Consider the following 455,073-nt stretch of genomic DNA (forward strand, 5'->3'; position numbering starts at 1 on the left):
GCTGCGCTAAGTGAACAAGCTGCTTGGCATTGCATTCGCGCTGCCCCTGAGCGCCCTGGCCGCGGAGCCGGCGGCCACCGCCGCGGTGGCTGCGGCTGCGCCCGTGACCGGCAGTGTCAGCGGCCAGTTGACCCAGCTGGTACTGGGCCTGCTGCTGGTGATCGGCGTGATCTTCTTCCTGGCCTGGCTGTTGCGCCGGGTGCAGCAGGCCGGTCCTGCCGGCAAGGGGCAGGTGATCGAACTGATCGGCTCCCGGGCTCTGGGCCCGCGCGATCGCCTGGTGCTGGTGCAGGTTGGCAACGAGCAGATCCTGCTGGGCCTGACCCCGGGCACCATCACCCCGTTGCATGTACTCAAGGAGCCGGTGCAGGTGCCCAGTGCCGAGCAGGCGACGCCCGAGTTCGCCCAGCGCCTGATGGAGCTGTTGGGCAAGGATCAGAAGGATAAGAAGTAATGCCGTTGCGCATCATCTTGACGTTGGCACTGATGCTGGTGGCGCCGCTGGCGTTGGCGGCGGACCCGTTGTCGATCCCGGCGATCACCCTTGGCACCAATGCCAGCGGCCAGCAGGAGTATTCGGTCAGCCTGCAGATCCTGCTGATCATGACGGCGCTGAGCTTCATTCCAGCGTTCGTCATGCTGATGACCAGCTTCACCCGGATCATCATCGTCTTCTCGATCCTGCGTCAGGCCCTGGGCCTGCAGCAGACCCCGTCGAACCAGATCCTCACCGGCATGGCGCTGTTTCTTACCATGTTCATCATGGCGCCGGTGTTCGACCGGGTGAACCAAGACGCCTTGCAGCCTTATCTGGCGGAAAAACTCACCGCCCAGGACGCCGTGGCCAAGGCTCAGGTGCCGATCAAGGACTTCATGCTGGCGCAGACCCGCAGCAGCGACCTGGAGCTGTTCATGCGCCTGTCCAAGCGCACCGACATCGCCAGCCCTGACCAGGCGCCGCTGACCATCCTGGTCCCGGCCTTCGTCACCTCCGAGCTCAAGACTGCGTTCCAGATCGGCTTCATGATCTTCATTCCGTTCCTGATCATCGACCTGGTGGTGGCCAGTGTGCTGATGGCCATGGGCATGATGATGCTCTCGCCCCTGATCATTTCCCTGCCGTTCAAGATCATGCTGTTCGTCCTCGTGGACGGTTGGGCGTTGATCATCGGCACCCTGGCGGGCAGTTTCGGTGGTGTTTAAAACCTTGTTTGCGGGTGATCGACAATGACTCCGGAAGTCGCGGTAGACCTGTTTCGCGAAGCGCTCTGGCTGACCACCATGATGGTGGCGGTGCTGGTGGTGCCCAGCTTGTTGGTGGGCCTGATGGTGGCCATGTTCCAGGCCGCCACCCAGATCAACGAACAGACCCTGAGCTTCCTGCCGCGCCTGCTGGTGATGCTGGTGACCCTGATTGTCGCCGGGCCCTGGCTGGTGCAAACCTTCATGGAATACATCCGTCAGTTGTACGGCAGTATTCCGCAGTTGATCGGCTGAGCCCATGTCCCTGCTGGCGTTGACCGACACCCAGATCAGTACCTGGGTGGCGAGCTTCATGTTGCCGCTGTTCCGGGTCACCTCGCTGCTGATGGTGATGCCGGTCTTCGGGACCACCCTGGTACCGCGGCGGGTACGCTTGTACTTTGCCCTGGCGATCACCGTGGTGATAGCGCCGGGGCTGCCGCCCATGCCCGAAGTGCATGCCCTGGATCTCAGTGGCCTGTTGCTGGTCGCCGAACAGATCCTGATCGGCGCGGTACTGGGGTTTTCCCTGCAACTGTTCTTCCAGGCTTTCGTGGTTGCCGGACAGATCGTGGCGATCCAGATGGGCATGGGGTTCGCTTCCATGGTCGACCCCACCAACGGTGTGTCGGTGGCGGTGATCGGGCAGTTCTTTACTATGCTGGTGACCCTGTTGTTCCTGGCCATGAACGGCCATCTGGTGGTGTTCGAGGTGCTTACCGAGAGCTTTACCACCCTGCCGGTGGGTGGCGGCCTGATGGTCAACCATTACTGGGAGCTGGCGGGCAAGCTCGGTTGGGTGCTGGGAGCGGCGCTGCTGCTGGTATTGCCGGCGATCACCGCGCTGCTGGTGGTGAACATCGCCTTTGGCGTCATGACTCGCGCGGCGCCGCAATTGAACATCTTCTCCATCGGCTTTCCCCTGACCCTGGTGCTCGGCATGGGCATTGTCTGGATCAGCCTGGCCGACATTCTCAACCAGTATCAACCGCTGGCCTCCGAGGCCTTGCAGTTCTTACGCGAACTGGCAAAGGCGCGCTGAGCCATGGCAGAAAGCGAGAGCGGTCAGGACAAGACAGAAGAGCCCACGGAGAAACGCAAAAAGGACTCCCGGGAAAAGGGCGAGATTGCCCGCTCCAAGGAGCTCAATACCCTGGCCATCATGCTGGCGGGGGCGGGCGGTCTGCTGGTCTATGGTGGTGGCCTGGCCCTGGACCTGCTGGAAATCATGCGCCTGAATTTCTCCCTGCCCCGTGAAGTGCTGCTCAGCCCCGGGGCCATGGGCCTGTACCTGCTGCATTCGGGCAAGATCGCCATCCTGGCGGTGCAGCCGGTACTGCTGACCCTGCTGCTGGCGGCGGTCATCGGCCCCATTTCCCTGGGCGGCTGGTTGTTCGCCGGCAAGAGCCTGGCGCCCAAGTTCAGCCGGATGAACCCGGCCAACGGCCTCAAGCGGATGTTTTCCCCCACGGCGTTGATCGAGCTGCTCAAGGCCCTGGCCAAGTTTGCCCTGGTGCTGTTCGTGGCGCTCTCGGTGCTCTCGGCAGATATCGACGACCTCTTGCGTATCGCCCATGAGCCCCTGGAGAAGGCGATCATCCACAGCATCCAGGTGGTGGGCTGGAGCACCTTGTGGATGGCCTGCGGGCTGATCCTGATTGCTGCAGTGGATGTGCCGGTGCAGCTGTACCAGGCCCACAAGAAGTTGCTGATGACCAAGCAGGAGGTGCGCGACGAGCACAAGGACCAGGAGGGGCGGCCTGAGGTCAAGCAGCGGATTCGCCAGTTGCAGCGCGAGATGTCCCAGCGGCGGATGATGGCGGCGATCCCGGAGGCCGATGTGGTCATCACCAACCCGACCCACTACGCCGTGGCGCTCAAATACGATGCCGAGAAGGGCGGGGCGCCGGTGCTGCTGGCCAAGGGCAGCGACTTCCTGGCCTTGCAGATTCGCGAGATCGCCGTGGCCCACGAGGTCATGCTGCTGGAGTCGCCGGCCCTGGCGCGTTCGATCTTCTATTCCACCGAGCTTGAGGAAGAGATTCCTGCCGGGCTTTACCTGGCGGTGGCCCAGGTACTGGCCTACGTCTATCAGATCCGCCAGCACCGCGCGGGCAAGGGCAAGCGCCCGGATCCGCTCAAGGATCTGCCGATTCCGCCGGATCTGCAGCGCGACTCCTGAGGCGAGCGCCGCCAGATTGTTGGCTGGATTATTGCTTGTGGGTAGCCAGTGTATGGAAATGGTTACTTTTTTGACTAGGCAGAATCAATCTGAAAAAAGCGGGTGGATTGACTTTGTTCTTTGGGATGTTCGAACTGCTCAGAACTGATAAGTCATGGAAAAAATAATTACAGTTACCAGTCCGCTACTGCCGCCGTTAGAGGAATTTGTTCCTTATCTGGAGCAGATCTGGAAAAACAAGCGCCTGACCAATTGCGGTCCCTTCCATCAAGAACTTGAGCAAGCACTGGCTCGTTACTTGGGGGTCGGGCATTTGTCGTTGTTTGCCAATGGAACATTGGCCCTGATTACCGCTTTACAAGCACTGCATGTGAAGGGTGAAGTGATTACCACGCCTTATTCTTTTGTCGCTACGGCCCATGCCTTGGTGTGGAATCGCTTGACCCCGGTGTTTGTCGATATCGATCCACAGACCTTCAACATCGACCCTAAAAAGATAGAACAGGCCATTACGCCACAGACGACCGCCATCATGCCGGTGCACTGCTATGGCAATCCCTGTGATGTAGAGGCGATTCAGGCCATCGCCGATAAACATGGGTTGAAAGTAATTTTTGACGGTGCCCACGCGTTTGGCGTGGAGGATGCCGGTGGCAGTGTACTGCGCCATGGCGACCTCAGTGTCCTGAGTCTGCATGCAACCAAGGTTTTCAATACCTTCGAGGGCGGTGCGATCATCAGCCCGGATGCACAGACAAAGTTGCATATCGATCAATTGAGGAATTTTGGTTTTGTGGATGAGGTCACGGTGGTGACCTGTGGCATCAACGGCAAGATGAGTGAAGTAAATGCTGCGTTCGGGCTCTTGCAGCTGCAGCATATCGACGCGGCCCTGGAACAGCGTAGAGCTATCGATTGTTTCTATCGCTCTGAATTGCGAACCATCAAAGGTATTAACCTGGACCCGGTACCGGCTGCTCTTGTCTCGAACTATGCCTACTTTCCGATTGCCATTGAGCCCGAATATGCGCTGAGCCGCGATCAACTCTATGGGTTGTTGCAGGAGCACAATATATTCGCGCGCCGTTATTTCTATCCCCTGATTACCCAGATGTCGGTGTATGAAGGTATGGAGGGACTCCATCGCCATGCTTTGCCAGTGGCCGAAGCATTGGCTGAAAAGGTTATCTGTCTGCCCATTTATCCAGGGTTGGAGCCAGAGGACCTGCAACGGATCGTTGCTGTCATTCGCTCAGGAAACTCGGCGAATATATAACGTACTGGAGAGGGACTTTCGCCAAGAAGGCGAGTGTTTTGCGGAATTTTAAACCGCAGATTCTGATTATTAAGAGGCTGTTATGAGCAAAGAAGCATTTATCGAAAACTTTCTGTCTGCCACTGATTTTCAGGAGCCAGTTGAAGTCACCATGGAGACGGAGTTGCGCAATTTGCCCGAGTGGGATTCGCTCGCCGCACTCGGCGTAATTGTCATGTTCGATATGGAATACAAGAAAGTGATTACCGGTGATGACCTTGAAAAGGCTGTTACGGTTGGTGATCTTTACAACTTGGTAGGATAAGTCTCATGCCACTCGTTACGTTGAATTCCGTACGCTTTGCCGGTATGGCAACTTGCGTTCCTAAACGAGTTGTTTCCAATCTGACTGATTGCAAGCCGCAGATTCGTCCAGAACGCGAAAGGCTGGTACGCAATATCGGTATCGAGCTGCGAAGGCTGACGCAAGAGTGGCAGTGTTTTTCCGACCTGGCCTTCGATGCAGCCTCCAAGCTGATTGAAAGCCTGGAGTGGAAACTCGAGGAAATCGACGCGCTGATCGTGGTTACCCAGTCCCCGGACTACCTGGCGCCTGCCACTGCGATTATTCTTCAGGATCGTCTGGGGTTGCCCCATACCACCCTGGCGTTCGACGTCAACCTCGGGTGTTCCGGCTATCCGTTCGGCCTGCATCTGCTGGGTTCGCTGATCAGTGCCGGAGGTATCAAAAAGGGCTTGGTATTGGTTGGGGACAGTGGTGCCCAGCTCAATGATCCGATCTTTTCGGATGCCGGTACCGCCACGGCGATGGAGTTCTGCGCGGATGCCCCGCCCATGTACTTCGATCTGAACAGCGATGGCAGCGGCCACAAGGCGATCATCCTGCCGGTTGGCGGGCATCGTGAGCCGGTCGGTGTACAGCACCTGATACCGTTTCGCGAAGATGAGAACGATCACTGGCGGCGGCCTATTGACCTGCAACTTGATGGTACCGCGGTGCTGAGTTTCTCCACCCAGCGAGTGCCACCGGCGGTAGAGAAGTTGCTCGAGTACGCCAATGCTTCGAAAGACGAAGTCGACTACTTCATCTTTCACCAGGCCAACCGGATGATTAACGAAACCATTCGCAAGAAGTTGGCGCTTCCTGTTGAGAAAGTTCCTTCGACTCTGCGTGATTTTGGCAATACCAGCGGTGCTTCGCTGCCGGTCACCATGACCGCGCGAATTAACAAGCAGCTTGAGGAAGGATCTAAGCGTCTGTTGCTATCAGGGTTTGGTATCGGTTTGTCATGGGGAACCTGCCTGGTGGATATCCAGGGGGCGAAGTTTCCTGATTTGATCGAGTCCTAATAGAGCAGGGGGAGGCGTTCTTCCAATGCCCGCACATTTTCTTCGGAGGCCAGCACTGTGAATGCTGACAACAGTTTTAATCCATTCAGCCTCGAGGGCAAGCGGGTCCTGGTTACCGGTGCCAGCTCGGGGCTGGGACAGGCTATCGCGCTGAGTTTCGCGCGCATGGGGGCCGAGGTCATTGCAACGGCACGTGATCGTGAGCGTCTGACCAAGACTTTTGAAGAGTTGCAGAGCATTTCGGATCTGCCTCATCAGATGATCTTGGCTGATCTGACGACTGCAGAAGGGCGCGATGCTGTAGTTGGTGGGCTCGGTAAGGAAATCCATGGTCTGGTGCATAGTGCTGGTATTTCTCGCCTGTGTCCGACACGTATGATGAGCAGCACTCACCTACAGGAAGTGCAGTCCATCAACTTTGAAGCGCCTATGCTGCTTACCCAAGGGGTTCTGAAGCGCAATCTTGTAGCAGTTGATGGATCCATTCTATTTCTTGCATCTATCGCTGCTCACATTGGTGTTGCCGGTGTCGGTGCTTATTCCGCTAGCAAGGCCGCTTTGATCGCCGCATCGCGCTGTCTTGCTATGGAGCTAGTCAAGCGCCGGGTTCGAGTTAACTGCCTATCTCCCTCGTTGGTAGAAACTCCGATCTTGGCGGAAACTGCCAAGGTGACTTCGCTGGATCAACTACTTGAGGATTATCCTCTGGGGTTTGGTCGGCCAGATGATGTTGCTAATGCGGCGATTTTCATGATTTCCGGCGCTAGCCGTTGGATAACAGGAACAACGCTGATCATGGATGGTGGCTTGACGATTAGCTAAATTGACAGGAGTTGCAATGAAGCAGGTCATCATATTGGGGGCCGGAGGACTTGGACGCCAGGTTCTTGCCCAAGTGGAGGCGGATGTCGCCTGTGGTGTTGACTGGGTTATCGGTGGTTTTTTGGATGAGCGCGGGAGCGAAGTTGTCTCCAAGGCTTTTGACTGCCCTTGGTTAGGGACTCCCGAGTGTTTTCAGCCTGAGTCCGAGCACCTGTTTTTGGTAGCAATTGGAGATCCATCAAGCAGACAAAGGCAGGTGCAACTGCTTTTCGAAAAGGGTGCACGGTTCATCGATTTTGGTAAGCCTCAACGGTTAGGTGTGAGAACCGAATGGGGAACAACATTTTTTTCATATAACGTAAGTTGTGGTGTGGACAGCAAGATCGGTAATCACTGTTTTATTGATCAAGACAGCATGATTGGTCACGACGTAGTGATTGGCGACTATGTACATATCGCGCCCCGTTGTTTGTTGGCCGGCTACGTCAAGGTGGGCAACGGTGTAGTGATCAACTCCGGGGCCATGCTATCCCGTGGGGTAACAGTAGGCGATGGAGCGGTGATCGGCATGGGGGCAGTGGTCTTCAAGGATGTGCCTGCGGGTGCGACTGTGGTGGGCAACCCTGCTCGAGTCATTTTCACCAAGCAGAGTTGAATACTGGTCATTCATCTCGTTGCTCGGTCATTTTTGTGGATACGCTCTATGTCGCGCCATGCTTTGGATTCAAGTCATTACACATCCCCGGAAACCTTTTCTCGCGAGCGTGCCAACCTGTTTGGTTCGTTATGGACTTTTGTCGGGTTTACGTCGATGGTGCGTGAGCGCAATCAGTTTTTCACCCGCAAGGTCGCGGGTGTTCCGATCCTTGTTCAGAGAACCGAGGCTGGTATTCGGGCTTTTATCAATGAGTGCCCGCATCGGCTATCGCCTATCCAGACTGAAAGTGTCGGCAAGCGACCGATGGTTTGCCCCTACCATGCTTGGTCGTTTGGGGCCGAGGGTGAGTTGCGAGGTATACCCAACCATGGTCTTTACCAGTTCAGTGCCGCTGAGCGAGAAAAGATTTGCCTGAAAAAACTTCACTTGGAGGAAGTCGGCCAGTTGTTGTTTGTCAGTTTTTCAGAAAATCCAATTGCACTGAACAAGCAATTTACGGATGAGTTTATCCAGCAATTGAAAGATGTATCTGCTCATCTGGATTCTCAGATTATTTATAGCTGCCATCAGGTCCGGTATAACTGGAAGTTAAATATGGAGAATGTTAAGGATTATAATCATGTCCCTTTTATTCACCCTCAAACTTTCATGCCGGTCATGAGTCAAATGGTCAAGGAAATTCCTGTGGTCGGCGAAGATGGAAGTTCTGAAGTGGTTAGATTGGTTTTAGCTGCTGAGCCTCCTGAACTTGATTCGCTGAGTTACAGTAACAAGTCCATAATCAAGCCCTACGAGAATTGGTTTGCCCCCTTGTGCGAAAAGTATGGCAATGAACATGCCTACTACAACTGGTTCATTTATCCCAATGTCAACTTTTGTAGTGTCAAGGGTGATCACTTTCTGCTTCAGCAGTACGATCCCGTATCCCCTGGGGTTACCGACTATCACCTGTGGATGATGACTGCCACACGCAAGGATGTACGTACCGACTTTACTGCCTTGCTGGCGACGCTGATTCGTGGCGAGCGCAAGGTCATAGCCGAGGATACGGTTGTTCTGGAGCGTTTGCAGGACGGGTTCGGTGAGCACTCCCGGCGCTTCATGCATGGCGAGTATGAGGCGCATATCGTTCAACAGCACCTCTGGTATAGAACTCATGTATTGGGAGAGCGCCCATGACTCGCCATATCGTGCTGGGGGAGGGCTGGGCCTTTGAGCATGCCTGCCACATGGCGAATGAGTTGGGCCTGCCCCATGTGCAGCACCGCCTGCTTTCGGCTGATCGTTACAACTTTCAGCTGGATGACTTCTTCAGCCAGTATCCGGCGCAAGACTTCGAAGTGTTTGTGGCGCTGGATGAGCGTGCGGTCAACTACTCGAGACACAAGCTGATTGCCCAGGTTCGTCTGGCGGGGTATCGCCTGTTCAACCTGGTTTCGCCTCGATCCATTGTTGAAGAAACTGTCGTACTGCAAGGCAATGTCTATATCGGCGCAGGCTGCAATCTGGCCGGTGACGCCGTAGTGGGGCTGGGCTCCTGGCTTGATCGTCAGGTCACCCTGGATTACTCCGTGCAGTTAGGGGCCTGTGTGACCTTGCAGGCGGGTGTAACCCTGGGGCGCGGTGTGGAAATCGGCAGGGGCACCACGCTGTCCGCTGGCAGCTTTGCGCTGGCGGGTACGAAAGTTGGTCGCCATTGTGAGTGGCTGCTGGGGGGAAAGTTGCCGGAAGTCCTTGCTGACAAGTCCTTTTACGATGCCCTGATGCCCGACGGCGCCAGAGTCCTGAAAAACTGAACCTTGATTATTTCGCGGATTTGCCCGGGCAATTGGGTGGGCCGTTTCTGGAGTGGGTATGCCGAGTAATTATGCTGGTGTTAAAGGGCTGGAAGTGGCTGGTAACTACGAAAACCTGGTCACCATCTTTCAGCGGGCGGTCTCTGCGTATCAATATGATCCGCGCTTCTGTATTGCGCCTGAGGCCTGTCATGTCTACGACGCAAATGGGCGTGAAACAAAAGTCGTGCTGTTGGGAACGACCCAGTTCTCTCAACTCTTTATCAATGAAGCGGCCGGCAAGGTGCGGATTGTTGCCGTGGTCGACGACTTCAAGGCCGGCAAGATGGAAAGCTTTCATGGCGTTCCGGTGATCAGTTCGGATGCCTTCCTGAAGTTGGCCCGGGATACTGCGCTGATCAGTATCAATGGCTGTCGGTATGATCACTCCCGGCGTTATTTCAAAAGCCTGGCGCTGCGCAACAACATCCCCATGCTCAACTTTGAGCAGGGCTTGCGGCTGCTTTCAATCAATCCGGCGAGCGACCATCGGATTGATGACTGGGGCAGCTACATTGTTGCTCACGCCCAGGAGTTGATCGCTCTTGGGCGGCGCCTGGACGATGACTATTCCCGCTTCACCCTGTTCAGCGTTTTGCTCGGCCATTTGACGTGCGACCCCGAGTGGATACTCAACGCTGCCAAGCCCTACTTGACCCTGTATTTCCGTTCCGGCTTGTGGCTGCCTGATCAGAACGAGCGCTTCGCCGACTGTGGCGCCTCGATTGCCGAGTCCGCCAAGGCCTTTCTCGATGCGACCGACGGCCGCTTCCAGAAGATCTGGATGATCGAGCCGGATGAAGTCAATCGGGCCACCATTCAATCGTTCATCAGTGGTTATAACGGTACTCTCGCGCCTGCACAGTCAGGTGCCATCGAGTTGCTGGGTTGTGCGTTGAGCAACGAAGACGGGCAGATGCCGTTCTTGCATGAGGGCGGGCACGGCGGTCACCTGTTATCTGCCGCCACTGCCCAGGCCATCTGCCGGGATGTCGATGTGCGCCGTCTGGATTCATTGCTTGATGACAGCCCGACGCTGATCAAGATGGACATCGAAGGGGCGGAATTGCAGGCCTTGCAGGGGGCTCGTGAGCACATCAGTCGTGGGCGCCCGAAAATGGCCATTTCGGCTTATCACCGGTCTGGCGATTTGCTGGATATCACCCGTTTTGTCGAAAGTGTGCGTGGCGATTACAAGATTGGCCTGCGCCACCACACCGAAGAGCGCTGGGATACCTGCCTTTACTTCTATTGATCTGCGTTCTGGCGCGCTGCATTGGCGCGCCATTTGATTGGGCCTGTGCCACTCGAGCGAAGGTGGCGGGCTATCGGCATTAACTAGCAAGAAGGTTTATATGAGCGCAAAGCCACTGGTCAGTGTGGTCATTCCTGCTTACAAGGCAACTTACTTTGAAGCGGCGCTGGCCAGTGTCTGTGCGCAGAGCTACGAGCATCTGGAGGTGGTGGTATGCGATGACTCGCGTACCGGAACCATCCGTGAGTGCACGGCTCGTTACCAGGAGTCCTGCTCTTTTCCGATTCGCTATGAGTTCAATGAGTCTCTGCGCGGCGAGCTCTTCAATGCCATTGAGTGCATAAAAGTCGCCAGTGGAAAGTACATCAAGTTCCTCCATGACGACGATGTATTGCACCCTGAATGTGTCGCGCAACTGGTGGCTGCGATGGAGTCAGATCCTTCTGTGGCCATGGCGTCTTCGCGTCGCCGCCTGATCGATTCCGACGGGGTCCCGCAGCCGGATGCCCTGGCCACATCCCTGCCTTTCGCTACCGATGTGGTTATCGATGGCAAGGAGCTGACCAGCCTGCTGGCCGACCATAGCCTCAACTTCATCGGCGAGCCGAGTTGTGTGCTTTGTCGCCGAGAGGATCTGCTGGCGCTGGGGGAAGGCCTGATGTCGCTCAATGGTTGCCTGATCTATTGGGTGGGCGACCTGGCGATGTATGTGAAGCTGCTGCAAAAGGGCAACCTGGCGTTGCTGAAGCAGCCGCTGACCGATTTCCGAGTGTCCCTGCAGCAGGGCAGTCAGCAGGGGCGCGACAAGCCGGGTATCGGTAACCAGGGGCACGCTGATTTCAAACGGACATTGCGCGAACTGGGCTGGCATCGCGGGGGGCTGGATAACCATCTGGTTTCGGTGCGTTCCCTGTATGGCGGCGACAGGTTCGAGCCGGTGGATATCCTGGCTGCTCTGCGCCAGAGTTACGCCAAGGGCGTGGCCGACCGGCAGATCAACAGTTGGATCGAGCAACGGGTGCCAAGCCCGATCCAGTTGCATTTGATGGAGGGCTATCTGCAGTCCGGCGGCGGTGCTCCTTCAATCGGCATCATCGTCCTTGATCTGGCCGCGGATGCCCAGGCGCTGGCGCGCACCCTGCATAGCCTGGCGGCGCAGCCGCAGGGGCTTGTGCAACTGAAAGTGACGGTACTGGGGCATGAGGCGCCTGGCTTGGTTGCCGGCGGCGCCGAGCTGCACTTCACACCGGTTCAGGCGAACTACGCAGAACAGGTCAATCGTTTGCTGCAAGAAGATGCATGCGAATGGTGTGTGCTGGTCCGCGCCGGTGATGAGTTCACGCCAAGCGGTCTGTTGGTTGCCAGCCTGGAGTTGCTGCCGGATCCCGACTGCCGTGCAGTGTTCTGTGATGGCGTGCTGCGAGAAGCCAATGGCGACACGGGGGTCATGCTGCGCCCGGACTTCAACCTGGATTACCTGCTGAGTTTGCCGGGGGTGCTGGGGCGTCACTGGATCTTCAGGCGTCGGGTGCTGATCGAGGCGGGTGGTTTTGATGGTGCCTACGCGCGGGCCCTGGAGTTCGAGCTGATCCTGCGCCTGATCAATCAAGGTGGCATTGACGGTTTCGGGCATATCCCGGAATTGCTGCTGAGTTGTCCGCCCGTGGCCCTGGATGAAAATGAAGATGAGCGCCGTGCGCTGGTCGAGCACCTGTCGCAGCGTGGCTATGCCAGCGCGCAGGTCGACAGCTCGCTTGCGGGACACTATCTGATCGACTACGGGCACCAGGCCCGCCCCCTGGTATCGATCGTGGTGGTGGTGAGTGACGACCTTGCGGCGGCGCAGCGCTGTATTTTCAGTGTCCTGGAGCACACCCGTTACCCTTTCTACGAGTTGCTGATCGTCGATAACGCCTGTCAGGCCGCAGAGGCAAGGCAGTGGTTGCAGGCTGTCGCGGAGCTGTCGGCTGAGCGTATCCGGGTAGTCAGCCTGCCTTATGCCGTGGATCGTTCCACCGCCAACAACCTGGGGGCGCAGCAGGCTTCTGGTGAATATCTGGTATTCCTGCGTGCGCTGACGGCGATCTTCGACGGTGGCTGGATTGATGCGCTGTTGAATCACGCGCTGCGCCAGGAGGTGGCGGTAGTGGGGGCCAAAGCGCTCTCCAGTGATGGCGAAGTGAGCCATGGCGGATTGATCCTGGGGCTGGCGGCCGGCGGGGCGGCAGCATTTGCCGGGCAGCAGGCCGACGCTGCCGGGTACATGAATGGCTTGCAGGTGGATCGCAATTGCAGTGCGGTCGCCGACATCTGCCTGATGGTACGTAAAGCCCTGTTTGATGGGGTGGGTGGCTGGGATGCCGAGCTGTTCCCTGAGGCGGGAGCGGATATTGACCTGTGCCTGCGCCTGGCGGGCCATGGTTATCTGACCGTGTGGACGCCGCGTGCGCGGGTCATGCACGGTACACCGCCGGCCGCGTTTGCGCCGCGGGATGAAGATGCCTTGGCCCAGCGCTGGCTTTCGGTGCTGGCGCGGGACCCGGCCTACAACCTGAATTTTTCCCTGGGGCAGCCAAAGGGCTTCCAACTGGCCGAGCCGTCGTTAAGTTGGCGTCCGCTGATCTGGCGCCCGTTGCCAGTGGTGCTGGTGCATCCTTCGGATCGTTATGGCAGTGGTCACTATCGGGCCATTCGACCGATGGAGGAGCAGAGTTCGGCGGGCCTGATCGACGGAGTGCTGTCGATGGCGCTGTTATCGCCGGCCGAACTGGCGCGAGTGGCCCCGGATTCGATGGTTTTCCAGCGCCACATCGGCGAGGAGTCGCTCAGCGCCATGCGTCGTGCGCAAGCCTTCTCGCGCAGTTTCAAGGTCTTTGAGCTGAACGATCACCTGCCAAGCCTGGCTGTTGGGGAGGCTGCCCAGGGGATGACGCCTGGGGATATTTCCTACTATTTGCGCGAAGCCGCGGCCTGCGTCGATCGCCTGGTGGTGTCCACCGAAGCCCTGGCCGACGCTCTGCATGGCCTGCATCCGGATACCCGGGTCATCCACAGTCGCCTGGACCAGCAGGGCTGGGGGGCGTTGCCGAGCAGCCAGCGGTGTGCCGGCGACAAGCCCCGGGTAGGGTGGGCGGGCGCGGACTGGCAGCTGGCCAATCTTCAAGTGATCGGCGAGGTGGTGAAAGCCCTGGCGACGGAAGTCGACTGGGTGTTCATGGGGGCTTGTCCCGAGGAACTGCTGCCCTATGTCAAGGAAGTGCATCGTGGTGTGGAGATCAGCCTGTATCCGGCGGCACTGGCCAGGCTGAATCTGGATCTGGCAGTAGCGCCCATGCAGCAGAGCCTGCTCAACGAGTGCAAGAGCAACCTGCGGCTCCTGGAGTATGGCGCCTGTGGTTATCCGGTCATCTGCAGTGATCTGGCATGTTTCCGCGGTGATTTGCCGGTGACTCGGGTTGCCAATCACTTCCAGGACTGGAGGGCGGCCATCCGCATGCATCTGGATGATCCACAGGCCAATGCCCGGGCCGGGCATGCCCTGCGTGAAGTCGTCCGGCGCGACTGGATGCTGGACGCTAGCGCTTTGATGGCGTGGCGTGCTGCCTGGCTGCCGGATTAATCACGGCCACTCTGAGGTTTCCGGCATTTTCAGCTCAATGCCGGCGCCATATTTCCGTTCGGTAAAAGTTGGAAGGTTTCTTGCAGTAGCAGCCCCGTGCCGCTTCAGGCGTCAAAAGTTTGCTTTACGGAACGGGGTAAATCGGTGGATCGCTCTCAGTTAATCAACACGGCTCGCAGTAACCTGGCCGGTCTCGGCCAGGGCAACCTGGGTGTACCGGTGCTGTTGTTGGTCATGCTGGCCATGATGATGTTGCCGGTGCCGCCGTTCCTGCTGGACGTATTCTTTACCTTCAACATCGCCCTGTCGATCGTGGTCCTGCTGGTCTGCGTCTATGCCCTGCGGCCGTTGGATTTCGCGGTATTCCCGACCATCCTGCTGGTGGCCACGCTGTTGCGACTGGCGCTCAACGTGGCCTCGACCCGGGTGGTGATGCTCCATGGCCAGGATGGCCACGCCGCTGCCGGTAAGGTGATCCAGGCCTTCGGTGAGGTGGTGATCGGCGGCAACTACGTGGTCGGTATCGTGGTCTTTGCGATCCTCATGATCATCAACTTCGTGGTGGTGACCAAGGGTGCCGGCCGTATTTCCGAGGTGAGTGCGCGCTTCACCCTGGACGCCATGCCCGGCAAGCAGATGGCCATCGATGCTGACTTGAACGCCGGCCTGATCGACCAGAGCCAGGCCAAGCTGCGCCGTCTCGAAGTGGCCCAGGAGGCCGAGTTCTACGGTTCCATGGACGGTGCCAGCAAATTCGTGCGCGGTGACGCCATCGCCGGTTTGCTGATTCTGTTCATCAACCTGATCGGCGGCATGGCCGTTGGTATCTTCCAGCACAACATGAGCTTTGGTGATGCGGGCCGGGTATACGCCTTGCTGACCATCGGTGACGGTTTGGTGGCGCAATTGCCATCACTGTTGCTGTCCACTGCGGCGGCGATCATGGTGACCCGGGCTTCGGGTTCCGAAGACATGGGCAAGCAGATCAACCGGCAGATGTTCGCTTCGCCCAAGGCGCTGGCGGTGGCAGCCGGCCTGATGGCCGTGATGGGGCTGGTGCCGGGCATGCCGCACTTCTCCTTTCTCAGCCTGGCGGCCGTGGCCGGTGGCGCCGCTTACCTGGTCTGGAAAAAGCAGAATCAGGTCAAGGTCAAGGCTCTGGAAGAGGTCCAGCGTCAACAGGATCTGCTGCCTTCCCCTGCCCGAGCCCTGGAAACCAAGGAGTTGGGTTGGGACGACGTGACGCCGATCGACATGATCGGCCTGGAAGTCGGTTACCGCCTGATTCCCCTGGTGGATCGCAACCAGGGCGGGCAATTGCTGGCGCGGATCAAGGGGGTGCGCAAGAAGCTCTCCCAGGACCTGGGCTTTCTCATGCCCACGGTGCATATCCGCGACAACCTGGACCTGGCGCCGAGCGCCTACCGCCTGACCCTGATGGGGGTGATCCTGGCCGAAGCGGAGATCTATCCGGATCGCGAGCTGGCGATCAACCCGGGGCAGGTCTATGGCACGCTCAACGGCATCTCCGCTCGGGACCCGGCCTTTGGTCTGGAAGCGGTGTGGATCGAAATCAGCCAACGGCCGCAGGCGCAGTCCCTGGGCTACACCGTGGTGGACGCCAGTACCGTGGTCGCCACCCACTTGAACCAGATTCTGTACAAGCACTCCAGCGAACTGATCGGCCACGAAGAGGTCCAGCAGTTGCTGCAAGTGTTGTCCAAGAGTTCGCCGAAGCTGGCCGAGGAATTGGTGCCGGGCGTGCTGTCTCTGTCGCAGTTGCTCAAGGTCCTGCAAGCGCTGCTGGCCGAGCAGGTGCCGGTACGCGACATCCGCAGCATTGCCGAAGCCATCGCCAACAATGCCGCCAAGAGTCAAGATACTGCCGCTTTGGTTGCCGCGGTACGCGTCGGATTGTCTCGTGCCATCGTCCAAAGCATTGTAGGCACTGAGTCTGAGCTGCCTGTGATCACCTTGGAGCCAAGGTTGGAACAAATTTTGCTCAGCAGTCTGCAGAAGGCAGGACAAGGCCAGGAAGAAGGCGTTCTGCTGGAGCCAAGCATGGCAGAGAAGCTGCAGCGTTCGCTGATCGATGCGGCGCAGCGTCAAGAGATGCAAGGTCAACCGGTGATTCTGTTGGTAGCGGGGCCGGTCCGCGCCATGCTCTCGCGGTTCGGCCGTCTCGCCGTCCCGGGTTTGCATGTGCTGGCGTACCAGGAAATTCCGGACAACAAGCAAGTGACCATCGTTGCGACAGTAGGGCCCAACGGCTGAGGTAGTGGGTTATGCAAGTTAAGCGTTTTTTCGCCGCCGATATGCGTCAGGCCATGAAACTGGTTCGTGATGAGTTGGGCGCTGAAGCCGCCATCATCGGCAACCGGCGGATCGCCGGCGGTGTCGAGCTGACGGCTGCGCTGGATTACAAGTTGTCGGCCTTGTCGCCACGGGTTCCGAACATGGAACTCGAGGACGAGCTGCGCAAGACCCAGTCGCGGATTGTCACCGCCCAGGCCGAACTGAGCCTGCGGGGCGAGGGCGACAGTGCCTCGATCACCAATCGCCAGCTGTTCGCCGGCCTGCCGTTGACCGCGGCCGAACCCCTGATCGAGCCGACCCTGACCGAACGTCCGCGCCCGGCGCCGGCTCCTGCAGCGCCACCAGCCGATACGCGGGCGCTGGACTCGATGCGTTTCGAGCTCAACGGTCTGCGCGAACTGCTGGAAGTGCAGCTCGGCTCCCTGGCCTGGAGCCAGTTGCAGGGCAGCCGTCCGGAGCAGGCCAACCTCTGGCGTCGCCTGCAGCGCATCGGCCTGTCGGGCCCGCTGGCCCGCGACCTGCTGGCACTGATTACCGAAATCAACGAACCCCGTCAGGCCTGGCGCATGTTGCTGGCGCACCTGGCGCGAATGATCCAGACCCCGGAAGTCGAGCCTCTGGAAGAGGGCGGCGTGATCGCCATGGTCGGCCCGGCCGGCATGGGCAAGACCACCACCCTGGCCAAGCTGGCGGCGCGCTACGTGCTCAAGTACGGGGCACAGAACATTGCCCTGGTGAGCATGGACAGCTACCGCATCGGCGCCCAGGAGCAGCTCAAGACCCTGGGGCGCATCCTCAATGTATCGGTGACCCATGTGGACCCGGGCCAGTCCCTGGCCCAGGCACTGGATCCGTTGCTGCGCAAGCGCGTGGTGCTGATCGATACCGCCGGCCTGCAGGCCAGCGATCCGGCGTTGCGCATGCAACTGGAGAGCCTGGCCGGTCGTGGCATTCGTGCGAAGAACTATCTGGTACTGGCTACCACCAGCCAGAAACAGGTGCTGACCGCCGCCTACCACAGCTACAAACGCTGCGGCCTGGCCGGTTGCATCCTGACTAAACTTGATGAAACAGCCAGTCTTGGCGAAGTGTTGAGCCTGGCCATCAGTCATGAACTGCCGGTTGCCTATCTCACCGATGGTCCGCGGATTCCTGACGATCTGCACCTGCCTCGCCGGCATCAGCTGGTGAGTCGCGCGGTAAGCGTACAGATGCAGGAAGAACCCAGCGAGGAAGCCATGGCCGACATGTTCGCTGACCTTTACCACAGCCCGTCCAAACGGGTTGGCTGAGGTAATCATGAATAGATTGCAGTGTATCTACATTGATGGTCTGCCATGCATTGTTCCAATGGTGAACGCGCAGCCAGTTATGTGGCCCCGTCTAAGTAAGACAAGGTAAAGAAAGAACATGGGCAGCATGCATCCCGTACAGGTGATTGCGGTGACCGGCGGCAAAGGTGGCGTCGGCAAGACTAATGTGTCAGTGAACTTGTCCCTGGCTCTGGCTGAGCTCGGCCGGAGGGTCTTGCTGCTGGATGCCGACCTGGGACTGGCCAATGTCGATGTCCTGCTGGGCCTGACTCCCAAACATACCCTGGCCGACGTCATCGAGGGCCGTTGCGAACTGCGCGATGTGCTGCTCCAGGGCCCTGGAGGCATCCGCATCGTACCGGCCGCCTCGGGCACCCAGAGCATGGTGCACCTGAGCCCCGCGCAGCACGCTGGCCTGATCCAGGCCTTCAGCGATATCGGCGACAATCTCGATGTGCTGGTGATCGACACCGCTGCGGGTATTGGTGACTCGGTAGTCAGCTTTGTCCGCGCGGCCCAGGAAGTGCTGCTGGTGGTGTGTGACGAGCCGACCTCGATCACGGACGCCTACGCGCTGATCAAACTGCTCAACCGCGACTACGGCATGAACCGTTTCCGGGTCCTGGCCAACATGGCTCAGAGCCCTCAGGAAGGTCGCAACCTGTTTGCAAAATTGACCAAGGTCACGGATCGCTTCCTGGACGTGGCCTTACAATACGTCGGCGCAGTTCCCTACGACGAAAGCGTACGCAAGGCCGTGCAAAAGCAGCGTGCGGTCTATGAAGCCTTTCCTCGTTCGAAGTGTGCATTGGCGTTCAAGGCCATCGCGCAAAAAGTCGATACCTGGCCGTTGCCGGCGAACCCACGCGGGCATCTGGAGTTTTTTGTCGAGCGGCTAGTGCATCAAACAGCGGGACCGGTGCTATGACTGCCAGTGGCTACAACCTCTACAAGAAGTCGGCGCGTGACAGCCAGTACGAATTGATCGAGCGCTACGCGCCTCTGGTCAAGCGTATTGCCTATCACCTGTTGGCGCGGTTGCCGGCCAGTGTTCAGGTAGAAGACCTGATTCAGGCCGGGATGATCGGTTTGCTCGAAGTGTCGACCAAATACGACGCGAGCAAGGGGGCGAGTTTCGAAACCTACGCGGGTATCCGTATCCGTGGGGCGATGCTCGACGAGGTTCGTAAAGGCGACTGGGCACCGCGTTCGGTGCACCGTAATACGCGCATGGTCAGTGATGCGATTCGCGCAATTGAAGCTAAAACCGGTCGTGACGCTAAAGATCATGAAGTTGCGGCCGAACTTCAATTGAGTCTCGACGATTATTACGGGATTTTGAACGACACCTTGGGCAGTCGCCTGTTCAGTTTCGACGACCTGTTGCAGGACGGCGAGCATGAAGGGCTGCATGAGGATGGCGCCAGTGCTCATCTCGAACCGTCACGGGACCTGGAGGATGAACGCTTCCAGGCCGCGTTGGCGGATGCGATTGCCAATTTGCCGGAGCGCGAGCGACTGGTGTTGGCGCTGTACTACGACGAGGAGCTGAACCTCAAGGAAATCGGTGAGGTCCTGGGGGTCAGCGAATCGCGGGTCAGCCAGTTACACAGCCAGTGCGCAGCCCGTTTGCGGGGGCGTTTGGGGGAGTGGCGAGCGCGCTGACAGGCAGTGTGGGGACACTGCGTTCAGGACCGGTGAAGCAAGCGCTGCACCGGTCTTGCAGTATGTGCTCCATGCAGTCGTTGTGTGTTATGCCGGATTGATTGAATGGCGCGTTCAGGTGCTGAATGCGTTTAAGACTGCTTGGAGGTCGAATTGGACAAGAACATGAAAATCCTCATCGTTGATGACTTTTCAACGATGCGGCGGATCATTAAGAACCTGTTGCGTGATCTGGGATTCACCAACACGGTCGAGGCCGACGATGGCACTACCGCCATTCCGGTACTCAACAGCGGGAGCATCGACTTTCTGGTAACGGACTGGAACATGCCGGGCATGACCGGTATCGACCTGCTGCGCCACGTGCGCGCCGATGAAAAACTCAAGCACCTGCCGGTATTGATGGTGACTGCTGAAGCCAAGCGCGAGCAGATCATCGAAGCTGCCCAGGCCGGCGTAAACGGCTATGTCGTCAAACCATTCACGGCTCAGGCGTTGAAAGAGAAGATCGAAAAAATCTTCGAACGCATCGGTTGAGACGCGTAGCCATTCCGCCACGGGGGAGCTATGGAGCATAACGAATCTTCACTGGGCGACTTTGAGTCGACCCTGAAAAAACATGCGCTAGAACTGGTCGAGAGCCTTGAAAAGGGCCGGTTCGGCGAAGCGGTGCAATTGATCCATGAGCTCAATCAGACCCGTGACCGCGGCCTGTACCAGGAAGTGGGCAAGCTCACCCGCGAGCTGCATAGCGCGATCGTCAATTTCCAGATTGACCCGCACATGCCGCAAGCCGAGGAAGTTTCACAGATCACGGATGCCACTGAGCGCCTGTCCTATGTGGTCCGGCTGACGGAAGCCGCAGCCAACCGCACCATGGACCTGGTGGAGAGCAGCACCCCGCTGGTCAACGGCCTGAGCACTGAAGCCCAGGCCTTGAGCGCAGACTGGGGGCGCTTCATGCGGCGCGAGGTCGGCGCTGAAGAGTTTCGCGAGCTGGCGCGCCGGGTCGACAGTTTCCTGACGCGCAGCGAACAGGAAACCCGTACCGTTTCCGGCCACCTCAACGACATTCTGCTGGCGCAGGATTACCAGGACCTGACCGGTCAGGTGATCAAGCGTGTGACCCAGTTGGTCACGGAAGTCGAAAGCAATCTGCTCAAACTCGTCTTGATGGCCAGCCAGGTCGATCGTTTCGCCGGTATCGAACATGACCGTGAATCGATCCTCGCTGAAAAAGATCCGCAAAAACATCTCGCCAAGGGTGAAGGTCCGCAGATTCATGCCGATAAACGGGAAGACGTTATGTCCGGTCAGGACGATGTAGACGATTTGCTTTCCAGCCTTGGATTCTAGGAGCACCCATTAATGAGCTTCGGCGCCGATGAAGAGATCCTTCAGGATTTCCTGGTTGAGGCCGGCGAGATTCTAGAGCAACTGTCCGAACAACTGGTCGAGCTGGAAAGCCGGCCGGATGATGCGGACTTGCTCAATGCAATTTTTCGCGGTTTTCACACTGTTAAAGGGGGCGCCGGCTTCCTCCAGCTCAATGAGCTGGTGGAGTGCTGCCACATCGCCGAGAACGTCTTCGACATCCTGCGCAAGGGTGAGCGGCGAGTCGACTCGGAACTGATGGACGTGGTGCTTGAAGCTCTGGACGCGGTGAACGGCATGTTCAGCCAGGTCCGTGAGCGCACCGAAATCACCGCTGCCACACCGGAGTTGCTGGCGGCCCTGGCGCGCCTGGCCGAACCTGCCGGTGCCGAGCCTGCAGCACCTGCTGTGGAAGAGGTGGTTGAGCCGGTTGCCGAGCCTGTGGCTGAAGAAAGCCCGGCAGGGGACATCACCGATAACGAATTCGAGCTGTTGCTTGACTCGCTGAATGCCGCCAAGGCCGAAGCCGAAGCAGCGCCTGCCACCGCACCTGCGGCCCAGGGCGAGCCGGCCAGCGATGAAATCACCGACGCCGAGTTCGAATCCCTGCTCGATCAGTTGCACGGCAAGGGCCAGTTCGCCCCGGATGCCGTGGCACCGGCCGCGGCCAGTGCCACCAGTGGTGCGGCTGGCGCAGGTGATGAGATCACCGACGATGAATTCGAAGCATTGCTGGACCAGTTGCATGGCAAGGGCAACTTCGCCGTGGAGGCCTTGGATTCGGCCGTGGCGGCGGCGCCTGCCGCTCCTGCCGCAGCCGCAGCCGCACCAAGCGCAGCCGCAGCCGGTAGCGACCTGATCACCGATCACGAATTCGAATCCCTGCTGGATGAGTTGCACGGCAAGGGCAAATTCTCCGAAACCCCGGGTGCGGCCAAGCCAGCCGCGGCTACTGCGGCTCCGGCTGCGGCGGCCACCGCTGCCGTCGCCAAGCCGACGGCGAAGAAGCCCGAGCCCAAGGCCGAGGCGCCGAAAGCTGCCGCTGCTCCTGCTGCGGCACCGGCACCGGCTCGCGCCGCCGCTGCGGCCCCGCCGGCGGAAAAGCCTGCCAGCGAAGCGGAAACCACGGTGCGTGTCGATACCGCGCGCCTGGACGAAATCATGAACATGGTGGGCGAGTTGGTGCTGGTGCGTAACCGCCTGGTGCGCCTGGGCCTCAACAGCGGCGACGAAGCCATGTCCAAGGCCGTGTCGAACCTCGACGTGGTAACTGCCGACCTGCAGACCGCGGTGATGAAGACCCGCATGCAGCCGATCAAGAAGGTCTTCGGGCGCTTCCCGCGCCTGGTTCGCGACCTGGCCCGGCAGCTCAAGAAAGAGATCAACCTGGAGCTGGTGGGGGAAGAAACCGACCTCGACAAGAACCTGGTAGAGGCCCTGGCCGACCCGCTGGTGCACTTGGTGCGCAACGCGGTGGACCACGGCATCGAATCGCCGGAAGAGCGCGAAGCCTCGGGCAAGTCCCGTGGCGGCAAGGTGGTACTGGCGGCGGAACAGGAAGGCGACCACATCCTGCTGTCGATCTCCGATGACGGCAAGGGCATGGACCCGAACGTGTTGCGCGCCATCGCCGTCAAGCGCGGCGTGATGGACAAGGATGCCGCCGACCGCCTGAGCGATACCGAGTGCTACAACCTGATCTTTGCCCCGGGCTTCTCCACCAAGACCGAGATTTCCGATGTGTCCGGTCGCGGTGTGGGCATGGACGTGGTGAAGACCAAGATTTCCCAGCTCAATGGTTCGATCAACATCTATTCGACCAAGGGCCAGGGCTCGAAGATCGTCATCAAGGTGCCGTTGACCCTGGCGATCATGCCGACCCTGATGGTCATGCTCGGCAACCAGGCATTCGCTTTCCCGCTGGTCAACGTCAACGAGATCTTCCACCTCGACCTGTCGCGCACCAACGTGGTGGACGGCCAGGAAGTGGTGATCGTGCGCGACAAGGCGTTGCCCCTGTTCTACCTCAAACGCTGGCTGGTCAGTTCCGCCGCTCATGAAGAGCAGCGCGAGGGCCACGTAGTGATCCTTTCGGTGGGTACCCAGCGGATCGGCTTTGTCGTCGATCAACTGGTGGGCCAGGAAGAAGTGGTCATCAAGCCCTTGGGCAAAATGCTTCAGGGAACCCCGGGCATGTCCGGCGCCACCATTACCGGTGACGGCCGCATTGCTCTGATCCTCGATGTTCCGAGCATGCTCAAGCGTTACGCCGCACGGCGTATTTGATTCGGCGGGGAGGGGCGGTTGGCCTCGCCCCACCTAACGGAGTGTTTATGGCAGTCAAAGTCCTGGTGGTGGACGATTCGGGTTTTTTCCGCCGCCGCGTCTCGGAAATTCTTTCAGCGGATTCGAATATCCAGGTCGTCGGCACGGCGACCAATGGTAAAGAGGCGATCGATCAGGCCCTGGCGCTCAAGCCGGACGTGATCACCATGGACTACGAGATGCCGATGATGGATGGCATCACCGCAGTGCGGCACATCATGCAACGCTGCCCGACGCCGGTCCTGATGTTCTCCTCCCTGACCCACGAAGGCGCCCGAGTGACCCTCGATGCGCTGGATGCCGGGGCGGTGGACTTTCTGCCGAAGAACTTCGAGGACATCTCGCGCAATCCCGAGAAGGTCAAGCAGTTGCTGTGCGAGAAGGTCCACAGTATCTCGCGCAGCAATCGGCGCTTCAGCAGCTACAGTGCTCCGGCACCGCAGCCGGCGAGTGCGCCGGCACCTGCTCCTTCGAGCTTCGCCAGTTCGCGCTCGCCAGCTCCCGCACCCGCTCCGGCCCGCGCCGCGGCGCCGGCGGCCAGTGCGAATTCGCCGGCACCCAAGCGCAAGGCCTACAAGCTGGTGGCCATTGGTACGTCCACAGGCGGCCCAGTGGCGCTGCAGCGGGTCCTGACCCAGCTGCCGGCCAACTTCCCGGCCCCTATCGTGCTGATCCAGCATATGCCGGCGGCCTTCACCAAGGCCTTTGCCGAGCGTCTGGACAAGCTCTGCCGCATCAGCGTCAAGGAAGCCGAGGATGGCGACATCCTGCGTCCAGGCCTGGCGCTGCTGGCGCCTGGCGGCAAGCAGATGATGGTCGACGGTCGCGGTGCGGTGAAGATTCTCCCGGGCGATGAGCGCTTGAACTACAAGCCGTGCGTGGATATTACCTTCGGCTCTGCGGCCAAGTCCTACAGCGACAAAGTTCTGGCGGTGGTGCTCACCGGCATGGGCGCCGACGGTCGCGAAGGCGCGCGTCTGCTCAAGCAGGGCGGCAGTGCGGTCTGGGCCCAGGACGAGGCCAGCTGTGTGATCTATGGCATGCCCATGGCCATCGTCAAGGCCAACCTGGCGGATGCGGTGTACAGCCTGGACGACATCGGCCGGCACCTGGTCGAGGCCTGTCTCTGATGGATGTGCTCAGCCTTATCGGGATCATCATGGCATTTGTCGCCATCATCGGTGGCAACTACCTGGAGGGGGGGCACCTGTCGGCCCTGGCCAACGGTCCGGCGGCACTGATCGTGCTCGGCGGGACCATCGGCGCGGCACTGCTGCAGTCGCCGCTGAGCGCCTTCAAACGGGCCATGCAGATCCTTGCCTGGATCCTGTTTCCGCCCCGGGTCGATCTGCCGGGCGGCATCGATCGGGTGGTCAACTGGAGCCTCACCGCGCGCAAGGAAGGCCTGCTGGGCCTGGAAGGCGTGGCGGATGCCGAGCCTGACAGTTATGCGCGCAAGGGCTTGCAGTTGCTGGTGGACGGTGCCGAACCCGAAGCCATCCGCAGCATTCTCGAAGTGGATTTCTATACCCAGGAAAGTCGTGATATCGAGGCCGCCAAGGTGTTCGAGAGCATGGGCGGCTATGCGCCGACCATCGGCATCATCGGCGCGGTAATGGGCCTGATCCACGTGATGGGCAACCTGGCCGATCCATCCCAGCTGGGTAGCGGCATCGCCGTGGCCTTCGTCGCCACTATCTATGGGGTGGCCAGTGCCAACCTGGTGCTGCTGCCGATCGCCGCCAAGCTGAAATCCGTTGCCTTGCGCCAGTCGCGTTACCGGGAAATGCTCCTCGAAGGCATCCTGTCGATCGCCGAAGGCGAAAACCCCCGCTCCATCGAGCTGAAGCTGCAAGGCTTCATGGACTGATTATGGCCCGTCGTCGCCAGCAAGAAGAACACGTCAACCATGAGCGCTGGTTGGTTTCCTACGCCGACTTCATTACCTTGCTGTTCGCGTTTTTCGTGGTCATGTACTCGATTTCCTCGATCAACGAGGGCAAGTACAAGGTCATTTCCGAAGCCTTGATCGGGGTCTTCACCGACTCCGATCGTAGCCTCAAGCCGATTCCCATCGGTGACGAGCGTCCCAAGACCGTTACCCCGGCCAAGCCCCTGGTCAAGGACAGCGACCAGACCGACGCCGGCATCGCCGGGGCCAGCGACCCGCTGAAAAGCATCGCCGATGACATCAGCGCAGCCTTTGGCGACCTGATCAGCTCCAACCAGATGACCGTGCGCGGCAATGAACTGTGGGTGGAGATCGAGCTCAACTCCAGCCTGCTGTTCGGCAGTGGCGATGCCATGCCCAGCGACCAGGCGTTCACCATCATCGACAAGGTGGCGAAGATCCTCAAACCCTTCGACAACCCGATCCATGTCGAGGGCTTCACCGACAACCTGCCGATCCAGACCGCGCAGTACCCGACCAACTGGGAGCTGTCCTCGGCCCGTTCGGCGAGCATCGTGCGCATGCTGGCGATGCAGGGGGTGAACCCGGCGCGCATGGCCTCGGTGGGCTACGGTGAGTTCCAGCCAGTGGCCAACAACGCCACCGCCGAAGGCCGGGCGCGCAATCGCCGGGTGGTGCTGGTGGTGTCGCGCAACCTGGATGTGCGCCGCAGCCTGACCGGTACCGGCACCGCCCATGCAACACCGGATGCGGCACTCAAGCGTGCTGGCACACAAACTGCACCAACCCCGGTCAAAACGCCGGTACAGGGAAGCGCCGTCAATTCTCCGTCACCTGCTTTATAACTTAGCGCTATGTCTCGCCCCGCTGTGGCCGGGCGGGAGGAACCAACCGAATGAGAGTCTGGGCAGTTGCCAATCAAAAGGGTGGTGTCGGTAAAACCACCAGTTCCATCGCTTTAGCCGGCTTGCTGGCCGAGGCGGGCAAGCGTGTGGTCGTGGTCGATCTCGACCCCCACGGCTCCATGACCAGTTACTTCGGCTATGACCCGGACAGCCTGGAGCACAGCAGCTACGACCTGTTCCTGCACAAGGGCAATGTGCCCCAGGACCTGCCGGGCCAGTTGTTGCTGGGCACCAGCCACGAGCGTATTTCGCTGTTGCCGTCCAGCACCGCGCTGGCCACCCTGGAGCGCCAGTCGCCGGGGCAGAGCGGCCTGGGCCTGGTGATCGCCAAGAGCCTGGCGCAGCTGTGGCAGGATTTCGACTATGCGGTGATCGACAGCCCCCCGTTGCTCGGGGTGCTGATGGTCAACGCCCTGGCGGCCAGCCAGCAGTTGGTGATCCCGGTGCAGACCGAGCACCTGGCGGTCAAGGGCCTGGAGCGTATGGTCAATACCCTGGCCATGGTCAATCGCTCGCGCAAGCAACCCTTGCCGTTCACTATCGTGCCGACGCTGTTCGACCGCCGTACCCAGGCCTCCCTGGGCACCCTGCGGGTACTGCGGGACAAGTTTCCCGAGGAGATCTGGCAAGGCTACATTCCGGTGGATACCCGCCTGCGCGACGCCAGCCGGGCCGGGGTCACCCCTTCGCAATTCGATGGCAAGAGCCGCGGCGTACTGGCCTACAAGGCCTTGCTCAAGCACTTGCTGGCCCAGCAGCTCGTGGCGCAGGTGGCTTGACGTGAAGCGTTATTCAAGTCGCCACGCCGCCCGGCCGATAACCCCTACAGGTCACTGTATCGGGGTTTTAGCGTGGGCATCCTCATGAACCGTCCTCTGGATGTAAAGAGCCGACCGCAGTTGGCGCTGCAGTCGTACCTGGACGCTTTGCTGCAGGACGCCACCGACGAGGAGTTGCTGCCACCGCCGCCGATCCCGGTGCCCGCCCCGGTAGTGGTCGAAGCCTCCAGTGAAGTGCTGGATGAATTCCAGGCCGCGGTACTGGAAGAGCAGGCCCGTGACGCCGAGCTCCAGCAGAACTCGGCGCCTGCGGTTGCTGCGCCAGAGCCCGTTGCCACCCCTGTGCTGGAAGCACCGGAGCCCATGCCAAGCACCCTCTCGCCCGTGGTGCCGATGCTCCAGGCCCTGGTGCCGCCCGTGGTGGAAGTGCACTTGCCGCCGAGCAATACGCCGCCTCCGGTCACCGGCAGCGATCGTCCCGCCTGGGCGGCAGAGCCGTTCGAGTGCCTGTTGTTCGATGTCGCGGGCCTGACCCTGGCGGTGCCCCTGGTGTGCCTGGGCTCGATCTATTCCCTGGCCGGGCAGGAGCTGACGCCGCTGTTCGGCCAGCCGGAATGGTTCCTCGGTATCCTGCCGAGCCAGGCTGGCAACCTGAAGGTGCTGGATACCGCACGCTGGGTCATGCCGGATCGCTACCGCGACGATTTCCGCCAGGGCCTGCAGTACGTGATCTCGGTCCAGGGCTATGAGTGGGGGCTGGCGGTGCATCAGGTCAGCCGCTCGCTGCGCCTGGACCCCAATGAAATCAAGTGGCGCAGTCACCGTGGCCAACGCCCGTGGCTGGCCGGCACGGTGATTGAACATATGTGCGCCTTGCTCGATGTTGCCGAACTGGCGGAATTGATCGCCACCGGTGGCGCCAAGCAGATGGCGATCAGTCAAGCGGCCCACAAGCCGAAGTAAACCAACAACAGGCCGCGTCCGTCGGGCGTGGCCACACAGAACACACGCCGTTTTCAACGGTTATTTGAGGGGTCAGGGTATGAATAAGTCGTCGTCTGCACAGGGTTCCGAAGATCCGATCCTGCAATGGGTCACCTTCAAGCTGGATAACGAGTCCTACGGCATCAACGTGATGCGGGTCCAGGAAGTGCTGCGCTATACCGAGATCGCTCCGGTGCCGGGCGCACCCAGCTACGTGCTGGGGATCATCAACCTGCGCGGCAACGTGGTGACCGTGATCGATACCCGCCAGCGCTTCGGCCTGGTGCCGACCGAAGTCAACGACAACACCCGGATCGTCATCATCGAAGCCGACAAGCAAGTGGTCGGGATCATGGTGGACAGCGTCGCCGAAGTGGTTTACCTGCGCCAGTCGGAAGTCGAGACCGCGCCGAACGTCGGCAACGAAGAGTCGGCCAAGTTCATCCAGGGCGTGTGCAACAAGAACGGCGAACTGCTGATTCTGGTTGAGCTGGACAAGATGATGAGCGAAGAGGAATGGTCGGAACTGGAGAGTATCTGATTGATCCTCGAGGTAGCGGTAATTGTCCTGGCGATCCTCTGGGTCGCCACTCTGGCTCTGTTCCTGTCCTACACCCGCAACCAGCGGCAGATTGCTGCCCAGCAGGCTGAGGGTGACGCCGTGCGCGACCAGCGGATCAAGGAGCTGGCCAAGCGCGTCGACCATTACCAGAGCGGTACGGTGCGCATGGGCGAGGACCTGCACGAGTTGCGCGCTGTGGTAGCGCCTTTGCCGGACAAGCTGGCCCAGCTGGAGCAGCGTGACCCTTCCAGCCTGTCGTTCGCCCAGGCCGCGCGCCTGGTGGGCATGGGCGCCAGCGTCGACGAGCTGACCCAGTCCTGCGGCCTCACCCAGGCCGAAGCGGAGCTGGTCAGCAAGCTGCACAAAGGCTGATGTAGCCGCGAGCGCCCGCTGCAAAAAAGGCCCCTGGGGCCTTCATGCGGCCGGGCTGTATCAGTAATCGTCGCCGCGTTCGGTGATGTCCTTCTCCAGTTCCGCCCGTTGCGGATCATGCCCTGCCGGGAACTTGCCCTTGAGGTTCCAGGCGAAGGCGATGATCTCGGCGATGGTCCGGTACAGCTCCGGCGGAATGCTCTCGCCCAGTTCCAGTCGCGCCAGCAGCTTCACCAGCTCGGCGTTCTCGTAGATCGGGACTTCATAGTCCCGGGCAATCTTCAGGATGGCTTCGGCCAGTTCGTCATCGCCCTTGGCGGTGAGGGTCGGAGCCTGCTGGCCATCGTATTTGAGGGCGATGGCCTGGCGTGGTGGCGCAGAGTGCTTCATGCGGTTTCGTCCACCCAGCGTTGTTCCAATCGGGTTTGCGGGCCCTGGGGCGGAGTGCCGAGGTGGCAATCCAGGTCGCCGACATTCAGTCCCGAGGCCAGCAGGCGTTCGCGCAGGTTGCCCAGGTGGCTTTCAATCAGGCTCGCCGTATAGGGGCGCTCGGCCCAGAGCTGGCTGGACAGCCGGCCCTGGATCAGCTGTGCCTGGACTTGCAGCGGGCCCAGAGGCTCCAGGTCGAAGGCCAGGTCGACCCGCCACAGGGCCTGCTTGGGCTCACGTTCCTCGCGTTTGTGTTCCGGCTCCGGTTCCGGCGCCTCTTCGCGCTGCAGCTTGACCTGCAAGGGCACGATGTCCTGCAGGTTGCGCATGGGGATTTCCAACTGCCAGGTACTCAACAGCCGGCCATCGTCGGTCAGGCCGCTTTGCTCCAGGCTCGACAGTTGATGGCTCTGCAAGCGCGATACGGCCGCGGCGGCCAGGCGCAGCAGTTGTTCCAGGTCACCTTCGCCTTCCAGGCTCTGCAGCAACCGTTCCGGCAATGGAAAGCCGGTGGGCGAAGCCTTGGCGCTGACCTGGCCGAGGGTACCCAGGGCGCTGCGCACGAAGCTGGGAAGCGACTGGGCCAGGGTGTTGGCGGCCAGGATGGCGTTGAAGCTGGTGGAGGAGGGCAGGCCCGGGGTCAGCTGGGCGATCAGGCGCAACAGGTCGGCCTTCATGTCCGGCACCTGCCCTGGGTTGGCCCCGGCCAGCAGCCGAGCTTCCAGGAACAGGCCGCTGCCCAGCAAGGCCTGGGCCACGCCGCGTGGGTTGCTCAGTTGCTGCACATCGGGCAGGCCGGCCAGCAGGCGCTCGACGGCAGCGCGCAGGTCAGTGAATGTGGTCGAGGGGGCACTGTCGGCGGGCAGGTTCTGCAGGGCGTTGATCAAGCCGCTGAGGGAGCCCTGGCGGCTTTGCTGGCTGGCCAGTTGGGCGGCGATGGCCAATTGCTCCTGACGGCTGCTCAGGGGGACGAAATTCAGGGTCTGGGCATCCGAGACCAGGGCGCTGAGCAGGCTGCCGATGCGCAGCGGCTGCGGGCTTTCGATGCTCAGGGTGGCGCCGCTCTGTGCGGTGTTGAGCAGGCTCACCAAGGAGCGATAGATCGCCGGCTGGCTGGTGCCCTGGGGCAGCATCTGGCTGGTCAGCACCTTGGCTTGGATCAGGGTGCCGGGGGGCAGTTGGCTGGTGTCCAGGCGGGTCAGGGCGGCGACACTGGAGGCGATGGCCTGTTGCACGGTGATCGCCAGGTTGCCCGCCGAGGGTTGGGTGACCGCCAGGCTGGTGCCCTGGGGCAGGGGTTGATTGCTGGTGGCCTGCAAAGTGGTTTGCCGGCCGTTGTCCAGGGTCACTTTGAGCAGCAACTGGAACGTCTGGTCGGTCTGCTTGAGCGACAGCACTTCGGCCTTGGCGCTCTGGCCGGCGGCAATCAGGCCTTCCAGGGGCGGCACCAGCTTCAGCAGTTCCCCGCTGATCGCCTGGGGGCGCGAGGCGCCGGACGCGGGCACCTGGGGCGCAGGCAGGATGTTCATTTCGCCTGTCATTCGGACACAACCTGTGGAAATTAGCCCTCATAAGCGTAGGGCTTCGCATGTATAATGCCGCCCGTCTTTGGGGGAGTGGTGAAAACATTGCAATTGTTTGACGCAGCTCTCTAGAACAGGCCGCCAATGCATTTATCCTGCATCTCTTTAACGGCCGCTCCGTTGCCGACTTGAACCTGTAAAGGCCCGCTATCCCTTGACCAGCCCTCTTCTCGAAGCCGTAGCACTCGCCTGTGAGCGCGATTGGCGGATGCTATTTGAACACCTCGAGTTGCGTCTGACGGGCGGCGACATGGTGCAGATCAGCGGCCCCAACGGCAGCGGCAAGACCAGCCTGCTGCGCCTGCTGGCCGGGTTGATGCAGCCCACCAGCGGCCAGGTGCTGCTCAATGGCCAGCCATTGCACGCCCAGCGCGCGGAATTGGCCCGCAACCTGTTGTGGATCGGCCATGCCGCCGGCATCAAGGAGCTGTTGAGCCCCGAGGAGAACCTCAGCTGGCTCTGTGCCCTGCACCAGCCTGCCCGGCGCGAGGCGATCTGGCAGGCCCTGGCGGCGGTCGGCCTGCGCGGTTTCGAGGATGTGCCTTGCCATACCCTTTCCGCCGGCCAGCAGCGCCGCGTGGCCTTGGCGCGGCTGTACCTGGACAGCCCGCCGTTGTGGATACTCGATGAGCCCTTCACCGCCCTCGACAAGCAGGGCGTGGCCCAGCTCGAAGAACACCTGGCGGGCCATTGCGAGCGCGGCGGCATGGTGGTCCTGACCACCCACCACAGCCTGGCCCGCATGCCTTCCGGCTACCGTGACATTGACCTGGGACGGTGGGCCGCATGAGCGTGTTTGCCCTGTTGGTGGCCCGTGAAGCGCGCCTGTTGTGCCGGCGCCCGGCGGAATTGGCCAACCCCTTGGTATTTTTCGCAATCGTTGTCGCACTGTTCCCCCTGGCCGTGGGACCTGAGACACAATTGTTGCAAACCTTGTCTCCGGGGCTGGTCTGGGTAGCGGCCCTATTGTCCGTCCTGCTCTCGCTGGACGGGCTTTTTCGCAGTGATTTCGAGGATGGATCCCTGGAGCAGTGGGTCCTTTCGCCGCACCCCCTGGCTCTTCTGGTTCTGGCCAAGGTACTGGCACACTGGGTGTTTTCCGGGTTGGCACTGGTCTTGCTCGCGCCCTTGCTGGCGGTGATGCTGGGGCTGCCTGCCGCCTGTCTGCCGGTGCTGCTGATGTCCCTGCTGCTGGGGACCCCGGTGCTCAGCCTGCTGGGCGCAGTAGGCGCGGCATTGACGGTGGGGCTCAAGCGTGGCGGCCTGCTGCTGGCGCTGCTGATCCTGCCGTTGTACATCCCGGTACTGATTCTCGGCAGTGGCGCCCTGCAGGCGGCATTGCAGGGCATGCCGGCAACCGGTTACCTGCTCTGGCTTGGGAGCCTGACCGCCCTGGCAGTAACCTTGACACCCTTTGCAATAGCGGCTGGCCTGAAGATCAGCGTCGGCGAATAATAATGAGGTCTGATCATTTTTTGATCACTTCTTTCTGAGAAAAGACCCAGGCTTTTCGACCACGAAAAGCACCCGTGATGGAAATAGTGAATGAACTGGACTTGGTTTCATAAGCTCGGCTCGCCTAAATGGTTTTACGGCATCAGTGGCAAGCTGCTGCCCTGGCTGAGTGTTGCCGCCGTGTTGCTGATCGGCATCGGCGTGGTCTGGGGCCTGGCCTTTGCGCCACCGGATTACCAGCAAGGCAACAGTTTCCGCATCATCTACATCCATGTGCCGATGGCGATGCTGGCCCAGTCCTGCTACGTCATGCTGGCCGTGTGCGGTGTGGTCGGGCTGGTGTGGAAAATGAAACTGGCCGATGTCGCCCTGCAATGCGCGGCGCCTATCGGGCACTCGATCACCTTCCTGGCCCTGGTGACCGGGGCTATCTGGGGCAAGCCGACCTGGGGTTCCTGGTGGGTCTGGGATGCCCGACTAACGTCGATGCTGATCCTGCTGTTTCTGTACGCAGGTCTGATTGCGCTCAATGCCGCCATCAGCAATCGTGACAGCGCCGCCAAGGCCTGTGCGGTGCTGGCGATTGTCGGCGTGGTGAATATCCCGATCATCAAATACTCGGTGGAATGGTGGAACACCCTCCACCAGGGCGCGACCTTCACCCTGACCGAAAAGCCTGCAATGCCGGTGGAAATGTGGCTGCCGCTGCTGCTGACCTCGTTGGGTTTCTACTGTTTCTTTGGTGTGCTGCTGTTGCTGCGCATGCGCCTTGAGGTGCTCAAGCGTGAAGCCCGGACCAGTTGGGTCAAGGCCGAAGTCCAACGCAGCCTGGAGGCCGCCCGATGAGCTTTGCATCCTTCAGCGATTTTCTCGCCATGGGCCATCACGGCCTCTACGTCTGGTCGGCCTATGGCATTTGCCTGGTGGTCCTGGCTCGTGAGCTGGTGGCGCCGATCCTGGCGCGCAAGCGCTATCTGCAACAAGAGGCGCGTCGTCTGCGCCGGGAGAACGGTAAGTGAATCCGCTGCGTAAAAAGCGTCTTTTGATCATCCTGGCGATTCTGCTCGGTGTCGGCATTGCCGTCGGCCTGGCCCTCAGCGCGCTGAAGGAAAACATCAACCTGTTCTACACCCCGAGCCAGATCGCCAATGGCGAAGCACCGCTGGACACGCGGATCCGCGCCGGCGGCATGGTCCAGGCCGGTTCCCTGCAGCGTTCCGCCGACTCCCTGGACGTGAAATTCGTCGTCACCGACTTCAACAAGTCGGTGACCATCACCTACCGCGGCATCCTTCCGGACCTGTTCCGCGAAGGGCAGGGCATCGTTGCCCTGGGCAAGCTCAACGCCGATGGCGTGGTGGTGGCCGATGAAGTGCTGGCCAAGCACGACGAGAAGTACATGCCGCCGGAAGTCACCAAGGCCCTGAAAGACAGCGGCCAATCGGCACCGACACCAGCGAAAGAGGGTTAAGCCATGAGTTCCGCACTGTTCGTTCCCGAACTCGGTCACCTGGCGATGATCCTCGCCCTGTGCTTCGCCCTGGTCCAGGCCGTGGTGCCGCTGCTGGGGGCCTGGCGCGGTGATCGCCTGTGGATGAGCCTGGCCCAGCCGGCTGCCTGGGGCCAGTTCGCCTTCCTGGCGTTCGCCTTCGGCTGCCTGACCTACGCTTTCATGAGCGACGATTTCTCGGTGGCCTATGTCGCCAGCAACTCCAACAGCGCCTTGCCCTGGTACTACAAGTTCAGTGCCGTGTGGGGGGCTCACGAAGGCTCGCTGCTGCTCTGGGCACTGATCCTCGGTGGCTGGACCTTCGCCGTGTCGGTGTTCTCGCGCCAGTTGCCCCAGGTGATGCTGGCCCGGGTGCTGGCGGTGATGGGCATGATCAGCACCGGCTTCCTGCTGTTCCTGATCATGACCTCCAACCCGTTTTCGCGGATCCTGCCCCAAGTGCCGGCCGATGGTCGCGACCTCAACCCGCTGTTGCAGGACATTGGCCTGATCGTTCACCCGCCGATGCTCTATATGGGCTATGTGGGTTTTTCGGTGGCCTTCGCCTTCGCCATCGCCGCCTTGCTCGGCGGTCGCCTGGACGCCGCCTGGGCTCGCTGGTCGCGGCCCTGGACCATTGTCGCCTGGGCCTTCCTCGGCATCGGCATCACCCTGGGCTCTTGGTGGGCCTACTACGAACTGGGCTGGGGTGGCTGGTGGTTCTGGGACCCGGTGGAAAACGCCTCGTTCATGCCCTGGCTGGTGGGCACGGCGCTGATCCACTCCCTGGCGGTCACCGAAAAGCGCGGGGTGTTCAAGAGCTGGACCGTGCTGCTGGCGATTGCCGCCTTCTCCCTGAGCCTGCTGGGGACTTTCCTGGTGCGTTCCGGCGTCCTGACTTCGGTGCATGCCTTCGCCTCCGACCCTGAGCGCGGCGTGTTCATCCTGATTTTCCTGCTGTTCGTGGTGGGTGGTTCGCTGACCCTGTTCGCCCTGCGCGCGCCGGTGGTCAAGAGCCAGGTGGGCTTCAACCTCTGGTCCCGGGAAACCCTGCTGCTGGGCAACAACCTGGTGCTGGTGGTGGCGGCCTCGATGATTCTCCTCGGCACCCTGTACCCGCTGGTGCTGGACGCCCTGACCGGCGCCAAGCTGTCGGTGGGCCCGCCGTACTTCAACGCGCTGTTCATTCCGCTGATGGCCCTGCTGATGGTGGTGATGGCGGTGGGCGTGTTGGTGCGCTGGAAAGACACCCCGGTGAAATGGCTGGTGGGCATGCTCGGCCCGGTACTGCTGGGCAGCGTGGCCCTGGCCGTGGTTGCGGGCATCGCCTATGGCGACTTCAACTGGGCCGTGCTGGCGACCTTCCTGCTGGCGGCCTGGGTGCTGCTGGCCGGGGCTCGCGACATCGTCGACAAGACCCGGCACAAGGGCCTGATCAAGGGCCTGCCGAGCCTGACCCGCAGTTACTGGGGCATGCAGCTGGCGCACCTGGGCATCGCGGTCTGCGCCCTGGGCGTGGTGCTGTCGAGCCAGAACAGCGCCGAGCGCGATCTGCGCCTGGCGCCGGGTGAGTCCATGGAGCTGGCCGGCTATCACTTCGTCTTCGAAGGCGCCAAGCACTTCGAAGGGCCGAACTTCACTTCCGACAAGGGCACCGTGCGTGTGGTGCGCAATGGCAAGGAAGTGGCGGTGCTGCACCCGGAGAAGCGCCTGTATACCGTGCAGAGTTCGATGATGACCGAGGCCGGGATCGATGCCGGCTTCACCCGCGACCTGTATGTGGCCCTTGGCGAGCCCCTGGGCGATGGCGCCTGGGCGGTGCGGGTACACGTCAAGCCGTTCGTGCGCTGGATCTGGTTCGGCGGCCTGCTCACCGGTTTCGGTGGCTTGCTGGCGGCCCTGGACCGGCGCTACCGGGTCAAGGTTAAAAGCCGCGTGCGCGAAGCGCTGGGCATGACAGGAGCTACGGCATGAGACGCTGGATGATGATGCTGCCCCTGGCGGTGTTCCTGGTGGTGGCGGTGTTCCTCTATCGCGGGTTGTACCTGGACCCGGCCGAACTGCCGTCGGCGATGATCGGCAAGCCGTTCCCGGAGTTCTCCCTGCCGTCGGTGCAGGGCGACAAGACCCTGACCCGCGCCGACCTGCTGGGCAAGCCTGCACTGGTCAACGTCTGGGGCACCTGGTGCATTTCCTGCCGGGTCGAGCACCCGGTACTGAACAAGCTGGCCGAGAAGGGTGTGGTGATCTATGGCATCAACTACAAGGACGTCAACGCCGATGCCCTGAAGTGGCTGGCCGAATTCCACAATCCCTACCTGCTGGACGTGCGTGACGAGGAGGGCTCCCTGGGCCTGAACCTGGGCGTCTACGGCGCTCCGGAAACCTTTTTCATCGACGCCAAGGGCATCATCCGCGACAAGTACGTCGGGGTGATCGACGAAGTGGTGTGGCGCGAGCAACTGGCCGCCAAGTACCAGGCCCTGGTCGACGAGGCCAAGCCATGAAGCGCTGGTTAGCCGCCGCCATCCTGGGCCTGGGCATCGCCGGCATGGCCCATGCCGCCATCGACACCTACCAGTTCGCCAACGACACTGATCGCGAACGGTTTCACGAGCTGACCAAGGAACTGCGCTGCCCCAAGTGCCAGAACCAGGACATCGCCGATTCCAACGCGCCGATTGCCGCCGACCTGCGCAAAGAGATTTTCCGCATGCTCGGCGAGGGCAAGGACAACCAGCAGATCATCGACTTCATGGTCGATCGCTACGGTGACTTCGTGCGCTACCGGCCGGCCCTGACCGGCAAGACTGCCTTGCTCTGGTTCGGCCCCGCCGGGTTGCTGCTGGGCGGGCTGGTGATCATTGTCGTGATTGTCCGGCGTCGGCGCGTGCAGCGCAGCGACATCCCGAACACGCTTTCCGTCGAAGAGCGTCAGCGCCTCGACCAACTGCTGGATAAAAACCACCCATGATTGATTTCTGGCTTGCGGCAGGCCTGCTGCTCCTGATTGCCCTGAGTTTCCTGTTGATCCCGGTATTGCGTGAGCGTCGCGCTCAGCGTGAAGAGGATCGTACCGCGCTGAACGTGGCGCTTTATGAAGAGCGCGTGGCCGAACTGCACAGCCAGCAGCAGGAAGGCGTGCTCAGTGCCGAACAGATGGACAGCGGCCGTGCCGAAGCCGCGCGCGAACTGCTGGCCGATACCGAAGGCAGCGCTAACGTGCGCACTTCGCGCCTGGGCAAGCCGCTGCCGTTGCTGGCGGCGCTGCTGGTGCCGGTACTGGGCCTGGGCCTGTACCTGCATTTTGGTGCCAGCGACAAGGTCGAGCTGACCCGGGAGTTCGCCCAGGCGCCACAGTCCATGGAGGAAATGACCCGGCGCCTGGAGCGTGCGGTAGCGGCCCAGCCGGATTCCGCCGAAGGCCTGTACTTCCTCGGCCGTACCTACATGGCCCAGGACCGGCCGGCGGACGCGGCGAAGATCTTCGAACGCACCGTGGCCCTGGCCGGGCGCCAGCCCGAGCTGCTGGGGCAATGGGCCCAGGCGCAGTACTTTGCCGACAACAAGCAATGGTCGGACAAGGTCCAGGGCCTGACCGACGAAGCCCTGAAAGCCGACCCCAATGAAGTCACCAGCCTCGGGCTGCTGGGGATCGCCGCCTTCGAAGGCGGGCGTTTCCAGGAAGCCATCGACTACTGGAAGCGCCTGCAGGCGCAACTGCCGCCGGACGACAACTCCCGCGCCGCGTTGCAGGGCGGTATCGACCGCGCCAGCGAGAAGCTGGTGGCCAGTGGCGGCAAGGTTGCCAGCGAACCTGCGACCAAGGCTCAGGCCAAGGGCGCGGTGCTCAAGGTCAGGGTCGACCTGGCGGCCGAGCTCAAGGCCAAGGTCCAGCCGGGCGACAGCGTGTTCATCTTCGCTCGCGCCACCCAGGGCCCACCCGCGCCGCTGGCGGCCAAGCGCCTGACCGTGGCCGACTTGCCGGCCACGGTCGAGCTGGCGGATGCCGACGCGATGATGCCGCAGTTGAAACTGTCGAACTTCCCTGAAGTCCAACTGGTTGCGCGCGTGTCACGCGCCGGCCAGCCGACGGCCGGCGAGTGGGTCGGGCGCAGCCAGCCTCTGGCCAGCAGCACCACCGCTGCCCAGCAGCTGACCATCGACAGCCCGGATCAATAATCAGAGAAGCCGCCATGACCGCCATCGCTCGTATCACCCTGTTATCACTGGTCCTGGGGTTGAGCGCATGTACGGTCCATCGACCGGTGCCCACCAGCTCCGAGCCGATCCCGCCGACAGGGCCGAGCACACGCCCGGCCCCGTCCACGGCGCCGGGTACGCCCAGCGCGCCGATCCCCGCCGCCAAGCCCCTGCCACGCACTTCCGCCAGCTTCGCGCCGCCACCGGGCGGGCACAGCCATTGGGATGCGCGGTTGGGGGTCTATGTGCTGGATGACCAGAGCAACACCTTCTACCGCCAGCGCACCTACTACCGCTGGAACAATGGCTGGAGCCGCTCCATCAGCCCTGACGGGCCCTGGGAAGACACCGATATCCATGGTGTGCCCGCCGGGCTTGGTCACCAGTTCCAGTAACCCTGTCCGATAAGCGCAGAGGCGCAGGCCAGAGCCTGCGCCCGGGCTGGATTATTTAAGCCTCGGGATGCCTGGCCGATACAGCGGGGTGTCCCGAGTATCAGCCGTTGAGCGCCCGATGAAGAATGACCTGAACAAACCCTATTTCACGCCGATGGTGTTCTGGCTTGCGCTGATCTGTGTGCTGTTGCTGGTGTATGGCTTTGGCCCGGCCGAGGTGCCGGAGCTGATCTACCTGTCGCTGGAGCCGGTGTGCCTGCTGCTGGCATTCGTCTTCATGTACTACTTCTTCTGCTGGAGCCTGATTTCGGTCTTTCGCTTGGGCGAGATCGGCTGGAAGCGCGTGGACTACGCCTGGCTGCTGCTGGCGTCCCTGGCCCTGATCAGCGCCACCCAGGCGGTGCGCGTGGACTGGTTCCAGACCGACTACCAATTGGCGCAGCAGGCCCAGGCCGGGCTGCAGCGGCGCGTGGCCACGGAGATCGAGGATATGCTGGGCGTGGAGCACTGCAAGGCGGCCATCGCTCGCTACGAGCCCCAGGATGCGGCCCAGGTCAGCAGCCTGTGCGAGCGTTTTGCAGCGCTGGAGCGCACCGCGGACGGGCGCCTTTCGGCCTTGGCAGAGGCCAAGGTGCAGCAGGCGCTGGGGGATATCCGCGGCGAATACACGGCGGCTCCCATCCGCCAGTGGCTGCAGGGCTTGAGTGAAAGCCTCAAGGAACTGGAGCAGCAGCGGGCCGAGGTGCGGCGCCTGTACGGGTTGGTAACGGTCAGCGCTACCGAGAGGCTCTACAGCTACTTCGTGCCCTTGCTGCTGGTGATCGCCCTGGCATTGCGCGCCTCCAAGGTCACCGCCGAAGTGCTGCTCAAGGCACCACGGCGGCGCAAGCTGTGGCTGATCATCAACCGCCGCGTGGTCATCGATGGCCTGGGTTTTGCCCGTGGCGCCCGGGCTCGGCTGGATGAAGCCCTGGGCAATTGGCGGGTAGCCCGTTGGGGCGTGGTGCACCTGGGCTGCGACTTCATCGGCGCGCCCGGCCCCCAGGACACCCCGGTCCCGGTCACCCCGGGCTTCTATGAAAGTGAATTCCAATTGGCCAGCCTGGCCGACTTCGACAGCAGCGAGTTCGTCGAATGGGCCGCGACCCAGACCATCGACACTCTGTACCTGGTGGGGGAAACCGATGTCGGCCTGATCGGGCGCCTGCGGCTCTGGGGGGCGGCGGCCAATATCGAAGTCCTGGTGCGCGAACGCATCTGAGGCGCCCGCTCCTGTGCAGCTTGCCTGCCCGGGCAACTCCGGGCAGGGGCAAGGGCGCCGCGCCTTTTCCTCAGGCCCGGGCCGGGCGGCGGTTGTCCCGCACCAGCAGGAAACGCATCAAGGCCAGCAGCGGGAAGGCGCTGCCCACCAGCACGATGCCCAGCCAGCCGCCATGCTCGTACACCGCACTGGCAATCGAGGAGCCAAAGGCACCGCCGATGAAGATGCTGGTCATGTACAGCGCATTCAGGCGGCTGCGGCTGTGGGCGTCGAGGGCGTACACGGCGCGCTGGCCGAGCACCATGTTCATCTGCACGCAGAAATCCAGGACCACCCCGGTCACGGCCATGCCGATCACGCTGTAGGCCGGATGCACCAGGCTGGGGATGAAGCTCAGGGCCGCCAGCAGCATGGCCAGCAGTGAGGCGATGCGGGTATGGCCGGCATCTGCCAGGCGCCCGCTGATGGGCGCGGCGATGGCGCCGATGGCGCCCACCAGGGCAAAGATCGCGATCTGGCTTTGGCTCAGGCCGTGCTGGCGCGCCAGCTCCAGCGGTGCGGCGGTCCAGAACAGGCTGAAGGTGGCGAACAGGCAACCCTGGTAGAAGGCGCGCTGGCGCAGTACCGGTTGCTGGCGCAGCAAGTTGCCCAGGGAATGCAGCAGTTGGCCATAGGTGGCGCTGTGGGCCGGCTGGCGCTTGGGAATGGTGAGCATCAGCACCAGGCTGATGGCCGCCATCAGCAGCGCCGCGGCGATGAACATCGCCCGCCAGCCGAAGTGGTCGGCCACCACGCTGGACACCGGCCGGGCCAGGAGAATCCCCAGCAGCAGGCCGCCCATGATCCCGCCCACCACCCGGCCCCGGGTTTCCTCGGGGGCCAGGTGCGCGGCCAAGGGAATCAGGATCTGCACCGACACCGAACTGAAGCCGATCAACAGCGACACCAGGAGAAAGGCATTGGGCTGCTGGATAAAGGCCGCGCCCAGCAGGCTGGCAATCGCCACCAGGGTGGTGCAGATCATCAGCCGGCGGTTTTCCAGCAAATCGCCCAGGGGCACCAGGAAGAACAGGCCCAGGGCGTAGCCGATCTGGGTCAGCGACACGATCAGGCTGGCCAGGGCGCTGGACAGGCCGAGGTCCGGGGCAATCAGCTCGATGATCGGTTGGGCGTAGTAGATGTTGGCGACTATGGCCCCGCAGCAGAAGGCGAACAGCAGCACCATGCCTCGGGTCATTGTCGCGCTGCCGGTGGGCAGAGCCTGGGTCGTGGAATTCATTGGCGATCTCTGGGGCAAGCGCAAGGAGCGAGGTCGGCAAGCCACCGTGGCAAAGCGATGGAGCGGGCCGGGTGGCAAAGGTCAGCGATCGAATGATGAAGGCCCGTTGAGTACCGGGGCGTGTCGCTGTCGAGGGGCGATGATACATTTACTTACATCCTGTTCGATAGCATGCTCATGCTCCCCCGGGGCCTTGCAGTCGACTGACGGGCTCTGTGCACCCATTGCCTTGAGGAATCCGTTCCATGAATCGGTCTTTGCCTGGTTTGTTGTGCAACCTTCAATGCCTGGCCCTGGCGTTCCTGCTGGGCAGCACCGCGGCCCTGGCCCAGGATGCGCCGGGCATGCGCATTGGCGTACGCGGGGAAATCACCGGGGTCGGCGGCGACGTGGTGCGGGTACACGTCAACAGTGGGGAGAATGTCAGCATCGAGCTGACGCCCCAGACCCAGGTGCGTGCCGTGACCCTGGCCAATATCGAGGACATCAAGCCCGGTAGCTACATCGGCTCGGCGGCCATGCCCATGGCCGACGGCACCCTCAAGGCGCTGGAAGTGCATGTGTTTCCACCGCAGTTGGCCGGTACGGGTGATGGCCACCGGCCTTTCGACCTGGCCAAGGGCAGCAGCATGACCAACGGCAGCGTCGGCGACCTGGTGGTGAGCAACGGCCGCACCCTGACCGTCAACTACAAGGGCGGCCAGCAGAAGATCCTGGTGCCGGACGATGTGCCCATCGTCAACCTGACTCCCGGCGACCGCAGCCTGCTCAAGGTCGGGGTCAAGGTGGTGATGTTCGTTACCCAGAGCGATGACGGCAAACTCACCGCGCAGTCGATCTCCGCCGGTAAGGATGGGGTCGCGCCGCCGATGTAGGCCGCTGTTGCACGGGTTTGCCACCTGGCGGGTGGAGGCTTGCATTGCCAAATGTTGCTGCGCGCGGGTTGCAGTGGAAGTCGGCAAAGGCTTGGTTTACGGTTTCCGGTCGTTCAATGCGCCGGGAGTGCCTTATGGAAAAGTCGACGTTCAACCCAGCCAGTGTGTTCAATTCCCTGCAATACGGTTTCAGCCAGGCGGTGGAAGTGCGCGGTGGGCGGCGCCTGCTGCTTTCCGGCCAGGTGGGTGTGGATGAGCAGGAGCGCACCGTGGGCCCGGGCCTGCGGGAGCAGACCGAGCAGGCCTTTGACAATATCGAGCGGGTCCTGGCCGAGGCGGGTGGCCGGCTGGCGGATGTGGTGATGCTGCGGATCTACATCGCCGAAGCGGCCCGCGACCAGCAGGAACACATCAGCGCAGTCTTGCTCGAGCGCTTTGCCAGCCAGCCGCCGGCGTCTTCGTGGATCATCGTCAGCGGGCTGTCGCTGCCAGAGTGGCTGATCGAAGTCGAGGCGGAGGCGGTGCTGGAGGAGCGCCATCAGGTCGCCGAAGCGGCGCTGTTCACTCCGGCGCGAGCCCTCTGAGCGCCATGCCTGGGGCATAAAAAAAGCGACCCCGGAGGTCGCTTTTTTCATTCACCCGTTAGGGGTCACTTGGCGTTGGTGTAGATCTGGTCGAAGATCCCGCCGTCGTTGAAGTGGGTCTTCTGCACGCTGCGCCAGTCGCCGAAGGTCTTCTCCACCGAGAGGAAGTCGACTTTCGGGAAGCGATCGGTGTACTTGGCCAGCACTTTCGGGTCCCGTGGGCGCAGGTAGTTGTTGGCGGCGATTTCCTGGCCTTCCGGCGACCACAGGTACTTGAGGTACTCCTCGGCGGCGGCGCGGGTACCTTTCTTCTCTACCACCTTGTCCACCACCGATACCGGCGGCTCGGCTTCGGCGGACACACTCGGGTAGATCACCTCGAACTGATCGCGACCGAATTCGCGGGCGATCATTTCCGCCTCGTTCTCGAAGGTCACCAGCACGTCGCCAATCTGGTTGGTCATGAAGGTGGTGGTGGCGGCGCGGCCACCGGTGTCGAGCACCGGCGCCTGCTTGAACAGCTTGCCGACGAAGTCCTTGGCCTTGTTCTCATCGCCGCCGTTTTTGAGCACATAGCCCCAGGCCGAGAGGTAGGTGTAGCGGCCGTTACCCGAGGTCTTGGGGTTGGGCACTATCACCTGCACGCCGTCCTTGAGCAGGTCCGGCCAGTCCTTCAGGGCCTTGGGGTTGCCCTTGCGGACGATGAACACGGTGGCCGAGGTGAACGGCGCGCTGTTGTTCGGCAGGCGCGTTACCCAGTTGTCCGGCACCAGCTTGCCGTTGTCCGCCAGGGCGTTGATGTCGGTGGCCATGTTCATGGTGATGACATCCGCCGGCAGACCGTCGATCACCGAGCGCGCCTGTTTGCTGGACCCGCCGAAGGACATCTGCAGAGTGATGTTCTCGTTGTGCTCGGCTTTCCAGTGTTTCTGGAAGGCCGCGTTGTAATCCTTGTAGAAGTCGCGCATCACGTCGTAGGACACGTTGAGCAGGGTCGGTGCGGCCTGGGCGACGCTGCCCAGGGCCAGGCCGGCGGCCAGTAGCGAGGCGCTGAAGAGTTTTTTCACTGCACATTCCTTTTGTTCGAGAGTGAAGGCAATTTGCCGCCGACTATAGCCGGGGCGCTATATCTCTTTAAAGATTAAAAAGTACTTTGCTTATTTCAGTTTCTTGAACAGCGCATTGCCACAGCGAGAGCAGAAGGCGGCGGCCGGTTCGTGGCTGTTCTTGCGGCACACCGGGCAGTCGTGCTTGAGCTGCTCGCCGCGCATGGCGCTGGCCAGCTCCGCGGTGAAAATCCCGGTAGGCACGGCAATGATCGAGTAACCGGTGATCATCACCATGGACGAAATCATCTGGCCGATCACGGTCTTGGGCACGATATCGCCATAGCCCACGGTCGTCAGGGTAACGATGGCCCAGTAGATGCCCTTGGGGATACTGGTAAAGCCATGCTCCGGGCCTTCCACCACGTACATCAGGGTGCCGAACACCGTGACCAGGGTGCAGACGCTGAGCAGGAACACCAGGATCTTCTGTTTGCTGCCGCGCAGGGCATCGAGCAGGTAATGGGCCTGTTTCAGGTAGGGCGACAGCTTGAGCACGCGGAAGATCCGCAGCATGCGGATGATTCGAATGATCAACAGGTACTGGGCGTCGCTGTAGTACAGGGCGAGGATGCCGGGGACGATCGCCAGCAGGTCCACCAGGCCATAGAAGCTGAAGGCATAGCGCAGCGGCCGGGGGGAGCAGTACAGGCGCAGTCCGTACTCGATGGCGAAGATCAGGGTGAAGCCCCATTCGATGTAGGCCAGGACGTCGGCGTAGTTGCTGTGCACCTCATCAATGCTGTCGAGAATCACGATCACCAGGCTGGCGAGGATGATCAGCAGCAGGGTGCTGTCAAAGCGCCTCCCCGCCACCGTATCGGTCTGGAAGATCATTACGTAGAGGCGCTGCCGCCAGTTGTCGCTGTTGCCCATGGAAATCGCCTGAATCGAAAGTCAGCGAAGCCTAGGGGGATTTGCCGGGGGAGCGCAAGGCGTGTCGCCCCGCACGCTGCGGCCCAGCACTCGGTCGACGGTGTGCACCAGCCAGCAGGCCAGGACAAAGGGTGCGGTCAGGGGCGCAAGACCCAGGGCGACCAGCCCCGGGCTGATCAGCAGTGCCAGCAGCATCCCCAGCAGCGGCCGCCAGGGGGGCCGGGCCTGCTGGCCCAGGGCCAGGGCGACCAGGGCGCAGTTGTAGCCGCCCAGGCCCTGCAGGGCCTGGGCATGCTCTTGCTGCAGCAGGGCAAAGAGCAGGCCGCAGGCGGAGCCGAACAGGGCCCAGGCTGCCGCGCGGCGGCTGGCCAGCAGCAGGCCGAGCAGAATCAGCAGGCCGGCCAGGGGCTGGCCGAGGAACATGATCTGCCCCAGGCCCTGGAACAGCCCACCCAGCAGGTTCGCCAACGATAGCCCGGGCACGCCCTGGGTGGCCGCGGGCAGCGGCTCGATCAGGCTCAGCAGCAGCCAGCCGAGGCCGACGAAGGGCGCGGTGTAGGCCGGCAGGCTGGCGGGGTTGCGGGCACGTTTGAGCCATTGCTGGGTAATGATCGCGCTGAGGCCGCCGGCGGCGATGATCAGCGGCGGCAGCAATACCGACCAGGGCAGGTACAGGCCCAGCAGCAGGCCCAGCAATACGCCGTTGTAGCTGAACAGCCCGGCCTGGCGGTCGGCCTTGGCGTACCCCCGGCGTTGCGCGGTCAGCAGCCCGGCCAGGGCACCCAGCAGGGCAGCGCCGAGCAGCGCCGGGGCACTGACCAGGATCGCCAGCAGGCACAGCAGGCCGCACAGCGGATGGCGCTGGAGAAAGATCTGACTGAAGCCGTTAAGCAGGGCAGTGGCCCAGTCGGGGCAGAAGGCATTGAAAGACTGTGAAGGCATGATGCAAATCAGTGGGGCGGCCCCTGGGCGAGGGTTGCGCCGACCGCCCAGGCCTCCTCTGCGGGAGGCTCTGGCCGGTCAGCGGCGCCATGGGCTGCGGGTCAGAGAAGGGTTTCGACGCGCAACGAATTGGTGGTGCCCGGCTGGCCGAACGGCACACCGGTGGTGATCACCACGGTATCGCCGCGCTTGGCCAGGCCCTGGGCCTGGGCGATTTCCAGGGCCGTGGCACACACCTCGTCGACCTGGCGCAGCCGGTCGTTGACCACCGAATGCACGCCCCAGGCCACTGTCAGGCGGCGAGCAGTGGCAAGGTTCGGCGTCAGGTTGAGGATCGGCACCGAAGGCCGCTCGCGGGCGGCGCGCAGGGTCGAACTGCCGGATTCGCTGTAGTTCACCAGCACCGCCACTGGCAGGATGCTGCACACCCGGCGGATCGCGCAGCTGATGGCGTCCGAGACCGTGGCCTCGGCCTGGGGCCGGCTGACGTCCAGCTGGGCCTGGTAGTCCGGGCCGGTTTCCACCTGGCGGATGATCTTGCTCATCATCTGCACGGCCTCCAGCGGGTATTCGCCGGAAGCGGTTTCCGCCGACAGCATCACGGCGTCCGCGCCCTCGGCCACAGCGTTGGCGACGTCGGTGACCTCGGCCCGGGTCGGCGCAGGGGAGAAACGCATGGATTCGAGCATTTGGGTGGCCACCACCACCGGCTTGCCCAGCTGGCGGCAGGTGCTGATGATGTTTTTCTGGATCTGCGGCACGCTTTCTGCGGGTACTTCCACCCCCAGGTCGCCCCTGGCCACCATGATCGCGTCGCTCAGCTCGGCGATTTCCCGCAGTTGGGTGACGGCCGAAGGCTTCTCGATCTTGGCCATCAGGTAGGCCTTGTCGCCGATCAGCGCACGGGCTTCACGGATGTCTTCCGGGCGCTGCACGAAGGACAGGGCCACCCAGTCCACCCCCAGTTCCAGGCCGAAGCTCAGGTCGCGACGGTCCTTGGCCGTCAGCGGGCTGAGGTCGAGCACCGCCTGGGGCACGTTGACCCCCTTGCGGTCCGACAGCTCACCGCCATTGAGCACGGTGGTCTCGATGGCATCGGCGTGCTTGGCGATCACCCGCAGGCGCAGCTTGCCGTCGTCCAGCAGCAGGTCCATGCCCGGCTCCAGGGCGGCGATGATCTCCGGGTGCGGCAGGCTGACCCGCTGGGCGTTGCCCGGGGTCGCGTCGAGGTCCAGGCGCAGGGCCTGGCCGCGCACCAGTTGCACCTTGCCCTCGGCGAAGGTGCCGACCCGCAGCTTCGGCCCTTGCAGGTCCATGAGGATACCCAGGGGGTAGTTCAGTTCGCGCTCTACCTGGCGGATCCACTCGTAGCGCTGGGCGTGGTCGGCATGGGCGCCGTGGCTGAAGTTGAGCCGGAAGATGTTCACCCCGGCTTGTACCAGCTCACGGATGTCCTCGATGCCGTCGATGGCCGGGCCCAGGGTGGCGAGGATTTTGACCTTCTTGTCAGGCGTCATGTTTGGGGGTCTCGAGAATCAGGATGGCGCGGAAGTCGTTGACGTTGGTGCGGGTCGGCTCGGTGACGATCAGGTCCCCCAGCGCCGCGAAGTAGCCATAGCCGTTGTTGTTGTCCAGCTCGTCGCTGGCGCTCAGGCCCAGGGCCGCGGCGCGGGCGTAGCTGTCCGGGGTCATGATGGCCCCGGCATTGTCCTCGGAACCGTCGATGCCGTCAGTGTCGCCGGCCAGGGCATAGATGCCCGGGTAGCCCTTGAGGCTGTCGGTGAGGCTCAGGAGGAACTCCGCGTTGCGCCCGCCACGGCCATTGCCGCGCACGGTGACCGTGGTTTCACCGCCGGAGAGGATCACGCAGGGCGCCGCCAGGGGCTGGCCGTGCAGGGCGACCTGACGGGCGATGCCGGCGTGGACCTTGGCCACCTCCCGGGATTCGCCCTCCAGGTCGCCGAGGATCAGAGGGCTGAAGCCGGCCTGGCGAGCCTTCACGGCCGCCGCCTCAAGGGACTGCTGGGGCCGGGCGATCAGCTGGAAGTGGCTGCGCGCCAGGCACGGGTCACCGGGCTTGACGGTTTCCGACTCGGGGCTCTGCAGCCAGCTGCGGACCGCGGCCGGTACGTCGATGCCATAGCGCTTGAGAATCGCCAGGGCCTCGGCCGAGGTGCTGGGGTCGGCCACGGTGGGGCCGGAGGCGATGACCGTGGCCAGGTCGCCGGGTACATCGGAAATCGCATAGGTGTAGACCGTGGCCGGCCAGCAGGCCTTGGCCAGGCGTCCACCCTTGATCGCCGAGAGGTGCTTGCGCACGCAGTTCATCTCGCCGATGGTGGCGCCGGATTTGAGCAGGGCCTTGTTGATGGCCTGCTTGTCCACCAGGGTGATGCCGGCGGCTGGCAGGGCCAGCAGCGCCGAACCGCCACCGGACAGCAGGAAGATCACCCGATCCTGTTCCGACAGGTTGCTGACCAGTTCCAGCACGCGCTTGGCCACGGCCAGGCCGGCGGCGTCGGGTACCGGGTGGGCGGCTTCGACCACTTCGATCTTGCTGCAGGGGGCGCCGTGGCCGTAGCGGGTAACCACCAGCCCGGAGACTTCGCCCTGCCAGCTGCGCTCGACCACCTGGGCCATGGCCGCGGCGGCCTTGCCGGCGCCGATGACGATGACGCGGCCGCTGCGGTCGCTGGGGAGATGGTCTTGCAGAACCTGTTGCGGGTGGGCGGCGTCGATGGCTGTGGAGAACAGCTCACGGAGGAATTTTTGCGGATCGACCGACATGGCGGGCTCCCGGATTTCTTGTTATGGGGGGCTTGAAACGGGTGTAGCCGCCACCTCAGGCGGCGGCAAGGTCAGCAGGGCCTGTCCCTGGCCCGCCGTGAGGCGTTTCCTGCGAACCTTGGCGCAGCCTGCGGCAGCGGCTACGGATGCTGCTTATTTCTTCTCGCGGATCGAGAAGTTGGCCATGTGCTCCAGGCCCTTGATCAGGGCCGAGTGGTCCCAGTTGGCGCCACCGATGGCGGTGCAGGTGCTGAACACTTGCTGGGTGTTGGCGGTGTTGGGCAGGTTGATGCCCAGCTCGCGGGCACCGCTCAGGGCCAGGTTCAGGTCCTTCTGGTGCAGGTTGATGCGGAAGCCCGGGTCGAAGGTGCCCTTGATCATCCGCTCGCCGTGCACTTCGAGGATCTTCGAGGAAGCGAAGCCACCCATCAGTGCTTCACGCACCTTGGCCGGGTCGGCGCCGTTCTTCGAGGCGAACAGCAGGGCTTCGGCCACGGCCTGGATGTTCAGGGCGACGATGATCTGGTTGGCCACCTTGGCAGTCTGGCCGTCACCGTTGCCACCCACCAGGGTGATGTTCTTGCCCATGCTCTGGAACAGCGGCAGGGCACGTTCGAAGGCCTGGCTGTCGCCACCGACCATGATGCTCAGGGTGGCGGCCTTGGCCCCGACTTCACCGCCGGACACCGGGGCGTCCAGGTACTGGGCGCCGGTTTCGTTGATCTTGGCGGCGAAGGCCTTGGTAGCGGTGGGCGAGATCGAGCTCATGTCGATGACGATCTTGCCCTTGCCGATCCCGGCGGCCACGCCGTCGGCGCGCAGCAGCACGTCTTCGACCTGGGGGGTATCGGGGACCATGATGATGACGAACTCGGCTTCCTGGGCGACGTCCCGGGGTGAGGCCAGGGCGATGGCGCCGGCGGCGATCAGGTCGGCCGGAGCCTTGCCGTGGTGTTCCGAGAGCAGCAGGCTGTGACCGGCCTTCTGCAGGTTGGCGGCCATTGGGTGGCCCATGATGCCGGTGCCGATAAATCCGATTTTAGCCATGATAAAAATCCTCTATTCAACGGGACCTTGTGGGCGCTGGCTGGCCAGCGAAGGCGGTCTTGCGGGCCTCTTCGCCGGCAAGCCGGCTCCTACGCAGGTACAGGTTCAGATTGCGTTGTGGGTTTTCAGCCAGCCAAGGCCGGCTTCAGTGGTGGTCAGCGGCTTGTACTCGCAACCGACCCAGCCCTGGTAACCGATGCGGTCCAGGTGCTCGAAGAGGAAGCGGTAGTTGATCTCGCCGGTGCCCGGCTCGTTGCGCCCGGGGTTGTCCGCCAGCTGGATGTGGTTGATCTGGCCCAGGTGGTTGGCCATGGTCCGCGCCAGGTCTCCCTCCATGATCTGCATGTGATAGATGTCGTATTGCAGGTACAGGTTGTCGCTGCCCACCTGCTCGCGAATCGACAGCGCCTGGGCGGTATTGTTGAGGTAGAAGCCGGGAATGTCGCGGGTGTTTATGGCTTCCATCACCAGCTTGATGCCCACGGCCTGGAGCTTGTCGGCGGCGTACTTGAGGTTGGCGACCAAGGTCTTTTCCACCAGGGCTTCATCGGCGCCCTGTGGGCGGATGCCTGCCAGGCAGTTGATCTGGGTATTGCCCAGGACCTGGGCGTAGGCAATGGCCAGGTCGACCCCGGCGCGGAACTCCTCGACCCGGTCGGGCAGGCAGGCGATACCGCGTTCACCCTTGGCCCAGTCGCCGGCCGGCAGGTTGAACAGCACCTGGCTCAGGCCGTGGGCGTCAAGCTGCGCCTTGATTTCGGCAGAGCTGAATTCGTAGGGGAACAGATATTCGACGCCGCTGAAGCCGGCATCGGCGGCCGCCTTGAAGCGGGCGAGGAAGTCCTGTTCGGTGAACAGCATGGACAGGTTGGCAGCAAAGCGCGGCATGGTGGTCTCCTGTGGTTCGGTCAAGCCTGGGGCTGGCGCCAGGGGGCGGGCGGCCCGCGCGCAACCTCTGGCGGGAGATTGCGCGCGTGGCCCGGCCGGTGCCAGCGGCCAGGGGTATCAGTCGAGCAGGGAAATCGCGGTAGGGGCGTCGTTGCCCACCAGCGCCAGGTCTTCGAACTCGTTGACCGCGTTGATTTCGGTGCCCATGGAAATGTTGGTCACGCGCTCCAGGATGATTTCCACCACCACCGGTACCTTGAAGGTCTGGAGCATTTCCTGGGCCTGGCGCAGGGCCGGCTGGATGTCCTTGGGTTCGAACACCCGCAGGGCCTTGCAACCCAGGCCTTCGGCAACGGCCACGTGGTCGACGCCATAGCCGTTGAGTTCCGGTGCGTTGAGGTTGTCGAAGGACAGCTGCACGCAGTAGTCCATGTCGAAACCGCGCTGGGCCTGGCGGATCAGCCCCAGGTAGGAGTTGTTCACCACCACGTGGATGTACGGCAGGTTGAACTGCGCGCCCACCGCCAGTTCTTCGATCATGAACTGGAAGTCGTAGTCGCCGGACAGCGCCACCACCTGGCGGTTCGGGTCGGCCTTGACCACGCCCAGGGCAGCGGGGATGGTCCAGCCCAGCGGGCCGGCCTGGCCGCAGTTGATCCAGTGGCGTGGCTTGTAGACGTGGAGGAACTGCGCGCCGGCAATCTGCGACAGGCCGATGGTGCTGACGTAGCAGGTGTCCTTGCCGAATACCTGGTTCATTTCTTCGTACACGCGCTGCGGCTTGACCGGCACGTTGTCGAAGTGGGTCTTGCGGTGCAGGCTGGCCTTGCGCTGCTGGCAGTCATGCAGCCAGGCGCTGCGATCCTTGAGCTTGCCGGCGGTCTGCCATTCGCGGGCCACTTCCAGCAATACGGTCAGGGCGCTGCCAGCATCGGAAACGATGCCCAGGTCCGGGGTGAAGACACGGCCGATCTGGGTCGGTTCGATGTCCACGTGGATGAACTTGCGGCCTTCGGTGTAGACGTCCACCGAGCCGGTGTGGCGGTTGGCCCAGCGGTTGCCGATGCCCAGCACGGTGTCGGACTTGAGCAGGGTGGCATTGCCGTAGCGATGGGAGGTCTGCAGGCCGACCATGCCCACCATCTGTGGGTGATCGTCAGGGATGGTGCCCCAGCCCATCAGGGTCGGGATCACCGGAATGCCGGTCAGCTCGGCGAACTCCACCAGCAGCTCGCTGGCGTCGGCGTTGATCACGCCGCCACCGGCCACCAGCAATGGACGTTCGGCCTGGTCCAGCAGGGCCAGAACCTTTTCCGCCTGCAGGCGGGTCGCCGCCGGCTTGGCCAGGGGCAGGGGCTGGTAGGCGTCGATGTCGAATTCGATTTCCGCCATCTGCACGTCGAACGGCAGGTCGATCAGCACCGGGCCGGGACGGCCGGAGCGCATTTCATAAAAGGCTTTCTGGAAGGCGTAGGGCACCTGGCCCGGTTCCAGCACGGTGGTGGCCCACTTGGTCACCGGCTTGACGATGCTGGTGATGTCCACGGCCTGGAAGTCTTCCTTGTGCAGGCGGGCGCGGGGGGCCTGACCGGTAATGCAGAGAATCGGGATGGAGTCGGCCGAGGCGCTGTACAGGCCGGTGACCATGTCGGTGCCGGCGGGGCCCGAAGTACCGATGCACACGCCGATGTTACCGGCCTTGGTGCGGGTGTAGCCCTCGGCCATGTGCGAGGCGCCTTCGACGTGGCGAGCGAGCACGTGATCGATGCCACCGACCTTCTGCAGCGCGGAATACAGCGGGTTGATGGCGGCACCTGGGATGCCAAAAGCGGTATCGACCCCTTCACGGCGCATCACCAGAACGGCGGCTTCGATTGCTCTCATTTTGCTCATGGTTTTGTGCCTCTTGCGTTTTGTAATTGTATACAAGTGGTTTTGCGCAAAGTGTATTCACGGCGGATGGCGCAGGTCAATCCATTTTCTTGAGCGGCAGCGGCTTTCATCAAAGCCCCGATAAACCGGCGTCCTTTTGTCGCAGGGGCTGCCTTTCGCGAATTATTGTATACAAAAAATAAATTCATTGTGTTCTATTTGTTGTATCGGACTTCTCCTACAAGAAGCTTCCCCAGGCTTTCTCAATAACAAGATAAGGACGGCACCCATGAGCGCTTTAACCTTGAAAGTCGCAGTCAACCTGGCCAACCAGGCCATCAACGCGGGGCGCAAGATCAATGCGGCGCCGCTGACCATCGCGGTGCTGGATGCCGGCGGGCACCTGGTGACCCTGCAACGGGAGGACGGCGCCAGCCTGCTGCGCCCGCAGATCGCCATCGGCAAGGCCTGGGGAGCGGTGGCCCTGGGCAAGGGCTCGCGCCTGCTGGCCCTGGATGCGCAGCAGCGTCCGGCCTTCATCGGCGCATTGAACGGTCTGGGGCAGGGCAGCGTGGTGCCTGCGCCGGGCGGGGTGTTGATTCGGGATCAGGCGGGGGCAGTGATGGGGGCGATCGGCATCAGTGGCGATACCTCGGACATCGATGAGCAGTGCGCCATCAGCGCGATCGAAGCCCAGGGCCTGGCGGCGGACGCCGGCGTCAGCGCGTAGCCCTCGACCTCGCGGGCCCGGCCTGTAGCCACTGCCGAGTCCGCGAGGCTGCGAAAAGCCGCGCAGTATCTTGATTGAAACTATTGCGCCCTTGCGGGCCGGGAAACAAACCAGAGAGTACCGAAACGCTATCAGCGATCCAGTTCACAGCCCTTGAGCACCAGACGGATGATGGTCTGCGCCGCAGCTTCGTAGTCGTCTTCGTCGAGCTTGGTCTTGCCGGTGACCACCGAGATCTGCCAGTCGAAGTCGGCGTAGGTCTGGGTCGCGGCCCAGATGCTGAACATCAGGTGGTTGGGGTCGAGCGGGGCGATCAGGCCGCGATCGATCCAGGTCTGGATGCACTCGATGTTGTGCTTGGCCTGGGCGTTGAGCTGTTCCACCTGGTCCGGGCTCAGGTGCGGTGCGCCATGCATGATCTCGCTGGCAAAGACCTTGGAAGCGAACGGCAGGTCGCGGGAGATGCGGATCTTCGAGCGGATGTAGCCGCTGAGCACTTCGCTGGGCACGCCATCGGCATTGAACGGGGTGGAGGCCTGGAGGATGGGTTCGATGATGCTTTCCAGCACCTCGCGATAGAGGTTTTCCTTGGACTTGAAGTAGTAGTAGACGTTGGGTTTGGGCAACCCGGCCTTGGCGGCGATGTCGCTGGTCTTGGTCGCCGCAAAGCCCTTGTCGGCAAACTCTTCACTGGCGGCCCGCAGGATCAGTTCTTTATTGCGCTCGCGGATGGTGCTCATAAACCAGGGGATTCCTTGCCTGTTCGGGCGGTTGCGCATGGTAGCACCGGCGTCGCGCGAGGCTCAAGAATGCCCGGCGGCTGCGGTTCTCCTGCTTCTGGCATCTCGCTTGTGCTGCCAGCGGCACGGTATGCTGCGCGCCTTATTTCCATGCAGGGAAGCCAGGTTCATGGCCGGAAGCAGTTTGCTGGTGTTGATCGATGACATCGCCGCGGTACTCGATGACGTGGCCTTGATGACCAAGATGGCGGCGAAGAAGACCGCCGGTGTGCTGGGCGACGACCTCGCGCTCAATGCCCAGCAGGTCTCCGGGGTCCGCGCCGAGCGGGAAATCCCGGTGGTCTGGGCGGTGGCCAAGGGGTCGTTTCGCAACAAGCTGATCCTGGTGCCGGCGGCGCTGGCCATCAGCGCCCTGGCGCCGTGGCTGGTTACCCCGCTGCTGATGCTGGGTGGCGCCTACCTGTGTTTCGAGGGCTTCGAGAAGCTGGCGCACAAATACCTGCACCACGCCGAAGTGGCGGCCGAACATACCCAGACCCTGCAAGCCCTGGCCGACCCCCAGGTGGATCTGGTGGCTTTCGAGAAGGACAAGATCAAGGGGGCGGTGCGCACCGATTTCATCCTTTCCGCGGAAATCATCGCCATCACCCTGGGCACCGTGGCCGGGGCCTCCCTGACCCAGCAGGTGGTGGTGCTCTCGGGTATCGCCATTGTCATGACCGTCGGCGTCTACGGCCTGGTGGCCGGCATCGTCAAGCTCGATGACCTGGGGCTGTGGCTGGTGCACAAGCCCGCTGCCCTGGCCAAACGCATCGGTGGGGCGATCCTGCGGGCAGCGCCGCTGATGATGAAGAGCCTGTCGGTGATCGGTACGGCGGCGATGTTCATGGTCGGCGGCGGCATCCTGACCCACGGTGTGCCCGCCGTGCACCACCTGATAGAAGGGCTGGCCGAGCGCAGCGCCGGGGTCATAGGCCCGGTATCGGCGTTGATGCCGACCCTGCTCAATGCCGTGGCCGGGATCATTGCCGGTGCCGTGGTGCTGCTGGCGGTCACCCTGGCGGGCAAGGCCTGGCGCGCACTGCGCGGCTGACGGGCGCTCAGCCCGCTGCCGGCACCGGGGTCGGCAGCGCGGCCGCTTGTTGCTGGCGGCACCAGCGGCGCCAGGTGAACTGCAGTTGCAGGATCGCCGCCCGGGCCATCTCCCGGGCTTGCAGGGGCAGGTCGCGCTCGCCATCCAGGGCCTTGATCAGGGCCGCCGAGACCGCATCCAGCTGTTCGCTGCGGTTGGCGCTGGGGCCGCCGTGCCTGAGCAGCGTCGCCAGGTGCGCGAGATAATGCTCGCATTCCGTGGCCAGGGTGCCCCGGGCCGGGTCCAGGCAACTGCGCAATTGCAGCAGCTCATCTCCCAGGTCCAGCCCCAGCAGGCCGTTGTCCCAGTGACTGCGGCGGTTCTCGGGCTGCATCTGCCAATACCGCGACACCCGGATCAGCCGATCGGCCATGCGCCCGCCGAACCAGCTTTCGGCCTGCTCCGGCGGGCGTGAGGTGAGCTGCGCCAGATCGAACAGCGAAGCCTTGAACATCCGCCGGTAGTGCTGCTCGCCCGGGTTGAGGCTGACCAGGCGCAGCACCACCACGGCGATGCCGACACCGATCAGGGTGGCCATGGCCTTGTTCAGGAACGCCCCGAGGTCGTAGCTCATCAGGTTGCTGGGGCCGACGTTGTTGACGAAAAAGATGCAGAACGCCGAGGCGACGGGCGCGAGCTTCGGTCGGCTCATGCACAGCGAAGCGCAGAACAGCGGCACTGCCAGCCCCAGGCACAGCAGGGGAAAACCGTCCCAGCCCGGCAGCAGGCCAAGGCCGACGAAGGCCGCCACGGGAATGGACAGGGCAATGCCCTTGAAGAAATTCAGGCAGGACGCGGCAGGGTTCTCACGCCCGGCGAACAGGCTCAGCACCACGCCACAGATGGAGACGGCCCCCAGCCCCGAGGGCCAGGCGGACAGCAGCCAGAAGCCGGCGACGGCGAGAAAGGCCAGGGCGCTGCGCAAGCCTCCCAGCACCCCTTGCTGGATATCCCGGTGCCAGGACAGGGCGCCGGGAGCGCCGGGCGGGACCCGGCCCTGTTCCACGGCGCTGACACTCAGGGCGCTCTGTTCCACCCGCTCCAGTACCTGGGCCAGTTGCACCAGGCACAGATGGCCTGCGGCGGACAGCGAAGGGTCCTGCAGTGCCTGTTGCAGGCGCTGGAGCAAGGGCGGCAGGGCGGCGTCATGTTCGGCCTGCAGGGCCTGGATGGTCTCGCCGAGCAAGGGTTGGAGTTGCTGCGCGGTGGCGGCGTCGAGCATCTGCCGTTGCCGCGCCACGCCGCGGGCGGACCGGAGCAAGCCCAGCAGGTCGCGGCTCAGCACCCGCAGCGCCTGGGAGCGACGGCGCCCCTGCGGGCCTTCGAACCAGGCGTGATCGCGTTGGGCATCCACGGTGACGATACGCCCCAGGGCTTCCAGCAGCCCCTTGCGCTGGTCTTCCCCCAGCAGCTCCGAGGCTGCGGCCTGGCGCCCGGCCAGCCAGGCGGCGCGGCCCTGGACCGCCAGCGCCTGTTCCACCCGGCGCGGCCAGAGCAGTTGGCTGGCCACGGCGGCGCAGATGATCCCCAGGCCGATTTCCGAACAGCGCGCCACTGCCTGGTCGAACACCTGCAAGGGCGCTGCGGTGGCGGGCAGGGCGATGATGGCAGTGGTGTAGCCCGCCAGTACGAAACCGTAGGCTGCGTGGTTGCGCAGCAGCGAGGCGCCGGTGGTGCAGAAGGCCAGCCACAGGGCCATGGCCAGCAGGAACAGCAGGGGCGCCTGGCCCAGGGTAGCGATCAGCAATATCGACACCACGGCCCCCACCAGGGTGCCCAACAGGCGGTAGGCGCCCTTGGCCAGGACCATGCCGCTGCTGGACTGGCTGACGATGAACACCGTGGTCAGGGCCCATTGCGGTTGTTCGAAATCCAGGCGGAACGCCAGGTACAGGGCCAGGCCGCCGGCAATCAGGTTGCGCGCGGCGAACAGCAGGTCGGCAGGGGCAGGGGCGAAGAGGGCTTGCCAGATATCGGCGCGGAAAAAGGTCGGCAGTTTCATCTTTCAGATACATCGATAGCTAGCTAATGATTAGCATCGTATCTATTTTGCCAGGGTGTGCCAATCGGCTTTTCAACGAGCGGGGAGGAAGGGGCTTTGACGGGGAGCGGACGCCCCGCCGGATGGCGGGGCGAGGCAGGGTTACTCGGCGATCTGCAGCTTGCGCGATTCGGTGTAGACGTAGCGCACTTTCTCGTATTCGAACGGCGAGTTCAGCTGGCCATAGCGGAAGCTGGTCTGGTAGCGCTTGTCGACCCCGCGCAGGACCCAGATTTCCGGGTGGTTGCTGCTGGCTTCCGAAACATTGAGGAAGTTGATCGCCGATTCGGCGGTGTAGTCCACCGCCAGCCCGGCGGTATCACGCAGGTTCGACGGGCCGAGGATCGGCAGCACCAGGTAGGCGCCGCCGGGTACGCCGTAGAAGCCCAGGGTTTGGCCGAAGTCTTCGCTCTGGCGCGGCAGGCCCATCTTGGTAGCCGGGTCCCACAGGCCGGCCACGCCGATGGTGGTGTTGAGCAGCAGGCGCGCGGTGGTTTCCATGGAGCGCTGGCCCTTGAACTGCAGCAGGCTGTTGAACAGGTTGGGCACATCGCCCAGGTTGTTGAAGAAGTTGCTGACCCCGGTGCGCAGGAAGCTCGGCGTCACGTAGCGGTACCCGTCCACCACCGGCAGGAACACCCATTGGTCGAAGCGGTAGTTGAAGTGGTAGACCCGGCGGTTCCACGACTCCAGCGGGTCGTAGATATTCAGGGCGTTCAAGGTCGAGCGCTCGAACTCGCGCTGGTCCAGCCCCGGGTTGAACTTGAGCTTCTTCAACGGCTCGGTGAAGCCATCGGGGTCGGGGGTGACGGGAATGTTGGCCTTGCTGTTGTCGGCTTGGGCATAGCCTGCGCAGAGCAACGCAGCGATAAGCAGGAGATGTTTAGCCACGGAAGAACTCCAGCATGGCGTCGCTGTTGACGCGGTAGTTGAGGTTGCCGCAGTGGCCGCCATGGGGGTAGACGGTCAGGCGGTCACCAAAGGTTTTACGCAGGAAACCCAGGTCGCCGGGGCCGAGGATCACGTCGTCGGCGTTGTGCATCACGGCGATCTTCGGGCTGGCCTTGAGGTAGTCCTGCAGGGCGTAGAGGCTGACCTGGTCGATCAGTTGCAGCAGGCTGCCGCCATCGGTGCGGGCGCGCCACATGGGGATCACCTGCTCGGTCAGGTAGCAGTCGAAGTCGCATTGCAGGGCACGCTTGAGAAACGGCGTGAGGCTGGTGCCTTCGCGGATCGGGTATTTGGGCGGGGTGATCAGGCCACGGCGGTTGATCAGGTCCGAGGTGAAGGCAATGTCCGCCGCCGAGAAACGGAAGGAGGTGCCGATCAGCATCGCCATCTGCTCGTTGGTCAGGTGCTGCTTGGATTGCTGGAAGTCGTAGAGCAGGGCGTCGTTGAGGTCGATATAGCCCTTCTGCTGGAAGTAGCGGGTCAGCTTGCCCAGCACCAGTTCGTAGAAGGTAGTGCTGTTGTTGATGCCCTTGACCTCGGTCTGCACCAGCTTGTCGAGGTTGGTGATCGAGGTATAGAGATTGACCGGCGGGTTGAGCAGCAGGACCTTCTTGAAATTGAAGCTGCGCCGGGTTTCATCCAGCTTGCTGACGAAGGCCGCATCCAGCGCGCCAAGGCTGTAGCCGGTGAGGTAGAACTCGGTGATCGGCAGCTTGGGATTCTGCGCCCGTACGGCCTGCATCACCCGGTACATGTCCTCGGCGTCTTCCTGGGTCACGCCCGGGGTGGCAAAGCGCGAAGCGGCGCTGATGAAGTCGAAGCTGGTGGGCGAGGACAGCTGCACCACGTGGTAGCCGGCTTTGTAGTAGAGCTTCTTCAGGTACTCGTTGAGGCTGCTGTCATAGCGCGCCCCGGTGCCGGCGATCAGGAAGATCAGCGGTGCGGCGTGGTCCTGGGTGGCAATGCGGTAGGTGAGTTTCTTCACCGCCCAGAAGTTGTCCGGGAGGATGAATTCCCGTTCCGGACGCAGCGTCAGGCTGTGGTCAGACTGGCGGATGTCATCGCTTGCGGGCAGTTCCGGGCGCAACTCCGGAGGCGTGGTGGCGATGGTGGCTTCGAAGGGGTTGGTCAACGGGTAGCCATAGGTGGCTGGGTCGACGTCGACCGCCAGCGCGGACGCACTCAGGATAAGGCCGCCAAACAGGGCAGCGAAGCGCAAGGAACGAAGCATGACTGTATCCCTAGAAGAAGGTACCGAATGAGGTTCGCAGGCTATGACCACCGCGCTGCTGCCGAAGTGCCATGGTTGGGCACAAATAACGCCTGCGACAGGCTTATTGGGAAGTGATAGTAGCCGGACGATACACTTTGCCGCCATTTGCATGACAGATATCTGCGCCTGGCGCTTGCCAAGCGTTCGCGGGGGATTATGCTGGGCGCCGTTTTGACTGTTCGGAGTGTTTCATGTCCCGCCGCCTTCCCCTGATTCTGCTGCTCGTGGTCCTGCCGCTGTGGCTGGCCGCCAGTTATGGCCTGCGCTACGGCTTCATGGAGGATGCTCGCTGGGTGGGTGCCTGTGTCGAGGCTGCCAGCCGCTGGGAGTGCGGGCTGCGCTCCAGCCTGGGTTGGATGATTCACTTCAAGGTGCTGGGCTGGAGCGCGGTGGCCGTGGCGCTCCTGGGTTTTGTCATGCCCGGGCGTGCCGGTTGGGGGCTGGGCGTACTGGCGTTGCTGATCGGCATCCCGGCCCTGGCCCTGTACAACACCACCCTGGCGGTATTTGCCGTGGTGATTGCCGGCTTGCGCCTGGTGCGCGCCAGCAAGCCATAGCCGCAGCAGCGGCCATGGCCTATGGCCTCAGGCCCTGCGGGCCCGCAGGTTGCGCCAAAGCGCCGCTACCATCAGCAGGCTGACCAGGGCCCAGCCCCAGGCCTGCTGGTTGGCCAGACCTTCCTGATACAACTGCGGGGCAATGCCGGCACCGACGATAAAGGTCAGCAGAGCAATCTCCCGGCGCGGCACTCGCACCGGGCGGCAGAGGTAGACCAGTGCCGGCAGTAGCAGGGCCGCGCTGGGGAAGCTGCGGTAGCGCGGGTCGAACACCAGCTCCAGCATCATCACCGCCGCGGCGAAGCCTGCGGCCGTCAGCAGCCAGCCGGCCCGTTTCTCCAGTGCATCGAAGGCTTTCAGGCGCCAGCCCTGGCGAGGGCTCAGGGCCAGGGCGGCGTGGGCCAGCACCAGCAGGTTGAGCCCCAGCAGCAACGCGGCCCAGCACCATTCACCGGCGAAACGGCTGGTTACGCGCGCCAGTTCTCCAGAGGTTCCGATGCTGCAAGCGGCCACTGCGCCCAACAGGGGCAGCAGCAGGGCGGCGCGGTGGTCGCGGGGCCGGCCGCCGAGCACCAGGGTGCCGAGCAGTATCAGGCCGCCGACGCCCAGCCACAGCGGCCAGTACGGCAGGTTGGACACCGGGCCGGCGAGGATGCCCTTGTCCTGGCGATCAGCATCGAACAGCCCCCAGTAGCCACCGACGGCACCTTCGCTGGCGCGCTTCCAGGGCTGGTCGAAGGCTTCGATCAGGTTGTAGTGCCAGCCATTGTGTTCCGCCAGGGCGACGAAGCCGCGGATGAACTTGGCCTCGTTGACCCGGCTGGGCAGCGCGGTTTCTCGCTGCCGGCCTTCACTGGGCCAGCCGGTCTCGCCAATCAGTACGTCCTTGGGGGCGAAGCGGTTGCCGAACACCTGGCGCACCTCGGCCACGTGGTTCAAGGCGGCGTCGATGTTCGACGGATCGTCTTCCCAGTACGGCAGCAGGTGGATGGTGAGGAAATCCACCGCCGGGGCGATTTCCGGGTGCTTGAGCCAGAACTCCCAGACATCGGCGTAGGTCACCGGCTGCTTGACCCCGGCCTTGACCTTGAGGATCAGCCGCGCCAATTGCGCGCCGGTGACCTCCTTGCGCAGCAGTGCTTCGTTACCGACGATCACCGCGCTGACCACGTCCGGGTTGGCGTTGGCCGAGGCGATCAGCAGGTCGACCTCCTTCTCGGTGTCCACCGGGTTGCTGTTGACCCAGGCGCCGATCATCAGCTTCAGGCCGTGCTTGCGCGCCAGGTCCGGCAGGGCTTCCAGGCCGGTCATGGAATAGGTACGGATGCATTCGAAACGGGTCGCCAGCAGGGCTAGGTCGGCGTCCATGCGCTGCGGGCGCAGCTTGAACGGCTGGTCGAAGGGCGACTGGTCCTTGTCGAACGGAGTGTAGGAGGCGCACTGCAGCTTGTGGCTGGCGCTGGCGACATCCGGCAGGTGCACCGGCCGGCCAAGGCCGTACCAATAACCGCAGAGGGCCAGGAGCCCGAGCAGGCAGGCGAACAGATAGGGCAGGGCGGGGAAACGAGGGGTGGCGGGCATGATCGGGCCGTCGTGGAACAAAGCCAGGCATCTTACCCGCATTTGTCCGCAGCTTGGTGGGCTGCATGATTTTGACATGCAAAGTTCGGGCGGACCCACTGCCCGGGTGAGGCCGGCCGTTGGTTACTGGCTATCTGATGTCGCTGCTGGTTGCCTTGAGGTCGTAGACAGAGCAGGTCGCGGAACAGGGCGGGTTGATGATCCAGGCATCAGTACTCCGCTGATGATCGAACGCGTTCGCGGTGAGGCGTGATGGGGGCGCTGAGCACCATAACCATACGTTGACGTGCCTGGCAGCCGCCCGGCACTGCACTTTTCGGGGAAGTAACGATGAAGATGCGACGACTCTTAGGCGCAGGTGCCGCACTGGTACTTGCCATCAGCTCCACTCTGGCCAGTGCCGACAGCAAGACCCTGAGCATCGGCTATGTCGACGGCTGGTCCGACAGCGTGGCGACGACCCATGTGGCGGCGGAAGTGATCAAGCAGAAGCTCGGTTATGACGTCAAGCTGCAGGCGGTGGCGACCGGGATCATGTGGCAGGGCGTAGCCACCGGCAAGCTCGACGCCATGCTTTCGGCCTGGCTGCCGGTGACCCATGGCGAGTACTGGGCCAAGAACAAGGACAAGGTGGTGGACTACGGCCCCAACTTCAAGGACGCCAAGATCGGCCTGATCGTGCCGGAGTACGTCAAGGCCAAGTCCATCGAGGACCTCAAGACCGATACCACGTTCAAGAACAAGATCGTCGGCATCGACGCCGGCTCGGGGGTGATGCTCAAGACCGACCAGGCGATCAAGGACTACGACCTGGACTACAAGCTGCAGGCCAGTTCCGGGGCGGCAATGATCGCCGAGCTGACCCGCGCCGAAGAAAAACAGGATTCCATCGCCGTGACCGGCTGGGTGCCGCACTGGATGTTCGCCAAGTGGAAACTGCGCTTTCTCGAAGACCCGAAGGGCGTGTACGGCGCAGCTGAAACCGTCAACAGCATCGGCAGCAAGGGCCTGGAGAAGAAGGCGCCGGAAGTCGCGGCCTTCCTAAAGAAATTCCAGTGGGCCTCGAAAGATGAAATCGGTGAGGTCATGCTGGCCATTCAAGAGGGTGCAAAACCCGATGTGGCGGCCAAGGATTGGGTGAGCAAGCACCCAGAAAGGGTTGCCGAGTGGACTGCTAAATAAGCACAACGCGTCTAGATCAAGGGTCTTGAGGCCGCGCACTGGAAACAGTGGGCGGCCTTGTCATTTATTGAAGAAAAAACCGGCGCCAACGCTAATGTCGTTCTAATACTAAGGTCGTCTGGAACCTGCTCCATAGCCGCATAGAGTGGATTAGGTTCCACCTAAAATCTGTGCTGCGAGGATAAAAACAATGAACGACAGCATTTACCTCTCGATTCAAAACAGCCCGCGTTTCAAGGAGCTGGTCAGCAAACGAGAGCGGTTCGCCTGGATTCTCTCGGCGATCATGCTTGGGCTTTACTCGGCTTTCATCCTGTTGATCGCCTATGGCCCCCAGATCCTGGGCGCCAAACTCAGTCCTACCTCATCCATCACCTGGGGTATTCCCATCGGTGTCGGCTTGATTCTCTCGGCCTTCATCCTGACGGCCATCTATGTGCGACGCGCCAACGGCGAATTCGACGAGTTGAACAATGCGATCCTGAAGGAGGCTCAGCAATGATCCGACGTCTATTCGCAGCACTCGGTCTTGCCGTCTTCGCTCCCGCCCTCTGGGCTGCAGACGCCTTGACGGGCGAAGTCCACAAGCAACCACTCAACGTATCGGCGATCGTGATGTTCGTGGTCTTCGTCGGTGCTACCCTGTGCATCACCTACTGGGCCTCCAAGCGCAACAAGTCGGCTGCCGACTATTACGCGGCGGGCGGCAAGATCACCGGCTTCCAGAACGGCCTGGCGATCGCTGGCGACTACATGTCCGCGGCGTCCTTCCTGGGGATTTCCGCCCTGGTGTTCACTTCCGGCTATGACGGCCTGATCTACTCCATCGGCTTCCTGGTGGGCTGGCCGATCATTCTGTTCCTGATCGCCGAGCGCCTGCGCAACCTGGGCAAGTACACCTTTGCCGACGTGGCGTCCTACCGCCTCGGGCAGACCCAGATCCGCACCCTGTCGGCCTGTGGCTCGCTGGTGGTGGTGGCGTTCTACCTGATCGCGCAGATGGTGGGTGCCGGCAAGCTCATCCAGTTGCTGTTCGGCCTCGACTACCATGTGGCGGTGATCCTGGTGGGCATCCTGATGTGCCTGTACGTGCTGTTCGGCGGCATGCTGGCCACGACCTGGGTGCAGATCATCAAGGCGGTGCTGTTGCTCTCCGGCGCGTCCTTCATGGCACTGATGGTGATGAAGCACGTCAACTTCGACTTCAACACCCTGTTCTCCGAAGCGATCAAGGTTCACCCCAAGGGTGAAGCGATCATGAGCCCCGGCGGCCTGGTGAAAGATCCGATCTCGGCGTTCTCCTTAGGCCTCGCGTTGATGTTCGGTACCGCTGGCCTGCCCCACATCCTGATGCGCTTCTTCACCGTCAGCGATGCCAAGGAAGCTCGCAAGAGCGTGCTCTATGCCACTGGCTTCATCGGCTACTTCTACATCCTGACCTTCATCATCGGCTTCGGCGCGATCCTGCTGGTAAGCACCAACCCGGACTTCAAGGATGCCGCAGGCGCCTTGCTGGGCGGCAACAACATGGCGGCGGTGCACCTGGCCAACGCAGTGGGCGGCAGCGTGTTCCTCGGCTTCATTTCGGCCGTGGCCTTCGCCACCATCCTGGCGGTCGTTGCAGGCCTGACCCTGGCTGGCGCCTCGGCGGTGTCCCATGACCTGTATGCCAGCGTGATCAAGAAGGGCAAGGCCAACGAGAAGGACGAGATCCGCGTTTCCAAGATCACCACCGTGGCATTGGGCGTACTGGCCATCGGCCTGGGCATTCTCTTTGAAAGCCAGAACATCGCGTTCATGGTCGGCCTGGCGTTCTCCATTGCCGCCAGTTGCAACTTCCCGGTACTGCTGCTTTCCATGTACTGGAAGAAGCTCACCACCCGTGGCGCCATGATTGGCGGCTGGATGGGCCTGGTGAGTGCCGTGGCGCTGATGATCCTCGGCCCGACCATCTGGGTGCAGATCCTGCATCACGAGAAGGCGATCTTCCCGTACGAGTACCCGGCGCTGTTCTCGATGATCATCGCCTTCATCGGTATCTGGTTCTTCTCCATCACCGACAAGTCGACCGCGGCGGTCAACGAGCGGGCGCTGTTCTTCCCGCAGTTCGTGCGTTCGCAGACCGGCCTGGGTGCCAGTGGGGCGGTGTCGCACTAAGCGAGATGAATGTATCGGCTTCTATATAGAAGCTGCGTAATGGCGAAATGCCCCGATCGAGAGACCGGGGCATTTTTCTGTCCGCTCGCCCTGCCCGGAGCCCCCCGACTGCAGGTGCAGGAGCATAGGAGCTGGCTTGCCAGCGCAAGCGTATGTGAGGAGCAGGGCTCTTTGCCGGCAGGCCGGATCCTGCGGGTTGGGGGGGGGGCGAGGGGAGGGCAGAAACAAATACGACCTCTGTTAGAGGCCGTATCCGGTGCAGCTAAGACGTTTGCGCAAGGCAGGTCTTATTTGCGGTCTTCCAGTTTGGTGATGTCACGCGACTCGTAGCCGGTGTACAGCTGGCGTGGACGGCCGATCTTGTACGGGCTGGAGAGCATTTCCTTCCAGTGCGAGATCCAGCCGACGGTCCGCGCCAGGGCGAAGATCACGGTGAACATGCTGGTTGGAATGCCGATCGCCTTGAGGATGATCCCCGAGTAGAAGTCGACGTTCGGGTACAGCGAGCGCTCGATGAAGTACGGGTCGGTCAGGGCGATCTCTTCCAGGCGCATGGCCAGTTCGAGTTGCGGATCGTTGTTGATGCCCAGTTCCTTGAGTACTTCGTCGCAGGTCTGCTTCATTACGGTGGCGCGCGGGTCGCGGTTCTTGTACACGCGGTGACCGAAGCCCATGAGCTTGAACGGATCGTTCTTGTCCTTGGCCTTGGCGATGAACTTGTCGATGTTCGAGACATCGCCAATTTCGTCGAGCATGGTCAGTACCGCTTCGTTGGCACCGCCGTGGGCCGGGCCCCAGAGTGCAGCGATACCGGCAGCGATACAGGCGAACGGGTTGGCACCCGAGGAGCCCGCCAGGCGCACGGTGGACGTCGAGGCGTTCTGTTCGTGGTCGGCATGGAGGATGAAGATCCGGTCCATTGCCTTGGCCAGTACCGGGCTGATCGGTTTGATCTCGCACGGGGTGTTGAACATCATGTGCAGGAAGTTTTCCGCGTACGACAGGTCGTTGCGCGGGTACATCATCGGCTGGCCCATGGAGTACTTGTAGACCATCGCTGCCAGGGTCGGCATCTTGGCCACCAGGCGCACGGCGGAGATTTCGCGGTGCTGCGGGTTATTGATGTCCAGGGAGTCGTGGTAGAACGCCGACAGGGCACCGACTACGCCGCACATCACCGCCATCGGGTGGGCGTCGCGACGGAAACCGTTGAAGAAACTCTTGAGCTGTTCGTGAACCATGGTGTGGTTCTTCACGGTGCTGACGAACTGGGCCTTCTGTTCGGCGGTGGGCAATTCACCGTTGAGCAGCAGGTAGCAGGTTTCCAGGTAGTCCGATTTCTCGGCCAGTTGTTCGATCGGGTAGCCGCGATGCAGCAGAATGCCGTTGTCGCCGTCGATGTAGGTGATTTTCGACTCGCAGGAGGCGGTCGACATGAAACCCGGGTCAAAAGTGAAGCGGCCCGTGGCCGTCAGACCCCGAACATCGATTACATCGGGACCAACGGTGCCGGTTAAAATGGGCAGCTCGACGGGGGCTGCGCCCTCGATGATCAACTGCGCTTTTTTGTCAGCCATGTGGCCTCCTATTTATGCTTGAAATCATCAGACAGACCCCCCACGCAGGGCCCGCACCACTATAGTGAGATAAATCCGAATGTCAATTTGCCTAAAGTCTTGTCCCAGAAGGCTTTGGGAGGGATTTTTTCGCGAAATTCAGCGCCATTTACGCCTTTTATAACGCTAACGCAATCAGCTATTAGGGGAAGGTCTTTGCGTTGTCATTAGTAGCCTAACTGTCTATACTCGGCCACCGACCTCCGTAGGCTTCTGGGCCCGCTTTGCTGGGGGTCGCACTCCCTGGGTAGTGGTTGCCTGACCAGTGCACTCCCCAACAACTTTGCCCTGATTGTTAGGGGCTCTTCAGTGTGAAAAAAGCCGTGAATAGCCAACGACCTGTAAACCTAGACCTAAGGACCATCAAACTCCCCATCACCGGCGTTACGTCGTTTCTCCACCGTGTTTCCGGCATCATCCTCTTCCTGGGCATCGGCATCATGCTTTATGCATTGAGCAAATCCCTGGGCTCCGAGGAAGGCTATGCCGAGGTGAAGGCGTGCTTGACCAGTCCGCTGGCCAAATTCGTTGCATGGGGCCTCCTGTCCGCCTTGCTGTATCACTTGGTGGCCGGTGTACGCCATCTGATTATGGACATGGGCATCGGTGAGACGCTGGAAGGCGGCAAGCTGGGCTCGAAAATCGTTATCGCCGTATCCGTGGTGGTAATCGTTCTGGCGGGAGTTTGGATATGGTAACCAGCGTTACGAACCTGTCGCGTTCGGGCCTTTATGACTGGATGGCACAGCGTGTGTCTGCGGTCGTTCTCGCGGCTTATTTCATTTTCCTGATCGGATACCTCGTAGCGAATCCGGGCATTGACTACACCCAGTGGCATGGCCTGTTCGCAAACAACTGGATGCGTATCTTCAGTCTGCTGGCCATGGTGGCCCTGGGCGCTCACGCCTGGGTCGGCATGTGGACCATCTCGACTGACTACCTGACGCCGATGGCGCTGGGCAAGTCGGCCACAGCAGTACGTTTCCTTTTCCAGGCAGTATGCGGCGTCGCGATGTTCGCTTACTTCGTCTGGGGTGTGCAGATTCTCTGGGGTATCTGATTCATGGCTAACATTCCAACCATTTCATTCGACGCCATCATCATTGGCGGCGGCGGCGCCGGCATGCGTGCCGCACTGCAGCTGGCCCAGGGCGGCCACAAGACTGCGGTGATCACCAAGGTGTTCCCGACCCGTTCGCACACTGTGTCTGCCCAGGGCGGCATCACTTGCGCGATCGCCTCGGCGGACCCGAACGATGACTGGCGCTGGCACATGTACGATACCGTCAAGGGTTCCGACTACATCGGTGACCAGGACGCTATCGAATACATGTGTCAGGAAGGCCCGGCTGCGGTCTTCGAACTGGACCACATGGGTCTGCCGTTCTCCCGTACCGAAACCGGTCGTATCTACCAGCGTCCTTTCGGCGGTCAGTCCAAGGACTACGGCAAGGGCGGCCAGGCTGCTCGTACCTGCGCAGCGTCCGACCGTACCGGTCACGCACTGCTGCACACCCTATATCAGGGCAACCTGAAAGCCGGCACCACCTTCCTCAACGAGTGGTACGCAGTCGATCTGGTGAAGAACCAGGACGGCGCCTTTGTCGGCGTGATCGCTATCTGCATCGAAACCGGCGAAACCACCTACATCCGCTCCAAGGCCACCGTTCTGGCCACCGGCGGTGCAGGTCGTATCTACGCCTCCACCACCAACGCCCTGATCAACACCGGTGACGGCGTTGGTATGGCGCTGCGTGCTGGCGTTCCGGTGCAAGACATCGAAATGTGGCAGTTCCACCCGACCGGCATTGCCGGTGCCGGTGTACTGGTAACCGAAGGTTGCCGTGGTGAGGGTGGTTACCTGATCAACAAGCATGGCGAGCGTTTCATGGAGCGTTATGCTCCGAACGCCAAAGACCTGGCTGGCCGCGACGTTGTTGCGCGCTCCATGGTCAAGGAAATCATCGCCGGCAACGGCTGTGGCCCGAACGGCGACCACGTGATGCTCAAGCTCGACCACCTGGGCGAGGAAGTGCTGCACAGCCGCCTGCCAGGTATCTGCGAGCTGTCCAAGACGTTTGCGCACGTTGACCCGGTGGTTGCTCCGGTTCCGGTCGTTCCAACCTGCCACTACATGATGGGCGGCGTTGCCACCAACATTCATGGCCAGGCCATCACGCAGAACGCCGCTGGCGAAGACACCATCATCCCTGGCCTGTTCGCAGTGGGGGAAGTGGCTTGCGTATCGGTACACGGCGCCAACCGTCTGGGCGGCAACTCGCTGCTGGACCTGGTGGTGTTCGGCCGTGCAGCCGGTCTGCACCTGGAAAAAGCGCTGACCGACGGTATCGAATACCGCGACGCCAGCGACACCGACGTTGATGTTGCCCTGAATCGCCTGGCCAAACTCAACGAGCGCACCACCGGTGAAGACGTTGCAACCCTGCGTCGCGAGCTGCAGAACTGCATGCAGAACTACTTCGGTGTATTCCGTACCGGCGAATACATGCAGAAGGGTATCGCTCAGCTGGCTGACCTGCGCGAGCGTATCGCCAACGTCAAGATCAACGACAAGTCTCAAGCTTTCAACACTGCGCGTATCGAAGCACTTGAGCTGCAGAACCTGCTGGAAGTGGCCGAAGCCACTGCCATCGCTGCCGAAGTGCGCAAAGAGTCCCGCGGCGCTCACGCCCGTGAAGACTTCGAAGACCGTGACGACGAAAACTGGCTGTGCCACACCCTGTACTTCCCGGGTGAGAAGCGCGTTGCCAAGCGTGCGGTCAACTTCTCGCCGAAGACTGTTCCGACTTTCGAACCAAAAGTCCGGACTTACTAAAGGGTGATCGATATGTTGCAAGTTGAAGTTTATCGTTACAACCCTGACACCGACTCGGCTCCGAAAACCCAGGTTTTCCAGGTAGACACCGGTGGCAAGGACTTGATGGTGCTGGACGTGCTGGCCCTGATCAAAGAGCAGGACGAAGGTTTTTCCTACCGTCGTTCCTGCCGTGAAGGCGTTTGCGGTTCCGATGGCATGAACATCAACGGCAAGAACGGTCTGGCGTGCATCACGCCGCTGTCTGCCGTGGTCAAGAAGAACAAGCTGGTTGTTCGCCCGCTGCCAGGTCTGCCGGTTATCCGTGACCTGGTCGTCGATATGAGCATCTTCTACAAGCAATACGAGAAGGTGAAGCCATTCCTGCAGAACGATACGCCGGCTCCGGCCATCGAACGTCTGCAGTCCCCGGAAGAGCGCGAGAAGCTCGACGGTCTGTACGAGTGCATCCTGTGCGCTTGCTGCTCGACCTCTTGCCCGTCTTTCTGGTGGAACCCGGACAAGTTCCTGGGTCCAGCTGCCCTGCTGCAAGCCTACCGCTTCCTGGCAGACAGCCGTGACACCAAGACGTCCGAGCGTCTGGCTTCCCTGGACGACCCGTTCAGCGTATTCCGCTGCCGGGGCATCATGAACTGCGTCAACGTTTGTCCGAAGGGCCTGAACCCGACTAAGGCCATCGGTCACATTCGTAACATGCTGCTGCAGAGTGGCGTGTGATTCAGCTGTTGTACCCGTAGGACCGCTGTACCCGTAAAAGCCACGGCGCGGGCTTCAACCCGCGTCATGGCTCTAACCTGAGCAGCAGCTCACAAAGTGGCTGCTCTATATTTTGAAGAAATGAGACAAGCAGGGGCATCCGGGCTGGTACCCGGACTATCAGCGTGATCCTAAGTGGCTTGTTTTGGTCGCTGCATTCGGACTTCTGCAAGCTTGCTCGGTGTCGTCGCCGGTGGTGTTCCCCTAACCGAGGGTGACCAAGCATGCAAGAAAGCGTGATGCAGCGCATGTGGAACAGCGCCTACCTATCCGGTAGTAACGCTGCCTATGTGGAAGAGCTCTACGAGCTCTACCTGCACGACCCTAACGCTGTGCCAGAAGAGTGGCGCACTTACTTTCAGAAGTTGCCTACCGACGGCAGCACTGCCATCGATGTTTCGCACTCGACAATCCGCGATCATTTCGTCTTGCTGGCAAAGAACCAGCGCCGCGCCCAACCGGTATCCGCCGGTAGCGTGAGCAGTGAGCACGAGAAGAAGCAAGTTGAAGTGCTGCGATTGATCCAGGCCTATCGGATGCGTGGCCACCAGGCAGCCCAGCTGGACCCGCTGGGGCTGTGGCAGCGTCCTGCACCTGCAGACCTGTCGATCAATCATTACGGCTTGACCAATGCCGATCTTGATACGACCTTCCGTGCCGGCGACCTGTTCATCGGCAAAGAGGAAGCGAGCCTACGCGAAATTCACGAAGCGTTGCAGCAGACATATTGCCGCACCATTGGCGCTGAATTCACGCACATCACCGATTCCGAGCAGCGTCAGTGGTTCCAGCAGCGTCTGGAAAGCGTACGCGGCCGTCCGACCTATTCCGCCGACATCAAGAGCCACCTGCTCGAGCGCGTCACTGCGGCTGAAGGCCTGGAAAAATACCTGGGTACCAAATACCCGGGCACCAAGCGTTTCGGTTTGGAAGGCGGCGAGAGCCTGATTCCGATGCTCGACGAGCTGATCCAGCGTTCCGGTTCCTACGGCACCAAGGAAGTGGTAATCGGCATGGCCCACCGTGGCCGTCTGAACGTGCTGGTCAACACTTTCGGCAAGAACCCGCGCGAGCTGTTCGACGAGTTCGAAGGCAAGAAGAAGGTCGAGCTGGGTTCCGGTGACGTTAAATACCACCAGGGCTTCTCGTCCAACGTCATGACCACCGGTGGCGAAGTTCACCTGGCGATGGCGTTCAACCCGTCCCACCTGGAAATCGTTTCTCCAGTGGTCGAAGGTTCGGTGCGCGCCCGTCAGGACCGTCGCAACGACCAGACCGGCGACAAGGTTCTGCCGATCTCGATCCACGGTGACGCGGCGTTCGCCGGCCAGGGCGTGGTGATGGAAACCTTCCAGATGTCCCAGACCCGCGGTTTCCGTACCGGCGGCACTGTGCACATCGTGATCAACAACCAGGTCGGTTTCACCATCAGCAACCCGCTGGACTCGCGCTCCACCGAGTACGCCACCGACGTTGCGAAGATGATCCAGGCACCGATCCTCCATGTGAATGGTGATGATCCGGAAGCCGTGTTGTTCGTGACCCAGTTGGCCATCGACTACCGCATGCAGTACAAGCGCGACGTGGTGATCGACCTGGTCTGCTACCGTCGTCGCGGCCACAACGAGGCCGACGAGCCAAGCGGCACCCAGCCACTGATGTATCAGCAGATCGCCAAGCAGCGCACCACCCGTGAACTGTATGCCGATCGCCTGACCCAGGGCGGTGTGCTCGACGCAGAGCGTGTTCAGGCGAAAGTCGACGAATATCGCAATGCGCTGGACAACGGTCTGCACGTGGTCAAGAGCCTGGTCAAGGAGCCGAACAAAGAGCTGTTCGTGGACTGGCGTCCGTACCTGGGCCATACCTGGACCGCGCGTCACGACACCACCTTCGACCTCAAGACTCTTCAGGAACTGTCCGCCAAGCTGCTGGAGCTGCCGGAAGGCTTCGTGGTTCAGCGTCAGGTCGCGAAGATCTACGAAGACCGTCAGAAGATGCAAGCCGGCGGCCTGCCGATCAACTGGGGTTACGCTGAAACCATGGCGTACGCGACCCTGGCGTTCGAAGGTCATCCGATTCGCATGACCGGCCAGGACATCGGCCGCGGCACCTTCTCGCACCGCCATGCGGTGTTGCACAACCAGAAGGACGCCGGCACCTACATCCCGTTGCAGCACCTGTACGAAGGCCAGCCACGTTTCGACCTGTACGATTCGTTCCTGTCCGAAGAAGCCGTACTGGCGTTCGAATACGGCTACTCCACCACCACGCCTAACGCGCTGGTGATCTGGGAAGCCCAGTTCGGCGACTTCGCCAACGGTGCACAAGTAGTGATCGACCAGTTCATCACCAGCGGCGAGCACAAGTGGGGCCGTCTCTGCGGTCTGACCATGCTGCTGCCACACGGTTATGAAGGTCAGGGTCCCGAGCACTCCTCGGCTCGTCTGGAGCGTTACCTGCAGCTGTGCGCCGAGCACAACATCCAGGTATGCGTACCGACCACGCCGGCTCAGATCTACCACTTGCTGCGTCGCCAGGTGATTCGTCCGCTGCGCAAGCCGCTGGTCGTGCTGACACCGAAATCCCTGCTGCGTCATAAACTGGCCATCTCGACCCTGGAAGATCTGGCGGAAGGTTCGTTCCAGACCGTTATCCCGGAAATCGATGCCCAGGATCCAAAAGACGTGGGTCGCATCATTCTGTGTAGCGGCAAGGTCTACTACGACCTGTTGGAAAAACGCCGTGCCGAAGGTCGTGACGACATCGCCATCGTGCGTATCGAGCAGCTGTACCCATTCCCTGAGGACGACCTGATCGAAGTCCTGGCTCCGTACAAAAACGTCAAACACATCGTTTGGTGTCAGGAAGAGCCGATGAACCAGGGTGCCTGGTACTGCAGCCAGCATCACATGCGTCGCATCATCAGCGGTCACAACAAGTCGCTCGTACTCGAGTACGCGGGCCGTGACGCTTCTGCTGCTCCAGCTTGTGGTTATGCATCGATGCACGCTGAGCAGCAGGAAAAACTGCTGCAAGATGCCTTTACTGTTTAACGCCTTCGCGCACCTGAAACCGAATTTAAGGAACCACAGATAATGGCTATCGAGATCAAAGCCCCCACTTTCCCGGAATCGGTTGCCGATGGCACCGTTGCCACCTGGCACAAGCAACCGGGCGACGCCGTCAAGCGTGACGAGCTGATCGTTGACATCGAGACCGACAAGGTCGTGCTGGAAGTTCTGGCCACCGCTGACGGCGTGCTGGGCGCTATCGTCAAGAACGAAGGCGACACCGTTCTGTCCGACGAAGTCCTGGGCTCCATCGTTGAAGGCGGCGCTGCTGCCGCTGCTCCTGCTGCCGCCGCCGCTCCGGCCGCCGCCGCTGCTGCCCCGGCTGCTGCCGATGGCGAAGACGATCCAATCGCTGCTCCTGCCGCGCGCAAGCTGGCTGAAGAAAACGGTATCAACATCGCTTCCGTTGCCGGTACCGGCAAAGGCGGCCGTGTGACCAAGGAAGACGTGGTCGCTGCTGTTGCCGCGAAGAAAGCCGCTCCGGCTGCCGCGCCTGCCAAGGCTCCGGCTCCTGCCGCTGCTGCTCCGGTCTTCGCTGCCGGTGATCGCGTCGAGAAGCGCGTGCCTATGACCCGCCTGCGTGCCAAGGTTGCCGAGCGTCTGGTTGAAGCCCAGTCGAACATGGCGATGCTGACCACCTTCAACGAAGTCGACATGACTGAAGTCATGGCCCTGCGTTCGAAGTACAAGGATCTGTTCGAGAAGTCCCACAATGGCGTGCGCCTGGGCTTCATGTCGTTCTTCGTCAAGGCCGCCACCGAAGCCCTGAAGCGCTTCCCGGCTGTCAACGCCTCGATCGACGGTTCCGACATCGTCTACCACGGCTATGCCGACATCGGTGTTGCGGTCTCCAGCGACCGTGGCCTGGTGGTTCCGGTTCTGCGTAACGCCGAACTGATGAGCCTGGCCGAAATCGAAGGCGGCATCGCCACCTTCGGCAAGAAGGCCCGTGACGGCAAGCTGTCGATGGAAGAGATGACCGGTGGTACTTTCACCATCACCAACGGTGGTACTTTCGGTTCGATGATGTCGACCCCGATCGTCAACCCGCCACAAGCCGCGATCCTGGGCATGCACAACATTCTGCAGCGTCCTATGGCGATCAACGGTCAAGTGGTCATCCGTCCGATGATGTACCTGGCGCTGTCCTACGATCACCGCCTGATCGACGGTAAAGAAGCCGTGACGTTCCTGGTGACCATCAAGAACCTGCTGGAAGACCCGGCTCGTCTGCTCCTGGACATCTAAAAAGCAGCTGCATGCTGCAAGCGGGAAGCTTCGCGCCCCAGGGCAAAAGGCTTCAAGCTTGCGGCTGCAGCTTCTAGCTTGCCGTTAAAAGGAACCTTTTATGACTCAGAAATTCGACGTGGTAGTGATTGGCGCGGGCCCAGGCGGTTATGTCGCCGCAATCAAGGCCGCACAACTCGGTTTCACCACCGCTTGCATCGAGAAGTACACCGATAAAGAGGGCAAGCTGGCCCTCGGTGGTACTTGCCTGAACGTCGGTTGCATTCCTTCCAAGGCGCTGCTGGACAGCTCCTGGAAATTCCACGAAGCCCAGGACGGTTTTGCCATCCACGGTATCAACCACGCTGGCGTGACCATGGACGTACCAGCCATGGTGGGTCGCAAGGCCAATATCGTCAAAGGCCTGACCAGCGGTGTTGCCACCCTGTTCAAGGCCAATGGCGTCACTTCGATCCAGGGCCACGGCAAACTGCTGGCCGGCAAGAAAGTCGAAGTCACCAAGCCTGACGGTTCGGTTGAAGTGATCGAAGCCGAAAACGTGATCCTGGCTCCAGGCTCGCGTCCGATCGACATTCCACCGGCTCCGGTCGACCAGAATGTGATCGTCGATTCCACCGGCGCTCTGGAATTCCAATCCGTACCAAAACGCCTGGGCGTGATCGGCGCTGGCGTCATCGGCCTGGAACTGGGTTCGGTATGGTCGCGCCTGGGTGCGCAAGTGACTGTCCTGGAAGCCCTGGACACCTTCCTGATGGCAGCCGACACCGCTGTTTCCAAGGAAGCGCTGAAAACCCTGACCAAGCAAGGCCTGGACATCAAGCTGGGCGCTCGCGTGACCGGCTCCAAGGTCAACGGCGAAGAAGTCGTGGTCACCTACACCGACGCCAATGGCGAGCAGACCATCACTTTCGACAAGCTGATCGTTGCCGTTGGTCGCCGCCCAGTGACCACCGACCTGCTGGCCGCCGATTGCGGCGTGACCCTCGACGAGCGCGGTTTCGTGCACGTTGACGATCACTGCGCTACTACCGTACCGGGCGTCTACGCCATCGGTGACGTGGTGCGCGGCATGATGCTGGCTCACAAGGCCTCGGAAGAGGGCATCATGGTTGCCGAGCGCATCAAGGGCCACAAAGCCCAGATGAACTATGACCTGATTCCTTCGGTTATCTATACTCACCCGGAAATTGCGTGGGTCGGTAAAACCGAGCAGGCCTTGAAAGCTGAAGGCGTTGAAGTTAACGTCGGCACCTTCCCGTTTGCCGCCAGCGGCCGTGCCATGGCAGCCAACGACACCGGTGGTTTCGTCAAAGTCATCGCCGATGCCAAGACTGACCGCGTATTGGGCGTCCACGTGATTGGCCCAAGCGCTGCGGAACTGGTTCAGCAAGGTGCGATCGGCATGGAATTCGGCACCAGCGCCGAAGACCTGGGCATGATGGTTTTCTCCCATCCGACCCTGTCCGAAGCCCTGCACGAAGCAGCTCTGGCTGTGAATGGCACTGCCATCCACATTGCCAACCGCAAGAAACGCTAAGCAATAATAAGAAACCACGGCGGTTGGCCCGTCGTGAGCCTTGTGCGCAAGACTCACCGCGGAATATCCGCTGGACTCGACCTCTCGAGGTAGCGCCACACACTGGACCGGGGCCCAGGCTCCGGGTTCAGGTGTGGCGCTGGTTTTGAGAGGAGCGGTCACAGGTGGTGCGGCACTCAATCTTGAGCGCAGCGCCGAATGCGCAGTACCTAACGAAGACGGTAAAAAGCATGAATCTTCACGAGTATCAGGGTAAGCAGCTGTTCGCTGAATACGGCCTGCCAGTATCCAAAGGCTACGCGGTAGACACCCCGGAAGAAGCAGCAGAAGCTTGCGACAAAATCGGCGGCTCCGAGTGGGTTGTCAAAGCCCAGGTTCACGCCGGTGGTCGCGGTAAAGCGGGCGGCGTTAAGCTGGTTCGCAGCAAAGAAGACGCTAAGGCATTCGCTCAGCAGTGGTTGGGCAAGCGTCTGGTGACCTATCAGACTGACGCCAATGGCCAGCCTGTCACCAAGATCCTGGTTGAATCGTGCACTGATATCGCTAAAGAGCTGTACCTGGGCGCTGTCGTTGACCGTTCGAGCCGTCGCATCGTGTTCATGGCTTCCACCGAAGGTGGCGTGGACATCGAGAAAATCGCTCACGACACTCCAGAAAAAATTCTCAAGGCCACTATCGATCCACTGGTTGGCGCTCAGCCATTCCAGGGTCGCGAGCTGGCTTTCCAACTGGGTCTGGAAGGCAAGCAAGTTGCCCAGTTCGCCAAGATCTTCGTAGGCCTGGCCAAACTGTTCCAGGATCACGATCTGGCCCTGCTGGAAGTGAACCCGCTGGTGATCAAGGCCGACGGCGATCTGCACTGCCTGGACGCGAAGATCAACATCGACGCCAACGCCATGTACCGTCAGCCTAAGCTGAAAACCTTCCACGATCCGTCCCAGGACGATCCGCGCGAAGCCCACGCTGCCAAGTTCGAACTGAACTACGTAGCCCTGGAAGGCAACATCGGCTGCATGGTCAACGGTGCCGGCCTGGCCATGGGTACCATGGACATCGTCAACCTGCACGGCGGCAAGCCAGCCAACTTCCTCGACGTAGGTGGTGGTGCTACCAAAGAGCGCGTGACCGAAGCCTTCAAGATCATCCTGTCCGACACCAACGTCGCTGCAGTACTGGTCAACATCTTCGGCGGCATCGTTCGTTGCGACATGATTGCCGAAGGCATCATCGGCGCCGTGAAAGAAGTCGGCGTGAAAATCCCGGTTGTTGTTCGCCTTGAAGGCAACAACGCTGAACTGGGCGCTAAAGTACTGGCAGAAAGCGGCTTGAACATCATCGCTGCTACCAGCCTGACCGACGCTGCTCAACAAGTTGTCAAAGCTGCGGAGGGCAAATAATGAGCGTCCTGATCAATAAAGACACCAAAGTTATCTGCCAGGGCATTACCGGTTCGCAAGGTAGTTTCCACACCCAGCAAGCCATCGAGTACGGCACCAAGATGGTTGGCGGCGTAACTCCTGGCAAAGGCGGCACCGAGCACCTGGGCCTGCCAGTGTTCAACACCGTGAAAGACGCTGTAGCTGCCACTGGCGCCACCGCCAGCGTGATCTACGTTCCAGCTCCTTTCTGCAAGGACTCGATCCTGGAAGCGGCCTTCGGCGGCATCAAGCTGATCGTCTGCATCACCGAAGGCATTCCTACCCTGGACATGCTGGACGCCAAGGTTAAGTGCGACGAGCTGGGTGTGACCCTGATCGGCCCTAACTGCCCAGGCGTGATCACCCCAGGCGAATGCAAGATCGGCATCATGCCAGGTCACATTCACTTGCCAGGCAAGGTCGGTATCGTTTCCCGTTCCGGCACCCTGACCTACGAAGCTGTTAAGCAGACTACTGACGCCGGTTTCGGTCAGTCCACCTGTGTCGGCATCGGTGGTGACCCGATCCCGGGTTCGAACTTCATCGACATCCTGAAGCTGTTCCAGGAAGACCCGAAGACCGAAGCGATCGTGATGATCGGTGAGATCGGCGGTTCGGCTGAAGAAGAAGCGGCTGCCTACATCAAGGCTCACGTGACCAAGCCGGTTGTTTCCTACATCGCTGGTGTGACTGCTCCTCCGGGCAAGCGCATGGGCCATGCTGGCGCAATCATCTCTGGCGGCAAAGGCACTGCAGACGAGAAATTCGCTGCTCTGCAAGACGCAGGCGTGAAAACCGTGCGTTCGCTGGCAGACATCGGCAAGGCCTTGGCCGAGCTGACCGGTTGGGCTGTCAAGTAAGCCTCGCGCTTAGCTGACGCTTCAACCACAAAGGCCACCTTCGGGTGGCCTTTGTGCTTTCTGTCGTAGGAGACCTGCATCCTGCACAGAGCCTGGGGGAAATATAATTTCAAAAATGCGACATCATTCTGTCGCATATCGGATAGTTCGCCCTGGAACAGTGCGCTTGTCTTACCGATTCTGTAATCTAGCCGCCTCTTTTTGCGTCTGCTGCCCACAAGGTCGCTGCGCGCTAAACGGGTCAGTCTTATACGGACTGACAGCATTTCCCTCACCCATAAGGGAAATCCCTCTCTAAATTCCGATTCAGTAGTGTGGTATTTCCTTAATGAAAGTGTTGAAAGGCCAGGACATCCTGGCACTCGGCTTTATGACTTTTGCCCTGTTCGTCGGGGCCGGCAACATCATTTTCCCGCCTATCGTCGGCCTGCAGTCCGGACCCCATGTCTGGATGGCGGCGCTGGGCTTCCTGATCACTGCGGTCGGTCTGCCGGTGATCACCGTGGTTGCCCTGGCCAAGGTCGGCGGCGCCATGGACGCGCTGAGCACGCCTATCGGCAAGCTGGCCGGTGGCCTGCTGGCAGCGGTCTGCTACCTGGCGGTAGGCCCGCTGTTCGCCACGCCACGTACCGCTACCGTGTCCTTTGAAGTGGGCCTGGCGCCGTTGACCGGCGAAAGCCCGCTGGCCCTGTTCCTCTACAGTTCGGTGTACTTCCTGCTGGTGTTCTTCATCTCCCTGTACCCGGGCCGGCTGCTGGACACCGTCGGACGCTTCCTGGCGCCGCTGAAGATCATCGCTCTGGCTGTGCTGGGCATTGCGGCCTTTGCCTTGCCCGCCGGCGACATCGGCACCGCCACTCCCGAGTACGTTGCAGCACCGTTCTCCCAGGGCTTCATCAATGGTTACCTGACCATGGATACGCTGGGCGCGCTGGTGTTCGGCATCGTCATCGTCAATGCCATCCGTTCCCGCGGGGTCGAGTCGCCTCGGCTCATTACCCGTTATGCCGTGATCGCCGGCCTGATCGCCGGGGTCGGCCTGGCGCTGGTCTACGTCAGCCTGTTCCGCCTGGGCTCGGGCAGCCATGAAGTGGCCGCCGGTGCCAGCAACGGCGCCGCGGTATTGCACGCTTATGTGCAGCACACCTTCGGTTCCCTGGGCAGCGGTTTCCTCGCGGTGCTGATCTCCCTGGCCTGCCTGGTGACCGCCGTGGGCCTGACCTGCGCCTGCGCCGAGTACTTCAGCCGCGTCCTGCCGCTGTCCTACAAGACGCTGGTGGTGATCCTCGCGGCGTTCTCGCTGCTGGTATCGAACCTGGGCCTGACCAAGCTGATCGCGTTCTCGATCCCGGTGCTGACCGCGATTTACCCGCCGTGCATCGCCCTGGTGGCCCTGAGCTTCTGCAAGGACTTCTGGCAGGACCAGCGCCGTATCGTCGGCCCGGTGATGCTGGTGTCCTTCGTGTTCGGCCTGATCGATGCCCTCAAGGGCGCGGGCCTGGCCGGCTGGATGCCAACCCAGCTGTCGCACTTGCCGCTGAGCGAGCAGGGCCTGGCGTGGCTGGTGCCGTCGGTGATCGTGCTGGTGGTGGCAGTGATCTGCGATCGCCTGCTGGGCAAGCGCAGCGAAGCCCTGGCCTGACCTGAAGTTGATGGCCCGGGGTCGCCACAAGCGGTCCCCGAGCCCCTTAAAAAATGCCCCGCATCGATGGATGCGGGGCATTTTTTATGGGCGTACAGCGGTGTCTTTTTCCCCTGCGGGGCGTCGAAGCAGTGCCCTTTGCTTTTGTCTTCTGCCAACGCCTTACAGGAATTTGCATGTCGTTCGTTCAAGCCAACCTGATCCACCTACTGGCCGCCCTGTGGTTCGTCGTCTGCTGGGGTGGCTATACCCGCTACGCCAGTTGGAAGGGAAGGGACACCGCGTGCCTGGCCAGCGTCCTGCACCTGTATCGCGAGGACTGGATGCGCCGCATGCTGCTGCGGGACAACCGCATCGCCGATGCCAGCGTGATCGGCAACCTGGAGCGCAATGCCTCGTTCTTCGCCTCCAGCACCCTGATTATCCTGGCGGGCATCCTCACTGTACTGGGCGCCTCGGAGCGTGCAGTGTCGCTGTTGGCGGACATTCCCATGGTCCAGCAGGCGTCCCAGGGCATGTCGGAAATCAAGCTGCTGTGCCTGGCGCTGGTGTTCGTCTATGCCTTCTTTACCTTCAGCTGGTGCATGCGCCAATACAACTTCGCCGCAGTGCTGGTGGGGTCGGCGCCAATGATCGGCGAGCGTCATGTTTCCGAGCAGGAGCGCAAGGCTTTTGCATCGCGAGCGGCTCGGGTAATTTCCATGGCGGCCAACCAGTTCAACTTCGGATTGCGTTCCTATTACTTCGGCATGACCATGCTGGCCTGGTTCGTCAGCCCCTGGTTATTCATGCTGATGAGCGCGGGTGTGGTGTTTGTCCTGTATCGGCGGGAGTTCCACTCCGATGTACTTGAGGTCATGGTCTATACACCGACAGAACAACCTGTGGTCGATAGCCCCAAAGACGCAGCCTGAGCGGTGATGCTGATCGATTGAACGGTTAAAAGGAGTTGGCCAATGAGCAGTTCGCGTGCCCTGAAGTACCTGTGCCTGGGGTTCTTCCTGTTGTCGGGCTGCAGGGCGCAAACCCTGTATCTGAATGGCGAAGCCCGGGGCAGGGTGGTAGATGCATTGAGCGGCATGCCGATCGCCGGGGCCAAGGGCGCCTTGTGTGGTGCACAGTTCCTGACGGCCGATGACGGGAGCTTCAAGGTCGAAGCGGCAACGGACTGGGAATGGGTCATGTTGCTGGCCGGGCGTTCGCCGCAGGACATCCCGCACCCTTGTTTCATGAGTATCGCGGCAGCGGATTACCAGACCCGCCAATGGCTGGCGCCTTTTACCGCCCACTACGACTTTCCCATCAGGTTGCTGCCCATTTCCAGCCCCTTGCACTATGCACTGGAGTCCCCGGGCAATGAATCGGTGCCAATTCAGCCGTTGCAGGCAGAGCCCCGCCAGGACGAATTGTTCCTGGGGGCAGGCGGCTGATCTTCAACGCTTAGTTGCTTGCCCGGCAACTAAGCACTGTTGTATTGAGCGACTGTTTTACGAGCAAGAAAAAGCCCGCACTTGGCGGGCTTTGTTCTTTGTTGCGCTAAAACCGACTTAGTTGGTTTTAGGAGCTGCTTCCTTGGCGCTTTCTTCAGCAGCAGCCTTGTTGGATTCAGCCTGATCTTTGGCTGCTTCGGCGTTTTCTTTTGCCGCGTCGTTCACTTTATCCTGTGCTTCGTTCATTTTCTGTTGGGCTTGCTCAGCATGTTGATTGGCATCTTGAGCTTTGTCCTCGGATTTTTTGTCGCAGGCAGCCAGACCGAGGGAAGCGGTCAGCATCAGAGCAATAGCCAAAGTCTTACGCATGGGGTGTTTCTCCTTAGTGAAGATATCTACTGGCCTTTCGATCATGGCCTTGTGATTTAAGTTCCTTGAGACTCACAGATATATTAAGTAGTCATTTCATGGAACTTTTGCCTGCTTCATTCAACGCACATTCCCGACAATAAAAAGAGATAAATCCCATGGCGCAAAACCCTATTTCTGAGCGTGCGGCGCGCTTTCTTTCCGCCTTGCGCCACTGCCAGGTGCTGGGCATCCGGGTACATAGCGCCTCTGAAGAGGGCCTGACCCTGACCTTGCCCTACAGTCCGCAGATTGTCGGCGACCCGCAAACCGGGATCATTCATGGCGGTGCCCTGACCACGCTGATGGACAGCGCCTGTGGCATGGCCACGCTTTGCGTGCTGCCGGAGTTCGAGGTGTGTCCGACCCTGGACCTGCGCATAGACTATATGCATCCGGCGGTCCCTCATCATGACGTGCACGGCTTTGCCCAGTGTTACCGGGTCACCACCGATGTGATCTTTACCCGCGGCTTTGCCTATCAGGATGATCCCGAGCGTCCCGTGGCTCATGTAGTCGGCACTTTCATGCGCATGGGCCGAGGGCTCAAGGGCAGCCGCGGGCTGGCCAGCTCGATCAAGGGGGAGCGGGTTCGAGCACTCCTGGAGCAGGCTCGCCAGCAGGGCGATTACACCGCGTTGCTGGAGCAGATCCCCTACGCGAAGCTGATTGGCATCGAGTGCACGCAACTGGGAGATGAACTGCTTTTTCGCCTGCCGGCCAACAAGGACAATATCGGCAACCCTCTGCTTCCAGCCCTGCACGGTGGAGTGATCGCCGGTTTCATGGAACTGGCGGCCGCCTTGCATTTGCTGATTCTCACCGGCTCGCCCGGGGTGCCGAAAATCATCGACTTTTCCCTCGATTACCTGCGCGCCGGGCAGTTTCGCGACACCTTTGCCCGCTGCCAGGTATGCCGGCAGGGCAGGAGGGTGGCCAATGTCGCCATCACCGCCTGGCAGAGCACTGCCGAGGAGTCGATTGCCACCGCTCGCGCACATTTCAAGATCGAAGAGAGCACCGGCCCTTGAAATCCAGCGAGCGACCCCCACTTTCATGTCATCCCGCCGCCCTCCGCTCCCGGAACGCGGCCAATGCCATCTGATTGGAGTTTGATGACCATGAGTGTGGAAACTCAAAAGGAAACCCTGGGCTTCCAGACCGAGGTGAAGCAACTGCTGCACCTCATGATCCATTCGCTGTATTCCAACAAGGAAATCTTCCTTCGCGAATTGATCTCGAACGCCTCTGACGCCGTCGACAAATTGCGCTTCGAAGCCCTGTCCAAGCCCGAGTTGCTGGAAGGTGGCGCCGAACTGAAAATCCGTGTGAGCTTCGACAAGGACGCGAAAACCGTCACCCTCGAAGACAACGGTATTGGCATGAGCCGAGAAGATGTGATCACCCACCTGGGGACCATCGCCAAATCCGGCACCGCCGATTTCATGAAGAACCTCACTGGCGACCAGAAGAAGGATTCGCACCTGATCGGTCAGTTCGGTGTTGGCTTCTACTCCGCCTTTATCGTGGCCGACCAGGTTGAAGTGTTCAGCCGCCGTGCCGGCCTGCCTGCCAGCGAAGGCGTGCACTGGTCTTCCAAGGGCGAGGGCGAGTTCGAAGTTGCGACCATCGACAAGGCCGAGCGCGGCACCCGCATCGTCCTGCACCTGAAATCCGGTGAAGACGAGTTCGCCGATGGCTGGCGCCTGCGCAACATCATCAAGAAGTATTCCGACCACATCGCCTTGCCGATCGAGCTGCCCAAAGAAGCCGCTGCCGCTGAAGGCGAAGAGAAACCTGCGCTGGAGTGGGAAACCGTCAACCGCGCCAGTGCCCTGTGGACCCGTCCGCGTACCGAGATCAAGGACGAGGAATACCAGGAGTTCTACAAGCACATCGCCCATGACTTCGAAAACCCGCTGAGCTGGAGCCACAACAAGGTCGAAGGCAAGCTGGAGTACAGCTCGCTGCTCTACGTACCGGCTCGCGCGCCGTTCGACCTGTACCAGCGTGAAGCGCCCAAGGGCCTCAAGCTCTACGTGCAGCGCGTGTTCGTCATGGATCAGGCCGAGTCGTTCCTGCCGCTGTACCTGCGCTTCATCAAGGGCGTGGTGGACTCCAACGACCTGTCGCTGAACGTCTCGCGGGAAATCCTGCAGAAAGACCCGATCATCGACTCGATGAAGTCGGCGCTGACCAAGCGTGTCCTCGACATGCTGGAGAAACTGGCGAAGAACGAGCCCGAGCAATACAAGGGCTTCTGGAAGAACTTCGGCCAGGTGATGAAGGAAGGCCCGGCCGAGGACTTCGCCAACAAGGAGAAGATTGCCGGCCTGCTGCGCTTCGCCTCCACCCAGGGCGACGACGGCGAGCAGAATGTTTCCTTGGCCGACTACCTGGCTCGCGCCAAGGAAGGCCAGGACAAGATCTACTTCCTCACCGGCGAATCCTACGCCCAGGTGAAGAACAGCCCGCACCTGGAAGTCTTCCGCAAGAAAGGCATCGAAGTGCTGCTGCTCACCGACCGTATCGACGAGTGGCTGATGAGCTACCTCAACGAGTTCGACGGCAAGAGCTTTGTCGACGTGGCGCGCGGCGACCTGGACCTGGGCAACCTCGACTCCGAAGAGGACAAGAAGGCTGCCGAGGAAGTCGCCAAGACCAAGGAAGGCCTGGTTGAGCGGATCAAGACCGCCCTGGGCGAGAGTGTCAGCGAAGTGCGGGTTTCCCACCGCCTGACCGATTCGCCGGCGATCCTGGCCATTGGCGAGCAGGACCTGGGCCTGCAAATGCGTCAGATCCTTGAAGCCAGCGGGCAGAAGGTTCCGGATTCCAAGCCGATCTTCGAGTTCAACCCGACTCACCCGCTGATCGAGAAACTCGACGGCGAGCAGAGCGAAGAGCGTTTTGGCGACCTGTCGCACATTCTCTTTGATCAGGCGGCCCTGGCGGCCGGTGACAGCTTGAAGGATCCGGCGGCCTATGTGCGCCGGCTGAACAAGCTGCTAGTGGAGCTGTCGGTTTAACCACGTTGCAAGAAAAACCCGCTTCGGCGGGTTTTTTCATTCTGGTGTCCCCCTACTGGAGAAGATGAGTCATGAGTCAAATCACAGTGCGTTCCGTGGTCTATCAGATCGATGGCCAGCCCTATGAAGGCCGCTTGGCCTTCGATGCCGCCCATAAAGCTGCGCGTCCGGGGTTGCTGATGGCGCCGAACTGGATGGGTGTCAGCGCCGGCGCGGAGAAGATCGCCGAGGTGGTGGCGGCCAAGGGTTATGTGGTGCTGATCGCCGATCTGTATGGCCAGTCGCTGCGCCCCAGCGATGCGAGCCAGGCCGGTGCCGCGATGATGCCGCTCAAGGATGATCGGGCGTTGTTGCGCAAGCGCATGCAGGCGGCCTTTGCGGCCTTGCAGAGCCAGGGCGAAGCCGCGGTGGACACCTCCAGGCTGGCCACCTTCGGCTTCTGCTTTGGCGGCTGCTGCGCCCTGGAACTGGCCCGCAGTGGCGCGCCGGTGAAGGCGGCGGTGTCGTTCCACGGCACCCTGGACACCCCCAACCCTGCCGATGCCAACAACATCAAGGGTTCGGTACTGGTACTGCACGGCGCGGCGGACCCGTTCGTGGCCAAGGAGCAACTGCCGGCCTTCGAAGCGGAAATGGACGCCGCGGGAGTGGACTGGCAACTGGTCAGCTACGGTGGCGCGGTGCATTCCTTCACCGACACCCACGCCAACCTGCCGGGCAAGATGATGTACGACGCCAAGACCTCGGCCCGGGCCTTCGCCACCATGCATTACCTGCTGGACGAAGTCTTTAGCGGCTGACCCACCGACCCTGACCCCGTAGGAGCTGGCTTGCCAGCGAAGGCGCCAGTGAGAGCAACGCCAGACTCACGGGCCTGTTCGCCGGCAAACCGGCCCCTACCGATCAGTGGCGGGCGGGTGGCAATTCGATGCGCTCGCTTTCTCCCGGCACCTGCGGCCAGTCCCCGGCGGCCCAGCGTCTGCGAGCTTCATCGATCAACAGTGGATCGCTGGCGACGAAGTTCCAGTTGATCCGCCGCGGGCCGTCCAGGGCGGCGCCACCGATCAGCACCGCATGGCAATCGCTCTCGGCGAACAGCGTGGCGTTCTCCCCCTCTGGCAATACCACCAGCGAGTGCACGGGTAATGGCTCGCCGTCCAGTTGTGCCTCGCCCTCCAGTACATACAGCGCACGCTGTTGATGCTCGGTGGGAATCAGCAGGCTGGTGGCGGTCTGCAGCCGCAGCTCGGCATACAGGGTGGGGGAGAGCACCGGCACCGGCGACTCCAGGCAGAAACCGCTGCCGGCAATCATCCGAATCCTCACCCCCAGGTTGTCGCTCACCGGCAGGCTGCTGGCCGGGTGATGGCTGTAGTGCCCCGGGCCCTGCTCCTGTTCTTTGGGCGAGGCCAGCCAGACCTGCAGGCCGTGCATGGCAAACCCCTGGGCCTGCAAGAGTGCTGGCGTGCGCTCGACATGGGCGATGGCGCTGCCGGCGGTCATCCAGCTGACGTCCCCGGCGCCCACGATCTGGTCGGAGCCCAGGCTGTCCTTGTGCTGGATCTGCCCGGCGAACAGGTAGGTCAGGGTGGAGAGGCCGATATGCGGATGCTGGCGGATATTCATGCCTTTGCCCGGCGGGTAGCGGGTTTCCAGCATGTGGTCGAAGAACACGAAAGGCCCGACACTGCGGCACTGGGCCGAAGGCAGGGGGCGCAGGATGGGCTGGCCTTCAACGTCCTCGGCACGGGGACGGATCACGAGGGGGGAGTTCATGGCGGATTCCAGGCTGATCGGGTTATGCCCGGGAGCATAACCCGCTTGTGCCCGCCTTGCCGCTACTGGCTGAAGGCGCCTTCGGAGAGGTGGGTCTCTATGCTGACTTCGCTGGTGGTCATCAGCTTGTGGATCGGGCAACGGTCGGCCACCCGGTGCAGCTCATCACGCTGGGCGTCGGTGAGCACGCCCTTGAGGGTCAGCTTCACATGCAGGGCGTACTTGCCCTTCTGCTCTTCGCTGTTGTCGTGCTTGATCTCCACGGTGACCCCGGTCAGCGGGATGTTCTTCTTCTGCGCGTAGAGCTTGAGGGTCAGGGCCTTGCAGGCGCCCAGGGCGGCATCGAAGTAGTCATGGGGCTCGGGGGCGGTGCCTTCGCCACCGGCGGACTTGGGCAGGTCGGTGAACAACTGGTGGTCGTCGACCTGGATGCTGTGGCGGAAACCTTCGCTGGACTCGGTATTGACGGTGATGGTCATGGCAAACCTCAGGCAGTGATGAATAAGGATCAGGCTGTAAGGGTGCTGAAGTTATAGAGCATATCGAAGCGCGGGCGTTCCCCTTTTTCTGAACCTGCGGCTCGGCGTCGCGGTCTATCCTGCTTCGATCCATGGGAGGCGGCCCGGTGCACTGGAACCCTGTTCAAGCAAGCTGTTTGTGGGCGCTGCTGATGCTGCCGCTGGCGGTGGCCCAGGCGCGTGACTATGTGTACAGCGACGCACACCTGCATTACGTGGACTTCTTCCAGGAAACCGCGGGCATGGAAGCCTTGCTCAAGGCTATGGATGACAACCGCATCGAACAGGTGATGATTGCCGGGATTCCGGTGGCCAAGAAATGGCACGAGGATGAACCCAAGCGCCCGCGCTACTACGCCGGGGACGATGCCGCGGCCTACTGGTACAGCGCCACCGACGTGCTGGTGGCCGCCGCGGTGAAAAAGCTGCCGGCCGAGCAGCGCCGGCGCTTTCATCCGTTCCTTTCGGGGTTCAACCCCAACGACAAGAACTCTGCGGCGCATATCCAGCGCATGCTCGATCTCGACCCGGGGCTGTGGCAGGGCATCGGCGAGGTCTTCACCCGGCATGACGACCTCACCGCGCTGACCGCCGGCGACACGCCGCGGGCCAATAACGAGGCGATGACCAAGGTCTATCACCTGGCGGCCGAGAACGACCTGCCGGTCATGCTGCACTCCAACATCACCTCCAAGCGCGAGCGCAATCCACTGTACCTGGCGGAAATCGAAGAACCGCTGCGCAATCACCCCCATACGCGTTTTATCTGGGCCCATGCCGGCACCAGTGCCGAGATCCATCGTCACCAGACCCGGCTGGAGTTCCTGCTGCCGACCCTGACGCGGCTGCTGGAGAGCTACCCCAATCTCTACATCGACCTGTCCTGGAGCCTGCTCACGCCCTATCTGCTGGATAAGCAGGGCAACCCCGACCCGGCCTGGCTGCAGCTGGTGGAGCGCTTCCCGGAGCGCTTCATGCTGGGTTCGGACGTGGTCGGGCGCTTCAACAAACTGGGGAGCGAGCTGCGGGGCTTCGATGGCTTTCTTGACGCCTTGCCGCAGGAGGTAGCACGCAAGGTGGCCCATGACAATTTCCTCGCCATCCTTCCCGCCAACCATCGTCCCTAGCAGGCGCCAGACTGTCATCAGCCTGTCATGCCTGCTTCATAAGCTCGCGCCATCTCAATCAAGGAGCGCGATATGCACCTCACTCGTTTAAGCGCACTGGCGGCGCTGATGATCTTCAGTGGCCTGGCCAGCGCCGAAGTCCGTGTCGAAGGGCCGGTGGAATACGGCGTGTTCGAAGGTCCCAAGGCCGAGCTGCAATCGGGGGAGCGGGTGCTGCGCCGCAGCAACGAGAAGATCCAGCAGACTTCCGTGGTGCCCGCCAGACTGGGGACCAAGTTCGGCATGCGTTACCAGTTGCTGGGCAAGGTGGCCGAAGATCAGCCCCTGACTCTTCTTTACCTGACGCCGGGCATCCGTACGCCGGACGGGGTACGCCATGACAAGTTCGAAATTACTCAGAAACTGGTGCCCAACGCTCCCCAGGACGTGATGGCCTACGAGTTCACCGAAAGCCATGAAGTGGTCCCGGGCGAGTGGCGTTTCATGGTGTTCCAGGGCGACCGATTGTTGGCAGAACAGCGATTTTCTGTGCGCTGAATCGTTTTACGCCTAAGTATTGGAGTGCTAGGGCGTTTTGATATCACGTTTTTGTCTTACGCAATTTTCCAATGGCCCGATACCGTCTAAGAGCACCCTGCTGCAAGTTCTTGCAGCGCTCTAGGAAGGAGCCAGAGGAATGAGTCTTAGAAGTCTGAACATTGCGCTACGGGCGAGCCTGGGTTTCGGCTTGCTGGCGCTGATGGTGTTTGCCCTGGGGGCATTCGCCTTGATGCAGATGGGCAATATGCGCCAGCAGTCCGATGAAGTGGAAAGCAATTGGCTGCCCAGCGTGATGTCCGTAGGGGAAATGAACCAGGACCTGCTGCGCATTCGCGCCCTGACCCTGCGGCTGTTGATCAATCGCGACCCGCAGGCGATCACCCAGAACGAAAACAAGATCAACGAGATCAAGAGTGTCCTGGGGGCTGCCCAGAGCCGCTACGAATCCTTGATCCTCCTGCCCCAGGAGCGGGTCCTGTTCGATCGCTTCAAGACCATCGAAAAACAGTACCTGCAACGCCAGGAGCGGGTCATGCAGCTCTCCAGCCAAAACCAGCTGGAAGAAGCGGTCAAGGTGGTCAATGGCGAAATGAACCAGCTGGCCGATGAGATGGCCGCGACCCTGCACGAGCTGGTGGAGCTGAACAAGCAAAGCGCGACCCATGCCACCGATATGGCCCAGGCGGTGTTCAGCAAGTCGCGGGTATGGGTGATCGGCATGATTGCCCTGGCGGCGCTGGTGACCATCGGCCTGGCCCTGTTGTTGACCCGCAGTATCGTCCTGCCTCTGGCGCAGTCGGTGAATGTGGCCGAAGTGGTGGCCGGCGGCGATCTGACCGGCACTATCACGGTGACCGGCAGGGACGAGCCGGCGCGCCTGCTGCACGCGCTCAAGGCCATGCAGCACAGCCTGCGGGAAACCATCCGGCGCATCTCCGATTCATCCAGCCAGCTGGCCTCGGCCTCGGAAGAGCTCAGTTGTGTCACCGAGGATGCGACCCGTGGCCTGCATCAGCAGAGCCTGGAGATCGAACAGGCGGCCACGGCGGTAAACCAGATGACCGCAGCGGTGGAGGAGGTGGCCAGTAACGCAGTGGCCACGTCCGAAGCCTCGCGGGAGTCCGACCGCATCGCCCAGCACGGGCGCGAGCAGGTGCACCAGACGGTGCTCTCGATTGAGTCGCTGGCGCAGGACGTGACGGCCAATGCCAGCCAGGTGGAGGATCTGGCGCAGAAGGTCTATGGCATCAGCAAGGTACTGGAGGTGATCCGTTCCATTGCCGAGCAGACCAACCTGCTGGCGTTGAACGCGGCCATCGAGGCGGCACGGGCCGGGGATGCGGGACGCGGGTTCGCAGTGGTGGCCGATGAAGTCCGTGCCCTGGCTCATCGGACCCAGCAGTCGACCCAGGAAATCGAGCAGATGATCGGCGGTATCCAGCAGGGCACCGACCAGGCCGTCAGTTCCATGCAGCAGAGCAACAACCGCGCCCATTCGACCCTGGAGGTGGCCAAGGCGGCAGGACAGGCGCTGGAGGAAATCGCTTCGGCCTTCACCCAGATCAATGAGCGCAACATCGTCATTGCCAGCGCCTCGGAGCAGCAGGCGGCAGTGGCGCGGGAGGTGGACCGCAACCTGATGAACATCCGCGACCTGGCCTTGCAGACCTCCGCCGGGGCCAATCAGACCAGTGCGGCCAGCCAGGAGTTGTCGCGCCTGGCGGTGGACCTGAACAGCATGGTGGCGCGTTTCTCGGTCTGAGCCTTCTGGCAGGCGAAAAAAAGCCCCGAACCGGTCGGGGCTTTTTCATTTCGCGAAGCGGCGGGGCTTACTTGCCCTGCCAGCGCTTCAGGACCAGGGTGGCGTTGGTGCCACCGAAGCCGAAGCTGTTGCTCATCACGGTGTTGATGGTGGCGTCTTCGCGGGTCTTGGTCAGGATCGGCATATCGGCCACTTCCGGATCCAGCTCGTCGATGTTGGCCGAACCGGCCATGAAGTTGCCTTCCATCATCAGCATGCAGTAGATCGCTTCGTGAACGCCGGCAGCGCCCAGGGAGTGACCCGACAGGCTCTTGGTGGAGCTGATGGCCGGGGCCTTGTCGCCGAACACTTCACGCACGCCCTTCATTTCCGCGACGTCGCCGACCGGGGTCGAAGTGCCGTGGGTGTTCAGGTAGTCGATAGGGGTGTCGACGGTGGACATGGCCATTTCCATGCAGCGGATTGCACCTTCGCCGCTTGGAGCCACCATGTCGTAGCCATCGGAAGTGGCGCCGTAGCCGACGATTTCCGCGTAGATCTTGGCGCCACGGGCCAGAGCGTGTTCCAGCTCCTCGACCACCACCATGCCGCCACCGCCGGCGATGACGAAACCGTCACGCTTGGCGTCGTAGGCGCGGGAGGCCTTTTCCGGGGTTTCGTTGTACTGGGTGGACAGGGCACCCATGGCGTCGAACAGGAACGACTGGGTCCAATGCTCTTCTTCACCGCCACCGGCGAAGACGATGTCCTGCTTGCCCATCTGGATCTGTTCCATGGCGGTACCGATGCAGTGAGCACTGGTGGCGCAGGCAGACGCGATGGAGTAGTTCAGGCCCTTGATCTTGAACGGTGTGGCCAGGCAGGCGGAAACGGTGCTGCTCATGGTCCGCGTTACACGGTATGGGCCAACGCGCTTGACGCCTTTCTCGCGCAGGATGTCCAGCGCTTCCATCTGGTTCAGGGTCGAAGCGCCGCCGGAGCCGGCGATCAGGCCGGTGCGCGGGTTGGACACTTGCTCTTCGCTCAGGCCGGAGTCGGCGATGGCGTCTTTCATGGCCAGGTAGGCGTAAGCCGCCGCATGGCCGACGAAGCGATAGATCTTGCGATCGATCAGCTCTTCAAGGTTCAGGTCAATGGAGCCGGAAACCTGGCTACGCAGACCCATTTCGGCATATTCCGGGTTGAAGCGGATGCCAGGGCGACTTGCACGCAGGTTAGCGGAGACGGTCTCTTTGTCATTGCCCAGGCACGAAACAATGCCAAGACCTGTGATAACGACGCGGCGCATGCGGATAACCCTTAGAAGTTGTCAGTTGAAGTAAACACGCCGACCCGGAGGCCTTCGGCGGTATAGATTTCGCGGCCGTCAACGCTGACCGAACCATCGGCGATGGCCATGTTCAGCTTGCCCTTGAGCACGCGCTTGATGTGAATGTTATAGGTGACTTTCTTGGCGGTCGGCAGGACCTGGCCGAAGAATTTCACTTCCCCCGAACCCAGGGCGCGACCGCGGCCCGGCAAGCCCTGCCAGCCGAGGAAGAAGCCCACCAGTTGCCACATGGCATCCAGGCCCAGGCAGCCTGGCATCACCGGGTCGCCTTCGAAGTGGCAAGCGAAGAACCACAGGTCTGGAGTGATATCCAGCTCAGCGACCAACTCACCTTTACCGTACTTGCCACCCTCTTCGCTGATATGGGTGATGCGATCCACCATCAGCATGTTGGGGGCGGGCAGTTGCGCGTTACCTGGGCCGAACAGCTCACCGCGACTGCAGCGCAGCAGGTCTTCCCGAGTAAAGGCGTTTTGTTTGGTCATGCGAGCTCCTCAATAGTCCCGTGCGGCAGGGTTGGGCAAATCTTCCCGGCCGATCGAAGCGTTCATGCCTCGAGCCGGCAGCCTACTCATAGACTATTGCGTTGTAGTGAAAGTCACAGCGCAAAGGGCATGAATGTACACTTGTGCACTGAAATTTTTTTTGAGGGCCTTTTCAGGGCCCTGTCGGGTGCCTAAGACTGCCGCACTTTCGCCCATGACGCCAGTCGTAGCTGTTGGAAAATAGCCGGTTATTGCACCCAACGTTGGAGAATTTGCTGCAGATCCGCGCGCTTGAAAGGCTTGGCCAGGTAGTCGTTCATGCCCGCTGCAAGGCAGGCTTCACGGTCGCCCTGCAAGGCGTTGGCGGTCAGGGCGATGATCGGTAAATCGGCACAGCCGGGCAGTTGGCGGATCTGCCGGGTGGCTTCATAGCCGTCGACCAGCGGCAGTCGGCAATCCATCAGAATCGCCTCGAAGATCAGGCTTTCGGCACTGCGAACCGCCTGGGCGCCGTCGGTGACGATGCTCACGGTGAACCCCAGGCTGCGCAGCATGGCCTGGATCACGGTCTGGTTCACCGGGTTGTCTTCCACCAGCAGCACGTTGCGGCCTTCACCGGAGTGCTGATTGCTGCTCACCCGCGGGGCCAGTACCGGCAGGCTCTGCTGGAACAGCGCCAGGGGGATTTCCAGGGTGAACACCGAGCCTCGGCCTTCCTCGCTCTGGGCTCGCAGGGTGCCACCCATGCGCTCGGCCAGGGTGCGGGCGATGGGCAGGCCCAGGCCGGTGCCGCCATAGCGACGGGAAATCGAGCTGTCGGCCTGCTGGAAGGCGTCGAACATCAGCTCCAGGCTGGCCGGGCTGATGCCGATACCGCTGTCGCGCACTGCGCAGGTAAACCACAGCAGTTCGTGATCCAGGGCCTGCCACTGGGGCTCGATGGTGATGCTGCCCTGCTCGGTGAATTTCAGGGCGTTGCCGATCAGGTTGACCAGGATCTGCCGGATTCGCGTCGGGTCGCCCTTGACCTGCAGCGACTCCATGCCCGGCGGCAGCCGCAGTTGCAAGTCCAGGCCGCGTTGCAGGGCGCTGTGCTGGAAGGCCTGGGCCGAGCTGGTGATCAGTTCGGCAAGGTTGAACGGGATGTGCTCCAGTTCCAGGGCCGAGCGTTCGATGCGGGAGAAGTCGAGGATGTCGTTGATCACCTTCAGCAGGTGTTCGGTGGATTCCGACGCCAGCGCCGCGTACTCGCTCTGTTCCTGGGTCATCTGGGTGGTTTCCAGCAGTTGCAGCATGCCCAGCACACCGTTCATCGGTGTGCGCAGCTCGTGGCTCATCATCGCCAGGAAATCCGACTTGGCCTTGTTCGCCCGTTCCGCCTCTTCCCGGGTCTGGATCAACTGGGACATGGCCTGGTGCTGCTCGCGGCTGGCCAGTTCCAGACCGGCGGCGAGGTTGTTGATGTGCCGGGCCAGGTTGCCCAGCTCGCCATCGTCGACGATCGGCAGCGGGGTCTTGAAATCCCCTTCCTGGATTGCCTTCACCGCATCGCCCATGGCGCGGATCGGCTGTGCCAGGCCGGCCGCCAGGCGCCGGGCCAGGAGGAAGGTGAAGAGCAGGGCGAACAGCGCGAGGATGGCGGCCTTGAGGAGGATTTCCTGCTGGCGCTGGCTGAAGGCGTCGTTGGACATGCCGACGATCACCCGGCCCAGGTAACCATCGCCCTGGGCGGCCATGCTGGCCGGATCGTTCTGCAGAAAGTCGTTGTGCACCTGGATGCGCTGCAGGCGTACCGGGGCCTGGAATACCTTGATCTGCTGCGCGTGGTTGTGGCTGGCCGAGGGCTGTTCCACGTACACCAGGATGTTGTTGGCGCTGTCCTGCACTTCCAGGAAGTGCACATGAGGTGTGGCCAGGGTTGCCTGCAGGAGGCTCTCCAGGCCCTCGTTGTTGCCGGAGATCACCCCGTACTCGGTGGCTGGCGCCAGTTGATTGGCGATCAGTTGCCCGGTGTGGTTGAGCTCCTGGCGCAAGTCCTGGATTCGCACGAAGGTAAAGAAGCTGATCAGCAGCAGGGTCAGGAGCAGGGCCGGGCCCAGGCTGATGAGCTGAGTGCGGGTCTGGATATCCCATCGGCGACGCAATGTCATGGGTGCTTCTCTCCTTCACTCAACTGGCGCGCAACGGCCTGCGGGTCGATTTCCTCGATGCCCAGCGAGCGTGCCACCTGTGGGTTGCTCAGTACTTTGAAAGCCGTCGGGTATAGCGCACGGGGCCAGCGGGCCGGCGGTTGGTCGAGCAGGCTGTCCAGGGTCTGCAGCCAGTCCTGCTGGTCGCTGTAGGTGCTGGCCAGGCTGCCGGCCCGGACGAAGCCGGCATTGGGGCCGATCAGCGCCTGTTGCCGGGCGTAGCTGCTCAGTAGCAGGTTCTTCACGGTTTTCGGGTTGTACAGCTTCGGATCATCCAGGCCCAGCAGCACTTCGCTGTTGCGCAGCAGGTTCTGCAGCGGGCGGCTGTCGCTGGTGCTGTCCCAGGGTTCGGCGATGATTTCCATGTTCAGGGTTTGCGCGGCCAGGTGCAGTTCCTTGAGCAGGAACCGGCTGTCGGCGCTGTACAGCACCCCCACCCGGCGCACCTGCGGCAGAACACTGCGGATCAGGCGTAACTGGCGCTCCAGGGGCGGATCGCTCCACAGCAGGCTCAACCGTGGATGAGGGCTTTGCACCAGGCGCTGTTGGGCCTGCAGGCGGCTGATGCGCAGGACCAGGGTCGGCGGGCCCAAGGGATCTTGCAGGCGCCAGTCGAGGCTTTGCGGGTCCAGCAGGATCAGGCGCGTGCTGCCGGGCAACTGGCCCGGCGGCGGCAGTTGGGCCAGGGGGACGAAGCGCACCTGGTCCCGGGGGCGCTGGGCGGCCAGTTCTTCGGTGAAGGTGCGCACGCTGCTGTTGTCGTCGCTGGCGGTGAGCAGCACATCGGCCGCCCACAACGGGTTGCCCAGCAGCATGCCCAGTACCAGCAGGCACAGGCACAGGCGACGATGTATGCGCAGGGCCTTCCAGGGCCGACAGTGGCCCATGTCAGAACTCGAGCTCCGCGCTGAAGTAGGCCACGTGGCGCGAGTCGTAGAGATTGTCGGCGAAGGTGGTGGGCTGGTGGTCGAGCCGTTGCTGCAGGGTGCCGGCCAGTTCCAGGCTGGTCTTGCTGCCCAGGGCCAGGCGCTTGGCGATGCGGGTGTCGACCCGTTCGAAACGGTAGCCGTTGAGGGCGCTGTCGCCATAGTAGAAGAGCGCGCTGGACCAGCCCTGGCCCCAATTGCGCAGCCAGCCGGCGGAGCCGCTGTTGCTGGCGGTCAGGCGCTGGTCCAGGCGGTTGCTGGCCTGGGCATGGACGTAGGCGTAGGTCAGGCGCAGGCGGTCGGCGCGGCTCAGTTGCCAGTCCAGCTGGCTCTCGGTACCGGCAAAGCGCGAGGCGTTGCTGTTGCTGGCGATGTACTGGTTGTTGCGCAGCGGCTCGCTGATCATCCCGGTGATTTCGTCATAGAACAGCTTGATGTCGAGGTTCAGCGCCTGGTCGACGAAGTAACCGTTGTAGCCCAGTTCCCGGGAACGCATGTGCTCCTGGTCGAGGTTGCCGGGGCCACGGGTCTTGACGAAGTACTGGGCGCTGTTCTGGCCGTAGACCGGGGTACTCAGGCCGGTGACCCGGTAGCTCCAGTTGACGTTGTTCTCGAACATGTCCGGGGAGCGGATGGCTTCCGAATACACTGCCCGCAAGCCGTGGCGCGGGTTGATCAGGTAGTTGACCGCGATCCTCGGGGTCAGGGAGTTGCCGGTCAGCTGGGTGTCTTCGTACATAGCCCCGCCCTGGATCAGCCAATGTTCGCTGGCCCGCCACTCCAGCTGGCCGAACAGGCGCCAGGTGGTGTCGTCGAGGGTGCCGTTGAAGTAGGTTTCGGAGTCGGCCCGGTCGTAACGGTAGTTCATGCCGCTGACCAGCCGCAGGTTGTCGCTGAGGCTCAGGGTGTCCTGCAGTTCCAGGTCGTAGCGGGTTTCCCGAGAGCTCTGGTCGATGTTGCCGCAGACGGTATTCTTGCCGCCGGTTTTCCATTGGTCGATGACCTGGTTGGCCAATGCCTGTTCCGTCGGGGTTCCACCGGGCGCCGCGCTTAAATAATCGGGCATGTGGCGCGCCAGGCGCTCGGCGTAGTTCGGGTTGAGTTGCCACAGGCGTGTCAGTTCGGGGCTGAAGGAAATTGCCGCGTCGCAGGCACGCCAGGTCTGCTGGCGGTCCCAGTGCTGGGCCGAACCCTGGATATAAAGGCTGTGCTGTGGATTGAGCTCCAGGTTCCAGCGCAGTGACCCGGCGTAATCCTTGGCCACCACATCGGAGTTGTTGCCTTGCTGGGTTACCCCGTGGAACACCGGCTGATAGGTATAGGGCCGCTGGTTGGTGCCTTCCTTGGCATTCAACTGCCAGTCGATGCTCTGCTGTTCATTGAGCATCTGGCTCACGGACAGACTGAAGCGGTTCAAGCGCTTGCTGTCGCGGTAGTCGGCCCCCAGGTGATTCTTGTCGAAGCCATCATCTTCCTGCCCCGACAGCGACAGGCGCAGGTCGCCGGTTTCCCAGCCGGTACCCTGGCTGGCGTACCAGTCGCTGATGCCGCGCTGGCCCCGGGTCAGCTTGACCCGCGTGCCATGGCTGTTGGCCGGGGCGCGGGTGATGATGTTGACTACCGCCATCAGCGCATTGGCGCCGTAGCTGACGGTATTGGGGCCGCGAAACACCTCGATGCGCTCGATGTCTTCCATGGCCACCGGGATATCGCTCCAGTCCACCGTCGCCAGGCCGGCGCGATACACCGAACGCCCGTCGATCAGCACTTGCATGCGCCGGGCTTCGCTGGCGTTGGTGCCGTGGTAGTTGACCGTGGCCTGGTTGCCGCTGATGGCGCCGACCATCATCCCCGGCACCAGGCGCAGCAGTTCGCTGATGTCCCGGGCGCCGCTGGCCTTGATCAACTCGTTGTCGAGCACCGTCATGCTGCCGGGAACCGCGGCAGGTGACTGTTTCAGGCGGGTGGCGGTGAGGACCTCGGGCAGGGCGGTGCCGTCCAGGAACAGATCGTCGGCCAGCACCGAGTGGCCGAACAGCATGCCCAGCAGCAGCGACAGACGAAGAGGTGAGGGGCCAGCGGACACGACACAGCCTTGAATCTTGATGGAAGGCGCGCATGTTAACCGAGATAGTCGAGTTTTCCAGTCGATAAGCCCGACATTCCCCGAATGACTCCACGTGTTCCCGACAGGTTGCCTGAATGGCCCCTGGGGCTGGTGGTGAGAAAACCGCCCCGTATAATGCCGCCATCGCCACTGCTATGGATTAACGGATTGCATATGACACAACAGCGCCCTATTGCGGTCCTGGGAGGCGGAAGTTTTGGTACCGCCGTGGCCAATCTGCTGGCCGAAAACGGTCACCGGGTGCGGCAGTGGATGCGCGACCCCGAGCAGGCCGAGGCCATTCGGGTCAACCGCGAGAATCCGCGCTATCTCAAGGGCATCAAGATTCATCCGGCGGTGGAGCCGGTCACCGACCTGCTGGCCACCCTCAATGACAGTGACCTGTGCTTTGTCGCCTTGCCCTCCAGCGCCCTGCGCTCGGTGCTGGCGCCCCACGCCGAGCTGCTCTGCGGCAAGCTGCTGGTCAGCCTGACCAAGGGCATCGAGGCCCAGACCTTCAAGCTGATGAGCGAGATCCTCCAGGACATCGCCCCGCAAGCGCGCATCGGCGTACTTTCCGGCCCCAACCTGGCTCGGGAAGTGGCCGAGCACGCCCTGACCGCCACCGTGGTCGCCAGTGAAGACGAAGAGCTCTGTCAGCGGGTCCAGGCTGCGCTGCATGGCCGCACCTTCCGTGTGTATGCCAGTGCCGACCGCTTCGGTGTGGAACTGGGCGGGGCGCTGAAGAACGTCTACGCGATCATCGCCGGCATGGCGGTGGCCCTGGGCATGGGGGAAAACACCAAGAGCATGCTGATTACCCGGGCGCTGGCGGAAATGACCCGCTTTGCCGTGAGCCAGGGCGCCAACCCCATGACCTTCCTCGGACTGGCCGGGGTCGGCGACCTGATCGTCACCTGTTCCTCGCCCAAGAGCCGCAACTACCAGGTGGGCTTTGCCCTGGGCCAGGGCCTGAGCCTGGAAGAGGCGGTGACCCGCCTGGGTGAGGTGGCGGAGGGCGTCAACACCCTCAAGGTGCTCAAGGTTAAGGCTCAGGAGCTGGGGGTCTACATGCCGCTGGTGGCCGGCCTGCACGCGATCCTGTTCGAAGGGCGTACGCTGAACCAGGTAATCGAGCTCTTGATGCGCGGCGAGCCGAAAACCGACGTCGACTTTATCTCCACCAGCGGATTCAACTGAGCAGCACAGGAGCCAGACATGAACGATACGAATTCCGAAGCCAAATACGAGTCCATCCTCCTGCGGGTGCTGTGGATGCTGATATTCGTGCTGGTGTGGCAGGTGGCGCAGTTTCTCCTGGGCGCGCTGGTGCTGGTGCAGTTGATCTATCGCCTGATCTACGGCGCGCCGAATGCCGGCCTGATGAACTTCGGCGATAGCCTGAGCCAGTTCCTGGCGCAGATCGGTCGGTTCGGCAGCTTCCATACCGAACAGAAACCCTGGCCGTTCGCCGATTGGCCCGCTCCCCGGGCGCCTGAAGGCGAAGCCCCCCATAGCGTGCCGCCAGCGCCTCACCCGGTGCGTGACGAGGAGCCCAAGCTGTGAAGCTGTGGGTGCTGCGTCACGGCCAGGCCGAGTCCCATGCGCCGACCGATGCCCAGCGCAACCTCACGGCCCATGGTCGCGAGGAAGTGCTGGGCAGCGCCGCGCACCTGATCGGCCAGCCCATCGCCGCGATCCTCGCCAGCCCTTATGTACGTGCCCAGCAGACTGCACAGCTGGTGCGCGAGGCCCTGGGGTTCGAAGGCGAGATCCGCACCGTGCCCTGGCTCACCCCCGAGGCCAACCCGCTGCAGGTGCTGGAGCAACTGGACAGTGCCGACAACCTGCTGCTGGTCAGCCATCAACCCCTGGTGGGCAACCTGATCGGTCTGTTGCAGCACGGCCACCTGCGTGATCCGCAGCCGATGAACACCGCCAGCCTGGCGGAGCTCGAAGGCGACTGGCCCCTGGCGGGGCTGATGACCTTGAATGCCGTGACACAGCCTTGATGGGCGCGGCGGCCGGGCATGCCCGGACCGCCGTTGTTGCCTCGAACCCACCGATCCCCGGTTGCGATCCGCTACATTTCTTAACTTGCAGCGCTCCTTTGTGCGTGGAATAGTCCACCAAGCAAGTGCTTGGTTGGTATCACGAACAGAATAAGAACAAAGGAGCGAGTCATGCCTGCTGCTTTTCGTTTGCCCCTGCAAGTGTTCTACGAGCGCGAGGCTCGTCATCCCCAGCAGCGCTTTCTGGTCCAGCCCAGTGCCGGCGGGCAGGTGCAGGAGCTGAGCTGGTTCGAGGTGGGCCAGCAGGCCCGGCGTGCCGCCCAATGGCTGCGCGAGCGCCAGCTGCCTTCCGGCAGTCACATTGCAATCATTGGCAAGAACTCCGCGCACTGGGTCATTGCCGACCTGGCGATCTGGATCGCCGGGCATGTCTCGGTGCCGTTGTATCCCAATCTCACGGCCGAGTCGGTAGCCCAGGTCCTGGAGCATTCCGAGTCGGCCCTGGTCTTTATCGGCAAGCTCGACGACTGGCCGCAAATGGCGCTCGGGATCAAGGCCGGGCTGCCCACCATCCGCTTGCCCCTGGCCCCCGAAGGCCCTTTCGATTTCAGTTGGGAGGACCTGCAACGCTGTCCGCCGCTCGAGAGTAGCCCGAGCCCTGCGGCCGATCAGCTGGCCACCATCATCTATACCTCCGGCACCACCGGGCTGCCCAAGGGTGTGATGCACAGTTTCGGCAACCTGGGCTTTGCCGCCAGCCATGGTGTGCAAATGTTCGGCCTGGGCCCCGAGGACCGGCTGCTGTCCTACCTGCCCCTGTGCCACGTGGCCGAGCGCATGTTTGTCGAGATGGCGGCGATCTATACCGGGCAGACGGTGTTCTTCGCCGAAAGCCTGGACACCTTCCTTGCCGATCTGCAGCGAGCCCGGCCCACCGCGCTGTTTGGCGTGCCGCGGATCTGGACCAAGTTCCAGATGGGGGTCTACAGCAAGGTGCCGGCCAAGCGCCTGGATTTTCTCCTGGGCCTGCCCTTTATCGGCAAGCGTGTCGGCCACAAGGTGCTGAGCGGGCTCGGGCTGGACGCGTTGCGGGTGGCGCTGTCGGGAGCGGCACCGGTGCCCCAGACCCTGTTGCACTGGTATCGACGCCTCGGGCTGGACGTGCTGGAGGTGTACGGCATGACCGAGAGCTGCGGCTACTCCCATATCGGCCGCTCCGGTGAGCATGTGCCCGGCTGGATTGGCCGGCCCTGCCCGGAAGTCGAGGTGCGCATCGACGAGGCGGGGGAGGTCCAGGTACGCAGCGGAGCCACTATGCTGGGCTATTTCAAGGACCCGCAGAAGACCGCCGAAACCGTCACCGAGGATGGTTTCCTGCGCACTGGCGACAAGGGGGAGCAGGATGCCGCCGGCAACCTGCGCCTGACCGGCCGGCTCAAGGAGATCTTCAAGACCAGCAAGGGCAAGTACGTGGCCCCGGCGCCCATCGAGAACCGCCTGGCGGTGCATGCCCATATCGAGCAGGTGTGCGTGGTGGGCGACGGGCTGAGTGCCCCCCTGGGCCTGTGCGTGCTTTCGGCTGCGGGCGTGCAGGCCGCCGCCGGCAGTGCCCGGGAAGGTTTGCACAGCAGCCTGGAAAGCCTGCTGGCCCAGGTCAATGGCAGCCTGGACAAGCACGAGCGGCTGCATCGGCTGGTGGTGGTCAAGGACAGTTGGGCGGTGGAAAACGGCTTTCTCACTCCAACCCTGAAGATCAAGCGCAATGTGATCGAAGCCACTTATGGCGGCAGTTTTCAAGCCTGGAGCGAGCGCAGCGAAGCCGTGCTGTGGCAGGATTGACCGACAATAACCACCCATAAGGGAAGCGGCGATGAGTCTATGGCGTACCACTCCGAACATCGAGCAACTGAACGCGATCCAGAAGAACACCATCGGCGAAGTGCTGGATATTCGCTTCGAGTCCTATGACGAGCAGTCATTGACCGCGAGCATGGTCATCGACCATCGCACCCACCAGCCCTACGGGCTGTTGCACGGCGGGGCCTCGGTGGTGCTGGCGGAAACCGTCGGCTCCATGGCCAGCTACCTGTGCATCGACGCCAGCAAGTTCTACTGCGTGGGGCTGGAGATCAATGCCAATCACCTGCGGGGCTTGCGCAACGGGCGGGTCACGGCGGTGGCCAAGGCCATTCATATCGGGCGCACCACCCATGTCTGGGACATCCGCCTGAGCAGTGATGAAGGCAAGGCCAGTTGCGTCTCGCGCCTGACCATGGCGGTGGTGCCCCTCGGGCAGAACCCGCCGGTGCAATGAGGCAACGCGCCATAGGCTGAGCCTGGGTGTCAGCATTCCTGTCCGTTACGGTCATTGCCCTGGTGCCAGGGCCTGCGGACAATCGGTGTTCGTTTGGTGGATGGATAGGTCGGTATGTCGCAACAGGTGTTTTTCGCTCACGCCAATGGGTTTCCCTCCGGCACGTACGGCAAGTTGTTTGCTGCCCTGGCGCCGGAATTCGAGGTGGCTCATCTGCAGCAGCATGCCCACGACCCGCGCTTTCCGGTGGACGACAACTGGCGCAGCCTGGTGGATGAACTGATCCATCACCTGCAACAGCAGGCCCAGCCGGTCTGGGGCGTGGGGCATTCGCTGGGTGGTGTGCTGCATCTGCACGCGGCCCTGCGCTGCCCGGAGCTGTATCGGGGGGTGGTGATGCTCGATTCGCCGGTGCTGACCCGGGCTGACCAATGGGTGATCCGCGCCGCCAAGCGCCTGGGCTTCATCGACCGGCTGACTCCGGCCGGGCGCACCCTGGGGCGTCGCGAAGAGTTTGCCGACATCGAGGCCGCCCGCAGTTACTTCTCCCGCAAGACGCTGTTCCGGGCCTTCGATCCCGATTGCCTGGATGCTTACCTGCAGCACGGCCTGCAGCAGGTGGGGGATCGCTTGCGCCTGCGTTTTGACCCGGCCACGGAAATCAGCATCTACCGCGGCGTGCCTCATACCAGCCCGGGCAGTGCGCGCCAGCTCAAGGTACCGCTGGCGGTTGTGCGCGGACAGCAGAGCCGGGTGGTGATGCGCCATCACACCAGTGCGGTCGGGCGCATGCCGCTGGGCGAGTCGCTGACCATGCCCGGTGGCCACATGTTTCCCCTTGAGCGCCCCCATGACACCGCGGCGCTGCTCAAGGAGCTGTTCACACGCTGGCAACGGAGCCCTGCATGAGCCACGCCGTCGAAGAAGTCCGCCTGAACCTGCCGCACATCGAACTGGCGGCCCATCTGTTCGGGCCCGAGGACGGTCTGCCGGTCATCGCCCTGCATGGCTGGCTGGATAACGCCAACAGCTTCGCCCGGCTGGCGCCCAAGCTCGCCGGCCTGCGCATCGTTGCCCTGGACCTGGCCGGCCACGGTCATTCCGGGCATCGCCCGGCGGGGGCCGGCTATGCCCTGTGGGACTACGTCTATGACGTGCTGCAAGCCGCCGAGCAACTGGGCTGGAAGCGCTTTGCCCTGATCGGTCATTCCCTGGGGGCGATCGTCTCGCTGGTGCTGTCGGCGGCGATGCCGGAGCGGGTCAGCCACCTGGCCCTGATCGATGGGGTGATCCCACCGACGGCCAATGGCGAGGACGCCGCCGAGCGCCTGGGCATGGCGTTGCAGGCACAGCTGAATCTGCAGAACAAGAGCAAGCCGGTGTACGCCACCCTGGAGCGGGCCATCGAGGCGCGCATGAAGGGCCTGGTGGCGGTTAGCCGCGAGGCGGCCGAACTGCTGGCCCAGCGCGGCCTGATGCCGGTGCCCGGGGGCTATACCTGGCGCAGCGACAGCCGCCTGACCCTGGCTTCGCCGCTGCGCCTGACAGAGGAGCAGGCCATGTCCTTTGTTCAGCGGGTCGCCTGCCCGACGCAACTGGTGGTGGCCGCCGATGGCATGCTGGCCAAGCACCAGGCCTTGTTGCAGCGTCTACCCTTCAGCGTTGAGCAGTTTCCCGGCGGGCATCACCTGCACCTCAACGACGAGGCGGGTGCCAGCTTTGTCGCAGACTGTTTCAATCGGTTTTTCGCCGTTCCTTGACTTGACGGGATCAACTGTCGAGGCTGGGCGGGTTGAAATGGGAGACAACCATGATAGATCTGTACACCGCTGCGACCCCCAATGGTCACAAGGTTTCCATCCTGCTTGAGGAGCTCGGCCTGCCCTATGAGGTGCACGCCTTGAGTTTCGACAAGAAGGAGCAAAAGGCCCCAGCGTTCCTGAAGATCAATCCCAATGGGCGTATTCCGGCCATCGTCGATCGCGACAATGGTGATTTTCCGGTGTTCGAGTCCGGCGCGATCCTGGTGTACCTGGCCGAACGCACTGGCCAGTTGTTGCCGGCCGATCCCAAGGGACGTTCGCTGGTGATGCAATGGCTGATGTTCCAGATGGGCGGGGTCGGGCCCATGCAGGGCCAGGCCAATGTGTTCTTCCGCTATTTCCCGGAGAAGCTGCAGGGCGCCATCGACCGTTATCAGCACGAGGCCCGGCGCCTGTACGAAGTGCTCGACAGCCGCCTGCAACAGGCCGAGTACCTCGCCGGCGACTACAGCATTGCCGACATCGCCACCTTCCCCTGGGTGCGCGGCCATGAATGGTCCGGGGTTTCGGTGCAGGGCCTGCCGGCGTTGCAACGCTGGATGGCGGCCCTGGAGGCCCGTCCTGCGGTGCAGCGAGGCTTGCAGGTTCCACAACGCAGCGACGATGCCAGCGTCGTCAAGGGCGCCCAGGCCATGCTTATCCGATGAGAGTTTCCATGCGTTCAATCAGTGTTCTGGGCCTGTCCCTGGCAAGTACCCTGGTGCTTGCCGCCGATCTGCCGGGCAGCCACGACCTGCCCCTGGTCCCCCGTCTGGCCGATGCACAGATCGTCGACTACCGCCCCGAAGTGGAGCAGGAGCGCGTCTACCCCCTGGGTTCGATCCGCCGTATCAGCGGCCAGTTGCGTTTCGATGGCCAGGTCAATGCCCGCGGCAAGCTCACCGCCATCACTTACCAGTTGCCCGCCGAGCGCACATCCAACGAAGCCTTCACCCTGGCCAGGGAGGCGCTGCAAAAGCAGGGCGCCGAGCTGCTGTTCTGGTGCCAGGCCCGCGATTGCGGTGAAAGCAGCCTGTGGGCCAACGAAGTATTCGGCAACGCCAAGCTGTTTGGCGCCGATGAACAGCAGGCCTACCTGCTGCTGCGGCTGGCGGCGCCCCAGGACAACTCCCTGGTAGCCCTGTACAGCATCACCCGGGGTAACCGCCGGGCCTACCTGCATGTGGAGCAGTTCGACGCCAGCGCGCCGCTGGGGGACCTGCTACCCACTTCGGCCACCCTGCTGCGCCAGCTCAAGGACACCGGCAAGCTGGACCTGCCGAAACTCGCCGAGCCCCAGCCCACCTGGCTCAACCTGCTGTCCCGCGGGCTGAACCTGGACACCACCCTGCGCATCAGCCTGTCCGGCAAGCAGGCCGAAGCCTGGCGCCAGGCGCTGATTGGCCAGGGCGTGCTGGCCTCGCGGATGGAAACCGGTAACACCGACGCAGCAGGCCTGTATTTCGAACTACTGCGTTAAGCTGTTTCAGGCAGCCCGCGCTCGCGGGTTCGCCTACTCTTCACTGGTTCTTCTTGCGCGAGACATTTCATGCCCAATAACGATCGCCTGCTGGTGCAGATCCTGCTCCTGGTGTTGTTCGGTGCCAGCTTCTGGGTCATGGCGCCTTTCTGGTCAGCGCTGTTCTGGGGCGCCGTGCTGGCGTTTGCCAGCTGGCCGCTGATGCGCCTGCTGACCCGCTGGCTCAATGGCCGAGAATCCCTGGCAGCGGCCCTGCTGACCCTGGGCTGGATGGTGCTGGTGGCCGCGCCGCTGGTCTGGCTCGGCCTCAACCTGGCGGACCATGTGCGCGATGCCACGGCCTTCATCAAGGACGTGCAGGTCGACGGCCTGCCCGCCGCTCCAGAGTGGCTCGGCAACCTGCCATTGGTGGGCGAGCGCCTGGTGGGCTTGTGGAACAGCATCGACCAGCAGGGCGCGGCCCTGATGCTGGCGGTCAAACCCTATCTGGGGCAGGTGGGCAACTGGCTGCTGGCTCGCAGCGCGCAGATCGGCGGCGGCATTCTGGAACTGACCCTGAGCATCGTCTTCGTGTTTTTCTTCTACCGCGATGGCCCGCGCCTGGCGCTGTTCGTGCACAAGTTGCTGGAGCGCCTGATCGGCGAGCGCGCCGGCTACTACATCGACCTGGTGGCTGGCACCGTGCAACGGGTAGTCAACGGGGTGATCGGCACTGCGGCGGCCCAGGGCCTGCTGGCGCTGATCGGCTTCCTGATTGCCGGAGTGCCCGGGGCGCTGGTGCTGGGGATCGTCACCTTCCTGCTCAGCCTGATTCCCATGGGCCCGCCCCTGGTATGGATCCCGGCTACCGCCTGGCTGGCCTGGAAAGGCGAATATGGCATGGCGGTGTTCCTGGGGATCTGGGGCACTTTCATCATCAGCGGCGTGGACAACGTGCTCAAACCGTACCTGATCAGCCGCGGCGGCAACCTGCCGCTGGTGATCGTGCTGCTGGGAGTGTTCGGTGGCCTGATCGCCTTCGGCTTTATCGGCCTGTTCATCGGCCCGACGCTGCTGGCGGTGGCCTACAGCCTGTTGCTGGACTGGAGCGCCAGCCAGGCCCGGGCCCAGGAGCCGCGCTGAGCCACCGATTGCCGCTCCCCCCGGGAGCGGCAATGGACGTCAGGCAGCGACGTTGACGCTGCCGCCGAGGCTGCTGCTGGTGTCCAACTGATACTGCTTGCTCAAGCTACCGCTGCCGTCACTGTCCAGGTCGCTGAAATTCTTGCTCAGGCTGACCAGGATGCCGTTGTCGCTTTTCTGCGACAGGGCGTTTTTCAGCTCGTCCTGATCCACCGCGCCATCACCGTTGCTGTCGAGCTTGGCGAGCAGCTCCTTGTGCAATGGCTGGCCACGGCTGGTGCTGCTGGAGCTGTAATAGCTCGAATAGTTGCTGCTGAGGCTATCGATCATGGGGCTCACTCCCTGCGCATGAATTGAACCGGTGGGGGGGGCACCGGCCCAAGCAGCCTCAGGGGGGAGTTGTTCTGGGTATTGGCGGTTTGTACCTGTCGCCACACAAGGCGCTCAAGGCCTGGGTAGACGCAATACCGCGGTCAGGCCGCCGCCGGGGGTTTCTTCGAGGATCAGTTGGCCGCCCAGGCGCTCCGCCGCTTCACGGGCGATGGTCATGCCCAGGCCGACACCGCCGGAGTTGCGGTTGCGCGAGCCTTCCAGGCGAAAGAATGGCTCGAACACCGCTTCACGCTTGTCGGCGGCAATCCCCGGGCCGTGGTCGATGACCCGGATCAGCAGTTGCCCGCGGTCGTCCTCCAGGGCCAGGGTTGCCTGGCCGGCGTAGCGCAGGGCGTTGTCCAGCAGGTTGTTGAGGCATGACTGCAACGCCATGGGTTGCACCAGCAGCGGCGCGCAATGGCCCTGGGCCTGAGCGTCGGCGCCCTGGTCCTGGGCGTTCTCGCACAGCGACTCCACCAGGGCCTGCACGTCCATCCATTGCTCGGCCTCGCTGGTGCGTTGTTCGTGCAGGTAGCTGAGGGTGGCGTCGAGCATCTTGATCATGTCGTCCAGGTCCTGGCGCATCTGCCCTTGCAGCTTGCTGTCCTCGATCTGCTCCAGGCGCAGTTTCAGCCTTGATAACGGGGTGCGCAGGTCGTGGGAGACGGCCCCGAGCATGCGCCCGCGTTGCTGCACCTGCTCGCGGATGCGCTTCTGCATCTGGTTGAAGGTGCTGGCCGCTTGCCGGGCTTCCCTTGGGCCCACCTCTTCCAGGGGCGGGCTGTCGAGGTCTTCGCTCAAACGCTCGGCGGCGGCGCTCAGGCGCTGGATCGGCCGCGACAACAGCTTGGCGCCGTACCAGGCAGCGATGATCAGGGAGATGAACTGGAACGTCAGGGGTACCAGCGGGCCGCCGAACCAGGGCCGTGGCGGGCGCCTTGGATAAGGGGGCGGCGGCTGGCCATTGATCAACTGCGCCGAATCGGGAGGGGGCGGCGGCGGGGGCGGGCCGTAGTGGTGAAACCAGAAGAACGCCAGCAGGTGGGCGAGGACGATCGCGATCAGCAGGACGCCGAACAGGCGGCCGAACAGCGTATCGAACCGCCCGCGCATCAGCCGATGTCCCGGGCGTCGAACAGGTAGCCTTCACCGCGCACGGTCTTGATCAGTTGCGGCGACTTCGGATCGTCGCCGAGCTTTTGCCGCAGGCGCGAGACCAGCAGGTCGATGCTGCGATCAAAGGCCTCGATGGATCGGCCGCGGGCGGCGTCCAGCAATTGTTCGCGGCTCAGTACCCGGCGCGGGCGTTCGATGAACACCCAGAGCAGGCGGAACTCGGCGTTGGACAGCGGCACCACCAGGCCATCGGCGGAAATCAGTTGGCGCAGCACGCTGTTCAGGCGCCAGTTGTCGAAGCGGATATTGGCCCGCTGCTCGCTGCGATCGTCGCGCACCCGGCGCAGGATGGTCTGGATCCGGGCCACCAGTTCCCGTGGCTCGAAAGGCTTGGCCATGTAGTCGTCGGCCCCCAGCTCCAGGCCGATGATGCGATCGGTGGGCTCGCAGCGGGCGGTGAGCATGAGGATCGGGATGTCCGATTCGGTACGCAGCCAGCGGCACAGGGACAGGCCGTCTTCGCCGGGCAGCATCAGGTCCAGCACCACCACGTCGAAGTGCTCGGCCTGCAGGGCCTGGCGCATCGCCGCGCCGTCGGTGACGCCGCTGGCGTGAATGTTGAAACGCGCCAGGTAGTCGATCAGCAACTCGCGGATCGGCACGTCGTCGTCGACGATCAGGGCCCGGGTGTTCCAGCGTTTGTCGTCGCCACTGACCAATGCTTTGGCGTCTTCGTTGAGAGGGGCTGAAGTGTTCTGCATGGGTGCGGTCGTCTGCCAGGTAGGCTGCCGGCGCCTGAGGGCGACGGCGGGGTTGTGGCTTCAGCATAGGCGTCCGGCCCGGGGGCTGGAAGTGCTGTTCGAAGGTGTTGCGGCTGGCGAGGGTAGCGCCGGGGATTGTTGCCGACGTGTCGTCAGTGTATCGAGGTTGATACAAATGCCGTGGCGTGGGGAAGCGATTGCCGGGGCAATCGGCCTTCTTGCGCACCGTTGAGGAGGATTTACCTCTGATCGGGTCCCGGAGCGGCGCGGCTTGCGCTACAATCCGCGCCGATTTCGACTTGCCTGAGAGCCCCTTCATGTCCGCCTGCCAGACTCCTATCATCGTCGCCCTGGATTTCCCCACCCGTGACGCCGCACTGAAACTGGCCGATCAACTGGACCCCAAACTGTGCCGGGTCAAGGTCGGCAAGGAGCTGTTCACCAGCTGCGCCGCCGAGATTGTCGGGACCCTGCGGGACAAGGGTTTCGAAGTGTTCCTGGACCTGAAGTTCCACGATATTCCCAACACCACCGCCATGGCGGTCAAGGCCGCCGCGGAAATGGGTGTGTGGATGGTCAATGTGCACTGCTCCGGCGGCCTGCGCATGATGGCTGCCTGCCGCGAAGTGCTGGACCAGCGCAGCGGCCCCAAGCCGTTGCTGATCGGCGTCACCGTGCTTACCAGCATGGAGCGTGAAGACCTTGCCGGTATCGGCCTGGACATCGAGCCCCAGGAGCAGGTGCTGCGCCTGGCTGCCCTGGCGCAGAAAGCCGGCATGGACGGCCTGGTGTGCTCGGCCCTGGAAGCCCAGGCCCTGAAGAGCGCCCATCCGTCCCTGCAACTGGTGACCCCGGGGATTCGCCCGGCGGGCAGCGCCCAGGACGACCAGCGGCGGATCCTCACCCCGCGCCAGGCCCTGGATGCCGGCTCCGATTACCTGGTGATCGGTCGCCCCATCAGCCAGGCGGCAGATCCGGCCAAGGCCCTGGCCGACGTCGTGGCCGAACTGGCCCTGTAACACGCTTCCTCTTGTAGGAGCCGGCTTGCCGGCGATAGCGGTTTTGCGGTTGGCGGCCCTTTCCGGCCGCCGTTGCGGATCGCCGACAAGCCGGCTCCTACGGATTCAGACTTTCAGTATCAGCTTGCCGAAGTTCTCGCCGCTGAACAGCTTGCCCAGGGTTTCCGGGAAGGTTTCCAGGCCCTCGACAATATCCTCCTTGCTCTTGAGCTGCCCCTTGGCCATCCAGCCGGCCATTTCCTGCCCGGCTTCGGCGAACTGCGTGGCATAGTCCATCACCACGAACCCCTCCATACGCGCCCGGTTGACCAGCAGCGACAGGTAGTTGGCCGGCCCCTTGACCGCTTCCTTGTTGTTGTACTGGCTGATGGCGCCACAGATCACCACCCGCGCCTTGACGTTCAGGCGGCTGAGCACGGCATCGAGGATGTCGCCGCCGACGTTGTCGAAATACACATCGACGCCTTTCGGGCATTCGCGCTTGAGGCCGGCGTGGACGTCTTCGTTCTTGTAGTCGATGGCGCCGTCAAAACCCAGCTCGTCGATGAGGAACCGGCACTTGTCCTGGCCGCCGGCAATCCCCACCACGCGGCAGCCCTTGATCCTGGCGATCTGCCCGGCAATGCTGCCCACCGCGCCAGCGGCCCCGGACAGCACCACGGTGTCGCCGGCCTTGGGCGCGCCCACGTCCAGCAGGGCAAAGTAGGCGGTCATGCCGGTCATGCCCAGGGCTGACAGGTAGAGCGGCAGCGGGGCCAGCTTGGGGTCGACCTTGTAGAAGCCCCGGGGCTCGCCGAGGAAGTAGTCCTGCACGCCGAGTGCGCCATTGACGTAGTCGCCCACCGCGAAACCGGGGTGGCTGGAGGCGATCACCTGGCCCACGCCCAGGGCGCGCATGACCTCGCCGATGGCCACCGGGGCAATGTAGGACTTGCCCTCGTTCATCCAGCCGCGCATGGCCGGGTCCAGGGACAGGTATTGGTTCTGCACCAGGATCTGCCCGGCGGCGGGCTCGCCCACTGCCACCTGCTGGTAGGTGAAGGTATCGCGGGTGGCCGGTCCGATGGGGCGTTTGGCGAGCAGGAACTGGCGATTGGTCAGGGCGGTCATGGCAGGCACTCGTGGGATGAATGAACCCCTAGTTGATAGCCCCTTGGCCTCGGTGCCGCAAGGTTTGCCGCTGCAGCGAATGGAGGCCAATCGATCGCCCTGATAAAGCCCCCGACAGATTCATCACCAGAATGCATGAGCATCCAACCGGGCTTTTGATAGTGCTGACGCCACCAGCCCCGGCTGTGGCTAGATTGGGCCGGGTAGCTGACCCGCATTCGATCGAGGATTCCTGCAATGAGCATGACGTTTTCCGGCCAGGTGGCCCTGGTGACCGGCGCAGCCAATGGTATCGGCCGGGCCACCGCCCAGGCATTTGCCGCACAAGGCTTGAAGGTGGTGGTGGCGGACCTGGACACGGCGGGGGGCGAGGGCACCGTGGCGCTGATCCGCGAGGCCGGTGGCGAGGCGCTGTTCGTGCCGTGCAACGTTACCCTGGAGGCTGATGTGCAAAGCCTCATGGCCCGCACCATCGAAGCCTATGGGCGCCTGGATTACGCCTTCAACAACGCCGGTATCGAGATCGAAAAGGGCCGCCTTGCGGAGGGCTCCATGGATGAGTTCGACGCCATCATGGGGGTCAACGTCAAAGGGGTCTGGCTGTGCATGAAGTACCAGTTGCCGCTGCTGCTGGCCCAGGGCGGTGGGGCGATCGTCAACACCGCCTCGGTGGCGGGCCTGGGCGCGGCGCCGAAGATGAGCATCTATGCGGCTTCCAAGCATGCGGTGATCGGCCTGACCAAGTCGGCGGCCATCGAATATGCGAAGAAGAAAATCCGCGTGAACGCGGTATGCCCGGCGGTGATCGACACCGACATGTTCCGCCGTGCCTACGAGGCGGACCCGAAGAAGGCTGAGTTCGCCGCAGCCATGCACCCGGTGGGGCGCATCGGCAAGGTCGAGGAGATCGCCAGTGCGGTGCTCTACCTGTGCAGCGATGGCGCGGCCTTTACCACCGGCCATGCACTGGCGGTCGACGGCGGGGCCACCGCGATCTGATGCCGATGGCCGGGGCCCGATGGAATCGACCTCCAGTGTCCTGAAAACGACCTCGGCGTAGCTTTTTGCCATTATTCCGATGTCAGAGACTTGTGCGCCGGTGCATGCCGTTGCGACCCTTCGCCAAGACAAGATGGCCCTATTGCCATTGGGGATTGGAAGGGGACTGCGCACCATGACTTCGGCCGCAAGTGGACGTTTTGCCAACCAGGGCATGGCAAAGAAACTGGGCATCGGGTTTGCCCTGGTGTTGCTCCTAACCGCTCTGGTGGCGGGGATCGGTGTCTGGTCCCTGCAGACCATCAGCCAGCGCTTCGATGGCCTCAAGCAGATGTCCCAGCTCAATAGCGGCGTGCTCAAGGTGCGGCTGCAGGAGCAGGACTACGCCCTGCATGGCGACAGCAAGACCGTGGACAGCCTGCATGAAAGCCTGGAAGGCCTGCAGGCCCTGGCCCAGCAGCTCAAGGTGCGGTCGGCGGCCAACCAGACCGCGATGGGCGATGTGGAGCTGGCGCTGGCGGACTATCGCAAGGCCTTCGACGAGTTCGTCGAGCTGACCCAGGCCAAGGACCTGGCCCTGGAAATGGCCAGTTGGTCGGTGTCCAGCGTGGCCAATAACCTGGACGTGCTGCAGGCGGGGCTGGCGGATGACGGTGCCTATACGCTCAAGGAATCCCAGGGCAAGGATGGTGCCGAATTCATCGAGCAGGCCAATCAGATCAGCCAGGTTTCACGCCTGATGCTGCAGGCCATGAATGAGGCCCGGTTGCGCCTGGATCAGAACCGCAAGGGCGGCGACCAGGAGCCCGCCGAGCAGGGCAAGATCGAGCAGGCCGATCAGGCCCTGGCCCAGGCCGAGCAGTTGAAGGCCACGGTCAAGGATGCGGGCTATCAGACGGTGCTCAACGAAGTCTCGGGGCATATCGGCAACTTCAGCGAGAAGCTCAACGAGTACACCGGGTTGCTGGCCCAGGAGAAGCAGGTCTATCAGCAGTTGCATGAGCGCGCCGCCCAGGTGATGGCGCGGGTTGATCAGGCGTACGGGGCGCAAGAGCATTCGATGCTGGGGGAACTGGACAAGAACTCCCTGCTGATCATCGGCTCCTCGGCCCTGGCGCTGTTGGTGGGGCTGTTGGCGGCCTTGAGTGTCACCCGCCTGATCGTGCGCCCGTTGCGCAGTGTGATGCACGTGGCTCAGCAGATTGCTGCCGGTGATCTGACCGCGACCGTGGAGGTGACCCGACGTGACGAGATCGGTCAGTTGATGCAGGCCATGCAGCAGATGGGCAGCGGCCTGAGCGGCATTGTCAGTGGCCTGCAGGCGGGGATCGAGCAACTGGCCAGTTCGGCTCAGTCGCTGTCCACGGTGACCGAGCAGACCAACCTGGAAGTCAGCACCCAGAAGGAAGAAACCGAGCAAGTGGCCACGGCCATGAATCAGATGACCGCCACGGTGCACGATGTGGCGCGCAATGCCGAGGAGGCCGCCCAAGCCGCCCAGGCGGCGGACGACAAGGTCGAAAGTGGCCAGCAAGTGGTGCGCCAGAGCATGCAGCGCATCGAGCAACTGGCGGATTCCGCCAGCCGTGCCAGCAGTGGTATCGAGAGCCTGAGCGCGGAAATCGACAACATCGGTAGCGTGCTGGATGTGATCAAGAGCGTGGCCGAGCAGACCAACCTGCTGGCCCTCAACGCCGCTATCGAAGCCGCCAGGGCCGGGGAGCAGGGCCGGGGGTTTGCGGTGGTGGCCGATGAAGTGCGGGCCCTGGCGAAACGCACGCAGCAGTCCACCGAAGAGATCGCCCGGTTGGTGACGGCTCTGCACGCAGCGGCCGACTCCTCGGTGCAGCAGATCCAGAGCAGTGGCGAGCTGGTGAAGCTGGCGGTCAGCGATGCCCTGCAGACCGAAAGCGCCCTGGGCAGCATTGCCGCGGCGGTGTCATTGATCCAGCAGATGAACCAGCAGATCGCCGCTGCGGCCGAGCAGCAGAGTTCGGTGGCTGAAGAGATCAACCGCAGTGTCACCAGCATTCGCGCCAGTGCCGATCAGTCGTCCCTGGCGATGCAGGGCAACGCCGCGTCGAGCATCGAGCTGGCGCAGTTGGGCGTGGAACTGAAGGGGATGGTGGGGCATTTCCGCTTGTAGCGGCGGGGAGGGCGCAGCGTTCTAAAACCCTTGCCCGGGTGTTCCGGGCAAGGGTTTTTTCTGTCAGTCGTAGATGGCTTTCTTTTTCCAGTCGGCGTCGGCTTCCACGGTCTTGAGGCCCTGGGTTAGCTGGTTGTCTTCGTCCGGGGCAGGTTCCAGGGTCGACAGCACCATGGCATTGGCCCGGGCCAGGAGTTTGTCCAGGTATTCAAGTTGCTCCTTGTAGACCGCCGGGTCCGGCTGCTTGCGCAGGTACTGCACGCCACGCTCGAAGGCCAGCCGGGCCTGGCCCGGCTGGTTCTGCTGCAGGGCGTACTGGCCCAGGTTGTTGAAGAACTCGATATGCAGCAGCACCAGGATGTGGCGGATCTCCTTGATCCAGCGCTTGGCCTCGTTGGGCTGCAGGAAACCGTCGTGGGCGGCGCGAGTGACCTGGCCGTGCATTGCCTCCAGCAGGAAGCGCACGTCCTTGGCCTTGGCTTCGGTCTGGATCGGTGCCGGTGGGTTGTTCACCGGGATCGACTCGCCCTGGCCCACCAGGGTATTGAGCTCAGCCAGGCGAGCCTTGAGGGCGCTGTCGGTTTTATCGAGGTTGAGCATGCGCTGAACGACGTTCAGCTCCAGGCGCGTCAGCAGCAGCTTGAGGGCCGGTGACATGAACTGGCCGGGGAAGGTTTCGGTGATCTCGCCGCAACGACGCAGGCGATCATTGAGTTCGACCTTGGTGCGGGCTTTTTCCAGTTTGTTGTTTTCCACCACATGGTTCATGTAGCCAATGGCGATCAATAGTGCGATCCCGGCTATTACCAGCAGGGTGATCATGAGTGGTGTCACCGTTAAAACCTCGTTATGGGATTCGCGTGCGAGTGTAGTGGCTTGGCATTTAGACGCATAGCGCCGCTCGACGAGCCGGGCATGGATTGTGCTGCTTATATAGGTGGCATTTGCCTCGGGGGATCCCAGGGTTCAAATTGCCATCACCGGCTGTGGAGGACTATAACGCCTTGTCGAGTGCCAGAATATAGGCGTCAAAGCGCGGACGGCAGAAAACCCTGAAGCGGGCCTAAAACAGCTCCGAAGTCATTGATTTAAATAAAATTATATCTGGGGGTTGACGGCCTCCCAAAGCATCCATAGAATGCGCGCCACTTTCAACGGAAAGCAAATAGCAAAACGTTGAAGGAAGTGAATGCTGTAGCGTGTCCCCTTCGTCTAGTGGCCTAGGACACCGCCCTTTCACGGCGGTAACAGGGGTTCGAGTCCCCTAGGGGACGCCATTGCGGGAATAGCTCAGTTGGTAGAGCACGACCTTGCCAAGGTCGGGGTCGCGAGTTCGAGTCTCGTTTCCCGCTCCAATTTTAAACAGTCTGGCTTTCGAGCGAGGCTGAGTGAAACCAGAACCCAAGTCTTCGGATGCGGCTCTGGACACCGAAACACACACCATGTGTTCCGGGTAGCGTGTCCCCTTCGTCTAGTGGCCTAGGACACCGCCCTTTCACGGCGGTAACAGGGGTTCGAGTCCCCTAGGGGACGCCATTTGCGGGAATAGCTCAGTTGGTAGAGCACGACCTTGCCAAGGTCGGGGTCGCGAGTTCGAGTCTCGTTTCCCGCTCCAATTTAAGCAGCACTGCCTTCGGGCGGGGCTGAGTGAAACCAGAACCCGAGTCTTCGGACTCGGCTCTGGGCGCCGAAACACACACCATGTGTTGCGGTTAGCGTGTCCCCTTCGTCTAGTGGCCTAGGACACCGCCCTTTCACGGCGGTAACAGGGGTTCGAGTCCCCTAGGGGACGCCATTGCGGGAATAGCTCAGTTGGTAGAGCACGACCTTGCCAAGGTCGGGGTCGCGAGTTCGAGTCTCGTTTCCCGCTCCAAATTCACAAGAACGCCGCTCATTGAGCGGCGTTTTTGTTTGCCTGCGATTCAACGCTGCAGCCAGTGCCCAGAAAAAAGGCCCGCCAGTACACCTGCGCGGGCCTTTGTCGTTTGCCTTGCCTACAGTGACAGCAGCAACCGCCCGGCGAACAGCAGCAGGATCAGCCCCATGCAGCGCTCGAACCAGTGCCCCAGGCGCATGAACAGCAAGCGCACCCGAGCGCTGGAAAAGAACAGCGCGACGATCACGAACCACAGCGCATTCACCAGGCACATCCAGGCGCCATATAGGGCCTGGATGCTCAGTGGGGTGGTGGCGCTGACTAGGGTGGTGAAGATCGCCAGGAAAAACAGGGTCGCCTTGGGGTTGGTGGCATTGGTCAGAAACCCCGTGGTAAAGGCTCGCAGCAAGGTCTGTTGGGAATCATCGGTGGGCGCCTCGCCGGGAAGGCTGGTCTTGGCCTTGCTGCGCAGCAGGCTGATACCCAAGTACAGAATGTAGGTGCCGCCCAGCAGCTTGGCCGCGCTCAGCAACCAGGGCGTAGCGTGCATCAGGGCGCCCACCCCCAGCAGGGTGTAGAGCACGTGCACCGAGATGCCGGCGCCGATGCCCAGGGCGGTACAGACCCCGGTCATGCGGCCAAAGCGCACGCTCTGGCGGATGGTCACGGCAAAATCCGGCCCGGGAGCGACCACCGCGAGAAAGTGAACCAGGGCCAGGGCGAGGAACTCGCCAAGATAGTTGGACAGCATGCGGACTCCGCAAAGCAGGTTGATTGAGTGGCAGGCCGTTTTCAGTCGAGGCTGTAGCTGACCGAAAGGGTGCCTTTCTTGAGTGAGACCGCGGTGATGAGCACCGCGCCCAACTGCTGCAGGTGGCTGACGTGGGTGCCGCCGCAACCATAGGCCGGCAGTTGGCCAAAGCTGATCTGGCGCGAACCGTCCGCCATTGTGCTATGCCGTTCCAGGTCTGCCTCTATCCACTGCGCAATCGCGTCCTGCACGCTGGCGCCGTCGATCTCCCGGGGCTGCTCTGCCGGTTTGAACGACACCCGGCCTTCACCTGGCCAGTGATGGGCCTTGATCGGTATCCAGCCCTGGCTTTGCACGAAGTGGCCGATCAGGTGCCCGGCGGAGTGCATGCGGCTGTTGAACAGGCGCGCGGCCTCATCGACCCGGGCCTCGAAAGTGCCCGGCTCCAGCGGCTGGTCCAGGTAATGCACGATCTGCTCGCCTTCCTGGGCCACCCGCAGCACGGCGGCCTGGCCGATCCAGCCGGTATCGCTGGGCTGGCCGCCACCCTGGGGGTGGAAGGGCGTGGCGTTGAGGGTGACCGCGAATTGCTGTTCGTGGGGGATGCAGCTCAGGACCTCGATGGAGGTCAGTAACTGGTCATTGTCGTAATACAGGCGCCGCGTCATTTCTCTAACCCTGGAATTCAGTGTTTTTTTATTATGCGGCCTGGGCAATTGCGTGATAATCCGTTCGGAACTCAATGGACTATTGCGTCATGAGCATAAATCTACCCCTGCCTTTGCTGGCAGAAATGGCCATTTTCGTCAGGGTCGTGGAGACCGGCAGCTTCTCCGAGGCGGCACGCCAGCTGGGCTCCTCGCCTTCGGCGGTCAGCCGCAGCATTTCGCGCCTGGAAAAGGCCCTGGCCACCCGGTTGTTGCAGCGCACCACACGCAAGTTGCGCTTGAGCGACGGTGGCGAAGAGGTGTTCAAGCGTTGCAGTGAAATGGTCAGTGCGGCCCGTTCGGTGATGGAGGTCAGCGGCCAGTTCACCCACGAAGCCGAAGGCGTGGTGCGGGTCAGCGTGCCCAAGGCGGTGGGGCGTTTCGTGGTGCACCCGCACATGCCGGAGTTTCTGCGGCGCTATCCCCAGGTCGATGTGGAACTGCTGCATGAGGACCGCGATGTAGACCTGATCGACGACAACGTCGACCTGGCGATCCGCATCACCGATCGCCCGCCGCCCGGGTTGATCGGCCGCCAGCTGTTGCGCATCGATCACCTGCTCTGCGCCACCCCGCAGTACCTGGCCGAGCACGGTACGCCGGCCCATCCCCAGGACCTGCGCCAGCACAGTTGCATCTACCTGGGCGAGACCCCCAGCGATGCGCGCTGGAAATTCACCCAGGGCAGCAAGGCGGTCACGGTGGGGGTGCGCGGGCGCTATGCGGCCAACCACACCGGGGTGCGCCTGGATGCGGTGCTGCAACACCTGGGGATCGGCAGCCTGCCGTACTTCACCGCGCGCCATGCCCTGGAGCAAGGGCTGATCGTCCAGGTGCTGCCGGAGTGGACCTTCCTGGCCTCCTACCACGGCGGTGCCTGGCTGCTGCATTCACCGACCCGTTACCTGCCGCCCAAGTTGCGGGTTTTTATCGACTACCTGGTGGAGTGCCTGGCCAAGGAGCCGACCCTCAACCGCCCGGGCAAAGCGGAACGCCCGCTGTAGGAGCTGGCTTGCCAGCGAATTCTCTGACAAGCCGGCGCTAAAAGGCGCCCATGAAAAAGGCCCGCCGGGCGAACCGTGCGGGCCTTGGCTGCGCCGGGCGCAGTGATCAGTGCTTGCTGTCCTGGGCAGAAAGCGCCAGCAGCTGCTTTTCCTGGTTCCAGTCGAAGGGCTCGTCGTTCTGCTCGGCTTCGAAACGGCGCTCTTCCAGGGCCTGGTACAGGTCGATTTCTTCATCGGGCATGTAGTGCAGGCAGTCACCGGCGAAGAACCACAGCAGGTCACGAGGCACCAGATGGGCGATCTGCGGGTAGCGCTGCATGATCTGGCACAGCAGGTCCTGGCCCAGGTACTGGCTTTCGATCGGGTCGATCGGCAGCGAGGCGCGCAGTTCGTCGAAGCGCTCCAGGAACAGCGCGTGGCTTTCCTCGGGCACCTGTTCGGCTTCACCTACGGCGACCAGGATGCTGCGCAGGTGGTCCAGCAGGACGAGATGATCGGCGACGATGTTGGACATGACAGGGTCCTCAAGAGCAAAACGGGCGCGGGAGTATATAGCTCCCGCGCCCGGTTTCATAATCGACCTGCCCCGAAGGCGGCCGTCTAGCGGGTCTTGCCTTCGCTCAGGGTCAGCTCCTCCTTGGCAAAATCATCCACATCTATGACCTTGCGCCGCGCAGCTTCGGCCTCGTGCAGGCTCTGGGCCTCGGCGGCCTGCAACACGCCGGCTTCCAGCGCCGCGTCGATGGCCGATTCGCCGGCAGCCGGTTTGACCTGGCCGCTTTTCAGCGCTTCGTGGAGCTTCTTGTGCAACGGGTGCGCAGCGCTCAGCAGGTTGCTGGCATGTTGCAGGGCGCCCACCGGGTCGTCCTTGGATTGCGGGCGGTAGCAGCCGGCAAGCACCGCTTCCAGGGCCGGATCGCCCTGAGCACGACCGATGATCGCCGCCACTTCGGCATCCAGCTGGTCCGATGGCCCGGTATGGCGACGGCCGAAGGGGAATACCAGCACCCGCAGCAGGCAACCGAACACCCGGTTGGGGAAGTTGCTGAGCAACTCGTCCAGGGCCCGTTCGGAATGCCCGAGGCTCTCTTCCATGGCCCAGGCCAGCAGGGGGCGCAGGTATTCCGGGGAGTCCAGGTCGTGGTAGCGCTTGAGCGCTGCCGACGCCAGGTACAGGTGGCTGAGCACATCCCCCAGGCGGGCGGAAAGGCGCTCGCGGCGTTTGAGTTCGCCCCCCAGCAGCATCATCGAGAAGTCCGCCAGCAAGGCGAAGGCCGCTGCCTGGCGGTTCAGGGCACGGAAATAGCCCTGGCTGACCTTGTCTCCCGGAACGTGTTCGAAGTGGCCCAGGCCGAGGTTCAGCACCAGGGTACTGGCGGCGTTGCTCACGGCGAAACCTATGTGCTTGAGCAGCAGGGCGTCGAACTCCTGCAGTGCCTGGTCGTGGTCTTCGCGACCGGCCAGGGCCATTTCCTTGAGCACGAATGGATGGCAGCGGATTGCCCCCTGGCCGAAGATCATCAGGTTGCGCGAAAGGATGTTGGCGCCTTCCACGGTGATGAAGATCGGCGCTCCTTGCCAGCTGCGGCCCAGGTAGTTGTTGGGGCCCATGATGATGCCCTTGCCGCCGTGCACGTCCATGGCGTGGCTGATGCACTCGCGGCCGCGCTCGGTGAGGTGGTACTTGAGGATCGCCGACAGCACCGAGGGTTTTTCCCCCAGGTCCACGGCGTTGGCAGTGAGCATGCGTGCACTGTCCATCAGCCAGGCATTGCCGCCGAGGCGGGCCAGAGCCTCCTGGATGCCCTCGAAGGCGGCGAGGGGCACGTTGAACTGCTCCCGCACCTGGGCGTACTGGCCGGTCACCAGGCTGGTGAATTTGGCGGCGCCGGTGCCCACCGCGGGCAGGGAGATCGAACGGCCCACGGACAGGCAATTCATCAGCATCATCCAGCCCTTGCCGAGCATTTCCTGGCCACCGATGAGGAAGTCCAGTGGGATGAACACGTCCTTGCCGGAGTTTGGGCCGTTCATGAAGGCCGCGCCCAGGGGCAGGTGGCGGCGGCCGATATCCACCCCGGGGGTGTCGGTGGGGATCAGTGCCAGGCTGATACCCAGGTCTTCCTGGTCGCCCAGCAGGTGGTCCGGGTCATGGGCCTTGAAGGCCAGGCCGAGCAGGGTGGCCACCGGGCCCAGGGTGATGTAGCGCTTTTCCCAGTTCAGGCGCAGGCCCAGGGTTTCTTCACCCTGCCATTGGCCTTTGCAGATGATCCCGGTGTCGGGCATGGCCCCTGCATCGGAGCCGGCCAGGGGGCCGGTGAGGGCGAAGCAGGGAATGTCGTCGCCCCGGGCCAGCCGCGGCAGGTAGTGATTGCGCTGTTCGTCGGTGCCGTAGTGCAGCAGCAGTTCGGCCGGGCCCAGGGAGTTGGGCACCATCACGGTGGAGGCCAGGTCGCCGCTGCGGGTGGCCAGCTTCATGGCCACCTGGGAGTGGGCGTAGGCCGAGAAGCCCTTGCCGCCGAACTCCTTGGGAATGATCAGGGCAAAGAAACCGTGCTCCTTGATGTGGGCCCAGGCTTCGGCCGGCAGGTCCATGTGCTGGCCGATCTGCCAGTCGCTGACCATGGCGCACAGCTCCTCGGTCGGGCCGTCGATGAACGCCTGCTCTTCTTCGGTCAACTGGGCCTTGGGGTAGGCCAGCAAGGTATTCCAGTCGGGGCGGCCACTGAACAGCTCGCCGTCCCACCAGACGGTGCCGGCATCGATGGCATCGCGCTCGGTCTGGGACATCGGCGGCAGAACCTTCTGGAACCAGCTGAACAGCGGCGCACTGAAATACTTGCGCCGCAGATCGGGCAGCAGCAGAGGGGCGGCGACCGCTGCCAGCAGCACCCAGAAAATCAGCAGCAGCCAACCGGGGGCACGGCTAAAGGCGCCCATGGCCAAGAGGTAGATGGCGACCACGCCCAGGGCGGGCAGGGGGGCGGTACGGCGATGGGCCAGGTAGGCCACTGCGAGCACCAGAACCAGTATCCACAACAACAGCATATTCAATCCTCCGTGAAACCAGGGGTGAAATCACCCTCAGAGCGTAGTCGGCCTTCGACAGCGCGGGTGAGCAGGGCAGTGCGGGTGCAATGCAAGTCTGTATCTTGCGGGCCAGGCCCGGTTGATCGTGGGGGCCATGATCTTTGGCCGATACGTCGTTATCACTGGGGCGGACGCCTCGATAGACTCAGGCTTCCTCTCGGAGGTCATGCCCATGCACGAGTACCTGCGTCCCAGCCGCTTCATCGATAGTGACCACCCGGCGGTGGTGGAGTTCGCCGAAACTCATCGCGGTGCCAGCCGCAATCCCCGACAGCAAGCCGTCAGCCTCTATTACGCGGTGCGCGAGGCCGTACGCTACAACTTCTACAGTTTCAGCCGTGATCCCCAGACCTTGCGCGGCAGCCATGCCCTGGCCACCGGCGAGAGCTATTGCGTGCCCAAGGCCACCTTGCTCGCCGGTTGTGCCCGGCATTGCGGGATACCGGCGCGCATCGGCCTGGCCGATGTCCGCAATCACCTGTCCACACCCAGGCTGCTGGAGCTGCTGCGCAGCGATGTGTTCGCCATGCACGGCTACACCGAGTTCTATCTGCAGGGGCGTTGGGTCAAGGCTACGCCGGCGTTCAACCGGCAATTGTGTGAAATGTTCGATGTGGCGCCGCTGGATTTCGACGGCCTGGAGGACAGCGTTTTCCAGCCTTTCAATCGCCAGGGCGAACAGTCGATGGAGTACCTGGTGGACCACGGGCAGTTTGCCGACGTGCCGCAGGAGCTGTTTTTCGGCCACCTGGAAAAATGCTACCCGCACCTGTTCGACGCGCAGCAGCCGCAAGTGCTGGCAGACCTGCGCGGCGATTTGAGTCGCGGCTGATCAGGCGTAGACTGCCCCGGCATTCATTACTGAGGGATGGTCATGCTGAAGATCTGGGGTCGCAAGAACTCGTCGAATGTCAGGAAGGCACTCTGGTGCGCGCAGGAACTGGGGCTCGCCTATGAGTCCCTGGACGCCGGCGGCGCCTTTGGGGTGGTGGACACCCCGGCGTACCGGGCGCTGAACCCCAATGGCCGGATTCCACTGATTGAAGACGGCGACTTCGTGCTCTGGGAGTCCAATACCATCGTGCGCTACCTGGCTGCGCGCTACGCCGCCGATAGTCACTGGTACCCGGCCGACGTGCAACTGCGGGCCAGCGCCGAGAAGTGGATGGACTGGACCACCTCGACCTTCGCTGAACCCTTCCGACATCTGTTCTGGGGCGTAGTGCGCACCCCGGCCGAGCAGCAGGACTGGGCGCAGATCAACGCCGCCAAGGCCACGTGTGCCGAGCTGCTGGCGCGGGTCGATCAGGCCCTGGGCGAGCAGCCTTACCTGTCCGGGCAGGAGATCGGCGTGGGCGACATTCCCCTCGGCAGTTTCATCTACGCTTGGTTCGAGATGCCCATCGAGCGTCCTTCCATGCCCCATCTGCAAGCCTGGTATGAGCGCTTGAAACAGCGCCCGGCCTATCGCCAGGCCGTGATGACCGCGTTGACTTAATACCCACTATCGATACGGGTGACTGTACTTGCACGACGCAGGCACGCAACATGGCGGGCGTCCGGCGTCGTTGCAATCGGCTCGGGCCGCCCTTACTTATAAAATTCCCCCTTCTTGGTGCATGAATCCGATATGAGTTCCGCTCTGTCCATCCGGCAGCTAACCAAAACCTACGGCAACGGTTTCCAGGCCCTGAGTGGTATCGATCTGGATGTCGCCGAAGGTGACTTTTTCGCCCTGCTCGGCCCTAACGGGGCCGGCAAATCCACCACCATCGGCATTCTCTCGACCCTGGTGAACAAGACCAGCGGTACGGTGAGCGTCTTCGGCCACGACCTGGATCGTGAGCCGGCGGCGCTCAAGCGTTGCATCGGCGTGGTGCCGCAGGAATTCAACTTCAACCAGTTCGAGAAAACCTTCGACATCGTCGTGACCCAGGCCGGCTACTACGGCATTCCGGCGAAGATCGCCAAGCAGCGCGCCGAGCAGTACCTGACCCAGCTCGGCCTGTGGGACAAGCGCGATGTGCCTTCGCGTTCCCTGTCCGGTGGCATGAAGCGGCGCCTGATGATCGCCCGCGCGCTGGTGCATGAACCGCGCCTGTTGATCCTTGACGAACCTACCGCCGGGGTCGATATCGAGCTGCGCCGTTCCATGTGGAGCTTTCTTACCGAGCTCAACCAGAAAGGCATCACCATCATCCTCACCACCCACTACCTGGAAGAGGCTGAACAGCTGTGCCGCAACATCGGCATCATCGACCACGGCACCATCGTCGAGAACACCAGCATGCGCCAGTTGCTCAGCCAGCTGCATGTGGAGACTTTCCTCCTCGACCTGAAGAACGACCTGAGCGTGGCGCCGCAACTGGCCGGCTATCCGACCCGGCTGGTGGACAGCCATACCCTGGAGGTCCAGGTGGACAAGGCCGTGGGCATCACCGCGCTGTTCGGCCAACTGGCCCTGCAGAACATCGAGGTGCTGAGCCTGCGTAACAAAACCAACCGTCTTGAGGAGTTGTTCGTGTCCCTGGTGGAGAAGAATCTGTCGAAGGTGGCGGTATGAGTTCGGAGTTCAAACCCAACCTGGTGGCGCTCAACACCATTGTCTATCGCGAAGTCCGGCGCTTCACCCGGATCTGGCCGCAGACCCTGCTGCCCCCGGCCATCACCATGGTCCTGTACTTCGTCATCTTCGGTAACCTGATCGGCCGGCAGATCGGCGACATGGGTGGTTTCACCTACATGGAGTACATCGTTCCGGGGCTGATCATGATGTCGGTGATCACCAACTCCTACGGCAACGTGGTATCGAGCTTCTTCGGCAGCAAGTTCCAGCGCTCCATCGAGGAGTTGATGGTCTCGCCGTTGTCGCCCCATACCATTCTCATTGGCTACACCTTGGGCGGGGTGCTGCGGGGGCTGATGGTGGGGGTCATCGTGACGCTGCTGTCGCTGTTCTTCACCACGCTGCAGGTGCACCACCTGGGCATCACGGTGCTGGTGGTTGTGCTGACCGCGACCATCTTCTCGCTGCTGGGCTTCATCAACGCAGTCTTTGCACGCAACTTCGACGATATCTCGATCATCCCGACCTTCGTTCTGACGCCCCTGACCTACCTGGGCGGGGTGTTCTACTCGATCAACCTGCTGCCGCCGTTCTGGCAGACGGTGTCCCTGGCCAACCCGGTGCTGCACATGGTCAACGCTTTCCGTTTCGGCATCCTCGGGGTGTCGGACATCAAGATCAGCATCGCCATTACCTTCATGCTGGTGGCCACCCTGGTGCTGTATATCGGTTGCGCACGGCTGCTGGTGAGCGGGCGCGGCATGCGTCAGTAAATGCCTTTAGTGCGTCATGCAAACGGCCTCCCTCGGGAGGCCGTTTTCGTTGGTCACTGCCGTTGCTGCTTGCGCCTGGACCATTGGCGCGCGACCCACCAGCGCCAATAGAGCATGGTCAGGCAATAGGCAGTGGCCCCCAGCACCAGCCCGGCCACCACCGAGCCGAGGAGGAAGGGTTGCCACAGGGTTGCCAGCTGGCTGCTGATCCACTCCCAGGTCAGCTCGTCGGGCAGGGTGCGCGGCGGCACGTTCATCAGCCAGGCCCCCAGTTGGTAGGTGCAGAAGAACACCGGCGGCATGGTGATGGGGTTGGTCAACCAGACCAGGCTGACACTGATGGGCATATTGCCGCGTAGCCAGATGGCCAGTACCGCAGCCAGCAACATCTGCATCGGAATGGGAATAAAGGCGGCGAACAGGCCCACGGCCATGGCCCGGGCCACCGAGTGTCGATTGAGGTGCCAGAGGTTGGCGTCATGCAGCAGGGTGCCGAGAAAGCGTAAGGACTTGTGTTCCCGGATGCTGGTCGGATCTGGCATGTAACGTTTGAATAAGCGCCGGGGCATAAGGCTTCTCGGTCGGATCAGGCGACGATTATGACCGGATTCTAGTCGGCGAAAATTCAGACATTGTGACAAATGATAAAGCCGCGCTGCTCATCCTCGACTAAGCCAAGAGTATGAACTCCCAAGGAGGGGCGGGCGGATGCGTAGCGCAATGCTGGCGCTGGCTGCAGGGCTGCTGGCGCTGGGTTTCATGACGGCCTTGCCCCCAGGCTGGCTGCTGCTGTGTATGGCGATACTGGCCTTGATGCTGTTGCCGTTTCGTACACATCCGGTGGCATTTTTCCTGTTCGGTTTCACCTGGGCCTGTGTGTCCGCGCAGTCGGCCCTGGATGATCGCCTGGCGCCGCGCCTGGAGGCACAGACCCGCTGGCTGGAGGGGCGGGTGAGCGGCCTGCCGGAGCAGGCGGGCGGCGTGGTGCGTTTCGAGCTGGAAGATGCCCAGGCCCGCCGTGAGCAGCTGCCCCGGCGCATGCGGCTGGCCTGGCGTGAGGGCCCGGCGCTCAAGAGTGGCGAGCGCTGGCGGCTGGCGGTCAAGCTTCGCCAGCCGATGGGTTTGTTGAATCCCCAGGGCTTCGATTACCAGGCCTGGCTGCTGGCGCGCCGTATCGGCGCCACCGGCACGGTCAAGGCCGGGCAGTTGCTGGCACCGGCCCCTCAGGCCTGGCGGCAAGGCTTGCGCCAGCGCTTGCTAGAGGTCGAGGCTCAGGGGCGCGGTGCGGGGTTGGCGGCGCTGGTGATGGGCGACGGTTCCGGCCTGACGCGGCAAGACTGGCAGCTGTTGCAGGACACCGGCACCGTCCACTTGATGGTGATTTCCGGGCAGCACATCAGCCTGCTGGCTGGGGTGATCTATTTCGCGGTGGCCGGGCTGTCCCGCCATGGTCTCTGGCCCGAGCGCTTGCCGTGGTTGCCCTGGGCCTGTGCCCTGGCCTGGCTCGGCGCCCTGGGCTACGGCCTGCTGGCGGGGTTCGATGTGCCAGTGCAGCGCGCCTGTGTGATGGTCGCCCTGGTACTGCTCTGGCGCATGCGCTTTCGCCATCTGCGGGCCGGCTGGCCCCTGCTGCTGGCGTTGAATGCGGTGTTGCTGGCCGAGCCGCTGGCCAGCTTGCAGGCGGGGTTCTGGCTGTCCTTTGCCGCAGTGGCAATCCTGATCTTGATCTTTGCCGGGCGCCTGGGGGCGTGGAGCTGGTGGCAGGGCTGGACCCGGGCCCAATGGTTGATCGCCGTTGGCCTGCTGCCGCCGTTGCTGGCTCTGGGGCTGCCTATCAGCCTCAGCGGGCCGCTGGCCAATTTGCTGGCGGTGCCCTGGATCAGCTTTCTGGTGTTGCCGCCGGCTTTGCTCGGCAGCCTGCTGCTGCCGGTGCCTTATGTGGGTGAGGGCCTGTTGTGGCTGGCCGGTGGATTGCTGGACGGGTTGTTCCGCTTGCTCGGATTGATTGCCGGTGGGTGGCCGGCCTGGGTGCCGCCGCAGATCCCTCTGTGGCTATGGGGCATGAATGCTCTGGGCTGCCTGTTGCTGCTGTTGCCCAGGGGCGTGCCCATGCGGGTTCTGGGTTGGCCGCTGTTGCTCCTGGCGGTCTGGCCACCCCTGGCGCGAGTGCCCGAAGGCGAGGTGGAGGTCTGGCAGCTGGATGTGGGGCAGGGCCTGTCATTCATCCTGCGTACCCGTGATCACGCCCTGCTGTATGACGCTGGCGCGCGGGTCGCCGAGTTCGACCTGGGAGAGCGAGTGGTAGTGCCGACCCTGCACAGGCTCGGCATCCGGCGGCTGGACCTGATGCTGCTCAGCCATGCCGACAACGACCATGCCGGTGGCGCCCAGGCGGTGCAGCGCGCAATGCCCGTGGGCGAGGTCCGCGGTGGCCAGCCCGACGCCTTGCCCGCGGGCCTGCAGGCAAGGCCTTGCGACAGTGGGCTGAGCTGGGTGTGGAATGGCGTGCGCTTTCGCCAGTGGCAATGGGCGGCGGCGACCGACGGCAATCAGGCCTCGTGCGTGCTCCAGGTCGAGGCTGCCGGCGAGCGCCTGCTGCTTACCGGGGACATCGACGCTCGTGCCGAACGAGCCTTGCTCGACAGCCCGCTGGCGGTGCGGACCCACTGGCTGCAGGCACCCCATCACGGCAGCCGTACCTCTTCATCCATGGCCTTGCTGCAGCGGCTGGCCCCCGACGCGGTGCTGATTTCCCGTGGTCGGGGCAATGCCTTCGGCCACCCCCATCCTCAAGTGCTGGCACGCTATCGGCGCCTGGACATGGCAATTTATGACAGCGCCGAACAGGGTGCCCTGAGGCTGCAACTGGGGGTCTTCGGGGCGGCACATGGCCTTCGCGAGCAGCGGCGATTCTGGCGTGAGCCGCCCGCAATGCCTTAAATAACCGTGGGTTATTAAAGCCTGTGAGCATGCGACATCACGGTCTTCGGTGCGTCCGGCCCCTATGTTAGAGTGGCGCACTTTTTCGAGGGGGCTGTCACTGTGTGGGAATTGGTCAAATCCGGCGGCTGGATGATGTTGCCGATCATTCTGAGTTCCATTGCTGCCGTGGGCATCATTGCCGAGCGTCTGTGGACCCTACGGGCCAGCCGTGTCACCCCGCCCCACCTGCTGGGGCAGGTCTGGCGCTGGATCAAGGACAAGCAGCTGAACAAGGAAAAACTCAAGGAACTGCGCGCCGATTCGCCCCTGGGCGAGATTCTGGCGGCGGGCCTGGCCAACTCCAAGCATGGCCGCGAGATCATGAAGGAATGCATCGAGGAGGCTGCCGCCCGGGTCATCCATGAGCTGGAACGCTACCTCAACGCCCTCGGCACCATTGCCGCTATGGCACCGCTGCTGGGCCTGCTGGGCACCGTGCTGGGCATGATCGACATCTTCAGTTCGTTCATGGGCTCGGGCATGACCACCAACGCGCACATCCTCGCAGGCGGTATTTCCAAAGCCCTGATCACCACCGCCGCCGGCCTGATGGTGGGCATTCCCTCGGTGTTCTTCCACCGCTTCCTGCAACGCCGGGTCGATGAACTGGTGGTGGGCATGGAGCAGGAGGCGATCAAGCTGGTGGAAGTGATCCAGGGCGACCGCGATGTCGATCTGGCCGAGGGCAAAGCGTGAAATTCCGTCGCAAGCCCCGGGAAACCGTGGACATCAACCTGGCGTCGTTGATCGACGTGGTGTTCATCCTGCTGCTGTTCTTTGTTGTCACCACCACCTTCACCCGGGAAACCGAGCTGCGGGTCGACCTGCCGGAAGCGGTCAGCGGCTCGCCGGCCGAAGACCAGCAGGTCAAGCAACTGGATATCGCCATCAGCGCCGACGGCGTGTTTTCGGTGAACAACCAGGTCCTGCCCAAAAATGACCTGGAGACCTTGATCGAGGCCCTGCAGAAGGAGTCGGCGGGCGACACCAACCTGCCGCTGTCCATCAGCGCCGACGGCAAGACCCAGCATCAAGCGGTGATCACTGCCATGGATGCAGCCGGCAAGCTCGGTTTCAGCCACCTGCGCATGACCACCGTCGAGGCGGACCCGGCACCCTGATGGCACTTTCCGATCGCCTGCTCAATGCCTGGTACAACGGCCACCCCGCGCTGAAACTGCTGCGCCCCCTGGAATGCCTGTATCGCCGAGTGGTGACGGGCAAGCGCCAGCGCTTTCTTGCAGGTGAGGGGGCGATCTATCAACCACCTGTGCCGCTGATCGTGGTGGGCAACATCACCGTCGGCGGCACCGGCAAGACGCCGTTGATCCTGTGGCTGGTGGAGCACTGCCAGCGCCTCGGGTTGCGGGTCGGGGTGGTCAGCCGCGGCTACGGTGCCAAGCCGGCGCAACTGCCCTGGCGCGTCAGCGCCGAAGATTGCGCCGCGGTGGCCGGTGATGAGCCGCTGCTGATCGTCCAGCGCTGCGGCGTGCCGCTGATGATCGATCCGGATCGCGGCCGCGCGGTACAGGCCCTGCTGGCCGCCGAGCCGCTGGACCTGATCCTCTCCGACGACGGCCTGCAGCACTACCGCCTGGCCCGTGACCTGGAGCTGGTGCTGATCGATGCCGCCCGCGGCCTGGGCAACCGCCGCTGCCTGCCTGCCGGGCCGCTGCGCGAGCCGGCGGAGCGTTTGCAGAGCGTCGACGCGGTGCTCTACAACGGCGCAGTTGATGACCGTGACGAGGGGTTCGCCTTTCATCTCAAGCCCTCGGTGCTGGTCAACCTGCGCAGTGGCGAGCGCCGTGCGCTGGAGCATTTCGCCCCCGGCCAGGCGCTGCATGCGGTGGCGGGCATCGGCAATCCCCAGCGTTTCTTCAACACCCTTGAAACGCTACACTGGCGGCCTGTTCCCCATGCATTTGCCGATCATGCTCAATACAGTGCGCAGGCCTTGACCTTCACCCCGTCATTGCCGCTGGTCATGACCGAGAAAGATGCGGTCAAGTGCCGGGCTTTCGCGGCAGACGACTGGTGGTACCTGGCGGTCGATGCCCAGCCTTCGCCGGCCTTCGTCGCCTGGTTCGACACCCAGTTGATGCGCCTGCTGCCTGATCGTCTGCTGCCTTAATTCGCTTTTATCCAGGGAATCCTCATGGACACCAAACTGCTCGACATCCTCGCCTGCCCGATCTGCAAAGGCCCCCTCAAACTCAGCGCCGACAAGACCGAGCTGATCAGCAAGGGCGCTGGCCTGGCTTATCCGATTCGCGATGGCATCCCGGTGATGCTGGAAAGCGAAGCGCGCACCCTGACCACCGAAGAGCGCCTGGACAAATGAGCAGCGCCTTTACCGTTGTCATCCCGGCGCGCTACGCCTCCACTCGCCTGCCAGGCAAGCCGCTCCAACTGATCGCCGGCAAGCCGATGATCCAGTGGGTCTGGGAACAGGCGCGCAAGAGCAGCGCCGAGCGGGTCGTTGTGGCCACCGATGATCAGCGCATCGTCGAGGCCTGCCAGGGCTTTGGCGCCGAGGCGCTGCTGACCCGGGAAGATCACAACTCCGGCACCGACCGGCTGGCGGAAGTCGCCGCCCAGCTGGGCCTGGCCGCGGATGCGATCGTGGTCAACGTACAAGGCGACGAGCCGTTGATCCCGCCGTCGGTGATCGATCAGGTAGCGGCCAACCTGGCAGCCCACACCGAAGCGCGCATGGCCACCCTGGCCGAGCCGATCGAGGACGTGCAGACCCTGTTCAACCCCAATGTGGTCAAGGTGGTCAGCGACCTCAACGGCCTGGCCCTGACCTTCAGCCGCGCCACCTTGCCCTGGGCCCGGGATGCCTTTGCCCAGAGTCGTGAGCAACTGCCCGAAGGCGTGCCTTATCGCCGTCACATCGGCATCTATGCCTACCGCGCCGGCTTTCTTCACGACTTCGTCAGTTGGGGCCCGTGCTGGCTGGAAAACACCGAATCCCTGGAGCAACTGCGTGCCCTGTGGCATGGCGTGCGGATCCACGTGGCCGACGCCCTGGAAGCACCGCCTACCGGCGTCGATACCGCCGAAGACCTTGAGCGCGTTCGGCGCCTGCTGGAGGCCTGATGCGGGTTCTGTTCGTCTGCCTGGGCAATATCTGCCGCTCGCCCACCGCCGAAGGCGTGCTGCGCCGCAAGTTGCACGAGGCCGGCCTGGGTGACCAGGTGCAGGTCGCCTCTGCGGGCACCAGCGACTGGCACATCGGCAAGGCCCCGGACAAGCGCAGCCAGCAGGCTGCCTTGCGGCGCGGCTACGACCTGTCAGCGCAACGGGCGCAGCAGGTCGGCAGCGCCGATTTCGCTGCCTATGACCTGATCTTCGCCATGGACCAGAGCAACCTGCGCAACCTCAAGGCCCTGCAACCGGCCCGGGGCAAGGCCGAGCTGGACCTGTTCCTGCGTCGCTACGAGGGGGCACTGGATGAAGTGCCGGATCCGTACTACGACGGCGAGCAGGGTTTCGAGCAGGTGCTGGACCTGATCGAGGATGCCTGCGACCGGCTAGTGGTCGAATTGAAGGGGCGGCTATGACCCTGGACATTCAGGCCGATGTGTCCCTCAAGCCGTTCAACAGCTTCGGGGTCGAGGTCAAGGCGAAGTGGTTTGCCCAGGCCCATAGCGACGACGAGGTACGCGAGGCCCTGGCCTATTGCGCTACCCACCAGTTGCCGCTGCTGGTGATCGGCGGCGGCAGCAACCTGCTGCTGACGGCGGATATCCAGGCCCTGGTGCTGCGCATGGCCACTCGTGGCATTCGCCTGCTCAGCGATGACGGGCAGCGGGTGGTGGTCGAGGCCGAGGCCGGGGAAACCTGGCATCCCTTTGTCCAGTGGACCCTGGAGCAGGGCCTGTCCGGGCTGGAGAACCTGAGCCTGATTCCCGGCACCGTCGGCGCCGCACCGATGCAGAACATCGGCGCCTATGGGGTGGAGATCAAGGACGTGTTCGCCGGCCTGACCGCCCTCGATCGGCAGACCGGCGAGCTGCGGGAATTCGACCTGGCGCAGTGTCAGTTCGCGTACCGCGACAGCCTGTTCAAGCATCAGGCCGGTCGCTGGTTGATCCTGCGGGTGCGCTTTGCCCTGAACCGTGTCGATCACCTGCACCTGGAATACGGTCCGGTGCGCCAGCGCCTGAGCGAGCAGGGCATCGAACAGCCGACGGCCAGCGATGTCAGCCGGGCGATCTGCAGCATCCGCAGCGAGAAGCTCCCGGACCCTGCCGTGCTGGGCAATGCCGGCAGCTTCTTCAAGAACCCGGTGGTGCCGGCGGCACTGGCGGCGCAGATCAAGCAGTCGCATCCGGGGCTGGTGGGTTACCCCCAGGCCGATGGGCAGGTGAAGCTGGCGGCCGGTTGGCTGATCGAACAGGCGGGCTGGAAGGGCTTTCGCGAGGCGGATGCCGGGGTCCATCGCTTGCAATCGCTGGTGCTGGTCAACTATGGCGGCGCCAGCGGCCTGCAGTTGCTGGAACTGGCGCGGCGGATCCAGCGCGATATCGCCGAGCGTTTCAGTGTCGAGCTGGAGATGGAGCCCAACCTCTATTAACGAGAGCCGGCTTGCGGTGGATAGCAAAAAGCCTTGCCTGGCTGACGTTCGGGCAAGGCTTTTTTGTTAATTGCGGCTTAACTTAGCAGGCTAAGAATCAGCTTTCTGCTGTTCCCAAAGGCCCGGTGAAGCCTGTCTTCACAAGAGAGCCCGATTAGCCTGAGCCGATCTGCGTGCACCGCATCCGCGGTACTGCACGGCGGATGACTCGACCCCATCACTCAGAAAATGCGGGCGTGCCCATGATTACCCTGAAGCTCAACGGTCAAGATCATCAACTGGACGTCACCGAGGACATGCCGCTGCTGTGGGCTATCCGCGACGTGGCGGGCTACAACGGCACCAAGTTTGGCTGCGGCATGGGCCTGTGCGGCGCCTGTACGATTCATATCGACGGCGACCCGGCGCGCAGTTGCATCACGCCGATAGGCTCGGTGCAGGGCAAGAACGTCAGCACCATCGACAACCTGCATACCGACCCGGTAGGGCAGGTGGTGCAGCAGGCCTGGCTGGATACGGCGGTGGCCCAGTGCGGTTACTGCCAGGGCGGGCAGATCATGTCGGCCACCGCCTTGCTCAAGGTCCACCCCAACCCCAGCGACGAGCAGATCGAAGAGGCGATGCTTGGCAATATCTGCCGCTGCGGTACTTACAACCGGATCAAGACCGCGATCCGCCAGGCTTCCAGCCATCTACAGGAGGCCAAGGCATGAACCGTCTACCGCAGGATTTTGCCCTGAGTAACCTCAGCCGCCGGGGCTTTCTCAAAGGTGTGGGGGCCACCGGGGCCCTGGTGCTGGCTGCGAGCTGGGGCTGGCAGGAGGCCTTTGCCGAGGACAAGAAATTCGGTGCCGACGGCATGCCCCACGGCTGGGTCGATGACCCCAAGGTCTACGTGAGCATTGCCAGCGACGGCAGCGTCACGGTGATCTGCAATCGCTCGGAGATGGGCCAGGGCGTGCGCACCAGCCTGAGTATGGTGGTGGCCGATGAACTGGACGCCGACTGGGAGCAGGTCAAGGTCCGCCAGGCACCGGGTGACGAGGTGCGTTTCGGCAACCAGGACACCGACGGCTCGCGCAGCATGCGTCATTGGTACGAGCCCATGCGCCGCTGTGGCGCGGCTGCGCGGGCCATGCTGGAACAGGCCGCCGCTGCGCAGTGGCAGGTGCCATTGGCGCAGTGTCGGGCGCAGTTGCACAAGGTGGTTCACCAGCCCACCGGGCGTGAGCTGGGCTATGGCGCCCTGGCCGCTGCGGCAGGCGCCCTGGCGGTGCCTGCCCGGGATAGCCTGCGCCTGAAGCAGCCCGGGGAGTTCCGCTACATCGGCAAGGAGGCCACCCGGGCCATCGATGGCCAGGACATCGTCAACGGCCGTGCGGTGTACGGCGCCGATGTGCATTTCGACGGCATGCTGTTCGCGGCGGTGGCGCGGCCCCGGGTGTATGGCGGCAAGGTCAAGTCGGTGGATGACAGCGCAGCCTTGAAGGTACCGGGGGTGATCAAGGTCATGCCCATCGACAGCCGCCCCTTGCCTTCGGAGTTCCAGCCCCTGGGCGGCGTGGCTGTGGTGGCGAGCAACACCTGGGCGGCGATCAAGGGCCGCGATGCCTTGAGGATCGAGTGGGAGGATGGCGCCAACGCTGGCTACGACTCCATCGAATATCGCAAGCAACTGGAGGCAGCGGCGCGGCAGCCGGGCAAGGTGGTGCGCAGTACCGGCAACCTGGATGAGGCCCTGAAGGACGCGGAGAGCAGCCTGGAAGCCAGCTATTACCTGCCGCACCTGGCCCAGGCGCCGATGGAGCCGATGGTAGCCGTGGCGCGATTCCAGGACGGTCGCTGCGAGGCGTGGGCACCGAGCCAGGCGCCACAGGTGACCCGCGAGCGAATCGCCGAACGCCTGGGGATCGGCTTCGAGCAGGTCACAGTGAACGTCACGCTGCTGGGCGGCGGCTTCGGGCGCAAGTCCAAGCCCGACTTCATCCTGGAGGCGGCGATCCTGGCCAAGGCCTTTCCCGGCAAGGCGGTGCGGGTGCAGTGGACCCGCGAGGACGATATCCACAACTCCTACTTCCATACCGTGTCGGCGGAATACCTCAAGGCCGGGCTGAACAAGGACGGCCTGCCGGCGGCCTGGCTGCACCGCACCGTGGCGCCGAGCATCACCGCGCTGTTCGCCCCGGGGATGAATCACGAAGGCGCCTTCGAGCTGGGCATGGGCTTTACCAACATGGCCTACGCGATTCCCAATGTGCGCCTGGAAAACCCCGAGGCCGCGGCCCATACCCGGGTCGGCTGGTACCGTTCGGTGTCGAACATTCCCCATGGCTTCGCGATCCAGAGTTTTGTCGACGAACTGGCCCACAAGGCCGGCCAGGATCCGCTGCAGTACCAGCTCAAGCTGCTGGGGCCGGATCGTCAGATCGACCCCCGAACCCTGAGCGAAGAGTGGAACTACGGCGAATCCCCCGAGCGTTACCCCATTGATACCGGGCGTCTGCGCACGGTGCTGGAAACCGCAGCCAAGGCGGCCGGCTGGGGGCGCTCGCTGCCCAAGGGGCGCGGTCTGGGGCTGGCCGTGCACTACAGCTTCGTGACCTATGTGGCGGCGGTGATCGAGGTGGAGGTGAAGGACGATGGCACGCTGATCGTGCATCAGGCCGATATCGCCGTGGATTGCGGTCCGCAGATCAACCCCGAGCGTATCCGCTCGCAATTCGAAGGGGCCTGCGTCATGGGCCTGGGCAATGCGGTGCTGGGGGAGATCAGCTTCAAGGAGGGCAAGGTCCAGCAGGACAATTTCCATATGTACGAAGTGGCGCGCATGTCCCTGGCGCCGAAACAGGTGCAGGTGCACCTGGTGACGCCGCCGGGGGATGTGCCCCTGGGCGGGGTGGGAGAGCCCGGTGTGCCGCCGATTGCGCCGGCCCTGTGCAACGCGATCTTCGCCGCCACCGGCAAGCGCATACGCAACCTGCCGGTGCGCTACCAGTTGCAGGGCTGGCAGCAGGCGAGCGCCTGATGGACAGCGTCGACCTGAATGTCCTGCGCAGTGTCCTGGAATGGCGGCGCGCCGGGCGCGGCGTGCTGCTGTACAGCGTGGTGCAGACCTGGGGCAGCGCGCCGCGGCCACCCGGCGCCATGCTGGCCTTGCGCGACGACGGGGTGGTGATCGGCTCGGTGTCCGGAGGCTGTATCGAGGATGACCTGATCAGCCGCCAGGGCGATGGGCGCCTGTCTCGCCACGGGCCGCCGGTGCAACTGGTGACCTACGGCGTGACCCTGGAGGAAGCGGCGCGATTCGGCCTGCCCTGTGGCGGCACCTTGCGCCTCACCGAAGAGCGGGTTGGCGACCCGGCCTGGGTCGCCGAATTGCTCCAGCGCTGCGAAGCCCACCAGATCGTGGCCCGGGAGCTGAACCTGGGCACTGGCCAGGTGCTGCTCAAGGCTGCGAACCGTGGCGATGAATTGGCGTTTGACGGGGTCACCCTGCGGGCGATCTACGGACCGCGCTGGCGCTTGCTGCTGATCGGCGCCGGGCAGTTGTCGCGCTATGTGGCGCAGATGGCCCGCTTGCTGGATTTCGAGGTGCTGATCTGCGATCCGCGCCAGGAGTTCGTGCATGGCTGGGAGGGGCAGGATGGACGTTTTGTCGCCGGGATGCCCGACGATGCGGTGCTGAGCATCGAGCCCGACGAGCGCACGGCGGTGGTGGCCTTGACCCATGATCCGCGCCTGGATGACATGGCGCTGCTGACGGCGCTCGACTCCCGGGCATTTTATGTCGGCGCCCTGGGTTCCCGGGCCAACAGCCAGAAGCGCCGGGACAATCTGGCGCTGCTGGGTCTTTCGGCGCAGGCCATCGAGCGCTTGCACGGGCCGGTCGGATTGCCCATCGGCAGCCATACGCCGGCGGAGATTGCCTTGTCGTTGCTGGCCGAAATCGTCGCGCTCAAAAATGGTGTCGAACCGCAGCAGAAGAAGCTGGCGGTGCGAGTGGCGGAGACGGTGAGGTGAGCCGCAGGCCTTGCGCGATCATCCTGGCGGCGGGGCAGGGCAGGCGTTTTCGCCAGGTGGCCGGGGCCGGGCAGGACAAACTGCTGGCGCCCTGCCGCGGGCGTGACGGGGGGCAGCGGCCGGTGCTGGAGCAGGTGCTGGTGAGCCTGCCGGTGGACGTTGCCCGGCGAGTGCTGGTGACCACGGCGGATCGACCCCAGGTGGTGGATCTGGCGCATGCCTACGGTTGTCAGGTACTGGTGCTGGACTCTGTGGGCATGGGGCATAGCCTGGCCGCGGCAGTGGCTGCCTGCGCCGATGCCCAGGGCTGGATGGTCTGGCTGGGGGACATGCCCTTTATCCTGCCCGCCACCGCCAGTCGGGTGATGGAAGCAATGACCGAGGAGGGCATCAGCGTGCCGCGGCTGGGGGATGAGTTGGGTCATCCGGTGGGCTTTGGCCGGTCTTATGGTGCAGCGTTGCAGGGCCTGTCTGGTGATCGGGGCGCCCGGCCGCTGTTCGCTTCGGGGCGGGTGGTGGAAGTTCCGGTGACGGATCCGGGGGTGACCTGGGATGTGGACGTTCCGCAGGCGTTGCTGTTTCCGGATTGTCAGGTGCTCCAGGTATAAAAAAGCCCCGCCCGGTTACCCGGGCGGGGCTTTTTCATGGGCTGTTGGAATCAGACGAGAGGTTTAGGCTCGTGCTGTTCTTCCTCGGCATGCGCAGCGTGCTCGACAGCGCGCGGTGCTTGCTCGGCCACAGGGGCCGCTTCTTCCACTGCAGGTTCGGCCACTGGCGCCGGTGCAGTCTCTTCGGCTGGCGCAGGGGCGGCCTCGACCACCTCTGGCGCTTCTACCGGAGCAGGCTCGGCGGTCACCACGGCTTCAGCCGGAGCAGCAGCGGCAGCCAGCTCGGCTTCCTTCTGCAGGCGCTCGGCTTCACGCTTGCGGCGACGCACTTCGCGTGGGTCGTTCGGTGCACGGCCATTGCTGGTCAGGGTGCTGACCGGCGCGGCTTCAGCTTCGACAGCGGGTGCGGGCTCTTCGGCCACCACCGGTGCTGCAACCGGAGCCGGCTCTTCAACCTGGGCAGGTTGCTGGGCCGCTACAGGCTCTTCAACCACCACTGCTGGCTCGGCAACCGGGGCTGGCGCAGGGGCTTCCTGAACCGGCTCGATGGCCTTTTCTTCAACCACTGGCGCCTGGGCTACAGGTTCTGCTGCCGGTTGTTCGGCAACCACAGGCTGGGCTTCGACAACCACGGTCGGCTCGGCAGCCACTTCAACCTGAACCTGCTCTTCAGCCACTGGAGCCACTTCCACTGCAGGAACCACTGGGGCTTCTACCGGCGTGGTGGCTTCAACCACTGGTGCTTCCGGAGCCTTGTCTTCTACAGCGGCAGTCGCACGTTCGGCTTGCTGGTGAGCTTCGGCTTCAGCGTTGGCGCTGATGGCGGTGCTGGCAACCGCGGCAGTGACTGCAAGGCCGGCAGCCAGATCAGCGCTGCTTGGCTCTTCGGCGTTTTCTTCCGAGCCTTCGATCACATTGCCGTTGGCATCACGTTGACGCTCGCGACGGTTGCTGCGACGACGCTGGCCGCGGGAGCGACGACGTGGACGTTCGCCTTCGGCGTTGTCCTGGCCGTCTTCCTGCATTTGCTCTTCGTTCGGCAGCGCTTCTTCTTCGCTGGCGGCAGCGGCTTGAGCCTGTTCGGCACGTGGTTGGCGCTCTTCACGTGGCGCACGTGGCTGGCGCTCTTCGCGAGGCTGGCGCGCCGGACGTTCTTCGGCAACAACGGCGGCGGTAGCAGCGGCTGCAGCTGGAGCGGCGTCCAGTGGCTCGCGCAGTTCACGCACGCGTTCTTCACGCTCGCCACGTGGCTTGCGCTCCTCACGCGGGGCGCGTGGCTGGCGTTCTTCGCGTGGTGCACGCGGTGCGCGTTCTTCGCGGGCTACCGCTTGAACTTCTTCACGGGCTTCGCGAACTTCGCGTGGCTGACGCTCTTCCCGTGGTGCGCGTTCTTCACGCGGAGCACGTTCTTCGCGCGGCTTGCGCTCTTCATCGCGGCGACCGTTACGGTTGCGGCTCTGCTGGCGGCCATTGCGACGCTGTTCTTCGTTGCTGCGAGCAGGGCGCTCGGTCACTGGCTTCTCGACCACGACCGGTGCGGCTGGCTCTTCCTTGGTAGCGAACAGGCTGACCAGGGACTTCACCAGGCCTTTGAACAGGCTTGGTTCGGCCACTGGAGCCGGTGCAGCTACGGGGGCAGCGACGACTTCGGTCGGAACCGGAGCGTTGGCGCGGGCCGGGGCAGTCTTCACTGCCGCTTCCTGGCGAACCAGGGTGCGGGTGGCGGCGGTCGGCTGGACTTCTTCGGCTTCGGCGGCGGCCGCTGCGATTTCGTAGCTGGACTGGTTGGTGTTGGCTTCCGGGCTGTCATCACGCAGGCGCTGAACTTCGAAGTGTGGCGTTTCGAGGTGATCGTTCGGCAGGATGACGATGCGGGCACGGGTACGCAGTTCGATCTTGGTGATCGAGTTGCGTTTTTCGTTGAGCAGGAAAGCGGCGACCGGAATCGGCACTTGGGCGCGTACTTCGGCGGTGCGGTCTTTCAGGGCTTCTTCTTCGATCAGGCGCAGGATCGCCAGGGACAGCGACTCGACGTCACGGATGATGCCGGTGCCGTTGCAGCGCGGGCAGACGATGCCGCTGCTTTCGCCCAGGGATGGACGCAGGCGCTGACGGGACATTTCCAGCAGGCCGAAGCGCGAGATGCGGCCGATCTGCACGCGGGCGCGGTCGGCTTCCAGGCATTCGCGGACTTTTTCTTCCACGGCGCGCTGGTTCTTGGCCGGGGTCATGTCGATGAAGTCGATGACGATCAGGCCGCCGATGTCACGCAGGCGCAGTTGGCGAGCGATTTCTTCCGCTGCTTCCAGGTTGGTCTGCAGGGCGGTTTCTTCGATGTCGCTGCCTTTGGTGGCGCGGGCCGAGTTGATGTCGATGGACACCAGGGCTTCGGTCGGATCGATGACGATGGAGCCGCCGGAAGGCAGTTCGACCACGCGCTGGAAAGCGGTCTCGATCTGGCTTTCGATCTGGAAACGGTTGAACAGTGGCACGCTGTCTTCGTACAGCTTGATCTTGCTGGCGTACTGCGGCATCACCTGACGGATGAAGGTCAGGGCTTCGTCCTGGGCTTCAACGCTGTCGATCAGCACTTCGCCGATGTCCTGGCGCAGGTAGTCGCGGATCGCGCGGATGATCACGTTGCTTTCCTGATAGATCAGGAATGGCGCGGAACGATCCAGGGACGCTTCCTTGATGGCGGTCCAGAGTTGCAGCAGGTAGTCGAGGTCCCACTGCATCTCTTCGCTGCTGCGGCCCAGGCCGGCAGTGCGCACGATCAGGCCCATGTCGGCTGGTGCCACCAGGCCGTTCAGCGCCTCACGCAGTTCGTTGCGCTCTTCGCCTTCGATGCGGCGGGAGATACCGCCGGCACGCGGGTTGTTCGGCATCAGTACCAGGTAACGGCCGGCGAGGCTGATGAAGGTGGTCAGGGCGGCGCCCTTGTTGCCACGCTCTTCTTTCTCGACCTGGACGATGACTTCCTGGCCTTCGCTCAGGACGTCCTTGATATTGACGCGGCCTTCGGGGGCTTTCTTGAAGTATTCGCGGGAGATTTCTTTGAGGGGCAGAAAGCCGTGGCGCTCAGAGCCGAAATCGACAAAGGCAGCCTCGAGGCTTGGTTCGATGCGAGTGATGCGGCCTTTATAGATGTTGGCCTTTTTCTGCTCGCGGGCTCCGGACTCGATGTCCAGGTCGTAGAGGCGCTGGCCGTCTACCAGAGCAACACGCAACTCTTCGGGTTGAGTTGCGTTAATCAGCATTCTTTTCATGTAGTACCGTCGGTTTCCGGGCTGCCGGAAACGGCGTTCGGCACACACGACTTCTCACGGTCGGTGTCAGGTGCGTCAGGAGTGGTTGACCACTCGAGTGTCTAGCGAGGTTCGTCCGGGTAACTAAGAACGAAGTCGCGACTTACGCGTCCTGCTTGCTGTGGTGACTAAGGCACCGCTTAAGCAAAAGTCTGTCAGGAGGAGGAATCAACCGGCGACTGTGGACGAGATGAAGCGTCTTGATAAAGCCTAATGCTACACAGTCCGACGGTTGTGCATCTCCACCCTACACGTATCCCTGATAATTCGGGTGCTGCCGCGCGCAGAATCCGCAGCGGGTTGGCATTTACCGTGAACTCCGAAAGGGGAGGTCACGCATCATGGCTAAAGGCGTTGTTTCCGCAACTTTCGCTCGGGATCGTTTGTCGCTGACTGCACTTTGTGAACTGGCCGTTAATCGCTGCGTAAAAGGCGAGTAGTCACTCTGCTTTCTACGGGTTTCAGGCCTCATGTCACCTGCGCTTGTTACAACGCCGAACTCTTCCGTTAGATAGTGAAAACTGCGTAGGACGGCCTTGCGTCCTTATGAATTGCGTTGGTCAGGGCCGGCTGTTTGCCGCTGTTCCTCTGCCCAGCCGCTTTTGGCGGCGTTCGCGACTATAGCAGCAATCATTAAGTGCTTCAAATCCATAAAAAATTGTTATCATTCGCGCCATGACGACTACTGCCCCCTCGACTCCAGGCGTTCAATTGCTTGAGGTCTCGCCGGAATATGCCGGCCAACGTATTGATAACTTCCTTCTCGCCCGGCTCAAAGGCGTGCCCAAGACCTTGATTTACCGCATTTTGCGTAAAGGCGAAGTGCGAGTGAACAAGGGGCGGATCAAGCCCGAGTACAAGCTGCAAGCGGGTGATGTGGTGCGCGTGCCTCCCGTGCGGGTGCCCGAGCGCGACGAGCCAGTGCCGCTGGCTCAAGGGTTGCTGCAGCGCCTGGAAGCCTCGATCGTCTTCGAAGACAAGGCCCTGATTGTGATCAACAAGCCTGCCGGGATTGCCGTGCATGGCGGCAGCGGCTTGAATTTCGGGGTGATCGAAGCCTTTCGTCAGTTGCGCCCGGACGCCAAGGAACTGGAGCTGGTGCATCGCCTTGATCGGGACACCTCCGGCCTGCTGATGATCGCTAAAAAACGCAGCATGCTGCGTCATCTGCATGCCGCGCTGCGGGGCGATGGCGTGGACAAGCGCTACATGGCGCTGGTCCGTGGCCATTGGGCCACGGCGGTGAAGCAGGTGCGTGCACCGCTGCTCAAGAGCAACCTGCGCTCCGGCGAGCGCATGGTGGAGGTCAACGAAGAGGGCAAGGAGGCCTTGACCGTGTTCAAGGTGCTGCGCCGCTTCGGTGATTTCGCCACCATGGTCGAGGCCAAGCCGGTGACCGGGCGTACTCACCAGATTCGTGTACATACCCTGCATGCCGGGCACTGCATTGCCGGTGACAGCAAGTACGGCGATGACGATTTCACTCGCGAGATCCGTGAGCTGGGCGGCAAGCGCCTGTTTCTCCATGCCTATATGTTGACGGTGCCGCTGCCCGATGGCGGCGAGCTGAAATTGCAGGCCCCGGTGGATGAGATGTGGGCCAAGACCGTGGAGCGCCTGAGTGCACCCTGATTACAAACTGCTGATCTTCGACTGGGATGGCACTCTGGCCGATTCCATTGGTCGGATTGTCGAGTCAATGCACGCATCTGCTGATCGTTCCGGCTTTCCTCGCCGCGATGACTACGCCGTCAAGGGCATTATCGGTCTGGGATTGCCAGAGGCGATTCGCACACTGTATCCGGAAATAGATGATGGGCAGTTGGTAGCTTTTCGTCAGCATTATGCGGATCACTACATTGCTCTCGAGGCAGAGCCTTCGCCTCTGTTTGCTGGTGTGGTGCAGTCTCTCGACGCCTTTCGGGGTGAGGGATATCAGCTGGCTGTCGCCACCGGCAAGGCCCGGCGAGGGCTGGATCGAGTGTTGAAGGCCCATGGTTGGGAAGGGTATTTCGATATCACCCGGGCGGCCGACGAAACTGCCAGCAAGCCTCATCCGTTGATGCTGGAGGAAATCCTTGCTCATTGCGGGGTTGGGCCGCGGCAGGCTTTGATGGTTGGCGATTCGTCCTTTGATCTGTTGATGGCGCGCAATGCCGGAATGGATTCGGTGGCCGTGAGCTACGGTGCTCAGTCCATCGAGGCCTTGCAGGTATTCGAGCCGCGCTTGTCCATCGACCGTTTTCCTCAATTGCACGCCTGGCTGAGCCAGGGTGCCGATTAAGTTTTTGCTGGGGTAGCAGGCATGACCGACGAATGGAAGGCGCCGAGCAAGGCGGGCGCTGAAGGTGGTGATGATAAAAGCTGGAAACTGCTGGAGAAGACGCTGTTGGCCAGCGTCCAGGAACAGCGTCGCTCGCGGCGCTGGGGCATTTTCTTCAAGCTGTTGACCTTTGTTTACCTGTTCGCGGCGCTGGCGTTGTTCACGCCGCTGATGACCATGGAAAAGAATGCCACTCGTGGCGGTAGCTACACCGCGGTGATCGATGTCACAGGGGTGATTGCCGACAAGGAATCGGCCAGTGCTGACAATATTGTCGGCAGCCTGCGTACTGCGTTCGATGATCCCAAGGTCAAGGGCATTGTGTTGCGTATCAACAGCCCTGGCGGCAGCCCTGTGCAGTCCGGCTACGTCTATGACGAGATCCGTCGTCTGCGGGCTTTGCACAAGGACACCAAGGTCTACGCGGTGATCTCGGATCTCGGGGCGTCGGGTGCTTACTACATTGCCAGCGCTGCTGACGAGATCTATGCCGACAAGGCGAGCCTGGTGGGTTCCATTGGTGTGACGGCGGCCGGCTACGGCTTTGTCGGCACCATGGAGAAGCTGGGAGTTGAGCGTCGCACCTACACCTCGGGCGAGCACAAGTCGTTCCTGGATCCGTTCCAGCCGCAAAAGCCTGAAGAGACCCAGTTCTGGCAGGGCGTGCTGGACACCACTCATCGCCAGTTCATTGCCAGCGTCAAGCAGGGCCGTGGCGATCGCCTGAAGGACAAGGAGCATCCAGAACTGTTCTCCGGCCTGGTGTGGTCGGGCGAGCAGGCGCTGCAATTGGGGTTGATCGATGGCCTGGGCAATACCAGCTCGGTGGCGCGGGATGTGATTGGCGAGAAAGAGGTGGTGGACTTTACCGTCCAGGAATCGCCATTTGATCGCTTCTCGAAGAAACTCGGTGCCAGCGTGGCTGAGCAGATTGCCATGTGGATGGGCTTTCAGGGCCCAACCTTGCGCTGATCGGGTGTTGCTCAATAAAAAGCCGGCTTGAGTGCCGGCTTTTTTATGGCGGTTCAGGGTGTTTCTACGCCCTCGGCCAGCAGCATGTCCACGAGGCGGATCAGTGGCAGGCCTATAAGGCTGGTGGCGTCGCTGCCGGCGGTGCTCTGGAACAGGCTGACCCCCAGGCCTTCGGCCTTGAAGCTGCCGGCGCAATCATAGGGCTGTTCGGCGTGCAGGTAGCGTTCGATGCGGGTGCTGTCCAGGGTGCGCATGTTGACCGTGAACGGGACGCAGTCGACCTGGCAGTGGCCGGTCTGGCTGTTGAGCAGGGCCAGGCCGGTGAGGAAGGTCACGCTGGCGCCGCTGGCGTCCAGCAGTTGCTGGCGGGCTTTTTCGAAGGTATGGGGTTTGCCGATGATGCGCTCGCCGAGCACCGCGACCTGATCGGAACCGATGATCAGGTGTGCTGGATGGCTGCTTGCCAGGGCGCGGGCCTTTTCCTCGGCCAGGCGTTTCACCAGAGCTGTGGCAGACTCTCCGGGGCGATGGCTTTCGTCGATGTCAGGAGAGCTGCAGGTGAAGGGCAGGCGCAGGCGGGACAGCAATTCCCGGCGGTAGGCCGAGCTTGAGGCGAGTAATAAAGGCAGCATGTGCGTCTCCTGAGGCAGGCCGGGAATTCTAGCGAGGCTTGCAAGTGACGGACAGGGCTGAATTTCCTTTGACATGGCCAGGGGCATCCCTATAATGCTGCGCCTATGTTGAATGACCCGATTCCACCTCACGTTGACCCGCGCAAATTGGCTGACCGTGGCACCACCCTTCAAGGTGAACTGCTGCTGGCCGATTTGGAGAGACTCTGCGACCCGCTTTCCGACAATGTCGGTACGGTGCAGGCTAAATTCGTTTTCGAGCGTGACGAACGTAAAGCTGTAGTTATCCACAGCTCCATCGACGTCGAAGTCAAAATGGTTTGCCAGCGTTGTCTTGAGCTGGTCACCCTGCCGATCCACAGTGAGTGCAGTTACGCTGTGGTGAAGGAGGGTGCGAATACCCAGTCGTTGCCGAAAGGTTATGACGTGCTGGAACTGGGCGAAGATCCTTTGGATCTGCAGGCGTTGGTCGAGGAAGAGCTTTTGCTTGCCTTGCCAATCGTGCCTGCTCATCATCCGGAAGAATGCCAGCAGCCGGCGGGGCTCGATGAGCCCGAACCGAGCGAGGACGAGGTAACGCGGTCCAACCCGTTCAGTGTATTGGCGCAGTTAAAGCGTGACCCAAACGTTTAGGAGTTAATCAATTATGGCTGTTCAGCAGAACAAAAAATCCCGCTCTGCCCGTGACATGCGTCGTTCCCACGATGCTCTCGAGGCTAGCACCCTGTCCGTAGAAAAGACCACCGGTGAAGTTCACCTGCGTCACCACGTATCGCCAGAAGGCGTATACCGTGGTCGTAAAGTGATCGACAAGGGCGCTGACGAGTAATCCTTGTCCGCTCAAGTCATCGCGATTGACGCAATGGGCGGGGACTTCGGTCCCCGCAGCATTGTTCAGGCGAGTATTGCTTGTCTGTCTGCTACCCCCTCGCTGCACCTGACCCTGGTTGGTCAACCCTCCCTTCTTGAAGAACTGATTTCCGGTCAAACGGCTGTGGATCGCGCGCGCCTGACGATTACCCCTGCAAGCGAGGTGATCACCATGGACGAAAAGCCTTCCCAGGCCCTGCGGGGCAAGCCGGACTCTTCGATGCGGGTGGCCCTTGAGCTGTTGCGCGATGAGAAGGTCCAGGCCTGCGTCAGTGCCGGTAATACCGGTGCGCTGATGGCGCTGTCGCGTTATGTGCTGAAAACCCTGCCCGGAATCGATCGGCCGGCGATGGTGGCTGCCATCCCGACTCAGCGTGGCTATTGCCAATTGCTGGATCTGGGAGCCAACGTCGATTGCAGTGCCGAGCACCTGTTGCAGTTCGCCATCATGGGCTCGGTTGCGGCGGAAACCCTGGGCATCGTGCGGCCGCGGGTGGCCTTGCTGAATATCGGCACCGAGGACATCAAGGGCAACCAGCAGGTCAAGCTGGCGGCGAGCTTGCTGCAGCAGGCCCGCGGGCTCAACTACATCGGTTTCGTCGAGGGCGATGGGTTGTATCGGGGCGAGGCGGACGTGGTGGTGTGCGACGGTTTTGTCGGCAACATCCTGCTCAAGTCCAGCGAGGGGCTGGCGACCATGATCGCCGCTCGTATAGAAGCCTTGTTCAGGCAGAATCTGCTGTCCCGGGCTGTTGGGGCACTAGCCTTGCCGCTGATGCGCAGGTTGCAGGCGGATCTGGCGCCGGCGCGGCACAACGGTGCGAGTTTCCTCGGCTTGCAGGGGATCGTGGTGAAGAGCCATGGTTCTGCAGGCGTTCAAGGTTTCCAGAGTGCCATTCAGCGGGCGTTGATCGAGATCCAGGAAGACCTGCCGCGCCGCTTGCATGGGCGTCTTGAAGACTTGTTGCTTTAGGCGTTTACCCTGTGGAGTGCTTAAATGTGACCGCTCAGTTCAATTGGCCATCCAACTGTCAGTTTCTTGCGTCCACCACGGTGTGACGTCAATTCTCCGACGACAAGATCATTAGGGGCTTGTTACATGTCTGCATCCCTCGCATTCGTCTTTCCAGGACAGGGCTCGCAGTCCCTCGGCATGTTGGCCGAGCTGGGCGCGCAGTACCCACTGATCCTCGATACGTTCAAAGAAGCCTCCGATGCTCTGGGCTACGACCTCTGGGCTCTGACCCAGGAAGGTCCTGCAGAGCTGCTCAATCAAACCGATAAGACCCAGCCGGCCATCCTCACCGCGTCCATCGCCCTGTGGCGTGTATGGCTGGCCGAAGGTGGCGCGCGCCCGGCTTTCGTCGCCGGTCACAGCCTGGGTGAATACAGTGCCCTGGTCGCCGCTGGCAGCCTGACCCTGGGTGAAGCGGCCAAGCTGGTCGAGCGTCGTGGCCAGTTGATGCAGGAAGCCGTGCCGGCAGGGCAGGGCGGCATGGCTGCAATTCTCGGCCTGGAAGATGCCGATGTGGTCGCCGCCTGTGCTGAAGCCGCGCAGGGCGAGGTGGTCAGCGCCGTGAACTACAACTCCCCTGGCCAGGTGGTGATCGCCGGGGCAAAGGCGGCTGTGGATCGCGCCATCGAGGGCTGCAAGGCGCGGGGCGCCAAGCGCGCCATGCCGCTGCCGGTCAGCGTGCCTTCCCACTGTGAGCTGATGCGCCCGGCCGCCGAGCGCTTTGCCGAGTCGATCGCTGCGATCAACTGGCAGGCACCGCAGATTCCATTGGTACAGAACGTCAGTGCCGCTGTGGCCGCCGACCTGGACACCCTCAAGCGCGACCTGCTGGAGCAGTTGTACAAGCCGGTGCGTTGGGTCGAGTCGGTCCAGACTCTGGCAGCCAATGGCGCCACCGAGCTGGTCGAGTGCGGCCCGGGCAAGGTCCTGGCTGGCCTCAACAAGCGCTGCGCCGAAGGCGTGTCGACCTCTAACCTGAACACCCCAGATGCTTTCGCTGCCGCCCGTGCAGCGTTGGCCTGAACTAGGAGAAGCTTGCATGAGTCTGCAAGGTAAAGTTGCACTGGTGACCGGCGCCAGTCGTGGTATCGGCCAGGCCATCGCGCTTGAGCTGGGGCGTATGGGCGCCACCGTGGTGGGTACCGCCACGTCCGCTTCGGGTGCCGAGCGCATTGCTGCCACCCTCAAGGAAAATGGCATCCAGGGCACTGGCCTTGAGCTGAACGTTACCAGTGACGAGTCCGTGGCTGCAGTCCTGGCCAGCATCACCGAGCAGTTCGGTGCGCCGGCGATCCTGGTGAACAACGCCGGCATCACTCGCGACAACCTGATGATGCGCATGAAAGATGACGAATGGTACGACGTGGTCGATACCAACCTGAACAGCCTGTATCGCCTGTCCAAGGGCGTTCTGCGTGGCATGACCAAGGCTCGTTGGGGTCGAATTATCAGTATTGGCTCGGTTGTGGGTGCCATGGGCAACGCAGGCCAAGTAAACTACGCGGCCGCCAAGGCCGGTCTCGAAGGTTTCAGCCGTGCCCTGGCCCGTGAAGTGGGTTCGCGGTCGATCACGGTGAACTCGGTTGCTCCAGGTTTTATCGACACCGATATGACCCGCGAACTGCCGGAAGCGCAGCGTGAAGCGCTGCTGACGCAAATTCCGCTGGGTCGTCTGGGCCAGGCTCAAGAGATCGCGCAAGTGGTCGCTTTTCTGGCATCCGACGGTGCGGCATACGTTACTGGGGCTACAATCCCGGTCAACGGCGGGATGTATATGTGAGTCAAATGTGACGGATTGCTTCAAAAAAATGTCATACGAGCTGTCTAAAATCCGTTATAAAGCTGCAATCAATTTATAGGCAGATGGCCAAAGGGTTTGAGGGACAAAGCTTTCAGTTGAAAAGCTGAAAAGCCTTTCTATACACTTACCCACTGGCCAGCTGCCTGAATTTGTCCATTAGGAGTGAAAACAAGGTATGAGCACCATCGAAGAGCGCGTCAAGAAAATCGTTGCTGAGCAACTGGGCGTTAAAGAAGAAGAAGTTGTTAACACCGCTTCCTTCGTTGAAGACCTGGGTGCCGACTCCCTTGACACCGTTGAGCTGGTGATGGCTCTGGAAGAGGAATTCGAGACCGAAATCCCTGACGAAGAAGCTGAAAAGATCACTACCGTTCAAGCAGCTATCGACTACGTTACCAGCCACCAGGCTTAATCGTTTGTAGTCGTCTTTTGCTGTCATGGAAAAACCGCACTGCCGTTACGGCGTGCGGTTTTTTCTTTAGGCCTGATACAAAGTGTCGTCATTAGAAAAAGGAGAGTGCTGTGTCGCGTAGACGCGTCGTAGTCACCGGTATGGGTATGTTGTCGCCACTGGGTACGGATGTGCCAAGCAGCTGGCAGGGCATTCTGGCTGGCCAAAGTGGCATCGGTCTGATCGAACACACCGACCTTTCTGCCTATTCCACCCGTTTTGGCGGCTCGGTAAAGGGCTTCAATGTCGAGGAATACCTGTCGGTCAAAGAGGCCCGCAAACTCGACCTGTTCATTCAATACGGCCTGGCAGCCGGTTTCCAGGCGGTACGCAACGCCGGTCTGGAAGTCACCGATGCCAACCGTGAACGCATCGGCGTGGCCATGGGCTCGGGTATTGGCGGTTTGACCAATATCGAGGAAACCAGCCGCATCCTGCACGATTCCGGCCCACGACGGATTTCTCCGTTCTTCGTGCCTGGCTCGATCATCAACATGATTTCCGGTTTCCTGTCCATCCACTTGGGTGCCCAGGGGCCGAACTACGCCATTTCCACTGCGTGCACCACCGGTACCCACTGCATCGGCATGGCTGCGCGCAACATCGCCTACGGCGAAGCCGACGTGATGATCGCCGGCGGTGCTGAAATGGCTGCCTGTGGCCTGGGCATGGGCGGCTTCGGCGCGTCCCGTGCACTGTCGACCCGCAACGACGAGCCGACCCGCGCCAGCCGTCCCTGGGACAAGGGGCGTGATGGCTTCGTCCTGTCCGACGGCGCCGGCGCCCTGGTTCTGGAAGAGCTGGAGCACGCCAAGGCTCGTGGGGCCACCATCTATGCGGAGCTGATCGGCTTCGGCATGAGCGGTGACGCCTATCACATGACGTCGCCTCCCGCCGATGGTGCCGGTGCTGCGCGCTGCATCGCCAATGCCCTGCGCGACGCCAAGCTCAACGTGGACCAGGTGCAGTACATCAACGCCCATGGCACTTCGACCCCGGCCGGCGACCTGGCCGAGGCCGAAGCGATCAAGAGCGTGTTCGGCGATCACGCCTACAAGCTGGCGGTCAGTTCCACCAAGTCCATGACGGGTCACCTGCTGGGTGCCGCGGGGGCGATCGAGGCGATCTTCAGTGTGCTGGCAATCAACAGCCAGGCCGCGCCGCCCACCATCAACCTGGATGAGCCGGATGAAGGCTGCGATCTCGATTTCGTGCCGCACACCGCGCGCAGCATGGATATCGACGTAGTGCTGTCCAACTCCTTCGGTTTTGGTGGCACCAACGGCTCCTTGGTGTTCCGCCGGTTCTCCGAGTGATGCACAGCTGGGTCGACGGTCAGCCGGCTGACGCACTGTCGCTCAAGGACCGCGGCCTGGCTTACGGTGATGGTCTGTTCGAGACCATTGCCGTCAAATCCGGGCGCCCGCAGTTGCTGGAGCGGCATCTGCAGCGTTTGGCCGAAGGATGCCGGCGCCTGGCGCTGACGGCGGATCAAGCCCTGATCCGCAGTGAGCTGCAGGCTTATGCGGCGGCTTTGGGGGAGGGTGTGCTCAAGCTGATCCTGACCCGGGGCGACAGCCAGCGCGGCTATGCCGCCGATCCTACAACCGCTGCACGGCGGATTCTCCAGGGCTCCGCATTGCCGGTGTATCCCCCGGCCCATGCCGAGCAAGGCATTCGTCTGTTTCCCTGTACCACGCGCCTGGCCGAGCAGCCGCTGCTGGCCGGCCTCAAGCACCTCAATCGTCTGGAGCAGGTTCTGGCTCGTGCCGAGTGGCGTGATACCGAGCATGCCGAAGGCTTGATGCGAGATACCTCTGGGCGAGTTATCGAAGGCGTGTTCAGCAACCTGTTCCTGGTCAGCCAGGGGCGGCTGCTGACGGCTGACCTGAGTCGCTGCGGCGTGGCCGGGGTGATGCGCGCTGAAATATTGTTTCAGGCCGAGTCATTGGGCATCCCCGCGCAAGTCGGGGATATCAGTCTCGATCAACTGCAACAGGCTGATGAAGTCTTTGTCTGCAACAGTGTCTATGGCGTCTGGCCAGTGCTTGGCTGTGCCGGGATGAGCTGGTCGGCGGGTGCGCTCACCCGTAAACTGCAGGGCATTACCCGCGCACTACTGGATGCTTGATTCGTGAGACGTAAATTACTGCTCCTGCTGGAAACCGGACTGGTCCTGGCAGGACTGCTGTTGGGTGCGAGTGCCTGGAAACTGCACTCGGCCCTGGAACAACCGCTGAACCTGAGCCAGGAACAGTTGCTCGATGTTCCCGCCGGCTCGACGCCCACCGGCACCTTCAATCGTCTGCAAGCCGAGGGTGTGCTCGATGATGCCTTCTGGCTGCGCCTGTACTGGCGCTTCAATATGGCGGGCCAGCCTCTGCACAGCGGCGAGTACCGCATGACCCCAGGCATGACCGCCGAAGGCCTGATCGGCCTCTGGCAGCGCGGTGAGGTGGTGCAGTACAGCCTGACCCTGGTGGAAGGCTGGAATTTCCGCCAGGTACGCAGCGCCCTGGCCAAGAGCGAAAAATTGCAGCAGACCCTGACGGGGCTTAGCGACAGTCAGGTGATGGAAAAGCTCGGGCATCCCGGGGTTTTCCCTGAAGGGCGTTTCTTCCCTGACACCTATCGTTTCGTTCGGGGCATGACCGACGCCGAACTCCTGGAAAAAGCCTACGACCGCCTGGACGATGTGCTGGCCAAGGAGTGGAGCAAGCGTGCCAACGATGCGCCTTACAGCGATCCTTATCAGGCGCTGATCATGGCCTCGCTGGTGGAGAAGGAAACCGGCGTACCCCAGGAGCGTGGGCAGATCGCAGGCGTGTTCGTGCGTCGCATGCAGATTGGCATGCTGCTGCAGACCGATCCTACGGTGATCTACGGCCTCGGTGAGCGTTACACCGGCAAGTTGACCCGGGCTCATCTCAAGGAAGCCACACCCTATAACACCTACGTGATTGCCGGCCTGCCGCCGACGCCGATCGCCATGGTCGGACGCGAGGCGATCCACGCCGCCCTCAACCCGGTGCCCGGCAAGAGCCTGTATTTTGTCGCGCGGGGCGACGGTAGCCATGTGTTCTCCGATGACCTGGATGCCCACAACAGCGCGGTGCGCGAGTTTCAGCTCAAGCGTCGCGCCGACTACCGTTCCAGCCCGGCTCCAGCCGCCACGCCAGCGGTCCCCGAAGCGGTAGGTCCGGCGCCGCAGACGCCTGCAGCCCCTGGCCCGGAGACGGCTCCGGCAAGCGCCCCGCAAGCTGCGCCCGAGCCGGCTGCGACTCCGGCTCCTGCCGAGCCTGTGCCCGAGCCCGCGGCGAAAAGCCCGCAATGACATTGATTAAGGACTGCCCGTGACTGGCTTGTTTATTACCCTGGAAGGCCCGGAAGGCGCGGGCAAAAGCACCAATCGCGAGTACCTCGCCGAGCGCCTGCGCGCTGCGGGGATCGAGGTGCTGTTGACCCGTGAACCCGGTGGCACGCCGCTGGCCGAGCGGATTCGCGATGTGCTGCTGACCCCGTTGGAAGAGGTCATGAATGCCGATACCGAGCTGTTGCTGGTGTTCGCCGCGCGTGCCCAGCACCTGGCAACGGTGATTCGTCCGGCCCTGGAGCGCGGTGCGGTGGTGCTGTGCGACCGCTTCACCGACTCCACTTACGCCTACCAGGGCGCGGGCCGCGGCCTGAGCCTTGCGCGCATTGCTGCGCTGGAGGATTTCGTCCAGGGCGAGTTGCGCCCCGACCTGACCCTGGTCTTCGACCTGCCGGTGGATGTCGGCCTGGCGCGAGCCAGTGCTCGTGGCCGGCTGGATCGCTTCGAGCAGGAAGGCCAGGCCTTCTTCCAGAAGGTTCGCGAAGCCTTCCTGGCCCGCGCCGCAGCGGCGCCGCAGCGTTATGTGCTGGTGGATGCGGCGCAGCCCCTGGCCCAGGTCCAGCAGTCCCTGGACAGCTTGTTGCCGCAGTTGCTGGAGCGCGCCCGTGGCTGAAGTCTTCCCCTGGCAGGACAGCCTCTGGCAGCAATTGGCGGGGCGTACTCAGCATGCCCATGCCTACCTGTTGCATGGCCCGGCGGGTATCGGCAAGCGGGCCCTGGCCGAGCGGCTGATGGCGCGCTTGCTGTGCCAGCGCCCGGAAGGCCTGGACGCCTGTGGTCAATGCAAGTCCTGCCTGTTGCTGCTGGCCGGCAGCCACCCGGACAACTACGTGCTGGAGCCGGAGGAAGCGGACAAGGCGATCAAGGTCGACCAGGTCCGCGAACTGGTGAGCTTCGTGGTCCAGACCGCCCAGTTGGGGGGGCGCAAGGTTGTGCTGATCGAGCCGGTGGAGTCGATGAATATCAACGCCGCCAACGCCCTGCTCAAGAGTCTCGAGGAGCCTTCCGGCAACACTGTGCTGTTGCTGGTAAGCCACCAGCCCAGCCGGTTGTTGCCCACGATCAAGAGCCGTTGCGTGCAGCAGGCCTGCCCGCTGCCCAGCGAGGCCATGAGCCTTGAGTGGCTGGCCCAGGCCCTGCCTGATTGCTCCGAGGAGGAGCGGGTGGAGCTCTTGACCCTGGCTGCCGGTTCGCCGCTGGCAGCGGTCAGCCTGCAGGCCCAGGGTGTTCGCGAGCAGCGGGCGCAGGTGGTGGAAGGGGTGAAGAAGCTGCTGAAACAGCAACAGTCGCCCACGCAACTGGCCGAATCCTGGAGTGCCATTCCCCTGTTGCTGCTGTTCGACTGGTTCTGCGACTGGTCGAACCTGGTCCTGCGCTATCAACTGACCCAGGATGAGCAGGGACTGGGCCTGCAAGACATGCGCAAGGTGCTGCAATACCTGGCGCAGAAGTCCGCCCAGGCCAAGGTGCTGAACATCCAGGACTGGATCCTGGCCCAGCGCCAGAAGGTCCTGAGCAAGGCCAACCTCAACCGCGTGCTGTTGCTGGAAGCCTTGCTGGTGCAGTGGGCGGCCCTGCCTACCCAGAATTGACCCGCAGCGCCGCCTAGACTCAGCGTTGTTTCCGCCCGGGCGCCATAACCCGGGCCTTTCATTGATCGGATGTAGTTGTAGCCTCCTATGCTCGTAGATTCCCATTGCCACCTTGACCGCCTCGACCTCGCCGCTCATGACGGCTCCCTGGATACCGCGCTGGCTGCTGCCCGCCAGCGGGGGGTAGGGCACTTCTTGTGCATCGGTGTCAGCGCCGACAACGCGGCGGACGTCAAGGCCCTGGCCGATCGTTATGACGATGTCGACTGCTCGGTGGGCGTGCATCCGCTGGATGTGCAGCCCGGCGCAGCGCCGGCCCTGGACTGGCTGCTGGATGAACTGAATCACCCCCGGGTAGTGGCCATTGGCGAGACTGGCCTGGACTATCACTACGAGCCGGAAGCCGCCGAGCTGCAGCAGGAATCCTTCCGCCTGCACCTGCAGGCCGCCCAGCAGACCGGCAAGCCGGTGGTGGTGCACACCCGCGGCGCCCGCGCCGACACCCTGGCACTGCTGCGCGAGGCGGCATTGCCCAATGCCGGTGTGCTGCATTGCTTCACCGAAGACTGGGAAATGGCCAAGGCGGCCCTGGACCTGGGTTTCTATATTTCCCTCTCGGGGATTGTCACCTTCCGCAATGCCGATGCCCTGCGGGACGTGGCCCGACAGGTGCCGGCCGACCGCCTGCTGGTGGAGACTGATTCGCCTTACCTGGCGCCGATCCCCTATCGTGGCAAGCCCAACCTGCCGCAGTACGTGCGCGAGGTGGCGGAGTTCCTGGCGATGCTGCGGGGCGAAAGCTATGAAGCCTTTGCCCAGCAGACCACGGCCAACTTCAAACGCCTGTTCCCCTTGGCGCGGGTCAAGGGCTGAGCCTGGGTCGCACGGTGCACTGGCGCTGAATTGCGGGCAAAAAAAACCCGGGTTCTGGGGGGTGAATCCGGGTTAAGACCATTAGGAGTAAAACTAAGGCACGCGGTCCTTCGGTACCTTGATCGGCGTTTCACTTGGGGGAGATGTCCCGCCGACAGTTGAAGTATTGATCACTATTGCATTCAGTCCAGTTGCCCCTGCTCGTTTTTTAAACAAATTTGGAATACTCGCGCTTCGCTTGAGTTCTCATTTGGGTTGCCTGTATCGCAGTTTTCGACGCGATCGCTGAATATCACCTGATTTTTAGCCGATAAGACTAAAAATAGCCGAATTTTCCTGAAAGTTGCCTACATAATCTGTTGCAGTTTGCTGTACCTGCCCGGCTGGCAGTTATCAACACCATCGATACTTTCGGATTATTCTTCCGCTCTTCTAGGGCTTCTCTGATGCTGTGGGACGGCAGTTGCATTGGCCCCCCGCTGAGCGACGAATCAGCCGGGCAATGATGGAATTGCGACTTATCGAGGTCTTTGCGTCGCACGCAGGGCGTGGGGCAATCCAGGGTGCTGGGTGCGGGAAAAACCAGACTTCGCGGTCTGATCCGGAGCTTGGCGGCTGTGGAAGTTTGCTATTTGAACCCTGGCCCCGCCCCGTATTCACGGGATTTCCCTGGCTTTTGGCGCCTGTCTGGAAGGTTCTGACGGGGCGGCTTTTGCGCCAGAAACACCAGCAACGATGGATGATCCGTGCATTTTGGCGCAAGTTAGGCATAATACGCGGCTTCGATTTTGACCCCGAACAGACCTTTTCTTATGCAGAAAGAACCTCGTAAGGTCCGTGAGTTTCGTCGCCGCGAGCAAGAAATTCTCGATACCGCGCTCAAGCTGTTCCTCGAACAAGGTGAAGACAGTGTCACCGTCGAGATGATTGCGGATGCCGTGGGTATCGGCAAAGGGACCATCTATAAGCATTTCAAGTCCAAGGCGGAGATCTACCTGCGCCTGATGCTCGACTACGAGCGCGACCTGAACGAGCTGCTGCACTCGGCCGACGTCGACAAGGACAAGGAAGCCCTGTCCCGGGCCTACTTCGAATTCCGCATGCGGGACCCGCAGCGCTATCGGTTGTTCGACCGCCTGGAAGAGAAGGTGGTCAAGGGCAACCAGGTGCCGGAGATGGTCGAGGAACTGCACAAGATCCGCGCGTCCAACTTCGAGCGCCTGACCCTGCTGATCAAGGGTCGCATCAGTGAAGGCAAGCTTGAAGACGTGCCGCCGTACTTCCACTACTGTGCCTCGTGGGCGCTGGTGCATGGTGCGGTTGCGCTGTACCACTCGCCGTTCTGGAGCAATGTGCTGGAAGATCAGGAAGGCTTCTTCCAGTTCCTGATGGATATCGGTGTGCGCATGGGCAACAAGCGCAAGCGCGACCCCGACACCTCGAACAGCTAAGGCATTCAGCCGCTGTATTGCGCCATCGACAAACTGTATGGCGCAGTGCCCGAGGAATATACTCAGGCATGGGACTTGCCAAAACCTGATTTTTTGGTCAGGTTTTGCCCGGTTCTCCCTTCCTACGCCGGAGTCATCCATGATCGTTGATCGTCAAGGCAGGCGCTTTCGCAACTTGCGGATCAGTCTGACGTCTGCCTGCAACTACGCCTGTACCTACTGCGTGCCCAACGGCAAGCGGCTGGTGGCTGCCCAGGACGAGTTGTCGGCCGAGGCAATGGCTCGCGGCGTGGCGTACCTAATTGAGGCGGCGGGCATCGAGCGCTTGCGCATCACCGGTGGCGAACCCCTGGTCAGTCCCAAGCTGGAAGCCTTCATGGGCGCGGTGGGGCGCATGGGGCTGGAGGACATCAGCCTGACCACCAATGGCCAATTGCTTGCGCGCAAGCTGCCGTTGCTGGTGGAGGCCGGTATCCGGCGGATCAACGTTTCCCTCGATACCCTGGATGCGACGGCTTTTCGCAGCATTGCCCGTGGCGGCGACCTGGCCTCGGTGCTCGATGGCATGCAGCAAGCCCGCAGTGCCGGTTTGAAGATCAAGGTCAACATGGTGCCGTTGCGCGGGCAGAACCTGGATCAGGTGATGCCGTTGCTGGATTACTGCCTGGAACGGGGTTACGAGTTGCGTTTCATCGAGCTGATGCGCATGGGCCACCTGGCCAATGATGGCAACGCTTTCCTGCAGCAGTTTGTCAGCCTGCAACAGTTGCTGGACCTGATCGGCCAGCGCTACGAATACCTTCAGGCCGATGCGCCGGTGGATGCCACCGCGGTGCGCTACGCCATTCCCGGGCACGGTCATTTCGGCGTGATCGCCAACGAAAGCGTGCCGTTCTGCCGCACCTGCTCGCGTTTGCGGCTGTCCTCCACGGGCTGGCTACACGGCTGCCTTTCTTCGAGCAATCGTCACTATGTCGGCGACTTGCTGGACAAGCCGCGCCATCAGGCTCTGCCGGCCTTGCAGCGGCTGCTGGTCAAGGCCTTGGGGGACAAGCAGGAACTGGCCTTTTCCGGTGGAGCCACGGTGATGAAGATCATTGGCGGTTGAGGCGCTTTGCCGACGAATTCCCTTCCTTGGCGGAGCTGGCGCGGAAGCTGCATCCCGTGGCCATTCGCCGGTTTTCCGTCACCGGATTTTGGAGGGTAGGATGCGTAGCCTGGTTTTGCTGCTGGCCTTTTTGGCACTCGGCGGCTGCATGAATGTCAGTGATATGGGCGAAGGGGTGCGCTATCACCTGAGCGATGCGGGGGTGCTCGATCACAGTGATACACGTCGCACCAGCTCGTTCCGCATTCAGCCGGATTCGTTCATTTTTATTGCCCAGGGGCATTTCGTACCGCCGGGTGGCGCTTATCCGCGGCCCAACGTGGTAGCCGAGGAAGCCTTCAACGGCTTTGTCGAGTATTTCCCCATGGTGCGTCGGGCCAAGGCGCCCGAGGGCCTGAATGAAGCCATGGCCGAAGCCCGGGAAGCGGGGGCGCACTATCTGCTCTACGCCCGTTTCGCCAAGGCCGATGACCGTATCGGTAACTCTGACGAGTGGCTGGATCAGGAAGCCGTGGACCGCCTGGGGGTGGATACCAGTACCATCCAGATCATGTTGATCGAAACCAGTACCCAGTACCTGATCGATTCCGCGCGGATTCGCAGCCGTGGCGGTTTACTGACGTTCCACGACAACAAGCCACAGGATCTGCTTGGTCCGCCGTTGCAGCAATACGCGCGCGGCCTGCTGGGCCTGAGCGACTGATTGATTGAGGGAGGAGAGCGGTATGAGTGGTCCAGGCAAGGCCAACGACCTGTTGGCGCAGATTCCCAAGGCTGAAAAAGGCCTGCCGCCGGTCCACCTGTGGAACCCCGACTTCTGCGGCGATATCGACATGCGCATCGCCCGCGACGGTACCTGGTATTACCTGGGTACGCCGATCGGCCGCAAACCCATGGTCAAGCTGTTCTCCACCATCATTCGCCGCGATGGCGATGACTATTTCCTCATCACTCCGGTGGAGAAGGTCGGCATCAAGGTCGACGATGCACCCTTCGTCGCCGTGACCCTGGAGGTCGAAGGGCAGGGCGAGGCTCAGGTGCTGCGCTTTTCTACCAACGTCGAGGAGCAGGTGCTCGCCAATGACGAGCACCCGCTGCGGGTGGTGATCGACACCCTGACCCAGGAACCGGCGCCTTACATCCTGGTTCGACACAATCTTGAAGCGCTGATCCATCGCAACGTCTTCTACCAACTGGTGGAGCTGGCGCAGACCCGCCAGATCGACGGCCAGAATTGGCTGGGGGTGTGGAGTTGCGGGGTGTTCTTTCCCATTGGTCTTGAACCCTGACGGGCGTTTCAGACGGCTGTAAGAAGATATTTCTTGCTCTGGCTCGGGCCTTTCATGTATCAAGCCGGACATGATCAAACGTGTCCGATTCGATAAGAAAACAAGGGTGGTCGACGAGTTGATCCGGCGTATTGAAAGCGGTCTGTTGGAGGACGGCTTTCAGCTGCCGGGCGAGCATCAGTTGGCCGAAGAATTCGGTGTCAGCCGCGGCACCTTGCGCGAGGCCCTGGCCGAGCTCAAGCGACGCAACTACATCGCCACGCAAAGCGGCGTAGGCTCCATCGTCACCTTCGACGGTGTTGCCCTGGATCAGCATCATGGCTGGGCCCAGGCCCTGGCCGACAGCGGTGCGCTGGTCAACACCGAGGTGCTGCGCCTGGAAGCGATCCAGCGCCCGGACCTCAAGCATCGCCTGGGCACCGACCAGTTCATCGCCCTCGATCGCCGGCGCCGCAGCACCGATGGCCGGGTGCTGTCCCTGGAGCGCTCTCTGATCCCGGCTTCCGGCGAGCTGGAAGGCCTGCCTCGGGTCGGCCTGATCGATGATTCCCTGACCATTACCCTGGCCGCCTACGGCTATATCGGTGAGCGCGGCGATCAGTGGATCGGCGCCGAGCCCTTGAATGCTGAAGATGCCCAATTGCTCGGACGTGCTCCGGGCGAAGTCTTCCTCAAGGCCCTGCGTACCACCTACGACCGCCAGGGGCGCTTTATGGAGCAGGTCGAAAGCCTGCTGGACCCGCAGCATTTTCGCATGCACCTGCAGTTCGGAGAGCCGCGGTGAATGCATTGCAGCGCGCCCTGGGCGCCTTCTACGGGCTAGCCCTGGGCGATGCGCTGGGCATGCCGACCCAATCCTTGAGCCGGGAACAGATCCAGCAGCGCTTCGGCGTCATCCGCACCCTGGAGGACGCCGGCCCGGACCAGCCGATTGCCGCGAACATGCCCCGGGGCTCCGTTACCGACGATACTGAGCAGGCGATCCTGGTGGCTCGCCTGTTGGTCCGGGGGCAAGGCCGGATTGCTCCGGCGGCCCTGGCCCAGAGCCTGATCGAGTGGGAGGCGCAGATGCAGGCCAAGGGTTCCCAGGATCTGCTGGGGCCTTCCACCAAACGCGCCATTGAAATGATCCTCGCCGGGGAGTCCGTGGAGGAGGCGGGCCGCTATGGCACCACCAATGGCGCTGCCATGCGCATCACGCCGGTGGGCATCGCCGCCGATGTGGCTCGGCCCGAGACGTTTCTGCAGGCAGTGGTCGAGGCCTGCCAGGTGACGCACAACACCAGCCTGGGAATTGCCAGCGCGGCGGCGGTGGCGGCGGTGGTGTCCGCCGGAATCAACGGCCTGCCTCTGGCCGAAGCCTTGGCACTTGGTGTGCAGGTCGCCCGCCAGGCCCAGGCCCAGGGGCACTGGGTAGCGGGTGCCACCATCGGTGCTCGCTTGGACTGGACCAGCACCCTGCGTGTCGACGGCGACCGGGAAGGTTTTGCGCGGATGCTCTACGAGCTGATCGGCACCTCGGTGGCTTCCCAGGAGTCGGTGGTGGTGAGTTTCGCCCTGGCCCGACAAGTGGCCCTGGGGCAATTGCCGGCCTTCGAGGCACTGTGCATGGCCGCGGGCCTTGGGGGCGACACCGACACTATCGCGGCGATTCTCGGTGCCATGCTCGGCGCTTGCCTGGGGATGGAGATCTGGCCTGGCGAACTGATCGAGCAGGTGCGAAAGGTCAATGAGCTGGACCTGCAGCCTCTGGTGGAACAGCTGCTGGCGCTGCGTTGAGCCGCCTTTAAGGTACAGGCCGTGGTGTGCGGTCATATTGCCGATCGCTATGGAAAGCTATGACACGGCCAGGAATGCCGGGATGTTCTGTGACTTCCGAAATTGCCCAATACCCCTAACAACGGCAACAGGAGTTTTATCATGAGTTCATCCACGGCCGGATCAGGCGCCGGGCAACTGGAAACCCGCGGTATCGAGCCGGTTCCCGAGGCAGAGTGCGACGGGCACCCGCTGCAGCTGTTCTGGGTCTGGTTCGCGGCCAACATCAGTATTCTCGGCCTGCCCCTGGGGGCGACTCTGGTGGCGTTTCGCGGTTTGTCGATCTGGCAGGTGCTGCTGGTGGCCATCCTGGGGTCGGTGGGGTCTTTCGCCGTGGTCGGCCTGATCTCGGTAGCGGGTCGGCGCGGGCGGGCGCCGAGCCTGACCCTGTCCCGGGCAATCTTCGGGGTGCGGGGCAATATCGGCCCGACCCTGGTGTCGATGCTGTCACGGGTTGGCTGGGAGACGGTCAATACCACTACGGCGGCCTTTGTCCTGCTGTCCCTGAGCTCGATCCTGTTCCAGACCCCGGCCTCGGCTAAGGATGCGCCGCTGCTGACCCTGCTGTTCATCGGCATCTTCGTGCTGATGACCCTGAGCGTCTCCGGCCTGGGCCACGCCACCTTGCTGGTCATCCAGAAGTGGGCCACCTACGGCTTTGGTGCCCTGAACGTGCTGGTGGGCGGTTTCCTCTGCGCCACCATCGACTGGGCGGCGGTCTTCAATGCCGCGCCGGCCCCCATGAGCGCGATGATCATCGGCGTCGGCACCATGGCCGCCGGGACCGGGATTGGCTGGGCCAGTTCCGGGGCCGATATGTCGCGTTATCAGCACCGTTCGGTAACGGCCGGGCGCCTGGTGGCTTCGGCGGCGTTTGGCGCCGGCATTCCGCTGGTGTTGCTGATTACCCTGGGCGGGTTGCTGTCGGTGGGCAACGATCACCTGGCCTCGGCAGTGGACCCGATCATCGCGATCCGCGACATGCTGCCGACCTGGATGGCGGTGCCCTACCTGGTCGCGGCCTTTGGCGGCCTGCTGCTGTCCAACAACCTCTCTGTGTATTCCGCCGGCCTCACCGCGCTGACCCTGGGCCTCAAGGTCAAGCGGGTCTATGCGGTGCTGGTGGATATCGTGGCGATCTTCCTCGGCTCGATCTATTTCATGCTGATTGCCGACAGCTTCTATGGCCCTTTCATCAGCTTCATCTCCCTGCTGGCGGTGCCGATCACCGCCTGGGTGGGGATCTTCGTGGTGGACCTGATCCATCGTCATCACTACAGCGCCGATGATCTGCTCAATGTCGGCCCGAGCAGCGCCTACTGGTACCGGGGCGGCATCGAATGGCGAGCCTTTGGCGCCTGGGTGCTGGCGATTGTGCTGGGCTTCTGTTTCACCACCATCGGCACCACTGCCGAGGACGTCTGGTTCACCGGGCCCCTGGCCGATTCCTGGCTGGGGCATAACGGCCTGGGCTGGATCGTCACCTTCCTGGTGGCCGGCGGCGGTTACGCTCTACTGGGCGGTGCCCGGGACAGGCGCGCGGCCTTTGTCGAGAACGTCAATGCCTAGGTTGCTGCACACTGGCCAGGTGATAGTCGACCTGGTGATGGCGGTAGAGCGCCTGCCGGCCTCCGGAGGCGATGTGCTCGCGCAATCCGCGGGCTTCGAGGCCGGTGGCGGCTTCAACGTGATGGCCGCCGCGGCGCGCAACGGGTTGCCGGTGGTCTACCTCGGGCGCCATGGGCAGGGGCGCTTTGGCGACCTGGCGCGGGCGGCGATGCAGGACGAAGGCATACAGATGAGCCTGGAGCCCGGCGGGGGGGCTGATACCGGTCTGTGCGTGGCCCTGACCGAAGCCTCTGCTGAACGCACCTTCATTTCCCATATCGGCGCCGAGGGCGAATTGTCGGCCGAGGATCTGGCCCGGGTCCGGGTGGAGGCAGGGGATTACCTCTATGTCAGCGGCTACAGCCTGTTGCAGGAGTGCAAGGCACGGGCCCTGCTGGACTGGTTGCTGGCGCTGCCTCGTTCGATCCCATTGATGTTCGACCCGGGGCCGTTGGCCGGTTCGGCAGATTCACCCTTGATGGCGGCGCTGTTGCCGCGGATCGATATCTGGAGCAGCAACCGCGCCGAAGCATTGCAATTGACCAGTACTTCAGAGATTGCCCAGGCGCTAGCGCAGCTCGAAAGCTGGTTGTCACCTGCGGCGTTGCTGGTGCTGCGTGATGGCCCCCGCGGCTGTTGGGTCAGCCGCCAGGGGCAGGCGGTGCAGGTGCCGGGGTTCAAGGTGGAGGCGGTGGACAGCAACGGTGCCGGCGATGCCCACGCCGGGGTCTTGGTCGCCGGGCTCGCAGCGGGCCTTGAGCCGCTGATGGCGGCTCGTCGGGCCAACGCCGCGGCGGCGATTGCCGTCACCCGGCGTGGCCCGGCCACCGCTCCGGGCAGTGCCGAAGTGGATGCCTTGCTGGCGCGCGGCTGAGTCAGGGGCGAGCAGCTGGCCGCCGGTCAGGCGGCCTTGCTCAAGGCTTCGATCAGCTCCTGCTTGCGCATGCGCGAGCGTCCCGGAATCTTCTTCGCCCGAGCTTCGCGCATCAGACTGTCCTTGCTCTGGGTGCCCAGGGACGCCGCGCTGTTGCGGGCATGCCCGTGGCGCGTGGCCACAGCGCGCCGGGCCGACTCGCTGCGGGCCCGGGCCTTGTCTGCCGGGCTTTTGTCCCGACCGGAGCCACCCGCCCTTTCACCGCCGCCGGACTGCTTGTTCACCGTGGCCCAGGCCCGTGCTTCGGCCTGCTCCGGCGAGAGCCCGCGTTCTTCGTAGCTGGCTTCGATGGCCGCGGCCTTGCGGCGCTGGGCCAGGGTGTATTTGGCTTTGCTTCCTCGAGTCATGACATCTCTCCTCAAGGCCCTGGCGCACAGGGCCTGCTGGATTGAACCGGCGGTTACTGGCTGCTGCCTTCAGAACCTGAGCCGCCGGTGGTGGTTTTCGAGCCGGTACCGGTCTTGCCACTGTCGGGTGTGCTGGAGTCCATGGTGCCGACACCGCCCTGGCGGCCGTTGTCGTTGCCCTGAATGCGCGGGTCGGTCCCGGTCGCCGGTGGCAATGAGCCTTCGTCCATGGCCGGTGGGTTGATGTTGATCTTCGGCGTGCCCTGGGTGGCCGGGGATTTCGGGCCTTCAACCGGGTTGGTCGGGCCGGTGGCGCCGGCCAGGGCAGCAGTGGACAGCAGCCCGGCCAGGGCCAGGGCGCAGAGTTGGACCTTGATCATGGTGTCGCCTCCATTCGTTAGAGTCGTTACCTGATATTGGTCCGCTGCCGGGGCCGGTTGGTGCCTGATGATCGACGAACGGTGTTATGCACCGGCTGCCATACGCCAGTGGCCCAGGCGCCGCCAGCCCAGGCGGCCAAGGCTGATCAGCCAGTTCAGCAACGCCACGCCGAGCACCGTGAACAGCAGCGCCTGGATGCCGGCTTCGACGATGATCCGCCCGGCCAGCCAGGGAAAACCGAAGACCCCGATGAAGTACGACAGGCTGAACAGCAGCAACGCCAGGGAGGTGCAGCCGGCTGGCGCTTCGTTGGCCACCAGGCCGTTGATCACCGAGTAGGTCAGGCCATAGCCCACCCCCAGGGTCACGGCAGCCAGCAGGTAGCTGGCGCTGCTGTCGACAGCAAATAAAAAGAGCAGGATCGACACCAGCATCAGCCCCGAGAGCAGGCAGGCAGCACGATAGGGATCGCGCTTGACCACGATACCTGCGATCAGCAGGCGGCTGGCGATGGCGGCGCTCATGAAGCCGAGGAAGAACAGCGAGTAGTCGACGCCGCGGGAGGAGCCGTAGCTGGTCTGGAAGCTCGACAGGCCGCCGAATACGCAACCTCCCAGGCCCACCATGAGAATCGGCCAGACGGCGCGGGAGGACAGCACCTGCGCGGTGCCAGCCCAGGTGATGCTAGCCGCCGCGGTGCCCAGGTGGTTGGCCTGCTGGCGCAGCCGGCCGCCCAGCCGCCAGAAGATCAGCACACCCAGCAGGCTGGCACCGGCGGCGATCAGAAAGGCGCTGGTCAGTGGGTAGCCCAGGGCACTGGCCAGGCGCCCCAGTAAGGGGCCGGAGCCGATGCCGGTCATCATGCTGCCCGACAGCAATGCGAAGTAGCGGGCCCGTTGCGCGGGCTCTACCAGCATCGCCACGATGATCGGCCCCAGGGTATAGAACACCCCCCAGCCCAGGCCCAGGGTCAGGCCGAAGAACAGCAGGCCGGGGCCGACCCCCGGGGTCAGGGCAAAGCCCAGGCTGGCCACCGCCAGCAGGCAGCCGAACACTGCCACCGAGCGCGCGGCGCCGAGGCGGTCCAAGAGGTGCCCGGAGCCGATCACCGCAACAAAGGTGCTGAGCATGGCTGTGGAAATCACCGTGCCGGCATCGTGTTCATTGCCGCCACGGCTGCCGATCAGCAGCGCCAGGAGAAAGGTCGAACCGTAGGACAGCGACAGCAGGTAGCTGCCCAGGCAGAACAGGCCGAATAACGGGGCCGAGACCCGGGACTGCTGCGGGGTGCACGCCGACATGAAAGTGCCTCTTTATGCTTGAAGTTATGCCGGGCTTTCTAACATGGCGCCTCCCGGTGTTTGTTGTGTTCCTGCAGGCCTCAGGGTTAGTCGGCAGCGGAGTAAGTGCCGTGCGCAAGGAGCTGGGCCGGGGGGGCTTGGCATAAATGGTCGTGCATGTATTTCTGCTGCCGTTCTAATATGGCCGCCTGATTCCAACAAGAGAGCCGTCGATGACCTTAGAAATCCGTCCTGCACTGCCCAGCGATGCCCCGCAGATTCTTGCGTTCATCACCGAACTTGCCGATTACGAGCGGGCCCGCCATGAAGTGATCGCCAGTGTCGCCGATATCGAACGCAGCCTGTTCAGCGAGGGGGCCACGGCCCATGGCCTGATCTGCCTGCGCGAAGGCGTGCCGATCGGCTTTGCGGTGTTCTTCTTCAGTTATTCCACTTGGCTGGGCAGCAATTGCCTGTACCTGGAGGACCTTTACATCACTCCGGAACAACGGGGCGGCGGGGCGGGCAAGCAACTGCTGCGGCATCTGGCGCAGATCGCCTGTGACAATGATTGCGGGCGCTTCGAATGGAGCGTGCTGGAGTGGAACGAGCCGGCGATCCAGTTCTACAAGTCCCTGGGCGCCCAGCCTCAGGAGGAATGGGTCAAGTACCGCATGGATGGTGAAGTGCTGCGCGCCTTTGCTCGCGGCTGACGCTAGCTTGCTCGTGGAGGAGCCGGAGTGCCGGCGAAGGCGCACGCCATCGGCGCCCCCGGCGACAAACCATGCTTTGACGGTGTCGAGAATCAGCCTTTCAAGGTTGCCATGTCGATCACGAAGCGGTACTTCACATCACCCTTGATCATGCGCTCGTAGGCTTGATTGATCTGGCGGATGTCGAGCATTTCGATATCGCAGGTGATGCCGTGCTCGGCGCAGAAGTCCAGTACTTCCTGGGTCTCGGCAATGCCGCCGATCAGCGAACCGGCCAGCACCCGGCGGCTCATCACCAGCTTGCCGGCGTGCAGCGCCGGGTCCACCGGTTCGATCAGGCCCACCAGGATATGCACGCCATCGAAGCGCAGTGTGTCGAGGTAGGGGTTGAGGTCGTGGGGCACCGGGATGGTGTCCAGGAGAAAGTCGAAGTGCCCGGCCACCGACTGCATCTGCGCCGCGTCGGTGGATACGATCACATGGTCGGCACCCTGGCGGCGGGCTTCTTCGGCCTTGCTCGCGGAGCGGGTGAACAGGGTCACTTCGGCGCCCAGGGCCTTGGCGAACTTGATGCCCATGTGGCCCAGGCCGCCCATGCCGAGAATCCCTACCTTGTCACCGGGCTTGACCCCGTAATGCTTGAGTGGCGAGTAGGTGGTGATACCGGCGCAGAGGATTGGCGCGGCGCTGGCCAAGTCGAGTTTCTCCGGAATGCGCACCACAAAGTGCTCGCTGACCACGATGCTGTCGGAGTAGCCGCCCATGGTGTTGCTGCCATCGACCCGGTCCGGGGTGGCGTAGGTCATGGTCGGGCCTTGCAGGCAGTATTGCTCCAGGTCGGCGGCGCAGGCCTCGCAGTGGCGGCAGGAATCCACCATGCAACCAACGCCCACCAGGTCTCCGACCTTGTGCTTGCTGACGTTGGCGCCGACGGCTGTGACCTTGCCGACGATCTCGTGGCCCGGCATCAGCGGGTACACGGCGATGCCCCATTCGTTGCGGGCCTGGTGGATGTCGGAGTGGCAGACGCCGCAGTAGAGGATCTCGATGGCGACGTCGTCCGCACGTGGACTGCGGCGCTGGAAGCTCATGGGGGCGAGGGGAGTGGTGGCCGATTGGGCGGCATAACCGATGGCGGTGTACATGGTGGACCTCGCAAAAGCATTGACGATTGAGGCGTGGCATTCTCGGCGTCGGGCCCTGGGCCAACCATGGCGATTCCTCGGCATGTCATGCCTATTCCTCCGGCATTGGCGGTTTTCACGCGGCATTGGCGTACAGACCTGCGATGATGTTTCCATCCCTTTTTCCGTGAAGTTTTCCCCATGCTGCTGACCCGCCATCTGGACGCCAACGCCACCCTGGTCTCGCTGATCCAGCCCCTTGCCAACCGTGACGGTTTCGTTGCCACCGCCTTGCCCGGGGTCCAGGTGCTGCGGGCCAGTTGCGACGTGGCGCGGGGCCCGCAGATCTATGAGCCGAGCCTGATGATCATTGCCCAGGGCAGCAAGCTGGCCTACCTGGGCACGCGAACCCTGGAATACGGTGCCGGGCATTACCTGATCCAGGCCTTGTCGGTGCCCTTCGAGTGCGAAACCTTCGCCTTGCCCGATGCGCCGCTGCTGGGGGTTTCCATCGCCATCGACCGGGCGGTGTTGAGCGAGCTGGTGCTGGCCATGGGCGTCACCGAAGGCCGGGCGGCTTCGGCGCAGACCCTGGAGTCGATGACCTCGGCTGTGCTCGACGACGCCATGCGTGGTTGCGTGGAACGCCTGTTGCGCTGCCTGCACGATCCTCTGGAGTGCAAGGTCATGGGCCCTTCACGGGTGCGCGAGTTGCTCTTTGCCGCTTTGCGCGGGCCCCAGGCCGATGCGCTGCGGGCGCTGGTGGAGCAGCAGGGGCAGTTCGCCCGGGTTGCGGCTTCGCTCAATCACCTGCACGAGCACTACACCGAGCCGTTGAACGTCGAGACCCTGGCCCGCTGCGCCAACATGAGCACCTCGACCTTCCACGAGCATTTCAAGCGCAGCACCCTGTTGTCGCCGGTGCAGTACCTCAAGCGCCTGCGCCTGCTCAAGGCCCAGCAGTTGCTGTTGGGAGAGGGGCTGGGCGTGGCCCAGGTGGCTCATCGGGTGGGCTACCAGAGCACTTCGCAGTTCAGCCGCGAGTACAAGCGCTACTTCGAACGCAACCCGGGCGAAGAACGCGCCGCTTGAAAACACCGCGCCCCTTGTAGGAGCTGGCTTGCCAGCGAATGCGCCCTTGGGCCGGAGCAAGGCTTGGGGGCCTCTTCGCCGGCAAGCCGGCTCCTACAGGTGGCGGTGTCGCTGAATCCCGGGCATGAAAAAGGCCCCCATAAAGGGGGCCTTCTTTTATCGCACCGGCTTACATGTTCGGGTAAGTCGGGCCGCCGGCGCCTTCCGGAGTGACCCAGGTAATGTTCTGGGCCGGGTCCTTGATGTCGCAAGTCTTGCAGTGCACGCAGTTCTGCGCGTTGATCTGGAAGCGCTTCTCGCCATCTTCCTGGGTGATCACCTCATATACGCCGGCCGGGCAGTAACGCTGGGCAGGTTCGTCGTACAGTGGCAGGTTGCGGCTCAGCGGGATGCTCGGGTCGGTCAGCTTCAGGTGGCAAGGCTGTTCTTCTTCATGGTTGGTGCCGGAGATGAACACCGAGCTCAACTTGTCGAAGCTGAGTTTGCCGTCGGGTTTCGGGTAGTCGATCTTCACACAGTCCTTGGCCAGCTTCAGGCAGGCGTAGTCCGGCTTGGTGTCGTGCAGGGTGAACGGCAGTTTGCCGCCGAAGATATTCTGGTCCATCCAGTTGAAGCCCGCGCCGATGATCGGGCCGAACTTGTGCATGGCCGGGCCGAAGTTGCGGCTGGCGAACAGCTCCTCATACAGCCAGCTGGCCTTGAACGAATCGACGTAGCTCTTGAGTTCGTCGGCGCCTTCGGAACCGGCGAACAGCGAGTCGGCTACCGCATCGGCGGCCAGCATGCCGGACTTCATGGCGGTGTGGCTGCCCTTGATCTTGGCGAAGTTCAGGGTGCCAAGGTCGCAGCCGATCAGCGCGCCACCCTTGAACACCATCTTCGGCAGTGAGTTCAGGCCGCCCTTGCAGATGGCGCGGGCGCCGTAGCTGACGCGCTTGCCGCCTTCCAGATACTGCTTGAGCACCGGGTGATGCTTGAGGCGCTGGAACTCGTCGAACGGCGACAGGTAAGTGTTGGCGTAGGACAGGTCGACGATCAGGCCCACTACTACCTGGTTGTTTTCCAGGTGATAGAGGAAGGAGCCGCCAGTGTTCTCGTTGCTCATGATATCCAGCGGCCAGCCGGCGGTGTGCACCACCAGGCCAGGCTGGTGCTTGGCCGGGTCGATTTCCCAGATTTCCTTGAGGCCGATGCCGTAGTGCTGGGCGTCGGCGTCGCTGTCCAGGTTGAACTGCTTGATCAGTTGCTTGCCGATATGGCCACGGCAGCCTTCGGCGAACAGGGTGTATTTGCCGCGCAGTTCCATGCCGGGGGTGTACATGCCCTCTTTCGGCTGGCCTTCACGGTCGACACCCATGTCGCCGGTAAGAATCCCGCGGACTACGCCGTTTTCGTCGATCAGGGCTTCCTGGGCGGCAAAGCCCGGGTAGATTTCAACGCCCAGGTTCTCGGCCTGCTGGGCCAGCCAGCGGCACAGATTGCCCAGGGAAATGATGTAGTTGCCTTCGTTGTGCATGGTCTTGGGCACAAAGAAGTCTGGAACCTTGGTGGAGGTTTCGCCGCTGCGCAGGACATAGATGTCGTCGCGGGTGACCGGGGTGTTGAGCGGGGCGCCCAGTTCCTTCCAGTCCGGGAACAATTCATTCAGGGCCCGTGGTTCGAACACGGCACCGGAAAGGATGTGAGCACCGACTTCGGAGCCTTTTTCAACCACGCAGACGCTGATTTCCTTCCCGGCTTCAGCGGCCTTCTGCTTAAGGCGGCAAGCGGCGGACAAGCCTGCGGGGCCGGCACCGACGATGACCACGTCGAATTCCATGTATTCGCGTTCCACTAGGCTATCTCCTACTCAAGGCTCAACGGTTTTTTCTAATTGGAGGTTTGGCGTTGCATCCCCGCTTTCTCCCATCGCGCATGGGGGGAGAAGGGGAGGACGGCCGACCTTTCTCTCTGGGCGGCGCATTATATCTACACCACTCTCAGCGTCCAATACAAACGTTTGTTTGAATTTGCCGCAGCCCAGATAAATCAAAGAAGCGCGGCTTATAAACGGCTATTTTGCCGTATTGACCGGAAAAGGCGTTCCGGTCAAGATACGGTCGGTTTTGCGCTCGCCGTAGGCTGACTGTTGGTTTCAAGAGCACCTCTAAAGACAGGGCAAAGGCAGTAAAGGTGACGCGCGCGCAGCTTGAAAGTGCGCAGTCTACACGCCGCGATAATGAATGACTCGTCGGTCACCACTGACGAACGGTCATCACCCCGTGAGCAAGGTCAACCTTTTTGTGCGCCAGCGTTTTTGGAGGTGCCCTTGTGCCGATGAGCATCAACCGCCAGGTTCTCGCCTAGGCGACTTTCTTTTCACCGGAGAGTAACGAGGAATCCATGAAGGTTCTTGTAGCTGTCAAACGAGTGGTCGACTATAACGTCAAGGTTCGCGTCAAAGCGGACAACTCCGGCGTCGACCTCGCCAACGTCAAGATGTCGATGAACCCTTTCTGCGAAATCGCAGTGGAAGAAGCCGTACGCCTGAAAGAGAAAGGTGTAGCGACTGAAATCGTCGTCGTCTCCATCGGTCCTGCTACTGCTCAAGAGCAACTGCGTACCGCCCTGGCACTGGGTGCCGATCGCGCGATCCTCGTCGAGTCCGCTGAAGAGTTGAACTCTCTGGCCGTGGCCAAGCTGCTCAAGGCCGTGGTCGACAAGGAACAGCCACAGTTGGTGATCCTCGGCAAACAGGCCATCGATAGCGACAACAACCAGACCGGCCAGATGCTGGCAGCCCTGAGCGGCTACGCTCAAGGCACCTTCGCCTCCAAGGTCGAAGTGTCCGGCGACAAGGTCAACGTCACCCGTGAAATCGACGGCGGCCTGCAGACCGTTGCGCTGAACCTGCCAGCCATCGTCACCACCGACCTGCGTTTGAACGAGCCGCGCTACGCGTCTTTGCCAAACATCATGAAAGCCAAGAAGAAGCCGCTTGAAACGCTGACTCCTGATGCTTTGGGCGTTTCCACCGCCTCCACCAACAAGACCCTGAAAGTCGAAGCGCCGGCTGCACGCAGCGCGGGCATCAAGGTCAAGTCGGTGGCTGAACTGGTCGAGAAACTGAAAAACGAAGCGAAGGTAATCTGATCATGACTATCTTGGTAATCGCCGAACACGATAACAAGGCGCTGGCTCCGGCCACCCTGAACACCGTTGCCGCCGCCGCCAAAATCGGTGGTGACGTGCATGTACTGGTAGCCGGCCAGGGCGTTGGCGCCGTGGCTGAAGCCGCGGCCAAGATTGCTGGCGTGGCCAAAGTGCTGGTGGCCGACAACGCCGCCTACGCTCACCAGCTGCCGGAAAACGTTGCGCCGCTGGTGGCCGAACTGGGCGCTGGCTACAGCCACATCCTGGCTGCCGCTACTTCCAACGGCAAAAACATCCTGCCGCGGGTTGCCGCTCAGCTGGACGTTGACCAGATCTCCGAAATCATCTCGGTAGAAAGCGCTGATACCTTCAAGCGTCCGATCTATGCCGGTAACGCCATCGCTACCGTGCAGTCCTCGGCTGCGGTAAAAGTCATCACCGTACGTGCCACCGGTTTCGACGCCGTTGCCGCTGAAGGTGGTTCGGCTGCAGTCGAAACCGTGGGCGCCGCTCACGATGCCGGCAAGTCGAGCTTTGTTGGCGAAGAGCTGGCCAAGTCCGATCGCCCTGAACTGACCGCAGCCAAGATCGTCGTTTCCGGCGGCCGCGGCATGCAGAACGGCGACAACTTCAAGCACCTGTATGCCCTGGCCGACAAGCTGGGCGCTGCTGTCGGCGCGTCCCGCGCTGCGGTGGACGCAGGTTTTGTGCCCAACGACATGCAGGTCGGCCAGACCGGCAAGATCGTTGCGCCACAGCTGTACATCGCCGTCGGTATCTCCGGCGCGATCCAGCACCTGGCGGGCATGAAGGACTCCAAAGTGATCGTCGCGATCAACAAGGACGAAGAAGCGCCAATCTTCCAGGTAGCCGACTACGGCCTGGTAGCGGACTTGTTCGAAGCCGTACCTGAGTTGGAGAAGCTGGTCTAATCCGGCGTCTTCACTTATAAAGAGCCCGGCCTTTTGGCCGGGTTTTTTATGTGTGTTTTTTGCCGGGGGAGGGTTTCGCCATGGATCTGCGCCGCATGAGTGGCTGGTCAGTGCTGTTGGGCCTGACGTTGTTGCCATCGTTGTCGATGGCGGCGGGCAAGTGCGAGCGTCTGGTGGTCACTGGCAGCCCCGATGCACCGCCTTACCTGTGGCGTGACCCTCAGGACCCCAAGCACCTGATGGGTGCCAGCGCCGACCTGCTGCAGCTGGTAGCCGGGGAACTGGGACTGAAGGTCGAGGTGCTGTATGCCGGCAAGCGCTCCGAGGCGCTGGACGAGGTACGCACCGGGCGCATGGACCTGCTCGCCGATGCACCGCTGACCCTCAATGAGCTGGAATCGCTGGACTACATCCACCCGGCGCTGGTGCAGAACGACTATCTGGTCTGGACCCGCAAGGATTCGACCCTCAGCTACACCCAGCCGGGAGACCTGGCAGGCCATCCCGGCGCCGTGTCGGAAAAGGCCCGGCTGACTCAGCCCTTTGTCGCCATGGCCAAGGAGCATCTGCAACTCAAGCGCCTGCCGAATCTGACCCAGGTCTTCCAGACCTTGCTCCTGGGGGAGGTGGACTATGTGCTGGCGCCTCGCTACGCAGGCATGGCCATGGCCCAGACCCTGGGCATGACGGCGGATCTGGCGGCGTTTCCCCAGCCCATCGACAAACCGGGGCTGTTCCTTGCGCTGTCCCATAACTCCGCCTGCAATGACCCATGGTTGCGCGGACAGTTGGCCAAAAAGATGACAGAATTGCCCGCGTCCGGTCTGACGGAGACCTTGCTGCAGCGCAATCTGGAGCGCTGGAAGGCCCAGTTGCAGCAACCCGTCAGCAGCCCAAAACAGTAGGAATCTTGTGTGACTATTCGACCTCTTTTCGCCGCCATGGCTGTTCTAGCCATGGCGGGTTGTGCAACCGATCCGGCGCCCATCGAGCAGATGCGCCTCACCGCGCAGACGCTGGAGCAGGCCAAGGCCGTGGGGGCTTCTGCCGAGGACATGCCCGAGTTGAAACTGGCCGAAGACAAGTTCTCCCGGGCGCAGGGCAACATGCAGGATGAGTCCTACAAGAAAGCGCGGATGCGCGCCGAACAAGCCGAGCTGGATGCGCGCCTGGCCGAAGCCAAGGTCCTGACCCGCAAGAGCCAGGAACAGGTGAATGCACTCAATACCCGCATCACTCGCCTGCGCAAGCAACTGGGAGATGCCCAATGAATCTGTCTACCCGGATCATCGGCAGTGCAGTGCTCCTGGCATGCGCCGGTCTCTATGGCTGCGCTGGCCAGCACAGCGAAGAAGCCCTGCAGCAGGCCAGTAACGACTTCCAGAAGGTCAAGGAAGACTCCAACGTGCTGCGTATCGCGCCCAAGGACGTGATCCGTGCCGGGGAGTCCCTGGCACGTGCCGATCGCCTCTCTACCTATTGGGGCAGCGGTGGCGATGTGGAGCATTACGCTTACCTGAGTCGGCGCTACAGCGAAATCGCCCGTGAGCATACCGAACAGGCACTCAATAACGAGCGTGCGGCCAAGCTCGAGCTGGAGCGCCAGCGCCTGCAACTGGCCCTGCGCGAAGCCAAGTTGCTCAGCGTGCAGCAGCAGGGCAAATGGCTGGAAGAACAGATCATCAGCCTGGCCACCACCCAGACCGATCGCGGTCTGGTGATGACTCTGGGGGATGTGCTGTTCGATACCGGCGAAGCGGAGCTGAAGAACTCGGCGAACCGCACTGTGCTCAAGGTGGTGCAGTTCCTCCAGTTGAACCCCAAGCGCGTGGTGCGCATCGAGGGTTACACCGACAACACCGGCGAGCGCCAGAGCAATCTGCAGCTGTCCAAGGACCGCGCCCAAGCCGTGGCGGATGTGCTGGTGGACCTGGGCATCGATGAAAAACGCATCCAGGTCGAAGGCTATGGCGACGACTACCCGGTGGAGGCCAATGCATCCGAGCGGGGAAGGGCGCAGAACCGTCGGGTGGAAATCGTGTTCTCCGACGAAAAAGGCCAGTTGGGCGCTTCTCGCTGAAGCTGCGCCAGTGCCACGGAAAAACCCGACGCCTTGCCCGCGTCGGGTTTTTTTATGCCTGCCAAGAGGTTCACAAAAACCCTACAGTTATGCTTTTCACTGCCCTGTGTCCTCGACTATTGTAGAAACTGTCCCAGTACACTTCTAAACTGTGCCGGTATTGTTTCACACAAGAATAAAACGCCGTGAAATCGAGTGCTGCGCCATGACCAATCTCTTGCTCTATCAACGTATCGCTCAGCAACTGGCTGAGGATATTCGCCGTGGTGTCTACCAGCCGGGGGAGCGCGTACCGTCGGTACGCAAGATGAGCTCGCAGCTCAATGTCAGCCACGCCACGGTACTCCAGGCCTACGCCAACCTCGAAGACCAGGGGCTGATTCGCGCGCGCCCGCAGTCGGGCTACTACGTGCATCAGACGCCGGCGCTGACCGCGCCCACGCCGGATATCGCCCGGGTCGAGCGCCCGGGGCTGGTGACCCGCAGCAGCATCATTCAGCAGGTGCTGGTGGAGTCCCGTCGCGAAGGTGTGTTTCCGTTGGGGGCCGCAGTGCCCAGTGTTGACTATCTGCCAGTGCGGGCGCTGCACCAGCAGTTGGCCAAGGTCACCCGGTTCCACAGCCCCCGGGCATTCAGTTACATGTTCAGCCCGGGCTTCGAGCCACTGAGGCGTCAGGTGGCCATTCGCATGCGCGATGCCGGGGTGGTGGTCGACCCGTCGGAAGTGGTGATCACCCACGGCTGCGTCGATGCCCTGCAGATGTCATTGCGGGTGCTGACCCGGCCCGGGGACCTGATTGCTGCGGAGTCGCCGACCTACTACGGCCTGCTGCAACTGGCGGACTTGCTGGGGCTCAAGGTCATCGAGATTCCCAGTGATCCGTCCACCGGCATGAGCCTGGAAGCCCTGCAACTGGCGGCCAACCAATGGTCGATCAAGGCCCTGGTGCTGACCACACGCCTGAGCAATCCCCTGGGTGGCACCATGCCCGAGGAGCGGCAGAAGCAGTTGCTGCGCCTGGCATCGGATTTCGATATCCAGGTGGTCGAGGACGATATCTATGGCGAGTTGATGTTCGAGGTGGGGCGTACCAAGGCCCTCAAGGCCTATGACCGCCTGGATCGGGTGATCTACTGTTCGAGCTTCTCCAAGACCCTGTCTCCCGGCGTGCGCATCGGCTGGATGATTGCCGGCAAGTACCAGCAGGAGATCCAGCGCCTGCAGACCTTCAGCACCCATTCTGCGTGCAGCGTCACCCAGATGGGGGTGGCGGCCTACCTGGAAAACGGCGGTTATGACCGGCATTTACGGTACATCCGCCAGGAATACCGGAAGAATCTCAGCGCCTTTCAGCTGGCGGTGCAGCAGTACTTCCCTGAGGGCACGCAGATCACCCGGCCCAACGGGGGCTTCATTCTCTGGGTCAGCCTGCCGGGGCGGGTCAACACCCAGGAGCTTCATGTGCGAGCCTTGCAGCAGGGCATCAGCATCGCCCCGGGGCTGATCTTCAGCAACACCGAGCAGTTCAACCACTGTGTGCGGCTCAACTGCGGTACGCCCTGGAATCGCGAGGCCGAGCGGGCCCTGATGACTTTGGGAATGCTTGCCAGCCAGTTGTGCCAGGAGGCGGCGGGCGGATTTTAATCAGTGTGGCCCTGTGCTTGTCATGGGGCCTGCAACAAGCGAGCATAGAGGACCTTTTGTCGATCTACCTGTCTTTCATGAAAGCCTTTCTACCTGCCCTCTGGTTAAGTGTCTGTCTGTTGGGAACCGCCTTCGTGGCTCCTGTCCAGGCGGCTTCCTCCCAGGACAAGCCGGCTGCGGGGGCGGCCCATGCCACTAAGGCGGCCCCTGCCAAGAAGGCTCCGGCCAGCAAGGCCAAGCCTTCGGCCAGTGCCAGCAAGAGCAAGTCCGCGGCCAAGAAGGCGCCCGCCAAGCCCAAGTCCAAATGGGCCTATCAGGACATCAAGAAGCCGTTGCCCAGCGCCAAGGTGGACTTGAGCCTGCCGCCGGAAATGGTCAAGCACCTGCAGCCGGTGGGCAGTGTGCCGCTACCCAAGCGCGAGCCGCTGCTGCCGCAGATGTTTGGCGAGAAGCCCAAGGAAAGCAGCCCGTTCCAGCTCAACGGCCGCTTGCTCAGCAATGAAATGCAATTGCAGCTGCGCAACGAGGAACGTCGGGATATCGAAGGCGCGGCCCTGGATTTCGAGTTCAAGCAGTAAATTCTTCATCCTCTTCTGTGACGGGTTGGCTCGACACTTTGTCGGAGACTGATCAGTCACGCACGGTTGTGCGTCAAATCCGTTCTTTGAGTAATTTTAAACGGCTGTTTTAGCGGTTACTCTTGGCGGGCGTCATTCAACACTCTGCTTGTCGCAAGGAGCTTTTCCTCATGAACTGCCGTGAAGGTTGTGGCGCCTGCTGCATCGCCCCTTCCATCAGCACCCCGATTCCCGGAATGCCCCAGGGCAAGCCGGCGGGAGAACGTTGCCTGCATCTTTCTGTCGAACACCTGTGCGGGCTGTTCGGCTTGCCGGAGCGGCCGGCGGTGTGTGGGGCGTTCCTGGCGGATCCCGAGGTGTGTGGCGAAAGCCGCGAAGAAGCCATCCGCCTGATTGGCTGGTGGGAACAAGTGACCGCGGCATAGAGTGTTCTCAATGAACGGAACTTCAACAATAAGGAATAAGACAATGGGTTCGCTGCAACGAATGGCTGTGCTCTGTGGTTTAACCGTGCTGTTGTCGGCAACGGCCCACGCCGAAGACTGGCAAACCGCCAAGGATGAAGACGGCATCAAGGTCTCCTTGAGTGAAGTGGCCGGCTCCAAATACAAGGCCTACCGTGGTGTGACCACCATGAAGACCTCCATCGCCAAGCTCCGCGCGCTGCAGGAAGACGTGGCGGGCGCCTGCTCCTGGATCCACGAGTGCAAGACCCAGGAACTGCTCAAGCACGAGGGCGATCAAAGCTGGACCTACACCCAGTTCAATACCCCGTGGCCAGTCACTGCCCGTGATTCGGTATTGCACATCACTACCAGCGAAGCGGCCGACGGCAGCCTGACCCGCAAACTGGAGGGCGTGCCCACCTACATCCCTGAAGAGAAAGGCTTCGTGCGGGTGGCCCAGGTCGAGGGCTACTGGAAGTTCGTACCCAAAGGCGCCGACCAGGTGGAAGTGACTTACCAGGTGCACACTGAGCCGGGTGGTAGCGTGCCGTCCTGGCTGGCCAACAAGTTCGTGGTGGATGCGCCGTTCAACACCCTGAAGGCACTCAAGGCTCGCGCCGAAAAGCCTTGATCGGCTGAGTTTTGCCAGCATTACCAGGGCCGCCTTCGGGCGGCCTTGTCATTGACGTGTTCCGGTAGCGTGGTTGAACGATTGCCCGTTGCTCAGGGTCGAGATGTTGTCAGCCCACTCATGGGGCTATCGAGGAGGCACTGATGCAAAAGTGGCAAGTCACTTTCGTTGACGATCATGGTGTCCAGTCCGTCGAGCATTTCGACTGCGACCAGCAACCGACGATGGAACGCGCCGCACAACTGGTGCGGGCCAAGTTGTTGCCAGTGAGTGCCGAACTGGACCTGAACGATCTGGACGGGCGCACCGAGGACCCCACCCTCAAGAGCCTGAAAGAGCAGAACAGCATTCAGATTCTCAGTATCACGCCGATCTAGAGAGGGTAGAGCGCGCTTCGCAGTAATTTCTGGCGACGTCCAGAGCAAGGCGCTAATCTGCAAACGAGATCAGCGAATTCTTCGCTAGGCTCTGATCTTGTCAGCTCCATGCTTGTTTCCTGACGACCCGCCCCGGGTCGTGATGCCGGTCCCTTTGGCCGGTGGTTCGGGAAACACGGAAAGTCTATCCATCGGTTTGAGGAGGACGTTTCATGAGCACAGCCGTTCAAGAAGACATCAGCAGCAGTGTGCTGCGCCGCATGAAAGAAGGCGGTTTCGACTTTTCACGATTCCATCCCATCGAGTTCTACGCCATTTTTCCGGATGAGGAGCGGGCACGCAGGGCGGCAGGACATTTTCGCGGTGAATCCTTGAATGCCCAGGTCAGCGTGCGTGACGACGGCGCCTGGTACCTGGAACTGAGCAAGGTGATGTACGCCACCTATGGCGGCATCGGGGATTTTGAACAGGACTTCGAGGCGGTGGTCGAGCCCCTGGGCGGCATCATTGAGGGCTGGGGAGTGAAACAGGAGATCCGTGGACGGCTGGTATAGCCTGCGCTAGATATACCGAGACAGACAATTGGCTGGCCCCTGGGCCGGCCAATTGTGTTTTCGGGGCCCGCACAAGGAAAAAAAAAGCCACCCGAGAGGGTGGCTAAAAGGGAAGACCGGTCAGGAGAGGGAACCGGTCGGGAGAGCCCGGACCCGGTTGTCATCGGCGTCATCAAGGTTGCAGCAGCGACTTCATCAGGCTTGGCGAAGTGTTTGCTCGATGGACGCGATTATCCCCCGCGGCCAGCGGGCAGTGAAATCAACTCTGACTATGCTGGTGATAGCCAAGACCGATGCCAGCCATGGCCGGGGCAGGGGCGGTCCGCATGCATCGGTTATGCGGGCATCGGCCTTGGGCTGCAACGGACTGATTTTGGGGCGCTTGTGCCGAAGGCACAGGGCTGGCGAAGCCCGGGGTGTGCAGGTGACAGGGAGTACGGCATGAACCACAGCGCTGTTGATGAAATGCATGGGGCCGACGGCCAGGTTCGCGAGCATTACCGCGAGTTCGCCCGCTGGCTGGCCAATACCCCCGACGAACTCCTGGCCCGCCGCCGTCGCGAGGCCGACCTGCTGTTCCACCGTGCCGGCATCACCTTCACCCTGTATGGCGACGAGCAGGGCACCGAGCGGCTGATTCCCTTCGACACCATTCCCCGCATCATCCCGGCCCGGGAATGGCGGATTATCGAACAAGGGTGCATCCAGCGGGTTCGGGCGCTGAACCTGTTTCTGGCCGATCTCTACCACCAGCAACGAATCATCCGCGCCGGGATCATTCCCGCCGAGCAGGTCCTGGCCAATCAGCAGTACCAGCTGGCCATGCAGGGCCTGGACCTGCACGGTGATGTCTATGCCCATGTCTGCGGAGTTGATCTGGTACGCGACGGCGACGGCCGCTACTGCGTGCTCGAGGACAACCTGCGCACCCCCAGCGGCGTCAGCTACATGCTCGAAGACCGCAAGATGATGATGCGCCTGTTTCCCGAGCTGTTCGCCGCCCAGCGCATCGCGCCCATCGACCATTATCCGAACCTGTTGCTCGATACCCTGAAAAGCTCCAGCCCCCTGGACAATCCGACGGTGGTGGTACTGACCCCGGGGCGCTTCAACAGCGCATTTTTCGAGCATGCGTTCCTGGCGCGGGAGATGGGAGTGGAGCTGGTGGAAGGTGCCGACCTGTTCGTGCGTGACGACCGGGTGTTCATGCGCACCACCGCCGGCCCGCAGGCGGTGGATGTGATCTACCGTCGCCTCGACGATGCCTTCCTCGACCCCCTGGCGTTCAACCCCGATTCCCTGCTCGGCGTGCCCGGCCTGTTGGCAGCCTACCGCTCGGGCACTGTGGTACTGGCCAACGCCATCGGCACCGGGGTGGCCGATGACAAGTCGGTGTACCCCTATGTCACCGAGATGATCCGTTTCTACCTGGACGAAGAGCCGATTCTGCAGAACGTGCCGACCTGGCAGTGCCGCCGGCCCGCTGAACTGTCCTACGTGCTGGCCAACCTGGCGCAACTGGTGGTCAAGGAAACCCAGGGTTCCGGCGGCTACGGCATGCTGGTGGGGCCGGCGGCCACGGCGGCGCAGATCGAGGAGTTCCGCGTACGGATCAAGGCCCGGCCCGAGGCGTACATCGCCCAACCGACCCTGGCGCTGTCCACCTGCCCGACCTTTGTCGAAAGCGGCATCGCCCCGCGGCATATCGATCTGCGGCCCTTTGTCCTTTCTGGTGGTGAAACCCGTGTGGTGCCCGGTGGTCTTACCCGTGTGGCCCTGCGTGAAGGTTCGTTGGTGGTGAATTCCTCACAGGGCGGCGGGACCAAGGACACTTGGGTGGTCGAGGACTAAGGAAGCCTGCCATGTTGAGTCGAACCGCTTCGGACCTGTACTGGATGTCACGCTACCTGGAGCGCGCGGAAAACCTGGCGCGGATGCTCGATGTCAGCTATTCCCTGTCGCTGATGCCCCAAGATGGGCGCGGCGATGGCCTGCACGAGCTGGCCATGCCACTGCTGATCACCGGCACCCTGGAGGATTACCACGCCCGCCACCAGGCCTTGCACGCCGAGCAGCTATTGCAGTTCTTCGCCCTGGACCCGGCCAACCCCGCCAGTATCTACAGTTGCCTGGGATCGGCCCGGGCCTGCGCCCATGCCGTGCGCGGGCGGATCACCGCCGACATGTGGGAAAACGTCAATGCCACCTGGCTGGACATCCACCAGATCGCCAGCCAGGGCCTCAGTGCCTATGGCATGAACCGCTTCTGCGAATGGATCAAGGAGCGCTCCCATCTGTTTCGTGGCGCCTCCTACGGCACCATCATGCGCAACGACGCCTTTCGCTTTATCCGCTTGGGAACCTTCATCGAGCGCGCCGACAACACCCTGCGCCTGCTGGACGCACGCTACGAGATGGCCGGCGACCAGGCCGATGCGGTGTGCGACGGCACCGCCCATGCCTATTACCAGTGGAGTGCGTTGCTGCGGGCCTTGTCTTCCTTCGAGGCCTACACCGAGGTCTATCGCGAGGCCCCCGGCGCCCGGCATGTGGCCGAGCTGCTGTTGTTGCGCGCCGACGTGCCGCGCTCGCTGCGGGCCTGTACCGAGGAAATCGACCAGATCCTCGCCAGCCTGCCCGGCGACAACGGGCGCCCGGCCCAGCGTCTGGCGGCGCAGATGGATGCACGCCTGCGCTACATCGGTATCGATCAGATTCTCGACGAAGGCCTGCACGCCTGGCTGACCGACTTCATCCCCCTGGTGCGCCAGTTGGGCAACGCGATTCACCGCTCTTATCTGGAGGCGGCATGAGACTGTCCGTGAGCCATGAAACCGCCTATCGCTACGCCGATCCGGTAGGCGCCAGCATCCAGTACCTGCGCCTGACACCCCACGACAGCGAGCGCCAGCAAGTGCTCTGCTGGCAGCTGGATCTGCCACGACCGGTGCGTGCGCAACGGGACCCCTTCGGCAACATCCTGCAAGTACTGACCCTGGACGAGCCCCACGAAGCAGTGATCATCGGCGCCCGTGGCCAAGTGGATATCGATGAGCTGCGCGAGGCCGAGCATGAATGCCAGTCGCCCTTGCCGTTCCTGCGTTTCACCAGCCTGACCGAGGCGGATGCGCAGCTGCGCGAGTTCGCCGACCGGCAATGCGCAAGGCGGCGTGATCGCATAGGGTTGATCGACCTGATGCATGGGCTGCACCAGCTCATGGCCTACACGCCTGGGGCAACGGGCGTGACCACCAGCGCGGCGCAGGCTTTCGCCAGGCGCGCCGGGGTCTGCCAGGACCACACCCACGCCTTCCTTGCCTGTGCCCGTAGCCTGGGCGTTCCGGCACGCTTTGTTTCCGGTTATCTGTACCGCGAGGACAGCGGGCAATTACTTGGCCATGCCTGGGCCGAAGCCTGGCTGGAAGGCGCCTGGTACAGCTTCGATGTGACCCACCAACTGGCGCGGCCCGAGCGCCACCTCAAGCTGGCGGTGGGCCTGGACTACCTGGATGCCTGCCCGGTACGCGGCATGCGCCGGGGCGCCGCCGGTGAGCAGATGCACGCCAGGGTGCTCCAGCAGTAACACGCGTTTTCGCTAGGAGCCGGCTTGCCGGCGAAGGCGCCAGAGGTGGCAAAGGCGATGTCGCAAGGCTCAGGGAACCTGCTTGCGCCCCGCCATGTGCCTGAGATACCCCAGCAGCAGGTCCAGCTCCTGATCCGGCAGCACGTTGTTGTTGAACCCGGGCATCTTCGCCTGGGGCCAGCGCCTCATGTTTTGCGGATCGCGGATATAGCGCTTGAGGAAATCGCCGCTGAAGTACTCGGTGGGGCTGTAGGGGATATTCAGGTCCGGACCGAATTGTGAATCGCCGGCACCGTTGAGCCGGTGGCAGGCCAGGCAGTTTTTCTGGAACAGGGCAAAGCCCTGGTTGATTGGATCAGTGGCCGCCAACTGCGGATCCGGAAGCAGGGCCGGGAAGCGCTGCGCCAGTGGCTCCAGGCGCTGGATGCGCGCCACCTGGAACGGCCATTGCTCCGGGCTGATATGCCCGGCGGCAGGATTGGTCCACACCAGATAGAAAGGCCCGGCGCTGGGTTTGTCGGCAGCCAGCGCAGGCCATGGCCGGCTCGGGTCCTCCACGGCCAGCCAGGCCTGGGCGCCCTGGCGTTCAAGCAGCGGCGCGGCGCTGAGCTCCGCGGCAAAGCCGTCCAGGGCCACGGCTTGAAGATGGTCTTCGGCCTTCAGGCCCTTGAGCAGGCTCGCCATGGGCACGGCGCGGTACTGCATGTCGCGCTTGTAGGACACATCGTCCTTGATGGTAATGGTCTGGGCCTGGGGGTGCCTTAGCAGTTCTTCGGTCTGCCAGGTGTAGCTGGCGGAGCCCAGGTCGATCAGCAGTTGCGCGGCGTGCAGCGGGCTGCTCAGCAGCAGGGCAGCGCCAAGGAGGAATACTTTCAATTGATGGCCGTCGGGTCGTCGTCAGTGGGTTCGTCGCCGGGAAGCACGTCGTCTGGTCGCGACACATGGTCGAACAGGGCGTCCCGGAGTTCTTCGTAGTTGCCGCCGTTCACGATACCGAAATAGCCGTGCTTGACCAGCGTGTCTTCGGCTTCAAGGGCGTGCTGGTTGGTGTCGCTGTAGATCACCACGGTGGCGTTGGGGTCCAGCACCACTTTGCGCAACTGATAGGCCAGGCCCTCGGCGCTGATGCCGGTGCCGTCCTCCAGTTCGAGATTGACCTGCAGCGAGTTGTGCACATTGCCGGCGGCAAAGTCGCTCTCGTTGCGCAGATCGAGGATCAACGCCCCATCATTGATTTCGTCCACTGCGCGGTTGACGTCGATGATTCCGGCGTGAGCGTGAAAGGCGCTCAGGAGTGTGGCGAGTGCAATCCAATGGCGCATGAGTCTTCCCCTTGGTGTTCCTCAGGAAGACTGGCACACAAGTCCGTGCCCCGGTAGGAACCGGGGACAATTTTCCGTCTCGTTGATCGAGCAGCCACAGATCAGCCGATCACTTTGGTGAGATTCGGCAAGATCAACAGCAGAGTGGTTGCGAAAAGAATGAGCCCCGCCTGACGTACTTTCGAATGCTTGAACATGGCTGAATGCCTTTTGTTGTTATTCCTGAGCGTCAATGCATGCCGGTGGGTGAACTCCATTACGAGTCACTATGAACCGGCTATGTGTCCTTTTTCTTACTTGCCCCAGTGCAGAATCCGTCTGGAACTTCCTACAGTTTCTACCTTAGGGGCCTTGAATCCTCTGGCTTAGATCCAATTCATATGAATTTATATTTCTGATTTATTAAAAGGCTATATATCGGCCCGGGCGTGCCTTGGCCGCCCTCTGGCTAGACAGCTCGCGACCCTTCATCGGCAGAGCCCTTAGCTGCCTACCGTTCGTCTGAGCGTCGGCGTCAAGGCGGCTGAGCGCATCGGTCATTGAATCCGACGCTGCCGTGCCTAAGGTGGGAGCTCGACATTTTCCCCTGCACAGCGGTTCGAGGACGTCATGACCCAAGCTTTGATATTCGATGCGTTACGCACGCCCCGTGGCAAAGGCAAGGCCGATGGCGCCTTGCACAGCGTGAAACCGGTGAACCTGGCCGCGGGCCTGTTGCGGGCCCTGCAGCAGCGCTGCGAGCTGGACACCAGCCAGGTGGACGACGTGGTCCTGGGCTGTGTGACGCCCATCGGTGATCAGGGCGCCGATATCGCCAAGACCGCGGTCCAGGCTGCGGATTGGGACGTAAGCGTGGCCGGGGTGCAGATCAATCGCTTCTGCGCTTCCGGGTTGGAAGCGGTCAACCTGGGGGCGATGAAGGTGCGTTCCGGGTTCGAGGAACTGGTGGTGGTTGGCGGCGTCGAGTCCATGTCGCGGGTGCCCATGGGCAGCGACGGCGGGGCCTGGGTGCTGGACCCGGAGACCAACCTGCACAGCCATTTCACCCCCCAGGGGATTGGCGCCGACCTGATCGCGACCCTGGAAGGCTTCTCCCGGGAGGACGTCGACCGCTTTGCCCTGCACTCCCAGCAGAAGGCCGCCCGCGCCCGGGCTGGCGGGGCCTTTGCCAAATCCCTGGTGCCGGTGCAGGACCAGAACGGCATCGTGCTGCTGGACCATGACGAGTTCATTCGCGCCGATTCGACCCTGGAGGGCCTGGGCAAGCTCAAGCCGAGTTTCGAGATGATGGGGCAGATGGGCTTCGATGCCACGGCGCTACGGGTCTACAGCCATGTGGAGCGGATCGACCATGTGCACACCCCCGGCAACAGCTCGGGCATCGTCGACGGCGCGGCGCTGATGCTGATCGGCTCCGAAGCCAAGGGCCGCGAGCTGGGGCTCAAGCCCCGGGCGCGGATCGTGGCCACGGCGGTCACCAGCACCGACCCCACCATCATGCTCACCGGCCCGGCGCCGGCCACCCGCAAGGCCCTGGCCAAGGCCGGGCTGCGGGTCGAGGACATCGACCTGTTCGAAGTCAATGAAGCCTTCGCCTCGGTGGTGCTCAAGTTCATCAAGGACATGGCCATCGACCCGGCCAAGGTCAATGTCAACGGCGGCTCCATCGCCATGGGCCACCCGCTGGGGGCCACCGGCTGCGCGATCCTCGGCACCTTGCTCGATGAGCTGGAAACCCGGCGCCAGCGCTATGGCCTGGCGACCCTCTGTGTCGGCGGCGGCATGGGTATCGCCACCATCATCGAACGCCTCTGAGCCCCGACTTCAAGGAATCCCTTTCATGACCGATGCCATCCGTTACGAAAAAGGCCAGGACCAGATCGTCGTCCTGACCATCGATATGCCGGGCCAGAGCGCCAACACCATGAATGCCCTGTACCGCGACGCCATGGCCGGTGCCGTGGCGCGCTTGCAGGCCGAGCAGGAATCGATTGCCGGGGTGATCATCACCTCGGCGAAAAAGACCTTCTTCGCCGGCGGTGACCTCAATGAGCTGATCAAGGTCGGCAGACCCGAGGCCAAGGCTTTCTACGACATGGTGCTGGCCCTCAAGGGCCAGCTGCGAGCCCTGGAAACCCTGGGCAAGCCGGTGGTCGCTGCAATCAATGGCGCGGCCCTGGGCGGCGGCTGGGAAATCTGCCTGGCCTGCCATCATCGCGTTGCCCTGGACGACAAATCGGTACAGGTCGGCCTGCCGGAAGTCACCCTGGGCCTGTTGCCCGGCGGCGGCGGGGTGGTGCGCATGGTGCGCATGCTGGGCCTGGAAAAGGCTCTGCCCTATTTGCTGGAAGGCAAGAAAGTGCGCCCGCAGCAGGCGTTGCAAGCAGGCCTGATCGATGCCCTGGCGACGGACCGCGACGACTTGCTGGCCAAGGCTCGGGCCTGGATCCTCGCCAACCCGGGCGCGCAGCAGCCCTGGGATGTGCGCGGCTACCAGATCCCTGGTGGCACGCCGTCGAACCCGAAGGTTGCGCAAATGCTGGCCATCGCCCCATCGATTCTGCGGACCAAGACCCAGGGTTGCTTCCCCGCGCCGGAAAAGATCCTCTGCGCTGCCGTCGAAGGCGCCCAGGTGGATTTCGACACCGCGCAACTGATCGAGACCCGTTACTTCACCGAGCTGACCACAGGCCAGGTGGCGAAGAACATGATCGGCACCTTCTGGTTCCAGCTCAACCAGATCAATGCCGGCAGCTCACGGCAACAGGGCGTGCCGCCGCAAGTCACGAAAAAGCTCGGGGTGCTTGGCGCCGGCATGATGGGCGCGGGCATTGCCTATGTCAGTGCGGTGGCGGGTATCGAGGTGGTGCTCAAGGACATCAGCCCCGAGGCGGCCGAGAAGGGCAAGGCCCACTCGGCGGCGCTGCTGGAGAAAAAGGTGGCTCGCGGGCAGTTGAGCCGCGAGCAGCGGGACGCCACCCTGGCGCGGATCCGCACCACCGCCGAGGATGCCGACCTGGCCGGTTGCGACCTGATCATCGAGGCGGTGTTCGAGGATCGCGAGCTCAAGGCCAAGGTCTCCCGGGCTGCGCAGCAGGTGGTCGGCGGTGACGCGGTGATCGCCTCCAACACTTCGACCCTGCCCATCACCAGCCTGGCTGCGGCGGTGCCGAACCCGGACAAGTTCATCGGCCTGCATTTCTTCAGCCCGGTGGAAAAAATGCCCCTGGTGGAAATCATCAAGGGGGCGAAAACCAGCGATGAAACCCTGGCCCGCGGCTTCGACTTTGTCTTGCAGATCAAGAAGACCCCGATCGTGGTCAATGACAGCCGTGGCTTCTTCACTTCCCGGGTGTTCGGCACTTTTACCAACGAAGGCATCGCCATGCTCGGCGAGGGCATCGCGGCGCCGATGATCGAGACCGAAGCGCGCAAGGCCGGGATGCCGGTGGGGCCGCTGGCAATTTCCGACGAGGTTTCCCTGAGCCTGATGAGCCATATCCGCCAGCAGACCGCCAAGGACCTGCAGGCCGAGGGCAAGCCGGCCATCGAACATCCGGCATTTGCCGTGATCGACCTGCTGCTTAACGAATACAAGCGCCCGGGCAAGGCGGCCGGTGGCGGTTTCTACGATTATCCGGCCGGTGCCCAGAAACATTTGTGGCCGCAGTTGCGCACGCGCTTCTACAAGGCCGACGGGCAGATCTCGCCCCAGGATGTGCGGGATCGCCTGCTCTTCGTCCAGGCCATCGAGACCGTGCGTTGTGTGGAGGAGGGAGTGTTGCACTCCACGGCGGACGCCAACATCGGCTCGATCTTCGGTATCGGCTTTGCCGCCTGGAGCGGGGGCGCCCTGCAGTTCATCAATCAGTACGGGGTACAGGATTTCGTCGCCCGTGCGCAGTACCTGGCCGAGCAATATGGCGAACGTTTCCGGCCGCCGACGCTGCTTCTGGAAAAGGCTCGCCTGGGCCAGTTGTTCTGACACTGACAGGCGCTCAATGAGCTGATCCGGGGCTTGCCTTGCCGTGGTATTTCAAGGCAGGCTCTGGACTGTTCATTATTGCCATCGCCTTGTCAGGAATTTTTTATGTCGCTACGCATCTGCATTCTTGAAACCGATATCCTGCGCCCCGAACTGGTCGATCAATATCAGGGTTACGGGCAGATGTTCCAGCGCCTGTTTTCCCAGCAGCCCATCGCTGCCCAATTCAGCGTCTACAACGTGGTCCAGGGGGAGTACCCCAGCGATGACCTGGAATTCGACGCCTATCTGGTGACGGGCAGCAAGGCCGACTCGTTCGGTACCGATCCCTGGATCCAGACCCTCAAGACCTACCTGCTGGGGCGCTACGAGCGTGGCGACAAGCTGTTGGGCATCTGCTTCGGCCATCAGTTGCTGGCATTGCTGCTGGGGGGCAAGAGCGAGCGCGCGAGCCAGGGCTGGGGTGTCGGTACCCACAGCTACAAGCTGGCGGCCAAGGCGCCGTGGATGAGCCCGGTGGTGGAGGAGCTGACGCTGCTGATCAGCCATCAGGACCAGGTTACCGCCTTGCCGGAGAACGCCACGGTGATCGCCTCCAGCGATTTCTGCCCGTTCGCGGCCTACCATATCAATGATCAGGTGCTGTGCTTCCAGGGCCACCCCGAGTTCATCCACGACTATTCCCGCGCCTTGCTGGACCTGCGCCAGGAGTTTCTCGGCGAGCAGATCTACCAGAAGGGCGTGGCCAGCCTTGAGCACGACCATCACGGCACCACTGTGGCGGAGTGGATGATGCGTTTCGTTGCTCACAAGCCCGAGGCTGCCTGAACCCGGCCGCGGCCCTGCCGCAAGGCGCAGGGCCGTGGCCCCTTCAGAGCCAGCCGGAACGCTTGAAGCTGGCCCAGAGGCCGACACAACCCACGCTGATAAAACCCAGGACGCCAAAGTAGCCGTAGTGCCAACTCAGCTCCGGCATGTTCTGGAAGTTCATCCCGTAGATCCCCGCCACCGCCGTCGGAAACGCCAGGATCGCGGCCCAGGCGGCGAACTTGCGTTGCACGATGCTTTGCCGTGAAGCCTCCAGCAGTACGCCGATCTCGATGGTCTGGCTGGCGATATCGCGCAGGGTCGAGAGGTCTTCCATCTGCCGGGTGACGTGAATCTGCACATCCCGGAAGTACGGCCGCATGTTCTTGTCGATAAAGGGAAAGCTGAGCTTCTGCAGCTCTTCGCTGATCTCCACCATGGGCGCTACATGCCGGCGCAGGCGCAGCACGTCGCGGCGCAGGCCGTGCAGGTGCTGGATGTCCCGTTCGTTCAGCGAGTCGCAGAGGACGTTGCGTTCCAGCTCGTCGATTTCCGCGTGGATGGCTTCGCTGACCGGCTGGTAGTTCTCGGTAACGAAGTCCAGCAGGGCATAGAGCACGAAGTCTTCACCGTGCTCCAGCAGCAGCGGGCGCGCCTCGCAGCGCTGGCGCACGTAGCCATAGGAGGCCGAGTGCCCGTTGCGCGCGGTGATGATGTAGCCGTTGCCGGCAAAGATGTGGGTTTCGATGAACTCCAGCTTGCCCTGCTCGCGCACCGGCGAATAGGTGACGATGAATAGCGCGTCGCCGAAGGTTTCCAGCTTCGGCCGGCTGTGCTTTTCCAGGGCATCCTCGATGGCCAGTTCATGCAGGTTGAACTGACGCTGCAGGTTGGCCAGCTCGTGGGCGTTGGGTTCCTCCAGGCCGATCCAGACGAAGTGGCCGGGCTTGGCGGCCCAGGCGGCCCCTTCGTCGAGGCTGATATCCGTGACTTTCTTTCCGCCGCTGTAGACGGCGGCAGCAACAACTCTACCCATGGTTCCGGTTCACTTCTTCTTATCAAGGGGGCGGTGACAGATCAGGTGCAGCTTAGCCTGCAATGCTCCATCAGAGTCACTGGCCGCGAGGGAGTTCGCGGACAAATAAAAGCCCGCGCAAGGCGGGCTTTTTGTGGCGCCGGGGTCAGGCGGCCTGCAGCTGGCGGTCCATGCTGGCGATGCATTCGCGCATCTGTTCGCGGCACTGGGCGATCAGCTGGGGCATGTCGTCCAGGGTCAGCCCGGCCGTGGGGATGGCGGGCAGCGAGCGGATCAGGATTTTGCCGCTGTTCCAGCGATCCAGGCGCATGTGCTTGATGTAGCTGCTGACGCACACCGGGACTATGGGCACGCCTGCGGCGATGGCCATCTGGAATGCACCTTTCTTGAAGGGCAGCAGCTCTTCCCCGAGGTTGCGGGTGCCTTCCGGGAAGACCCAGATCGAGGTGTCCTTGTGCTGCAAGGTGTGGGTGGTGGTGAGCATCGAGCGCCGGGCCTTGTACGGGTTGCCACGGTCGATCAGCACGTTGCCTGCCAGCCAGAACAGCTGGCCGAACAGCGGCACCCATTTCAGGCTCTTCTTGCCGATGCACACGGTCCTTCGCGGCACCACGTTGCCGAATACGAACAGGTCGTAGTTGGACTGGTGGTTGGCGATGATCACGCAGCCCTGGGGTTTGTCCATCAGCGGGCCGACCTCGGCCTTGACCCGCAGGCGCAGGATGCACATCGCCGGCCAGGCGTAGAGGCGGGCGCACAGACGGCTGTTGTCCGGGTTGAATGGGCGGCACAGGCCGAGCAGCAGGCCCAGGCTGCCTGCCAGGATAAAGTGCAAGCCCATCAACGACATACGAAGCAGATACAGCATCTAAACGGCCCACCCGGGGACAAAAGGTGGCGCAGTGTACGGATGTGCACTGTTTTCGGCAATTGCCGTTCTCAGGCTGGAGATGGGCGATGTTTAAGTACATGTTTCCAGCAATGACTGGCGATGGTGATCTAGAGCGGTCGCGGCTTGTTGCAAGGCAGGCAGTAAAAAGCCCGGCGCGAAGGCCGGGCTGGTTCAGGTAGCAAATCCGCGGGTTTCAGCCCAGGTGCTCCTGGTCCTGGATGATCGCGTTGTCCAGGGCATCCAGCAGTGCCTTGCGCACCTTCAGCTTGGTGTTCTTGTGCGCCACCATGTTGATCTTCTTCAACTGGCGTGCAGCGGCCAGGGCGGCGCCTTGCAGTTCATCGGGCGCTACCACCTTGTCGAGGAAGCCGGCATCTACTGCGCTTTGCGGGTCGAACATCTCGCCATTGATTACCGAGCGATGCAAGGCCGATCGACGCAGGCGGTCACGGGCCAGCTCGATACCCGCGTGGTGCATGGTCATGCCGATCTGCACTTCATTGAGGCCGATGCTGAAGGGGCCTTCGACACCGATGCGATAGTCGGCCGACAGCAGCAGGAACGCGCCCTTGGCCACCGCGTGCCCCGGGCAAGCGACGATCACCGGGTAGGGGTGGGACAGCAGGCGGCGGGCCAGGGTCGAACCCAGGGTTACCAGAGCCACGGCCTCCTTGGGGCCGGCTGTCATGACCTTGAGGTCGTAGCCGCCAGAGAGAATCCCCGGCTGGCCGGTGATGATCACCACCGCGCGATCGGCGGTAGCCTGATCCAGCGCCGCATTAAAGGCCGCAATCACGTCCGGGGAGATGGCATTGACCTTGCCATTGCTCAAGGTCAGGGTCGCGATACCGTCTTCGAGATGGTAGGAAATCAACTCACTCATGACGCAATTCCTTGTATTGAAGTGCTGCAGAAGTTACCCACCACGGTAGCTGCGGTAAAGCGCCATGACTGACTGGTGAGTCAGCCCCGAGGCCGCTAAGAGCCCTGCATCACACAGCGGGTAACGCATGGTTTCTTCTATAGGGTTGTGGGCAAGGCTGAAGAATGGCCGGTTTGCCTTATTGCATGGGGGGCTGCATTGCCCTTGGCCGGGGATCGAGCTTAAGCGCATGAAAATTCTGAAAAAAAAGTTTGCCATCTGAAAAGCTATCGACTACATTAGCGCGCCTCGACAGACTGAATCGGTTTGAAGAGATACGGTGAAGTGTCCGAGTGGCTTAAGGAGCACGCCTGGAAAGTGTGTATACAGGAAACTGTATCGAGAGTTCGAATCTCTCCTTCACCGCCACATTGTGAAAACACAAACCCCTGATTTTCCTAGAGAAAGTCGGGGGTTTGTGGTTTTTGGCGTCTGAAAAATGTACCGATGGAACGGGTAGGAGGAGTTGTGTTGGGTTGACCCGAGGCAGTCTGTAGCAGGCTCTGGTGCGTGCTCATTCGGCAAACCACGCACCAGCTACGCCTGAAGAGTTACCACTGGCCGCTTACGAGGCAGCCGACGATTTCCCAACCGCTGTATTCCCACCAGGAATATCGGCTATCGGAGCAGCTTCTGGCCAGGCTGGCCATCTGGATTTCGCCCGCTGCTTTTTGGGTTCCGAAAGGGGTGTCAGTAGAAGCTGTCACCTGATTGACGGTTTGCGGAGCCTTGATCGGGGTCGGATGTACGGAAGCGTTCGCGACAGTTGCGGTGAAAGCGATCGTCGCGGATACGGCCAGAGCAGTTATGGACTTTTTCATGTTCGAATCCTTTCAGTCATCTGACAAGCGGCTTATACCTGAGCCTGACCTGCCTTTATCAATAGCCTGAACAGATCGGGCGCTCGCATGGTGTGACGCCAGGAAAGCCTAGCACCGCGCTACTTCCCGCACAGTCGCTCAACGGCACTATTGACAAAGATATAAAAAACTGGGTTTTTTTAAGGTGGTGGCGGCTGGTGAAGTAACGAAGAGCTTGAGCACATGCTTCCAGGCTGGTCTTTAAAGCTTTAATGCCAGCTGTAGTAACCCGACGGTAACCGGTCCATTTTCAGCTGTTGCCTGCGGTCGGGAGGTGGAGCGATCCAGCGTCGCCCCTGGCATGTAGCCACTCGTCGGCGCCTGTCTTTTTTGAACAGCGGGTCGGCAAATGACTGTCTAGTCTGAAATGCCGTGACGAGCAGTATTTTCCAGGCAATCAGGAGCTTGCCGGTACTGGTCGGTTGTTGGAGGGAGCTGGGTATGAGGAGTCTTGCTTATATTGAAGACAACGGGGATGAGTTCCCAATCAACAACTTGGTGCGTTGCGGTCAGGCTGCATTCGAAGCAGAGGTTGAATCTTCTGGCACAGTTGTCAGCAAGAGAAAGGCGGCGGTGCCTGTAGCCAGTAACAAGATGTTTTTCCCCAGGGCGTTGCCGAAGAGAAGGTAACGCAGGATACAGGCGGCCCCGCTTTATGCGGGGCTTTTTATTGCCTGGAGGTTTTTCAGGGGAAAGATTGGCGAGGTCCCATTGTTTGCAAGGGAGCTTTTTGGGCTATTTGTTAAGATATTTTTTATTGGTTTAGGAATTTTCTTATCTCAATTTGTTATAAGTGGCGATATGTTCCTTATCCCGATTCAAACGGGGCTGCGCATCCAGCGATGATGCCTTTTATATGAAACGCGATAAGGAAATAAACGTGAAAGCCATTTTCAAACTCCTCGCATTGTCCACGCTTGTTGCCACCGCCGCAGGTTGCACCAGCTACAACATCAGCCAGCCATCTTCGCCAATCGACAGTCAGGTCAAGGCCGACCTGAAGGCGGATGTAGCAGTCGGCGAAGCGATTTCCGGTCAGTCGTCGGTCAACATTCTGTTTGGTTTCCTGAAGTTCGGTGGCGATAGCCAGTTTGCCGACGGTGTGGCTTACGGTGGTGACGGCGGTGGTGCACTGGGTGGCCTGGGCTTCGATCCGGTCAGTGCGGTCAAGTCCGCTGCGGCTTTCAAGGCAGTCAAATCTTCGGGCGCCGACCTGATCGTTGCTCCGCGTTATGAAGTGAGTGAAGAAAACTACTTCGTCTTCAAGAAAGTCTCGGTCACGGTCAAAGGCAATAAAGGCAGCATCCGCAGCATTCGTTGAGTGCAACTGCGTTCGAGCCTCTGTGGCGGAGATCGGGGCGTTGCACTGGTAACGTTCCAAGGCGTTGCCTGCCAGCGGCCCGGTCTGAACATTTTCGGTAAGGTGAGCTGAAGATGCCTCGGGATAGGTGAAGCTCAAGGTCTGTTGGTGTTGCTCCCACTGACAGGCTCTTTTCACATAATCTTCACATTTGCCTGAGTAGGCTCGAACCATCCGTTAAAAGCAGCATCCCTAGCCCGTTCCCCAGCGGGCTTTTTTTTGCGCGGGGATAAAACTCTTTTAAAATCAGCTGTCCAAGGCACCTGGGAGTAACCGGGTGCGGCCGCGATAGCTCGAATTGGGCCGCGTGGCGCTGGGCTTTCTTGTCAGTCCGACAGTCTTTCTTTGAGGTTCAAGTCATGCGTTTAACTTTACCTGCCCTGGTTGTGGGACTTCTGCTGGCTCAAGGCGCTATGGCCGGCGATGGCACTGCGGCCATTGGTGGCGGGCTTGGTGGGGCGTTGGGCAATGTGGTCGGGCAGAAACTTGGTGGCAGTACCGGGGCGGCAATCGGCGCGGGTGTTGCCGGTGCGGCAGGCAGTGCGGCCGGGGCGCGCAAAGGCAGCCGGGCCAAGGCGGCCATCGGTGGTGGCCTGGGTTCGGCCGGTGGCTCGCTGATCGGCAATCGCCTGGGCGGTAGCACCGGCTCGACCGTCGGTGCCGGTATCGGCGGCGCGGCCGGTGGCGCCCTGGGTAGCAGCATGGGTCACAAGAAGCGTCACTGATTCTGCCTTGCCTGAAGAAAACCCGGCCCTGCGCCGGGTTTTTTGTGTGGCTTGCCCCAGGCTTCGCCATACTCAAGGCTCTGAGTCCCGATGTTCAAGGAGACGATCATGCACCGCGAGACGCCAGGCCAGGCACAGCCCGCTTCCGACGAGCCGGAGGTGATCAACGACCCCGGGAATGAAGACCCCGGTTCATTGCAGGATGATGCGCGTGTACCTCTGCAAGAGGCGCCCAAAGGCGACAAAAGCCCGCCTGGTGCAGCCGACTAAGGCCCATAGCAACCGCCTTCCAGCCCCCCAGGTTGCTCCCGACCCAAGCCCGCCGCTATGCTGCTGAATCCTTTAATTGATGAATTGCCAAGAAGAACTGGCCGTACCTGAGCCGCTCCCTGGAATGTACTTTTGCTAACGGATCAGATGCGATGAATGCACAGTTGAATGATTTGGGACCGATCAAGGCCGTCATTTTCGACATGGACGGCTTGCTCCTGGACACCGAGGGCATCTACACCGAGATCACCCAGTTGATCGCCGAGCGTTATGGCCGCACCTACGATTGGACCATCAAGCAGAACATCATCGGCCGGGGAGCCGGCGACCTGGCGCGCTACGTGGTCCAGGCCCTGGACCTGCCCATCAGCGCCGAAGAGTTCCTGGTCATGCGCGAACCATTGATGCGTGAGCGCTTTCCCCGCGCCCAGGGCATGCCCGGGGCCCAAGAGCTGGTGCGGCACTTGAAGGAGCACCGGATCCCCATTGCCGTGGGGACCAGTTCGTCGCAGATGTCGTTCGGCGAGAAAACCACCCGCCATGGCGACTGGTTCGCGCTGTTCGACACCATCGTCACCGCCGACGATCCGGAAGTGACGGCGGCCAAGCCGGCGCCGGATATCTTCCTCACGGCTGCCCGTCGCCTGGGAGTGGCCCCCGCCGAGTGCCTGGTGTTCGAGGATTCGCCGTTTGGCGTGACCGCGGCCAGGGCCGCTGGCATGAGCGTGATCGCAGTGCCCGATCCGGCGATGGCCGATAGCAAGTTTGCCCACGCAGATGCGATCCTGCGATCGTTGAAGGCCTTTCAGCCCGCAGCGTGTGGCTTGCCCAGGCTGGATTGGCCAGCATAAACCCGTGCTTGCCCAGGCGCTGCGCTGGAGCTCCTGGGCCGTTCTAGCTTAATGGCTGCGTACTGCAGACAGGTCGATTTCCAGGGCCATGATGCTCAGCCCCTCACTGATCCTGGAGGGGCCGAGGCGCCGAATATTGAACTTTCTCTTGATCAGCAGCCGTGCGATCGCACTCGGCGAAACCGTCAGTAGTTTGCGTGCCCCCAGAGACTTGGCGTACTCGAAGGCTTCAAGCAGCAGCGACATTGAGTGGGAGGAAGAGTAGGCATTCAGAACATCGGTCTCTTTATCGAGCGATACAGCGGCGAACCTGGACAACTCCCAGACATGAGTTTGAGAGGGCGGCTGATCTGAACCCAGCAGGTCGGGAAATACTTCCGATAATAGATAAGGGCGGGTTGTGGGTAGCAGGCGTGCTGTCCCCACAATGGCGCCTGTTTCATCTTTGGCCGCGAGGTAAAGCGTGTCATCCCGGTCAAACTCGTCGAGTTCCAACTGATCGGGGCAATCCAATGGCCAGCCGAGCTTTTCCACAAATACCTTATAACGATAAGAAGCAATGTCCTGCTTTAGCTGCGAGCCTAATGCTTTACCATTTCCGGAAAAAATACGCATCATACATCCTCGGCGTTCAAGTCGAGCGTGATCGTAAATTAGCGAGTAAAGCCGGGTACCTACCATTATTGGTAGGTAGGTGGCTTTTTTTGCCGGGCAAAGGCTTTGCGGTATTAGTGCTGGTCGCCGGACAGGAGGTATGGGCAGCCGGCGCCAGCATGGCTCAAGAGCAGAAGAGTTCCTGAGACTGAGGTGCAAAAGGGGAAGGTGAAGGCAGAAAAAGTTTTCGGTTTGGGTTTGTCTTATTATTTTCTATTATTGTTATTTAGATCAGTAGTCCTGTGAGGAATGCTTGGACAACGGCAGCAGTTTTGTTGGCGGCGCTTAGTTTTAGAATGGAGTTCTTGATATGAAAGTTTACCGTGTTTTCTGAAATGGCCAGCAAGCAGGATATTTCAAATGAGGTCTTGCCGCTGCCGGTCCACTTTAGAACTTCTTTCTCACGGGAGGTCAGCTTAACTTCGTAGGGGTTGGCAAGACGTGTGCTGATCCGGTTTGAAAGTGTGATGTGAGCCACACTTACCAGCCAGCGCATTTTTATTTCGTTGGCATCCAGTTCCTGGCGGGTGATGGGTTGTGACGATCTGCTGAGTGATAGCATGCTGGCTGCACCGGCAGCATTGGTACTTGACTGTGACCATCCAACTTTTAGTCCAGCTGCCCGCGCTTCTTCCCAAAATACAGGTGCTTCGCGAAATACCGCGTCCTCCCATATGATCGGTGCCTGGGATTGTCTACCTTGTGCCACTATTGGATCAGTGGCCAGGTAGTTTTCAGTGTCGTAGCGCCTCTGCCATTGACGAGGATAGTTGTTGAACATCACGACTTTCTCCTCGGGAAAAATCACCTGTAGCCCGTAAGCACAGTACTCGAATTCAAGCGTTGTAGCCGCATCTTGAATTCGCTTGACTATTTGAGCTTCGGAAAGTTTCAGGTCCGTTATCATCAGTAAGTCATCTTGCCAGCTTTTCATAAATACCCTCCTTGTATAGTCATCTTTCGTATTGCGGTGACATCGAGTTGCGTCGCGAATCTGACCAGTTCTACGATGGAAATCAAGTTTATAAATATGAAACATGCGTAGATGTAAGTTTGGCGTCAGAAAAAAGATGTGGCAATGGGCGCTTGCCAGCAACTTGTCCGATGGCGTCTTGCCGGAATAGAAAGAGTAAAGACTTCGTCTCGCTGAGTACCTACCAATAGTGGTAGTTACAGATGAGCGGTAATGTCTCTAGATTGTTGAAGGACGGACGGGCTGCGCTGTTTGAACGCGACGGCAGTCTAGATGAGCTCCACAGGGAATATAAAAATCAATGGAGAGAACTGCCCGTGCTTAAGAAGGTACTTGTCAATGTTGAGGCGACGCCATCGTGCCCAGCAGCATGCAGTATGTGCCCCCGCTCAGTGATCAAGGACTATGGTTTTATTTCGCTTGAGACCATGGATAAGATAGTTTCGCAGATAGACCCTTCCTATGTCTGGGAACTTGACTTGGCGGGCAGGGGGGAGCCGACCATTCATCCAGAGTTTCATGAGCTTTTGCGAATGATGCGTCGCTCTGGAGTCTTGACTGACGTGACAACAACGGCAGTCACTTTCAATCAGCGCAATATAGATGCCTGTGTACAAAACGTTGATGTCATCCGGCTATCTGTCAGTTCTATTCAGAAAGAGGTTTTCGATAAGGTTCACATTGGTCTGAACCACGAGAAGATCTGGCGCAACATTGCCGCGTTGGCCGAGGCCGCGGCGGATAAGGTCATTGTCCATTTGACTGGCGGCCCGGCGATCTATAGTACGTTGCCAGCGACCGTCGCACATTTGCGTAGCCTGGGTTTCAAGCGGATCTATCTGTTCCCGCTCTGGAACCGAGGCGGGGATATCAACGCCAAACTCGAAAGTGAATACCGTCAGAAACTTGTGCGCGAGTTGGGTTTGAACCTGTCTGAGAGCGAGTACAAAACAGGCATGGGCAAGGTCAAATTCATGCTGAATGCCCTGCTGGGTACCCTTGAAAATAGAAACTTTTGTGCCATTGGCGATGGCAGCGTCAGTATCAGTTATACCGGCGAGATACTCGGTTGTTTCCAGGATTTTGGGCACGTATCAAATATTGGCCATATTGATAATGACAACCTGAAGAAGATTGTGAAAAGCAGGGTGAAACAGTTGGGAAATATGGAGATTTGTCAGGGCTGTAATTCACGCAAGGCGGTTTTCAAACTGCCAATGTTCTTGGCCAGCTAAATAGCTTTCTGCACTGTTGTACAGGGATGACGCGCCGTGAGTATGCAGGAAACCGATTTCTTATTGCTGAATTGTTGTAACTTGCCGTGGCGTCCGATATATCCGTATGCCTTTGTTCAGATTAGTGAGATTGCTCGGCGATTCGATATCAGGGTCACACGTATTGATTTGCTGTACGTTGAACATTGGTACGAATATCTTAAAAACGTGATAAAGACCCAGCGTCCGAAGATGATTGGTATACATCTGCGGCAAGGGGACTCCCTTGATCTTTCCAACTATGATGCGGTAGATGGCGAGCCTGGGAATTACTTTAGAACCTATTACCCCGTTGAAGACAGCAGGCGCCTGATTCGCCTGGTGAGGGAGTTGTCGGATGCACCTATCATCATGGGTGGCTTTGGTTTCACCACTCATGCCAGAAAGTTGGCTAACTATCTGGAAATCGACCTTGGCTTGCAGGGCTGTCCAGACGGCTTCTTTCGCTCCTTCAACGACACTCTCTCTGGCCGAAACCTGGGGGCTGTGCCTGGACTGATTCACAAGAACGGGGCTGAGTACCTATATAACGATGTCGGTTTCTACAAGCCAGCCGAAGTGACCGAGTACCGGCTGGATATCGTTAACGAAATCAAGGCCTTTTACGGGCCGGCATTACAGTCGAAAACGCCACCGACCATTGCTGTGGAGGTTTCGCGTGGATGCCCGTTTCAGTGCTATTTCTGTGTTGAACCTGACGTCAAGGGCAAGCGGATTGACAAGCGTAATCTGGATGTGGCCGAAGCTGACCTGGAGTTTCTATTAAAGAACGATCTTTATGACTTCTGGTTTATCTGCTCTGAACTGAATATCGGTGGTGCTGGTTTCGCCTTGGAGCTGGCCGAGCGGGTGATTCGTCTTAATGAGCGTTATAAGAAGCGTCAGATTAAATGGTCAGGATATTCGCTGCCTTCGCTGGGTCACGATGAGCTGAAGACGATGATGCGTGCCGGTTACACCGGCGCCATGAACGATATTCTTTCGTTGGACGAAGATAACCTGAAGCGGGCGAAGGTGCCGTACAAGAGAGAGCAGGCCGTTACCTTTCTCAAAAGCCTGTCTTCGATACGTGCGGAAATTCATGAGGAAAGAACGCGAAAGCTGGAAGAGCAGGCGAAGTTTACCGCCAGTGCGCCAATTGAGTACTCCAATCTCATCTCGTTCTTTCTGGGGAATGCGCATGCGGACAGATACACCATCGCTCGCACATTGGCATTTCTCGAAGAAAGTGGACTGACAAACAAGTACGAGGCTGGGTATGTGATTCCCAGTACTCGAGTATTTGGCATAGGTCGGACTCAGGGTTTTGTTGCGAGGGATACCACTTACTCCTTTGGTCGTGATGGTGTTATCGCCACCGACTCCAAATGGCCTACCTTTCATTTTCCAGAGTTTTTGGTGAGTGCTCTGGGAGATCGAGAACGGATATACAGTTTTTTCAACTACGTCTCCAACACCCTGATGTGCCAGGCTCATCGCAAAGATAAGTCGTTCAGCCAATTTATAGCGCTCTATCTGGAGCAACATCTTGATGACTGCTCGGCGTATTGGACGGACTTGGCAAAGTTGCTTGGCCGGGATGCCCAGGCGCGACTCTTGCCCAGCGACATCAAGGCGTTGCTGAGTCGTGAGGCCGCTGATGACAGAGCATTGCAGGAAGATGTTTATCACGCTTGGCTGCTTGAACTGTTCGGGCGAAATTCAAGCAGCATTCAGCCGGTTATATCATTTTTCGGTAAACAGCATTTTTCCGGTGTGAAGCCCGTGTCCAGTGACTATGTGTTCACGCAGTTGTTTTATGCGCGTTTCTCCAATGCTGGAGAGTGGATCGAGCTTGCAGAACATCTAGCACCTGATAGCAAAGGTTATGCCGCGCTGTTTGTGCGGTATATCGAGTATGCAATAGGTCTTGTATTCAGACACGAATATAAGGATCTGTTGTTTGAGCTTTGATCTGGCCTGGCAGGGAGCCTATGCAATGTTGGCAAATGCAGTTTCCAACCTTCGATTGATCGAGACATTGAGTGAAAAAGTTCCTGCCTGGGCACTTCGTGGCCTGCAGGGACGCTATCACTGGCAACTTGAGTCTGGAGTTCATCTGGGCTGCATGAAAGTTTCTGAAACACTGAGCTGGTCGTTTACCGCGCAGGAGTACCCACCACGCGCCACCATCGTGCTCAGTGACATGACGCTCCAGGCTTTGGCAAACAAGGTCGATGACCCGCTGACGCTGTTCAATACCGGGAAGTTGTTGATTAGCGCAGACAACGACCACTCCGCTATTGCTGTCGATGTGATGAAGCTGTTGAATTTTATTTTCAACAATGCCTTGGTCGACGCTCAGCGCATTGCTCAACTGGGGATTCGTAGTACTCAAGGAAAGGATTTTCCGTTTTGCCAGGTGATCGCTGATGAAAGGGATATCGAACCTTATTTACGCCGTGGAGAACCGGTCATTGTGCGCAATGCGGCAGTTTCATGGCCGATCTTCTCAATGCCTGTGGGGCATATCGTCAATCGGGTGGGTAACCTGGACGTGAGTCTTCTTCTTGAAGAATACGATCTGGAAAATGCTCAGCCACCCAAGTATCGGAAAACCTCGTTTGCCGAATATGTAGAGTCCCTGTATGCCGCGCAAGCGTCTGTCAGCGGTTATATGGCGGCCAATACCGTACCGCCTGCATTGGACGATACCTATTGTTTTCCGAGTGTCTTCGCGCGCGAGGTATTCAACACGCCAAGATGGTGGATAGGTCCGGCCAGTACCGGGCTGAGATTGCACAGGGATATGGTGGATAACTTTCTGGTGCAATTGAAAGGGCGCAAGAAAATACGCCTTTATGCCCCCAGTGAAACGAGATTTCTCTACCCGGCCAGTGTTGGCGGGAACTTGATGTATGAGCCCAGTCGGGTTGATCCGGAAAACTACCAGGCGGAGAAGTTTCCGGATTATCAGCAGTCGGTATCCACTGTTTGCGAACTGCGGCCTGGCGATATGTTGTATTTGCCGGCCGGTTGGTGGCACCACGTCCTGAATCTGGAAGTGTCCTGGTCGCTTAACTTCTTTGCTGTAAATGGTGAGCCAAGAGTCTTATCTGTAAATCGTGATAACTATGAGAGTGTCCAGCTATGAGTAATTTGAAAGACTTGAGGAAGGGCGATTTGCCGCAAGCGACGGAAGCGGCACTCCTGGTTGGTACCGGCTTTGATGTGGTGCCGGGCAGCGATGATGTTTCTCCCGAGTTCAATGACCCTTCCTACATGTTGAAGGACCCCCTGGGCCTGACCACGCGGGCGTTGGAAAAGTACGGGAATATCGTTTACCTGCGGGGCATCAACGGTTATCTCATCGCCGATGCGCCCTTTATCGAAAGCATGCTGATTGGTGACGAGCGGTTTTTCTCAAAAAGCGCCGAGACCATGGAAAAGATCAGCCCGGCTATTGGCAATGGGCTGTCGACGCTGATCGGTGATGAATGGAAGCGTCAGCGCAAGATTGCCAATCCTTCTTTCAGCAAACGCAGCGTTGACGCTTTCGGCAACGTATTTCACGAATGCATCAACGAGATGTTCGATGAGTGGGATGCTCGGTCCGAAGGTGTTCTCGATGCAACTCAGGAGATGAAAAAGCTAACCCTGCGGATTGTCATCAAGTGTCTGTTCTCCACGGACATTCTGCGTTTTTCCAGTGATGTCACCGCGGCCCTTGAGGTCTTGCAGGAGTATTCGCTGCTGAAGTTGTGGTCGCCGGCGAGCATCAGCGCCACCGATGAGCAGGCGTATGAGAACGCCAAGAAGAAAATCGACGCGATCATCTACACCATCATCCACGATCGTCGTCAGAACAAGACGGTCCAGCACAACGACCTGTTATCGATGTACATGTCTGCGGTGTACGAAGACACCGGGGAGGGGATGACGGATATCCAACTCCGGCATGAAGTCATGAACCTGTTTCTGGCCGGTCATGAAACCACCGCGAACGGCGTGGCATTCGCCCTCTATCTGCTGGCGAACAACTCACGGGAACAACAGAGGCTGCATGAGGAAGTCGAGGCTGAACTCGGCAATGCACTCTGCACCCTGGAAGATTTGAAGCGCCTCGATTACACCGACTGGGTATTCAAGGAGTCCCTCAGGCTCTATCCGTCTTCCTGGGGCATGAGCCGAGTGGTGCTGGAAGACTATCAGTACCAGAACTATCTGTTTCCCAAGGGCGCGGACTTCATCGTTGCCCAGTGGGGCCTGCATCGCAATCCGGAATATTGGCAAGAGCCTTTGAAGTTTGACCCGGAACGCTTTGCACCGGAACGCATCAAGCATGTGCACAAGTATGCCTACCTGCCGTTTGGCGCGGGCGCTCGAAAGTGCATCGGTATCCATCTGGCCGAGGGCGAGGGCAAGACGATTCTGGTGCGTATTGCGCAACGTTATGAGTTGCGCGCAGTGGATGGGAATGAACCGACATTGAAAGCCCGGTTGTTCATGACTTCCGAACCGGGTGTGTGCCTAGAGTTTATCAAGCGCAACTGAGGTGTTTTATGCAGACCATGGCTTTTGCGGTGCCTTTACCCGGTGACAAGAAAGAGCGTTTCCTGAAGTTTGCCCAGTTGATCCGCAATGAACGCAATGCCGATTTTCGCCAGTTTCTGGAGCGCCTCGATACGGTGGAGGAGAACTGGTTCCTGCAGCCTTTTGGCGAGATGGAGCTGTTTATCTGTTATTTGGCGGCGCCAGATTTGAATGCGGCATTCGCAAAGTTGGCGAGCTCCCAGCATCCCTTTGACAAGTGGATAAAGCAGGAAAACAAGGAAATCTTTGGCATGGACTTCGAGTCCCCCAGTGATGACCCGATGCCTGAAGTACTGCTGCAGTGCAAAGTTGAACCCATTCATTCACAAAGTTGGTAATAAAGATGAGCCTAACCTTATTTCGTGAGAGTTATCTGACTGCGGTCCGTACTAAGGACTACAAGTCTTTGGCATCTTTGTACGCGGCAGATGCCATTCGCAAATCTCCCGGACAGCCTGACCGCATTGGCGTGACGCAGATCCTCGAGCACTACCAGGAGTGGCAGGGCACGTTCGCCGACATGCAGTTGGCCGACCGCATCCTGTTTCTCAAGGACAATGTGCTCATCGCCGTGTGGGGCTGGAAGGGGCGGCACGCCCAGGCCTACATGGGCGTTGAGCCGAGCAACAAGGAGGTTGGCCTGATCGCTGCCAGCCTGTTCTGGTTCGACAGTGATTTCCGTGTGACCAAGGAACACACCTACGAGGACCCCTACACCCTGCTGATCCAGCTCGGTGTGATCGACGATCAGGGGCGCAGCGTGCCGTCACTGACCGAGCCGTGTGAGATCTATGACTGCAAGACGCTGAAGCCGCGCTTCGAGAACCTGGCCAAGATGCGCCACTACAACGAACTGCTGCTGAGCAAGCAGTTGGAGCCGTGGCTCGACTGCATGAGCGACGATATCGAATGGGATGACCAGATGGTCCCCGGGTTGGCCGTGGGCAAGGACCATTCGCGGGACGATTTCGTGATGCTGGCCGAAGCCTTCCCCGATGCGTCCATCAACATGACCAACATGTGGTCGGTAGGGGACTTCGTGATTCACCAGGGGATCTTCACCGCGACGCACAAGGGGCCTCTCAAAGGCATCCCGGCATCCAACCGCGTGGTCAACGTGGACAACATGGATATTGCCTACTTTGACGGCAATGTGATCCGCAAGGGCTGGACCTTTGGCAATACCCTGGACATGGGGTCGCAAATGGGGATGGGTAAATGACGGCGCGCAGCATGAAGTTGATCGGCAACGAAAACAGCGCCTGCACCCGCAGTGTGCTGATGGTTCTGAAGGAAAAGAACACGCCGGTGGAGTTTGTCAGCATCGACCTGGGGACCGGTGCGCACAAGTCGGACGAGCACTTGAGTCTCAACCCGTTCGGCAAGGTTCCGGTGCTGATCCACGGTGACCTGACCCTTTATGAGTCGCAGGCCATCAACCGTTATCTGGAGGCGATCCTGCCCGGCATTTCGTTGATTCCACAGGACCGGCAAGACATAGCGCGGATGGACCAGTGGCTCAGCGTGGACTCCAGCTATTTCACGCCCCAGGCCTATGCCCTGGTCTGGCAGAAGCTGTTCCTGCCCATGTACGGCGGGCAGACTGACCAGGCAGTGGTCAAGGAGGCCGAGGAGAAGCTGAACGCCATCTACGCCGCCATGGATCACGCCATTGGCGAGGAGGGGCGATTCCTGGTGGGGGACTCGCTGTCCCTGGCCGACCTGGCGTTTGTCCAGTACACCGATTACATCCTCAAGGCGCAGAGCGAAAGCATCGTATTCAACTATGAGAACGTTCGTCGCTGGTGGTATGGCCTGACTCAGCGCGAGTCTTACAAAGACCCGCTCTCGGTCATTCTCTGAATCATGCATGGCGTGCCACGGCACGCCATGCCCACCCTCGGTAGCAGATAGCAACGCGGAGATTGTGCGATGAGCACTTCAGCCAGAAGTCGTCGTTCGGTAGTACTGTGGATGTATGAAAACGACAACGGCCATATTCCCAAGCAAATGCTTCGTGAGTTGCTTGAGGAAAAAGGCTTTGTGGTTTTTTCCGATTTCGACATGCGCCAATGCCATGTCATTTCCGGGAAGGTCTATACCGCCTGTGGGCGCTGCCTCAGTGAGTTCGATGCCCTGTTTCATATGAACGCCGATGAGCAGTCGCCGTATCAGGCCGATATTCTTCGGGCGTTGCAAGACAGCGGCGTAGTAGTGGTGAACGAGTGTGTTTCATTCTTCAACTGTCGCGACAAGTTCAAGGCCAACCAGCTGTTGCGCATGCATGGAGTGAACGTACCCGACTCCGCACTGCTGGGTAGCCAGATTGATGATGCGGTCATTCACCAACTCTTTGCGCGCTGGGGCAGCCTGGTCTACAAGCCCCGCTCGGGCCATGGGGCCGTGGGCGTGATGCGCTTTGTGGAGGCTGAACAGTTCATCGACTTCATCCAGGCGACGGCGCACTTTCTCGGTGATTACTACGTTGAGCAATACATCGAGTTTGGCGATTACGATTGTCGGGTCGAGATCTTCAACGGCGAGTTGATGGGCGGCTACAGCCGCAAGAAGAAACACAGCTTCAAGACCAACATTTCCGCGGGCGGTGAAATGACGCCGCGCATCCTGGGGGGCGAAGTTGAAGTTGCGCTCAAGGCCGCCCAGGTGTTGGGAATCAATGGGACGATCGTCGACATGGTGCAGTCGACCGCCGACCGCAAGTTCTATGTCCTTGAGGTCAATCCCTTGCTGGGCATCTTCGTCGAATCGGCCATGCGTGCCGGCACCAAGATGCCCGATACCGAGCCGGACCAGCGTTACTCCTATGACCGACTGAAGCTGGACTCGATTGCCAGCTACCTCGATGCGCTGCCTGCGCGCCAGTCACTGACGCCGACGCCATGAAGCCTGGGCACTGCGCGTAGGCGCTGTGCAGGTACCTATTCAGGGAATTGAATGATGCAGCCCGTTATTCTCATCAGCGCCGCACGCCAGCGGCTGGCTATCAATCACTCCGCTGCCTTGGCGATGAATGTTCTCAATTGCAGTTTCACCGAGCTGCTGATCAGCCTGGGCTGTGTTCCGCTGGTGGTGGTGCCGGGGATGCCCGTTGAGGCGTTGGAGCGCCTGTTCGCCATGGCCGATGGACTGTTGCTGGGCTCCGGTCAGGACCTTTGTCCGAGCCATTACGGCGAGGATTGCGAGGTCAGCTATTCGGCGCAGGTATCAGGGGTTGGCGAGCCTTACAAGCGGCCGCTGATGCTCAGTCCCGACAAGGATCGTGACGTACTGGAGTTGGCCTTGTACCGGCAGGCCAGGTCACGACAGCTACCGATTCTCGGCGTTTGCCGAGGCCTGCAATTGATCAACGTTGCCGAAGGCGGCTCGCTGTATCAGGAGATCCCCGATCGAGGGGTCGAGCACGGGATCGACCCCGATGGCTGGATCAACTATCACCCTGTGGACGTCGACCCGCAGAGCCGGCTCTATCGGATTATCGACAAGCGCAGTTTCAGCGTTTCGTCGGTGCACCACCAGGCGATCAAGCGCCTGGCGCCAGGCTTGAGAGCCTGCGCGAGGGCTGCCGATGGGGTGATCGAGGCGGTCGAGCTGGCCAGTCACGAGCATTTCGTCCTGGGGCTGCAGGGGCATATAGAAAAGACCCTGCTCAATCATCCCGAGCACCTGCAGATATGGAAAACATTCGCCAGTGAGGCTGCCACAAGGAGTCGGCAACATGTCAATTGAACACTTCCAGGTGCCCCTTTATCAGCCTTTGATGAAGCGCCTCGATTTATTCTTCAAGGCGGGCGACCCCGCCGGTATTCCGCTGCTGGACAAGAAGGCAATCATTTCCGGGTTTCCTGGAAACTTCATGACCCAGGCGATGCGTGTCGGCATCGAGGGCGGCGATGTGGAGTTCGCCAATACCTCCGGGAGCAGCTCCCAGATTCTCCAGATCATTCGCTACAAGGGCTGGTGGGGACGTGAGTTCACGCGCGCCTATCAGCGGGTGGCGGACATGGTTGGTTATTCGATGGAGCATGACAGGAAAGCAGTACTGACGACGGCGGCCTGTTCCGCGGTGTCGTGTTTTCTTGACGACCCGGACTACCAGCAGCGCATCCACAATGGGGTGCTGAGCCTCAATACGCATCCGGACCCTACGCGCTGGACGCTCACCGATATCCAGCGCATTGATGCGGAACTGCGGATGTTTGCGCCAAAGCTTCTGGAGATAGATCCGACCTATCTCGCGATCTTCCTGAGCAAGCGTGCGCAGTACCGGATTACTGAGCCTCTGTACATCCCTGACTACATCGCAGCTTCCTACGAGTACATGACCGCCAATGTTCGCCGGCTCATCGAGAGCGCCTATGGTTTGCCGGTTCTGAGCATGTATGGCTCGACGGAGCTGGGCGTACTGTTCATGCAGAACCGCAGTGGCACTTTCGTCCGTTGTGGCCACGACACATTGGTCGAACTCAAACCGTACCTGGCCCGGCGCAATCTGTTCGAGTTGATTGTCACGTCCTGGAAAAACCCGCTGATGCCTTTGTTGCGCTATGCCACCGGGGATCTTGTCGAAGTGCCGGAAGGTGAGTGGTCGAATAGGGTCTTCGGCGCCGTGGATGACATTCCTTTGCTGAAGCTGCATGGCCGTATCAGGGACTGCCTGGTGACCGATGATGGGGAGCTCAAGACCCTCGCCGATCTTGATGAGCTGTTCGCCGTTTCCGCGCCTTGGGTCCGGCAGTATCAACTGCAGGTGACCGAGCACAAGGTCACGCTGTTTTACGTTTCCGATGTCCCGGAATACGACGCCGACCTGCCGGCCGTTGAGCGGTGCCTGCGTGGCTGGTTTGGCCGCATGCGTACTGTTGAATCAATGGCCGTTCCAAGCATTGCGCCACAAGCCTCGGGAAAGTTCGCGATTATCAAATAGCGGGTCCGTGAAGAGTCGTCCCTCAATAAAAAAAGAGAGAATGTTATGCAAGCCTTGGATGTGAAATGCATGGTGTTGCCGGATGCGCGCAGTGACTTTCCGTTCTTTCGGGATAATCAGCGGATCTACCTGGACAGTTCATCCACCTCGTTGAAACCCGCGTCGGTGATCAGCGCCATCACTGATTTTTACCTGCATGCCGGTAGCAATGTCGGGCGCTCCAATCATCAGTATGCTCAGTTGTCCACCCAACTGTTTGAGTCGTCGCGCAACAAGCTGGCCTGCTTTCTGGGGTGCAGCGCCGATGAAGTGGTCTTTACCGCCAATTGCACGGACTCGATCAATCTGCTCGCCCATGGGCTGGCGTTGGGCAATGGCGACCATGTCGTGGTTTCGCCCCTGGAGCACCATTCCAATCTCCTGCCCTGGTTGTCCAGGTGTCGAGTCACGGTTGCCCGTCTGGATCAGAACGGTTGTATCGACCTGGATCATCTGGATTCGTTGCTCGCCGCCGATCCGGCCCGTCTGGTCGCGGTCTGCCACGCATCGAATGTCACCGGCAACGTGCAACCCGTCAGGCAGATCTGTCAGATCGCCCGGGCACGGGGGGCGTTGAGCCTGCTGGACGCGGCGCAGACCGTTGGCCATATCCCGGTCAATGTCGGGCAGATCGGTTGTGATTTTCTCGCCCTTTCCGGGCACAAGATGTTCGGCCCCTCGGGGGTTGGCGTGCTGTACATGCGGCGTGATCTGCAGGCGTCGATGCAGAGCTATCGCTATGGTGGCGGCATGGTCAACAAAGTGGGGCAGGGTGATGTCAGTTATCAATCCGGCCCCGGTCGGTTCGAGGCCGGCACGCCGAACATTGAAGGGGCCATCGGGCTGGGGGCGGCGGTCGACTATATAAACAGCTTGGGCGGGCAGTGGGTTCAAGACCACGATGAGGATCTGGAGCGCTATTTCCTGTCGCAGATTCAATCGGTGCGCAATATTGAAATCGCCTTCCCCATCGGGCCGCAGCACCTGCCGATTTTTCCTCTGGTTGCCGTCGGCAAGGTGGATATCGGATTTGTCTCGCGGATTCTTTCCGATCGTTACGACATTGCACTGAGTTCCGGCTACCAGTGCAACCAGCCGCTCTACCGCAACAGTGGAATTAATGGCGCCTTGCGGGTCTCGATGCATCTTTACAACAGTCGCAAAGATATCGACACGTTAGTGATGGCACTCACTGATCTCCAGGATCTGCTGGCTTAGTAGGAGGAAATCAATATGGCCGCTGAATTGCTGGAAGTATTGGGCGCAAGAGCCATCACCAAGGAAGATTGTATTGCCTATTTTCATCGGCATATCAAACGCCGGACTTCGGCATTGATCGGACTTGAATACGAGTTGATCCTGATTGATAAGGCGACTTCCCTGAGTGTGCCGTTTTTTGGCTTGCGCAGCCTGTCGAGCATCTTCAAGGGCTTGCTGGGATACGGCTACTCGCCCGTTTATGACGATGGCTTGATCATCGGTTTGAGGCGCGGCGGCACGGTCATCAGCCTGGAGCCTGGTGGCCAGGTGGAGTTCTCTTCATCGGCGTTGCGTCTGGTGTCCGATGTTGTGATCGAACTCGAAGTGTTTCTGCGGGAACTGGATCGGGTCTGCCAGGGCCTGGCCATTTCGTTGCTGCCCATCGGTTATCGGCCCTACGGGGGCGTGGCGTCGGTGGCGACGGTGCCGCGTACTCGCTACTTGCACATGATGCCTATCCTGGAAAAGGTCTCGGGGGCCTCGGCCGGGCAGAAGATGACGGCCTCGATGCAGATTTCCGTCGACTACTTCTCCGAGCAGCATGCGGGCAAGTTGTTGCAGTTGGGGGTTGCCTGTCAGCCTTACATCGTCGCCTTGTTCGCCAACTCTCCGTACTTTTCGGCGGTCACCAGCCGCTATAAGAGTCATCGGATGCATGCCTGGACCCAATTCGATCAACAACGCTCCGGGATTCCCGAGTTCATGTTGCGCGCACACTTCAGCGCCCATGCCTTTGAGCACTATGTTGACTGGGCCCTGGAGAAACCACTGCTGTTCATTCAGCGTGAAGGGCAGTTGATCCACATGAACGACCTGAGTTTTCGCGACTACATGCGCCTGGGGGCTGCCTCGGGCGCTGCCACGCTTCAGGATTGGATCATGCATCTGGGTACCCTCTACCCTGAGGCCCGGCTGAAGAACATTGTCGAGTTTCGCTCGGCCGATACCTGTGCACCTCACTTCGCCGCTTCACTCGCGGCCTTCTGGAAGGGCCTGGCCTATAGCGAAGAGGCGCTTGATGCCGCGTTGGACATGCTCGGCGCGCAGGCGCCTTCCGAGTTGAATCGCAAGTATGCCCAGGCGGCGGAGTTCGGCATGGCCGGGGTCGATGGGGCGGGAAACTCGCTGGCCGAAGGGATTGGACGCCTGGTCGGGCTGGCCGCCCAGGGGTTGCAGTATCAGGGAGCATCCAAGCTTGAGAGCGGTTATCTGCAAGCGCTGAACGAGATGATCGCAACTGGGCAATCTGCGGCAGATCTAATGCTCAACAAGGGTGTACCTATATGCTTGGGCGCAAACCCGAAAACAGCTTATTCGAACATTAAATGCGTCTCCTAAAGCAATCTGCCGCGCGTTGCGAATGGTAGTCGACTGTAATATATTCCGCCCTCGTAAATGAGTGCGTGCGGCATTTTTCAGGAGTTGTTCATGAAGACGGAAAGTATCAGGAAGATAGAAGATAAATGGCTCGCTCGCTGGGAAAATGAAAAGCATTACTCCGTTGAACTAGATACTTCTCTGCCTAAATATTATTGCCTTGACATGTTTCCTTATCCTTCGGGTGCCGGTCTGCATGTTGGGCATCCGCGCGGATATATTGCGACTGACGTATATAGTCGTTTTAAACGAATGGCCGGTTTCAATGTTTTGCATCCCATGGGTTTCGACTCTTTCGGATTACCCGCGGAACAGTATGCAATCGAAACCGGACAGCACCCAAGAGTAACCACTGACAAGAACATTGCCACGTTCAAGTCGCAGTTGAGAAAACTGGGTTTCTGTTATGACCCGGACCGCGAGATCAAGACTTCCGATGCTCAGTACTATCACTGGACGCAGTGGATATTCTCCCAACTGTTCGACAGTTGGTTCTGCCTCGATACCCACCAGGCCCAGCCTGTCGATACCCTGATCCAGCGTTTTGAACAATCCGGCAATGCCGGGGTGAATGCCTGGTCTGATTCGCGGACCACAACCATCAGCGCGCAACAGTGGGCCGCTTTCTCGCCTTTGCAGCAGTCGGAGTTCCTGATGAACTACCGATTGGCGTATCGCGCCGACTCTTATGTGAACTGGTGCCCGGCCCTGGGCACGGTGCTGGCCAACGACGAAATCAAGGACGGTTTTTCCGAGCGGGGTGGCCACCCGGTTCAGAAAAAGATGATGAAGCAGTGGATGCTGCGGATTTCCGCCTATGCCGACCGCCTGCTGGAGGGGCTCGATAGCCTGGATTGGCCGGAAGCCTTGAAGGACATGCAGCGCAACTGGATCGGCAAATCCCAGGGCGCGGAAATTGATTTCCAGGTGCGTGATTCGCAGACCGCGATCAAGGTCTTTACCACCCGCCCCGATACGCTGTATGGCGCGACGTTCCTGGTGCTGGCGCCTGAGCATGATGCCGTCGAGGCAATCACCTCAGCGCCTCTCAAGCTTGCAGTGGCCAATTACCGCGAAGAAGCGGCCTTGCGCTCCGAGCGCGAACGGATGGCCAAGGCCGAGCGGATCACCGGCCAGTTCACCGGCGCCTACGCCGTCCACCCCTTGACCGGCGAAAACCTGCCGATCTGGATTGCCGACTACGTCCTGGCCGATTACGGCACGGGCGCCATCATGGCGGTACCTTCCGGAGACCAACGGGATTTCAACTTTGCCCAGGCCTTCGATCTGCCCGTGGTGCATATCTATGAGGGGGCAGAGCAGGCCGCCAAGCCGTTCCTGATCAATGAAGGCCGCCTGATCAACTCTCAGGAAGCCACGGGCATGCTGCGTGCCGAGGCCACCGAGTGGATTCTGCAGCGCCTGGTGGCGACCGGAACCGCCAAGCGCACCTTCAATTACCGCATCCGCGATGCGATTTTTGGCCGCCAGCGCTATTGGGGCGAGCCGATCCCGGTGTACTACGACGAGCAGGGCATTGCTCGCGTGGTTCCCGAGCAGGACCTGCCGGTGACCCTGCCCGATATCGAGGCCTTCCTGCCGACCAGCGAGGGTGAGCCCCCCTTGGAGCGAGCCAGTAGCTGGCGCTACCGCGGCTTTAAGTATGAAACCACCACCATGCCCGGTTGGGCCGGGTCGAGCTGGTACTTCCTCAGGTACATGGATCCGACCAACAGCCATGAGCCCGTGTCGAAGGAGGCGCTGGCCTACTGGCAGGCCGTGGATCTGTATGTCGGCGGATCCGAGCATGCCACCGGCCACCTGCTGTACTCGCGCTTCTGGACGCATTTCCTCAAGGATCGCGGCTTGCTGAGTTTTTCCGAACCCTTCAAGCGGGTCCTGTGCCAAGGCATGATCCTCGGCGTCTCGGCGATCATCTATCGGGACAAGGCGACCCATGAATTCGTCTCCGCCGATCTCAAGGACGGGCGGGACGTTCAGCCGCTGTATGTCGATATCAGCATGGTGAATGACAAGAACCAGGTGGATATCGACGCTCTTCGCACATGGCGCCAGACCTACACCGAAGGCACGTTTGTCTGCTCCAAGGGCGTGTTCCTGTGTGATCGCCTGTCGGAAAAGATGTCCAAGTCCAAGTACAACGTGGTCAACCCCGATGACCTGATCGAGGTCTACGGGGCCGATACCTTCCGCCTGCATGAAATGTTCCTCGGGCCGATCGACCAGACCGCCATCTGGTCGACGCAATCCATCGATGGCCCGCACAAGTTCCTGCAGAAGGTCTGGCGCCTGTTTCTGGACGAGGAGGGCGCGGTGATCGTGGATGACCTTGAGCCCGGCGACGAGGAACTCAAGGCGGTGCACACGGCGATTGCCAAGGTGGGGCGTGCCACCGAGGATATGTCCTACAACACTGCGATTGCCGCTCTGATGATCTGCGTGAACCAGCTCAGCGTCTTGCAGTGCCATAAGCGTGGTGTGCTGGAGCTGTTGCTCAAGCTGTTGCACCCCTATGCGCCGTTCATTACTGAAGAGCTGTGGTCCGAGGCGCTGGGGCACTCGCGGTCGATCCTTGATTGCGGCTATCCCGTCGCCGACGAAAGTGTGCTGTATGAGGCGCAGTTTGAATGCCCGGTCTCCATCAATGGCAAGTTGCGGACTCGCATCATGCTGCAGCGGGGGATGACGGAAGAGGCGGTGAAGGCTCAGGTGCTGGAGGATGCAACGGTGCAGCGCTGGCTGTCTGGCGGGCGCTTGCTGAAGTTCATCTTTGTGCCTGATCGAATCATCAACATCGTATGCGCCGCGAACCCTGATTGATCCTGCGCACCGGTTGCACGCCGGCCGGGCCGGGGCGTAGAGCCCCGGCCCGGCTTTTTTATGCGGGTGAGGATCAGGCGCCGAAGCCACCGTCGATGGTCAGGCTGGCGCCGGTGATATAGCCCGCTTCGGCGCTGGCCAGGTAGGCGACGAAACCGGCGACTTCTTCGGCATGGCCATAGCGACGGATAGCCATCAGGTCCATCAGGCTCGCGGCGAAGTCACTGTCCGCCGGGTTCATGTCGGTGTCCACCGGGCCGGGCTGGACGTTGTTGATGGTGATGCCCCGCGGGCCAAGGTCTCGGGCCAGGCCCTTGGTCAGGCCCACCAGTGCGGCCTTGCTCATGGCGTAGGGGCCGCCACCGGCGAAGGGCATGCGGTCGGCGTTGGTGCTGCCGATGTTGATGATGCGGCCACCTTCGCCCATGTGTCGTGCGGCTTCCTGGGTGGCGATGAATACGCTGCGCACGTTGATGGCCAGGGTCCGGTCGAAGTCCTCCAGCTTGAACTCGTCCAATGGCGCAATGGCCAGCACCCCGGCGTTGTTGACCAGGATATCGAGTCGGCCAAAGGCCTTGACGCTGTCGTTCACTGCGCGGCGGATGGCCTCGGCGTCTGCGCTGTCGGCGTGGATCGCCAGGGCCTTGCCACCCTTGGCGATGATGCTGTCCTGCAGGGCCTGGGCCTTGCTCGCCGAACTGACGTAGGTAAAGGCGACGCTGGCGCCTTCTGCCGCCAAGCGCTCGACAATGGCTGCGCCGATGCCGCGGGAACCGCCTTGGATCAAGGCTACTTTGCCGCTGAGGTCATATGTGCTCATGTGCTTCTCCAGAGATTCAAGGCCGGGTGCCTTGTGCTTGGAGCGAGTATCTGCCGCGGATTAGCCTCTGTGTAGCCGGTAATTCCTATACTCTGTGTAAACCAGAAGTTTAGAGTGGCCTCTATGGAAGCCTTTAGCAGTATCGAATGTTTTGTCCGCAGCGCTGAAGTCGGCAGCTTTGCCGAGGCGGCGCGGCGGCTCGGCCTGACCCCGGCGGCGGTGGGCAAGAGCGTGGCCAAGCTGGAAACCCGGGTTGGTGTGCGCCTGTTCCAGCGCAGCACCCGGCGCCTGACCCTGACCGAGGCCGGCCGCCTGTTTCTCGCGGAAGTCGCCGACAGCCTGCAGACCATCCAGAACGCGGTCAGCACCCTGGCCGATGCCCAGGGGCGCCCGGCGGGGACGCTCAAGGTCAGCATGGGCACGGTGTTCGGCGGGCTGTACATAGTGCCGATGCTCGGCGCCTTTTTGCGCCGCTACCCGGATATTCATCCCGACTGGCATTTCGACAACCGCCAGGTGGACCTGATCGGCCAAGGTTTCGATGCGGCCATTGGCGGCGGTTTCGAATTGCCCCAGGGAGTGGTCGCCCGGCGGCTGTCGCCGGCTCACCGGGTGCTGGTGGCAAGCGCCGATTACCTGCGGGGGCGGGCACCGATCAACGGGCCCGAAGACCTGCGGCATTGCCGCGGGATTCTTATCCGCTCCCCCCAGACCGGGCGCATCCGCACCTGGCAGATGACCGGTCGGGGAGGGCTGATGTGCCCGCTGGAGCTCAAGGCCAGCATGACCATGAGCGATTCCGAGGCAGCCTGCATCGCCGCGGCCCAAGGGCTGGGCCTGGCCTTGGTGAGCATGCCGTTTGCCGTCAATTACCTGCGTTCCGGGGCCTTGCAGCGGGTGTTGCCGGACTGGTACGTGGACGATGGCTTTACCTCGATCTACTACGCCGAGCACAAGATGCTCCCGGGCAAGACGCGGGCCTTCGTCGACTTCGTCATCGAGCAGTTCGCCGAGCAAGGCCTGGCTCAGGCCTTCAGCGCCTTGTAGGAGCCGGCCTGGCGACGACTCTATGTACCGCCGGCCTCAGCGCCCCGCCCGCAAGGGCCAGCCCAGCACTCGCTTGGGCCGGGGTGTGGCATAGGTGCGTACCTTGGAGGTGGATAGCCCCAGACGCACCAGGGACTCGGCAATGGTCACTGCTGCCGTTACTCCGTCCACCACCGGCACCCCGGTGCGCTGGCGAATCTGTTCATCCAGGCCGGCCATGCCCCCGCAGCCCAGGCAGATGACTTCGGCCTTGTCCTCGGTCACCGCCCGTTCGGCCTGGCGCACGATGGCTTCCACGGCGCGCAGCGGGTCCTCCTCCAGCTCCAGTACCGCCAGGCCGCTGGCCCGCACCGAGGCGCAGCGGTCATAAAGGCCGGAGAGCTTGAGCCGGTCTTCGATCAGCGGCACGGTGCGGTCCAGGGTGGTGACCACCGAGTAGGCGTGGCCAAGGAACATGGCAGTGCTGGCGGCGGCGTCGGTGATGTCCACCACTGGCACGTTCAGCAGTTCCTGCAAGCCTTCGCGGCCGTGCTCGCCGTAGCCGGCCTGGATCACCGCTTCATAGGGCTGGTCGTAGGCCAGCACCCGGTCCATTACGGCGATGGCCGCCAGGTAGCTTTCGAAGTTGCCTTCCACCGATTCGGCGCCGAAGTAGGGAGTCAGGCCGATGATCTCGGTGCCCGGCGCTGCCACGCTTTGTGCCTGGTGGGCGATGGCCTGGGTGATGGAGTCGGTGGTGTTGACGTTGACCACGAGAATTCGCATGAGGGTTCCTTGCAGGTTGGGCAGTTCAGGCCCGGCGCACCGGGCCGGGCAGGTTCAATGGCTGACGTTGTCCACGGCGATGCTTTCGCCGCTGACGTCCGCGTAGCCGGGCTGGCGCTTGGCGATGATCAGGTAGAGCATGCCGGCGATGCCGGCTCCGATCAGCCAGGAGAATGGCGAGACGCTGGCAAAACCCGGCACCAGGGCCAGTACGATGGCGATCAGCGCCGCGGGAATAAAGGCCGCCACTGCCCGCAGGTTGACCCCGCGGCTGTAGAAATAGGCGCCTTGCGGGTCTTCGCTATAGAGCTGCGGCACGTTGACCTGGGCTTTGCGCAGGATCCAGTAGTCCACCATGATCACCCCGTACAGCGGGCCGAGCAGGGCGCCCAGGCCGGAGAGGAAATACACGATCACCAGCGGGCTGTTGTACAGGTTCCACGGCAGGATCAGCACCGCCAGCGCCGCGCTGATCAGCCCGGCGCGGCGGAAGGTCAGGTACTTGGGCGCCAGGTTGCTGAGGACGAAGGCCGGGGCGACGAAGTTGGCCATGATGTTCACCGCCACGGTCACGATCAGAAAGGCCAGGCAGCCCAGGACCAGGAACAGTGTGTTGGGGATCGAGGCGATGATCTGCGTGGGGCTTTCGATGACCTGGCCGTTGATCTGGAACTGCGCGCCGCACAGCAGCACGGTGATGGTGGCGAATACCAGGATGTTCACCGGTAGGCCCCAGAAGTTGCCGACCTTGATGGTCTTGCGACACGGCGAGGAGCGGGCGAAGTCGCAGAAGTTGAGGATCAGCGTGCCGTAGATTGCCAGCCACAGGGCGCCGCCGGCGAAGATCTGCCGCCACATTTCGCCGCCGGTCAGAGGTTCGCGGATCGACCAGGCGATCTGCCCGTCGGCCTGGGTGTACATCCAGGCGGCCAGGCAGGCCACGGTCAGCAGGATGATCGGCCCGGCGAAGGCTTCGTAGCGCCGGATCATTTCCATGCCATAGGCGAGGATCGCCAGTTGCACCAGCCAGATCACCAGGAAGCAGGCCCAGCCCAGGGTCGAGAGGCCGAGGATCGAGTTGTGGTCGTAATTGGCGAAGCCCGGATGGATGGCCGTGAGCAGCACCCGAAACACCACCGAAGCCAGGTAGGTCTGGATGCCGAACCAGGCGATGGCGATCACCGCCCGGATGAGTGCCGGAATCTGCGCGCCATGGATGCCGAAGCTGATGCGGCTGATCACCGGGAACGGCACCCCGGTCTTCTGCCCCATGTAGCCGGACAGGTTCATCAAGAAATACACCAGGGCCGCGCCTATCCCCAGGGACAGCAGGATCTGCCAGCCGCCCAGGCCCAGGGCGTAGAGGCCGATGGCGAAGGAGTAGTTGGCGATGTTGTGCACATCGTTGGTCCACAAGGCGAAGATGCTGTAGCCACCCCAGCGCCGGCCTTCGACCTTGGTCGGTGCCAGGTCGCGGTTGTGCAGGCGTGGGCTGAGCGCGATGGGGGCCGCATCGGCGACCGGTTGTTGGACGTTGTGCGAATGCAGCGAGGAGGGCAGATCCAGTGCGATGTTGTTGGAAGGGCTGGTACGCATTCCGGCATGCTCCTGATTCCGGCCCTGGATGACTGTGCTTGAGCGAGGGGGCTCGACAATCTTCGTCACAGGGGAGGAATCACTGGGTTCGGGGCATCTGCAGCTTGAGTCGTGGGTCAGGCGTGCGGACGGTTAGTGTATGTATGTTTTGGTTTTTTTGTATACAAAACATAAATCCACTAAAGCCACTTCTGTGCCAATTTCACGACTATGAAATTGGCTGCTGATTTCGTTTTGTTATGGGTTGTTCCTAACCTTCTGAAAAGACGAGCTTAAAAATTGACCGTTTGAACAGGTATTTATTTTTCGCCAGGCACGGCTTGGCGCCCAATGGATATCGGCGCAGGAAAGGCTTGTAACCTTTTGGGGCGGGGAATCTTTGAAGTGCACACAAAAATGGCACCGACGGTGACATTCTTGTGTACAGGTTTTGCTGCGGTTTGGCTTTCAGTGCGGGCGTCCTTCAGGCGCGCCCGCAGGGAAGGGGGTCAGGCTTTGCTGATGATGTTGCCGGCGTGCAAGCCGCATTCTTTCTGGGTGGCTTCCTCCCACCACCAGCGGCCTTCGCGCTCGTGCTGGTTGGGCAGTACCGGGCGGGTGCAGGGCTCGCAGCCGATGCTGATGAAGCCGCGTTCATGCAGGCTGTTGTAGGGCAGTTCGAGCATGCGGATGTAACCCCAGATCTCCTCGCTGCTCATTTGTGCCAGTGGGTTGAACTTGTACAGGGTGCGCTCCGGCGTGGAGAAGGCTGTGTCGACTTCCAGCACCGCCACCTGGCTGCGGGTACCCGGGCTCTGATCACGGCGCTGGCCGGTTGCCCAGGCGCTGACGGTGGACAGCTTGCGCCGCAGCGGTTCGATCTTGCGGATACCGCAGCACTCGCCATGGCCGTCCTTATAGAAGCTGAACAGGCCCTTTTCCTTGACGAAGGGTTCGAGCTTGCTGTGGTCCGGCGAGATCAGCTCGATCTGGATCTTGTAGTGTTCACGCACCTGATCGATGAAACGGTAGGTTTCCGGGTGCAGGCGGCCAGTATCCAGGCTGAACACCTTGACGTTCTTGTTCAGCTTCCAGGCCATGTCCACCAGCACCACATCCTCGGCACCGCTGAAGGAAATCCACAGGTCATCGCCGAACTGGGCAAAGGCCAGTTTGAGAATGTCCTGGGCAGACTTGTTGGCATAGGTCGCGGCGAGTTCAGCGACGTCGAACGATGGGGTCATCAGGGCGGTTTCCTACAGGTCGGTGGCGCTGTGCGCTCTATAGGGGGGCGATCTTAACAAAATCCACACCGCCCTGGCGCGCTCCTCTGCGTTGCGCCTGTGCAGGCGAATCGCTAGAGTTCGGCAGTCCTTTTGCTCGCTCAATTTAAATAATCAGAACCAATGGGAGTGTCTTGTGGAAATTGCCTGTCTCGATCTGGAAGGTGTACTGGTCCCGGAAATCTGGATCGCCTTTGCCGAAAAAACCGGGATTGAATCCCTCAAGGCAACCACCCGGGATATTCCCGACTACGACGTGCTGATGAAGCAGCGCCTGCGGATTCTCGACGAACACGGCCTGAAGCTTTCGGACATCCAGGAAGTGATCGCCACCCTCAAGCCACTGGACGGCGCGGTGGAATTCGTCAACTGGCTGCGCGAGCGCTTCCAGGTGGTGATCCTTTCCGACACCTTCTATGAATTTTCCCAGCCCCTGATGCGCCAGCTGGGCTTTCCGACCCTGCTTTGCCACCGCCTGATCACCGATGACGGCGGCCGGGTGAGCGGCTATCAGTTGCGCCAGAAAGACCCCAAGCGCCAGTCGGTGCTGGCCTTCAAGAGCCTGTACTACCGGGTGATTGCGGCGGGGGATTCCTACAACGACACGACGATGCTCGGTGAGGCGGATGCCGGCATCCTGTTCCACGCCCCGGACAACGTGATCCGCGAGTTCCCGCAGTTCCCGGCGGTGCACAGCTTTGCTGAGCTGAAGCAGGAGTTCATCAAGGCTTCCAACCGTCCCCTGAGCCTGTAAACCGGTTCGCCGGCGAAGAGACCCTTGGATTTTTCACAAATCCTGCCGACGCCTTCGCTGGCAAGCCAGCTCCTACGGGTGGGAGTGTAGGAGCCGGCTTGCCGGCGAAGACGTCCTAAAGCCCCTGTAGCGTTTCCAGCAACACCCGCACCTTGGTGATGGATTCCTGGTATTCCTCCTGCCAGTCGGAATCCGCGACTATTCCGCCGCCGCCCCAGCAACAGATCTGCCCATCCTTGGCCAGCAGGCTGCGGATGGCGATCGAACTGTCCATTTCTCCGCGCACGTCCAGGTACAGCAGCGAACCGCAGTACAGCGCACGCCGCGTGGGTTCCAGCTCGTCGATGATCTGCATCGAGCGGATCTTCGGTGCTCCGGTGATCGAGCCACCGGGAAAGCTGCCGGCGATCAGGTCCAGGGCGTCCTTGCCGTCCGCCAGCTCGCCAGTGACGCTGCTCACCAGGTGGTGCACGTTGGGGTAGCTTTCCAGGCTGAACAGCTCCGGTACCCGTACCGAGCCTGTGCGGCAGGTGCGCCCCAGGTCGTTGCGCAGCAGGTCGACGATCATCAGGTTTTCCGCCCGGTCCTTGGGGCTGGCCAGCAGCTCGGCAGCATTGGCCGCGTCTTGCGCCGCATCCCGGCCGCGGGGGCGTGTGCCTTTGATCGGGCGGGTTTCCACCCGGCCCTGGCTGACGTGGACGAAGCGCTCCGGCGACAGGCTCAGCACCGCACCGTCTTCCGGCAGCCGCTGGAAACCCGAGAACGGGGTCGGGCAGGCGGCGCGCAGGGCGCAATAGGCCGCCCAGGGATCACCCTGGTACTGGCCGCGAAAGCGCTGGGCGAAGTTCACCTGGTAGCAGTCGCCGGCCTGGATGTAGTGCTGGATGCGCTGGAACGCCTGGCGGTAGTCCTCGGCGCTCAGATCAGCCAGCATGGCTCCGGTCAGCTTGAATGCCGGCTGCGACGCGGGCAGCGGCTGGCTGAACAGTTGAATCAGGCGCTGGCGCTCGGTGGCATCCAGGCTGGGGTGGAACACCAGCTGGCTGGTACCTGCCTGGTGGTCGTTGATCAGCGCCCAGGCATACAGGCCAAAGCGTGCGTCGGGCAGTTGCAGGTCATCCCGGGCCTGGCTTGGCAGGCGCTCCAGATGGCGGCCGAAGTCATAGCTGAGGTAGCCGATCAGGCCGCCGGCGAAGGGCAGTTCATAAGGAGCGGGCAGTTGCGCCGGGCCCAGTTGCCCCAGGTTGTCCCGCAGGCGCTGGAGAAAGCCCCTGCCGCTTTCTTCGGCGGCCACGGTCAACTGCGCCAGGGGCCAGGCGCTGAGCAGGTCATAGCGCCCGCGCTCGGCACTGGGCCGGCCGCTGTCCAGCAGCACAGCGCCGGGGGCGTGCTCAATTGCCGCGAAATACTCGGCGGGGTTGGTGCGGTAGGGGAGCGGGTGTACGGAACAGGTCAACATGCGGGGCAAATCAGCCATCGGAGCGCGGTTGGCGATTGTATGCCTCTGCAGGAGTTGCTCCTAGAGGGGATGTCGGTGTTTGCCTGGTTCGTGGCGTATTCACCGACCTGTAGCTGCTGCCGCAGGCTGCGAAAAGGTCCGCAGGACCTTCCGTTCGCACCCTGCGGCAGGCGCCATCAGCCTTCCACGGCAGGGATATGGCCAAACAGTTCCTGGGCGAAGCGTACCCGCTCCTCGACGCTTTCCTCGATGCCCTGGGCCTTGAGCTCCTCAAGGTGGGCTTCGATGGCGTGGGTGCGCTGGGTCAGGCCGCAGTCGTTGGCGATCTGGATGTTCAGCCCCGGCCGCGCGTTGAGTTCGAGAATCAGCGGGCCCTTGTCCTGGTCCAGCACCATGTCCACGCCGATGTAGCCCAGGCCGCAGAGTTCGTAGCAGCCGGCCGCCAGCTTCATGAAGCCGTCCCAGTAGGGCAGTTGCACGCCGTCCACCGCATTGGTGGTGTCCGGGTGCTTGGCAATGATGTTGTTCAGCCAGGTACCGCGCAGGGTCAGGCCGGTGGCCAGGTCGACCCCGACGCCGATGGCACCCTGGTGCAGGTTGGCCTTGCCCCCGGACTGGCGGGTCGGCAGGCGCAGCATGGCCATCACCGGGTAGCCCATGAGCACGATGATGCGGATGTCCGGTACGCCTTCGTAGCTGATGCTCTTGAAGATCTGGTCCGGGGTCACCCGGTACTCGATCAGCGCGCGATCGCGGTGGCCGCCCAGGGAATACAGGCCGGTGAGGATGCTGGAGATATGGTGCTCGATCTCTTCGTGGCTGATGATCTTGCCGGACACCGTGCGATAGCGGCCCTCGAAGCGGTCGGCGATCACAATGATCCCGTCACCTCCGGCGCCCTGGGCCGGCTTGATCACGAAGTCGTTGCGCCCTTTGAGGATCTCGCCGAGCTTGTCGATTTCCTTCTCGGTGGAGATCACCCCGTACAGTTCCGGCACATGGATACCGGCCTTGATCGCCCGTTCCTTGGTGATGATCTTGTCATCGACGATGGGGTACAGGCTGCGCTTGTTGTACTTGAGCACGTAGTCGGCATTACGCCGGTTGATGCCCATGATTCCCCGCGCTTCCAGGGCTTTCCAGGTCTTCCACAGGCCGAACATCAGGAGTCGGCCTTGACGAAGGCTTTGAAACGCACCAGCTCCGTCAGGCGGTAGCCGCGGTAGCGACCCATCGCCAGCATGAAGCCCACCAGGATCAGCAGCATCGCCGGGAAGGTAAAGACGAAGTAGGTGAGTTCCGGCACGCTCATGATCAGGTGCGCCAGGGAGGCGGCGAACAGGGTGCCGATGGCGACTTTCATCGCATGGCCGCCGCCGCGCTCTTCCCAGGTGATGGACAGGCGTTCGATGGTCATGGTCAGGATCACCATCGGGAACAGCGCCACCGACAGGCCGCGTTCCAGGCCCAGCTTGTGGCTGAACAGGCTGATGGCGGCGATCAGCACCACGACGAAGGTCAGTACCACCGAGAGTCGCGGCAGCATCTGCAACTTCAAGTGTTCGAGGTAGGAGCGCAAGGACAGCCCGAGCGCGGTGATCACCGTGAACAGCACGATGCCAAAGCCCAACTGGGTCTCGCGGAAGGCCAGGGCGATCAGCACCGGGGTGAAGGTGCCGAGGGTCTGCAGGCCGATCAGGTTGCGCAGCACCAGGATCACCAGCACGCCGATGGGGATCATCACCATGATCATGAAGGTCTGCTGGGTCTGCAGCGGCAGGCCGTACAGCGAGTATTCGAGGAAGTTGGCGTCGGTGTTCTCGTCGGTCAGCTTGGCCAGGCGAATGGCGTTCATTTCGCTGTTGTTGAGGCTGAAGGTGACGTTGGCTTTCTTGCCGCCATCGACGGTGATCAGGTTGTCGTCGCCGGTCCACCACAGCAGGCGGTCGCTGGGCATGCCCTGCTCACCGGTTTCCGGGTTGAAGTACAGCCAGTCGGTGCCGTTGAAGCTGCGCAGCCAAAGCTCCGGGGTCTGCGGCTGGTCGGCCACCAGGCGGATGGTGTGGACCTTTTCCACCGGCACGTGGGCGATGGACAGCAGCAGCTCGACAATCTTCGCCTTGTTGGTGCTGGACGGATCGCCGGCCAGCAGCAGCTTGGCGTTGTCGTCATTGGCGTTGTTGACCCGCTTGATGGCTTCGCTGATGAAGGTCTCGACGTCCGCCGAATGCTGGCGGATCGGCGCCAGCAGGGCGTCGGCGGCGATCTTTTCCGGGCCTTCCACGGCCATGCTGTCACGGAAGGTCGGGCCCTTGACCTTGGCTTTCTCGGCGCTGTAGCGCTTGGTCAGCACCAGGCGGTAGTACAGGGTCTGGTTGCCCTTGGCCCGGCGCGCCGACCAGGTGACCTTGCGGTTGCCGTCGACGCGGTTCACCGCCACCCCGTAGTTGTTGGAAATGAAGCTCTCGTTGAGGCTCACGTAATCGCGGCTCAGGGGCGGCACGAACATCTGGATCTTGATCGGGTCCTTGCCGTTGGCGACGAACTCGACCTTGGCATCGATGTTCCACAGATCGTCGGTAGCGTCTTCGGTCACCGGAATGCCGAGCACGAAGATCTGATAGGCCGTGATCGAAATGCCCAGCACCACCAGGATGGCGATCAGGACTTTCAGATGAAGGGTAAGAGAGCGCATTGGAATTACTCTGCGGTATGAGCGTCGGTGGCGCAGGCGGGTTTGCCAGCAGCGTATTTAAGACTGGGGTCGACCAGCGCATCGAAGCGTTTCAGGGCTTCGGAGCCGATCAGGAGCGGGTATTGGAATGCGCTGCGGTCGGTCAAGTTCACTTCGATGCTGCGCAAGGCGCTGCCCATGCAGACATCCAGGGCGATGACCGGCCGTGCGGTGTAGTTCTTGTCCTCATCGGGGTCGTAGTCGCCGGCACGGCGCTTGATCTTGCTGACCCGGGCCAGAGGCCGTTCGATGGGATGGGAATGGGCGGCGTCGATCGCCAGGTAGAAACGCACCCAGGACTCGCCATTGCGCTTGAAGCGCTTGATGTCGCGGGCACTCAGGGAAGCGGTCTTGGCCCCGGTGTCGAGCTTGGCCGCGACCTCCAGGTCGATGCCGGACAGCCGAGCGTATTCATTCAAGCCGTAGACAGTCTTGCCGGCGGCGGCGCTGATGCCGGGCAGGGCAAGCAGGCAGAGCAGTAGGGGAAGGGCCTTGAGTCTCATAGATCCTGATGGGCATGGGTTCTTCAGTTCAAGGCGACCGGCATTGCTGCGCAAGCTCCCTCGTATGCGTGCCATAAAAAGATGACAGGCCAATGCGGGCGGCATTCTAGCATGCTGGTTTTATGGCGCCAGCGCCGGGGGCGGGCCTTTTGTCTTGCTCTGGCGCTTAGGGTTATTAGACGATTGTCGACAATCTCTATTTTTCCTTTGACTGTTTTCGGTGTATTGGCTAATTTTTGCCTCATTGATTTTAAAGGTGTCGACAATATGCTGGATCAACTCGAACACCCGATGCAGGCACAGGACGATTCTGAAACCCTGTCCGAAAACGTCTTCCGGCGGATCCAGGCGGCCATCGTCAAGGGCGAGATCGCCCCGGGCAGCAAGATCTCCGAGCCTGAACTGGCGCGCACCTACGGCATCAGTCGCGGCCCGCTGCGCGAGGCCATCCACCGCCTGGAAGGTCAGCGCCTGCTGGTGCGGGTGCCCCATGTCGGCGCCCGGGTGGTGTCCCTGAGCCATGCCGAGCTGATCGAACTCTACGAAATCCGTGAGTCCCTGGAAGGCATGGCCTGTCGCTTGGCGGCCGAGCGCATGACCACCGAGGAAATCGACGAACTGCGCCGGGTGCTCGATACCCACGAACGCGATGCGGCGTTCCAGGCCGGCGTCGGCTACTACCAGCAGGAAGGGGACTTCGACTTCCACTACCGGATCATCCAGGGCGCCGGCAACCGCACCCTCACGCAGATGCTCTGCGGCGAGCTGTATCAACTGGTGCGCATGTACCGCATCCAGTTTTCCGCGACCCCCAACCGCCCGCACCAGGCCTTTGCCGAACACCACCGGATTCTCGATGCCATTGCCGATCGCGACGGCGAACTGGCCGAGTTGTTGATGCGCCGCCACATCGGCGCCTCGAAACGCAATATCGCGCGTCACTACCAGGACAGCGCCCATCAGACAGCCACTCCACGAGGTGAGTCATGAGTTCCAATAAGAGCACTCCAGGCCAGCGTTTCCGCGATGCGGTCGCCAGCGAACAGCCGTTGCAAGTGGTCGGCGCGATCAACGCCAACCATGCCCTGCTGGCCAAGCGCGCCGGTTTCAAGGCCATCTACCTGTCGGGCGGCGGGGTCGCTGCCGGCTCCCTCGGCGTGCCTGACCTGGGCATTACCGGTCTGGACGACGTCCTCACTGATGTGCGTCGTATCACCGACGTCTGCGACCTGCCGCTGCTGGTGGACGTGGACACCGGTTTCGGGTCGTCGGCCTTCAACGTGGCGCGCACCGTCAAGTCGATGATCAAGTTCGGCGCCGCGGCGATCCATATCGAAGACCAGGTCGGCGCCAAGCGCTGCGGTCACCGCCCTAACAAGGAGATCGTTTCCCAGCAGGAAATGGTCGACCGCATCAAGGCCGCGGTGGATGCCCGTACCGATGACAGCTTCGTGATCATGGCGCGCACCGACGCCCTGGCGGTGGAAGGCCTGGAGTCGGCCCTCGAACGCGCCGCGGCGTGCATCGAGGCCGGCGCCGACATGGTGTTCCCGGAAGCCATCACCGAGCTCGAGATGTACAAGATCTTCGCCGATCGGGTGAAAGCCCCGATCCTGGCCAACATCACCGAATTTGGCGCCACCCCGCTGTACACCACCGAACAGTTGAAATCCGTGGATGTTTCCCTGGTGCTGTACCCGCTGTCGGCGTTCCGTGCCATGAACAAGGCGGCGGAAAACGTCTACACCGCGATCCGTCGCGACGGTACCCAGCAAAATGTGATCGACACCATGCAGACCCGCATGGAACTGTACGAGCGCATCGATTACCACAGCTTCGAGCAGAAGCTCGATGCGCTGTTCGCGCAGAAGAAAGGCTGAATGAATGCTTGCTCGCGATGGCCGTCAACGCTGACGCGCAGCCCCTGACTCGCTGGGGCGCGCGGGCCTGGATCGCGAGCAAGCTCGCTCCTACAGTGTCGGGGTGAGTCCCGACCAACGAAGTTGCCAAGTCCCTAACAAATTCAAGATTGGAGAGAGCAATGGCCGAAGCAAAAGTATTGAGTGGTGCAGGTCTGCGCGGCCAGGTGGCCGGGCAAACCGCGCTGTCCACCGTGGGTCAGGCCGGTGCCGGGTTGACCTACCGCGGCTATGACGTGCGCGAACTGGCGGCCGATGCGCAGTTCGAGGAAGTCGCCTACCTGTTGCTGTACGGCGACCTGCCGACCCAGGAACAACTGGCCGCCTACAGCGCCAAGCTGAGCAAGCTGCGCGACCTGCCACAGGCGCTGAAGGAAGTGCTGGAGCGCATACCGGCCCAGGCCCATCCGATGGATGTGATGCGTACCGGTTGCTCGTTCCTGGGCAACATCGAGCCGGAGAAAGACTTCTCCCAGCAGCACGACGTCACCGACCGCCTGCTGGCGGCCTTCCCGGCGATCATGTGCTACTGGTACCGCTTCAGCCACGAAGGCGTGCGTATCAATTGCGTCAGCGACGAGCAGACCATCGGTGGCCACTTCCTGCACCTGCTGCATGGCAAGAAGCCCAGTGACTTGCACGTCAAGGTGATGAACGTCTCGCTGATCCTCTATGCCGAGCACGAGTTCAATGCCTCCACCTTCACCGCCCGGGTCTGTGCCTCTACCCTGTCGGACCTCTATTCCTGTGTCACCGCGGCCATCGGTTCGCTGCGCGGCCCGCTGCACGGCGGCGCCAACGAAGCGGCCATGGAGCTGATCGAGCGCTTCCAGAGCCCCGAGGAGGCGACTGCCGAGTTGCTGCGGATGCTCGAGCGCAAGGACAAGATCATGGGCTTTGGCCATGCGATCTACAAAGACAGCGACCCGCGCAACGAGGTGATCAAGGGTTGGTCGCAGAAGCTGGCTGACGAAGTCGGTGACAAGGTGCTGTTCCCGGTGTCCGAAGCCATCGACAAGACCATGTGGGAGCAGAAAAAACTCTTCCCCAATGCCGATTTCTACCACGCCTCGGCGTACCACTTCATGGGCATCCCGACCAAGCTGTTCACACCGATCTTCGTCTGCTCACGCCTGACCGGCTGGGCCGCCCACGTGTTCGAGCAGCGTGCCAACAACCGCATCATTCGTCCAAGCGCCGAGTACATCGGCGTTGAACAGCGCAAGTTCGTGCCAATCGAGCGCCGCTGACCGGGAGGGCGCCGGGACTGTTGATTGAATGCACCGCAGCACCTGCAGGAGCGAGCTTGCTCGCGATAGCGATGGACCAGCCGACAGCGATCTCGGACCTGATTCAGTCATCGCGAGCAAGCTCGCTCCTACAAGGGATAGATGCCCATTCAACCCAGTGCCAGGCGCTCCCTTTGAAACTACCGTGACCGAGCCCTGACCATGAACAGTGAATTTCGCAAGACGCTGCCCGGCAGCCAACTGGACTATTTCGACGCCCGGGCGGCGGTCGATGCGCTTAAGCCAGGCGCCTACGACAGCCTGCCCTACACCTCCCGCGTACTGGCGGAAAACCTGGTGCGCCGTTGTGATCCGGCAACCCTCAACGCTTCCCTCGGCCAACTGATCGAACGCCGCGACGACCTGGACTTCCCCTGGTTCCCGGCCCGCGTGGTGTGCCACGACATTCTTGGCCAGACCGCACTGGTGGACCTGGCCGGCCTGCGCGACGCCATCGCCGACCAGGGCGGTGACCCGGCGCTGGTCAACCCGGTGGTGCCGACCCAGTTGATCGTCGACCACTCCCTGGCGGTGGAGTGCGGCGGTTTCGACCCGGACGCCTTCGACAAGAACCGCGCCATCGAAGACCGGCGCAACGAAGACCGGTTCCACTTCATCAACTGGACCAAGAAGGCCTTCAAGAACGTCGACGTGATCCCGCCCGGCAACGGCATCATGCACCAGATCAACCTGGAGAAAATGTCCCCGGTGATCCAGGTGCTCGACGGTGTGGCCTTTCCTGATACCTGCGTCGGCACCGACAGCCACACCCCCCACGTGGATGCGCTGGGGGTGATCGCCATCGGCGTGGGCGGCCTGGAAGCCGAGAGTGTCATGCTCGGCCGCGCCTCGTGGATGCGCCTGCCGGACATCATCGGTGTCGAGGTCACCGGCAAGCTGCAACCGGGCATCACCGCCACCGACATGGTGCTGGCGCTGACCGAGTTCCTGCGCAAGCAGAAAGTGGTGGGGGCCTGGCTGGAATTCTTTGGCGAAGGTGCCGCGGCGCTGACCCTGGGCGACCGCGCCACCATCTCCAACATGGCTCCGGAATACGGCGCCACGGCGGCGATGTTCTACATCGACCAGCAGACCATCGACTACCTCAAGCTCACCGGCCGTGAAGACGAGCAGGTGCGTTTGGTCGAAAGCTACGCCAAGCACACCGGCCTTTGGGCCGACAGCCTGAAGAGCGCACGCTACGAGCGCGGCCTGCAGTTCGACCTGTCGTCGGTGGTGCGCAACATGGCCGGGCCGAGCAACCCGCACGCCCGGGTCGCCACCAGCGACCTGGCGGCCAAGGGCATCGCCGGGCAGTGGTCCGAAACCCCGGGGCAGATGCCGGACGGCGCGGTGATCATCGCCGCGATCACCAGTTGCACCAACACCAGCAACCCGCGCAACGTGATCGCCGCCGGCCTGCTGGCGCGCAACGCCAACAAGCTGGGGCTGACCCGCAAGCCATGGGTCAAGTCGTCCCTGGCCCCGGGTTCGAAAACCGTGGCCATGTACCTGGAAGAGGCCGGCCTGGGCCATGAGCTGGAGCAACTGGGCTTTGGCGTGGTGGCTTTTGCCTGCACCACCTGCAACGGCATGTCCGGTGCCCTCGACCCGGTGATCCAGAAGGAAATCATCGACCGCGACCTGTACGCCACTGCCGTGCTCTCGGGCAACCGCAACTTCGATGGGCGCATCCACCCTTACGCCAAGCAGGCGTTCCTGGCTTCACCGCCGCTGGTGGTGGCCTACGCCATTGCCGGCACCATTCGTTTCGATATCGAGAAAGATGTGCTGGGCCTGGACGCCAACGGCCGGGAAATCCGCCTCAAGGACATCTGGCCGAGCGATGAAGAGATCGACGCGGTGGTCAAGGCGGCGGTCAAGCCGGAGCAGTTCCGCAAGGTCTACATCCCGATGTTCGCCATCCACGAAGACACCGGCCCGAAAGTCGAGCCGCTGTATGAATGGCGCCCGCAGAGCACCTACATCCGCCGTCCGCCGTACTGGGAAGGGGCCCTGGCCGGTGAGCGCAGCCTGACCGGGATGCGTCCGCTGGCGGTGCTGCCGGACAACATCACCACCGACCACCTGTCGCCGTCCAACGCCATCATGGCGGGCAGCGCGGCCGGTGAGTACCTGGCGAAAATGGGCCTGCCGGAAGAGGATTTCAACTCCTACGCGACCCACCGTGGCGACCACTTGACCGCTCAGCGCGCGACCTTCGCCAACCCGAAACTGTTCAACGAAATGGTCCAGGAAAACGGCAAGGTCAAACAGGGCTCCCTGGCGCGGATCGAGCCGGAAGGCAAAGTGACGCGGATGTGGGAAGCCATCGAAACCTACATGCAGCGCAAGCAGCCGCTGATCATCGTTGCCGGTGCCGACTACGGCCAGGGCTCGTCCCGCGACTGGGCAGCCAAGGGCGTGCGCCTGGCGGGGGTGGAAGCCATCGTCGCCGAAGGCTTCGAGCGCATCCACCGTACCAACCTGGTGGGCATGGGCGTGCTGCCGCTGGAGTTCCTCGCGGGCACCGACCGCAAGACCCTGGGTATCGACGGCACTGAAACCTACGACGTGATCGGCGCGCGCACGCCTCGGGCGCAACTGACCCTGGTGATCAACCGCAAGAACGGCGAGCGGCTTGAGGTGCCGGTGACCTGCCGCCTCGACACCGCCGAAGAGGTATCGATCTACGAGGCGGGCGGGGTGCTGCAACGTTTCGCCCAGGACTTCCTGGAATCGGCAGTAGCCAGCTAAGCAACGTACCGGGGGCGGGCCGCAAGGCGCCGCCCCCGGTCATTATCGGGACCTGAAATTCATGGCATTCGTAGCGCAAATCAAGATTCCCGCCACCTACATGCGTGGCGGCACCAGCAAGGGCGTGTTCTTCAACCTGCAGGACCTGCCCGAGGCGGCCCAACTGCCGGGCGCAGCCCGTGACGCCCTGTTGTTGCGGGTGATCGGCAGCCCCGATCCCTATGACAAGCAGATCGACGGCATGGGCGGCGCCACGTCCAGCACCAGCAAGACGGTGATCCTGTCCAGGAGCATCAAGGCTGACCACGACGTCGACTACCTGTTCGGCCAGGTGGCCATCGACAAGGCCTTTGTCGACTGGAGCGGCAACTGCGGCAACCTCTCGGCGGCAGTGGGCTCCTTCGCCATCAGCAGCGGCCTGGTGGACCCGGCGCGCATTCCACAGAACGGCGTGGCGGTGGTGCGCATCTGGCAGGCCAATATCGGCAAGAGCATCATCGCCCACGTGCCGATCACCAACGGCGAGGTCCAGGAAACCGGCGACTTCGAGCTGGACGGCGTGACTTTCCCGGCGGCCGAAGTGCAGCTGGAGTTCCTTGACCCTGCGGCCGAGGAAGAGGGTGCGGGCGGTTCGATGTTCCCCACCGGCAACCTGGTGGACGACCTGGAAGTGCCCGGTGTCGGCACCTTCAAGGCGACCCTGATCAATGCCGGGATTCCGACGATCTTCGTCAACGCGGCAGACATCGGCTATCGCGGTACCGAGCTGCAGGGCGATATCAATGGCGACCCCAAGGCCCTGGCGATGTTCGAGACCATCCGCGCCCATGGCGCCCTGCGCATGGGCCTGATCAAACACCTGGATGAAGCCGCCCAGCGCCAGCACACGCCGAAAGTGGCTTTTGTCGCCGCGCCTGCGGACTACCAGGCCTCCAGCGGCAAGGCGATCAAGGCCGGGGACGTCGACCTGCTGGTGCGGGCCATGTCCATGGGCAAGCTGCACCACGCGATGATGGGCACCGCGGCTGTGGCCATAGGTACCGCCGCGGCGATTCCCGGGACCCTGGTCAACCTGGCGGCCGGTGGTGGCGCGCGCAGCGCGGTACGTTTCGGCCATCCCTCGGGCACCTTGCGCGTTGGCGCCGAAGCCACCCGGAGCGGCGGTGACTGGACGGTGGTCAAGGCCATCATGAGCCGCAGCGCGCGGGTGCTGATGGAAGGCTGGGTGCGAGTGCCCGGCGACAGTTTCTAGGAAGAGAAGCGCTTGCTGTGGAGGGGCTTGCTGTCCAGCGGGAGCAAGCTCCCTCGCCACAGCCGCTGGTTGTGATTGAATCGCTGAGCAGGCGCAGACCTGCGATGCCGTTATTGACCTGAACCTGTCACTGAGGAATCGACACCACCTACCATCCTGTACTGGAGTGAAGCGCTCATGAGCAGCAACGTTGACCTGAACAACCGTCCCGGCTACGACCAGGTCCTGCAGGACATTGCCAATTACGTCCTGGATTATTCCATCGACTCCCGAGAAGCCCTCGATACCGCACGCAATTGCCTGATGGACACCCTGGGCTGCGGCCTGCTGGCCCTGCGTTTTCCCGAATGCACCAAGCACCTGGGGCCGATCGTCGAAGGCACAGTGGTGCCTTTCGGTGCCCGGGTGCCCGGCACCAGCTATCGCCTCGACCCGGTGAAGGCGGCCTGGGACATCGGTTGCATCGTGCGCTGGCTGGACTACAACGACACCTGGCTCGCGGCCGAATGGGGCCACCCCTCGGACAACCTCGGGGGAATTCTCGCGGTAGCCGATCACCTGTCACAAAAGCGCGTGGCCAATGGCGAAGCGCCGCTGACCATGAATGATGTGCTCAAGGCCATGATCATGGCCCATGAGATTCAAGGCGTGATTGCCCTGGAAAACTCCTTCAACCGTGTAGGCCTCGATCATGTGCTGCTGGTGAAAGTGGCTTCCACCGCGGTGTGCGCCAAGCTGATGGGAGCCAATCGCGAGCAGTTGCTGGCGGCACTGTCCCAGGCCTTTGTCGATGGCCAGGCGCTGCGCACCTATCGCCATGCACCCAATGCCGGTTCGCGCAAATCCTGGGCGGCGGGGGATGCCTCCAGCCGTGGAGTGCGCCTGGCGGATATCGCCCTGCGTGGCGAGATGGGCATTCCCGGCGTCCTGACGGCGCCGCAGTGGGGCTTCTATGACGTGCTGTTCAGCCATACCAACAAGGACCTGGCGCTCAAGCCCGAGGGCCAGCGGCAGTTCAGCCTGACGCAGAAATACGCCAGCTACGTGATGGAAAACGTGCTGTTCAAGATCAGTTTCCCGGCGGAATTCCATGCGCAAACGGCCTGCGAAGCGGCGGTGACCTTGCATCCTCTGGTGCGCAACCGCCTGCACGAAATCGACCGCATCGTCATCACCACCCATGAGTCGGCGATCCGTATCATTTCCAAGGTCGGGCCGCTGGCCAATGCCGCCGACCGCGACCACTGCCTGCAATACATGACCGCCGTGCCCCTGGCCTTCGGCACCCTGGTGGCCGAGCATTACGAGGACGATTTCCATGCCGCGCACCCGATCATCGATCAGTTGCGCGAGAAGATGCACATCGTCGAAGAGCCTCGCTACACCCGTGAATACCTGGAGGCCGACAAGCGCTCCATTGCCAATGCGATCCAGGTGTTCTTCAAGGACGGCTCCAGCACCGAGCAGGTCGCGGTGGAATACCCCATTGGCCACCGTCGCCGCCGCGCCGAAGGCATCCCGCTGCTGGAAGACAAGTTCAAGGCCAACCTGGCCACGCGCTTCACGGCCCAGCGTGCGACGCAGATTTTCCAGCTGTGCAAGGATCAGGCGCGGCTTGAGGCGACGCCGGTGCACCGGTTCGTCGACCTGCTGGTGATCTGACCCCACCCTTGTAGGGGCGAGCTTGCTCGCGATGAACGTCAATGATGACGCGGGCTCGCAGGGCTGACGCGGTGTCCTTGAAGCCTTCGAGCAAGTTCGCTCCTACAGAGTCTCTTTAGCGTCGGGCGGGCTTTCTGGACAGCCATTTGTCCAGGGGCAGTTTGGTGATGGCGAAACCGCCGAGCAAGGTCGAGGAATACAGCAGCAGGTCCCGGGACAGGCTCTGGCCTTCGTACCAGGCGCCGATGATCACCGCGAACACCGGAAAAATGATGAACACGAAGGACAGGATCATCGGGTTCAGTCGTTTGAGCAGGAAAAAATAGACAATGAACCCACCCACAGAAGCCGCCAGCCCCAGATACAGCAGGGCGCCCCAGGAACGCGGGCTGATGGCGGAAAAGTCCGGGTGCTCGATCCCCAACCCCGCCAGGCACAGCAGTAGACCGGCGATGCCGATCGGCAAGGTGTTGTAGGTGATGACGCTGATGGCGCTGCCGTGTTTCTTGGTGACCACGTAACACAGTGCATGCAGCAGCGCCGCGCCGAGAATTGCCAGTACTCCCGAGAGTTCATTGTGGTCGCTGAGCAGGCCCTGGCCGCGAATGATCTGGAACAGGCTGACAAAGCCGATGGCGATGCCGAGCAGTTGCGCCAGGTGAATCTTCTCCCGCAACAGCAGGGCGGAAAAAATCAGGATGAACACCGGCATGCAACTGAACAGCAGCGCGGTCAGGCCGGAGGAAACGTGCACCTCGCCGTAGTTGAGCAGGGTGTAGGGCAGGCTGAAGTAGCACAGGGTGACGAATGCCAGGAACCCCCGGCTGCCCTTGGGAAACATCAGCGGCTCGCGGCGCAGCCAGGCAAAACAGGCGAACAGCGGAAAGGCAATCAGAAAGCGCAGACCGGCGGCGGTCAGTGGCGGCACGCTTTGCACCGCAATCTTGATGCCCAGCCAGGTGGTGCCCCAACTCAGGCAGACAATCAGGAACAGGGTGCAGGTCACCAGGGTGGCAAGCCAGGGGCGGGGCAGGGCCCGGGTGTCGGATATGACGGTGCTGGTATTCACGCTGGCATTCCTTTCGTGATGAGCAATTGACCTCTATATTGGGCGAGTCATTTGCGGTAATTGAGCCCTTGAGCAACGCTATTGGTGAAAATGATGGCTGTCAAAGTAAGTATTGACACAGTGTCAATGATGCGTTCCGCATTGCAGGAAGGGGTAGGCGCCAAGTACAAGCGACTGGCCGAGACCCTGGAAAAAGCCATTGCCGACGGTACGCTGGCCCCCGGTAGCAAACTGCCACCCCATCGCCTGCTGGCGGACAAGTTGGGCGTGACCATTGGCACCATCAGCCGCGCATACGCCGAGCTGGAACGCCTGGGGCAGGTGGTGGCACGGGTCGGCGATGGTACTTATGTGCGCCAGGACGGTTTGCAGCGCCAGCGCGACAGCGGCTTTCGCAACGTCGCCGAGGAGCCGGAGGCGCTGTTCGACATGAGCCGCAACACCCATATTCCCGGCCAGGAAAACCATTTCATCGCTCAGGGCTTGCGGGCATTGGCAGAAGATCCTTTGGGGCTGCAGCAAGTCGCCCGTTACAGCGCCGAGGCCGGTCTGGCGCGGTATCGCGCCGCGGGGGCTCGCTGGCTGACCCAGGATGGCCTGCAGGCGGATCCCGAGCAGGTGATTTGCGTCAACGGTGCCCAGCACGGCTTGCATGTCGCCTTGCTGGCACTGCTCAAGCCCGGCGATACCCTGGCCACTGAACACCTGACCTATCCGGGCCTGATCAGCACGGCGCGAATGTTGGGTATCAAGCTCCTGGGGTTGCCGATGGACGCACAGGGGCTGTTGCCGGAGGCCCTGGACGAAGCGTGCCGGCAGCACCGCATTTCAGCGCTGTATTGCAGCCCGACCCTGCAAAACCCCACGGCTGCGGTGCAGTCCGCTGCGCGGCGCGAGGCCGTGGCGGAGCTCTGTCGCCGGCATAACCTGTTGATTCTGGAGGATGAAACCCACGCCGTGCTGATGGAGCGGCGCCCGGCGCCGCTGGCCCATTTCGCAGCGGAGCGCACGGTGCTGATCAGCAGCCTGAGCAAGGCCGTGGCGTCAGGGCTGCGGATCGGTTTCCTGCATGCACCGTCGCCCCTGGTGGGACGTTTGGCCGCAGCGGTACGCGCCACCTGCTGGATGGCCACGCCTTTGCCGCTGGAGCTGGTAGCGGGCTGGGTCGACACGGGAGTTGCCGAGCGCCTGCGTCAGCAGCAGATGGCCGAAATCGCCCGACGCAAGGAGCTGGTCACGGAGGTGTTGCAGGGGCTGGAGTGGCGCAGTCCGGAGGGTTGCCCGCATTTCTGGATCAGGGTTCCGGAGCCGTGGCGTGCCTCTGAAATCGAGGCGGATCTCAAGCATCAGGGATACCTGGTGGCCACTGCCGAAGCCTTTGCCGTGGGCCAGGCCGCGGTGCCGCAGTTCGTCCGGGCCAGTGTCTGCAATACCACCGCGGATGATCGTCGGCTGCAGGACGGCTTTGCCGTGTTGGCCGCGGCCTTGAAGCAGGAGAGCGGGCTGTCCCGCTGGTAGGGCGGCAGGCGGGCCTCGCCGTCGGTCGCGCAGAGGTTACTTGAAGCGCCGTTCCACGCCTTTTTCCACGAGGATCTTGGCCGAGATCTCTTCCACCGAGAAATGGGTGGAATTGATGTGGGGGATGTTTTCGCGGCGGAACAGGTTTTCCACTTCGCGCACTTCGAATTCGCACTGGGCGTAGCTGGAATAGCGGCTGTTGGGCTTGCGCTCGTTGCGGATCGCGGTGAGGCGGTCGGGGTCGATGGTCAGGCCGAACAGCTTGTGCTTGTGGGCGCGCAGGGCATTGGGCAGTTGCAGGCGCTCCATGTCTTCCTCGGTCAGCGGGTAGTTGGCCGCGCGGATGCCGAATTGCATGGCCATGTACAGGCAGGTCGGGGTCTTGCCGCAACGCGACACGCCCACCAGGATCAGGTCGGCCTTATCGTAGTAGTGGGTGCGGGCGCCGTCGTCGTTGTCCAGGGCGAAGTTCACCGCCTCGATCCGCTCCATGTAGTTGGAGTTGTGGCCAATGGAGTGGGATTTGCCGACGGAGTAGGAGGAATGTTCGCTCAGCTCCTGTTCCAGGGGCGCGAGGAAGGTCGAGAAGATGTCGATCATGAAACCATTGGAGGTCGCGAGGATCTCACGAATGTCCTGATTGACGATGGTGTCGAAGATTATCGGGCGATGGCCGTCTTTTTCGGCGGCTATATTGATTTGTTGTACCATGGCCCGCGCTTTTTCCATGCTGTCGATATACGGCCGCGTGAATTTGCTGAAGGTAACGTTTTCGAACTGCGCCAACAGGCTCTGGCCGAGGGTTTCCGCTGTGATGCCGGTACCGTCGGAGATAAAGAAAGCAGATCGTTTCATTTGCGGCTTGGGCCTTAAGCTAGTGACGATTCTTGGATATGATAGGCGCGATTTGTCGGCCGGGAATGGCCCGCATTCTCACTTATTTTCCAGGTCCAGGCCATATAGCGGGCAAACGCTCCCTGGAGCAGCCGGCTTCTGAGCTTTTCCAACACAGTTAGTGGAGAGATCACCTTGGTAGAGTACGTAGTTTCCCTCGATAAGCTCGGCAAACACGATGTTGAGCATGTGGGGGGCAAGAACGCATCCCTGGGCGAGATGATCAGCAACCTCGCAGGTGCGGGCGTATCGGTCCCTGGTGGCTTCGCCACGACAGCTCAGGCTTATCGTGATTTTCTTGAGTTGAGTGGTCTGAACGACCAGATTCATGCGGCGCTCGATGCGCTGGATGTCGATGACGTCAACGCCCTGGCCAAGACCGGCGCGCAGATCCGTCAGTGGATCATGGAGGCCGAGTTCCCCGAGCGCCTCAACACCGAGATCCGTACCGCCTTCGCCGCACTGTCGGCGGGCAATCCCGACATCGCCGTGGCCGTGCGTTCCTCGGCCACTGCCGAAGACTTGCCGGACGCCTCCTTTGCCGGCCAACAGGAAACCTTCCTCAATATCCGTGGCGTGGACAATGTGATTCGCGCTGCCAAGGAAGTGTTCGCCTCGCTCTTCAACGACCGCGCCATTTCCTACCGCGTGCACCAGGGGTTCGACCACAAGCTGGTGGCCCTGTCTGCCGGTGTGCAGCGCATGGTGCGTTCGGAAACCGGCACCGCCGGCGTGATGTTCACCCTCGACACCGAATCGGGTTTCCGTGACGTGGTCTTCATCACCGGCGCCTATGGCCTGGGTGAAACCGTGGTCCAGGGCGCGGTCAACCCGGACGAATTCTACGTCCACAAGAACACCCTTGAAGCCGGTCGTCCGGCCATCCTGCGCCGCAACCTGGGCAGCAAGGCGATCAAGATGATCTACGGCGACGAAGCCAAGGCTGGTCGCTCGGTGAAAACCGTGGACGTGGACGCCGCCGATCGCGCGCGTTTCTGCCTGACCGATGCTGAAGTCAGCGAGCTGGCCAAGCAGGCGATGATCATCGAGAAGCACTATCAGTGCCCGATGGACATCGAATGGGCCAAGGACGGCGACGACGGCAAGCTGTACATCGTCCAGGCCCGTCCGGAAACCGTGAAGAGCCGTACCCAGGCCAATGTCATGGAGCGCTACCTGCTCAAGGAAACCGGCACCGTGCTGGTGGAAGGCCGTGCCATCGGCCAGCGCATTGGCGCCGGCAAGGTGCGGATCATCAAGGACGTGTCCGAGATGGACAAGGTTCAGGCTGGCGACGTGCTGGTCTCCGACATGACCGATCCGGACTGGGAGCCGGTGATGAAGCGCGCCAGCGCCATCGTCACCAACCGCGGCGGCCGGACCTGCCACGCAGCAATCATCGCTCGCGAGCTGGGCATTCCGGCAGTAGTGGGTTGCGGCAACGCCACCGAGCTGCTGAAAGATGGCCAGGGCGTGACCGTTTCCTGCGCTGAAGGCGACACCGGTTTCATCTTCGAAGGCGAACTGGGCTTCGACATCAAGCAGAACTCGGTGGATGCCATGCCGGAGCTGCCGTTCAAGATCATGATGAACGTCGGCAACCCGGACCGTGCCTTCGACTTCGCCCAGCTGCCGAACGCCGGCGTGGGCCTGGCCCGCCTGGAGTTCATCATCAACCGCATGATCGGCGTGCACCCCAAGGCACTGCTGAACTACGCTGGGCTGCCACAAGAGATCAAGGACAGCGTCGACAAGCGTATTGCCGGCTACCACGATCCTGTGGACTTCTACGTCGACAAGCTGGTTGAAGGCATCAGCACCCTGGCTGCGGCGTTCACACCGAAGAAGGTCATCGTGCGTCTGTCGGACTTCAAGTCCAACGAATACGCGAACCTGATCGGCGGCAAGCTCTACGAGCCGGAAGAAGAAAACCCGATGCTGGGCTTCCGCGGTGCTTCGCGTTACATCAGCGAATCCTTCCGTGACTGCTTCGAACTCGAATGCCGCGCCCTGAAGCGCGTGCGCAACGAGATGGGCCTGACCAACGTCGAAATCATGGTGCCATTCGTGCGCACCTTGGGCGAGGCCAGTCAAGTAGTTGATCTGCTGGCTGAAAACGGCCTCAAGCGCGGCGAGAACGGCCTGCGCGTGATCATGATGTGCGAACTGCCGTCCAACGCCATCCTGGCGGATGAGTTCCTCGAGTACTTCGATGGTTTCTCCATCGGCTCCAACGACCTGACCCAACTGACCCTGGGCCTGGACCGTGACTCGGGGATCATCGCCCACCTGTTTGACGAGCGTAATCCTGCGGTCAAGAAGCTGCTGGCCAATGCCATTGCCGCCTGCAACAAGGCTGGCAAGTACATCGGCATCTGCGGCCAGGGGCCTTCGGACCACCCGGACCTGGCCAAGTGGCTGATGGAGCAGGGCATTGAAAGCGTTTCGCTGAACCCGGACTCGGTACTGGAAACCTGGTTCTTCCTGGCTGAAGGTCAGGGCGCGGCGTAATCGGTGAGTGCAGAGCCGGTCGGTCGCAAGGCTGGCTGGCTCTTGAAGATTCAAGCAGGGCGTGCTTCTTCTGGATGCCGCCCTTTTTTGTGCAAGAAGAATATGCAAAGCAGCAGCAACCTATTTCCGGTCGCCTTGATCAGTGCCGAGCGTCGAGGCGACCTCAGCGAAGATGTCTATCGCTTGAAGCCCGGCAACAGTCCCGACCCTTCCGTGGAGTTGGCCGTCACCCGCCTGGGGCTGGCCGATGAGCCTGAAGCCCGGGGGATCCCCGTGGTCCTGCTGCATGGCAGCTTTTCCAATCGACGTTTCTGGTATTCGCCCAAGGGCATCGGGCTGGGGGCCTATCTGGCCCGCGCGGGATTCGATGTGTGGATTCCTGAAATGCGCGGTCACGGTTTGTCGCGCCGCAATGCCGACTACCGCAAGAACCGTGTCGCCGATTACGCTCGGTACGATTTGCCGGCAATTGCCGCCTTTGTCCGTGAGCAAAGTGCGCAGGTTCCCCATTGGATCGGTCATTCCCTGGGCGGCACTACCCTGGCGGCGGCCTTGGGCGGGCAGTACCTGGGGGATACGGGCGTGGCTTCGGCGGCGTTTTTCGGTACCCAGATCAGCCGTACCTACTGGCCCTTGAAGATCCCGATGGTGGAGTGGGGTGGGCGCCTGGTGATCAAGCGCTTTGCTCAGTTGTCCGGCTCGCGGCTCAAGCGCGGCCCCGAGGACGAGCCCATCGGGCTGGCTCTGGAGAGCATGCGCTGGCATGGATTGTTTGGTCGTTTCGGCGATGCCGACAAGGATTGGTGGGCGGGCCTGGCGCAGGTTACGGTGCCGGCACTGGCAGTCAGTGCCGCAGGGGATCATCAGGATCCGACCTGGGCCTGTCGCAAGTTGTTCGAGCAGTTGGGTAGCGAGCAGAAACAATTTGTCTGCCTGGGGCGCGAGCAGGGATTCAGCGGTAATTTCGGTCACGTCGAGATGCTGGTGAGCAAACCGGCGCAGACTGAGGTCTGGCCGCTGGTCGCGTGCTGGCTCAAGGATCAGCAGGCTCCATTGCTGGTTTCTGTTGCCGAACCCGTGGCTGCGGTTTGAGGCGAAGGCTCTGACAAGGGCATTTCGCTCGATAGCGCTTGCGGCTAAGATATGACGCATTGCGCTGTTCTGGTCACATTCAGTTATTGAGTCGGCTTTCCGTTCCGCTGGCCTGGCTGCGAAAATACGGGGCAGGCGGGTTCGCTCATCAGGCCTTACAGGTTAAACATCTGCGGTCTGGGCGCGTATCTATATAAGGCAGCACCGACACCTTCGATCGTGTTCTTTCTGTTACAGGAGTTTCTCGATGAACCATTACCTCACTCCCGACCTGTGCGATGCCTACCCGGACCTGGTGCAGGTGGTAGAGCCGATGTTCAGCAATTTCGGTGGTCGCGATTCCTTCGGCGGTGAAATCGTCACCATCAAGTGCTTCGAGGACAACTCGCTGGTCAAGGAACAAGTGGAACTCAAGGGGCAGGGCAAGGTGTTGGTGGTGGATGGTGGCGGCTCGCTGCGCCGCGCCCTGCTGGGCGACATGCTGGCCGAGAAGGCCGCAAAAAACGGTTGGGAAGGATTGGTGATCTACGGTTGCATCCGTGATGTGGATGTCATCGCCCAGACCGATCTTGGCGTCCAGGCCCTGGCCAGCCACCCGATGAAGACTGACAAGCGCGGCATCGGCGACCTCAATGTGGCGGTGACCTTTGCCGGTGTGACTTTTCGCCCTGGCGAGTATGTCTACGCCGACAACAATGGCGTGATCGTTTCGCCAAGCCCGCTGAAAATGCCTGAATAAACAATCGACCTGACAAGGGATGCGGATGTTCGAGGAAGAAAACGCGCAATGGGGGCTGGTACATGCCCTGGTGCTGGATGGTGAAGGCGGTGCGCGTTCGATTGCCCGGACTGAGCTCGACGATCTGCAACTGCAGGCCCATGAAAGCCTGTGGCTGCATTGGGATCGCAGTCATCCGCAGACCCAGACCTGGTTGCGTCGCTCCAGCGGCCTGAGCGAGTTCAGCTGTGACCTGCTGCTGGAGGAAAACACCCGCCCACGCCTGCTGGCGCTCCCGGACTCGGAGTTGCTGCTGTTTCTGCGGGGTATCAACCTGAACCCGGGGGCCGAGCCGGAAGACATGGTCTCGGTGCGGATCTTTGCCTCTGCCCAGCGGGTGATTTCCTTGCGCTTGCGTCAGTTGCGCGCCACCGATGAGTTGCTGGTGCAGCTTGCCGAGGGCCGAGGGCCGAAGACGTCTGCCGAACTCCTCCTTTATATGGCCGAGTATCTGACCCACAAGGTGCAGAATCTGGTCAGCGACCTCTCGGAAGTGGTCGATGGCGAGGAAGAAAAACTGGATGCCGACGAACGGTATACCCCCGAGCACGGCAGCATTTTGCAGATCCGTCGGCGGGCTGCCGGGCTCAAGCGCTTCCTGGCTCCGCAGCGGGATATCTTCGCCCAGTTGAGCCGGATAAAACTGCCCTGGTTCGCCGTGGATGATGGTGATTACTGGAACGAGCTGCACAACAGTCTGACCCGTTACCTGGAAGAGCTGGAATTGACCCGAGAGCGCGTGGGGCTTGTGCTGGAGGCCGAAGACCGGCGTTTGAGCGTGCGCATGAATCGCACCATGTACCGCTTCGGGATCATTACCGGGATCTTCCTGCCGATGAGTTTTCTCACCGGCCTTTTGGGGATCAACGTGGGCGGCATTCCGTTCTCGGCCAGCCCTTATGGTTTCATCATCGCCTGCCTTTTATTGGTGGCGGTGGCCGTGGGGCAATGGTGGTTGTTTCGTCGTTTGCGCTGGGTGTGATGATGCTTCATGTGACCCGAATAAATCTGATCGCGTCTTTTTCAGACATCACCAGAGGTGCGTATGCACGATCCGTTTGAACAGTCTTTGCGTGACATGCTCAAAGCCTCGCCATCGAGCCGCGATGACGATGCCTGCCTGGGCCGCGTACTGAAAACCGCCAACCGTCAGGTGGGGGCGGGGGATCTGTTCAGCCTTCTGGGCCGCTGGCTGCCGGCGCTGATGATCGCCTTGAATAACGGATCGGCTCATATTGCGCCGGTTTCTCGTCGTAAATCTTCTGCTCGCACTGCTGATAAGGCTGATTGAATATGGAACTGGATCTCTGGACGCAGAGCCTCGTCACGGCGATGACCGCCTTGTGGACCAAGGTGGCGAACTTCATTCCGAACCTGTTCGGCGCGTTGGTGGTGCTGTTGCTGGGCTTCGTGGTGGCCAAGCTGCTCGATACCCTGCTCTCGAAATTGCTGGCCAAGCTGGGCCTGGATCGCCTCATGGGCGGCACCGGCCTGACCAAGTTGCTGTCTCGTGCGGGTTTGCAGGTACCCATCTCGACCCTGATCGGCAAGATCGTCTATTGGTTCGTTTTGCTGATTTTTCTGGTTTCTGCTGCTGAATCCCTTGGCCTTGAGCGAGTTTCGGCTACGCTCGATATGCTTGCGCTGTATTTACCGAAGGTTTTCGGTGCTGCGCTGGTGCTGCTGGTGGGGGTTTTGCTGGCGCAACTGGCCAATGGCCTGGTACGCGGCGCCGCAGAAGGCGTAGGCCTGGATTACGCCAGCGGCCTGGGGCGAATTGCCCAGGGGTTGGTGATCATCATCAGTATTTCCGTGGCGATCAGTCAGTTGGAGGTCAAAACCGACCTGCTCAACCATGTGATCGTCATTGTATTGATTACCGTTGGTCTGGCTGTTGCGCTGGCCATGGGGTTGGGAAGCCGGGAAATTGCCGGGCAGATTCTTGCGGGAATCTATGTGCGTGAGTTGTATCAGGTTGGGCAACAAGTACGTGTTGGTGAGGTCGAAGGCCAGATCGAAGAGATTGGCACGGTTAAAACTACATTGCTGACCGATGAGGGTGAGCTAGTCTCTCTCTCCAATCGGATCCTGCTGGAGCAGCATGTAAGTAGCCGCTAACCCGGCAAACCCTGCTAATGTATGCCGCCGCAAAATGCCCGTCATCGGGCTGCGGCGGACATTGACCTGACTGTCGGCACGACTCGTTTTGAATAAAACCCAATCGCTATCCACGCGCTATGACCCCCGTGAGCTCTCTGATGAGGAGTTGGTTGCGCGCTCACATACGGAGCTGTTTCACGTAACACGCGCCTATGAAGAGTTGATGCGGCGCTATCAGAGGACCCTATTTAATGTTTGTGCACGTTATCTGGGGAACGATCGGGATGCGGATGATGTCTGTCAGGAAGTGATGTTGAAGGTGCTGTATGGCCTTAAGAACTTTGAGGGTAAATCGAAGTTCAAGACATGGCTATATAGCATCACGTACAACGAATGCATCACGCAGTATCGCAAGGAGCGGCGCAAGCGTCGGTTGATGGACGCTTTAAGTCTTGACCCCCTCGAGGAGGCCTCTGAAGAGAAGGCGCCGAAACCTGAGGAAAAGGGCGGACTTGACCGCTGGTTGGTGCATGTGAACCCGATTGATCGGGAAATTCTGGTGCTACGATTTGTCGCAGAGCTGGAATTTCAAGAGATCGCGGACATCATGCATATGGGGTTGAGTGCTACAAAGATGCGTTACAAACGTGCTCTTGATAAATTGCGTGAGAAATTTGCAGGTATTGCTGAAACTTAGTTCGGCGCAAATATCTCTTACGTCTAGGTGAGTTCTGATAGACTTACCGCCGAGTTGTCCCCCGGTATGTGGGACTGCTTTACAATCACCAGATGGGGATTTAACGGATGAAACTGAAAAACACCTTGGGCATTGCCATTGGTTCTATTGTTGCCGTGACTTCGTTCGGCGTTCTGGCGCAAGGCCAAGGCGCGGTCGAGGGTGAACTGTTTTACAAAAAACAGTACAACGACAGCGTTAATCACGTTGAAGACGGCTTCAACCCAGGCGCATCGATCGGCTACTTCCTGACCGACGATCTGTCGTTGAACGCCACCTACGACAAGACCAACCACACCCGTTCCAACGACGGTACTGGTAACCAGAAAATCAAAGGCGACAACTTCGGCCTGAACGCTCAGTACCACTTTGGTACCGTGGGTGACGCTCTGCGTCCATACGTTTCCGGCGGTGTTGCTCACAAGAGCATGACCAACGTTGAGGCCGACGGCCACAGCGGTCGCGACCAGTCGACTTTCCTGACTGCAGGCGCTGGTGTTAAGTGGTACATCACCGACAACCTGTTCGCCCGTGCTGGCGTTGAAGCTGACTACAAGCTGGACAACGGCAAGTGGGACTACGCTCCTACCATCGGTCTGGGTGTGAACTTCGGTGGCAGCGGCGGCAAAGTCGCTCCAGCTCCAGTAGCACCAGCTCCAGCTCCAGAGCCAGCTCCAGAAGCTCCAGTTGCTGAAGTGGTTCGTGTTGAGCTGGACGTGAAGTTCGACTTCGACAAGTCGGTCGTCAAGCCTAACAGCTACGCTGACATCAAGAACCTCGCTGACTTCATGAAGCAGTACCCACAGACCACCACCGTTGTTGAAGGTCACACTGACTCCGTCGGTCCTGACGCTTACAACCAGAAGCTGTCTGAGCGTCGTGCAAACGCCGTTAAACAAGTTCTGGTTAACCAGTACGGCGTTGGCGCTAACCGCGTTCAATCCGTTGGTTACGGTGAGTCCCGCCCAGTTGCTGACAACGCAACTGAAGCTGGTCGCGCAGTTAACCGTCGCGTAGAAGCCTCGGTAGAAGCTCAAGCTAAGTAATTAGTCTTGTAGCTTGGAAAAACCCGGCCTAGGCCGGGTTTTTCTTTACCTGCGATTTGCCTTCCTGGCGCGAGAGTCAGGCCAGTTGCACCTGGGTTTCAGAGGTAAGGGCCGTGACCGACGCGGTTGCCGCGACTGCCCCGATAACCAGGATTGCCGGGCTCTTGAGGGCGAAAACCTGGGCGTCGCGTTCCATGTTCGCCAGTACGCTGCGGCATTCGCGCTGCTGCGGCAGCGAGGCGTTTTCAATCATCGCCACCGGCGTATCCGCCGCCAGTGCACCACCGAGCAACTGCTCGGCAATCTCCGCCAGCTTCGCCACGCCCATGTAGATCACCAGGGTCGTTCCGCTGTGTGCCAGCGCCTGCCAGTTCAGTTGGCTGTCGTCCTGCGTATGAGCAGTTACCAGAGTCACGCCTCGAGCAACGCCGCGTAGGGTCAGGGGAATATCACAGCGTGTGGCACCTGCCAGGCCGGCGGTTATGCCGTTTACCAGCTCCACTTCGATGCCCCGTGCCTTGAGCCACTGTGCCTCCTCGCCGCCACGCCCGAAAATGCTCGGGTCGCCGCCTTTGAGGCGCACTACGCAGCGGCCCTGTCGGGCGTAGCGCAGCATCAAGCGGTAGATAAAGGCTTGGGGCGTCGAGCGACAACCGCCGCGCTTGCCCACCGGAATCACACGCGCCCCGGGGCAATGCTCCAGCACGGCAGGGTTCACCAGGTCATCGATCAGCACCACATCGGCCTCACCGAGGGCGCGTACGGCCTTGAGGGTCAGCAGCTCCGGGTCTCCGGGGCCAGCGCCTACCAACCAGACTTTTGCATTCATAGGGTTTCCTCACTCCAAGGCGACGACAGGTTGCACGCAAGCCGCGAGCAGGCGCTTGATCTCCGGCACGCAGGAGCCACATTGGCTGCCGCAACCCAGTTGCTGTTTCAGTTGTTCCATATCCAGGCCTTGCGCGATTCCGGCGCAGACCGCGCTGTGGCTGACGTTCCTGCAATTGCACAAGATGCGTTCCCGTTGTCCGCCCAGGCCGCTGGCGTCTGGCGGTGCACTCATCGGCGCCAGCAGCCAGCGCCTTAGTTGTTCATCGGCGCGGCCTTGCTGCCACAGCTCGTGCAGCCAATGCTGTGCCAGGGTTTCCCCGGACAAACGGATGGCGATAATTCGCCCCTGTTCGATCCGCACTCGCTTGCCGATGGCCCGGCGCAGGTCGTCGTAGGCCAGTACCGGGCCTGTGTCGAGCTGCAATTGCCGGTCGATGGCCTGAAGCAGTGCCGCTTGTGGTGCTTGCGCATGGGCGGCGCGAATCACCAGTGCCGGGCGCTCGCGACCGGTCAGGCTGAGGCTGACATAGGCCAGAGCCTGGCAAAGAGGGCGCAGGGCCCGGAAATGCGCCTGCACATCACCTTCAATCAGCACGAACAGTTGCCAAGGCAGTAGCACCGGTTCCAGGCGCACGCCGCTGTGCTTGAGTTCCGGCTGTTTGGACAAGGGGTCGAAGGCGGGCTGGGTGACGGCATTGACCCCGCCCTTGAGGAAGCGATCGCCGAAGTGCATGGGCAGGAAGGCTTGCCCGGGGCGCACGCTGTCATCGCCGGTCACCGCCACGATTACGCTGCCGCGCCGGCTCTTCAGGTTCACCAGTCCTCCATCTCGCAGGCGTTGGCGCCGCAGTTCGTCCGGATGCAGGCTCAGCAAGGCTTCGCTGACATGGCCGAACAACTGCGCCGCAGTGCCTGTACGGCTCATGCCGTGCCATTGGTCGCGCAGGCGGCCGGTGATCAGGGTCAGGGGGAAGCGTGCGTCCCGCTGCTCCTTGGCTGCTACATAAGGGTCGCTGACAAAACGCGCACGGCCATTGGCGGTGGGAAAGATCCCGTGTACATACAGGCGCTCAGTACCCTGTGTCGCGCCTTCAGGGAAGGGCCATTGTTGTGGGCCGAGGCGGTCGAGCAACTCGTGGCTGAGGCCGCTCAGATCCAGGTCGCGGCCGCGGGTCAGGCCCTTGTATTCATCGAACACCCGGGCGGCGCTATCGAAGGCAAACAGGCTCGGCAGGCCGGGGCGCAGGAATCGCTCCAGGCGTTGAGCAAAATCCACGGTGATCGCCCAATCCGCTCGGGCCTCGCCGGGGGCGGCAACGGCCTGGCGGACATGGGAAACCCGGCGCTCGGAGTTGGTCACCGAGCCTTGTTTTTCGCCCCAACTGGCGGCTGGCAGCAACAGGTCGGCGAATGCCGCGGTTTCGGTGGTGGCAAAGGCTTCCTGCAGAACCACGAAAGGGCAGTTCAGCAGCGCCTCGTGCACTCGGTTCTGGTCCGGCAGGGATTGCGCCGGGTTGGTGCAGGCGATCCACAAGGCCTTGATGCGGCCGCTGCGCATCTGTTCAAACAGCTCCATTGCGCTCAAGCCAGGGCTGGCGGGCAGTTGCTCCACGCCCCAGTAGGCGGCGACTTCGGCGCGGTGTTCCGGGTCGGCAGCCTCGCGGTGTCCAGGCAGCAGGTTGCTCAAGCTGCCGGTTTCGCGCCCACCCATGGCATTGGGCTGACCGGTGAGCGAGAAGGGGCCTGCACCGGGGCGGCCGATTTGCCCGGTGGCCAGGTGCAGGTTGATCAATGCACTGTTTTTCGCGCTGCCGGCGCTGGACTGGTTCAGGCCCATGCACCACAGGGACAGAAAACTTGGCGCATTGCCCACCCACTGGGCGCATTCCTGCAATTGCTCGAGGCTGATGCCGCACAGCTGGGCCACCATCGGCGGGGTGTAGTCGCGGACCAGGGCCTTGAGCTGCACCAGGCCCTCGGTGTGTTGCTGGATGAAATCCCGGTCGATCCAGTCCTCCCACAGCAGCAGGTGAAGGATGCCGTGAAATAAAGCGACATCTGTGCCGGGCAAGATCGCCAGGTGCAGGTCAGCCAGGTCGCAAGTGTCGGTACGACGCGGGTCGATCACTATGACTTTCATCTGTGGGCGTTGGCTTTTGGCCTGTTCCAGGCGACGAAACAACACCGGATGGGCGTAGGCCATGTTGCTACCGACGATCATCACGCAGTCGCTTTGCTCCAGATCCTCATAGTTGCACGGCGGCGCGTCGGCCCCCAGGCTGCGCTTGTAGCCCACCACCGCCGAAGACATGCACAGCCGGGAATTGCTGTCGATGTTGTTGGTGCCCACCAGGGCCCGGGCCAGTTTGTTGAAGGCGTAGTAGTCCTCGGTCAGCAGTTGCCCGGAAATATAGAACGCCACGCTGTCCGGGCCGTGCTCGGCGATGGCCTGGGCGAACACCCCAGCGGCATGTTCCAGGGCGCTGTCCCAGTCGCAGCGGTTGCGGGCCAGGGCCTTGCCCAGGCGCAGTTCCGGGTACAGCGCGCGGGCCGCGTGGTCGCCGGTCAGGTGCAGGCTGGCGCCCTTGCTGCACAGTTTGCCGAAGTTGGCCGGGTGCGTCGGGTCGCCACTGACCCCGAGAATATGTCGGCCGTCATGCTCGATCAGTACCCCGCAGCCGACCCCGCAGTAGCAGCAGGTCGAGGCCGTGCTCTGGCGCTCCATTACCCGGCATCCTGCAGGGCCAGCAGCACCCGGCCGCTTTCCACTCGGGCCAGATGCTGGTGGGCGCAGCCGTGGTCTGGGGCCTGGGCCTGCCCGGACTCCAGATCGATCTGCCAGTTGTGCAGCGGGCAGGCTACCCGTTTGCCGTAGATCAGCCCCTGGGATAGCGGCCCGCCCTTGTGCGGGCAGCGATCGTCGAGAGCGAAGACTTGATCATCGCTGGTACGAAAAATTGCGATATCGCCCTTGGGGCCCTTGATGATGCGCGAGCCCAGGGTGTTGATTTCTTCCAGGGCGCAGATATCCAGCCAGTTCATGCCGGCACCTCCAGTTGTTTTACGGGGATCGACTCGAACTCTTTTTTCAGCTGCGGCTCGGCCAGGCGCTGTTGCCATGGGTCCTGCTCGAAGGACAGGGAGAACTGCAGGCGCTCGTTCAGCGCCTTGCGCCGTTCGGGGTCTTCCAGCACGGCCTTTTTCACGTGTTCCATGCCGACCCGTTGCAGGTAGTGCACGGTGCGTTCGAGGTAGAAAGCTTCTTCGCGGTACAGCTGGAGGAAGGCGCCGTTGTATTCGCGCACTTCTTCGGCGGTCTTGAGCTTGACGAAAAACTCCGCCACCTCGGTCTTGATCCCGCCGTTGCCGCCGATGTACATCTCCCAGCCCGAATCGACGCCGATGATGCCCACGTCCTTGATCCCGGCTTCCGAGCAGTTGCGCGGGCAACCGGAGACCGCCAGCTTGACCTTGTGCGGCGACCACATGTTGAACAGGTCGTGTTCCAGCTCGATTCCCAGCTGGGTGGAGTTCTGCGTGCCGAAGCGGCAGAACTCGCTGCCGACGCAGGTCTTCACGGTGCGGATGGATTTGCCGTAGGCGTGGCCGGACGGCATGTCCAGGTCTTTCCAGACTCCGGGCAAGTCTTCCTTGCGGATGCCCAGCAGGTCGATGCGCTGGCCGCCGGTGACCTTGACCATGGGCACCTGGTACTTGTCGGCGACATCGGCGATGCGTCGCAGCTCGGACGGATTGGTCACGCCGCCCCACATCCGCGGCACCACCGAGTAGGTCCCGTCTTTCTGGATGTTGGCGTGGGCCCGTTCGTTGATCAGCCGCGATTGCGGATCGTCCCGGGCTTCCCCCGGCCAGGTGGAGATCAGGTAGTAGTTCAGCGCCGGACGGCAAGTGGCACAGCCGTTAGGGGTGCGCCAGTTGAGGTAGCTCATGGTGCCGGCGATGGTCAGCAGGTGCTGGTCGCGGATCGCCTGGCGGATCTGCCCGTGGTTCAGGTCGCTGCAGGCGCAGATGGCTTTTTCGCTTTTCGGCTTGACGTCCGCCGCGCCGCCCACGGTATTGATCAGGATCTGTTCCACCAGCCCGGCACAGGAGCCGCAGGAGCTGGCGGCCTTGGTGTGCTTCTTGACCTCGTCGACGCTGAACAGCCCCTGTTCCTGAATGGCCTTGACGATGGTGCCCTTGCACACCCCATTGCAGCCACAGACCTCGGCAGTGTCGGCCATGCTCATGGCCTTGTCCTGGCCCTGATGGCCGACGTCGCCCAACGCGTTCTCACCGAACATCAGGTGGTCGCGGATCTCGCCGATGGCCTGCTGCTCGCGGATCTGCCGGAAGTACCAGCCGCCATCCGCGGTGTCGCCATACAGGCAGGCGCCGACCAGCACGTCGTCCTTGATCACCAGCTTCTTGTAGACCCCGCCAATGGGGTCGGCGAGGGTGATGGTTTCGGTACCGTCGCCACCCATGAAATCCCCGGCGGAAAACAGATCGATGCCAGTGACCTTCAACTTGGTGGACGTCACCGAGCCCTGGTAGCGGGCGAAGCCCAGTTGGGCCAGGTGGTTGGCGCAGACCTTGGCCTGTTCGAACAACGGCGCCACCAGGCCGTAGGCGATACCGCGGTGGCTGGCGCACTCGCCGATGGCGTAGATGCGCGGGTCAAAGGTTTGCAGGGTGTCGTTGACCAGTATCCCGCGGTTGCAGGGCAGGCCGGCCCGTTCCGCCAGCTCGGTGTTGGGACGGATGCCGGCGGCCATCACCACCAGATCGGCGGGGATGATCTCGCCATTCTTGAACTGCACCGACCCGACCCGACCATTGCCGGCATCGATCAGGGCCTGGGTCTGTTCGCACAGGCGGAACTTCAGGCCGCGGCTTTCCAGGGCGTTTTGCAGCAACTGGCCGCTGGTCTGGTCCAGTTGTCGCTCCAGCAGCCATTCGCCGATATGCACCACGGTCACATCCATGCCGCGCAGCTTGAGGCCGTTGGCGGCCTCCAGCCCCAGCAGGCCGCCGCCGATCACCACCGCATGGGTGTGAGTCCTGGCCGTGTCGATCATCGCCTGGGTGTCGGCAATGTCGCGATAGCCGATCACCCCCTGCAGGTCCTTGCCGGGAATCGGCAGGATAAAGGGCGTGGAGCCGGTGGCGATCAGCAGACGGTCATACTCGGCTTCGCTGCCGTCCTCGGCGATCACCCGGCGCCTGATCCGGTCGATCTCTACCACCTTGCGGTTGAGCAGCAGCTTGATGTGGTGGTCCAGGTACCAGTCCAGGTCGTTGAGGACGATGTCCTCGAACGTCTGTTCACCGGCCAGCACCGGCGACAGCAGGATGCGGTTGTAGTTGGTGTGGGGTTCGGCGCCGAAGACCGTGATGTCGTACAGCTCATCGCTCAGCTTGAGCAGTTCTTCCAGGGTGCGGACCCCGGCCATGCCGTTGCCGATCATCACCAGTTTGAGTCTTTTCATGGGCTTCTCCGGAGCTCAGGCAGGGTCAGTGACGCCTGGCTCGACAAAATGCGCGCAAACAAAAAAGGCGTCCCGTCAGTGGCCTGACGAGGACGCCTTTGTCCGATCCCGTTCTCTCGGGAAGCCTGCCTTCGTCGTTGAAGGCCGGGCTTTATGTCTGTTGCCTGACGCAATGCAGCGCCTGTGCCAAGTGGCCGAGGTGCTGGTTTTATTGAGCTTTGATGAAGGTTCTGTGCGTGCTGATCTCGGCTGTTGCACTGAATTGAGACGCTATGCCCTGTTTCGGCTCTTTGTGGCAGATCGGGTCGCGTTTGGATCAACGGCTCCTAGGGACGCAGGGGCCTGAGGTTTGTCGGGAGTTTGAGGAGCAAGGCCACCCACCCGATGGCCTCAGTGATGCAGCAGTGACAGCAACAAGATCAGGTTGAGCAGCAAGGCGAGCAGGGCGATGCCGCGCCAGACTTTCAGCGGTTCGCGTTCCAGTAATGGCCGCGATCTGGTGCTCAAGCTACGGCGTTCGCCCTGTTCCAGCGCCAGCAGCCATTCTTCGGCAGTTTCGTAGCGCTGTGCCGGATCGGCATTCACCCCGCGCTCCAGGCTTTGTGCCAACCATTCCGGCAGGTCCGGGCGGTAGCGGCCGGGGTTCGTCGCTGCGCCGAAACGCGGGCGCTGGAAGGCTTCGATCTCGCCGTGGGGGTAGTGCCCGGTCAGCAGGTAGTACAGGCTGACGCCTACCGCATAGAGGTCCTGTTGCGGGCCGGGAGGTTCACCGTCGAAGGCTTCCGGGGCGATAAAGCTCGGGGTGCCGGGTAGCAGGTGTGCCGGGTCCGCCGAGAGGCCGGGGCAGTACGCCAGGCCGAAATCCAGTACCCGCAGTTCGCCATCGTCCCCCAGCAGCAGGTTGTCCGGTTTGATATCCCGGTGCAGGATCTGCCGCCGGTGCAGCAGACCGATTGCGCGTAGCAGATGCTCGGCCAGGGGCTGCCACTGGGCCAGGGGCAAGGGGCCGTTCTGGCGAAGCAGTTGTGCCAGGGTACGGCCCGGGTATTCGCGCATCAGGTAGTACAGGTGCTGGCGTGAAGTTGCGCTGTGTACCTGGGGAAAGTGACGCCCGGCAACGCGGCGCAGCAGCCATTCTTCGCATAGCAGTCCCTGGCAGGCCGTCAGGTCGTTGTGCAGGGCCGGGGGCAAGGTCTTCAGCAGCCAGGTTTGTTGCTGTTCGTCGTGTACCCGATACAGCAAGGCCTGCTGGCTGTGGCTGAGCAATGCCTCGACTTGCCAGCCCTCGAAGCGCTGGCCGGGTTTCAGCGGCGGCGGCAGGGGCCATTGCTGCAGCTGCAGCAGGGCGTCACCGAGGCTGCTTTCGCCGAGCTCATCGACTCGCACCAGCAGCGCGCTGGCGTTGTCCTGGCTGCCGGCCAGGTGGGCGGCGCGGACCAGGGTCTGTACAGCGCTGTCCGGGTCCGTCTGGTCACGCAGAATGGCAGCGATGGCGCTGTCGCCCAGGGTGGCCCAGACTCCATCGCTGAGCATCAGGAAGCTTTCGCCCTGGCGCAGTTCGCCGTCGAGGAAGTCCAGCACCAGATGTTGGTCCAGGCCCAGGGCACGCTTGAGCACATGCTGCATGCCCGGTTGCTCCCAGACGTGGTCCTGGCTGATGCGTTGCAACTGCTGCCGGTGCCAGCGGTAGACCCGGCAGTCGCCGACATGGGCCAGGGTGAAGCGCCGGCCCCGCAACACCAAAGCGCTGAGGGTGGTGAGCAGTGGCTGGCCGCCGCCGTTGGCCTGGAGCCAACGATTCTGGGCGACCAGCAGGCGTTCCAGGGCTTGGGCCACAGCCCAGGTTTGCGGGGTGGCGTAGTAGTCCAGGGCCAGGGCCTGCACGCTTGAACGGGCGGCGAGGCCGCCGTCGGCGCACTGGCTCACACCGTCGGCGATGGCGAACAACAGGCCTTTGCTTGCGGCCAGGTCCGGCGCCGGGGTGACCCGGCGCAGGGCGTCCTGATTTTCCGCCCGCGGTCCGGTGGCGCTGGCCTCGGCGTGGCTCAGTTGCAGGCCCATGACTCCCTCAGACCCGCGCCGCAGTCACGGCGGCGGAGCCCCAGGTGGTTCTCCAGCGGCGCTTGACTCCGTGCAGGCCGAACCAGGCCAGGACCCCGAGACTGGCGAACAGCCACAGCGCCAGTTGATAGCTGCCGGTGCTCTGCTTGATCGCACCCATGCCCGCCGCCAGGGCAAAACCGCCGATGCCGCCGGCCATGCCGATCAGCCCGGTCATGACCCCTATTTCCCGGCGAAAGCGCTGCGGCACCAGTTGGAATACCGCGCCATTGCCTGCGCCGAGACCGAGCATGGTGCAGACGAACAGCGCCAGCGCCGCATAGGAACTGGGCAGGTTGAAGCCCACGGCGGCGATGCACACCACCGCCACGCTATACATGCCGAGCAAGGTGCGGATACCGCCGAAGCGGTCCGCCAGGGCTCCGCCCAGGGGCCGCATCAGGCTGCCGCCGAAGACGCAGGCGGCGGTGTAGTAGCCAGCGGAGATCGGGCTCAGACCGTACTGGTCGTTGAAGTAGCCGGGCAGGGCGCTGGCCAGGCCGATGAAGCCGCCGAAGGTCACGCTGTAGAAGAACATGAACCACCAGCTGTCACGATCACCCAGGGCCTTGAAGTAGTCGGCCATGGACTTGGCCTGGGGCCGTTGGGGGGCATTCTTGGCGAGCCAGGCGAACAGCGCCAGGGTCACCAGCAGGGGAATCAGGGCGAGGCCGAACACATTGCTCCAGCCATAGGCCGCTGCCAGTACCGGTGCCAGCAGGGCGGCGAACACCGTGCCGGAGTTGCCGGCGCCGGCGATGCCCATGGCCTTGCCCTGGTGCTGCGGCGGGTACCACTGCGAGGCCAGGGGCAGGGCCACGGCGAAGGAAGCCCCGGCCATGCCGAGGCATACCCCCAGCAGCAGCGCCTGCTCATAGCTGTGGATGCCCAGCTTCCAGGCCATGAACAGCGCGCCGATGACGATCACCTGGCCGATCAGGCCGGCGGTCTTGGGTGACAGGCGATCGGCCAGCAGGCCCATGATGAAGCGCAGCACTGCGCCGGCGAGGATCGGCGTGGCCACCATCAGCCCGCGCTGTTGGGTGCTCAGGTGCAGATCGGCGGCGATCTGCACTGCCAGGGGCCCTAGCAGATACCAGACCATGAAGCTCAGGTCGAAATACAGAAAGGCCGCGAACAGGGTTGGGGTGTGGCCGGATTTCCAGAAGCTTGAATTCATCGCGCACCTCAGCTGATAAGAGTCGTTGGAGTCGTCATGAGCTTGCAGGTGGAGCGCCGCCACGGCCGCGCCACCGACCCCGGTCAGTGGGGCCAAAACGAAAAAACGTCGGCACCCGGCTCGTTGAGGGCGAGCAGGGCGCGCGACGTCTTTGTCGTAGGTGGGGCAACCGCCGTTGGTTACCGGTGTGGAGCTGATAGCAAGAGCCGCGCCAACCTGCGGCCGATGCTGGCTCGCATGGGCTGGTTCGCTGTAGGAGCTGGCTTGCCAGCGAAGGCACCCTCAAGACTGGCGCAAGGTTCAGAGGCCTATTCGCCGGCAAGCCGGCTCCTACGGGGCGCAGGTCAGCCCAGCAGATCCTGCATGGCGATGATCTGTTCCGCGACCTGGATCAGCTTCTGCTGTTTGCTCATGGCCTGGCGACGCATCAGGGTGTAGGCCTGTTCTTCGTCGCAGTCCTTCATCTTCATCAACAGACCCTTGGCCAGTTCGATGCGCTTGCGCTCGGCCAGTTGCTGGTCCCGGGCCTGGAGTTGCGCGCGCAGGGCCTGGTCGCTTTCAAAGCGCGCCATGGCCACGTCGAGGATAGGCTGCAGGCGCTGGACCTGGATGCCCTCGACGATGTAGGCGCTGACCCCGGACTTGATCGCCTGGCGCATTACCCCCGGATCGTGTTCATCGGTGAACATCACGATGGGCCGGGGTTGATCGCGGCTGACCAGCACCACTTGCTCCATGACATCGCGGCTGGGTGACTCGGTATCGATCAGGATCACGTCCGGACGCACTGTTTCGACGCGGCCCGGCAGGTCGATGGTCAGGCCGGATTCGTCAATCACCTCGAAACCGGCTTCGCTGAGGGCGGCCTTGAGCCTTCCGACTTTTTTCGCGGTGTCGTTGATCAGCAGGATACGCAGCATGTTCGCGGGCTCCGATCAGCGCTGGGCAACAAGGGGAGGGGTGCCGTTCATCGCATTCAGGCGGAAGCTGCGGGCATAGGCGGCAGGCTCAGAGCCGTCCCACACCTTGCCATCGATCAACTGGCTGCTGCGCATGTCCTGGCCCCAGGCGGCGATGCCCAGCGCGGTGGCGGCTTCGCGGTATAGCTCCAGCTGCTGCACGTGGCGAGCGACGCCCAGGTAATCCGGGTCTTCCCGCAGCAGGCCCCAGCGCCGGAACTGGGTCATGAACCACATGCCGTCGGACAGGTAGGGCAGGTTGACGGCGCCATGATGGTGAAAACGCAGGGCGTGGGGGTCCTGCCAGCGATTGCCCAGGCCGTCGGCGTAATCCCCCAGCAGCCGCGGCTCGATGCAGTCCAGCGGTGCATTCAGGTAATCGGCAGCGCTCAGCAACTGGGCGGTGCTGCGGCGGTTTTCCGGGCTTTGCTCGATAAAGCGGCTGGCTTCGAGAATCGCCATCACCAGGACCCGGGCGGTGTTCGGGTATTGCTCGACGAAGGCGCGGGTGCAGCCGAGGACTTTTTCCGGGTGATCCGGCCAGATCGCCTGGCTGGTGGCCAGGGTGAAACCCTGATCCTGCTGCACTGCACTGGCGCTCCAGGGTTCGCCGACGCAGAACCCGTCGATGCGCCCGGCCTGCAGATGAGCCACCATCTGCGGTGGCGGCACCACTACGCTGTCGACATCCTGCAGCGGGTGGATACCCTGGCTGGCCAGCCAGTAGTACAGCCACATGGCGTGGGTACCGGTGGGGAAGGTCTGGGCGAAGGTCAGTCGTGCCCGGCTTTGGTGCACATGGCGGTCCAATGTCTCAGGGCTGGTCACCTTGAGGGCTTGCAGTTCCCGGGACAGGTTGATGCTCTGGCCGTTCTGGTTCAGGCCCATGAGCACTGCCATGTCACAGGGGTTGGTGCCGCCGATACCCAGGTGTACCGCGTAGATCAGTCCATACAGGCTGTGGGCGGCGTCCAGCTCGCCGCTCACCAGCTTGTCCCGCAGGCTGGCCCAGGAACTCTGGCGCTTGAGGTTCAGGGTCAGGCCGTAGGGTTGGGCGAAGCCTTGAGTGGCGGCGACCACCACTGAGGCGCAATCGGTCAGGGCCATGAAGCCCAGGTCGATGGCGGACTTTTCCGGGGCATCGCTGCCGTTGACCCAGGCCAGCGGGGTGTTGGGGAGATCGGTCATGACGTGGCACCTTGCATAAAAAAGCGTCGTACCCGCCGACCGGGTGAGGCCGGGGCGGGTGACGACGCCATTGTCCTGGGACCTCAGCCGCCCTTGGCCGAGGTCTGCATGCACATGAGAGTGCAAGGCATATGCCAGCCCGGCGGGGATTTCACTTCGCGCCTCGCCTGCAAGCCCCGGGGCCGGCTATAATCGGCGCCCTATTTCGCCGCCAACCGAGTTCATCCCGCCCATGTATACCCTGGCCCGCCAGCTGTTGTTCAAACTCTCCCCGGAAACCTCCCACGATCTGTCCCTGGACCTGATCGGCGCGGGCGGGCGTTTGGGCCTTAACGGGCTGTTGTGCAAGGCCCCGGCGCAGATGCCGGTCAAGGTCATGGGCCTGGAGTTTGCGAACCCGGTAGGGCTGGCTGCGGGCCTGGACAAGAACGGCGCAGCCATCGACGGCTTCGCCCAATTGGGGTTTGGTTTTGTCGAGATCGGCACCGTCACCCCACGCCCGCAACCGGGCAACCCCAAGCCGCGGATCTTCCGCCTGCCTCAGGCCGAGGCCATCATCAACCGCATGGGCTTCAACAACCTGGGGGTCGACAACCTGCTGGCACGGGTCGCGGCCTCGCAATACAAGGGCGTGCTGGGGATCAATATCGGCAAGAACTTCGACACCCCGGTGGAGCGGGCGGTGGATGATTACCTGATCTGCCTGGACAAGGTCTATGCCCATGCCAGCTATGTCACGGTCAACGTCAGCTCGCCCAATACCCCGGGCCTGCGCAGCCTGCAATTTGGCGAGTCGCTCAAGCAACTGCTGGCGGCCTTGAGCCAGCGCCAACAGGAACTGACTGCGATCCACGGCAAGCGTGTACCGCTGGCCATCAAGATCGCTCCGGACATGAGCGACGAGGAAACCGTGGAAGTGGCCCGCGCCCTGCTTGAAACCGGCATGGATGCAGTGATCGCCACCAACACCACTTTGAGCCGTGAAGGTGTCGAAGGCCTGGAGCACGGCGCCGAGGCCGGCGGCCTGTCCGGCGCACCGGTACGGGAAAAGAGCACCCACACGGTCAAGGTACTGGCTGCTGAACTGGCCGGCCGTTTGCCGATCATCGCCGTGGGCGGCATCACCGAAGGCAAGCACGCGGCTGAGAAGATCGCTGCGGGCGCCAGCCTGGTGCAGCTGTATTCGGGGTTCATCTACAAGGGGCCGGCGCTGATTCGCGAGTCGGTGGATGCCATCGCGGCCATGGGCTGAGAGGGAAGGACAGCACGCGGGCATAAAAAAGGGCTCCTCGAAGGAGCCCCTGGGCCGAAGCCCGCCGCCCGGATGGGGCGTGCGTGGTTAAGTCGTCATCTATTCAAGTTTTAGGTGTCGGAATGTGCCCTGATCAGCCGACAGCGCGAAGTTCGTTGAGTCTGTGAATGCCCGCAGTGCCTGTCATACCGTCCCAGTTGTCGCCGCGTCCTTCTCGCCAGCCGTTAATCCAGGCTTGGCGTACCGACGGTAGAGTAAATGGGCAAAGCTCACGGGACTTGCCATTAACGCCATACTGATATCCGCGTAAAAACGCTTTTTCCAACGGATCACGCTTTAGTCTTCTCATAGGGTGTTTCCCTCACTTGTTGACTGCTTTATGTCCCGTCGACCTTCGTTGAGGTCGGGCAGATTGCTTCTGCCGTTGGTGCTCGCTGCCGGCGTCGCGAGCCTTGATGTTGACGCCGTTGCGGCGCCAACCTGTGTTGAGTTCTAACCAATAGGTCACAGCAAGTGAATGATCGTTTTGTCATAAGGACGTAAGGATAATGCTGTCCAGGCCATAAGCCTGGGGCGGTTTTGTATCGTGCCTGTCACGCAAAGCCCCCTGTGATCAGCCTCTCACTAGATGATGAGGTTAATGCTTTAGTGAGAATGTCGAACGGTTGCACTCAACTACTATTCGACGAAGGGTCGACTTATGTCATTTTGTTGCCCTGACTTTTTATCTGTCCCGGCCTCTAAGCTCTTTTGCCCTGCAAGAAAGCCAGCCTGCCGGGGTGGGACGGCGCAGTTTCGCGCCACACGAGCGCTCTTGAAGAAAAGCGCTTGATTGAAAACCGAACGGGCGATGCGTTGCCCGTTCACTTATTGCTAAAGGCCCTGGTATTCCCATGTCGGATCGTTACGAACTCTTCCTCACCTGTCCCAAAGGCCTTGAAGGCCTGCTGATCGAGGAAGCCGTCGGGCTTGGCCTTGAGCAAGCGCGTGAGCACACTTCTGCCGTGCGCGGCATGGCCGACATGGAGACAGCCTATCGCCTGTGCTTGTGGTCGCGCCTGGCCAACCGGGTGCTGCTGGTGCTCAAGCGCTTCCCGATGAAGGACGCCGAGGATCTCTACCACGGCGTGCTGGATGTCGACTGGCAGGACCACATGCTGGCCGACGGCACCCTGGCCGTGGAGTTCAGCGGCCATGGCTCGGGCATCGACAACACCCACTTCGGCGCCCTGAAGGTCAAGGACGCCATTGTCGACAAGCTGCGCACTCCGACCGGCGAGCGCCCTTCGGTGGACAAGCTCAACCCCGACCTGCGCATCCACCTGCGCCTGGACCGCGGCGAAGCCATCCTCTCCCTGGACCTCTCCGGCCACAGCCTGCACCAGCGCGGCTACCGCCTGCAGCAAGGCGCCGCGCCGCTCAAGGAAAACCTGGCGGCGGCGATCCTGATCCGTTCCGGCTGGCCGCGCATCGCTGCCGAAGGCGGCGCCCTGGCCGACCCGATGTGTGGCGTGGGTACCTTCCTGGTGGAGGCGGCGATGATCGCCGCGGACATCGCCCCCAATCTCAAGCGTGAACAATGGGGCTTCACCGCCTGGCTCGGCCACGTGCCGGCGCTGTGGCGCAAGCTGCACGACGAAGCGCTGGCCCGGGCCCAGGCCGGCCTGGCCAAGCCACCGCTGTGGATCCGCGGCTACGAAGCCGACCCGCGTCTGATCCAGCCCGGCCGCAACAACGTAGAGCGCGCCGGCCTGAGCGAGTGGATCAAGATCTACCAGGGCGAAGTGGGCACCTTCGAGCCGCGCCCGGACCAGAACCAGAAAGGCCTGGTGATCTGCAACCCACCCTACGGCGAGCGCCTGGGTGACGAAGCCAGCCTGCTGTACCTCTATCAGAACCTCGGCGAGCGCCTGCGCCAGGCCTGCCTGAACTGGGAAGCGGCGGTGTTCACCGGCGCCCCGGACCTGGGCAAGCGCATGGGCATCCGCAGCCATAAACAGTACTCGTTCTGGAACGGCGCCTTGCCCTGCAAGCTGCTGCTGATCAAGGTCCTGCCGGATCAGTTCGTCACCGGCGAGCGCCGCACCGCCGAGCAGCGCCAGGTGGAACGCGAGCAGGCCCAGGCCGCCGCGGACGAAGCACCCGTGCGCCAGTACAACAAGAATGGCAACCCGATCAAGCCGGCCCCGGCTCCTGCTCCCGTGGTCGAACAGGCGCGCCTGAGCGAGGGCGGGCAGATGTTCGCCAACCGCCTGCAAAAGAACCTCAAGCAACTGGGCAAGTGGACCAAGCGCGAGGGCATCGAGTGCTACCGTGTCTACGATGCCGACATGCCGGAATACTCCCTGGCCATCGACCTCTACCAGGATTGGGTGCACGTGCAGGAATACGCGGCGCCCAAATCGGTGGACCCGGAAAAGGCCCAGGCGCGTCTGTTCGATGCCCTGGCGGCGATTCCCCAGGCGTTGAATGTCGACAAGAGCCGGGTGGTGATCAAGCGTCGCGAGCGCCAGAGCGGCACCAAGCAGTACGAGCGCCAGAGTGCCCAGGGCCAGTTCACCGAAGTCCGTGAAGGCGGGATCAAGCTGCTGGTGAACCTTACCGACTACCTGGATACCGGGCTGTTTCTCGATCACCGGCCGATGCGCATGCGTATTCAGCAAGAGGCGGCGGGCAAGCGTTTCCTCAACCTGTTCTGCTACACCGCCACCGCCAGTGTGCACGCGGCCAAGGGCGGCGCGCGCAGCACCACCAGTGTCGACCTGTCGAAAACCTATCTGGACTGGGCACGCCGCAATTTCTCGCTCAACGGTTTCTCCGACAAGAACCGCCTGGAGCAGGGCGATGTGATGGCCTGGCTGGACAGTTGTCGTGACGAGTTCGACTTGATCTTCATCGACCCGCCGACCTTCTCCAACTCCAAGCGCATGGAAGGGGTGTTCGACGTGCAGCGTGACCAGGTGCAGTTGCTGGACCTGGCCATGGCACGCCTGGCGCCGGGGGGCGTGCTGTATTTCTCCAACAACTTCCGCAAGTTCCAGCTGGATGAAAACCTCGCCGCGCGCTACCAGATCGAGGAAATCACGGCGAAAACCATCGATCCGGATTTCGCCCGCAACGGCAAAATCCACCGTGCCTGGAAAGTCACTGCACGCTGATGGCCGGATATGTCCCCGAGGCCTGTTTTTTCAGGTTTCGGGGGCTGTTTAGCGCTGGTCAAATTAGTGGCTAATAGCTATAACTCACACTTGGTTCGGATGATGCCCAAACTCGCTGGCGTGATGAGTTCTGCTTATGCCTCTGCATGTTGTACGCCCGAAAATCCTGGGTTTCATAAGTGAAGAGGTATCTGCCTGGCTGGTGGCGGTGCTGGTCCTGGTTGCGGGCGGCATCCTCACCGGGCTCTTGGCCTGGTCCACCTACAGCCTGAACAAGCAGCAGGTGCGCCAGCGCTTCCAGTTGCTGGCCGGCGAACGCTACAGCCGCATCGAAGAACGCTTTCAAGACCAGGAACAACGCCTTGACGGCTTGCGGCGCTTCTTTGTCAATTCCGACCTGGTGACCCGCCAGGATTTCGATGGCTACGCCAAACCCTTGTTACGCCGCACCCAGGCCTATGCCTGGGCGCCTCTGGTGAGCCGCGCCCAGCGCCCGGGGTTCGAGCAGTCGATTCGCGATCAGGGGCTGCCGGGTTTTTCCATTTTGCAGTTGAATGCCACGGGCCAGATGGAGCCGGCCGGCGAGCACGATGACTACGCGCCGGTGCTGTACAGCCAGACCCAGAGCCCCCTGGGGTCGCCCCTGGGTTACGACCTCCTGGCTCAACCCCTGCGCCGAGCCACCCTGGAACGTGCTCGGGAACTCAATGGCCTGGCGGTCTCGCCGCCTTTGCAACTGGTGGCCGTGGACCAGGCCTATGCGCGAGGGGTGCTGCTGGCGGCGCCGGTCAGGCGCGCGCAGGATGCTTCCGGCCCCCAGGACCGGCCCTACGGTTATGTTCTGGCGATCATCAGCCTGCGGCAACTGGTGGCGGACGGCCTGCCGGTTCCTGCCAGCGATAACCTGTCGGTGCGGATTCTCGACCTGTCCACCGAGGGCCAGCACGAGGTGCTCTACGAGTCGAACAACCCGCCCATCAGCAGCGGCCTGACCGCCAGCCGCCTGCTGCGCCTGGCGGACCGGGACTATCAAGTGGACATCCGCCCCAGCGCGGCCTTCCTGCACGCCAACCATTCAGCCCTGGGTAGCCTGGTGATCCTTGGCGGCATGCTCAGCCTGCTGCTCAGCGCCTTGCTCTACGTCCTGGTCAGCCAGCGTCAGCGGGCTCTGGCCCTGGTGGAGCAGCGCACCGAGGAGCTGCGTAGCAGCGAGCAGGCGTTGCGCGGCACCCACAGTCAGTTGCGCTGCGTGCTCAATGCCGCCACTCAGGTAGCGATCATTGCCACCGACCTGCGCGGAGTGATCAGCACTTTCAATGCCGGGGCCGAGCAGATGCTCGGCTACAGCAGCAGTGAGGCGGTGGGGCACCTGACCCTGGAAAGCCTACACCTGCCCGAAGAGTTGGAAAGCTGGGCCCAGAGCCTCACCCAGCGTTACGGCAAAGCCATCCCGGTGTCCCAGGCGATGCTGGTGGAAGAGGGCATGGCCGGCGGGCATGAGGCCCGGGAATGGACCCTGGTACGGCGTGACGGTAGCCATCTGCAAGTCAACATGCTGGCTACCCCGGTGCTCGACGACCAGGGGTTGTGGATCGGCCATCTGGCCATCTGCATCGATATCACCGAACGCAAGCGCGTGCATGAAGCCCTGGCCGCCCGTGACCGCTTGCTGCAGCGGCTCAGCGCCCACGTTCCCGGCGGGATCTATCAGTTCAAGCTGGACGCCGACGGGCATACCAGTTTTCCCTATGCCAGCGATGGCCTGCGCGAGATCTACGAGATCGAGCCGCAACTGCTGCAGCAGGATGCCGAGGCGGCATTCGAGCGCATCCATCCTGAGGATGTGGAGCGGGTGCGTGAGTCGATCCGGGTTTCGGCGCAGCAGCTCAGTCCCTGGCGCGAGGAGTACCGGGTCTGCCTGCCGCAGCGGGGGGTGCGCTGGATGCGCGGCGCAGCGAGCCCGGAAAGCCTGCGGGGCGGCGGTGTGCTCTGGCACGGCTATATATCGGATATCTCCGATCTCAAGCGGGTCGAGGAGGAGCTGCGGGCATTGTCGGTCACCGACTCCCTGACCGGTATCCACAACCGGCGCTATTTCCAGGAGCGGCTACAGGCCGAGATGCACCGCGTGGAGCGAGGTGGTGGCGTCATGGCGGTGATCATGCTGGACATCGACCATTTCAAGCGGATCAACGATCAGTACGGTCACGGTGTGGGGGATCAGGTGCTGCGCGGGTTGTGCGAGCGCATCAGCCGGCGCCTGCGGCGCATCGACGTCTTCTGCCGTCTGGGGGGAGAGGAGTTCATGGTCCTGTGCCCGGACACCAGCGGCCAGCAAGCGCTGATTCTGGCGCAGGAGCTGTGGCACGGTGTGCGCAGTTCGCCGATCGGGGCGGTGGAGAGTGTCACCGCCAGTTTCGGTGTCGCCAGTTGGCGTGCGGGGGAGGGTGCAGATGAGCTGCTACTGCGGGCCGACTCTGCGGTCTATGCCGCCAAGCAGGCGGGGCGGGACCGGGTCCTGATGGAACAGCCGTGAACACTGGCGGCGCGCAAGGCTTGCCGCCGCCAGCGTCGCCGCTTACAGCACCGAAGCGCTGGTCGCCAGTTTCGGCTGGCGGTACAGGTCCAGCAGGACCTGGTCGAGCACCGAAGAGGCGCCGAATGGCCGTGGGTCGTTGAGGATTGCCACCACCGCCCAGGTATTGCCGTTGTCGTCGCGGCTGTAGCCGGCGATGGCGCGCACGGTGTTCAGGGTGCCGGTCTTGATGTGCGCCTCACCGGACATGGCGGTGCGCTTGAGGCGCTTGCGCATGGTGCCGTCCATGCCGGCGATCGGCATCGAGCTGATGAACTCGGCGGCGTAGGGGCTTTTCCACGCCGCTTGCAGCAGGCCGGCCATTTCCCGGGCACTGACCCGCTCGGCACGCGACAGGCCAGAACCGTTCTCCATCACCAGGTGCGGCGAGGTGATGCCTTTCTTCGCCAGCCATTGACGCACCACACGCTGGGCCGCCTTGGCGTCGTCGCCATCGGCTTCGTTGCGGTACTTGGCCCCCAGGCTCAGGAACAACTGCTGGGCCATGGTGTTGTTACTGTATTTGTTGATGTCGCGGATGATTTCCGCGAGGTCCGGGGAGAAGGCGCGGGCCAGGACCTTGGCATCCTTGGGTACCACGGCCAGGCGATCCTGGCCCTGGATGCTGCCGCCCAGCTCGCTCCAGATCGCCCGCACCGCGCCGGCGGTGTAGGTGGCGTGGTCCAGCAGCGACAGGTAAGTCTGGGAACTGCAACCGTCACCCAACTGACCGCCGACGGTCACGATCACGCTGCCATCGGCCTGGGTGACGGGGTTGTAGCGCACGTCTCCGGTGCACTGCTTGGTGTTGACCGCCTTGACCTGGTTGTCGATGCGGATCTTGGCGATCGGCGGCTCCACCGAAACCAGGACCCGCCCCGAGTCATTACGGGCGACGAAGCGCAGGGCCTTGAGGTTGACCATCAGGGCGTCCGGCTTGACCAGGAATGGCTTGTTCTCGTCGTTGCCATCGTCATTGAATTCCGGCAGTTGCGGCTGCACGAAGAAGTTGCGGTCCAGCACCAGATCGCCAGTGACTTGCTGTACGCCGTTGGCCCGCAGGTCACGCATCAGCAGCCAGAGCTTCTCCATGTTCAGTTTGGGGTCGCCGCCGCCCTTGAGGTACAGGTTGCCATTGAGGATGCCGCCGCTGAGGGTGCCGTCGGTGTAGAACTCGGTTTTCCATTGGTGGGTCGGGCCGAGCATTTCCAGGGCCGCGTAGGTGGTCACCAGTTTCATGGTGGAGGCCGGGTTCACCGATACGTCGGCGTTGAAGATGGTCGGGGTGCCGGGGCCGTTCAGGGGAATCATCACCAGGGACAGGGCGTTATCCGGAAGTTTGCTGGCTTTGAGGGCTTGCTGGACCTTGGGGGTCAGGGTGGTGTTGACCGGGGCCGCGGAAACGGGGAAGGCCAGGGGGAGAAAAACACTGGCCAGCAACAGAGGACGCAACGATTTGATCATATGAAATGGAACCCTGCAGTCGAGGGGAAAAAAGGCGAGGGCATGCAGATAAAATCCCTCAGTGGTCATGAAAGTGTCGGCATTATGCCCCAAGGTATAGCGGCTTGTGCCGTGCCACGGGCCGCTGGGGCAGTATTTTTTTTACCAATGGCAGGGTTGTATCCTCATAGAGTCAGGCAATCGCCTGCCTAAACTGGTAAAGTGCCGCCCGTTATTACTTATGAGGATTGTTCCATGGCCACTAACCGTTCCCGCCGTCTGCGCAAAAAACTCTGCGTAGATGAATTTCAGGAGCTGGGTTTTGAGCTGAACCTGGATTTCAAAGAAGGTCTGGCTGACGAAGCTATCGACGCTTTCCTCGACGCATTCCTCAAAGAAGCGATGGAAGCCAACGGCCTGGGCTATGTAGGCGGCGACGACTTCGGTCTGGTTTGCCTGAGCAAGCGCGGTTCCGTCAGCGAAGAGCAACGTGCCACCGTTGAAGCCTGGCTCAAGGCGCGCACCGAGCTGACCACCGTTGAAGTCAGCCCGCTGCTGGACGTGTGGTATCCGGACAACGCGATCAACCCAGTCGCGTGATGTCATGCATGAGCGACCCGTCCGGGTCGCTCATGCGTTGTTGCCCGAGGGCAACCTGCCGCTTTCCCCTTTGTATCCTTGCCTCTGCCACGGGCCAGCCCCGGGCGTTGTCGTGGGCGCCGTTCACCCGCAAGCCGGCGCGTAAGCGAGCGCCGGTCGGTGTAGAAGCCGGCTTGCCAGCGAAGCCCTTCAGGCGCTGCGCCAGTTCAGGATCATCAGGGTCACCACCCCGGCAACAATTCCCCAGAACGCCGAGCCGATGGAGAACAGCGTCAGCCCCGACGCCGTGACCATGAAGGTGATCAGCGCCGCTTCCCGTTCCTTCACTTCGCTCATGGCGATGCTCAGGCCGTTGATAATCGAGCCGAACAGCGCCAGGGCCGCGATGGACAGCACCAGCTCCTTGGGCAGGGCGGCGAACAGCGCCGCCAGGGTGGCGCCGAAGACCCCGGCGATGCCGTAGAAAATCCCGCACCACACCGCCGCGGTGTAGCGCTTGCTGTGATCCTCATGGGCATGGGGGCCGGTGCAGATGGCGGCACTGATGGCCGCCAGGTTGATGCCATGGGAGCCGAAGGGCGCCAGCAGCAGCGAGGCCAACCCGGTGGCGGTGATCAGCGGCGAAGCCGGGACGTTGTAGCCGTCGGCCCGCAGCACGGCGATCCCCGGCATGTTCTGCGAGGTCATGGCCACTACGAACAGCGGAATGCCGATGCTGATGGTGGCGGCCAGGGAGAAGTGCGGCGTGGTCCATACCGGGGTCGCCACTTCCAGGTGAAAGTCGCTGAAGTCCAGCAGGCCCATGGCCCCGGACAAGGCCGTACCGATCAGCAGCGCAGCCAGTACCGCATAGCGCGGCGACAGGCGCTTGACCACCAGGTAGGTGAGGAACATGCCCAGCACCAGGCCGGTGCGGTGCTGGGCGGCGACGAAGATTTCACTGCCGATCTTGAACAGGATCCCCGCCAGCAGGGCCGCCGCCAGGGACGCCGGGATCTTTTTCATCAGCCGCTCGAAGCTGCCTGTCAGGCCGCACAGGGTCACCAGCACGGCGCAGGTGATATAGGCGCCGATGGCTTCGCCGTAGGTCACTCCGGACAGGCTGGTGATCAGCAGGGCGGCGCCGGGGGTCGACCAGGCGATGGTGATGGGGGTGCGATAGCGCAGGGAGAGGCCGATGCTGCACACCGCCATGCCGATGGAAATGGCCCAGATCCACGAGGAAATCTGACCGCTGGTCAGCCCGGCGGCCTGCCCGGCCTGGAACATCAGCACCAGGGAACTGGTATAGCCGGTCATCATGGCGATGAAGCCGGCCACTATGGCAGACGGCGAAGTGTCGGCCAGAGGGCGTAGCTGCGCGGGAGTGGCATCGGACATTACTGCTGTTCCTTGTTCTTGAAAGACGCAAAAAACCACATCCGGCGCGCATTGATCGAGGCGGGCTCGAGCAATGGGCAAGTAATGAGGTTCAAGGTCCAAGCCTAAACTTAAAAGTAACTTTGCATTGCAATACAGCCGTGACTACAAATAGCCGTACAGTCGTTGAACAAGTCGCGGGCCCGACAACACTTTTTGCTAGTGATGGCCATGGGTTGTGTACAATGTGCCCCTGTTTTAACGCGATACTTGCCAACGACCCACCGTGGCGTATTAAAGTCACGCTGAAATCGCCGCAGTCCTCCCGACCCGAGTGCCCATGAACGAACAGTTGCAACCTCTCAAGAAACAACCGCGAGCAGGCAAAGCCGGTCGCAGCGGAACCCAGGACGATATTGTCTACGCGCACATCTTTGAGGCCATCCTCGAGCAGCGCCTGGCGCCGGGCACCAAATTGAGCGAAGAGGCGCTGGGGGAGATTTTCGGAGTCAGTCGGACCATCATCCGTCGCGCGCTGTCGCGCCTGGCCCATGAAGGCGTGGTCCTGCTGCGGCCCAACCGTGGCGCGGTCGTCGCCAGCCCGAGCGTCGAGGAAGCCCGCCAGGTATTTCTCGCCCGGCGCCTGGTGGAGCGGGCCATTACCGAACTGGCCGTGCAGCATGCCACTGCCGAGCAGTTGCTGGAGTTGCGGCAGATGGTCAACGAGGAACGCGACAGCTTTTCCCGCGGCGATCGTGGTGCCGGTATCCGCCTTTCCGGGGAGTTTCACCTGAAGCTGGCGGAAGCGGCGAAGAATGCCCCGCTGATCAGCTTCCAGCGCAGCCTGGTGTCCCAGACCTCGCTGATCATTGCCCAGTACGAAAGCGGCAACCGTTCGCACTGCTCCTACGATGAGCACACCCAACTGATCGATGCCATCGAAGCCCGGGACGGCGAGCTGGCGGTGAACCTGATGATGCACCACATGGACCACATCGACAGCAAGCTCAACCTCGACGAGGAAAGTGCCTCGGACGACCTGCATGCGGTGTTCTCGCACTTGCTGCAAACCAAGAAACCGGGGCGGCCAAGCGCCAAGCTCTAAGCTGCAAGCCTTGCGTTTCAAGCAATCCCTCGCTTCGTGTGCTGCACGGAGCGAGGGATTCTTGTTTCTGCGGCCCCTTGCCGGGCCTTGGCTTGGGCATTTTGTTGCGGTTTTTGTTTTAGATTGTATACAGTGCATGCTTCGAGGTGCATGGCCCGTCAGCAGTCGGCCAAGGCTCGCCTCTCGCCCTGCGAAAGGAGCCCGCGGCATGAGCGGCAGAACGCTACGTATTCATTCCTCCGCGATCCACTATTTCGACATGGTCCGGCGCTGCCGCTCGATCCGCGAGGCTGCCCGGCGCTTGAATGTCGCGTCCTCGGCAGTGAACCGGCAGATTCTCAAGATCGAGGACGAGATCGGCGCGCCGCTGTTCGAGCGCTTGCCCGGCGGCCTGCGCCTGACCATGGCCGGGGAGATTCTCAGCCGTCACGCCAACCTGGTGTTGCAGGACCTGGAGCGGGTGCGCCTGGAGTTCGACGCCTTGCGCGGCCTGAAAAGCGGCCACGTCGAGATCGCCACCGCCGAAGGTGCCACGGTGGATCTGCTGCCCTCGGTGCTCAAGCGCATGCGTGATCACTACCCGCAAGTGACCATCGGTGTGACCGTGCAGGGTTCTCAATCCATTCCCCAGGCCCTGATCAACAGCCGCGCCGACCTGGGCCTGGCCTTTGCTGTGCCACGGGCCGCGGAAATCCGCCAGTTGAGTGTCGGGCATTTCCGCCTCGGGGCGCTGGTCAGCCCGGACCACCCGCTGGCCGAGCGCGGCAGCGTCAATTTCGCCACCTGTGCCGAGCACGGGCTGATCCTGGCCAAGAGCGAGCTGTCGATCCATCACCTGCTGGCGCCGCTGCACAAGCGTCTGGGCCTGCTGGACAAACCGCCGCTGCAGAGCAACTCCATGGAGCTGGCGCGGCAGATGGCCCGGCACAACATGGGGGTGGCGTTCCAGACCCGGGTCGGGGTCGAGGCGGATCTGCAAAAGGGCGAGCTGTTGCATATTCCCCTGAGCGACCAGGGCGGCATCTACAGCGACCTGGGGCTCTACGCCCGCAGCGGGCGCGACCTGCCCAGCGCGGTGGAGGCGCTGGCGCATTTGCTCAGTGAGGAGATCGCTCTTCGCGAACGGGCCGAGCGCGCCTTCGGCCAGCCGGTGCTCTGAGTCCGGCCTCCTGGGCCTGTGTTGCCATTTCGGCAGCGCCCTGGTCGATATTCTGTGCTTTGGGCGCTGTAGCGCTTGTGTCGATACTGCGTGCGGTCGGCAGCCAGCGAAGCTGCCTAAAGCCACACCGCCACAGGACATAATAAAAATGAAAAAGGCACTACAAGGCGCAACCCTGCTGATGAGCATGATCGGAGCAGGGGAAGCGGCCGCCCTCGAGTGGATGAACAACAGCGTCGGCTTTCGATACGGCAAGGAGTTCACCAACCCGAACAACCCGCACTACATCAGCAAGCGCATCTACAGCTTCACCCACGCCAGCGGTTACCAGTACGGCAGCAACTACCTGCACCTGGATGTGCTGCTCTCCGACAACGACGACCCGCGCAAGGGCACCAACAAGGGCAGCAGCGAGGTCTACGGGGTCTATCGCCACCAGCTCTATTCCTCCCGGGTATTGGATACGCCGCTGAGCACCGGCCTGATTAAGGACTACGCGCTGACCATGGGTTTTGACGCCAGCCGCAACAACAACCTGGGGTCGGCGAAAAAGCGTGCCCTGGTCTTCGGCCCGACCCTGAAGTTCAACACCGTCGGGGTGCTGGACCTGAGCCTGCTGTACTACAAGGAAAACAACCACTCCGGGATCCCCGGGGCCAAGGACCCGGATCACACCTTCGACGACACCTACCTGCTCAACCTGGCCTGGATGCGACCTTTCGAAGTCGGCACCCACGCTGCGAAGTTCCAGGGGTTCGTCAACTACACCGGGGAGAAGGGCCACGACTACAACTACCGCGACACTGCCCCCGAAACCCTGATGCGTACCTCGTTGATGGTGGCGGTGCTGCCGGGCAAGAACGTCAAGCCCAACCTGTACCTGGGTGTCGGCTACGAGTACTGGCATAACAAGTTCGGGGTGGACGGCGGCCGTGGCAGCCGCACCTCGACACCGACCCTGAACATGGAAGTGACCTTCTAGGCTCCCCCGCAGTCCGGGCCTGGATCCAGGCAAAAAAATCCCCCGTACGCGTCTGGCGAACGGGGGATTTTCATTTTTCGGGGTTAGCGCTGGTGGACTTGCTGGCCGGCGGCAAAGGTCTGCAGCACGGTGCGATCGTCGCCCAGGGTCATCAGCACGAACAGGGTTTCGGCAATGCTGTTGGCTTGCTTGAGGCGGTAGCTGAGCAGCGGAGTGGCGTGGTAGTCGAGGACCAGAAAGTCGGCGTCGGTGCCCGGATGCAGGGTGCCGATCTTGTCTTCCAGGCGCAGGGCCCGGGCGCCGCCGAGGGTGGCCAGATACAGCGACTTGAACGGGCTCAGGCGCGCGCCTTGCAGTTGCATGACCTTGTAGGCCTCGTTGAGGGTCTGCAGCAGCGAGAAGCTGGTGCCGCCGCCGACGTCGGTGCCCAGGCCGACATTGAGCTTGTGCTTTTCCGCCATCGGCAGGTTGAACAGGCCGCTGCCGAGGAAGAAGTTCGAGGTCGGGCAGAAGGCCACGGCCGAACCGGTTTCAGCCAGGCGTGCGCATTCGTCGTCGCACAGGTGCACGCCGTGGGCGAACACCGAACGCTCGCCGAGCAACTGGTAGTGGTCGTACACGTCCAGGTACCCCTTGCGCTCCGGGAACAGCTCCTTGACCCATTGAATTTCCTGCAGGTTTTCACTGATGTGGGTCTGCATGTAGAGGTCGGGGTATTCGGTCAGCAACTGGCCGGCCAGGGTCAGTTGTTCCGGGGTGCTGGTGGGGGCGAAGCGCGGGGTGACTGCGTAGTGCAGGCGGCCCTTGCCGTGCCAGCGCTCGATCAGCGCCTTGCTTTCCTGGTAGCCGGATTCGGCGGTGTCGGTCAGGTAGTCCGGGGCGTTGCGGTCCATCATCACCTTGCCGGCGATCATCCGCAGGTCGAGCTTCTCGGCGGCGGCGAAGAAGGCATTGACCGACTGCGGATGCACGCTGCCGAACACCAGGGCGGTAGTGGTGCCGTTGCGCAGCAGTTCCTTGATGAAGATGTCCGCCACTTCATTGGCGTGATCCGGGTCGGCGAACTGGCTTTCGCAGGGGAAGGTGTAGGTGTTGAGCCAGTCCAGCAACTGCTCGCCATAGGCGCCCACCATGCCGGTCTGCGGCAGGTGGATATGGGTGTCGATGAAGCCCGGTGTGATCAGGGCATCGGGATAGTGCTCGACCTGCACCCCGGCGGGCAGCCCGGGCAGCAGTTCGCTGGCGTGGCCGAGGGCACTGATCCGGCCGTTTTCTACTACCAGCAGGCCGTCTTCGAAGTACTCATAGGAGGCTTCGATGCCGACTTCGGCCGGGTCGGCGATGCTGTGCAGGATGGCGGCACGGTAGGCTTTGCGAGTCAAAGGCATGGGGGATTCTCAGTGTGTGGCGTGTCAGTTTGCAGCCTGGCTGCGGCGTGATACCGGCAGCAGTTTGGCAATGGGTTCGGCACTGGCGCTGGGCTGGCCGAAATGGGCGTTATAGGTGGCGATGATCTCGCCGGCAATGGAGATGGCGATTTCCACAGGCAACTTGCCTTTGACTTCGCCGAGCCCCATCGGGCAGCGCATGCGCTGCAAGGTTTCGGCGTCGAAACCGCGGTCACGCAGGCGGTGTTCGAACTTGACCCGTTTGGTCTTCGAGCCGATCAGGCCGAAATAGGTGAAATCGTTGCGCTTGAGCAGGGCCGCGGTCAACTCCAGGTCCAGCTGGTGATTATGGGTCATGACGATGCAATAGCTGCCGGCGGGCAGGTTGTCGATTTCGTCCACCGGTTCTTCGCTGACGATCTTGCGTACTCCAGGGGGGATCTGCTCGGGAAACTCCTGCTCCCGGGAATCGATCCAGCGTACCCGGCAGGGCAGGCTGGCCAGCAGTGGCACCAGCGCGCGGCCGACATGCCCGGCACCGAATACGGCGATCTGCGCCTGCACCTGGCCCATGGGTTCGAACAGCAGCACTGTGGCACCGCCGCAGCACTGACCGAGGCTGGCGCCGAGGCTGAAGCGCTGCAGATGGGTCGCCTGTTTGCCGGCGGCGAGCATGTCCCGGGCGATCTGCATGGCCTTGTATTCCAGGTGCCCGCCGCCAATGGTGTCGAAGGCCTGGGTGGCGCTGACCACCATTTTCGAGCCGGCATTGCGCGGCGTCGAGCCGAGCTCCTCGATGATGGTCACCAGCACGCAGGGTTCACCCTGGGTCTGCAGGTCGGCGAGGGCGCTGATCCAGTTGTACATGTTCACCTCGACATCTTGGTTGTCTGTGTGGGCCTCTTCGTCGGCAAGCCGGCTCCTGCAGGAGCCGGCTTGCCGGCGCGGACCGTTACAGCGGCGCCAGCTCGGCTTGCGGGTCCGTGGTTCTGGTCACCTGCAAGCGGCGCATCTGCTCGCAGCCCCACAACACCCGTTCCGGAGTGGCCGGCGCATCGATCTGCGGCTGGTGGCGATAGTCGCCGAGGCTCGCCACCGCATCCTTGATCGCGCACCAGGCGGCGATACCCAGCATGAACGGCGGTTCGCCCACGGCCTTGGAATGGAACACCGTGTCTTCCGGGTTCTTGCGGTTTTCCACCAGCTTGACTCGCAGGTCCAGGGGCATGTCGGCCACTGCCGGGATCTTGTAGCTGGCCGGGCCGCAGGTCTCAAGCTTGCCCTTGGTGTTCCACACCAGCTCCTCGGTGGTCAGCCAGCCCATACCCTGGATGTAGCCGCCCTCGACCTGGCCGATGTCGATGGCCGGGTTCAGCGAGGCGCCGACGTCATGCAGGATGTCGGTGCGCAGCATCTTGTACTCGCCGGTCAGGGTGTCGACTATCACCTCGGCGCAGGCCGCGCCGAAGGCAAAGTAGTAGAACGGCCGGCCCCGGGCCTGGGCACGGTCGTAGTAGATTTTCGGGGTCTTGTAGAAGCCCGTGCTGGAGAGCGACACCTGGGCAAAATAGGCCTGCTGGATCAGTTCCTCGAAGGTCAGGATATGGTCACGGACCCGCACATGGCCGTTGTGGAATTCCACATCTTCTTCGCTGACCTGATACTTGCGCGCGGCAAATTCCACCAGGCGCGACTTGATGGTCTGCGCCGCGTTCTGCGCGGCCTTGCCGTTCAGGTCGGCACCACTGGAAGCGGCGGTGGGCGAGGTATTGGGCACCTTGTCGGTATTGGTGGCGGTGATCTGCACCCGGTCGATGTTCACCTGGAACACCTCGGCCACCACTTGCGCCACCTTGATGTTCAGTCCCTGGCCCATTTCGGTGCCGCCGTGGTTCAGGTGGATGCTGCCGTCGGTGTAGACATGGATCAGCGCGCCGGCCTGGTTGAGGAAGCTGGCGGTGAAGGAAATACCGAATTTCACCGGGGTCAGCGCCAGGCCCTTTTTCAGGATCGGGCTGTTGGCGTTGTACAGGCGAATGGCTTCGCGGCGCTCGGCGTACTGGCTGCTGGCTTCCAGTTCGGCGGTCATTTCCTCGAGCATGTTGTGCTCGACGGTCTGGTAGTAGTGGGTGACGTTGCGCTCGGTCTTGCCGTAGTAGTTGGCCTTGCGTACCGCCAGCGGGTCCAGGTGCAGATGGCGGGCGATGGCGTCCATCACCTCCTCGATGGCGACCATGCCCTGTGGGCCACCGAAGCCGCGATAGGCAGTGTTCGACGCAGTGTTGGTCTTGCAGCGGTGGCCGTTGATGGTGGCATCGCCCAGGTAGTACGAGTTGTCGGAGTGGAACATGGCACGGTCGACGATGGATGCCGAGAGGTCCGGTGAACAGCCGCAGTTGCCCGCCAGTTCCAGCTGGATGCCGTGCAGGCGCCCGCTGCTGTCGAAGCCCACGTCGTATTCGACGTAGAAAGGGTGGCGCTTGCCGGTCATCAGCATGTCTTCGACCCGTGGCAGGCGCATCTTCGTCGGCTGGCCGGTCAGGCGTGCCACCACCGCGCACAGGCAGGCGGGGCTCGCGGCCTGGGTTTCCTTGCCGCCGAAGCCGCCGCCCATGCGCCGCATGTCCACCACTATCTTGTTCATCGAGACGTCCAGCACTTCCGCCACCAGCTTCTGCACTTCGGTGGGGTTCTGGGTCGAGCAGTAGACGATCATGCCGCCGTCTTCGGTGGGCATCACCGAGGAAATCTGGGTTTCCAGGTAGAAGTGTTCCTGGCCGCCGATGTGCAGCGTGCCCTGGATGCGGTGCTCGGCACTGGCCAGGGCGCTGGCCGAGTCGCCGCGCTGGTGGGTGTGGCTGTCCAGCACGAAGTGGCGCTTGCGCAGGGCCTCGACCACGTCGAGCACCGGCTCCAGGTCTTCGTATTCGATGATCGCGGCCATGGCCGCCTTGCGCGCGGTTTCCAGGTCCCTGGCGGCCACCGCCAGCACCGGCTGGCCGACGAACTCCACGGTGTCGATGGCCAGCAGCGGGTCGCCGGGCAGCAGCGGGCCGATATCCTTGAGGCCGGGAATGTCCTCGTGGGTAATGGCGATGCGCACGCCTTCGAATGCGTAGCAGGGGGCGGTGTCGATGCTGATGACCTTGGCGTGGGCCCGGTCCGACAGTCGCGCGTAGACGTGCAACTGGTTGGGGAATTCCAGGCGGTCGTCGATGTACACCGCTTCGCCGGACACATGTTTGTCGGCGCTGTCGTGCTTGACGCTGCGGCCGACGCCGCTGGTCAGGTCCTGGTGAAACAGGGCCGTGAGTTCGGCCTGGGTCTTCTCGACCTTGTGATGATTAGACATAAGCGGTCACCCGGGTCTCGATGTGCGGTGCATGCAGTTCGATGAAGTATTTGCGCAGCAGGTTCTGCGCGCTCAGCAGGCGGTATTCCTTGCTGGCGCGAAAATCCGAGAGCGGGGTGAAGTCTTCTGCCAGGGCGGCGCAGGCCCGCTCGATGCTCGATTGATTCCAGGGCGCGCCGATCAGTGCGGCTTCGCAGCTCTTGGCGCGCTTGGGGATCGCCGCCATGCCGCCGAAGGCGATGCGCGCATCGCTGACCACGCCGTTGTCGATGCGCAGGTTGAAAGCCGCGCAGACCGCGGAAATGTCGTCGTCCAGGCGCTTGGAGACCTTGTAGGCGCGGAACAGCCGTTCGGCGCTGGCCCGGGGCACGATGATCTTCTCGATGAACTCGCTTTCCTGGCGGGCGGTGACCCGGTAATCGATGAAATAGTCTTCCAGGGCCAGGGTGCGGCGCACTTCGCCCTTGCACAGGACGATCTGCGCGCCCAGGGCAATCAGCAGCGGCGGCGAGTCGCCGATAGGCGAGGCGTTGCCGATGTTGCCGCCCAGGGTGCCCTGGTTGCGGATCTGCAGCGAGGCGAAGCGCTGCAGCAGTTCGCCGAAGTCCGGGTACTCGGCGCGCAGGGCGTCGTAGCAGTCGGTGAGGGCGGTGGCGGCGCCGATTTCCAGGCGATCGTCGAAGTGCTCGATGCGCTTCATCTGGGCAATGTTGCCGACGTAGATCATCACCGGCAGGGTGCGGTGGAACTGGGTCACCTCCAGGGCCAGGTCGGTGCCGCCGGCCAGCAGCCGGGCTTGCGGGTAGGCGTCATAAAGGTCGGCCAGATCGGCCACCGTCAGCGGCACCAGGCAGCGCTTGTCGCCACTGTTGAGCTCACCGGTGTCCTTGGGCGCAATGGCCTTGAGGCGGCTGATGGTCTCGGCCTGGCGCGCATCGAACTGATCGCTCTGCCCACCGCAGCAGGCCTGCTCGGCGGCGGCGAGGATCGGCCGGTAGCCAGTGCAGCGGCAGAGGTTGCCGGCCAGGGCTTCATGGGCCTTGTGGGCGTCGGGCTGGCTGCTGTTTTTCTGCAGGGCGAACAGCGACATGACGAAGCCCGGGGTGCAGAAGCCGCACTGCGAGCCGTGGCAGTCGACCATGGCCTGCTGCACGCTGTGCAGTTGCCCCTGGTGCTTGAGGCCTTCGACGCTGATCAGGTGCTTGCCGTGCAGGGAGGAAACGAAGGTCAGGCACGAGTTGAGGCTGCGATAGCGAATGCTTTCGCCGCCTTGCGCATCCGTCTGCAACTCGCCCACCACCACGGTGCAGGCGCCGCAGTCGCCGCTGGCGCAGCCTTCCTTGGTGCCGGGCTTGCCCAGGTGCTCGCGCAGATAGTTGAGCACGGTCAGGTTGGGGTCCAGGGCATGCTCGCTACGGAGTTCCTGGTTGAGTAAAAACTGGATCACGGAAGGCCTCGCAGACTCATTATTGTTGTTAACCGACGTCAGCCGAATTTAGTCATGTCTGACTTTTCGGTCAATGATTTTCTGACTTCAAGGTCAGGAAATTTTCGACTCCAACAATTCAAGTATGAACGGCTATGGAAAATTGCTCGGATCACGGTCAATTTGCTTATTTCGTGCCAAATTCCGCCCCTTGGGCACTCCGCGATGAAGTGGCAATTGCGCTACACTGCGCGGCTTGTGCCGATTAAAGATTTTGAAGGAAAACCATGACGTTCAAGGCGCCGGACAGCCTCGCCGAGCAAATTGCTCACCACCTCGCCGAACGTATCATTCGCGGGGATCTCAAGCCTGGGGAGCGCATTCAGGAACAGAAGGTCACCTTGGCCCTCAATGTCAGCCGTGGTTCGGTCCGCGAGGCCTTGCTGATTCTCGAGCGCCGCCATCTGATCGCCATCCTGCCGCGCCGTGGTGCCCACGTGACCGAGCTCACCGAGCACAAGGTCCGCAGCCTGTGCACGCTGATGAGCGAGCTGTACATCCTGCTGGGCAACTCGGTGGCCAGCGGCTGGACACAGCAGAGCGACATGACGCCATTCCTGCAGATCCAGCAGCGCCTGGAGAGTGCCTACGAACGCCAGGACATCCGCGCCTTCGTCGAAGACAGCTTCAGCGTGATGCGCGCGGCCTATCCGTTCGCCAACAACCCCTACCTGCAGGAGACTGTCGAGAACCTGCAGCCGGCCATGAGCCGCGCCTATTACCTGGCGCTGGACCAGCGCAAGGCGTCCATGAGCGAGTACCTGGCGTTGTTCGAGCAATTGCTGGCCGCGGTATTGGCCCGTGACCTGGTGCAGATCCGCCAGGTGCTGACGGCCTACGCCGAGCGCAGCAGCGATCTGGTGGTATCTGCGTTGGCGGATGCGTAAACGTGCGACTCAAGTGCATCAAGCTGGCGGGGTTCAAGTCCTTCGTCGATCCGACCACGGTGAACTTCCCCAGTAACATGGCGGCGGTGGTCGGGCCCAATGGCTGCGGCAAGTCGAACATCATCGACGCCGTGCGCTGGGTCATGGGCGAAAGTTCGGCGAAGAACCTGCGCGGCGAGTCGATGACCGACGTCATCTTCAATGGCTCCACCAGCCGCAAGCCGGTGAGCCAAGCCAGCATCGAACTGGTGTTCGACAACTCCGATGGCACCCTGGTGGGCGAGTACGCCGCCTATGCGGAAATTTCCATTCGCCGCAAGGTGACCCGCGACAGCCAGAACAGTTATTTCCTCAACGGCGCCAAATGTCGCCGTCGGGATATCACCGACATCTTCCTCGGCACCGGCCTGGGGCCACGCAGCTACTCGATCATCGAGCAGGGCATGATCTCCAAGCTGATCGAAGCCAAGCCCGAGGATTTGCGCAACTTCATCGAGGAAGCCGCGGGCATCTCCAAGTACAAGGAGCGCCGGCGCGAGACGGAAAACCGCATCCGCCGCACTCACGAGAACCTCGCCCGCCTGACCGACCTGCGCGAAGAGCTGGAGCGTCAGCTCGAACGCTTGCATCGCCAGGCCCAGGCCGCCGAGAAGTATCAGGAGTACAAGGCCGAGGAGCGCCAGCTCAAGGCGCAACTGTCGGCCCTGCGCTGGCAGGCCCTGAATGAGCAGGTGGGCCAGCGCGAGTCGGTGATCGGTAGCCAGGAAGTCAGCTTCGAGGCCCTGGTGGCCGAGCAGCGCAACGCCGATGCCGCCATCGAACGCTTTCGCGACGGGCACCACGAGCTCTCCGAACGCTTCAATCTGGTGCAGGGGCGCTTCTATTCGGTGGGCGGTGACATCGCCCGGGTCGAGCAGAGCATCCAGCATGGCCAGCAGCGCCTGCGGCAGTTGCAGGACGACCTCAAGGAAGCCGAGCGCGCGCGCCTGGAAACCGAGTCGCACCTGGGGCACGACCGCACCTTGCTGGCGACCCTGGGGGAAGAGCTGGCGATGCTCGAACCCGAGCAGGAAGTCACCGCCGCTGCGGCCGAAGAAGCCGCCGCAACCCTGGAAGAAGCCGAAACCACCATGCACGGCTGGCAGGAGCAGTGGGACGCCTTCAACCTGAGTTCCGCGGAACCGCGGCGCCAGGCGGAAGTGCAGCAGTCACGCATCCAGCAGCTCGAAGGCAGCATGGAGCGGCTGTCCGAGCGCCAGCGGCGTCTGGGGGAGGAGCGCGAGTTGCTTTCGGCCGACCCGGAAGACGCTGCGATCCTCGAACTCAACGAACAACTGGCCGCCAGTGAGGCGACCCTGGAAGACCTGCAAGCCAGCGAGGAGTCCCAGGTCGAGCGCCTGGAACAACTGCGCCAGCAATTGCAGCAGGCGACCCAGGCACAGCAGCAGGCCCAGGGTGAATTGCAGCGCCTCAATGGCCGGCTGGCCTCCCTGGAAGCCTTGCAGCAGGCCGCGCTGGACCCCGCTACTGGCACCGCCGAGTGGTTGCGTGAGCAGCAGTTGGCCGAGCGCCCGCGCCTGGCCGATGGCATGCATGTGGAAGCGGGCTGGGAGCTGGCGGTGGAAACCGTGCTTGGCGCCGATCTGCAGGCGGTGCTGGTGGACGATTTTACCGGCCTTGACCTCGCGGGTTTCCAGCAAGGTGATCTGCGCCTGCTGAGCCAGCAAGGCGATGCAATGCGCATCCCCGGCAGCCTGCTGGACAAGGTGGAATCCACGGTGGATCTGTCGCCTTGGCTGGGTCAGGTCAAACCGGTGGAAAACCTCGAGCAGGCCCTGGCCCTGCGTGGGCAACTGGCTGCCGGACAGAGCCTGATCAGCCGCGATGGGTATTGGGTCGGCCGGCATTTTTTACGGGTGCGCCGCGCCAGCGAAGCGGAAAGCGGCGTGCTGGCCCGGGGCCAGGAAATCCAGCAATTGACCCAGGAGCGCGATGAGCGCGAAGCCAGTGTCGAGGCCCTGGAAAGCCAGTTGCTCAACCTGCGGGCCCAGCAGCGCCAGCAGGAGAACGGTCGCGAGCATCTGCGCCGTCTGCTGCAGGACGAAGCCCGCCAGCAAGGTGAGCTGAAGGCCAAGCTGTCTGCCGGCAAGGCCAAGGCCGAACAACTGACCTTGCGGCGTACCCGTCTCGATGAAGAGCTGGTGGAGCTTGGCGAACAGCGTGAGCTGGAACACGAACAGATTGGGGAGGCGCGCCTGCAATTGCAGGACGCTCTCGACAGCATGGCCCTGGACACCGAGCAGCGTGAGCTGCTACTGGCCCAGCGCGACAGCCTGCGCGAGCGTCTTGACCGGGTGCGCCAGGAAGCGCGCCAGCACAAGGATCACGCCCACCAGTTGGCAGTGCGCATGGGCTCGCTCAAGGCCCAGCACGATTCCACCCGGCAGGCTCTGGAGCGTCTGGAGCTGCAATCCGAGCGTCTGACCGAGAAGCGCGAACAACTCAGCCTCAACCTGGAGGAGGGCGAGGCGCCATTGGAAGAGTTGCGTCTGAAGCTCGAAGAGCTGCTGGAAAAGCGCATGACCGTGGATGTGGAGCTCAAGACCGCGCAGATCGCCCTGGAAGATGCCGACCGCGAATTGCGCGATGCCGAGAAGCGCCGCAACCAGGCCGAGCAGCAGTCGCAGTTGATTCGTGGCCAGTTGGAGCAGCAGCGCATGGAATGGCAAGCCCTGACCGTGCGCCGCAAGACCTTGCAGGAGCAACTGCTGGCCGACGGCTACGACCTGGACGGCGTGCTGGCGACCCTGACCGCAGAAGCCAGCGAGCAGGCCGCCGAAGAGGAGCTGGAACGGATTGCCGCACGGATCCAGCGCCTTGGCGCAATCAACTTGGCGGCCATCGACGAGTATCAGCAGCAGTCCGAGCGCAAGCGCTATCTGGATGCCCAGGATGCCGACCTGGTGGAGGCCCTGGAAACCCTGGAGAACGTGATCCGCAAGATCGACAAGGAAACCCGTAATCGATTCAAAGATACCTTTGATCAGATCAACGGCGGTTTGCAGGCACTCTTTCCAAAAGTTTTCGGTGGCGGCAGCGCTTATTTGGAACTGACGGGCGAAGATCTACTCGATACAGGGGTAACGATCATGGCGCGTCCTCCGGGCAAGAAGAACAGCACCATTCATTTGCTCTCCGGTGGCGAAAAGGCATTGACCGCATTGGCCCTGGTATTTGCCATCTTCAAGTTGAACCCGGCGCCGTTCTGCATGCTCGACGAAGTTGACGCACCGCTGGATGACGCTAACGTTGGACGCTACGCGAGATTGGTTAAAGAGATGTCGCAGACCGTGCAGTTCATCTATATCACCCACAACAAGATCGCCATGGAAATGGCTGATCAGTTGATGGGGGTAACGATGCACGAACCCGGTTGTTCGCGCCTGGTAGCCGTGGATGTCGAGGAGGCGATGGCGATGGTGGACGCTTGAGTCCGGGCGACTGAGGCGACTGTAGGGGGGATTTTTTCCATTACCCTGCTGGCCAATCGATATATTGGCCCTAGCCGTTGCGACAGACGGTGTAAAGTTGCCTTTGGTCGTGCTAGTTTAATGTCAATTTTTCCTATGCGTGGGCAAAACGCCATTCAGAACATAGAGTTGGCGCCACGTTTTAAAGCGGTTTGCAGATTGTAAACCCCTTATTTTTCAGCATTTTTTATAGAGGCACGGGATTACATGGAAATCGGTCTGCGCGAGTGGCTGATCGTCATCGGCATTATTGTTATCGCCGGTATTCTTTTTGATGGCTGGCGGCGTATGCGCGGCGGCAAGGGGAAGTTGAAGTTCCGTCTTGATCGAAGTCTTTCCAATCTGCCGGACGATGAAGGCAGTGCCGAGCTGCTGGGTCCGCCCCGCGTTCTGGATACCCATAAAGAGCCGCAGCTGGACGAGCATGACCTGCCGTCGGTCAGCATGCCTGCCCGCGAACCGCGGGAAAGTTCTTCGTCCAAGCGCGGCAAGCGCGGTGGCGAGCCGCATCAGGGCGACCTCAATCTGGACCTGGATCTGGACAGTGGCCCGAGCTTCAGCAGCCGCGACGATGATTTCCCGGCCGAGGAAAGCAAGTCCGCGAGCCACGGCGACAAGGACCAGCCGCAAGCCGAAGAAGTGCTGGTGATCAGTGTGATCTGCCGCGACGCTGCCGGCTTCAAGGGGCCGGCCCTGTTGCAGAACATCCTGGAAAGCGGCCTGCGTTTTGGCGAGATGGATATTTTCCACCGCCACGAAAGCATGGCTGGCAACGGCGAGGTGCTGTTCTCCATGGCCAATGCGGTCAAGCCGGGCGTGTTCGACCTGGACGATATCGACCACTTCAGCACCCCGGCTGTCAGCTTCTTCCTCGGCCTGCCGGGCCCGCGTCACCCCAAGCAAGCCTTCGACGTGATGGTGGCGGCGGCGCGCAAGTTGTCTCAGGAGCTCAATGGCGAGCTCAAGGACGATCAACGCAGCGTCCTGACTGCCCAGACCATCGAACACTACCGCCAGCGCATCGTCGAATTCGAACGCCGCGCCCTGACCCAAAAGCGCTAAGCTCCTAGAGCCAGCCCCTCCATGTAGGGGCTGGCTTGTACAGGAACTGGCTTGCCAGCGAAGTCCTTGCCCCAATCTTCAGATCGAGCAGCCTAGGCTGCTCTTTTGCTTTGTGAGAGAACCCCATGACCGCCGCCGAAACCCGCATTCTTGAGCTGCGCGCTGAGCTGGACCAGCACAACTACCGCTACCACGTACTGGATGAACCCAGCATCCCGGATGCGGAATACGACCGGCTGTTCCGTGAGCTCAAGGCCCTGGAAGCCGAGCACCCTGAACTGGTGACCAGCGATTCGCCAACCCAGCGTGTCGGCAGCGCAGCGCTTTCGGCCTTCACCCAGGTGCGTCATGAAATCCCCATGCTCAGCCTCGGCAACGCTTTCGAGGAAGTCGACATGCGCGAGTTCGATCGCCGGGTCAACGAAGGCCTGGACCTGCCGGCCGGTGATCTGTTCGGTGGCGGCGCGGCGGTGGAGTACAGCTGCGAGCCCAAGCTCGATGGCCTGGCAGTCAGCCTGCTGTACCAAGATGGCGTACTGGTACGCGGCGCCACCCGTGGCGATGGCACCACCGGTGAAGACATCAGCGTCAATGTGCGTACCGTGCGCAACATTCCCCTCAAGCTGCAAGGCAGTGGCTGGCCGGCAACCCTGGAAGTGCGCGGTGAAGTGTTCATGTCCAAGGCCGGCTTCGAGCGCCTGAACGCTGCGCAACTGGAGGCGGGCGGCAAGACCTTCGCCAACCCGCGCAACGCAGCGGCGGGTAGCCTGCGCCAGCTGGATTCGAAGATCACCGCCAGTCGGCCCCTGGAGTTCTGCTGCTATGGCCTGGGCCAGGTCAGCGCGGACATTGCCGACACCCACATCGGCAACCTTGAACGGTTGAAGCAGTGGGGCATGCCCATCAGTCGTGAACTGCGATTGGCCAAGGGCATCGACGAATGCCTGGACTACTACCGCGAGATCGGCGAGCGGCGCAATGCGTTGCCTTATGAGATCGACGGCGTGGTGTTCAAGGTCAACAGCATCGCCTCCCAGCGGGAACTGGGTTTCCGTGCCCGGGAACCGCGCTGGGCCATCGCCCACAAGTTCCCGGCCATGGAAGAGCTCACCGAGCTGCTGGACGTGGAGTTCCAGGTTGGTCGTACCGGCGCCGTGACGCCGGTGGCGCGCTTGCAGCCGGTCAAGGTGGCCGGGGTCACTGTATCCAACGCTACTTTGCACAACATGGATGAAGTGGCGCGCCTGGGCTTGATGATCGGTGACACGGTGATCATCCGCCGTGCCGGCGACGTGATTCCGCAAGTGGTGCAAGTGGTGACCGAGCGTCGTCCGGAGAACGCCCGGCCGGTGCAGATCCCCGAGAGCTGCCCGGTCTGTGGTTCCCACGTAGAGCGCACGCAACTGGTCAAGCGCAGCAAGGGCCGGGAAACCGTCAGCGAAGGGGCGGTGTATCGCTGCGTTGGCCGGCTGGCCTGCGGGGCCCAGCTCAAGCAGGCGATCATCCATTTTGTGTCCCGTCGTGCCATGGATATCGAAGGTCTGGGGGACAAGACCATCGAACAGTTGGTGGACGAGAACCTTATTGCCTCGCCGGCTGATCTCTACAGGCTCAAATACGAGCAGATCATCGACCTGGAAGGCTTTGCCGAGGTGTCCAGCAACAAACTGCTCAAGGCTATCGAAGACAGCAAGCGTCCGGCCCTGGCGCGCTTCATCTATGCCCTGGGTATCCCGGATGTCGGCGAGGAAACCGCCAAGGTCCTGGCGCGCTCCCTGGGCAGCCTGGAGCGGGTTCAGCAGGCACTGCCGCAAGTGCTGACCTATCTGCCGGATGTCGGTCTGGAAGTGGCTCACGAAATCCACAGCTTCTTTGAGGACAGTCATAACCAGGAAGTCATCGGTTCCCTGCTGGCGGCAGATCAATGCGGCCTGGTGCTGCAGGATCAGGGCGAACTGGGCGCCGAATTCGCCGCCAGCACCACCCTGGGCGGCATGCTCGACAAGCTCAACATCCCTTCAGTAGGCCCGGGCGCCGCGCAGAAACTGGCCGACAAGTTCGGCTCACTGCAAGGCGTGATCGAGGCCGACTGGCTGGATATGCGTCAGGCGCTGCCAGAGAAGCAGGCCAAGGCGGTGCGTGAATTCTTCGACAACCCGGCTAATGCACAACTGGCCCAGGCCATCGAACAGCAGCTGCAGGCCTTTGGCATGCATTGGCAGAGCGAGAAGAAGGTGGTTGCGGGCCTGCCGCTGGCGGGGCAGACCTGGGTGCTTACGGGCTCCCTGGAACTGATGAGCCGCGACGTGGCCAAGGACAAGCTGGAAAGCCTTGGTGCCAAGGTGGCGGGTTCGGTCTCGGCGAAGACTCACTGCGTGGTGGCCGGCCCCAGCGCCGGCTCCAAACTGGCCAAGGCCAACGAGCTGGGGCTCAAGGTGCTGGACGAAGAAGCCTTCGTTGCTTTCCTGACCGAGCACGGCGTCCCGACCTGACCTGTAGCCGCTGCCGTGCCTTCGGGTGCGCCTCGTCGCCAGCGGCGCGGTGGTACGAATCTTGGAACCCCACAGGCTTGCCCATGATCTAGTCTTGGCAAGCCCCAGGGAGGATTCGCCATGTACCGCTTCTTCGAGCAGCTCAGTTCCCGGATCGCCGCACCCTTCGTCGGCGACCGTTCACGTAACAGCAAACTCTGGTCCTGCCGCTGCGGGCAATCGCTGTTCTTTCGCAACAGCCAGTGCCTGGCCTGTTCGGCAATGCTTGGCTATGCACCACACCTGGGTCTGCTGTCTTCCCTGCAGCCCGGGCCGGCGGGCGATACCTGGGTGCTGGATGCCAAGCCCGAAGCCGGCGCCTTCAGGCGTTGCGCCAACCTCGAGACCCCGGCAGCCTGCAACTGGCTGCTGCCGGCGCATCTGACCGACAGCCTGTGCGTGGCCTGCAAGCTCAATCGCACCATTCCCGACCTGTCCATAGCCGAGAACCCGGAGCGCTGGCGCAAGGTGGAAATTGCCAAGCGCCGGCTGGTAGCGCAATTGCTTGACCTGGGGCTGCAGGTGATCCCCAAGGGCGAAGATGAGCAGGCCGGGCTGGCCTTTGATTTCATCGGTGTTGATCTGGAGGGCAGGGCGCCGGTTACCGGGCATGCCAACGGCCTCATTACGCTGGATATCAAGGAAGCCGACGACGCCCACCGGGAAAAGATCCGTGCCCAGATGCATGAGCCTTACCGCACCCTGCTCGGGCATTTCCGTCACGAAGTGGGGCATTACTACTGGGACCGGTTGATAGCCAACAGCCCCTGGCTGGAAGCCTTTCGCAGCCTCTTCGGCGATGAACGCTACAGCTACGCGCAAGCTCTGGAGCGGCACTACCAGAAGGGCGCGCCAGCTGGCTGGCAGCAAAGCCATGTCAGCGCCTACGCCACCATGCACCCCTGGGAAGACTGGGCGGAGACCTGGGCTCACTACCTGCACATGGTGGATGCAGTGGACACCGCCCTGGGTTTCGGCATGAGCGCCCGGGACGTCGACCTCGACTACCAGCCGTTTCCCTTGAGCAGCCTATATGATCCGCAGCATCCAGGCGGGCCGGCGTTCCTGGCTTTCGTCAACGCCTGGATCGAACTGGCGGGCATGCTCAACGAACTGTCCCGCAGCATGGGCCAACCGGATTTCTACCCCTTCATCCTGCCGCCTGCGGTGATTGCCAAATTGCATTTCATCCACCTGGTGATCCAGCAGGAAGGCGGCCGCGCCGACGAAGTCCTGTCCCTGGACTGATCCTCGCCGTCCTGTAGGAGCGAGCTTGCTCGCGAAGGCCCCAGCGCGATTTCCCTGATGCACCGCGATGCCTGTTTCGCCAGCAAGTTCGCCCCCACGGCAGGTGGGCCACGGCCAAGTGCTTGAAGCCCATCGAATTTTAATCTGCAGCCAGCGGTTGTAAGTTCGACTCAGATAGGTACAATGGCGCGGCTCGCCGTCAGGCGAGCGTCGTTATGGTGACCCCATCGGTCCCCCCGCAACGATTACCCGTGAACCTGGTCAGAGCCGGAAGGCAGCAGCCACAGCGGGAACATTGTGTGCCGGGGTGTGGCTGGTGGGGTTGCCTCCATAACGCTCCTCGTTGGTCCTCAACGAGATGAATCAAAATTCCTGCCAACCTTCGAGCTCGTGCAGCATTTCTGTTGACGTGCCGTTGTCGTGCGCCTTGTTTGTGGTTCGCCAATCCCTGTGTCCTGTTGGCTCGGGCGGCGGGCTCCTGGAATATCCAACGCCTTTGCATCAAGGAGTGGTCATGGCGCTAACCAGTAAGATCTCCCTCTATGACGATCATTGGCCTGCGGCATTTGCAGGGGAGAAGGCACGCATAGCCAAAGGCTTCGGTTGCGAGCTCATGGATATTCATCACGTGGGGAGCACTGCTGTTCCAGGATTGGCGGCCAAGCCGGAAATCGATCTGCTGGTGGTGGTCGCGGAGCAGGTGGATGAAGCCGCGCGCAATGCCTTCATGGCGACCCTGGGGTATGTCCGGGGTAGCAATCTGTCCCCCGGGCATCATTTTTACCGTCGCGATGTAGAGGGTATACGCACCCACAAGGTGCATGTCTGTGTCGCCGGTCATGAGCAGGTGGGGCGCATGCTGCGCTTTCGCGATCTGTTGCGTCAGGACAGCGGCATCCGCCAACAGTATCAGGATCTGAAGTTTCGGCTTGAGGCCAGCAATCGCGAGGGCATTGGCGAGTACCTTGCGCAGAAGGCCCCCTTTATCGACGCCCTGATGGGGGCTCAGTCATCGTGACTGCCTCGTTGTGCCCAAAGCTCGGTGTTGCCTGCAAGGTTGCTGGGGGGCTGTCAGGCCCCCAGCTGCTCCCGCAGCAACTGGGCAAAGGCGTCCCTGGCGCCATGGCGTTGTACATCCTTGTGCCAGACAAAACGGTTATCCACCGGTAGCAGGTCGTCGAAGCGCTGCATGCTCAGGTTGGCCGATTGCGAATAGCGCTCCAGCACCCCTTCCGGTATCAGTGAGACCCCGGCCCCCACGCTGACGCAGCCGATGATGGTGCCCCAGCTGGCATAGCCGGTGATGGGCAGGTTCAGACCGTGCCTGCCCAGCCAGTTTTCCAGGGCGCGGCGATAGGGGCAGCCCGGCGGCCACATGAACAGGTTGTGGTGCTGCAAGTCGCTGGCGCTGCGGATAGGGGCGCTGTTGACGCTGGAGATCAGCACCAGGGGTTCGTGGTAGAGCACGGTCTGTTGCAGTTTGGCCGGCAGGCTGTCGATGGCCACCAGGGCGCCGTCGATGCGTTGGTGCAGCAGCTCTTCAAAGAGTTGCGACCAGGTTCCGGTCACCAGCTCCACGCTCACCTTCGGATAGCGCTTGTGGTATTGCGCCAGCAGGGGAGGCAGGCGCCCACCGGCGCATGACTCGATCGAGCCCAGGCGCAACAGGCCGCTGGGTTCGGCCTGGTTGTCCACCGCACGTTTGGCTTCATCCACCAGGGCCAGGATGCGTTCACTGTAGCCGAGGAATATTTCCCCGGCAGGGCTGATCCGCAGGCCGCGTCCGACCCGGCTAAACAGCTCGGTGCCCAGCTCGCCTTCCAGCTGCTTGAGGCGGTTGGTGATATTGGACGGCACGCAATGCAGTTGCTCGGCCGCTCGGGCAATGCTGCCGGTGCGGGCCACGGCCTTCACCATTTTCAGTTGGGTCAGTTCCATTGCTCATTTCCAGTGAGGAATAACCTCAGTATCGGTTAATTGTGGTGAGTTGTGCAGGGCGGGACACTGCAGGTCCTCTTCTTGCCTCTGGATATCTGTGTCGTGATGCTCTCGCCCCTGTTCAAGCTGGTGCTGGCCACCGCTGCGGTGATTCTGTGTTGGGCCTATTCGCCGGTGGGCATCCATATCGGCCTGGAGGGCTACAGCCCCGGGCACCTGGCCTTGCTGCGGTTCCTGATTGCCTCGCTGTTCATGGCCGCAATCGCGCTGGTGCTGAAGATCTCCCTGCCGCGCTGGCGCGACCTGCCCTGGTTGCTGGTACTGGGTTTCTTCGCCATCGCTTTTCATCACGTCAGCCTCAACTACGGCCAGCAAGGGCTGAGCGCCGGAGCATCCAGCGTGCTGGCGCAGTCCGCGCCGATCTTCAGCACGCTGATCGCGTTTTTCTGGCTCAGGGAGCCGGTCAGTGGCTGGCGTTGGCTTTGTGTGGTGATCGGGCTGTTGGGGGCGGTGCTGGTGGTGGCCGGTGACAAGGGCCTGGGGGCGATCGAGCCGCGAGGGCTGCTGGTGCTTCTGGCGGCGTTTTCCTGGGGGCTGTACTTCGTCTTGCAGCGGCGCTTTTCCGGGCGTTATGGGGTGTTGACCACTGTCTGCTACATGGTCTGGGGCGGTACGCTACTGCTCTTGGTGTATGCCCCCGGGCTGACGCAGGCGGTGGCCCAGACATCACTACGGGTGAACCTCGCGGTGCTATTGCTGGGGCTGTTTCCCAGTGCACTGGCTTACCTGGCCTGGGCCTATGTGCTGGCACGGGTCGAGGTCAGCCGCGCGTCGATCGCCATGTACCTGATTCCGCCGGTGGCGATGCTGCTGGCCGCGACGGTGCTGGGCGAAACTCTGCAGTCCAGCGTGGTGCTGGGGGCGGCAGTGGTGCTGGGTAGCGTGATGGCGATGCAATTGGACGGGCGTTGGCGTCGGCGCTTGTCGGCGACACCTGCCAATGAGGTGCCTGCCGGGCAAGGCCGCTAGTACCGGCCTTGCAAGTGACAGCGCCGCGCAATGGCGGGGCGCTGCCGGGCGGGATTCAGCTCTTTTTCTTGAACAGGCGGCTGATGAAGGCGGCAAGGCCCAATACCCCCAGAACGATGAATTTCTTGCCGGCCAGGAGCAGTACGCCGAGCTTGGCGAAGAGCCCTGCCTTGCTGGCGAGGCCGCCGGCCACCAGGGCGGCGAGCCCGTAGGAGGCCAGTTTGTCGGTGCTCGGGTTGTAGTCGGCGTAGCGGTTGCCGTCGGTGAAGTTGGTAAAGGCCAGTACCTTGGGAATCTCGCGCTTGATGGTGTCCAGGTCGTCCATTGAAGCCACGGCATTGAGTTCCAGCACGCCTTCGCGGCCCAGCACGCGGATGCTGTAGTTCAGGGTGTGGCTCTGGGCGCCTTCGGCCTTGAGTTCACGGGCCCAGTACATCTTGTGCGATTGCGCGTCATAGCTTGGCTGCTCGGCCCAGCCCAACAGGTGAATGGCGCCGTAGCCCTGTTCCTGGCGCTGCTTGTTGTCTTCCTCGTCCGCTTCCTGCATCTGCTTGAGCAGGTCCTGGTAGTCGATCTTCGCGGCGTCGTCGTCGGAGATGTGCCCATCGTTCTTATAGCTGATGATCACGCCCCAGCCTTCGGCGGACAGCGGGCTGACGGCGCTGGGCACGATCATGCCCAGGGTGGTGAAGCCAGGTGGATTGCCCCAGCCCTCGGTGAGCAGCTTCTCGGTGTCCTTGGGGTTGAGGTAGTAGAACTCCTTGCTCAGATCGAGGCTGGCGATATCCCCGGGCAGCTTGACGTTGCCGTGGCGTGGGGAGAGCGAGGCGAGAAACTGTTCGGCGGTCTGGGGTTCAGCGTCCTTGCTCTCGGGCGCGGTGGCGGCGCTGGCAAGAAAGGGCATGGCGCAGAGGGCGGCCATGGCCATGAGGAGGCGCAGGTACTTCATCGTATTCCCTTACATTTTGTGACAAGTTGGCGGGGAGGATAACGATGAGTGCCGGGCGGCTCAATGTGGCGGTCGGTTTTATTTTGCTGCAGGGCCGGGCGCCGATGCCGGCGCCGTTTCAGGGCTGGCGACTCAGTCGATGGTCAGGTACAGCACCCGCAGGCGGTGGCCGTCCGGGTCGAGGGCCACCAGGGTGTAGCCGAAATCCATCTGCGTCGGCGGCTGGGCGATGGTCATGCCCAGGGCTTGCCAGTGCCGATGCAGTTCATCCACCGCTTCGCGGCTGTCCACCGCCCAGCCCAGTTCGCCGCCACCGCCGGCGGCCTGAGCGCTCGGCTGGACAGTGTGTCGGGACCAGAGGCCAAGCTTGATCCCCGAGTCGAGGATGAACAAGGCGAAAGTCGGGCCGGATTCCACCGGCGGTTTATCCAGCAAGCGGCTATAGAACTCTGCGCTGAGGGCAGGGCTGTCCACGTAGAGCAGGAAATAGGTGTTGGTGATCATGGCGACTCCAGAGGCCTTTGGATGGTGCGTTGGGCGCAAGCTTAGGGGGCTGGCCTGTCAGTTCCTGTCAGGAGTCGTCGATTGAAAAAGAGGCCGGCTTATCGGTGTCGATAAACCTGCCTCTTGGAGTTGATTTGTTGCGGGGCTCAAGGCTTGGACAAGGCCTGGTCTACCGCTGCTATCAGCTTTCCCAGATCCTTCGGGGTGGCTTTGTGAATGACACCGAACAAATAAGCCCGCTGTTCCTCTTCGTCGCCCAGATCGGCGAAGAAGGCTTTCAGCTTCACTCCCAGTACTTCGGCTAGCAGAAATAGAGCTTCAACGCTGGGGGTGTAGGTGCCGGTTTCGAAGCGGCTGATGGTTTTTGGGTCAAAACCGGTTTTTTCACCTAGTTCAGCCTGAGTAAGCCCCGCTACCTTTCGATAGCGCTTGATGGCTGCACCCAAACTTGAAATTTGCATCGCTCAATTCCCATTTAGAATCAAGAACTTAACGATAAATATTGGCATTAGACAACACCATGGTTCATCACCTTGCTTTGCAAAATGTGATGCATTTCGTAGAATCGGCGCTTCGGACAGGTATTTGGTGATCTAGTTTCAGAAGGCTGGTTTATGAAACAAGAAATCATTGCATTTCCCTTGTTCACCTAAACCAAGGACTTGGCAGAGGCTCGAACGTCTCGTAAATCCCGCCAACGCTCCGTCCGCCGTCCCCACCTGACGCCTCATCTGATCCTAGTTGATCTCCGTCGAATCGATGGTCAACTGCCGCGCAAACCGCTGTACGGCTGCAATCAGGGCGAACCTTCCGATTGAGCCGTACCGCCAGGAAAGTACATCGCGAATCAGCCTCTTGCCGGGTGCCGGTAACTGTTGATCGCAGGCTGTCTATGGAGTTCTAAAGTGCGTCTCAATTTGCCGGTCACCTCTGTTGAGCAGACCTTTCCCGACCAGCAGCGGCTCATATCCGCCACCGACATCAACAGTCACATCACGTACTGCAACGCCGAGTTCGCAGCGATGAGCGGTTTCAGCCAGGCCGAACTGATCGGCAGCACCCATAACCTGGTTCGCCACCCGGACATGCCGGCGGCGGTGTTCGAGTCGATGTGGGGTTACCTGAAGGCCGGCCAGAGCTGGATGGGTGTGGTGAAGAACCGTTGCAAGAACGGCAATTTCTATTGGGTCAGCGCCTATGTCACGCCGATCCTGGAGGACGGAAAGCTGGTGGGCTACGAGTCGGTGCGGGTCAAGCCAAGCCGAGAGCAGGTCAGCCGCGCCGAAACCTTGTATGCGCGCCTGCGGGCCGACAAGGCGCCGGTTTGCGCCTGGCGCCGTATCGAGGCCGCAGCCCGGCCCTTGCTGCTGCCGGTGTCGGTGGCGGTAGGCTGCCTGGCCGCCTTCCACTGGCTGCCGACGCTGGCCGCACAGGGCTGTATGGTCGCGGGTTTCGTGGCTGTCGGGCTGCTGGCCCAGCGCCGCCTGGGGCAGCAGCTCAAGCAGATTGTCAGTAGCACACCGAATACCTTTGCCGATCCGATCTGCGCCCTGGCCTACAGCGAAGCACTGGGGCCGGCGGCGCAGTTGCAGATGATCCTGATCAGTGAGGAGGCGCGCCTAAAGACCGCCCTGACCCGCCTCAGCGATCTGGCCCGGCAGATGGCTACCGCAGCGGCCGATTCCAGCCAATTGTCCAGCCGCACCGAGTCGGCGCTGCTGGAGCAGCGGGCGGAAACCGACATGACCGCGGCCGCCATGACCCAGATGGCTGCTTCAATCACCGAGGTCGCTGAACACGTCCAGCACACCGCCAGCGAAGCCCACACCGCCAACCTGCTGGCCCGGCAGGGCAGTGAGGTGGCCGGCACCTCGCGGGATGCCATCCAGTTGCTGGCGCGCACCGTGACCCAGATCAACCAGGCCGTGGGCGACCTGGCCGGGCAGACCCAGGAGATCATGGTGGCGGCGAGCATGATCCAGGCGATTGCCGACCAGACCAACCTGCTGGCCCTGAATGCGGCCATCGAGGCAGCCCGAGCTGGTGAGCAGGGCCGTGGTTTTGCCGTGGTCGCTGATGAGGTGCGGGCCCTGGCCGGCAAGACCCGCGAGTCGACCCAGCAGATCCAGGGCATCATCCAGAGCCTGCGCGCCGGGGCCGACGAAGCCGTGCAGATCGCCAGCCTGGGCATCGAGGAGGCGGAGCAGGGCGTGCAACAGGTGGTCCAGGCCCAGCAGGCGCTGCAAGGCATCGGCGCGGCAGTGGAGCGCATTACCGATATGAGCCAGCAAATGGCCGCGGCATCCCAGGAGCAGTCCCATGTAGCCGAATCGGTCTCCGAACAGATCAACAGTGTCGCCGTCACTGTGCAGCGCACTGCCGAGAATGCCAGCGCCGGAGTGGTTCGCGGCGCCGAGCTGGAAAACATCTCTTCCGGGCTGCGTGCCCTGGTCGAGCGGTTCAACCGCTAGCGACAGTGAGTTCGACTCATGGATGAGAAATACCGCAGGGCCGTCGATGCCGCCGCCATCTTCTCCGAGACGGACCTGGGCGGCAGCATCACTTATGTCAACGATCTGTTCTGCCAGGTCTCGGGTTACAGCCGTGAAGAACTGATCGGCGCCAACCACCGCATGCTCAGTTCCGGGCTGCATCCGCCGGAGTTCTTTGCCGAGTTGTGGCAGACCATTACCCAGGGCCGGGTGTGGAAGGGCGAGATCTGCAACCGCGCCAAGGACGGCAGCCTGTACTGGGTCGACAGCACCATGGTGCCGCTGGTGGATCAGCGCTCCGGGCAGGTGGTGCGTTATGTGTCGATCCGCTTCGATGTCAGCGAAAAGCGTCAGCTGTTGCATTCGTTGCAATGGCGGGTCGGGCACGACGTGCTTACCGGGCTGCCCAACCGGGCCTTTCTCTCCGACCTGCTGCACCAGGCTCTGGATTTCTCCCGGGCGCAGGATATTCCCCTGGCGGTGTGCATGCTCGACCTGGATGGCTTCAAGGCGGTCAATGACGGCTATGGCCACGCCTGTGGCGACCTGCTGCTGGTGGAGGTGGCGGCGCGGTTGCGTTCGATCATCCGCGGCGAGGACGTGGTGGCTCGCCTGGCCGGCGACGAGTTCGTGCTGATTTTGCGTTACGTGCGCGACATGCTGGAGCTGCGCGCGGCGTTGCAAAGGGTGCTGGCGACCATTTCCCAGCCGTACTCGATCCAGGGCAAGGACGTCAACGTCTTCGCCAGCATCGGCGTGACCCTGTACCCCACCGACAACCACGACGCCGACACCTTGTTGCGCCACGCCGACCAGGCCATGTACGTGGCCAAGCAGAGCGGACGCAACCGCTTCCACCTGTTCGATGTGCTGCGCGACCGTGAAGTGATGGTCACCTATCAGACCGTCGAGCAGGTGCGCCAGGCCTTGCTCGCAGGCGAGTTGCGCCTGTACTTCCAGCCCAAGGTGAACATGCGCACCGGTGAGGTGGTGGGCTTCGAGGCGATGCTGCGCTGGCAGCACCCGCAGCGCGGCATGCTGGGGGCTCAGGAGTTTCTGCAGCAGGTGGAGGAGACCGACCTGATCGTCGAGATCGGCGAATGGGTCATGGACCAGGTGATGACCCGCCTGCAAGGCTGGCAGCAGGCGGGGCTGGCCTGGCCGGTGAGCCTGAACGTGGCGGCCCGGCATTTCCAGCGCCCGGACTTCGTCGAGCGGCTCAAGGACATGCTCGATCGCTATCCGGATGTGTTGCCGGCGTTGCTGGACCTGGAAATCGTCGAGTCGGTGGCCATCGACAATATCCAGCGGGTCAGCGATTGCCTCGATGCTTGCCAGGGATTTGGCGTGCAGTTCTCCCTGGGGGACTTCGGCACCGGCCATTCGTCCCTCAGCTACCTCAAGCGCTTGCGCACCCAGACCATCAAGATCGACCGGCTGTTCGTGCGCGACATGCTGCACGACGCGGACGATCAGGCGCTGATCCAGGCGTTGGTGGGGCTGGCCCAGGCCTTTGGCCGGCGCGTGGTGGCCGAGGGGCTGGAAAGCCTGGCACATGGCGAGCGCTTGATGGCCCTTGGCTGCGACGTCGCCCAGGGGGATTTCATTGCGCCACCAATGCCCGCCGAGGCGGTGCTGGACTGGGTGCGTAGCTTTGAGCCACCGCGGGCATGGCGAAGCGACGAGCTTCAGGGCGAGGCGATGTCGGGAGGCTGAGCGTCGTCCTGGGGGCCGACGTAACGCTGGATGATAGCGTCGATCTCGCCGGACATCTTCATCCGCAACAGGGTGCGCAGGATGCGCTGGGCCGGCACTCTCGGATCGTTGCGTACATAGCAGCCGACGGCCTGCTCCTGCAGCACCGCGACGCTGTACAGCGGGTTGCCGGTGGCCTGGGTCTTGTTGAACCAGTCCAGGGTCCACTGGCTGGCGATGGCGTAGCGGTAACGCCCGACCACCAATTTCTGCAGCACCTGCTCCTCGTTGCGGGCGTCGTCGCGTATCAGCTGGTTGGTGTCGAACAGCGGCTGCAAGGGGGTGTAGGTATAGCTGAGGACGGTGCCGATATGCTGGCGCGACAGTTGCTGCAGGTTGACCGCCGAGGGCTCCGGATGGGTGCTCACCAGCAGGTTGCGCTGAATGAACAGCGGCACGCTCCACAGGTAATCCCCGGAGAGGTTCGACAGCCAGGCCTGGGCGGCGTAGCAGCGCACGTCGACTTCGCCCTGGGCCATGGCGTTCTGCACCCGGGCCCGGGCCAGGACATGAAACTGCGCCGGGGTACCCAGGTGCCGGGCCAGGCTGTTCATGGTGTCGAAAAGGATGCCATCGGTGGGCTGGTCGCCTTCGACCTCGATGGCCGGCATGGTCCAACTGTCGGCGATGGCAAAGCGCAGGGGCGGCTCTGCGGCTTCCAGGCTGGCGCTGAAGAGAAACAGGGCGCACCAGGTCAAACGCATACAATCTCCAGGGTGTCGGCGGGCGAGCAATCCTTTGCAAAATGCAAGCTTAGACAGATTAGACGAGCGCGCCGGATGCAATTTCGCCCTTGCTCCGCTAGCATTACCGGCTTCCGCTTTCCAGTTGCGACGGTTTTCGATGAGTTATCAGGTTCTTGCACGTAAATGGCGTCCGCGCTCGTTCCGCGAAATGGTCGGCCAGACCCATGTGCTCAAGGCTCTGATCAATGCCTTGGACAGCCAGCGGCTGCACCACGCCTACCTGTTTACCGGCACTCGCGGGGTGGGCAAGACCACCATCGCGCGAATCATTGCCAAATGCCTGAACTGTGAAACAGGTATCACTTCCACGCCCTGTGGCACCTGTTCGGTGTGCTGCGAGATCGATGAGGGGCGCTTTGTCGACCTGATCGAGATCGACGCCGCGAGCCGGACCAAGGTCGAGGATACCCGTGAATTGCTGGATAACGTGCAATACGCACCGAGCCGCGGGCGCTTCAAGGTCTACCTGATCGACGAAGTGCACATGCTCTCCAGCCACTCGTTCAACGCCCTGCTCAAGACCCTCGAAGAGCCGCCGCCCTACGTCAAGTTCATCCTGGCGACCACTGATCCGCAGAAGCTGCCGGCGACCATCCTCTCGCGCTGCCTGCAGTTCTCCCTCAAGAACATGACCCCGGAACGGGTGGTGGAGCACCTGAGCCACGTCCTGGGCGTGGAGAACGTGCCGTTCGAGGATGACGCCCTGTGGCTGCTGGGCCGCGCCGCCGATGGCTCGATGCGCGATGCGATGAGCCTCACCGACCAGGCGATTGCCTTCGGTGAAGGCAAGGTCATGGCGGCCGATGTGCGGGCCATGCTCGGCACCCTCGATCACGGCCAGGTCTACGACGTGCTGCATGCGCTGATCAACGGCGACGCCAAGGCGTTGCTGGAGGCGGTGCGGCACCTGGCGGAGCAGGGGCCGGACTGGAACGGCGTGCTTTCGGAAATTCTCAACGTGCTGCACCGGGTGGCGATTGCCCAGGCATTGCCGGAGGGGGTCGACAACGGGCACGGCGATCGTGACCGGGTACTGGCCCTGGCCCAGGCCCTGCCTGCCGAAGACGTGCAGTTCTATTACCAGATGGGCCTGATCGGTCGGCGCGACCTGCCGTTGGCGCCGGACCCGCGCGGCGGCTTTGAAATGGTCCTGCTGCGAATGCTGGCCTTCCGCCCAGCCGATACCGCGGATGCACCGAGACAGCCGCTAAAGCCAGTGGGGATCAGCCAGGCCACAGTTGATTCCGCCCAAGCCGTGGCGGCGCCGGCACCTGCCGTGCCTGTAGCGACCGTTGTCCCGGCTCCGGTGGTGAGTGCTCCAGTGGCGCCAGCACCTGTTGCTGCGCCCGAACCTGTCGCGCCCCCTGTGGCCGAAGCGGTCGCGGTCGAACCCGAGCCGGTGGTTGCCGAAGCGGTGGTCGACCTGCCCTGGAACGATCCGGTGGAGCCACAGATCGAACAGCAGCCAGCGGTCGAGCCGGTGCTGGAGGTGGCCGCCGAGCAGCCTGAGCTGACGCCGATGCCGACCCCGACGCCGGACAGTGTGGTGCCGGACGCGCCGGAGTGGGTCAGCGCCCCGGTACCGGAACCCACGGTGGCGGAGGTCGACGCCGCCACTCCGGGTATCGACCTGGACGACGAGCCGCCGCTGGACGAGGACTATATCGAGCCGGACATGGATTCGGCCTACAGCTACCTGGACGAACTGGCCAGTGAGCACGCAGCCGATCCGGCGCCGGAACCCGAGCCCGAACCTGCTGCCAAGCCGGCCACTGGCCTGGCCCTGGAATGGCTGCAACTGTTCCCGAAACTACCGATCTCGGGCATGACCGGCAGCATCGCCGCCAACTGCACCCTGATGGCCGTGGACGGCGACCATTGGCTGCTGCACCTGGACCCGGCCCACAGCGCACTGTTCAACGCCACCCAGCAGCGTCGCCTCAACGACGCCCTGAACCAGTACCACGGGCGTACCCTGACCCTGGCGATCGAGCTGATCAAGCCCGAGCAGGAAACCCCGGCCCAGGCTGCATCACGGCGCCGTGCCGATCGTCAGCGCGAGGCCGAGGAGTCGATCCATGGTGATCCGTTCATCCAGCGGATGGTCCAGGAGTTCGGTGCAGTGGTGCGCCACGATACTATTGAACCTGTCGAGGCCCTGGCGGCTCAGGGCTGATCATTCAAAGGGCGCCGGGCCAGGGGCCGGGCGCCGTTTCCATCCCCGTACTTTGAGGTAATTCCCATGATGAAAGGTGGCATGGCCGGCCTGATGAAGCAGGCACAGCAGATGCAGGAAAAAATGGCCAAGATGCAGGAAGAACTGGCCAACGCCGAAGTCACCGGCAAGGCAGGCGGCGACATGGTCACCGTAGTCATGACCGGCCGTCATGACATCAAGCGCGTGAGCATCGACCCGAGCCTGCTGGAAGGCGTCAGCGAAGATGATCGTGAAGTGCTCGAAGACCTGTTTGCCGCTGCGGTGAACGACGCCGTGCGCAAGATCGAGTCCAACAGCCAGGAAAAGATGTCCGGCATGACCGCCGGCATGCAACTGCCCCCAGGCATGAAATTGCCATTCTGATTCGCGCAAGCGCATCGGATGGACTACATAAAGCCAGGCCTTGAGCCTGGCTTTTTTTTGCCCTGGCGATCAGCACTGCGCGGTGGGTAGCAGCCGGGTGGCCAGCGAAGGTCACAGCAGATCCATCTGCAGAAACATCGAACGTGATGCTTTTCACAGGGTCTGCAACCTATACCCTTTCATTCAACCTTCCCTAAAGGAGTGTCCATGATGCCGCAAACATTGACCCTCAATCAGCGCGTGGTACTGGTCTCTCGGCCCGAAGGCGCGCCGGTCCCGGAGAATTTCCGCCTGGAGCGGGTGGCCTTGCCGGAACTGGCTGATGGACAGGTGCTATTGAAGACCCTCTACCTGTCCCTGGACCCCTACATGCGCGGGCGCATGAGTGATGCCCCGTCCTATGCGGCGCCGGTGGAAATAGACGAGGTCATTACCGGCGGTGCAGTGAGCCGGGTCGAGCGTTCGCTCAACCCCAAGTTCCAGGAGGGCGATCTGGTGGTGGGCGCCACTGGTTGGCAGAGCCACTGCATTTGCGATGGCCGCAACCTGATCCCGGTGCCCTCGGGCCTGCCCAGCCCTTCCATGGCCCTGGGTGTGCTCGGCATGCCCGGAATGACCGCCTACATGGGGCTGATGGACATCGGCCAGCCCAAGGCCGGGGAAACCCTGGTGGTGGGTGCTGCCTCCGGCGCCGTGGGGTCGGTGGTGGGGCAGGTGGCGAAGCTCAAGGGGCTGCGGGTGGTGGGCGTGGCCGGTGGCGCCGACAAATGCCGCTATGTGGTCGAGGAGCTGGGTTTTGATGCCTGCATCGATCACAAGAGCCCCGACTTTGCCGACGAACTGGCCCAGGCCTGCTTCAAGGGCGTGGACATCTATTTTGAGAACGTCGGTGGCAAGGTCTTCGACGGGGTACTGCCCCTGCTCAACCCCAGGGCGCGTATTCCCCTGTGCGGGCTGATCGCCCAGTACAACGCCCAGGCGCTGCCGCCGGGGCCGGATCGCCTGCCACTGCTGCAGCGCACCTTGCTCACCAAGCGTGTACGCATCCAGGGCTTTATTGTCTTCGACGACTATGGCGACCGCCATCCGGAGTTCATTAAGGCCATGGCGCCCTGGGTGCGCGAAGGCAAGGTCAAGTTCAAGGAGGACGTGGTCGAGGGACTGGAGCAGGCACCAGAAGCCTTCATTGGCCTGCTGGAGGGGCGCAACTTCGGCAAGCTGGTGGTCAAGGTCGCCCCGGACGCGAGCATTTGACGCTACCCCGAGGCGCGGGTATAAACCGCGTCTCGTTGTTTTTGTCGGACCTTTGCCCATGAGCTTCAGCCCCCTGATTCGCCAACTGATCGATGCCCTGCGCACCTTGCCGGGCGTGGGTCAGAAAACCGCCCAGCGCATGGCCCTGCAGCTGCTCGAGCGTGATCGCAGTGGCGGCTTGCGCCTGGCGCAGGCCCTGAGCCAGGCCATGGAAGGCGTGGGGCATTGCCGCCAGTGCCGGACCCTGACCGAAGACGAGCTGTGCCCGCAGTGTGCCGACCCGCGTCGCGACGACACCCTGCTGTGCGTGGTGGAAGGGCCGATGGATGTGTACGCGGTGGAGCAGACCGGCTATCGCGGGCGCTACTTCGTGCTCAAAGGCCACCTGTCGCCTCTGGATGGCCTGGGCCCGGAGGCCATCGGCATTCCGCAGTTGCTGGCGCGTATCGAGGAGCAGGGCAGCTTCAGCGAAGTGATCCTGGCCACCAACCCGACGGTGGAAGGCGAAGCCACTGCGCACTACATCGCCCAACTGCTGACCAACAAGGGCTTGATCACCTCGCGCATCGCTCACGGCGTGCCTCTGGGCGGCGAGCTGGAACTGGTGGATGGCGGCACCCTGGCTCACTCCTTTGCCGGGCGCAAACCCATAGCGTTGTAAGGCTGCGGAAGCCGGCTGACTGGCGAAGGATGCGCCACGCATTCTCTTGAAAACCAAGCAAGCGCTTGGTAAGTTCCTTCGACCCTTCAGAGGAGCTTGCCGATGTCTGCCTGCCAGGAATACTTCGACCCCAGCCACCAGTTGGTCCGCGACAGCGTGCGACGTTTCGTCGAGCGTGAAATCCTTCCCCAGATCGACGAGTGGGAGGAGGCCGGCAGTTTCCCCCGTGAGCTGTACCTCAAGGCCGGGGCCGCCGGGCTTCTGGGCATCGGTTACCCCGAGGCCCTGGGCGGCAGCCATGAGGGTGATCTGTTCGCCAAGATCGCCGCCAGCGAGGAGTTGATGCGCAGTGGCTCCGGCGGCCTGGTGGCGGGCCTCGGCTCCCTGGATATCGGCCTGCCGCCCATCGTCAAATGGGCCCGCCCCGAATTGCGCGAGCGAGTCGCACCGCTGGTGTTGTCCGGGGAGAAGATCAGCGCCCTGGCGGTCACCGAGCCCGGCGGCGGCTCGGACGTGGCCAACCTGCAGACCCGCGCCGTGCGCGATGGCGATCATTACCGGCTCAGTGGCAGCAAGACCTTCATCACCAGTGGCGTGCGCGCCGACTTCTACACCGTTGCGGTGCGCACCGGCGAACCTGGCTACGGCGGTATCAGCCTGTTGCTGGTCGAAAAGGGCACGCCGGGCTTCACTGTGGGTCGGCAGTTGAAAAAGATGGGCTGGTGGGCCTCGGATACCGCCGAGCTGTTCTTCGACGATTGCCGGGTGCCGGTGGGCAACCTGATCGGCGCCGAGAACATGGGCTTTGCCTGCATCATGGGCAACTTCCAGAGCGAACGCCTGGCCCTGGCCCTGATGGCCAACATGACCTCACAGATGGCCCTGGAGGAAAGCCTGAAGTGGGCGCGCGAGCGGGAAGCGTTCGGCAAGCCCATCGCCAAGTTCCAGGTGCTCAAGCACCGTCTGGCCGAGATGGCCACGGCCCTGGAGGTTTCCCGGGAGTTCACCTATCGCCAGGCGGCGAAGATGGCCGCCGGCAAGAGCGTGATCAAGGAAATTTCCATGGCCAAGAACTTCGCCACCGATACCGCAGACCGTATTACCCACGATGCTGTGCAGATCCTCGGTGGCATGGGCTACATGCGCGAAAGCCTGGTGGAGCGCCTGTACCGCGACAACCGCATTCTGTCGATCGGCGGCGGCACTCGCGAGGTGATGAACGAAATCATCAGCAAGCAGATGGGGCTGTAGGTGCAGGCTAGCGTTCGGTCAGGGAAAACTGGGTCAGGCAGAAGGTCGGGATCCCCATGTCCTGCAGCTTCTGCGAGCCGCCCAGTTCCGGCAGGTCGATGATCGCCGCGGCTTCATAGACCTTCGCCCCCATGCGCCGTACCAGATTGGCGGCGGCGATCAGGGTGCCACCGGTGGCGATCAAGTCATCGATCAACAGCACCGAGTCGCCTTCACACAGGCTGTCGGCGTGGACTTCAATGAGGGCTTCGCCGTACTCGGTCCGGTAGCCCTCGGCCAGGATGTCGGCCGGCAGCTTGCCCTGTTTGCGGAACAGGATCAGCGGCTTGTTCAACTGGTAGGCGATGATCGAGCCGATCAGAAAACCCCGTGCGTCCATGGCGCCGATGTGGCTGAAGTCTTCTTCGACATAACGCTGGGCGAAGCTGTCCGCCACCAGGCGCAGGGCCCGGGGAGACTGGAACAGGGGGGTGATGTCGCGGAAGATCACGCCCGGTTTCGGGAAGTCGATGACGGGGCGGATCAGGGATTTGATGTCGAAGGAATCGAAGGCCATCTTCAGGTGTCCTGGCGGGCAAATAGGCCGCGCCAGTATACCCGCGACCGAGCCGCTTGGCTCAGCCGCACAGGTTGTGGATCAGCCCTCCACCGAGCCGCCGGCGAGGGCGCAGAGCTGGATCGGATCGAGGATGTGCACTTCCTTGCCTTCGGCGGCAATCAGTTCGTTCTGCTGGAAACGGGTGAACACCCGGGACACGGTTTCCACGGCCAGGCCCAGGTAGTTGCCGATTTCGTTGCGCGACATGCTCAGGCGGAACTGGTTGGCCGAGAAGCCCCGGGCGCGGAAGCGCGCGGACAGGTTGACCAGGAACGTGGCGATACGCTCGTCAGCGGTCTTTTTCGACAGCAGCAGCATCATTTGCTGGTCATCGCGGATTTCCCGGCTCATGACCCGCATCAGCTGGCGACGCAGCTGTGGCAGTTGCAGTGCCAGCTCATCGAGGCGTTCGAAGGGGATTTCACACACCGAGGTGGTTTCCAGCGCCTGGGCCGAGACGGGATGGCTTTCGGTGTCCATGCCTGACAGGCCTACCAGCTCGCTGGGGAGATGGAAGCCGGTGATCTGTTCTTCGCCGCTGTCGCTCAGGCTGAAGGTTTTCAGGGCGCCCGAACGCACGGCGTACACCGAGTCGAAGCCGTCACCCTGACGGAACAGGAATTCGCCTTTTTTCAATGGGCGGCCACGTTTGACGATTTCGTCCAGCGCGTCCATGTCTTCCAAATTCAGCGAAAGTGGCAGGCAGAGGGGTGCCAGGCTGCAATCCTTGCAATGGGCCTGGTTGTGAGCGCGCAGTTTAACTGGCTCGGACATTCTAGAATCCTTGTGGGAAAACACACATAAGCCGTAAGGGTAACTCACGGGAGGAGGTTCCGGCCAGTCCGTGCCGTATTGACTGTTAGTCGTAAAGCTATCCTTTTATGGGTCGATAACCTGTTAACGAAAGTAACTTGGAAGGCTGAAATTATGTCGTCCGTTGGCGCTATTACTAATGGCAGCAATAACTTGCAGTCACTTCAAGAGCCCTCGACAAGTCAGGTTGACGAGCAACTAAGAATTTCTCCATTAGTTGCAGAGCCAGTGATCGGGGAGGGCGTCAAAGTGTCGCTGTCTGGCGCCGGCCTGAACAAATCCGCCGCCGCCAAAGGGCGTGACAGTGATATCGAGGAAAGCGGCCTGCCGGAAAACATTCAGCAGATCCTCAAGATGATCAGAAAATTGCAACAACAGATTGCCGAGACCCTCGCCCAGCTCCAGGCGGTCATGGCCGACAAGCACCTGAGCCCTGAAGAAACCAAGGTCCGGATCGGCAGCCTGCAATCTGCCCTGGCAATACTCAACGGCGGTTTGCTGACCGCCAATGCCTCCCTGGCCAAGGCAATGAAAGAAGCGGGCTTGAGCTCAGAGCAGGTGATGAAGGCTGCATCCTTGATCATGAAATCCTAGATCACCCGGGAAAACCGCTGGCGGTTCTGCTGGCCCAGGTATGCATCGAACACCATGCACACCGAGCGCACCAGTAGGCGACCGGCTGGCAGCACGATGATTGCTTCGCTGCCAAGTTCAATCAGGCCGTCGTCGGCCATCTCTTCCAGTTCCGGCCAGAGTTCATTGAAGTAGCCGCGAAAGTCGATATTGAAAGCCTGTTCGATCTCTTCGAACTTAAGACTAAAGTTGCAGATCAGTTGCTGAATAACTTCCCGGCGCAGACGGTCATCGGCATTGCATACCAAGCCGCGACTGGTGGCCAGTTGTGCGCCAGCCAAGGCATTTTGATAGTGCGTCAGGTCGCTGCTGTTCTGGCAGTAGAGGTCGCCGATCTGGCTGATGGCTGAAACACCGAGCCCAATAAGGTCGCAATGACCATGAGTGGTGTAGCCCTGGAAGTTGCGTTGCAGGGTGGACTCTTCCTGGGCAATGGCCAGTTCATCATCGGGCAGGGCGAAATGATCCATGCCGATGTAGCGATAGCCGGCAACCGTCAGCTGTTCGATGGTGCGTTGCAGCATCTGCAGCTTTTCCGCCGGGGCAGGCAGTTCGCTGCCGTTGATCCGCCGCTGGGGCATGAAACGCTCTGGCAGGTGGGCGTAATTGAACACCGAGAGCCGGTCCGGTTGCAGGCTGATGACTTCTTCCACGGTGCGGGCGAAGTTTTCCGGGGTCTGCTTGGGCAGGCCGTAGATCAGGTCGATGTTGATGGAACGGAACTGCAGGGTGCGGGCCGCTTCGATCACCGCCCGGGTTTCGTCCAGGCTTTGCAGGCGATTGACCGCGCGTTGCACTGCCGGGTCCAGGTCCTGCAGGCCGATGCTGACCCGATTGAAACCCAGCTCCCGCAACAGGCCCATGGTCGACCAGTCGGCTTCCCGGGGATCGATCTCGATGCCGTAGTCGCCGGAGTCGTCGTCCAGCAGATTGAAGTGCTTGCGCAGCAGGGCCATCAGTTGGCGCAGTTCATCGTGGTTGAGAAAGGTCGGGGTGCCGCCGCCGAAATGCAGTTGTTCCACCCGCTGGTTGGGGGCCAGGTGGCAGGCGATCAGTTGCATCTCCTGTTCCAGGCGCTGCAGGTAGGGCAGGGCGCGGCTGCGATCCTTGGTGATGACCTTGTTGCAGGCGCAGTAGTAGCAGATGTTGGCGCAGAACGGGATGTGCACGTACAGCGACAGCGGGCGCTGCGCCTTGCGGCTGTCGCGCAGGGCGTGCAGCAGGTCGAAGGCGCCGACCTGGCTGTTGAACTGCACTGCGGTCGGGTATGAGGTGTAGCGCGGTCCCGCCAGGTCGTAGCGGCGGATCAGATCTGTGTCCCAACGAATGGCGTCGAGCATGCGGGAATTCCCCCGGATAGGCTGGCAGTGTTCGCGAGTCTAGGAGGTTCAGGCCAGGGCCATCTTGACTTGTATCAAGGGTGTTCGGGAGCCGCCGGAGCAGTGCCGACGAGGCGTGCAGGCCCGGATGCCGGGCGCCTCCCCGGGGTCAGTGGCCCATCAGCCAGTGCTGGTGAGGGCCAGGCAGGGTCCAGATGCCGAAGAGAATGACCAGCACGCCGCCAGCCATGCGTACGCTGCGCCGACGCAGCAAGGCGGTGATCCGTTCGGCTGCCAGCCCGGTGGCCAGCAGCACGGGCCAGGTGCCCAGGCCGAAGGCCAGCATCAACAGCGCGCTGTCCAGGGCGCTGCCCTGGCTCGCCGACCACAGCAGGGTGCTGTACACCAGGCCGCACGGCAGCCAGCCCCACAGCGCCCCCAGGAGCAATGCACGAGGCAGGCTGGAAACCGGCAACAGGCGGCTGGCCAGCGGCTGGATATGCCGCCACAAGCCCTTGCCAAGGCCTTCGATGCGGGTCAGGCCACTCCACCAGCCAGCCAGGTAAAGGCCCATGGCAATCAACAGCAACCCGGCCAGCACTCGCATGAACAGTGCCAGGGGACTGTTGGCTACAGCCCAGCCCGCCAGGCCCAGCAACAGGCCGGCCAGGGCGTAGCTGAGGATGCGGCCCAGGTTGTAGGCCAGCAGCAGGCGCAGGCGTCGGCTGCGCTGTTCTGGGGGGATGGCCAGGGTCAGGGCGCCCATCAGGCCGCCGCACATGCCCAGGCAGTGGCCGCCACCCAGCAGGCCGAGGATCAGCGCAGAGACCAGCAGAGGGGCCAGTTCAAGCATGGGGCGGTTCCGATTTTCTGGCGGGGTCGGCTTCGCTGCTCGGTTGGCCCTTGGCCTCGTCCACCGCGGCGGTGTGGCTTGGGTCCTGGTCGTCGAACAGGATGCTGTGGGCCGGGCCGTCGAGATCGTCGTACTGGCCGCTGTCCACCGCCCAGAAGAAGATGTAGATGGCGATGGCCACGATCAGCAGGGCGGCCGGGATCATCACGTAAAGAGCTGGCATCTGGACTCCAGGCCCGGCGGCTCAGGCCGGCAACGGGCGGGTTTCGGGGGCGTCGGCGCTGTCGGCCGGCCGCGGCATGCGGGTCAGGCGCAGGGCGTTGAGCACCACGGTCAGGGAACTGATGGACATGCCGACCGCCGCCCACACCGGAGTGATCCAGCCGAGGGCGGCGAACGGTAGCATCAGGCCATTGTACAGCCCGGCCCAGAGCAGGTTCTCGATGATCACCCGGCGCGTGCGGCGGGCCAGGCTGAAGGCCTGCACCAGGGCGTCCAGGCGATTGGACAGAAGTACCGCATCGGCGCTGGTCTTGGCCAGGTCAGTAGCCGAGCCCATGGCGACGCTGATGTCGGCGGCGGCCAGCACCGGCACATCGTTGACCCCATCGCCGAGCATCAGCACCTTGCGGCCCTGCTGGTGCAACTGTTGCAGCACTTGCAGCTTGTCATCGGGGCGCAGGCCGCCCCGGGCTTCATCGATCTGCAGTTCGGCAGCGACACTGGCGACCATCGGCGAGCTGTCCCCGGACAGCAGCAGGGTGTGCCAGCCACGGGCCTTGCAGGCCGCCAGCAGGGCCGGAGCATCACTGCGCAGGCGGTCGTCCAGCACCAGCCAGGCGAGAGCCCCCTGGCTGTCACCGAGCAATAGCCATTGGCCGGCCTCATCGGGCATGGGCGGAACGGTACAGCCACTGAGCTGGCAAACGTAGGCTGGTTGCCCGATGCGCAGACGCTGATCGCCCACCAGGCCTTCCAGGCCCAGGCCGGGGCTGCTGGTAACTTCCTCGGCGGCCACTGGGGCACGGCCGAAAGCCCGGGCGATCGGGTGCTCGGAACGGTTTTCCAGGGCTGCGGCCAGGCTCAGGCAGTCATCGCTGGACAGGGCCCCCAATGGCCGGATGGAACGCAGCGCCAGCCGCCCTTCGGTGAGGGTGCCGGTTTTGTCGAAAATCACTGTGTCGATCTGGTTCAGGCCTTCCAGTACGTGGCCGCGGGTCAGCAACAGGCCGAGCTTGTGCAAGGTGCCGGTGGCGGCGGTGAGCGCTGTGGGCGTGGCCAGGGACAGCGCACAAGGGCAGGTCGCCACCAACATGGCCAGGACGATCCAGAACGCCCGTGAGGCGTCTAATTGCCACCACAGCAACCCGATGGCGGCCGCGGCGATCAGCGAGAACAGCAGGAACCACTGGGCCGCACGATCGGCAACCTCCGCCAGCCGCGGTTTCTCTGCCTGGGCCCGGTCCAGCAGGCGCACGATGGCCGACAGCCGGGTGTCCTGGCCCAGGGCCTGGACCTGCACTGTCAACGCACCTTCGACGTTCAAGGTGCCGGCGGTCACCCTATCGCCCAGGCCACGGGGCTGCGGCAGGTATTCACCGGTGAGCAGGGATTCGTCGATGCTCGATTGGCCGTCGAGGATCTTGCCATCTGCCGGCAGTACTGCGCCGGGGTGCACCAGCACCCGGTCGCCCAGGCGCAATTCGCTGAGCAGGATGCGTTCACTCTGGCCGTCTTCATCCAGGCGCAGGCAGGAAGCTGGCAGCAGATTGACCAGTTGCGCGGTAGCCGCCGCGGTGCGCTCCCGGGCCCGGCGTTCCAGGTAGCGTCCGGCGAGCAGGAACAGGGCGAACATGCCGACGGCATCGAAATACAACTCGCCAATGCCGCTGATGGAGGTCCAGATGCCGGCCAGGTAGGCCCCTCCGATGGCCAGGGACACCGAGACGTCCATGGTCAGGTGGCGGGTACGCAAATCGCGCATGGCGCCCTTGAAGAACGGTGCGCAGCTGTAGAAGACGATGGGCGTGGTGAGAAACAGCGCGACCCAGCGCAGGATCGTATGCAGCTCGGGGCTCAGGTCGATGTTGAATTCCGGCCAGGTGGCCATGGTCGCCATCATGGCCTGGAACCACAGCAGGCCGGCGACGCCCAGCTGGCGCAAGGCCAGGCGGTTTTCGCTGGCCAGTTGCTCGGAGGCGCGATCCGGCTGATACGGGTGGGCGGCGTAGCCGATGTGGCGCAGCTCGCTGAGCACCTGGCTCAGGGGCAGTTGGCTGTCGGCCCAGCGCACGTGCAGGCGGTGGTTGGACAGGTTGAGGCGGGCTTCGGCCACCGCTGGCAGGCTGCGCAGGTGTTTTTCGATCAGCCAGCCGCAGGCGGCACAACTGATGCCCTCCATGAGCAGCGTGGTTTCCGCCAGCTCGCCTTCGTGCCGGACAAAGGGCTGCTGCACGTCGGCGCGGTCGTACAGCGCCAGTTCGTCCACCAGTTGCACGGGCAGGGCTTCAGGGTTGGCCGAGGCCTCGCTGCGATGGCTGTAGTAGTGCTCCAGACCGCCAGCGACTATGGCTTCGGCCACTGCCTGGCAGCCCGGGCAGCAGAACTCCCGGGGTTGGCCAAGCACGACGGCGGTGAACCGGCTACCGGCAGGAACCGGCAGGGCACAGTGGTAGCAAGGCAGTGGCGTGGTCATCGGCGGTCTTTGTAATGTGGGAAAAACTCATCGCCGGCGCACCGGTTCCGCTGCAAGGGCAGGCGAGGCGACGGGCCGGCGATGTACGGCAGGTACTGCTCAGTTCAGGTCTTCGGCACCTTGCAGGGGCTCGTCGCCCAGCAGCAGGTCCTTGTCATGGCTGACCTGTTCTTCTTCGAACATGCGCCAGGTCTTGTCGCCCTCGACTCCCAGCAGTTCGACGAAGCGCCGCCCTTCGACCTGGTCGGTCAACTGGCCGATGTAGCGCCCGTGTTCGGTTTCGCTGCGGGCCAGGGTGATCTTGCGGTCCTTTTCCGGCTGGGTCGGCGAGATCAGGTTCAGTTCCAGGGTCTTGGGCTGGCTGTCACCGCTCAGGCGCAGTTCGACTTCACCGGTCAGCTCATCGAGGTGCACGTTGGCGCGCATCTTCAGGGTCTGGGCCAGCAGCTCGCGGTCCAGGGAGCGGTTGATGCCCTTGCCGGCCTCGTAGTAGTTGTCGTTGACCAGGTTGTCCGGGTTGTTCACGGCAATGGTCACCATGGACAGGGTCAGGGTCACGGAACAGGCGAGGATGCCAATGATGATCCAGGGCCAGAGGTGCTTGTACCAGGGGCTTGCGGCGGTGGCTGCGGGCATGATCACTTCTCTTAACGAATTTGTGGGCCGATGAACCGGCTCTTGGCTTCAACATGGACGCTGTCATCGTCGGCATCCTTGAGGATGAACTTCACCTCGTTGGTGGTCGATGGCAGCTGTTCGGGAGCAATCGACAGTTCCACCGGCATGCTGACGATATCGCCGGCCACCACGTGGATTTCGCGCTTGCCCTGCAGCTTCAGGTCCGGCAGGCCGGAGGCGTCCAGCACATAGGTGTGATCGCGCTGGTCCTTGTTCATGATCTTCAGGCTGTAGACGTTTTCGATCCGGCCTTCGGCGTTTTCGCGGTACAGCACCCGGTCCTTGCTGACATCGAAGCCCACCAGCGAACGCATGAAAAATGCCGTAACCAGCAGGCTGATCATGGCCAGCAGCACCAGGGCATAGCCGATCAGGCGTGGGCGCAGTTTATGGGTTTTCTGCCCCGAGAGGTTGTGTTCGGTGGTGTAGCTGATGAGCCCGCGGGGGTACTCCATCTTGTCCATGATGCTGTCGCAGGCGTCGATGCAGGCTGCGCAGCCGATGCATTCGATCTGCAGGCCGTCACGGATGTCGATGCCGGTGGGGCAGACCTGGACACACATGGTGCAGTCGATGCAGTCGCCCAGGCCCTGGGCCTTGTAGTCGGCGCCTTTCTTGCGCGGGCCACGGGCTTCGCCACGGCGTGGGTCGTAGGAAACGATCAGGGTGTCCTTGTCGAACATCACGCTCTGGAAGCGTGCATAGGGGCACATGTAGATGCACACCTGTTCCCGCAGCCAGCCGGCGTTGCCGTAGGTGGCCAGGGTGAAGAAGCCGACCCAGAAGTAGGACCAGCCATCGGCCTGGCCGGTGAAGAAGTCGATGACCAGTTCGCGGATCGGCGAGAAGTAGCCGACGAAGGTCATGCCGGTGACGAAGCCGATCAGCAGCCAGAGGCTGTGCTTGCTGAATTTGCGCAGGAACTTGTTGGCGCTCATGGGCGCCTTGTCCAGCTTGATGCGCTGGTTGCGATCGCCTTCGGTGACCTTTTCGCACCACATGAAGATCCAGGTCCAGACACTCTGCGGGCAGGTGTAGCCGCACCAGATGCGGCCGGCATAGACGGTAATGAAGAACAGGCCGAAGGCGGCGATGATCAACAGGCCCGAGAGCAGGATGAAGTCCTGGGGCCAGAACGTGGCGCCAAAGATGAAGAATTTGCGTTCCGGCAGGTTCCACCAGACAGCCTGGTGGCCGCCCCAGTTGAGCCACACGGTACCGAAGTACAGAAGGAACAATCCGGCGCCGCCAAGCATGCGCAGATTGCGGAACAGGCCGGTGAAGGCGCGGGTGTAGATTTTTTCCCTGGAGGCGTAGAGATCGACGCTGTTGGTCGCGTTTTTGGCAGGCGGGGTAACGTCTTGTACGGGAATCTGGTTGCTCATCATTGCATCCCACGGCAGTGGAAAAATGCCTCGGTCGATGCGTGCCGACCGCGGTCAAAAGGGGTGTTGCAGTGGCGCAATGATACGCCTGTAGCTCTAACGCAAGGGTGCGACCTTTGGTCGCGTTGGGAGAAATCAACTGATGGTGTAATGACTTGAATCAATTGACTTGTGGATTATGGACCCTTTTGCACGTCGCGCCGTTCAATTCTTCCAGGGGGTGAGCAGGCGTACGCCGCAGGTCTCGAAGTCCGCCATATTGTCGAATCCTGGCTAGCGGGTTGCCGGAAAGGGGGATCCGCCGTCGAGCGTCAGCCGATGCCAGGCGCAAACAAAACGGCCCCGCCAATGTTGATTGGCGGGGCCGTTGAGTGTTGCTTTCAGGCGTCGGTTTTACTCGGCGTTGGCCTGCTTGTCACCGTGGGACAGGCTGTAGACATAAGCCGCCAGCAGGTGAACCTTGTCGTTGCCTTGCAGTTGTTCCTGCGCTGGCATCACGCCTTGACGGCCGTAACGAATGGTCTGCTGCAGTTGGGCGAAGCTCGAACCGTAGATGAAGGCTGCCGGGTGAGTCAGGTTAGGCGCGCCCATGGCAGGGGTGCCTTTGCCTTCCGGACCGTGGCATACCGCACAGTTGGCGGCGAACAGCTTCTGGCCGTTGACCGGGTCGGCCTTCAGGCCTTCCGGCAACTTGCGGCCGTCGAGGTTGGTCAGGACATAGGCGGCAACGTCACTGACGCCTTGTTCCTTGATCACGTCCAGCCAGGCCGGCATCACCGCGTGGCGACCGCCCATGATGGTGGTCTTGATGGTTTCCGGCTCGCCGCCCCAGCGCCAGTCGGCGTCGGTCAGGTTGGGAAAGCCATAGGCGCCCTTGGCGTCGGAACCGTGGCAGACCGAGCAGTTGGATGCGAACAGACGGCCACCCATTTTCAGGGCTTGCGGGTCCTTGGCCACTTCTTCGATAGGCATGGCGGCGTACTTGGCGAAGATCGGACCGAACTTGGCGTCCGACTTGGCCATTTCCTTTTCCCACTCGTGGACGCCGGTCCAGCCGGACTGGCCATTGGCGAACGGGGTCTGCTTCTCGTTATCGAGGTAGTTGTAGCCCGGCAAAACGCCTTTCCAGTTGCCCAGGCCCGGGTACAGCACCAGATAGCCCAGGGCGAAGACGATGGTGCCGACGAACAGCATGAACCACCATTTCGGCAGGGGGTTGTCGTACTCCTCGATCCCGTCGAAGGAGTGGCCGACCGTCTCGTCGGTCTGCTCGGCGCGCTGGCCCTTGCGGGTCGACAGCAGCAGCCAGGTCAGGGCGAAGATGGTACCCAGACTGAGGACTGTGACGTACAGACTCCAGAACGTAGTCATTCTTTGTTACTCCTAGAAGCTTGCTCGACGTGCTTGATGGCGTCGGGATCATCCGCGAACGGCAGCAAGGTTGCGTCTTCAAACTCGGACTTGCGCTTGGGGCTGAACACCCAGAGCGCCAAACCGATGAAGGCCACCATCACAACAAGGGTGCCCAGGCCACGAATCATCCCGATATCCATCTAGATCACCGTTTGCTTTTGATGATGGTGCCCAGGCCTTGCAGATAGGCCACCAGCGCGTCCATTTCGGTTTTGCCCTTCACGGCATCCTTGGCACCGGCGATGTCTTCGTCGGTGTAAGGGACGCCGAGCGTGCGCAAGACTTCCATTTTCTTCGCGGTGTCTTTGCCGTCGAGCTTGTTTTCTACGAGGAACGGATAAGCCGGCATCTTCGACTCGGGCACCACGTTGCGCGGGTTGTACAAGTGCGCACGCTGCCAGTCATCGGAGTAACGACCGCCCACTCGGGCCAGGTCCGGGCCGGTACGCTTGGAACCCCACAGGAAAGGGTGGTCCCAGACGCTCTCACCAGCCACCGAGTAGTGACCATAGCGTTCGGTTTCAGCGCGGAACGGACGGATCATCTGCGAGTGGCAGCCGACACAGCCGTTGGCGATGTAGACGTCGCGGCCTTCCAGTTCCAGCGCGGTGCGGGGCTTCATGCCTTCCACCGGCTTGTTGGTGACGTCCTGGAAGAACAGCGGGACGATCTGGGTCAGGCCGCCGATGCTGACGGCGATGACCATGAAGAAGGCCAGCAGGCCAATATTCTTCTCGACTACTTCGTGCTTCATCAGTGAGCTCCAACTACAGCGATCTGAGCAGCGGCTTCAGCTTCAGCCGGGTTCGAGGCGCGAACGGTACGGAACACGTTGTACGCCATGATCAGCATGCCGGTGGCGAAGAACGCACCGCCCAGAGCACGGACGATAAAGCCCGGGTGGCTGGCTTGCAGCGCTTCGACGAAGGAGTAGGTGAGGGTGCCGTCATCGTTGATTGCACGCCACATCAGGCCCTGGGTGATGCCGTTGACCCACATCGAGGCGATGTAGAGCACGGTACCGATGGTAGCCAGCCAGAAGTGGGTGTTGATCAGGCCGATGCTGTGCATCTGCTGACGACCGAAGACTTTCGGGATCAGGTGGTACAGGGCGCCGATGGAGATCATCGCTACCCAGCCCAGAGCGCCGGCGTGTACGTGGCCGATGGTCCAGTCGGTGTAGTGCGAGAGCGAGTTGACGGTCTTGATCGCCATCATCGGACCTTCGAAGGTCGACATGCCGTAGAACGCCAGCGATACCACCAGAAACCGCAGGATCGGGTCGGTGCGCAGCTTATGCCAGGCGCCCGAGAGGGTCATCATGCCGTTGATCATGCCGCCCCAGCTTGGCGCCAGCAGGATGATCGACATGGCCATGCCCAGGGACTGGGCCCAGTCCGGAAGCGCGGTGTAGTGCAGGTGGTGCGGACCGGCCCAGATGTACAGGGTGATCAGCGCCCAGAAGTGCACGATGGACAGGCGATAGGAATAGATCGGACGCTCGGCCTGCTTAGGTACGAAGTAGTACATCATCCCCAGGAAGCCGGTGGTCAGGAAGAAGCCCACGGCGTTGTGGCCGTACCACCACTGGATCATCGCGTCAGTTGCACCGGCGTAGGCCGAGTAGGACTTGAAGAAGCTGACCGGCAGGGAAGCGTGGTTGACGATGTGCAGCATCGCGGTCACCACGATGAAGGCACCGTAGAACCAGTTGCCGACATAGATGTGCTTGGTCTTGCGCTTGGTGATGGTGCCAAAGAACACCAGGCCGTAGGTGACCCAGACGATCGCCAGCAGGATAGCCAGGGGCCATTCCAGTTCGGCGTATTCCTTGGTGGTGGTGTAACCCAGGGGCAGGGTCACGATCGCGCCGACGATCACCGCTTGCCAGCCCCAGAAGGTGAAGGCCGCGAGGCTGTCGGAAATCAGTCGCGTCTGGCAGGTTCGCTGCACGACATAGTAAGAGGTGGCAAACAATGCACATCCACCGAAGGCGAAGATCACCAGGTTGGTGTGCAGCGGGCGCAGGCGTCCAAACGTCGTCCACGGCAGACCGAAGTTCAACTCCGGCCATACCAGTTGTGAGGCGATGAAGACACCGAGCCCCATGCCAAGGATCCCCCAGACCACCGTCATGATGGCGAACTGGCGGACTACCTTATAGTTATAAGCAGTCGGACTGATTGCTGTGCTCATTCTAAGGTTCCACGGTTTGGGTGTTTTATTAGGGATAAAAATCGGTCGCAAGTATGGAGAAAGCAGGGGGTCATTGCAACGCGCTATGACCTGGGTCAATGCGTTCCATGCCTGATTCTGCGGCCTTTCCCTATGCCGAGTAGGGACAAAAAATTGCCCTCGGACAAGCTGTCGCCATGGACAGGAAACGGGGGGTGTCAGGTCGGTTGTAACCGGGTGTGTGGAAGCTGATGGATCAGCTGACAGGCGGTAAGAGAGTCGACAGCCGGTATAAACCAGCCTTTGCGGCCTGTCATCGAGCAGAAGCTTCGAACGTCACGGATACCGTTGGCCTGTGACCAGCCCGTGCCAGTCCCCATCGGGGCAAGCTTAGACCTGAATCAGATGAGTGCAAACGCGCTGCGGGAGAGGGTGCGACACTTGGTCGCAAAGGAGCGGGAAGTTGAACCACGAGCGGCAAGCTGCAAGTCGGGAACCCGCAGCTTGCCGTGACTCGTCTTACTGGGTGTTTTCAGCCTGTGGCTTGTTGCCGTGGGAGAGGCTGTAAACGTAGGCGGCCAGCAGTTGCACCTTGTCATTGCCGAGCAGTTCGCTCTGCGCTGGCATGTGGCCCTGGCGACCATGACGGATGGTCTGTTGCAGTTGGGCCAGGCTGGTACCGTAGATGAAGCCGGCGGGCTGGGTCAGGTCGGGCGCGCCCATGATCTGGGTGCCTTTGCCGTCAGCGCCGTGGCAGGCTACGCAGGTGGTGCTGAACGCTTGCTGTCCGGCTACCAGGTCGGCATCGCTGTCGGCTGGCAGGGGCAGGCCGGCCAGGTCGTGGCGAACGTAAGCTGCCACGTTCTTCACGCCTGCTTCCTTGAGCACTTCGCCCCAGGCTGGCATGGCCGCCATGCGGCCGCCCATGATGGTGGCCTTGATGGTGTCGGCGCTGCCGCCCCACCGCCAGTTGTCGTCCGCCAGGTTCGGGAAGCCGAAGGCACCCTTGGCGTCGGAACCGTGGCAGACCGAGCAGTTGGAGGCGAACAGGCGTCCACCCATTTTCAGCGCTTGCGGGTCCTTGGCCACTTCTTCCACCGGCATGGCCGCGAATTTGGCGAAGATCGGACCAAACTTCACGTCCGCCTTGGCCATCTCCTTTTCCCATTCCTTGGTCTGGGTCCAGCCGTCTTCATAGCCCGGCAGGATGCCTTTCCAGTTGCCCAGACCCGGGTAGAGGATCAGGTAGCCAACGGAAAACACCAGGGTCCCGGCGAACAGCAGGAACCACCATTGCGGCAGGGGGTTGTCGTACTCCTCGATGCCATCGAAGGCGTGGCCCATGGTCTGGTCGACACTGCCCTTGGTCTCGCCCTTGCGGGTGCCGACCAGCAGCCAGGTCAGGCCGATCAGGCTGCCAATGGTCAGTACGCAGATCCACGTACTCCAGAAGGTGGTCATGGCCGAATGCTCCTTGTTGCAGGCTCTTGAGGTTGAGCGTCATCAGTTGTGTTACCGGCCGGTGCCGTGCCCGGCATCGGGTCATCGGCGAAGGGCAGCAGGCGGGCCTGGGCAAACTCGGGATTGCGCTTTGAGTTGAACACCCAGATCGACAGGCCGATGAAGGCGATCATCACCACCAGGGTCCCGAGGCCGCGGATCATGCCGCTATCGAGTTCAAAACCCATGGCTCACCTCTTGCTCTTGATCGCAGTGCCAAGCACTTGCAGGTAGGAGACCAGGGCGTCCATTTCGGTCTTGCCCTTGAGCGTGGCGGTGGCGCCGGCGATGTCTTCGTCGGTGTACGGCACGCCCAGGGTGCGCATGACCTTGAGCTTGGTTTCGGTGTGGCTGCTGTCCACCGGTGCGGTCACCAGCCATGGGTAGGCCGGCATCTTCGACTCGGGCACCACGTTGCGCGGGTTGTACAAGTGCGCACGGTGCCAGTCATCGGAGTAGCGACCGCCCACCCGGGCCAGGTCCGGACCGGTACGCTTGGAACCCCACAGGAACGGGTGGTCCCAGACGCTTTCACCGGCCACCGAGTAGTGACCATAACGCTCGGTCTCGGCGCGGAACGGACGGATCATCTGCGAGTGGCACTGTACACAGCCTTCGCGGATGTAGATGTCGCGGCCTTCCAGCTGCAGGGCGGTGTAGGGCTTCATGCCTTCCACCGGCTTGTTGGTGACGTCCTGGAAGAACAGCGGGACGATCTGGGTCAGACCGCCGATGCTCACCGCGAAGACCATCAGCAGCATCAGCAGGCCGACGTTTTTCTCAATCGTTTCGTGTTTCATGGCGGACTCCTCAGGCCATCTGCGCAGCGGCGTTGACTTCGGCTGGCACTGCGGCACGCACGGTGCGCCAGGTGTTGTAAGCCATCAGGAACATGCCGCTGAGGAAGATCGCACCACCCACCAGTCGCACGATGAAGCCTGGGTGGCTGGCCACCAGGGTTTCGACGAAGGAGTAGGTGAGGGTGCCGTCCTCGTTGACCGCACGCCACATCAGGCCCTGGGCGATACCGTTGACCCACATCGAAGCGATGTAGAGCACGGTGCCGATGGTAGCCAGCCAGAAGTGGGTGTTGATCAGGCCGGTGCTGTACATCTGCTCGCGGCCGAAGACTTTCGGGATCAGGTGGTACAGCGCGCCGATGGAGATCATCGCTACCCAGCCGAGGGCGCCGGCGTGTACGTGGCCGATGGTCCAGTCGGTGTAGTGGGAGAGGGCGTTGACGGTCTTGATCGCCATCATCGGACCTTCGAAGGTCGACATGCCGTAGAACGCCAGGGATACCACCAGGAACCGCAGGATCGGGTCGCTGCGCAGCTTATGCCAGGCGCCCGAGAGGGTCATCATGCCGTTGATCATGCCGCCCCAGCTTGGTGCCAGCAGAACAAGCGACATCACCATCCCTAAGGACTGAGCCCAGTCCGGCAGCGCGGTGTAGTGCAGGTGGTGCGGACCGGCCCAGATGTACAGGGTGATCAGTGCCCAGAAGTGCACAATCGACAGGCGATAGGAGTACACCGGGCGCTCGGCCTGCTTGGGTACGAAGTAGTACATCATCCCCAGGAAGCCCGCGGTCAGGAAGAAGCCCACGGCGTTGTGGCCGTACCACCATTGCACCATCGCATCGGTCGCACCGGCATACACCGAGTAGGACTTGGTGAAGCTGACCGGCAGTTCCAGGTTGTTGACGATGTGCAGGATGGCCACGGTGATGATGAACGCGCCGAAGAACCAGTTACCCACATAGATGTGCTTGGTCTTGCGCTGCATCAGGGTGCCGAAGAACACGATGGCGTAGGCCACCCAGACAATGGTGATCAGAATATCGATCGGCCATTCCAGTTCGGCGTATTCCTTGGAGCTGGTGTAGCCCAGTGGCAGGCTGATGGCCGCCAGGAGGATCACCAGTTGCCAGCCCCAGAAGCAGAACGCGGCGATTTTCGGCGCGAACAGCGTGGTCTGGCAGGTGCGTTGCACCGAGTAGAACGAGCTGGCAAACAGCGCACAGCCGCCGAAGGCGAAGATCACCGCGTTGGTGTGCAATGGCCGCAGACGGCCGAAGCTGGTCCACGGTAAGTCGAAGTTGAGTTCGGGCCAGACCAACTGGGCAGCGAGAAAAACCCCGAGCCCCATGCCGACGATGCCCCACACCACCGTCATAATGGCGAATTGGCGGACCACCTTGTAGTTGTAGGCGGTACTGATAGAAGTGTTCATGGTTCCCCATCCACGGTTCAGTTGAAGTGAAAGCGACTGCGCACGGCAAGGCGCGCTCACTTCGTCTGGAGTTATAGGCAGACTAAAAGCGAGGCAAGCATGAGCAATGAGCACAAGGCCAGTATTGACGGGGGTCAATGGGCGCAGTGTGTGCGGGAGCGGGGCTGGTTGTGGGATGTCGCGCAGGGCGTCGAGGTGCAGTCGGCGCCGACCCTGATCCTCGCCCATGGCGCCGGCGCGCCCATGGACAGTGGGTTCATGAATGATATTGCTGTACGCCTTGCGGGGCATGGGGTGAACGTCTTGCGCTTCGAGTTTCCCTACATGGCCCAGCGGCGCCTGGATGGCGGCAAACGTCCGCCCAACCCGGCGCCCAGGCTGCTGGAATGCTGGCGCGAGGTGCATGCCCTGGTGCGACCTTATGTCACTGGGGTGTTGGCGGTGGGCGGCAAGTCCATGGGCGGGCGCATGGCCAGTTTGCTGGCCGATGAACTGCAGGCCGATGCATTGGTGTGCCTGGGCTATCCGTTCTATGCCGCCGGCAAACCGGAAAAACCGCGGGTGGCGCATCTGGCCGATCTGTCAGTGTCGAGCCTGATCGTGCAGGGCGAGCGTGACGCCCTGGGCAATCGCCAGGCGGTCGAGGCCTACACATTGGCACCCAGTATCGAGTTGTACTGGCTGGCGGCCGCTGATCACGATCTCAAGCCCCTGAAGGCCTCGGGTTTCAGCCATGAGCAGCATCTGGAATCTGCGGCGCTCAAGGTTGCTGCCTTCCTGAAAGCGCTGAGCTGAACCTGCCGGAGCGAGCTTGCTCGCGAAGCGTTCGCCCGGCCTTCGAATTTGGAGCGCGGTGAAGATTTATCGCGAGCAAGCTCGCTCCTACGGTTGTCGGGTGGATTTGCGGGCATAAAAAAACCGGAAGCCTTGGCTTCCGGTTTTTTGTTGCCGGCCCTAGGGGGGGCTTAGCGGTTGAAGCGCTCCACCAGCGAGTACTGGGTGTGTGCGGTGCGGGTCAACGCTTCGCTGAGCTCGGCCGAATGCTGGGCCTGCTCCGAAGTCTGGTCCGCCAGTTGCGCGATGGTGCTGATGTTGCGGCTGATCTCTTCGGCCACCGAGCTTTGCTCTTCGGTGGCGGCAGCGATCTGGGTGGTCATGTCGGTGATGTTGGCCACCGCTTCGCTGATGCCCACCAGTGCCTGGTCGGCTTCCAGAACCCGGGCCACGCCTTCTTCGGCCTGACGATGACCGGCGTCCATGGTCTGAACGGCGGTGGCGGCGGTCTGCTGCAGCTTGGCGATCAGGGTATGGATCTGCCCGGTGGACTCACTGGTGCGCTGTGCCAACTGACGCACCTCGTCGGCCACCACGGCAAAGCCGCGGCCCATTTCACCGGCGCGGGCGGCTTCGATGGCTGCGTTCAGGGCCAGCAGGTTGGTCTGGTCGGCAATGCCCTTGATCACGTCGACAACGCCGCCGATCTCGTCACTGTCCTTGGCCAGTTGGGTTACCGTCAACCCGGTTTCGCCCACCACCACCGACAGGCGCTGGATGGCTTCGCGGGTTTCCCCGGCGATATCGCGGCCACGGCCGGTCAGGCGATTGGCTTCCTGGGTTGCGTCGGCGGTGCGTTGCACGTGGCTGGCCACTTCTTGGGTGGTGGCGGCCATCTGGTTGACCGCGGTGGCCACCTGCTCGGTTTCGACCCGTTGGCGCTCCAGGCCGCTGGAGCTGTTGTGGGCCAGGGTGTCGGACTGGCGGGCTTGCTCGTTGAGGTGCTCGGCCGTGTCCTGCAGGCGGGTCAGGCAGGTCTTCAGGCGCGCTTCCTGGCTCAGGATCGACATCTCCAGGCGGGCCTGGGCGCCGCGGCTGTCGGTATACATCTGAGCGATCAGCGGGTCGGAGGTGGTCTGCTCGGCCAGGCGCAGCAGGCGCTTGAGGCCGCGCTGCTGCCAGCTCAGGCCCAGCAGGCCCAGGGGCACCGAGAGCGCGGCGGCCAGGGCGAAGCCCCAGTGGGAATTGAGCCAGGCACCGATCATGAAGCTCAGCTGGCTGACCAGGATGAACGGCAGCCAGTCCTGCAGCACCGGCAGCCACTTGTCACGCTTGGGAATGGCCGACTTGCCAGAGTTGATGCGCTGGTAGAGGGCTTCGGCGCGGCGCACTTGTTCGGCGGTGGGCTTGACCCGGACCGACTCGTAACCTACCACCTGGCTGCCTTCGAAAACCGGTGTCACATAGGCGTTGACCCAGTAGTGGTCGCCGGTCTTGCAGCGGTTCTTGACAATGCCCATCCATGGCAAGCCTTGTTTCAAGGTGCCCCACATGTGCGCGAACACCGCCGCCGGCACATCAGGGTGACGTACCAGGTTGTGCGGTGCGCGAACCAGTTCTTCACGGGAGAACCCACTGATCTCGACAAAGGCGTCGTTGCAGTAGGTGATCACGCCTTTGGCGTCGGTGGTGGAAATCAATCGTTGCTGAGCGGGGAAGGTACGTTCGCGCTGGGTAACGGGTTGGTTATTACGCATGAGTTTTCAATCCGCAAGGCTTTCATCGATTATCGGCAGGTTCCCGGAATAGTTGAAGGGAATTTCTCTAAATGTCCGGTGACGGTTTGCGAGCTTTTTGCACGTCGTAATATCCCGATGCGCGCGAAATCCGAGCGAAAAGCAATAAAGATCAATGACACGATTTGTAAGGCAGTGTGTCTTAATCTTCAATTAAGTGAGCCGTTGTGAATGGTAGGTCAGTTTTTATCCATCTGAATACGGGTAGCTGCGCGGGTATAGATCCGGCTTTTCCTAGACAAAAATTACCATCCAGTGAAGAATATGCTCCTATTTTTGTAAGAAAAGTGACTTGCTTTTCTTCATGTCCAGCATTTTCTCGGTTAGGTTTGTCTAGGGTCAGCTAGGCTCTAAGTCGCCTCCTTCGAGCCCGCAGTATTTATGTTGGTGAGTTTTTGGCCTGATAAATGATGTGATATTTAGTAAAGGAGTACAGCGTGACACTCGTTCCAGTCATTATTTGTGGCGGTTCAGGCAGCCGTCTATGGCCTGTTTCACGTACTGCTCATCCCAAGCCGTTTATCGAATTGCCCGATGGTGGCAATTTGATTCGAAAAACATACAGTCGCGCCTTGGCGTTAAATGACGTAACAGAAGTATTGACGATCACAAACCGTGATCTCTACTTCAAAACCCTTGATGAATATGTTGCCACTGCGCCGAACTACACCAACTTGGGTTTCGTACTCGAGCCTTTTGGCCGCAACACCGCTGCTGCGGTCGCATTGGCGGCGCAGGAGGTGGCCCGAACTCACGGCCCTGACGCGATTATGCTGGTGTTGCCGGCGGACCACCTGATCGACAATCAGGCGGCGTTCGCTGCAGCAGTCGAGTCTGCATCGCAGCAGGCCCGGGACGGCTGGCTGGTGACTTTTGGGGTGAAGCCCGAATATCCGGAAACTGGCTACGGGTACATTCAAAAAGATACCGACGCGTCATTAGTCAACGGCTTCAAGGTCAAGCGTTTCGTCGAAAAACCGGATTTGGATACTGCGAGAGACTACCTGGCGTCCGGTGAGTATTACTGGAACTCCGGGATGTTCTGTTTCCGTGCGGGCACACTTATTGAAGAAATGGCGCTCTGTGCGCCGGATGTCGCCAGCGCCGTAGATCTGTGCCTTGCTGGTTCCGGTGTGATGCAAGGCAGCAGCCATCGCAGCCTGCATCTGGAGCCGGAAAGCTTTGCCAAAGTACCGGACATTTCCCTCGATTTCGCACTGATGGAACGCTCAAACAAAGTGGCGACCATACCTTGTGATATTGGCTGGAGTGACATTGGCTCTTGGAAGGCCATGAGTGAACTCTCGCCAGCGGACGAGCAAGGCAACCGTATCGAAGGCGAAGCCATCCTTCATGCCTCCACCAACAACTACGTGCGCAGCCAGCGTCGACTGGCCGCGTTAGTTGGGGTTGAAAACCTGATCATTGTCGATACGCCGGATGCTTTGTTGGTCGCGCACAAAGACCATGCCCAAGACATCAAGGTGATCACTGCGCAGTTGAAGAAAAACGGTCATTGCTCGCACTTGGACCACACTACGGTGCAGCGTCCCTGGGGGGCTTACACTACCTTGGAAGAGGGCACGCGCTTCAAGATCAAGCGCATTGTCGTAAAACCTCAAGGCTCGTTGTCGCTCCAAATGCATCACCATCGCAGTGAGCACTGGATTGTGGTCAGTGGTATGGCATTGGTTGTTAACGACCAACAACGATTCTTGCTCAATACCAATGAGTCCACGTATATACGTGCTGGGCACACGCATCGTCTGCAAAACCCGGGGATGATTGACTTGGTATTAATTGAGGTGCAGTGCGGCGATTACCTAGGGGAAGATGATATTGTCAGGTTCGAGGATAGCTACGGTCGAGCTGAAGGCAGTAGGTAATCCGCTAATCATTAGCCCGAGTCAAATCGGGCTGGTGTTTCATTGCGTGTTCAGCAGATCCTGATAGACCTCGATGTGGGCTCGTGTCATTTGCTCCCCCGTGAATAGCAGGTTGTAACGACTCTGCGCCTTTTCGCCCATTACCAATGCTTCTTGCGGGTCGTCCCAAAGGTGTTGCATCGCTTGGCGAAGCGCTGTCGGGTGCTCTGGTGGGACTACCAGCCCGGTTTCGCCGGCAATGTTGATGTACGTAGTGCCTGTACCAATCTCGCACGAGATCATCGGCTTTCCATACATTGCCCCCTCCAGTAGTGACACTCCGAACGCTTCGGAACGAAGGTGCGAGGGGAATACGATGGCTGTTGAAAGTTGAATTAGCGCGACTTTGTCTGCTTCTGGAAGACGGCCCAAAAAGTGGACGTTTTGAAGCCCCATACTTTTTGCTTGCGCCATGAGTTCTTGTTTTTTTGGTCCATCTCCTACGATGACCATAGGGTATCCAGTGCCTTGGAGAGCTTCCATCAATGTGTGAAGCCCTTTGTAGTAGCGCAATACGCCAACAAACAGGAAGAACCGCTCGCTCATTTCTTCCGCCCAGCGTGTCGTTAGAGCAGTGGAGGGGATTGGGTAGCTTTCCTTGTTGAGACCTATAGGAATAATTGTGGTTTTGTCATGAAATGTAGAAAGCTCAGCACTTGATTCTAGGTAGTTGGGGGATGAGACAATGATCCGGTTGACGCTACGCAGAAATATATTTTGGAGTGGGCGGTAGAGCTTTAAGAGAAATTTCTGGTTGATGATGTCAGAGTGGTATGAAACAACGCTGGGTTTTCCGGTACAACTGGCAAAGTGGATCAAGTCCATGAATGGCCATGGAAAATGGTAGTGAATGATATCCGCATTCCGCGCAAGTTCTTTAAACTTCGAATAAACCTCTAACGAAAAGCCTGTTGAGGCAATATTAAGGTTTTCTTTAACGCGATGAACCCGATAACCGTTCATTTCTATTGTGGCTGGAATTGGGTTGGGGGATAGTGTAAGGACTTCGCAGGTCGCCCCCATACGATGAGACTGCTGACAAATTTGATCAATCACTTGCTCTATGCCGCCCATGGTGTCAGGAAGGGCGGTTTTAAAAAAATGCAGAATGCGCATGGTAACTTCCGGCTATGGAAAGATGGATTTGAGCCAGACGGCGTAGGGCTGAAAAAGCCACCACTTTAAGGGAACGCTACCGTGATACTTACGCACCACCGCCATAGCTTCCTGATAATGGCGGCGGCGCAAAGTTTTTGTTTTGGTCGCTTCATGTTCTCGATTGACCGCTACAAACGCGTCGATATATTTGAGAGGGCCCACTATTTTGAAGAGTCGCCACCAAAGATCGTAGTCCATAGCCATATGCAAGGTGGGGTTCACGCCGCCAATATTCAGCCATGCGGATCGTCGAATCAGCGTCGCTGGTTGGGAAATAATGCAGCGAAGCGCTAGCCTGCGCTCGCTGAACGGCTCAACCCAAACCGGTTTGCGTTTTCCGGTATTTTGAATAACGTTCCAGCATTTCCCATAAACGGCTGAGGCCTCAGGTGCTGTTTCAATGGCACTGATCAGTCGTTTTAGTCCGTCCGGCTCGAACCAGTCATCGCTATTCAGCCAGCAGACATACGGTGCTTTACCTTGAAGGATACCTTCGTTGATAGCAGCTGCTTGGCCTTTATCTGGACAGCTGCGCCAACCAGCTAGCTTGTGTTCCCATTTACGGATGATTTCCACCGAGTTATCGGTGGAACCACCATCCAGAACAAACACCTCCACAGGGACATTTTGTTCAAATATTGACCTTAAGGCGTCGTCGAGATAACGCCCTTGATTGAAGGAGGGGACTGTAATCGTAACCAAGGGTTGATGCATTCAGTGGCGATCCAGACGGCTGAGAAAATCTTGGTAGGTCAATGCTATACCTTCACGCAGTTGCGTTTTGGCAGCCCATCCCAAGTTCTTTAGGCGAGTGATGTCGAGTAGTTTACGGGGTGTACCGTCAGGCTGGCTCTGGTCGTATACGATCTGCCCGTTATACCCGACCACCTCCATGATTAACTTTGCTAGTTCGCGGATGGATAGATCACTGCCCATTCCAACATTGAATAGTCCGCTGTCAACGTTGGATTCCATCAAGTGTAGACAAGCATCGGCCATGTCTTCGACGAAAAGGAACTCGCGCTTTGGCTTTCCCGAACCCCAAACTATTAACTCTGATGCGCCGCTAATTTTTGCTTCATGGGCTTTGCTAATCAGTGCCGGCAGCACATGACAGTTTTCCAGGTTGTAGCTGTCATTGGGGCCATAAAGATTTGACGGCATAACGGCTATGAACTTTGCACCGTATTCGCGGTGGTAGTTCTCGCACATCTTTACACCCATGATCTTGGCGAGGGCGTACGGTTCATTGGTTTGTTCCAGCGGTCCGGTCAACAGGTGGTCTTCGTGGATCGGCTGGGGGCAGTCCCGCGGGTATATGCAACTGGAGCCCAAAAAAAGAAGCCGTTCGACGCCATGTTTCCAAGCGCTGTGAATTACGTTCGCCTCTATCATCAGGTTTTGATATATAAATTCAGCTCTAAAGTTGTTATTGGCTTTGATTCCGCCTACCTTGCCGGCTGCTAAGTACACAATCTCAGGTTTTTCTGTTGCGAAAAAAGCATCGACAGCAGCCTGTTGAGTCAAATCAAGTTCAGCATGCGAACGGGTGACGAAATTGCTGAATCCAGCGGCGGATAGCCGCCGCTGGATCGCAGAGCCAGCCATACCGGCATGGCCTGCGATGTATATTTTGGCGCGTTTATCCACCTAACTATTACTCGTGGTAATCGTAAACGGAGTAGCCGTGCTTTTTTACCAACTCATCACGGGTCGCTGACTTGAGGTCCTCGGTCATCATTTCATTGACCAGCTCCTCAAAGGTGATTTTAGGCGTCCATCCCAGTTTCTGCTTCGCTTTGGTTGGGTCGCCTAGCAATGTTTCCACCTCGGTTGGACGGAAGTACCGCGGATCCACGGAAACTATGCATTTACCGGTTGCGTCGTAGCCTTTCTCATCGACGCCCTCACCTTTCCAGGTAATGTCGATTTCGGCGTGTTTCGCTGCCGCGTTGACGAAGTCGCGAACGCTGTATTGCTTGCCGGTTGCAATAACGAAGTCTTCCGGAGTTTCTTGCTGCAGCATCAGCCATTGCATCTCGACGTAGTCTTTCGCATGGCCCCAGTCGCGCAGTGCATCAAGGTTGCCCAGATACAGACAGTCTTGCAGGCCCAGCTTGATGCGTGCGAGTGCACGGGTAATCTTGCGAGTGACGAAGGTCTCGCCGCGCACCGGGCTTTCGTGGTTGAAGAGAATGCCGTTACAGGCATAGATACCGTACGCTTCCCGGTAGTTGACGGTAATCCAGTATGCGTACAGCTTTGCTACTGCGTAAGGCGAGCGTGGGTAGAAAGGTGTGCTCTCCTTCTGTGGAGTTTCCTGCACCAAGCCGTACAGCTCGGAGGTTGAAGCCTGATAGAAGCGGGTCTTCTTCTCGAGCCCCAGGATCCTGATCGCCTCAAGGATCCGCAAGGCACCCAGCGCGTCTGAGTTGGCAGTGTACTCTGGCTCTTCGAACGAGACCGCAACGTGGGACTGCGCAGCCAGGTTATAGATTTCGTCGGGTTGTATTTGTTTGATGATGCGGATCAGGCCGGTCGAATCGGTCATGTCGCCATAGTGCAGGACCAAGCGACGATCTGACTCATGGGGGTCTTGGTAAAGGTGATCGATACGGTCGGTATTGAAGGATGATGCCCGGCGCTTTATACCGTGCACTTCGTAACCTTTTTCGAGAAGCAACTCGGCCAGGTAGGATCCGTCTTGACCTGTTACTCCAGTAATAAGCGCAACTTTTTTCATATGCTTCTCTTAACGTATTTGATTCAAAAAATCTTCTTTAGGTACGTAAGCGGGTAGATAGTTCCGCATGATCAATTTGCTCGATCCGGGCCCAAATCACGATCGCCTATACTGCCTCAATGGGGCTGAATTCTCAATGTATCCTGGTAGCTTGTGACTTCTACGGTGTATGGGCAGGCGGCTTTAATTGCTTGTGGCTGAAAATCACGGCGAAGTTGGACATTTATCGCCAGAAAATCAGACATCTCCCTCATACCGCCACTGGAAATGCATTGGTTTTTTGAGAGCTCGTTATTGCCGAAGTACAAATTTTTTTGATCCAGAACGAATCACTTAATCCTCTCGATCGAGTTTGCCTGGCTTGATAGTCCTAATCGAAGAGTGGCACTTTGCCTCTTTTGCCTAGGGAGCATGTCTTGAAGCTGGCAGTGAGAGGGATGTGACGTTGAGTGACGCTATCGCAGCGACGCTTGGCAAGCACCAGCGTAGTATCACTCTGCAATATTCCTCGTTATCGATTAGGCACGAGGTTTCTCTTCGAAAGAAGAGTATAGGCAAACTGATCTGGCGAGTATCACAGACAGGTTTGTGATGGTTACGAAAAAAAGCAAAAGTTTTGCTAGATTGTTCACACGGTTGAAATATTAAAGTGAATTGATTCGAGTCATCAGAAGCGTTGCCGTGAACTGTCCTTGATATCGTTTATATATAGCGACAATAAATATAGGCGTATATACGCAAGTATGCCAAGATTTCTGTATTTAGTCTCTGCAGGCCCTGATCGAGAAGCTACACCTCCGATGCTGCCCCGCCACTGAGGCCCATTCCTTTGCCGCAGGTGCAAATTTAAAATGGTTGCCAGCTTTCGTCAGGCATAAGCCAGAAAGCATCATCAATCGCTGAAAATACTGGATGGGAGTCAAATGCTTCTTTTGGATTCAGAGCAGTCAAATTGCCTTTGGCGATGTCTTCGCGTACGAAAAAAGCATTGAAGCAGCAGGTTCCCACTGCGCAGAGTTCGTAGCCCTTGGGCTTCAGAAGGGTCGTCCAGGCGGTCAGGCTTGCTGCCCCTGATTGCTGCCATCTACGGTTGAATTGCTCTCGGTCACGCTGGACGACGCTGTGCCGTTCGCGAAAGCGCTTTTCAAACTCTACGACAATTACGCGAGGTCGGATGTCACGCAGGTTTTCCATGACTGCGAAGTCACCGCCATCGATGTCGATGATGAAGAGGTCGGGTTCCGGTTCCGGGTTGTTTGCCATAAGCAGGCCGTTGATATTTTCCGGGCTAATGGCTTGCTGAACGATCTTCGGCGAGTAGTATTCGGTTTCGCCCTCTCGAGTCCAATGGTAATGCCGCGTCGAAGCTGTGCGCGCGAAAAAGTAACGCATTCTGCTGCACTCAGTTGCATCGAGTTCAAAAATTGTTCCATGCCAGCCATGATTGACCAGCAAATTTGTCGACAGGTTTTCCGGAATCCCCACATCAGAATCGCTGCAGTTGCTGCCAATTTCGATGACATAGCGATTGGTGCAGCCAATATGTGTGAATAGGCGCAACAAGATTCCGTCTTCATCATTTTGCGAAAACGCACGAAACCCGCTTTCCACCAAGTCTGAAGGCTCAAGCACTCTTGGGGAGTTATGTTTCCACGTATGCATCAAGTGCTTTTGTTGGGCTGCGTCAGCATTGCTGACGAAATTGCGACGTAGTAGGGGGTTAAAACTTCCTACGTCCTCAGTCGAAAGGCCTTTGTTCAGAAGAATCGTTTCAAAGTGAATCTGACGCTCGCTCAAAGCCTTCAATTCTTGCAGGGCTTCTGCGAGCTGTTGGGACAGTGTATTGAGATCAGACATTTTGTTTTTCTTCCAATAAATCCACTGAGACAACCGGGTGCATATTGAAAATCCCGCCATAGAACGCTGCCAGCGGCGATTCTGTAACCTGCAGCTGTTCAACGTCATGCATCAGCAAGCTGTACTCTTCAAATTCGCTTCTAGAGAAACCTTTATTTGCAACACCCACCGAAAATGAATATTGACCCGCCTTTAGATTCAGATTGAGGTTGAATCTTACGAGGACCTGGGCGCCTTCTTCGCATGGCGCTTCGGGCATTTGCAAGGCAAAAGTGCTGGTCTCAAATATCGAGCGTCCCAAACGGTCCCTGACTATAAGGCCATAGGCAGGGCGCTCGAAGTCCTTGTTCAGCTTAACCACGTATCGAACGGTTAACTGAGTTTCGCTTTCAATGTGGGTGACAGGCTGGTTTTCGGCGTTCAGGAGGGCGAAGTCGATAAGTTCGGCGTCGCCGTTGGTCGTGATGGTTGTAGCTTTTGTCCACACCTTGGGGAGCTCAATCGCTTCGAGGCTCTCAGTTGCAGGAGCAATGCTCTGATCGATAGATACCTCGCCGCTACTCATGTCGGTTTTTTTGGCGACCAACCCTTGATACAAATCGATCACGTCTCGAGGTGCACCAAAACTGAGTGTTCGGCCATGGCTCAGTAGCAAAGCCTTGTTGCAAATGTGTTTGACCGTGTTGGCATCATGGGACACGAACAGTAACGTCCCCCCGCGTGCGCGAAAGCTTTCCAGGCGTTGGAAACACTTTTGCTGAAAGTAGGCATCGCCTACCGCCAACGCCTCATCAATAATCAAAATGTCGGGCTCGAACGCCGTCGAAACGGCGAAGGCGACACGCATTTGCATGCCACTGGAATACGATGAAACGGCTTGTTCGAAGTGCTCGCCAATATCAGCAAACGCCTCTATGTCGGGTATTTTTGCTTCGATTTCACGACGGCTGAAGCCCAGTAGTGCTCCGTTCATATAAACATTTTCGCGGCCGCTGAACTCAGGATTGAAGCCTGACCCCAGTTCAAGTAAAGCAGCTACACGACCGTTGATGCTCACCTTACCTGTAGTGGGGGTGAGGGTGCCGGTGATGATCTGCAAGAGAGTGCTTTTACCGCTGCCGTTCAGTCCGACGATTGCACAGGACTCGCCTTTGCGAACTTCAAGGAAAATTTCGCGAAGAGCCCAGAATTCCTTGAAGTAGTTACGACTTGGCCTGCGGAGCAGGCGACGCAACCTCGGGTAAACGAATTGCTTGAGTTGATCACGAGGGTGTTCGAATATTTCGAATCGCTTGGAAACGGCTTCCACACGAATTGCGAATTCATTAGAGGACATTCGCGAATCCTTTTCTGGTCTTCTGGAACCAGCCATATCCCGCCCAAGCAACGCTCAAGGCCACAACAGCATAAACTGCGAGGCCAGCGAAGTTAGGCATTGAACCACTGATTAGTATCGCTCGGGCTTGCTCGATAATGAAGGTGAGGGGATTGAGCATCAGCCAAGGTTGGATTTCGACGGGTAGAGCGGAAATGGGGTAAAAAACCGGAGAGGCGAACAGCAGCAAGGTCATAAGCAGGCCAATGGGGTGCGCGACATCGCGTAAATACACCCCAAGCGATGCAAGTATCCAGGCCAGGCCTAAAGACAGCACGATCAGCGGTGCTATCACCAGTGGCAGAAAAACGACTGTCCAGGGGATGGTGCCGTGAACCAGAAGTTGTGCGACCAACAATACGCCAATACTGACCAACGCGTGGAAGAAGGAGGTGCCCATGGCAATGATAGGGAGAATCTCCAGAGGGAAGACCACCTTCTTTACGTAACTTACGTTGCTCAAAATTAGCGTGGGGGCCCGAGTCAATGTCTCGGCAAACAAGCTGTGAACGATCATTCCGGTGAATAGCAGAATCGCAAACTCACCTTTGCTGCCAGGCTCGCCGGTTCCCCAACGAGCCTTGAACACGACTGAAAAGACCAGCGTGTAAATCACCAGCAACAGTATCGGGTTCGCGAATGACCACAGAATACCCATCATCGAACCTTTGTATCGTCCGATGACATCTCGTTTGGTCATTTGCTGGATCAGGTGCCAGTTTGACCAAACGCTTTTGATCAGTGACAACAGCGAGACGGGGGCGGGTGAGTGCGGGTTCATCTCAGCTTCCGCTTCAGTATTTCAAAGCGAGCCCTGAAGCCTTGGGTCTTGATCGCCTGGATCTGAGCCTTGACCCATGCCTTGTTAAGGAACAGCCGGGCGATGTGCTGCCGCGGCGACTCTACGACGACAGGGGCGGGTACTTCAGGCATGTAGAACCCTGCCGAAACCTTAAGTACTCCAGGATTGAAATCCTTGATTAGTTCGGTTTCTGCGGCCTCATCCCAAGTTCTTTCGGGGAACGACTGACGGATATCCAATGTGACGGTAGCAGGCAGCAGGTGCTTGATTTTACCGCTGATCATTGCCGCCAGTGGCCGCCCGTCAAGATAATGGAGTGCGATACCCAGGTCGGCAGGGAGCGACGCAGTCCTGAAAATGAAGCGGCCATATCCGGGTGGGCCGGCAGCGTCCACATGACCAAAGTCGATCAACTCGTGAACGGTATGCACAGGCGAGTGACCATCGTCCATGATCACCGCGGTTGCCGCGCAGTTCACTTGATCGTCGCTTTGCAAGGCGCCAGCTAGAACGGTCAGGTGGTTGAAGAACAGCTTTTCATTCGGTGCGACAAATATGATCGCGTCGGATTCCGCTGCGTCGTTTACCAGTTCCTGAAGAATTTCTCCTAGCGGACGTTTGCTCTTGATTCCAGGATGAATGCCGTACCTGTAGGCTTCAACTTCCTTTATCTGAATCGGGATAGGCGAGGCGCTGAGGATTCTTGAAATTTCCGGTTTCAGGCTGCCAGCGATTACCTTATCGATGACCAGCGTGGCGGTGAAGTTTCTGTAATCCTGATGGCGGACGCTTTCGACGTGTGCTTTCAGAGCCGCAGTAGAGTACTCGGGCATCAAGAGGTTTAGGCTGATATGTGTTTTTTCGCCTTCGGTCCCAAGATGTCGTGTGACTAATTGTTGCTTACGCTCCTTCAAGCCACTGTACAGTTCCTTCAAGCTGCCGATCAGCGAGTAATGGCTGTTGAAGATAGCCTGTGCCTTTTTGATCTTGGCCATGGCCTCTTCGGGATTGCTTTTTATCCAGCTGAGGTGGGCTGTGATATCGCCGTAGATCTGCTCCATCGGAGACCGGCTGTCGATATAAAGAAGTGAATCGCCAAAGAATTTTTGCGCGAAAGGATTCTCGTCGCAGATGACAAGGGTGCCAGCAGCAATGGTTTCGAACAGACGGTTCGACATCATTTCCGAGTCGCGGTGGGCCTGGGAGGACAGTACCAGTGCCGCCCCCGCTTTGGCGATCTCGTTGATCATGGAGTTTCCGTCGAACGGAATCTCTCGAACGTAGCTCTGATAACCTTCCCAGACACGCACGCCCTGAAAAATGGTTGGGCCGTAGATTTTCAGCAGACCGGTAGGGTCGAGTCGCTTGAGCACTTCCTGCTGGCGCGATTGACGACTGCTGACGATCGCTTCCCAGTTAATACCGGCGTAGAACAGTTTGCCGTCACCCAGAGATGGTTCATGTACGATCTGGGGGGTGGAGTGGTACAGCTTGAAGTGTGCGGGTAAGTGCGTCGTAGCGCCACGTACCATTCGGGCCACATGGTCATCAGCGGCAATGGAGCTGCAACTGAGGAAGTCATCGTGCGTGGTCAGGTTGCGCGAGCAACGTTGATAGCCCCACTCATGGTAGAACTTCAGCGGGTTCCAGAGTGCGACAAAGGAAAACGCGTCGTAGCGCTTTGGGGTGTCGTAGTGGAGGTGAATCACAAAATCGACATTCGCCTTGGACGCTTTTATGTCCGGAGCGGAGACGAAGCCGCCATCGGCGAGGATTTCAACGCATTCAACCCCAATGGCTTTGGCTGCCAGCTTTAGACGTGCGATGCACTCATCTTCTGCGGTTTTAATACCTGGCCAAAGTTTTACAACTCCGAAGCGACCAAATAAACCCTCGGGCAGAGGGAAATCATTGTTCATTACATTGGATCCAAATGTAGGAAATTAAAAGATGACGGTTCGCCTGCGGTGCTTGCATCAGATGTCGATACGTGCGTCCGGGGTCGGCGACTCAAGCAAGTTCAAGAAGTCCTCGTAGGCGCTTTTGAGCCCTGTTTTTTCATCAATTTTAGGTTTCCATCCAAGCGCTCTAATCTTGCTGCTATCCAGTAGCTTGCGGATAGTGCCATTTGGTTTGTTCGTGTCGTAAACGATTTTTCCCTCATAGCCGACGACCTCCGCAATCATCGCAGCAAGGTCGGCGATGGCGATATCGTGATTACAGCCGATGTTGTAGAGGTCGTCAGTGGTTGGCGCGAGCATTACGCACTTCATTGCGTCGGCAAGGTCGTCAACATGCAGGAGTTCGCGTCGTGGAGTGCCATCGCCCCAAACGACGAACTCTTTCTGCTGCAGGACTTTGGCCGCATGCGTACGACGGAGAATTCCCGCAACGACATGGCTGTGTTGAGAGTGGTAATTGTCGCCGGGGCCATAAAGATTTGGCGGGATAACGGAGACGAAGTCACAGCCATATTGTTTGCGGTAGGCCCGGCACATTTCAATGCCAGCAATTTTGCTGACAGCGTACGCGCGGATACTATCTTCCAAAGGTCCAGTGAGTAGCGTCTCTTCGGTAATAGGTTGTGCTGCATTTTTGGGATAGGTGCAGTTGGTGGCGACAAAGAGTAATTTTTTGGTCCCGAACTTGTGAGCGCCAGAGATGACGTTCGTTTGAATCATCAAGTTGTCGTAAATGAAAGATGCAGGCAGCGTTGCGTTGGCATGAATACCGCCGACCTTGGCGCCGACATGAAAGATATAGTCCGGGCGGTGCTCTGCCATCCAATCGTATACAGCAGCCTGGTTGGTAAGATCCAAATCGGCCCTAGACGTCAGCAGTAGTTGGGCATCCTCGTCTTTAAAGTTCCGGACTACAGCAGAGCCAAGCATTCCTTTGTGCCCTGTAATCCAAACTTTTTTTCCGGCGAAGTGTGGTACGGAACCCTGTACTGATGCCTTGACGCTTGTTGCAGACATTTGATCATCCTAATTATTTGGAAAGCTTCGCAAATTCACCTTCACCCTGCATCCGTTCGTCCTGCGCCGCCATCAAGGTAAGTTATCGGTACCCTGCGCAGCGTGCGGTCAAGCAAGCCTTTTTGCCCCACGTACAACACACTCATTTCAGAAGGGGAGCTCAGGTCGAAAGTCGCCTTTATTAATCCCTGCACGGTAATTGCGCGCTCCGTTTTCTGTTGTCCACTCTGGTCGGAGGACTGTGGGTTTGTATCCTGTCAAAGTGCCATTCGGTAAACTTGGGTTGATGGCTATTTGCCCACTTTGTATCGTTCACCGGCGACCTACTTTTATCAAAACCAAGACATTAGCTCATCTCGCGCTGCCTAGAGGGTCTGTATGGGGGAAGGGTAACAGTGAGGTCGGCTTTGGCAACCGCCTCTTCCTGTAGCCCTTCTGCAGAGGTGCTGCGTTACATCGGCGATGTTACCACGTCGTATTTTTTTTTCCTCCCCTACAAGGGCATTGGCACATTTTGCCCACTGACGCGGCACTGACCGCTGATCGAGTTGGGGTGAGTCCAGTGGACGCTGCATCGTAAACGTTAACCTTCTGACATTGCTCTGCAAAAGGCCATGTTTGTTCAGGTAAAGACACAGCGTGAGCCAGACAAGTTCAGATTGTCAGTGTCAAATATCAGGTCGTAGTCGCGTGATGGATTTTCTTTGATCATGGGCGCGCCAGGTGTTCGTTGGGAGATACCCCCACAGGTCTGCCCGAAACTGAGGAGGCTCTCGATAGTCCGGGCTGGGCCTGCGGTAACGTGGTCAGATATCTCACACGAACATCCTGTTCGCCACTGGATACTTTTGCGATGACTGAAGTCGTATTGATAACGTATTGGGGCGTTAATTTACGATCAACGGTGTTATTTCCTTGGCGTATAGACCTGATCCTTCTGGTGTCAGGTGCACGATGTCATAGATCAGGGGTTTTTCATCGGGAGATGCCATTGGGCAGGACCCGTTAGGGCATACCGCTTTTGTCAGTGATACATAAGCAATACGGTTGTGATGAGAGACCACCTCACTGACGGCAGCCTCGGACCGTTGCATGACCTCCCAATCAACATCATTTGACGAGTTGAAGTTGAACATCTTGCCTTTTATCCTATCAATCATGATCAAGGGAACGCTGCGTTTGAAAAGTGGCGCTTCACCTATTACAACCACTTTAGTCAAGTTCAAGGTGTCTACTTTATCCAGCGTTCGATCTAAGGACGCCATGTATTCGGGCGATATCGGCCAGCCGGCAGTAATGATTAGAATATCGGGTCGAGCGGCCTCGATTTTTTTTAAGAATATTTCGTTTGCATTCTTGCAGTAAGGGCGTGCCGGCATATCCATGCCTAGAATCGGAGCGCATGCTGAGGCCGTTAACTGCCCAAGTGAGATGTTATGTTCGCCAAGTGTTTTACGTAGCCCCATATAGAGGTGTGCGGCATGACTGTCTCCCCAAAGAAGCGCCGTTTTATTTTTTCCAGAGGGCACACAACGTAGGAGGTCCGTTTTAGCGGGATCTTGATCCGGGTCTAGAAAACATTCCCCCGCTTGATAATCCTTGGTTGGATTGTAGGACATCGTCGTAAGCACTTGATCGATTCGACTTTGGGAAGATGAGGGGAAGCCGTGTTTGTGTGAGACGAACCATCCTGTGGCTACCACTAGGCAAAGAGACATAGATGCGACTGACAAGATGTGTGCAGGCGTCCTTTGCTTTTTTGCGTAACGGAAAGTTTGCTCAATCAGTTTGTAATTTAACCAAGCTAAAAGAATGGCCATTGCAAAAATCACCAGTGCGGCGATCTCTTTGTCTGCATTAGGGAATGCGCGTTTGGCGAATACAATCAAAGGCCAGTGAACGAGATACAGGGAGTACGATATTTTTCCCACGAATACCATCGGTCGGGAGCCCAAGAGCATCGACATCCTGTCGTCTTGCTCGCCAGCCATGATAATGAGCGCTGCGCCTAAGCACGGTAGGGCTGCGGCGATTCCAGGGAACGGGGTTTGACTATTGTAGAAGAATATTGGGTAAGCCAATCCGGCCATGCCCAGCGCAAACAGGCATAGCGAGATTATCGGAGGTTTTTTTAGGTGTAGCGCGGGAAGTGCAATCAAACTCCCGATAAGAAGCTCGAATGCACGAAACGGCAGAAGATAAAACGACGCGGTTGGGTTTGTAGAGAGTAATTGCTGCGAGAAAAACAACGATACAGCCAGCATGATAACGATGGTTGCGGGTATCAACCGTTTTGAAAGTTTCGAAAGTCCCAGGATGATTAACGGGAAGAAGATATAGAATTGCTCCTCGATACCAAGTGACCAAAGGTGCAGAAGCGGAATCTCATCCGCGGAGGGCGAAAAATAATTGAGGGTGGCATAGAAGTAGATGTTTGCGGAGAAAAGCGCTGAGGCGATAGCGGATTTTGCGTAGTTTGCAAGTTCACTTGGATACAGTAGGCAATAGGCGGCAATCGATGTTGTGACTATCACCGACAGAAAGGCAGGCAGGATCCGGCGTGCTCGTCTTACGTAGAAATTCGCGATGGAGAATGAGTCGTTGCTAGTCTCTGCGTAGATAATCTTCGAAATAAGGTAGCCAGAAATCACGAAAAATATGTCGACCCCGACAAATCCGCCAGGAAGTAATCCGACATTCAAATGGAAAATCACCACACTCAGGACGGCTATCGCCCGGAGTCCATCAATATCTGAACGGTACTTCATGTCTTGGAAAAACCCTTGTGGTTACTCAGTTTATGGGGGGGATTCTAACCGTGAAAATGACTTTTTTGATCTGTTTTTCGTTCCGGATTCGGAATTAGGATGGATTAACCAAATTCTGCACGGAGTAGTTTTCGCCACAAAAAATGATGTGAATCGCTCCGGGTTTCGTAGACACCTCTTTGCCTTAGAATGAGGCCAATCAGGAGGTGCCATGAGCAACCCACGTTATCCCGAAGAATCCAAAATCCAAGCAGTCAATCCAGTGACCGAAAACAAGCTACCCGTTGCTGAGGTGGCTGCCCGTCTCGGCGTGTCGACGCATAGCCTCTATGCCTGAATAAAGCGCTACAGCAAACCTCAAGTAGAACGGCAGCAGGCTGATGACCAGCACGCTGAACTGCGTCGCCTACGAGCGGAATTCAAACGCGTCACTGAAGAGCAGACATATTAAAAAGTCCGCCGCATACTTTGCCAAGGAGTGCGGCTGAAGTACGCCTTTATCAAGCTGCGCGCGGGCGACTATTCGATTCGACGGCTTTGCCTGGCGCTGAAAGTCCATCCCAGCGGTTATTACGCCTGGCTGGCTGAGCCGCAATCTGTACGCGCCAAAGACGACCAGCGACTGGTGGGTTTGATCAAGCATTTCTGGCTGGAGAGCGGCGGCGTTTATGGCTGTCGCAAAATCCATGACGATCTGCTCGAGATCGGTGAAGACTGTGGTCGGTACCGTGTGGCAAGGCTAATGCGTCTTGCGGGACTGCGCTCTCAGACAGGTTATCGACGTCGCCCAGTAAAGTGCGGCGGTAAGCCAGTGGTCGCCTCGCCCAATTTGCTGAAGCGCCAGTTCGATGCCGTAGAACCCAACAAAGTTTGGGTCATCGACATCACCTACATTCGCACGTATGAAGGCTGGTTGTATTTGGTGGTGGTGCTGGACCTGTTTTCTCGTCAGGTCGTTGGCTGGTCAATGAAGTCGCAGATGACCAGTGATCTGGCTATTAATGCGTTGGTGATGGCGGTTTGGAGGCGTAAACCGAAGCAAGAGGTGATGGTTCATTTCGGCCAGGTAGCCAGTACAGCAGCTCCGATTGGCGCAGCTTTAATTTGATTGCCAGCATGAGTCGCCGAGGCAACTGTCATGACAATGCTGTGGCCGGGAGCTATTTCCAGCTTCTGAAACGGGAACGGATCAGGCGGAAAACATACACCACGCGGGAAGATGCTCGTAGTGATGTGTTCGATTACATCGAGATGTTCTACAACGTTAAACGTCGGCATGGCTTCAACAAACAACTGTCGCCGGTAGAGTTTGAAAAGCGTTATGCAATGAGTTTGCAAGGTGTCTAGAGAGTCCGGGGCGATTTAATTTCATTCTGGGGAGGCCGTGAGCAATAGGAGCAGCCGTTAGGAGGTGGTTCTCCCCAGAGTGCGAAACTTTATCACATGAGTAATCGTGAGCACTGCTGCTTACTCTACCCGGCTCTGATCCCGTGGGGGGCAGGGCCGGGCTTTACTCGGGTCGAAAGGCAGCACTGGTTGATGACCGTTAGGTCATAACGCTAGCCATCAAAGCGGGACAGTGCAGCTGACGTTAGAGAACCAGGCGCTACCATCCTGTACCAGAGCGAATCGTAACTGCGGCGATTCAGCTTTGTTAATAATTGGTAACTTAAGAGCGCTGAGAGGCACTGTTAGCGTCTCGCTTTCACCGGGCCGAAGAATGCGATTGCTCGGCGCACGATATCCGTTGTCCCATTGAGTGACTGTTCCATCTGTCTTTTCAATGTGGTATCCGATCCTTATCGGAAACGGCCCAGCTCCCATGCTCCAGTTGAAATCACTTTTATTGGTTAAAGTCAGTTTTAACGAAAGGTCTTTATTTGAAGATGCTCCTCCTTCTGGCGTACAGGTAAGGTTGCCTTTCATGACGTCGAGCGGGGTTATCGCAGTGTCCCCCGCTCCCCTCGTTAATACTGATCCATCCAGAAATAATTCTGAGTGAGTTCTGTTGTTAACTGTAACTGGAACGTCGCCGGAATAGGTGGTTACAAAAGCGCTGAAGGTGTTTCCGTTGACCAGTGCAGGATAGCTATTTCTATTGGATGCCTCTTTTGAAAGTATCTCTATAGAGTTAATATTTTTGTAGTCGGGGGTGTAGTGGATCAAGTATCCCGGGTTGTGCAGCAGCGCGTAAGAAAAATTACCTTTACCCTCGATGAGTTGGTAGTTGAGGGTTTGAAGAGTTTGACGGATCTCTGAATATTCTTCGTTTTTAAGAACGCTTCGGTCAATTACGATGGATTTAAATCCTAAGGCTTCAATCTCGGTTAGTTGTTGTGCAAAGGGAAGTTTGGATGTTCTATAATTCCAGTCATCTGCCGGGCTGTTCTTTGCGCCACCGTTGCTCCAGTGAAGGGTATGTGAGTTGAGATAAAGACGAATGTGGGAAAAGGAACCCCAGCCATAATAAGGACTCTCTCGTAAATATTGAGAATAGGGATACTGATAGACCATAGAGTCTTTCGGGACGGACTTTTCCAGAGAGCTAACAAATTCTCGCTCGGCTATAAATTGATCTGCAACAGACTGACTCCTACCATTCGACGTAGTGGGGATCTGATCAACCAGTGCTGCCATCGTAATTGCAATAATAAGCGCGGATGCGAATTTTTGACGATTTTTTCCCTTGCTGTCGCGCCATTTGTCAATGAGTTGGGCTCCAAACAATAAGAGAAAGAAAGTCAGTAGTACGCCAAAACGGTCATAGGCGCGGATGGTAGGAAATATTAATGCGACAATAGTGCCAATGCCTCCAAAGATATTGCACAAGAGCGAAAAGAGAATTAACGGCAATAGTGCATCGGTCAGACTTAATTGTTGACCGGGTATTACAGGGTGGCTGGTTCTTCTCAATATAGGGAGAGCTAGCGATATTAGTGCGATCGCAAGAAAAAAGGAAACTAAAAGACCAAGAGCGACTGTTACGGCGTTTGCATATTTTCTTGCCGCATTGTTGCTGTTTAGCATTTTTTGCCCGATATCACCTATTATCGGTATTGTATTTTGGGGGTTGGGTGCAAGTAGTTGTTTGAGGCTTGTACTGTACACCTCCGCCTCGAAAGGTTGCTTTATTAGTACTGGGTCTTCTGTTGTGCCTGTGGGGAAATACTCACTATGATGATTTTTTTTGTAATTATACAAAGGTAGTTGTAATAGTACTGATACAATCACTAGTAACAGGATGTAAGTAATGGCTGGAGTCATTAGTATGGGTTTTCGCCATCCTACTAAAATTGCGCGGGAGCCAGCAACGAAACCAAGAATCAGTAGTGTAAAAAAAGCGTAGTAGCCATCAGATAATGCGATTAATAATACGAAAAGCGCACCGAGTAAAAAAGAACGATTGGTTATAAGATTTTTCGGGTTTGTTAAAAGGATATGATCGAATTTCCCCTGGAAGGTCCATATGGCAGAAACAATGGCAAGAGGGACGATAAAGTAATTCGGTATAAATGAATAGATTAGAAAGTTTATTCTAAAGGTGGTAAATGCAAACAGGAAGGCCACGCATATTCCGCAGAGTCTGGATATGTTAAGCAGTCTACAGGCGATAAAGGAGGTGAGGGCAATTAAGGAAAAATTTAGTAGGTAGTAAAACTGTTGAAGAAAGATTGGGTCTTTGATAAAAAAATTTAAACCCAGCATGATGACTGAGTGCAATGCGCTGGTCTGTGCGGCGGCATTGTGATGCCAGCTTGCAACTTCTGGTGCTCCTAGGAATGGATTGCTAAGTACCCATCCCGTATCGGTTAATACTTTCGTCAGGGTCAATTGCCATATGTCATCCCCATTCCCGTATATCATAGGAATCGACATGTCCCAATGGTTAAGCCCTAGAACATAGTAGCCTAACACCATCGGTAGAATTATCAGAAGGCCAATGTAAATTCCCAGTTTTTTTAGTAATGGCTTTTTGTTTTGGCGCAATGCTTCTTGCATCCTGGAATGTACCTTGTGTTGTTTTTTAACTTGCGTTATTTTTGAAGATTAATAATTTGCAGGCGATGAACATGACGGTGCTGTAAATTACTATTCCACAGAGTTGCGCAATGTAAGGATTTATTTTTAGGACGTTTAACGCGAGTAACACTGCGGCTGCGTTCAATAAATAGGCGATAATGGCGCACAGTATATATTTAGGAAGCGAGTGCCTCGCAGGGTTCGTGCTTTTAAATGTCCAGATGCTATTCAGGGTAAAGCTAATAGCCAAGCCTACGGCATAACCCACAGCATTAGCCGTCAGTGGGCCGAGGGATGTAAAGTACATGATTGCATAGATAGCGGCCAAACCTGTCAGCGTGTTTAACACGCCGACAAGTAAGAATTTCATCGTCTGAATGGCCAGTGCAATCATTCTGGCGCTCGCGCAGACATACGGTACTGAGCACCCAGTGCGAGCCAATTCAACTTCCGCTCCAGCGGGCGCAGATAGCTCAAGAAGGCCGGAAAGAAAAGTTTGTAGTCAACGCTGGGTTTTGCCCAGCCACCGGCAGTTGCGCGTTTCGCCATAGTCCGCCCCAGAATCAGTTTTGCGTTTACATCAAGGGGGCAGGTATTCACCGCTTTAACGGTCAGTGGATTCAGCGGGTTATGCTCATATATCGTTAGAATTCCTCCTGGTTTGGTGATGCGTAGCAACTCCTTTAACCAGTGATCATGGTCTTCGTGCGGTATATGGTGAAAGACGCAAGCTGTGAATACGATATCCTGGCTGTGTGTAGGCAAAGGGATGGTGTTTTCAATCTGTACGTATCTTTCGTCACCGGGGAATCTGATTTTTGCGATTTCAATACTGCGGGATGAGACATCCCCGCAAGTAATCGCACTGTCAGGGAAATATTTTCTGAAGAAGGGTAATGAGTTTCCGATACCGCTGCCGAAGTCAAAAACAGAGGCCGAGGGCAGTTTTTGATCTGCTACTAGCGCTGCCAAGTCTGCAATTTTGTATTCAGAAAAAAACTCCGGGTTTTCGCCGGTAATTGCGACGTTCTCTTTATGCTGATCATGGTACTCGTCAGCAAGCAGATCGAATTCGGCACGTACGCGTTGATCTTTATCCGGGTTGATATTGTCGCTCAATTCGATGTCTCCTTGCTGGGCTCCGTTTTGATCTCCTTGTCCAGAGATGAGACTATCTCTTGAATAATAAACAAAGGTCGGCCTTTGGTTTCTATATAGAGTCTTCCCAAATATTCTCCCATGACACCAGCAACAAATAACTGCATGCTGCCCAGCGCCAGCATGATCACTGCCAAGGATGTCCATCCTTCTACACTGTTGCCTGTGAAGTAGTGAAGCAACACATAACCCAATAGCAGTACTGTGGCCGCCCCGAAGCCAATGCCTAAATACGATGCCATGCGCAAAGGGCGTACAGAGAATCCGGTGATTGCATCTATTGCAAACTTAATCATCTTCGACAACGGGTACTTTGTTTCCCCGGCGAATCGTGCTGCGCGCTCATAGGGAAGGGCTTCTTGCTTAAGCCCGATCCAACTGACCATTCCGCGAATAAAGCGATGATGCTCGGGCATTCCGTTCAACAGGTCGACGGCTCGACGACTCATCAGGCGGAAGTCCCCGGTATCTGCAGGGATGTCGATGTCTACCATCCGGTTAAGCATGCGATAGAAGAAGTGAGCCGAAGCCTTTTTGAACATCGTCTCGCCGTCGCGTTTAATCCGCTGGCCGTAGACAACGTCGCATCCGTGGTCCATTCGTTCCATCATTTTTGATAGCAGTTCTGGAGGATCCTGAAGGTCGGCGTCGAGGATGAAAACCCGATTCCCCCGACAGAGTTGCAAGCCGGCTGACAATGCAAGTTGATGACCATGGTTGCGTGAGAGATTGATGGCAACCACGCGGCGATCAATTTGCGACAGATCCTGCATGATTTTCCACGTTGAATCCTTGGACCCATCATTGATCAGGACGAGTTCGTAGTCATCGTTAAGTTGCTCTGTACAGACGGCGGTAACTCGTCGGTGCAACTCGAGAATCCCGTCTTCCTCGTTATAACAAGGAATGACTACAGATAATGTTGGCCCTGCCATTGATTCATCCTTAATTCTGAAAAGATTGCGTCATTTGCGTTACATGGACGAATGCCATGCATAGGCATGGGCAATGATATCGTCTAGAGCAGGGTAACGCGGGGTCCAGTTCAAAGCCTTCCTTGCCTGTGCGGAGTCCGCGACGAGCACTGATGGGTCGCCCATGCGCCTGGCTACAAACTCATGAGGAACTGCCTGGCGAGTGATTCGTTGCACGCTATTCAGAACATCTTTAACGCTATAGCCGGCGCCGTTCCCCAGGTTCAGCTTCAGGGAGTTGCCCTGATTTCGCAAATGATTCAATGCCGACAGGTGGGCGGCGGCTATGTCGCAGACGTGAATGTAGTCGCGCACGCATGTGCCATCGGCAGTTGAGTAGTCATCGCCAAAAATTTTCAGCGAAGGGCCGTTGCCCAGGGCGGCATTGATTGCCAAAGGTATCAAGTGCGTTTCCGGCTCATGGCGCTCGCCTAGCGAACCGTCTGGTTGAGCGCCTGCAGCGTTAAAGTACCGCAGGCACACGTGACGTATACCGTAGGCCTGTTCGTAATCAGGTAGAACCTGCTCGACTGCGAGCTTGGATCGGCCATAAGGATTTATCGGAACGGTTTGGTGAGCCTCGCAAATAGCGCCGTTGGTAGGGCTCCCAAAAATGGCCGCAGTAGATGAAAATATGAAGTTCTTGATCTGATGGTGCGCCATGCTCGCCAGCAAGGCGAGGGTCTTGCTCAGATTGTTCTCGTAATACTTCGCAGGCTGCAGGACCGATTCCCCCACTTGAATGTAGGAAGCAAAATGCATTACTGCGTCGATCTCATGTTCCTGAAAAATTTGCTCGAGGAGTTCGCGATTACCAGCGTCCCCGACAATAAGAGGCACGCTCTGAGGCACGGTGTCGGCAAACCCGGAACTCAGGTCGTCGAGCACGACGGCTTTCAAGCCCTCTTCAGTCAGCATTCTCACCATGTGAGAACCTATATAACCGGCGCCCCCAATAACCAGTACGTTTTTCGCCGTCACACCGCCTCTCCTTCGATGGCTTAGAGTCCGTTTTGCACATTCAATAAAATGGCGCTTGTTAATCCTTCTGACACTATATCAATCTTGGTGCGTTCCTGGGCCTTGCAGCGTGCGCTTTGAACGTTTTTTGACGCTGCAGGTTCAAGCCAACATCGGATAAGTAAACAACCCAAAATGCAGCAAATTCAGCCCGAAATGCGTAACAACCGCGGCCCCCAACCCCCCGAACCGATACGCTAGTCCGTACCCGACGCCAGCAATAGTCGCTAGCAACGTCCATTGCCATCCCGCACCTAAGTGCACCAACCCGAACAGCAACGCCGCCAAAAACAGCGCCAGATTCTCCCCATACGGCAACTGCTTGAACCGACGGCTTAACCCGCCCTGGATGTACCCGCGAAACAGCGCTTCCTCCACCAGCGTCACCAGAAGCAGGTTATTCAAAACCCATAGCCAAGCCTGTTCCGGCCACTTCGGCGCCCAACTGATGACGCCCAACAACGCAGCGCCGCCCAATGCGGCAATCGCCGTCAGGGTCAACGCCAGCGCCATGGCACAGATCGACAGGCGCAAGGAGCGGCGTGCAACAATCCACGGGCATACCAGCAGCAGCCAGAAGCCGATCAGCGGCTTGTCCTGGTTCAGGTACAGGGAGAAGGGCACGGCATCGTCGGTGAAGCGTTGCGGGTCGATGGCCCGGCCATTGTAGAACCCGGGCAGCCAGTGCATGGCCAGGGCCAGAGCGAGCACCACGAACAGGCCGTGGCCCAGGTACTGGCCGACGCGGCTGCGTTGCTGGCGCACGGCAAAGCCGGCAGCCAACAGCAGCAAGATCGACAGGGCGGCCAGCAGGCCCAGTTGCCCGTAGCTCAGGGCCAGTGCGTAGCCAATGGAAAGAAGTGCCAGGTACATCCATGGCAGAGCGGTCATGGGGAATCCTTGTTGCGTAAGAATGGGTATTGCAGAGACGTAGTACTGCGCCGGATCTGTAGTCGCCATTGCGACCGGTGAGTCAGATTTGGCGGGCGCGCAGTATAACCACCTCGTCCTGGCACGGCAGCCCAATGCAAAACACCGCCCGAAGGCGGTGTTTTTTTCAGGCAGCGTCAGGAGGCAATCAGTTGCCGCAGAACGTAGTGCAGGATCCCGCCGGACTTGAAGTATTCCACTTCATTCAAGGTATCGATGCGGCACAGCACCTCGATCTTCTCCTGGCTGCCATCCTCACGGGTGATCACCAGGGTCAGGTTCATCCGCGGCGTCAGTTCCGTACCGCTGAGGCCGAGAATGTCCAGGGTTTCCTTGCCGGTCAGCTTCAGGCTCTTGCGGTTCTGGTCCAGCTTGAACTGCAAGGGCAGGACGCCCATGCCCACCAGGTTGGAGCGGTGGATACGTTCGAAGCTTTCGGCGATCACTGCCTTGACTCCCAGCAGGTTGGTGCCTTTGGCCGCCCAGTCGCGGCTCGAACCAGTGCCGTATTCCTGGCCGGCGATCACCACCAGCGGCGTGCCGTCGGCCTGGTAGCGCATGGCTGCGTCATAGATCGCCAACTTCTCGCCGGTGGGAATGTACAAGGTGTTGCCACCTTCCTCGCCGCCGAGCATTTCGTTGCGAATGCGGATGTTGGCGAAGGTACCGCGCATCATCACTTCGTGGTTGCCGCGCCGTGAGCCGTAGGAGTTGAAGTCCCGCGGTTCCACGCCCTTGTCCCGCAGGTAGCGGCCAGCCGGGCTGTCGGCCTTGATGTTGCCGGCCGGGGAGATGTGGTCGGTGGTCACCGAGTCCCCCAGCAGGGCCAGTACCCGGGCGCCGCTGACATCGGTGATCTGCGGCAGCGGGCCGGCGATGTCATCGAAGAACGGCGGGTGCTGGATATAGGTGGAGTCGTTCTGCCATACATAGGTGGCGGCCTGCGGCACTTCGATGGCTTGCCACTGTGCATCCCCGGCGAACACTTCGGCGTACTCCTTGTGGAACATCCGAGTGTTGACCTGGGCCACGGCGTCGGCGATCTCCTTGCTGCTGGGCCAGATATCCCGCAGGTACACCGGCTGGCCGTCCTTGCCCTGGCCTAGAGGCTCGCTGCTGATGTCGATGCGCACCGTGCCCGCCAGGGCATAGGCCACGACCAGGGGCGGCGAGGCCAGCCAGTTGGTTTTCACCAGTGGATGCACCCGGCCCTCGAAGTTGCGGTTGCCCGACAGCACCGAGGCCACGCTGAGGTCGGCCTGCTGGATGGCTTTCTCGATCGGCTCCTGCAGCGGGCCGGAGTTGCCGATGCAGGTGGTGCAGCCGTAGCCCACCAGATCGAAGCCCAGTTGGTCCAGGTAGGGCGTCAGGCCGGCAGCCTTGTAGTAGTCGGTCACCACCTTGGAACCTGGAGCCAACGAGCTCTTGACCCAGGGTTTGCGTTGCAGGCCTTTTTCCACGGCCTTCTTCGCCACCAGGCCGGCGGCCATCATGACGCTGGGGTTGGAGGTGTTGGTGCAGGAGGTGATGGCCGCGATCACCACGGCACCGTTTTTCAGGCGATAGGTCTGGCCGTCGTACTGGTAGTCGGCTTCGCCCACCAGGTCCGCGTTGCCCACCGCCACACCACCGCCACCTTCGCTTTCCAGGCGGCCTTCTTCCTTGCTGGTGGGTTTGAACTGCAGGTCGAGGAAGTCAGTGAAAGCCTGGGCAACGTTGGGCAGTGCAACCCGGTCCTGCGGCCGTTTGGGGCCGGCGAGGCTGGCCTCCACGGTGCCCATGTCCAGCGCCAGGCTGTCGGTGAATACCGGCTCCTTGCCCGGCAGGCGCCACAAGCCCTGGGCCTTGCTGTAGGCCTCCACCAGTTTCACCAGTTCGTCGGGGCGCCCGGACAGGCGCAGGTAGTCCAGAGTGATGTCATCCACCGGGAAGAAGCCGCAGGTGGCGCCGTATTCCGGTGCCATGTTGGCGATGGTGGCACGGTCCGCCAGGGGCAGGTCGGCCAGGCCGTCACCGTAGAACTCGACGAATTTGCCGACCACGCCTTTCTTGCGCAGCATCTGGGTCACCGTCAGCACCAGGTCGGTGGCGGTGATGCCTTCCTTGAGCTTGCCGGTGAGCTTGAAGCCGATGACTTCGGGAATCAGCATCGACACCGGCTGGCCGAGCATCGCCGCCTCGGCTTCGATCCCGCCCACGCCCCAGCCCAGTACGCCAAGGCCATTGATCATGGTGGTGTGGGAGTCAGTGCCCACCAGGGTGTCGGGGAAGGCGTAGGTGCGGCCGTCCTCGTCCTTGGTCCAGACCGTGCGTCCCAGGTATTCCAGGTTGACCTGGTGGCAGATGCCGGTGCCCGGCGGTACCACGCTGAAGTTGTCGAAGGCGCTCTGGCCCCAGCGCAGGAAGGCATAGCGCTCGCCGTTGCGTTGCATCTCGATATCGACGTTCTGCTCGAAAGCGCTGCTGCTGGCGAACTTGTCCACCATCACCGAGTGGTCGATCACCAGGTCCACCGGTGACAGCGGGTTGATCCGCTGCGGATCGCCACCGGCCTTGGCCATGGCGGCGCGCATCGCGGCCAGGTCGACCACCGCCGGCACCCCGGTGAAGTCCTGCATCAGCACCCGTGCGGGGCGGTACTGGATCTCGCGGTCGGAGCGGCGCTCCTTGAGCCAGGCCGCGATGGCCTTGAGGTCGGCGCCGGTGACGGTCTTGTCGTCCTCCCAGCGCAACAGGTTTTCCAGCAGGACTTTCAGCGACATGGGCAGGGTGTCGATATCACCCAGGCTCCTGGCGGCGTCCGGCAGGCTGAAATAGTGATAAGTCTTGTCGTCGACTTTTAGGGTCTTAAGGGTTTTCAGGCTATCGAGGGATGGCATTGAATGACTCCTTGTGGCCCGCACGGCTACGGGCCTGTGATACGGACAGAGAGTTAACCTAGCTCTGTTTGGGGCTTATAGCTAATCACTGGACTGCTGGGCTCAGTCCAAGGTTCCGAACTCGGTTATCATGCGCCGGTTTTCGTGACAGGCTTTGCTACAGGGCAGGTTTGCGCATCGATTCATCGCCATTTGCCCAGGAGATTCAATGAACACCCTGTTTATCCATTGCCGGCCCGGCTTCGAGGGCGAAGTCTGCTCCGAGATCGCCGACCACGCGGCCCGGCTGAATGTCGCCGGTTATGCCAAGGCCAAGCCCAGCACCGCCTGCGCCGAGTTCATCTGCACCGAGGACGACGGGGCCCAGCGTCTGATGCAGGGCCTGCGCTTCCCGGAGCTGATCTTTCCCCGGCAGTGGGCCCGGGGCGGCTTCATCGACCTGCCGGAAACCGACCGCATCAGCGTGATCCTGGCCTACCTGGCCAACTTCCCGCAGTGCGGCAGCCTGTGGCTGGAAGTGGTGGACACCAACGATGGCAAGGAGCTGTCCAACTTCTGCAAGAAGTTCGAAGCCCCCCTGCGCAAGGCCCTGACCGCGGCCGGCAAGCTGGTGGACGACGCAACCAAGCCGCGTTTGTTGCTGACCTTCAAGAGCGGTCGGGAAGTCTTTGTCGGCCTGGCTGATGCCGGCAACTCGGCCATGTGGCCCATGGGCATTCCACGGCTGAAATTCCCCCGGGAAGCGCCGAGCCGCTCGACCCTGAAGCTGGAAGAGGCCTGGCACCATTTCATTCCTCGGGACCAGTGGGACGAGCGTCTGCATGGCGACATGACCGGCGTCGACCTGGGGGCTGCCCCGGGCGGCTGGACCTGGCAACTGGTCAACCGCGGCATGCTGGTGACCGCCGTGGACAACGGCCCCATGGCTGAAAGCCTGATGGACACCGGCCTGGTGCAGCACCTGATGGCGGACGGCTTTACCTACAAGCCCAGGCAGCCGGTGGACTGGATGGTCTGCGACATCGTCGAGAAACCGGCGCGCAACGCCGCGCTGCTGGAGACCTGGATTGGCGAGGGGCACTGCCGCGAGGCGGTGGTCAACCTCAAACTGCCGATGAAGCAGCGCTATGCCGAAGTGAAGCGCTTGCTGGAGCGCATCGAAGAAGGCTTCAAGGCCCGGGGCATTCGCGTGGCCATTGGTTGTAAGCAGCTGTACCACGACCGCGAGGAAGTCACCTGCCACCTGCGGTGCCTGGATCTGAAAAAGCCCAAATCGGCGTAGTACCTGCAACACCACCCGCTTCCTGGTAGAGGCCGGCTTGCCGGCGAAAAAGGCCCCCCAACTGGTGCAAGGTGTGAGGATGCCTTCGCTGGCAAGCCAGCTCCTACGGCAGGACCGGGGCCGTGGAACGACAGCAACAGATGAACCGATGGCGGCATTGCGCGACAATGCCGGCCAGTTTCAGGAGTGATTCATGAGTCAGATTATCGATATGCCGGTTGACGGCACCCTCGACGCCACCGGCCTCAACTGCCCGGAGCCGGTGATGATGCTGCACCAGCACATCCGCGACCTGCCGCCGGGCGGGCTGTTGAAGGTGATTGCCACCGACCCCTCCACCCGCCGCGACATTCCCAAGTTCTGCGTGTTTCTCGACCATGAACTGGTAGCGCAGCAGGAAGAGGCAGGTACCTACCTCTACTGGATCCGCAAGAAGCTCGATTAACCCGCCGAGCGGCTGATGCGGATCTGCTTGCGCGCGCTGCGGGTCAGGCGGATCGACAGCATCAGCGCCGCGCAGCTCAAGCCCACGATCAGGCCTTCCCACAGGCCACTCGGGCCCCGCGCCGGACCGAACCAATCGGTCAGGCCCAGGGCGTAGCCCACCGGCAAGCCAATCCCCCAGTAGGCGAACAGGGTCAGGATCATGGTCACCCGAGTGTCCTGGTAGCCGCGCAATGCGCCGGCCGCCGTGACCTGGATGCCATCGGAAAACTGGAACAGCGCCGCATACACAATCAGCATCGAAGCGACCTGAATCACCATCGGGTCGGTGGTGTAGATGGTGGCGATGGGCTCACGCAGGAAGAACATCAGGCTCGCCGAAAGACAGGCATAGGCCAGTGACGTGGCCATCCCGACGCCGGCGCTGAAGCGTGCATTGCGGGGTTGCTGGCGGCCCAGGGCCTGGCCGACCCGCACGGTCACCGCCATGGCCAGGGAGTAGGGAATCATGAACATCAGGGCGCTGACGTTGAGGGCGATCTGGTGCCCGGCCACCACCGTGGCCCCCAGGCTGCCGATCAGCAGGGCGATCACCGCGAAAATGCTCGATTCGGCGAACACTGCAATGCCGATGGGCAGGCCGATGCTCAGCAAGCGCCCGATCATCGCCACTTGCGGCCAGTCGAAGCGGCTGAACAACTGAATCTTGCGGTAGGCCGGTGCCCAGAAAATCCAGCCGGCCATGCCCAGCATCATGGCCCACATCACGATGGCCGTGGCCCAGCCGCAACCGACGCCGCCCATGGCCGGTACACCGAAATGGCCATAGATGAAGATGTAGTTGATGGGGATGTTCAGGGCCAGGCCTCCCAGGCCGATGACCATGCTCGGCACTGTGCGGCCCAGGCCATCGCTGAGGCAGCGCAGTACGTAGTACAGCGCTACCGCCGGCAAGCCACTGGCGATGCCGTGCAGGTAGCCCATGCAGGGCTTGATCAGTTGCTGATCGACATTCATCAGGTGCAGCACCGGCTCGGCACTGATCAGTATCAGCAGGGCCGAGATCCCGGCTACCACGGCGAGCCACAGTGCCTGGCGCACCAGCGGGCCGATCTCGTGCAGGTTGCCGGCGCCGAAGCGCTGCGCCACCTTGGGCGTGGTGGCCAGCAGGGTGCCGGTCATCAGCAGGAACACCGGAATCCAGATCGAGTTGCCCAGGGCGACGGCTGCCAGATCCCGCGGGCCGACCCGGCCGGCCATCACGGCATCGACAAAGCCCATGGCGGTGGTGGCCACCTGGGCAATCATGATGGGCAGGGCCAGTACCAGCAGGTCATGCAGTTCACGGCCGACCCGGGCAGGGCGGCTGGTGGCGGTGGCGGCAGGGGAGTCAGTCACGGAATTCACGGGGCGTAGCGTCCATAGGTGGTGTTGCGCAGGACGCGACAGTCTACGCGTTGACATCTCAGTCAGGAAAACATCCCGTGTTGTGGATTTGTAAGCGCCGGAGGTGGTGAAAATGCCGGTTCGCGCGCATGCCGCGCTAGCCCGGCCTGGCATCTGCGCCTACACTGCGGCTCCGCCAGAGGAGCCTGCCATGTTGATTGTTGCCGACGAAAATATCCCCCTGATCGAAGAGTTCTTTGCTGGTTTCGGCGAGATCCGGCGTTTCCCCGGGCGCGCCATCGACCGGGCGACCGTGGAGCAGGCAGATGTGTTGCTGGTGCGCTCGGTGACCCAGGTCGACCGCCAGTTGCTGGAAGGCAGCCCGGTGCGGTTTGTCGGCACCTGCACCATCGGCACCGATCACCTGGACCTGGAGTATTTCCAGCAGGCCGGGATCACCTGGTCCAGCGCCCCGGGCTGCAACGCCCGGGGCGTGGTGGACTATGTGCTGGGTAGCCTGCTGACCCTGGCCGAGATCGAAGGCGTGGACCTGGCGCAGCGTTGCTATGGCGTGGTCGGTGCCGGTGAAGTGGGCGGGCGCCTGATCGAGGTGCTGCGTGGCCTGGGCTGGAATGTGCTGGTCTGCGATCCGCAGCGGCAGGCGGCGGAAGGCGGCGACTATGTCAGCCTGGAGCAGTTGCTCGAGCGTTGCGATGTCATCAGCCTGCACACACCCCTGACCAAGAGCGGGCAAGACTCCACCTGGCACCTGCTGGATCGCCAGCGGCTGAACCGGCTCAGGCACGGCACCTGGCTGATCAACGCGGCCCGTGGCCCGGTGGTGGATAACCGGGCCCTGGCTGAGGTGCTGCGCCAGCGCGAGGATTTGCAGGCGGTGCTGGATGTCTGGGAGGAGGAGCCGACGGTGGATGCTTCCCTGGCGGACCTCTGCGTGCTGGCGACGCCGCATATCGCCGGTTACAGCCTGGACGGCAAGCAACGGGGCACGGCGCAGATCTACCAGGCCTACTGCCGTTTCCTCGGGCAGGCCGAGCAGGTCAGCCTGTCGGCCTTGCTGCCGGCGCCCTGGGTGCCTCAGGTCAGCCTGAATGCCAATGCGGACCCGGCCTGGGCCCTGGCGATGATCTGCCGTGCCGTGTATGACCCGCGTCGCGACGATGCGGATTTTCGCCGTAGCCTGTCGGACGATGTCGCTCAGCAGCGCAGCGCCTTCGATGGTCTGCGCAAGCATTATCCGGAGCGCCGCGAGATCGACGGCCTGGAAGTGCGCATCCAGGGCGAGTCCGCGGCCTTGAGCCGGATCGTCCGTGCCTTGGGTGCCCGGGAAGCCTGAAACCGCGCATAAAAAACCCGGCCGCAAGGCCGGGTCAAGAGGACGTGAGGCTGTGTGTCAATCTTGCCGAGCAGGCTTGACCAGTCGCTTTTCCAGTTCGCGGCAGGCGTTCTGGATCATGTCTTCAGTAATAGGTACTTCGCGACCCTGGGCGTCGATGATGGCACACCCCAGAGACTGGTTCGGCTGGGTACGGATCACTTGAATCTTGTCATTGCTGCTGTGTTGCAAGGACATGGCCTGTCTCCTCATCAGGTTGTGTGCTTACTCTAGAATGGCCGGGTGACCAAGCTGTTACAGACCGCCGCGAGGGCTGGCCCGGCGACTTCACTCCAACAGAAATGCCCGGGGAGTGCCAGCCACGGATTAGACCGATAATCTCTAGGCTCTAGTGTCAGCGGTCATAATCAACCTGACTCATTGTGATTTACCAAAGTTCCTGCGAATTCATCTCGTTGCCGTTGCTGCAACGAACGGCTCGCCGGTGCGTCAATGGATGAACAGCATGCTTTCTTCTCGTCACCGCCGGGCGCTGCATCTGGCCAGTCGCTTTGTCGCTCCCTACCGTTGGCAGGCGCTGGGCGCCTTGCTGGCACTGATAGTTACCGCCGGCATTACCCTGTCCATGGGGCAGGGCATTCGCCTGTTGGTGGACCAGGGCTTCATGACTCAATCGCCCCATCTGTTGAACCAGTCCATCGGCCTGTTCCTGCTGCTGGTGCTGGCGCTGGCGGTGGGCACCTTCGTGCGCTTTTACCTGGTGTCGTGGATTGGCGAGCGTTGCGTGGCGGATATCCGGCGCCAGGTGTTCAATCACCTGATCTACCTGCATCCCGGGTTCTACGAAAACAACCGCAGCTCGGAAATCCAGTCGCGCTTGACCGCGGACACCACCTTGCTGCAATCGGTGATCGGGTCTTCGCTGTCGCTGTTTTTGCGCAATGCGCTGATGGTGCTGGGGGGGATCGTGCTGCTGTTTGTCACCAACCCGAAGCTCACCAGCATTGTGGTCATCGCCTTGCCGCTGGTGCTGGCGCCAATCCTGATCTTCGGTCGGCGGGTGCGCAGCCTGTCGCGCCTGAGCCAGGACCGGATTGCCGATGTCGGCAGCTATGTCTCGGAAACCCTCGGCCAGATCAAGACGGTCCAGGCCTATAACCACCAACCCCAGGATGAACGGCGGTTTGCCGTGACCGTGGAGCAGGCGTTCGACACGGCGCGCAAGCGGATTGTCCAGCGTGCCTGGCTGATCACCCTGGTGATCGTCCTGGTGCTGGGGGCGGTGGGGGTGATGCTCTGGGTCGGTGGCATGGACGTGATTGCCGGGCGCATCTCCGGCGGCGAACTGGCTGCATTCGTCTTCTACAGCCTGATTGTCGGCAGTGCCTTCGGCACCCTGAGCGAAGTGATCGGCGAGTTGCAGCGCGCGGCCGGTGCGGCGGAGCGGATTGCCGAATTGTTACGGGCGGACAATATCATCCAGCCGCCCGCCGACGGGCTGGTAAGCCTGCCGGCGCGGGTGCGGGGTGATCTGCAGCTGGACGGGCTGCGGTTTTCCTATCCGTCGCGGCCCGACCGCTTCGCGATCGATGGTTTGAGCCTGAGCATCCGGGCCGGAGAGACTCTGGCGTTGGTGGGGCCTTCCGGGGCTGGTAAATCCACCCTTTATGATCTGTTGCTGCGCTTCTATGACCCGCAGCAGGGAAGGATCCTGCTGGATGGCGTGGCCCTGACCCAGCTCGACCCGCTGGACCTGCGTCGCTGCTTCGCCCTGGTTTCGCAAAGCCCGGCGCTGTTCTACGGCAGCATCGAGGAGAACATTCGCTACGGCAATCCCGAGGCGACCCTGGCCCAGGTCCAGGAAGCGGCGAAGATCGCCTATGCCCATGAGTTCATCGAACAGATGCCCGAGGGTTACCAGACCCACCTGGGGGATGCCGGGCTTGGCCTTTCGGGCGGCCAGCGCCAGCGCCTGGCGATAGCTAGGGCCTTGCTGGTGGACGCGCCGATCCTGCTACTGGACGAAGCCACCAGCGCCCTGGACGCGCAAAGCGAGCACCTGATCCAGCAGGCCTTGCCCAGCCTGATGAAGAACCGCACCACCCTGGTGATCGCCCATCGCCTGGCCACGGTGAAGAATGCCGACCGGATCGCGGTCATGGACCAGGGCAGGCTGGTCGCGGTGGGTACCCATCAGCAACTGATTGCCAGCAACCCCTTGTATGCGCGCCTGGCGGCCCTGCAATTCAGCGATGGCTGAGCCCACGCACCCCTGAGCCCTGTAGTCGCTGCCGAGCCTGCGAGGCTGCGCACGAGCACGTAGTCCTCGCCAACGTAGCGAGCGCTTTACGGCCACTTCGTGCCCGGTCGCAGGCTCGGCAGCGGCTACAGGTATTGGAGGGTGTTGGGGGAGATACAAAAATGCCCGCATTGCTGCGGGCATTTTTTGTTGTGGGTCGGTGCTTACTGATCGTCGAAGTAGCGTTCGTGCCAGTCCACCAGGGGCTGCGGCGAATTGAGCTTCTGGCCGTAGATCACCGAGTAGGACAGTACGTTCTGCACGTACTGGCGGGTTTCGTCGAAAGGAATGCTTTCCACCCAGACATCGAAACTCAGGTGGTCGGCCCCCTTGAGCCACTGGCGCACCCGCCCGGGGCCGGCGTTGTAGGCGGCGGAAGCCAGTACCCGATTGCCGTTGAACTGGCTGTGGACCTGGCTCAGGTAGGCGGCGCCCAACTGAATGTTCTTGTCCGGGTCCAGCACTTGCTGGGGCGAGGCCAGGGGAATGCTGAACTTGCGCGCGGTTTCCTTGGCGGTGCCGGGCATCAGTTGCATCAGGCCGCTGGCGCCGACGCCGGAACGGGCGTCGTCCATGAAGGCGCTTTCCTGGCGGGTAATGGCGAACACCCAGCTGGAATGCAGGCCGCGAACCTTGGCTTCGCGCACCAGGGTGTCGCGGTGGGCCATGGGGAAGCGGATGTCCAGGTCATCCCAGTACTGGGCCTGGCTGATGGTGCGAATGGCCGGGAAGTACCATTTCAGGTCGTAGGCCAGCTTGGCCTGGGCAACCATTTCGTCGCGGTTGAAATGCCGGCTGACGTGGTACCACTCGCGGCGGCCGTCGACGATCTGCCCGCGGGCATGCAGCTCCAGGGCGCGGCGTACACCCGGGGTGTTGCGTACCTTGTTGATCACGGCCTGGCTGAGCATCAGCGGCTGGTTGTTGAGCTGGTAGGGCGCCTTGGCGTGATCGGCGGCAAGGAAACCGTAGAAATCCCGCTCCCGGGCCAGGCCCTTGAACAATACCTGGGCCTGGGGGTTCTTCGGTTCGGCCAGTTCCAGGCTGCGGGCCTGCCAGTAGCGCCAGCGGTTGGTGGTGGCCAGGTCCTGGGGCAGCTTGCGGGTCAGCTGATAGGCGTCTTCCCAGCGCGCCAGGCGCAGCAGCAGGCGCAGGCGCCATTCGGAGACGGTGTTGTCCCGCAGCTCGGGATCGTACTTGGTCATCACGTCCAGGGCGCGGCTGTCGAAGCGCCGTGCCAGGGTCAGGCCGATCTCGCGGGCGATGGCCACTTTTTCGTCACGGGAAAAGTGCATGCTGCTGGCATAGCCATCCAGCAGGGCCATGGCCTTGTCCGGATCCTGGCGCGCCAGGCGGCGCAGGCCGAGGCCAACCACGTCGGACATGGCTTCATCGGCAGGCTGGAAGCGCGAGGGCTGGCTCAGCAGTTCGGGTTTTTGCGCCACGTCCACCAGCAGGCGGCCCTGGGGCGCCAGGGTGGTCATGCTCTTTACCAGGCTGTTGGCCAGGGGATAGTTGCGGGTCTCGGCGGCCAGTTTGGCTCGCTGCCAGCGCTTCTGTTCGGTCAACTGGCCTTCGGCGGCCCACTGGGCGAACAACGCGTCGCAGGCAGCAGGTTGGGATTTGCCGGTCAGCCAGAGCTTCTCGGTGGCGGCGTAGCCTTCGGCCTTGAGGTTGTGCCCCAGCTGGTACTGGCCATTGAGGCAGTCCAGTTCGGTGAAGTTGAGTTTCGGATCGTAGTACTTGGTGAAGGTCGCCCAGTCGCCGCGTTCGGCCAGCCAGCGCAACCAGCGCAGTTTCATCCAGTTGGCCTGGGGCAGGTCCCCATGTTCGGCGAGGAACTTCTCGATCTCGGGGTTGCTGGCGGATTTCAGCCGGGCGGTGAGCTCGTCGTAGGCCAGGTAGGGCTCCAGCGGATAGTCGCGCAGCGCATCGGCATAACGGAAATAGGGGCCGGAATCGCCTTTGGCCAGGGCGCGCTTGGCTTCATCGTAATACTGGCGCTGTAGAGTCAGGTCTGCCGCCTGGGCGCAGTGGACGGCTGTGGTGGAAAGAAGCAGGCAAGATAAAACACTGAAAAGGCGACTGCGCATGAGACATCCGGGCAGAGAAATCATGACAAGTGCCGACAGGGCCAACACTGATTGCTCACTAGCTTAGCCTTTTGCCAGCAACCGGTGAAAGCTTTGCCGGCCTGCTGGCATCAGTTGGCAACAAATGTGCCGCGAGCGCCCTCGTGGGCGAAATACCCGGCCTTCTGCGGGCTCAACTCAGGTAGAATGCGCGCCCGGTTTTTGGAGAAGAACATGACCCTGCTCAAATTCAGCGATGTGTCCCTTGCTTTCGGCGCCATGCCGTTGTTGGACAAGGTGTCCTGGCAGATCGCCCGTGGTGAGCGGGTGTGCATCATCGGCCGTAACGGTACTGGCAAATCCAGCATGATGAAGCTGGTCAAGGGCGATCAGAAGCCCGACGACGGCTCCGTATGGCGCGCACCCGGTCTGAAGATCGGCGAATTGCCCCAGGAATTGCCGGTGGCCGACGAGCGGACCGTGTTCGACGTGGTCGCCCAGGGCCTGGACGGTGTCGGCGAGTTGCTGGCTCAGTACCACCACCTGAGCCAGAACATCGTCACCGACGCCGATCTGGAAAAACTGATGCACGTCCAGCACGACCTCGAAGCCCGTGACGGCTGGCGCCTGCAACAACTGGTGGACAGCACCCTGAGCCGCCTGCAGCTGCCGGCCGACAAGACCCTCGCCGAGTTGTCCGGCGGCTGGCGTCGTCGCGTGCTGCTAGCCCAGGCCCTGGTGTCCGAGCCGGACCTGCTGCTGCTCGACGAGCCCACCAACCACCTGGACATCGGTGCCATCGCCTGGCTGGAAGAGGCGCTGAAGGATTTCCAGGGGGCGGTCCTCTTTATTACCCACGACCGTTCCTTCCTGCAGAACCTGGCCACCCGCATCCTCGAGCTGGACCGCGGCGGCCTGATCGACTGGAACGGCGACTACGCCAGCTTCCTGGTGCACAAGGAAGCCATGCTGGCGGCGGAAGAAACCGCCAACGCGCTGTTCGACAAGCGCCTGGCCCAGGAGGAAGTCTGGATTCGCCAGGGCATCAAGGCCCGGCGCACCCGCAACGAAGGCCGCGTGCGCGCCCTCAAGGCGCTGCGTGTCGAGCGCAGCGAACGTCGCGAGCGTACCGGCAAGGCCAATATCCAGCTGGAAACCGCAGACAAGTCCGGCAAGCAGGTGATGGTGCTGGAGAACGTCAGCTTCGCTCACCCGGACGGTCCGTTCCTGGTCAAGGACTTCTCCATGGTCCTGCAGCGCGGCGACCGCATCGGCCTCTTGGGCGCCAACGGTACCGGCAAGACCACGCTGCTCAAGCTGATGCTCGGTGGCCTGGTGCCCAGCAGCGGTAAGGTGGAAGAGGGTACGCGTATCGACGTGGCCTACTTCGACCAGTTGCGCCATCAGCTGGATCTGGAAAAGACCGTGATCGACAACGTCGCCGAAGGTCGCGACTTCATCGAGATCGATGGCCAGAGCCGCCACGTGCTGAGCTACCTCGGCGACTTCCTGTTCAGCCCGCAGCGTGCTCGCACGCCGGTCAAGGCGTTGTCTGGCGGCGAACGTGCGCGGTTGCTGCTGGCCAAGCTGTTCAGTAAACCGGCCAACCTGCTGGTGCTCGATGAACCGACCAACGACCTGGATGTAGAAACCCTCGAACTGCTGGAAGAGGTGCTGCTGACCTTCCAGGGCACTGTGCTGATGGTCAGCCACGACCGGGCATTCCTCGACAACGTGGTGACCAGCACCCTGGTCTTCGAAGGCGAAGGCAAGGTGCGCGAGTACGTCGGCGGCTACCAGGACTGGTTGCGCCAGGGCGGTTCGCCGCGGTTGCTGGGGGTGACCGAGAACAAGTCCGGCAAGGCCGAGCTGAATTCTGCAGTGGTGGCACCGGTACAGGCGGCTCCGGCTCCTGTCCAGGAAGCGCCGGCGGCGAAAAAGAAGCTCAGCTACAAATTGCAGCGCGAGCTTGAGGCTTTGCCGGGGCAGATCGATGCCATGGAGCAGCAGATCGCCGGGGTCGAGGCGGAAATGGCCGACGCTGGTTTCTATCAGCGCCCGGCGGCGGAAACTGCAGCGGTAATTGCCCGCCTTGAGCAGTTGAATGCCGAACTGGAGCAGATGGTCGAGCGCTGGGCCGAACTGGATGCCTGAGTGACCGGTTGCTGATAAAAAAGCCCGACTGCAGAGTCGGGCTTTTTTTCAGTGCGCTTGCCAGCTTTTGGGAGCCGGCAACCCTCGGGGCGGGTTCAGCGTTTGACCAGGTGCACGGCCAGCACGTCGCAAGGCGCGCCGTGCAGGACATCATTGGCGGTGGAGCCCAGCAGCAGGGCCAGGCCATGTCGGCCGTGGCTGCCGACCACGATCAGGTCGCATTCCTGTTCCTTGGCCAGGTGATGGATTTCCTGGCGCGGCTGGCCGTAGGTCAGGTGGCTGTATTCCTTGGTCAGCTCCGGGTACTTGTTGATCAGCCGATCAAGACGCTCCCGGGCCTGGTCGAACTGTTGCTGCTGCAACTGCGAAAGATCCATGGGGACGTCGCCCCCGAAGGCCATGGCCATGGGTTCGACAATGTGCACCAGGGACAGCTTGGCTCCATTGCTCACCGACAGCTCGCGAGCACGGTGGATAACAGGATCGCACTCTTCGGTTAGATCTACGGCGACCAGAATATGGTGGTAGGGCATGAGGTGCTCCTCCTGAGGGTTGCAATAGCTTCAAGTATGGCTGGTTTCAAGCGGGTTGGTTTGACCCAGGTCCCGCTCATCAAAAATCGAGAGTACAGATATGACGGTCTGGATAGTGGTGTCAATCCTTGCGGTAGTTCTCAGTCCGCTGGCGTGGTTGCGACCTTCTCGTCGCCAGAGCGGGTTGATCGCCTTGCGCATGGAGGCGCGACGCATGGGCCTGGCCATGCAACTGGCCCCTCAGGAGTGGCCGCACTGGCTGGGCCAGGAGCCGCCCAACCCTTGCCCGCAGTATCACCGGCCACGGCGCAGCGGGCAGCCTGTGTGTTGGAGTTATTGGCAGATCGCGCCGGGCAACTGGGTCAACCAGTGGCGCGAGCCCTGTGTCGATGAGCCACTGCTCAAGCACTTCCAGGCCTTGCCGGCAGGGGTGTTCAAGGTCGAGGCGGACAAGCAGATGATCGCCCTGTACTGGAACGAGCGTGGCGAGGTCAGTGTTTTGCAGGATATTGCCTCGGTGCTCAAGGCGTTGGCCTGAGTCATCCAGGGGAGGGTGCGCGCGGCAATCGCGGGCAGCCGGCAATAAAAAGCCCGATATCAGCATCGGGCGGGGATGGCCAGGCAGGCCGGTAATCTCGTGGCTGCCACCCGGGGTGGCCTCTTGCAGAATGGGGCGGTGCCCCTGTCGCACAAACTGTGCGGCTTCTTCAGATATTTTCCCAGCGTAGTCGCTCTTTCTCCCATTCAGTGCGAGATTTAGGGCGCATTTTCTAAATATAGATCCTATGAATGGTTATGAATGCAGGGGCGTGTTGATCGTCCAGGGAGCAATGGAGTGACCGCAAAGTCGCGTTTCAAACAGCATTTTGGACGATTGACAATTGCTGGATTTTCCCTGAATGTGGCGTACCCAAATCAAACGGGCGTATGAAATGAGCGTTTGCATCGCAGGCGGCTCTATACAGAATCCCGACTATCGCGTTGGCGGGTGTGCCTGGCGGATTGGCGTTAGCATCGACGGTGACGTTAGTGCCATGCCAGAAGTCAGCGTCCGACGTGTACTGTTCAGCTTCCATATCGTGGAGATCAGTTGATGATTTACGAAGGTAAAGCCATCACGGTTAAGGCTCTTGAAAGTGGCATCGTCGAATTGAATTTCGACCTCAAGGGTGAGTCCGTCAACAAGTTCAACCGTCTAACCCTGAACGAATTGCGTCAGGCTGTTGACACCATCAAGGCAGATGCTTCGATCAAGGGCGTGATCGTCAGCAGCGGCAAGGACGTGTTCATCGTCGGCGCCGACATCACCGAGTTTGTCGACAACTTCAAGCTGCCGGATGCCGAGCTGGTGGCAGGCAACCTCGAAGCCAACAAGATCTTCAGCGATTTCGAAGACCTCAACGTGCCAACCGTTGCCGCGATCAACGGCATCGCCCTGGGCGGCGGCCTGGAAATGTGCCTGGCGGCGGACTACCGCGTCATGGCTGCCAGTGCCAAGATCGGCCTGCCGGAAGTCAAGCTGGGCATCTACCCGGGCTTCGGCGGTACCGTGCGCCTGCCGCGCCTGATCGGTGCCGACAACGCCATCGAGTGGATTGCCGCCGGCAAGGAAAACCGTGCTGAAGACGCGCTGAAAGTCGGTGCCGTCGACGCCGTGGTTGCTCCCGACAAACTCAAGGACGCCGCTCTGGCCCTGGTCAAGCGCGCCATTTCCGGCGAGTTCGACTACAAGGCCAAGCGCCAGCCTAAGCTGGAAAAGCTCAAGCTCAACGCCATTGAGCAGATGATGGCTTTCGAAACCGCCAAAGGTTTCGTGGCCGGCCAGGCTGGCCCGAACTACCCGGCACCGGTCGAAGCGATCAAGACCATTCAGAAAGCCGCTAACTTCGGCCGCGACAAAGCCTTGGAAGTAGAGGCCGCCGGCTTCGTCAAACTGGCCAAGACCTCTGCTGCGCAAAGCCTGATCGGCCTGTTCCTGAACGATCAGGAACTGAAGAAAAAGGCCAAGGCCTACGACGAAATCGCCAAGGACGTGAAGCAGGCCGCCGTACTCGGCGCCGGTATCATGGGTGGCGGTATCGCCTATCAGTCGGCCTCCAAAGGCACGCCGATCCTGATGAAGGACATCAATGAACACGGCATCGAGCAGGGGCTGGCGGAAGCCGCGAAACTGCTGGTGGGCCGCGTTGACAAAGGCCGCATGACCGCCGCGAAGATGGCTGAAGTGCTCAACGGCATTCGTCCGACCCTGTCCTACGGTGACTTCGGCAACGTCGACCTGGTGGTTGAAGCCGTGGTCGAGAACCCCAAGGTCAAGCAGATCGTGCTGGCTGAAGTGGAAGGCCAGGTCAAGGAGGACACCATCCTGGCGTCCAACACCTCGACCATTTCCATCAGCCTGCTGGCCAAGGCCCTCAAGCGTCCGGAAAACTTCGTCGGCATGCACTTCTTCAACCCGGTGCACATGATGCCGCTGGTGGAAGTGATCCGTGGCGAGAAGTCTAGCGAGCTGGCCGTTGCCACCACCGTTGCCTACGCCAAGAAAATGGGCAAGAACCCGATCGTGGTCAACGACTGCCCGGGCTTTTTGGTCAACCGCGTGCTGTTCCCGTACTTCGGCGGTTTCGCCAAGCTGGTCAGCGCCGGTGTGGACTTCGTGCGCATCGACAAGATCATGGAGAAATTCGGCTGGCCAATGGGCCCAGCGTACCTGATGGATGTGGTCGGCATCGACACCGGCCACCACGGTCGCGATGTCATGGCCGAAGGCTTCCCGGATCGCATGAAGGACGATCGCCGCTCGGCCGTGGACGTGCTCTACGAAGCCAAGCGCCTGGGCCAGAAGAACGGCAAGGGCTTCTACGCCTACGAAACCGACAAGAAGGGCAAGCAGAAGAAGGTGGCCGATCCGTCGGTGCTGGAAGTGCTCAAGCCGATTGTCTACGAGCAGCGTGAAGTCACCGACGAAGACATCATCAACTGGATGATGATCCCGTTGTGCCTGGAAACCGTTCGTTGCCTGGAAGACGGCATCGTTGAAACCGCTGCCGAAGCTGACATGGGCCTGGTCTACGGCATTGGTTTCCCTCCATTCCGTGGCGGTGCGCTGCGCTACATCGATTCCATCGGTGTTGCCGAGTTCGTTGCCCTGGCCGACCAGTACGCCGATCTGGGCGCGCTGTACCACCCGACCGCGAAGCTGCGTGAAATGGCCAAGAACGGCCAGAGCTTCTTCGGTTAAGCGCCCACACTAGAGCGAGAGTGAACATATGAGCTTGAATCCTAGAGACGTCGTGATTGTCGACTTCGGTCGTACTCCGATGGGCCGCTCCAAGGGCGGCATGCACCGCAACACCCGCGCCGAAGACATGTCGGCGCACCTGATCAGCAAACTGCTGGAACGCAACGCCAAGGTCGACCCGGCGGAAGTCGAGGACGTGATCTGGGGCTGCGTCAACCAGACCCTGGAGCAGGGCTGGAACATCGCACGCATGGCGTCGCTGATGACCCAGATCCCGCACACCTCGGCCGGCCAGACCGTCAGCCGCCTGTGTGGCTCGTCCATGAGTGCTTTGCACACTGCCGCGCAAGCGATCATGACCGGCAACGGTGACGTGTTCGTGGTCGGCGGCGTCGAGCACATGGGGCACGTGAGCATGATGCACGGTGTCGATCCGAACCCGCACATGTCCCTGTACGCAGCCAAAGCCTCCGGCATGATGGGCCTGACCGCCGAGATGCTGGGCAAGATGCACGGCATCACCCGTGAGCAGCAGGACGCCTTTGGCGTGCGTTCCCACCAGCTCGCCCACAAGGCGACTGTGGAAGGCAAGTTCAAGGATGAAATCATCCCGATGCAGGGTTACGACGAGAACGGTTTCCTGAAACTGTTCGACTACGACGAAACCATCCGTCCCGAGACCACCCTGGAGAGCCTGGCGGCCCTGAAGCCGGCGTTCAACCCTAAAGGTGGTACCGTGACTGCCGGTACTTCGTCGCAGATCACCGATGGTGCCTCGTGCATGATCGTGATGTCGGCCCAGCGTGCCCAGGACCTGGGTATCCAGCCGATGGCGGTGATTCGTTCGATGGCCGTTGCAGGTGTGGATCCGGCCATCATGGGCTATGGTCCAGTACCGGCCACGCAGAAAGCCCTGAAGCGCGCGGGCCTGGGCATCAACGATATCGACTTCTTCGAGCTCAACGAAGCTTTCGCTGCACAGGCCCTGCCAGTGCTGAAAGATCTGAAAGTGCTCGACAAGATGAACGAGAAGGTTAACCTGCACGGCGGCGCGATCGCCCTGGGTCACCCGTTCGGTTGCTCCGGCGCACGTATCTCCGGGACCTTGCTCAACGTCATGAAGCAGAATGGCGGCACCTTCGGGGTGTCCACCATGTGCATCGGCCTTGGCCAGGGTATCTCGACCGTCTTCGAACGCGTTTAAGCGTTGGGTTGATGGAAGCCGGGGCCCAGTGCCCCGGTTTTTGTTTTTCTGAAGATTTGTTTGTCTTTATTTTGAAAAAATTGCACGAGGGCCAGAGCATGCAGTTACAACCCGGGCTCTATCAGCATTACAAGGGGCCGCAGTACCGCGTTTTCAGCGTGGCGCGGCACTCGGAAACGGAAGAAGAAGTGGTGTTCTACCAAGCCCTGTATGGGGATTACGGCTTTTGGGTGCGGCCCTTGAGCATGTTCCTGGAGTCGGTCGAAGTTGACGGCGAGCAGGTCCCGCGCTTTGCTTTGGTGCAGGCCGAACCCAGTCTTTTTTCACCGGCATGAGTACAGGTCGCGCAGTACCCTGCGCTTGACCTCACCCTGTTGCCACTATATATAGCGGTGCCGCGTCAGGCGCCAACCGCCTTTCACTTCTCGAATTCAGGAATTTTCTGATCCATGGGCAAATCGCTGGTCATTGTGGAATCCCCGGCTAAGGCCAAGACCATCAACAAGTACTTGGGTAACCAATACGTGGTGAAGTCGAGTATCGGCCATATCCGAGACCTGCCCACCAGCGGTTCGGCAAGTGCCGCCAAGGAGCCAGCCGCCAAGCGTGGCAAGGCCGCCGCGGGCGAAGCCCCGGCTCTGTCGCCGAAGGAAAAGGCTCGCAAGCAGCTGGTGTCGCGCATGGGCGTCGATCCCGAGCACGGCTGGAAAGCCAAGTACGAAATCCTCCCTGGCAAGGAAAAGGTCATCGAAGAGCTGCGCCGCCTTGCCAAGGATGCCGACACCATCTATCTCGCAACGGACTTGGACCGCGAAGGGGAAGCCATTGCCTGGCACCTGCGGGAAGCCATCGGCGGTGATGACAGCCGCTACAAGCGCGTGGTGTTCAACGAAATCACCAAGAAGGCGATCCAGGAAGCCTTCTCCCAGCCAGGCGAGCTGGACATTGATCGAGTCAATGCCCAGCAGGCGCGACGCTTCCTCGACCGCGTGGTGGGCTACATGGTTTCGCCGCTGCTGTGGGCGAAGATTGCCCGTGGCCTATCTGCCGGTCGCGTGCAGTCGGTAGCCGTGAAGCTGGTGGTGGAGCGCGAGCGTGAGATTCGTGCCTTCATCCCGGAAGAATACTGGGAAGTACACGCTGACCTGGGCACTGCCAAGGGCTCGAATGTGCGTTTTGAAGTGGCCCGTGAAAACGGTGAAGCCTTCAAACCGCTCAACGAAGCACAGGCCATGGCCGCCCTGGAGAAGCTCAAGGCCTCGGCCTACAGCGTCGCCAAGCGTGAAGACAAGCCAACCAGCAGCAAGCCATCGGCGCCGTTCATCACCTCTACCCTGCAGCAGGCTGCGAGCAATCGCCTGGGCTTCGGCGTGAAGAAGACCATGATGATGGCCCAGCGTCTGTATGAAGCCGGCTACATCACCTATATGCGTACCGACTCCACCAACCTCTCGGCCGATGCCGTGGCGATGGCGCGTACCTATATCGAAGACGAGTTCGGCAACAAGTACCTGCCGGCTTCGCCCAATGTCTACAGCAGCAAGGAAGGGGCCCAGGAGGCGCACGAAGCGATTCGTCCGTCCGATGTGAATACCCACCCAAGCAAGCTGTCGGGCATGGAGCGTGACGCCGAGCGCCTCTACGAGCTGATCTGGCGCCAGTTTGTCGCCTGCCAGATGCTGCCGGCGCAATACCTGTCCACCACCGTCAGCGTCGCCGCTGGCGACTTCGAGCTGCGTGCCAAGGGCCGCATCCTCAAGTTCGACGGTTACACCCGGGTCATGCCGCAGATGGCCAAGCCGGGCGATGACGATGTGCTGCCGGAAATGGCCCAGGGCGAAGTGCTGAAGCTGATCAAGCTCGATCCGAGCCAGCACTTCACCAAGCCACCGGCGCGTTACTCCGAAGCCAGCCTGGTGAAGGAAATGGAAAAACGCGGCATTGGTCGTCCTTCGACCTATGCGGCAATCATTTCGACCATCCAGGATCGCGGCTACGTGACCCTGCACAACCGTCGTTTCTATTCGGAAAAGATGGGCGACATCGTCACTGAGCGCCTTTCCGAGAGCTTCTCCAACCTCATGGACTACGGCTTCACCGCCGGCATGGAAGAGAATCTCGATGACGTGGCCCAGGGCGAGCGCGACTGGAAGAACGTCCTCGACGAATTCTACGGTGACTTCAAGAAGAAGCTCGAAGTGGCCGAGGGCGCCGAAAGCGGCATGCGCGCCAACCAGCCGGTAATGACCGATATCCCGTGCCAGACCTGCGGCCGGCCGATGCAGATCCGTACCGCCTCCACCGGCGTGTTCCTCGGCTGCTCGGGCTACAGCCTGCCACCCAAGGAGCGTTGCAAGGCCACCGTCAACCTGGTGCCGGGCGACGAGATCGCCGCGGATGACGAGGGTGAGTCCGAATCCCTGGTACTGCGTGGCAAGCATCGTTGCCCGATCTGCAGTACGGCGATGGATGCCTACCTGCTGGACGAAAAGCGCAAGCTGCACATCTGCGGTAACAACCCGGATTGCGCCGGCTACGAGATCGAAGAGGGCAGCTACCGGATCAAGGGGTATGAAGGCCCGAGCCTGGAGTGTGATAAGTGCGGCAGCGAGATGCAGCTCAAGACCGGCCGTTTCGGCAAGTTCTTCGGTTGCACCAACCCGACCTGCAAGAACACTCGCAAGCTGCTGAAAAGCGGTGACGCGGCGCCGCCGAAGATGGACCCGGTGAAGATGCCCGAGCTCAAGTGCGAGAAGGTCAACGACACCTACATCCTGCGCGATGGCGCTTCGGGCCTGTTCCTGGCGGCCAGTCAGTTCCCAAAAAACCGCGAGACCCGTGCGCCGTTGGTGCTGGAACTGATCCCGCACAAGGATGAGATCGATCCCAAGTACCACTTCCTCTGCGAAGCTCCGCAGAAGGACCCGGACGGCCGCCCTGCGGTGGTGCGTTACAGCCGCAAGACCAAGGAGCAGTACGTGCAGACCGAAGTCGACGGCAAGCCGACCGGCTGGCGTGCCTTCTACGACGGCGGTAAATGGAAGGTCGAAGACAAGCGCTAAGTGCTTGGCCTGCCGAGGGCTAGCTTCTCGGCGTAGCGACCAACACGGCCGCATGACTCCTTCAAGGGGGCATGCGGCCTTTCTTTTGCTTGCGGCAAGCTGGAGTGATCCCTGAAACTATGCCGTCTGCATCTGGTTCTCTTTTCGCAGTGGAGGCTGCCCATATGGCCCACGAGCTCTATACCCGTACCAATCAGAAAATCTACTTTGCCGGTCTGTCGCTCGAAGCCCTGGCACGCGCTGAGGAAGGGCGGGCCATGAATGCCCAGGCGCAGGTCCAGGCGGGGCGCGAGTCGGTGCTGTTCCACCTGTACGGGGCCTTGCTGGGGTTGTGCCATGAAATTGCCGGATTCTATCGGCTGCCGCAGGCCAATGCGGCCCGGGTCGAGCAGATCCTCACTCGTGAAGTGCTGCAAAGCATTGCCATTCCCGAGTTGGCAGAGCTGGTGGAATTGGCGCACAGCCCGCAAACCTGGCTGGCGCAACTGCTGTCTGCTTACAGCGAGCTGTTTCAGCCGCCGCAGGCGCCGCACAAGCCCAAGGGCGACGTAACCCAGCCACTGATTGTTGCGGTCAATCTGGATGAAGAGGAGCCCGAGCAGGCACTGAGTCGGGAAGAGCTGGAAAGCTGGCGGCAGAATCTCAAGGCCCTGGCCATTCGTTTCAGGGATGGCCTTAACGAGTGTTGATCCTGAGCGCTGCTTGATGGGTGGCGTGACTATTTGATCAAGGAAGATTCATGCTGTTCTTCTTGCGTGACCAGGCGCTAGTTCGCCTGCTGAACGATTGCCGGGTGCGAGTGGTTCGTGCCCAGTCCAATACTGACTTGCTGGAAGTGCTCGACAGGCTGGAGATATTCCCCGGCGGTCTGGAATTCGATCATGTGCAGGCAATAACGCTTCTGGTCCTGGCGTTTGCCTCCCTGGCTGTCGCGCTGCTGATGGACGGCATGGGCGGGATGTTCTGGGTGTTTCTGGCTCTGTGTTTCTTTAGCTATTACGTCAGCAAAGGGATCTCTGGCTCCTTGACTGATCTGGCGGCAAGCATCGTGCGCAAGTGCGTAATGTTTCATCATGGCTTGAGCGAGTCCGATAGCAGTGCCGATTGGCGCCTGAAAAGGCTGAACAACGAGTTCAGCGATTACCAGCGGGGTAATGAGCGACGCCATATCCAGGACTCGCTCCTGGGCGTCTACCAGGGGGCTCGCCAGTCCTTGACGTTCGAGTATCACCATCTGCAGTACGTCAACTCCAGGCAAGAGCGTGGTGTCGGCGGCAGCTATCGCACTGTCTACGACACGTACAACCGCTACAGCCTGGTGCTGGATTTCCCGTGGGTGACAGAGATTACGGTTCGCTCCAGTCCCCTGGAAGTGTCATTGGCGGGGCAGCCGTTCAAGACCGGTCGCGACGATTTCGACCAGGTCTTTGTACTGCGCGGTAATGATCAGGCCTGTTGCGAACACTTCGCCAGGCCAGCAACCCTCGACCTCCTGATGGAGCTTTCACGCCACCTTTGCCGGGTCAATCTGGAGTTTTCCAGTCAAGGGCGGCTCTGTCTGAGCTTTGATAATGCGGACATCATTGCCCATGCCGATCCGGGCTCGCTGAGTGATCTGGCGGTCTTTCGCGAGCGGATCAAGGCGGGTATCGAGTTGCCGAAGCTGTATTCACTGCTGGAGCTGGTGCATCGGTTGGCTCAGTTGCATGACAGCTATGCTCTTGCTGCTGTTCCAGATGTTCCTGAGGCTGGCAACTTGATCAAGGAAATGTAATGCAGTTTCTCAAGCACGATGCCGAGTTGGTGAAGTTGTTGGCCACTAGCAATGCAGAGGTGGCTCGAGCCAAGAGCAACGAGGATCTATTGAGGGTCATCGCCAGGCTTCAGTCCTTCAGGGGAGGGTTGGATTTCGATCATGCCCAGTCCTGGCTGCTGTTGATGCTGGCTATTGTGTCGGCGATCCCGGCCATGGCGGGTGTGGAGCTGATGTGGTTTGCGACGGCCTGCCTGGGTTTTGCCACCTTGTATACCTGGATGGGCCGTAAAGCCGTGTTAGACGAGTTGCCGCAGAAAATAGCCCGTAAGTGTTCATTTCTCAGTAACGGCCTTTGGGACCCGGGCGGAACCGCCGATGAGCGTTTCACGCAACTGAGCAGTGAGTTCGACGACTATGATCGCGGCAATGACAGCCGCCGTATCGAGGCTTCAGCCAGGGGGACCTACCAGGGCCCGCGGCATCAGTTGTCCTTTGTCTTCCACCATCTGCGTTACGTGAACTCCCACTACAAAAGCAAATCCGATGGCGAGAGCGAGCGGGTCTATGAGAGTTTCGATCGCTTCAGCCTGGTGGTGGACTTTCCTTGGGTCAGAGGGGTGATGGTGCGCAGTGATCTGCCAAATACCAAGAGCAAGAAGCGCAAAGTCTTTGAGACCACTTCCGATGACTTCAACAGAGGCTTCAGTTTCACCGGTGATAGTGAGCTGGCTTGCGCGAAGTTCGCAACGCCCACCACCCTGGCTTTCTTGCTGGAACTTCGTCGGCGGCTGAAAAAGGTGAGTCTGGAATTCTCCAGCGAGGGCCATTTATGTCTGAGCTTCGATGATGCCGAGGTCATGGCCTACAAGGATCCGGGCACGTTTGACGATCTGCCGAGCTTCTACGCCAATATCGAGCAGGGCCTGCCGTTGCCTAACTTGTTTCCGGTGCTGGCCCTGGTGCATGAGTTGGCGGAGCTGCACGACAACAATTTCGATCTTCCGCTGAAGGTCACTGATGAAATGGAGCAGTAGAGTATGGAGTTGTTGCTGGTCATCGCGATTGCCTTGGGCGTTCTTGCCTATGTGCACTACAACAAGATTGTCGGTGCGCATAACCGTGCCCAGCGGGCCTGGTCGGATGTGCTGACCTACCAGCGCCAGAGGATCAAGGTGCTGGACATGCTGGAGCCGCAAGTGGCTGGCTTCCAGGCCTACGAAAGCCAGTTGCTGGAAAAGATCGTTGGGCTGCGTAGTGCCATTGGTAGCTTGCCATCCGCAGCCGACGGTGATGCGCTCAAGTCGGTAGACCAGGGCACCAAGGCTTTGCTGGGCGGTTTGAATCTTGCGTTTGAGGCCTACCCCGACCTCAAGTCCGTCGAGTTGTTGAGCAACCTGATGCGCGAGGTTGCCGAGCAGGAAGGCAATATCGGTGGGGCGATTACCCTGTTCAACCTGAATGTGGAGCACTTCAACAACTCCATTCAGATGTTTCCCGGCTCCCTGGTCAATCGGTTGGCCCTGAAGAAGTCGCTGATCACGCCGTTTTCCGACAGCCAGGCCTCGGCGGGTTTTGAATACAAGCCGAATTTCTGAAGGGGCTGGCGCGGGCTTGGGGTCGGTGTGGCTAGGTGTTGATTGCAAGGATCGGGAAGTAATTCCTGGTGAGGGGGCACGACCCCCTTGCAAGATCCTGAGCGGGGCGGGGGTGATGACTGATATAATCCCGCCCTTTCGTGGAGACCAGACCTTTATGCCAACGTCCTTTCTAGAAATTGTCGAGTTGCCAGACGGCCGTATCGAGCTGCGCAGAGCTGAGGACGAGGGTTCTCTGGTTACTTTGGATTTCTCCGAGGATGCCAAAGCCTTTCTGCAAGGTCAGCACGTGGAAGTGGCCAAGGCCATGTTGAGCGTCGGCGTACAGATGGCCGGTCGATTGGTTGAAGGTGAAATTGACAAGGAAGATGGCCCGCGGGTTCTGCACTAAGCCCGTCTATCGGGTTTCTCCGGTCATCCGTCGCATTTGTTCCGGCTTCTCAATCCTGGAGAAGCCTTGTGTCATTCAAGCGTAAATCCCACGCTTTCCCGGTGTTTCATCCCAGGCGAATATTCAGGCTCTGCGCATCGCCAGTCCGTGCGGCGCTGATCAGCTGTTGCCGGGCGCTGGCGCTCAACGGGTTCAACCAGCTGACTACGGTATGACTGCGACCCAGGCGCAGGGCCTCGCAGGCGAGCTGTTGCGGGCTCTGATTGCCCCGGGGGTGCAGTAGCAGGATCCCCTCGCGATTCAGGCCGGCGTCCCGTAGCCAGCTTTGGGTCAGGCTGGAGGGCGGGGCGATCAGTGTCAGCCAGCGCGCGTCCTGGTCCTGGCTGAGTTCCCGAAGGATAGGTGCCAATAGGTTCAGGCAGTTCCCGGCGGCGCCGCGTAACGACAGCTCGCTGAAGGCTTCTGGATCTTTGTTCCAGGGCGATTCGACCACTTCCTTGAGGGCGGGCGCCAATGGCTGGGCCAGGAACGCCTCGAACAGTGGCAGTTGTGCTTGCTGTGGTGTGTGGGGGAACTGCATGGAGCCTCCTTTAGCGGCGAATGACGCCGACACTCAAGCCTTCGATCACCAGATCCTGATCTTTCAGGTTGACTTCGATGGGGGCGAATTCAGGGTTCTCGGCAATCAGCCAGACCTTGCTGCCTTCGCGCTTGAAGCGCTTGACCGTGACCTCATCACCGATGCGCGCCACCACGACCTGGCCATTGCGGGCCTCGCGAGTGGTGTGTACCGCCAACAGGTCGCCGTCGAAGATGCCGATGTCCTTCATGCTCATGCCATGGACGCGAAGCAGGTAGTCGGCGCGAGGGTGGAAGAAGGTCGGGTTGATATTGCAGGACTCTTCGATGTGCTGCTGGGCCAGGATCGGTGCACCGGCGGCGACACGGCCAATGATCGGCAGGGTATCGTCGGCCTTGGCTTCGAAGCCGGGAATGCGGATTCCGCGGGAGGCACCCGGGGTCATCTCGATGGCGCCTTTGCGGGCCAGGGCCTTGAGGTGTTCCTCAGCGGCGTTGGGCGATTTGAATCCCAGTTCCTGGGCAATTTCCGCACGGGTGGGCGGGTAGCCGTTGTCTTCGAGGCAGCGTTTGATAAAAGCCAGAATCTCAGCTTGGCGTGGCGTCAGTTTTAGCATGTCGATCGCTCTGTCTTTTTATACAGTGACTGGGATTATATACAGTGAACGTCGCTTGGCAATCCTCCTTTTGCCTGTGGCGGCCGAGCGGTTGTCATCCGGGGGCCGCAATCCTGCGCCGAAGGCTGGCTACAGTGGCCGGCAGGTGTGATTAAATAGCGCGCCGGACGGCTTGCGCAGAGGCCGGCAGGCTTGACATTGCAAAGCCTGAAACGTATGTTTCAAACAAGTGTTTGTCAGGCGGAGTAGCCATGGCCCAGTCGGAAACCGTTGAACGCATTCTCGATGCTGCCGAGCAGTTGTTCGCGGAAAAAGGTTTTGCCGAAACCTCATTGCGGCTGATCACCAGCAAGGCCGGGGTCAACCTGGCAGCGGTCAACTATCATTTCGGGTCCAAGAAGGCCTTGATCCAGGCGGTATTCTCGCGTTTCCTCGGCCCGTTCTGCATCAGTCTCGATCGTGAGCTTGAGCGCCGTCAGTCCAGGCCGGAGAACAAGCCGAGCCTGGAAGAGCTGCTGGAAATCCTCGTCGAGCAGGCCCTGGTAGTGCAGCCGCGCAGCGGTAACGACCTGTCGATCTTCATGCGTCTGCTGGGGCTGGCGTTCAGCCAGAGCCAGGGGCACTTGCGGCGTTATCTGGAGGACATGTACGGCAAGGTGTTCCGCCGCTACATGCTGCTGGTCAACGAAGCGGCGCCGCGTATTCCGCCCATCGAGCTGTTCTGGCGCGTGCACTTCATGCTCGGTGCTGCGGCGTTCAGCATGTCCGGGATCAAGGCGCTGCGGGCTATCGCCGAAACCGATTTCGGGGTCAATACCTCCATCGAGCAGGTGATGCGCCTGATGGTGCCGTTCCTCGCCGCGGGCATGCGTGCCGAAACCGGCGTCACCGACGAAGCCATGGCCAGCGCCCAGCTCAAGCCGCGCAGCAAATCGGCTCCGGCAGCCGCCAAGGCCTGACCCACGGGTGGGCGCGACAGCTTACATCCGCTAAGCTAGCCGCCCATGCCGATTCTCGTTATATATCCCGTGCCTTCCCTGCGCCGATGCTGCTCGGCCCGGCTGCATCCATGCGGATGCGGCTCGATCAGCGTTGCCTGGAAGCCATCGTAGTGCTTAAGGAATTTCTATGACTGCTGGCCTGCAAGGCTCTTTGATGGTGGACGTCGCCGGTACCTGGCTGACGGCCGAAGATCGCCAACTTCTGCGCCAGCCGCAGGTCGGTGGGTTGATCATCTTTGCCCGCAATATCGAACATCCGCGCCAGGTGCGGGAGCTGTGCGCGGCGATTCGCGCGATTCGCCCGGACCTGTTGTTGGCCGTGGACCAGGAGGGCGGCCGGGTGCAGCGTCTGCGCCAGGGCTTTGTGCGCCTGCCGGCCATGCGTGCCCTGGCCGACAATCCGAATGCCGAGTACCTGGCCGAGCAGTGTGGCTGGGTCATGGCCACCGAGGTGCTGGCGGTGGGGCTGGACCTGAGCTTCGCCCCGGTACTGGACCTCGATCACCAGCGCAGCGCGGTGGTGGGCAGCCGGGCTTTCGAGGGCGACCCCGAGCAGGCGGCGTTGCTCGCCGGTGCGTTTATCCGCGGTATGAACAGCGCCGGCATGGCCGCTACCGGCAAGCACTTTCCCGGGCACGGCTGGGCCGAGGCCGACTCTCATGTGGCGATCCCCAATGACGAGCGCAGTCTGGATGAAATCCGTGCCAAGGACCTGCTGCCCTTTGCTCGTCTGAGCAAGCAGTTGGCGGCAGTGATGCCTGCGCACGTCATCTATCCGCAAGTCGACCCTCAACCGGCCGGCTTCTCGCGCTACTGGTTGCAGGACATCCTGCGTGGCGAGCTGCAATTTGACGGGGTGATCTTCAGCGATGACCTGTCCATGGCCGGCGCCCATGTCGTCGGGGACGCGGCAAGCCGGATCGAAGCGGCGCTGACCGCCGGTTGCGACATGGGGCTGGTATGCAATGACCGTGCTGCCGCCGAGCTGGCCCTGAGTGCCGTGCAGTGCCTCAAGGTGCAGCCTTCGCCACGCATCGCGCGGATGCGTGGCCAGGCCTTCGCCAATATCGAGTACAAGCAGGATCCGCGTTGGTTGGCGGCGCTGGGTGCCCTCAAGGATGCCCAGTTGATCGACTGACGACTTCGCAAGGGGGCTCCGGGCAATTCTGGATGCCCCCGCACGTGGCCGGTCTCAGCGGCCGCCCTTGTTGTCCGGCAGTGGGGCGAACAAGGCTTCGATGTCGTCGCTCTGCAGCTTCCAGTCACCGGCCTTGCGCCCATCAAGTACGCCTGCCGCCAGGTCCGATTTTTCCTGCTGCAGGTGCTGGATCTTTTCTTCCACCGTACCTCGGGCAATCAGCTTGTAGACGAACACGGGCTTTTCCTGGCCGATGCGATAGGCGCGGTCGGTGGCCTGGCTCTCGGTGGCCGGGTTCCACCACGGGTCGTAATGAATCACCGTATCGGCTTCGGTCAGGTTGAGGCCGACACCACCGGCCTTGAGACTGATCAGGAAAATCTGCAGCTTGCCGCTCTGGAAGTCCCGTACCGGAGTGCGCCGGTCCCGGGTCTGGCCGGTGAGCAAGGCGTAGGCGATGTTGCGCCGTTTCAGCTCGGCCTCGATCAGGCTCAGCATCGAGGTGAACTGCGAGAACAGCAGAATCCGCCGGCCCTCTTCGAACAGTTCTTCAAGCATTTCCATCAGGCTGTCGAGCTTGCCTGAGGAGCTGCCCCGTGTGGGTGGCGAGTCGTTGACCAGGCGCAGGTCGCAACACACCTGGCGCAGTTTGAGCAGGGCTTCAAGAATGATGATCTGGCTGCGCGCCACACCTTTGCGGGTGATTTCGTCGCGCACTTTCTTGTCCATGGCCAGGCGCATGGTTTCGTAGACATCACGCTGCGCCTCGTTGAGCTCGACCCAGTGGATGATCTCGGTCTTGGGCGGCAGTTCGGTGGCCACTTGCTCCTTGGTACGGCGCAGCAGGAAGGGCTTGATCCGGCCGTTGAGGTGCTGCAGGCGCACCTCGCTGGCGTGCTTTTCAATCGGTACCCGGTAGTCACGGTTGAAGCTCTTGGCATCGCCGAGCCAGCCCGGCAAGAGGAAGTGGAACAGCGACCAGAGCTCCCCCAGATGGTTTTCCAGCGGCGTGCCGGACAGGCACAGGCGCTGCCGGGCATTGAGTTCCCGAGCAGCCTGGGCGGCCTTGCTCGACGGATTCTTGATGTACTGCGCCTCATCGAGGATCAGCACATGCAGGGGCTGGGCCGCCAGCAGTTCGATGTCCTTGGGCAGTAGCGCATAGGTGGTCAGCAGCAAGTCATAGTCGCCCAGTTGGGCGAAGTGTTTCTTGCGCCCGGCGCCATACAGCGCCAGCACCTTGAGCTGCGGGGTGAAGTGCGCGGCCTCGTCCAGCCAGTTGGGAATCAGGCTGGTGGGCATTACCACCATGCAGGGGCGGTCCAGGCGCCCGGCGTTCTTCTCGCTGAGTATGTGCGCCAGGGTTTGCAGGGTCTTGCCCAGGCCCATGTCGTCGGCCAGGATGCCGCCCACTTCCAGTTGGCGCAGTGACTGCATCCAGCTCAGGCCTTCGAGCTGATAGGGGCGCAGGGTGGCATTCAGGCCCTGGGGCGCCGGTGCCGAGTAGTCGCGGATGTCCCGCAGGCGCTGGGCGAAGGTGCGAATGTGTTCGCCGCCTTCCCATAGCAGTGGCAGGTCCTGCAACGGGTTGAGGCGGGTGGCGTCGGCGCTGCTCAAGCGCAGGGTGGTATCGCCGGGTTCTTGCAGATAGAACTCGCCCAGGGTTGCCAGTACCGGCTTCAGGCGGCCATAGGGCAGTGCCACTTGCAGCGGGCCATGCAGGGAGTTGGGCCGATTGGGAATGTTCACCAGGATCAGCTCGTCGTCGCGGCGCTTGGCCAGGCGCTCCGGATTGAGGATCTCGGTGTGCGAGCGCATCAGGTTGAGCAAAATCGGCAGCAGGCTCAAGCGCTCGCCGTTGACGATGATCCCCAGTTCCAGGTCGAACCAGTCGCGGCCCGGGGCCTCGTCGACACTGGCGTACCAGTCGTCCACCGCCGTCAGGTCGAAGCCGAAGCCCTCGTCGATCTGCAGCTCCCAGCCCTGGCTGCGCAGCTTAGGCAGCTCGTTGAGGGTGAAGGTCAGCCAGGCGCTGTCGTTGACCATCTCGAACAGCTCGCCGGCGCTTTCCGGCAGTGCCTTGCTCTGCCGGGTGGCGATCTTGAAGCCCAGGCCTCGCAATTGCTCGCGCCAGCCCTGTTCCAGCTCGGGCTGGCGCTTGATGCGCAGGCTCTGGTGTTCCTGGCGGATGATCACATCGGTGTTCTTCTGCCCGCTGGCGTATTCGCCCCTATAGTTGAACGACAGTGCGGCGCGGTGCTGGATGTAGCGCTGCATCTTGCCGTTGCGCGGTTCGAAGGCGCTGAATTCGATGCTTGCCAGCCACAGCCGCGGCACCGGGCGCACGTCCTCCAGCAGTACCTGGGGCAGGGCGGCGGGGCGACGACTGTCGAGGACTGCGGAGAGCTTTTCCAGCAGTTCGGCGTCCTGGGCCGCCGCCGGGTAGGCCAGGGTTTCCTCCACTTGTAGCAGCACCGCAGCGATGTGCTTGCAGTTGCTGCGTACTGGGCAGGTGCAGTGGGCGTCGATCAGCAGCAGGTTGCCCTTGCTCGATTCGCGCAGGGTGATGGTCTGCCGGTACATAGTGCCGCCGGAGCCTTCGCAACTGGCGGTGATAGCGCTGTCTCCGGCCGTGGCGATGCGCACGCGTTTTTCCAGGGCGTAGCGCCGGCCACGCTCCAAGGCTTGTTCCTTGAAGCGGTTGACCCAGGAGGGGGCCAGGGGTTTGGTCAGGGGCGGGGTCATAGGGACTTCGATCAGTCCGGAATTTCAGTTGGAGCGGGGCGCGGTGCCGGTGCGGTCAGCGAGGTGATCTTGATCAGCAGCGCCAGGTGGCCGTTGTCCAGGTAGTTGAGCTGGCCATTCTTGGTATGGCTCTGCTGTTTCAGGCGCTCGCTGCTGGTGACCAGGCCGTTGCTGTCGATCTGGTTGACCCAGAAGTCCGCGTCCACATCGGTGAAGCGCCCGAGCTTCAGGCTCAGGGTGCCTTCGATGGGGAACTGGCCGAACTGTTCCAGGCCATCGCTGAGGGCAACCTTCACCGGGGTTTCCCCCAGGGTCTGTTGCCAGGCCTTGTGCAATAGCACGCTGTAGCTGCCGCTGGCGCCGAGCTTTTCCACGATGCTGCCCAGGGCTGGGGTACGCAGGCTGTCCGGGCTCAGCCGTTGAGCGCCGGCGGCCCAGTCTTCGGGGGCTGCACGGCTGACGATCAGCGGCTCGGCGTTCTGCCGTACGAGGATCATTTCCACCTGGTACAGGTCATCGGCAAAGGCCGTTGGCGCGACCAGGGCCAGGAGCAGGGTCAGGGAGCGGAACAGGCGCATGGGGCGTCCTTCAAGCAGATTTCGGGGTGAGGCGCTCAAACAGTGCCTCCAATGTATTAAAGCGCTCTTCCGGGCGCTCCATCGGCACCATGAACTTGAACAGGGTTGCGCCTTCGAATTTGTAGCGTTTGGGCTGGCCCTGGATCAGTTTGATCAACGCCAGTGGGTCCACTGGTGTATCTGCGGCGAACTCGATGCGGCCGCCTTGTGGGCCGCCGTCGACCTTCTTGATCCCCAGTTGCTCGGCCTGGAGTTTGAGCAGGGTCAGGCGGATCAGGTTCTTGGTCGGCTCCGGCAGCAGGCCGAAGCGGTCGATCATCTCCACTTGCAGGTCCTTCAGGCCGTCCTCGTCGGTGGCCGAGGCGATGCGCTTGTAGAGGATCAGGCGCGCGTGCACGTCCGGCAGGTAGTCCTCGGGAATCAGTGCCGGCAGGCGCAGGTTGATTTCCGGGCCGCCACCCAGTGGCTGGTCGAGGTTCGGTTGTTCGCCCTTGCGGATGGCTTTCACGGCGCGCTCGAGCATCTCCATATAGAGGGTGAAGCCCACGGCCTGGATCTGCCCGCTCTGGCCGTCGCCCAGCAGTTCGCCAGCGCCACGGATCTCCAGGTCGTTGGTGGCCAGGACGAAGCCGGCGCCCAGGTCCTGGGTGTTGGCGATGGCCTCCAGGCGTTTTTCCGCGTCCGGCGTGATTTGCTGGCGCGGTGGCGTCAAGAGGTATGCGTAGGCCTGGTGGTGGCTGCGCCCGACCCGGCCGCGCAACTGGTGCAGCTGGGCCAGGCCGAACTTGTCGGCGCGCTCGATGATGATGGTGTTGGCGCTGGGCACGTCGATGCCGGTCTCGATGATGGTCGAGGCGATCAGCACGTTGAAGCGCTTGTGATAGAAGTCGCTCATCACCTGTTCGAGTTCGCGTTCGCGCATCTGCCCGTGGCCGATGCCGATCCGCGCCTCGGGCACCAGTTCGGCCAGGTCGGCGGCGCATTTCTCGATGGTCTTCACGTCGTTGTGCAGGTAGTACACCTGGCCGCCACGCAGCAGTTCGCGCAGCAGGGCCTCTTTGACCGTGCTCTTGTTCTGCTCCATGACGAAAGTGCGCACCGACAGGCGCCGGGCCGGTGGCGTGGCGATGATCGACAGATCGCGCATGCCCGAGACGGCCATGTTCAGGGTCCGCGGGATCGGCGTGGCGGTCAGGGTCAGGATGTCGACTTCGCTGCGCAGCGCCTTGAGCTGCTCTTTCTGGCGGACACCGAAACGGTGTTCTTCGTCGATGATCACCAGCCCCAGGTTCTTGATCTTCACATCGTCCTGCAACAGCTTGTGGGTGCCGATGACGATGTCGATCTTGCCTTCGGCGAGGTCCGCCACCGCAGCATTCACTTCCTTGGTGGACTTGAAGCGGCTCATCACTTCCACGGTCACCGGCCAGTCGGCGAAGCGGTCGCGGAAGCTGTTGTAGTGCTGCTGGGCGAGCAGGGTGGTGGGCACCAGGATCGCCACTTGCTTGCCGCCGTGGACCGCGATGAAGGCAGCGCGCATGGCCACTTCGGTCTTGCCGAAGCCCACGTCGCCGCATACCAGGCGGTCCATGGGCTTGCCCGACAGCATGTCCTCGCGCACCGCTTCGATGGTGCTCTGCTGGTCCGGGGTTTCCTCGAAGGGGAAGCCGGCGCTGAAGGTGGCGTAGTCGGCCTTCGGGTCGGCAAAGGCATAGCCTTCGCGGGCGGCGCGGCGGGCATAGATGTCCAGCAGTTCGGCAGCCACATCGCGTACCTGTTCGGCAGCCTTGCGCTTGGCCTTCTGCCAGGCTTCCGAGCCTAGGCGATGCAGGGGCGCGAGGGCGTCGTCGCTGCCGGTGTAGCGGGCGATCAGGTGCAGGTTGGCCACGGGCACATAAAGCTTGGCGCCCTCGGCGTATTCCAGGGTCAGGAACTCGGCGGCCTGGTTGTCGATTTCCAGGGTCGCCAGGCCCAGGTAGCGACCGACGCCATGGTCGATGTGCACCACCGGCGCGCCTTCACGCAGCTCGGTGAGGTTCTTGATCACCGCATCGTTGTTGGCATCGGCGCGCTTTTCCCGGCGCCGACGCTGCATTACTCGCTGGCCGAACAACGGGCTTTCGGCCACCAGGGCCAGGGCCGGATCGTCCAGCACCAGGCCTTCGTCCAGCGGGGCGATGGTGATTGCCAGGCGTTCCTTGCTGGCGACGAAGTCCGGCCAGCTGTCGACGGTCTTGGGCCGCAGCTTGAGGCGCTCCAGCAGCTCCAGCAGCACTTCCCGGCGGCCGGCGGATTCTGCGGTGAACAGCACTCGCCCGGGGAACTCGTCGAGAAAGCCCGAAAGTGCTGCCAGCGGCTGGTTGGCCTTGGCTTCGATGGCCAGGTTCGGCAGCTCGTGGGCCGGGAAGCGTTCGCGGCCGACACCGGTTTCGATGTCCTGCTGGCTGGCCACCACTCGCGGCCAGTTCTTCAGCCGGGCGAAGCAGTCTTCCACTGGCAGGAACAGTTCGGCCGGGGGCAGGAGCGGGCGCGAAGGGTCGACGCGGCGCTCTTCATAGCGGTTGCGTACATCGTTCCAGAAGTTTTCCGCGGCCTGTTCGATGCCCGGCAGGGAAAACACCTGGGTGTCCTGGGGCAGGTAGTCGAACAGGGTCGAGGTCTCTTCGAAGAACAGCGGCAGGTAGTACTCGATACCGGCCGGGGTAATCCCGCTGCTCAGGTCCTGGAAGATCGGGCAGCGGCGGAAGTCCACATCGAAGCGTTCGCGAAAGCGCGCCTTGAAGCGGGTCACTGCTTCTTTCTGCAGCGGGAACTCCTTGGCCGGCAGCAGGCGCACCGAGTCGACCTTGTCGATGGAGCGCTGGTTCTCCGGATCGAAGGTGCGCAGGGTCTCGATTTCGTCGTCGAACAGGTCGATGCGATAGGGCAGCTTGCTGCCCATGGGAAACAGATCGATCAGTGCGCCGCGCACGGTGAATTCGCCGTGTTCGTAGACGGTGTCCACGTAGCGGTAACCACTGGCTTCCAGGCGGGTGCGCATCTGTTCCACATCGAGCTTCTGGCCGACGTCCAGCACCAGGCTGCTGCCCAGCAGGAACTGGGTGGGCGCCAGGCGGTGCAGGGCAGTGGTGATCGGCACCACCAGCACGCCATGTTCCAGTTCAGGCAGCCGATAGAGGCTGGCGATGCGCTGGGAAATGATGTCCTGGTGCGGCGAGAACAGGTCGTAGGGCAGGGTTTCCCAGTCAGGAAAATGCAGCACCGGCAGATCCGGGGCGAAGAAGCTCAGCTCCTGTTCCAGCCGGTCAGCGCTTTGGCTGTCGGCAGTCAGCAGGAGGGTGAAGCGCTTGGCAGCGCTGGCGGTTTCGGCGATGGCCAGGCTCAGGGCGGCACCGGGCAAGTTGCCCCAATGCTGTTTGCCGGCGGCGGCAGGGAGTAGCGGTAGACGCAGGACGGGCACGGACGGTCAAGCTCCAAGCGTTGCGACAAAGTCGGTAATTGTAACGGCCCCGGGCAGCCACTGTCAGTGGCTGATGCGTCTAATATGCTGGTTGGGGCAAATGTAGTGGCTATGACAACAAAATGCGCTTCTTGACCTGAAATGTAGTGCCGATTGCGGCTGGTGTTACGGAGGGTTACAGACAGGCTGGTATGATGTCCAAAAAATTGACGCTGCTGGAAGCCGCGGTTTTACTGGTCTCCAGCACAGTGGTGTTTTTTTGCAAGGGCTTTTTGTTACGTTCCGCACGACAGGCGCGCATTGCTACGATAGGAACTGGGCGGCATAATGTAGCCCCTTTTTTCTGCCCCTACATGTGGAAGGTTCCCGTGACTCAGAAGCCCGACCAGTGTCTTGGTGAATGGATCGACCGTGAAGCACTCGCAGAAGCGATGATTCCGCTTATCGGTCAGCTCTACCGCAATAACAACGTGGTGAGCTCGATCTATGGCCGCAGCCTGATCAACCAGTCTGTCATCGCGATTCTCAAGGCTCACCGCTTTGCTCGCCACCGTTCCTCCGACGATAGCGAACTCTCCGTCCACGAAACATTCCCTCTGCTTAAAGCCATGAGCGAGCTCAAGCTCGGCGCGGCATCGGTAGACCTGGGCAAGTTGGCGTTCAAATTCCGTAACGAAGGCAATGGCCGCAGCGCCGAGCAGTTCGTTCGCGAAGAAATGGCTGATGTGGTTGGCCAGCAAAATGCTTCGGCCCGCAAAGGCACTGACGTAGTCCTGTACGGCTTCGGTCGTATCGGCCGTCTGCTGGCGCGCATCCTGATCGAGAAAACCGGTGGTGGCGACGGCCTGCGTCTGCGCGCCATCGTGGTGCGCAAGGGCGCCGAAAACGACCTGACCAAGCGCGCCAGCCTGCTGCGTCGCGACTCGGTGCACGGTTCGTTCAACGGCACCATCACCATCGACGAAGAAAACAACACCATCACCGCCAACGGTAACCTGATCCAGGTCATCTACGCGAAGAACCCGACCGAGGTGGACTACACCCAGTACGGCATCAAGGACGCTCTGCTGGTGGACAACACCGGTGTATGGCGTGACGCCGACGGTCTGGGCCAGCACCTGGCCTGCCCGGGTATCGATCGCGTTGTTCTGACCGCGCCAGGCAAAGGCAAGCTGAAGAACATCGTTCACGGTATCAACCACAACGAAATCACCGCTGACGACAAGATCGTGTCCGCCGCTTCCTGCACCACCAACGCCATCGTGCCGGTGCTGAAGGCTGTGAATGACAAGTTCGGCATCATCAACGGTCACGTCGAAACCGTTCACTCGTACACCAACGACCAGAACCTGATCGACAACTTCCACAAGGGCGATCGCCGTGGCCGTAGCGCCGCGCTGAACATGGTGATCACCGAGACCGGTGCTGCTACTGCTGCTGCCAAGGCCCTGCCTGAGCTGGCCGGCAAGCTGACCGGTAACGCGATCCGCGTTCCGACGCCAAACGTGTCGATGGCCATTCTCAACCTGAACCTCGAGAAAGCCGCCACCCGTGAAGAGATGAACGAGTACCTGCGCTACATGGCGCTGCACTCCGACCTGCACAAGCAGATCGACTTCGTCAACTCGCAGGAAGTGGTGTCCACCGACTTCGTGGGCTCGCGTCACGCCGGTGTGGTCGACGCTGAAGCGACCATTGTCCAGGACAACCGCGTTGTTCTGTACGTCTGGTACGACAACGAGTTCGGTTACAGCTGTCAGGTAGTGCGCGTGATGGAAGACATGGCCGGGGTCAACCCGCCAGCGTTCCCACGCTAAGCGACTGCTGAAATGAAAACGCCCCGACTTGTCGGGGCGTTTTTGTTTGTGGCTTGCGCCGGCAAGCCAGGTCGGCGCAACCGTAGGAGCTGGCTTGCCAGCGAAGCGTCTGTCTCAGGCGCCGCGCGCTGTTGCCGCTTGCGCGGTACGCAGTTCGTGGCGATTGCCGCGGAACAGCACCAGGGTGGCGATCAGCCCCAGCACCGCCGCGCCACTGAGCCAGATGCCGGGAGCCGCCTGATTGCCCAGGACGTGGATCAGGTAGGTGCAGGCTGCCGGGGTAAAGCCGCCGAAGGTCGCGGTGGCCAGGCTGTAGGCCAGGGAGAAACCCGTGGTGCGCACTTCCACCGGCATGATTTCAGTCAGGGCCACCACCATCGCGCCGTTATACGAGCCATAGAGGAAAGACAGCCACAGCTCGACGATCAGCAGGTGGCTGAAGCTGGGGTTGGCCACCAGCCAGGATAGTGCCGGATAAGCAGTGAAGATGGCCAGGATGGTCGCCCCCAGCAGCAGCGGCTTGCGGCCGATCTTGTCCGACAGCGACCCCATGACCGGCAGCCAGAAGAAGTTCGACAGGCCGATGCACACGGTCACCAACAGGGCGTCGAAGTCCGACAGGTGCAGCTCGGCCTTGCCGAAGGTCGGAGTGTAGGCGGTGATCAGGTAGAAGGACACGGTGGTCATTACCACCAGCGCCATGCCAGCGATGACGATGCCGAAGTTCTGGCCGATGGAACGGATGATTTCCTGCAAGGTAGGTCGATGTTTGCGGGCCTGGAACTCCGGTGTTTCCTCCAGGGAGCGGCGGATCATGAAGATTGCCGGAACAATCATGCAGCCCACCAGGAACGGCACGCGCCAGCCCCAGTCACCCATTTGCTCGGGGCTCAGCCAATGGTTCAGGCCAACGCCCAGCAAGCCGGCGAAGACCACCGCGGCCTGTTGGCTGGCCGACTGCCAGCTGACGAAAAAGCCCTTGCGGCCCGGGGTCGAGATCTCGGCCAGGTAGACCGACACACCGCCCAGCTCGACGCCGGCGGAAAAGCCCTGCAGCAGGCGACCCAGCAATACCAGTAGGGGCGCGGCGACGCCGAGGGTGGCGTAGCCTGGCACACAGGCAATCAGCACGGTGCCCGCGGCCATCAGTGCCAGGGTGATGATCAGGCCCTGACGGCGGCCGTGACGGTCAATGTAGGCACCGAGGAAGATCGCTCCCAGGGGACGCATCAGGAAGCCGGCGCCAAAAGTGGCCAGGGACAGCATCAGTGAAGCGAAGGCGCTGTCGGCAGGAAAGAAGGTCTTGGCGATTGCCGTGGCGTAGAAGCCATAGACCATGAAGTCGAACATCTCGAGAAAGTTGCCGCTGACAACGCGAAAGATCGCCTTGCCTTTGCCCGTGGTCGTGGACATTTTTTTCACTCACTTTGGCTGTCTTGTTAGCAATCCCTGGTCGTTATGCGTCCCTTACTGCAAAGTCGGGGCTCGAGGCTGCACGCTGAACAGTTTTGTAACGATATGTGTATGAAAGCCATCCGGCAACAAAAACTCTTGGGGTGGCAGGGCGGCTCTAGATCAAGGTTCTGCCCGTAGCCAAGGAGGTGGGACGCCGGGCAGGCGGCCTCCGTCTGTCGCATAATTGCCATTTGCACTGTCAGCTGGCCCAGTAGGGCGGTTGATCGGGAGGAACACCTTGTCGGGTAAGCAACGATCGCGATGGAGCGCTTTGTACGCCGCGCTGGTGCTGTTGGCCGGTTGTGGCGGCGAGCGCCTGGAAAGCCTCTCCGGGCCGACCATGGGCAGCACCTGGTCGGTGCAGTATGTGCGTCACGCCCAGGGGCCGGCGCCGTCCCTGGTACAGGCTGAGGTCGAGGGAATTCTGGCGGAGGTCGACGGGCAGATGTCCACCTATCGCAGCGATTCGGACATCGAGCGTTTCAACGCCTTGCCCGCCGATAGCTGCCAGCCGATGCCGGAGCCCGTGTTGCAGTTGGTGCGAGTGGGTGAGCAGTTGTCCCGGGACAGCGATGGCGCCTTCGACCTGACGGTGGAACCGCTGCTGGATCTCTGGGGTTTTGGCCCTCAGGGGCGCGAGGAAAAGGTTCCCGGCGCGTCAGCCCTGGCTGAAGTGCGGCGGCGGGTAGGGCACGCTCACCTGCGTATCGAAGGGCAGGAGCTGTGCAAGGATGCGCCGGTGGAGGTGGATTTCAACAGCATCGCCGCCGGCTATGCGGTGGACCGCATCGCTGCCCGGCTCACGCAACTGGGGATCGACAGCTTCCTTGCCGAAGCCACCGGTGAGCTCAAAGCCGTGGGTCGCAAGCCCGACGGCTCACCATGGCGGATAGCCCTGGAAGAGCCGCGTGACGACCAGCAGGTAGCCCAGCGGGTGATCGCCCTGGATGGTTTTGGCGTTTCCACTTCCGGCGACTACCGTAATTACTTCGAGCAGGACGGCCAGCGGTACTCCCATACCTTCGATGCCCGGCTCGGCCAACCCATCGCCCACCCGTTGGCCTCGGTAACGGTGATTCATCCTTCGGCGTTGATGGCCGATGGCCTGTCGACACTGTTGCTGATACTTGGCCCGGAGGCGGGCTGGGACTACGCGGAAAAACACGGCATCGCCGGATTTTTTGTGATGCGCAGCGCTTCAGGTTTCGTCACACGCAGCAACCCGGCTTTCGATGCGCTGCTGGCCGGGCAAAAACAATAACCTGGTGCGCTGTTGCGCAGCCTGTAGTGCAGGCAAAAGTAGCCTACGACGCGACCAAGGGTTAATGTGCGCGGCGTTGACGCTTCTATAGACTGTGCCCGGGTTCGTAACCGAGCCAAATTGATCCTTCATGCCGCTGGCCGCGGCATGATTTAGCCGGAGACGCCAGAAGGGTGTCTCGGCCTGTTCTGAGGAGTACGCATGGCTGTCTACAACTACGACGTAGTGGTGCTGGGCTCAGGCCCCGCTGGAGAAGGTGCGGCGATGAACGCCGCGAAAGCAGGGCGCAAAGTGGCGATGGTCGATAGCCGTCGCCAGGTCGGCGGCAACTGCACCCACCTGGGTACCATCCCGTCCAAGGCCCTGCGTCACTCGGTCCGGCAGATCATGCAGTTCAACACCAACCCGATGTTCCGGGCCATTGGCGAGCCGCGCTGGTTCTCCTTCCCGGACGTGCTCAAGAGCGCCGAGAAGGTCATCTCCAAGCAAGTGGCCTCGCGTACCGGCTACTACGCCCGCAACCGGGTCGATGTGTTCTTCGGCACTGGCAGCTTCGCCGACGAGCAGACCGTGGAAGTGGTCTGCGCCAACGGCGTGGTGGAAAAGCTGGTAGCCAAGCACATCATCATCGCCACCGGTTCGCGCCCCTATCGCCCCGCGGATATCGATTTCAGCCACCCGCGTATCTACGATAGCGACACCATCCTCAGCCTCGGCCACACCCCGCGCAAACTCATCGTCTACGGCGCCGGGGTCATCGGTTGCGAATACGCCTCGATCTTCAGTGGCCTGGGGGTTCTGGTGGAGCTGGTGGACAACCGCGGCCAGTTGCTGAGCTTCCTGGATTCTGAAATCTCCCAGGCCCTGAGCTACCACTTCAGCAACAACAACATCACCGTGCGCCACAACGAGGAATACGACCGCGTTGAAGGTGTGGACAACGGCGTGATCCTGCACCTCAAGTCCGGCAAGAAGATCAAGGCCGACGCCTTGCTCTGGTGCAACGGCCGTACCGGCAATACCGACAAGCTGGGCATGGAGAACATCGGGGTCAAGGTCAACAGCCGCGGCCAGATCGAAGTCGACGAGAACTACCGCACCTGCGTGCCGAACATCTACGGGGCCGGTGACGTGATCGGCTGGCCGAGCCTGGCCAGTGCCGCCCACGACCAGGGTCGTTCCGCGGCCGGCAGTATTGTCGACAACGGTAGTTGGCGCTTCGTCAACGACGTGCCGACCGGGATCTACACCATTCCCGAGATCAGCTCCATCGGCAAGAACGAGCAGGAACTGACCCAGGCCAAGGTGCCTTACGAGGTGGGCAAGGCGTTCTTCAAGGGCATGGCCCGTGCGCAGATCGCCGGCGAGCCTCAAGGCATGCTGAAGATCCTGTTCCACCGGGAAACCCTGGAAGTCCTCGGCGTCCATTGCTTCGGCTACCAGGCTTCGGAGATCGTGCACATCGGCCAGGCGATCATGAGCCAGCCGGGCGAGCTCAACACTCTGAAGTACTTCGTCAACACCACCTTCAACTACCCGACCATGGCCGAAGCCTATCGGGTAGCGGCATACGATGGCCTCAACCGGCTTTTTTGAGCGGCTCCGGCCGGTGGCCTGAGCCGGCCGGGGAGACCGATTTCAGCGATTCTCGAGGGTGGCGCTGGCCAAACCGGGAAAGTCTGTAATCAGGCTATCTACGCCGAAGTCGGCGAGCCTGCGCATCAGCGCAGGCTCGTTGACCGTCCATACCGACACATGCAAACCCTGACGCTGCGCCCGTTGCAGACGCTCTGGGGTGCACAGCGTCCAGTTCAACGCCAGAATCTCGCAGCCATAGCTCTGGGCGACCTTCAATGGGTCGAGCCAGGCGTATTCGGCGACCAGTCCGCGGGACAGGTCCGGGGTCAGCTCCACGGCGGCCTTCAATACTTCCCGAGAACTTGAGGTCACGGTGACCTTGTCCAACAGGCCGAAACGCTGGGCCATTTCGCGAATCGCCAGCACCGTGGTGGCGGCGCGGGTGCGCGAGGCGCTCTTGACCTCCAGCTGCCAGTGCTCGAAGTCGCATTTCTCGAACAGCTCTTCCAGGCGCGGAATGGGGCAGGGGTTGACCCAGCCCGGGCCGCCCTTGCGCGCGTCGTAGGTCACCAGCTCGGCGGCGCAATGCTCCACCACTTTGCCGCGCCGGTCTGTGGTGCGCTTGAGGGTCGGGTCGTGGATCACCATCAACTCGCCGTCCATGGACAGGTGCAAGTCGAGCTCGCAACGGCGCACGCCGTGCTTGAGGCACTCCTGAAAGCTGGTCAGGGTATTTTCCGGTGCTTCGCCTTTAGCGCCGCGATGGCCATAGATCAGGGTCACAATTGCTCCTTCACGGATGTTGTTCCTTAAGAGAGGGTCGGGCGTACTGCTCAGCCGGCGGCGGGGTCGCTCTGTTCCCGGGCCTGGCGGCGTTGCTGGGCCTGTTTCTGCAGGATATAGCGCGCCAGCAGCTGGCGTTGGGCATCGGTCAATGCTTCGAACTCGGTGCCGATCTCGAAGGTGCCAAAGCTCTGGGGCTCGCAGTGGGTGACCTTGGCCCGCAGCAGCAGGCCCAGGGCCTGCGGCATCAGCAACAGCTTCACCGCCAGATGGCTGCCGGTTGGGTAGCACTGGTGATGGCTGAATTCGATGCCGCCCTCGGACAGAATGACCCGCTGCGGCTCGCCGAACTTGCCGAACACCGTTTGCGCCACCACCTGGCTGAGCAGGTCGATGCGTTTGTTCATGGCCTTGAGGTAGCTGGCCAGGGTGCGATCGCGCTCGCTGACCTGGCGCAGCAGATGCTGGGATTCGAATTCGCTCAGGTGCAGTTCACTGAGCAGATTGAACAGTGGGGACTCATCCTGCAACACTTCCTTGCTCGCCGCGTCGAGGGCGGACAAGGGGCTAATTTCCAGTGCGATCGTGTCCTCGATACGGTAGTATTCGCGGCGATCTTCTTCATCTAATGTCGACATGGCGAACCCATGGTAGAGGCAGTGGTCTGAGTGTAAAGCTGCTTACCAGGCCCCGCCACAAGGACGTCTTCTTTTCCTCTGCACAAGCCCCGACATGTTCAGACCTCTGTTTGCTTTTATCGGCACGCGTTACACCCGTGCAAAGCGTCGCAATCATTTTGTGTCATTCATTTCCCTGACTTCGATGATCGGACTCGCCCTTGGCGTGATCGTGATGATCGTGGTGCTGTCGGTGATGAACGGCTTCGATCATGAGATGCGCACCCGCGTGCTGGGCATGGTGCCCCACGCCACCATCGAATCCGGCGAACCCATCAGCGACTGGCAAAGCCTGGCCGACAAGGTCAAGCAGAACCCCAAAGTGCTGGCGGTGGCACCGTTCACCCAGATGCAGGGCCTGTTGACCAACAACGGCCAGGTGCAGAAGGTGCTGCTCAATGCCATCGACCCTGAGCAGGAGCGGCAGGTGTCGATCATCGACCACTTCATGCAGCAGGGGCAGTTGGACGCGCTGGCGCCCGGTAGCTTCGGCATTGTCATTGGTGACAAGGCGGCAACCAAGCTGGGTGTCGGCTTGGGAGACAAGCTGACCTTCGTCGCCCCGGAAGTCACGGTGACCCCGGCCGGGATGTTCCCACGGATGAAGCGTTTTACCGTGGTGGGCATCTTCCATGTCGGCGCCGGCGAGATCGACGGCTACCTGGGCCTGACCAACCTCCAGGACCTGGGCCGCCTGCACCGCTGGAAGGCGGATCAGGTACAAGGCCTGCGGCTGAAGTTCGACGACCTGTTCCAGGCCCCGCGCACCGCCTGGGAAATCGCCCAGCAGTTGGGTGAGAACCACTATTACGCCCGCGACTGGACCCGTACCCACGGCAACCTGTACCAGGCCATCCGCATGGAAAAAGCCATGATCGGCCTGTTGCTGCTGCTGATCGTCGCGGTGGCCGCGTTCAACATCATCTCGACCCTGGTGATGGTGGTGAACGACAAGAAGGGCGATATCGCCATTCTCCGCACCCTGGGAGCGACGCCGGGAACCATCATGGCGATCTTCATGGTCCAGGGCACGGTGATCGGCGTGGTCGGCACCCTGATCGGTGCTGTGCTGGGGATGCTGGCGGCGCTGAACGTGAGTGCCGCGATTTCTGCCCTTGAAGGCCTGATCGGCCACAAATTCCTAAATGCCGACGTGTATTTCATCGACTACCTGCCGTCGCAACTGATGGCCGAGGATGTGTTGATGGTCTGCGGCGCGGCATTGGTCCTGAGTTTCCTCGCCACCCTGTATCCAGCCTGGCGTGCGGCGCGCACCCAGCCTGCGGAGGCGCTACGTTATGAGTGAGTTGGGCATGAGTGAAAAAGCAATCCTGAGCTGCCGTGACCTGGGCAAGTCCTATGAGGAAGGCCCGGAATCGGTGGTGGTCCTGTCTGGCCTGCAACTGGAGCTGCACCCGGGTGAGCGAGTGGCCATCGTCGGCACTTCCGGCTCGGGCAAGAGTACCTTGCTCAACCTGCTGGGCGGCCTGGATACGCCATCCAAGGGCAGCGTCTGGCTGGCGGGCGAGGAGCTTTCGGCCCTGGGCGAGAAGGCCCGCGGCCAGTTGCGCAACCGCGCCCTGGGCTTCGTCTACCAGTTCCACCACCTGCTGCCGGAGTTCACCGCGCTGGAGAACGTCTGCATGCCGCTGCTGATTGGCCGCACGCCGATCCCGGAAGCCCGTCAGCGTGCCACCGCGCTGCTGGAGCGGGTCGGGCTCGGCCATCGGCTGGAGCACAAACCGGCCGAGCTGTCCGGTGGTGAGCGCCAGCGGGTGGCCATTGCCCGGGCGCTGGTGAACAAGCCAGGGCTGGTGATGCTCGATGAGCCCACCGGCAACCTCGATTCGCACACGGCCCAGGGAATTCAGGACCTGATGCTGGAGCTCAGTACCTCGATGCGCACCGCCTTCCTGGTGGTGACTCACGACATGAACCTGGCTCGACAGATGGACCGCGTACTGCACCTGCAAGAAGGTCACCTGGTCGCCATCTGATGCGCCCGCACACGGCGTCGGCGGCTGGGCTGTCGATGCCGGGTCATTAATCTTTCCAGGGTGCCTTGCCCATGTTCAGACCTTTATCGATCTTTATCGGCACGCGCTACACCCGCGCCAAGCGGCGCAATCGTTTTGTCTCGTTCATTTCCATGACCTCGATGATCGGCCTCGCCCTGGGCGTGTTGGCGATGATCGTGGTGCTGTCGGTGATGAACGGCTTCCAGCGGGAAATGAGCTCGCGCATCCTCGGCATGGTGCCCCACGCCACTATCGTTGGGGTCAAGCCCATCGATGACTGGCAGCCGGTGGCCGCGGCGGCCCTGAAGAATCCGGAAGTCACCGCCGCGGTGCCCTTTACCGAGATGGAGGGCATGCTCTCCTACAAGGGGGCGATGCAGCCGATCCAGATCAGCGGCATCGATCCGGCCCAGGAAGGCAAGGTGTCCATCGTTGCCCAGCATATTGTCCAGGGCAGCCTGCAAGACCTGAAACCTGGCGAGTTCGGCGTGGTGATCGGCGAGATCACGGCCCGGCGCTTTCGCCTGAACGTCGGCGACAAGCTGACCCTGATCGTGCCTGAAGTGAGCACTGCACCGGGGGGGATCACCCCGCGCATGCAACGGCTCAACGTGGTTGGGGTGTTCAAGGTGGGGGCCGAGCTGGATGGCTCCATGGGCCTGATTCATGTGGCCGATGCTGCAGAAATGCAGCACTGGCAGCCGAACCAGGTGCAGAGCGTGCGCCTGGCGGTCAAGGACCTGTATGCCGCGCCAAAGGTCTCGGCGGATATCGCCAAGGGCCTGGGGGCGGACTTCCGCGCCGATGACTGGACCCACACCCAGGGCAGCCTGTTCAGCGCGATGAAGATGGAAAAGACCATGATCGGCCTGTTGCTGCTGATGATCGTGGCGGTGGCGGCATTCAACATCATCGCCACCTTGATCATGGTGGTGAATGACAAGGGGGCGGACATCGCGATCCTGCGCACCATCGGCGCCACACCACGGCAGATCATGGCGATCTTCATGGTCCAGGGGACGGTGATCGGTATCGTCGGCACCTTGATCGGCGGGGTGCTGGGGGTAATCGCGGCACTGAACGTGAGTGAGCTGGTGGGCTGGCTGGAAAGAATCAGCGGCCAGCAGATCTTCAGCTCCGATGTGTATTTCGTCAGTAACCTGCCTTCTGAACTGCAGGGCGGCGACGTGGTGCTGATCTGTGGTGCCGGCTTCGTTCTGAGCTTCCTGGCGACCGTGTATCCGGCCTGGCGCGCGTCCAAGGTCGAGCCGGCCCACGCTTTGCGCTACTCCTGAGACCCGCTTTCGCCGGCCGCCGGCTCCTGTCCGATTGGTGCAGGAGCCGGCTGGCCGGCGAACAGTCCCTCAATCCTGCCTTGGCAACTCGATCACGAAACGGGTCCAGCCCGCCGCCGATTCGCATCGGATCTGCCCGCCGTGGGCACGAATGATCGACTGAGTGATCGCCAACCCCAATCCCGCATGTTCACTGCTGCCTTCGCGCCGTGCCGGGTCGGCCCGGTAGAAACGGTCGAACAGGCGCGGCAGTACATCCTTGGCGATCCCTTCGCCGGTATTCTCGATGCTCAGGCTCAGGTGCTCGGCACTTTCGTTGATGCGTACCTTGACCGCGCCCCCGGCCGGAGTGAAGCGCAGGGCATTGTCCAGCAGGTTGGACAACGCCCGGCGCAGCATGCTGCGGTCCCCGGCAAAGCCGGCCTGGCCTTCACGGGTCAGTTCGATCTGTGCGTCTTCGGCCAGGGGGCCATAGAACTCCAGCAGCATGTCGGTTTCCTGGGCCAGCTCCAGCGCTTCGCGCCTGGGTGTAAGCAAGCCGTGGTCGGCCTTGGCCAGGTACAGCATGTCGTTGACCAGTTGCGCCATCCATTGCAGCTCCTCCAGGTTGCTGTGCAGGGCTTCGCGATAGTCCTCCAGTGGCCGGGGGCGGGTCAGGGTGACCTGGGTGTGGGTCAGCAGGTTCGACAAAGGGGTGCGCAGTTCGTGAGCGATGTCGGCGGAAAATGCCGAGAGGCGCTGAAACGACTCTTCAAGACGGCCCAGCATGGCGTTGAAGCTGCTGGCCAGTTCCGCCAGCTCGGCGGGCATCTGTTCCTGGGGCAGGCGCTGGGTCAGGGAACTGGCGGATACCCCGGCGGCCACCGCGCCCATGCGCCGCAACGGGCGCAGGCCACTGCGGGCGGCCCAGGCGCCGAGCAGGGCAGTGGCCAGGGCCGAGAGGCCCACGGTGAGCCAGATCAGGTGTTGCATGCGCTGCAGAAAGTGCTGGTGATGGGTGATGTCGAGGATCAGGGTCAATTGCGGCGAGGCCGCCTGGCCGGGATTCAGCGCTGCTGTGTAGAGCCGGTAGGCGGTGCCGGCCTGCTCCAGGCTGCGCAAGCCGGCACCGCCAGGCAGAGAGGCGGGCAGGCCGGGGGCGCTGTCGAACCAGAGCTGGCCATTGGCGTCGCCGACTCGTAGCTGCAGGTCCGGCTGGTGGCTCAGTTCGTCCTGCAGCCTGGCCTGGCGCGGGGGGAAGTCCCCGGCCTCGTTGACATCCTGCAAGGCGCTGCGCAGGGCCAGCAGCTTGCCGTCCAGCAGTTGCTGATCCAGTTCGATGAAATGGGCTTCGCTGGCGCGGCTGAACAACACCCCCGCCAACAATGAGACCACTGCGGTGCAGGCGGCGAACAGCAGCGCCAGGCGCCCGCTCAGGGACAGGCGGCGCATCAGGCCTGGCGCTCTTCGAGCACGTAGCCCATGCCGCGTACGGTATGGATCAGTTTGTTCGGGAAATCGTCGTCGATCTTCAGGCGCAGGCGGCGGATGGCTACTTCGATGACGTTGGTATCGCTGTCGAAATTCATGTCCCAGACCTGGGAGGCAATCAGCGACTTGGGCAGGACTTCGCCCTGGCGCCGCAGAAGCATTTCCAGCAGGGCGAATTCCTTGGCGGTCAGGTCGATGCGCTGGCTGCCACGTTCTACCCGGCGGCGGATCAGGTCCAGGCGCAGGTCTGCCAGTTGCAGGCTGGTTTCCTGGGCCACGGCGCTGCCCCGGCGCAGCAGGCTGCGGACCCGGGCCAGCAGTTCGGAGAAGGCAAAAGGCTTGACCAGGTAGTCGTCGGCCCCCAGTTCCAGGCCGTGCACCCGGTCTTGCACGGCATCCCGGGCGGTGAGGAACAGTACCGGCATCTCCAGCCCGGCGCTGCGCACCGCCTGGAGGATCTGCCAGCCGTCGCGACCCGGCAGCATCACGTCGAGAATCAGCAGCGCGTAGTCGCCGGTCAGGGCCAGGTGCTGGCCGGTGCTGCCGTCGGCCACCAGTTCGGCGTTGAAGCCGGCCTCGCTCAGGCCCTGGCGCAGGTAGTGGCCGGTTTTGGGTTGGTCTTCGACGATCAGCAGTTTCATGGTGGGACTCGTGGCGGTTGGAACCCGGGCTTTATACCGTGCAGCAGGCCAGGGCAGTGCAAGCTGACAAAGTTGTAATCTGCATGTCAGCTGGCTGGCAGCGGCAGGGCTCTAGAGTGTGCCACAGGCTGAATCCCGATCTTGTTGGAGTCTGATGATGAGTATGCAAAACCTGTTGTGGCGAAGCCGGTCGATCCTGGGGGGCTGCCTGATGCTGTTGAGCGCACCGCTCTGGGCCTCGCCGGCCGGCTCCTACGATTTTGGCCAGCCGGCGCCTGCGGCCAAGGCCACTCGCAGTGTCGAGGTGGTGATGGGGGACATGTCGTTCAATCCCAAGGCCCTGGAGATCAAGGCCGGCGAGACGGTGCGATTCGTGCTGATCAACAAGGGGCAGTTGCTGCACGAGTTCAATCTGGGCAACGCGGCCATGCATGCCGAGCACCAGCAGGAAATGCTCAAGATGCAGCAGAGCGGCATGCTCACCCCGACCGGCATGAAGGCGATGGATCATGGAGCCATGGGCCACGGCTCGATGGCAGGCATGGGCCATGGCATGCAGCATGACGATCCCAACAGCGTGCTGGTGGAGCCGGGCAAGCAGGCGGAACTGACCTGGACCTTCAGCAAGAGCGGCAACCTGGAGTTCGCCTGCAACATTCCCGGGCACTACCAGGCCGGGATGGTGGGCAAGCTGACGGTCACCCCATAGACATCCGGGGCTCAAAGGCGGGAGCAAAGGCTGATAGAATCCGCTGATTCTTCAGTCAGGTTTCCGCCATGCATCCCGCAGCCGAACATTCGCCGCTGGGCAAGTCCAGTGAATACGTCTCCACTTACACCCCGTCCTTGCTGTTCCCGATTCCCCGGGCGGCAAAATGGGCCGAGCTGGGCTTGAGTGCCGATACCCTTCCTTATAAGGGCGTGGACTACTGGAACTGCTTCGAGTTGTCCTGGCTGCTGCCGTCGGGCAAGCCGGTAGTGGCTATCGGTGAGTTCAGCATTCCCGCCGATTCGCCGAACATCATCGAATCCAAGTCGTTCAAGCTCTACCTCAATTCGCTGAACCAGACGCCGTTCGATGATCGGGCGACCCTTGAGGCCACCTTGCGCACTGATCTGTCGGCTGCTGCCGGCAAGCCGGTAGGCGTGCGGATCCGCAGCCTGCAGGAGGTCGAGGCCGAAGGCGTGGTGGCGCTGCCTGGGTTGTGTATCGATGATCTGGATATCAGTGTCGACAGCTATGAGCACCCGCGCCCCGAACTGCTGCGCTGCGATGCTTCGCGCGTGGTGGAGGAGAGCGTGCACAGTCATCTGCTCAAGTCCAACTGCCCGGTAACCAGCCAGCCGGACTGGGGCAGCGTGGTGGTGCAATACCGGGGCGCGGCTCTGGATCACGCCAGCCTGCTGGCCTATCTGGTGAGCTTTCGCCAGCACTCGGACTTTCACGAACAGTGCGTGGAGCGGATCTTTCTCGACCTGCAACGCTTGCTCAAGCCGGAGAGACTCACCGTGTATGCGCGTTATGTGCGCCGCGGTGGGCTGGATATCAACCCTTACCGCAGTACCGAAACCGCGGATTTCGCCAATCACCGGTTGGTACGCCAGTAAAAGCAAAGCCCCGCTTCGAGAGCGGGGCTTTTGCTTTGTGGGGTTGGCTACCGGGGGTTGCTCAGATGCCGATGTTGCCCAGGGTCTGGACGATATTGCGCAGGGTTCCGGCAATCGCCGGGTGTTCCAGTTCGAAGCGTTCCACGGCTAGGTTGACGCCGTCGGCGAGGCTGGCGTCCTGGGTGCCGGTCTCCAGTTTGAGTTGCAGTTCGATCTGCTGCATCAGTTCTTGCAGATTGTTGCGCTCGGCTTCGGAAAGCGGTGGGTTCTGTTCCAATTGCTCGCGCAGGGTGTCGAGTTGTTCTTGCAGTTCGCGGGCAGGCATGGCGTTCTCCCTTTATTGATAGGCACAGGGATGGACCGCGCTGTCGAGCCAAAGGTCCATGCCCACGGCTTAGAGTAATCCACTCCCAGGCGCTGTGCATGATCCTGATCAACAGGCTTATGTCAGGGTTTTTCACCCTTGAGCCGGCGCAGTTCGATGTCCGCCAGGCAGGTGTTCAACTCCCCCAGATGGTCGATGACCGAATGCACCCCCAGGCCGAAGAGCTGCACCGTGGCCTTGCCACGCTTGAATTCCCGTTCCTGCTGGCTCAGGGCCTGCCATTCGCTGGGGGTCATGCCGCACAGGGAGCCGCAAGAGGCCAGGCCGATGGTCCAGAGGCCGGCATTGAGGCCCGACTGCAGCAGTAGGGGTTCGCCGCTGACCAGGACACAACCGTCGATGCCTTTGACATTGAGCGCCATCAGCGCCTGCCAGCAGGCATCGGGTGCGGGCCAGGGGGCGGGGGAGTGAGGTGCCGGCTTGATCCAGTCCGGCAGGATGGCAGCCAATTGGCGGCTACTGGCGGGGAGCAGTTGCTCCAGCCAGGCGCAGGGGATGCCTTGCTGATGCAGGCGCCGCAGCGTTTCCAGTGCGCCAGGTGTGGCTTGGGCTTGCTCCGGATCAGGTTTGTCCGTGGCTTGCTGGCGCATCCGCGCGCCGAAATCCACCAGGCAGCCACTGAGGCCGAAGAGTACGGCAGTCAATGGGCGGGCGGGTTGCACTGAGGCGTCGGCGTGGGGCATGTCAGCGTCCTTGAAATACCCTTGGAGGCTAGCGGCAGAACATGACATGCAGGTGACAGTACGGTGAATGGCAGCAAGGTTGGCTGAACCCTGACTTGAAGACGGTTTGCGGTGATGCTGCCTAAACCGGCATATCCGCTTTATACTCCTGAACTTATCCTCAGGGCATAGCCCCACGAGAGAACAATCGAAGGAGTTTCCTGCTATGCGCTGGAGCCGTTATCTAGTTCCACTATGTATGAGTGCCGGTGTGACGCTGGCTCCCCTGGTTGCCCAGGCGGCCGAAGATGATCCATGGGAAAGCATCAACCGTCCCATCTTCACCTTCAACGATACGCTGGATACTTATGCCCTGAAGCCTCTGGCACAGGGCTATCAGGCCGTCACTCCGCAGTTTCTGGAAGATGGCATCCACAACATGTTCCGCAACATCGGTGATGTCGGCAACCTCGCCAATGACATCCTCCAGGCCAAACCTGGTGCTGCCGGTGTCGACACTGCGCGACTGTTGATGAACACCACCCTGGGCTTGGCGGGCTTCTTTGATGTCAGTACCAAGATGGGCCTGCAGCGCAATGACGAAGACTTCGGCCAGACCCTCGGTCATTGGGGCGTGGGCAGCGGTCCCTACGTGATGCTGCCGTTGCTGGGGCCAAGCACCCTGCGTGATGCGCCGGCCAAGTATGTCGACAGCTACACCGAACCCTACCGCTACATGAATGACATCCCCGCGCGCAACATCACCATGGGTGTGGATGTCGTCGATACCCGTGCCAGCCTGCTCTCGGCGGACAAGCTGATTCGCGGTGACAAATACACCTTCATTCGTAATGCCTACCTGCAGAATCGCGAATTCAAGATCAAGGACGGCAAGGTCGAAGACGACTTCTAAGCTCGAATGTCCTGCACAAACTGAAAAGGCGGCCTGATGGCCGCCTTTTTCATGGGTTGGAATCTTTACTTCATTTTAAGGATTGTAAGTCCAAGTTTCTGGCCGCCACCTTCTTGTGGGTTGACCCATACCACTTCTGTCTCTGCTTCCAGCCCCCTGAGGGCTGCGTGCTCTGAGTCAATACGTACACTCAACTGATCGCCGACCTGGAACGAACGTGGTGCCTGAACCTGCATGCCGCTGCTGGAAAGATCGATGCAGACCGCTTCGATCACCTGCCCCTGATGGATCAGCGTGACCTCTGCATCCACCCGCATGCGGATGTAATCGCGCTTTTCGCTGTAGTCACGCTGGTTTTGGTTCATGGGTTCCATCCTGCGATTGAGTTGCGGTTTTAGCGGTTTTTATAACTCCCGGTGATTTGCGGTGTAAAGACGTCAGGCGACCATCGGCATGAGCTTGAAACGCCCCGCGGATGGGAGTACCGTCTGCGCCTTAGAAGGGCACCTCTGATGGTCGGGCGTGCAGGGCTCAAGGTCCTGGCCTGGCTTGCAGAGTGGCTAGAAAGCGAATCCAGTAGCGTGCCTCAGGCCCCAGGCCAGAGCACCTACGCCAACCTAATTCTGGCGCCGTTTGCCCACATGCAAAAAACCAGTGCCACGCTGCTGATAATCGATGACGACGAAGTAGTGCGCGCGAGCCTCGCGGCCTATTTGGAAGACAGTGGCTTCAGCGTACTGCAGGCCGCTAACGGCCAGCAGGGTCTTCAGGTATTCGAGCGCGACAACCCCGATCTGGTGATCTGCGATCTGCGCATGCCGCAGATGGGCGGTCTCGAGCTTATCCGTCAAGTGACCGAACTGTCCCCGCAAACCCCGGTGATCGTGGTTTCGGGTGCGGGCGTCATGAACGATGCGGTTGAAGCCCTGCGCCTGGGCGCGGCGGACTACCTGATCAAGCCGCTGGAAGATCTGGCCGTGCTCGAGCACTCGGTGCGCCGCGCCCTCGATCGTGCTCGCCTGTTGCTGGAAAACCAGCGTTACAGAGAGAAGCTCGAAGCCGCCAACCGTGAGCTTGAAGCCAGCCTCAATCTGCTCCAGGAAGACCAGAACGCCGGTCGACAGGTGCAGATGAACATGCTGCCGACCAGCCCCTGGTCGATTGACGAATTCAACTTTGCCCACCAGATCATCCCGTCGTTGTACCTGTCGGGTGATTTTGTCGACTATTTCCGTGTCGACGAGCGCCGGGTGGCCTTCTACCTGGCGGATGTTTCCGGTCATGGTGCGTCGTCGGCCTTTGTCACCGTGCTGTTGAAGTTCATGACCACCCGTTTGCTGTTCGAGTCCAAGCGCAATGGCACCTTGCCGGAGTTCAAGCCTTCGGAAGTACTGGGCCATATCAACCGTGGCCTGATCAGTTGTAAGCTGGGCAAACACGTCACGATGGTCGGTGGAGTCATCGACGAGGAGACTGGCTTGTTGACCTATAGCATTGGCGGGCATTTGCCGTTGCCGGTGTTGTACACCCCCGACAGTGTGCGTTATCTGGAAGGGCGTGGTTTGCCGGTGGGCCTGTTCAACGAGGCCACCTACGAAGACCACATTCTGGAGCTGCCGCCGGTGTTCAGCCTGACGCTGATGTCCGATGGCATCCTGGACCTTTTGCCCGAGCCTACACTCAAAGAGAAAGAAGCAGCCTTGCCCGAACGGGTGAGGGCAGCGGGCGGCAGCCTGGATGGCTTGCGGCAAGTTTTTGGATTGGCCACGCTAGGGGAGATGCCGGATGATATCGCCCTGTTAGTGTTGAGCAGGAACCTTCAATGAGTACCGGTAGAATCCAGTTCGCCGAGCAGGATGGCACCTTCGTCCTGAAGTTCGTCGGTGAAGTGCGCCTGACCCTGTGTTCGGCGCTGGATGCGACTATTGAGCGGATTTTCACCGCGCTGAATTTTTCGGCGATCGTGATCGATCTGACAGAAACCCGCAGCATCGACAGCACCACCCTGGGCCTGCTGGCCAAGCTCTCGATCCTGTCGCGGCAGAAAGTCGGTCTGTTGCCCACCGTCGTCACCACCCATGAAGACATTACCAGGCTGTTGCAGTCCATGGGCTTCGATCAGGTGTTCAACATCGTCGATCGCCCGATTCCCTGCCCGGAATGCCTGACCGACCTGCCGTCCCAGGACCAGTCGGAGGAAGTGGTACGGGTCAAGGTCCTGGAGGCGCACAAGATCCTCATGGGCCTTAATGACTCCAACCGTGAAGCCTTTCACGATCTGGTGAATGCCCTGGAGCGTCACTGATCGACTGAAACGCGAGCGCACAAAAAAGGGCGAACCTGTGAGGGTTCGCCCTTTTTGCGTTGACGCGAAGCGATCAGAGCTTGGCAGCCAGCAGGGCTTCGAGCTTTTCCTGGTCGCGGGCGAACTGGCGGATGCCTTCAGCCAGCTTTTCGGTGGCCATGGCGTCTTCGTTGGAGGCCCAGCGGAACTGTGCTTCGTTCAGGCTCTGGCGAGCTTCACCGGTCTTGCCCGGGCTCAGCTTGCGTTCCAGCTTACCGGTGTCGGCGGCCAGCTTCTCAATCAGATCCGGGCTGATGGTCAGGCGATCGCAGCCGGCCAGTTGCTCGATCTGGTTGAGGTTGCGGAAGCTTGCCCCCATGACCACGGTCTTGTAGTCATTGGCCTTGTAGTAGTTGTAGATGCGGGTAACCGACTGCACGCCCGGATCGTCAGCGCCCTGATAGTCGTTACCGGTAGCCTTCTTGTACCAGTCGTAGATCCGCCCCACGAATGGCGAAATCAGAAACACCCCGGCTTCGGCACAGGCCACGGCCTGGGCGAAGGAAAACAGCAGGGTGAGGTTGGTCTGGATGCCTTCGCGCTCCAGCTTTTCGGCGGCGCGGATGCCTTCCCAGGTAGAGGCGATCTTGATCAGCACCCGATCACGGCCGATGCCGGCCTTGTCATACAGCTCGATCAGCCGATGGGCGCGCTTGAGCATGGCTTCGGTATCGAACGACAGGCGGGCGTCCACCTCAGTGGAAATACGGCCCGGAATGACCTTGAGAATCTCCTGGCCTACAGCCACGCCGAAACGGTCGCTGGCCAGGCCGACATCGCCTTTGCAGTCGTTGACGCAGGCATTCAGCAGATCGGCATAACCCGGGATGGCCGCAGCCTTGAGCAGCAGCGAAGGGTTGGTGGTGGCATCCACCGGCTTGACCCGGGCGATGGCGTCGAAGTCACCGGTATCGGCCACTACGGTGGTGATTTTCTTCAGTTGTTCCAGCTTGGAAGTCATGAGCGTGCTCTATCCTATGGGTCTGACGACATTACCCGAGCGCTGTCAGGCGCTCAAGGGCGCGGAATACTAACTACGGCCCCAAAGTCTGTGACCTGAAAACAGTCGTTTGAATGCTGGGGCACTGTCCAGTAGATACGATGCCAAAAGCCCGGCCAGGTTCAACCCGGCCGACGCTTAACGTCCTTCCAGCAACTGCCCGGCCTGATCCAGCAGGGCCAGCGGATCCTGGGTCTTGTGGATATCCACCGACAACAGCTGGCGGAACTTGCGAGCACCGGGGAAGCCCGTGCCCAGCCCTAGGACATGGCGCGTGATGTGGTGCATGGCGCCACCGGCAGCCAGGTGCTCGGCAATATAGGGGCGCAACCGGGCCAGCGCCTCGGCCCGGGAAATCACCGGCTCAGTGCTGCCAAACAGCTGCTGGTCTACCTCGGCCAGCAGATAGGGGTTGTGATAGGCCTCACGGCCCAGCATCACCCCATCGAAAGTCTGCAGATGTTCATGACAGGCCTCGAGGGTCTTGATCCCACCGTTGAGGATGATTTCCAACTGTGGGAAATCCGCCTTCAATTGCGCCGCCACGTCGTAGCGCAGCGGGGGAATGTCCCGGTTCTCCTTGGGCGAGAGGCCTTCAAGAATGGCGATTCGTGCGTGCACGGTAAAGCTACTGCACCCGGCTTCCATGACCTGGCCGACGAAATCGCATAGCTCGGCATAACTATCGCGACCGTTGATACCGATCCGATGCTTGACCGTCACGGGAATCGACACCGCATCGCGCATGGCTTTCACGCAATCGGCCACCAGCGCCGGATGGCCCATCAGGCAGGCACCGATCATGTTGTTCTGCACTCGGTCGCTGGGGCAACCGACGTTGAGGTTGACCTCATCGTAGCCATGCTCCTGGGCCATGCGCGCGCACGCCGCGAGATCCGCCGGCGTGCTGCCCCCCAGTTGCAACGCCAGAGGGTGCTCGGACTGGTGGTAGCGCAAGAAGCGCTCGTGATCACCATTGAGCAGCGCACCCGTGGTGACCATTTCGGTGTAGAGCAAGGTGTGCTTGGACAGTAGGCGCAGGAAGAATCGGCAGTGACGGTCCGTCCAATCCATCATCGGCGCCACACTGAAGCGCCGGGAAGGTTCTGAACGGGAAGGGCTTGGAGCGTTAAAGGGCATGGGATGTTTGTCGCTTTGCGGGGTAACCGCCTGTGGTCATGGCGGTTATCGGGGTGACGAATTGGCGCAGTTTATCAGGAAGTGCCACGCCGACGTTGTGCTCTGAGCCTTTGCCGGACTAGCGAGGTTGTCCGAGCATCCGTCCCAGCTGCGCCAGCCAGTGGTAGCCCACCACGAAACTGAATCGTAGCCAGACACCTGCACAGATGCTCCAGGAGAGGACCCGGGGATAGTCCTCACGAAAAAATTTGCCATAGAAGCGGATCATGCCCCGGTGCTTGTGCCATTCGACGAACACCGGGCGGGTGCGGCTGCAGGCGCCCCAGGCGTGAAAGATCCTGGCCTGGGGTACGAAGCAGACTTTCCAGCCTTCCTGGCGAAAGCGCATGCACAGGTCCAGGTCCTCGCAGTGCAGGAAGTAGCCTTCGTCCCAGCCGCCGACGCTGTCCAGGGCTTCGCGCTTGACCAGCATGCAGGCGCCGGAAATGGCTTCTACCTGCGTCGGACGGCTGGGCAGGGGCTCGCGGTGCAGAAGAAAGTCGGAGAACAGTCGCGGCGAGAGCCAGGCCAGGCCCGACAGGTTGAGGGCGCGTACTACTGCCCGCCGTGGGGTGGGGAAGACCCGACGTCCACCGGGCTGTTCGCTGCCGTCGAAGTTGCACAGCAGGCCACCTGCCATGCCTAGATCGTGTGTGTGGCGCAGGGCGTCGATCATTCCTTGCAAGGCGCCCGGTTGCAATACGGTGTCGGGGTTGAGGAACAGGATGTGTGGCTGCTCGCAGTGACTGGCGCCTAGGTTGCAGGCCGCGGCGAAGCCGGTGTTGCTTGAGTTGCGCAGGATGAGCAGGCGTTCATCGGCAGCGAACCGGGTGGCAACCTGCTCCAGGCTGCCGTCATGGGAGGCATTGTCCACCAGCACCAGCCGGTTGATGTCCTGGGCCAGCACCGAGATCACGCAGTCCTCCAGCAGAAGGCCGGCGTTGTAGTTGACCACCACCACATCACAGGAACGCGGCATGGGCCCCCTCGAAGCGTTTTGCCCAGGAGTTGGCTTCGCGGAACTTCAGGGTCTCGGCCAGGGGCTCGGTAAACGTCAGCGCCTGGTGGATGATTCGGGAAATATCGTCGAGGCTGTCGCTCAGAAACACTCCCGGAAGATGGCGCCTGGTGCCCATTTCGCCGAATGCGGTGCTGACCACTGGCAAGCCCAGGGCCCGGTACTCGTAGTATTTGATCGGGTCGACGTAGCGGGTGATGTCGTTGCACTTGAATGGGATCAGGCCGACATCGAACTCGGCCATGGCTTGCAGCGCGGCCTCGTGGGACAGCGCCGGCAAGCACCGGATATTGTCCGGCAGTGCCCTGGGCGACGGTCCGTGCTGGGGGCCGATCAGGCGTACCTCGGCCCCGGGAAAGGCCACGGCCAGGGCAAGCACGAATTCCCAGTCGAACCACTTGGCGAGGGTGCCGATGTAGCCGAACACCGGCCGTGTTCCATGTGCTGCGCGCCGGGACAGGGGCAGGGCGGGCAGGCGTTCGCTGGCGCAACCATTGAGCAGCAGCCGGGTATCGACCTGTTGCCGTTGCCAGTAGCGCTGCAAAGTCGTGCACGAGGCCAGGGCGGTGACCACAGCCCGGGCGGTCTGATGCTGGCGCCGGTGCATGGCACGGCGCGACCAGCCGCGATAGAACGCTGGTACGTTGTCCATGACGTCATAGAAACTGCCGGCGAAGATCGGTTCCTGCAGCAGTTGCAGGGCCAGCCTCGAGGGTTTGCCGATGCCGAGCTGGGTCGGTGCCTGGGCAAAATGGCGGATCTGTTGCTTGAGCTCCTGCCAGAACAGACGATTGACCCAGCCCGAGCCGGGCAGGGGCTCTATGGGCAGGGCCCGGGGCCTGGCCAGGGTCAGCCAGGCCGGCACGGGTATGGTCGGGCCCTGGTATGGCGGGCGGGTCAGCAAGTCGGCCAGTACCGGCAAGCGCGTGGGATAGGGTTCGACCCACAGCACGGGGGCCTGGGTGGCCGCGTGGAACTGGCGCACCAGTTCATGGGGGCGTTGCGCGAAGCTGTGCCAGCTGACCGGTGACAGATAGACCAGCCTCATGATGGCTCCCTGGCGGTGTGGGGAGTCCAGGGTCGGCCCCATTTCGCCTCGTACAGGGCCTTGTTGCGTTCAAACAGTTGTTGGCGCTGGCTGCCTGGCATCTGGCTGAACGAGGCAGAAAGATGGTGATGAATGAACACGTCTTCGGCAAAGGCGCAGGCCAGCCCTGCTTGTTCGACCCGGCGGCAATAGTCGTCGTCTTCGAAAAAGCCCAGGCCGAAGGCTTCATCCAGGGGTCCGACGCGCTCATAGGTCGACCTGGGCATCATGACCGCGAAGAAACCGAGGGTGGCGCACGGCACCACCTGGCCGACATGGCGCCAGGTGTACTGGCGGGCGCGGCCAGGCATCTCCTCGAGGCTGCGGTAGCTGATCTCGATCTTCGCTTCGTTGCCGATGTTGTTGGTTACCGGCCCGATCAGGCCGAGCCCCGGGTTGCGTTGCAGGTGGCGGCGCAGGGTCTGCGCCCAGCCAGTGGTGACCTCGGTGTCGTTGTTGAGCAAGACCAGGAACTCGCCCCGAGCCCGGGCCAGGCCCTGATTGTTGGCCGCGGAGAAACCCTGGTTGCCGGGGTTGAGGATGAGCGAGTGAGCGCTGTCGCTGGCCCACTGCCGAAGGAATTCGACGCTGCCGTCGGTGGAGGCATTGTCGACGACAATGATCTCCAGCTTGCGGCCCAGAGGGTCGGCGGCCAGGCTGGCCAGGCAGGCGCGGGTGAGTGCCAGGTTGTTGTAGGTCACTACTATCACGCTGATCAGGGGCCCGCTTTGCTCGTCTTCCGCCAGGGCCTTCAACTGTTCTACCCGGTGCTCCCAAGTCTGTTGTGCGGCGAATTTCTGGCGCTGGCGGGAACTGCTGTCGGAGGCAGGTTCCTGCAACGCCTGGGCGATGGCTTTGATAAAGGAGGGGGTATCCCTGGCAATGGATACCTGCTGGCCGAACTCCTGCAGCTCGGGCAGATCCACCGCCACCACCGGCTTTCCGGCACTCAGGTATTCGTAGACCTTGACCGGGTTGGTGGCCAGGGTCAGTGCCTCGATGCGAAACGGCAGGATGCAGACATCGAAGGCCTGCAGGTAGGCGGACAGCTGTGCGTAGGGGATTTCACCGGTCAGCCTGACGTTGGCATGGCGCTGCAGGCGCGCACCAACCCGCCCGGTATCTGCGCCTATCAGCAGGATCGTGCAGTGGCTGAAGGCGTCGGCGATGGCGGCCAGCAGACCCACATCGAACCACTGGGCGAGCGCGCCGTAGTAGCCGATCACGGGACGGCTTTGCGGGTCCTGATAACACTGGGCCGGGGGCTTGGAAAAATAGGTGAAGTCGGCGGCATTGCGCAATACGGCGCGATGCCCGGTGCTTGCAGGCGGGCAGTGCCGACTCCAGTGGCGTTCCAGCCACGCCGAGGCAAACAGCGTGATATCGGCCTCGCGCAGCAGCTCATGCTCCAGTTGCAACAGGTCTGGGGCGTTGTTGCCGAAGCCCTGATGGTCGTCCATGCAGTCATAGACCAGGCGGCTGGCCGGCAGCGCCCCGGCCACGGGGGCCCAGAACGGGTGCTGGACCAGGGAGATCACCTGGCTCGAATGGGCCCAGCTCAATAACTCGCCGATGCTGCGACGCAACTGCTGGACCACGGCCTCTTGCGGGGCAGCGTGGTAGAGGAGCGGGGCTGTGCGTGCAAACAGCCGCACTTCGAACAGCCGCCCTCGGTCATCCAGCGGGCGCAAGGTAAAACCGTCGCGAGCGTCGTCCTCCAGGCTGGCCGAGACATAGAAAACCCGGCGTCCGCTGGTGCTCAGGCCGCGGGCCAGGTGCTGGGGACGCTGCTGGCGGAAATCCCAGTCGATGGCACCCCAGACCACGTAATCCGGCCATTGCGGGTCGGCCGCCGGTAGCACGCTACAAGCGGGTACGAAACTCTTGGCGGCCCGCTGGTGCCGACGCAGGGCCCGCCAGCCAGGTCCCAGCACGCCGTGATACAGGCGCTGGATCAAGGCTTTCAGCAGGTAAGGCAGCGGCAGGCGGTGATAGACGCGACGCCAGCGCTGGAACAGGGCGGTGCTCATTGCCGCGCTCCGGATACTGAGCGAGTCAAAGCACGGACTCCGACTGTTTCGGGGTCGCGGCAACGATCACGAAATCGCTGTTCAGGGTGCCCGACTCGATCAGCCCGTCTTCGATGTCGAACAGCATCCGCAGCACCCGCATCGCCTGGGGATCATCGGCCTTGAAATTGCCGGCGATACCATGCAGCAGAAATTGCAGCAGGGTGCCGCCGCAGGTGTTGAGGGCCTGGATCTCGAAGTGCTGTTCCACCACCTTGAGGATGTCCTGGGAGCGCACCGCCTCGGACGGATCAACCTTCACCACCTCTTGTGGATCAGGGAGCGGTACGTTGTTCTGCACCTGACCGTAGGAACCCTGGACGAAAGAGCGGCGCATGGCCGGGGGAATCAGGGCGAAGGCATGGCTGATGGCTGCGCACTGGGCCTGGTCAAAGGCAAAGTGATTGGCGCCGACATACTCGTTGAAGAACAGCCAGCCGTCCGCCTTCAAGGCCTGGCGGACATTGGCGCAGACCTTTTCCAATTGGCGAATGTGATGCATTGAACCGTTGAACCAGACGGCGTCGTAATGAGCGCTGGGCAGTTGCACCCGCTCGACGTCGGTGAGGCTGTAGTGCAGGGTCCGGGCCCCCAGCGCCGCCGCTTCTGCCCGGGCGGTGTCCAGCGCCGCCGGGGCGATATCCACGGCGTCACAGTCCTGGAAGGCCTGGAGTTTGTAGAGCTCGCGTTCCAGGGTACCGGTGCCGCAGCCGATGCTCAGCATACGCGGCACCGGTAACCGGCCCGCCAGAAAGGTGTTCAGGCAATAGGGTACCCAGTGAGCATGACCGCTGCCGGCCGTGGCCTTTTGCTGATGGCGTTGTTGCACCGCAGGCACTGCCAGCCAGTAGACATCCGCAGAAAACGCATCCGAGCCAGCCTGGTTCTGTGACCAGTGCTCGGCGGTCTGCGCCTTGCGCTGCTCCTCGCTCATGTCGTCCGGGGGAACAGGGGCTGCGACTGCCCGACCACTGAGCTGTTGAATTATTTTTTTCAGCACGTTCGGCATCTTCCTTGTGGGTGTATCGGGCTGCCGATTCAGTCGGTGAGCTTCATTTCCGTGGCGTCGGCGTTCGCTCTGCGGCGTACTTGGCGATGGGGTTGCCAGGGCCCCCACTTGCTTTCGAAGTAGGCCTGGTTCTTGTCCCATAACCGCTGGTATTCGCCGCTGGCGATAAGGGCCTTGAACGAGGCCTGGCCGTAGTGGTGGATGTAGCTGTCCTCGGCGCATACGGTGCGCAAGCCGGCGGCCTGGACTCGTCGGCTGTAGTCGTCGTCTTCGAACATGCCGATGCCAAAGGCTTCATCCAGCCAGCCCACCTGATCCAGCACTTCGCGGCGCATCGCTACGCAAAACATGGCCAGCATCGGGATGTCGAAGCAGCGCCCGCGGTACTGGGTGGCGCGCCGGTCGGCGAAACCCTCCATGTCGTCGAGGTCCTGGTAGTTGATGTTGACCCGGGCCTCGTTGCCCACCGCATTGGTGGTCGGCCCCACCAACCCCACCTCCGGGTCGTCGAGGTGGCGCAGCAGGGGCGCGAGCCAGCCCTTGGGCACCACGGTGTCGTTGTTGAGCAGGACCAGGTAGTGGCCCTGCGCAAGGCGCAGGCCCTGGTTGTTGGCGGCGGCGAAACCCAGGTTCTGTTCGTTGAGCACGATGCTCACATTGGGTTCGCTGCGGGTCAGGTAGCGCAGGTAGTTGCGGGTGGAATCCCGCGAGGCGTTGTCGACGATGATCAGTTGCAGGTTCGGGTAGGCGCAATTGCGCAGCAGGCTGTCGATGCAGCCGCGGGTCAGCTGCACATTGTTGTAGGTGACGATGATTACCGAGACCTTCGGAAATAGTTCGACCAGCGCATCGCGCGTGTCTTCGAAGCGTTGCCGCCAATCGTTTTCCCTGGCCAGTGCCAGCCGTTGGTTCCAGCGCTGCAGATCGGTTTCCCCGAGGGCTCTTTCGATCTGCGTGACAAAGGCAGACGGCCCGTCGGCGAAATACAGGTAAGGCTCGTAGATCTGCATCTCCAGCAGCGGCACTGCGACCACGGGTTTGCCGGCGCTGATGAACTCGTAGAACTTCACCGGATCCACCGCGTGGGTCACGTTGTAGAGGCGAAAAGGAATGATGCAGACATCGAAGTGGTACAGGTATTGCGGCATCTGCGAGTAAGGCTTGCGGCCCAGCAGGTGCACATTGGGCAAGCGGTCGAGGCCGGCCAGGTCACGGACGAACACATCGCCAATGAGCACCAGATTCCACTCTGGTCGTTGCCGGGCGATGGCCGCCACCAGCTCAAAATCGACCCATTCGGCCAGGGCGCCATAGAAGCCGATGATCGGGCCTTGAAGCTCCTCCAGCAGAGTATTGGGTGTACAGCATCGGGCAAAGAAGTCGAAGTCCACTCCGTTTCTAACCAACTGGCAGCGACGGCTGGTACTGGCCCATTTGTCGTACAGCACGGAGGCGGTGACGGTTACCAGATCGGCCTGCTCCACCAGTACCTGTTCCTGGGCCAGCAAGGGCTGACCGATGTTCGGGAAGTCCTGCCATTCGTCCATGCAGTCGTATTGCACGGGCCAGCCGTATGCCTTGCGCAGGTGCAGGGCCAGGCGCGTCCAATAGGGCAGGTGAACCACTGACACCGCCGTCTTGATCCGATAGTCGCTCACCAGGGCCTGCAACGCCTCGGCATTGGCGCGCAGGTTGCCTTCGGTGATGCAGGTGGCGTAATAGTCCTGCCGTGCATGCCCGCGCAGGGTGACTTCGAAGACCCCGGGAGCGACTGGGTGCACCGCATAGGGCCGCTCTGCCGCGGGTAGCGGCGAAAGGATAATGTAGAACACCCGATAACCCTGGATAGCGAACTGCGTCATCAGTTGCTGTGGTCGCTGGAACCTGGCGGACCAGTCGATATTGGCAAAGCACAGCAGGTCAAAATGCTGAGCAGCAGAGCCGGGTGCTGAGTCCTCCACGATATCGGGCTCCAAGGGGATGGAAGCTGGCAGAGGCTGGACGAGAGAGGGCAGGTGAGTCGGGTACTCGCTCTCGTCGTTGATCACCCCGTACCGCAGCAGCTGCATCAGCATGCGCAGGGGGCGGGTCAGGCGCCAGGAACGCGAGCGCCGCATATGGTCGATATGCGCCAGGGCGGCATCGCGCTGAAGGATGGCCTGTGCGTGCTCGAGCCGCAGCAGGGTCGACTCCTGGTCCTGCGAGTGGGACTTAGTCATGAGCGGGCTCATAGTTGTGCAGTGGGCTCTGGTCGCCACTGGGCCACATTGAGCTGAGGGAGCCGGGCCGGTAGAAGGTCACGGTCATGCTGCGCCGTGAATTCCGGCAATTGGCTACCACCTGCGTCACCGCATGCCAGGAGTTCTCGGCGCGTACCAGTACTGCCGATGTGCCCACCAGGGGCGGGATCACCGCGACCACATCCGTGGGGTCGGCAGAGCCCAGGATATTGAGGCAGCCACCGTCCTCGATGTCCCAGGAATCGTTGAAGTACAGGATATGGGTCACCAGCTTGTCGCCCAGGTCCGGGTGCGGGCCGAGGCAGGCCTGCGGCCCGTAGTGGAAGACGTTGACCTCCATGGGAGCGTTTCTGAGGTCCATGTCGGTGAGCGTTGACAGCGCCAGGCGATAGTCCGGTGCGGTCAACTCGCTGGCCAGCCTGCGCCAGGCCGGGCTCAGGTGCTGCTCGTGGATAATGCGACCGGTGCCCATTTCCACCAGTTGCCGCGCCTGGTACTCGTAGTCCTTTTCTCCGCCATAGCCGGACACCGTCTTGAAGGAGTCGCGGGGATAGGTCGCTACCAGGGTCGCGGCGTCCGCGGGCGAATACAGTTCGGTGATTCGCCCCCAGCGAAAGGGCTGAGTGTGCAAGGGGGCTTTGGTCAGCATTGGCAGATTCAGCATCGTATTCATCTTCCCAATAAATGTTGCAGGCGGCGCCGCAGGGAGCGTAACGGCGCGGTGAGGCGATAGGAGTTGGAGCGATGGATTCGACCCAGCTCGGCATCGACCCGACTGGTGAGTTCCGTTTGGTGGCGGCGTAGTAGCGTCAACTGCTGTACCTGGATTTTCAGCGCATCCAGTTCGGCCTGTTTGCTCAGGATTGCCTCGCGACAGTCCGGGAGCGGGGCCTCCAGCAGGCCGGGCAGGGCTTGCCAGAAGCGGTTCAGCGCCTGGCTGGTGGGGCGCGGGCCCTGGGCGATCAGTTCGGCTACCCGGTCCCAATGGCGCTGCACTTGTTCCTGCGCGGCGATCACCTCGGGGCAGGGCCCCGTTTTGCTCAGGTGTTGCAGGAACCACTGGGGATCGATGGGCTGTTCGGCTGGCAGGGGGCAGATCCCGCGGTATGCGCGCAAGGCGGTGTACTTGCCCTGGTTCAGGTTGGCCGAACAGAAGGCCGGTACGCCGAAGGCCAGGGCGGTGATCGCCAGGTGATAGCTGTGGCCGATGACGCCCTGGGCCTGGGCCAGGATCTCCGCCAGTAGCAGTGGCTCTGGCCAGGCCGGCAGGCGCACGGCCCGTGGCAGGTCGGCGCCGAGAATCGACTCATCGTCCCCGAGCACCGGGCCGATGGGCAACAGCAGCAGCTGCCACTGGCTGAACAGCGCGTTGTGGGTTTTCCATAGCTGGAGAAAGCTCTCCAGGCCGGCAATCGCATGCACCACCAGATAGGGCCCGGTCAGGCCGGCCTGGGCACAGAGTTGGCGATAGGCCGCCGAGTGTTGCTGCCGGTCGATCAGGCTGGGCAGGCCAAAGGCGGTATCCGGCAGTACCTCGACCTGGGCCTGCTCGCTCAGCGCGGACAGGGTGTTTGCAGACAGGGCATCGCGCACCCTGACGTGGGGGCTTTGCTCCAGGGTCAGCCTGACCAGGGGGGCCGCCCAGGATGGAATCGGGTTGCAGTGCATGCCGGGGGCGTTCCAGATCAGCGGCACATTGTGTTGCAGGGCCATCAGCGCAGGCGACAGCCAGTACCCGGTGGGGTGGTGGATCTGCGGGTCGGGCGGGTAGTAGTCGGCAGCGATGACCTTGTCGAAGCGAATGATGAAGCCGCCGCCGATCAGCACTGCGTCCAGGCTATCGATGAGCTGGGGCAGTTCACTGACCGAGGTGACGGGGTAGGGCCATTGCGGCGTGCTGCGCGAGTGATAGGAGAACGCGTGCAGGCGCACCTTGCCCAGGCGCGCCTGCAATGCTGCTTCGGCAATGAGGGGGAACAGCAGGTCGCCGTAGTTGGCTACATCGAAGGTACCGAAGATCGCGACTTGCCATTGCTTGTCGCTCATGAACGCTCCTCGACTGCCAGGAGCTGCTGCGATGGGCGGGTGACAGGTTCGATGTGCAAGTCGACGATTCCCAGGAAGTGCTTGTTGCCCGGCAAGGTGTCGAACGCCAGGAGGGCCACCTGTTTTTCAATCAGGTGGGAGGTTTCTTCCGTTTCGCCATTCATCAGCTTGAGCGTGATGTGGTAGCGCCCGGCCGCCAGGTTGGCGGCGAATCGCAGGCACACCGAGGCGCTGCGCCAGCCTTGCCGGGACTCGCCGCATTGCAGGGCGACGTTGACCCCGCTGACCACCAGCAGCCGGGCTTCCTGGATGGTCAGGCTGATGTTGGGGCGGGCAATGGCGTCGCTGACCTGGGCATCGATGGCGATTTCGATCATGTCGCCGTGGGCAAAGCTTGAGTACAGCGCCCCGGTATTGCTGAACACGGCTGAGGTGATCCGCCCTTCAGGGGTGCCGAAGGCCATGCCGTGCTCCGGGTTGAGTGGTGTCTTGGCGCTGACCTGGACGGCGCCTGCGCTGGCCCAGCGGCGCTGTTCGTCACGCATGTCCAGCAGGTACAGCTCGGCCATCGCCTCCGGTGCACCGCTGGCGCGGATTTCGCCGTCGCGCAGGTAGAGGGCACGGTTGCAGAAACGCTTGACCATGCTCATGTCATGGGACACGAACAGCAGGGTCGTGCCTTGTCGGGTCAGGCGCTCCAGGCGTTCCAGGCACTTGAACTGGAAGGAAGCATCGCCGACGGCCAGGGCTTCGTCGACGATCAGGATATCCGGCTCCACGCACACCGAAACGGCAAAGGCCAGGCGCACCAGCATGCCGCTGGAATAGGTCCTGGTGGGCTGGTCGATGAATTCGCCGATGTTGGCGAAGGCGGTGATTTCGTCGAAACGCGCCTCGATCTCCGCGCGTTTGAGGCCCAATACCGCACCGTTGAGGTAGACGTTCTCGCGGCCGCTGAACTCTGGATTGAACCCCGAGCCCAGCTCCAGCAGGGCGGCGATCCGCCCATGGCTGGTCACGCTGCCTGTGGAGGCGGTGCTGGTGCGGCAGATCAGTTGCAGCAGGGTCGACTTGCCGCTGCCGTTGCGGCCGATGATGCCCAGGGTTTCGCCCTTGCGCACTTCCAGCGCAACGTCCTTCAAGGCCCAGAATTCGCGATAGCGCTGCTTGCCGCGGGGCAGCAGCAGTTGCAGCAGGCGGTCGCGGGGCTGGTCGTAGATCGGGTAGCACTTGCCCAGGCCCTGGGCCTTGATCGCCAGTTCAGAGCACATCGGCGAACCCCGGGCGGGTTTTTTCGAACCACGCCCATCCCAGGAAGGCCACGCCTAGCGCGACGCTCAGCTCTATCAGCCACAGGCCGAGATCGGGCACCACGCCCCAGATCAGCACGTCGCGGGAGGACTCGATCACCAGGGTCAAGGGGTTCAGGTAGAGCCAGTGCCGGTAGGCCTCGGGCAGGGCGCTCAGCGGATAGAACACCGCCGACATCAGCAGCAGGGCCGACATCAGTACACCGATGACCTGGCCAACATCCCGCAGGTAGACCCCCAGGGAGGCGAGGACCCAGGACAGCCCGAGGGTGAACAGCACCAGGGGCAGCAGCACCAGGGGAAACAGCAGAGCGGTGGGCGGCGGCAGGCCGAAGGCCAGGAGGTGGAACAGCAGCCAGACGGCAAAGCTCACCAGCGTGTGGAACAGCACCGCCCCGAGCATCACGCAGGGCAGCATGTCCAGGGGGAACACCACCTTCTTCACATAGTTGACGTGGCTCAGGATCAGCCCGGGGGCTCGGGTGAGGCATTCGGAGAACAGGTTGAAGACCATCATCCCGGTGAACACCAGCAGGGCGAACTGGGTGTTCGAGTCGTTGTCGGTTCCCCAACGCACCTTGAACACCACGCTGAACACGAAGGTGTACACCAGCAACATGAGCAAGGGGTTGAGAAAGGACCAGAGCAGGCCGGCGATCGAGCCGCGGTAGCGGCCTATCACTTCGCGTTCGATCAGTGCCCGCAGCAGCTCGCGATGACGCCAGGGCCTGAAGGTGAAACGGTGCAGCGTGGTACTTCCGGTCAACTCCCGCTCCTTGGGGCCAGCTTCCAGCACCACCCCATGCTCGACAAGGGCATGGGTGAACGGGTGGTGATTCGAAGCGAAGGATTTTGTGAATTGTTTATAGACCCGAAATGCAGGAAGTGAAGGTGTCGTTACAGCTTTTTTTGATGAGCGGCGGGCGCAGCCGGATAAGTGGCAAGACCCCCGCGAGGGTAATACTCACTGCGGATGCCTGGGCTCGGCGGTAAAGAGCAGGGTGGGCCAGACGGGCAGGCTCCTGCGCGGCGCCGGCCCGGGTATGGTTCAGTACTGGCGGGCCGCCAGTTGCTGCGCCAGGGCCTGTGCCTGCTCGGCGGCCGCCTGTCGCGAGGCCTGGTCGATGTCCGGGCCGAGGATGGTCTTTTCCACGATCAGCGAGTGCTGGTTGGCAATCCCGATGAAATTCAGCCAGGCCTCTATATAGGGCTTCTGGAAATCGAATGCCGGCGCTGGTGTGCTGGAGCGGGAAGAAAAGTCCAGGCCCCGGGCGTAGGCCGCCACCGCCGTCTTGTTGCGCAGCAGGCCTTGCAGGCCGTTCTCGGGGTCGAAGCTGAAGAGGATGCCCTGGTGGGAAACCAGGTCGATGAAGTGCTTGAGCTTGTAGGGAATGCTGAAATTCCACAGGGGGATGGAAAGCACCAGCAGGTCGGCCTGGTGCAGCGGCTCTGCCAGCGCCTGGAGCCGGGCCCAGGCCCGCTGTTCGGCATTGCCCAGGGGCTGGCCGGCCAGTTGTGCATATTTGGCGTCCATGGCCGTCTGATCGAGTTCCGGCAAATCGAGGCTCCACAGGTCCAGGGTGGTGACCTCGGTGTCCGGCCGTTGCTGTCGGTAGCTCTGGATGAAGCTGTGGGCGATTTCCAGGGAGGCGGAGCGGCGCAGGCGGGGCGAGCATTGAATGTGCAGGAGCCGGGTCATGGACGAATCTCTTGGGGTTGGGATGACCGTCATTGCAACATAGCTTGTTTTTAAATATAAATTGTCGATTCAAGCCTTATTGATTTCATTCTGAAATATGTTCGATGCCCTGCTATTGCGCACCTTTGTTGCTGTTGTCGATGAACAAGGGTTCAGCCGTGCGGCCCTCAAGCTGCACCTGACCCAGTCCGCGGTCAGCGGCCACCTGCGGCGCCTGGAACAGCAGGTCGGCAAGCCGCTGCTCCAGCGCACCACCCGCTCGCAGCAGCTGACCGCCGATGGCGAGCGGTTGATGGCCTATGCCCGGGCGATCCTGGCGTTGAATCGCGACGCCTGGACCGAACTGACCCGGGTGCCGTTCCACGGGCGCGTGGGGGTGGGCCTGTCCGAGGATTTTGCCGACCCCCGGCTGCTGCGTGCGCTACAGGATTTTGCCGGGCGCTACCCAGGTATCCGGCTCGATGTGCAGGTTGGCATTCCCGGTACGCTGCTGGATCTGCTGGCCCAGGGCAATTTGCAATTGGTGGTGGGCTCGCTGTGCGAAACTGCCGAGCCTGGCCGCCTGCTCTGGTCCGAACCGCTGGTCTGGGCCGGGCTGGTGCAACCTGCCGGGCTCTTGCCCGACCCCTTGCCCCTGGCGCTGTTTCCCGAGCCTTGCCCCTATCGGGCCGCGGCCCTGGGCCGGCTGGCCCAGGCCGGCATTGCCCAGCGCACGGTTATGCTTTGCAGCAGCAATTGGGCCCTGCGCGCCGCCGTGCTGTCCGGGTTCGCCATAGCACCCATGGCGGCCAGCCAGTTGGGGGCAGGGCTGTGTGCCCTGGGGGAGGAATACGGTTTGCCACCGTTGCCGGATGCGCAGTACCGTCTGTTCACCGCGCCCGAAGCGGACCAGACTGTGCTGGCGGCGCTGTCCGAGGTGTTTGTCGAATATTGCTCGAGCCGTCGATCGGCGCTTTAAGCATTGCTCGTGGTGGCCGATAACCCCAGGGTGGAGCCGGGTCGTTCAAGGTTGCTGCCTGATCTCCCGGCCCGGGTCAGCGGCCAGAAAACCTATACTGTGCAGGGCGCTGGCCGTTCAGCCAGTCTCGAAAACAACCAGGGACCCGCCCTGTAGCCCAGGCCACTCCCGTCAGGACGACCCTTTTGCCTGTTCCCATCTACGATCCTCATCATCCCCCTGGTGGAACCCTGAAGCGCTTGCCGCTGCTCAAGGCCGCGGTGGCCTTCATCGCAACCGTGTTTCTGTGCCTGTGCGGGCTGTTGTACCTGCAACTGGAACAGTCCTGGCGTCACGACCTGATGCAGGCGGAAGTCAATTCCACCAACCTGACCCGGGCCATCGCCCAGCAGGCCGAAGACACTTTCATGGAAGCCGACCTGGTGCTGATGAGCCTGTCCGAGTGGATCCAGGCCCTGGGCGATGGCCCTGAGCAGCAGCCCCGCTTGCAGGGCATATTCGCCCGGCGGGTGCAGGCCCTGACCCAGCTCAGCGGGGTATTTCTCTATGACCGGGACGGTCAGTGGATGGTCAGTTCCTTTGGTGATTCGCCCCATGGCAACGATGTGGCAGACCGCGACTACTTTCGTTTCCATCAGCAGAATGCTTCGTTGCTGGCTCACATCAGCCCGGCCATCCGCAGCCGGGCCAATGGCGAATGGATCATTCCCATCTCGCGGCGGCTCAACGATAGCCAGGGGAATTTCCAGGGGGTGCTGATGGCAGGCATCAAGCTGGCGTATTTCGATCAGTTCTTCACCAGTTTCAATATCGACGAGCAGGGCGCCATGTTCCTTGCCCTGTCCGACGGTACGCTGATTGCGCGGCGGCCGTTCGAAGAGCGGCAGATCGGTGCTTCCCTGGCCCGCGGCGAGATCTTCAGCAAGTACTTGCCCGAGGCCACCACCGGCAACGCCATGATCACCTCGATTGTTGATGGGGTGACGCGCCTGTACGGCTATCGGCAGTTGCAGGCCTATCCCCTGGTGGTGGCCGCGGCCAACTCCAAGGACTCGGTGCTCAAGGGCTGGTATGCCTCGGCCTACCAGTCCACGGCCATCGTCGCCCTGGTGCTGCTGGGGGTCGGCCTGTTCGGCTGGGTCTTCGTGCAGCAGGTGCGCAACAACGAGCGGATCGAGGCAGATCTGCGCGAGGCCCAGGAGGCCCTGGAGGTGATCGCCACCCATGACAGCCTCACCGGCCTGGCCAACCGCCGCTTGTTCGAGCGCGCCCTGACCGTGGAGTTTGGTCGTGGTGCGCGGCAACGCAGCCCGTTGAGCCTGGTCATGGTCGATATCGACTATTTCAAGCGCTACAACGATACCTACGGGCATGTGGCGGGCGATCACTGCCTGACCGAGGTGGCCCAGGCGCTCAAGGGCTGCTGCCAGCGCAAGGCTGACCTGGCTGTGCGCTATGGTGGCGAAGAGTTTGCGGTGTTGCTGCCCGACACCGACATTCATGGCGCGCTGGCCATGGCCGAGCAGATTCGCCGCAGTGTCATGCAGCGCAACATCGCCCATTCCGGCTCACCGGTGGGCTGCGTGACGGTCAGCCTGGGCTGCTACGCCTTCGTGCCGACGGGCCGCGACAGCATCGAGATGTTTATCGAAAGAGCCGACGCGGCCCTGTATCAAGCCAAGGCCACGGGCCGCAATCGGGCCATGGCGCTGGCGGCGGACCATGCGGAGGAGCCGTTGCAGCGCTCCGATCGCTGACGGCTACCAGCGCTTGCAGAACACCTGGTTAGCGTAGGCGTTGCCGCCAAACTCGTAGGCGGTGCTACCGGCGCAGATGTAGCCCTGGGCCTGATAGAAGGCCTGCGCCCGGTGGTTCTGTGCCCAGACGGCGAGCCACAGGCAGGGCCTGTCGTTGGCTTGCAGCCGTTCTTCCACCTGTTGCAGCAGCGCCTGGCCAACGCCTTGCCGATGGGCATGGCGCTGCACGTACAGGCGCACCAGCTCCATCCCATCGGCCAGGCCGGCAAGCGGTGGCCGGGTGTTGCCGGCGATTTCCGCGAAGCCTAGCAGGTGCCCGTTACGCTCGGCCAGCAACAGGCTTCTGTGGGGATCCTCAAGGCGCTGGCGGAACTGTTCCGGGGCGTAGACGCTCAGGGCTTCCTCGGCCAGGTCGCTGCGCATGCCGTCGGTGGCATAGGTGTCGAGAAAGACCTGGGTGGCCAGGCCACTGATGCACAGCGCGTCCTCGCGCTGGGCTGGGCGTAGGGTGAAATCGACGGGCATGGCTACATCCTTGTGGGGCTTGTAAGGGTGAGGCCTCAGGCTTGGCTGAGGCGTTGTTGCAGACGCTGGCGCACGGCGGGCCACTCGTCGTCGATGATGCTGAAGCGCACGGAATTGCGCTTGCGTCCGTCGGGCATGATGCGCTCGTTTCGCACTATGCCTTCCTGTTGGGCACCGAGGCGCAGGATCGCCGCGCGGGACGTGTGATTGATCTCGTCGGTCGTGAACTGCACCCGCACGCAGTTCATGTCGTCAAAGGCATGGCACAGCATCAGGTACTTGGCCTCGGTGTTGACGAAGCTGCGCTGCCAGCGGCTGGCGATCCAGGTGCTGCCGATCTCCAGCTTGCGGTTGTGCCGGTCGATCTTCCAGAAACGCGTGCAGCCGATGACTTCGCCCGTGCTCCTGAGCGCGGTAGCGAACGGCAGTACGCTACCGGCATCACGCCCCTCGAGCGCCACGTCGAGGTAGCGTTCGACGGTGTCGGGGGAGGGCACTACGGTGAAAGGCAGGTTCCACAGCTCACCGTCCCGGGCGGCGTTGACCAGGGCGTCGGCATCACTGCGTTGCAACGGGCGCAGGATGATTCGCGGGCCTTCCAGTGAGTGCATGGCGCAGAGTTCTCCAGCGGGAGCGACGGGGCACTTATTACAGAGTCGCCCTCGGCGCTTGGCAAGAGCCAATCCGGGGCCAATGCGATAAAAAATATCAGCCGAATTGATTGTCCGGGCTTGCCGCTTCTGGCTTATACATAACGCCGACCTACCGGGGCCTGTCGCGACCCTGGGCGACCCTCATTTCAAGGATTTGTGCATGAGCCAGCCGCACCTGATGAACTTCGACCTGTACCTGCAGCAACTGGGCTACCCACACGCGCCAGCGCCGACCCTGGAAACCCTGCGGGAGCTGCAATGGCGCCATGTCTGTCGTTTTGCCTTCGAAAGCCTTTCGACCCTGTTGCGGGTTCCGGTACCCATCGACCTGGCCTCGGTGGAGCGCAAGATTCTCCACGAAGGGCGCGGCGGCTACTGCTATGAACTCAACCAGGCCTTCCTGGTGCTGTTGCTGCACCTGGGTTTCGATGCCCGGGGCATCACCGGGCGGGTGGTGATGGGGGCGCCGGAAGATGCGCTGACCGCTCGCAGCCACCGTCTGGCGCTGGTGCACCTGGAGAGCCAGCGCTACATCGTCGATGTCGGCTTTGGCGGCATGGTGCCTACCACGCCCTTGCTGCTGGATACCGAGCAAGAACAGGCAACGCCCCACGAGCCGTATCGCATCACCCTGCGCGAAGGTAGCTACACCTTGCGCGCCAAGGTCATGGATGAATGGCGGGCGATGTACGTTTTTGACCTGCAACTGCAGGGCGATGTGGATTACGAGATGGGTAACTGGTACGTCTCGACCCACCCGGACTCTCCTTTCCTCGGCCAATTGAAGGTGGCGCTGATGGGGCCGGGAATACGCCGAACGTTGAACAATGGCAGCTACGCCCTACATAGGATGGGGCAGCCCAGCGAGCGGCGGCAGATCACCGATGCAGGGGAGCTGATGGGCCTGTTGCAGGACGAGTTTGCCCTGCGCCTGCCGGCCCACCCCGAGCTGCCGCGGGTTCTCGAGCAGTTGCTAGAGGCCTGATTTCACAGGTTCTCCAACAGCGAGGCGGTGTCCGTGGTTCCGGTCGGTTGTCGACACGGCCGTCCAGGTGCAGTTGCCGCGTTTGCCGTCGCCGGCCCGGCCAACGGTAGGGCCGTGTTGCACCCAATGTGTACAAGATCCGGGTTCCGGCCAACGGATCGCACCCTACGAGCAGCAGATAAGCCGATCCGGCAACGGGATCGGCTTTTTTATCCTGTTTTTTCAACCAGTAGAGCAGCCCTCAAACCTTCGGTTGAAGAGCGGCGGATCGGCCCTGGGTTGGTTTCAACGAGGGCTCTGGGCCGCCTTTACAGGCCGGCACGGAGTCAATATCCGAGTGCCTTGCGCGCAATAGCCCGGGTTGATGGGTGGGGAAATTCAGAATGGAAAACTGTATACAATCCTATGGACAGTTGTCTTGGATGTTGCATACAGTGTGCCCATAACAAAAACAGGGAACCCCACACCATGAATACCCCCCAGGTTTCACAACAGCGGCCCGAAGACGAAAATTTGGGTGTTGGCGCCAACATGGCTTATGGCCTGCAACACGTGCTGACCATGTATGGCGGCATCGTTGCCGTGCCACTGATCGTTGGCCAGGCGGCTGGCCTGTCGCCTTCGGAGATCGGCTTGCTGATCGCTGCTTCGCTGTTCGCAGGAGGGCTGGCAACCTTGTTGCAGACCCTTGGCGTGCCGTTTTTCGGCTGCAAGCTGCCGTTGGTGCAAGGGGTGTCCTTCGCGGGCGTGTCGACCATGGTGGCGATTGTTACCAGCGGCGGCGAGGGCGGTTTCCAGTCGATTCTCGGTGCGGTGATCGTCGCCTCGCTGATCGGCCTGCTGATCACACCGGTGTTCTCGCGGATCACCAAATTCTTTCCACCGCTGGTCACTGGCATCGTCATCACCACCATCGGCCTGACGCTGATGCCGGTGGCGGCGCGCTGGGCCATGGGCGGCAACAGCCGGGCCCCGGACTTCGGCAGCATGTCGAACATCGGCCTGGCGGCGGTGACCCTGGTGCTGGTGCTGCTGTTGAGCAAGATCGGCAGCGCGGCGATTTCCCGTCTGTCGATTCTCCTGGCCATGATCATCGGTACGGTGATCGCACTGTTCCTGGGCATGGCGGACTTCTCCGGGGTCACCCAAGGGCCGATGTTCGGCCTGCCCACGCCATTCCACTTCGGCATGCCGACCTTTCATGTCGCGGCGATCCTGTCGATGTGCATCGTGGTCATGGTGACGCTGGTGGAAACCTCGGCGGACATCCTCGCCGTGGGTGAAATCATCCACACCAAGGTCGACTCCAAGCGCCTGGGCAACGGCCTGCGCGCCGACATGCTGTCGAGCATGATTGCGCCGATCTTCGGTTCCTTCACCCAGAGCGCCTTCGCCCAGAACGTCGGGCTGGTGGCGGTCACCGGCATCAAGAGCCGCTTCGTGGTGGCCACCGGCGGGCTGTTCCTGGTGATCCTCGGCCTGCTGCCGTTCATGGGGCGGGTGATTGCCGCAGTGCCGACTTCGGTGCTGGGCGGCGCCGGTATCGTGCTGTTCGGCACCGTGGCGGCCAGTGGCATCCGGACCCTGTCCCGGGTCGACTACCGCAACAACATGAACCTGATCATCGTTGCCACCTCCATCGGCTTCGGCATGATCCCGATTGCCGCGCCGAGCTTCTATGATCATTTCCCCAGCTGGTTCGCCACCATCTTCCACTCGGGCATCAGCTCCTCGGCGATCATGGCGATCCTCTTGAACCTGGCGTTCAACCACTTCACCGCGGGCAACTCCGACCAGCAGTCGGTGTTCGTCGCCGGCACCGAGCGCAGCCTGCGCTTCCAGGACGTTGCCGTACTGCGTGAGGGTGACTACTTCAGCGGCGGCAAGCTGCACGATGCCGAGGGCAATGAAGTACCTCTGGTAGGAGAGGAGCCGGGCCACTCACCGAACCAGGCCGGCGATGGTTCGCAGCCGAGCCATGCGCGCGGCAGTGTCGAGGCCACTCACTGAAGTCGAGTACCGCGGCCATGAAAAAAACCGGCGCCCTCAGGGCGCCGGTTTTTTTGCAGTCGGTTATTCCAGGTTGTCCAGCGGCTTCAGGGCCTGCAGGGCGTCGGGGTTGTTCTGGTACTGCTGGCGCAAGCTGGCGAGCTGCTGATCATGGCCTGTGCAGACCTCATTCACGGCTTTCTCCAGGAAGACCCGGCGTTCCTCGTCGTAGGCTTCCTCGCCGGCAAAGTGCTCGCAGGCTTCGTGGCGCTGGATGAATGCAGCCACCTCATCGGGAAGCTCGGCGCCGCTTGCGCCATAGTGCTTGCCCAGCAACAGGCGTTTTTCCTCGACCCAGCCGGTGTAGTCCTCGCCGTCCTTGGCGATGTACATGACCTGGGCCCAGCCGTCTCCACTGGAGGCGTACACCGTCAGGCCATCACCGGGAATCACGTAGAGTTTCTTGTTCAGGCAGGTGGCATTCGGCCCGCTGTGAAAGTGCAGCCGTCCCTGGCCTATCACCCTGGCTTCCAGGGGCGGGCGATATTCGCCGGCTTCCAGGGAGACGTTGTCGCTTAAGGTGGCGCAGTCCACCGGGGCTTCGGCCAGGGCTGGCAGGGGCAACAGGGAAAGCAGGCCGTACAGGGGCAGGAGGCGCAGGAGTCGGTCCATCGCGAGGGGATCCATGAGGTGGGAGTGCGGATCGCGCGATGGTAATGACAAAGATGCGGCCTGTGAATGATCACGGGCCGCATCCGCTGTATTTCAGTCGGCAGCCTTGCTGAGGTACCCCTGGCGTACCAGGGACAGGGCGAAGACCACCACCACTGCGGCGGCCCCCGCCAGGGTCAGGGGTAGACCATAGCTGCCGCCGCTCATGGCCGCGCCGCTGAGCAAGGGGCCCAGCAGGCTGCCGATGCCCCAGAGCAGCCCGGCGCTGGCGTTGGCAGTCACCAGGTCGGCGCCGCTGAAGGACTGGCCGATCAGCACGATAGCCAGTGTATAGATGCCGCCGGCCACGGCGCCGAGGATGACCAGGCTCGGCCAGAGCAGGGTGGACGTTTGCATCAGCAGTGGCAGGGCAAGGCCGATCAGCAGGGCAATGATGCCGCAGCCCAGGTAGATCCCGGGGCGCCCGAGCTTGTCCGAAAGCCAGCCGAGGGGGAACTGGAACGCGGTGTCGCCCAACAGAATGATGGTCACCATCAAGGCCGCGAGCTTGATGCTGTAGCCATGGGTGGCGGCGTACACCGGAAAGAGCGACAGCACCACGCTGTCGAAAAACGCGAAGAACAGGATGCCCACGCACAGCGCCGGCGCGATGCGGATAAAGCCCAGTACCGAAAAGGTGCGACTTTCGGCATGCAGCGGCTGCTGGTCTTCCAGGGGCAGGATCAGCCAGACCACTGCGATCGCCACTGCATAACCGACGCTGACGATGCCCAGCACGGCGGGCCCCTCGGTGCCCAAGAGCGATACCAGGCCCGGGCCCAGGAGCTGGAAGAAGGTGAAGCAGGTGGTGTAGACCGCTACCAGGCGTCCGCGGGTGGCGTCTTCGGCCATTTCATTGACCCAGGTTTCCCCGAGAATGATGATCAGCCCCGCCCCCAGGCCCATGGCGACCCGCGCCAGGCCCAGGCTGTAGAGGCTGGCCCCGGGCAGTTCCAGGGCGGCCACGCTCAAGGCGCACAGGCTGAAACACAGCAGGTAGATCTGGCGCCGGGTCAGGCGTTGGCTCAGGGCATTGACCAGGAAGGCCGAGAGCATCATGCCTGCGGCGGGCAGCGCCGACATGATGCCGATCTGGTTGTTCGAGGCGCCGGCCTGATACAGGCGCAGGGCAAGGATCGGCACCGTGGAGCCGATGCTCAGGCCGACAATGGAGATGCCCAGGATCAGGGCGGCTAACAAGGCTTTGTTCATGATCAAGACCTGCGCCTGAAGCGTCAGGCGCCAAAAAAGACAGTTATTGCGGGCACTGCAGGACATCGCAGGCCGACGTGCGGGCGATTGCCGGGCAGATGCCCTGGTGGAAGCAGAGGGGCTAGCGGGGTGGCGCCGGGTTCAATCGCGATCAGCGTGGGCCCGGGTGGGGGGAGAAGGTGAAGGCAAACAATACGCTACGGCGTCGACGGTTGATCGCACAGTCAAGTTGGGCAACAGCCAGGGTTGCCGAAGGGCTCATCGAGGGGGAAGGGCACGGTGACTGTGCGGGCAGGAACATCGCGGGGTCTGACTGCTTGGATAAAGAGGCGCACAGCCTACGTCAGGCCTTTGCGGCAATGCAACCGGGTTGGCGAAGGAGGATTTCAGGCGTGCATGAAGCGTCTATCCGCATGTCGGGATGAAAGGCGGATCAATCATTTGCAAGGGGGATACTGCTTGAGCTGATTTGCCGCAGGAGCAGGGCGCTCTCATGAGGATCAAGGCAAATCAGTGTAGGAAGATGGCTCCACGACCTGGACTCGAACCAGGGACCCAGTGATTAACAGTCACTTGCTCTACCAACTGAGCTATCGCGGAATGCGCCGTATCTTACTGATTCAGAAAGGGAAGTCAACAAGTCGAGGAATTTTTTTTCAGGACGACGAGGATCTGAATGAAAGGCTGGCAGGACTTTGCGGGATTTATCGGTCTGCACGTCTCTGGCGGATCCGATAGGGGCTACCATGGCGCCCCGGAAGTGGTTTCACGCGCTGCCGGCCTTCAGCCGCATAGGTACGCCTTTATGATCCGCTTCGATTTATCCCAGCATCCTTCTATCTGTTTCGCGCTTTGCTGCGAGGTGCTGTCATGAGCATCGAGCAGATCAGCCTGCCCAAAGGGGTCGGCCCCAGGCCGGCAAGTTGCTGGACGCCATCACCCAGGCCGGATCGGCGATGGATTTGAACCGTGCCGGCGGCAAGGCCGAAGGTTTTGTCCTGGGGCTGGAGAGTGCCAAGGCCATCAAGAGCCAGGTGGCTGAGGCGCTGTACGTGGCGTTCGACGATGCCGCCAGCCAGCGCCTGGCTCAATTGCAGGGGTAGGGCGGTTCAGCCGCCGAAGGTCAGGGTGCCGAGCATCAGCTTGGCCATCAGCGAGGTTGCGGCCAATTGCACCAGCCACAGGGCCAGTCCGCCAAGGAATACGCCCAGGGCAATTTGCAGCACCAGGCTCTTTTCGCGTTTCTGCGAGCGGGGCAGGTAATGCTCCAGTTCGTCGCGGTCGGCCCGCAGGTCATCGTTTTTCATCGGGATCTCGCTCAGCAAGGGGGGCATAGGCTCACAGTCTAGAGGCTGTGGGGGCGGGCAGCGCAACGACGTATCGCCAACGAAAAGGGGAAGCCTGCCGGCTTCCCCTTTTCGTTGGCGCTGTCGTGAATCAGATCACTTGCAGGATGGCCTGGGTCACGACATGGATGTTGTTCTGGTTCAGCGCGGCGACGCAGATGCGGCCGGTGTCCAGGGCGTAGATGCCGAATTCGTTGCGCAAGCGGGTCACTTGCTCAACGGTCAGGCCGGAGTAGGAGAACATGCCGCGCTGGCGACCGACGAAGCTGAAGTCGTGCTCAGGGGCGCCTTTGGCCAGCAAGTCGACCATCTGGGTGCGCATGCCGCGAATTCGCAGGCGCATTTGCGCCAGTTCCTGCTCCCACTGGGCGCGCAGTTCCGGGCTGTTCAGCACGGCGGCGACGATGGTTGCACCGTGGGTCGGCGGGTTGGAGTAGTTGGTGCGGATCACGCGCTTGACCTGGGACAGCACGCGGGCGCTTTCTTCCTTGGAGCTGCTGACGATGGACAGGGCGCCAACGCGCTCGCCGTACAGCGAGAACGACTTGGAGAACGAGCTGGAAACGAAGAAGGTCAGGCCCGACTCGGCGAACAGGCGCACCGCCGCGGCGTCTTCGTCGATGCCGTCGCCAAAGCCCTGGTAGGCCATGTCGAGGAAGGGCACGAGGTTTTTCGCCTTGACCACCTCCAGGACGTCTTTCCAGTCCTGTGGGCTCAGGTCGACACCGGTCGGGTTGTGGCAGCAGGCGTGCAGCACCACGATCGACTGGGCCGGCAGGGCGTTCAGGTCTTCCAGCAGGCCAGCACGGTTCACGTCGTGGGTGGCAGCGTCGTAGTAGCGGTAGTTCTGCACCGGGAAGCCGGCGGTCTCAAACAGGGCGCGGTGGTTTTCCCAGCTCGGGTCGCTGATGGCGACCACGGCGTTGGGCAGCAACTGCTTGAGGAAGTCGGCACCGATCTTCAGGGCGCCAGTGCCGCCAACGGCCTGGGTGGTGACCACGCGGCCAGCGGCCAGCAGTGGCGAGTCGTTGCCGAACAGCAGCTTCTGTACCGCCTGGTCGTAGGCGGCAATGCCGTCGATCGGCAGGTAGCCACGGGAAGCATGTTGGGCGGCGCGAATCGTCTCGGCTTCGACAACGGCGCGCAGGAGCGGAATGCGTCCCTCCTCGTTGCAGTACACGCCCACCCCGAGGTTGACCTTATCGGTGCGGGTATCGGTGTTGAATGCTTCGTTGAGGCCCAGGATTGGATCGCGTGGTGCCATTTCGACAGCGGAGAACAGGCTCATTTTTACGGCGGCTCTGAATGGAGTGTGGAGGGACGTGTCGCGCTCCAGCCGAATGCACTAGAGCGGTGCACAAACGGGGAGCTAGTATAGAGGCCATCATCGTGGCGGGCGACAGCCGATTGACCTTTTGCGGCAAGTTTTTCGCTTTATTTTTCGACCGTTAGTCTTATTGCAACATCCTGGGTGTTAGCGGGTGTCAGGCCTTTCCCTTGAAAGCCGTAGTATTTGGCTCCACATCTAGCACATTCCCGTTTTTTCCTCGGCGACATGGGTCGTACGCGGTCTTTCTCGTTCCTGTACGGTATCGCCGCGCACGAATGATCCCAGAGGTACGTTATGTCCGAATTCCAGCTAGTCACCCGCTTCCAGCCCGCCGGCGACCAGCCGGAAGCCATCCGTCTGATGGTCGAAGGCATCGAGGCCGGGCTGGCGCACCAGACCCTGCTCGGTGTGACCGGTTCGGGCAAGACGTTCAGCATCGCCAACGTGATCGCCCAGGTACAGCGCCCGACCCTGGTGCTGGCGCCGAACAAGACCTTGGCCGCGCAGTTGTACGGTGAGTTCAAGGCCTTCTTCCCGAACAATGCGGTTGAGTACTTCGTTTCCTACTACGACTACTACCAGCCCGAAGCTTACGTGCCGTCCTCCGACACCTTTATCGAGAAGGACGCCTCGATCAACGACCATATCGAGCAGATGCGCCTGTCTGCCACCAAGGCGTTGCTGGAGCGCAAGGACGCGATCATCGTGACCACGGTGTCCTGCATCTATGGTCTGGGCAGTCCGGAAACCTACCTGAAAATGGTCCTGCACGTGGACCGCGGCGACAAACTTGACCAGCGCGCTTTGCTGCGGCGTCTGGCGGACCTGCAATACACCCGCAACGACATGGATTTCGCCCGCGCCACCTTCCGCGTGCGTGGCGATGTGATCGACATCTATCCGGCGGAGTCGGACCTGGAGGCGATCCGCATCGAGCTGTTCGATGACGAAGTGGAAAGCATCAGCGCCTTCGACCCCTTGACCGGTGAAGTGATCCGCAAACTGCCGCGCTTCACCTTCTACCCCAAGAGCCACTACGTGACCCCGCGGGAAACCCTGCTGGACGCCATCGAAGGGATCAAGGTGGAGTTGCAGGAGCGCCTGGAATACCTGCGTTCCAACAACAAGCTGGTGGAGGCCCAGCGCCTGGAGCAGCGCACCCGTTTCGACCTGGAGATGATCCTCGAACTGGGCTACTGCAACGGCATCGAGAACTACTCGCGCTACCTCTCGGGGCGTCCCGCTGGCGCGGCGCCACCTACCTTGTACGACTACCTGCCGGCGGATGCCTTGCTGGTGATCGACGAATCCCACGTCAGCGTGCCCCAGGTCGGCGCCATGTATAAGGGTGACCGCTCGCGTAAGGAAACCCTGGTTGAGTACGGCTTCCGCCTGCCATCGGCTCTGGATAACCGGCCAATGCGTTTTGACGAGTGGGAAGGGGTAAGCCCGCAGACCATCTTCGTTTCCGCCACTCCGGGCAATTATGAGGCCGAGCACGCCGGCCGCGTAGTGGAGCAGGTGGTGCGCCCCACCGGGCTGGTGGACCCGCAAGTGGAAGTGCGCCCGGCCCTGACCCAGGTGGACGACCTGCTGTCGGAAATCACCAAGCGTGTGGCCGTGGAAGAGCGGGTACTGGTGACCACCCTGACCAAGCGCATGGCCGAAGACCTTACCGATTACCTGGCCGACCATGGCGTGCGTGTGCGCTACCTGCACTCGGACATCGACACCGTGGAGCGGGTGGAGATCATCCGCGACCTGCGCCTGGGCACTTTCGATGTGCTAGTGGGGATCAACCTGCTGCGTGAGGGCCTGGACATGCCGGAAGTGTCCCTGGTGGCGATTCTCGATGCCGACAAGGAAGGCTTCCTGCGTTCCGAGCGTTCGCTGATCCAGACCATCGGCCGGGCCGCGCGTAACCTCAATGGCCGGGCGATTCTCTATGCCGACCGCATCACCGGCTCTATGGAGCGGGCGATTGGCGAGACCGAGCGCCGTCGCGACAAGCAGATCGCCTTCAACCTGGCCAATGGCATCACCCCCAAGGGGGTGGTCAAGGACGTTGCCGACATCATGGAAGGCGCCACCGTGCCCGGTTCGCGCAGCAAGAAACGCAAGGGCATGGCCAAGGCCGCGGAGGAAAACGCCCGCTACGAAAACGAACTGCGCTCGCCCAGCGAGATCACCAAGCGCATTCGCCAGCTCGAAGAGAAGATGTACCAACTGGCCCGCGACCTGGAGTTCGAAGCCGCGGCGCAGATGCGCGACGAAATCACCAAGCTGCGCGAGCGCTTGCTTACCATCTAACGACGCTCGATCCCTCGTAGGAGCCGGCTTGCCGGCGAAGAGGCCCTCAAATCCTGTGCAAGGGTTGGGAGCCTATTCGCCGGCAAGCCAGCTCCTACAGGCAATTCTTGGGTCAGTGGGCTTCGCCGGCCTTGAGGCCCTTGGGCAGGGCCTTGGTCAGCAGGATCGCCAGCATGCTGATGCCCAGGGCAATGCCGACGAAATGGAAGGCGTCGTTGTAGGCCATGATCTGTGCCTGCTGGTGGGTGATTTCGCTGAGCTTGCCCAGGGCTGCGGTCTCGCTGCCGAACTTCTCGGTGAGGGTTGCCAGGCGTTCCGCCACCTGGGGATTGCTGGGCACAACGGCTTCGCGCAGGTAGTCGAAATAGGTCTTGGTCCGGGCATCCAGCAAGGTCGCCAGCAGGGCAATGCCGATGGCGCCACCGAGGTTGCGCAGGATGTTGAACAGGCTGGAGGCCGATCCCGCGTCCTGGGGCTGTATATAAGCCGTGGCGATCAGCGAGATGGTGACCATGATCAGCGGCTGGCCCAGGGCGCGGATGATCTGGATCTGGTTGAACTGCGGTCCGGCGAAGTCCGGATTGAGCACGCCTGACGAGAAACTCGCCAGCCCGAACAGGCCGAACCCTAGGGCGCATAGCCATTTGGGCGAGATGAACTGCATCAGCTTGGGCACCAGCGGAATCAGGAACAGCTGCGGTATCCCCATCCACATGATCACTTCGCCGATCTGCAGGGCGTTGTAGTTCTGGATCTGCGCCAGGTACAGCGGCAGCAGGTAGATCGAGCCATACAGGCCAACCCCCATGCCCAGGCTGGAAATGCTCGACAGGCCGAAGTTGCGATTGCGCAGGATGCCCAGGTTGATCAGTGGATTGGGCTTGGAGACCTGGACGATGACGAAGGTGATCAGGCTGACCAGGGCGATGCTGCCCAGGGTCACGATCAGGTTCGACTCCAGCCAGTCCTTGCGGTGGCCTTCCTCAAGAAATACCTGCAGGCAACCCAGGCCCAGGCCGAGGGTGAGAATGCCGGCGTAGTCGGTGCTTTTCAGCAGTTCCCAGTGAGCTTCCTTCTTTTCCAGGCCATACAGCAGGCCCGCGATCATCAGCAGGCCCGGCGGCACGTTGATATAGAAGATGTACTCCCAACCCCAGTTTTCCGTGAGCCAGCCGCCCAGGGTCGGGCCAATGGAGGGGGCGAAGGTGGCGGTCATGGCGAACATGGCCATGCCCTTGGCCCGGTGGTGCTCGGGGAGCTTGATCAGGGTCAGGGTGAATGCCAGGGGAATCAGCGCGCCGCCGGTAAAGCCCTGCAGGGCGCGAAACACGATCATGCTTTCCAGGCTCCAGGCCATGGAGCAGAGCAGGGAGGCGATCAGGAAACCCACCGAAACCCAGGTCGCCAGCCGCCGGGCCGAGAGCAGCTGCACCAGCCAGGCGGAGAGGGGGATCATGATGATCTCCGCCACCAGGTAGGAGGTGGAGATCCACGAGCCTTCCTCAAGGGTGGCGGAGAGGGCGCCCTGGATGTCCTTCAGCGAGGAGTTGGTGATCTGGATGTCGAGCACCGCCATGAAGGCGCCGAGCATGGCGCTCATGACCGCTATCCAGTCGCGCCGGCTGGGCTCCGCCAGCGGGCGCAGCAGTTGATCACCGGCCATCGACAGGGTCTTTGACGTTCACTTTGACCGTGACCGACATGCCCGGACGGATCTTGCCCTGTAGGGGATTATCGGGGGCGAAGGTCAGCTTTACCGGAATGCGTTGTACCACCTTGGTGAAGTTGCCGGTGGCGTTGTCCGGTGGCAGCAGGCTGAACTGTGCGCCCGACGCGGCGAATAGGCTGTCGACCCGGGCCTGGATCGGGGTGTCGCCGTAGGCGTCGAAGGTCAGCTCGGCCTGTTGCCCGGGTTGCATGTGACCGATCTGAGTCTCCTTGAAGTTGGCCTGAACCCAGATGTCCTGGTCCGGAACGATCGACAGCAGGTAGGCGCCGGCCTGTACCACCTGGCCGTTGCGCGCTGCACGCTGGCCGATGATGCCGCTGATGGGGGCGTGGATTTCGCTGCGGCTCAGGTTCAATTGCGCCTGGGCCAGGTCGGCCCGGGCATTGGCAATCTGTGCGTCGAGGCGCTTGATCTCGGCGTTCAGGGCGTTGACCTGTTGGCGCTGGCCTTGCAGGTCGGCTTCAGCCTTGGCTACTTGGGAGCGGGCGATGTGGTTGTCGGCGGAAAGGGTGGTGACCCGTTCTTCGGAGACATAACCGGGCTTGCGCAGGGTCTGGGCCCGGGACAGGTCGATCTGCGAGCGACCGAGGCTGGCCTGGCTCGATGCCACCTGGGCCTGGCTGGCGGCGATCAGGCTGGCTTGTTGGGTCAGTTTGCTCTGGGCCTGCAGGCGTTCGGCCTCGCGGGTGGCGAGGGCGGCCTGGGCGCGGTCCACCGCCAGCTGGAAGTCCTGACCTTCCAGGCGTATCAGCAATTGGCCTTGCTCTACGTGCTGGTTGTCCTGCACGCGAACTTCTTCAATCCGTGCGCTGAGTTGGCTGGAAACCCGGGTGATTTCGCCCTGGACGTAGGCGTTGTCGGTGGTTTCATAAAAACGGCCGTGGAACCACCAATGGGCGAGCAGTCCCAGGGCGATCAGCAGGACCAGAGACAGGAAAACAAACAGGCGACGCTTGAGTTGGGCAGGCATGGGCAGACTGTAGTCGAGAAAAGTGTAAGGAAATCTATCAGCCGGCGAATCTGGCATATAGCCACTGGGTGGTAAATGCCGCTTGTTGATTATTGGCCATTCAGCGGGCTGGCAGCGGCCTGTAGTCGCAACCTTGGCTTAAATGCCCTCCTCACTGGAGCGGTGCTGGTGTCGCCTGTTACCATTCGCCCCCTGTTTTATTCCTCGTTTTTCTATCTGTTCGAGACCAGCCATGACCACCGTTCGCACGCGCATCGCGCCATCGCCTACCGGGGACCCCCACGTAGGTACCGCTTACATCGCTTTGTTCAACTACTGCTTTGCCAAGCAGCATGGCGGTGAGTTCATTCTGCGTATCGAAGACACCGATCAGTTGCGCTCGACTCGCGAGTCCGAGCAGCAGATCTTCGACGCCTTGCGCTGGTTGGGCATCAATTGGAGCGAAGGCCCGGATGTCGGCGGCCCTCACGGCCCGTATCGCCAGAGCGAGCGCGGTGACATCTACCAGAAGTACGCCCAGCAACTGGTGGACCTGGGCCACGCCTTCCCGTGCTTCTGCACCGCCGAAGAACTGGACCAGATGCGTGCCGAGCAGATGGCTCGTGGCGAAACCCCGCGTTATGACGGCCGTGCGCTGCTGTTGTCCAAGGAAGAAGTGGCCCGGCGCCTGGCGGCCGGCGAGCCCCACGTGATCCGCATGAAGGTGCCGACCGAAGGCGTCTGCGTGGTGCCGGACATGTTGCGTGGCGACGTCGAGATCCCGTGGGATCGCATGGACATGCAAGTGCTGATGAAGACCGACGGCCTGCCGACCTACTTCCTGGCCAACGTGGTCGATGACCACCTCATGGGCATCACCCACGTGCTGCGTGGTGAGGAATGGCTGCCTTCGGCGCCGAAACTGATCCTGCTGTACGAATACTTCGGTTGGGAGCAGCCGCAGCTGTGCTACATGCCGCTGCTGCGCAACCCGGACAAGAGCAAGCTGTCCAAGCGCAAGAACCCGACCTCGGTGACCTTCTACGAGCGCATGGGCTTCATGCCCGAGGCCATGCTCAACTACCTGGGCCGCATGGGCTGGTCGATGCCGGACGAGCGCGAGAAGTTCTCATTGCAGGAAATGGTCGATAACTTCGACCTGTCGCGGGTATCCCTGGGTGGGCCGATCTTCGATATCGAGAAGCTGTCCTGGCTCAATGGCCAGTGGCTGCGGGATCTGCCGGTGGAAGAGTTCGCCAGCCGGGTCCAGACCTGGGCGCTGAACCCCGAGTACCTGATGAAGATCGCGCCCCATGTGCAGGGCCGGGTCGAGACCTTCAGCCAGATCGCACCGTTGGCCGGCTTCTTCTTCGCGGGTGGCGTGACCCCGGATGCCAAGTTGTTCGAATCCAAGAAACTTTCGGGTGATCAGGTGCGGCAACTGATGCAGTTGATCCTGTGGAAGCTCGAAAGCCTGCGTCAGTGGGAGAAAGACAGCATCACCGCGACCATTCAGGCAGTGGTTGAATCCCTGGAACTGAAGCTGCGCGACGCCATGCCGCTGATGTTCGCGGCCATCACTGGCCAGGCCAGTTCGGTATCGGTACTCGATGCCATGGAGATTCTGGGGCCGGACCTGACGCGTTTCCGTCTGCGTCAGGCCATCGATCTGCTCGGTGGTGTGTCGAAGAAAGAGAACAAGGAATGGGAGAAACTGCTGGGCGCCATCGGCTAAGACGCCTTTGCAGGACGGTTGCGCCAAGGGCGGCGATCTTTTCGGCTACGCTTGAAATCCAGGCGCAGACGGTTTGATCGTCGCCCTTGGCGTTTTCTGTCGGCCTGTAACGAACCTTTTGCGGGGGTTGATGCGGGTCGACAAGGCCGCAAAAGCCAGGGTTTTCGGGGCGGGGCGGTAAGTGATTGTTATCCCGGCAAATTTTTTTTCAAAAAACGGAAAAAAAATTGACAGCCTTCCGATCGCCCCTTAAGATTCGCCCCGTCCTCAGCGATGAGGGGCTATAGCTCAGCTGGGAGAGCGCTTGCATGGCATGCAAGAGGTCGACGGTTCGATCCCGTCTAGCTCCACCAAATTTGCAGTTCAAGGCCTGGCCACACCGGCCTTGAGTCGATCGGTACTCAGCACCGGTCAGTTGTCAGAAGGGTTTGCGTCCCCTTCGTCTAGTGGCCTAGGACACCGCCCTTTCACGGCGGTAACAGGGGTTCGAGTCCCCTAGGGGACGCCAGTTTCACACAAGCGATGTTGCAAGATATCGCTGCGCCGCGAGGCGAAAATCCGGGGCTATAGCTCAGCTGGGAGAGCGCTTGCATGGCATGCAAGAGGTCGACGGTTCGATCCCGTCTAGCTCCACCAATTTACAGTTCAAGGCTTGGCCACACCGGCCTTGGATTGATCGGTACTCAGCACCGGTCAGTTGTACAGAAGGGTTTGCGTCCCCTTCGTCTAGTGGCCTAGGACACCGCCCTTTCACGGCGGTAACAGGGGTTCGAGTCCCCTAGGGGACGCCAGTTTCACACAAGCGATGTTGCAAGATGTCGCTGCGCCGCGAGGCGAAAATCCGGGGCTATAGCTCAGCTGGGAGAGCGCTTGCATGGCATGCAAGAGGTCGACGGTTCGATCCCGTCTAGCTCCACCAATTTACAGTTCAAGGCTTGGCCACACCGGCCTTGAATCGATCAGTACTCAGCACTGATCAGTTGTTAGAAGGGTTTGTGTCCCCTTCGTCTAGTGGCCTAGGACACCGCCCTTTCACGGCGGTAACAGGGGTTCGAGTCCCCTAGGGGACGCCACGTTTACCCGCTCTGCGGGATTTTTAAGGGTCATTCAATCATTGAATGACCCTTTTGTTTTTCTGGCCTTCAGCCAATCTCTCTTTCTTCCTCAGCCTGCGCTTCTGACCGACGGTCACACTGGCGACTTGCGGAAAATTATTATGGGAATAATATTTTTTTCGTAATATTCGGAGGTAACGATGAACGACAAAAAAGCTCAAACCCGCGAACGTATTCTCCAGGCCGCCAGTTCTGCACTGATCCAGCGCGGCCCGGCCGAACCGAGTGTGGGTGAGGTGATGGGGGCTGCCGGCCTGACTGTAGGCGGCTTCTATGCGCACTTTGAGAGCAAGGATGCGCTGATGCTGGAAGCTTTCACTCAGTTGCTTTCCCATCGACGCGGCCTGCTCGATGAAATGGATGCAAGCCTCAGCGGCGAAGAGCGCCGGGCGTTGGCAGCGGCGTTCTATCTGTCGCGCAAACACCGCGACTCCACCGAGCAGGCGTGCCCGATTCCAGCCTCGGTCGGCGAACTGGGGCGCTTGCCCGAGAGCTTTCGCAAGGCTTTGAACGAACACATGGAGCTGATGGTCGCGCAACTGGCTGCCAGCCCCGAAGATACCGACAAGGCCTTGGCCGATATGGCGCTGATGGTGGGCGGCCTGTCCCTGGCGCGGGCGTTGGGGCCCGGCGAGTTGTCCGATCGTTTGCTGCGTGCCGCCAAGTCGGCGGTGCTATGACCTGAAGTGCAACGGCGAGGTAGGTGATGAGCAGATTGAGCTGGATTCGTGGCGTCAATGGCACTCTGGGGTGGGTGGCGCCGCAATGGGCGGCGAATCGGATGCGTCATTTGTTCATGACCCCTCGCGAGCTGCCGCCACGAAAGTGGGAGTTGCCCCTGCTGGCGCGTGCCGAGCGCCTGACCTTGCGTTTCGGGCTTTCAGCCCTGCGTTGGGGCCAGGGGCCGACGGTATTGCTGATGCACGGTTGGGAAGGGCGGCCCACGCAGTTTGCCAGCCTGATCGAGGCCCTGGTGGCCGCCGGTTATACCGCCGTGGCGCTGGATGGCCCGGCTCATGGTCGTTCCCCGGGCGATGAGGCAAACGTGGCACTGTTTGCCCGGGCGATGCTGGAGGCAGCAGCCGAATTGCCGCCCCTGCGCGCGGTGATCGGCCACTCCATGGGCGGTGCCAGCGCCATGCTCGCGGTGCAATTGGGTCTGCGCACCGAAACCCTGGTCAGTATCGCCGCGCCGGCACGTATCCTGGCCGTGTTGCGCGGTTTTGCCAGCTACATGCGGTTGCCGCCCAGGGCGCGTTCCGCCTTTATCCGCCAGGTGGAGAAGAAGGTCGGAATGCGCGCCGCCGCCATGGACGTGGCCCAGTATCAGTTGGATATGCCTGGCCTGATCATTCACGCCGAAGATGACCTCTTCGTACCGGTCAAGGAATCGGAGCTGATCCACCAGGCCTGGTTCGACAGCCGTCTCCTGCGCTTGAGCGAAGGTGGCCACCAGCGGATATTGGCCGACTCCCGCGTGGTGGATGCGGTGGTGGCGCTGGTCAGTGGACGGCATCTGCAAGCGCGCCAATCGGCCTGAGCATCCGTTACACTGCCCCGGTCAAAAAAACTGACCGGGAGTCGGGCATGAGTTGGGATCTGGCAACGCCATTCGTCATCGATCTGCAGGTGGCCGCCGAGGATATCGATGGCCTCGGGCACGCCAACAATGCGGTCTACGTGACCTGGCTGGAGCGTTGCGCCTGGCGACATTCGCAACGCCTGGGGCTGGACCTGGCCGAATACCGGCGCCTGGACCGGGCGATGGCCGTGGTGCGGCACGAGATCGATTACCTGGCGGCGGCCTATGAAGGCGATGAGCTGCAACTGGCCACCTGGATCGTCGATTGGGACCAGCGCCTGAAGATGACCCGGCGTTTCCAGCTGATGCGCCCGAGCGACGGTACGACCCTGTTGCGGGCCCAGACCACCTTTGTCTGCATCGAGCTGTCCACCGGCAAGCCCAAGCGCATGCCCGCCGAGTTCCTGGACGGTTACGGCCCGGCCCTGCAGGGCGCCTGACACCTCCCTGTGCCCGTGCAGGCGCCGGCTTGCCAGCGAAGGCGCCTGCAACGGCTGGCTCGCCCCTGTAAAACTCCTGCTGAAGGTCGAAACCCAGTAAACTGGCGGACGTTTTTTTGCCCGTTTTCTTGTCGAGTGTGTTTCATGCAAATTGCCCTGGCGCCCATGGAGGGGTTGGTCGACAACATCCTGCGGGATGTACTGACTCGTGTTGGCGGGATCGACTGGTGTGTCACCGAGTTCATCCGCGTCAATGACCGCCTGTTGACGCCTGCCTACTTCCACAAGCTCGCCCCCGAACTGCTGCACGGTGCACACACCGCGGCCGGCGTGCCGCTGCGAGTGCAGTTGCTGGGTTCGGACCCGGTGTGCCTGGCAGAGAACGCGGCCCTGGCCTGTGAGCTGGGCAGTGAGGTCATCGACCTGAACTTCGGTTGCCCGGCCAAGACCGTCAACAAGTCCCGGGGCGGGGCGGTGCTGCTCAAGGAGCCCGAGCTGCTGAACCAGATCGTCGAGCATGTGCGGCGTGCGGTGCCGGCGCACATTCCGGTCACGGCGAAAATGCGCCTGGGCTTCGACAGCCCGGATGGCTCGCTGGTCTGTGCTACAGCGCTGGCCGAGGGTGGCGCCGAACATATCGTGGTGCACGCGCGGACCAAGGTCGACGGCTACAAGCCGCCGGCCCATTGGGAGTGGATCCCGCGGGTGCAGGAAGTGGTCAAGGTGCCGGTGTTCGCCAACGGGGATATCTGGAGCGTCGAGGACTGGCGCCGTTGCCGGGAAATCAGCGGCGTCGAGGACATCATGCTGGGTCGCGGGCTGGTTTCGCGTCCCGATCTGGCCCGGCAGATCGCCGCAGCCCGGGCCGGTGAAGAAGTGGTGGAAATGTCCTGGGCCGACCTGCAGCCGATGCTCCAGGATTTCTGGGCTCAGGTAGTGGTGCAACTGACCCCGCGTTCGGCGCCGGGGCGCCTGAAGCAATGGCTGGCGATGCTGACCCGCAACTACCCGGAAGCGGTCGAACTGTTCACCGCCCTGCGCCGGGAAACCGAGCTGGATCAGGTCGGGCGCCTGTTGGGCATGCCCCGGAGCGAGGCGGCGTAAAAAATTTTTAAGGCATGTCTTGAAACGCTGGAGCCCATCCCTATCTCTTGGGTACGCGATGCCGAATTCGGGTCGCGGAGATAACCACTCGCTGAATAATCAGGAGAAACACCCATGAGTACTGCATTTTCCTTGGCTCCACTGTTCCGTTCCTCTGTCGGCTTCGACCGTTTCAATGATCTGTTCGAGTCGGCACTGCGCAACGAACCAGGCAGCAGCTACCCACCCTACAACGTTGAGAAACACGCTGACGATCAATACCGCATCGTCATTGCCGCCGCCGGTTTCCAGGAAGAAGACCTGGAACTGCAAGTGGAAAAAGGCGTGTTGACCGTGAGCGGTGGCAAGCGCGATGCCAATGAAAGCGTCACTTACCTGCACCAGGGCATTGCCCAGCGTGCATTCAAGCTGTCCTTCCGCCTGGCCGACCATATCGAGGTCAAGGCCGCGGCCTTGAGCAACGGTCTGTTGAATATCGACCTGCTGCGGGTTGTGCCGGAAGAGGCCAAAGCCAAGCGCATCCCGATCAACGGTGCGCAGCAGGCGGCTCTGCAACACTAAGACCGCTGCAAAAAAAGGGCGCCCTGGTGGCGCCCTTTTTCGTGCCTGTCATTCCAACAGCTTCTTGAATTCGCTCAGCGGCAACGGCCTGCTATGGAGGAAACCCTGGTACAGGTGGCACTCCAGGCCCTGGAGGAATTCGAGCTGCTGCGGGGTTTCCACGCCTTCGGCGATGACCTTGAGGTTCAGGCTGCGGGCCATGGCGACAATGGCCCGGATGATTTCCGCATCGTTGGGGTCGTGGGTCGCATCGCGGACGAAGGACTGGTCGATCTTCAAGGTGTCCACCGGCAAGCGCTTGAGGTAGGTCAGGGACGAGTAGCCGGTGCCGAAGTCGTCCATGGCAAAGCTCACTCCGAGTTTCTTCAGCCGGCGCATCTTGTTGATGGTGTCTTCCAGGTTCTGGATCACGATGCCTTCGGTGATCTCCAGCTTCAGCAGGCTCGAGGGCAGTGCATAGGCGTGCAGGCTGTGTTCGACCAGCTCGACAAAGTCGGTCTGGCGGAACTGCCGCGGGCTGATGTTGACGCACAGGCTGAAGTGCTGGGGATCCACCAGTTTCTGATCGATCAACTGGCTGAAGGCCAGGCAGGCCTCGTCGAGAATCCAGGTGCCCACTTCGAGGATCAGGCCGCTGTCCTCCAGCACCTTGATGAACTCGGTCGGCGACTGTGCGCCCAACTCCGGGTGTTGCCAGCGCACCAAGGCTTCGGCGCCGACGATGCGGTTGTCGCGGGCGTCCACCTGGGGCTGGAAGTGCACGCTGAATTCGCCCCGGGACAGGGCCAGGCGCAGGTCGGTTTCCATGCGCAGGCGTTCGCTGGCGGCTTTTTGCATGGTGTTGTGGAACATCTGGGTGGTGTTGCGCCCTGAATCCTTGGCCCGATAAAGGGCGATGTCGGCGCGTTTGAGCAGGTCGGTGGGGGTCGAGCCGTGGTCGGGAATCAGTGCCACACCGATGCTCGGGGTGACCTGCAGGCGCTGGCCATCGAGGAACATCGGTTCGGACAGCAGTTCGCGTAGGGTGTCGGCCAGCTGGCGGACCTGTTCGCTGACTTCGTTGCGCGTGCCCTCAAGGCCACTCAGCAGGACCACGAACTCATCGCCGCCCAGGCGTGCCACGGTGTCTTCCATGCGCACGCTGGCTTCGAGCCGGGCGGTGATGATTTTCAACACGGTGTCGCCCACCGGGTGGCCCAGGGAGTCGTTGATGTGCTTGAAGTGATCGAGGTCGAGAAACAGTAGGGCACCGCGCAGGTTATGACGCTTGAGCAGGGCAATCTGCTGGCTCAGGCGGTCCATCAGCAGGGCGCGGTTGGGCAGGTTGGTCAGGGGGTCGTGGTAAGCCAGGTGGCGGATCTGTGCCTGGGCGTTCTTCAGCAGGCTGACGTCCCGGGCGGTCATTAGCAGGCAGGGCGTTTCGTTGAGGGTGATGGGTTCCACCGAGACTTCCAGGGTGAGGATTTCCCCGCGCTTGTTGCGCCCGAGCATTTCCAGGTGGTGTACCCGGCCCTTGATCTGGAGCTCCGCCAGCAAGGTGGAGAGTTGCGCTTCTTCGGCCCAGATGCCGATCTGGTACATGGTGCGGCCGATCACCTCGTCGTTGCGGTGGCCGGTCAGGCGGCAGAAACCATCGTTGACTTCCAGGTAGCGGCCCGTGTCGCGCTCGGTGATGCTGATGGCATCAGGGCTGGAGTGAAAGGCCTTGGCGAACTTCTCTTCGCTGGCCTTGAGGGCCGCCTCCGAGCGCTGCTGCTGGGTGATGTCCCGCAGGTTGGTGACGATGCAGGGCTGCTTGTCCACGGTGATCAGGCGGCTGGAAATGATGCAGGTCAGCGGCTGGCCGTTCTTGTGGTGGACCACCACTGCCACATTATTCAGCGCCTGTTCACGAATCACCTGCTCGATGCGCCGCAGGCGCGGCGCGGCGTCTTCCCAAAGGCCGATCTGTTCGGCGCTGCGGTTTAGCACTTCGTCCAGGGTCCAGCCGAAGGTCTGGGTGAAGCTGGAGTTGATCTCGATGAACTGACCGGTTTCCAGCAAGGTCACGCAGATTGGGTCGGGGCTGACCTGGAACAGGCTGGCGAATTTCTCTTCGGAGGTGATCAGGCGCTGTTCCCGTTCCACCTGCTCGGTGATGTCCAGCAGAGTGCCGGCCATGCGCAGCGGGCTGCCCTGTTCGTCGCGGTAGAGGCGGGCGCGGCTTTCCAGGTAGCGCGAGCTGCCGTCCTCCAGTTGCACCCGGTAGGTCAGTTGATAGTTGCCCGCCGGGCCTTCGCGCAGGCTGCGGTAGGCATCGCGCATGGAGTTGCGCTCTTCGGTGGGTACGCCTTCGAAGAAGGCGTCGAAGGATTCATGGAAGGGGATGGGTTCCAGGCCGTGCAATTGCGCGGCGCGGGCCGAGCCGTAGAGCATGCCGCTGGGAATGTGCCAGTCCCAGGTGCCCAGTTGCGCCGAATCCAGGGCCAGGTCCAGGCGTTCCTGGCTGTCCTTGAGCGCCTGTTCGGATCGTTTGCGCTCGCTGGTGTCGAGAAAGGTGCTGAGCAGGTAGGCCTTGCCCTCCAGTTCAACCTTCTGGGCACTGAGGATGCCGTCATGGATCTGCCCGTTGCTGGCGCGAAATTGCACTTCGAGGCTGGCGGCCTGGCCCTTCTTCTGGACCGCCTTGATCAGTTGGGCGCGCTGTTCGGGGTTGACCCACAGGCCGATCTCCAGGGTGGTACGGCCGATCACGTGCTCGGCGGGCCAGCCGAACTGGCTTTCGAAGTACTGGTTGGCCTCGCTGATCAGGCCATCTTCCAGGCGGGTCAGCAGCACGGTGTTGGGGCACAGGTGAAACAGCGTGGCAAAGCGCTTTTCCGAACTGCTGAGGGCTTCTTCGCGTTGGCGCTGGTGGGTGATCTCGCGGATCACCCCGATCATTCGCGGCTTGCCGTGCTTGTCCGGTAACACGCTGCCGTTGATCTCCAGCCAGTGCAGGCTGCCGTCGGGCCAGCGGATGCGGTGGTGCATGGCGTGTTCCAGCGGCGCGCCGGCCAGCACTGAATGAAAGGCGCGAATCGTCCTGGCCCGGTCCTCGATGGGCAGCAGGTCGAGGTATTCGAGGTTTTCCGGCAAGGGCTGGCGCGGGTCGAAGCCGAACAGCGCCTGGGTGCCCCGGGACCAACTGATCTGCCCGCTTTCAATATCCCAATACCAGGCCCCCAGGCGCGCACCGTTGAGGGCGGCGAGCAGCTGCGGTGCGTTTTCCCAGCTTTGCTCCGACTCCCGGGGGTCGACAGCATGGATACGCGGCAAGGGCGGAATACGGTCAGCGGGTTTGGGCATGGAGGTCAGGCCTTGAGCTGAGTCATTCGTCGGGTGCGGGATACTCATGGCGCTGCGGCGTGGCACGGGCGATACCCGGAGTGTTATGCCGGGTTCCCTGGCCAATCGACTTGTGCATCCAGTAAGGCCATGAAAGCCCGCGCAGCGTTCGAAAGTGTCCGTTCGGTATGCAGGATATAGCCTAGCTGGCGGTGCAGCTGTATGCCCGGTAAAGGAATGCGCGCCACCTGGTCGTCGAGCATGGTGCGTGGCAGCACGCTCCAGGCCAGGCCGATGGACACCATCATCTTTATAGTTTCCAGATAGTTAGTACTCATGGCGATGTTCGGCGTCAGGCCCTGGGCTTCAAACAGGCGTTGGACAATATGGTGGGTAAAGGTATTGCCGCCGGGGAAAACCGCGGGATGCAGGGCAATGTCCGCCAGGCTCACCTGGCCGCTGCTGACCAGCGGGTGTTCCGGCGCGGCGACGAAGTCCAGCGGGTCGTCCCAGACCGCAGTGGCCTTGATCAGGGAGTGGGGCTCGGGGGCCAGGGTGATCACTGCCAGTTCGGCGCGGCCATGGAGGATTTCCTCGTAGGCCACTTCGGAGTCGAGGAACTGGATGTCCAGGGCCACTTGCGGGTAGCGCCGGGTGAAGGCCCGCAGCAATGGCGGCAGGCGGTGCAGGCCAATGTGATGGCTGGTGGCCAGGGTCAGGCGGCCACTGACTTCGCCGGTGAGGTTGGTCAGGGCGCGGCGGGTGTCATCCAGCACATTGATGATCTGGTAGGCCCGGGGTAGCAGGGCACGCCCGGCCTCGGTCAGGCCGATCTCCCGCCCCAGGCGGTCGAACAGCCGCACGTTGAGTTGCTGCTCCAGGCCGGCGATGCGTTTGCTGATGGCTGGCTGGGTCAGGTGCAGGCGTTCGCCGGCGCCGGAAAAGCTGCCGGTCTCGGCGATGGCTATAAAGGCGTTGAGGTTGGCCAGGTCCATAGCTGCATTCCAGTTGGTTATCCAAAGCATGAAAAATATGAATTTGAGTTATTTAATCTAACGCCATAGGATCGGCCTCACAAGCCAAAGGGTTATTGATCGGCGCACGATCGGAGCCCGGGGCATAGAAACAAGCTGATGAGGAATGGTCCGATGGCCGGCAAGACGCTCTACGACAAGCTCTGGGATTCGCATTTGGTCAAGCAGCGCGACGATGGTTCGGCGCTGATCTATATCGATCGTCACATCATCCACGAAGTGACCTCGCCGCAAGCCTTCGAAGGCCTGCGTCTGGCCGGGCGCAAGCCATGGCGCATCGATGCCAACATCGCCACCCCGGACCACAACGTACCGACCACGCCGGAGCGCAAGGGCGGGATCGAAGCGATCGCCGACCAGGTTTCCCGCCTCCAGGTGCAGACCCTCGACGACAACTGCGATGAATACGGCATTGTCGAATTCAAGATGAACGACGTGCGCCAGGGCATCGTCCACGTGATCGGCCCGGAGCAGGGCGCCACCTTGCCGGGCATGACCGTGGTCTGTGGTGACTCCCACACCTCGACCCACGGTGCTTTCGGCGCCCTGGCCCATGGCATCGGCACCTCCGAGGTGGAGCACGTCCTTGCCACCCAGTGCCTGGTGGCCAAGAAAATGAAGAACATGCTGGTGCGTGTGGAAGGCACCTTGCCTTTCGGCGTGACCGCCAAGGACATCGTCCTGGCCGTGATCGGCAAGATCGGCACCGCCGGCGGTAACGGCCATGCCATCGAGTTCGCCGGTAGCGCGATTCGCGAGCTGTCCGTCGAAGGCCGCATGACCATCTGCAACATGTCCATCGAAGCCGGTGCCCGTGTCGGCCTGGTGGCGGCGGACGAAAAGACCGTGGCATACGTCAAGGGACGTCCGTTCGCCCCCAAGGGCGCCGAATGGGACTTGGCCGTCGAGGCCTGGAAGGACCTGGTGTCCGATGCCGACGCCAAGTTCGATACCGTGGTCGAGCTCGATGCCGCACAGATCAAGCCGCAGGTCAGCTGGGGCACGTCCCCGGAAATGGTCCTGGCGGTGGATCAGAACGTACCGGACCCGGCCAAGGAAATGGATCTGGTCAAGCGCGATTCCATCGTCCGCGCCTTGAAGTACATGGGCTTGAGCGCCAACCAGGCGATCACCGACATTCAGTTGGACCGCGTCTTCATCGGCTCCTGCACCAACTCGCGGATCGAAGACTTGCGCGCCGCCGCGGTCATCGCCAAGGGCCGCAAAGTGGCTTCCACCATCAAGCAGGCGATCGTGGTGCCGGGCTCGGGCCTGGTCAAGGCGCAGGCCGAATCGGAAGGCCTGGACAAGATCTTCCTCGAAGCCGGTTTCGAATGGCGTGAGCCGGGCTGCTCGATGTGCCTGGCGATGAACCCGGACCGCCTGGAGTCCGGCGAGCATTGCGCCTCGACCTCGAACCGTAACTTCGAAGGGCGCCAGGGTGCCGGTGGGCGTACCCACCTGGTCAGCCCGGCCATGGCCGCCGCCGCCGCTGTCAGCGGTCGTTTCGTCGACGTCCGTGAATTGATCTAAGGAGCGCAGCATGAAAGCTTTCACTCAGCACAATGGTTTGGTCGCGCCTCTGGATCGTGCCAACGTCGACACCGACCAGATCATCCCCAAGCAGTTTCTCAAGTCGATCAAGCGCACCGGTTTTGGCCCCAACCTGTTCGACGAGTGGCGCTACCTGGACGTGGGCCAGCCCTACCAGGACAACTCCAAGCGCCCGTTGAACAAGGATTTCGTGCTCAACGCCGAGCGTTACCAGGGTGCCAGCGTGTTGCTGGCCCGGGAGAACTTCGGTTGCGGCTCCAGCCGCGAGCACGCGCCGTGGGCCCTGGAGGAGTACGGTTTTCGCAGCATCATCGCGCCCAGCTACGCCGACATCTTCTTCAACAACAGCTTCAAGAACGGCTTGCTGCCGATCATCCTGAGCGACGCTGAAGTCGACGAGCTGTTCCAGCAGGTCGAGGCTACTCCGGGCTACCAATTGCGCATCGACCTCCAAGCGCAGACCGTGACCCGCCCCGACGGCAAGGTGCTGAAGTTCGAGATCGATGCCTTCCGCAAGCATTGCCTGCTCAACGGTCTGGACGACATCGGCCTGACCCTGCAGGACGGCGACGCCATCGCCGCCTTCGAGGCCAAGCATCGCGCCAGCCAGCCCTGGCTGTTCCGCGACGCCTGATTGCCTGATCGACGGCAAGCCGACCCCTACGGATGGCGTTGTAGGAGCTGGCTTGCCAGCGAACGCCGTTTCCCTTGCCCAAAAGGATCGCCCCATGACCAGCAACGCCCACAGCCAGGTAGTACAGAAGCAATTTGGCGAGCAGGCTTCGGCCTACCTGAGCAGCACCGTGCACGCTCAGGGTGCCGAATTCGCCTTGCTGCAGGCCGAGGTGGCAGGCAAGGGCACAGCCCGGCTCCTGGACCTGGGCTGCGGTGCCGGCCACGTCAGCTTTCATGTCGCGCCGCAGGTCAGGGAAGTGGTGGCCTACGACCTCTCCCAGCAGATGCTGGATGTGGTGGCAGGGGCGGCGCAGGAGCGCGGGCTGGGTAACATCCGCACCGTACTGGGCGCCGCCGAGCGCCTGCCGTTCGCCGATGGCGAGTTCGACTTCGTCTTCAGCCGTTACTCGGCCCACCATTGGAGCGACCTGGGCCTGGCCCTGCGGGAAGTGCGCCGGGTACTGAAGCCGGGCGGCGTGGCGGCGTTCATCGATGTCTTGTCGCCGGGCAGTCCGCTGCTGGACACTTACCTGCAAAGCGTCGAAGTGCTGCGCGATACCAGCCATGTGCGCGATTATTCGGCGGGTGAATGGCTGCGCCAGGTCAGCGAGGCCGGCCTGCACACCCGCAGTGCCAGCCGCCAGCGCCTGCGCCTGGAGTACAGCTCCTGGGTCGAGCGCATGCGCACTCCCGAGCCGTTGCGGGTGGCGATCCGCCAGTTGCAGCAGGCAATGGGTAACGAAGTGCGTGAATATTTTGAGATTGAGGCCGATGGTTCGTTCAGTACAGATGTACTGGTGCTGTGGGCCGAGCGATAGACTTTTTCCGGGTACGCCTGCGGGCGTGCCGACTGAGCAAACGAGGAACGCATGAGCAAGCAGATTCTGATTCTCCCCGGTGACGGTATTGGCCCGGAAATCATGGCCGAGGCGGTCAAGGTCCTGGAATTGGCCAACGACAAGTACAGCCTGGGCTTCGAGCTGAGCCACGACGTGATCGGCGGTGCGGCCATCGACAAGCACGGTGTGCCCCTGGCCGATGAGACCCTGGATCGTGCCCGTGCCGCCGATGCGGTGCTGCTGGGCGCCGTGGGCGGCCCGAAGTGGGACAAGATCGAGCGTGACATCCGCCCTGAGCGCGGCCTGCTGAAGATTCGTGCGCAACTGGGCCTGTTCGGCAACCTGCGTCCGGCGATCCTCTACCCGCAATTGGCCGATGCTTCGAGCCTGAAACCGGAAATCGTCTCCGGCCTGGACATCCTCATCGTTCGCGAGCTGACCGGTGGCATCTACTTCGGCGCGCCACGGGGCACCCGCGAACTGGAAAACGGCGAACGCCAGTCCTACGACACCCTGCCGTACAGCGAGAGTGAAATCCGCCGTATTGCCCGGGTCGGCTTCGACATGGCCCGCGTGCGCGGCAAGAAGCTGTGCTCGGTGGACAAGGCCAACGTCCTGGCGTCCAGCCAACTGTGGCGTGAAGTGGTCGAGCAAGTGGCCAAGGACTACCCGGATGTCGAGTTGAGCCACATGTATGTGGACAACGCCGCCATGCAACTGGTGCGTGCGCCGAAGCAGTTCGATGTGATCGTCACCGACAACATGTTCGGCGATATTCTTTCCGACGAAGCCTCGATGCTCACCGGTTCCATCGGCATGCTGCCGTCGGCGTCCCTGGACGCCAACAACAAGGGCATGTACGAGCCATGCCACGGTTCGGCGCCGGACATCGCCGGGCAGGGCATTGCCAACCCGCTGGCGACCATCCTCTCGGTGTCGATGATGTTGCGCTACAGCTTCAACCTGACCGAGGCCGCGGACGCCATCGAGCAGGCCGTGAGCCGGGTCCTGGACCAGGGTTTGCGCACCGGCGACATCTGGTCGGCCGGTTGCACCAAAGTCGGTACGCAGGAAATGGGCGATGCAGTAGTCGCCGCGCTGCGGAATCTGTAATCTTTCGGGCCCACTGCACAGACAGTGGCCCACTTTTGTATAGGTGTAGTTGCGATGAAACGTGTAGGTCTGATCGGTTGGCGCGGTATGGTCGGTTCCGTGCTCATGCAGCGGATGCTGGAAGAGCAGGACTTCGATCTTATTGAACCGGTGTTTTTCACCACTTCCAATGTCGGTGGCCAGGGGCCGTCGGTGGGCAAGGATATTGCTCCGCTGAAGGACGCCTACAGCATTGAAGAGTTGAAAACCCTCGACGTGATTCTGACCTGCCAGGGTGGCGACTACACCAGCGAAGTCTTCCCCAAGCTGCGCGAAGCGGGCTGGCAGGGCTACTGGATCGATGCCGCATCCAGCCTGCGCATGGAAGATGACGCGGTGATCATCCTCGATCCGGTGAACCGCAAGGTCATTGACCAGCAGCTGGATGCGGGCACCAAGAACTACATCGGCGGTAACTGCACCGTCAGCCTGATGCTGATGGGCCTGGGCGGCCTGTTCGAAGCCGGCCTGGTGGAGTGGATGAGCGCCATGACCTATCAGGCCGCCTCCGGCGCCGGCGCGCAGAACATGCGCGAGCTGATCAAGCAGATGGGCGCCACCCACGCTGCCGTCGCTGATGAACTGGCCAACCCGGCCAGTGCCATCCTCGACATCGATCGCAAGGTGGCCGAGGCCATGCGCAGCGATGCCTACCCGACCGAGAACTTCGGCGTGCCGCTGGCCGGTAGCCTGATTCCATGGATCGACAAGGAGCTGCCCAACGGCCAGAGCCGTGAAGAGTGGAAGGCCCAGGCCGAGACCAACAAGATCCTCGGTCGCTTCAAGAGCCCGATCCCGGTGGACGGCATCTGCGTGCGCATCGGCGCCATGCGCTGCCACAGCCAGGCGCTGACCATCAAGCTCAACAAGGATGTGCCGATCGCCGATATCGAAGGGCTGATCAGCCAGCACAACCCTTGGGTCAAGCTGGTGCCGAACCAGCGTGATATCAGCATGCAGGAGCTGAGCCCGACCAAGGTCACCGGCACCCTGAACATTCCGGTGGGCCGCCTGCGCAAGCTGAACATGGGCTCGCAGTTCCTGGGCGCCTTCACTGTCGGCGACCAGTTGCTGTGGGGGGCGGCCGAGCCGCTGCGCCGCATGCTGCGGATCCTGCTGGAGCGTTGATTCTCTGAGCGCTTGAAACAGCCCGCCCCTTGCACAAGGCGCGGGCTTTTTCATGCCCACCGCAGAGTGGGCTTGCCCGCGAAGAGTGCTTCGTTCCAGCCACAGCTCTCCCCGCGAATTGCCTCGCCACCCCGTGCCGGGTAAAGTGCCGCTCCCCCCGTTTCGCCTGAGGTAGCCCCATGACTCCTTCCCTTGATATTGCCGTGATCGGTGCCACCGGTACTGTCGGCGAAACCCTGGTGCAGATTCTGGAAGAACGTGACTTCCCCGTTGCCAACCTGCACCTGCTGGCCAGTAGCGAGTCGGCCGGTCATTCGGTGCCGTTCCGCGGCAAGAACGTGCGGGTGCGTGAAGTCGACGAGTTCGATTTCAGCAAGGTCCAGCTGGCGTTCTTCGCGGCCGGCCCGGCGGTGACCCTGAGTTTTGCCCCGCGTGCCACGGCGGCCAACTGTGCGGTGATCGATCTCTCCGGTGCCTTGCCTTCGGCCCAGGCGCCCAATGTCGTTCCCGAAGCCAATGCCCAGGTGCTGGCCGGCTTGAAAAAACCATTGCAACTGAGCAGCCCGAGCGCTTCGGCTACCGCCCTGGCCGTGGCGCTGGCGCCGTTGCAAGGCTTGCTGGACATCCAGCGGGTCAGCCTGGCCGCCAGCCTGGCGATCTCCAGCCAGGGTCGTGAGGCCGTCAGCGAACTGGCCCGGCAGACGGCCGAACTGTTGAATGTGCGCCCCATGGAGCCACGCTTTTTCGATCGGCAAGTGGCCTTCAACCTGCTGGCCCAGGTCGGCACTCCAGACGCCCAGGGCCATACCCTGTTGGAAAAGCGCCTGGTCCGGGAGTTGCGCGAGGTGCTGGGGCAGCCTTTATTAAAGATTTCTGTCACTTGCATTCAAGCGCCGGTATTTTTTGGCGATAGCTATAGCGTGACTCTGCAGTCAGGCAGCGCCGTTGACCTGGCGGCAGTCAATGCGGCGCTGGAAGCGGCCCCCGGCCTGGAGCTGGTGGAGGCGGGCGACTATCCGACTGCCGTGGGTGACGCCGTGGGCCAGGATGTTGTCTATGTGGGGCGGGTTCGTTCCGGGGTCGACGACCCGACGGAACTGAATCTGTGGCTGACCTCGGATAACGTACGCAAAGGTGCGGCCTTGAACGCTGTGCAGCTGGCTGAATTGTTGATAAAAGACCTGCTGTAAAAGATACTTGGCAACAATTTGCAGAATGAATCTAGCCGGGCGCTATGCTTGGCAAGTTGCTGGAGGTGAGTGGCCGTCAGGTGCTCCCGGGGCATGCAAGAAATAATCGCGCGTCGTGGTCGTTGATGGTCCCGCGCAATGCCTGTTGGCAGCCGCTACAAAACCTTCTCGCTGGCCGAGGAATGTTCAAACAAAGGATGAGGCTATGGTTCAAGTTCGCAAACTGGTGTTAGCAATAGCGGCCGCCTCGGCGCTGTCCTCCGGTATGGCGCAGGCGCTTGGGCTTGGGGAGCTGACCCTGAAGTCGAGTCTGAACCAGCCTCTGGTAGCAGAAATCGAATTGCTCGATGTCAAGGACCTCACTGCCGCCGAGGTAGTGCCCAGCCTTGCGCCGGCAGAAGAGTTCGCCAAGGCCGGCGTTGATCGCCAGGCCTTTCTCAACGACCTGCGTTTCACTCCGATTCTCAATCCCGGCGGCAAGAGTGTGCTGCGGGTGACCTCGAGCCAGCCGCTGTCGGAGCCGATGGTCAAGTTCCTGGTGCAGGTGATGTGGCCCAACGGCCGCCTGCTGCGCGACTACAGTGTGCTGCTGGACCCTTCGAAATTCTCCCCGCAGGCCGCCGCCGCTGCGCAGAGCGCGCCAGTGGGCGCCCCGGCGGTGAGTGCCCCGGTCACCCGCGCCAACAAGTCCGGCAAGCCGGAGCAGTACACCACCTCGGCCCGTGACACCTTGTGGGAAATCGCCGCCAAGAACCGCAACGGTGCCTCTATCCAGCAGACCATGCTGGCGATCCAGGCGCTGAACCCGGATGCCTTTATCGATGGCAACATCAATCGGCTGAAGACCGGCAAGGTGCTGCGCCTGCCCGATGTGGTACAGAGCACCGCGCTGCCGCAGCCCAAGGCAATTGCTGAAGTGGCGGCGCAGAATGCTGCCTGGCGCCAGGGCCGCCGTGTCGGTGCCCGTGGCCAGCAGCAGGTGGACGCGACTCGTCGCGCCGGTGCCGACAAGGCGCCCAAGCAGGTCAACACCAAGGACAACCTGAGCCTGGTGTCCGCTGAAAACGGCAAGACCCGGGGCAAGGGCGCAGCCGGCGATGCCAAGGCGCTGAACAACAAGCTGGCGGTGACTCAGGAAAGCCTCGACGCAACCCGTCGTGACAACGCCGAGCTCAAGGAGCGCATGGCGGACCTGCAAAGCCAGCTGGACAAGCTGCAGCGCCTGATCGAATTGAAGAACAACCAGTTGGCCAAGATGCAGGCCGAGGGCGCAGGTACTGCGGTACCTAGTGCCCAGCCAGCTCCGGCAATGCCAGCTGAGTTGGTGGCCAAGCCCGAAGCGCCAGCCCCAGTGGTGGCGCCAGCGGCCCCGGCCGGCGAGCCGGCTGCCAAGCCTGCTGAGGATGCCGTTCCCGCCAAGAGCGACGAAGATAAATACTCCGATCTGCTGACCAACCCGATCCTGCTGGGGCTGGTGGGTGGTGGTGCGGTATTGGCCTTGTTGCTGCTGTTGCTGTTGCTGGCTCGTCGCCGCAAGGCTCAGCAGGAAGCGGAGAAGCACTTGCGCATGGCGCGGGCACTGTCGGAGGAGAGCGATTTCACCGAGGAAATGGACCTGCCGGAAAGCAGCTTCGAAGGCCTTGAGGTTCCAGCCCCAAGCGTCAATCTCGCTCCAGCTCCAGCTCCAGCTCCAGCTCCGGTGGCGGCGCCCGCTCCGGTAGCCCCGGTCGAGCGGGCCGCCGATGTGCTGGGTCAGGCTCAGAATCACATCGATGCCGGCCGCCTGAACCAGGCCGCGGCGATTCTCGAAGAAGCGGTCAAGTTGGAGCCGCAACGCAGTGATCTGCGCCTAAAGCTGATGGAGGTCTACGCGCATCAGGGTGACCGCAGTGCCTTTGTCGCCCAGGAACGGCAGTTGGTGGCCAATGGCGATAACCACGCTCAGGTCGAGCAACTGAAAAGTCGCTTCCCGGCAATGGTTGCGGTAGCGGCGGCAGCTGGCCTGGCCACTGCGGCCGTGGCAGCGGAGCTGGATGCCGAGTACGTCAAGGAACTGCTGCAGGACGAGCCGCCAGCGCCTGAACCGGCTGCTCCGGTAGAAGGCCTGGATGCGGATTTTGACCTGAGCCTGGATGACCTGGAGGCGGCTTCGCCGGCAGTGCTCACCCCTGAACCTGAAACCGAGCTGGAAGACTTCCCGCTGGATGACGACCTGAGCTTTGGCTCGGTGCTCGAGCAGCAGCTTGCTCCCGAGGAAAACCTGGACGACCTGGGTGATTTCGATCTGGACCTGGGGGCTGATCTACCGGCAGCGAAGCCGAGCGATGAAGATTTCCTGCTGAGCCTGGACGACGACCTCAAGGACCTGCCGGCAGGCGACGTGCCTACCGTCACCGACCCGGCCCTGGACGACCTGGACCTGTCGGCGGACTTCGATCTGTCCCTGGCCGATGAGCTGGATGCTGGCGCGGACTCCAAGGACGCTTTCACTTCCGAGCTGGATGATGTCAACGCTGAACTGGATCGTCTGAGCCAGAGCCTTGATCAGCCGGAGCCGGCGATCCCCAGATTCACTGCCGAGGATGCCGCTGCAGCGCCTGATGAGGCGGACTTCGACTTCCTCTCCGGCAGCGATGAGGTGGCCACCAAGCTCGATCTGGCCCAGGCCTATATCGATATGGGGGATAACGACGGTGCGCGGGACATCCTCGGTGAGGTGCTGAGCGAAGGTAACGAAGGGCAGAAGAGCGAAGCCCAGGAGATGTTGGGGCGACTGGCCTGAAGCAACCTGATGCTTGAACAGAACGGCAGCCGATGAGGCTGCCGTTTTTGTTGGTGGCGCTGCGGTGGCGGTGAGGCTCAGGCCAGCAGGTCTTCGTAAAAGGCACCGAAGGGCCGGGTAGGGTGGGCGATCTGGATTTCCAGGATCCACAGACCCACTTGCGGGCAGGCGGCGAAATCTCCCAGGTCCCCGGCGCGGTAGATGGCGTGGGGAAAGTCGCTGACCCGGTGGCCCTTGATATCCAGATTGAGCACCCAGCCCATGGCTCGGGCCTGTTCCTGTGCATAGCGATAGAGTTCAGGGCCAGCCACCTGGTGGCTCTGCCAGTGGTCGTGGACCTGGTCGAACAGGCTTTTCGCCGCGGCGGCACAGGCATGCATTTCAGCGTCGTCGCCGACCACGAACGTCGCCCCGCAATCACCTTCATGGCGATCCCAGACCACGCCCAGGTCGATGAAGAACAGATCGTTTTCCTGGAGTAGCGGATCGCCATCGGAGCGTTGCTTAAAGGTTTTCAGGGTATTGGCGCCAAAGCGGATCAGCAGCGGATGCCAGATTCGCTCCATACCCATCTCCCGCAGGACTTGCAGGCCCATTTCCCTGGCGGAGGATTCCTGCATGCCCGGCTTGACCTGCCGGGCGATCTGCCCGATGGCCTCCCAGGTCATGCGCTTGGCATGGAGCATGCCCTCCAGGCTGTAGGCCAGGCCTACGGCTTCTTTGCTGGTTGCGATCATTCATCGGCTCTCGATCAGGGGGGGGCTTTGTTGTTTTCGATATATAAAAAACTATATAGCGTTTGCCTGGGGGCGGATGCAATCGCCCTGTGGGTGGCTGTGTGGCTGATCAATCTGCAAACAAAGCCCGACAGCCCGTGGCGTCTGTTGTCTGCGGCCCTATAATGAGCGCCTTTGCGCATATCAGCAGGCTGTAAGTTCTTGGCAAATATAGATAACCCGGCCGCCGAAATGGCAGCCGAAGGCTTTTCCCGAATCGCTCTGGGTGTGGAATACAAGGGCTCGCGCTACCGCGGCTGGCAGCGTCAGGCCTCCGGTGTGCCCAGTGTCCAGGAAACCCTGGAGAAGGCCCTGTCCCGGGTCGCGGATTCTCCGGTGGTGGTGTCCTGTGCCGGACGCACCGATGCCGGGGTGCATGCCTGCGGGCAGGTGGTGCATTTCGATACTCAGGCCGTGCGTTCGATGAAGGCCTGGGTGATGGGGGCCAATATCAATTTGCCCCACGACATCAGCGTCAGCTGGGCCAAGGAGATGCCCGCGCATTTTCACGCACGGTTCAAGGCGATCGCCCGGCGTTACCGTTATGTGATCTACAACGATCAGATCCGTCCAGCCCATCTCAACGAAGAAATCACCTGGAACCACCGGCCGCTGGATATCGAGCGCATGGCCCAGGCTGCCGCGTTCCTGGTGGGCACCCATGATTTCAGCGCGTTCCGGGCCGGGCAGTGCCAGGCCAAGTCGCCGATCAAGGAGATCCATCACCTTCGGGTCACTCGGCACGGCAAGATGATCGTCCTGGATATTCGTGCCAGCGCCTTCCTGCATCACATGGTGCGCAACATCGCCGGGGTGCTGATGACCATCGGTGCCGGCGAGCGGCCGGTGGAGTGGGCGCGAGAAGTGCTGGAAAGCCGGATCCGGCGTACCGGCGGCGTCACCGCCCATCCTTTTGGCCTGTACCTGGTGCAGGTCGAATACAAGGACGAGTTCCAGTTGCCCGAGCGATACATCGGGCCACATTTCCTCAGCGGATTCTCGGAACTTGACGGCTGACGCCCGGAAAAGCATTTGCTACCATCCGGGACTTTCCGGATTTGCCCCCGAGGTTCATGACATGCCAGCTGTTCGCAGCAAGATCTGCGGGATTACCCGCATAGAAGATGCGTTGGCAGCAGTGGCGGCGGGGGCCGATGCCATCGGCCTGGTGTTCTATGCCAAGAGCCCGCGGGCGGTGAATGTGCAGCAGGCGCGGGCAATCATCGCCGCCTTGCCGCCGTTCGTGACCAGCGTCGGCCTCTTCGTCAATGCCAGTCGTTGCGAGCTGGGGGAGATCCTCGACGCCGTACCGCTGGACTTGCTGCAGTTTCATGGCGATGAGTCGGCGGCTGATTGCGAGGGCTATCACCGGCCCTATATCAAGGCGTTGCGGGTCAAGGCCGGGGATGACATCGCGGCGGCCTGCCTGGCCTATCCGCGGGCCAGCGGGATTCTGCTGGATACCTATGTCGAAGGCGTGCCGGGTGGAACCGGCGAGGCGTTCGACTGGTCCCTGGTTCCTCAGGGGCTGAGCAAGCCGATCATTCTTGCCGGTGGCCTCACGCCAGATAACGTGGTGGCAGCCATCGCCCGGGTGCGCCCGTATGCGGTGGATGTCAGCGGCGGGGTGGAGCAGGGCAAGGGCATCAAGGACCCGGCAAAGATTCAGGCATTTATGCAGGCAGTGCGTCGCAGCAACGAGTCGATGTGACGGCTGGCAGTCTGCCGCCGTCCATAACACCACTGTACAAAACAGGCAGGCGTCGCCTTCAGGCGGGGTCGGAATCGAGTGGCAACCGCTCTGGAGCGGGTTGTCGGGATGGCTGAGGAAAGGTTCGTTGCAGGCAGGTCGAGCCCGGTGCTGACCGCGGCAGCGAACTGATCATCGCCGCACACATGAATTTAGCTCAAGGGCATACGCGGGGCTGCGAACCAGAGCGTTCGGGCCGCCGGTACTGGAGAAAGAAAGCATGAGCAACTGGTTAGTAGACAAACTGATCCCTTCGATCATGCGTTCCGAGGTGAAGAAAAGCTCGGTGCCTGAAGGTCTTTGGCACAAGTGCCCATCCTGCGAGGCGGTGCTCTATCGTCCGGAGTTGGAAAAGACCCTGGATGTTTGCCCCAAGTGCAACCACCACATGCGCATCGGTGCGCGTGCCCGTATCGATATCTTCCTCGACGCCGAAGGCCGTGCCGAACTGGGCGCTGACCTGGAGCCAGTGGACCGTCTGAAGTTCCGCGACGGCAAGAAGTACAAGGACCGCCTGACCGCTGCGCAGAAGCAGACCGGCGAGAAAGATGCGCTGATCTCCATGAGTGGCACCCTGCTGGGCATGCCGGCGGTGGTCTCGGCTTTCGAATTTTCCTTCATGGGGGGCTCCATGGGCGCCATCGTCGGCGAGCGTTTCGTGCGCGCCGCCAACTACGCCCTGGAAAATCGCTGCCCGATGATCTGCTTCTCCGCCTCCGGTGGTGCGCGGATGCAGGAAGCCCTGATTTCTCTGATGCAGATGGCCAAGACCTCCGCGGTACTGGCGCGCCTGCGTGAAGAAGGCATCCCGTTCATCTCCGTGTTGACCGACCCGGTCTACGGTGGCGTTTCCGCCAGCCTGGCGATGCTGGGCGACGTGATCGTCGCCGAGCCAAAAGCCCTGGTGGGCTTCGCCGGTCCTCGAGTGATCGAGCAGACCGTGCGGGAAAAACTGCCTGAAGGTTTCCAGCGCAGTGAGTTCCTGCTGGAGCATGGTGCGATCGACATGATCATCTCCCGTCAGGAACTGCGTCCGCGCCTGGGCAACCTGCTGGCCCAGCTGATGGGCCTGCCGACGCCGGAATTCGTCGCGGCTCCGGTCGAGCCGATCGTGGTGCCGCCGGCTCCAGCAAACCTATGACCCAACGTACCCTGGGCGAGTGGCTCGCCTACCTCGAGCAGTTGCACCCCTCGGCCATTGACATGGGGCTGGCGCGCTCGCAGCAGGTAGCGTCCCAGATGGGGCTGGGCAAGCCGGCGCCCCGGGTGGTCACGGTAACCGGTACCAATGGCAAGGGCTCTACCTGCGCCTTTGTCGCTTCTCTGCTGCGGGCCCAGGGCTTGCAGGTGGGGGTCTACAGTTCGCCGCACCTGCTGCGCTATAACGAGCGGGTGCAGATCAATGGCGTCGAGGCCACTGACGAGCAGTTGTGCGAGGCCTTTGCTGCGGTAGAGGCGGGGCGCGGCGAAGTCACCCTGACTTACTTCGAGATGGGCACTCTGGCAGCGTTCTGGCTGTTTCAGCAGGCGGCGCTGGATGCCGTGGTCCTGGAGGTGGGGTTGGGTGGCCGTCTGGATACGGTCAATCTGGTGGATGCCGACCTGGCGCTGGTGACCAGTATTGGTGTCGATCACATCGAATACCTGGGCGATTCCCGCGAATCCGTGGCCTTCGAGAAGGCCGGGATCTTTCGTCCTGGCGCTCCGGCGCTATGTGGCGACCTGGATCCGCCGCAACCCTTGCTGGACAAGGCGCGGGAGCTGGGCTGCCCGTTTTTCCTGCGGGGGCGGGACTTTGATCTCGGGGTCACTGACCAGCATTGGCAGTGGCGTGGCCTGGATGCCCAGGGCAAGCCGGTCGAGCTGCAAGACCTGCCATTGCTGGATCTGCCTATGGAAAATGCCGCTCTGGCGTTGCAGGCCTATCTGCTCACCGGTTTGCCATGGCAGCCGGAGCGGATCAGCACGGCCTTGCGCCAGGCCCGGGTTACCGGGCGTCTGGATCGCCGGCAGGTCGACTGGCAGGGCAAGCGCCTGAACCTGCTGCTGGACGTCGGTCACAACCCCCATGCCGCCCAGTACCTGGCTGAGCGCCTGGCGCGCCGGCCAGTGCCGGGCAAGCGTCTGGCGGTGTTCGGGCTGCTGGCGGACAAGGATCTGGAGGGCGTGATTGGCTGCCTGAAAGGGGCGGTCCGGCACTGGGCGGTAGCGCCTCTGGATACGCCGCGGGCGCGCCCGGTGGAGGATTTGCAGCAGGCTCTGGAGAACCTTGGTGCTCCGGTAGCGTCCTATTCCAGTGTGGCTGCCGCGCTGGAAGCGCAATGCGCGCAAGCCACTGCAGATGACGAAATTCTGCTGTTCGGTTCTTTTTATTGTGTTGCCGAGGCGCTTGAGTGGCTCGCCCGGCGCTCCACGGAGGAAGCTGCACATGGCAATGCTGGATAACGTCTACAAGCAGCGAATGGTCGGAGCACTGGTGTTGGTGGCCTTGGCGGTGATCTTTCTGCCAATGCTGTTCTCGCGCGAGGATGAGCAGCGTCATGTGACGGTGGATGTGCCGTCTGCGCCGCAAGCTGCGGCCATGCCGCAGGTCCAGGTCGAGCCGGTGGTTGTGCCTGAGCCTCAGGTACTGCCCGAGGGCTCTGTGCCAGCTGACGAGCACGAGCCTGTGGTGCAACAAGCGCCATCGACCCCGATCGCGCCGGCCCCGGTGGTGGCTCCTGCTCCGACCGTGGCCAGCAAGCCTGCGCCTGTGGCCAAGCCCGCGCCAGCACCGGCTCCGGTTCCGCCGCAACCAGTGGCCAGTGCCAAGCCCGATACCAGCCAGAGCCGGGTCGATGCCAATGGCTTGTCCGTCAGTTGGTCGGTGCAACTGGCCAGTCTGTCGAGCCGTGAAAGCGCGGAAAACCTGCAGAAAACCCTGCGCAGCCAGGGTTATAACGCCTATATCCGTTCCGCCGAAGGCAAGAACCGGGTATTTGTCGGGCCGCTGATCGAGCGCGCCGAAGCTGATCGCCTGCGCGACCTGCTGGGGCGTCAGCATAATCTCAAGGGCTTCGTGGTGCGCTTCCAGCCAGAGCGTGGCTAAGGCTATCCGCTTGATTTTAAAAGCACAGTGAATCGCAGCTTACCGACAGCCAAGCGCTCTGTTAAAATGCGCCGCCTTATCCGTCTGTAGGCTGCACTGTGCCATTTACCTGGGTTGACTGGGCGATCGTTGCAATAATCGCCATCTCCGCTTTGATCAGCTTGAGCCGCGGTTTCGTCAAAGAAGCCTTGTCGTTGCTTACCTGGATCATCGCAGGAGTCGTTGCCTGGATGTTTGGTGGCTCACTGTCCGAGTACCTCGGCGGTTATATCGAAACTCCCTCGGCTCGCGTGATCGCGGGCTGCGCAATCATGTTTGTCGCCACCTTGCTGGTGGGGGCAATGGTCAACTATCTCATCGGCGAGTTGATTCGCGTCACCGGCCTCTCCGGGACCGATCGATTCCTCGGCATGGCCTTCGGCGCTGCGCGTGGCGCGCTGCTGGTGGTCGTGGCGATCGGGCTCCTGAGCCTGGGGCCGGTACAGCAGGATTCCTGGTGGCAACAGTCGCGACTGGTGCCACAATTTCTATTGGTTGCAGACTGGTCCAAGAACCTCATATTGGGGTGGAGCAGTCAGTGGCTGGCCAGCGGTATCAGCGTACCCGCTGAAATACCGTTCAAGGAGCACCTCTTACCGGCCAAAACGCCTCAGTAAGATGGGTTCAGTTCAGTTTCATTAAGTAGGGGTTGCGTCGCATGTGTGGCATCGTCGGTATCGTCGGTAAGTCGAACGTCAATCAGGCGCTGTATGACGCGCTAACCGTCCTCCAGCACCGCGGCCAGGACGCTGCCGGTATCGTGACCAGCCATGATGGCCGGTTATTCCTGCGCAAGGACAACGGCCTGGTGCGTGATGTGTTCCAGCAGCGGCACATGCAGCGCCTGGTGGGCCACATGGGCATCGGCCATGTCCGCTATCCAACCGCGGGTAGCTCGACCTCGGCCGAGGCTCAGCCGTTCTACGTCAACTCGCCTTACGGCATCACCCTGGCGCACAACGGCAACCTGACCAATGTGGAGCAGTTGGCCAAGGAGATCTACGAGTCCGACCTGCGCCATGTCAACACCAACTCCGACTCTGAAGTGCTGCTCAACGTGTTTGCCCACGAGCTGGCCCAGCGTGGCAAGTTGCAGCCTACCGAGGAAGACGTGTTTGCCGCTGTCACCGACGTGCACAACCGTTGCGTGGGTGGCTACGCGGTGGTGGCCATGATCACCGGCTACGGCATTGTCGGTTTCCGTGACCCCCACGGTATTCGTCCGATCGTCTTCGGCCAGCGTCATACCGACGAAGGCGTGGAATACATGATCGCCTCGGAAAGCGTTTCCCTGGATGTGCTGGGTTTCACCCTGATTCGCGACCTGGCTCCGGGCGAAGCGGTCTACATCACTGAAGAGGGCAAGCTCTACACCCGCCAGTGCGCCACCAACCCGCAACTCACGCCGTGCATCTTCGAGCACGTCTATCTGGCCCGCCCGGATTCGATCATTGATGGCGTCTCGGTGTACAAGGCGCGCCTGCGCATGGGTGAGAAGCTGGCAGAGAAGATCCTGCGCGAGCGCCCTGAGCACGATATCGACGTGGTGATCCCGATTCCGGATACCAGCCGCACTGCGGCGCTGGAGCTGGCGAACCACCTGGGGGTCAAGTTCCGCGAAGGTTTCGTCAAGAACCGTTACATCGGCCGTACCTTCATCATGCCGGGCCAGGCGGCGCGGAAGAAATCCGTACGCCAGAAGCTCAATGCGATCGAACTGGAGTTTCGCGGCAAGAACGTGATGCTGGTGGACGACTCCATCGTCCGTGGCACCACCTGCAAGCAGATTATCCAGATGGCCCGTGAAGCGGGCGCGAAGAACGTCTACTTCTGCTCGGCTGCACCTGCCGTGCGTTACCCGAACGTGTATGGCATCGACATGCCGAGCGCCCACGAGTTGATCGCCCACAATCGTTCGACCCAGGACGTGGCAGACCTGATCGGCGCCGACTGGCTGATCTACCAGGACTTGCCGGACCTGATCGAGGCGGTCGGTGGTGGCAAGATC

At 61.6% G+C, this 455,073-nt stretch carries 401 protein-coding genes, 14 tRNA genes, 1 other RNA gene and 5 pseudogenes (2 of these 421 only partly in view); 266 read left to right on the top strand and 155 right to left on the bottom strand.

Features of this window, described 5'->3' with window-relative positions; translation table 11 throughout:
• The 29 genes from fliN to ABCR88_RS09060 form a co-directional block, all read left to right on the top strand.
• On the top strand, window positions 1-10 hold the 3' portion of the coding sequence (fliN, locus tag ABCR88_RS08920; protein ID WP_011059985.1) for a flagellar motor switch protein FliN. It extends 452 nt beyond the left edge of the window; 10 of the gene's 462 nt are visible here — the last part of the coding sequence; its start codon lies off the left edge, out of view; the stop codon is at window positions 8-10.
• A complete protein-coding gene (gene fliO / locus ABCR88_RS08925) occupies window positions 11-454 on the top strand; it encodes a flagellar biosynthetic protein FliO (RefSeq protein ID WP_011059986.1) in 444 nt (147 codons plus the stop codon). It abuts the gene before it with no gap.
• A complete protein-coding gene (gene fliP / locus ABCR88_RS08930) occupies window positions 454-1,203 on the top strand; it encodes a flagellar type III secretion system pore protein FliP (protein ID WP_161753681.1) in 750 nt (249 codons plus the stop codon). The genes fliO and fliP overlap by 1 nt, the downstream gene beginning before the upstream one ends.
• A 24-nt stretch (window positions 1,204-1,227) precedes the next feature.
• A complete protein-coding gene (gene fliQ, locus ABCR88_RS08935; protein ID WP_011059988.1) occupies window positions 1,228-1,497 on the top strand; it encodes a flagellar biosynthesis protein FliQ in 270 nt (89 codons plus the stop codon).
• A 4-nt stretch (window positions 1,498-1,501) separates the two neighbouring features.
• The gene (gene fliR / locus ABCR88_RS08940) at window positions 1,502-2,284 is read left to right on the top strand and encodes a flagellar biosynthetic protein FliR (protein ID WP_041116671.1); all 783 of its coding nucleotides are present in this window, start codon (window positions 1,502-1,504) and stop codon (window positions 2,282-2,284) included.
• 3 nt (window positions 2,285-2,287) lie between these two features.
• Entirely contained in the window at window positions 2,288-3,424 is a 1,137-nt protein-coding gene (gene flhB, locus ABCR88_RS08945; RefSeq protein WP_015634638.1) for a flagellar biosynthesis protein FlhB, read from the top strand.
• Between the two features lie 154 nt (window positions 3,425-3,578).
• The gene (locus ABCR88_RS08950) at window positions 3,579-4,700 is read left to right on the top strand and encodes a DegT/DnrJ/EryC1/StrS family aminotransferase (RefSeq protein ID WP_011059991.1); all 1,122 of its coding nucleotides are present in this window, start codon (window positions 3,579-3,581) and stop codon (window positions 4,698-4,700) included.
• Window positions 4,701-4,782: 82 nt separating this feature from the next.
• Window positions 4,783-5,004 carry an acyl carrier protein gene (locus tag ABCR88_RS08955; RefSeq protein WP_041116675.1) on the top strand — a complete coding sequence of 74 codons (222 nt, stop codon included), beginning with the start codon at window positions 4,783-4,785 and terminating at the stop codon, window positions 5,002-5,004.
• Between the two features lie 5 nt (window positions 5,005-5,009).
• Entirely contained in the window at window positions 5,010-6,050 is a 1,041-nt protein-coding gene (locus ABCR88_RS08960; protein ID WP_041116677.1) for a ketoacyl-ACP synthase III, read from the top strand.
• A 57-nt stretch (window positions 6,051-6,107) separates the two neighbouring features.
• Window positions 6,108-6,872, top strand: a complete 765-nt coding sequence (locus tag ABCR88_RS08965; RefSeq protein WP_041116679.1) for an SDR family oxidoreductase — start codon at window positions 6,108-6,110, stop codon at window positions 6,870-6,872.
• Between the two features lie 16 nt (window positions 6,873-6,888).
• Entirely contained in the window at window positions 6,889-7,527 is a 639-nt protein-coding gene (locus tag ABCR88_RS08970) for an acetyltransferase (protein WP_041116681.1), read from the top strand.
• A gap of 48 nt (window positions 7,528-7,575) precedes the next feature.
• The gene (locus ABCR88_RS08975) at window positions 7,576-8,709 is read left to right on the top strand and encodes an aromatic ring-hydroxylating dioxygenase subunit alpha (protein WP_171820691.1); all 1,134 of its coding nucleotides are present in this window, start codon (window positions 7,576-7,578) and stop codon (window positions 8,707-8,709) included.
• Window positions 8,706-9,326, top strand: a complete 621-nt coding sequence (locus tag ABCR88_RS08980; RefSeq protein ID WP_041116684.1) for an acetyltransferase — start codon at window positions 8,706-8,708, stop codon at window positions 9,324-9,326. Before ABCR88_RS08975 ends, ABCR88_RS08980 begins: the two co-directional genes overlap by 4 nt.
• A gap of 58 nt (window positions 9,327-9,384) precedes the next feature.
• Window positions 9,385-10,620, top strand: coding sequence for an FkbM family methyltransferase (locus tag ABCR88_RS08985; protein WP_041116686.1), 1,236 nt, complete (start codon window positions 9,385-9,387; stop codon window positions 10,618-10,620).
• A gap of 100 nt (window positions 10,621-10,720) precedes the next feature.
• A complete protein-coding gene (locus tag ABCR88_RS08990; RefSeq protein WP_325985690.1) occupies window positions 10,721-14,239 on the top strand; it encodes a glycosyltransferase in 3,519 nt (1,172 codons plus the stop codon).
• Window positions 14,240-14,383: 144 nt separating this feature from the next.
• Entirely contained in the window at window positions 14,384-16,513 is a 2,130-nt protein-coding gene (gene flhA / locus ABCR88_RS08995; protein ID WP_041116689.1) for a flagellar biosynthesis protein FlhA, read from the top strand.
• Window positions 16,514-16,524: 11 nt separating this feature from the next.
• Window positions 16,525-17,847 (top strand): flagellar biosynthesis protein FlhF, encoded by a 1,323-nt coding sequence (gene flhF / locus ABCR88_RS09000; RefSeq protein WP_011060001.1) that lies wholly within the window; start codon window positions 16,525-16,527, stop codon window positions 17,845-17,847.
• 118 nt (window positions 17,848-17,965) lie between these two features.
• Window positions 17,966-18,796, top strand: coding sequence for a flagellar synthesis regulator FleN (gene fleN, locus ABCR88_RS09005; RefSeq protein WP_011060002.1), 831 nt, complete (start codon window positions 17,966-17,968; stop codon window positions 18,794-18,796).
• Window positions 18,793-19,533, top strand: a complete 741-nt coding sequence (gene fliA, locus ABCR88_RS09010) for an RNA polymerase sigma factor FliA (protein ID WP_011060003.1) — start codon at window positions 18,793-18,795, stop codon at window positions 19,531-19,533. Before fleN ends, fliA begins: the two co-directional genes overlap by 4 nt.
• Before the next feature lie 165 nt (window positions 19,534-19,698).
• Window positions 19,699-20,070 carry a chemotaxis response regulator CheY gene (locus ABCR88_RS09015; protein ID WP_003183998.1) on the top strand — a complete coding sequence of 124 codons (372 nt, stop codon included), beginning with the start codon at window positions 19,699-19,701 and terminating at the stop codon, window positions 20,068-20,070.
• Window positions 20,071-20,100: 30 nt separating this feature from the next.
• Window positions 20,101-20,889 (top strand): protein phosphatase CheZ, encoded by a 789-nt coding sequence (locus ABCR88_RS09020; protein ID WP_011060004.1) that lies wholly within the window; start codon window positions 20,101-20,103, stop codon window positions 20,887-20,889.
• Between the two features lie 12 nt (window positions 20,890-20,901).
• Window positions 20,902-23,193 carry a chemotaxis protein CheA gene (locus ABCR88_RS09025; RefSeq protein WP_350404440.1) on the top strand — a complete coding sequence of 764 codons (2,292 nt, stop codon included), beginning with the start codon at window positions 20,902-20,904 and terminating at the stop codon, window positions 23,191-23,193.
• Window positions 23,194-23,240: 47 nt separating this feature from the next.
• The gene (locus ABCR88_RS09030; RefSeq protein ID WP_011060006.1) at window positions 23,241-24,362 is read left to right on the top strand and encodes a chemotaxis response regulator protein-glutamate methylesterase; all 1,122 of its coding nucleotides are present in this window, start codon (window positions 23,241-23,243) and stop codon (window positions 24,360-24,362) included.
• Window positions 24,362-25,102, top strand: coding sequence for a flagellar motor protein (locus ABCR88_RS09035; RefSeq protein ID WP_011060007.1), 741 nt, complete (start codon window positions 24,362-24,364; stop codon window positions 25,100-25,102). The genes ABCR88_RS09030 and ABCR88_RS09035 overlap by 1 nt, the downstream gene beginning before the upstream one ends.
• Before the next feature lie 2 nt (window positions 25,103-25,104).
• Window positions 25,105-25,989, top strand: a complete 885-nt coding sequence (gene motD / locus ABCR88_RS09040) for a flagellar motor protein MotD (RefSeq protein ID WP_011060008.1) — start codon at window positions 25,105-25,107, stop codon at window positions 25,987-25,989.
• 50 nt (window positions 25,990-26,039) lie between these two features.
• Window positions 26,040-26,828: a ParA family protein gene (locus ABCR88_RS09045; protein ID WP_011060009.1), complete on the top strand. Its 789-nt coding sequence runs from the start codon at window positions 26,040-26,042 to the stop codon at window positions 26,826-26,828.
• A gap of 84 nt (window positions 26,829-26,912) precedes the next feature.
• Window positions 26,913-27,791 (top strand): CheW domain-containing protein, encoded by an 879-nt coding sequence (locus ABCR88_RS09050; RefSeq protein WP_350404443.1) that lies wholly within the window; start codon window positions 26,913-26,915, stop codon window positions 27,789-27,791.
• A 79-nt stretch (window positions 27,792-27,870) separates the two neighbouring features.
• The gene (locus ABCR88_RS09055; RefSeq protein WP_011060011.1) at window positions 27,871-28,353 is read left to right on the top strand and encodes a chemotaxis protein CheW; all 483 of its coding nucleotides are present in this window, start codon (window positions 27,871-27,873) and stop codon (window positions 28,351-28,353) included.
• Window positions 28,354-28,746, top strand: a complete 393-nt coding sequence (locus ABCR88_RS09060) for a DUF2802 domain-containing protein (RefSeq protein WP_011060012.1) — start codon at window positions 28,354-28,356, stop codon at window positions 28,744-28,746.
• 60 nt (window positions 28,747-28,806) lie between these two features.
• Here ABCR88_RS09060 and ABCR88_RS09065 read toward each other — a convergent pair whose 3' ends face one another.
• The gene (locus ABCR88_RS09065) at window positions 28,807-29,136 is read right to left on the bottom strand and encodes an EscU/YscU/HrcU family type III secretion system export apparatus switch protein (RefSeq protein ID WP_053149771.1); all 330 of its coding nucleotides are present in this window, start codon (window positions 29,134-29,136) and stop codon (window positions 28,807-28,809) included.
• Window positions 29,133-30,716 (bottom strand): flagellar hook-length control protein FliK, encoded by a 1,584-nt coding sequence (locus ABCR88_RS09070; protein WP_350404444.1) that lies wholly within the window; start codon window positions 30,714-30,716, stop codon window positions 29,133-29,135. The genes ABCR88_RS09065 and ABCR88_RS09070 overlap by 4 nt, the downstream gene beginning before the upstream one ends.
• Before the next feature lie 196 nt (window positions 30,717-30,912).
• Between ABCR88_RS09070 and ccmA the strand changes: the two genes are divergently transcribed.
• From ccmA to ABCR88_RS09125, 11 genes are all read left to right on the top strand, one after another.
• Entirely contained in the window at window positions 30,913-31,548 is a 636-nt protein-coding gene (ccmA, locus tag ABCR88_RS09075; RefSeq protein ID WP_011060015.1) for a cytochrome c biogenesis heme-transporting ATPase CcmA, read from the top strand.
• Complete coding sequence (gene ccmB, locus ABCR88_RS09080; RefSeq protein ID WP_011060016.1) at window positions 31,545-32,213, top strand: heme exporter protein CcmB; 669 nt, start codon at window positions 31,545-31,547, stop codon at window positions 32,211-32,213. The genes ccmA and ccmB overlap by 4 nt, the downstream gene beginning before the upstream one ends.
• A 90-nt stretch (window positions 32,214-32,303) precedes the next feature.
• Window positions 32,304-33,059, top strand: coding sequence for a heme ABC transporter permease (locus ABCR88_RS09085; RefSeq protein WP_011060017.1), 756 nt, complete (start codon window positions 32,304-32,306; stop codon window positions 33,057-33,059).
• Window positions 33,056-33,232, top strand: a complete 177-nt coding sequence (gene ccmD, locus ABCR88_RS09090; RefSeq protein WP_011060018.1) for a heme exporter protein CcmD — start codon at window positions 33,056-33,058, stop codon at window positions 33,230-33,232. The genes ABCR88_RS09085 and ccmD overlap by 4 nt, the downstream gene beginning before the upstream one ends.
• Window positions 33,229-33,684: a cytochrome c maturation protein CcmE gene (gene ccmE, locus ABCR88_RS09095; protein ID WP_041116701.1), complete on the top strand. Its 456-nt coding sequence runs from the start codon at window positions 33,229-33,231 to the stop codon at window positions 33,682-33,684. Before ccmD ends, ccmE begins: the two co-directional genes overlap by 4 nt.
• A 3-nt stretch (window positions 33,685-33,687) precedes the next feature.
• Window positions 33,688-35,676: a heme lyase CcmF/NrfE family subunit gene (locus ABCR88_RS09100; RefSeq protein ID WP_041116703.1), complete on the top strand. Its 1,989-nt coding sequence runs from the start codon at window positions 33,688-33,690 to the stop codon at window positions 35,674-35,676.
• Window positions 35,673-36,209 (top strand): DsbE family thiol:disulfide interchange protein, encoded by a 537-nt coding sequence (locus ABCR88_RS09105; RefSeq protein WP_011060021.1) that lies wholly within the window; start codon window positions 35,673-35,675, stop codon window positions 36,207-36,209. The genes ABCR88_RS09100 and ABCR88_RS09105 overlap by 4 nt, the downstream gene beginning before the upstream one ends.
• Complete coding sequence (locus ABCR88_RS09110) at window positions 36,206-36,676, top strand: cytochrome c-type biogenesis protein (protein ID WP_350404445.1); 471 nt, start codon at window positions 36,206-36,208, stop codon at window positions 36,674-36,676. Before ABCR88_RS09105 ends, ABCR88_RS09110 begins: the two co-directional genes overlap by 4 nt.
• Window positions 36,673-37,884 (top strand): c-type cytochrome biogenesis protein CcmI, encoded by a 1,212-nt coding sequence (gene ccmI, locus ABCR88_RS09115; protein ID WP_123430242.1) that lies wholly within the window; start codon window positions 36,673-36,675, stop codon window positions 37,882-37,884. Before ABCR88_RS09110 ends, ccmI begins: the two co-directional genes overlap by 4 nt.
• Before the next feature lie 14 nt (window positions 37,885-37,898).
• On the top strand, window positions 37,899-38,300 hold the full coding sequence (locus ABCR88_RS09120) for a hypothetical protein (protein WP_123430243.1): 402 nt from the start codon (window positions 37,899-37,901) through the stop codon (window positions 38,298-38,300).
• A gap of 118 nt (window positions 38,301-38,418) precedes the next feature.
• On the top strand, window positions 38,419-39,561 hold the full coding sequence (locus ABCR88_RS09125; protein WP_350404446.1) for a hypothetical protein: 1,143 nt from the start codon (window positions 38,419-38,421) through the stop codon (window positions 39,559-39,561).
• Between the two features lie 70 nt (window positions 39,562-39,631).
• On the opposite strand, the gene ABCR88_RS09130 is transcribed toward ABCR88_RS09125, so the two are convergent.
• Window positions 39,632-40,840: an MFS transporter gene (locus ABCR88_RS09130; protein WP_041116710.1), complete on the bottom strand. Its 1,209-nt coding sequence runs from the start codon at window positions 40,838-40,840 to the stop codon at window positions 39,632-39,634.
• 245 nt (window positions 40,841-41,085) lie between these two features.
• Between ABCR88_RS09130 and ABCR88_RS09135 the strand changes: the two genes are divergently transcribed.
• Both ABCR88_RS09135 and ABCR88_RS09140 read left to right on the top strand, forming a co-directional pair.
• Complete coding sequence (locus ABCR88_RS09135) at window positions 41,086-41,715, top strand: hypothetical protein (RefSeq protein ID WP_041116712.1); 630 nt, start codon at window positions 41,086-41,088, stop codon at window positions 41,713-41,715.
• A gap of 134 nt (window positions 41,716-41,849) precedes the next feature.
• Window positions 41,850-42,299, top strand: coding sequence for a Rid family hydrolase (locus tag ABCR88_RS09140; RefSeq protein WP_350404447.1), 450 nt, complete (start codon window positions 41,850-41,852; stop codon window positions 42,297-42,299).
• A gap of 65 nt (window positions 42,300-42,364) precedes the next feature.
• On the opposite strand, the gene ABCR88_RS09145 is transcribed toward ABCR88_RS09140, so the two are convergent.
• From ABCR88_RS09145 to gcl, 8 genes are all read right to left on the bottom strand, one after another.
• Window positions 42,365-43,366, bottom strand: a complete 1,002-nt coding sequence (locus tag ABCR88_RS09145; RefSeq protein ID WP_011060028.1) for a sulfate ABC transporter substrate-binding protein — start codon at window positions 43,364-43,366, stop codon at window positions 42,365-42,367.
• 90 nt (window positions 43,367-43,456) lie between these two features.
• Window positions 43,457-44,281, bottom strand: coding sequence for an ion transporter (locus ABCR88_RS09150; protein WP_041116716.1), 825 nt, complete (start codon window positions 44,279-44,281; stop codon window positions 43,457-43,459).
• 21 nt (window positions 44,282-44,302) lie between these two features.
• Window positions 44,303-45,223, bottom strand: a complete 921-nt coding sequence (locus tag ABCR88_RS09155; protein ID WP_325985693.1) for an urea transporter — start codon at window positions 45,221-45,223, stop codon at window positions 44,303-44,305.
• A 101-nt stretch (window positions 45,224-45,324) separates the two neighbouring features.
• Window positions 45,325-46,740 carry a pyruvate kinase gene (pyk, locus tag ABCR88_RS09160; protein WP_047284607.1) on the bottom strand — a complete coding sequence of 472 codons (1,416 nt, stop codon included), beginning with the start codon at window positions 46,738-46,740 and terminating at the stop codon, window positions 45,325-45,327.
• Window positions 46,730-48,010 carry a glycerate kinase gene (locus ABCR88_RS09165; protein ID WP_337153733.1) on the bottom strand — a complete coding sequence of 427 codons (1,281 nt, stop codon included), beginning with the start codon at window positions 48,008-48,010 and terminating at the stop codon, window positions 46,730-46,732. Before ABCR88_RS09165 ends, pyk begins: the two co-directional genes overlap by 11 nt.
• Window positions 48,011-48,163: 153 nt before the next feature.
• Window positions 48,164-49,057 carry a 2-hydroxy-3-oxopropionate reductase gene (locus ABCR88_RS09170; RefSeq protein ID WP_011060033.1) on the bottom strand — a complete coding sequence of 298 codons (894 nt, stop codon included), beginning with the start codon at window positions 49,055-49,057 and terminating at the stop codon, window positions 48,164-48,166.
• A gap of 105 nt (window positions 49,058-49,162) precedes the next feature.
• On the bottom strand, window positions 49,163-49,945 hold the full coding sequence (gene hyi / locus ABCR88_RS09175; protein ID WP_011060034.1) for a hydroxypyruvate isomerase: 783 nt from the start codon (window positions 49,943-49,945) through the stop codon (window positions 49,163-49,165).
• Window positions 49,946-50,062: 117 nt separating this feature from the next.
• Complete coding sequence (gene gcl / locus ABCR88_RS09180; protein WP_015634658.1) at window positions 50,063-51,838, bottom strand: glyoxylate carboligase; 1,776 nt, start codon at window positions 51,836-51,838, stop codon at window positions 50,063-50,065.
• A 268-nt stretch (window positions 51,839-52,106) separates the two neighbouring features.
• Here gcl and ABCR88_RS09185 point away from each other — a divergent pair, with 268 nt between their 5' ends.
• Window positions 52,107-52,547 (top strand): heme-binding protein, encoded by a 441-nt coding sequence (locus ABCR88_RS09185; RefSeq protein ID WP_015634659.1) that lies wholly within the window; start codon window positions 52,107-52,109, stop codon window positions 52,545-52,547.
• A gap of 131 nt (window positions 52,548-52,678) precedes the next feature.
• Here the strand turns inward: ABCR88_RS09185 and ABCR88_RS09190 are convergent, their stop codons facing one another.
• Window positions 52,679-53,287, bottom strand: a complete 609-nt coding sequence (locus ABCR88_RS09190; protein ID WP_041116727.1) for a TetR/AcrR family transcriptional regulator — start codon at window positions 53,285-53,287, stop codon at window positions 52,679-52,681.
• 169 nt (window positions 53,288-53,456) lie between these two features.
• Here ABCR88_RS09190 and ABCR88_RS09195 point away from each other — a divergent pair, with 169 nt between their 5' ends.
• Complete coding sequence (locus tag ABCR88_RS09195) at window positions 53,457-54,380, top strand: DUF808 domain-containing protein (RefSeq protein ID WP_011060038.1); 924 nt, start codon at window positions 53,457-53,459, stop codon at window positions 54,378-54,380.
• Window positions 54,381-54,387: 7 nt separating this feature from the next.
• Here ABCR88_RS09195 and ABCR88_RS09200 read toward each other — a convergent pair whose 3' ends face one another.
• The 3 genes from ABCR88_RS09200 to ABCR88_RS09210 form a co-directional block, all read right to left on the bottom strand.
• Window positions 54,388-56,421 (bottom strand): FUSC family protein, encoded by a 2,034-nt coding sequence (locus ABCR88_RS09200; RefSeq protein ID WP_325985695.1) that lies wholly within the window; start codon window positions 56,419-56,421, stop codon window positions 54,388-54,390.
• 141 nt (window positions 56,422-56,562) lie between these two features.
• A complete protein-coding gene (locus ABCR88_RS09205) occupies window positions 56,563-57,351 on the bottom strand; it encodes a VacJ family lipoprotein (RefSeq protein ID WP_011060040.1) in 789 nt (262 codons plus the stop codon).
• Complete coding sequence (locus tag ABCR88_RS09210) at window positions 57,344-58,642, bottom strand: hypothetical protein (protein WP_015634662.1); 1,299 nt, start codon at window positions 58,640-58,642, stop codon at window positions 57,344-57,346. The genes ABCR88_RS09205 and ABCR88_RS09210 overlap by 8 nt, the downstream gene beginning before the upstream one ends.
• Window positions 58,643-58,875: 233 nt before the next feature.
• On the opposite strand from ABCR88_RS09210, the gene ABCR88_RS09215 reads away from it, so the two are divergent.
• Window positions 58,876-59,241, top strand: a complete 366-nt coding sequence (locus tag ABCR88_RS09215) for a hypothetical protein (protein WP_011060042.1) — start codon at window positions 58,876-58,878, stop codon at window positions 59,239-59,241.
• A gap of 27 nt (window positions 59,242-59,268) precedes the next feature.
• Here ABCR88_RS09215 and ABCR88_RS09220 read toward each other — a convergent pair whose 3' ends face one another.
• Window positions 59,269-60,864 carry a beta (1-6) glucans synthase gene (locus tag ABCR88_RS09220; protein WP_325985696.1) on the bottom strand — a complete coding sequence of 532 codons (1,596 nt, stop codon included), beginning with the start codon at window positions 60,862-60,864 and terminating at the stop codon, window positions 59,269-59,271.
• A gap of 288 nt (window positions 60,865-61,152) precedes the next feature.
• Here ABCR88_RS09220 and ABCR88_RS09225 point away from each other — a divergent pair, with 288 nt between their 5' ends.
• The 3 genes from ABCR88_RS09225 to ABCR88_RS09235 all read left to right on the top strand — a co-directional run bounded on the left by ABCR88_RS09225 (window position 61,153) and on the right by ABCR88_RS09235 (window position 64,161).
• Entirely contained in the window at window positions 61,153-62,004 is an 852-nt protein-coding gene (locus ABCR88_RS09225; RefSeq protein WP_041116731.1) for a glycine betaine ABC transporter substrate-binding protein, read from the top strand.
• Between the two features lie 190 nt (window positions 62,005-62,194).
• Window positions 62,195-62,506: a DUF485 domain-containing protein gene (locus ABCR88_RS09230; RefSeq protein ID WP_011060045.1), complete on the top strand. Its 312-nt coding sequence runs from the start codon at window positions 62,195-62,197 to the stop codon at window positions 62,504-62,506.
• Window positions 62,503-64,161, top strand: coding sequence for a cation acetate symporter (locus tag ABCR88_RS09235; protein WP_041116733.1), 1,659 nt, complete (start codon window positions 62,503-62,505; stop codon window positions 64,159-64,161). The genes ABCR88_RS09230 and ABCR88_RS09235 overlap by 4 nt, the downstream gene beginning before the upstream one ends.
• Window positions 64,162-64,448: 287 nt before the next feature.
• Here ABCR88_RS09235 and gltA read toward each other — a convergent pair whose 3' ends face one another.
• The gene (gene gltA, locus ABCR88_RS09240) at window positions 64,449-65,738 is read right to left on the bottom strand and encodes a citrate synthase (protein ID WP_011060047.1); all 1,290 of its coding nucleotides are present in this window, start codon (window positions 65,736-65,738) and stop codon (window positions 64,449-64,451) included.
• 350 nt (window positions 65,739-66,088) lie between these two features.
• Here gltA and sdhC point away from each other — a divergent pair, with 350 nt between their 5' ends.
• From sdhC to ABCR88_RS09300, 12 genes are all read left to right on the top strand, one after another.
• Window positions 66,089-66,475 (top strand): succinate dehydrogenase, cytochrome b556 subunit, encoded by a 387-nt coding sequence (gene sdhC, locus ABCR88_RS09245; RefSeq protein WP_015634665.1) that lies wholly within the window; start codon window positions 66,089-66,091, stop codon window positions 66,473-66,475.
• Window positions 66,469-66,837: a succinate dehydrogenase, hydrophobic membrane anchor protein gene (gene sdhD, locus ABCR88_RS09250; protein ID WP_011060049.1), complete on the top strand. Its 369-nt coding sequence runs from the start codon at window positions 66,469-66,471 to the stop codon at window positions 66,835-66,837. The genes sdhC and sdhD overlap by 7 nt, the downstream gene beginning before the upstream one ends.
• Before the next feature lie 3 nt (window positions 66,838-66,840).
• Complete coding sequence (gene sdhA, locus ABCR88_RS09255; RefSeq protein ID WP_011060050.1) at window positions 66,841-68,613, top strand: succinate dehydrogenase flavoprotein subunit; 1,773 nt, start codon at window positions 66,841-66,843, stop codon at window positions 68,611-68,613.
• A gap of 12 nt (window positions 68,614-68,625) precedes the next feature.
• Window positions 68,626-69,330 (top strand): succinate dehydrogenase iron-sulfur subunit, encoded by a 705-nt coding sequence (locus ABCR88_RS09260; protein ID WP_011060051.1) that lies wholly within the window; start codon window positions 68,626-68,628, stop codon window positions 69,328-69,330.
• A gap of 263 nt (window positions 69,331-69,593) precedes the next feature.
• Window positions 69,594-72,425 (top strand): 2-oxoglutarate dehydrogenase E1 component, encoded by a 2,832-nt coding sequence (locus tag ABCR88_RS09265; RefSeq protein ID WP_011060052.1) that lies wholly within the window; start codon window positions 69,594-69,596, stop codon window positions 72,423-72,425.
• 42 nt (window positions 72,426-72,467) lie between these two features.
• Window positions 72,468-73,691: a 2-oxoglutarate dehydrogenase complex dihydrolipoyllysine-residue succinyltransferase gene (gene odhB, locus ABCR88_RS09270; RefSeq protein ID WP_025128636.1), complete on the top strand. Its 1,224-nt coding sequence runs from the start codon at window positions 72,468-72,470 to the stop codon at window positions 73,689-73,691.
• Window positions 73,692-73,791: 100 nt separating this feature from the next.
• Window positions 73,792-75,228 (top strand): dihydrolipoyl dehydrogenase, encoded by a 1,437-nt coding sequence (gene lpdA / locus ABCR88_RS09275; protein WP_011060054.1) that lies wholly within the window; start codon window positions 73,792-73,794, stop codon window positions 75,226-75,228.
• A 230-nt stretch (window positions 75,229-75,458) separates the two neighbouring features.
• Window positions 75,459-76,625, top strand: coding sequence for an ADP-forming succinate--CoA ligase subunit beta (gene sucC, locus ABCR88_RS09280; protein ID WP_009047768.1), 1,167 nt, complete (start codon window positions 75,459-75,461; stop codon window positions 76,623-76,625).
• Window positions 76,625-77,506 carry a succinate--CoA ligase subunit alpha gene (gene sucD, locus ABCR88_RS09285; RefSeq protein ID WP_003223019.1) on the top strand — a complete coding sequence of 294 codons (882 nt, stop codon included), beginning with the start codon at window positions 76,625-76,627 and terminating at the stop codon, window positions 77,504-77,506. Before sucC ends, sucD begins: the two co-directional genes overlap by 1 nt.
• A 328-nt stretch (window positions 77,507-77,834) precedes the next feature.
• Window positions 77,835-79,148 carry a branched-chain amino acid transport system II carrier protein gene (brnQ, locus tag ABCR88_RS09290; protein ID WP_011060055.1) on the top strand — a complete coding sequence of 438 codons (1,314 nt, stop codon included), beginning with the start codon at window positions 77,835-77,837 and terminating at the stop codon, window positions 79,146-79,148.
• A gap of 176 nt (window positions 79,149-79,324) precedes the next feature.
• Window positions 79,325-80,062, top strand: coding sequence for a DUF599 family protein (locus ABCR88_RS09295; RefSeq protein WP_011060056.1), 738 nt, complete (start codon window positions 79,325-79,327; stop codon window positions 80,060-80,062).
• A gap of 42 nt (window positions 80,063-80,104) precedes the next feature.
• Complete coding sequence (locus ABCR88_RS09300) at window positions 80,105-80,578, top strand: hypothetical protein (protein WP_236183542.1); 474 nt, start codon at window positions 80,105-80,107, stop codon at window positions 80,576-80,578.
• A gap of 117 nt (window positions 80,579-80,695) precedes the next feature.
• Here ABCR88_RS09300 and ABCR88_RS09305 read toward each other — a convergent pair whose 3' ends face one another.
• The gene (locus ABCR88_RS09305; protein ID WP_011060058.1) at window positions 80,696-80,947 is read right to left on the bottom strand and encodes a hypothetical protein; all 252 of its coding nucleotides are present in this window, start codon (window positions 80,945-80,947) and stop codon (window positions 80,696-80,698) included.
• Window positions 80,948-81,105: 158 nt separating this feature from the next.
• Here ABCR88_RS09305 and ABCR88_RS09310 point away from each other — a divergent pair.
• The 4 genes and pseudogenes from ABCR88_RS09310 to ABCR88_RS09325 form a co-directional block, all read left to right on the top strand.
• Window positions 81,106-81,564: pseudogene (locus tag ABCR88_RS09310) on the top strand (PaaI family thioesterase); the annotation flags it as partial.
• Window positions 81,565-81,624: 60 nt separating this feature from the next.
• On the top strand, window positions 81,625-82,017 hold the full coding sequence (locus tag ABCR88_RS09315; protein WP_350404893.1) for a PaaI family thioesterase: 393 nt from the start codon (window positions 81,625-81,627) through the stop codon (window positions 82,015-82,017).
• A gap of 90 nt (window positions 82,018-82,107) precedes the next feature.
• Window positions 82,108-84,012, top strand: coding sequence for a molecular chaperone HtpG (htpG, locus tag ABCR88_RS09320; RefSeq protein ID WP_011060059.1), 1,905 nt, complete (start codon window positions 82,108-82,110; stop codon window positions 84,010-84,012).
• A 71-nt stretch (window positions 84,013-84,083) separates the two neighbouring features.
• Complete coding sequence (locus ABCR88_RS09325) at window positions 84,084-84,812, top strand: dienelactone hydrolase family protein (protein ID WP_041116742.1); 729 nt, start codon at window positions 84,084-84,086, stop codon at window positions 84,810-84,812.
• 103 nt (window positions 84,813-84,915) lie between these two features.
• Here ABCR88_RS09325 and ABCR88_RS09330 read toward each other — a convergent pair whose 3' ends face one another.
• Window positions 84,916-85,788, bottom strand: coding sequence for a pirin family protein (locus ABCR88_RS09330; protein WP_350023761.1), 873 nt, complete (start codon window positions 85,786-85,788; stop codon window positions 84,916-84,918).
• A 62-nt stretch (window positions 85,789-85,850) separates the two neighbouring features.
• Complete coding sequence (locus ABCR88_RS09335; RefSeq protein WP_011060062.1) at window positions 85,851-86,267, bottom strand: OsmC family protein; 417 nt, start codon at window positions 86,265-86,267, stop codon at window positions 85,851-85,853.
• Between the two features lie 131 nt (window positions 86,268-86,398).
• On the opposite strand from ABCR88_RS09335, the gene ABCR88_RS09340 reads away from it, so the two are divergent.
• The 3 genes from ABCR88_RS09340 to ABCR88_RS09350 all read left to right on the top strand — a co-directional run bounded on the left by ABCR88_RS09340 (window position 86,399) and on the right by ABCR88_RS09350 (window position 89,735).
• Window positions 86,399-87,433 carry an amidohydrolase family protein gene (locus ABCR88_RS09340; protein WP_041116746.1) on the top strand — a complete coding sequence of 345 codons (1,035 nt, stop codon included), beginning with the start codon at window positions 86,399-86,401 and terminating at the stop codon, window positions 87,431-87,433.
• A 72-nt stretch (window positions 87,434-87,505) separates the two neighbouring features.
• Window positions 87,506-87,970 carry a DUF3859 domain-containing protein gene (locus tag ABCR88_RS09345; RefSeq protein WP_015634675.1) on the top strand — a complete coding sequence of 155 codons (465 nt, stop codon included), beginning with the start codon at window positions 87,506-87,508 and terminating at the stop codon, window positions 87,968-87,970.
• 139 nt (window positions 87,971-88,109) lie between these two features.
• Window positions 88,110-89,735 carry a methyl-accepting chemotaxis protein gene (locus ABCR88_RS09350; RefSeq protein WP_041116747.1) on the top strand — a complete coding sequence of 542 codons (1,626 nt, stop codon included), beginning with the start codon at window positions 88,110-88,112 and terminating at the stop codon, window positions 89,733-89,735.
• A gap of 67 nt (window positions 89,736-89,802) precedes the next feature.
• Here ABCR88_RS09350 and fabB read toward each other — a convergent pair whose 3' ends face one another.
• The 5 genes from fabB to ABCR88_RS09375 form a co-directional block, all read right to left on the bottom strand.
• Window positions 89,803-91,023: a beta-ketoacyl-ACP synthase I gene (fabB, locus tag ABCR88_RS09355; protein ID WP_011060066.1), complete on the bottom strand. Its 1,221-nt coding sequence runs from the start codon at window positions 91,021-91,023 to the stop codon at window positions 89,803-89,805.
• 11 nt (window positions 91,024-91,034) lie between these two features.
• Window positions 91,035-91,550 (bottom strand): 3-hydroxyacyl-[acyl-carrier-protein] dehydratase FabA, encoded by a 516-nt coding sequence (fabA, locus tag ABCR88_RS09360; protein WP_011060067.1) that lies wholly within the window; start codon window positions 91,548-91,550, stop codon window positions 91,035-91,037.
• Between the two features lie 248 nt (window positions 91,551-91,798).
• Window positions 91,799-93,700, bottom strand: coding sequence for an ATP-binding protein (locus ABCR88_RS09365; RefSeq protein ID WP_011060068.1), 1,902 nt, complete (start codon window positions 93,698-93,700; stop codon window positions 91,799-91,801).
• Complete coding sequence (locus ABCR88_RS09370; RefSeq protein WP_350404451.1) at window positions 93,697-94,626, bottom strand: ABC transporter substrate-binding protein; 930 nt, start codon at window positions 94,624-94,626, stop codon at window positions 93,697-93,699. Before ABCR88_RS09370 ends, ABCR88_RS09365 begins: the two co-directional genes overlap by 4 nt.
• A gap of 1 nt (window position 94,627) precedes the next feature.
• Window positions 94,628-96,751: a TonB-dependent receptor gene (locus ABCR88_RS09375; RefSeq protein WP_337153724.1), complete on the bottom strand. Its 2,124-nt coding sequence runs from the start codon at window positions 96,749-96,751 to the stop codon at window positions 94,628-94,630.
• Window positions 96,752-96,946: 195 nt separating this feature from the next.
• Between ABCR88_RS09375 and ABCR88_RS09380 the strand changes: the two genes are divergently transcribed.
• The 10 genes from ABCR88_RS09380 (at window position 96,947) to ABCR88_RS09425 (ending at window position 105,502) form a co-directional block, all read left to right on the top strand.
• Window positions 96,947-97,972, top strand: a complete 1,026-nt coding sequence (locus ABCR88_RS09380; protein ID WP_053149808.1) for an NAD(P)H-dependent glycerol-3-phosphate dehydrogenase — start codon at window positions 96,947-96,949, stop codon at window positions 97,970-97,972.
• Window positions 97,973-97,990: 18 nt separating this feature from the next.
• Window positions 97,991-98,338, top strand: coding sequence for a DUF4389 domain-containing protein (locus tag ABCR88_RS09385; protein ID WP_011060072.1), 348 nt, complete (start codon window positions 97,991-97,993; stop codon window positions 98,336-98,338).
• The gene (gene sixA, locus ABCR88_RS09390; protein ID WP_350023762.1) at window positions 98,335-98,784 is read left to right on the top strand and encodes a phosphohistidine phosphatase SixA; all 450 of its coding nucleotides are present in this window, start codon (window positions 98,335-98,337) and stop codon (window positions 98,782-98,784) included. The genes ABCR88_RS09385 and sixA overlap by 4 nt, the downstream gene beginning before the upstream one ends.
• Before the next feature lie 171 nt (window positions 98,785-98,955).
• Window positions 98,956-100,623: an AMP-binding protein gene (locus ABCR88_RS09395; protein ID WP_350404452.1), complete on the top strand. Its 1,668-nt coding sequence runs from the start codon at window positions 98,956-98,958 to the stop codon at window positions 100,621-100,623.
• A 31-nt stretch (window positions 100,624-100,654) separates the two neighbouring features.
• A complete protein-coding gene (locus tag ABCR88_RS09400; RefSeq protein ID WP_350023764.1) occupies window positions 100,655-101,098 on the top strand; it encodes a hotdog fold thioesterase in 444 nt (147 codons plus the stop codon).
• Window positions 101,099-101,212: 114 nt separating this feature from the next.
• The gene (locus ABCR88_RS09405) at window positions 101,213-102,007 is read left to right on the top strand and encodes an alpha/beta hydrolase (protein WP_183000738.1); all 795 of its coding nucleotides are present in this window, start codon (window positions 101,213-101,215) and stop codon (window positions 102,005-102,007) included.
• Window positions 102,004-102,858, top strand: a complete 855-nt coding sequence (locus ABCR88_RS09410; RefSeq protein WP_350404453.1) for an alpha/beta hydrolase — start codon at window positions 102,004-102,006, stop codon at window positions 102,856-102,858. The genes ABCR88_RS09405 and ABCR88_RS09410 overlap by 4 nt, the downstream gene beginning before the upstream one ends.
• Before the next feature lie 50 nt (window positions 102,859-102,908).
• A complete protein-coding gene (locus ABCR88_RS09415; RefSeq protein ID WP_350404454.1) occupies window positions 102,909-103,568 on the top strand; it encodes a glutathione S-transferase N-terminal domain-containing protein in 660 nt (219 codons plus the stop codon).
• An 8-nt stretch (window positions 103,569-103,576) separates the two neighbouring features.
• Complete coding sequence (locus ABCR88_RS09420; RefSeq protein WP_232644423.1) at window positions 103,577-104,380, top strand: DUF4892 domain-containing protein; 804 nt, start codon at window positions 103,577-103,579, stop codon at window positions 104,378-104,380.
• 69 nt (window positions 104,381-104,449) lie between these two features.
• Window positions 104,450-105,502 carry an AI-2E family transporter gene (locus ABCR88_RS09425; RefSeq protein WP_011060080.1) on the top strand — a complete coding sequence of 351 codons (1,053 nt, stop codon included), beginning with the start codon at window positions 104,450-104,452 and terminating at the stop codon, window positions 105,500-105,502.
• Between the two features lie 99 nt (window positions 105,503-105,601).
• Here ABCR88_RS09425 and ABCR88_RS09430 read toward each other — a convergent pair.
• From ABCR88_RS09430 to ABCR88_RS09440, 3 genes and pseudogenes are all read right to left on the bottom strand, one after another.
• Window positions 105,602-105,832, bottom strand: a pseudogene (locus tag ABCR88_RS09430) (calcium-binding protein); the annotation flags it as partial.
• Between the two features lie 114 nt (window positions 105,833-105,946).
• Complete coding sequence (locus ABCR88_RS09435) at window positions 105,947-106,987, bottom strand: HAMP domain-containing sensor histidine kinase (RefSeq protein WP_019095148.1); 1,041 nt, start codon at window positions 106,985-106,987, stop codon at window positions 105,947-105,949.
• Complete coding sequence (locus tag ABCR88_RS09440; RefSeq protein WP_011060083.1) at window positions 106,987-107,751, bottom strand: response regulator; 765 nt, start codon at window positions 107,749-107,751, stop codon at window positions 106,987-106,989. The genes ABCR88_RS09435 and ABCR88_RS09440 overlap by 1 nt, the downstream gene beginning before the upstream one ends.
• 317 nt (window positions 107,752-108,068) lie before the next feature.
• Between ABCR88_RS09440 and pyrF the strand changes: the two genes are divergently transcribed.
• On the top strand, window positions 108,069-108,770 hold the full coding sequence (pyrF, locus tag ABCR88_RS09445; protein ID WP_011060084.1) for an orotidine-5'-phosphate decarboxylase: 702 nt from the start codon (window positions 108,069-108,071) through the stop codon (window positions 108,768-108,770).
• Window positions 108,771-108,875: 105 nt separating this feature from the next.
• Here the strand turns inward: pyrF and ABCR88_RS09450 are convergent, their stop codons facing one another.
• Entirely contained in the window at window positions 108,876-109,880 is a 1,005-nt protein-coding gene (locus ABCR88_RS09450) for an NADP-dependent oxidoreductase (RefSeq protein ID WP_350404455.1), read from the bottom strand.
• 237 nt (window positions 109,881-110,117) lie between these two features.
• On the opposite strand from ABCR88_RS09450, the gene ABCR88_RS09455 reads away from it, so the two are divergent.
• Complete coding sequence (locus ABCR88_RS09455; RefSeq protein WP_011060086.1) at window positions 110,118-110,879, top strand: SDR family oxidoreductase; 762 nt, start codon at window positions 110,118-110,120, stop codon at window positions 110,877-110,879.
• Between the two features lie 175 nt (window positions 110,880-111,054).
• The gene (locus tag ABCR88_RS09460) at window positions 111,055-113,025 is read left to right on the top strand and encodes a methyl-accepting chemotaxis protein (protein WP_350404456.1); all 1,971 of its coding nucleotides are present in this window, start codon (window positions 111,055-111,057) and stop codon (window positions 113,023-113,025) included.
• A gap of 63 nt (window positions 113,026-113,088) precedes the next feature.
• Here the strand turns inward: ABCR88_RS09460 and ABCR88_RS09465 are convergent, their stop codons facing one another.
• Window positions 113,089-113,847: a hypothetical protein gene (locus ABCR88_RS09465; RefSeq protein ID WP_015634689.1), complete on the bottom strand. Its 759-nt coding sequence runs from the start codon at window positions 113,845-113,847 to the stop codon at window positions 113,089-113,091.
• A gap of 379 nt (window positions 113,848-114,226) precedes the next feature.
• Here ABCR88_RS09465 and ABCR88_RS09470 point away from each other — a divergent pair.
• From ABCR88_RS09470 to ABCR88_RS09495, 6 genes are all read left to right on the top strand, one after another.
• A tRNA-Glu gene (locus ABCR88_RS09470) sits at window positions 114,227-114,302 on the top strand.
• 2 nt (window positions 114,303-114,304) lie between these two features.
• Window positions 114,305-114,380, top strand: a tRNA-Gly gene (locus ABCR88_RS09475).
• Window positions 114,381-114,485: 105 nt separating this feature from the next.
• Window positions 114,486-114,561 (top strand) — tRNA-Glu (locus tag ABCR88_RS09480).
• A gap of 3 nt (window positions 114,562-114,564) precedes the next feature.
• Window positions 114,565-114,640 (top strand) — tRNA-Gly (locus tag ABCR88_RS09485).
• Window positions 114,641-114,744: 104 nt separating this feature from the next.
• Window positions 114,745-114,820, top strand: a tRNA-Glu gene (locus ABCR88_RS09490).
• 2 nt (window positions 114,821-114,822) lie between these two features.
• Window positions 114,823-114,898, top strand: a tRNA-Gly gene (locus ABCR88_RS09495).
• Between the two features lie 121 nt (window positions 114,899-115,019).
• On the opposite strand, the gene ABCR88_RS09500 is transcribed toward ABCR88_RS09495, so the two are convergent.
• Together ABCR88_RS09500 and ABCR88_RS09505 are read right to left on the bottom strand one after the other, a co-directional pair.
• The gene (locus ABCR88_RS09500) at window positions 115,020-115,652 is read right to left on the bottom strand and encodes a LysE family transporter (RefSeq protein ID WP_350404457.1); all 633 of its coding nucleotides are present in this window, start codon (window positions 115,650-115,652) and stop codon (window positions 115,020-115,022) included.
• 41 nt (window positions 115,653-115,693) lie between these two features.
• A complete protein-coding gene (locus ABCR88_RS09505; RefSeq protein WP_041116767.1) occupies window positions 115,694-116,320 on the bottom strand; it encodes a serine-tRNA(Ala) deacylase AlaX in 627 nt (208 codons plus the stop codon).
• An 89-nt stretch (window positions 116,321-116,409) separates the two neighbouring features.
• On the opposite strand from ABCR88_RS09505, the gene ABCR88_RS09510 reads away from it, so the two are divergent.
• The gene (locus ABCR88_RS09510; RefSeq protein ID WP_011060091.1) at window positions 116,410-117,363 is read left to right on the top strand and encodes a LysR family transcriptional regulator; all 954 of its coding nucleotides are present in this window, start codon (window positions 116,410-116,412) and stop codon (window positions 117,361-117,363) included.
• A 106-nt stretch (window positions 117,364-117,469) separates the two neighbouring features.
• Here the strand turns inward: ABCR88_RS09510 and ABCR88_RS09515 are convergent, their stop codons facing one another.
• Both ABCR88_RS09515 and ABCR88_RS09520 read right to left on the bottom strand, forming a co-directional pair.
• Window positions 117,470-117,877 (bottom strand): PA2817 family protein, encoded by a 408-nt coding sequence (locus ABCR88_RS09515; protein WP_011060092.1) that lies wholly within the window; start codon window positions 117,875-117,877, stop codon window positions 117,470-117,472.
• An 86-nt stretch (window positions 117,878-117,963) separates the two neighbouring features.
• Window positions 117,964-120,411, bottom strand: coding sequence for an acyl-CoA dehydrogenase (locus ABCR88_RS09520; RefSeq protein ID WP_041116769.1), 2,448 nt, complete (start codon window positions 120,409-120,411; stop codon window positions 117,964-117,966).
• A 214-nt stretch (window positions 120,412-120,625) separates the two neighbouring features.
• Between ABCR88_RS09520 and ABCR88_RS09525 the strand changes: the two genes are divergently transcribed.
• The 4 genes from ABCR88_RS09525 (at window position 120,626) to ABCR88_RS09540 (ending at window position 123,792) form a co-directional block, all read left to right on the top strand.
• Window positions 120,626-121,285 carry a transglutaminase family protein gene (locus tag ABCR88_RS09525; protein WP_232644428.1) on the top strand — a complete coding sequence of 220 codons (660 nt, stop codon included), beginning with the start codon at window positions 120,626-120,628 and terminating at the stop codon, window positions 121,283-121,285.
• Between the two features lie 42 nt (window positions 121,286-121,327).
• Complete coding sequence (locus tag ABCR88_RS09530) at window positions 121,328-121,951, top strand: glutathione S-transferase (protein WP_041116771.1); 624 nt, start codon at window positions 121,328-121,330, stop codon at window positions 121,949-121,951.
• 132 nt (window positions 121,952-122,083) lie between these two features.
• Complete coding sequence (locus ABCR88_RS09535; protein WP_011060096.1) at window positions 122,084-123,016, top strand: ABC transporter ATP-binding protein; 933 nt, start codon at window positions 122,084-122,086, stop codon at window positions 123,014-123,016.
• Window positions 123,013-123,792: an ABC transporter permease gene (locus ABCR88_RS09540; protein WP_011060097.1), complete on the top strand. Its 780-nt coding sequence runs from the start codon at window positions 123,013-123,015 to the stop codon at window positions 123,790-123,792. The genes ABCR88_RS09535 and ABCR88_RS09540 overlap by 4 nt, the downstream gene beginning before the upstream one ends.
• A gap of 53 nt (window positions 123,793-123,845) precedes the next feature.
• On the opposite strand, the gene ABCR88_RS09545 is transcribed toward ABCR88_RS09540, so the two are convergent.
• On the bottom strand, window positions 123,846-124,361 hold the full coding sequence (locus ABCR88_RS09545; RefSeq protein ID WP_015634695.1) for a DUF2062 domain-containing protein: 516 nt from the start codon (window positions 124,359-124,361) through the stop codon (window positions 123,846-123,848).
• 139 nt (window positions 124,362-124,500) lie between these two features.
• Here ABCR88_RS09545 and ABCR88_RS09550 point away from each other — a divergent pair, with 139 nt between their 5' ends.
• The 12 genes from ABCR88_RS09550 (at window position 124,501) to ABCR88_RS09605 (ending at window position 135,984) form a co-directional block, all read left to right on the top strand.
• Complete coding sequence (locus ABCR88_RS09550; RefSeq protein ID WP_350404459.1) at window positions 124,501-126,732, top strand: DNA internalization-related competence protein ComEC/Rec2; 2,232 nt, start codon at window positions 124,501-124,503, stop codon at window positions 126,730-126,732.
• A 102-nt stretch (window positions 126,733-126,834) separates the two neighbouring features.
• Window positions 126,835-127,470, top strand: coding sequence for a MotA/TolQ/ExbB proton channel family protein (locus ABCR88_RS09555; protein WP_011060100.1), 636 nt, complete (start codon window positions 126,835-126,837; stop codon window positions 127,468-127,470).
• The gene (locus ABCR88_RS09560; RefSeq protein WP_011060101.1) at window positions 127,467-127,895 is read left to right on the top strand and encodes a biopolymer transporter ExbD; all 429 of its coding nucleotides are present in this window, start codon (window positions 127,467-127,469) and stop codon (window positions 127,893-127,895) included. Before ABCR88_RS09555 ends, ABCR88_RS09560 begins: the two co-directional genes overlap by 4 nt.
• The gene (gene lpxK, locus ABCR88_RS09565; protein WP_015634697.1) at window positions 127,895-128,905 is read left to right on the top strand and encodes a tetraacyldisaccharide 4'-kinase; all 1,011 of its coding nucleotides are present in this window, start codon (window positions 127,895-127,897) and stop codon (window positions 128,903-128,905) included. Before ABCR88_RS09560 ends, lpxK begins: the two co-directional genes overlap by 1 nt.
• 24 nt (window positions 128,906-128,929) lie before the next feature.
• The gene (locus tag ABCR88_RS09570; RefSeq protein WP_011060103.1) at window positions 128,930-129,115 is read left to right on the top strand and encodes a Trm112 family protein; all 186 of its coding nucleotides are present in this window, start codon (window positions 128,930-128,932) and stop codon (window positions 129,113-129,115) included.
• Complete coding sequence (gene kdsB, locus ABCR88_RS09575; protein WP_011060104.1) at window positions 129,112-129,876, top strand: 3-deoxy-manno-octulosonate cytidylyltransferase; 765 nt, start codon at window positions 129,112-129,114, stop codon at window positions 129,874-129,876. Before ABCR88_RS09570 ends, kdsB begins: the two co-directional genes overlap by 4 nt.
• Window positions 129,876-130,340: a low molecular weight protein-tyrosine-phosphatase gene (locus tag ABCR88_RS09580; RefSeq protein ID WP_041116777.1), complete on the top strand. Its 465-nt coding sequence runs from the start codon at window positions 129,876-129,878 to the stop codon at window positions 130,338-130,340. Before kdsB ends, ABCR88_RS09580 begins: the two co-directional genes overlap by 1 nt.
• Complete coding sequence (gene murB / locus ABCR88_RS09585) at window positions 130,337-131,356, top strand: UDP-N-acetylmuramate dehydrogenase (RefSeq protein WP_011060106.1); 1,020 nt, start codon at window positions 130,337-130,339, stop codon at window positions 131,354-131,356. The genes ABCR88_RS09580 and murB overlap by 4 nt, the downstream gene beginning before the upstream one ends.
• Before the next feature lie 242 nt (window positions 131,357-131,598).
• Window positions 131,599-132,069: a (2Fe-2S)-binding protein gene (locus ABCR88_RS09590; protein ID WP_011060107.1), complete on the top strand. Its 471-nt coding sequence runs from the start codon at window positions 131,599-131,601 to the stop codon at window positions 132,067-132,069.
• Window positions 132,066-134,381, top strand: coding sequence for a xanthine dehydrogenase family protein molybdopterin-binding subunit (locus ABCR88_RS09595; RefSeq protein ID WP_041116781.1), 2,316 nt, complete (start codon window positions 132,066-132,068; stop codon window positions 134,379-134,381). Before ABCR88_RS09590 ends, ABCR88_RS09595 begins: the two co-directional genes overlap by 4 nt.
• Window positions 134,381-135,376 (top strand): XdhC family protein, encoded by a 996-nt coding sequence (locus ABCR88_RS09600; RefSeq protein WP_232644432.1) that lies wholly within the window; start codon window positions 134,381-134,383, stop codon window positions 135,374-135,376. The genes ABCR88_RS09595 and ABCR88_RS09600 overlap by 1 nt, the downstream gene beginning before the upstream one ends.
• Window positions 135,373-135,984 carry a nucleotidyltransferase family protein gene (locus ABCR88_RS09605; protein WP_350404460.1) on the top strand — a complete coding sequence of 204 codons (612 nt, stop codon included), beginning with the start codon at window positions 135,373-135,375 and terminating at the stop codon, window positions 135,982-135,984. The genes ABCR88_RS09600 and ABCR88_RS09605 overlap by 4 nt, the downstream gene beginning before the upstream one ends.
• Window positions 135,985-136,034: 50 nt before the next feature.
• Here the strand turns inward: ABCR88_RS09605 and rne are convergent, their stop codons facing one another.
• A complete protein-coding gene (gene rne / locus ABCR88_RS09610) occupies window positions 136,035-139,253 on the bottom strand; it encodes a ribonuclease E (RefSeq protein ID WP_350404461.1) in 3,219 nt (1,072 codons plus the stop codon).
• Between the two features lie 714 nt (window positions 139,254-139,967).
• Here rne and rluC point away from each other — a divergent pair.
• Genes rluC through sppA form a run of 3 tightly spaced genes read left to right on the top strand, consistent with a single transcriptional unit; the run spans window position 139,968 to window position 142,587 of the window.
• A complete protein-coding gene (gene rluC / locus ABCR88_RS09615) occupies window positions 139,968-140,924 on the top strand; it encodes a 23S rRNA pseudouridine(955/2504/2580) synthase RluC (RefSeq protein ID WP_011060111.1) in 957 nt (318 codons plus the stop codon).
• Window positions 140,914-141,576 carry an HAD-IA family hydrolase gene (locus ABCR88_RS09620; protein WP_041116789.1) on the top strand — a complete coding sequence of 221 codons (663 nt, stop codon included), beginning with the start codon at window positions 140,914-140,916 and terminating at the stop codon, window positions 141,574-141,576. The genes rluC and ABCR88_RS09620 overlap by 11 nt, the downstream gene beginning before the upstream one ends.
• A gap of 21 nt (window positions 141,577-141,597) precedes the next feature.
• Window positions 141,598-142,587, top strand: a complete 990-nt coding sequence (gene sppA, locus ABCR88_RS09625; RefSeq protein WP_011060113.1) for a signal peptide peptidase SppA — start codon at window positions 141,598-141,600, stop codon at window positions 142,585-142,587.
• A 53-nt stretch (window positions 142,588-142,640) separates the two neighbouring features.
• Here the strand turns inward: sppA and ABCR88_RS09630 are convergent, their stop codons facing one another.
• Window positions 142,641-143,219 carry a nucleoside triphosphate pyrophosphatase gene (locus ABCR88_RS09630; protein WP_041116791.1) on the bottom strand — a complete coding sequence of 193 codons (579 nt, stop codon included), beginning with the start codon at window positions 143,217-143,219 and terminating at the stop codon, window positions 142,641-142,643.
• 105 nt (window positions 143,220-143,324) lie between these two features.
• On the opposite strand from ABCR88_RS09630, the gene ABCR88_RS09635 reads away from it, so the two are divergent.
• From ABCR88_RS09635 to ABCR88_RS09730, 20 genes are all read left to right on the top strand, one after another.
• On the top strand, window positions 143,325-143,852 hold the full coding sequence (locus ABCR88_RS09635; protein WP_011060115.1) for a YceD family protein: 528 nt from the start codon (window positions 143,325-143,327) through the stop codon (window positions 143,850-143,852).
• A gap of 13 nt (window positions 143,853-143,865) precedes the next feature.
• A complete protein-coding gene (rpmF, locus tag ABCR88_RS09640) occupies window positions 143,866-144,048 on the top strand; it encodes a 50S ribosomal protein L32 (RefSeq protein WP_003179396.1) in 183 nt (60 codons plus the stop codon).
• 3 nt (window positions 144,049-144,051) lie between these two features.
• A complete protein-coding gene (gene plsX / locus ABCR88_RS09645) occupies window positions 144,052-145,062 on the top strand; it encodes a phosphate acyltransferase PlsX (RefSeq protein WP_072451636.1) in 1,011 nt (336 codons plus the stop codon).
• Between the two features lie 126 nt (window positions 145,063-145,188).
• A complete protein-coding gene (gene fabD, locus ABCR88_RS09650) occupies window positions 145,189-146,127 on the top strand; it encodes an ACP S-malonyltransferase (RefSeq protein ID WP_011060117.1) in 939 nt (312 codons plus the stop codon).
• Window positions 146,128-146,143: 16 nt separating this feature from the next.
• Entirely contained in the window at window positions 146,144-146,884 is a 741-nt protein-coding gene (gene fabG, locus ABCR88_RS09655; RefSeq protein ID WP_011060118.1) for a 3-oxoacyl-ACP reductase FabG, read from the top strand.
• 196 nt (window positions 146,885-147,080) lie between these two features.
• A complete protein-coding gene (gene acpP / locus ABCR88_RS09660; protein ID WP_003175607.1) occupies window positions 147,081-147,317 on the top strand; it encodes an acyl carrier protein in 237 nt (78 codons plus the stop codon).
• Window positions 147,318-147,427: 110 nt separating this feature from the next.
• Window positions 147,428-148,672, top strand: coding sequence for a beta-ketoacyl-ACP synthase II (fabF, locus tag ABCR88_RS09665; protein ID WP_011060119.1), 1,245 nt, complete (start codon window positions 147,428-147,430; stop codon window positions 148,670-148,672).
• Window positions 148,672-149,487, top strand: coding sequence for an aminodeoxychorismate lyase (pabC, locus tag ABCR88_RS09670; protein WP_350404464.1), 816 nt, complete (start codon window positions 148,672-148,674; stop codon window positions 149,485-149,487). The genes fabF and pabC overlap by 1 nt, the downstream gene beginning before the upstream one ends.
• A 3-nt stretch (window positions 149,488-149,490) precedes the next feature.
• Window positions 149,491-150,690 carry an endolytic transglycosylase MltG gene (gene mltG, locus ABCR88_RS09675; protein WP_041116795.1) on the top strand — a complete coding sequence of 400 codons (1,200 nt, stop codon included), beginning with the start codon at window positions 149,491-149,493 and terminating at the stop codon, window positions 150,688-150,690.
• A 19-nt stretch (window positions 150,691-150,709) separates the two neighbouring features.
• Window positions 150,710-151,342 (top strand): dTMP kinase, encoded by a 633-nt coding sequence (gene tmk, locus ABCR88_RS09680; RefSeq protein WP_210457363.1) that lies wholly within the window; start codon window positions 150,710-150,712, stop codon window positions 151,340-151,342.
• Window positions 151,335-152,321 carry a DNA polymerase III subunit delta' gene (locus ABCR88_RS09685; RefSeq protein ID WP_011060123.1) on the top strand — a complete coding sequence of 329 codons (987 nt, stop codon included), beginning with the start codon at window positions 151,335-151,337 and terminating at the stop codon, window positions 152,319-152,321. The genes tmk and ABCR88_RS09685 overlap by 8 nt, the downstream gene beginning before the upstream one ends.
• Window positions 152,322-152,408: 87 nt before the next feature.
• On the top strand, window positions 152,409-153,194 hold the full coding sequence (locus tag ABCR88_RS09690; protein WP_041116799.1) for a TatD family hydrolase: 786 nt from the start codon (window positions 152,409-152,411) through the stop codon (window positions 153,192-153,194).
• 812 nt (window positions 153,195-154,006) lie between these two features.
• Window positions 154,007-154,645: a TetR/AcrR family transcriptional regulator gene (locus tag ABCR88_RS09695; protein WP_011060125.1), complete on the top strand. Its 639-nt coding sequence runs from the start codon at window positions 154,007-154,009 to the stop codon at window positions 154,643-154,645.
• Window positions 154,646-154,784: 139 nt separating this feature from the next.
• Window positions 154,785-155,753: a radical SAM protein gene (locus tag ABCR88_RS09700; protein ID WP_041116801.1), complete on the top strand. Its 969-nt coding sequence runs from the start codon at window positions 154,785-154,787 to the stop codon at window positions 155,751-155,753.
• 100 nt (window positions 155,754-155,853) lie between these two features.
• A complete protein-coding gene (locus ABCR88_RS09705; RefSeq protein WP_011060127.1) occupies window positions 155,854-156,456 on the top strand; it encodes a DUF4823 domain-containing protein in 603 nt (200 codons plus the stop codon).
• Window positions 156,457-156,478: 22 nt separating this feature from the next.
• Complete coding sequence (locus tag ABCR88_RS09710; RefSeq protein WP_041116803.1) at window positions 156,479-157,042, top strand: DUF1285 domain-containing protein; 564 nt, start codon at window positions 156,479-156,481, stop codon at window positions 157,040-157,042.
• A 70-nt stretch (window positions 157,043-157,112) separates the two neighbouring features.
• Window positions 157,113-157,826, top strand: coding sequence for a GntR family transcriptional regulator (locus tag ABCR88_RS09715; RefSeq protein ID WP_041116805.1), 714 nt, complete (start codon window positions 157,113-157,115; stop codon window positions 157,824-157,826).
• On the top strand, window positions 157,823-158,821 hold the full coding sequence (locus ABCR88_RS09720; protein WP_350404465.1) for an ADP-ribosylglycohydrolase family protein: 999 nt from the start codon (window positions 157,823-157,825) through the stop codon (window positions 158,819-158,821). Before ABCR88_RS09715 ends, ABCR88_RS09720 begins: the two co-directional genes overlap by 4 nt.
• A gap of 141 nt (window positions 158,822-158,962) precedes the next feature.
• Window positions 158,963-160,429, top strand: a complete 1,467-nt coding sequence (locus tag ABCR88_RS09725; RefSeq protein WP_236186847.1) for a cytosine permease — start codon at window positions 158,963-158,965, stop codon at window positions 160,427-160,429.
• On the top strand, window positions 160,422-161,342 hold the full coding sequence (locus ABCR88_RS09730; RefSeq protein ID WP_350023778.1) for a PfkB family carbohydrate kinase: 921 nt from the start codon (window positions 160,422-160,424) through the stop codon (window positions 161,340-161,342). The genes ABCR88_RS09725 and ABCR88_RS09730 overlap by 8 nt, the downstream gene beginning before the upstream one ends.
• Window positions 161,343-161,368: 26 nt before the next feature.
• Here ABCR88_RS09730 and ABCR88_RS09735 read toward each other — a convergent pair whose 3' ends face one another.
• From ABCR88_RS09735 to ABCR88_RS09745, 3 genes are all read right to left on the bottom strand, one after another.
• Complete coding sequence (locus tag ABCR88_RS09735; RefSeq protein ID WP_041116813.1) at window positions 161,369-161,749, bottom strand: Rho termination factor N-terminal domain-containing protein; 381 nt, start codon at window positions 161,747-161,749, stop codon at window positions 161,369-161,371.
• Window positions 161,750-161,802: 53 nt separating this feature from the next.
• Window positions 161,803-162,129, bottom strand: coding sequence for a hypothetical protein (locus ABCR88_RS09740; RefSeq protein ID WP_011060134.1), 327 nt, complete (start codon window positions 162,127-162,129; stop codon window positions 161,803-161,805).
• An 84-nt stretch (window positions 162,130-162,213) separates the two neighbouring features.
• On the bottom strand, window positions 162,214-163,431 hold the full coding sequence (locus tag ABCR88_RS09745; RefSeq protein WP_041116815.1) for an MFS transporter: 1,218 nt from the start codon (window positions 163,429-163,431) through the stop codon (window positions 162,214-162,216).
• A 212-nt stretch (window positions 163,432-163,643) separates the two neighbouring features.
• Here ABCR88_RS09745 and ABCR88_RS09750 point away from each other — a divergent pair, with 212 nt between their 5' ends.
• Entirely contained in the window at window positions 163,644-164,123 is a 480-nt protein-coding gene (locus ABCR88_RS09750) for a GNAT family N-acetyltransferase (protein WP_041116817.1), read from the top strand.
• Window positions 164,124-164,215: 92 nt separating this feature from the next.
• On the opposite strand, the gene ABCR88_RS09755 is transcribed toward ABCR88_RS09750, so the two are convergent.
• On the bottom strand, window positions 164,216-165,268 hold the full coding sequence (locus ABCR88_RS09755; protein ID WP_011060137.1) for an NAD(P)-dependent alcohol dehydrogenase: 1,053 nt from the start codon (window positions 165,266-165,268) through the stop codon (window positions 164,216-164,218).
• Window positions 165,269-165,448: 180 nt separating this feature from the next.
• Between ABCR88_RS09755 and ABCR88_RS09760 the strand changes: the two genes are divergently transcribed.
• Window positions 165,449-166,339 (top strand): AraC family transcriptional regulator, encoded by an 891-nt coding sequence (locus ABCR88_RS09760; protein WP_041116819.1) that lies wholly within the window; start codon window positions 165,449-165,451, stop codon window positions 166,337-166,339.
• Window positions 166,340-166,508: 169 nt separating this feature from the next.
• Here the strand turns inward: ABCR88_RS09760 and ABCR88_RS09765 are convergent, their stop codons facing one another.
• Window positions 166,509-168,173: an electron transfer flavoprotein-ubiquinone oxidoreductase gene (locus ABCR88_RS09765; protein WP_011060139.1), complete on the bottom strand. Its 1,665-nt coding sequence runs from the start codon at window positions 168,171-168,173 to the stop codon at window positions 166,509-166,511.
• Window positions 168,174-168,721: 548 nt separating this feature from the next.
• Between ABCR88_RS09765 and ABCR88_RS09770 the strand changes: the two genes are divergently transcribed.
• From ABCR88_RS09770 to ABCR88_RS09835, 14 genes are all read left to right on the top strand, one after another.
• Entirely contained in the window at window positions 168,722-169,471 is a 750-nt protein-coding gene (locus tag ABCR88_RS09770; RefSeq protein WP_015634720.1) for an electron transfer flavoprotein subunit beta/FixA family protein, read from the top strand.
• 2 nt (window positions 169,472-169,473) lie between these two features.
• Window positions 169,474-170,403, top strand: a complete 930-nt coding sequence (locus ABCR88_RS09775) for an FAD-binding protein (protein WP_011060141.1) — start codon at window positions 169,474-169,476, stop codon at window positions 170,401-170,403.
• 80 nt (window positions 170,404-170,483) lie between these two features.
• Complete coding sequence (locus ABCR88_RS09780; RefSeq protein ID WP_325985709.1) at window positions 170,484-171,308, top strand: transporter substrate-binding domain-containing protein; 825 nt, start codon at window positions 170,484-170,486, stop codon at window positions 171,306-171,308.
• A 9-nt stretch (window positions 171,309-171,317) separates the two neighbouring features.
• Entirely contained in the window at window positions 171,318-171,674 is a 357-nt protein-coding gene (locus tag ABCR88_RS09785) for a DUF4398 domain-containing protein (RefSeq protein WP_041116821.1), read from the top strand.
• Window positions 171,671-172,483: an OmpA family protein gene (locus tag ABCR88_RS09790; protein ID WP_011060144.1), complete on the top strand. Its 813-nt coding sequence runs from the start codon at window positions 171,671-171,673 to the stop codon at window positions 172,481-172,483. Before ABCR88_RS09785 ends, ABCR88_RS09790 begins: the two co-directional genes overlap by 4 nt.
• A 205-nt stretch (window positions 172,484-172,688) precedes the next feature.
• On the top strand, window positions 172,689-174,128 hold the full coding sequence (locus ABCR88_RS09795) for a PLP-dependent aminotransferase family protein (protein ID WP_011060145.1): 1,440 nt from the start codon (window positions 172,689-172,691) through the stop codon (window positions 174,126-174,128).
• Window positions 174,129-174,205: 77 nt separating this feature from the next.
• Window positions 174,206-174,706 (top strand): translation initiation factor 2, encoded by a 501-nt coding sequence (locus ABCR88_RS09800; RefSeq protein ID WP_065364693.1) that lies wholly within the window; start codon window positions 174,206-174,208, stop codon window positions 174,704-174,706.
• Between the two features lie 170 nt (window positions 174,707-174,876).
• Window positions 174,877-175,131, top strand: coding sequence for a YkgJ family cysteine cluster protein (locus tag ABCR88_RS09805; protein ID WP_011060147.1), 255 nt, complete (start codon window positions 174,877-174,879; stop codon window positions 175,129-175,131).
• 43 nt (window positions 175,132-175,174) lie between these two features.
• Window positions 175,175-175,783 (top strand): START domain-containing protein, encoded by a 609-nt coding sequence (locus ABCR88_RS09810; RefSeq protein WP_350404468.1) that lies wholly within the window; start codon window positions 175,175-175,177, stop codon window positions 175,781-175,783.
• Between the two features lie 143 nt (window positions 175,784-175,926).
• Window positions 175,927-176,160: a hypothetical protein gene (locus ABCR88_RS09815; protein ID WP_015634724.1), complete on the top strand. Its 234-nt coding sequence runs from the start codon at window positions 175,927-175,929 to the stop codon at window positions 176,158-176,160.
• A gap of 212 nt (window positions 176,161-176,372) precedes the next feature.
• Complete coding sequence (locus ABCR88_RS09820; RefSeq protein ID WP_011060150.1) at window positions 176,373-176,714, top strand: ribonuclease E inhibitor RraB; 342 nt, start codon at window positions 176,373-176,375, stop codon at window positions 176,712-176,714.
• 441 nt (window positions 176,715-177,155) lie between these two features.
• Complete coding sequence (locus ABCR88_RS09825; protein WP_350404470.1) at window positions 177,156-178,565, top strand: circularly permuted type 2 ATP-grasp protein; 1,410 nt, start codon at window positions 177,156-177,158, stop codon at window positions 178,563-178,565.
• 11 nt (window positions 178,566-178,576) lie between these two features.
• On the top strand, window positions 178,577-179,527 hold the full coding sequence (locus ABCR88_RS09830; protein ID WP_011060152.1) for an alpha-E domain-containing protein: 951 nt from the start codon (window positions 178,577-178,579) through the stop codon (window positions 179,525-179,527).
• The gene (locus tag ABCR88_RS09835; RefSeq protein WP_350404472.1) at window positions 179,524-180,297 is read left to right on the top strand and encodes a transglutaminase family protein; all 774 of its coding nucleotides are present in this window, start codon (window positions 179,524-179,526) and stop codon (window positions 180,295-180,297) included. The genes ABCR88_RS09830 and ABCR88_RS09835 overlap by 4 nt, the downstream gene beginning before the upstream one ends.
• A gap of 69 nt (window positions 180,298-180,366) precedes the next feature.
• Here the strand turns inward: ABCR88_RS09835 and ABCR88_RS09840 are convergent, their stop codons facing one another.
• Together ABCR88_RS09840 and ABCR88_RS09845 are read right to left on the bottom strand one after the other, a co-directional pair.
• Window positions 180,367-181,173 carry a cytochrome c gene (locus ABCR88_RS09840; RefSeq protein WP_337153601.1) on the bottom strand — a complete coding sequence of 269 codons (807 nt, stop codon included), beginning with the start codon at window positions 181,171-181,173 and terminating at the stop codon, window positions 180,367-180,369.
• The gene (locus ABCR88_RS09845) at window positions 181,170-181,619 is read right to left on the bottom strand and encodes a rhodanese-like domain-containing protein (RefSeq protein ID WP_011060155.1); all 450 of its coding nucleotides are present in this window, start codon (window positions 181,617-181,619) and stop codon (window positions 181,170-181,172) included. The genes ABCR88_RS09840 and ABCR88_RS09845 overlap by 4 nt, the downstream gene beginning before the upstream one ends.
• 609 nt (window positions 181,620-182,228) lie before the next feature.
• On the opposite strand from ABCR88_RS09845, the gene ABCR88_RS09850 reads away from it, so the two are divergent.
• From ABCR88_RS09850 to ABCR88_RS09860, 3 genes are all read left to right on the top strand, one after another.
• Entirely contained in the window at window positions 182,229-183,434 is a 1,206-nt protein-coding gene (locus ABCR88_RS09850) for an acetyl-CoA C-acetyltransferase (RefSeq protein ID WP_011060156.1), read from the top strand.
• A gap of 25 nt (window positions 183,435-183,459) precedes the next feature.
• Window positions 183,460-185,604 carry a 3-hydroxyacyl-CoA dehydrogenase NAD-binding domain-containing protein gene (locus ABCR88_RS09855; RefSeq protein ID WP_350023786.1) on the top strand — a complete coding sequence of 715 codons (2,145 nt, stop codon included), beginning with the start codon at window positions 183,460-183,462 and terminating at the stop codon, window positions 185,602-185,604.
• A 105-nt stretch (window positions 185,605-185,709) separates the two neighbouring features.
• The gene (locus ABCR88_RS09860) at window positions 185,710-186,432 is read left to right on the top strand and encodes an amidotransferase (protein ID WP_015634730.1); all 723 of its coding nucleotides are present in this window, start codon (window positions 185,710-185,712) and stop codon (window positions 186,430-186,432) included.
• A 43-nt stretch (window positions 186,433-186,475) separates the two neighbouring features.
• Here the strand turns inward: ABCR88_RS09860 and ABCR88_RS09865 are convergent, their stop codons facing one another.
• From ABCR88_RS09865 to ABCR88_RS09875, 3 genes are all read right to left on the bottom strand, one after another.
• Complete coding sequence (locus ABCR88_RS09865; protein WP_019093266.1) at window positions 186,476-187,447, bottom strand: magnesium and cobalt transport protein CorA; 972 nt, start codon at window positions 187,445-187,447, stop codon at window positions 186,476-186,478.
• 145 nt (window positions 187,448-187,592) lie between these two features.
• Complete coding sequence (locus tag ABCR88_RS09870) at window positions 187,593-188,315, bottom strand: 1-acylglycerol-3-phosphate O-acyltransferase (RefSeq protein WP_041116832.1); 723 nt, start codon at window positions 188,313-188,315, stop codon at window positions 187,593-187,595.
• A gap of 217 nt (window positions 188,316-188,532) precedes the next feature.
• Complete coding sequence (locus tag ABCR88_RS09875; RefSeq protein ID WP_011060161.1) at window positions 188,533-189,222, bottom strand: crotonase/enoyl-CoA hydratase family protein; 690 nt, start codon at window positions 189,220-189,222, stop codon at window positions 188,533-188,535.
• 318 nt (window positions 189,223-189,540) lie between these two features.
• On the opposite strand from ABCR88_RS09875, the gene ABCR88_RS09880 reads away from it, so the two are divergent.
• A tRNA-Ser gene (locus tag ABCR88_RS09880) sits at window positions 189,541-189,630 on the top strand.
• Window positions 189,631-189,812: 182 nt separating this feature from the next.
• Here the strand turns inward: ABCR88_RS09880 and ABCR88_RS09885 are convergent.
• Complete coding sequence (locus tag ABCR88_RS09885; protein ID WP_077933625.1) at window positions 189,813-190,082, bottom strand: hypothetical protein; 270 nt, start codon at window positions 190,080-190,082, stop codon at window positions 189,813-189,815.
• A gap of 919 nt (window positions 190,083-191,001) precedes the next feature.
• Here ABCR88_RS09885 and ABCR88_RS09890 point away from each other — a divergent pair.
• The 4 genes from ABCR88_RS09890 (at window position 191,002) to ABCR88_RS09905 (ending at window position 193,327) form a co-directional block, all read left to right on the top strand.
• Window positions 191,002-191,442 (top strand): hypothetical protein, encoded by a 441-nt coding sequence (locus tag ABCR88_RS09890; RefSeq protein WP_041116840.1) that lies wholly within the window; start codon window positions 191,002-191,004, stop codon window positions 191,440-191,442.
• A gap of 398 nt (window positions 191,443-191,840) precedes the next feature.
• Window positions 191,841-192,206, top strand: coding sequence for a glycine zipper domain-containing protein (locus ABCR88_RS09895; protein ID WP_015634733.1), 366 nt, complete (start codon window positions 191,841-191,843; stop codon window positions 192,204-192,206).
• A gap of 90 nt (window positions 192,207-192,296) precedes the next feature.
• Entirely contained in the window at window positions 192,297-192,476 is a 180-nt protein-coding gene (locus ABCR88_RS09900) for a hypothetical protein (protein WP_350023789.1), read from the top strand.
• 152 nt (window positions 192,477-192,628) lie between these two features.
• Entirely contained in the window at window positions 192,629-193,327 is a 699-nt protein-coding gene (locus ABCR88_RS09905) for an HAD-IA family hydrolase (protein ID WP_350404473.1), read from the top strand.
• Window positions 193,328-193,375: 48 nt separating this feature from the next.
• On the opposite strand, the gene ABCR88_RS09910 is transcribed toward ABCR88_RS09905, so the two are convergent.
• Together ABCR88_RS09910 and ABCR88_RS09915 are read right to left on the bottom strand one after the other, a co-directional pair.
• Window positions 193,376-193,942: an acyl-homoserine-lactone synthase gene (locus tag ABCR88_RS09910; RefSeq protein ID WP_047285471.1), complete on the bottom strand. Its 567-nt coding sequence runs from the start codon at window positions 193,940-193,942 to the stop codon at window positions 193,376-193,378.
• Window positions 193,943-194,207: 265 nt separating this feature from the next.
• The gene (locus tag ABCR88_RS09915; protein ID WP_047336118.1) at window positions 194,208-194,915 is read right to left on the bottom strand and encodes an autoinducer binding domain-containing protein; all 708 of its coding nucleotides are present in this window, start codon (window positions 194,913-194,915) and stop codon (window positions 194,208-194,210) included.
• A 242-nt stretch (window positions 194,916-195,157) separates the two neighbouring features.
• Here ABCR88_RS09915 and ABCR88_RS09920 point away from each other — a divergent pair, with 242 nt between their 5' ends.
• From ABCR88_RS09920 to leuS, 13 genes are all read left to right on the top strand, one after another.
• Window positions 195,158-196,189 (top strand): radical SAM protein, encoded by a 1,032-nt coding sequence (locus tag ABCR88_RS09920; RefSeq protein WP_080965397.1) that lies wholly within the window; start codon window positions 195,158-195,160, stop codon window positions 196,187-196,189.
• A gap of 36 nt (window positions 196,190-196,225) precedes the next feature.
• Window positions 196,226-198,181, top strand: a complete 1,956-nt coding sequence (locus ABCR88_RS09925; RefSeq protein ID WP_350023790.1) for a hypothetical protein — start codon at window positions 196,226-196,228, stop codon at window positions 198,179-198,181.
• Window positions 198,171-199,361, top strand: a complete 1,191-nt coding sequence (locus ABCR88_RS09930; RefSeq protein ID WP_081002087.1) for a cupin-like domain-containing protein — start codon at window positions 198,171-198,173, stop codon at window positions 199,359-199,361. The genes ABCR88_RS09925 and ABCR88_RS09930 overlap by 11 nt, the downstream gene beginning before the upstream one ends.
• Window positions 199,358-200,761: a cytochrome P450 gene (locus tag ABCR88_RS09935; RefSeq protein ID WP_202602870.1), complete on the top strand. Its 1,404-nt coding sequence runs from the start codon at window positions 199,358-199,360 to the stop codon at window positions 200,759-200,761. Before ABCR88_RS09930 ends, ABCR88_RS09935 begins: the two co-directional genes overlap by 4 nt.
• Before the next feature lie 8 nt (window positions 200,762-200,769).
• Complete coding sequence (locus tag ABCR88_RS09940) at window positions 200,770-201,138, top strand: hypothetical protein (RefSeq protein WP_047284824.1); 369 nt, start codon at window positions 200,770-200,772, stop codon at window positions 201,136-201,138.
• A gap of 5 nt (window positions 201,139-201,143) precedes the next feature.
• Window positions 201,144-202,022: an ester cyclase gene (locus ABCR88_RS09945; protein ID WP_080965399.1), complete on the top strand. Its 879-nt coding sequence runs from the start codon at window positions 201,144-201,146 to the stop codon at window positions 202,020-202,022.
• A complete protein-coding gene (locus ABCR88_RS09950; RefSeq protein WP_052914303.1) occupies window positions 202,019-202,663 on the top strand; it encodes a glutathione S-transferase N-terminal domain-containing protein in 645 nt (214 codons plus the stop codon). Before ABCR88_RS09945 ends, ABCR88_RS09950 begins: the two co-directional genes overlap by 4 nt.
• Before the next feature lie 69 nt (window positions 202,664-202,732).
• Window positions 202,733-203,704, top strand: coding sequence for an ATP-grasp domain-containing protein (locus tag ABCR88_RS09955; RefSeq protein WP_052914305.1), 972 nt, complete (start codon window positions 202,733-202,735; stop codon window positions 203,702-203,704).
• A gap of 51 nt (window positions 203,705-203,755) precedes the next feature.
• Window positions 203,756-204,547: a gamma-glutamyl-gamma-aminobutyrate hydrolase family protein gene (locus ABCR88_RS09960; RefSeq protein ID WP_077933630.1), complete on the top strand. Its 792-nt coding sequence runs from the start codon at window positions 203,756-203,758 to the stop codon at window positions 204,545-204,547.
• Complete coding sequence (locus ABCR88_RS09965) at window positions 204,537-205,745, top strand: hypothetical protein (RefSeq protein ID WP_053150007.1); 1,209 nt, start codon at window positions 204,537-204,539, stop codon at window positions 205,743-205,745. Before ABCR88_RS09960 ends, ABCR88_RS09965 begins: the two co-directional genes overlap by 11 nt.
• Window positions 205,746-205,790: 45 nt before the next feature.
• Window positions 205,791-207,002, top strand: coding sequence for a cysteine desulfurase (locus ABCR88_RS09970; protein ID WP_052914315.1), 1,212 nt, complete (start codon window positions 205,791-205,793; stop codon window positions 207,000-207,002).
• 15 nt (window positions 207,003-207,017) lie between these two features.
• Window positions 207,018-208,382 carry a glutamate-cysteine ligase family protein gene (locus tag ABCR88_RS09975; protein ID WP_053150011.1) on the top strand — a complete coding sequence of 455 codons (1,365 nt, stop codon included), beginning with the start codon at window positions 207,018-207,020 and terminating at the stop codon, window positions 208,380-208,382.
• Between the two features lie 90 nt (window positions 208,383-208,472).
• Window positions 208,473-211,262, top strand: a complete 2,790-nt coding sequence (gene leuS, locus ABCR88_RS09980) for a leucine--tRNA ligase (protein WP_053150016.1) — start codon at window positions 208,473-208,475, stop codon at window positions 211,260-211,262.
• 73 nt (window positions 211,263-211,335) lie between these two features.
• Here the strand turns inward: leuS and ABCR88_RS09985 are convergent, their stop codons facing one another.
• On the bottom strand, window positions 211,336-212,082 hold the full coding sequence (locus ABCR88_RS09985) for an SDR family oxidoreductase (RefSeq protein ID WP_011060170.1): 747 nt from the start codon (window positions 212,080-212,082) through the stop codon (window positions 211,336-211,338).
• Window positions 212,083-212,205: 123 nt separating this feature from the next.
• On the opposite strand from ABCR88_RS09985, the gene ABCR88_RS09990 reads away from it, so the two are divergent.
• Window positions 212,206-213,129 carry a LysR family transcriptional regulator gene (locus tag ABCR88_RS09990; RefSeq protein WP_011060171.1) on the top strand — a complete coding sequence of 308 codons (924 nt, stop codon included), beginning with the start codon at window positions 212,206-212,208 and terminating at the stop codon, window positions 213,127-213,129.
• Between the two features lie 36 nt (window positions 213,130-213,165).
• Here the strand turns inward: ABCR88_RS09990 and ABCR88_RS09995 are convergent, their stop codons facing one another.
• The 3 genes from ABCR88_RS09995 to ABCR88_RS10005 form a co-directional block, all read right to left on the bottom strand.
• A complete protein-coding gene (locus ABCR88_RS09995) occupies window positions 213,166-213,894 on the bottom strand; it encodes an aspartate/glutamate racemase family protein (RefSeq protein ID WP_350404475.1) in 729 nt (242 codons plus the stop codon).
• Window positions 213,895-213,948: 54 nt separating this feature from the next.
• Window positions 213,949-215,490: an NCS1 family nucleobase:cation symporter-1 gene (locus ABCR88_RS10000; RefSeq protein WP_350404476.1), complete on the bottom strand. Its 1,542-nt coding sequence runs from the start codon at window positions 215,488-215,490 to the stop codon at window positions 213,949-213,951.
• 488 nt (window positions 215,491-215,978) lie between these two features.
• Window positions 215,979-216,713: a phosphoadenylyl-sulfate reductase gene (locus ABCR88_RS10005; RefSeq protein WP_011060174.1), complete on the bottom strand. Its 735-nt coding sequence runs from the start codon at window positions 216,711-216,713 to the stop codon at window positions 215,979-215,981.
• 175 nt (window positions 216,714-216,888) lie between these two features.
• Between ABCR88_RS10005 and thrH the strand changes: the two genes are divergently transcribed.
• Window positions 216,889-217,506 carry a bifunctional phosphoserine phosphatase/homoserine phosphotransferase ThrH gene (thrH, locus tag ABCR88_RS10010; RefSeq protein WP_041116852.1) on the top strand — a complete coding sequence of 206 codons (618 nt, stop codon included), beginning with the start codon at window positions 216,889-216,891 and terminating at the stop codon, window positions 217,504-217,506.
• Window positions 217,507-217,621: 115 nt separating this feature from the next.
• Here the strand turns inward: thrH and pabB are convergent, their stop codons facing one another.
• The 4 genes from pabB to ABCR88_RS10030 form a co-directional block, all read right to left on the bottom strand.
• The gene (pabB, locus tag ABCR88_RS10015; protein ID WP_350404478.1) at window positions 217,622-218,965 is read right to left on the bottom strand and encodes an aminodeoxychorismate synthase component I; all 1,344 of its coding nucleotides are present in this window, start codon (window positions 218,963-218,965) and stop codon (window positions 217,622-217,624) included.
• Window positions 218,966-219,141: 176 nt separating this feature from the next.
• Window positions 219,142-220,128, bottom strand: coding sequence for an alpha-L-glutamate ligase-like protein (locus ABCR88_RS10020; RefSeq protein WP_019093273.1), 987 nt, complete (start codon window positions 220,126-220,128; stop codon window positions 219,142-219,144).
• Window positions 220,128-221,660, bottom strand: a complete 1,533-nt coding sequence (locus ABCR88_RS10025) for an inactive transglutaminase family protein (RefSeq protein WP_011060178.1) — start codon at window positions 221,658-221,660, stop codon at window positions 220,128-220,130. The genes ABCR88_RS10020 and ABCR88_RS10025 overlap by 1 nt, the downstream gene beginning before the upstream one ends.
• A 5-nt stretch (window positions 221,661-221,665) precedes the next feature.
• Window positions 221,666-222,202, bottom strand: a complete 537-nt coding sequence (locus ABCR88_RS10030; RefSeq protein WP_011060179.1) for an ATP-dependent zinc protease — start codon at window positions 222,200-222,202, stop codon at window positions 221,666-221,668.
• A 267-nt stretch (window positions 222,203-222,469) separates the two neighbouring features.
• Between ABCR88_RS10030 and ABCR88_RS10035 the strand changes: the two genes are divergently transcribed.
• From ABCR88_RS10035 to prpD, 6 genes are all read left to right on the top strand, one after another.
• Entirely contained in the window at window positions 222,470-223,192 is a 723-nt protein-coding gene (locus ABCR88_RS10035; protein WP_011060180.1) for a GntR family transcriptional regulator, read from the top strand.
• Complete coding sequence (gene prpB, locus ABCR88_RS10040; RefSeq protein WP_011060181.1) at window positions 223,189-224,082, top strand: methylisocitrate lyase; 894 nt, start codon at window positions 223,189-223,191, stop codon at window positions 224,080-224,082. Before ABCR88_RS10035 ends, prpB begins: the two co-directional genes overlap by 4 nt.
• A gap of 161 nt (window positions 224,083-224,243) precedes the next feature.
• Window positions 224,244-225,371, top strand: coding sequence for a 2-methylcitrate synthase (gene prpC / locus ABCR88_RS10045; RefSeq protein ID WP_011060182.1), 1,128 nt, complete (start codon window positions 224,244-224,246; stop codon window positions 225,369-225,371).
• Between the two features lie 201 nt (window positions 225,372-225,572).
• The gene (gene acnD / locus ABCR88_RS10050; RefSeq protein ID WP_350404479.1) at window positions 225,573-228,167 is read left to right on the top strand and encodes a Fe/S-dependent 2-methylisocitrate dehydratase AcnD; all 2,595 of its coding nucleotides are present in this window, start codon (window positions 225,573-225,575) and stop codon (window positions 228,165-228,167) included.
• Window positions 228,168-228,228: 61 nt separating this feature from the next.
• On the top strand, window positions 228,229-229,419 hold the full coding sequence (gene prpF, locus ABCR88_RS10055) for a 2-methylaconitate cis-trans isomerase PrpF (protein WP_015634743.1): 1,191 nt from the start codon (window positions 228,229-228,231) through the stop codon (window positions 229,417-229,419).
• A gap of 177 nt (window positions 229,420-229,596) precedes the next feature.
• Entirely contained in the window at window positions 229,597-231,081 is a 1,485-nt protein-coding gene (prpD, locus tag ABCR88_RS10060) for a 2-methylcitrate dehydratase (RefSeq protein WP_232644462.1), read from the top strand.
• Between the two features lie 115 nt (window positions 231,082-231,196).
• Here the strand turns inward: prpD and ABCR88_RS10065 are convergent, their stop codons facing one another.
• Window positions 231,197-232,150 (bottom strand): DMT family transporter, encoded by a 954-nt coding sequence (locus tag ABCR88_RS10065; protein WP_350404480.1) that lies wholly within the window; start codon window positions 232,148-232,150, stop codon window positions 231,197-231,199.
• A 93-nt stretch (window positions 232,151-232,243) separates the two neighbouring features.
• Between ABCR88_RS10065 and ABCR88_RS10070 the strand changes: the two genes are divergently transcribed.
• Window positions 232,244-233,668: a PLP-dependent aminotransferase family protein gene (locus ABCR88_RS10070; protein WP_350404481.1), complete on the top strand. Its 1,425-nt coding sequence runs from the start codon at window positions 232,244-232,246 to the stop codon at window positions 233,666-233,668.
• A gap of 36 nt (window positions 233,669-233,704) precedes the next feature.
• Here ABCR88_RS10070 and ABCR88_RS10075 read toward each other — a convergent pair whose 3' ends face one another.
• Window positions 233,705-234,523: a pyruvate, water dikinase regulatory protein gene (locus ABCR88_RS10075; protein ID WP_011060188.1), complete on the bottom strand. Its 819-nt coding sequence runs from the start codon at window positions 234,521-234,523 to the stop codon at window positions 233,705-233,707.
• Between the two features lie 174 nt (window positions 234,524-234,697).
• On the opposite strand from ABCR88_RS10075, the gene ppsA reads away from it, so the two are divergent.
• The 8 genes from ppsA to ABCR88_RS10115 all read left to right on the top strand — a co-directional run bounded on the left by ppsA (window position 234,698) and on the right by ABCR88_RS10115 (window position 242,825).
• Window positions 234,698-237,073, top strand: a complete 2,376-nt coding sequence (gene ppsA / locus ABCR88_RS10080; protein ID WP_041116859.1) for a phosphoenolpyruvate synthase — start codon at window positions 234,698-234,700, stop codon at window positions 237,071-237,073.
• Window positions 237,074-237,175: 102 nt separating this feature from the next.
• Complete coding sequence (locus tag ABCR88_RS10085; protein ID WP_236186833.1) at window positions 237,176-238,165, top strand: alpha/beta fold hydrolase; 990 nt, start codon at window positions 237,176-237,178, stop codon at window positions 238,163-238,165.
• Between the two features lie 247 nt (window positions 238,166-238,412).
• On the top strand, window positions 238,413-238,904 hold the full coding sequence (gene rraA / locus ABCR88_RS10090) for a ribonuclease E activity regulator RraA (protein ID WP_011060191.1): 492 nt from the start codon (window positions 238,413-238,415) through the stop codon (window positions 238,902-238,904).
• A 25-nt stretch (window positions 238,905-238,929) separates the two neighbouring features.
• Window positions 238,930-239,925, top strand: coding sequence for a zinc transporter ZntB (locus ABCR88_RS10095; protein WP_015634750.1), 996 nt, complete (start codon window positions 238,930-238,932; stop codon window positions 239,923-239,925).
• A 63-nt stretch (window positions 239,926-239,988) separates the two neighbouring features.
• On the top strand, window positions 239,989-240,234 hold the full coding sequence (locus tag ABCR88_RS10100; protein WP_011060193.1) for a hypothetical protein: 246 nt from the start codon (window positions 239,989-239,991) through the stop codon (window positions 240,232-240,234).
• A gap of 2 nt (window positions 240,235-240,236) precedes the next feature.
• The gene (locus tag ABCR88_RS10105) at window positions 240,237-241,061 is read left to right on the top strand and encodes a mechanosensitive ion channel domain-containing protein (protein WP_008048604.1); all 825 of its coding nucleotides are present in this window, start codon (window positions 240,237-240,239) and stop codon (window positions 241,059-241,061) included.
• Window positions 241,062-241,149: 88 nt separating this feature from the next.
• On the top strand, window positions 241,150-241,740 hold the full coding sequence (sigX, locus tag ABCR88_RS10110; RefSeq protein WP_011060195.1) for an RNA polymerase sigma factor SigX: 591 nt from the start codon (window positions 241,150-241,152) through the stop codon (window positions 241,738-241,740).
• A gap of 107 nt (window positions 241,741-241,847) precedes the next feature.
• The gene (locus ABCR88_RS10115; protein WP_011060196.1) at window positions 241,848-242,825 is read left to right on the top strand and encodes an OmpA family protein; all 978 of its coding nucleotides are present in this window, start codon (window positions 241,848-241,850) and stop codon (window positions 242,823-242,825) included.
• Between the two features lie 76 nt (window positions 242,826-242,901).
• Here the strand turns inward: ABCR88_RS10115 and cobA are convergent, their stop codons facing one another.
• The 8 genes from cobA to ABCR88_RS10155 all read right to left on the bottom strand — a co-directional run bounded on the left by cobA (window position 242,902) and on the right by ABCR88_RS10155 (window position 254,575).
• The gene (gene cobA, locus ABCR88_RS10120) at window positions 242,902-243,654 is read right to left on the bottom strand and encodes a uroporphyrinogen-III C-methyltransferase (protein WP_041116862.1); all 753 of its coding nucleotides are present in this window, start codon (window positions 243,652-243,654) and stop codon (window positions 242,902-242,904) included.
• A gap of 9 nt (window positions 243,655-243,663) precedes the next feature.
• Complete coding sequence (locus ABCR88_RS10125) at window positions 243,664-246,381, bottom strand: nitrate reductase (RefSeq protein WP_258718323.1); 2,718 nt, start codon at window positions 246,379-246,381, stop codon at window positions 243,664-243,666.
• Window positions 246,381-246,698, bottom strand: a complete 318-nt coding sequence (gene nirD / locus ABCR88_RS10130; protein WP_015634753.1) for a nitrite reductase small subunit NirD — start codon at window positions 246,696-246,698, stop codon at window positions 246,381-246,383. Before nirD ends, ABCR88_RS10125 begins: the two co-directional genes overlap by 1 nt.
• Complete coding sequence (gene nirB / locus ABCR88_RS10135; RefSeq protein ID WP_041116864.1) at window positions 246,695-249,148, bottom strand: nitrite reductase large subunit NirB; 2,454 nt, start codon at window positions 249,146-249,148, stop codon at window positions 246,695-246,697. Before nirB ends, nirD begins: the two co-directional genes overlap by 4 nt.
• A gap of 390 nt (window positions 249,149-249,538) precedes the next feature.
• Window positions 249,539-251,209, bottom strand: coding sequence for a bifunctional protein-serine/threonine kinase/phosphatase (locus ABCR88_RS10140; protein ID WP_041116865.1), 1,671 nt, complete (start codon window positions 251,207-251,209; stop codon window positions 249,539-249,541).
• Between the two features lie 7 nt (window positions 251,210-251,216).
• Window positions 251,217-252,428, bottom strand: a complete 1,212-nt coding sequence (locus tag ABCR88_RS10145) for a nitrate/nitrite transporter (RefSeq protein ID WP_041116866.1) — start codon at window positions 252,426-252,428, stop codon at window positions 251,217-251,219.
• 344 nt (window positions 252,429-252,772) lie between these two features.
• Window positions 252,773-253,348 carry an ANTAR domain-containing protein gene (locus ABCR88_RS10150; protein WP_041116867.1) on the bottom strand — a complete coding sequence of 192 codons (576 nt, stop codon included), beginning with the start codon at window positions 253,346-253,348 and terminating at the stop codon, window positions 252,773-252,775.
• 15 nt (window positions 253,349-253,363) lie between these two features.
• On the bottom strand, window positions 253,364-254,575 hold the full coding sequence (locus ABCR88_RS10155) for a CmpA/NrtA family ABC transporter substrate-binding protein (protein ID WP_041116868.1): 1,212 nt from the start codon (window positions 254,573-254,575) through the stop codon (window positions 253,364-253,366).
• A gap of 232 nt (window positions 254,576-254,807) precedes the next feature.
• Between ABCR88_RS10155 and ABCR88_RS10160 the strand changes: the two genes are divergently transcribed.
• Complete coding sequence (locus ABCR88_RS10160; RefSeq protein WP_011060197.1) at window positions 254,808-255,827, top strand: quinone-dependent dihydroorotate dehydrogenase; 1,020 nt, start codon at window positions 254,808-254,810, stop codon at window positions 255,825-255,827.
• A gap of 133 nt (window positions 255,828-255,960) precedes the next feature.
• On the opposite strand, the gene ABCR88_RS10165 is transcribed toward ABCR88_RS10160, so the two are convergent.
• Window positions 255,961-256,176 (bottom strand): ribosome modulation factor, encoded by a 216-nt coding sequence (locus tag ABCR88_RS10165; protein ID WP_015634760.1) that lies wholly within the window; start codon window positions 256,174-256,176, stop codon window positions 255,961-255,963.
• A 544-nt stretch (window positions 256,177-256,720) separates the two neighbouring features.
• On the opposite strand from ABCR88_RS10165, the gene rlmKL reads away from it, so the two are divergent.
• Together rlmKL and ABCR88_RS10175 are read left to right on the top strand one after the other, a co-directional pair.
• On the top strand, window positions 256,721-258,985 hold the full coding sequence (gene rlmKL, locus ABCR88_RS10170) for a bifunctional 23S rRNA (guanine(2069)-N(7))-methyltransferase RlmK/23S rRNA (guanine(2445)-N(2))-methyltransferase RlmL (protein WP_041116870.1): 2,265 nt from the start codon (window positions 256,721-256,723) through the stop codon (window positions 258,983-258,985).
• Window positions 258,986-259,121: 136 nt separating this feature from the next.
• The gene (locus ABCR88_RS10175; RefSeq protein WP_350023798.1) at window positions 259,122-261,521 is read left to right on the top strand and encodes a diguanylate cyclase; all 2,400 of its coding nucleotides are present in this window, start codon (window positions 259,122-259,124) and stop codon (window positions 261,519-261,521) included.
• A gap of 42 nt (window positions 261,522-261,563) precedes the next feature.
• Here the strand turns inward: ABCR88_RS10175 and dacB are convergent, their stop codons facing one another.
• Window positions 261,564-263,024 (bottom strand): D-alanyl-D-alanine carboxypeptidase/D-alanyl-D-alanine-endopeptidase, encoded by a 1,461-nt coding sequence (gene dacB, locus ABCR88_RS10180; RefSeq protein ID WP_015634763.1) that lies wholly within the window; start codon window positions 263,022-263,024, stop codon window positions 261,564-261,566.
• A 234-nt stretch (window positions 263,025-263,258) separates the two neighbouring features.
• On the opposite strand from dacB, the gene ABCR88_RS10185 reads away from it, so the two are divergent.
• On the top strand, window positions 263,259-263,603 hold the full coding sequence (locus ABCR88_RS10185) for a YggL family protein (protein ID WP_011060201.1): 345 nt from the start codon (window positions 263,259-263,261) through the stop codon (window positions 263,601-263,603).
• A 189-nt stretch (window positions 263,604-263,792) separates the two neighbouring features.
• On the opposite strand, the gene ABCR88_RS10190 is transcribed toward ABCR88_RS10185, so the two are convergent.
• Window positions 263,793-264,983: a benzoate/H(+) symporter BenE family transporter gene (locus tag ABCR88_RS10190; RefSeq protein ID WP_236186829.1), complete on the bottom strand. Its 1,191-nt coding sequence runs from the start codon at window positions 264,981-264,983 to the stop codon at window positions 263,793-263,795.
• Window positions 264,984-265,302: 319 nt separating this feature from the next.
• On the opposite strand from ABCR88_RS10190, the gene ABCR88_RS10195 reads away from it, so the two are divergent.
• From ABCR88_RS10195 to ABCR88_RS10205, 3 genes are all read left to right on the top strand, one after another.
• A complete protein-coding gene (locus ABCR88_RS10195; protein ID WP_011060203.1) occupies window positions 265,303-266,067 on the top strand; it encodes a GntR family transcriptional regulator in 765 nt (254 codons plus the stop codon).
• Between the two features lie 208 nt (window positions 266,068-266,275).
• Window positions 266,276-267,226, top strand: coding sequence for a LysR family transcriptional regulator (locus tag ABCR88_RS10200; RefSeq protein WP_015634765.1), 951 nt, complete (start codon window positions 266,276-266,278; stop codon window positions 267,224-267,226).
• Window positions 267,227-267,374: 148 nt separating this feature from the next.
• Window positions 267,375-268,208 carry a nucleoside-binding protein gene (locus tag ABCR88_RS10205; protein WP_350404484.1) on the top strand — a complete coding sequence of 278 codons (834 nt, stop codon included), beginning with the start codon at window positions 267,375-267,377 and terminating at the stop codon, window positions 268,206-268,208.
• A gap of 83 nt (window positions 268,209-268,291) precedes the next feature.
• Here ABCR88_RS10205 and guaD read toward each other — a convergent pair whose 3' ends face one another.
• The 4 genes from guaD to xdhA form a co-directional block, all read right to left on the bottom strand.
• A complete protein-coding gene (guaD, locus tag ABCR88_RS10210; RefSeq protein ID WP_041116876.1) occupies window positions 268,292-269,596 on the bottom strand; it encodes a guanine deaminase in 1,305 nt (434 codons plus the stop codon).
• A gap of 24 nt (window positions 269,597-269,620) precedes the next feature.
• Window positions 269,621-270,463, bottom strand: a complete 843-nt coding sequence (gene xdhC / locus ABCR88_RS10215; RefSeq protein WP_011060207.1) for a xanthine dehydrogenase accessory protein XdhC — start codon at window positions 270,461-270,463, stop codon at window positions 269,621-269,623.
• An 85-nt stretch (window positions 270,464-270,548) separates the two neighbouring features.
• On the bottom strand, window positions 270,549-272,948 hold the full coding sequence (gene xdhB / locus ABCR88_RS10220) for a xanthine dehydrogenase molybdopterin binding subunit (protein ID WP_041116878.1): 2,400 nt from the start codon (window positions 272,946-272,948) through the stop codon (window positions 270,549-270,551).
• Complete coding sequence (gene xdhA, locus ABCR88_RS10225) at window positions 272,941-274,395, bottom strand: xanthine dehydrogenase small subunit (protein ID WP_019095887.1); 1,455 nt, start codon at window positions 274,393-274,395, stop codon at window positions 272,941-272,943. Before xdhA ends, xdhB begins: the two co-directional genes overlap by 8 nt.
• 266 nt (window positions 274,396-274,661) lie before the next feature.
• Between xdhA and ABCR88_RS10230 the strand changes: the two genes are divergently transcribed.
• From ABCR88_RS10230 to ABCR88_RS10260, 7 genes are all read left to right on the top strand, one after another.
• Window positions 274,662-275,321, top strand: coding sequence for a GntR family transcriptional regulator (locus tag ABCR88_RS10230; RefSeq protein ID WP_011060210.1), 660 nt, complete (start codon window positions 274,662-274,664; stop codon window positions 275,319-275,321).
• Window positions 275,322-275,323: 2 nt separating this feature from the next.
• Window positions 275,324-278,812, top strand: a complete 3,489-nt coding sequence (gene smc, locus ABCR88_RS10235) for a chromosome segregation protein SMC (protein WP_053157085.1) — start codon at window positions 275,324-275,326, stop codon at window positions 278,810-278,812.
• 246 nt (window positions 278,813-279,058) lie between these two features.
• A complete protein-coding gene (gene zipA, locus ABCR88_RS10240; protein ID WP_041116884.1) occupies window positions 279,059-279,913 on the top strand; it encodes a cell division protein ZipA in 855 nt (284 codons plus the stop codon).
• A 125-nt stretch (window positions 279,914-280,038) separates the two neighbouring features.
• On the top strand, window positions 280,039-282,405 hold the full coding sequence (ligA, locus tag ABCR88_RS10245) for an NAD-dependent DNA ligase LigA (RefSeq protein ID WP_350404486.1): 2,367 nt from the start codon (window positions 280,039-280,041) through the stop codon (window positions 282,403-282,405).
• Window positions 282,406-282,525: 120 nt separating this feature from the next.
• Window positions 282,526-283,692: a putative zinc-binding metallopeptidase gene (locus ABCR88_RS10250; RefSeq protein WP_041116885.1), complete on the top strand. Its 1,167-nt coding sequence runs from the start codon at window positions 282,526-282,528 to the stop codon at window positions 283,690-283,692.
• Between the two features lie 225 nt (window positions 283,693-283,917).
• Window positions 283,918-284,014, top strand: an RNA gene (ffs, locus tag ABCR88_RS10255) — signal recognition particle sRNA small type.
• Between the two features lie 192 nt (window positions 284,015-284,206).
• Window positions 284,207-284,710, top strand: a complete 504-nt coding sequence (locus ABCR88_RS10260) for a GrpB family protein (protein ID WP_011060215.1) — start codon at window positions 284,207-284,209, stop codon at window positions 284,708-284,710.
• A gap of 53 nt (window positions 284,711-284,763) precedes the next feature.
• On the opposite strand, the gene ABCR88_RS10265 is transcribed toward ABCR88_RS10260, so the two are convergent.
• A complete protein-coding gene (locus tag ABCR88_RS10265) occupies window positions 284,764-285,630 on the bottom strand; it encodes a LysR family transcriptional regulator (RefSeq protein WP_041116887.1) in 867 nt (288 codons plus the stop codon).
• A 105-nt stretch (window positions 285,631-285,735) separates the two neighbouring features.
• Between ABCR88_RS10265 and ABCR88_RS10270 the strand changes: the two genes are divergently transcribed.
• The gene (locus ABCR88_RS10270; RefSeq protein WP_041116889.1) at window positions 285,736-286,659 is read left to right on the top strand and encodes a DMT family transporter; all 924 of its coding nucleotides are present in this window, start codon (window positions 285,736-285,738) and stop codon (window positions 286,657-286,659) included.
• A 55-nt stretch (window positions 286,660-286,714) separates the two neighbouring features.
• On the opposite strand, the gene ABCR88_RS10275 is transcribed toward ABCR88_RS10270, so the two are convergent.
• From ABCR88_RS10275 to ABCR88_RS10285, 3 genes are all read right to left on the bottom strand, one after another.
• Window positions 286,715-287,608 (bottom strand): DUF2167 domain-containing protein, encoded by an 894-nt coding sequence (locus ABCR88_RS10275; RefSeq protein ID WP_041116891.1) that lies wholly within the window; start codon window positions 287,606-287,608, stop codon window positions 286,715-286,717.
• 132 nt (window positions 287,609-287,740) lie between these two features.
• Window positions 287,741-288,112, bottom strand: a complete 372-nt coding sequence (locus ABCR88_RS10280) for a VOC family protein (RefSeq protein ID WP_011060219.1) — start codon at window positions 288,110-288,112, stop codon at window positions 287,741-287,743.
• 146 nt (window positions 288,113-288,258) lie between these two features.
• Window positions 288,259-288,573: a helix-turn-helix transcriptional regulator gene (locus tag ABCR88_RS10285; protein WP_011060220.1), complete on the bottom strand. Its 315-nt coding sequence runs from the start codon at window positions 288,571-288,573 to the stop codon at window positions 288,259-288,261.
• 444 nt (window positions 288,574-289,017) lie between these two features.
• Here ABCR88_RS10285 and ABCR88_RS10290 point away from each other — a divergent pair, with 444 nt between their 5' ends.
• Window positions 289,018-290,583, top strand: a complete 1,566-nt coding sequence (locus ABCR88_RS10290; protein ID WP_236186826.1) for a PAS domain-containing methyl-accepting chemotaxis protein — start codon at window positions 289,018-289,020, stop codon at window positions 290,581-290,583.
• An 18-nt stretch (window positions 290,584-290,601) separates the two neighbouring features.
• Window positions 290,602-292,320, top strand: a complete 1,719-nt coding sequence (locus ABCR88_RS10295; RefSeq protein WP_236186825.1) for an EAL domain-containing protein — start codon at window positions 290,602-290,604, stop codon at window positions 292,318-292,320.
• Here the strand turns inward: ABCR88_RS10295 and ABCR88_RS10300 are convergent.
• Entirely contained in the window at window positions 292,293-293,063 is a 771-nt protein-coding gene (locus ABCR88_RS10300; RefSeq protein ID WP_350404488.1) for a transporter substrate-binding domain-containing protein, read from the bottom strand. The genes ABCR88_RS10295 and ABCR88_RS10300 overlap by 28 nt on opposite strands.
• Before the next feature lie 139 nt (window positions 293,064-293,202).
• Between ABCR88_RS10300 and dnaX the strand changes: the two genes are divergently transcribed.
• The 5 genes from dnaX to ABCR88_RS10325 all read left to right on the top strand — a co-directional run bounded on the left by dnaX (window position 293,203) and on the right by ABCR88_RS10325 (window position 298,852).
• Window positions 293,203-295,281, top strand: coding sequence for a DNA polymerase III subunit gamma/tau (dnaX, locus tag ABCR88_RS10305; RefSeq protein WP_041116896.1), 2,079 nt, complete (start codon window positions 293,203-293,205; stop codon window positions 295,279-295,281).
• Window positions 295,282-295,347: 66 nt separating this feature from the next.
• Window positions 295,348-295,686, top strand: coding sequence for a YbaB/EbfC family nucleoid-associated protein (locus tag ABCR88_RS10310; RefSeq protein ID WP_015634779.1), 339 nt, complete (start codon window positions 295,348-295,350; stop codon window positions 295,684-295,686).
• A gap of 210 nt (window positions 295,687-295,896) precedes the next feature.
• Entirely contained in the window at window positions 295,897-296,940 is a 1,044-nt protein-coding gene (locus ABCR88_RS10315) for an NADP-dependent oxidoreductase (protein ID WP_236186858.1), read from the top strand.
• Window positions 296,941-296,998: 58 nt separating this feature from the next.
• Window positions 296,999-297,601, top strand: a complete 603-nt coding sequence (recR, locus tag ABCR88_RS10320; protein WP_011060227.1) for a recombination mediator RecR — start codon at window positions 296,999-297,001, stop codon at window positions 297,599-297,601.
• A gap of 102 nt (window positions 297,602-297,703) precedes the next feature.
• Window positions 297,704-298,852: an acyl-CoA dehydrogenase family protein gene (locus tag ABCR88_RS10325; protein WP_011060228.1), complete on the top strand. Its 1,149-nt coding sequence runs from the start codon at window positions 297,704-297,706 to the stop codon at window positions 298,850-298,852.
• A 7-nt stretch (window positions 298,853-298,859) separates the two neighbouring features.
• Here the strand turns inward: ABCR88_RS10325 and ABCR88_RS10330 are convergent, their stop codons facing one another.
• Together ABCR88_RS10330 and fnrA are read right to left on the bottom strand one after the other, a co-directional pair.
• Window positions 298,860-299,408, bottom strand: a complete 549-nt coding sequence (locus ABCR88_RS10330; protein ID WP_041116899.1) for an adenine phosphoribosyltransferase — start codon at window positions 299,406-299,408, stop codon at window positions 298,860-298,862.
• Window positions 299,409-299,489: 81 nt separating this feature from the next.
• Complete coding sequence (fnrA, locus tag ABCR88_RS10335) at window positions 299,490-300,224, bottom strand: Crp/Fnr family transcriptional regulator FnrA (protein WP_011060230.1); 735 nt, start codon at window positions 300,222-300,224, stop codon at window positions 299,490-299,492.
• 153 nt (window positions 300,225-300,377) lie between these two features.
• On the opposite strand from fnrA, the gene ABCR88_RS10340 reads away from it, so the two are divergent.
• Window positions 300,378-300,857 carry a hypothetical protein gene (locus ABCR88_RS10340; protein WP_053150069.1) on the top strand — a complete coding sequence of 160 codons (480 nt, stop codon included), beginning with the start codon at window positions 300,378-300,380 and terminating at the stop codon, window positions 300,855-300,857.
• Here the strand turns inward: ABCR88_RS10340 and hemN are convergent.
• The 14 genes from hemN to ccoN (ABCR88_RS10410) all read right to left on the bottom strand — a co-directional run bounded on the left by hemN (window position 300,854) and on the right by ccoN (ABCR88_RS10410) (window position 315,149).
• Window positions 300,854-302,236, bottom strand: a complete 1,383-nt coding sequence (hemN, locus tag ABCR88_RS10345; protein ID WP_350404491.1) for an oxygen-independent coproporphyrinogen III oxidase — start codon at window positions 302,234-302,236, stop codon at window positions 300,854-300,856. The genes ABCR88_RS10340 and hemN overlap by 4 nt on opposite strands.
• 148 nt (window positions 302,237-302,384) lie before the next feature.
• Window positions 302,385-303,068, bottom strand: a complete 684-nt coding sequence (locus tag ABCR88_RS10350; protein ID WP_011060233.1) for a sulfite exporter TauE/SafE family protein — start codon at window positions 303,066-303,068, stop codon at window positions 302,385-302,387.
• A complete protein-coding gene (gene ccoS, locus ABCR88_RS10355; RefSeq protein ID WP_011060234.1) occupies window positions 303,061-303,291 on the bottom strand; it encodes a cbb3-type cytochrome oxidase assembly protein CcoS in 231 nt (76 codons plus the stop codon). The genes ABCR88_RS10350 and ccoS overlap by 8 nt, the downstream gene beginning before the upstream one ends.
• A gap of 21 nt (window positions 303,292-303,312) precedes the next feature.
• Window positions 303,313-305,763, bottom strand: coding sequence for a heavy metal translocating P-type ATPase (locus ABCR88_RS10360; RefSeq protein WP_011060235.1), 2,451 nt, complete (start codon window positions 305,761-305,763; stop codon window positions 303,313-303,315).
• Between the two features lie 99 nt (window positions 305,764-305,862).
• Window positions 305,863-306,399: a FixH family protein gene (locus ABCR88_RS10365; RefSeq protein ID WP_011060236.1), complete on the bottom strand. Its 537-nt coding sequence runs from the start codon at window positions 306,397-306,399 to the stop codon at window positions 305,863-305,865.
• A gap of 11 nt (window positions 306,400-306,410) precedes the next feature.
• Window positions 306,411-307,826: a cytochrome c oxidase accessory protein CcoG gene (gene ccoG, locus ABCR88_RS10370; protein WP_011060237.1), complete on the bottom strand. Its 1,416-nt coding sequence runs from the start codon at window positions 307,824-307,826 to the stop codon at window positions 306,411-306,413.
• A gap of 393 nt (window positions 307,827-308,219) precedes the next feature.
• On the bottom strand, window positions 308,220-309,197 hold the full coding sequence (ccoP, locus tag ABCR88_RS10375; RefSeq protein ID WP_232644124.1) for a cytochrome-c oxidase, cbb3-type subunit III: 978 nt from the start codon (window positions 309,195-309,197) through the stop codon (window positions 308,220-308,222).
• Window positions 309,194-309,379: a CcoQ/FixQ family Cbb3-type cytochrome c oxidase assembly chaperone gene (locus ABCR88_RS10380; RefSeq protein WP_011060239.1), complete on the bottom strand. Its 186-nt coding sequence runs from the start codon at window positions 309,377-309,379 to the stop codon at window positions 309,194-309,196. Before ABCR88_RS10380 ends, ccoP (ABCR88_RS10375) begins: the two co-directional genes overlap by 4 nt.
• Window positions 309,380-309,384: 5 nt before the next feature.
• A complete protein-coding gene (gene ccoO / locus ABCR88_RS10385; RefSeq protein WP_011060240.1) occupies window positions 309,385-309,993 on the bottom strand; it encodes a cytochrome-c oxidase, cbb3-type subunit II in 609 nt (202 codons plus the stop codon).
• Window positions 309,993-311,435 (bottom strand): cytochrome-c oxidase, cbb3-type subunit I, encoded by a 1,443-nt coding sequence (gene ccoN / locus ABCR88_RS10390; protein ID WP_011060241.1) that lies wholly within the window; start codon window positions 311,433-311,435, stop codon window positions 309,993-309,995. Before ccoN (ABCR88_RS10390) ends, ccoO (ABCR88_RS10385) begins: the two co-directional genes overlap by 1 nt.
• 498 nt (window positions 311,436-311,933) lie before the next feature.
• Window positions 311,934-312,875 (bottom strand): cytochrome-c oxidase, cbb3-type subunit III, encoded by a 942-nt coding sequence (ccoP, locus tag ABCR88_RS10395; protein WP_011060242.1) that lies wholly within the window; start codon window positions 312,873-312,875, stop codon window positions 311,934-311,936.
• The gene (locus ABCR88_RS10400; RefSeq protein ID WP_011060243.1) at window positions 312,872-313,102 is read right to left on the bottom strand and encodes a cbb3-type cytochrome c oxidase subunit 3; all 231 of its coding nucleotides are present in this window, start codon (window positions 313,100-313,102) and stop codon (window positions 312,872-312,874) included. The genes ccoP (ABCR88_RS10395) and ABCR88_RS10400 overlap by 4 nt, the downstream gene beginning before the upstream one ends.
• A 3-nt stretch (window positions 313,103-313,105) precedes the next feature.
• Complete coding sequence (ccoO, locus tag ABCR88_RS10405) at window positions 313,106-313,714, bottom strand: cytochrome-c oxidase, cbb3-type subunit II (protein ID WP_015634784.1); 609 nt, start codon at window positions 313,712-313,714, stop codon at window positions 313,106-313,108.
• Between the two features lie 10 nt (window positions 313,715-313,724).
• Window positions 313,725-315,149: a cytochrome-c oxidase, cbb3-type subunit I gene (gene ccoN, locus ABCR88_RS10410; RefSeq protein ID WP_011060245.1), complete on the bottom strand. Its 1,425-nt coding sequence runs from the start codon at window positions 315,147-315,149 to the stop codon at window positions 313,725-313,727.
• Between the two features lie 99 nt (window positions 315,150-315,248).
• On the opposite strand from ccoN (ABCR88_RS10410), the gene ABCR88_RS10415 reads away from it, so the two are divergent.
• Window positions 315,249-315,944, top strand: a complete 696-nt coding sequence (locus ABCR88_RS10415; protein ID WP_350404492.1) for an alpha/beta family hydrolase — start codon at window positions 315,249-315,251, stop codon at window positions 315,942-315,944.
• Window positions 315,945-316,114: 170 nt separating this feature from the next.
• Here ABCR88_RS10415 and ABCR88_RS10420 read toward each other — a convergent pair whose 3' ends face one another.
• On the bottom strand, window positions 316,115-317,680 hold the full coding sequence (locus tag ABCR88_RS10420) for a PAS domain-containing methyl-accepting chemotaxis protein (protein WP_011060247.1): 1,566 nt from the start codon (window positions 317,678-317,680) through the stop codon (window positions 316,115-316,117).
• A 476-nt stretch (window positions 317,681-318,156) separates the two neighbouring features.
• Between ABCR88_RS10420 and ABCR88_RS10425 the strand changes: the two genes are divergently transcribed.
• On the top strand, window positions 318,157-319,605 hold the full coding sequence (locus ABCR88_RS10425; RefSeq protein ID WP_041116910.1) for a mannose-1-phosphate guanylyltransferase/mannose-6-phosphate isomerase: 1,449 nt from the start codon (window positions 318,157-318,159) through the stop codon (window positions 319,603-319,605).
• 39 nt (window positions 319,606-319,644) lie between these two features.
• Here ABCR88_RS10425 and ABCR88_RS10430 read toward each other — a convergent pair whose 3' ends face one another.
• The 10 genes from ABCR88_RS10430 to ABCR88_RS10475 form a co-directional block, all read right to left on the bottom strand.
• The gene (locus ABCR88_RS10430) at window positions 319,645-320,760 is read right to left on the bottom strand and encodes a glycosyltransferase family 4 protein (RefSeq protein ID WP_350404494.1); all 1,116 of its coding nucleotides are present in this window, start codon (window positions 320,758-320,760) and stop codon (window positions 319,645-319,647) included.
• A gap of 12 nt (window positions 320,761-320,772) precedes the next feature.
• Window positions 320,773-321,516, bottom strand: a complete 744-nt coding sequence (locus tag ABCR88_RS10435) for a glycosyltransferase family 2 protein (RefSeq protein WP_232644128.1) — start codon at window positions 321,514-321,516, stop codon at window positions 320,773-320,775.
• Window positions 321,517-322,452, bottom strand: a complete 936-nt coding sequence (locus tag ABCR88_RS10440; RefSeq protein WP_041116915.1) for a GDP-L-fucose synthase — start codon at window positions 322,450-322,452, stop codon at window positions 321,517-321,519. It abuts the gene before it with no gap.
• A 7-nt stretch (window positions 322,453-322,459) separates the two neighbouring features.
• A complete protein-coding gene (gene gmd, locus ABCR88_RS10445) occupies window positions 322,460-323,545 on the bottom strand; it encodes a GDP-mannose 4,6-dehydratase (protein ID WP_350404496.1) in 1,086 nt (361 codons plus the stop codon).
• Window positions 323,546-324,391: 846 nt separating this feature from the next.
• Window positions 324,392-325,402, bottom strand: a complete 1,011-nt coding sequence (locus ABCR88_RS10450; RefSeq protein ID WP_015634793.1) for an FkbM family methyltransferase — start codon at window positions 325,400-325,402, stop codon at window positions 324,392-324,394.
• Window positions 325,395-326,738, bottom strand: a complete 1,344-nt coding sequence (locus tag ABCR88_RS10455; protein ID WP_350404497.1) for an ABC transporter ATP-binding protein — start codon at window positions 326,736-326,738, stop codon at window positions 325,395-325,397. Before ABCR88_RS10455 ends, ABCR88_RS10450 begins: the two co-directional genes overlap by 8 nt.
• On the bottom strand, window positions 326,728-327,558 hold the full coding sequence (locus ABCR88_RS10460; RefSeq protein WP_041116923.1) for an ABC transporter permease: 831 nt from the start codon (window positions 327,556-327,558) through the stop codon (window positions 326,728-326,730). The genes ABCR88_RS10455 and ABCR88_RS10460 overlap by 11 nt, the downstream gene beginning before the upstream one ends.
• Window positions 327,555-329,498 (bottom strand): glycosyltransferase family 1 protein, encoded by a 1,944-nt coding sequence (locus tag ABCR88_RS10465; RefSeq protein WP_350404498.1) that lies wholly within the window; start codon window positions 329,496-329,498, stop codon window positions 327,555-327,557. Before ABCR88_RS10465 ends, ABCR88_RS10460 begins: the two co-directional genes overlap by 4 nt.
• A 57-nt stretch (window positions 329,499-329,555) precedes the next feature.
• The gene (locus ABCR88_RS10470; RefSeq protein ID WP_041116927.1) at window positions 329,556-330,557 is read right to left on the bottom strand and encodes a GDP-L-fucose synthase; all 1,002 of its coding nucleotides are present in this window, start codon (window positions 330,555-330,557) and stop codon (window positions 329,556-329,558) included.
• An 887-nt stretch (window positions 330,558-331,444) separates the two neighbouring features.
• Complete coding sequence (locus ABCR88_RS10475; RefSeq protein WP_350404500.1) at window positions 331,445-333,325, bottom strand: acyltransferase family protein; 1,881 nt, start codon at window positions 333,323-333,325, stop codon at window positions 331,445-331,447.
• A 211-nt stretch (window positions 333,326-333,536) separates the two neighbouring features.
• Between ABCR88_RS10475 and ABCR88_RS10480 the strand changes: the two are divergent.
• A pseudogene (locus ABCR88_RS10480) lies at window positions 333,537-334,672 on the top strand (IS3 family transposase).
• Window positions 334,673-334,891: 219 nt separating this feature from the next.
• On the opposite strand, the gene ABCR88_RS10485 reads toward ABCR88_RS10480, so the two are convergent.
• The 7 genes from ABCR88_RS10485 to acnA all read right to left on the bottom strand — a co-directional run bounded on the left by ABCR88_RS10485 (window position 334,892) and on the right by acnA (window position 344,306).
• The gene (locus tag ABCR88_RS10485) at window positions 334,892-337,324 is read right to left on the bottom strand and encodes a hypothetical protein (RefSeq protein WP_232644132.1); all 2,433 of its coding nucleotides are present in this window, start codon (window positions 337,322-337,324) and stop codon (window positions 334,892-334,894) included.
• 25 nt (window positions 337,325-337,349) lie between these two features.
• Window positions 337,350-337,739 carry a GtrA family protein gene (locus tag ABCR88_RS10490; protein ID WP_350404502.1) on the bottom strand — a complete coding sequence of 130 codons (390 nt, stop codon included), beginning with the start codon at window positions 337,737-337,739 and terminating at the stop codon, window positions 337,350-337,352.
• The gene (locus ABCR88_RS10495) at window positions 337,736-338,464 is read right to left on the bottom strand and encodes a class I SAM-dependent methyltransferase (protein WP_052470395.1); all 729 of its coding nucleotides are present in this window, start codon (window positions 338,462-338,464) and stop codon (window positions 337,736-337,738) included. The genes ABCR88_RS10490 and ABCR88_RS10495 overlap by 4 nt, the downstream gene beginning before the upstream one ends.
• Window positions 338,461-339,438 (bottom strand): glycosyltransferase family 2 protein, encoded by a 978-nt coding sequence (locus ABCR88_RS10500; protein WP_232644134.1) that lies wholly within the window; start codon window positions 339,436-339,438, stop codon window positions 338,461-338,463. The genes ABCR88_RS10495 and ABCR88_RS10500 overlap by 4 nt, the downstream gene beginning before the upstream one ends.
• A 39-nt stretch (window positions 339,439-339,477) precedes the next feature.
• Window positions 339,478-340,458, bottom strand: a complete 981-nt coding sequence (gene galE / locus ABCR88_RS10505) for a UDP-glucose 4-epimerase GalE (protein ID WP_332840605.1) — start codon at window positions 340,456-340,458, stop codon at window positions 339,478-339,480.
• Window positions 340,459-340,599: 141 nt separating this feature from the next.
• On the bottom strand, window positions 340,600-341,388 hold the full coding sequence (locus tag ABCR88_RS10510) for a CPBP family intramembrane glutamic endopeptidase (RefSeq protein ID WP_350404503.1): 789 nt from the start codon (window positions 341,386-341,388) through the stop codon (window positions 340,600-340,602).
• 176 nt (window positions 341,389-341,564) lie between these two features.
• Window positions 341,565-344,306, bottom strand: coding sequence for an aconitate hydratase AcnA (gene acnA / locus ABCR88_RS10515; protein WP_350404504.1), 2,742 nt, complete (start codon window positions 344,304-344,306; stop codon window positions 341,565-341,567).
• A gap of 208 nt (window positions 344,307-344,514) precedes the next feature.
• On the opposite strand from acnA, the gene rlmM reads away from it, so the two are divergent.
• Window positions 344,515-345,588 (top strand): 23S rRNA (cytidine(2498)-2'-O)-methyltransferase RlmM, encoded by a 1,074-nt coding sequence (gene rlmM / locus ABCR88_RS10520; RefSeq protein ID WP_350404506.1) that lies wholly within the window; start codon window positions 344,515-344,517, stop codon window positions 345,586-345,588.
• Window positions 345,589-345,781: 193 nt separating this feature from the next.
• Window positions 345,782-346,033 carry a sulfurtransferase TusA gene (gene tusA, locus ABCR88_RS10525; RefSeq protein WP_232644138.1) on the top strand — a complete coding sequence of 84 codons (252 nt, stop codon included), beginning with the start codon at window positions 345,782-345,784 and terminating at the stop codon, window positions 346,031-346,033.
• Here the strand turns inward: tusA and ABCR88_RS10530 are convergent.
• Complete coding sequence (locus ABCR88_RS10530; RefSeq protein WP_350404507.1) at window positions 346,030-347,439, bottom strand: MATE family efflux transporter; 1,410 nt, start codon at window positions 347,437-347,439, stop codon at window positions 346,030-346,032. The two genes, tusA and ABCR88_RS10530, sit on opposite strands and share 4 nt — an antisense overlap.
• Window positions 347,440-347,629: 190 nt before the next feature.
• Here ABCR88_RS10530 and pdxB point away from each other — a divergent pair, with 190 nt between their 5' ends.
• A complete protein-coding gene (gene pdxB / locus ABCR88_RS10535; protein WP_053157146.1) occupies window positions 347,630-348,772 on the top strand; it encodes a 4-phosphoerythronate dehydrogenase PdxB in 1,143 nt (380 codons plus the stop codon).
• A 57-nt stretch (window positions 348,773-348,829) separates the two neighbouring features.
• On the opposite strand, the gene ABCR88_RS10540 is transcribed toward pdxB, so the two are convergent.
• Window positions 348,830-349,009, bottom strand: a complete 180-nt coding sequence (locus ABCR88_RS10540; protein ID WP_011060254.1) for a PA1571 family protein — start codon at window positions 349,007-349,009, stop codon at window positions 348,830-348,832.
• A gap of 259 nt (window positions 349,010-349,268) precedes the next feature.
• Here ABCR88_RS10540 and ABCR88_RS10545 point away from each other — a divergent pair, with 259 nt between their 5' ends.
• Window positions 349,269-351,032, top strand: a complete 1,764-nt coding sequence (locus tag ABCR88_RS10545; RefSeq protein WP_350404508.1) for an ABC transporter transmembrane domain-containing protein — start codon at window positions 349,269-349,271, stop codon at window positions 351,030-351,032.
• A gap of 203 nt (window positions 351,033-351,235) precedes the next feature.
• Here ABCR88_RS10545 and ABCR88_RS10550 read toward each other — a convergent pair whose 3' ends face one another.
• On the bottom strand, window positions 351,236-353,164 hold the full coding sequence (locus ABCR88_RS10550) for a transglycosylase SLT domain-containing protein (RefSeq protein WP_350404510.1): 1,929 nt from the start codon (window positions 353,162-353,164) through the stop codon (window positions 351,236-351,238).
• Between the two features lie 213 nt (window positions 353,165-353,377).
• Between ABCR88_RS10550 and ABCR88_RS10555 the strand changes: the two genes are divergently transcribed.
• Entirely contained in the window at window positions 353,378-355,297 is a 1,920-nt protein-coding gene (locus ABCR88_RS10555; RefSeq protein ID WP_015634808.1) for an ATP-binding cassette domain-containing protein, read from the top strand.
• A 95-nt stretch (window positions 355,298-355,392) separates the two neighbouring features.
• Here ABCR88_RS10555 and ABCR88_RS10560 read toward each other — a convergent pair whose 3' ends face one another.
• Window positions 355,393-355,830, bottom strand: coding sequence for a universal stress protein (locus ABCR88_RS10560; RefSeq protein ID WP_011060258.1), 438 nt, complete (start codon window positions 355,828-355,830; stop codon window positions 355,393-355,395).
• A 100-nt stretch (window positions 355,831-355,930) separates the two neighbouring features.
• On the opposite strand from ABCR88_RS10560, the gene ABCR88_RS10565 reads away from it, so the two are divergent.
• The 10 genes from ABCR88_RS10565 to ABCR88_RS10610 all read left to right on the top strand — a co-directional run bounded on the left by ABCR88_RS10565 (window position 355,931) and on the right by ABCR88_RS10610 (window position 367,079).
• Window positions 355,931-356,368: a hypothetical protein gene (locus ABCR88_RS10565; RefSeq protein WP_015634809.1), complete on the top strand. Its 438-nt coding sequence runs from the start codon at window positions 355,931-355,933 to the stop codon at window positions 356,366-356,368.
• 555 nt (window positions 356,369-356,923) lie between these two features.
• Entirely contained in the window at window positions 356,924-359,071 is a 2,148-nt protein-coding gene (gene fadB, locus ABCR88_RS10570; protein ID WP_011060260.1) for a fatty acid oxidation complex subunit alpha FadB, read from the top strand.
• Between the two features lie 28 nt (window positions 359,072-359,099).
• Window positions 359,100-360,275: an acetyl-CoA C-acyltransferase FadA gene (gene fadA, locus ABCR88_RS10575; RefSeq protein ID WP_011060261.1), complete on the top strand. Its 1,176-nt coding sequence runs from the start codon at window positions 359,100-359,102 to the stop codon at window positions 360,273-360,275.
• A gap of 98 nt (window positions 360,276-360,373) precedes the next feature.
• Complete coding sequence (locus ABCR88_RS10580; protein ID WP_019093731.1) at window positions 360,374-360,610, top strand: DUF1653 domain-containing protein; 237 nt, start codon at window positions 360,374-360,376, stop codon at window positions 360,608-360,610.
• Window positions 360,611-360,724: 114 nt separating this feature from the next.
• Complete coding sequence (gene topA / locus ABCR88_RS10585) at window positions 360,725-363,337, top strand: type I DNA topoisomerase (protein ID WP_011060262.1); 2,613 nt, start codon at window positions 360,725-360,727, stop codon at window positions 363,335-363,337.
• 164 nt (window positions 363,338-363,501) lie between these two features.
• On the top strand, window positions 363,502-364,026 hold the full coding sequence (locus ABCR88_RS10590; RefSeq protein ID WP_041116944.1) for a DUF6586 family protein: 525 nt from the start codon (window positions 363,502-363,504) through the stop codon (window positions 364,024-364,026).
• A gap of 50 nt (window positions 364,027-364,076) precedes the next feature.
• Complete coding sequence (locus ABCR88_RS10595) at window positions 364,077-365,111, top strand: hypothetical protein (protein WP_350404513.1); 1,035 nt, start codon at window positions 364,077-364,079, stop codon at window positions 365,109-365,111.
• Window positions 365,111-366,127 (top strand): hypothetical protein, encoded by a 1,017-nt coding sequence (locus tag ABCR88_RS10600; protein ID WP_350404514.1) that lies wholly within the window; start codon window positions 365,111-365,113, stop codon window positions 366,125-366,127. The genes ABCR88_RS10595 and ABCR88_RS10600 overlap by 1 nt, the downstream gene beginning before the upstream one ends.
• A gap of 3 nt (window positions 366,128-366,130) precedes the next feature.
• Entirely contained in the window at window positions 366,131-366,688 is a 558-nt protein-coding gene (locus ABCR88_RS10605; RefSeq protein WP_015634814.1) for a LemA family protein, read from the top strand.
• A gap of 157 nt (window positions 366,689-366,845) precedes the next feature.
• A complete protein-coding gene (locus tag ABCR88_RS10610; RefSeq protein ID WP_011060267.1) occupies window positions 366,846-367,079 on the top strand; it encodes a hypothetical protein in 234 nt (77 codons plus the stop codon).
• Between the two features lie 106 nt (window positions 367,080-367,185).
• Here the strand turns inward: ABCR88_RS10610 and sulA are convergent, their stop codons facing one another.
• Both sulA and lexA read right to left on the bottom strand, forming a co-directional pair.
• Entirely contained in the window at window positions 367,186-367,659 is a 474-nt protein-coding gene (sulA, locus tag ABCR88_RS10615) for an SOS-induced cell division inhibitor SulA (RefSeq protein WP_011060268.1), read from the bottom strand.
• 10 nt (window positions 367,660-367,669) lie between these two features.
• The gene (lexA, locus tag ABCR88_RS10620; protein ID WP_011060269.1) at window positions 367,670-368,275 is read right to left on the bottom strand and encodes a transcriptional repressor LexA; all 606 of its coding nucleotides are present in this window, start codon (window positions 368,273-368,275) and stop codon (window positions 367,670-367,672) included.
• A gap of 251 nt (window positions 368,276-368,526) precedes the next feature.
• Between lexA and ABCR88_RS10625 the strand changes: the two genes are divergently transcribed.
• Window positions 368,527-369,234: a TetR/AcrR family transcriptional regulator gene (locus ABCR88_RS10625; protein ID WP_011060270.1), complete on the top strand. Its 708-nt coding sequence runs from the start codon at window positions 368,527-368,529 to the stop codon at window positions 369,232-369,234.
• A 181-nt stretch (window positions 369,235-369,415) separates the two neighbouring features.
• A complete protein-coding gene (gene nagZ / locus ABCR88_RS10630) occupies window positions 369,416-370,414 on the top strand; it encodes a beta-N-acetylhexosaminidase (RefSeq protein ID WP_350024127.1) in 999 nt (332 codons plus the stop codon).
• A gap of 54 nt (window positions 370,415-370,468) precedes the next feature.
• On the opposite strand, the gene ABCR88_RS10635 is transcribed toward nagZ, so the two are convergent.
• From ABCR88_RS10635 to mfd, 3 genes are read right to left on the bottom strand one after another with little or no spacing between them, the layout of a single operon-like run.
• The gene (locus ABCR88_RS10635; protein WP_174394939.1) at window positions 370,469-373,159 is read right to left on the bottom strand and encodes a DEAD/DEAH box helicase; all 2,691 of its coding nucleotides are present in this window, start codon (window positions 373,157-373,159) and stop codon (window positions 370,469-370,471) included.
• A gap of 11 nt (window positions 373,160-373,170) precedes the next feature.
• Entirely contained in the window at window positions 373,171-373,737 is a 567-nt protein-coding gene (locus ABCR88_RS10640) for a CsiV family protein (protein ID WP_041116957.1), read from the bottom strand.
• Between the two features lie 10 nt (window positions 373,738-373,747).
• Complete coding sequence (gene mfd, locus ABCR88_RS10645) at window positions 373,748-377,197, bottom strand: transcription-repair coupling factor (protein ID WP_350404515.1); 3,450 nt, start codon at window positions 377,195-377,197, stop codon at window positions 373,748-373,750.
• A gap of 353 nt (window positions 377,198-377,550) precedes the next feature.
• Here mfd and ABCR88_RS10650 point away from each other — a divergent pair, with 353 nt between their 5' ends.
• Window positions 377,551-379,014, top strand: coding sequence for a glyceraldehyde-3-phosphate dehydrogenase (locus ABCR88_RS10650; RefSeq protein WP_011060275.1), 1,464 nt, complete (start codon window positions 377,551-377,553; stop codon window positions 379,012-379,014).
• Between the two features lie 114 nt (window positions 379,015-379,128).
• On the opposite strand, the gene ABCR88_RS10655 is transcribed toward ABCR88_RS10650, so the two are convergent.
• Window positions 379,129-380,427 carry an MFS transporter gene (locus ABCR88_RS10655; RefSeq protein WP_041116961.1) on the bottom strand — a complete coding sequence of 433 codons (1,299 nt, stop codon included), beginning with the start codon at window positions 380,425-380,427 and terminating at the stop codon, window positions 379,129-379,131.
• Window positions 380,428-380,809: 382 nt separating this feature from the next.
• Between ABCR88_RS10655 and ABCR88_RS10660 the strand changes: the two genes are divergently transcribed.
• Entirely contained in the window at window positions 380,810-381,730 is a 921-nt protein-coding gene (locus ABCR88_RS10660) for an FAD:protein FMN transferase (protein ID WP_350404894.1), read from the top strand.
• A gap of 201 nt (window positions 381,731-381,931) precedes the next feature.
• Window positions 381,932-383,326 carry a Si-specific NAD(P)(+) transhydrogenase gene (gene sthA, locus ABCR88_RS10665; protein WP_011060278.1) on the top strand — a complete coding sequence of 465 codons (1,395 nt, stop codon included), beginning with the start codon at window positions 381,932-381,934 and terminating at the stop codon, window positions 383,324-383,326.
• A 42-nt stretch (window positions 383,327-383,368) separates the two neighbouring features.
• Here sthA and ABCR88_RS10670 read toward each other — a convergent pair whose 3' ends face one another.
• On the bottom strand, window positions 383,369-384,091 hold the full coding sequence (locus tag ABCR88_RS10670; RefSeq protein ID WP_041116963.1) for a glycerophosphodiester phosphodiesterase family protein: 723 nt from the start codon (window positions 384,089-384,091) through the stop codon (window positions 383,369-383,371).
• 50 nt (window positions 384,092-384,141) lie between these two features.
• The gene (locus ABCR88_RS10675) at window positions 384,142-384,729 is read right to left on the bottom strand and encodes a PilZ domain-containing protein (RefSeq protein ID WP_011060280.1); all 588 of its coding nucleotides are present in this window, start codon (window positions 384,727-384,729) and stop codon (window positions 384,142-384,144) included.
• A gap of 94 nt (window positions 384,730-384,823) precedes the next feature.
• On the opposite strand from ABCR88_RS10675, the gene ABCR88_RS10680 reads away from it, so the two are divergent.
• From ABCR88_RS10680 to ABCR88_RS10690, 3 genes are all read left to right on the top strand, one after another.
• Window positions 384,824-386,074, top strand: a complete 1,251-nt coding sequence (locus ABCR88_RS10680; protein ID WP_011060281.1) for a lipoprotein-releasing ABC transporter permease subunit — start codon at window positions 384,824-384,826, stop codon at window positions 386,072-386,074.
• 7 nt (window positions 386,075-386,081) lie between these two features.
• Window positions 386,082-386,765 carry a lipoprotein-releasing ABC transporter ATP-binding protein LolD gene (gene lolD, locus ABCR88_RS10685; protein ID WP_015634822.1) on the top strand — a complete coding sequence of 228 codons (684 nt, stop codon included), beginning with the start codon at window positions 386,082-386,084 and terminating at the stop codon, window positions 386,763-386,765.
• A gap of 71 nt (window positions 386,766-386,836) precedes the next feature.
• Entirely contained in the window at window positions 386,837-388,081 is a 1,245-nt protein-coding gene (locus ABCR88_RS10690; protein ID WP_011060283.1) for a lipoprotein-releasing ABC transporter permease subunit, read from the top strand.
• 69 nt (window positions 388,082-388,150) lie between these two features.
• Here ABCR88_RS10690 and ABCR88_RS10695 read toward each other — a convergent pair whose 3' ends face one another.
• A complete protein-coding gene (locus ABCR88_RS10695) occupies window positions 388,151-389,512 on the bottom strand; it encodes a heavy metal sensor histidine kinase (protein WP_337153569.1) in 1,362 nt (453 codons plus the stop codon).
• Window positions 389,512-390,192: a heavy metal response regulator transcription factor gene (locus ABCR88_RS10700; protein WP_041116967.1), complete on the bottom strand. Its 681-nt coding sequence runs from the start codon at window positions 390,190-390,192 to the stop codon at window positions 389,512-389,514. The genes ABCR88_RS10695 and ABCR88_RS10700 overlap by 1 nt, the downstream gene beginning before the upstream one ends.
• 154 nt (window positions 390,193-390,346) lie before the next feature.
• Here ABCR88_RS10700 and ABCR88_RS10705 point away from each other — a divergent pair, with 154 nt between their 5' ends.
• The gene (locus tag ABCR88_RS10705; protein WP_350023826.1) at window positions 390,347-390,901 is read left to right on the top strand and encodes a cupredoxin family protein; all 555 of its coding nucleotides are present in this window, start codon (window positions 390,347-390,349) and stop codon (window positions 390,899-390,901) included.
• Window positions 390,902-390,969: 68 nt separating this feature from the next.
• On the top strand, window positions 390,970-391,800 hold the full coding sequence (gene queF / locus ABCR88_RS10710) for an NADPH-dependent 7-cyano-7-deazaguanine reductase QueF (RefSeq protein WP_350404517.1): 831 nt from the start codon (window positions 390,970-390,972) through the stop codon (window positions 391,798-391,800).
• Window positions 391,801-391,861: 61 nt separating this feature from the next.
• Here queF and ABCR88_RS10715 read toward each other — a convergent pair whose 3' ends face one another.
• Together ABCR88_RS10715 and ABCR88_RS10720 are read right to left on the bottom strand one after the other, a co-directional pair.
• Window positions 391,862-392,125, bottom strand: a complete 264-nt coding sequence (locus tag ABCR88_RS10715) for a DUF4404 family protein (protein WP_011060288.1) — start codon at window positions 392,123-392,125, stop codon at window positions 391,862-391,864.
• 122 nt (window positions 392,126-392,247) lie between these two features.
• Window positions 392,248-392,868, bottom strand: coding sequence for an HAD family phosphatase (locus tag ABCR88_RS10720; protein WP_125063427.1), 621 nt, complete (start codon window positions 392,866-392,868; stop codon window positions 392,248-392,250).
• A gap of 205 nt (window positions 392,869-393,073) precedes the next feature.
• Between ABCR88_RS10720 and ABCR88_RS10725 the strand changes: the two genes are divergently transcribed.
• Window positions 393,074-393,760 carry a VacJ family lipoprotein gene (locus ABCR88_RS10725; protein ID WP_350404518.1) on the top strand — a complete coding sequence of 229 codons (687 nt, stop codon included), beginning with the start codon at window positions 393,074-393,076 and terminating at the stop codon, window positions 393,758-393,760.
• A 65-nt stretch (window positions 393,761-393,825) separates the two neighbouring features.
• On the opposite strand, the gene ABCR88_RS10730 is transcribed toward ABCR88_RS10725, so the two are convergent.
• Complete coding sequence (locus tag ABCR88_RS10730) at window positions 393,826-394,125, bottom strand: PilZ domain-containing protein (protein WP_011060291.1); 300 nt, start codon at window positions 394,123-394,125, stop codon at window positions 393,826-393,828.
• A gap of 276 nt (window positions 394,126-394,401) precedes the next feature.
• On the opposite strand from ABCR88_RS10730, the gene rssB reads away from it, so the two are divergent.
• Together rssB and rssC are read left to right on the top strand one after the other, a co-directional pair.
• Window positions 394,402-395,586, top strand: a complete 1,185-nt coding sequence (rssB, locus tag ABCR88_RS10735) for a two-component system response regulator RssB (protein WP_026020041.1) — start codon at window positions 394,402-394,404, stop codon at window positions 395,584-395,586.
• On the top strand, window positions 395,583-396,065 hold the full coding sequence (gene rssC / locus ABCR88_RS10740; protein WP_003218919.1) for an anti-sigma factor antagonist RssC: 483 nt from the start codon (window positions 395,583-395,585) through the stop codon (window positions 396,063-396,065). Before rssB ends, rssC begins: the two co-directional genes overlap by 4 nt.
• Window positions 396,066-396,138: 73 nt before the next feature.
• Here the strand turns inward: rssC and tal are convergent, their stop codons facing one another.
• The 12 genes and pseudogenes from tal to ABCR88_RS10800 all read right to left on the bottom strand — a co-directional run bounded on the left by tal (window position 396,139) and on the right by ABCR88_RS10800 (window position 410,761).
• A complete protein-coding gene (tal, locus tag ABCR88_RS10745) occupies window positions 396,139-397,065 on the bottom strand; it encodes a transaldolase (protein ID WP_011060293.1) in 927 nt (308 codons plus the stop codon).
• Window positions 397,066-397,242: 177 nt separating this feature from the next.
• Window positions 397,243-398,244, bottom strand: a complete 1,002-nt coding sequence (gene dusA / locus ABCR88_RS10750; protein ID WP_350404519.1) for a tRNA dihydrouridine(20/20a) synthase DusA — start codon at window positions 398,242-398,244, stop codon at window positions 397,243-397,245.
• Between the two features lie 118 nt (window positions 398,245-398,362).
• Window positions 398,363-399,262, bottom strand: a complete 900-nt coding sequence (locus ABCR88_RS10755; protein ID WP_350404520.1) for a glycosyltransferase family 2 protein — start codon at window positions 399,260-399,262, stop codon at window positions 398,363-398,365.
• Window positions 399,246-400,349 (bottom strand): hypothetical protein, encoded by a 1,104-nt coding sequence (locus ABCR88_RS10760; protein ID WP_350404522.1) that lies wholly within the window; start codon window positions 400,347-400,349, stop codon window positions 399,246-399,248. Before ABCR88_RS10760 ends, ABCR88_RS10755 begins: the two co-directional genes overlap by 17 nt.
• The gene (locus ABCR88_RS10765) at window positions 400,346-402,418 is read right to left on the bottom strand and encodes a glycosyltransferase (RefSeq protein WP_350404524.1); all 2,073 of its coding nucleotides are present in this window, start codon (window positions 402,416-402,418) and stop codon (window positions 400,346-400,348) included. Before ABCR88_RS10765 ends, ABCR88_RS10760 begins: the two co-directional genes overlap by 4 nt.
• A gap of 25 nt (window positions 402,419-402,443) precedes the next feature.
• On the bottom strand, window positions 402,444-403,466 hold the full coding sequence (locus ABCR88_RS10770; protein WP_350404525.1) for a class I SAM-dependent methyltransferase: 1,023 nt from the start codon (window positions 403,464-403,466) through the stop codon (window positions 402,444-402,446).
• 29 nt (window positions 403,467-403,495) lie between these two features.
• Window positions 403,496-405,685, bottom strand: a complete 2,190-nt coding sequence (locus ABCR88_RS10775) for a glycosyltransferase (protein ID WP_350404526.1) — start codon at window positions 405,683-405,685, stop codon at window positions 403,496-403,498.
• Window positions 405,678-406,370 (bottom strand): 2OG-Fe(II) oxygenase family protein, encoded by a 693-nt coding sequence (locus tag ABCR88_RS10780; protein WP_350404527.1) that lies wholly within the window; start codon window positions 406,368-406,370, stop codon window positions 405,678-405,680. The genes ABCR88_RS10775 and ABCR88_RS10780 overlap by 8 nt, the downstream gene beginning before the upstream one ends.
• 488 nt (window positions 406,371-406,858) lie before the next feature.
• Window positions 406,859-407,752, bottom strand: a pseudogene (locus tag ABCR88_RS10785) (polysaccharide pyruvyl transferase family protein); the annotation flags it as partial.
• Window positions 407,749-409,023, bottom strand: coding sequence for an ABC transporter ATP-binding protein (locus tag ABCR88_RS10790; RefSeq protein ID WP_123473690.1), 1,275 nt, complete (start codon window positions 409,021-409,023; stop codon window positions 407,749-407,751). The gene ABCR88_RS10790 and the pseudogene ABCR88_RS10785, both read right to left, overlap by 4 nt.
• On the bottom strand, window positions 409,013-409,828 hold the full coding sequence (locus ABCR88_RS10795) for an ABC transporter permease (RefSeq protein ID WP_015634879.1): 816 nt from the start codon (window positions 409,826-409,828) through the stop codon (window positions 409,013-409,015). Before ABCR88_RS10795 ends, ABCR88_RS10790 begins: the two co-directional genes overlap by 11 nt.
• 282 nt (window positions 409,829-410,110) lie before the next feature.
• Window positions 410,111-410,761, bottom strand: a complete 651-nt coding sequence (locus ABCR88_RS10800) for an NAD(P)H-dependent oxidoreductase (protein ID WP_258611681.1) — start codon at window positions 410,759-410,761, stop codon at window positions 410,111-410,113.
• A 97-nt stretch (window positions 410,762-410,858) separates the two neighbouring features.
• Between ABCR88_RS10800 and ABCR88_RS10805 the strand changes: the two genes are divergently transcribed.
• Both ABCR88_RS10805 and ABCR88_RS10810 read left to right on the top strand, forming a co-directional pair.
• The gene (locus ABCR88_RS10805) at window positions 410,859-411,719 is read left to right on the top strand and encodes a LysR family transcriptional regulator (protein ID WP_015634881.1); all 861 of its coding nucleotides are present in this window, start codon (window positions 410,859-410,861) and stop codon (window positions 411,717-411,719) included.
• A 185-nt stretch (window positions 411,720-411,904) separates the two neighbouring features.
• Window positions 411,905-413,476 carry a diguanylate cyclase gene (locus tag ABCR88_RS10810; protein WP_350023832.1) on the top strand — a complete coding sequence of 524 codons (1,572 nt, stop codon included), beginning with the start codon at window positions 411,905-411,907 and terminating at the stop codon, window positions 413,474-413,476.
• A 3-nt stretch (window positions 413,477-413,479) separates the two neighbouring features.
• On the opposite strand, the gene ABCR88_RS10815 is transcribed toward ABCR88_RS10810, so the two are convergent.
• Window positions 413,480-414,001, bottom strand: coding sequence for a GNAT family N-acetyltransferase (locus ABCR88_RS10815; protein ID WP_350023833.1), 522 nt, complete (start codon window positions 413,999-414,001; stop codon window positions 413,480-413,482).
• Window positions 414,002-414,036: 35 nt separating this feature from the next.
• Window positions 414,037-414,612 (bottom strand): GNAT family protein, encoded by a 576-nt coding sequence (locus ABCR88_RS10820; protein WP_350404528.1) that lies wholly within the window; start codon window positions 414,610-414,612, stop codon window positions 414,037-414,039.
• A 202-nt stretch (window positions 414,613-414,814) separates the two neighbouring features.
• Between ABCR88_RS10820 and ABCR88_RS10825 the strand changes: the two genes are divergently transcribed.
• Window positions 414,815-415,639, top strand: coding sequence for an arylamine N-acetyltransferase (locus ABCR88_RS10825; protein WP_041117000.1), 825 nt, complete (start codon window positions 414,815-414,817; stop codon window positions 415,637-415,639).
• Window positions 415,640-416,107: 468 nt separating this feature from the next.
• Window positions 416,108-417,649 carry a nucleobase:cation symporter-2 family protein gene (locus ABCR88_RS10830; protein WP_011060358.1) on the top strand — a complete coding sequence of 514 codons (1,542 nt, stop codon included), beginning with the start codon at window positions 416,108-416,110 and terminating at the stop codon, window positions 417,647-417,649.
• Between the two features lie 63 nt (window positions 417,650-417,712).
• Here ABCR88_RS10830 and ABCR88_RS10835 read toward each other — a convergent pair whose 3' ends face one another.
• The 3 genes from ABCR88_RS10835 to ABCR88_RS10845 all read right to left on the bottom strand — a co-directional run bounded on the left by ABCR88_RS10835 (window position 417,713) and on the right by ABCR88_RS10845 (window position 420,151).
• Window positions 417,713-418,300 carry an SH3 domain-containing protein gene (locus ABCR88_RS10835; RefSeq protein WP_350023834.1) on the bottom strand — a complete coding sequence of 196 codons (588 nt, stop codon included), beginning with the start codon at window positions 418,298-418,300 and terminating at the stop codon, window positions 417,713-417,715.
• Between the two features lie 93 nt (window positions 418,301-418,393).
• Window positions 418,394-419,551, bottom strand: coding sequence for an MFS transporter (locus ABCR88_RS10840; protein WP_041120595.1), 1,158 nt, complete (start codon window positions 419,549-419,551; stop codon window positions 418,394-418,396).
• A 524-nt stretch (window positions 419,552-420,075) separates the two neighbouring features.
• Window positions 420,076-420,151: transfer RNA gene (locus ABCR88_RS10845), tRNA-Asn, on the bottom strand.
• 270 nt (window positions 420,152-420,421) lie between these two features.
• Here ABCR88_RS10845 and ABCR88_RS10850 point away from each other — a divergent pair.
• Window positions 420,422-420,654 (top strand): annotated as a pseudogene (locus ABCR88_RS10850) (hypothetical protein).
• A 6-nt stretch (window positions 420,655-420,660) separates the two neighbouring features.
• Here ABCR88_RS10850 and ABCR88_RS10855 read toward each other — a convergent pair.
• Both ABCR88_RS10855 and ABCR88_RS10860 read right to left on the bottom strand, forming a co-directional pair.
• Entirely contained in the window at window positions 420,661-420,858 is a 198-nt protein-coding gene (locus tag ABCR88_RS10855; protein ID WP_011060362.1) for a hypothetical protein, read from the bottom strand.
• Between the two features lie 130 nt (window positions 420,859-420,988).
• Window positions 420,989-422,185 carry an amino acid aminotransferase gene (locus tag ABCR88_RS10860; RefSeq protein ID WP_011060363.1) on the bottom strand — a complete coding sequence of 399 codons (1,197 nt, stop codon included), beginning with the start codon at window positions 422,183-422,185 and terminating at the stop codon, window positions 420,989-420,991.
• Between the two features lie 336 nt (window positions 422,186-422,521).
• Here ABCR88_RS10860 and uvrB point away from each other — a divergent pair, with 336 nt between their 5' ends.
• Window positions 422,522-424,537: an excinuclease ABC subunit UvrB gene (gene uvrB, locus ABCR88_RS10865; protein ID WP_232644171.1), complete on the top strand. Its 2,016-nt coding sequence runs from the start codon at window positions 422,522-422,524 to the stop codon at window positions 424,535-424,537.
• Window positions 424,538-424,649: 112 nt separating this feature from the next.
• On the opposite strand, the gene ABCR88_RS10870 is transcribed toward uvrB, so the two are convergent.
• Together ABCR88_RS10870 and ABCR88_RS10875 are read right to left on the bottom strand one after the other, a co-directional pair.
• Window positions 424,650-426,200 (bottom strand): MDR family MFS transporter, encoded by a 1,551-nt coding sequence (locus tag ABCR88_RS10870; protein WP_350404529.1) that lies wholly within the window; start codon window positions 426,198-426,200, stop codon window positions 424,650-424,652.
• Window positions 426,190-427,236, bottom strand: a complete 1,047-nt coding sequence (locus tag ABCR88_RS10875) for an HlyD family secretion protein (RefSeq protein WP_060838394.1) — start codon at window positions 427,234-427,236, stop codon at window positions 426,190-426,192. The genes ABCR88_RS10870 and ABCR88_RS10875 overlap by 11 nt, the downstream gene beginning before the upstream one ends.
• Before the next feature lie 232 nt (window positions 427,237-427,468).
• On the opposite strand from ABCR88_RS10875, the gene gltX reads away from it, so the two are divergent.
• The 12 genes from gltX (at window position 427,469) to ABCR88_RS10935 (ending at window position 433,752) form a co-directional block, all read left to right on the top strand.
• A complete protein-coding gene (gene gltX / locus ABCR88_RS10880) occupies window positions 427,469-428,950 on the top strand; it encodes a glutamate--tRNA ligase (protein ID WP_016965547.1) in 1,482 nt (493 codons plus the stop codon).
• Between the two features lie 277 nt (window positions 428,951-429,227).
• A tRNA-Ala gene (locus ABCR88_RS10885) sits at window positions 429,228-429,303 on the top strand.
• Window positions 429,304-429,382: 79 nt separating this feature from the next.
• Window positions 429,383-429,458: transfer RNA gene (locus ABCR88_RS10890), tRNA-Glu, on the top strand.
• A gap of 52 nt (window positions 429,459-429,510) precedes the next feature.
• Window positions 429,511-429,586: transfer RNA gene (locus ABCR88_RS10895), tRNA-Ala, on the top strand.
• Between the two features lie 79 nt (window positions 429,587-429,665).
• Window positions 429,666-429,741, top strand: a tRNA-Glu gene (locus ABCR88_RS10900).
• A gap of 52 nt (window positions 429,742-429,793) precedes the next feature.
• A tRNA-Ala gene (locus tag ABCR88_RS10905) sits at window positions 429,794-429,869 on the top strand.
• A 78-nt stretch (window positions 429,870-429,947) separates the two neighbouring features.
• Window positions 429,948-430,023 (top strand) — tRNA-Glu (locus tag ABCR88_RS10910).
• Between the two features lie 182 nt (window positions 430,024-430,205).
• Window positions 430,206-430,745, top strand: coding sequence for a TetR/AcrR family transcriptional regulator (locus ABCR88_RS10915; RefSeq protein ID WP_011060368.1), 540 nt, complete (start codon window positions 430,206-430,208; stop codon window positions 430,743-430,745).
• Window positions 430,746-430,771: 26 nt separating this feature from the next.
• Window positions 430,772-431,605, top strand: a complete 834-nt coding sequence (locus ABCR88_RS10920; protein WP_015634891.1) for an alpha/beta fold hydrolase — start codon at window positions 430,772-430,774, stop codon at window positions 431,603-431,605.
• Window positions 431,606-431,652: 47 nt separating this feature from the next.
• A complete protein-coding gene (locus tag ABCR88_RS10925) occupies window positions 431,653-432,087 on the top strand; it encodes a thioesterase family protein (RefSeq protein WP_011060370.1) in 435 nt (144 codons plus the stop codon).
• A gap of 144 nt (window positions 432,088-432,231) precedes the next feature.
• A complete protein-coding gene (locus tag ABCR88_RS10930; RefSeq protein WP_011060371.1) occupies window positions 432,232-433,191 on the top strand; it encodes a tRNA-dihydrouridine synthase in 960 nt (319 codons plus the stop codon).
• Window positions 433,192-433,305: 114 nt separating this feature from the next.
• A complete protein-coding gene (locus ABCR88_RS10935) occupies window positions 433,306-433,752 on the top strand; it encodes an Hsp20 family protein (protein WP_011060372.1) in 447 nt (148 codons plus the stop codon).
• 48 nt (window positions 433,753-433,800) lie between these two features.
• Here ABCR88_RS10935 and ABCR88_RS10940 read toward each other — a convergent pair whose 3' ends face one another.
• Window positions 433,801-437,079 (bottom strand): EAL domain-containing protein, encoded by a 3,279-nt coding sequence (locus ABCR88_RS10940; RefSeq protein ID WP_350404530.1) that lies wholly within the window; start codon window positions 437,077-437,079, stop codon window positions 433,801-433,803.
• 83 nt (window positions 437,080-437,162) lie between these two features.
• Window positions 437,163-438,053, bottom strand: a complete 891-nt coding sequence (locus tag ABCR88_RS10945) for a LysR family transcriptional regulator (protein ID WP_350404531.1) — start codon at window positions 438,051-438,053, stop codon at window positions 437,163-437,165.
• A gap of 153 nt (window positions 438,054-438,206) precedes the next feature.
• Here ABCR88_RS10945 and leuC point away from each other — a divergent pair, with 153 nt between their 5' ends.
• The 7 genes from leuC to ABCR88_RS10980 all read left to right on the top strand — a co-directional run bounded on the left by leuC (window position 438,207) and on the right by ABCR88_RS10980 (window position 447,412).
• Window positions 438,207-439,625, top strand: a complete 1,419-nt coding sequence (leuC, locus tag ABCR88_RS10950) for a 3-isopropylmalate dehydratase large subunit (RefSeq protein ID WP_015634895.1) — start codon at window positions 438,207-438,209, stop codon at window positions 439,623-439,625.
• Between the two features lie 10 nt (window positions 439,626-439,635).
• The gene (gene leuD / locus ABCR88_RS10955; protein WP_011060376.1) at window positions 439,636-440,280 is read left to right on the top strand and encodes a 3-isopropylmalate dehydratase small subunit; all 645 of its coding nucleotides are present in this window, start codon (window positions 439,636-439,638) and stop codon (window positions 440,278-440,280) included.
• A gap of 94 nt (window positions 440,281-440,374) precedes the next feature.
• Window positions 440,375-441,139, top strand: a complete 765-nt coding sequence (locus ABCR88_RS10960) for a class I SAM-dependent methyltransferase (protein WP_350404532.1) — start codon at window positions 440,375-440,377, stop codon at window positions 441,137-441,139.
• Between the two features lie 51 nt (window positions 441,140-441,190).
• Window positions 441,191-442,273 carry a 3-isopropylmalate dehydrogenase gene (leuB, locus tag ABCR88_RS10965; RefSeq protein WP_011060378.1) on the top strand — a complete coding sequence of 361 codons (1,083 nt, stop codon included), beginning with the start codon at window positions 441,191-441,193 and terminating at the stop codon, window positions 442,271-442,273.
• Between the two features lie 54 nt (window positions 442,274-442,327).
• Window positions 442,328-443,440, top strand: coding sequence for an aspartate-semialdehyde dehydrogenase (gene asd, locus ABCR88_RS10970; protein WP_015634899.1), 1,113 nt, complete (start codon window positions 442,328-442,330; stop codon window positions 443,438-443,440).
• Between the two features lie 179 nt (window positions 443,441-443,619).
• Window positions 443,620-444,630 carry an aspartate-semialdehyde dehydrogenase gene (locus ABCR88_RS10975; RefSeq protein WP_015634900.1) on the top strand — a complete coding sequence of 337 codons (1,011 nt, stop codon included), beginning with the start codon at window positions 443,620-443,622 and terminating at the stop codon, window positions 444,628-444,630.
• Between the two features lie 205 nt (window positions 444,631-444,835).
• On the top strand, window positions 444,836-447,412 hold the full coding sequence (locus ABCR88_RS10980) for a FimV/HubP family polar landmark protein (RefSeq protein WP_350404533.1): 2,577 nt from the start codon (window positions 444,836-444,838) through the stop codon (window positions 447,410-447,412).
• Window positions 447,413-447,489: 77 nt separating this feature from the next.
• Here the strand turns inward: ABCR88_RS10980 and ABCR88_RS10985 are convergent, their stop codons facing one another.
• Window positions 447,490-448,149 carry a M24 family metallopeptidase gene (locus ABCR88_RS10985; protein ID WP_350023839.1) on the bottom strand — a complete coding sequence of 220 codons (660 nt, stop codon included), beginning with the start codon at window positions 448,147-448,149 and terminating at the stop codon, window positions 447,490-447,492.
• A gap of 231 nt (window positions 448,150-448,380) precedes the next feature.
• Here ABCR88_RS10985 and truA point away from each other — a divergent pair, with 231 nt between their 5' ends.
• The 7 genes from truA to purF all read left to right on the top strand — a co-directional run.
• Complete coding sequence (truA, locus tag ABCR88_RS10990) at window positions 448,381-449,205, top strand: tRNA pseudouridine(38-40) synthase TruA (RefSeq protein WP_011060382.1); 825 nt, start codon at window positions 448,381-448,383, stop codon at window positions 449,203-449,205.
• Window positions 449,206-449,266: 61 nt separating this feature from the next.
• A complete protein-coding gene (locus ABCR88_RS10995; RefSeq protein ID WP_350404534.1) occupies window positions 449,267-449,899 on the top strand; it encodes a phosphoribosylanthranilate isomerase in 633 nt (210 codons plus the stop codon).
• 259 nt (window positions 449,900-450,158) lie between these two features.
• Entirely contained in the window at window positions 450,159-451,079 is a 921-nt protein-coding gene (gene accD / locus ABCR88_RS11000; protein WP_350404535.1) for an acetyl-CoA carboxylase, carboxyltransferase subunit beta, read from the top strand.
• Window positions 451,076-452,383, top strand: coding sequence for a bifunctional tetrahydrofolate synthase/dihydrofolate synthase (folC, locus tag ABCR88_RS11005; protein ID WP_350404536.1), 1,308 nt, complete (start codon window positions 451,076-451,078; stop codon window positions 452,381-452,383). The genes accD and folC overlap by 4 nt, the downstream gene beginning before the upstream one ends.
• Window positions 452,367-453,026: an SPOR domain-containing protein gene (locus ABCR88_RS11010; RefSeq protein ID WP_350404537.1), complete on the top strand. Its 660-nt coding sequence runs from the start codon at window positions 452,367-452,369 to the stop codon at window positions 453,024-453,026. The genes folC and ABCR88_RS11010 overlap by 17 nt, the downstream gene beginning before the upstream one ends.
• Before the next feature lie 98 nt (window positions 453,027-453,124).
• Window positions 453,125-453,682 (top strand): CvpA family protein, encoded by a 558-nt coding sequence (locus tag ABCR88_RS11015; RefSeq protein WP_019094938.1) that lies wholly within the window; start codon window positions 453,125-453,127, stop codon window positions 453,680-453,682.
• A 41-nt stretch (window positions 453,683-453,723) separates the two neighbouring features.
• Window positions 453,724-455,073, top strand: the 5' portion of a protein-coding gene (gene purF, locus ABCR88_RS11020; RefSeq protein WP_011060388.1) for an amidophosphoribosyltransferase. It continues 156 nt past the right edge of the window; the window shows 1,350 of its 1,506 coding nt (coding positions 1-1,350); its start codon is at window positions 453,724-453,726; the stop codon falls past the right edge of the window.

This window comes from Pseudomonas sp. W17 (assembly GCF_040268305.1).
GTDB classification, from domain to species: domain Bacteria; phylum Pseudomonadota; class Gammaproteobacteria; order Pseudomonadales; family Pseudomonadaceae; genus Aquipseudomonas; species Aquipseudomonas protegens.

Coding starts and splice junctions, on each gene's coding strand:
- fliP (WP_161753681.1), top strand. CDS start 454: ATGCCGTTGCGCATCATCTTGACGTTGGCACTGATGCTGGTGGCGCCG.
- fliQ (WP_011059988.1), top strand. CDS start 1,228: ATGACTCCGGAAGTCGCGGTAGACCTGTTTCGCGAAGCGCTCTGGCTG.
- fliR (WP_041116671.1), top strand. CDS start 1,502: ATGTCCCTGCTGGCGTTGACCGACACCCAGATCAGTACCTGGGTGGCG.
- flhB (WP_015634638.1), top strand. CDS start 2,288: ATGGCAGAAAGCGAGAGCGGTCAGGACAAGACAGAAGAGCCCACGGAG.
- ABCR88_RS08950 (WP_011059991.1), top strand. CDS start 3,579: ATGGAAAAAATAATTACAGTTACCAGTCCGCTACTGCCGCCGTTAGAG.
- ABCR88_RS08955 (WP_041116675.1), top strand. CDS start 4,783: ATGAGCAAAGAAGCATTTATCGAAAACTTTCTGTCTGCCACTGATTTT.
- ABCR88_RS08960 (WP_041116677.1), top strand. CDS start 5,010: ATGCCACTCGTTACGTTGAATTCCGTACGCTTTGCCGGTATGGCAACT.
- ABCR88_RS08970 (WP_041116681.1), top strand. CDS start 6,889: ATGAAGCAGGTCATCATATTGGGGGCCGGAGGACTTGGACGCCAGGTT.
- ABCR88_RS08975 (WP_171820691.1), top strand. CDS start 7,576: ATGTCGCGCCATGCTTTGGATTCAAGTCATTACACATCCCCGGAAACC.
- ABCR88_RS08980 (WP_041116684.1), top strand. CDS start 8,706: ATGACTCGCCATATCGTGCTGGGGGAGGGCTGGGCCTTTGAGCATGCC.
- ABCR88_RS08985 (WP_041116686.1), top strand. CDS start 9,385: ATGCCGAGTAATTATGCTGGTGTTAAAGGGCTGGAAGTGGCTGGTAAC.
- ABCR88_RS08990 (WP_325985690.1), top strand. CDS start 10,721: ATGAGCGCAAAGCCACTGGTCAGTGTGGTCATTCCTGCTTACAAGGCA.
- flhF (WP_011060001.1), top strand. CDS start 16,525: ATGCAAGTTAAGCGTTTTTTCGCCGCCGATATGCGTCAGGCCATGAAA.
- fleN (WP_011060002.1), top strand. CDS start 17,966: ATGGGCAGCATGCATCCCGTACAGGTGATTGCGGTGACCGGCGGCAAA.
- fliA (WP_011060003.1), top strand. CDS start 18,793: ATGACTGCCAGTGGCTACAACCTCTACAAGAAGTCGGCGCGTGACAGC.
- ABCR88_RS09015 (WP_003183998.1), top strand. CDS start 19,699: ATGAAAATCCTCATCGTTGATGACTTTTCAACGATGCGGCGGATCATT.
- ABCR88_RS09020 (WP_011060004.1), top strand. CDS start 20,101: ATGGAGCATAACGAATCTTCACTGGGCGACTTTGAGTCGACCCTGAAA.
- ABCR88_RS09025 (WP_350404440.1), top strand. CDS start 20,902: ATGAGCTTCGGCGCCGATGAAGAGATCCTTCAGGATTTCCTGGTTGAG.
- ABCR88_RS09030 (WP_011060006.1), top strand. CDS start 23,241: ATGGCAGTCAAAGTCCTGGTGGTGGACGATTCGGGTTTTTTCCGCCGC.
- ABCR88_RS09035 (WP_011060007.1), top strand. CDS start 24,362: ATGGATGTGCTCAGCCTTATCGGGATCATCATGGCATTTGTCGCCATC.
- motD (WP_011060008.1), top strand. CDS start 25,105: ATGGCCCGTCGTCGCCAGCAAGAAGAACACGTCAACCATGAGCGCTGG.
- ABCR88_RS09045 (WP_011060009.1), top strand. CDS start 26,040: ATGAGAGTCTGGGCAGTTGCCAATCAAAAGGGTGGTGTCGGTAAAACC.
- ABCR88_RS09050 (WP_350404443.1), top strand. CDS start 26,913: ATGAACCGTCCTCTGGATGTAAAGAGCCGACCGCAGTTGGCGCTGCAG.
- ABCR88_RS09055 (WP_011060011.1), top strand. CDS start 27,871: ATGAATAAGTCGTCGTCTGCACAGGGTTCCGAAGATCCGATCCTGCAA.
- ABCR88_RS09065 (WP_053149771.1), bottom strand. CDS start 29,136: ATGAAGCACTCTGCGCCACCACGCCAGGCCATCGCCCTCAAATACGAT.
- ABCR88_RS09070 (WP_350404444.1), bottom strand. CDS start 30,716: ATGACAGGCGAAATGAACATCCTGCCTGCGCCCCAGGTGCCCGCGTCC.
- ccmB (WP_011060016.1), top strand. CDS start 31,545: ATGAGCGTGTTTGCCCTGTTGGTGGCCCGTGAAGCGCGCCTGTTGTGC.
- ABCR88_RS09085 (WP_011060017.1), top strand. CDS start 32,304: ATGAACTGGACTTGGTTTCATAAGCTCGGCTCGCCTAAATGGTTTTAC.
- ccmD (WP_011060018.1), top strand. CDS start 33,056: ATGAGCTTTGCATCCTTCAGCGATTTTCTCGCCATGGGCCATCACGGC.
- ABCR88_RS09100 (WP_041116703.1), top strand. CDS start 33,688: ATGAGTTCCGCACTGTTCGTTCCCGAACTCGGTCACCTGGCGATGATC.
- ABCR88_RS09105 (WP_011060021.1), top strand. CDS start 35,673: ATGAGACGCTGGATGATGATGCTGCCCCTGGCGGTGTTCCTGGTGGTG.
- ABCR88_RS09110 (WP_350404445.1), top strand. CDS start 36,206: ATGAAGCGCTGGTTAGCCGCCGCCATCCTGGGCCTGGGCATCGCCGGC.
- ccmI (WP_123430242.1), top strand. CDS start 36,673: ATGATTGATTTCTGGCTTGCGGCAGGCCTGCTGCTCCTGATTGCCCTG.
- ABCR88_RS09120 (WP_123430243.1), top strand. CDS start 37,899: ATGACCGCCATCGCTCGTATCACCCTGTTATCACTGGTCCTGGGGTTG.
- ABCR88_RS09125 (WP_350404446.1), top strand. CDS start 38,419: ATGAAGAATGACCTGAACAAACCCTATTTCACGCCGATGGTGTTCTGG.
- ABCR88_RS09130 (WP_041116710.1), bottom strand. CDS start 40,840: ATGAATTCCACGACCCAGGCTCTGCCCACCGGCAGCGCGACAATGACC.
- ABCR88_RS09135 (WP_041116712.1), top strand. CDS start 41,086: ATGAATCGGTCTTTGCCTGGTTTGTTGTGCAACCTTCAATGCCTGGCC.
- ABCR88_RS09140 (WP_350404447.1), top strand. CDS start 41,850: ATGGAAAAGTCGACGTTCAACCCAGCCAGTGTGTTCAATTCCCTGCAA.
- ABCR88_RS09150 (WP_041116716.1), bottom strand. CDS start 44,281: ATGGGCAACAGCGACAACTGGCGGCAGCGCCTCTACGTAATGATCTTC.
- ABCR88_RS09155 (WP_325985693.1), bottom strand. CDS start 45,223: ATGCCTTCACAGTCTTTCAATGCCTTCTGCCCCGACTGGGCCACTGCC.
- pyk (WP_047284607.1), bottom strand. CDS start 46,740: ATGACGCCTGACAAGAAGGTCAAAATCCTCGCCACCCTGGGCCCGGCC.
- ABCR88_RS09165 (WP_337153733.1), bottom strand. CDS start 48,010: ATGTCGGTCGATCCGCAAAAATTCCTCCGTGAGCTGTTCTCCACAGCC.
- ABCR88_RS09170 (WP_011060033.1), bottom strand. CDS start 49,057: ATGGCTAAAATCGGATTTATCGGCACCGGCATCATGGGCCACCCAATG.
- hyi (WP_011060034.1), bottom strand. CDS start 49,945: ATGCCGCGCTTTGCTGCCAACCTGTCCATGCTGTTCACCGAACAGGAC.
- gcl (WP_015634658.1), bottom strand. CDS start 51,838: ATGAGCAAAATGAGAGCAATCGAAGCCGCCGTTCTGGTGATGCGCCGT.
- ABCR88_RS09185 (WP_015634659.1), top strand. CDS start 52,107: ATGAGCGCTTTAACCTTGAAAGTCGCAGTCAACCTGGCCAACCAGGCC.
- ABCR88_RS09190 (WP_041116727.1), bottom strand. CDS start 53,287: ATGAGCACCATCCGCGAGCGCAATAAAGAACTGATCCTGCGGGCCGCC.
- ABCR88_RS09195 (WP_011060038.1), top strand. CDS start 53,457: ATGGCCGGAAGCAGTTTGCTGGTGTTGATCGATGACATCGCCGCGGTA.
- ABCR88_RS09200 (WP_325985695.1), bottom strand. CDS start 56,421: ATGAAACTGCCGACCTTTTTCCGCGCCGATATCTGGCAAGCCCTCTTC.
- ABCR88_RS09210 (WP_015634662.1), bottom strand. CDS start 58,642: ATGCTTCGTTCCTTGCGCTTCGCTGCCCTGTTTGGCGGCCTTATCCTG.
- ABCR88_RS09215 (WP_011060042.1), top strand. CDS start 58,876: ATGTCCCGCCGCCTTCCCCTGATTCTGCTGCTCGTGGTCCTGCCGCTG.
- ABCR88_RS09220 (WP_325985696.1), bottom strand. CDS start 60,864: ATGCGGGTAAGATGCCTGGCTTTGTTCCACGACGGCCCGATCATGCCC.
- ABCR88_RS09225 (WP_041116731.1), top strand. CDS start 61,153: ATGAAGATGCGACGACTCTTAGGCGCAGGTGCCGCACTGGTACTTGCC.
- ABCR88_RS09230 (WP_011060045.1), top strand. CDS start 62,195: ATGAACGACAGCATTTACCTCTCGATTCAAAACAGCCCGCGTTTCAAG.
- ABCR88_RS09235 (WP_041116733.1), top strand. CDS start 62,503: ATGATCCGACGTCTATTCGCAGCACTCGGTCTTGCCGTCTTCGCTCCC.
- gltA (WP_011060047.1), bottom strand. CDS start 65,738: ATGGCTGACAAAAAAGCGCAGTTGATCATCGAGGGCGCAGCCCCCGTC.
- sdhD (WP_011060049.1), top strand. CDS start 66,469: ATGGTAACCAGCGTTACGAACCTGTCGCGTTCGGGCCTTTATGACTGG.
- sdhA (WP_011060050.1), top strand. CDS start 66,841: ATGGCTAACATTCCAACCATTTCATTCGACGCCATCATCATTGGCGGC.
- ABCR88_RS09260 (WP_011060051.1), top strand. CDS start 68,626: ATGTTGCAAGTTGAAGTTTATCGTTACAACCCTGACACCGACTCGGCT.
- ABCR88_RS09265 (WP_011060052.1), top strand. CDS start 69,594: ATGCAAGAAAGCGTGATGCAGCGCATGTGGAACAGCGCCTACCTATCC.
- odhB (WP_025128636.1), top strand. CDS start 72,468: ATGGCTATCGAGATCAAAGCCCCCACTTTCCCGGAATCGGTTGCCGAT.
- lpdA (WP_011060054.1), top strand. CDS start 73,792: ATGACTCAGAAATTCGACGTGGTAGTGATTGGCGCGGGCCCAGGCGGT.
- sucC (WP_009047768.1), top strand. CDS start 75,459: ATGAATCTTCACGAGTATCAGGGTAAGCAGCTGTTCGCTGAATACGGC.
- sucD (WP_003223019.1), top strand. CDS start 76,625: ATGAGCGTCCTGATCAATAAAGACACCAAAGTTATCTGCCAGGGCATT.
- brnQ (WP_011060055.1), top strand. CDS start 77,835: ATGAAAGTGTTGAAAGGCCAGGACATCCTGGCACTCGGCTTTATGACT.
- ABCR88_RS09295 (WP_011060056.1), top strand. CDS start 79,325: ATGTCGTTCGTTCAAGCCAACCTGATCCACCTACTGGCCGCCCTGTGG.
- ABCR88_RS09300 (WP_236183542.1), top strand. CDS start 80,105: ATGAGCAGTTCGCGTGCCCTGAAGTACCTGTGCCTGGGGTTCTTCCTG.
- ABCR88_RS09305 (WP_011060058.1), bottom strand. CDS start 80,947: ATGCGTAAGACTTTGGCTATTGCTCTGATGCTGACCGCTTCCCTCGGT.
- htpG (WP_011060059.1), top strand. CDS start 82,108: ATGAGTGTGGAAACTCAAAAGGAAACCCTGGGCTTCCAGACCGAGGTG.
- ABCR88_RS09325 (WP_041116742.1), top strand. CDS start 84,084: ATGAGTCAAATCACAGTGCGTTCCGTGGTCTATCAGATCGATGGCCAG.
- ABCR88_RS09330 (WP_350023761.1), bottom strand. CDS start 85,788: ATGAACTCCCCCCTCGTGATCCGTCCCCGTGCCGAGGACGTTGAAGGC.
- ABCR88_RS09335 (WP_011060062.1), bottom strand. CDS start 86,267: ATGACCATCACCGTCAATACCGAGTCCAGCGAAGGTTTCCGCCACAGC.
- ABCR88_RS09340 (WP_041116746.1), top strand. CDS start 86,399: ATGGGAGGCGGCCCGGTGCACTGGAACCCTGTTCAAGCAAGCTGTTTG.
- ABCR88_RS09345 (WP_015634675.1), top strand. CDS start 87,506: ATGCACCTCACTCGTTTAAGCGCACTGGCGGCGCTGATGATCTTCAGT.
- ABCR88_RS09350 (WP_041116747.1), top strand. CDS start 88,110: ATGAGTCTTAGAAGTCTGAACATTGCGCTACGGGCGAGCCTGGGTTTC.
- fabB (WP_011060066.1), bottom strand. CDS start 91,023: ATGCGCCGCGTCGTTATCACAGGTCTTGGCATTGTTTCGTGCCTGGGC.
- fabA (WP_011060067.1), bottom strand. CDS start 91,550: ATGACCAAACAAAACGCCTTTACTCGGGAAGACCTGCTGCGCTGCAGT.
- ABCR88_RS09365 (WP_011060068.1), bottom strand. CDS start 93,700: ATGACATTGCGTCGCCGATGGGATATCCAGACCCGCACTCAGCTCATC.
- ABCR88_RS09370 (WP_350404451.1), bottom strand. CDS start 94,626: ATGGGCCACTGTCGGCCCTGGAAGGCCCTGCGCATACATCGTCGCCTG.
- ABCR88_RS09380 (WP_053149808.1), top strand. CDS start 96,947: ATGACACAACAGCGCCCTATTGCGGTCCTGGGAGGCGGAAGTTTTGGT.
- ABCR88_RS09385 (WP_011060072.1), top strand. CDS start 97,991: ATGAACGATACGAATTCCGAAGCCAAATACGAGTCCATCCTCCTGCGG.
- ABCR88_RS09395 (WP_350404452.1), top strand. CDS start 98,956: ATGCCTGCTGCTTTTCGTTTGCCCCTGCAAGTGTTCTACGAGCGCGAG.
- ABCR88_RS09400 (WP_350023764.1), top strand. CDS start 100,655: ATGAGTCTATGGCGTACCACTCCGAACATCGAGCAACTGAACGCGATC.
- ABCR88_RS09405 (WP_183000738.1), top strand. CDS start 101,213: ATGTCGCAACAGGTGTTTTTCGCTCACGCCAATGGGTTTCCCTCCGGC.
- ABCR88_RS09410 (WP_350404453.1), top strand. CDS start 102,004: ATGAGCCACGCCGTCGAAGAAGTCCGCCTGAACCTGCCGCACATCGAA.
- ABCR88_RS09415 (WP_350404454.1), top strand. CDS start 102,909: ATGATAGATCTGTACACCGCTGCGACCCCCAATGGTCACAAGGTTTCC.
- ABCR88_RS09420 (WP_232644423.1), top strand. CDS start 103,577: ATGCGTTCAATCAGTGTTCTGGGCCTGTCCCTGGCAAGTACCCTGGTG.
- ABCR88_RS09425 (WP_011060080.1), top strand. CDS start 104,450: ATGCCCAATAACGATCGCCTGCTGGTGCAGATCCTGCTCCTGGTGTTG.
- ABCR88_RS09435 (WP_019095148.1), bottom strand. CDS start 106,987: ATGCGCGGGCGGTTCGATACGCTGTTCGGCCGCCTGTTCGGCGTCCTG.
- ABCR88_RS09440 (WP_011060083.1), bottom strand. CDS start 107,751: ATGCAGAACACTTCAGCCCCTCTCAACGAAGACGCCAAAGCATTGGTC.
- pyrF (WP_011060084.1), top strand. CDS start 108,069: ATGTCCGCCTGCCAGACTCCTATCATCGTCGCCCTGGATTTCCCCACC.
- ABCR88_RS09450 (WP_350404455.1), bottom strand. CDS start 109,880: ATGACCGCCCTGACCAATCGCCAGTTCCTGCTCGCCAAACGCCCCATC.
- ABCR88_RS09455 (WP_011060086.1), top strand. CDS start 110,118: ATGAGCATGACGTTTTCCGGCCAGGTGGCCCTGGTGACCGGCGCAGCC.
- ABCR88_RS09460 (WP_350404456.1), top strand. CDS start 111,055: ATGACTTCGGCCGCAAGTGGACGTTTTGCCAACCAGGGCATGGCAAAG.
- ABCR88_RS09465 (WP_015634689.1), bottom strand. CDS start 113,847: ATGATCACCCTGCTGGTAATAGCCGGGATCGCACTATTGATCGCCATT.
- ABCR88_RS09500 (WP_350404457.1), bottom strand. CDS start 115,652: ATGCTGTCCAACTATCTTGGCGAGTTCCTCGCCCTGGCCCTGGTTCAC.
- ABCR88_RS09505 (WP_041116767.1), bottom strand. CDS start 116,320: ATGACGCGGCGCCTGTATTACGACAATGACCAGTTACTGACCTCCATC.
- ABCR88_RS09510 (WP_011060091.1), top strand. CDS start 116,410: ATGAGCATAAATCTACCCCTGCCTTTGCTGGCAGAAATGGCCATTTTC.
- ABCR88_RS09515 (WP_011060092.1), bottom strand. CDS start 117,877: ATGTCCAACATCGTCGCCGATCATCTCGTCCTGCTGGACCACCTGCGC.
- ABCR88_RS09520 (WP_041116769.1), bottom strand. CDS start 120,411: ATGCTGTTGTTGTGGATACTGGTTCTGGTGCTCGCAGTGGCCTACCTG.
- ABCR88_RS09525 (WP_232644428.1), top strand. CDS start 120,626: ATGCACGAGTACCTGCGTCCCAGCCGCTTCATCGATAGTGACCACCCG.
- ABCR88_RS09530 (WP_041116771.1), top strand. CDS start 121,328: ATGCTGAAGATCTGGGGTCGCAAGAACTCGTCGAATGTCAGGAAGGCA.
- ABCR88_RS09535 (WP_011060096.1), top strand. CDS start 122,084: ATGAGTTCCGCTCTGTCCATCCGGCAGCTAACCAAAACCTACGGCAAC.
- ABCR88_RS09540 (WP_011060097.1), top strand. CDS start 123,013: ATGAGTTCGGAGTTCAAACCCAACCTGGTGGCGCTCAACACCATTGTC.
- ABCR88_RS09545 (WP_015634695.1), bottom strand. CDS start 124,361: ATGCCCCGGCGCTTATTCAAACGTTACATGCCAGATCCGACCAGCATC.
- ABCR88_RS09550 (WP_350404459.1), top strand. CDS start 124,501: ATGCGTAGCGCAATGCTGGCGCTGGCTGCAGGGCTGCTGGCGCTGGGT.
- lpxK (WP_015634697.1), top strand. CDS start 127,895: ATGGCACTTTCCGATCGCCTGCTCAATGCCTGGTACAACGGCCACCCC.
- ABCR88_RS09570 (WP_011060103.1), top strand. CDS start 128,930: ATGGACACCAAACTGCTCGACATCCTCGCCTGCCCGATCTGCAAAGGC.
- kdsB (WP_011060104.1), top strand. CDS start 129,112: ATGAGCAGCGCCTTTACCGTTGTCATCCCGGCGCGCTACGCCTCCACT.
- ABCR88_RS09580 (WP_041116777.1), top strand. CDS start 129,876: ATGCGGGTTCTGTTCGTCTGCCTGGGCAATATCTGCCGCTCGCCCACC.
- murB (WP_011060106.1), top strand. CDS start 130,337: ATGACCCTGGACATTCAGGCCGATGTGTCCCTCAAGCCGTTCAACAGC.
- ABCR88_RS09590 (WP_011060107.1), top strand. CDS start 131,599: ATGATTACCCTGAAGCTCAACGGTCAAGATCATCAACTGGACGTCACC.
- ABCR88_RS09595 (WP_041116781.1), top strand. CDS start 132,066: ATGAACCGTCTACCGCAGGATTTTGCCCTGAGTAACCTCAGCCGCCGG.
- ABCR88_RS09600 (WP_232644432.1), top strand. CDS start 134,381: ATGGACAGCGTCGACCTGAATGTCCTGCGCAGTGTCCTGGAATGGCGG.
- rne (WP_350404461.1), bottom strand. CDS start 139,253: ATGAAAAGAATGCTGATTAACGCAACTCAACCCGAAGAGTTGCGTGTT.
- rluC (WP_011060111.1), top strand. CDS start 139,968: ATGACGACTACTGCCCCCTCGACTCCAGGCGTTCAATTGCTTGAGGTC.
- sppA (WP_011060113.1), top strand. CDS start 141,598: ATGACCGACGAATGGAAGGCGCCGAGCAAGGCGGGCGCTGAAGGTGGT.
- ABCR88_RS09630 (WP_041116791.1), bottom strand. CDS start 143,219: ATGCTGCCTTTATTACTCGCCTCAAGCTCGGCCTACCGCCGGGAATTG.
- ABCR88_RS09635 (WP_011060115.1), top strand. CDS start 143,325: ATGTTGAATGACCCGATTCCACCTCACGTTGACCCGCGCAAATTGGCT.
- rpmF (WP_003179396.1), top strand. CDS start 143,866: ATGGCTGTTCAGCAGAACAAAAAATCCCGCTCTGCCCGTGACATGCGT.
- fabD (WP_011060117.1), top strand. CDS start 145,189: ATGTCTGCATCCCTCGCATTCGTCTTTCCAGGACAGGGCTCGCAGTCC.
- fabG (WP_011060118.1), top strand. CDS start 146,144: ATGAGTCTGCAAGGTAAAGTTGCACTGGTGACCGGCGCCAGTCGTGGT.
- acpP (WP_003175607.1), top strand. CDS start 147,081: ATGAGCACCATCGAAGAGCGCGTCAAGAAAATCGTTGCTGAGCAACTG.
- pabC (WP_350404464.1), top strand. CDS start 148,672: ATGCACAGCTGGGTCGACGGTCAGCCGGCTGACGCACTGTCGCTCAAG.
- ABCR88_RS09690 (WP_041116799.1), top strand. CDS start 152,409: ATGCTCGTAGATTCCCATTGCCACCTTGACCGCCTCGACCTCGCCGCT.
- ABCR88_RS09695 (WP_011060125.1), top strand. CDS start 154,007: ATGCAGAAAGAACCTCGTAAGGTCCGTGAGTTTCGTCGCCGCGAGCAA.
- ABCR88_RS09700 (WP_041116801.1), top strand. CDS start 154,785: ATGATCGTTGATCGTCAAGGCAGGCGCTTTCGCAACTTGCGGATCAGT.
- ABCR88_RS09705 (WP_011060127.1), top strand. CDS start 155,854: ATGCGTAGCCTGGTTTTGCTGCTGGCCTTTTTGGCACTCGGCGGCTGC.
- ABCR88_RS09710 (WP_041116803.1), top strand. CDS start 156,479: ATGAGTGGTCCAGGCAAGGCCAACGACCTGTTGGCGCAGATTCCCAAG.
- ABCR88_RS09715 (WP_041116805.1), top strand. CDS start 157,113: ATGATCAAACGTGTCCGATTCGATAAGAAAACAAGGGTGGTCGACGAG.
- ABCR88_RS09725 (WP_236186847.1), top strand. CDS start 158,963: ATGAGTTCATCCACGGCCGGATCAGGCGCCGGGCAACTGGAAACCCGC.
- ABCR88_RS09730 (WP_350023778.1), top strand. CDS start 160,422: ATGCCTAGGTTGCTGCACACTGGCCAGGTGATAGTCGACCTGGTGATG.
- ABCR88_RS09735 (WP_041116813.1), bottom strand. CDS start 161,749: ATGACTCGAGGAAGCAAAGCCAAATACACCCTGGCCCAGCGCCGCAAG.
- ABCR88_RS09740 (WP_011060134.1), bottom strand. CDS start 162,129: ATGATCAAGGTCCAACTCTGCGCCCTGGCCCTGGCCGGGCTGCTGTCC.
- ABCR88_RS09745 (WP_041116815.1), bottom strand. CDS start 163,431: ATGTCGGCGTGCACCCCGCAGCAGTCCCGGGTCTCGGCCCCGTTATTC.
- ABCR88_RS09750 (WP_041116817.1), top strand. CDS start 163,644: ATGACCTTAGAAATCCGTCCTGCACTGCCCAGCGATGCCCCGCAGATT.
- ABCR88_RS09755 (WP_011060137.1), bottom strand. CDS start 165,268: ATGTACACCGCCATCGGTTATGCCGCCCAATCGGCCACCACTCCCCTC.
- ABCR88_RS09760 (WP_041116819.1), top strand. CDS start 165,449: ATGCTGCTGACCCGCCATCTGGACGCCAACGCCACCCTGGTCTCGCTG.
- ABCR88_RS09770 (WP_015634720.1), top strand. CDS start 168,722: ATGAAGGTTCTTGTAGCTGTCAAACGAGTGGTCGACTATAACGTCAAG.
- ABCR88_RS09775 (WP_011060141.1), top strand. CDS start 169,474: ATGACTATCTTGGTAATCGCCGAACACGATAACAAGGCGCTGGCTCCG.
- ABCR88_RS09780 (WP_325985709.1), top strand. CDS start 170,484: ATGGATCTGCGCCGCATGAGTGGCTGGTCAGTGCTGTTGGGCCTGACG.
- ABCR88_RS09790 (WP_011060144.1), top strand. CDS start 171,671: ATGAATCTGTCTACCCGGATCATCGGCAGTGCAGTGCTCCTGGCATGC.
- ABCR88_RS09795 (WP_011060145.1), top strand. CDS start 172,689: ATGACCAATCTCTTGCTCTATCAACGTATCGCTCAGCAACTGGCTGAG.
- ABCR88_RS09800 (WP_065364693.1), top strand. CDS start 174,206: ATGAAAGCCTTTCTACCTGCCCTCTGGTTAAGTGTCTGTCTGTTGGGA.
- ABCR88_RS09805 (WP_011060147.1), top strand. CDS start 174,877: ATGAACTGCCGTGAAGGTTGTGGCGCCTGCTGCATCGCCCCTTCCATC.
- ABCR88_RS09810 (WP_350404468.1), top strand. CDS start 175,175: ATGGGTTCGCTGCAACGAATGGCTGTGCTCTGTGGTTTAACCGTGCTG.
- ABCR88_RS09815 (WP_015634724.1), top strand. CDS start 175,927: ATGCAAAAGTGGCAAGTCACTTTCGTTGACGATCATGGTGTCCAGTCC.
- ABCR88_RS09820 (WP_011060150.1), top strand. CDS start 176,373: ATGAGCACAGCCGTTCAAGAAGACATCAGCAGCAGTGTGCTGCGCCGC.
- ABCR88_RS09825 (WP_350404470.1), top strand. CDS start 177,156: ATGAACCACAGCGCTGTTGATGAAATGCATGGGGCCGACGGCCAGGTT.
- ABCR88_RS09830 (WP_011060152.1), top strand. CDS start 178,577: ATGTTGAGTCGAACCGCTTCGGACCTGTACTGGATGTCACGCTACCTG.
- ABCR88_RS09835 (WP_350404472.1), top strand. CDS start 179,524: ATGAGACTGTCCGTGAGCCATGAAACCGCCTATCGCTACGCCGATCCG.
- ABCR88_RS09845 (WP_011060155.1), bottom strand. CDS start 181,619: ATGCGCCATTGGATTGCACTCGCCACACTCCTGAGCGCCTTTCACGCT.
- ABCR88_RS09850 (WP_011060156.1), top strand. CDS start 182,229: ATGACCCAAGCTTTGATATTCGATGCGTTACGCACGCCCCGTGGCAAA.
- ABCR88_RS09855 (WP_350023786.1), top strand. CDS start 183,460: ATGACCGATGCCATCCGTTACGAAAAAGGCCAGGACCAGATCGTCGTC.
- ABCR88_RS09860 (WP_015634730.1), top strand. CDS start 185,710: ATGTCGCTACGCATCTGCATTCTTGAAACCGATATCCTGCGCCCCGAA.
- ABCR88_RS09865 (WP_019093266.1), bottom strand. CDS start 187,447: ATGGGTAGAGTTGTTGCTGCCGCCGTCTACAGCGGCGGAAAGAAAGTC.
- ABCR88_RS09870 (WP_041116832.1), bottom strand. CDS start 188,315: ATGCTGTATCTGCTTCGTATGTCGTTGATGGGCTTGCACTTTATCCTG.
- ABCR88_RS09875 (WP_011060161.1), bottom strand. CDS start 189,222: ATGAGTGAGTTGATTTCCTACCATCTCGAAGACGGTATCGCGACCCTG.
- ABCR88_RS09885 (WP_077933625.1), bottom strand. CDS start 190,082: ATGAAAAAGTCCATAACTGCTCTGGCCGTATCCGCGACGATCGCTTTC.
- ABCR88_RS09895 (WP_015634733.1), top strand. CDS start 191,841: ATGCGTTTAACTTTACCTGCCCTGGTTGTGGGACTTCTGCTGGCTCAA.
- ABCR88_RS09900 (WP_350023789.1), top strand. CDS start 192,297: ATGTTCAAGGAGACGATCATGCACCGCGAGACGCCAGGCCAGGCACAG.
- ABCR88_RS09905 (WP_350404473.1), top strand. CDS start 192,629: ATGAATGCACAGTTGAATGATTTGGGACCGATCAAGGCCGTCATTTTC.
- ABCR88_RS09910 (WP_047285471.1), bottom strand. CDS start 193,942: ATGCGTATTTTTTCCGGAAATGGTAAAGCATTAGGCTCGCAGCTAAAG.
- ABCR88_RS09915 (WP_047336118.1), bottom strand. CDS start 194,915: ATGAAAAGCTGGCAAGATGACTTACTGATGATAACGGACCTGAAACTT.
- ABCR88_RS09920 (WP_080965397.1), top strand. CDS start 195,158: ATGAGCGGTAATGTCTCTAGATTGTTGAAGGACGGACGGGCTGCGCTG.
- ABCR88_RS09935 (WP_202602870.1), top strand. CDS start 199,358: ATGAGTAATTTGAAAGACTTGAGGAAGGGCGATTTGCCGCAAGCGACG.
- ABCR88_RS09940 (WP_047284824.1), top strand. CDS start 200,770: ATGCAGACCATGGCTTTTGCGGTGCCTTTACCCGGTGACAAGAAAGAG.
- ABCR88_RS09945 (WP_080965399.1), top strand. CDS start 201,144: ATGAGCCTAACCTTATTTCGTGAGAGTTATCTGACTGCGGTCCGTACT.
- ABCR88_RS09950 (WP_052914303.1), top strand. CDS start 202,019: ATGACGGCGCGCAGCATGAAGTTGATCGGCAACGAAAACAGCGCCTGC.
- ABCR88_RS09955 (WP_052914305.1), top strand. CDS start 202,733: ATGAGCACTTCAGCCAGAAGTCGTCGTTCGGTAGTACTGTGGATGTAT.
- ABCR88_RS09960 (WP_077933630.1), top strand. CDS start 203,756: ATGATGCAGCCCGTTATTCTCATCAGCGCCGCACGCCAGCGGCTGGCT.
- ABCR88_RS09965 (WP_053150007.1), top strand. CDS start 204,537: ATGTCAATTGAACACTTCCAGGTGCCCCTTTATCAGCCTTTGATGAAG.
- ABCR88_RS09970 (WP_052914315.1), top strand. CDS start 205,791: ATGCAAGCCTTGGATGTGAAATGCATGGTGTTGCCGGATGCGCGCAGT.
- ABCR88_RS09975 (WP_053150011.1), top strand. CDS start 207,018: ATGGCCGCTGAATTGCTGGAAGTATTGGGCGCAAGAGCCATCACCAAG.
- leuS (WP_053150016.1), top strand. CDS start 208,473: ATGAAGACGGAAAGTATCAGGAAGATAGAAGATAAATGGCTCGCTCGC.
- ABCR88_RS09985 (WP_011060170.1), bottom strand. CDS start 212,082: ATGAGCACATATGACCTCAGCGGCAAAGTAGCCTTGATCCAAGGCGGT.
- ABCR88_RS09990 (WP_011060171.1), top strand. CDS start 212,206: ATGGAAGCCTTTAGCAGTATCGAATGTTTTGTCCGCAGCGCTGAAGTC.
- ABCR88_RS09995 (WP_350404475.1), bottom strand. CDS start 213,894: ATGCGAATTCTCGTGGTCAACGTCAACACCACCGACTCCATCACCCAG.
- ABCR88_RS10000 (WP_350404476.1), bottom strand. CDS start 215,490: ATGCGTACCAGCCCTTCCAACAACATCGCACTGGATCTGCCCTCCTCG.
- ABCR88_RS10005 (WP_011060174.1), bottom strand. CDS start 216,713: ATGACCCCATCGTTCGACGTCGCTGAACTCGCCGCGACCTATGCCAAC.
- pabB (WP_350404478.1), bottom strand. CDS start 218,965: ATGTTGACCTGTTCCGTACACCCGCTCCCCTACCGCACCAACCCCGCC.
- ABCR88_RS10020 (WP_019093273.1), bottom strand. CDS start 220,128: ATGTTCGGCCTGTGGAAGACCTGGAAAGCCCTGGAAGCGCGGGGAATC.
- ABCR88_RS10025 (WP_011060178.1), bottom strand. CDS start 221,660: ATGCGCTCTCTTACCCTTCATCTGAAAGTCCTGATCGCCATCCTGGTG.
- ABCR88_RS10030 (WP_011060179.1), bottom strand. CDS start 222,202: ATGAGACTCAAGGCCCTTCCCCTACTGCTCTGCCTGCTTGCCCTGCCC.
- ABCR88_RS10035 (WP_011060180.1), top strand. CDS start 222,470: ATGCTGGATCAACTCGAACACCCGATGCAGGCACAGGACGATTCTGAA.
- prpB (WP_011060181.1), top strand. CDS start 223,189: ATGAGTTCCAATAAGAGCACTCCAGGCCAGCGTTTCCGCGATGCGGTC.
- prpC (WP_011060182.1), top strand. CDS start 224,244: ATGGCCGAAGCAAAAGTATTGAGTGGTGCAGGTCTGCGCGGCCAGGTG.
- acnD (WP_350404479.1), top strand. CDS start 225,573: ATGAACAGTGAATTTCGCAAGACGCTGCCCGGCAGCCAACTGGACTAT.
- prpF (WP_015634743.1), top strand. CDS start 228,229: ATGGCATTCGTAGCGCAAATCAAGATTCCCGCCACCTACATGCGTGGC.
- prpD (WP_232644462.1), top strand. CDS start 229,597: ATGAGCAGCAACGTTGACCTGAACAACCGTCCCGGCTACGACCAGGTC.
- ABCR88_RS10070 (WP_350404481.1), top strand. CDS start 232,244: ATGGCTGTCAAAGTAAGTATTGACACAGTGTCAATGATGCGTTCCGCA.
- ABCR88_RS10075 (WP_011060188.1), bottom strand. CDS start 234,523: ATGAAACGATCTGCTTTCTTTATCTCCGACGGTACCGGCATCACAGCG.
- ABCR88_RS10085 (WP_236186833.1), top strand. CDS start 237,176: ATGCAAAGCAGCAGCAACCTATTTCCGGTCGCCTTGATCAGTGCCGAG.
- rraA (WP_011060191.1), top strand. CDS start 238,413: ATGAACCATTACCTCACTCCCGACCTGTGCGATGCCTACCCGGACCTG.
- ABCR88_RS10095 (WP_015634750.1), top strand. CDS start 238,930: ATGTTCGAGGAAGAAAACGCGCAATGGGGGCTGGTACATGCCCTGGTG.
- ABCR88_RS10100 (WP_011060193.1), top strand. CDS start 239,989: ATGCACGATCCGTTTGAACAGTCTTTGCGTGACATGCTCAAAGCCTCG.
- ABCR88_RS10105 (WP_008048604.1), top strand. CDS start 240,237: ATGGAACTGGATCTCTGGACGCAGAGCCTCGTCACGGCGATGACCGCC.
- ABCR88_RS10115 (WP_011060196.1), top strand. CDS start 241,848: ATGAAACTGAAAAACACCTTGGGCATTGCCATTGGTTCTATTGTTGCC.
- cobA (WP_041116862.1), bottom strand. CDS start 243,654: ATGAATGCAAAAGTCTGGTTGGTAGGCGCTGGCCCCGGAGACCCGGAG.
- ABCR88_RS10125 (WP_258718323.1), bottom strand. CDS start 246,381: ATGGAGCGCCAGAGCACGGCCTCGACCTGCTGCTACTGCGGGGTCGGC.
- nirD (WP_015634753.1), bottom strand. CDS start 246,698: ATGAACTGGCTGGATATCTGCGCCCTGGAAGAAATCAACACCCTGGGC.
- nirB (WP_041116864.1), bottom strand. CDS start 249,148: ATGAAAAGACTCAAACTGGTGATGATCGGCAACGGCATGGCCGGGGTC.
- ABCR88_RS10140 (WP_041116865.1), bottom strand. CDS start 251,209: ATGGGCCTGCAACTGAGCCACGCCGAGGCCAGCGCCACCGGACCGCGG.
- ABCR88_RS10145 (WP_041116866.1), bottom strand. CDS start 252,428: ATGAATTCAAGCTTCTGGAAATCCGGCCACACCCCAACCCTGTTCGCG.
- ABCR88_RS10150 (WP_041116867.1), bottom strand. CDS start 253,348: ATGCTGCGTATCCTGCTGATCAACGACACCGCGAAAAAAGTCGGAAGG.
- ABCR88_RS10155 (WP_041116868.1), bottom strand. CDS start 254,575: ATGACCGATCTCCCCAACACCCCGCTGGCCTGGGTCAACGGCAGCGAT.
- ABCR88_RS10160 (WP_011060197.1), top strand. CDS start 254,808: ATGTATACCCTGGCCCGCCAGCTGTTGTTCAAACTCTCCCCGGAAACC.
- ABCR88_RS10165 (WP_015634760.1), bottom strand. CDS start 256,176: ATGAGAAGACTAAAGCGTGATCCGTTGGAAAAAGCGTTTTTACGCGGA.
- rlmKL (WP_041116870.1), top strand. CDS start 256,721: ATGTCGGATCGTTACGAACTCTTCCTCACCTGTCCCAAAGGCCTTGAA.
- ABCR88_RS10175 (WP_350023798.1), top strand. CDS start 259,122: ATGCCTCTGCATGTTGTACGCCCGAAAATCCTGGGTTTCATAAGTGAA.
- dacB (WP_015634763.1), bottom strand. CDS start 263,024: ATGATCAAATCGTTGCGTCCTCTGTTGCTGGCCAGTGTTTTTCTCCCC.
- ABCR88_RS10185 (WP_011060201.1), top strand. CDS start 263,259: ATGGCCACTAACCGTTCCCGCCGTCTGCGCAAAAAACTCTGCGTAGAT.
- ABCR88_RS10190 (WP_236186829.1), bottom strand. CDS start 264,983: ATGTCCGATGCCACTCCCGCGCAGCTACGCCCTCTGGCCGACACTTCG.
- ABCR88_RS10195 (WP_011060203.1), top strand. CDS start 265,303: ATGAACGAACAGTTGCAACCTCTCAAGAAACAACCGCGAGCAGGCAAA.
- ABCR88_RS10200 (WP_015634765.1), top strand. CDS start 266,276: ATGAGCGGCAGAACGCTACGTATTCATTCCTCCGCGATCCACTATTTC.
- ABCR88_RS10205 (WP_350404484.1), top strand. CDS start 267,375: ATGAAAAAGGCACTACAAGGCGCAACCCTGCTGATGAGCATGATCGGA.
- guaD (WP_041116876.1), bottom strand. CDS start 269,596: ATGCCTTTGACTCGCAAAGCCTACCGTGCCGCCATCCTGCACAGCATC.
- xdhC (WP_011060207.1), bottom strand. CDS start 270,463: ATGTACAACTGGATCAGCGCCCTCGCCGACCTGCAGACCCAGGGTGAA.
- xdhB (WP_041116878.1), bottom strand. CDS start 272,948: ATGTCTAATCATCACAAGGTCGAGAAGACCCAGGCCGAACTCACGGCC.
- ABCR88_RS10230 (WP_011060210.1), top strand. CDS start 274,662: ATGACGTTCAAGGCGCCGGACAGCCTCGCCGAGCAAATTGCTCACCAC.
- zipA (WP_041116884.1), top strand. CDS start 279,059: ATGGAAATCGGTCTGCGCGAGTGGCTGATCGTCATCGGCATTATTGTT.
- ligA (WP_350404486.1), top strand. CDS start 280,039: ATGACCGCCGCCGAAACCCGCATTCTTGAGCTGCGCGCTGAGCTGGAC.
- ABCR88_RS10250 (WP_041116885.1), top strand. CDS start 282,526: ATGTACCGCTTCTTCGAGCAGCTCAGTTCCCGGATCGCCGCACCCTTC.
- ABCR88_RS10260 (WP_011060215.1), top strand. CDS start 284,207: ATGGCGCTAACCAGTAAGATCTCCCTCTATGACGATCATTGGCCTGCG.
- ABCR88_RS10265 (WP_041116887.1), bottom strand. CDS start 285,630: ATGGAACTGACCCAACTGAAAATGGTGAAGGCCGTGGCCCGCACCGGC.
- ABCR88_RS10270 (WP_041116889.1), top strand. CDS start 285,736: ATGCTCTCGCCCCTGTTCAAGCTGGTGCTGGCCACCGCTGCGGTGATT.
- ABCR88_RS10275 (WP_041116891.1), bottom strand. CDS start 287,608: ATGAAGTACCTGCGCCTCCTCATGGCCATGGCCGCCCTCTGCGCCATG.
- ABCR88_RS10280 (WP_011060219.1), bottom strand. CDS start 288,112: ATGATCACCAACACCTATTTCCTGCTCTACGTGGACAGCCCTGCCCTC.
- ABCR88_RS10285 (WP_011060220.1), bottom strand. CDS start 288,573: ATGCAAATTTCAAGTTTGGGTGCAGCCATCAAGCGCTATCGAAAGGTA.
- ABCR88_RS10295 (WP_236186825.1), top strand. CDS start 290,602: ATGGATGAGAAATACCGCAGGGCCGTCGATGCCGCCGCCATCTTCTCC.
- ABCR88_RS10300 (WP_350404488.1), bottom strand. CDS start 293,063: ATGCGTTTGACCTGGTGCGCCCTGTTTCTCTTCAGCGCCAGCCTGGAA.
- dnaX (WP_041116896.1), top strand. CDS start 293,203: ATGAGTTATCAGGTTCTTGCACGTAAATGGCGTCCGCGCTCGTTCCGC.
- ABCR88_RS10310 (WP_015634779.1), top strand. CDS start 295,348: ATGATGAAAGGTGGCATGGCCGGCCTGATGAAGCAGGCACAGCAGATG.
- ABCR88_RS10315 (WP_236186858.1), top strand. CDS start 295,897: ATGCCGCAAACATTGACCCTCAATCAGCGCGTGGTACTGGTCTCTCGG.
- recR (WP_011060227.1), top strand. CDS start 296,999: ATGAGCTTCAGCCCCCTGATTCGCCAACTGATCGATGCCCTGCGCACC.
- ABCR88_RS10325 (WP_011060228.1), top strand. CDS start 297,704: ATGTCTGCCTGCCAGGAATACTTCGACCCCAGCCACCAGTTGGTCCGC.
- ABCR88_RS10330 (WP_041116899.1), bottom strand. CDS start 299,408: ATGGCCTTCGATTCCTTCGACATCAAATCCCTGATCCGCCCCGTCATC.
- fnrA (WP_011060230.1), bottom strand. CDS start 300,224: ATGTCCGAGCCAGTTAAACTGCGCGCTCACAACCAGGCCCATTGCAAG.
- ABCR88_RS10340 (WP_053150069.1), top strand. CDS start 300,378: ATGTCGTCCGTTGGCGCTATTACTAATGGCAGCAATAACTTGCAGTCA.
- hemN (WP_350404491.1), bottom strand. CDS start 302,236: ATGCTCGACGCCATTCGTTGGGACACAGATCTGATCCGCCGCTACGAC.
- ABCR88_RS10350 (WP_011060233.1), bottom strand. CDS start 303,068: ATGCTTGAACTGGCCCCTCTGCTGGTCTCTGCGCTGATCCTCGGCCTG.
- ccoS (WP_011060234.1), bottom strand. CDS start 303,291: ATGCCAGCTCTTTACGTGATGATCCCGGCCGCCCTGCTGATCGTGGCC.
- ABCR88_RS10360 (WP_011060235.1), bottom strand. CDS start 305,763: ATGACCACGCCACTGCCTTGCTACCACTGTGCCCTGCCGGTTCCTGCC.
- ABCR88_RS10365 (WP_011060236.1), bottom strand. CDS start 306,399: ATGCCCGCAGCCACCGCCGCAAGCCCCTGGTACAAGCACCTCTGGCCC.
- ccoG (WP_011060237.1), bottom strand. CDS start 307,826: ATGAGCAACCAGATTCCCGTACAAGACGTTACCCCGCCTGCCAAAAAC.
- ccoP (WP_232644124.1), bottom strand. CDS start 309,197: ATGACTACGTTCTGGAGTCTGTACGTCACAGTCCTCAGTCTGGGTACC.
- ABCR88_RS10380 (WP_011060239.1), bottom strand. CDS start 309,379: ATGGATATCGGGATGATTCGTGGCCTGGGCACCCTTGTTGTGATGGTG.
- ccoO (WP_011060240.1), bottom strand. CDS start 309,993: ATGAAGCACGAAGTAGTCGAGAAGAATATTGGCCTGCTGGCCTTCTTC.
- ccoN (WP_011060241.1), bottom strand. CDS start 311,435: ATGAGCACAGCAATCAGTCCGACTGCTTATAACTATAAGGTAGTCCGC.
- ccoP (WP_011060242.1), bottom strand. CDS start 312,875: ATGACCACCTTCTGGAGTACGTGGATCTGCGTACTGACCATTGGCAGC.
- ABCR88_RS10400 (WP_011060243.1), bottom strand. CDS start 313,102: ATGGGTTTTGAACTCGATAGCGGCATGATCCGCGGCCTCGGGACCCTG.
- ccoO (WP_015634784.1), bottom strand. CDS start 313,714: ATGAAACACGAAACGATTGAGAAAAACGTCGGCCTGCTGATGCTGCTG.
- ccoN (WP_011060245.1), bottom strand. CDS start 315,149: ATGAACACTTCTATCAGTACCGCCTACAACTACAAGGTGGTCCGCCAA.
- ABCR88_RS10415 (WP_350404492.1), top strand. CDS start 315,249: ATGAGCAATGAGCACAAGGCCAGTATTGACGGGGGTCAATGGGCGCAG.
- ABCR88_RS10420 (WP_011060247.1), bottom strand. CDS start 317,680: ATGCGTAATAACCAACCCGTTACCCAGCGCGAACGTACCTTCCCCGCT.
- ABCR88_RS10430 (WP_350404494.1), bottom strand. CDS start 320,760: ATGCGCATTCTGCATTTTTTTAAAACCGCCCTTCCTGACACCATGGGC.
- ABCR88_RS10435 (WP_232644128.1), bottom strand. CDS start 321,516: ATGCATCAACCCTTGGTTACGATTACAGTCCCCTCCTTCAATCAAGGG.
- gmd (WP_350404496.1), bottom strand. CDS start 323,545: ATGAAAAAAGTTGCGCTTATTACTGGAGTAACAGGTCAAGACGGATCC.
- ABCR88_RS10450 (WP_015634793.1), bottom strand. CDS start 325,402: ATGTCTGATCTCAATACACTGTCCCAACAGCTCGCAGAAGCCCTGCAA.
- ABCR88_RS10455 (WP_350404497.1), bottom strand. CDS start 326,738: ATGTCCTCTAATGAATTCGCAATTCGTGTGGAAGCCGTTTCCAAGCGA.
- ABCR88_RS10460 (WP_041116923.1), bottom strand. CDS start 327,558: ATGAACCCGCACTCACCCGCCCCCGTCTCGCTGTTGTCACTGATCAAA.
- ABCR88_RS10465 (WP_350404498.1), bottom strand. CDS start 329,498: ATGAACAATGATTTCCCTCTGCCCGAGGGTTTATTTGGTCGCTTCGGA.
- ABCR88_RS10470 (WP_041116927.1), bottom strand. CDS start 330,557: ATGTCTGCAACAAGCGTCAAGGCATCAGTACAGGGTTCCGTACCACAC.
- ABCR88_RS10475 (WP_350404500.1), bottom strand. CDS start 333,325: ATGAAGTACCGTTCAGATATTGATGGACTCCGGGCGATAGCCGTCCTG.
- ABCR88_RS10485 (WP_232644132.1), bottom strand. CDS start 337,324: ATGCAAGAAGCATTGCGCCAAAACAAAAAGCCATTACTAAAAAAACTG.
- ABCR88_RS10490 (WP_350404502.1), bottom strand. CDS start 337,739: ATGATTGCACTGGCCATTCAGACGATGAAATTCTTACTTGTCGGCGTG.
- ABCR88_RS10500 (WP_232644134.1), bottom strand. CDS start 339,438: ATGGCAGGGCCAACATTATCTGTAGTCATTCCTTGTTATAACGAGGAA.
- ABCR88_RS10510 (WP_350404503.1), bottom strand. CDS start 341,388: ATGACCGCTCTGCCATGGATGTACCTGGCACTTCTTTCCATTGGCTAC.
- acnA (WP_350404504.1), bottom strand. CDS start 344,306: ATGCCATCCCTCGATAGCCTGAAAACCCTTAAGACCCTAAAAGTCGAC.
- rlmM (WP_350404506.1), top strand. CDS start 344,515: ATGAACACCCTGTTTATCCATTGCCGGCCCGGCTTCGAGGGCGAAGTC.
- tusA (WP_232644138.1), top strand. CDS start 345,782: ATGAGTCAGATTATCGATATGCCGGTTGACGGCACCCTCGACGCCACC.
- pdxB (WP_053157146.1), top strand. CDS start 347,630: ATGTTGATTGTTGCCGACGAAAATATCCCCCTGATCGAAGAGTTCTTT.
- ABCR88_RS10540 (WP_011060254.1), bottom strand. CDS start 349,009: ATGTCCTTGCAACACAGCAGCAATGACAAGATTCAAGTGATCCGTACC.
- ABCR88_RS10545 (WP_350404508.1), top strand. CDS start 349,269: ATGAACAGCATGCTTTCTTCTCGTCACCGCCGGGCGCTGCATCTGGCC.
- ABCR88_RS10550 (WP_350404510.1), bottom strand. CDS start 353,164: ATGCGCAGTCGCCTTTTCAGTGTTTTATCTTGCCTGCTTCTTTCCACC.
- ABCR88_RS10555 (WP_015634808.1), top strand. CDS start 353,378: ATGACCCTGCTCAAATTCAGCGATGTGTCCCTTGCTTTCGGCGCCATG.
- ABCR88_RS10560 (WP_011060258.1), bottom strand. CDS start 355,830: ATGCCCTACCACCATATTCTGGTCGCCGTAGATCTAACCGAAGAGTGC.
- ABCR88_RS10565 (WP_015634809.1), top strand. CDS start 355,931: ATGACGGTCTGGATAGTGGTGTCAATCCTTGCGGTAGTTCTCAGTCCG.
- fadB (WP_011060260.1), top strand. CDS start 356,924: ATGATTTACGAAGGTAAAGCCATCACGGTTAAGGCTCTTGAAAGTGGC.
- fadA (WP_011060261.1), top strand. CDS start 359,100: ATGAGCTTGAATCCTAGAGACGTCGTGATTGTCGACTTCGGTCGTACT.
- ABCR88_RS10580 (WP_019093731.1), top strand. CDS start 360,374: ATGCAGTTACAACCCGGGCTCTATCAGCATTACAAGGGGCCGCAGTAC.
- topA (WP_011060262.1), top strand. CDS start 360,725: ATGGGCAAATCGCTGGTCATTGTGGAATCCCCGGCTAAGGCCAAGACC.
- ABCR88_RS10590 (WP_041116944.1), top strand. CDS start 363,502: ATGGCCCACGAGCTCTATACCCGTACCAATCAGAAAATCTACTTTGCC.
- ABCR88_RS10595 (WP_350404513.1), top strand. CDS start 364,077: ATGCTGTTCTTCTTGCGTGACCAGGCGCTAGTTCGCCTGCTGAACGAT.
- ABCR88_RS10600 (WP_350404514.1), top strand. CDS start 365,111: ATGCAGTTTCTCAAGCACGATGCCGAGTTGGTGAAGTTGTTGGCCACT.
- ABCR88_RS10605 (WP_015634814.1), top strand. CDS start 366,131: ATGGAGTTGTTGCTGGTCATCGCGATTGCCTTGGGCGTTCTTGCCTAT.
- ABCR88_RS10610 (WP_011060267.1), top strand. CDS start 366,846: ATGCCAACGTCCTTTCTAGAAATTGTCGAGTTGCCAGACGGCCGTATC.
- sulA (WP_011060268.1), bottom strand. CDS start 367,659: ATGCAGTTCCCCCACACACCACAGCAAGCACAACTGCCACTGTTCGAG.
- lexA (WP_011060269.1), bottom strand. CDS start 368,275: ATGCTAAAACTGACGCCACGCCAAGCTGAGATTCTGGCTTTTATCAAA.
- ABCR88_RS10625 (WP_011060270.1), top strand. CDS start 368,527: ATGGCCCAGTCGGAAACCGTTGAACGCATTCTCGATGCTGCCGAGCAG.
- ABCR88_RS10635 (WP_174394939.1), bottom strand. CDS start 373,159: ATGACCCCGCCCCTGACCAAACCCCTGGCCCCCTCCTGGGTCAACCGC.
- ABCR88_RS10640 (WP_041116957.1), bottom strand. CDS start 373,737: ATGCGCCTGTTCCGCTCCCTGACCCTGCTCCTGGCCCTGGTCGCGCCA.
- ABCR88_RS10650 (WP_011060275.1), top strand. CDS start 377,551: ATGTGGAAGGTTCCCGTGACTCAGAAGCCCGACCAGTGTCTTGGTGAA.
- ABCR88_RS10655 (WP_041116961.1), bottom strand. CDS start 380,427: ATGTCCACGACCACGGGCAAAGGCAAGGCGATCTTTCGCGTTGTCAGC.
- ABCR88_RS10660 (WP_350404894.1), top strand. CDS start 380,810: ATGGGCAGCACCTGGTCGGTGCAGTATGTGCGTCACGCCCAGGGGCCG.
- sthA (WP_011060278.1), top strand. CDS start 381,932: ATGGCTGTCTACAACTACGACGTAGTGGTGCTGGGCTCAGGCCCCGCT.
- ABCR88_RS10675 (WP_011060280.1), bottom strand. CDS start 384,729: ATGTCGACATTAGATGAAGAAGATCGCCGCGAATACTACCGTATCGAG.
- ABCR88_RS10680 (WP_011060281.1), top strand. CDS start 384,824: ATGTTCAGACCTCTGTTTGCTTTTATCGGCACGCGTTACACCCGTGCA.
- lolD (WP_015634822.1), top strand. CDS start 386,082: ATGAGTGAAAAAGCAATCCTGAGCTGCCGTGACCTGGGCAAGTCCTAT.
- ABCR88_RS10690 (WP_011060283.1), top strand. CDS start 386,837: ATGTTCAGACCTTTATCGATCTTTATCGGCACGCGCTACACCCGCGCC.
- ABCR88_RS10695 (WP_337153569.1), bottom strand. CDS start 389,512: ATGCGCCGCCTGTCCCTGAGCGGGCGCCTGGCGCTGCTGTTCGCCGCC.
- ABCR88_RS10700 (WP_041116967.1), bottom strand. CDS start 390,192: ATGAAACTGCTGATCGTCGAAGACCAACCCAAAACCGGCCACTACCTG.
- ABCR88_RS10705 (WP_350023826.1), top strand. CDS start 390,347: ATGATGAGTATGCAAAACCTGTTGTGGCGAAGCCGGTCGATCCTGGGG.
- queF (WP_350404517.1), top strand. CDS start 390,970: ATGCATCCCGCAGCCGAACATTCGCCGCTGGGCAAGTCCAGTGAATAC.
- ABCR88_RS10715 (WP_011060288.1), bottom strand. CDS start 392,125: ATGCCTGCCCGCGAACTGCAAGAACAACTCGACACCCTGCGCGAGCAA.
- ABCR88_RS10720 (WP_125063427.1), bottom strand. CDS start 392,868: ATGCCCCACGCCGACGCCTCAGTGCAACCCGCCCGCCCATTGACTGCC.
- ABCR88_RS10725 (WP_350404518.1), top strand. CDS start 393,074: ATGCGCTGGAGCCGTTATCTAGTTCCACTATGTATGAGTGCCGGTGTG.
- ABCR88_RS10730 (WP_011060291.1), bottom strand. CDS start 394,125: ATGAACCAAAACCAGCGTGACTACAGCGAAAAGCGCGATTACATCCGC.
- rssB (WP_026020041.1), top strand. CDS start 394,402: ATGCAAAAAACCAGTGCCACGCTGCTGATAATCGATGACGACGAAGTA.
- rssC (WP_003218919.1), top strand. CDS start 395,583: ATGAGTACCGGTAGAATCCAGTTCGCCGAGCAGGATGGCACCTTCGTC.
- tal (WP_011060293.1), bottom strand. CDS start 397,065: ATGACTTCCAAGCTGGAACAACTGAAGAAAATCACCACCGTAGTGGCC.
- dusA (WP_350404519.1), bottom strand. CDS start 398,244: ATGCCCTTTAACGCTCCAAGCCCTTCCCGTTCAGAACCTTCCCGGCGC.
- ABCR88_RS10755 (WP_350404520.1), bottom strand. CDS start 399,262: ATGCCGCGTTCCTGTGATGTGGTGGTGGTCAACTACAACGCCGGCCTT.
- ABCR88_RS10760 (WP_350404522.1), bottom strand. CDS start 400,349: ATGAGGCTGGTCTATCTGTCACCGGTCAGCTGGCACAGCTTCGCGCAA.
- ABCR88_RS10765 (WP_350404524.1), bottom strand. CDS start 402,418: ATGAGCACCGCCCTGTTCCAGCGCTGGCGTCGCGTCTATCACCGCCTG.
- ABCR88_RS10770 (WP_350404525.1), bottom strand. CDS start 403,466: ATGCCGAACGTGCTGAAAAAAATAATTCAACAGCTCAGTGGTCGGGCA.
- ABCR88_RS10775 (WP_350404526.1), bottom strand. CDS start 405,685: ATGACTAAGTCCCACTCGCAGGACCAGGAGTCGACCCTGCTGCGGCTC.
- ABCR88_RS10780 (WP_350404527.1), bottom strand. CDS start 406,370: ATGCTGAATCTGCCAATGCTGACCAAAGCCCCCTTGCACACTCAGCCC.
- ABCR88_RS10790 (WP_123473690.1), bottom strand. CDS start 409,023: ATGTGCTCTGAACTGGCGATCAAGGCCCAGGGCCTGGGCAAGTGCTAC.
- ABCR88_RS10800 (WP_258611681.1), bottom strand. CDS start 410,761: ATGACCCGGCTCCTGCACATTCAATGCTCGCCCCGCCTGCGCCGCTCC.
- ABCR88_RS10805 (WP_015634881.1), top strand. CDS start 410,859: ATGTTCGATGCCCTGCTATTGCGCACCTTTGTTGCTGTTGTCGATGAA.
- ABCR88_RS10815 (WP_350023833.1), bottom strand. CDS start 414,001: ATGCCCGTCGATTTCACCCTACGCCCAGCCCAGCGCGAGGACGCGCTG.
- ABCR88_RS10820 (WP_350404528.1), bottom strand. CDS start 414,612: ATGCACTCACTGGAAGGCCCGCGAATCATCCTGCGCCCGTTGCAACGC.
- ABCR88_RS10825 (WP_041117000.1), top strand. CDS start 414,815: ATGAGCCAGCCGCACCTGATGAACTTCGACCTGTACCTGCAGCAACTG.
- ABCR88_RS10830 (WP_011060358.1), top strand. CDS start 416,108: ATGAATACCCCCCAGGTTTCACAACAGCGGCCCGAAGACGAAAATTTG.
- ABCR88_RS10835 (WP_350023834.1), bottom strand. CDS start 418,300: ATGGACCGACTCCTGCGCCTCCTGCCCCTGTACGGCCTGCTTTCCCTG.
- ABCR88_RS10840 (WP_041120595.1), bottom strand. CDS start 419,551: ATGAACAAAGCCTTGTTAGCCGCCCTGATCCTGGGCATCTCCATTGTC.
- ABCR88_RS10855 (WP_011060362.1), bottom strand. CDS start 420,858: ATGAAAAACGATGACCTGCGGGCCGACCGCGACGAACTGGAGCATTAC.
- ABCR88_RS10860 (WP_011060363.1), bottom strand. CDS start 422,185: ATGAGCCTGTTCTCCGCTGTCGAAATGGCACCACGCGATCCAATCCTG.
- uvrB (WP_232644171.1), top strand. CDS start 422,522: ATGTCCGAATTCCAGCTAGTCACCCGCTTCCAGCCCGCCGGCGACCAG.
- ABCR88_RS10870 (WP_350404529.1), bottom strand. CDS start 426,200: ATGGCCGGTGATCAACTGCTGCGCCCGCTGGCGGAGCCCAGCCGGCGC.
- ABCR88_RS10875 (WP_060838394.1), bottom strand. CDS start 427,236: ATGCCTGCCCAACTCAAGCGTCGCCTGTTTGTTTTCCTGTCTCTGGTC.
- gltX (WP_016965547.1), top strand. CDS start 427,469: ATGACCACCGTTCGCACGCGCATCGCGCCATCGCCTACCGGGGACCCC.
- ABCR88_RS10915 (WP_011060368.1), top strand. CDS start 430,206: ATGAACGACAAAAAAGCTCAAACCCGCGAACGTATTCTCCAGGCCGCC.
- ABCR88_RS10920 (WP_015634891.1), top strand. CDS start 430,772: ATGAGCAGATTGAGCTGGATTCGTGGCGTCAATGGCACTCTGGGGTGG.
- ABCR88_RS10925 (WP_011060370.1), top strand. CDS start 431,653: ATGAGTTGGGATCTGGCAACGCCATTCGTCATCGATCTGCAGGTGGCC.
- ABCR88_RS10930 (WP_011060371.1), top strand. CDS start 432,232: ATGCAAATTGCCCTGGCGCCCATGGAGGGGTTGGTCGACAACATCCTG.
- ABCR88_RS10935 (WP_011060372.1), top strand. CDS start 433,306: ATGAGTACTGCATTTTCCTTGGCTCCACTGTTCCGTTCCTCTGTCGGC.
- ABCR88_RS10940 (WP_350404530.1), bottom strand. CDS start 437,079: ATGCCCAAACCCGCTGACCGTATTCCGCCCTTGCCGCGTATCCATGCT.
- ABCR88_RS10945 (WP_350404531.1), bottom strand. CDS start 438,053: ATGGACCTGGCCAACCTCAACGCCTTTATAGCCATCGCCGAGACCGGC.
- leuC (WP_015634895.1), top strand. CDS start 438,207: ATGGCCGGCAAGACGCTCTACGACAAGCTCTGGGATTCGCATTTGGTC.
- leuD (WP_011060376.1), top strand. CDS start 439,636: ATGAAAGCTTTCACTCAGCACAATGGTTTGGTCGCGCCTCTGGATCGT.
- ABCR88_RS10960 (WP_350404532.1), top strand. CDS start 440,375: ATGACCAGCAACGCCCACAGCCAGGTAGTACAGAAGCAATTTGGCGAG.
- leuB (WP_011060378.1), top strand. CDS start 441,191: ATGAGCAAGCAGATTCTGATTCTCCCCGGTGACGGTATTGGCCCGGAA.
- asd (WP_015634899.1), top strand. CDS start 442,328: ATGAAACGTGTAGGTCTGATCGGTTGGCGCGGTATGGTCGGTTCCGTG.
- ABCR88_RS10975 (WP_015634900.1), top strand. CDS start 443,620: ATGACTCCTTCCCTTGATATTGCCGTGATCGGTGCCACCGGTACTGTC.
- ABCR88_RS10980 (WP_350404533.1), top strand. CDS start 444,836: ATGGTTCAAGTTCGCAAACTGGTGTTAGCAATAGCGGCCGCCTCGGCG.
- ABCR88_RS10985 (WP_350023839.1), bottom strand. CDS start 448,149: ATGATCGCAACCAGCAAAGAAGCCGTAGGCCTGGCCTACAGCCTGGAG.
- truA (WP_011060382.1), top strand. CDS start 448,381: ATGGCAGCCGAAGGCTTTTCCCGAATCGCTCTGGGTGTGGAATACAAG.
- ABCR88_RS10995 (WP_350404534.1), top strand. CDS start 449,267: ATGCCAGCTGTTCGCAGCAAGATCTGCGGGATTACCCGCATAGAAGAT.
- accD (WP_350404535.1), top strand. CDS start 450,159: ATGAGCAACTGGTTAGTAGACAAACTGATCCCTTCGATCATGCGTTCC.
- folC (WP_350404536.1), top strand. CDS start 451,076: ATGACCCAACGTACCCTGGGCGAGTGGCTCGCCTACCTCGAGCAGTTG.
- ABCR88_RS11010 (WP_350404537.1), top strand. CDS start 452,367: ATGGCAATGCTGGATAACGTCTACAAGCAGCGAATGGTCGGAGCACTG.